420 protein-coding genes, 2 tRNA genes, 7 pseudogenes and 3 riboswitches (2 of these 432 cut by a window edge) are annotated in these 461,373 nt (G+C 71.3%); of the genes and pseudogenes, 259 read left to right on the top strand and 170 right to left on the bottom strand.

What is annotated here, in order from left to right:
• Positions 1–355, bottom strand: partial view of a DUF3043 domain-containing protein gene (locus M2163_RS16940; RefSeq protein ID WP_280851945.1) — the 5' portion only. 323 nt of this gene lie to the left of the window's left edge; 355 of the gene's 678 nt are visible here — the first part of the coding sequence; the start codon lies at positions 353–355; its stop codon lies off the left edge, out of view.
• A gap of 218 nt (positions 356–573) precedes the next feature.
• On the opposite strand from M2163_RS16940, the gene M2163_RS16935 reads away from it, so the two are divergent.
• The 7 genes from M2163_RS16935 (at position 574) to M2163_RS16905 (ending at position 7,973) form a co-directional block, all read left to right on the top strand.
• Positions 574–1,350 (top strand): PspA/IM30 family protein, encoded by a 777-nt coding sequence (locus M2163_RS16935; RefSeq protein WP_280851946.1) that lies wholly within the window; start codon positions 574–576, stop codon positions 1,348–1,350.
• Between the two features lie 22 nt (positions 1,351–1,372).
• Positions 1,373–1,651 carry a hypothetical protein gene (locus tag M2163_RS16930; RefSeq protein WP_280851947.1) on the top strand — a complete coding sequence of 93 codons (279 nt, stop codon included), beginning with the start codon at positions 1,373–1,375 and terminating at the stop codon, positions 1,649–1,651.
• 399 nt (positions 1,652–2,050) lie between these two features.
• A complete protein-coding gene (locus M2163_RS16925; protein ID WP_280894349.1) occupies positions 2,051–3,283 on the top strand; it encodes a sensor histidine kinase in 1,233 nt (410 codons plus the stop codon).
• Entirely contained in the window at positions 3,280–3,957 is a 678-nt protein-coding gene (locus tag M2163_RS16920) for a response regulator transcription factor (protein ID WP_280851949.1), read from the top strand. Before M2163_RS16925 ends, M2163_RS16920 begins: the two co-directional genes overlap by 4 nt.
• A 123-nt stretch (positions 3,958–4,080) precedes the next feature.
• Positions 4,081–4,506: a YciI family protein gene (locus M2163_RS16915; protein ID WP_280851950.1), complete on the top strand. Its 426-nt coding sequence runs from the start codon at positions 4,081–4,083 to the stop codon at positions 4,504–4,506.
• Positions 4,499–5,644, top strand: coding sequence for a DUF6596 domain-containing protein (locus M2163_RS16910; RefSeq protein ID WP_280897268.1), 1,146 nt, complete (start codon positions 4,499–4,501; stop codon positions 5,642–5,644). The genes M2163_RS16915 and M2163_RS16910 overlap by 8 nt, the downstream gene beginning before the upstream one ends.
• A gap of 94 nt (positions 5,645–5,738) precedes the next feature.
• On the top strand, positions 5,739–7,973 hold the full coding sequence (locus tag M2163_RS16905; RefSeq protein ID WP_280894348.1) for a serine/threonine-protein kinase: 2,235 nt from the start codon (positions 5,739–5,741) through the stop codon (positions 7,971–7,973).
• An 18-nt stretch (positions 7,974–7,991) separates the two neighbouring features.
• Here the strand turns inward: M2163_RS16905 and nadA are convergent, their stop codons facing one another.
• Positions 7,992–9,176: a quinolinate synthase NadA gene (gene nadA / locus M2163_RS16900; RefSeq protein ID WP_280851952.1), complete on the bottom strand. Its 1,185-nt coding sequence runs from the start codon at positions 9,174–9,176 to the stop codon at positions 7,992–7,994.
• Positions 9,177–9,430: 254 nt separating this feature from the next.
• Between nadA and M2163_RS16895 the strand changes: the two genes are divergently transcribed.
• Complete coding sequence (locus M2163_RS16895) at positions 9,431–9,787, top strand: iron-sulfur cluster assembly accessory protein (RefSeq protein WP_020137379.1); 357 nt, start codon at positions 9,431–9,433, stop codon at positions 9,785–9,787.
• Positions 9,788–9,868: 81 nt separating this feature from the next.
• Here the strand turns inward: M2163_RS16895 and M2163_RS16890 are convergent, their stop codons facing one another.
• Positions 9,869–11,638 carry a hypothetical protein gene (locus M2163_RS16890; RefSeq protein ID WP_280894347.1) on the bottom strand — a complete coding sequence of 590 codons (1,770 nt, stop codon included), beginning with the start codon at positions 11,636–11,638 and terminating at the stop codon, positions 9,869–9,871.
• Between the two features lie 177 nt (positions 11,639–11,815).
• The gene (locus M2163_RS16885; protein ID WP_280851954.1) at positions 11,816–12,025 is read right to left on the bottom strand and encodes a hypothetical protein; all 210 of its coding nucleotides are present in this window, start codon (positions 12,023–12,025) and stop codon (positions 11,816–11,818) included.
• Positions 12,026–12,227: 202 nt separating this feature from the next.
• On the opposite strand from M2163_RS16885, the gene M2163_RS16880 reads away from it, so the two are divergent.
• A complete protein-coding gene (locus M2163_RS16880) occupies positions 12,228–13,202 on the top strand; it encodes a carbohydrate kinase family protein (protein ID WP_280851955.1) in 975 nt (324 codons plus the stop codon).
• A gap of 4 nt (positions 13,203–13,206) precedes the next feature.
• Here M2163_RS16880 and M2163_RS16875 read toward each other — a convergent pair whose 3' ends face one another.
• Positions 13,207–14,568, bottom strand: a complete 1,362-nt coding sequence (locus tag M2163_RS16875) for a cysteine desulfurase/sulfurtransferase TusA family protein (protein WP_280894346.1) — start codon at positions 14,566–14,568, stop codon at positions 13,207–13,209.
• Positions 14,569–14,834: 266 nt separating this feature from the next.
• Here M2163_RS16875 and coxB point away from each other — a divergent pair, with 266 nt between their 5' ends.
• The 4 genes from coxB (at position 14,835) to M2163_RS16855 (ending at position 19,322) form a co-directional block, all read left to right on the top strand.
• Complete coding sequence (gene coxB / locus M2163_RS16870) at positions 14,835–15,794, top strand: cytochrome c oxidase subunit II (protein ID WP_280851957.1); 960 nt, start codon at positions 14,835–14,837, stop codon at positions 15,792–15,794.
• Entirely contained in the window at positions 15,791–17,533 is a 1,743-nt protein-coding gene (gene ctaD, locus M2163_RS16865) for a cytochrome c oxidase subunit I (protein ID WP_280851958.1), read from the top strand. The genes coxB and ctaD overlap by 4 nt, the downstream gene beginning before the upstream one ends.
• The gene (locus tag M2163_RS16860; protein ID WP_031058197.1) at positions 17,530–17,928 is read left to right on the top strand and encodes a cytochrome c oxidase subunit 4; all 399 of its coding nucleotides are present in this window, start codon (positions 17,530–17,532) and stop codon (positions 17,926–17,928) included. The genes ctaD and M2163_RS16860 overlap by 4 nt, the downstream gene beginning before the upstream one ends.
• Positions 17,929–18,059: 131 nt before the next feature.
• Positions 18,060–19,322 carry an Ig-like domain-containing protein gene (locus M2163_RS16855; protein ID WP_280851959.1) on the top strand — a complete coding sequence of 421 codons (1,263 nt, stop codon included), beginning with the start codon at positions 18,060–18,062 and terminating at the stop codon, positions 19,320–19,322.
• A gap of 94 nt (positions 19,323–19,416) precedes the next feature.
• Here M2163_RS16855 and M2163_RS16850 read toward each other — a convergent pair whose 3' ends face one another.
• A complete protein-coding gene (locus M2163_RS16850) occupies positions 19,417–19,818 on the bottom strand; it encodes a response regulator transcription factor (RefSeq protein ID WP_031058202.1) in 402 nt (133 codons plus the stop codon).
• Positions 19,819–19,963: 145 nt separating this feature from the next.
• On the opposite strand from M2163_RS16850, the gene M2163_RS16845 reads away from it, so the two are divergent.
• From M2163_RS16845 to M2163_RS16815, 7 genes are all read left to right on the top strand, one after another.
• Positions 19,964–20,584 carry a heme-copper oxidase subunit III gene (locus M2163_RS16845; protein ID WP_280851960.1) on the top strand — a complete coding sequence of 207 codons (621 nt, stop codon included), beginning with the start codon at positions 19,964–19,966 and terminating at the stop codon, positions 20,582–20,584.
• A gap of 60 nt (positions 20,585–20,644) precedes the next feature.
• Positions 20,645–21,454: a c-type cytochrome gene (locus M2163_RS16840; protein WP_280851961.1), complete on the top strand. Its 810-nt coding sequence runs from the start codon at positions 20,645–20,647 to the stop codon at positions 21,452–21,454.
• Positions 21,451–22,506: a Rieske 2Fe-2S domain-containing protein gene (locus tag M2163_RS16835; protein WP_280851962.1), complete on the top strand. Its 1,056-nt coding sequence runs from the start codon at positions 21,451–21,453 to the stop codon at positions 22,504–22,506. Before M2163_RS16840 ends, M2163_RS16835 begins: the two co-directional genes overlap by 4 nt.
• Positions 22,503–24,140, top strand: coding sequence for a cytochrome bc complex cytochrome b subunit (locus tag M2163_RS16830; RefSeq protein WP_280851963.1), 1,638 nt, complete (start codon positions 22,503–22,505; stop codon positions 24,138–24,140). The genes M2163_RS16835 and M2163_RS16830 overlap by 4 nt, the downstream gene beginning before the upstream one ends.
• A gap of 214 nt (positions 24,141–24,354) precedes the next feature.
• A complete protein-coding gene (gene trpD / locus M2163_RS16825) occupies positions 24,355–25,419 on the top strand; it encodes an anthranilate phosphoribosyltransferase (protein ID WP_280851964.1) in 1,065 nt (354 codons plus the stop codon).
• Between the two features lie 76 nt (positions 25,420–25,495).
• Positions 25,496–25,612, top strand: a riboswitch (SAM riboswitch).
• A 119-nt stretch (positions 25,613–25,731) separates the two neighbouring features.
• Positions 25,732–27,108 carry an aminotransferase class V-fold PLP-dependent enzyme gene (locus M2163_RS16820; RefSeq protein ID WP_280894345.1) on the top strand — a complete coding sequence of 459 codons (1,377 nt, stop codon included), beginning with the start codon at positions 25,732–25,734 and terminating at the stop codon, positions 27,106–27,108.
• A 68-nt stretch (positions 27,109–27,176) separates the two neighbouring features.
• The gene (locus tag M2163_RS16815; protein ID WP_280894344.1) at positions 27,177–29,318 is read left to right on the top strand and encodes a serine/threonine-protein kinase; all 2,142 of its coding nucleotides are present in this window, start codon (positions 27,177–27,179) and stop codon (positions 29,316–29,318) included.
• 16 nt (positions 29,319–29,334) lie between these two features.
• Here M2163_RS16815 and M2163_RS16810 read toward each other — a convergent pair whose 3' ends face one another.
• Entirely contained in the window at positions 29,335–29,616 is a 282-nt protein-coding gene (locus M2163_RS16810) for an Lrp/AsnC ligand binding domain-containing protein (protein WP_020137395.1), read from the bottom strand.
• On the bottom strand, positions 29,613–30,353 hold the full coding sequence (locus M2163_RS16805; RefSeq protein ID WP_280851968.1) for a rhomboid family intramembrane serine protease: 741 nt from the start codon (positions 30,351–30,353) through the stop codon (positions 29,613–29,615). Before M2163_RS16805 ends, M2163_RS16810 begins: the two co-directional genes overlap by 4 nt.
• Positions 30,354–30,524: 171 nt before the next feature.
• Here M2163_RS16805 and M2163_RS16800 point away from each other — a divergent pair, with 171 nt between their 5' ends.
• The 5 genes from M2163_RS16800 (at position 30,525) to M2163_RS16780 (ending at position 35,835) form a co-directional block, all read left to right on the top strand.
• Positions 30,525–30,764: a hypothetical protein gene (locus M2163_RS16800; RefSeq protein ID WP_037719539.1), complete on the top strand. Its 240-nt coding sequence runs from the start codon at positions 30,525–30,527 to the stop codon at positions 30,762–30,764.
• 35 nt (positions 30,765–30,799) lie between these two features.
• The gene (locus M2163_RS16795; RefSeq protein WP_280894343.1) at positions 30,800–32,143 is read left to right on the top strand and encodes an NYN domain-containing protein; all 1,344 of its coding nucleotides are present in this window, start codon (positions 30,800–30,802) and stop codon (positions 32,141–32,143) included.
• Between the two features lie 210 nt (positions 32,144–32,353).
• Positions 32,354–33,388 (top strand): C40 family peptidase, encoded by a 1,035-nt coding sequence (locus M2163_RS16790; protein ID WP_280851970.1) that lies wholly within the window; start codon positions 32,354–32,356, stop codon positions 33,386–33,388.
• Between the two features lie 203 nt (positions 33,389–33,591).
• Entirely contained in the window at positions 33,592–34,608 is a 1,017-nt protein-coding gene (locus M2163_RS16785; protein ID WP_280894342.1) for a C40 family peptidase, read from the top strand.
• Between the two features lie 33 nt (positions 34,609–34,641).
• The gene (locus tag M2163_RS16780; protein ID WP_280894341.1) at positions 34,642–35,835 is read left to right on the top strand and encodes a hypothetical protein; all 1,194 of its coding nucleotides are present in this window, start codon (positions 34,642–34,644) and stop codon (positions 35,833–35,835) included.
• A gap of 18 nt (positions 35,836–35,853) precedes the next feature.
• Here the strand turns inward: M2163_RS16780 and M2163_RS16775 are convergent, their stop codons facing one another.
• Positions 35,854–37,095: a glycosyltransferase 87 family protein gene (locus M2163_RS16775; RefSeq protein WP_280894340.1), complete on the bottom strand. Its 1,242-nt coding sequence runs from the start codon at positions 37,093–37,095 to the stop codon at positions 35,854–35,856.
• Between the two features lie 120 nt (positions 37,096–37,215).
• On the opposite strand from M2163_RS16775, the gene M2163_RS16770 reads away from it, so the two are divergent.
• Together M2163_RS16770 and M2163_RS16765 are read left to right on the top strand one after the other, a co-directional pair.
• Positions 37,216–38,358, top strand: a complete 1,143-nt coding sequence (locus M2163_RS16770; RefSeq protein ID WP_280894339.1) for a glycosyltransferase family 4 protein — start codon at positions 37,216–37,218, stop codon at positions 38,356–38,358.
• An 83-nt stretch (positions 38,359–38,441) separates the two neighbouring features.
• Complete coding sequence (locus tag M2163_RS16765) at positions 38,442–40,022, top strand: GMC oxidoreductase (RefSeq protein WP_280897267.1); 1,581 nt, start codon at positions 38,442–38,444, stop codon at positions 40,020–40,022.
• Between the two features lie 19 nt (positions 40,023–40,041).
• On the opposite strand, the gene M2163_RS16760 is transcribed toward M2163_RS16765, so the two are convergent.
• Positions 40,042–41,838 (bottom strand): AMP-dependent synthetase/ligase, encoded by a 1,797-nt coding sequence (locus tag M2163_RS16760; RefSeq protein ID WP_280851976.1) that lies wholly within the window; start codon positions 41,836–41,838, stop codon positions 40,042–40,044.
• 293 nt (positions 41,839–42,131) lie between these two features.
• Between M2163_RS16760 and M2163_RS16755 the strand changes: the two genes are divergently transcribed.
• The 6 genes from M2163_RS16755 (at position 42,132) to M2163_RS16730 (ending at position 47,193) form a co-directional block, all read left to right on the top strand.
• On the top strand, positions 42,132–42,929 hold the full coding sequence (locus M2163_RS16755) for a metallophosphoesterase (RefSeq protein WP_280894338.1): 798 nt from the start codon (positions 42,132–42,134) through the stop codon (positions 42,927–42,929).
• A gap of 83 nt (positions 42,930–43,012) precedes the next feature.
• Positions 43,013–43,453, top strand: coding sequence for an SRPBCC family protein (locus M2163_RS16750; protein ID WP_280851978.1), 441 nt, complete (start codon positions 43,013–43,015; stop codon positions 43,451–43,453).
• 204 nt (positions 43,454–43,657) lie between these two features.
• The gene (locus tag M2163_RS16745) at positions 43,658–44,815 is read left to right on the top strand and encodes an ArsA-related P-loop ATPase (RefSeq protein WP_280851979.1); all 1,158 of its coding nucleotides are present in this window, start codon (positions 43,658–43,660) and stop codon (positions 44,813–44,815) included.
• A 57-nt stretch (positions 44,816–44,872) separates the two neighbouring features.
• On the top strand, positions 44,873–45,355 hold the full coding sequence (locus tag M2163_RS16740; protein WP_280894337.1) for a DUF5304 domain-containing protein: 483 nt from the start codon (positions 44,873–44,875) through the stop codon (positions 45,353–45,355).
• A 67-nt stretch (positions 45,356–45,422) separates the two neighbouring features.
• Positions 45,423–46,376: an ROK family glucokinase gene (locus tag M2163_RS16735; protein WP_007381458.1), complete on the top strand. Its 954-nt coding sequence runs from the start codon at positions 45,423–45,425 to the stop codon at positions 46,374–46,376.
• Positions 46,377–46,485: 109 nt separating this feature from the next.
• Complete coding sequence (locus M2163_RS16730) at positions 46,486–47,193, top strand: endonuclease/exonuclease/phosphatase family protein (protein ID WP_280851981.1); 708 nt, start codon at positions 46,486–46,488, stop codon at positions 47,191–47,193.
• On the opposite strand, the gene M2163_RS16725 is transcribed toward M2163_RS16730, so the two are convergent.
• Positions 47,190–47,783, bottom strand: a complete 594-nt coding sequence (locus M2163_RS16725; RefSeq protein ID WP_280894336.1) for a hypothetical protein — start codon at positions 47,781–47,783, stop codon at positions 47,190–47,192. The two genes, M2163_RS16730 and M2163_RS16725, sit on opposite strands and share 4 nt — an antisense overlap.
• Positions 47,776–48,555, bottom strand: coding sequence for an alpha/beta fold hydrolase (locus M2163_RS16720; RefSeq protein ID WP_280851983.1), 780 nt, complete (start codon positions 48,553–48,555; stop codon positions 47,776–47,778). The genes M2163_RS16725 and M2163_RS16720 overlap by 8 nt, the downstream gene beginning before the upstream one ends.
• 144 nt (positions 48,556–48,699) lie before the next feature.
• Between M2163_RS16720 and M2163_RS16715 the strand changes: the two genes are divergently transcribed.
• The 5 genes from M2163_RS16715 (at position 48,700) to M2163_RS16695 (ending at position 53,536) form a co-directional block, all read left to right on the top strand.
• On the top strand, positions 48,700–49,458 hold the full coding sequence (locus tag M2163_RS16715) for a lysophospholipid acyltransferase family protein (protein ID WP_280894335.1): 759 nt from the start codon (positions 48,700–48,702) through the stop codon (positions 49,456–49,458).
• Between the two features lie 47 nt (positions 49,459–49,505).
• The gene (locus M2163_RS16710; protein WP_280851985.1) at positions 49,506–50,723 is read left to right on the top strand and encodes a DUF5931 domain-containing protein; all 1,218 of its coding nucleotides are present in this window, start codon (positions 49,506–49,508) and stop codon (positions 50,721–50,723) included.
• Positions 50,720–51,394 carry a response regulator transcription factor gene (locus M2163_RS16705; RefSeq protein WP_280851986.1) on the top strand — a complete coding sequence of 225 codons (675 nt, stop codon included), beginning with the start codon at positions 50,720–50,722 and terminating at the stop codon, positions 51,392–51,394. Before M2163_RS16710 ends, M2163_RS16705 begins: the two co-directional genes overlap by 4 nt.
• Positions 51,395–51,447: 53 nt before the next feature.
• On the top strand, positions 51,448–52,476 hold the full coding sequence (locus M2163_RS16700; protein ID WP_280851987.1) for a 6-phosphofructokinase: 1,029 nt from the start codon (positions 51,448–51,450) through the stop codon (positions 52,474–52,476).
• 64 nt (positions 52,477–52,540) lie between these two features.
• Entirely contained in the window at positions 52,541–53,536 is a 996-nt protein-coding gene (locus M2163_RS16695; RefSeq protein WP_280851988.1) for a 2-hydroxyacid dehydrogenase, read from the top strand.
• On the opposite strand, the gene M2163_RS16690 is transcribed toward M2163_RS16695, so the two are convergent.
• On the bottom strand, positions 53,488–55,368 hold the full coding sequence (locus M2163_RS16690; RefSeq protein ID WP_280851989.1) for an anthranilate synthase family protein: 1,881 nt from the start codon (positions 55,366–55,368) through the stop codon (positions 53,488–53,490). The genes M2163_RS16695 and M2163_RS16690 overlap by 49 nt on opposite strands.
• A 253-nt stretch (positions 55,369–55,621) precedes the next feature.
• On the opposite strand from M2163_RS16690, the gene M2163_RS16685 reads away from it, so the two are divergent.
• Together M2163_RS16685 and M2163_RS16680 are read left to right on the top strand one after the other, a co-directional pair.
• Positions 55,622–56,974 (top strand): 3-deoxy-7-phosphoheptulonate synthase class II, encoded by a 1,353-nt coding sequence (locus tag M2163_RS16685; RefSeq protein ID WP_280851990.1) that lies wholly within the window; start codon positions 55,622–55,624, stop codon positions 56,972–56,974.
• A gap of 156 nt (positions 56,975–57,130) precedes the next feature.
• Positions 57,131–57,355, top strand: coding sequence for a (2Fe-2S)-binding protein (locus M2163_RS16680; RefSeq protein ID WP_280894334.1), 225 nt, complete (start codon positions 57,131–57,133; stop codon positions 57,353–57,355).
• Here the strand turns inward: M2163_RS16680 and bfr are convergent.
• Positions 57,352–57,831, bottom strand: a complete 480-nt coding sequence (gene bfr / locus M2163_RS16675) for a bacterioferritin (RefSeq protein ID WP_280851992.1) — start codon at positions 57,829–57,831, stop codon at positions 57,352–57,354. The genes M2163_RS16680 and bfr overlap by 4 nt on opposite strands.
• 177 nt (positions 57,832–58,008) lie before the next feature.
• Here bfr and M2163_RS16670 point away from each other — a divergent pair, with 177 nt between their 5' ends.
• Positions 58,009–58,641, top strand: coding sequence for a sulfite oxidase-like oxidoreductase (locus tag M2163_RS16670; RefSeq protein WP_280894333.1), 633 nt, complete (start codon positions 58,009–58,011; stop codon positions 58,639–58,641).
• Between the two features lie 3 nt (positions 58,642–58,644).
• Here the strand turns inward: M2163_RS16670 and M2163_RS16665 are convergent, their stop codons facing one another.
• The 6 genes from M2163_RS16665 to thiO all read right to left on the bottom strand — a co-directional run bounded on the left by M2163_RS16665 (position 58,645) and on the right by thiO (position 64,899).
• A complete protein-coding gene (locus M2163_RS16665; protein ID WP_280894332.1) occupies positions 58,645–59,133 on the bottom strand; it encodes a DUF4396 domain-containing protein in 489 nt (162 codons plus the stop codon).
• An 83-nt stretch (positions 59,134–59,216) separates the two neighbouring features.
• Positions 59,217–60,080 carry a deoxyribonuclease IV gene (locus M2163_RS16660; protein ID WP_280851995.1) on the bottom strand — a complete coding sequence of 288 codons (864 nt, stop codon included), beginning with the start codon at positions 60,078–60,080 and terminating at the stop codon, positions 59,217–59,219.
• 611 nt (positions 60,081–60,691) lie between these two features.
• Complete coding sequence (gene pknB, locus M2163_RS16655) at positions 60,692–62,629, bottom strand: Stk1 family PASTA domain-containing Ser/Thr kinase (protein ID WP_280894331.1); 1,938 nt, start codon at positions 62,627–62,629, stop codon at positions 60,692–60,694.
• 117 nt (positions 62,630–62,746) lie between these two features.
• Positions 62,747–63,541 (bottom strand): thiazole synthase, encoded by a 795-nt coding sequence (locus M2163_RS16650; RefSeq protein ID WP_280851997.1) that lies wholly within the window; start codon positions 63,539–63,541, stop codon positions 62,747–62,749.
• Positions 63,542–63,544: 3 nt separating this feature from the next.
• Positions 63,545–63,745: a sulfur carrier protein ThiS gene (gene thiS / locus M2163_RS16645; RefSeq protein WP_020119880.1), complete on the bottom strand. Its 201-nt coding sequence runs from the start codon at positions 63,743–63,745 to the stop codon at positions 63,545–63,547.
• A complete protein-coding gene (gene thiO / locus M2163_RS16640) occupies positions 63,742–64,899 on the bottom strand; it encodes a glycine oxidase ThiO (protein ID WP_280894330.1) in 1,158 nt (385 codons plus the stop codon). The genes thiS and thiO overlap by 4 nt, the downstream gene beginning before the upstream one ends.
• A riboswitch (TPP riboswitch) is annotated at positions 64,897–65,008 on the bottom strand. It overlaps the preceding gene by 3 nt.
• A 52-nt stretch (positions 65,009–65,060) precedes the next feature.
• Between thiO and M2163_RS16635 the strand changes: the two genes are divergently transcribed.
• From M2163_RS16635 to M2163_RS16610, 6 genes are all read left to right on the top strand, one after another.
• Positions 65,061–65,411: a hypothetical protein gene (locus M2163_RS16635; protein WP_280851999.1), complete on the top strand. Its 351-nt coding sequence runs from the start codon at positions 65,061–65,063 to the stop codon at positions 65,409–65,411.
• 32 nt (positions 65,412–65,443) lie between these two features.
• Positions 65,444–66,658, top strand: coding sequence for an FAD-dependent oxidoreductase (locus M2163_RS16630; protein WP_280894329.1), 1,215 nt, complete (start codon positions 65,444–65,446; stop codon positions 66,656–66,658).
• 591 nt (positions 66,659–67,249) lie between these two features.
• Entirely contained in the window at positions 67,250–67,621 is a 372-nt protein-coding gene (locus tag M2163_RS16625; protein ID WP_037719469.1) for an Rv2175c family DNA-binding protein, read from the top strand.
• A 96-nt stretch (positions 67,622–67,717) separates the two neighbouring features.
• On the top strand, positions 67,718–68,368 hold the full coding sequence (thiE, locus tag M2163_RS16620) for a thiamine phosphate synthase (protein WP_280894328.1): 651 nt from the start codon (positions 67,718–67,720) through the stop codon (positions 68,366–68,368).
• Between the two features lie 123 nt (positions 68,369–68,491).
• Complete coding sequence (gene metF, locus M2163_RS16615; RefSeq protein WP_280852002.1) at positions 68,492–69,415, top strand: methylenetetrahydrofolate reductase [NAD(P)H]; 924 nt, start codon at positions 68,492–68,494, stop codon at positions 69,413–69,415.
• Between the two features lie 56 nt (positions 69,416–69,471).
• Positions 69,472–70,446, top strand: a complete 975-nt coding sequence (locus tag M2163_RS16610; protein WP_280894327.1) for a hypothetical protein — start codon at positions 69,472–69,474, stop codon at positions 70,444–70,446.
• A 16-nt stretch (positions 70,447–70,462) separates the two neighbouring features.
• Here the strand turns inward: M2163_RS16610 and M2163_RS16605 are convergent, their stop codons facing one another.
• The 5 genes from M2163_RS16605 to M2163_RS16585 form a co-directional block, all read right to left on the bottom strand.
• Positions 70,463–71,965 (bottom strand): NAD(P)/FAD-dependent oxidoreductase, encoded by a 1,503-nt coding sequence (locus M2163_RS16605; protein WP_280894326.1) that lies wholly within the window; start codon positions 71,963–71,965, stop codon positions 70,463–70,465.
• Positions 71,966–72,026: 61 nt separating this feature from the next.
• Positions 72,027–72,632: a DUF4126 domain-containing protein gene (locus M2163_RS16600; protein ID WP_280852005.1), complete on the bottom strand. Its 606-nt coding sequence runs from the start codon at positions 72,630–72,632 to the stop codon at positions 72,027–72,029.
• A 387-nt stretch (positions 72,633–73,019) separates the two neighbouring features.
• Positions 73,020–73,652 carry a TetR/AcrR family transcriptional regulator gene (locus M2163_RS16595; RefSeq protein WP_280894325.1) on the bottom strand — a complete coding sequence of 211 codons (633 nt, stop codon included), beginning with the start codon at positions 73,650–73,652 and terminating at the stop codon, positions 73,020–73,022.
• Positions 73,653–73,699: 47 nt separating this feature from the next.
• Positions 73,700–75,784, bottom strand: coding sequence for a YhgE/Pip domain-containing protein (locus M2163_RS16590; protein WP_280894324.1), 2,085 nt, complete (start codon positions 75,782–75,784; stop codon positions 73,700–73,702).
• Positions 75,756–76,511, bottom strand: coding sequence for an ATP-binding cassette domain-containing protein (locus M2163_RS16585; RefSeq protein WP_280894323.1), 756 nt, complete (start codon positions 76,509–76,511; stop codon positions 75,756–75,758). The genes M2163_RS16590 and M2163_RS16585 overlap by 29 nt, the downstream gene beginning before the upstream one ends.
• 180 nt (positions 76,512–76,691) lie before the next feature.
• On the opposite strand from M2163_RS16585, the gene M2163_RS16580 reads away from it, so the two are divergent.
• From M2163_RS16580 to M2163_RS16570, 3 genes are all read left to right on the top strand, one after another.
• On the top strand, positions 76,692–77,261 hold the full coding sequence (locus tag M2163_RS16580) for an SAV_6107 family HEPN domain-containing protein (RefSeq protein WP_280852009.1): 570 nt from the start codon (positions 76,692–76,694) through the stop codon (positions 77,259–77,261).
• Between the two features lie 194 nt (positions 77,262–77,455).
• Positions 77,456–78,226, top strand: a complete 771-nt coding sequence (locus M2163_RS16575) for a methyltransferase (RefSeq protein ID WP_280894322.1) — start codon at positions 77,456–77,458, stop codon at positions 78,224–78,226.
• Between the two features lie 276 nt (positions 78,227–78,502).
• Positions 78,503–78,898: a DUF3040 domain-containing protein gene (locus M2163_RS16570; protein WP_057618523.1), complete on the top strand. Its 396-nt coding sequence runs from the start codon at positions 78,503–78,505 to the stop codon at positions 78,896–78,898.
• 125 nt (positions 78,899–79,023) lie between these two features.
• Here the strand turns inward: M2163_RS16570 and M2163_RS16565 are convergent, their stop codons facing one another.
• From M2163_RS16565 to M2163_RS16550, 4 genes are all read right to left on the bottom strand, one after another.
• Complete coding sequence (locus tag M2163_RS16565) at positions 79,024–81,432, bottom strand: DUF3488 and transglutaminase-like domain-containing protein (protein WP_280852011.1); 2,409 nt, start codon at positions 81,430–81,432, stop codon at positions 79,024–79,026.
• Positions 81,432–82,799: a DUF58 domain-containing protein gene (locus M2163_RS16560; protein WP_280852012.1), complete on the bottom strand. Its 1,368-nt coding sequence runs from the start codon at positions 82,797–82,799 to the stop codon at positions 81,432–81,434. The genes M2163_RS16565 and M2163_RS16560 overlap by 1 nt, the downstream gene beginning before the upstream one ends.
• The gene (locus M2163_RS16555; RefSeq protein ID WP_280894321.1) at positions 82,799–83,836 is read right to left on the bottom strand and encodes a MoxR family ATPase; all 1,038 of its coding nucleotides are present in this window, start codon (positions 83,834–83,836) and stop codon (positions 82,799–82,801) included. The genes M2163_RS16560 and M2163_RS16555 overlap by 1 nt, the downstream gene beginning before the upstream one ends.
• Positions 83,837–84,074: 238 nt before the next feature.
• Positions 84,075–84,617, bottom strand: coding sequence for a carbonic anhydrase (locus tag M2163_RS16550; protein WP_280852014.1), 543 nt, complete (start codon positions 84,615–84,617; stop codon positions 84,075–84,077).
• 416 nt (positions 84,618–85,033) lie between these two features.
• Between M2163_RS16550 and rsmH the strand changes: the two genes are divergently transcribed.
• The 16 genes and pseudogenes from rsmH to M2163_RS16470 all read left to right on the top strand — a co-directional run bounded on the left by rsmH (position 85,034) and on the right by M2163_RS16470 (position 102,774).
• Positions 85,034–85,990 carry a 16S rRNA (cytosine(1402)-N(4))-methyltransferase RsmH gene (gene rsmH / locus M2163_RS16545; protein ID WP_280852015.1) on the top strand — a complete coding sequence of 319 codons (957 nt, stop codon included), beginning with the start codon at positions 85,034–85,036 and terminating at the stop codon, positions 85,988–85,990.
• A 58-nt stretch (positions 85,991–86,048) separates the two neighbouring features.
• Complete coding sequence (locus M2163_RS16540) at positions 86,049–86,633, top strand: hypothetical protein (RefSeq protein ID WP_280852016.1); 585 nt, start codon at positions 86,049–86,051, stop codon at positions 86,631–86,633.
• Between the two features lie 5 nt (positions 86,634–86,638).
• Positions 86,639–88,615, top strand: coding sequence for a penicillin-binding protein 2 (locus M2163_RS16535; protein WP_280894320.1), 1,977 nt, complete (start codon positions 86,639–86,641; stop codon positions 88,613–88,615).
• Between the two features lie 202 nt (positions 88,616–88,817).
• Positions 88,818–90,339: pseudogene (locus tag M2163_RS16530) on the top strand (UDP-N-acetylmuramoyl-L-alanyl-D-glutamate--2,6-diaminopimelate ligase).
• A gap of 4 nt (positions 90,340–90,343) precedes the next feature.
• Positions 90,344–91,744 carry a UDP-N-acetylmuramoyl-tripeptide--D-alanyl-D-alanine ligase gene (gene murF / locus M2163_RS16525; protein ID WP_280894319.1) on the top strand — a complete coding sequence of 467 codons (1,401 nt, stop codon included), beginning with the start codon at positions 90,344–90,346 and terminating at the stop codon, positions 91,742–91,744.
• Positions 91,741–92,814, top strand: a complete 1,074-nt coding sequence (gene mraY, locus M2163_RS16520; protein WP_280894318.1) for a phospho-N-acetylmuramoyl-pentapeptide-transferase — start codon at positions 91,741–91,743, stop codon at positions 92,812–92,814. The genes murF and mraY overlap by 4 nt, the downstream gene beginning before the upstream one ends.
• A complete protein-coding gene (gene murD / locus M2163_RS16515; protein WP_280894317.1) occupies positions 92,796–94,214 on the top strand; it encodes a UDP-N-acetylmuramoyl-L-alanine--D-glutamate ligase in 1,419 nt (472 codons plus the stop codon). Before mraY ends, murD begins: the two co-directional genes overlap by 19 nt.
• Before the next feature lie 20 nt (positions 94,215–94,234).
• Positions 94,235–95,596 carry a putative lipid II flippase FtsW gene (ftsW, locus tag M2163_RS16510; RefSeq protein ID WP_280894316.1) on the top strand — a complete coding sequence of 454 codons (1,362 nt, stop codon included), beginning with the start codon at positions 94,235–94,237 and terminating at the stop codon, positions 95,594–95,596.
• 6 nt (positions 95,597–95,602) lie between these two features.
• Positions 95,603–96,697, top strand: a complete 1,095-nt coding sequence (gene murG / locus M2163_RS16505; protein WP_053847329.1) for an undecaprenyldiphospho-muramoylpentapeptide beta-N-acetylglucosaminyltransferase — start codon at positions 95,603–95,605, stop codon at positions 96,695–96,697.
• Between the two features lie 19 nt (positions 96,698–96,716).
• Positions 96,717–97,511: an FtsQ-type POTRA domain-containing protein gene (locus tag M2163_RS16500; protein ID WP_280894315.1), complete on the top strand. Its 795-nt coding sequence runs from the start codon at positions 96,717–96,719 to the stop codon at positions 97,509–97,511.
• A 287-nt stretch (positions 97,512–97,798) separates the two neighbouring features.
• Complete coding sequence (gene ftsZ, locus M2163_RS16495; protein WP_280852022.1) at positions 97,799–98,995, top strand: cell division protein FtsZ; 1,197 nt, start codon at positions 97,799–97,801, stop codon at positions 98,993–98,995.
• Entirely contained in the window at positions 98,992–99,720 is a 729-nt protein-coding gene (gene pgeF, locus M2163_RS16490) for a peptidoglycan editing factor PgeF (protein ID WP_280894314.1), read from the top strand. The genes ftsZ and pgeF overlap by 4 nt, the downstream gene beginning before the upstream one ends.
• 6 nt (positions 99,721–99,726) lie before the next feature.
• Positions 99,727–100,446 (top strand): YggS family pyridoxal phosphate-dependent enzyme, encoded by a 720-nt coding sequence (locus M2163_RS16485; RefSeq protein WP_280852024.1) that lies wholly within the window; start codon positions 99,727–99,729, stop codon positions 100,444–100,446.
• A 129-nt stretch (positions 100,447–100,575) separates the two neighbouring features.
• Complete coding sequence (gene sepF / locus M2163_RS16480) at positions 100,576–101,217, top strand: cell division protein SepF (protein WP_280852025.1); 642 nt, start codon at positions 100,576–100,578, stop codon at positions 101,215–101,217.
• 50 nt (positions 101,218–101,267) lie between these two features.
• Positions 101,268–101,558, top strand: a complete 291-nt coding sequence (locus M2163_RS16475; RefSeq protein WP_053847334.1) for a YggT family protein — start codon at positions 101,268–101,270, stop codon at positions 101,556–101,558.
• Positions 101,559–101,610: 52 nt separating this feature from the next.
• Positions 101,611–102,774 (top strand): DivIVA domain-containing protein, encoded by a 1,164-nt coding sequence (locus tag M2163_RS16470; protein ID WP_280894313.1) that lies wholly within the window; start codon positions 101,611–101,613, stop codon positions 102,772–102,774.
• Positions 102,775–102,935: 161 nt separating this feature from the next.
• Here M2163_RS16470 and ileS read toward each other — a convergent pair.
• Positions 102,936–106,074 (bottom strand): annotated as a pseudogene (gene ileS / locus M2163_RS16465) (isoleucine--tRNA ligase).
• Positions 106,075–106,664: 590 nt separating this feature from the next.
• Here ileS and M2163_RS46640 point away from each other — a divergent pair.
• The 6 genes from M2163_RS46640 to M2163_RS16435 all read left to right on the top strand — a co-directional run bounded on the left by M2163_RS46640 (position 106,665) and on the right by M2163_RS16435 (position 112,913).
• Positions 106,665–108,338 carry a TraR/DksA family transcriptional regulator gene (locus M2163_RS46640; RefSeq protein WP_348541382.1) on the top strand — a complete coding sequence of 558 codons (1,674 nt, stop codon included), beginning with the start codon at positions 106,665–106,667 and terminating at the stop codon, positions 108,336–108,338.
• 61 nt (positions 108,339–108,399) lie between these two features.
• The gene (gene lspA / locus M2163_RS16455) at positions 108,400–108,972 is read left to right on the top strand and encodes a signal peptidase II (protein WP_280852028.1); all 573 of its coding nucleotides are present in this window, start codon (positions 108,400–108,402) and stop codon (positions 108,970–108,972) included.
• A 57-nt stretch (positions 108,973–109,029) separates the two neighbouring features.
• On the top strand, positions 109,030–109,974 hold the full coding sequence (locus tag M2163_RS16450; protein WP_053847339.1) for an RluA family pseudouridine synthase: 945 nt from the start codon (positions 109,030–109,032) through the stop codon (positions 109,972–109,974).
• Positions 109,971–110,441 (top strand): GNAT family N-acetyltransferase, encoded by a 471-nt coding sequence (locus tag M2163_RS16445; protein ID WP_280852029.1) that lies wholly within the window; start codon positions 109,971–109,973, stop codon positions 110,439–110,441. Before M2163_RS16450 ends, M2163_RS16445 begins: the two co-directional genes overlap by 4 nt.
• A 91-nt stretch (positions 110,442–110,532) precedes the next feature.
• Positions 110,533–112,107: a Na+/H+ antiporter gene (locus tag M2163_RS16440; protein WP_280852030.1), complete on the top strand. Its 1,575-nt coding sequence runs from the start codon at positions 110,533–110,535 to the stop codon at positions 112,105–112,107.
• A gap of 65 nt (positions 112,108–112,172) precedes the next feature.
• A complete protein-coding gene (locus tag M2163_RS16435; RefSeq protein ID WP_280894312.1) occupies positions 112,173–112,913 on the top strand; it encodes an SDR family oxidoreductase in 741 nt (246 codons plus the stop codon).
• A 207-nt stretch (positions 112,914–113,120) separates the two neighbouring features.
• Here the strand turns inward: M2163_RS16435 and M2163_RS16430 are convergent, their stop codons facing one another.
• Positions 113,121–114,251, bottom strand: a complete 1,131-nt coding sequence (locus tag M2163_RS16430; protein ID WP_280894311.1) for a mechanosensitive ion channel domain-containing protein — start codon at positions 114,249–114,251, stop codon at positions 113,121–113,123.
• A 118-nt stretch (positions 114,252–114,369) separates the two neighbouring features.
• Here M2163_RS16430 and M2163_RS16425 point away from each other — a divergent pair, with 118 nt between their 5' ends.
• Positions 114,370–114,939, top strand: a complete 570-nt coding sequence (locus M2163_RS16425) for a dienelactone hydrolase family protein (protein WP_280894310.1) — start codon at positions 114,370–114,372, stop codon at positions 114,937–114,939.
• Between the two features lie 6 nt (positions 114,940–114,945).
• On the opposite strand, the gene M2163_RS16420 is transcribed toward M2163_RS16425, so the two are convergent.
• The 4 genes from M2163_RS16420 to M2163_RS16405 form a co-directional block, all read right to left on the bottom strand.
• Positions 114,946–116,601 carry an alkaline phosphatase D family protein gene (locus tag M2163_RS16420; RefSeq protein ID WP_280894309.1) on the bottom strand — a complete coding sequence of 552 codons (1,656 nt, stop codon included), beginning with the start codon at positions 116,599–116,601 and terminating at the stop codon, positions 114,946–114,948.
• 83 nt (positions 116,602–116,684) lie between these two features.
• Positions 116,685–117,500: a thioredoxin domain-containing protein gene (locus M2163_RS16415; protein ID WP_280894308.1), complete on the bottom strand. Its 816-nt coding sequence runs from the start codon at positions 117,498–117,500 to the stop codon at positions 116,685–116,687.
• Positions 117,501–117,596: 96 nt separating this feature from the next.
• Positions 117,597–118,289, bottom strand: a complete 693-nt coding sequence (locus M2163_RS16410) for a hypothetical protein (protein ID WP_280852036.1) — start codon at positions 118,287–118,289, stop codon at positions 117,597–117,599.
• Positions 118,290–118,380: 91 nt separating this feature from the next.
• The gene (locus tag M2163_RS16405; RefSeq protein WP_280894307.1) at positions 118,381–119,706 is read right to left on the bottom strand and encodes a DUF2252 domain-containing protein; all 1,326 of its coding nucleotides are present in this window, start codon (positions 119,704–119,706) and stop codon (positions 118,381–118,383) included.
• A gap of 203 nt (positions 119,707–119,909) precedes the next feature.
• Between M2163_RS16405 and dnaE the strand changes: the two genes are divergently transcribed.
• Positions 119,910–123,449, top strand: a complete 3,540-nt coding sequence (dnaE, locus tag M2163_RS16400; protein ID WP_280852038.1) for a DNA polymerase III subunit alpha — start codon at positions 119,910–119,912, stop codon at positions 123,447–123,449.
• Positions 123,450–123,543: 94 nt separating this feature from the next.
• Here the strand turns inward: dnaE and M2163_RS16395 are convergent, their stop codons facing one another.
• Positions 123,544–123,708 (bottom strand): hypothetical protein, encoded by a 165-nt coding sequence (locus M2163_RS16395; RefSeq protein WP_280852039.1) that lies wholly within the window; start codon positions 123,706–123,708, stop codon positions 123,544–123,546.
• Positions 123,709–123,929: 221 nt separating this feature from the next.
• Between M2163_RS16395 and M2163_RS16390 the strand changes: the two genes are divergently transcribed.
• The 4 genes from M2163_RS16390 (at position 123,930) to M2163_RS16375 (ending at position 127,839) form a co-directional block, all read left to right on the top strand.
• Positions 123,930–125,147 carry an NYN domain-containing protein gene (locus M2163_RS16390; RefSeq protein ID WP_280852040.1) on the top strand — a complete coding sequence of 406 codons (1,218 nt, stop codon included), beginning with the start codon at positions 123,930–123,932 and terminating at the stop codon, positions 125,145–125,147.
• A 106-nt stretch (positions 125,148–125,253) separates the two neighbouring features.
• Positions 125,254–126,228, top strand: coding sequence for an ABC transporter ATP-binding protein (locus M2163_RS16385; RefSeq protein ID WP_280852041.1), 975 nt, complete (start codon positions 125,254–125,256; stop codon positions 126,226–126,228).
• A 74-nt stretch (positions 126,229–126,302) separates the two neighbouring features.
• On the top strand, positions 126,303–127,127 hold the full coding sequence (locus tag M2163_RS16380) for an ABC transporter permease (RefSeq protein ID WP_280852042.1): 825 nt from the start codon (positions 126,303–126,305) through the stop codon (positions 127,125–127,127).
• A 34-nt stretch (positions 127,128–127,161) separates the two neighbouring features.
• Positions 127,162–127,839: an AAA family ATPase gene (locus M2163_RS16375; protein ID WP_280852043.1), complete on the top strand. Its 678-nt coding sequence runs from the start codon at positions 127,162–127,164 to the stop codon at positions 127,837–127,839.
• 285 nt (positions 127,840–128,124) lie between these two features.
• Here the strand turns inward: M2163_RS16375 and ybaK are convergent, their stop codons facing one another.
• From ybaK to M2163_RS16355, 4 genes are all read right to left on the bottom strand, one after another.
• Complete coding sequence (gene ybaK, locus M2163_RS16370) at positions 128,125–128,628, bottom strand: Cys-tRNA(Pro) deacylase (RefSeq protein ID WP_280852044.1); 504 nt, start codon at positions 128,626–128,628, stop codon at positions 128,125–128,127.
• 16 nt (positions 128,629–128,644) lie between these two features.
• On the bottom strand, positions 128,645–129,385 hold the full coding sequence (locus M2163_RS16365) for an LON peptidase substrate-binding domain-containing protein (RefSeq protein WP_280852045.1): 741 nt from the start codon (positions 129,383–129,385) through the stop codon (positions 128,645–128,647).
• 11 nt (positions 129,386–129,396) lie between these two features.
• The gene (locus M2163_RS16360) at positions 129,397–130,407 is read right to left on the bottom strand and encodes a hypothetical protein (RefSeq protein ID WP_280852046.1); all 1,011 of its coding nucleotides are present in this window, start codon (positions 130,405–130,407) and stop codon (positions 129,397–129,399) included.
• Positions 130,408–130,528: 121 nt separating this feature from the next.
• A complete protein-coding gene (locus M2163_RS16355) occupies positions 130,529–132,106 on the bottom strand; it encodes an oxidoreductase (protein WP_280852047.1) in 1,578 nt (525 codons plus the stop codon).
• 157 nt (positions 132,107–132,263) lie between these two features.
• Between M2163_RS16355 and hisD the strand changes: the two genes are divergently transcribed.
• From hisD to hisF, 8 genes are read left to right on the top strand one after another with little or no spacing between them, the layout of a single operon-like run.
• Positions 132,264–133,586: a histidinol dehydrogenase gene (gene hisD, locus M2163_RS16350; protein ID WP_280852048.1), complete on the top strand. Its 1,323-nt coding sequence runs from the start codon at positions 132,264–132,266 to the stop codon at positions 133,584–133,586.
• Positions 133,583–134,704, top strand: a complete 1,122-nt coding sequence (locus M2163_RS16345; RefSeq protein ID WP_280852049.1) for a histidinol-phosphate transaminase — start codon at positions 133,583–133,585, stop codon at positions 134,702–134,704. The genes hisD and M2163_RS16345 overlap by 4 nt, the downstream gene beginning before the upstream one ends.
• The gene (hisB, locus tag M2163_RS16340) at positions 134,701–135,294 is read left to right on the top strand and encodes an imidazoleglycerol-phosphate dehydratase HisB (RefSeq protein WP_053850464.1); all 594 of its coding nucleotides are present in this window, start codon (positions 134,701–134,703) and stop codon (positions 135,292–135,294) included. Before M2163_RS16345 ends, hisB begins: the two co-directional genes overlap by 4 nt.
• Positions 135,291–135,455 carry a hypothetical protein gene (locus tag M2163_RS16335; RefSeq protein ID WP_053850463.1) on the top strand — a complete coding sequence of 55 codons (165 nt, stop codon included), beginning with the start codon at positions 135,291–135,293 and terminating at the stop codon, positions 135,453–135,455. The genes hisB and M2163_RS16335 overlap by 4 nt, the downstream gene beginning before the upstream one ends.
• A complete protein-coding gene (gene hisH, locus M2163_RS16330) occupies positions 135,452–136,099 on the top strand; it encodes an imidazole glycerol phosphate synthase subunit HisH (protein WP_280854227.1) in 648 nt (215 codons plus the stop codon). The genes M2163_RS16335 and hisH overlap by 4 nt, the downstream gene beginning before the upstream one ends.
• Positions 136,096–136,821: a bifunctional 1-(5-phosphoribosyl)-5-((5-phosphoribosylamino)methylideneamino)imidazole-4-carboxamide isomerase/phosphoribosylanthranilate isomerase PriA gene (gene priA, locus M2163_RS16325; protein WP_037719376.1), complete on the top strand. Its 726-nt coding sequence runs from the start codon at positions 136,096–136,098 to the stop codon at positions 136,819–136,821. Before hisH ends, priA begins: the two co-directional genes overlap by 4 nt.
• Positions 136,818–137,216: a RidA family protein gene (locus M2163_RS16320; protein ID WP_280852050.1), complete on the top strand. Its 399-nt coding sequence runs from the start codon at positions 136,818–136,820 to the stop codon at positions 137,214–137,216. The genes priA and M2163_RS16320 overlap by 4 nt, the downstream gene beginning before the upstream one ends.
• On the top strand, positions 137,213–137,968 hold the full coding sequence (gene hisF, locus M2163_RS16315; RefSeq protein ID WP_280852051.1) for an imidazole glycerol phosphate synthase subunit HisF: 756 nt from the start codon (positions 137,213–137,215) through the stop codon (positions 137,966–137,968). The genes M2163_RS16320 and hisF overlap by 4 nt, the downstream gene beginning before the upstream one ends.
• A 45-nt stretch (positions 137,969–138,013) precedes the next feature.
• Here the strand turns inward: hisF and M2163_RS16310 are convergent, their stop codons facing one another.
• Positions 138,014–138,649 carry a TIGR03085 family metal-binding protein gene (locus M2163_RS16310; protein ID WP_280894306.1) on the bottom strand — a complete coding sequence of 212 codons (636 nt, stop codon included), beginning with the start codon at positions 138,647–138,649 and terminating at the stop codon, positions 138,014–138,016.
• Between the two features lie 83 nt (positions 138,650–138,732).
• On the opposite strand from M2163_RS16310, the gene hisI reads away from it, so the two are divergent.
• The 10 genes from hisI to lgt all read left to right on the top strand — a co-directional run bounded on the left by hisI (position 138,733) and on the right by lgt (position 147,509).
• On the top strand, positions 138,733–139,128 hold the full coding sequence (gene hisI, locus M2163_RS16305) for a phosphoribosyl-AMP cyclohydrolase (RefSeq protein WP_280852053.1): 396 nt from the start codon (positions 138,733–138,735) through the stop codon (positions 139,126–139,128).
• Positions 139,129–139,139: 11 nt separating this feature from the next.
• Complete coding sequence (locus M2163_RS16300; protein ID WP_280852054.1) at positions 139,140–140,618, top strand: anthranilate synthase component I; 1,479 nt, start codon at positions 139,140–139,142, stop codon at positions 140,616–140,618.
• A gap of 51 nt (positions 140,619–140,669) precedes the next feature.
• Positions 140,670–141,311: a TIGR02234 family membrane protein gene (locus tag M2163_RS16295; protein WP_280852055.1), complete on the top strand. Its 642-nt coding sequence runs from the start codon at positions 140,670–140,672 to the stop codon at positions 141,309–141,311.
• A gap of 164 nt (positions 141,312–141,475) precedes the next feature.
• A complete protein-coding gene (locus M2163_RS16290; protein ID WP_280852056.1) occupies positions 141,476–141,724 on the top strand; it encodes an HGxxPAAW family protein in 249 nt (82 codons plus the stop codon).
• A gap of 79 nt (positions 141,725–141,803) precedes the next feature.
• Positions 141,804–142,244 carry a DUF2752 domain-containing protein gene (locus M2163_RS16285; RefSeq protein ID WP_280852057.1) on the top strand — a complete coding sequence of 147 codons (441 nt, stop codon included), beginning with the start codon at positions 141,804–141,806 and terminating at the stop codon, positions 142,242–142,244.
• Positions 142,245–142,381: 137 nt separating this feature from the next.
• Positions 142,382–143,191 (top strand): indole-3-glycerol phosphate synthase TrpC, encoded by an 810-nt coding sequence (gene trpC / locus M2163_RS16280; RefSeq protein ID WP_280852058.1) that lies wholly within the window; start codon positions 142,382–142,384, stop codon positions 143,189–143,191.
• 290 nt (positions 143,192–143,481) lie between these two features.
• The gene (trpB, locus tag M2163_RS16275) at positions 143,482–144,768 is read left to right on the top strand and encodes a tryptophan synthase subunit beta (protein ID WP_280852059.1); all 1,287 of its coding nucleotides are present in this window, start codon (positions 143,482–143,484) and stop codon (positions 144,766–144,768) included.
• Positions 144,765–145,583, top strand: coding sequence for a tryptophan synthase subunit alpha (trpA, locus tag M2163_RS16270; protein WP_280852060.1), 819 nt, complete (start codon positions 144,765–144,767; stop codon positions 145,581–145,583). Before trpB ends, trpA begins: the two co-directional genes overlap by 4 nt.
• 104 nt (positions 145,584–145,687) lie before the next feature.
• Positions 145,688–146,467 (top strand): thioredoxin domain-containing protein, encoded by a 780-nt coding sequence (locus M2163_RS16265; RefSeq protein WP_280852061.1) that lies wholly within the window; start codon positions 145,688–145,690, stop codon positions 146,465–146,467.
• Between the two features lie 79 nt (positions 146,468–146,546).
• Positions 146,547–147,509 carry a prolipoprotein diacylglyceryl transferase gene (gene lgt / locus M2163_RS16260; RefSeq protein ID WP_280894305.1) on the top strand — a complete coding sequence of 321 codons (963 nt, stop codon included), beginning with the start codon at positions 146,547–146,549 and terminating at the stop codon, positions 147,507–147,509.
• A 57-nt stretch (positions 147,510–147,566) separates the two neighbouring features.
• On the opposite strand, the gene M2163_RS16255 is transcribed toward lgt, so the two are convergent.
• The 7 genes from M2163_RS16255 to M2163_RS16225 are packed head-to-tail and all read right to left on the bottom strand — an operon-like array spanning position 147,567 to position 155,621.
• Positions 147,567–148,400, bottom strand: a complete 834-nt coding sequence (locus M2163_RS16255; protein WP_280852063.1) for a CoA ester lyase — start codon at positions 148,398–148,400, stop codon at positions 147,567–147,569.
• Entirely contained in the window at positions 148,397–149,587 is a 1,191-nt protein-coding gene (locus M2163_RS16250) for a CoA transferase (protein ID WP_280894304.1), read from the bottom strand. Before M2163_RS16250 ends, M2163_RS16255 begins: the two co-directional genes overlap by 4 nt.
• Positions 149,584–150,477, bottom strand: a complete 894-nt coding sequence (gene rbsK / locus M2163_RS16245; protein ID WP_280852065.1) for a ribokinase — start codon at positions 150,475–150,477, stop codon at positions 149,584–149,586. The genes M2163_RS16250 and rbsK overlap by 4 nt, the downstream gene beginning before the upstream one ends.
• Positions 150,474–151,832: an ADP-ribosylglycohydrolase family protein gene (locus tag M2163_RS16240; RefSeq protein ID WP_280894303.1), complete on the bottom strand. Its 1,359-nt coding sequence runs from the start codon at positions 151,830–151,832 to the stop codon at positions 150,474–150,476. The genes rbsK and M2163_RS16240 overlap by 4 nt, the downstream gene beginning before the upstream one ends.
• The gene (locus M2163_RS16235) at positions 151,820–152,986 is read right to left on the bottom strand and encodes an ADP-ribosylglycohydrolase family protein (RefSeq protein ID WP_280852067.1); all 1,167 of its coding nucleotides are present in this window, start codon (positions 152,984–152,986) and stop codon (positions 151,820–151,822) included. The genes M2163_RS16240 and M2163_RS16235 overlap by 13 nt, the downstream gene beginning before the upstream one ends.
• 8 nt (positions 152,987–152,994) lie before the next feature.
• Complete coding sequence (locus tag M2163_RS16230; protein WP_280894302.1) at positions 152,995–154,527, bottom strand: ADP-ribosylglycohydrolase family protein; 1,533 nt, start codon at positions 154,525–154,527, stop codon at positions 152,995–152,997.
• Positions 154,524–155,621 carry an ADP-ribosylglycohydrolase family protein gene (locus tag M2163_RS16225; RefSeq protein WP_280894301.1) on the bottom strand — a complete coding sequence of 366 codons (1,098 nt, stop codon included), beginning with the start codon at positions 155,619–155,621 and terminating at the stop codon, positions 154,524–154,526. The genes M2163_RS16230 and M2163_RS16225 overlap by 4 nt, the downstream gene beginning before the upstream one ends.
• A 283-nt stretch (positions 155,622–155,904) precedes the next feature.
• Between M2163_RS16225 and M2163_RS16220 the strand changes: the two genes are divergently transcribed.
• The 3 genes from M2163_RS16220 (at position 155,905) to M2163_RS16210 (ending at position 163,079) form a co-directional block, all read left to right on the top strand.
• Positions 155,905–156,636 (top strand): VIT1/CCC1 transporter family protein, encoded by a 732-nt coding sequence (locus M2163_RS16220; RefSeq protein ID WP_280894300.1) that lies wholly within the window; start codon positions 155,905–155,907, stop codon positions 156,634–156,636.
• A 382-nt stretch (positions 156,637–157,018) separates the two neighbouring features.
• Complete coding sequence (gene gltB, locus M2163_RS16215) at positions 157,019–161,626, top strand: glutamate synthase large subunit (protein ID WP_280894299.1); 4,608 nt, start codon at positions 157,019–157,021, stop codon at positions 161,624–161,626.
• Positions 161,619–163,079, top strand: a complete 1,461-nt coding sequence (locus M2163_RS16210) for a glutamate synthase subunit beta (protein ID WP_280852072.1) — start codon at positions 161,619–161,621, stop codon at positions 163,077–163,079. Before gltB ends, M2163_RS16210 begins: the two co-directional genes overlap by 8 nt.
• A gap of 111 nt (positions 163,080–163,190) precedes the next feature.
• On the opposite strand, the gene M2163_RS16205 is transcribed toward M2163_RS16210, so the two are convergent.
• From M2163_RS16205 to M2163_RS16190, 4 genes are all read right to left on the bottom strand, one after another.
• The gene (locus tag M2163_RS16205; protein ID WP_280894298.1) at positions 163,191–163,352 is read right to left on the bottom strand and encodes a hypothetical protein; all 162 of its coding nucleotides are present in this window, start codon (positions 163,350–163,352) and stop codon (positions 163,191–163,193) included.
• Positions 163,349–163,645 (bottom strand): hypothetical protein, encoded by a 297-nt coding sequence (locus M2163_RS16200; protein ID WP_280894297.1) that lies wholly within the window; start codon positions 163,643–163,645, stop codon positions 163,349–163,351. The genes M2163_RS16205 and M2163_RS16200 overlap by 4 nt, the downstream gene beginning before the upstream one ends.
• Positions 163,646–163,741: 96 nt before the next feature.
• Complete coding sequence (locus tag M2163_RS16195; protein WP_280894296.1) at positions 163,742–164,683, bottom strand: chitosanase; 942 nt, start codon at positions 164,681–164,683, stop codon at positions 163,742–163,744.
• Positions 164,680–165,597: a rhomboid family intramembrane serine protease gene (locus M2163_RS16190; RefSeq protein ID WP_280894295.1), complete on the bottom strand. Its 918-nt coding sequence runs from the start codon at positions 165,595–165,597 to the stop codon at positions 164,680–164,682. Before M2163_RS16190 ends, M2163_RS16195 begins: the two co-directional genes overlap by 4 nt.
• A 177-nt stretch (positions 165,598–165,774) precedes the next feature.
• Here M2163_RS16190 and M2163_RS16185 point away from each other — a divergent pair, with 177 nt between their 5' ends.
• Positions 165,775–167,412, top strand: coding sequence for a cytochrome bc complex cytochrome b subunit (locus tag M2163_RS16185; protein WP_280894294.1), 1,638 nt, complete (start codon positions 165,775–165,777; stop codon positions 167,410–167,412).
• On the opposite strand, the gene M2163_RS16180 is transcribed toward M2163_RS16185, so the two are convergent.
• Positions 167,390–168,346 carry an acyl-CoA dehydrogenase family protein gene (locus M2163_RS16180; protein WP_280894293.1) on the bottom strand — a complete coding sequence of 319 codons (957 nt, stop codon included), beginning with the start codon at positions 168,344–168,346 and terminating at the stop codon, positions 167,390–167,392. The two genes, M2163_RS16185 and M2163_RS16180, sit on opposite strands and share 23 nt — an antisense overlap.
• Positions 168,346–169,476 carry an acyl-CoA dehydrogenase family protein gene (locus M2163_RS16175; RefSeq protein WP_280894292.1) on the bottom strand — a complete coding sequence of 377 codons (1,131 nt, stop codon included), beginning with the start codon at positions 169,474–169,476 and terminating at the stop codon, positions 168,346–168,348. The genes M2163_RS16180 and M2163_RS16175 overlap by 1 nt, the downstream gene beginning before the upstream one ends.
• A 48-nt stretch (positions 169,477–169,524) precedes the next feature.
• Between M2163_RS16175 and M2163_RS16170 the strand changes: the two genes are divergently transcribed.
• The 3 genes from M2163_RS16170 to M2163_RS16160 are packed head-to-tail and all read left to right on the top strand — an operon-like array spanning position 169,525 to position 172,113.
• The gene (locus M2163_RS16170; RefSeq protein WP_280894291.1) at positions 169,525–170,310 is read left to right on the top strand and encodes an SDR family oxidoreductase; all 786 of its coding nucleotides are present in this window, start codon (positions 169,525–169,527) and stop codon (positions 170,308–170,310) included.
• Positions 170,311–170,323: 13 nt separating this feature from the next.
• Positions 170,324–170,938: a TetR/AcrR family transcriptional regulator gene (locus M2163_RS16165; protein WP_280852080.1), complete on the top strand. Its 615-nt coding sequence runs from the start codon at positions 170,324–170,326 to the stop codon at positions 170,936–170,938.
• Positions 170,939–170,955: 17 nt separating this feature from the next.
• Entirely contained in the window at positions 170,956–172,113 is a 1,158-nt protein-coding gene (locus tag M2163_RS16160) for an acetyl-CoA C-acetyltransferase (protein ID WP_280894290.1), read from the top strand.
• A gap of 296 nt (positions 172,114–172,409) precedes the next feature.
• On the opposite strand, the gene M2163_RS16155 is transcribed toward M2163_RS16160, so the two are convergent.
• The 4 genes from M2163_RS16155 to M2163_RS16140 are packed head-to-tail and all read right to left on the bottom strand — an operon-like array spanning position 172,410 to position 175,717.
• The gene (locus M2163_RS16155) at positions 172,410–173,459 is read right to left on the bottom strand and encodes a nitronate monooxygenase (protein ID WP_280852082.1); all 1,050 of its coding nucleotides are present in this window, start codon (positions 173,457–173,459) and stop codon (positions 172,410–172,412) included.
• Positions 173,459–174,175 carry a CoA-transferase gene (locus tag M2163_RS16150; protein ID WP_280852083.1) on the bottom strand — a complete coding sequence of 239 codons (717 nt, stop codon included), beginning with the start codon at positions 174,173–174,175 and terminating at the stop codon, positions 173,459–173,461. Before M2163_RS16150 ends, M2163_RS16155 begins: the two co-directional genes overlap by 1 nt.
• Positions 174,156–174,977: a CoA-transferase gene (locus tag M2163_RS16145; RefSeq protein WP_280894289.1), complete on the bottom strand. Its 822-nt coding sequence runs from the start codon at positions 174,975–174,977 to the stop codon at positions 174,156–174,158. Before M2163_RS16145 ends, M2163_RS16150 begins: the two co-directional genes overlap by 20 nt.
• Positions 174,974–175,717 carry an enoyl-CoA hydratase family protein gene (locus tag M2163_RS16140; RefSeq protein WP_280894288.1) on the bottom strand — a complete coding sequence of 248 codons (744 nt, stop codon included), beginning with the start codon at positions 175,715–175,717 and terminating at the stop codon, positions 174,974–174,976. Before M2163_RS16140 ends, M2163_RS16145 begins: the two co-directional genes overlap by 4 nt.
• A 54-nt stretch (positions 175,718–175,771) precedes the next feature.
• Here M2163_RS16140 and M2163_RS16135 point away from each other — a divergent pair, with 54 nt between their 5' ends.
• Together M2163_RS16135 and M2163_RS16130 are read left to right on the top strand one after the other, a co-directional pair.
• Entirely contained in the window at positions 175,772–176,512 is a 741-nt protein-coding gene (locus tag M2163_RS16135) for an SDR family oxidoreductase (protein ID WP_280894287.1), read from the top strand.
• Between the two features lies 1 nt (position 176,513).
• Positions 176,514–177,425, top strand: coding sequence for an SDR family oxidoreductase (locus M2163_RS16130; protein WP_280852086.1), 912 nt, complete (start codon positions 176,514–176,516; stop codon positions 177,423–177,425).
• Between the two features lie 116 nt (positions 177,426–177,541).
• On the opposite strand, the gene M2163_RS16125 is transcribed toward M2163_RS16130, so the two are convergent.
• Positions 177,542–178,423: a hypothetical protein gene (locus M2163_RS16125; protein WP_280852087.1), complete on the bottom strand. Its 882-nt coding sequence runs from the start codon at positions 178,421–178,423 to the stop codon at positions 177,542–177,544.
• 37 nt (positions 178,424–178,460) lie between these two features.
• On the bottom strand, positions 178,461–180,230 hold the full coding sequence (locus tag M2163_RS16120) for a beta-galactosidase family protein (protein ID WP_280852088.1): 1,770 nt from the start codon (positions 180,228–180,230) through the stop codon (positions 178,461–178,463).
• Between the two features lie 84 nt (positions 180,231–180,314).
• Between M2163_RS16120 and M2163_RS16115 the strand changes: the two genes are divergently transcribed.
• The 6 genes and pseudogenes from M2163_RS16115 to M2163_RS16090 all read left to right on the top strand — a co-directional run bounded on the left by M2163_RS16115 (position 180,315) and on the right by M2163_RS16090 (position 188,510).
• Positions 180,315–181,187: an AraC family transcriptional regulator gene (locus M2163_RS16115; RefSeq protein WP_280852089.1), complete on the top strand. Its 873-nt coding sequence runs from the start codon at positions 180,315–180,317 to the stop codon at positions 181,185–181,187.
• Between the two features lie 773 nt (positions 181,188–181,960).
• Positions 181,961–182,311, top strand: coding sequence for a chorismate mutase (locus M2163_RS16110; protein ID WP_280894286.1), 351 nt, complete (start codon positions 181,961–181,963; stop codon positions 182,309–182,311).
• A gap of 137 nt (positions 182,312–182,448) precedes the next feature.
• A pseudogene (locus M2163_RS16105) lies at positions 182,449–183,035 on the top strand (response regulator).
• Positions 183,036–183,091: 56 nt separating this feature from the next.
• Positions 183,092–185,578, top strand: a complete 2,487-nt coding sequence (gene pepN, locus M2163_RS16100; RefSeq protein WP_280852091.1) for an aminopeptidase N — start codon at positions 183,092–183,094, stop codon at positions 185,576–185,578.
• Between the two features lie 116 nt (positions 185,579–185,694).
• Positions 185,695–187,089 (top strand): aminotransferase class V-fold PLP-dependent enzyme, encoded by a 1,395-nt coding sequence (locus M2163_RS16095; protein ID WP_280894285.1) that lies wholly within the window; start codon positions 185,695–185,697, stop codon positions 187,087–187,089.
• Positions 187,086–188,510 (top strand): SidA/IucD/PvdA family monooxygenase, encoded by a 1,425-nt coding sequence (locus M2163_RS16090; protein WP_280852093.1) that lies wholly within the window; start codon positions 187,086–187,088, stop codon positions 188,508–188,510. Before M2163_RS16095 ends, M2163_RS16090 begins: the two co-directional genes overlap by 4 nt.
• A gap of 66 nt (positions 188,511–188,576) precedes the next feature.
• Here the strand turns inward: M2163_RS16090 and M2163_RS16085 are convergent, their stop codons facing one another.
• Positions 188,577–190,376, bottom strand: coding sequence for a 5'-nucleotidase C-terminal domain-containing protein (locus M2163_RS16085; protein WP_280894284.1), 1,800 nt, complete (start codon positions 190,374–190,376; stop codon positions 188,577–188,579).
• Positions 190,377–190,503: 127 nt separating this feature from the next.
• On the opposite strand from M2163_RS16085, the gene M2163_RS16080 reads away from it, so the two are divergent.
• Positions 190,504–191,184, top strand: coding sequence for an SIMPL domain-containing protein (locus M2163_RS16080; RefSeq protein ID WP_280852095.1), 681 nt, complete (start codon positions 190,504–190,506; stop codon positions 191,182–191,184).
• A gap of 145 nt (positions 191,185–191,329) precedes the next feature.
• Positions 191,330–192,766, top strand: coding sequence for a pyruvate kinase (gene pyk / locus M2163_RS16075; RefSeq protein WP_280894283.1), 1,437 nt, complete (start codon positions 191,330–191,332; stop codon positions 192,764–192,766).
• Between the two features lie 7 nt (positions 192,767–192,773).
• Here pyk and M2163_RS16070 read toward each other — a convergent pair whose 3' ends face one another.
• Both M2163_RS16070 and M2163_RS16065 read right to left on the bottom strand, forming a co-directional pair.
• The gene (locus tag M2163_RS16070; protein ID WP_280894282.1) at positions 192,774–193,532 is read right to left on the bottom strand and encodes a helix-turn-helix domain-containing protein; all 759 of its coding nucleotides are present in this window, start codon (positions 193,530–193,532) and stop codon (positions 192,774–192,776) included.
• A gap of 105 nt (positions 193,533–193,637) precedes the next feature.
• Positions 193,638–193,712 (bottom strand) — tRNA-Leu (locus M2163_RS16065).
• 101 nt (positions 193,713–193,813) lie between these two features.
• On the opposite strand from M2163_RS16065, the gene M2163_RS16060 reads away from it, so the two are divergent.
• Positions 193,814–194,470, top strand: a complete 657-nt coding sequence (locus tag M2163_RS16060; protein WP_031041938.1) for a response regulator — start codon at positions 193,814–193,816, stop codon at positions 194,468–194,470.
• Positions 194,471–194,542: 72 nt separating this feature from the next.
• Here the strand turns inward: M2163_RS16060 and M2163_RS16055 are convergent, their stop codons facing one another.
• The 8 genes from M2163_RS16055 to M2163_RS16020 all read right to left on the bottom strand — a co-directional run bounded on the left by M2163_RS16055 (position 194,543) and on the right by M2163_RS16020 (position 204,473).
• Positions 194,543–195,259 carry an ABC transporter ATP-binding protein gene (locus M2163_RS16055; RefSeq protein ID WP_037719274.1) on the bottom strand — a complete coding sequence of 239 codons (717 nt, stop codon included), beginning with the start codon at positions 195,257–195,259 and terminating at the stop codon, positions 194,543–194,545.
• Positions 195,256–196,113 (bottom strand): ABC transporter ATP-binding protein, encoded by an 858-nt coding sequence (locus M2163_RS16050; RefSeq protein WP_280897265.1) that lies wholly within the window; start codon positions 196,111–196,113, stop codon positions 195,256–195,258. The genes M2163_RS16055 and M2163_RS16050 overlap by 4 nt, the downstream gene beginning before the upstream one ends.
• 5 nt (positions 196,114–196,118) lie before the next feature.
• Positions 196,119–197,888 carry a branched-chain amino acid ABC transporter permease gene (locus M2163_RS16045; RefSeq protein WP_280852098.1) on the bottom strand — a complete coding sequence of 590 codons (1,770 nt, stop codon included), beginning with the start codon at positions 197,886–197,888 and terminating at the stop codon, positions 196,119–196,121.
• A 5-nt stretch (positions 197,889–197,893) separates the two neighbouring features.
• Positions 197,894–198,823 carry a branched-chain amino acid ABC transporter permease gene (locus tag M2163_RS16040; RefSeq protein WP_280852099.1) on the bottom strand — a complete coding sequence of 310 codons (930 nt, stop codon included), beginning with the start codon at positions 198,821–198,823 and terminating at the stop codon, positions 197,894–197,896.
• A 129-nt stretch (positions 198,824–198,952) separates the two neighbouring features.
• Positions 198,953–200,179, bottom strand: coding sequence for a branched-chain amino acid ABC transporter substrate-binding protein (locus tag M2163_RS16035; RefSeq protein ID WP_280854229.1), 1,227 nt, complete (start codon positions 200,177–200,179; stop codon positions 198,953–198,955).
• Positions 200,180–200,405: 226 nt separating this feature from the next.
• Positions 200,406–201,092, bottom strand: a complete 687-nt coding sequence (locus M2163_RS16030) for a hypothetical protein (RefSeq protein WP_280894281.1) — start codon at positions 201,090–201,092, stop codon at positions 200,406–200,408.
• Between the two features lie 585 nt (positions 201,093–201,677).
• Positions 201,678–202,139, bottom strand: coding sequence for a hotdog fold thioesterase (locus M2163_RS16025; RefSeq protein ID WP_280852101.1), 462 nt, complete (start codon positions 202,137–202,139; stop codon positions 201,678–201,680).
• A 54-nt stretch (positions 202,140–202,193) separates the two neighbouring features.
• A complete protein-coding gene (locus M2163_RS16020) occupies positions 202,194–204,473 on the bottom strand; it encodes an FdhF/YdeP family oxidoreductase (RefSeq protein ID WP_280894280.1) in 2,280 nt (759 codons plus the stop codon).
• A gap of 168 nt (positions 204,474–204,641) precedes the next feature.
• On the opposite strand from M2163_RS16020, the pseudogene polA reads away from it, so the two are divergent.
• Together polA and M2163_RS16010 are read left to right on the top strand one after the other, a co-directional pair.
• A pseudogene (gene polA, locus M2163_RS16015) lies at positions 204,642–207,373 on the top strand (DNA polymerase I).
• Between the two features lie 505 nt (positions 207,374–207,878).
• Positions 207,879–208,331: a hypothetical protein gene (locus tag M2163_RS16010; protein ID WP_280894279.1), complete on the top strand. Its 453-nt coding sequence runs from the start codon at positions 207,879–207,881 to the stop codon at positions 208,329–208,331.
• On the opposite strand, the gene M2163_RS16005 is transcribed toward M2163_RS16010, so the two are convergent.
• Positions 208,261–209,109 (bottom strand): DUF4184 family protein, encoded by an 849-nt coding sequence (locus M2163_RS16005; RefSeq protein ID WP_280852105.1) that lies wholly within the window; start codon positions 209,107–209,109, stop codon positions 208,261–208,263. The genes M2163_RS16010 and M2163_RS16005 overlap by 71 nt on opposite strands.
• A 308-nt stretch (positions 209,110–209,417) precedes the next feature.
• Here M2163_RS16005 and M2163_RS16000 point away from each other — a divergent pair, with 308 nt between their 5' ends.
• From M2163_RS16000 to M2163_RS15990, 3 genes are all read left to right on the top strand, one after another.
• Positions 209,418–211,151, top strand: coding sequence for a lytic murein transglycosylase (locus M2163_RS16000; protein WP_280894278.1), 1,734 nt, complete (start codon positions 209,418–209,420; stop codon positions 211,149–211,151).
• Between the two features lie 147 nt (positions 211,152–211,298).
• On the top strand, positions 211,299–211,433 hold the full coding sequence (locus M2163_RS15995; RefSeq protein WP_107405601.1) for an SPW_0924 family protein: 135 nt from the start codon (positions 211,299–211,301) through the stop codon (positions 211,431–211,433).
• A gap of 16 nt (positions 211,434–211,449) precedes the next feature.
• On the top strand, positions 211,450–212,433 hold the full coding sequence (locus M2163_RS15990) for a DUF3068 domain-containing protein (protein ID WP_280894277.1): 984 nt from the start codon (positions 211,450–211,452) through the stop codon (positions 212,431–212,433).
• On the opposite strand, the gene hrpB is transcribed toward M2163_RS15990, so the two are convergent.
• Positions 212,423–214,948 carry an ATP-dependent helicase HrpB gene (hrpB, locus tag M2163_RS15985; RefSeq protein ID WP_280894276.1) on the bottom strand — a complete coding sequence of 842 codons (2,526 nt, stop codon included), beginning with the start codon at positions 214,946–214,948 and terminating at the stop codon, positions 212,423–212,425. The genes M2163_RS15990 and hrpB overlap by 11 nt on opposite strands.
• A gap of 39 nt (positions 214,949–214,987) precedes the next feature.
• Entirely contained in the window at positions 214,988–215,824 is an 837-nt protein-coding gene (locus M2163_RS15980) for a class I SAM-dependent methyltransferase (protein WP_280897264.1), read from the bottom strand.
• A gap of 372 nt (positions 215,825–216,196) precedes the next feature.
• Between M2163_RS15980 and rpsA the strand changes: the two genes are divergently transcribed.
• The 4 genes from rpsA to M2163_RS15960 all read left to right on the top strand — a co-directional run bounded on the left by rpsA (position 216,197) and on the right by M2163_RS15960 (position 219,907).
• Positions 216,197–217,699: a 30S ribosomal protein S1 gene (gene rpsA, locus M2163_RS15975; protein ID WP_053848553.1), complete on the top strand. Its 1,503-nt coding sequence runs from the start codon at positions 216,197–216,199 to the stop codon at positions 217,697–217,699.
• 192 nt (positions 217,700–217,891) lie between these two features.
• Positions 217,892–218,830 carry a PAC2 family protein gene (locus tag M2163_RS15970; RefSeq protein ID WP_280852109.1) on the top strand — a complete coding sequence of 313 codons (939 nt, stop codon included), beginning with the start codon at positions 217,892–217,894 and terminating at the stop codon, positions 218,828–218,830.
• A 28-nt stretch (positions 218,831–218,858) separates the two neighbouring features.
• The gene (gene coaE / locus M2163_RS15965) at positions 218,859–219,476 is read left to right on the top strand and encodes a dephospho-CoA kinase (protein WP_280894275.1); all 618 of its coding nucleotides are present in this window, start codon (positions 218,859–218,861) and stop codon (positions 219,474–219,476) included.
• Positions 219,477–219,526: 50 nt separating this feature from the next.
• Complete coding sequence (locus tag M2163_RS15960) at positions 219,527–219,907, top strand: tetratricopeptide repeat protein (RefSeq protein ID WP_125194017.1); 381 nt, start codon at positions 219,527–219,529, stop codon at positions 219,905–219,907.
• A 21-nt stretch (positions 219,908–219,928) separates the two neighbouring features.
• Here the strand turns inward: M2163_RS15960 and M2163_RS15955 are convergent, their stop codons facing one another.
• On the bottom strand, positions 219,929–220,195 hold the full coding sequence (locus tag M2163_RS15955; RefSeq protein WP_280852111.1) for a DUF6343 family protein: 267 nt from the start codon (positions 220,193–220,195) through the stop codon (positions 219,929–219,931).
• A gap of 75 nt (positions 220,196–220,270) precedes the next feature.
• Between M2163_RS15955 and M2163_RS15950 the strand changes: the two genes are divergently transcribed.
• The 3 genes from M2163_RS15950 (at position 220,271) to M2163_RS15940 (ending at position 222,536) form a co-directional block, all read left to right on the top strand.
• The gene (locus M2163_RS15950) at positions 220,271–221,170 is read left to right on the top strand and encodes an acyltransferase domain-containing protein (RefSeq protein ID WP_280894274.1); all 900 of its coding nucleotides are present in this window, start codon (positions 220,271–220,273) and stop codon (positions 221,168–221,170) included.
• 83 nt (positions 221,171–221,253) lie between these two features.
• Complete coding sequence (locus tag M2163_RS15945) at positions 221,254–221,955, top strand: class I SAM-dependent methyltransferase (RefSeq protein WP_280894273.1); 702 nt, start codon at positions 221,254–221,256, stop codon at positions 221,953–221,955.
• A gap of 116 nt (positions 221,956–222,071) precedes the next feature.
• Positions 222,072–222,536 carry a DoxX family protein gene (locus M2163_RS15940; RefSeq protein WP_280894272.1) on the top strand — a complete coding sequence of 155 codons (465 nt, stop codon included), beginning with the start codon at positions 222,072–222,074 and terminating at the stop codon, positions 222,534–222,536.
• 61 nt (positions 222,537–222,597) lie between these two features.
• Here the strand turns inward: M2163_RS15940 and M2163_RS15935 are convergent, their stop codons facing one another.
• Positions 222,598–223,311, bottom strand: coding sequence for an RNA-binding S4 domain-containing protein (locus M2163_RS15935; protein ID WP_280894271.1), 714 nt, complete (start codon positions 223,309–223,311; stop codon positions 222,598–222,600).
• Between the two features lie 106 nt (positions 223,312–223,417).
• Here M2163_RS15935 and M2163_RS15930 point away from each other — a divergent pair, with 106 nt between their 5' ends.
• A complete protein-coding gene (locus M2163_RS15930; RefSeq protein ID WP_280894270.1) occupies positions 223,418–224,149 on the top strand; it encodes a uracil-DNA glycosylase in 732 nt (243 codons plus the stop codon).
• Positions 224,150–224,158: 9 nt separating this feature from the next.
• Positions 224,159–225,121, top strand: a complete 963-nt coding sequence (gene pip, locus M2163_RS15925; protein ID WP_280894269.1) for a prolyl aminopeptidase — start codon at positions 224,159–224,161, stop codon at positions 225,119–225,121.
• Here the strand turns inward: pip and M2163_RS15920 are convergent.
• The gene (locus tag M2163_RS15920; RefSeq protein ID WP_280852118.1) at positions 225,118–225,786 is read right to left on the bottom strand and encodes a GntR family transcriptional regulator; all 669 of its coding nucleotides are present in this window, start codon (positions 225,784–225,786) and stop codon (positions 225,118–225,120) included. The two genes, pip and M2163_RS15920, sit on opposite strands and share 4 nt — an antisense overlap.
• 156 nt (positions 225,787–225,942) lie before the next feature.
• Between M2163_RS15920 and M2163_RS15915 the strand changes: the two genes are divergently transcribed.
• Both M2163_RS15915 and M2163_RS15910 read left to right on the top strand, forming a co-directional pair.
• Entirely contained in the window at positions 225,943–227,412 is a 1,470-nt protein-coding gene (locus tag M2163_RS15915; RefSeq protein ID WP_280894268.1) for an NCS1 family nucleobase:cation symporter-1, read from the top strand.
• 5 nt (positions 227,413–227,417) lie between these two features.
• Complete coding sequence (locus M2163_RS15910; protein ID WP_280852120.1) at positions 227,418–228,137, top strand: aspartate/glutamate racemase family protein; 720 nt, start codon at positions 227,418–227,420, stop codon at positions 228,135–228,137.
• Between the two features lie 5 nt (positions 228,138–228,142).
• On the opposite strand, the gene M2163_RS15905 is transcribed toward M2163_RS15910, so the two are convergent.
• Together M2163_RS15905 and M2163_RS15900 are read right to left on the bottom strand one after the other, a co-directional pair.
• Positions 228,143–228,598 (bottom strand): GNAT family N-acetyltransferase, encoded by a 456-nt coding sequence (locus M2163_RS15905; RefSeq protein WP_280894267.1) that lies wholly within the window; start codon positions 228,596–228,598, stop codon positions 228,143–228,145.
• Positions 228,595–229,008, bottom strand: a complete 414-nt coding sequence (locus M2163_RS15900; RefSeq protein WP_280894266.1) for a RidA family protein — start codon at positions 229,006–229,008, stop codon at positions 228,595–228,597. Before M2163_RS15900 ends, M2163_RS15905 begins: the two co-directional genes overlap by 4 nt.
• Positions 229,009–229,168: 160 nt before the next feature.
• On the opposite strand from M2163_RS15900, the gene M2163_RS15895 reads away from it, so the two are divergent.
• The gene (locus M2163_RS15895; protein WP_280894265.1) at positions 229,169–229,933 is read left to right on the top strand and encodes a nucleotidyltransferase domain-containing protein; all 765 of its coding nucleotides are present in this window, start codon (positions 229,169–229,171) and stop codon (positions 229,931–229,933) included.
• 186 nt (positions 229,934–230,119) lie between these two features.
• A complete protein-coding gene (locus tag M2163_RS15890; protein ID WP_280894264.1) occupies positions 230,120–232,054 on the top strand; it encodes an FUSC family protein in 1,935 nt (644 codons plus the stop codon).
• A gap of 28 nt (positions 232,055–232,082) precedes the next feature.
• Here M2163_RS15890 and M2163_RS15885 read toward each other — a convergent pair whose 3' ends face one another.
• Complete coding sequence (locus M2163_RS15885) at positions 232,083–233,063, bottom strand: endonuclease/exonuclease/phosphatase family protein (protein WP_280894263.1); 981 nt, start codon at positions 233,061–233,063, stop codon at positions 232,083–232,085.
• A gap of 136 nt (positions 233,064–233,199) precedes the next feature.
• On the opposite strand from M2163_RS15885, the gene M2163_RS15880 reads away from it, so the two are divergent.
• From M2163_RS15880 to M2163_RS15870, 3 genes are all read left to right on the top strand, one after another.
• Positions 233,200–234,552, top strand: coding sequence for an amidohydrolase (locus M2163_RS15880; RefSeq protein WP_280894262.1), 1,353 nt, complete (start codon positions 233,200–233,202; stop codon positions 234,550–234,552).
• 118 nt (positions 234,553–234,670) lie between these two features.
• Positions 234,671–235,360: a DUF899 domain-containing protein gene (locus M2163_RS15875; RefSeq protein WP_280852127.1), complete on the top strand. Its 690-nt coding sequence runs from the start codon at positions 234,671–234,673 to the stop codon at positions 235,358–235,360.
• Between the two features lie 172 nt (positions 235,361–235,532).
• Complete coding sequence (locus M2163_RS15870) at positions 235,533–235,718, top strand: hypothetical protein (protein ID WP_280852128.1); 186 nt, start codon at positions 235,533–235,535, stop codon at positions 235,716–235,718.
• Positions 235,719–235,720: 2 nt separating this feature from the next.
• Here the strand turns inward: M2163_RS15870 and M2163_RS15865 are convergent, their stop codons facing one another.
• The 3 genes from M2163_RS15865 to M2163_RS15855 form a co-directional block, all read right to left on the bottom strand.
• Positions 235,721–237,664, bottom strand: coding sequence for an ABC transporter ATP-binding protein (locus M2163_RS15865; RefSeq protein WP_280894261.1), 1,944 nt, complete (start codon positions 237,662–237,664; stop codon positions 235,721–235,723).
• 386 nt (positions 237,665–238,050) lie between these two features.
• Positions 238,051–238,497 (bottom strand): hypothetical protein, encoded by a 447-nt coding sequence (locus tag M2163_RS15860; RefSeq protein ID WP_280894260.1) that lies wholly within the window; start codon positions 238,495–238,497, stop codon positions 238,051–238,053.
• Entirely contained in the window at positions 238,488–239,150 is a 663-nt protein-coding gene (locus M2163_RS15855) for an ATP-binding protein (RefSeq protein WP_280852131.1), read from the bottom strand. Before M2163_RS15855 ends, M2163_RS15860 begins: the two co-directional genes overlap by 10 nt.
• 249 nt (positions 239,151–239,399) lie before the next feature.
• On the opposite strand from M2163_RS15855, the gene M2163_RS15850 reads away from it, so the two are divergent.
• Together M2163_RS15850 and M2163_RS15845 are read left to right on the top strand one after the other, a co-directional pair.
• Complete coding sequence (locus M2163_RS15850; protein WP_280852132.1) at positions 239,400–240,260, top strand: helix-turn-helix transcriptional regulator; 861 nt, start codon at positions 239,400–239,402, stop codon at positions 240,258–240,260.
• Entirely contained in the window at positions 240,261–240,515 is a 255-nt protein-coding gene (locus tag M2163_RS15845; RefSeq protein WP_280852133.1) for a DUF397 domain-containing protein, read from the top strand. It abuts the gene before it with no gap.
• A gap of 199 nt (positions 240,516–240,714) precedes the next feature.
• On the opposite strand, the gene M2163_RS15840 is transcribed toward M2163_RS15845, so the two are convergent.
• The gene (locus M2163_RS15840; RefSeq protein ID WP_280894259.1) at positions 240,715–242,202 is read right to left on the bottom strand and encodes a PLP-dependent aminotransferase family protein; all 1,488 of its coding nucleotides are present in this window, start codon (positions 242,200–242,202) and stop codon (positions 240,715–240,717) included.
• Between the two features lie 46 nt (positions 242,203–242,248).
• Between M2163_RS15840 and M2163_RS15835 the strand changes: the two genes are divergently transcribed.
• Positions 242,249–242,728 (top strand): carboxymuconolactone decarboxylase family protein, encoded by a 480-nt coding sequence (locus tag M2163_RS15835; protein WP_280852135.1) that lies wholly within the window; start codon positions 242,249–242,251, stop codon positions 242,726–242,728.
• 165 nt (positions 242,729–242,893) lie between these two features.
• On the opposite strand, the gene M2163_RS15830 is transcribed toward M2163_RS15835, so the two are convergent.
• The 3 genes from M2163_RS15830 to M2163_RS15820 all read right to left on the bottom strand — a co-directional run bounded on the left by M2163_RS15830 (position 242,894) and on the right by M2163_RS15820 (position 246,167).
• Positions 242,894–244,381: a glutamate synthase subunit beta gene (locus M2163_RS15830; protein ID WP_280894258.1), complete on the bottom strand. Its 1,488-nt coding sequence runs from the start codon at positions 244,379–244,381 to the stop codon at positions 242,894–242,896.
• 175 nt (positions 244,382–244,556) lie between these two features.
• Complete coding sequence (locus tag M2163_RS15825; protein WP_280894257.1) at positions 244,557–245,036, bottom strand: anthrone oxygenase family protein; 480 nt, start codon at positions 245,034–245,036, stop codon at positions 244,557–244,559.
• A gap of 393 nt (positions 245,037–245,429) precedes the next feature.
• Positions 245,430–246,167, bottom strand: coding sequence for a DUF2293 domain-containing protein (locus tag M2163_RS15820; RefSeq protein WP_280897263.1), 738 nt, complete (start codon positions 246,165–246,167; stop codon positions 245,430–245,432).
• Positions 246,168–246,233: 66 nt separating this feature from the next.
• Between M2163_RS15820 and M2163_RS15815 the strand changes: the two genes are divergently transcribed.
• Positions 246,234–246,866, top strand: a complete 633-nt coding sequence (locus tag M2163_RS15815; RefSeq protein WP_280894256.1) for a uridine kinase — start codon at positions 246,234–246,236, stop codon at positions 246,864–246,866.
• Positions 246,867–246,989: 123 nt separating this feature from the next.
• Positions 246,990–247,421 carry a CBS domain-containing protein gene (locus tag M2163_RS15810; RefSeq protein WP_280894255.1) on the top strand — a complete coding sequence of 144 codons (432 nt, stop codon included), beginning with the start codon at positions 246,990–246,992 and terminating at the stop codon, positions 247,419–247,421.
• A gap of 22 nt (positions 247,422–247,443) precedes the next feature.
• Here the strand turns inward: M2163_RS15810 and corA are convergent, their stop codons facing one another.
• Positions 247,444–248,571, bottom strand: coding sequence for a magnesium/cobalt transporter CorA (corA, locus tag M2163_RS15805; RefSeq protein ID WP_280852141.1), 1,128 nt, complete (start codon positions 248,569–248,571; stop codon positions 247,444–247,446).
• A gap of 262 nt (positions 248,572–248,833) precedes the next feature.
• On the opposite strand from corA, the gene M2163_RS15800 reads away from it, so the two are divergent.
• Positions 248,834–249,628 carry a methyltransferase domain-containing protein gene (locus M2163_RS15800; protein WP_280852142.1) on the top strand — a complete coding sequence of 265 codons (795 nt, stop codon included), beginning with the start codon at positions 248,834–248,836 and terminating at the stop codon, positions 249,626–249,628.
• Between the two features lie 153 nt (positions 249,629–249,781).
• On the opposite strand, the gene M2163_RS15795 is transcribed toward M2163_RS15800, so the two are convergent.
• A complete protein-coding gene (locus tag M2163_RS15795; RefSeq protein ID WP_280894254.1) occupies positions 249,782–250,720 on the bottom strand; it encodes a sugar kinase in 939 nt (312 codons plus the stop codon).
• Positions 250,717–251,625 (bottom strand): pseudouridine-5'-phosphate glycosidase, encoded by a 909-nt coding sequence (locus M2163_RS15790; protein WP_280894253.1) that lies wholly within the window; start codon positions 251,623–251,625, stop codon positions 250,717–250,719. The genes M2163_RS15795 and M2163_RS15790 overlap by 4 nt, the downstream gene beginning before the upstream one ends.
• Before the next feature lie 99 nt (positions 251,626–251,724).
• On the opposite strand from M2163_RS15790, the gene M2163_RS15785 reads away from it, so the two are divergent.
• Positions 251,725–252,153, top strand: coding sequence for a VOC family protein (locus M2163_RS15785; RefSeq protein WP_280894252.1), 429 nt, complete (start codon positions 251,725–251,727; stop codon positions 252,151–252,153).
• A gap of 44 nt (positions 252,154–252,197) precedes the next feature.
• Here the strand turns inward: M2163_RS15785 and M2163_RS15780 are convergent, their stop codons facing one another.
• The 3 genes from M2163_RS15780 to M2163_RS15770 form a co-directional block, all read right to left on the bottom strand.
• Positions 252,198–252,608, bottom strand: coding sequence for a hypothetical protein (locus tag M2163_RS15780; RefSeq protein ID WP_280894251.1), 411 nt, complete (start codon positions 252,606–252,608; stop codon positions 252,198–252,200).
• Between the two features lie 141 nt (positions 252,609–252,749).
• On the bottom strand, positions 252,750–253,304 hold the full coding sequence (locus M2163_RS15775; RefSeq protein WP_280894250.1) for a methylated-DNA--[protein]-cysteine S-methyltransferase: 555 nt from the start codon (positions 253,302–253,304) through the stop codon (positions 252,750–252,752).
• 57 nt (positions 253,305–253,361) lie between these two features.
• A complete protein-coding gene (locus M2163_RS15770; protein ID WP_280852148.1) occupies positions 253,362–254,231 on the bottom strand; it encodes a glycerophosphodiester phosphodiesterase family protein in 870 nt (289 codons plus the stop codon).
• 281 nt (positions 254,232–254,512) lie between these two features.
• On the opposite strand from M2163_RS15770, the gene M2163_RS15765 reads away from it, so the two are divergent.
• The 7 genes from M2163_RS15765 (at position 254,513) to M2163_RS15735 (ending at position 263,649) form a co-directional block, all read left to right on the top strand.
• Positions 254,513–255,370, top strand: a complete 858-nt coding sequence (locus M2163_RS15765) for an MHYT domain-containing protein (protein WP_280852149.1) — start codon at positions 254,513–254,515, stop codon at positions 255,368–255,370.
• Positions 255,371–255,835: 465 nt separating this feature from the next.
• Complete coding sequence (uvrB, locus tag M2163_RS15760) at positions 255,836–257,971, top strand: excinuclease ABC subunit UvrB (RefSeq protein ID WP_280852150.1); 2,136 nt, start codon at positions 255,836–255,838, stop codon at positions 257,969–257,971.
• A gap of 132 nt (positions 257,972–258,103) precedes the next feature.
• Complete coding sequence (locus M2163_RS15755; RefSeq protein WP_280852151.1) at positions 258,104–258,682, top strand: TerD family protein; 579 nt, start codon at positions 258,104–258,106, stop codon at positions 258,680–258,682.
• A gap of 51 nt (positions 258,683–258,733) precedes the next feature.
• Complete coding sequence (locus tag M2163_RS15750; protein WP_280894249.1) at positions 258,734–260,842, top strand: TerD family protein; 2,109 nt, start codon at positions 258,734–258,736, stop codon at positions 260,840–260,842.
• Between the two features lie 227 nt (positions 260,843–261,069).
• On the top strand, positions 261,070–262,071 hold the full coding sequence (locus M2163_RS15745; RefSeq protein WP_280894248.1) for a TerC family protein: 1,002 nt from the start codon (positions 261,070–261,072) through the stop codon (positions 262,069–262,071).
• 129 nt (positions 262,072–262,200) lie between these two features.
• Positions 262,201–262,503, top strand: a complete 303-nt coding sequence (locus tag M2163_RS15740; protein WP_280852154.1) for a hypothetical protein — start codon at positions 262,201–262,203, stop codon at positions 262,501–262,503.
• 45 nt (positions 262,504–262,548) lie between these two features.
• The gene (locus M2163_RS15735) at positions 262,549–263,649 is read left to right on the top strand and encodes an ionic transporter y4hA (protein ID WP_280894247.1); all 1,101 of its coding nucleotides are present in this window, start codon (positions 262,549–262,551) and stop codon (positions 263,647–263,649) included.
• Here the strand turns inward: M2163_RS15735 and M2163_RS15730 are convergent.
• On the bottom strand, positions 263,639–264,919 hold the full coding sequence (locus M2163_RS15730; protein ID WP_280894246.1) for an MFS transporter: 1,281 nt from the start codon (positions 264,917–264,919) through the stop codon (positions 263,639–263,641). The genes M2163_RS15735 and M2163_RS15730 overlap by 11 nt on opposite strands.
• Positions 264,920–265,014: 95 nt before the next feature.
• A complete protein-coding gene (locus tag M2163_RS15725; RefSeq protein ID WP_280894245.1) occupies positions 265,015–266,061 on the bottom strand; it encodes a S66 peptidase family protein in 1,047 nt (348 codons plus the stop codon).
• Positions 266,062–266,145: 84 nt separating this feature from the next.
• On the opposite strand from M2163_RS15725, the gene aroQ reads away from it, so the two are divergent.
• The gene (gene aroQ, locus M2163_RS15720) at positions 266,146–266,619 is read left to right on the top strand and encodes a type II 3-dehydroquinate dehydratase (protein ID WP_280894244.1); all 474 of its coding nucleotides are present in this window, start codon (positions 266,146–266,148) and stop codon (positions 266,617–266,619) included.
• A 73-nt stretch (positions 266,620–266,692) separates the two neighbouring features.
• Here aroQ and M2163_RS15715 read toward each other — a convergent pair whose 3' ends face one another.
• The 5 genes from M2163_RS15715 to M2163_RS15695 all read right to left on the bottom strand — a co-directional run bounded on the left by M2163_RS15715 (position 266,693) and on the right by M2163_RS15695 (position 270,862).
• Positions 266,693–267,451 carry an amino acid ABC transporter ATP-binding protein gene (locus tag M2163_RS15715; protein WP_280894243.1) on the bottom strand — a complete coding sequence of 253 codons (759 nt, stop codon included), beginning with the start codon at positions 267,449–267,451 and terminating at the stop codon, positions 266,693–266,695.
• Positions 267,448–268,338, bottom strand: a complete 891-nt coding sequence (locus M2163_RS15710; RefSeq protein ID WP_280852160.1) for an amino acid ABC transporter permease — start codon at positions 268,336–268,338, stop codon at positions 267,448–267,450. The genes M2163_RS15715 and M2163_RS15710 overlap by 4 nt, the downstream gene beginning before the upstream one ends.
• The gene (locus M2163_RS15705; RefSeq protein WP_280894242.1) at positions 268,335–269,219 is read right to left on the bottom strand and encodes an ABC transporter substrate-binding protein; all 885 of its coding nucleotides are present in this window, start codon (positions 269,217–269,219) and stop codon (positions 268,335–268,337) included. The genes M2163_RS15710 and M2163_RS15705 overlap by 4 nt, the downstream gene beginning before the upstream one ends.
• A 290-nt stretch (positions 269,220–269,509) precedes the next feature.
• The gene (locus tag M2163_RS15700; protein WP_280894241.1) at positions 269,510–270,166 is read right to left on the bottom strand and encodes an MBL fold metallo-hydrolase; all 657 of its coding nucleotides are present in this window, start codon (positions 270,164–270,166) and stop codon (positions 269,510–269,512) included.
• A 9-nt stretch (positions 270,167–270,175) separates the two neighbouring features.
• Positions 270,176–270,862: a maleylpyruvate isomerase family mycothiol-dependent enzyme gene (locus tag M2163_RS15695; RefSeq protein WP_280894240.1), complete on the bottom strand. Its 687-nt coding sequence runs from the start codon at positions 270,860–270,862 to the stop codon at positions 270,176–270,178.
• Between the two features lie 228 nt (positions 270,863–271,090).
• Here M2163_RS15695 and uvrA point away from each other — a divergent pair, with 228 nt between their 5' ends.
• A complete protein-coding gene (gene uvrA, locus M2163_RS15690; protein ID WP_280852169.1) occupies positions 271,091–274,138 on the top strand; it encodes an excinuclease ABC subunit UvrA in 3,048 nt (1,015 codons plus the stop codon).
• A 75-nt stretch (positions 274,139–274,213) separates the two neighbouring features.
• Here the strand turns inward: uvrA and M2163_RS15685 are convergent, their stop codons facing one another.
• The 4 genes from M2163_RS15685 to M2163_RS15670 all read right to left on the bottom strand — a co-directional run bounded on the left by M2163_RS15685 (position 274,214) and on the right by M2163_RS15670 (position 278,312).
• The gene (locus tag M2163_RS15685) at positions 274,214–275,125 is read right to left on the bottom strand and encodes a carbohydrate kinase (protein ID WP_280894239.1); all 912 of its coding nucleotides are present in this window, start codon (positions 275,123–275,125) and stop codon (positions 274,214–274,216) included.
• Positions 275,126–275,208: 83 nt separating this feature from the next.
• Positions 275,209–276,654: a LacI family DNA-binding transcriptional regulator gene (locus tag M2163_RS15680; protein WP_280894238.1), complete on the bottom strand. Its 1,446-nt coding sequence runs from the start codon at positions 276,652–276,654 to the stop codon at positions 275,209–275,211.
• Positions 276,655–276,766: 112 nt separating this feature from the next.
• Positions 276,767–277,723, bottom strand: coding sequence for a hypothetical protein (locus M2163_RS15675; RefSeq protein WP_280852172.1), 957 nt, complete (start codon positions 277,721–277,723; stop codon positions 276,767–276,769).
• Between the two features lie 214 nt (positions 277,724–277,937).
• Positions 277,938–278,312, bottom strand: coding sequence for a response regulator (locus M2163_RS15670; RefSeq protein WP_280852173.1), 375 nt, complete (start codon positions 278,310–278,312; stop codon positions 277,938–277,940).
• A 464-nt stretch (positions 278,313–278,776) separates the two neighbouring features.
• Here M2163_RS15670 and M2163_RS46635 point away from each other — a divergent pair.
• The 14 genes and pseudogenes from M2163_RS46635 to pgi form a co-directional block, all read left to right on the top strand.
• Positions 278,777–280,393, top strand: a pseudogene (locus M2163_RS46635) (nitrate- and nitrite sensing domain-containing protein); the annotation flags it as partial.
• Positions 280,394–280,760: 367 nt separating this feature from the next.
• Positions 280,761–281,519 (top strand): sensor histidine kinase, encoded by a 759-nt coding sequence (locus M2163_RS46630; RefSeq protein ID WP_348542159.1) that lies wholly within the window; start codon positions 280,761–280,763, stop codon positions 281,517–281,519.
• Between the two features lie 523 nt (positions 281,520–282,042).
• Positions 282,043–282,717: a response regulator transcription factor gene (locus M2163_RS15660; RefSeq protein WP_280894237.1), complete on the top strand. Its 675-nt coding sequence runs from the start codon at positions 282,043–282,045 to the stop codon at positions 282,715–282,717.
• An 86-nt stretch (positions 282,718–282,803) separates the two neighbouring features.
• The gene (gene uvrC / locus M2163_RS15655) at positions 282,804–284,837 is read left to right on the top strand and encodes an excinuclease ABC subunit UvrC (RefSeq protein ID WP_280894236.1); all 2,034 of its coding nucleotides are present in this window, start codon (positions 282,804–282,806) and stop codon (positions 284,835–284,837) included.
• Positions 284,834–285,793: an RNase adapter RapZ gene (gene rapZ, locus M2163_RS15650; protein ID WP_280852177.1), complete on the top strand. Its 960-nt coding sequence runs from the start codon at positions 284,834–284,836 to the stop codon at positions 285,791–285,793. The genes uvrC and rapZ overlap by 4 nt, the downstream gene beginning before the upstream one ends.
• Positions 285,790–286,857, top strand: a complete 1,068-nt coding sequence (yvcK, locus tag M2163_RS15645) for a uridine diphosphate-N-acetylglucosamine-binding protein YvcK (RefSeq protein ID WP_280852178.1) — start codon at positions 285,790–285,792, stop codon at positions 286,855–286,857. Before rapZ ends, yvcK begins: the two co-directional genes overlap by 4 nt.
• Positions 286,848–287,837, top strand: coding sequence for a DNA-binding protein WhiA (whiA, locus tag M2163_RS15640; RefSeq protein ID WP_031057649.1), 990 nt, complete (start codon positions 286,848–286,850; stop codon positions 287,835–287,837). Before yvcK ends, whiA begins: the two co-directional genes overlap by 10 nt.
• A gap of 145 nt (positions 287,838–287,982) precedes the next feature.
• Entirely contained in the window at positions 287,983–290,934 is a 2,952-nt protein-coding gene (locus M2163_RS15635) for a M14 family metallopeptidase (protein WP_280894235.1), read from the top strand.
• A 213-nt stretch (positions 290,935–291,147) separates the two neighbouring features.
• On the top strand, positions 291,148–292,155 hold the full coding sequence (gene gap / locus M2163_RS15630) for a type I glyceraldehyde-3-phosphate dehydrogenase (protein WP_053847426.1): 1,008 nt from the start codon (positions 291,148–291,150) through the stop codon (positions 292,153–292,155).
• A 124-nt stretch (positions 292,156–292,279) separates the two neighbouring features.
• Complete coding sequence (locus M2163_RS15625) at positions 292,280–293,491, top strand: phosphoglycerate kinase (protein WP_280894234.1); 1,212 nt, start codon at positions 292,280–292,282, stop codon at positions 293,489–293,491.
• Between the two features lie 6 nt (positions 293,492–293,497).
• The gene (gene tpiA / locus M2163_RS15620) at positions 293,498–294,274 is read left to right on the top strand and encodes a triose-phosphate isomerase (protein ID WP_280894233.1); all 777 of its coding nucleotides are present in this window, start codon (positions 293,498–293,500) and stop codon (positions 294,272–294,274) included.
• A 103-nt stretch (positions 294,275–294,377) separates the two neighbouring features.
• Positions 294,378–294,608: a preprotein translocase subunit SecG gene (gene secG, locus M2163_RS15615; protein WP_037708349.1), complete on the top strand. Its 231-nt coding sequence runs from the start codon at positions 294,378–294,380 to the stop codon at positions 294,606–294,608.
• A gap of 214 nt (positions 294,609–294,822) precedes the next feature.
• A complete protein-coding gene (locus M2163_RS15610) occupies positions 294,823–295,158 on the top strand; it encodes an RNA polymerase-binding protein RbpA (protein ID WP_003976875.1) in 336 nt (111 codons plus the stop codon).
• Positions 295,159–295,424: 266 nt separating this feature from the next.
• Positions 295,425–297,080, top strand: a complete 1,656-nt coding sequence (gene pgi / locus M2163_RS15605) for a glucose-6-phosphate isomerase (RefSeq protein WP_280852182.1) — start codon at positions 295,425–295,427, stop codon at positions 297,078–297,080.
• A gap of 106 nt (positions 297,081–297,186) precedes the next feature.
• Here pgi and M2163_RS15600 read toward each other — a convergent pair whose 3' ends face one another.
• Genes M2163_RS15600 through M2163_RS15590 form a run of 3 tightly spaced genes read right to left on the bottom strand, consistent with a single transcriptional unit; the run spans position 297,187 to position 301,250 of the window.
• The gene (locus M2163_RS15600) at positions 297,187–299,946 is read right to left on the bottom strand and encodes an FtsX-like permease family protein (protein ID WP_280894232.1); all 2,760 of its coding nucleotides are present in this window, start codon (positions 299,944–299,946) and stop codon (positions 297,187–297,189) included.
• A gap of 39 nt (positions 299,947–299,985) precedes the next feature.
• A complete protein-coding gene (locus tag M2163_RS15595; protein WP_280852184.1) occupies positions 299,986–300,738 on the bottom strand; it encodes an ABC transporter ATP-binding protein in 753 nt (250 codons plus the stop codon).
• The gene (locus M2163_RS15590) at positions 300,735–301,250 is read right to left on the bottom strand and encodes a PadR family transcriptional regulator (RefSeq protein WP_280852185.1); all 516 of its coding nucleotides are present in this window, start codon (positions 301,248–301,250) and stop codon (positions 300,735–300,737) included. The genes M2163_RS15595 and M2163_RS15590 overlap by 4 nt, the downstream gene beginning before the upstream one ends.
• A 121-nt stretch (positions 301,251–301,371) precedes the next feature.
• Here M2163_RS15590 and M2163_RS15585 point away from each other — a divergent pair, with 121 nt between their 5' ends.
• From M2163_RS15585 to M2163_RS15565, 5 genes are all read left to right on the top strand, one after another.
• Positions 301,372–302,643: an ABC transporter substrate-binding protein gene (locus M2163_RS15585; protein ID WP_280894231.1), complete on the top strand. Its 1,272-nt coding sequence runs from the start codon at positions 301,372–301,374 to the stop codon at positions 302,641–302,643.
• A 135-nt stretch (positions 302,644–302,778) separates the two neighbouring features.
• The gene (locus M2163_RS15580; RefSeq protein WP_280894230.1) at positions 302,779–304,404 is read left to right on the top strand and encodes a glycoside hydrolase family 13 protein; all 1,626 of its coding nucleotides are present in this window, start codon (positions 302,779–302,781) and stop codon (positions 304,402–304,404) included.
• A gap of 62 nt (positions 304,405–304,466) precedes the next feature.
• Positions 304,467–305,795, top strand: a complete 1,329-nt coding sequence (locus tag M2163_RS15575; protein ID WP_280894229.1) for an ABC transporter substrate-binding protein — start codon at positions 304,467–304,469, stop codon at positions 305,793–305,795.
• Positions 305,796–305,800: 5 nt separating this feature from the next.
• Complete coding sequence (locus M2163_RS15570) at positions 305,801–307,162, top strand: sugar ABC transporter permease (RefSeq protein ID WP_280894228.1); 1,362 nt, start codon at positions 305,801–305,803, stop codon at positions 307,160–307,162.
• Positions 307,163–307,167: 5 nt separating this feature from the next.
• Entirely contained in the window at positions 307,168–308,007 is an 840-nt protein-coding gene (locus M2163_RS15565; RefSeq protein WP_280854232.1) for a carbohydrate ABC transporter permease, read from the top strand.
• 135 nt (positions 308,008–308,142) lie between these two features.
• On the opposite strand, the gene pgl is transcribed toward M2163_RS15565, so the two are convergent.
• Genes pgl through tkt form a run of 5 tightly spaced genes read right to left on the bottom strand, consistent with a single transcriptional unit; the run spans position 308,143 to position 314,827 of the window.
• Positions 308,143–308,925 carry a 6-phosphogluconolactonase gene (gene pgl / locus M2163_RS15560; RefSeq protein ID WP_280894227.1) on the bottom strand — a complete coding sequence of 261 codons (783 nt, stop codon included), beginning with the start codon at positions 308,923–308,925 and terminating at the stop codon, positions 308,143–308,145.
• Entirely contained in the window at positions 308,922–310,064 is a 1,143-nt protein-coding gene (opcA, locus tag M2163_RS15555) for a glucose-6-phosphate dehydrogenase assembly protein OpcA (RefSeq protein WP_280894226.1), read from the bottom strand. The genes pgl and opcA overlap by 4 nt, the downstream gene beginning before the upstream one ends.
• Positions 310,061–311,584, bottom strand: coding sequence for a glucose-6-phosphate dehydrogenase (zwf, locus tag M2163_RS15550; RefSeq protein ID WP_280852192.1), 1,524 nt, complete (start codon positions 311,582–311,584; stop codon positions 310,061–310,063). Before zwf ends, opcA begins: the two co-directional genes overlap by 4 nt.
• A 3-nt stretch (positions 311,585–311,587) precedes the next feature.
• On the bottom strand, positions 311,588–312,706 hold the full coding sequence (gene tal, locus M2163_RS15545) for a transaldolase (protein WP_280894225.1): 1,119 nt from the start codon (positions 312,704–312,706) through the stop codon (positions 311,588–311,590).
• A gap of 33 nt (positions 312,707–312,739) precedes the next feature.
• Positions 312,740–314,827, bottom strand: a complete 2,088-nt coding sequence (tkt, locus tag M2163_RS15540; RefSeq protein WP_280894224.1) for a transketolase — start codon at positions 314,825–314,827, stop codon at positions 312,740–312,742.
• Between the two features lie 354 nt (positions 314,828–315,181).
• On the opposite strand from tkt, the gene M2163_RS15535 reads away from it, so the two are divergent.
• The 4 genes from M2163_RS15535 to M2163_RS15520 all read left to right on the top strand — a co-directional run bounded on the left by M2163_RS15535 (position 315,182) and on the right by M2163_RS15520 (position 318,372).
• Positions 315,182–316,135 carry a heme o synthase gene (locus tag M2163_RS15535; protein ID WP_280852195.1) on the top strand — a complete coding sequence of 318 codons (954 nt, stop codon included), beginning with the start codon at positions 315,182–315,184 and terminating at the stop codon, positions 316,133–316,135.
• A 44-nt stretch (positions 316,136–316,179) separates the two neighbouring features.
• Positions 316,180–316,512: a hypothetical protein gene (locus M2163_RS15530; RefSeq protein ID WP_280852196.1), complete on the top strand. Its 333-nt coding sequence runs from the start codon at positions 316,180–316,182 to the stop codon at positions 316,510–316,512.
• A 105-nt stretch (positions 316,513–316,617) separates the two neighbouring features.
• Entirely contained in the window at positions 316,618–317,724 is a 1,107-nt protein-coding gene (locus tag M2163_RS15525) for an amidohydrolase family protein (RefSeq protein ID WP_280852197.1), read from the top strand.
• Between the two features lie 18 nt (positions 317,725–317,742).
• Positions 317,743–318,372 (top strand): nucleotidyltransferase domain-containing protein, encoded by a 630-nt coding sequence (locus M2163_RS15520; protein WP_280894223.1) that lies wholly within the window; start codon positions 317,743–317,745, stop codon positions 318,370–318,372.
• On the opposite strand, the gene M2163_RS15515 is transcribed toward M2163_RS15520, so the two are convergent.
• From M2163_RS15515 to M2163_RS15500, 4 genes are all read right to left on the bottom strand, one after another.
• A complete protein-coding gene (locus tag M2163_RS15515) occupies positions 318,330–319,349 on the bottom strand; it encodes a COX15/CtaA family protein (protein WP_280894222.1) in 1,020 nt (339 codons plus the stop codon). The two genes, M2163_RS15520 and M2163_RS15515, sit on opposite strands and share 43 nt — an antisense overlap.
• 54 nt (positions 319,350–319,403) lie before the next feature.
• A complete protein-coding gene (locus M2163_RS15510; protein WP_280897262.1) occupies positions 319,404–320,159 on the bottom strand; it encodes an ABC transporter permease in 756 nt (251 codons plus the stop codon).
• Positions 320,160–320,170: 11 nt separating this feature from the next.
• On the bottom strand, positions 320,171–321,094 hold the full coding sequence (locus tag M2163_RS15505) for an ABC transporter ATP-binding protein (RefSeq protein WP_280852200.1): 924 nt from the start codon (positions 321,092–321,094) through the stop codon (positions 320,171–320,173).
• 437 nt (positions 321,095–321,531) lie between these two features.
• Entirely contained in the window at positions 321,532–322,386 is an 855-nt protein-coding gene (locus tag M2163_RS15500) for an AAC(3) family N-acetyltransferase (protein WP_280852201.1), read from the bottom strand.
• Positions 322,387–322,547: 161 nt separating this feature from the next.
• On the opposite strand from M2163_RS15500, the gene M2163_RS15495 reads away from it, so the two are divergent.
• From M2163_RS15495 to M2163_RS15460, 8 genes are read left to right on the top strand one after another with little or no spacing between them, the layout of a single operon-like run.
• Positions 322,548–323,291 (top strand): metalloregulator ArsR/SmtB family transcription factor, encoded by a 744-nt coding sequence (locus M2163_RS15495; RefSeq protein ID WP_280894221.1) that lies wholly within the window; start codon positions 322,548–322,550, stop codon positions 323,289–323,291.
• Entirely contained in the window at positions 323,288–324,709 is a 1,422-nt protein-coding gene (gene sufB, locus M2163_RS15490; RefSeq protein ID WP_280852203.1) for a Fe-S cluster assembly protein SufB, read from the top strand. Before M2163_RS15495 ends, sufB begins: the two co-directional genes overlap by 4 nt.
• A 54-nt stretch (positions 324,710–324,763) precedes the next feature.
• A complete protein-coding gene (gene sufD, locus M2163_RS15485) occupies positions 324,764–325,945 on the top strand; it encodes a Fe-S cluster assembly protein SufD (protein ID WP_280852204.1) in 1,182 nt (393 codons plus the stop codon).
• A complete protein-coding gene (locus tag M2163_RS15480; protein WP_031057580.1) occupies positions 325,945–326,262 on the top strand; it encodes a non-heme iron oxygenase ferredoxin subunit in 318 nt (105 codons plus the stop codon). Before sufD ends, M2163_RS15480 begins: the two co-directional genes overlap by 1 nt.
• Before the next feature lie 7 nt (positions 326,263–326,269).
• A complete protein-coding gene (gene sufC, locus M2163_RS15475) occupies positions 326,270–327,034 on the top strand; it encodes a Fe-S cluster assembly ATPase SufC (protein ID WP_280894220.1) in 765 nt (254 codons plus the stop codon).
• A complete protein-coding gene (locus M2163_RS15470) occupies positions 327,031–328,287 on the top strand; it encodes a cysteine desulfurase (protein ID WP_280894219.1) in 1,257 nt (418 codons plus the stop codon). Before sufC ends, M2163_RS15470 begins: the two co-directional genes overlap by 4 nt.
• 17 nt (positions 328,288–328,304) lie before the next feature.
• Complete coding sequence (gene sufU / locus M2163_RS15465) at positions 328,305–328,775, top strand: Fe-S cluster assembly sulfur transfer protein SufU (RefSeq protein ID WP_280894218.1); 471 nt, start codon at positions 328,305–328,307, stop codon at positions 328,773–328,775.
• Positions 328,772–329,104, top strand: a complete 333-nt coding sequence (locus tag M2163_RS15460; protein ID WP_037708299.1) for a metal-sulfur cluster assembly factor — start codon at positions 328,772–328,774, stop codon at positions 329,102–329,104. The genes sufU and M2163_RS15460 overlap by 4 nt, the downstream gene beginning before the upstream one ends.
• 67 nt (positions 329,105–329,171) lie before the next feature.
• Here M2163_RS15460 and M2163_RS15455 read toward each other — a convergent pair whose 3' ends face one another.
• Positions 329,172–329,987, bottom strand: a complete 816-nt coding sequence (locus M2163_RS15455) for an AbfB domain-containing protein (RefSeq protein WP_280894217.1) — start codon at positions 329,985–329,987, stop codon at positions 329,172–329,174.
• A gap of 201 nt (positions 329,988–330,188) precedes the next feature.
• Here M2163_RS15455 and M2163_RS15450 point away from each other — a divergent pair, with 201 nt between their 5' ends.
• From M2163_RS15450 to M2163_RS15425, 6 genes are all read left to right on the top strand, one after another.
• The gene (locus M2163_RS15450) at positions 330,189–330,509 is read left to right on the top strand and encodes a multidrug efflux SMR transporter (RefSeq protein WP_280852209.1); all 321 of its coding nucleotides are present in this window, start codon (positions 330,189–330,191) and stop codon (positions 330,507–330,509) included.
• The gene (locus M2163_RS15445) at positions 330,509–331,054 is read left to right on the top strand and encodes a TetR family transcriptional regulator (RefSeq protein WP_280852210.1); all 546 of its coding nucleotides are present in this window, start codon (positions 330,509–330,511) and stop codon (positions 331,052–331,054) included. The genes M2163_RS15450 and M2163_RS15445 overlap by 1 nt, the downstream gene beginning before the upstream one ends.
• An 807-nt stretch (positions 331,055–331,861) precedes the next feature.
• Positions 331,862–332,851, top strand: a complete 990-nt coding sequence (gene dapD, locus M2163_RS15440) for a 2,3,4,5-tetrahydropyridine-2,6-dicarboxylate N-succinyltransferase (protein ID WP_280852211.1) — start codon at positions 331,862–331,864, stop codon at positions 332,849–332,851.
• Positions 332,852–332,975: 124 nt separating this feature from the next.
• Entirely contained in the window at positions 332,976–333,185 is a 210-nt protein-coding gene (locus M2163_RS15435) for a hypothetical protein (protein ID WP_280852212.1), read from the top strand.
• Between the two features lie 143 nt (positions 333,186–333,328).
• Positions 333,329–333,898 (top strand): SigE family RNA polymerase sigma factor, encoded by a 570-nt coding sequence (locus M2163_RS15430; RefSeq protein ID WP_280852213.1) that lies wholly within the window; start codon positions 333,329–333,331, stop codon positions 333,896–333,898.
• Positions 333,895–335,115: a WD40 repeat domain-containing protein gene (locus M2163_RS15425; protein ID WP_280894216.1), complete on the top strand. Its 1,221-nt coding sequence runs from the start codon at positions 333,895–333,897 to the stop codon at positions 335,113–335,115. The genes M2163_RS15430 and M2163_RS15425 overlap by 4 nt, the downstream gene beginning before the upstream one ends.
• Here M2163_RS15425 and dapA read toward each other — a convergent pair whose 3' ends face one another.
• Positions 335,116–336,009 carry a 4-hydroxy-tetrahydrodipicolinate synthase gene (gene dapA / locus M2163_RS15420; protein ID WP_280894215.1) on the bottom strand — a complete coding sequence of 298 codons (894 nt, stop codon included), beginning with the start codon at positions 336,007–336,009 and terminating at the stop codon, positions 335,116–335,118.
• Positions 336,010–336,161: 152 nt separating this feature from the next.
• On the opposite strand from dapA, the gene M2163_RS15415 reads away from it, so the two are divergent.
• Genes M2163_RS15415 through M2163_RS15400 form a run of 4 tightly spaced genes read left to right on the top strand, consistent with a single transcriptional unit; the run spans position 336,162 to position 337,955 of the window.
• A complete protein-coding gene (locus tag M2163_RS15415) occupies positions 336,162–336,290 on the top strand; it encodes a hypothetical protein (RefSeq protein ID WP_280852217.1) in 129 nt (42 codons plus the stop codon).
• A complete protein-coding gene (locus tag M2163_RS15410) occupies positions 336,287–336,982 on the top strand; it encodes a hypothetical protein (RefSeq protein WP_280852218.1) in 696 nt (231 codons plus the stop codon). The genes M2163_RS15415 and M2163_RS15410 overlap by 4 nt, the downstream gene beginning before the upstream one ends.
• A gap of 53 nt (positions 336,983–337,035) precedes the next feature.
• Positions 337,036–337,455 (top strand): phage holin family protein, encoded by a 420-nt coding sequence (locus M2163_RS15405; protein WP_280852219.1) that lies wholly within the window; start codon positions 337,036–337,038, stop codon positions 337,453–337,455.
• Positions 337,452–337,955 (top strand): DUF3618 domain-containing protein, encoded by a 504-nt coding sequence (locus M2163_RS15400; RefSeq protein ID WP_280894214.1) that lies wholly within the window; start codon positions 337,452–337,454, stop codon positions 337,953–337,955. Before M2163_RS15405 ends, M2163_RS15400 begins: the two co-directional genes overlap by 4 nt.
• A 91-nt stretch (positions 337,956–338,046) precedes the next feature.
• Here M2163_RS15400 and M2163_RS15395 read toward each other — a convergent pair whose 3' ends face one another.
• Complete coding sequence (locus M2163_RS15395; protein WP_280852221.1) at positions 338,047–339,042, bottom strand: YihY/virulence factor BrkB family protein; 996 nt, start codon at positions 339,040–339,042, stop codon at positions 338,047–338,049.
• 114 nt (positions 339,043–339,156) lie between these two features.
• Here M2163_RS15395 and M2163_RS15390 point away from each other — a divergent pair, with 114 nt between their 5' ends.
• The 3 genes from M2163_RS15390 (at position 339,157) to M2163_RS15380 (ending at position 341,268) form a co-directional block, all read left to right on the top strand.
• Positions 339,157–339,858, top strand: coding sequence for an antibiotic biosynthesis monooxygenase (locus M2163_RS15390; RefSeq protein ID WP_280894213.1), 702 nt, complete (start codon positions 339,157–339,159; stop codon positions 339,856–339,858).
• 75 nt (positions 339,859–339,933) lie between these two features.
• Entirely contained in the window at positions 339,934–340,530 is a 597-nt protein-coding gene (locus M2163_RS15385) for a helix-turn-helix domain-containing protein (RefSeq protein WP_280852223.1), read from the top strand.
• Positions 340,531–340,533: 3 nt separating this feature from the next.
• Positions 340,534–341,268 carry an SRPBCC domain-containing protein gene (locus M2163_RS15380; RefSeq protein ID WP_280852224.1) on the top strand — a complete coding sequence of 245 codons (735 nt, stop codon included), beginning with the start codon at positions 340,534–340,536 and terminating at the stop codon, positions 341,266–341,268.
• Positions 341,269–341,279: 11 nt separating this feature from the next.
• Here M2163_RS15380 and M2163_RS15375 read toward each other — a convergent pair whose 3' ends face one another.
• A complete protein-coding gene (locus M2163_RS15375; RefSeq protein ID WP_280894212.1) occupies positions 341,280–343,103 on the bottom strand; it encodes an endonuclease/exonuclease/phosphatase family protein in 1,824 nt (607 codons plus the stop codon).
• A 277-nt stretch (positions 343,104–343,380) separates the two neighbouring features.
• Between M2163_RS15375 and M2163_RS15370 the strand changes: the two genes are divergently transcribed.
• From M2163_RS15370 to M2163_RS15350, 5 genes are all read left to right on the top strand, one after another.
• Positions 343,381–344,811, top strand: coding sequence for a hypothetical protein (locus M2163_RS15370; RefSeq protein WP_280894211.1), 1,431 nt, complete (start codon positions 343,381–343,383; stop codon positions 344,809–344,811).
• 208 nt (positions 344,812–345,019) lie between these two features.
• The gene (locus M2163_RS15365) at positions 345,020–346,465 is read left to right on the top strand and encodes an alkaline phosphatase PhoX (protein ID WP_280894210.1); all 1,446 of its coding nucleotides are present in this window, start codon (positions 345,020–345,022) and stop codon (positions 346,463–346,465) included.
• A 47-nt stretch (positions 346,466–346,512) separates the two neighbouring features.
• Positions 346,513–346,582: transfer RNA gene (locus M2163_RS15360), tRNA-Lys, on the top strand.
• A 210-nt stretch (positions 346,583–346,792) separates the two neighbouring features.
• Positions 346,793–347,440: a GntR family transcriptional regulator gene (locus M2163_RS15355; RefSeq protein ID WP_280894209.1), complete on the top strand. Its 648-nt coding sequence runs from the start codon at positions 346,793–346,795 to the stop codon at positions 347,438–347,440.
• Between the two features lie 29 nt (positions 347,441–347,469).
• Positions 347,470–348,486, top strand: a complete 1,017-nt coding sequence (locus M2163_RS15350; RefSeq protein ID WP_280894208.1) for a 1-aminocyclopropane-1-carboxylate deaminase — start codon at positions 347,470–347,472, stop codon at positions 348,484–348,486.
• 13 nt (positions 348,487–348,499) lie between these two features.
• On the opposite strand, the gene M2163_RS15345 is transcribed toward M2163_RS15350, so the two are convergent.
• Complete coding sequence (locus M2163_RS15345; RefSeq protein WP_280894207.1) at positions 348,500–349,936, bottom strand: MFS transporter; 1,437 nt, start codon at positions 349,934–349,936, stop codon at positions 348,500–348,502.
• 165 nt (positions 349,937–350,101) lie between these two features.
• Between M2163_RS15345 and M2163_RS15340 the strand changes: the two genes are divergently transcribed.
• Positions 350,102–350,668, top strand: a complete 567-nt coding sequence (locus M2163_RS15340; protein ID WP_280852230.1) for a TetR/AcrR family transcriptional regulator — start codon at positions 350,102–350,104, stop codon at positions 350,666–350,668.
• Between the two features lie 114 nt (positions 350,669–350,782).
• Here the strand turns inward: M2163_RS15340 and M2163_RS15335 are convergent, their stop codons facing one another.
• The 7 genes from M2163_RS15335 to M2163_RS15305 all read right to left on the bottom strand — a co-directional run bounded on the left by M2163_RS15335 (position 350,783) and on the right by M2163_RS15305 (position 358,146).
• Complete coding sequence (locus M2163_RS15335) at positions 350,783–352,003, bottom strand: TerD family protein (RefSeq protein WP_280897261.1); 1,221 nt, start codon at positions 352,001–352,003, stop codon at positions 350,783–350,785.
• A gap of 52 nt (positions 352,004–352,055) precedes the next feature.
• Positions 352,056–353,045 (bottom strand): zinc-dependent alcohol dehydrogenase family protein, encoded by a 990-nt coding sequence (locus M2163_RS15330; protein ID WP_280852231.1) that lies wholly within the window; start codon positions 353,043–353,045, stop codon positions 352,056–352,058.
• Entirely contained in the window at positions 353,042–353,881 is an 840-nt protein-coding gene (locus tag M2163_RS15325) for a carbohydrate ABC transporter permease (RefSeq protein ID WP_280852232.1), read from the bottom strand. Before M2163_RS15325 ends, M2163_RS15330 begins: the two co-directional genes overlap by 4 nt.
• Positions 353,878–354,816: a sugar ABC transporter permease gene (locus M2163_RS15320; protein WP_280852233.1), complete on the bottom strand. Its 939-nt coding sequence runs from the start codon at positions 354,814–354,816 to the stop codon at positions 353,878–353,880. Before M2163_RS15320 ends, M2163_RS15325 begins: the two co-directional genes overlap by 4 nt.
• On the bottom strand, positions 354,813–356,186 hold the full coding sequence (locus M2163_RS15315; RefSeq protein ID WP_280852234.1) for a sugar ABC transporter substrate-binding protein: 1,374 nt from the start codon (positions 356,184–356,186) through the stop codon (positions 354,813–354,815). The genes M2163_RS15320 and M2163_RS15315 overlap by 4 nt, the downstream gene beginning before the upstream one ends.
• A 76-nt stretch (positions 356,187–356,262) precedes the next feature.
• Positions 356,263–357,030 carry a DeoR/GlpR family DNA-binding transcription regulator gene (locus tag M2163_RS15310; protein WP_280852235.1) on the bottom strand — a complete coding sequence of 256 codons (768 nt, stop codon included), beginning with the start codon at positions 357,028–357,030 and terminating at the stop codon, positions 356,263–356,265.
• 306 nt (positions 357,031–357,336) lie between these two features.
• Positions 357,337–358,146 (bottom strand): NAD(P)-dependent oxidoreductase, encoded by an 810-nt coding sequence (locus tag M2163_RS15305; RefSeq protein WP_280852236.1) that lies wholly within the window; start codon positions 358,144–358,146, stop codon positions 357,337–357,339.
• Positions 358,147–358,297: 151 nt separating this feature from the next.
• Between M2163_RS15305 and M2163_RS15300 the strand changes: the two genes are divergently transcribed.
• Positions 358,298–359,242 (top strand): 5-dehydro-4-deoxyglucarate dehydratase, encoded by a 945-nt coding sequence (locus M2163_RS15300; RefSeq protein ID WP_280894206.1) that lies wholly within the window; start codon positions 358,298–358,300, stop codon positions 359,240–359,242.
• Positions 359,239–360,399, top strand: a complete 1,161-nt coding sequence (locus M2163_RS15295) for a hypothetical protein (RefSeq protein WP_280852238.1) — start codon at positions 359,239–359,241, stop codon at positions 360,397–360,399. Before M2163_RS15300 ends, M2163_RS15295 begins: the two co-directional genes overlap by 4 nt.
• Here M2163_RS15295 and M2163_RS15290 read toward each other — a convergent pair.
• The gene (locus tag M2163_RS15290; RefSeq protein WP_280894205.1) at positions 360,336–361,541 is read right to left on the bottom strand and encodes an MFS transporter; all 1,206 of its coding nucleotides are present in this window, start codon (positions 361,539–361,541) and stop codon (positions 360,336–360,338) included. The two genes, M2163_RS15295 and M2163_RS15290, sit on opposite strands and share 64 nt — an antisense overlap.
• Before the next feature lie 134 nt (positions 361,542–361,675).
• Here M2163_RS15290 and M2163_RS15285 point away from each other — a divergent pair, with 134 nt between their 5' ends.
• The 21 genes and pseudogenes from M2163_RS15285 (at position 361,676) to M2163_RS15185 (ending at position 384,226) form a co-directional block, all read left to right on the top strand.
• On the top strand, positions 361,676–362,260 hold the full coding sequence (locus M2163_RS15285; RefSeq protein ID WP_280852240.1) for a TIGR03086 family metal-binding protein: 585 nt from the start codon (positions 361,676–361,678) through the stop codon (positions 362,258–362,260).
• A 74-nt stretch (positions 362,261–362,334) separates the two neighbouring features.
• Positions 362,335–363,090 carry an MBL fold metallo-hydrolase gene (locus M2163_RS15280; protein WP_280894204.1) on the top strand — a complete coding sequence of 252 codons (756 nt, stop codon included), beginning with the start codon at positions 362,335–362,337 and terminating at the stop codon, positions 363,088–363,090.
• 158 nt (positions 363,091–363,248) lie between these two features.
• Positions 363,249–363,905, top strand: coding sequence for a GntR family transcriptional regulator (locus tag M2163_RS15275; RefSeq protein ID WP_125193039.1), 657 nt, complete (start codon positions 363,249–363,251; stop codon positions 363,903–363,905).
• The gene (locus M2163_RS15270) at positions 363,902–364,813 is read left to right on the top strand and encodes a dihydrodipicolinate synthase family protein (RefSeq protein WP_280894203.1); all 912 of its coding nucleotides are present in this window, start codon (positions 363,902–363,904) and stop codon (positions 364,811–364,813) included. Before M2163_RS15275 ends, M2163_RS15270 begins: the two co-directional genes overlap by 4 nt.
• Complete coding sequence (gene araD / locus M2163_RS15265; RefSeq protein WP_280852243.1) at positions 364,810–366,540, top strand: L-arabinonate dehydratase; 1,731 nt, start codon at positions 364,810–364,812, stop codon at positions 366,538–366,540. Before M2163_RS15270 ends, araD begins: the two co-directional genes overlap by 4 nt.
• 146 nt (positions 366,541–366,686) lie before the next feature.
• Positions 366,687–367,622: a sugar ABC transporter permease gene (locus M2163_RS15260; protein WP_280852244.1), complete on the top strand. Its 936-nt coding sequence runs from the start codon at positions 366,687–366,689 to the stop codon at positions 367,620–367,622.
• A complete protein-coding gene (locus tag M2163_RS15255) occupies positions 367,619–368,515 on the top strand; it encodes a carbohydrate ABC transporter permease (protein ID WP_280894202.1) in 897 nt (298 codons plus the stop codon). Before M2163_RS15260 ends, M2163_RS15255 begins: the two co-directional genes overlap by 4 nt.
• A complete protein-coding gene (locus M2163_RS15250; RefSeq protein ID WP_280894201.1) occupies positions 368,512–368,871 on the top strand; it encodes a hypothetical protein in 360 nt (119 codons plus the stop codon). The genes M2163_RS15255 and M2163_RS15250 overlap by 4 nt, the downstream gene beginning before the upstream one ends.
• Positions 368,868–369,227: a hypothetical protein gene (locus tag M2163_RS46625; RefSeq protein WP_348540961.1), complete on the top strand. Its 360-nt coding sequence runs from the start codon at positions 368,868–368,870 to the stop codon at positions 369,225–369,227. Before M2163_RS15250 ends, M2163_RS46625 begins: the two co-directional genes overlap by 4 nt.
• Complete coding sequence (locus tag M2163_RS15240; RefSeq protein ID WP_280852246.1) at positions 369,224–370,414, top strand: Gfo/Idh/MocA family oxidoreductase; 1,191 nt, start codon at positions 369,224–369,226, stop codon at positions 370,412–370,414. Before M2163_RS46625 ends, M2163_RS15240 begins: the two co-directional genes overlap by 4 nt.
• Positions 370,411–371,160 (top strand): annotated as a pseudogene (locus M2163_RS15235) (PmoA family protein); the annotation flags it as partial. The gene M2163_RS15240 and the pseudogene M2163_RS15235, both read left to right, overlap by 4 nt.
• 93 nt (positions 371,161–371,253) lie before the next feature.
• A complete protein-coding gene (locus M2163_RS15230) occupies positions 371,254–372,780 on the top strand; it encodes a glycoside hydrolase 43 family protein (RefSeq protein ID WP_280897260.1) in 1,527 nt (508 codons plus the stop codon).
• A 33-nt stretch (positions 372,781–372,813) separates the two neighbouring features.
• Positions 372,814–374,808, top strand: a complete 1,995-nt coding sequence (locus tag M2163_RS15225) for a pectinesterase family protein (protein WP_280894200.1) — start codon at positions 372,814–372,816, stop codon at positions 374,806–374,808.
• Positions 374,809–374,864: 56 nt separating this feature from the next.
• Complete coding sequence (locus M2163_RS15220; protein ID WP_280852250.1) at positions 374,865–376,208, top strand: sugar ABC transporter substrate-binding protein; 1,344 nt, start codon at positions 374,865–374,867, stop codon at positions 376,206–376,208.
• 93 nt (positions 376,209–376,301) lie between these two features.
• Positions 376,302–377,096 (top strand): rhamnogalacturonan acetylesterase, encoded by a 795-nt coding sequence (locus M2163_RS15215; protein ID WP_280894199.1) that lies wholly within the window; start codon positions 376,302–376,304, stop codon positions 377,094–377,096.
• 31 nt (positions 377,097–377,127) lie between these two features.
• Positions 377,128–378,447 carry a pectate lyase gene (locus M2163_RS15210; RefSeq protein WP_280894198.1) on the top strand — a complete coding sequence of 440 codons (1,320 nt, stop codon included), beginning with the start codon at positions 377,128–377,130 and terminating at the stop codon, positions 378,445–378,447.
• Positions 378,448–378,895: 448 nt separating this feature from the next.
• On the top strand, positions 378,896–380,026 hold the full coding sequence (locus M2163_RS15205; RefSeq protein ID WP_280894197.1) for a pectinesterase family protein: 1,131 nt from the start codon (positions 378,896–378,898) through the stop codon (positions 380,024–380,026).
• A 1-nt stretch (position 380,027) separates the two neighbouring features.
• Positions 380,028–381,056, top strand: a complete 1,029-nt coding sequence (locus M2163_RS15200; RefSeq protein WP_280894196.1) for a pectinesterase family protein — start codon at positions 380,028–380,030, stop codon at positions 381,054–381,056.
• Positions 381,043–382,200, top strand: a complete 1,158-nt coding sequence (locus M2163_RS15195; RefSeq protein ID WP_280894195.1) for a dienelactone hydrolase family protein — start codon at positions 381,043–381,045, stop codon at positions 382,198–382,200. Before M2163_RS15200 ends, M2163_RS15195 begins: the two co-directional genes overlap by 14 nt.
• A gap of 38 nt (positions 382,201–382,238) precedes the next feature.
• Positions 382,239–383,351, top strand: a complete 1,113-nt coding sequence (locus M2163_RS15190; protein WP_280852256.1) for a chondroitinase-B domain-containing protein — start codon at positions 382,239–382,241, stop codon at positions 383,349–383,351.
• Positions 383,352–383,428: 77 nt separating this feature from the next.
• Complete coding sequence (locus tag M2163_RS15185; protein WP_280852257.1) at positions 383,429–384,226, top strand: HAD family acid phosphatase; 798 nt, start codon at positions 383,429–383,431, stop codon at positions 384,224–384,226.
• A 292-nt stretch (positions 384,227–384,518) separates the two neighbouring features.
• Here M2163_RS15185 and M2163_RS15180 read toward each other — a convergent pair whose 3' ends face one another.
• Both M2163_RS15180 and M2163_RS15175 read right to left on the bottom strand, forming a co-directional pair.
• Positions 384,519–385,373: a hypothetical protein gene (locus tag M2163_RS15180; RefSeq protein WP_280852258.1), complete on the bottom strand. Its 855-nt coding sequence runs from the start codon at positions 385,371–385,373 to the stop codon at positions 384,519–384,521.
• Positions 385,370–385,936 carry a SigE family RNA polymerase sigma factor gene (locus tag M2163_RS15175; RefSeq protein ID WP_280852259.1) on the bottom strand — a complete coding sequence of 189 codons (567 nt, stop codon included), beginning with the start codon at positions 385,934–385,936 and terminating at the stop codon, positions 385,370–385,372. Before M2163_RS15175 ends, M2163_RS15180 begins: the two co-directional genes overlap by 4 nt.
• Positions 385,937–386,171: 235 nt before the next feature.
• Between M2163_RS15175 and M2163_RS15170 the strand changes: the two genes are divergently transcribed.
• Positions 386,172–387,575 carry an NCS2 family permease gene (locus M2163_RS15170; protein WP_280852260.1) on the top strand — a complete coding sequence of 468 codons (1,404 nt, stop codon included), beginning with the start codon at positions 386,172–386,174 and terminating at the stop codon, positions 387,573–387,575.
• 13 nt (positions 387,576–387,588) lie between these two features.
• Here M2163_RS15170 and M2163_RS15165 read toward each other — a convergent pair whose 3' ends face one another.
• The 3 genes from M2163_RS15165 to M2163_RS15155 all read right to left on the bottom strand — a co-directional run bounded on the left by M2163_RS15165 (position 387,589) and on the right by M2163_RS15155 (position 390,496).
• On the bottom strand, positions 387,589–389,040 hold the full coding sequence (locus tag M2163_RS15165; protein WP_280852261.1) for a penicillin-binding transpeptidase domain-containing protein: 1,452 nt from the start codon (positions 389,038–389,040) through the stop codon (positions 387,589–387,591).
• A gap of 84 nt (positions 389,041–389,124) precedes the next feature.
• Positions 389,125–389,595, bottom strand: a complete 471-nt coding sequence (locus M2163_RS15160; protein ID WP_280852262.1) for a GNAT family N-acetyltransferase — start codon at positions 389,593–389,595, stop codon at positions 389,125–389,127.
• Between the two features lie 127 nt (positions 389,596–389,722).
• Positions 389,723–390,496: an IclR family transcriptional regulator gene (locus M2163_RS15155; protein ID WP_007381154.1), complete on the bottom strand. Its 774-nt coding sequence runs from the start codon at positions 390,494–390,496 to the stop codon at positions 389,723–389,725.
• 129 nt (positions 390,497–390,625) lie between these two features.
• Between M2163_RS15155 and M2163_RS15150 the strand changes: the two genes are divergently transcribed.
• The 6 genes from M2163_RS15150 (at position 390,626) to M2163_RS15125 (ending at position 396,489) form a co-directional block, all read left to right on the top strand.
• Positions 390,626–392,155 carry an aldehyde dehydrogenase (NADP(+)) gene (locus M2163_RS15150; RefSeq protein ID WP_280852263.1) on the top strand — a complete coding sequence of 510 codons (1,530 nt, stop codon included), beginning with the start codon at positions 390,626–390,628 and terminating at the stop codon, positions 392,153–392,155.
• Between the two features lie 54 nt (positions 392,156–392,209).
• Complete coding sequence (locus tag M2163_RS15145; protein ID WP_280852264.1) at positions 392,210–392,818, top strand: DUF1349 domain-containing protein; 609 nt, start codon at positions 392,210–392,212, stop codon at positions 392,816–392,818.
• A 96-nt stretch (positions 392,819–392,914) separates the two neighbouring features.
• Positions 392,915–393,640 carry a DsbA family oxidoreductase gene (locus M2163_RS15140; protein ID WP_280894194.1) on the top strand — a complete coding sequence of 242 codons (726 nt, stop codon included), beginning with the start codon at positions 392,915–392,917 and terminating at the stop codon, positions 393,638–393,640.
• A 97-nt stretch (positions 393,641–393,737) separates the two neighbouring features.
• A complete protein-coding gene (locus M2163_RS15135) occupies positions 393,738–394,790 on the top strand; it encodes an aminotransferase class V-fold PLP-dependent enzyme (protein ID WP_280852266.1) in 1,053 nt (350 codons plus the stop codon).
• A gap of 57 nt (positions 394,791–394,847) precedes the next feature.
• Complete coding sequence (locus M2163_RS15130; RefSeq protein WP_280894193.1) at positions 394,848–395,456, top strand: sigma-70 family RNA polymerase sigma factor; 609 nt, start codon at positions 394,848–394,850, stop codon at positions 395,454–395,456.
• A gap of 34 nt (positions 395,457–395,490) precedes the next feature.
• Positions 395,491–396,489: a maleylpyruvate isomerase family mycothiol-dependent enzyme gene (locus M2163_RS15125; RefSeq protein ID WP_280894192.1), complete on the top strand. Its 999-nt coding sequence runs from the start codon at positions 395,491–395,493 to the stop codon at positions 396,487–396,489.
• 16 nt (positions 396,490–396,505) lie between these two features.
• On the opposite strand, the gene thpD is transcribed toward M2163_RS15125, so the two are convergent.
• The 5 genes from thpD to M2163_RS15100 form a co-directional block, all read right to left on the bottom strand.
• A complete protein-coding gene (thpD, locus tag M2163_RS15120; protein WP_280852269.1) occupies positions 396,506–397,402 on the bottom strand; it encodes an ectoine hydroxylase in 897 nt (298 codons plus the stop codon).
• A gap of 4 nt (positions 397,403–397,406) precedes the next feature.
• Entirely contained in the window at positions 397,407–397,811 is a 405-nt protein-coding gene (locus M2163_RS15115; protein ID WP_007381148.1) for an ectoine synthase, read from the bottom strand.
• A 45-nt stretch (positions 397,812–397,856) separates the two neighbouring features.
• Positions 397,857–399,128, bottom strand: coding sequence for a diaminobutyrate--2-oxoglutarate transaminase (ectB, locus tag M2163_RS15110; protein WP_280852270.1), 1,272 nt, complete (start codon positions 399,126–399,128; stop codon positions 397,857–397,859).
• Between the two features lie 30 nt (positions 399,129–399,158).
• Positions 399,159–399,686, bottom strand: a complete 528-nt coding sequence (gene ectA, locus M2163_RS15105) for a diaminobutyrate acetyltransferase (RefSeq protein WP_280852271.1) — start codon at positions 399,684–399,686, stop codon at positions 399,159–399,161.
• 307 nt (positions 399,687–399,993) lie between these two features.
• Positions 399,994–401,124, bottom strand: a complete 1,131-nt coding sequence (locus M2163_RS15100; RefSeq protein ID WP_280894191.1) for an aminotransferase class V-fold PLP-dependent enzyme — start codon at positions 401,122–401,124, stop codon at positions 399,994–399,996.
• 175 nt (positions 401,125–401,299) lie between these two features.
• On the opposite strand from M2163_RS15100, the gene M2163_RS15095 reads away from it, so the two are divergent.
• The 6 genes from M2163_RS15095 (at position 401,300) to M2163_RS15070 (ending at position 406,764) form a co-directional block, all read left to right on the top strand.
• Positions 401,300–402,151, top strand: a complete 852-nt coding sequence (locus M2163_RS15095; protein WP_280894190.1) for a transporter substrate-binding domain-containing protein — start codon at positions 401,300–401,302, stop codon at positions 402,149–402,151.
• Positions 402,148–402,981 carry an amino acid ABC transporter permease gene (locus M2163_RS15090; protein ID WP_280894189.1) on the top strand — a complete coding sequence of 278 codons (834 nt, stop codon included), beginning with the start codon at positions 402,148–402,150 and terminating at the stop codon, positions 402,979–402,981. Before M2163_RS15095 ends, M2163_RS15090 begins: the two co-directional genes overlap by 4 nt.
• Positions 402,978–403,769 (top strand): amino acid ABC transporter ATP-binding protein, encoded by a 792-nt coding sequence (locus M2163_RS15085; RefSeq protein WP_280894188.1) that lies wholly within the window; start codon positions 402,978–402,980, stop codon positions 403,767–403,769. The genes M2163_RS15090 and M2163_RS15085 overlap by 4 nt, the downstream gene beginning before the upstream one ends.
• 54 nt (positions 403,770–403,823) lie before the next feature.
• A complete protein-coding gene (locus M2163_RS15080) occupies positions 403,824–404,615 on the top strand; it encodes a PIG-L deacetylase family protein (RefSeq protein ID WP_280894187.1) in 792 nt (263 codons plus the stop codon).
• A 24-nt stretch (positions 404,616–404,639) separates the two neighbouring features.
• On the top strand, positions 404,640–405,731 hold the full coding sequence (locus M2163_RS15075; protein ID WP_280894186.1) for an amidohydrolase family protein: 1,092 nt from the start codon (positions 404,640–404,642) through the stop codon (positions 405,729–405,731).
• A 136-nt stretch (positions 405,732–405,867) separates the two neighbouring features.
• Entirely contained in the window at positions 405,868–406,764 is an 897-nt protein-coding gene (locus M2163_RS15070; RefSeq protein WP_280894185.1) for an SCO1860 family LAETG-anchored protein, read from the top strand.
• A 227-nt stretch (positions 406,765–406,991) separates the two neighbouring features.
• On the opposite strand, the gene cobC is transcribed toward M2163_RS15070, so the two are convergent.
• From cobC to cobM, 6 genes are read right to left on the bottom strand one after another with little or no spacing between them, the layout of a single operon-like run.
• On the bottom strand, positions 406,992–408,071 hold the full coding sequence (gene cobC / locus M2163_RS15065) for an Rv2231c family pyridoxal phosphate-dependent protein CobC (protein ID WP_280852278.1): 1,080 nt from the start codon (positions 408,069–408,071) through the stop codon (positions 406,992–406,994).
• Positions 408,061–408,990 (bottom strand): sirohydrochlorin chelatase, encoded by a 930-nt coding sequence (locus M2163_RS15060; protein WP_280894184.1) that lies wholly within the window; start codon positions 408,988–408,990, stop codon positions 408,061–408,063. The genes cobC and M2163_RS15060 overlap by 11 nt, the downstream gene beginning before the upstream one ends.
• On the bottom strand, positions 408,987–409,577 hold the full coding sequence (locus M2163_RS15055; RefSeq protein ID WP_280852280.1) for a precorrin-8X methylmutase: 591 nt from the start codon (positions 409,575–409,577) through the stop codon (positions 408,987–408,989). The genes M2163_RS15060 and M2163_RS15055 overlap by 4 nt, the downstream gene beginning before the upstream one ends.
• Positions 409,574–411,265: a precorrin-3B C(17)-methyltransferase gene (cobJ, locus tag M2163_RS15050; RefSeq protein ID WP_280894183.1), complete on the bottom strand. Its 1,692-nt coding sequence runs from the start codon at positions 411,263–411,265 to the stop codon at positions 409,574–409,576. Before cobJ ends, M2163_RS15055 begins: the two co-directional genes overlap by 4 nt.
• Positions 411,262–412,578 carry a precorrin-6y C5,15-methyltransferase (decarboxylating) subunit CbiE gene (cbiE, locus tag M2163_RS15045; RefSeq protein WP_280894182.1) on the bottom strand — a complete coding sequence of 439 codons (1,317 nt, stop codon included), beginning with the start codon at positions 412,576–412,578 and terminating at the stop codon, positions 411,262–411,264. Before cbiE ends, cobJ begins: the two co-directional genes overlap by 4 nt.
• The gene (gene cobM, locus M2163_RS15040; RefSeq protein ID WP_280852283.1) at positions 412,575–413,396 is read right to left on the bottom strand and encodes a precorrin-4 C(11)-methyltransferase; all 822 of its coding nucleotides are present in this window, start codon (positions 413,394–413,396) and stop codon (positions 412,575–412,577) included. Before cobM ends, cbiE begins: the two co-directional genes overlap by 4 nt.
• Before the next feature lie 106 nt (positions 413,397–413,502).
• Between cobM and M2163_RS15035 the strand changes: the two genes are divergently transcribed.
• On the top strand, positions 413,503–414,231 hold the full coding sequence (locus tag M2163_RS15035) for a ZIP family metal transporter (protein ID WP_280894181.1): 729 nt from the start codon (positions 413,503–413,505) through the stop codon (positions 414,229–414,231).
• Positions 414,232–414,257: 26 nt separating this feature from the next.
• Here M2163_RS15035 and cobI read toward each other — a convergent pair whose 3' ends face one another.
• From cobI to M2163_RS14980, 11 genes and pseudogenes are all read right to left on the bottom strand, one after another.
• Positions 414,258–415,004 carry a precorrin-2 C(20)-methyltransferase gene (cobI, locus tag M2163_RS15030; RefSeq protein ID WP_280894180.1) on the bottom strand — a complete coding sequence of 249 codons (747 nt, stop codon included), beginning with the start codon at positions 415,002–415,004 and terminating at the stop codon, positions 414,258–414,260.
• On the bottom strand, positions 414,989–416,230 hold the full coding sequence (locus tag M2163_RS15025) for a cobyrinate a,c-diamide synthase (RefSeq protein WP_280894179.1): 1,242 nt from the start codon (positions 416,228–416,230) through the stop codon (positions 414,989–414,991). The genes cobI and M2163_RS15025 overlap by 16 nt, the downstream gene beginning before the upstream one ends.
• Before the next feature lie 226 nt (positions 416,231–416,456).
• Positions 416,457–416,543, bottom strand: a pseudogene (locus tag M2163_RS15020) (hypothetical protein); the annotation flags it as partial.
• Positions 416,543–417,142 (bottom strand): cob(I)yrinic acid a,c-diamide adenosyltransferase, encoded by a 600-nt coding sequence (gene cobO / locus M2163_RS15015; protein WP_147996799.1) that lies wholly within the window; start codon positions 417,140–417,142, stop codon positions 416,543–416,545. The gene cobO and the pseudogene M2163_RS15020, both read right to left, overlap by 1 nt.
• Positions 417,142–419,139 (bottom strand): putative cobaltochelatase, encoded by a 1,998-nt coding sequence (locus M2163_RS15010; protein WP_280852288.1) that lies wholly within the window; start codon positions 419,137–419,139, stop codon positions 417,142–417,144. Before M2163_RS15010 ends, cobO begins: the two co-directional genes overlap by 1 nt.
• A complete protein-coding gene (gene cobN / locus M2163_RS15005) occupies positions 419,136–422,792 on the bottom strand; it encodes a cobaltochelatase subunit CobN (RefSeq protein WP_280894178.1) in 3,657 nt (1,218 codons plus the stop codon). The genes M2163_RS15010 and cobN overlap by 4 nt, the downstream gene beginning before the upstream one ends.
• On the bottom strand, positions 422,789–424,300 hold the full coding sequence (locus M2163_RS15000; protein WP_280852290.1) for a cobyric acid synthase: 1,512 nt from the start codon (positions 424,298–424,300) through the stop codon (positions 422,789–422,791). The genes cobN and M2163_RS15000 overlap by 4 nt, the downstream gene beginning before the upstream one ends.
• Positions 424,297–425,238: a cobalamin biosynthesis protein gene (locus tag M2163_RS14995; RefSeq protein WP_280894177.1), complete on the bottom strand. Its 942-nt coding sequence runs from the start codon at positions 425,236–425,238 to the stop codon at positions 424,297–424,299. Before M2163_RS14995 ends, M2163_RS15000 begins: the two co-directional genes overlap by 4 nt.
• 102 nt (positions 425,239–425,340) lie before the next feature.
• Positions 425,341–425,483, bottom strand: a riboswitch (cobalamin riboswitch).
• A 129-nt stretch (positions 425,484–425,612) separates the two neighbouring features.
• Entirely contained in the window at positions 425,613–425,834 is a 222-nt protein-coding gene (locus tag M2163_RS14990) for a hypothetical protein (protein ID WP_053852521.1), read from the bottom strand.
• 27 nt (positions 425,835–425,861) lie between these two features.
• A complete protein-coding gene (locus tag M2163_RS14985; RefSeq protein ID WP_280852292.1) occupies positions 425,862–427,100 on the bottom strand; it encodes an inorganic phosphate transporter in 1,239 nt (412 codons plus the stop codon).
• A 153-nt stretch (positions 427,101–427,253) separates the two neighbouring features.
• Positions 427,254–427,982: a lysozyme gene (locus M2163_RS14980; RefSeq protein WP_280894176.1), complete on the bottom strand. Its 729-nt coding sequence runs from the start codon at positions 427,980–427,982 to the stop codon at positions 427,254–427,256.
• Positions 427,983–428,141: 159 nt separating this feature from the next.
• Between M2163_RS14980 and M2163_RS14975 the strand changes: the two genes are divergently transcribed.
• The 3 genes from M2163_RS14975 to M2163_RS14965 all read left to right on the top strand — a co-directional run bounded on the left by M2163_RS14975 (position 428,142) and on the right by M2163_RS14965 (position 432,094).
• Complete coding sequence (locus M2163_RS14975; protein ID WP_280894175.1) at positions 428,142–428,849, top strand: class II aldolase/adducin family protein; 708 nt, start codon at positions 428,142–428,144, stop codon at positions 428,847–428,849.
• Between the two features lie 496 nt (positions 428,850–429,345).
• Positions 429,346–430,539, top strand: coding sequence for an alpha/beta hydrolase (locus M2163_RS14970; protein WP_280894174.1), 1,194 nt, complete (start codon positions 429,346–429,348; stop codon positions 430,537–430,539).
• 157 nt (positions 430,540–430,696) lie between these two features.
• Positions 430,697–432,094, top strand: coding sequence for a hypothetical protein (locus tag M2163_RS14965; RefSeq protein WP_280894173.1), 1,398 nt, complete (start codon positions 430,697–430,699; stop codon positions 432,092–432,094).
• Position 432,095: 1 nt separating this feature from the next.
• Here M2163_RS14965 and M2163_RS14960 read toward each other — a convergent pair whose 3' ends face one another.
• Positions 432,096–432,509 carry a VOC family protein gene (locus tag M2163_RS14960; protein ID WP_280852297.1) on the bottom strand — a complete coding sequence of 138 codons (414 nt, stop codon included), beginning with the start codon at positions 432,507–432,509 and terminating at the stop codon, positions 432,096–432,098.
• Between the two features lie 96 nt (positions 432,510–432,605).
• Positions 432,606–433,496: a neutral zinc metallopeptidase gene (locus M2163_RS14955; protein WP_280852298.1), complete on the bottom strand. Its 891-nt coding sequence runs from the start codon at positions 433,494–433,496 to the stop codon at positions 432,606–432,608.
• Positions 433,497–433,760: 264 nt separating this feature from the next.
• Here M2163_RS14955 and M2163_RS14950 point away from each other — a divergent pair, with 264 nt between their 5' ends.
• From M2163_RS14950 to M2163_RS14940, 3 genes are all read left to right on the top strand, one after another.
• Positions 433,761–435,359 carry an ABC-F family ATP-binding cassette domain-containing protein gene (locus M2163_RS14950; RefSeq protein ID WP_053849807.1) on the top strand — a complete coding sequence of 533 codons (1,599 nt, stop codon included), beginning with the start codon at positions 433,761–433,763 and terminating at the stop codon, positions 435,357–435,359.
• A gap of 352 nt (positions 435,360–435,711) precedes the next feature.
• Positions 435,712–435,933: a helix-turn-helix domain-containing protein gene (locus tag M2163_RS14945; RefSeq protein ID WP_004002281.1), complete on the top strand. Its 222-nt coding sequence runs from the start codon at positions 435,712–435,714 to the stop codon at positions 435,931–435,933.
• 130 nt (positions 435,934–436,063) lie between these two features.
• Positions 436,064–436,876, top strand: coding sequence for an enoyl-CoA hydratase/isomerase family protein (locus M2163_RS14940; RefSeq protein WP_280852299.1), 813 nt, complete (start codon positions 436,064–436,066; stop codon positions 436,874–436,876).
• 8 nt (positions 436,877–436,884) lie between these two features.
• Here the strand turns inward: M2163_RS14940 and M2163_RS14935 are convergent, their stop codons facing one another.
• On the bottom strand, positions 436,885–437,601 hold the full coding sequence (locus tag M2163_RS14935; RefSeq protein WP_280852300.1) for a nucleopolyhedrovirus P10 family protein: 717 nt from the start codon (positions 437,599–437,601) through the stop codon (positions 436,885–436,887).
• 86 nt (positions 437,602–437,687) lie between these two features.
• Between M2163_RS14935 and M2163_RS14930 the strand changes: the two genes are divergently transcribed.
• The 5 genes from M2163_RS14930 to amaP are packed head-to-tail and all read left to right on the top strand — an operon-like array spanning position 437,688 to position 440,040.
• Positions 437,688–438,146, top strand: coding sequence for an Asp23/Gls24 family envelope stress response protein (locus tag M2163_RS14930; protein WP_280894172.1), 459 nt, complete (start codon positions 437,688–437,690; stop codon positions 438,144–438,146).
• Positions 438,147–438,183: 37 nt separating this feature from the next.
• Positions 438,184–438,378 carry a hypothetical protein gene (locus M2163_RS14925; RefSeq protein WP_037708092.1) on the top strand — a complete coding sequence of 65 codons (195 nt, stop codon included), beginning with the start codon at positions 438,184–438,186 and terminating at the stop codon, positions 438,376–438,378.
• A complete protein-coding gene (locus M2163_RS14920; protein WP_280852302.1) occupies positions 438,375–438,773 on the top strand; it encodes an Asp23/Gls24 family envelope stress response protein in 399 nt (132 codons plus the stop codon). Before M2163_RS14925 ends, M2163_RS14920 begins: the two co-directional genes overlap by 4 nt.
• A complete protein-coding gene (locus M2163_RS14915) occupies positions 438,770–439,456 on the top strand; it encodes a DUF6286 domain-containing protein (RefSeq protein ID WP_280852303.1) in 687 nt (228 codons plus the stop codon). The genes M2163_RS14920 and M2163_RS14915 overlap by 4 nt, the downstream gene beginning before the upstream one ends.
• A 5-nt stretch (positions 439,457–439,461) precedes the next feature.
• Positions 439,462–440,040, top strand: coding sequence for an alkaline shock response membrane anchor protein AmaP (amaP, locus tag M2163_RS14910; protein WP_280894171.1), 579 nt, complete (start codon positions 439,462–439,464; stop codon positions 440,038–440,040).
• A gap of 60 nt (positions 440,041–440,100) precedes the next feature.
• On the opposite strand, the gene M2163_RS14905 is transcribed toward amaP, so the two are convergent.
• From M2163_RS14905 to M2163_RS14885, 5 genes are read right to left on the bottom strand one after another with little or no spacing between them, the layout of a single operon-like run.
• Entirely contained in the window at positions 440,101–440,856 is a 756-nt protein-coding gene (locus M2163_RS14905) for an SDR family oxidoreductase (RefSeq protein ID WP_280852305.1), read from the bottom strand.
• A 5-nt stretch (positions 440,857–440,861) separates the two neighbouring features.
• The gene (locus M2163_RS14900; RefSeq protein WP_280852306.1) at positions 440,862–442,646 is read right to left on the bottom strand and encodes a glycoside hydrolase family 15 protein; all 1,785 of its coding nucleotides are present in this window, start codon (positions 442,644–442,646) and stop codon (positions 440,862–440,864) included.
• 33 nt (positions 442,647–442,679) lie between these two features.
• Positions 442,680–442,976 (bottom strand): hypothetical protein, encoded by a 297-nt coding sequence (locus M2163_RS14895; RefSeq protein ID WP_280852307.1) that lies wholly within the window; start codon positions 442,974–442,976, stop codon positions 442,680–442,682.
• Entirely contained in the window at positions 442,973–443,533 is a 561-nt protein-coding gene (locus tag M2163_RS14890) for a sigma-70 family RNA polymerase sigma factor (protein WP_280852308.1), read from the bottom strand. The genes M2163_RS14895 and M2163_RS14890 overlap by 4 nt, the downstream gene beginning before the upstream one ends.
• Positions 443,530–445,062: a sodium:solute symporter family protein gene (locus tag M2163_RS14885; protein ID WP_280852309.1), complete on the bottom strand. Its 1,533-nt coding sequence runs from the start codon at positions 445,060–445,062 to the stop codon at positions 443,530–443,532. Before M2163_RS14885 ends, M2163_RS14890 begins: the two co-directional genes overlap by 4 nt.
• Positions 445,063–445,249: 187 nt before the next feature.
• On the opposite strand from M2163_RS14885, the gene M2163_RS14880 reads away from it, so the two are divergent.
• The 4 genes from M2163_RS14880 (at position 445,250) to M2163_RS14865 (ending at position 448,889) form a co-directional block, all read left to right on the top strand.
• Positions 445,250–445,465, top strand: a complete 216-nt coding sequence (locus M2163_RS14880) for a DUF3311 domain-containing protein (protein ID WP_280852310.1) — start codon at positions 445,250–445,252, stop codon at positions 445,463–445,465.
• A 39-nt stretch (positions 445,466–445,504) separates the two neighbouring features.
• The gene (locus M2163_RS14875; protein ID WP_280852311.1) at positions 445,505–447,655 is read left to right on the top strand and encodes a carbon starvation CstA family protein; all 2,151 of its coding nucleotides are present in this window, start codon (positions 445,505–445,507) and stop codon (positions 447,653–447,655) included.
• A 44-nt stretch (positions 447,656–447,699) separates the two neighbouring features.
• The gene (locus M2163_RS14870) at positions 447,700–447,870 is read left to right on the top strand and encodes a YbdD/YjiX family protein (RefSeq protein WP_280894170.1); all 171 of its coding nucleotides are present in this window, start codon (positions 447,700–447,702) and stop codon (positions 447,868–447,870) included.
• Positions 447,871–447,950: 80 nt separating this feature from the next.
• Positions 447,951–448,889: a hypothetical protein gene (locus M2163_RS14865; protein WP_280894169.1), complete on the top strand. Its 939-nt coding sequence runs from the start codon at positions 447,951–447,953 to the stop codon at positions 448,887–448,889.
• Between the two features lie 65 nt (positions 448,890–448,954).
• Here M2163_RS14865 and M2163_RS14860 read toward each other — a convergent pair whose 3' ends face one another.
• Complete coding sequence (locus M2163_RS14860; protein WP_280852314.1) at positions 448,955–449,752, bottom strand: SURF1 family protein; 798 nt, start codon at positions 449,750–449,752, stop codon at positions 448,955–448,957.
• 128 nt (positions 449,753–449,880) lie between these two features.
• On the opposite strand from M2163_RS14860, the gene M2163_RS14855 reads away from it, so the two are divergent.
• Positions 449,881–450,129, top strand: a complete 249-nt coding sequence (locus M2163_RS14855) for a hypothetical protein (RefSeq protein ID WP_037708056.1) — start codon at positions 449,881–449,883, stop codon at positions 450,127–450,129.
• A 129-nt stretch (positions 450,130–450,258) separates the two neighbouring features.
• Here M2163_RS14855 and M2163_RS14850 read toward each other — a convergent pair whose 3' ends face one another.
• The gene (locus M2163_RS14850) at positions 450,259–451,242 is read right to left on the bottom strand and encodes a DEDDh family exonuclease (protein WP_280894168.1); all 984 of its coding nucleotides are present in this window, start codon (positions 451,240–451,242) and stop codon (positions 450,259–450,261) included.
• Between the two features lie 88 nt (positions 451,243–451,330).
• Between M2163_RS14850 and M2163_RS14845 the strand changes: the two genes are divergently transcribed.
• From M2163_RS14845 to M2163_RS14830, 4 genes are all read left to right on the top strand, one after another.
• On the top strand, positions 451,331–452,059 hold the full coding sequence (locus M2163_RS14845; RefSeq protein ID WP_280852316.1) for a VIT family protein: 729 nt from the start codon (positions 451,331–451,333) through the stop codon (positions 452,057–452,059).
• 104 nt (positions 452,060–452,163) lie between these two features.
• A complete protein-coding gene (locus tag M2163_RS14840) occupies positions 452,164–453,066 on the top strand; it encodes a sterol desaturase family protein (protein ID WP_280894167.1) in 903 nt (300 codons plus the stop codon).
• Positions 453,067–453,266: 200 nt separating this feature from the next.
• Positions 453,267–453,962, top strand: a complete 696-nt coding sequence (locus M2163_RS14835; protein ID WP_280897258.1) for a lysoplasmalogenase — start codon at positions 453,267–453,269, stop codon at positions 453,960–453,962.
• 35 nt (positions 453,963–453,997) lie between these two features.
• Positions 453,998–455,041: a zinc-dependent alcohol dehydrogenase family protein gene (locus M2163_RS14830; protein ID WP_280894166.1), complete on the top strand. Its 1,044-nt coding sequence runs from the start codon at positions 453,998–454,000 to the stop codon at positions 455,039–455,041.
• A 28-nt stretch (positions 455,042–455,069) separates the two neighbouring features.
• On the opposite strand, the gene M2163_RS14825 is transcribed toward M2163_RS14830, so the two are convergent.
• From M2163_RS14825 to M2163_RS14810, 4 genes are all read right to left on the bottom strand, one after another.
• A complete protein-coding gene (locus tag M2163_RS14825; RefSeq protein ID WP_280894165.1) occupies positions 455,070–456,077 on the bottom strand; it encodes a CopD family protein in 1,008 nt (335 codons plus the stop codon).
• A gap of 108 nt (positions 456,078–456,185) precedes the next feature.
• Entirely contained in the window at positions 456,186–457,517 is a 1,332-nt protein-coding gene (locus M2163_RS14820) for a CoA transferase (protein ID WP_280894164.1), read from the bottom strand.
• A gap of 61 nt (positions 457,518–457,578) precedes the next feature.
• Positions 457,579–459,144 (bottom strand): S8 family serine peptidase, encoded by a 1,566-nt coding sequence (locus M2163_RS14815; protein ID WP_280894163.1) that lies wholly within the window; start codon positions 459,142–459,144, stop codon positions 457,579–457,581.
• 83 nt (positions 459,145–459,227) lie between these two features.
• Complete coding sequence (locus M2163_RS14810) at positions 459,228–460,775, bottom strand: S8 family serine peptidase (protein ID WP_280894162.1); 1,548 nt, start codon at positions 460,773–460,775, stop codon at positions 459,228–459,230.
• Between the two features lie 252 nt (positions 460,776–461,027).
• Between M2163_RS14810 and M2163_RS14805 the strand changes: the two genes are divergently transcribed.
• A protein-coding gene (locus tag M2163_RS14805) for a DUF485 domain-containing protein (RefSeq protein WP_280852323.1) crosses the window boundary here: on the top strand, positions 461,028–461,373 show its 5' portion. 11 nt of this gene lie beyond the right edge of the window; the window shows 346 of its 357 coding nt (coding positions 1–346); its start codon is at positions 461,028–461,030; the stop codon falls past the right edge of the window.

Genomic DNA, 461,373 nt, shown 5'->3' with positions numbered 1-461,373 from the left:
GGCCCTTGTCCCGCGCGGGCAGGTACCGCTCGTCCCCGCCGGCCAGTGCCTGGCGCTGCCTCTCCAGCGCCGAGCGGCGCTCCTCGCGCTGACGCCTGGCGGCGTCCTTGCGGGTGAGCGACGTGTTGGCGACGCTGCGGCGCTGGGACTGGGCCTCACTGCGCTTGGGCGTGGGCCGGCCCTTGGGGGCCTGCGGGTCGCGGGGCTGCTTGGAGTCGGTCAGCTGCGCCTTGTCGGCGACGGCGGCCTTCTCTTCCTTGGTGGCACGGCTACGGAACACAAAACCCAAGGGTAAGGGGTGTCCGGGGTTGGACCCCAGCCCCCTGGGGAACGATCCGGCAACACCAGTCGTCATCAAGGGGGACAGAGGGGACGTCCGGTGACGGGTCGCTCACCCTGAAGGTCACCTACTCCTTACGCCGGAGCAAGGGAATCGTCAGTCGTCCTTGGGGATGAGCGCATCCGTCCCGGAACAGTGCGTCAATGGATGCAGGGCCCGTACTGTGGGTTCTGTCGCAGAGCTGGAGCTGGAAGTCCGTCAGAAGGGGGCGCGCGAAGCCCATGAGCGGTGTCATGAAGCGTATGGGGATGATCTTCCGCGCGAAGGCGAACAAGGCCCTTGACCGGGCCGAGGACCCGCGCGAAACCCTCGATTACTCGTACCAGAAGCAGCTGGAGCTGCTCCAGAAGGTGCGCCGGGGCGTGGCCGACGTGGCCACCTCCCGCAAGCGCCTGGAACTCCAGCTGAACCAGCTGCAGTCGCAGTCCTCGAAGCTGGAGGACCAGGGCCGCAAGGCGCTCGCGCTCGGCCGTGAGGACCTCGCCCGTGAGGCGCTGTCCCGCCGTGCCGCGCTCCAGCAGCAGGTGACCGACCTGGAGACCCAGCACTCGACGTTGCAGGGCGAGGAGGAGAAGCTCACCCTTGCGGCCCAGCGCCTCCAGGCCAAGGTGGACGCCTTCCGGACCAAGAAGGAGACCATCAAGGCGACCTACACCGCGGCCCAGGCACAGACCCGGATCGGCGAGGCCTTCTCCGGCATCTCGGAGGAGATGGGCGACGTGGGCCTGGCGATTCAGCGGGCCGAGGACAAGACCGCCCAGCTCCAGGCCCGGGCCGGCGCGATCGACGAACTGCTTGCCTCCGGTGCTCTCGACGACCAGTCCGGCATGCACAAGGACGACATCCAGGCCGAGCTGGACCGGCTCTCCGGTGGTACGGATGTAGAGCTGGAACTGCAGCGCATGAAGGCGGAGCTGGCGGGCGGCTCGCCCCAGCAGGCCATCGAGGGCGGCACCGGCCAGTCGCAGTCCCAGCAGCCGCAGGACACTCCACGCTTCGACAAGCAGTAGGGCCCACGCCGAGGAGGGCGACATGATCGTACGGATCATGGGGGAGGGGCAGGTGAGGCTGGCCGACAGCCACCTCGCCGACCTGAACAAGCTGGACGACGAACTGCTGGCCGAGATGGAGAAGGGCGACGGCCCGGGCTTCCGCCGCACCCTCCAGGCCCTCCTCGCCCGCGTCCGGGAACTGGGCGTACCGCTCCCGGACGACTCCCTGGAACCCTCCGAACTGATCCTGCCGTCCTCGGACGCGACCCTGGAGGAGGTCCGGGACCTCCTCAGCGACGACGGACTGATCCCGGGCTGACGGCAGCACCTTTCGACGCCGGTCAGGGCAATCCGGCCCGTCCGGCGCGTGAGGACGAGGCCCAGGGGCTGGTCGCCGCCCTCGGCCGGTGGCCGGTCCTGGGGGCCGTCCTGGTGACGCTCGCCGCCCTGGTGAAGGCGCCGGCCGCCCTGGGGTTCGCCGCGATCGTCGTGCTCCGCGTCCGGGCCGGCGACCGTCCGGCGAGAGCCGTCCTGACGGCCGCTGTCACGGTCACGACCGGGGTCCGGGGTGCAGCCCCCAGGGAGGCGCGCCGGGCGACACGGGCGCCGGGCGCCACGCCGGTGCCTTCCTCCCCCACTGCGACACAACGGACCGGCGGCCGGAAACATCCAGGTGGCCCCCGTTCCGTCCCCGGCAGGGCCCCCGTACTGTTCAAGCGTGAGCCGCCCCCTCGACCGCGCCCGGCACCATCTCAAGGCGCACCCCCTGGCACTGGACGCCGTCCTCGCGGCGGGCGTCCTCGCCTGCATGGTGGCCGGCTCCTTCGTCCAGCCCCATGACAAGGACGCCGTCAGCTGGAGCATCCGGACCCCGGAGCCGCTCAGCCTCGTCCTCATGGCCCTCGCCGCCCTCGCCCTGGTCTTCCGCCGCCGCGCCCCCCTCACCGTCCTCGCCCTCACCGGCACCGCCGCCGTCATCGAGTCCGTCACCGGCGACCCCCGCGCGCCCGTCGCCATGGCCGCCGTGATCGCCCTCTACACGGTCGCCTCCACCACCGACCGCCCCACCACCTGGCGCGTCGGCCTGCTCACCATGACCGTGCTCACCGGCGCCGCGATGCTCGCCGGCCCCCTGCCCTGGTACGCCCAGGAGAACCTCGGCATCTTCGCCTGGACCGGCATCGGCGCCACCGCCGGCGACGCCGTCCGCAGCCGCCGCGCCTTCGTCCAGGCCATCAGGGAGCGCGCCGAGAAGGCCGAGCGCACCCGCGAGGAGGAGGCCCGCCGCAGGGTCGCCGAGGAACGCCTGCGCATCGCCCGCGACCTGCACGACGTCGTCGCCCACCACATCGCCCTGGTCAACGTCCAGGCCGGAGTCGCCGCGCACGTCATGGACAAGCGCCCCGACCAGGCCAAGGAAGCCCTGGCGCACGTCCGTGAGGCCAGCCGCTCCGCCCTGGGAGAACTCCGCGCCACCGTCGGCCTGCTGCGGCAGTCCGGCGACCCCGAGGCCCCCACCGAACCCGCCCCCGGCCTCGCACGCCTCGACGAACTCGTCGGCACCTTCCGCAGCGCGGGCCTGCCCGTCGAGGTCGCCCGCGCCGACCACGGCACCACCCTTCCCGCCGCCGTGGACCTGGCCGCCTACCGGGTCATCCAGGAAGCCCTCACCAATGTGCAGAAGCACGCCGGGGCCCAGGCGAAGGCCGAGGTGAGCGTCGTCCGGGTCGGCCCCGACGTGGAGATCACGGTCCTCGACGACGGTGCCGGCCACGACGACGACCCGGACAACGGCGGCGGCCACGGCCTGCTCGGCATGCGTGAACGCGTCACCGCCCTGCGCGGCACCCTCACCACCGGTCCCCGCTACGGAGGCGGTTTCCGCGTCCATGCGATCCTGCCGGTCAAGACCCGCACCGCCGCGAGGGACCAACCGGGGGAGCCCGTATGACGATCCGTGTCCTGCTCGCCGACGACCAGGCACTGCTGCGCAGCGCCTTCCGGGTGCTCGTCGACTCGGAGCCGGACATGGAGGTGGTCGGCGAGGCCTCCGACGGAGCCGAGGCCGTACGGCTGACCAGGCAGGAGCGTGCCGACGTCGTCCTGATGGACATCCGCATGCCCGGCACGGACGGCCTCGCGGCCACCCGCCTGATCAGCGAGGACCCCTCCCTCGCCCATGTCCGCGTGGTCATCCTGACCACCTTCGAGGTCGACGACTACGTCGTGCAGTCCCTGCGCGCCGGTGCCTCCGGCTTCCTCGGCAAGGGCAGCGAGCCCGAGGAACTCCTCAGCGCCATCCGGGTCGCGGCCGGCGGTGAGGCCCTGCTGTCCCCGGCCGCCACGAAGGGGTTGATCGCCCGCTTCCTCGCCCAGGGCGACGCGGACGACGACGCCCCGGTGCACTCCGAACGCCTCGCCGCGCTCACCGTCCGCGAGCGCGAGGTCCTCGTCCAGGTCGCCGGGGGCCACTCCAACGACGAGATCGCCGAACGCCTGGAGGTCAGCCCGCTCACCGTCAAGACCCACGTCAACCGGGCCATGGCCAAGCTCGGCGCCCGCGACCGGGCCCAGCTCGTGGTGATCGCGTACGAATCGGGGCTGGTCAGGCCGAGGGCGGAGTGAGCCCGAGAGGCCGGGGGAATCGCCGGAAAGGAAATCCGCGCGGCGATGTCGAGAACCCGCGCCCCGCTCCGTCCCCGGGGTGAGAGCGGCCAGAATGGTCGCACCGGCACCAGGAGAGACATCATGGCCAAGTACCTGCTGCTCAAGCACTACCGAGGCGCCCCCGCTCCGGCCAACGACGTGCCCATGGAGCAGTGGACGCCGGAGGAGGTCTCCGCGCACGTGCAGTACATGCGGGACTTCGCGGAGCGCCTGGAGAAGACCGGGGAGTACGTCGACGGACAGGCGCTCGCTCCCGAGGGGACGTGGGTGCGGTACGACGGCGAGGGGCGCCCCCCGGTCACCGACGGGCCGTTCGCCGAGACCAAGGACCTCATCGCCGGCTGGATGGTGATCGACGTCGACAGCTACGAGCGGGCCCTCGAACTGGCCGGGGAACTGTCGGCCGCCCCCGGCGCCGGCGGGAAGCCGATCCACGAGTGGCTGGAGCTGCGCCCGTTCTACGCCGCGTCGCCCACCGCCACGGACGACTGCCATGCCGGTGGATGAGGCGCTGCTCAGACGCCTCACGCCGGGTGTGCTGACCGTCCTCGTCCGCCGCGGAGCAGACTTCGCGGCGGCCGAGGACGCCGTCCAGGACGCGCTCGTCGAGGCCGTCCGGGTCTGGCCGGCCGACCCGCCGCGGGACGCCAAGGGCTGGCTGGTCACCGTGGCCTGGCGCAAGTTCCTCGACGCGGCCCGCTCGGACACCGCCCGCCGTCGGCGGGAGGACCGTGTCGAGGAGGAACCGGGGCCCGGCCCCTCGTCCGCCGTGGACGACACGCTCCAGCTGTACTTCCTGTGCGCCCATCCCTCGCTCACCCCGTCCTCCGCGGTCGCCCTCACCCTGCGCGCCGTCGGCGGGCTCACCACCCGCCAGATCGCCCAGGCGTACCTGGTGCCCGAGGCGACGATGGCCCAGCGCATCAGCCGGGCCAAGCGCACCGTCTCCGGCGTCCGCTTCGACCAGCCCGGTGATGTCGCCACCGTGCTGCGCGTGCTCTACCTGGTCTTCAACGAGGGCTACTCGGGCGACGTCGACCTGGCAGCCGAGGCGATCCGGCTCACCCGGCAGCTCGCCGCTGCCGTCGACCACCCCGAGGTCGCGGGGCTGCTCGCGCTCATGCTGCTCCACCACGCCCGCCGCGCCTCCCGCACCGCCCCCGACGGCAGCCTCGTGCCGCTCGCCGAACAGGACCGCACCCGCTGGGACACCGCGGCCATCGCCGAGGGCGTGCGGATCCTCCAGAGCGCCCTCGCCCGTGACCGGCTGGGCGAGTTCCAGGCCCAGGCCGCCATCGCCGCCCTGCACGCCGACGCCCCCACCGCCGAGGAGACCGACTGGGTCCAGATCGTCGAGTGGTACGACGAACTCGCCGGCCTCACCGACAGCCCCGTCGTCCGCCTCAACCGGGCGGTCGCCGTGGGCGAGGCCGACGGCCCCAGCGCGGGGCTCGCCGCCCTGGCCGCGGTCGAGGACACGCTGCCCCGGCACGCCGCCGCCGCGGCCTACCTCCACGAACGCGCCGGTGATCCGGCGACCGCCGCCCGCCTGTACGCCGAGGCCGCCCGCAAGGCCCCCAACCTCGCCGAACGCGACTACCTGACCCGCCAGGCGGCCCGGCTCAACTCCCGTTCACGGCACTGACGTCACGGCCCGGGATCTTCCCGGGCCGGGGCCGGACACCCCCGTTGCCTATGCTGGGCCCTCGGACTGCCGCACGGGGGAAGGGGATGCGGACGTGCCGCTGCACAAGGACGACCCGAAATCGGTCGGCGGGTACAAGCTGGTCGACCGGCTCGGGGCCGGGGGAATGGGCATCGTCTACCGGGGCCGATCACGCTCCGGGCGCGAGGTCGCGGTCAAGGTCGTGCACGCCCAGTACGCCGAGGACCCCGTCTTCCGCACCCGCTTCCGCCAGGAGATCGAGGCCGTCCGCAAGGTGAGCGGTGCCTTCACCGCCCCGGTCGTGGACGCCGACCCGGACGCGGCACGGCCGTGGATGGCCACCCAGTACGTCCCCGGCCGCTCGCTCGCCGACCGGATCTCCGAGCTCGGCCCGCTGCGGGAGACCGAACTGCGGCGCCTGGCACTGGGGTTGGTGGAGGCCCTGCGGGACATCCACCGGGCCGGTGTCGTGCACCGCGACCTCAAGCCCGCCAACGTCCTGATGGCCGGCGACGGCCCCCGCGTCATCGACTTCGGCATCTCCCGGGCGGCGGAGAACAATTCCCTCACCGAGACCGGCCAGATGATCGGCACCCCGCCCTTCATGTCCCCGGAACAGCTCACCGACGCCCGCACGGTCGGCCCGCCCTCCGACATCTTCGCCCTGGGGGCGCTGCTGGTGTACACCCTCACGGGCCGGGGGCCGTTCGACGCGGACAGCCCCTACCTCACGGCGTACCAGGTGGTCCACGACGAACCCGTCCTGGACGGCGTGGGCGAGGAGCTGCGGGCGGTCCTGAAGCGCTGTCTGGCCAAGGAGGCCGCGGACCGGCCCGGACTGGACGAGGTGGCCCGGGAGTTCGCCCGGGTGCTGCCCGAGGAGGCGGCCGAGGGCCCCCCGACGGTGACCTCGCGCGGCGAGCCGGCGGACCCCTCGGACACCGGGGCCCCCGGCCCGGAGCCGGCCACCTCGCCCGGCCGCCGGCACCGGCTGCGCCCGCTGTGGGCGGTGACCGCGGCGATCGGCGTGCTGGCCGTCGGGCTGACGGCATATCTGCTGAGCGGCCCCGGGCGGGCCGACAGCGACGGCGGGGGCGGCACGGTCCAGGCGGAGGGCGCCGCCGCGCGCGGGACGGAGCTGCCCACCGGCTGGCAGCCCTGGCGGACCACGGTGTACGCCAGTGCCGAGCACGGCCCGAAGAAGGGCATCACCCTCCTGGACGGGGACGACGGCCCGGAGTGCCAGACGTACGAGGGTGCCGTGTACTGCGCGGGCGACGCGGTGATGCCCGTACGCATCGACGGTGCCACCGGACGGGTCGACTGGCGTACCGAGGGGACGCCGTCCCTTCCGATGAAGAGGTCGCACTTCTTCTGGCTCCTCGGTGTCGCGGACGACGTCATGCTGGTCAAGCAGCAGTACCAGCCCGAGGGCGGCGACCTCGTGACCTCGGTCGTCGCCCTCGACACCGGGACGGGGAAACAGCTCTGGCACCGCACGGTGGACCTCGAGTCGACCCATGTGTTCGTCTCCGGCGACCTGGTGCTCGTCCCGGACATCGGCCGCGGATCGCTGACCGCGCGTGCGGTACGTACCGGCGCGCAGCGCTGGACGGCGCCGCTTCCGGCGGGGATGCAGTGCGACCCCGCGCACACGAACGTGGGCCTCTACCTGGAGTGCGTCCCCGGCATGACGGCCGCCAAGGAGATCCTGCTGCTGGGCTTCGACCGCTCCGACGGCTCGGTGCGGCGCCTGAAGGTGCCCCCCCACTCGACCCTCGTCGGCACGTACGACGGCCGCCTGCTCTACCTCGAGGCCGCCGAGGAGGTGCCGGGGCACCTGAGCACCAGTACGAAGGGTCCCTTCGCCCGGATCCGGCTGGTCGACCCGGACACCGGTGCCGCCACGACGACGGAGCTGGCGAAGGACTTCGAGGGCACCGCAACGACGGCGGACGGCACCCTGTGGTTCACCGGCACCTCCGGCCGGGTGACCGCCGTGTCGGTGCGCACCGGCAAGCAGCTGTGGCAGACCCCGACCGCTCTGGAGCAGCCCGGCGGTGTCACCCCCGCCCCCGGCGCCCGCGTGGTCCATCTGTCCAGTGCCGGCGGCCGGGTCGCGGCCCTGGACGCCGACAAGGGCACGCTGCTGTGGGAGACCCTGCCACGCGCCAAGTGGGTGAACTCGCGAAGCGAGCTGCCGCCCCAGGTGCTGCTCGACAAGGGCGCCCTGGTCGTCACCACACCGTCCGGCGACGTCTTCACCCTCGACCCCGCCCACCCCGAGCGGACCTCCGCGTCGGGGTGAGCGGGTACGGGTGCGGTGCTACGGCAGTGCCAGCATCCGCTCCAGGGCCAGCTTGGCGAACGCCTCGGTCTCCTTGTCGACCTCGATCCGGTTGACCAGCTTGCCCTCGGCCAGGGACTCCAGGGTCCAGACCAGGTGGGGCAGGTCGATGCGGTTCATGGTCGAGCAGAAGCAGACCGTCTTGTCGAGGAAGACGATCTCCTTGCCCTCGGGGGCGAAACGGTTCGCGAGGCGCCGTACGAGATTGAGCTCCGTGCCGATGGCCCACTTCGAGCCGGCCGGGGCCGCCTCCAGCGCCTTGATGATGTACTCCGTCGAGCCGACGTAGTCCGCCGCGGCCACGACCTCGTGCTTGCACTCGGGGTGCACCAGCACGTTCACCCCGGGGATGCGGGCGCGGACGTCCTCCACCGACTCCAGCGAGAAGCGGCCGTGCACCGAGCAGTGGCCGCGCCACAGGATCATCTTGGCGTCCCGCAGCTGCTCGGCGGTCAGACCGCCGTTCGGCTTGTGCGGGTTGTAGACGACACAGTCCTCCAGGGACATGCCCATGTCCCGCACCGCGGTGTTGCGGCCGAGGTGCTGGTCGGGAAGGAAGAGGACCTTCTCCCCTTGCTCGAAGGCCCACTCCAGGGCGCGCTTGGCGTTGGACGACGTGCAGATCAGGCCGCCGTGCTTGCCCGTGAACGCCTTGATGTCCGCGGAGGAGTTCATGTACGACACCGGCACGACCTGCTCGGCCACGCCGGCCTCGGTGAGCACGTCCCAGCACTCGGCGACCTGCTCGGCCGTCGCCATGTCGGCCATCGAGCAGCCGGCGGCGAGGTCGGGCAGGACCACCTTCTGGTCGTCGGACGTGAGGATGTCCGCGGACTCGGCCATGAAGTGCACACCGCAGAACACGATGTACTCGGCCTCCGGGCGCGCGGCCGCGTCCCGGGCCAGCTTGAAGGAGTCGCCCGTGACGTCGGCGAACTGGATGACCTCGTCACGCTGGTAGTGGTGGCCGAGGACGAACACCTTGTCGCCGAGCTTCTCCTTGGCCGCGCGGGCGCGCTCGACCAGGTCGGGGTCGGACGGCGAGGGCAGATCGCCGGGACACTCGACGCCCCGCTCGCTCCTCGGGTCGGCCTCGCGGCCGAGCAGCAACAGGGCGAGCGGAGTCGGCTGTACGTCGAGCTCCGTGGTCTGGGCGGTGGTCACGACACGCACCCTTTCTACTTTTCGTCGAACTGACGTTATCTATCATAACCCGGTTCACGTCACTTTGACGATGGTCATTGCGTCGATGTGACGTGAATCCCGAAGAACGGCGGATGAGCCGTTTTCCGCTCCCCGTCGCGTGTGCGAGCATGAAGAAGGCGCCGAAAAACCGGCGTCCGGCCCGGAATGAATCCGCGGCCTTGCCGGTTGCACCAGTCGGCAAGCAGTCTCCGTACAACCCGGGAGAGATGTAGATGTCCGTATCGGACGAGACCGGCACCGTCACCGACGGCATCATCCTGTCCGACGCCGCCGCGGCGAAGGTCAAGGCCCTGCTCGACCAGGAAGGCCGTGACGACCTGGCCCTGCGCGTCGCCGTTCAGCCCGGCGGCTGCTCCGGCCTGCGTTACCAGCTCTTCTTCGACGAGCGTTCGCTCGACGGCGACGTGGTCAAGGACTTCGGCGGCGTCAAGGTCGTCACCGACCGCATGAGCGCCCCGTACCTGGGCGGCGCGTCCATCGACTTCGTGGACACCATCGAGAAGCAGGGCTTCACGATCGACAACCCGAACGCGACCGGCTCCTGCGCCTGCGGCGACTCCTTCAGCTGAGCCCGGAGTTCGCACCGGTCCTGAGCGACAAGAAGGCGGCGGCCCCCTTGACGGGGGCCGCCGCCTTCTCGTGTCCGGGAGCTACCGGGCCCCGGAGGTCTCCGGCAGCCGTGCCCCCGCCTTCTTCAGCGGGATGTCCCGGCCGTCCGAGCCCACGACCGTGCGGTCGCCGAGCGGCTCGTCGAGCGGCACCGTCTTCTGCATCTCCTTGGCGATCATGATGCAGACCTTGTCCGGCCACGGCGTGTAGGTCACCGTGACCTTCACCTCGTCCGCGCTCTCGCTCGCCGCCGCGGCGTAGTCCCCGCACACCCCGCCCGTGAAGCTCACGGTCAGCTCGTCGCCCTCGGCCGTGTAGCCGTCCACCTCGACGTCACGCGTCTTCGGCGCGGAGGTCGGCCGGTCGGAGGGCGCGGTGGGAGAGGCGGACGCGGTCGGCGTCGCGGTCCGCGGAGAGGCCAGGTTTTTCGGGTCCACGGCCGGGTAGGTCACCGTGAAGGCGTCCGCGGCGCCCGTCGCCCGCACCTCGAACAGCCAGGACGGCACGAGCGCCGGCCGGCCGTCCACGAAGTGCGAGGCCAGCCCGAACACCGCCTTCTCCACGGTGAGCGCGCTCCTCGCCCCACTCGCCGTCGACTCCCCGCAGGGCGCCTCCAGCCGGTCCTTCAGCGGTACGGGGCTGGCGCAGCCGCCGATGCCCATGCGGTGGTCGACCACGGGCACCTTGTTCAGCAGGCCCAGCGTCTTCTCGGCACTCAGCACGGGATACGTGTCGCTCTTCACCGGCGCCTTCATCTGGCCGGTGCCGCCGACCACCTCACCCTGCCCGTTCACGGTGACGCCGGTCGCCCAGCCGTACGTGGGCAGTCCGCCCACGACCGGATCGGCGTTCACGATCCGCTGGGCGCCCATGGCCTGGCTCGCGTCCTGCTTCGCGGTGCCCTGGCCCAGCGCCTTCAGCACCGGCGCGGCGGCCTTCTCCGCGACCGCCTCGCTCACCGGACGGCCGCTGGGGGCCCCGCACACGGTGGCGCTCTTGCAGTCGTCGATCACGGGGGAGTAGCGCTGGAAGGTCCACGCGCCCGGCGCCTGCCGGTTCACCTGGAGACTCGGCCCCGAGCCGTCCTTGGCCCCGATCCGCCAGACCTGCCCCTGCGCCACCGGCGTCCCCTCGACCCCGAGTGCCTGGGCCAGCCGCGTCACCTCGTCCTCGGTGACCTGGCCCCGCACTCGGTAGACGGGCGCCGAGCCGGGCCCGTCCGGGAGGCTGCCGTCGACACGGTAGGTCGCGCCGTACGGATTCGGCTCCCCCGGCGCGATCCCGTTGCCCGAGCCACCGCTCACGCCGTAGCCGTCGAGCGCGAGAGGCGGCGGAGTGCCGTCACCGGACGTTCCGGAGGTCGTACCGCCACCGGACCCCCCGGCAGTGCTGGTGGCGAGGTACGCCCCACCGCCACCGACGACCAGCACGGCGGCGGCCACGGCGGCGATGACGACGGGGGAGCGGTGCCGGGCCGCCGGGCGGGGGCCGCCGTCCTCCTCCTGCCGGGGGACCTCGGAGTCGGGGAGCTCGTCGCGCTCGGACGGGGCGTCAGCGGAGGCGGGGGAGGCCGGGGAGTCGTCCGTGTCGGCGTCGGCGACTCCCTGGGCGTGCCCGCCCGAACCTTCCCCGGCGACTTCCTCGGTGTGCCCCTCCGAGCCCTCCTCGGCACCGGAGACCTCGGCACCCCGCTCCTCCGCGGCACTCGCCTCACCGGCGGCTTCACCGGCACCATGCGCTTTTGCGGCGCTCGCGTCCCCGCCGCCGGAGGCCTCGCCGGGGTCGTTGTTGTCGGGTCGCTCGGTGTTCACCGCATCGCTCCTTCTGCTGCGCAACTGTCCCTCGACCCTGACCCGACCCTGTCAAAAAAGTCGGCCGACGGGTCGTATCCCGCATCCCCTTTCCGGGGGACGGCGATGGGACGCAGCGGGGGAGCGCGCGGTTCCCTCGAACGCGCCGACGCACGCGCCGTGACTCGGCCGCGTGGCTCAGTCGCCGTACTCCGACATCGCCTCCAGCAGCCGGGCGGACCCCTCGGGGACCGTCACACCGTGGATGAGGGAGGGAGAGACCGGCAGCGCGACGATCCGGTCGGGAACCGCCCAGTGCGGGGCCATCCGGGCACAGTCGCCCCGCAGCGAGGCGAGGTCCCCGTCCAGGTCGGCCGGGACGGACGCGTACAGCTCAAGGTTCGTCATGACGGAACCGTATGCACGCCGGAGGCTGTGAAGAAAGATCTACTATCGGGTAGTTTTACCTGCTTCATCGCGCCGTCGGTCGCCTCGCAGTACTCCATACGGACCGGATAGCGTTAACCGTCAACACGCCCTCCCGTCTCCCGCCACCACCCTTCCAACGAGCGCTATCGCGCCCCCCTTCATTTCTCTGGAGAGCCTCGCCGTGCGTATCGCAGTCACCGGCTCCATCGCCACCGACCACCTCATGACCTTCCCCGGCCGCTTCGCCGACCAGTTCGTCGCGGACCAGCTGCACACGGTCTCGCTCTCCTTCCTGGTCGACAACCTCGACGTCCGCAGGGGAGGTGTGGGGGCGAACATCGCCTTCGGCATGGGTCAGCTCGGCACCGAGCCGATCCTCGTCGGCGCCGCGGGCTTCGACTTCGACGAGTACCGCGCCTGGCTGGACCGGCACGGCGTCGACACCGCGTCCGTCCGGATCTCCGAGACCCTGCACACCGCCCGCTTCGTGTGCACCACCGACGCCGACCACAACCAGATCGGCTCCTTCTACACGGGCGCGATGAGCGAGGCCCGCCAGATCGAGCTCAAGACGGTCGCCGACCGCGTGGACGGCCTCGACCTCGTCCTCATCGGCGCCGACGACCCCGAGGCGATGCTCCGCCACACCGAGGAGTGCCGGTCCCGGAACATCCCGTTCGCCGCGGACTTCTCCCAGCAGATCGCCCGTATGAACGGCGACGAGATCCGGATCCTGCTGGAAGGCGCCACCTACCTCTTCTCCAACGAGTACGAGAAGGGGCTCATCGAGTCCAAGACGGGCTGGTCCGACGAGGAGATCCTCGCGAAGGTCGGCCACCGGGTCACCACGCTCGGGGCGCAGGGCGTGCGGATCGACCGCGTCGGCGAGGAGCCGATCGTCGTGGGCTGCCCGGAGGAGGAGCGCAAGGCCGACCCCACGGGCGTCGGTGACGCGTTCCGCGCCGGCTTCCTGTCCGGGCTCGCCTGGGGCGTGTCCCTGGAGCGGGCGGCCCAGGTGGGCTGCATGCTGGCCACGCTCGTCATCGAGACCGTGGGGACCCAGGAGTACCGGCTGCGCCGGGGCCACTTCATGGAGCGCTTCACCAAGGCGTACGGCGACGAGGCCGCCGAAGAGGTCCGTACGCACCTCAAGTGACCGGCTAGGAGACCCGGCGGACCACGTAAGCGGAACCCCGGTCCGCCGGCTCCTCGCCCACGTACTCCTGCTCCCGCATCTCGCACCAGGCGGGAATGTCCAGGCGGGCCGCCTCGTCGTCCGACAGGACCCGGACGGTCCCGCCCACCGGCACGTCACCGATCACCTTCGCCAGTTCGATGACCGGGATCGGGCAGCGCTTGCCCAGGGCGTCCACGACGAGGGCGTCCTCGTGGACCGCGGTCGTCGGCGCGGGGGCTCCCAGCTTCTCCCGTACGGCCGCCACCGCCCCCGGCAGCACCTCCAGGAACCGGTCGACCTCCTCGGAGACCGCCCCGAACGGCAACGACACCCGCACATTCCCCTCACTCAGCACGCCCATCGCCTTCAGCACATGGCTCGGCGTCAGCGTGCTGCTCGTGCAGGACGACCCGGAGGAAACGGAGAAACCCGCCCGGTCCAGCTCGTGCAGCAGGGTCTCCCCGTCGACATAGAGACAGGAGAAGGTCACGATCCCCGGCAGCCGCCGCTCCGGATCCCCGACCATCTCGACGTCCGCGACCAGCTCCGGAACCCGTGCCCGGATCCGCGCCGTCAGCTCCCGCAGCCGTGCCGCCTCCTGGGCCGACTCGGCCCGCACCGCCCGCAGCGAGGCCGCCGCCGCGACGATCGCCGGCAGGTTCTCGAAGCCCGGTGCCCGCCCCGACTCCCGCTCGTCGGCCGGTCCTCGGGGCGAGAACCGGACACCTTTCCGGACGGCGAGCAGGCCGACCCCCGACGGGCCACCCCATTTGTGCGCGCTCGCGGTCAGCAGGGACCACTCGCCCTCGACCGGCCCCCACCCGAGCGACTGCGCCGCGTCCACCAGCAACGGCACCCCGGCCTCCCGGCACACCGCGGCCACCGCGGCCACCGGCTGCACGGTCCCCACCTCGTGGTTGGCCGACTGGAGACACGCCAGGGCGGTGTCGGGGCGCAGGGCATCGCCGTAGGACTGCGCACGGACAGCCCCCGTGCGGTCCACGGGCACCTCGGTCATCTCGAACAACTCCGCCGAATGCAGTACCGAGGAGTGTTCGACCGCTGACACGATCAGGTGACGTCCGACCCGCCGACGCCCGCCCATCACCCCGGCGATCCCACTGTGCACGGCCCGCGTCCCGGACGAGGTGAATGTCAGCTCGTCAGGACGACACCCCACGGCTTCGGCGGCAGCCTCCCGGGCGGCGTCCAGCAGCATGCGAGCCCGCCTCCCCTCCCGGTAGAGACGCGAGGGATCGGCCCACCCTTCATCCAATGAGGCCAACAGGGCCTGACGAGCTACGGGATGGAGCGGAGCACTGGAAGCAGCGTCGAAGTAAGACACACGCCAACGCTAACTCCCCAGGGGCGCGGGGCTGTATCCATAGCGGCTCCGCCGCGGGGCGCGACCAGCCACAACGCACCTGCGGCCGCCAAACCAGCGAACCCCCGACCCAGTAGGCCCCCCTCCCGCTGAACCCCCGGAGGGCGTCGGCTAGGGTTTGGTCCGCATAAACATCCAAACCCCTGCCCGACGCAGGGCGGCGACCGACCACCGAAGCAGGCAGGCCGCAGCCAACCGCGCGGGCGAGACTCTCGGGAAGGCGCTACGTGAGTCCCAACGGCTCCGACCGCTCGCCGCGGCGCCCGATGCGGCGGAAGCTGCTGCAGGCAATGACCGCGGGCCTGGTCCTGGCGACCGCCACCGGTTGCACATACAAGGACTTCCCCCGCCTTGGTATGCCCACCCCGACCACGGAAGAGGCTCCGCGGATCCTCTCCCTGTGGCAGGGCTCCTGGGCTGCCGCGCTCGCCGTCGGCGTGCTGGTGTGGGGTCTGATCATCTGGAGCGCCATCTTCCACCGGCGCAGCCGCACCAAGGTCGAGGTACCTCCGCAGACCCGGTACAACATGCCCATCGAGGCGCTGTACACGGTGGTTCCGCTCGTCATCGTCTCGGTCCTCTTCTACTTCACGGCCCGCGACGAGTCGAAGCTGCTCAGCCTCAAGAAGCAGCCCGACGTCACCATCAACGTCGTCGGCTACCAGTGGAGCTGGGCCTTCAACTACGTCGCGCCCGTCGCGGGTTCCACGGGCGACGCGAAGACGGACAAGAACCTGGACGCGATTCCGACCCGGTTCAAGGACGACTTCCCGGCGAACGCGGGCGGTGTCTACGACTTCGGGACGCCGGCCACGCGGAACCCGCAGACCGGCAACCCCGGCCCGACCCTCTGGCTCCCCAAGGGCAAGACGGTCCGCTTCGTCCTCACCTCGCGTGACGTCATCCACTCCTTCTGGGTGGTGCCGTTCCTGATGAAGCAGGACGTCATCCCGGGCCACACCAACGCCTTCGAGGTGACCCCCAACAAGGAGGGCACCTTCCTCGGCAAGTGCGCCGAGCTCTGCGGCGTCGACCACTCCCGGATGCTGTTCAACGTGAAGGTCGTCTCCCCCGAGCGCTACGAGCAGCACCTCAAGGACCTCGCGAAGAAGGGGCAGACCGGTTACGTTCCCGCGGGCATCGAGCAGACCGCCCATGAGAAGGACCGGGAGACGACGAACCTGTGAGCATCCTCAACGAACCCCAGGGTGCCGCGGCAGCAGGGTCCCACTACACGGACGAGCTGCCGGTCCGGCGCCAGAACCGCGGCAGTGTGGTCATCAAGTGGCTCACCACCACTGACCACAAGACGATCGGGACGCTGTACCTGGTCACGTCGTTCGCGTTCTTCCTGATCGGCGGCGTGATGGCGCTCTTCATGCGCGCCGAGCTGGCCCGGCCGGGTCTGCAGATCATGTCGAACGAGCAGTTCAACCAGGCGTTCACGATGCACGGCACGATCATGCTGCTGATGTTCGCGACGCCGCTGTTCGCCGGCTTCACCAACTGGATCATGCCGCTGCAGATCGGCGCGCCCGACGTGGCGTTCCCGCGGCTGAACATGTTCGCCTACTGGCTCTACCTGTTCGGCTCGACGATCGCGGTGGGCGGCTTCCTGACCCCGCAGGGCGCGGCCGACTTCGGCTGGTTCGCCTACTCCCCGCTGTCGGACGCGGTCCGCAGCCCGGGCGTCGGCGCCGACCTGTGGATCATGGGTCTGGCCTTCTCCGGCTTCGGCACGATCCTCGGTGCGGTCAACTTCATCACCACGATCATCTGCATGCGCGCGCCCGGCATGACGATGTTCCGTATGCCGATCTTCGTGTGGAACGTGCTGCTGACCGCGGTGCTGGTCCTGCTCGCCTTCCCCGTCCTCGCCGCCGCGCTGTTCGCGCTGGAGGCGGATCGGAAGTTCGGGGCACACATCTTCGACGCGGCCAACGGCGGAGCGTTGCTCTGGCAGCACCTCTTCTGGTTCTTCGGCCACCCAGAGGTGTACATCATCGCCCTGCCGTTCTTCGGCATCATCTCCGAGGTCATCCCGGTCTTCTCCCGCAAGCCGATGTTCGGCTACATGGGTCTGATCGCGGCGACCATCGCGATCGCGGGTCTGTCCGTGACGGTGTGGGCCCACCACATGTACGTCACCGGCGGTGTGCTCCTGCCGTTCTTCTCCTTCATGACGTTCCTCATCGCCGTACCGACGGGCGTGAAGTTCTTCAACTGGATCGGAACGATGTGGAAGGGGTCCCTGAGTTTCGAGACCCCGATGCTCTGGGCCACCGGCTTCCTGATCACCTTCACCTTCGGTGGTCTGACCGGTGTCATCCTGGCCTCGCCCCCGATGGACTTCCACGTCTCGGACTCGTACTTCGTGGTGGCGCACTTCCACTACGTGGTGTTCGGCACCGTCGTCTTCGCGATGTTCTCCGGCTTCCACTTCTGGTGGCCGAAGTTCACCGGCAAGATGCTCGACGAGCGCCTCGGCAAGATCACGTTCTGGACGCTGTTCATCGGCTTCCACGGCACCTTCCTGGTCCAGCACTGGCTGGGCGCCGAGGGCATGCCGCGTCGTTACGCCGACTACCTGGCGGCCGACGGCTTCACCGCCCTGAACACGATCTCCACGATCAGCTCGTTCGTGCTCGGCCTGTCGATCCTGCCGTTCCTCTACAACGTGTGGAAGACGGCCAAGTACGGCAAGCCGGTCGGCGTCGACGACCCGTGGGGCTACGGCCGCTCGCTCGAGTGGGCGACCTCCTGCCCGCCGCCGCGCCACAACTTCCTCACCCTGCCGCGGATCCGCAGCGAATCCCCGGCGTTCGACCTGCACCACCCGGAGATCGCCGCGCTCGACCAGCTCGAGAACGCCGGTCACGGTGAGAAGGCTCTGGCCGGCAACGGCGGCAAGGAGGCCGGGAAGTGAAGATCCAGGGACGGATGTTCTTCTGGCTGAGCATCTTCATCCTCGCCATGGCGATCGTCTATGGCGTGTGGTCGAAGGAGCCGGCCGGTACCACCGCGCTCTTCCTGGCCTTCGGCCTGTCCATCATGATCGGCTTCTACCTGGGCTTCACGGCCAAGCGGGTGGACGCCGGCGCGCAGGACAACAAGGAGGCCGACGTCGCGGACGACGCCGGCGAGGTCGGGTTCTTCAGCCCGCACAGCTGGCAGCCGCTCGCGCTCGGCTTCGGCGGCGCCCTCGCCTTCCTGTCGGTCGCGATCGGCTGGTGGCTGCTGTACTTCTCGCTGCCGGTGATCCTGGTCGGCCTCTACGGCTGGGTCTTCGAGTACTACCGCGGTGAGAACCGCACGCAGTAGCACGAACCGAGCTCACCAGGAGCCCGGACACTCCGTCAGGAGCGTCCGGGCTCCTGCGTTTGCCGCAATCGGGATCCCTCGTACGAGTCACCCGGCGTGCCGTTCTTGACGTGCGTTCCTAGCGTGAAGTCATGAACCACGCACCGCGTACCCGCACCGTCGTCGGCTGCACGCTGCTGGTGATCGCCCTCGGCGCGAGCGCCGCCGCCTGCGGGTCCGACGGGAACCCGCTGGCAGCCACGCCGTACGACGCCGCGGACCAGATCGCCTTCAACGCGCCCACGGGCGACGGCAAGAAGGCCGACCCCGACAAGCCGCTCGAGGTCACCGCCGATGACGACGACGGCCGCATCACCGACGTCACCGCCACGGACGCCACGGGCCGCCGTGTGGCGGGCGAACTCTCCGCCGACGGCACCCGCTGGCGCAGCACCTCCCCGCTGGCCGCGAACGCCCACTACACGGTCCGGGTGAGCACCGAGGACGAGGACGGCGCCCCGGGCCGCAAGGTCCTGGACTTCGACACCAGCAGACCGCTCGGCAAGAAGCGCCTGAACGTCACCTTCGGTCCCAAGTCGGGCACGTACGGCGTCGGCCAGCCCATCACCGCCAAGCTGGACAGACCCGTCAAGGACAAGGCCCAGCGGGCCGTCGTCGAGCGCGCCCTCAGGGTGGAGTCCGCGCCCGCCGCACCGGGCGCCTGGCACTGGGTGGACGACAAGGAGCTCCACTACCGGCCCAGGGAGTACTGGCCCGCCCACGCCACCATCCGGGTCCGCAGCGACCTGGAGGGCATCAAGATCGGCGACCGGCTCTGGGGCGGCAAGGGCAAGGCCCTGAAGCTGACCACCGGCGACCGGGTGATCGCGGTGACGGACGCCTCGTCACACTCGATGAAGGTCTACAAGAACGGCGAGGTCATCAAGGAGCTCCCGGTCACCACGGGCAAGCCCGGCTTCGACACGCGCAACGGCGTCAAGGTCGTACTGGGCAAGGAGTACTTCGTACGTATGCGCGGCACCAGCATCGGGATCGCCGAAGGCTCCTCGGAGTCGTACGACCTCCCCGTGTACTACGCCACCCGCGTCACCTGGAGCGGCGAGTACGTGCACGCCGCCCCCTGGTCGGTCGGCTCCCAGGGCTACGCCAACGTCAGCCACGGCTGCACCGGCATGAGCACCTCGAACGCCGAGTGGTTCTTCGACACCGTCCGCGAGGGCGACGTCGTCCAGGTCGTCAACTCCGAGGGCGACACGATGGAGCCCTTCGGCAACGGCTTCGGCGACTGGAACGTGGACTGGAAGAAGTGGCGCGAGGGCAGCGCGTTGTTCAAGGGCACACCGGACGCTCCCAGTGCGGACCAGACGGCAAGGCTGCGACCGGAAAGTGTTTAGAGACACGCCAGGGGAGCCCACCTGGGGGCGCGGGGAACTGCGCGACCAGCCACAAGGGGCCCGAAGCCGCCGATGAACCGACGCCCCCGTGCTCCTAGGCGCTCAAGGCCTTCCGGTCCCGCAGCAGAGAAGCCAGCGCCGAGGCGAACTCCACCGGATCCACCGGATGGGTCACCGCCCCCTCCGCCCGGCTCCACGTGGCCAGCCACGCGTCCTGCGGCCGCCCGATCAGCAACAGCACCGGCGGGCAGTCGAACACCTCGTCCTTGATCTGCCGGCACAGGCCCATGCCCCCCATCGGCACGGCCTCCCCGTCCAGGACACAGACGTCGATCCCGCCCTTGTCCAGCTCCTTCAGCACCGCCGCGGGCGTGGCGCACTCCAGGAACTCGACCAACGGAACGTCCGGGGCCGGTCGCCGTCCGGCGGCGAGCCGCACCTGCTCGCGGGTGTTGGAATCGTCGCTGTAGACCAGCACCGTGGCGGTCGGCTGCATTGTTCCTCCGTGACGTCAGCGTCGTAAGGACAGGCCCGTTGGGCCGGATGCTACTCCCTTGAACACCACGTCAACACCGGTACGGACCAGCAAGACACTCCGAACGGCACCCCCCGGGGTGAGGGCGGGATAAGCGACCGACATAATGTCGGTCGTGGCGACAGCAACGACAGAGACAACCGGGCACGCGCACCCGTCGGTCAACCGACCGAACCTCACCAGCGTCGGAACCATCATCTGGCTGAGTTCCGAGCTGATGTTCTTCGCGGCCCTCTTCGCGATGTACTTCACCCTGCGATCGGTGACGGGTCCTGATCACTGGAAGGAAATGGCGCACGCCCTGAACTTCCCGTTCTCGGCGACCAACACCACGATCCTGGTGCTCTCCTCCCTCACCTGCCAGCTCGGCGTCTTCGCCGCCGAGCGCGGTGACGTGAAGAAGCTCCGGGGCTGGTTCATCATCACCTTCATCATGGGCGCGATCTTCATCGGCGGTCAGATCTACGAGTACACGGAGCTGGTGAAGAAGGACGGGCTCTCGCTCTCCTCCGACCCGTACGGCTCGGTGTTCTACCTGACCACCGGCTTCCACGGCATGCACGTGACGGGCGGCCTCATCGCGTTCCTGTTCGTTCTCGGGCGTACCTACGCGGCCAAGAGGTTCACCCACGAGCAGGCGACCGCGGCCATCGTCGTGTCCTACTACTGGCACTTCGTCGACGTGGTCTGGATCGGCCTCTTCGCCACGATCTACATGATCAAGTAGCCGGGCCCGCTCCCGACATCGCAAGCATCGACGCAGAAGATCCTGACACCGGGGTAATCCGTGAAAAAGCTCTCCGCACGACGACGCCACCCGCTGGCGGCGCTCGTCGTCCTACTCCTCGCGCTGGCATGCACCGGGGGGCTGTACGCCGTGTTCGCCCCCGCGGACAAGGCGAAGGCAGATGAAACCGCCCAGTCCCTGGCCATCGACGAGGGCAAGAAGCTCTTCGCCGTAGGCTGTGCCAGCTGCCACGGCACCGGCGGTCAGGGGTCCTCCGACGGTCCGAGCCTCGTGGGCGTGGGCGCCGCGGCCGTCGACTTCCAGGTCGGCACCGGCCGTATGCCGGCCCAGCAGCCTGGTGCGCAGGTTCCGCGCAAGAAGGTCATCTACACGCAGGCCGAGATCGACCAGCTGGCCGCGTACATCTCCTCGCTGGGCGCGGGTCCGAACATCCCGACCGAGGCGCAGTACGGCCCCGACGGTGCCGACATCGCCAAGGGCGGCGAGCTGTTCCGTGACAACTGCACCCAGTGCCACAACTTCACCGGCAAGGGTGGCGCGCTGACGCACGGCAAGTTCGCGCCGAGCCTCGAGGGCGTCGACCCGAAGCACATCTACGAGGCCATGCAGACCGGCCCGCAGAACATGCCGTCGTTCCCCGACACCACGCTGTCGGAGCAGAACAAGAAGGACATCATCGCGTACCTGAACGCGGTCAACGGCGACGACACCGTGAGCCCCGGCGGCCTTGAGCTGGGCGGTCTCGGCCCGGTCTCCGAAGGCCTGTTCGCCTGGATCTTCGGCCTCGGCGCGCTGATCGCGGTCGCCGTCTGGGTCGCCGCTCGGACCGCAAAGGCCAAGAAGTCATGAGTAGCCAAGACATTCCAGAAGAGAACCTGCCCGCAGAGCAGGACGCGCACGGCGCGGTCGGTGTCGCGGACGAGAAGAACCCGTTCGCGGACCCCGGCCTGCCGCCCCACGAGCACCGGGTGCAGGACATCGACGAGCGGGCCGCCAAGCGGTCCGAGCGCACGGTGGCCATGCTCTTCACAGTCTCGATGCTGTCGACGATCGGGTTCATCGCCTCGTACGTGGCCATCCCCCACGACAAGTCGATCTACGTCTTCCCGATCGGCCACATCAACGCGCTGAACTTCGCGCTGGGCCTGACCCTCGGTCTCGCCCTCTTCGCGATCGGCGCGGGCGCGGTCCACTGGGCCCGCACCCTGATGTCCGACGAGGAGATCGCCGACGAGCGTCACCCGATCGAGGCGTCCCCCGAGGTCCGCGCGAAGGTCCACGCGGACTTCAAGCAGGGTGCCAAGGAGTCGGCGCTCGGCCGTCGCAAGCTGATCCGCAACACGATGTTCGGCGCGCTGGCCCTGTTCCCGCTCTCCGGCGTCATGCTGCTGCGCGACCTCGGTCCGCTGCCCGGCACCAAGCTCCGCCACACCATGTGGCGCAAGGGCCTCCAGCTCGTCAACATGAACACCAACGAGCCGCTGCGCCCCTCCGACGTCCAGGTCGGCTCGCTGACCTTCGCCAAGCCCGAGGGCCTGGAGGAGCACGACGAGGAGTTCCAGACCGAGATCGCCAAGGCCGCCCTGATGATCGTCCGCATCCAGCCGGACAACATCAAGGACAAGCGCGAGCTCGAGTGGTCGTACGAGGGAATCGTCGCGTACTCGAAGATCTGCACCCACGTCGGTTGCCCGATCTCCCTGTACGAGCAGCAGACGCACCACGTGCTCTGCCCCTGCCACCAGTCCACCTTCGACCTCTCCGACGGTGCCCGGGTGATCTTCGGCCCCGCCGGTCACGCCCTGCCGCAGCTGCGCATCGGCGTGAACGACCAGGGTTACCTCGAAGCGCTCGGCGACTTCGAGGAGCCCGTCGGTCCTGCATTCTGGGAGCGCGGATGAGCACTACAGAGTCCACCGGATCCCGCTCACGCGGGAAGGCACCGGCCGGCGAGCGCGTCGCCGACTGGGCCGACGGCCGGCTGGGGATCTACTCCCTGGCCAAGGCCAACATGCGCAAGATCTTCCCCGACCACTGGTCGTTCATGCTGGGTGAGGTCTGCCTCTACAGCTTCATCATCATCATCCTCACGGGTGTGTACCTGACGCTGTTCTTCCACCCGTCGATGAACGAGGTGGAGTACCACGGCAGCTACGTCCCGCTGCAGGGACAGCTGATGTCCGAGGCGTTCAACTCGACCATGCACATCTCCTTCGATGTGCGCGGTGGTCTGCTGATCCGGCAGATCCACCACTGGGCGGCGCTGATCTTCCTCGCCGGCATGTTCGTGCACATGATGCGTGTGTTCTTCACGGGCGCGTTCCGCAAGCCGCGTGAGGTCAACTGGCTGTTCGGCTTCCTGCTGTTCGTCCTCGGCATGTTCACCGGCTTCACCGGTTACTCGCTCCCGGACGACCTGCTCTCCGGCACCGGTGTCCGCTTCATGGAGGGCGCGGTCCTGTCCGTGCCGATCGTCGGCACGTACCTGTCGTTCTTCCTGTTCGGCGGCGAGTTCCCGGGCGGCGACTTCGTGGCCCGCTTCTACTCGATCCACGTCCTGCTGCTGCCGGGCATCATGCTCGGCCTCGTGGTGGCGCACCTGATCCTGGTCTTCTACCACAAGCACACGCAGTTCGCGGGCCCCGGCAAGACCAACAACAACGTCGTCGGCATGCCGCTGCTGCCGGTCTACATGGCCAAGGCCGGAGGCTTCTTCTTCCTGGTCTTCGGTGTCATCGCGGTCATCGCGGCGATCGCCTCCATCAACCCGATCTGGGCCATGGGTCCCTACCGTCCCGACCAGGTGTCCACGGGCGCCCAGCCGGACTGGTACATGGGCTTCTCCGAGGGCCTGATCCGTGTCATGCCGGGCTGGGAGATCAACTTCTGGGGTCACACGCTCGTCCTGGGCGTCTTCATCCCGCTGGTGATCTTCCCGCTGGTCCTGGTCGCGATCGCGGTCTACCCGTTCATCGAGTCCTGGGTCACCGGCGACAAGCGCGAGCACCACATCCTGGACCGCCCGCGCAACGCCCCGACGCGTACGGCCTTCGGTGTCGCGTGGATCACCTGGTACTTCGTCCTGCTGATCGGTGGTGGAAACGACCTCTGGGCCACCCACTTCCACCTGTCGATCAACGCCATCACCTGGTTCGTGCGGGTCGCGTTCTTCGTCGCCCCGGTCCTGGCGTTCGTCGTCACCAAGCGGATCTGCCTCGGCCTCCAGCGCCGCGACAAGGACAAGGTGCTGCACGGCCGCGAGTCCGGCATCATCAAGCGCCTGCCGCACGGTGAGTTCATCGAGGTGCACGAGCCGCTCAGCCAGGAGCAGCTGCACACGCTCACGGCGCACGAGCAGTACAAGCCGGCCGCGATCGGCGCCACGGTCGACGAGAACGGCGTCGAGCGCAAGGTCAAGGGCTCCGAGAAGCTGCGCGCCAAGCTGAGCGAGGCGTACTACGGCGAGGAGTCCCAGATCGCCAAGCCGACCGTCGAGGAGTACAAGGAGATCACGAGCGGCCACGGCCACCACTGATCCCCGCTTGTCGCTGCGCTCGCCACGGCGCGGTGGAGGGGCCCCGTCCGAACACCGGACGGGGCCCTTTGCCGTGCGGGTTCGGCTGCGGGTCGGTGGGGGCGGGCGCTCTTGCGCAGTTCCCCGCGCCCCTGAGATGCCTGCGGCGGCCCGTTGCGGTCTGTGGGCTGGATAGGGTGTGGGCACGGTTTTCTACGACATCTGGAGCGGCCCCATGAGCGCTGTGACCCCCGCTGGAGGCGACACCGCGGCGGGCCGTTCCTGGCCCGAGGTACTGAACGCCCTGCTGTACGGCCGTGACCAGAGCGCCGACGCCACGGCGTGGGCGATGGACCGGATCATGCAGGGCGAGGCGACCGACGCGCAGATCGCCGGCTTCGTGGTCGCCCTGAGGGCCAAGGGCGAGACGGTCGAGGAGATCAACGGGCTCGTGCGGACGATGTACGCGCACGCCAACGTGATCGAGGTCCCCGGGCGGACGGTGGACATCGTCGGCACCGGTGGTGACGGCGCCAAGACCGTCAACATCTCCACCATGTCGGCGATCGTCGTGGCCGGCACCGGTGCCACGGTGGTCAAGCACGGCAACCGGGCCGCCTCCTCCGCGTCCGGCGCCTCGGACGTCCTGGAGAAGCTCGGCGTCAACCTGGAGCTGACCCCGCGGCGGGTGGCCGAGGTGGCCGAGGAGGCCGGGATCACGTTCTGCTTCGCCATCAAGTTCCATCCGGCGCTGCGCCACGCGGGCGCCGCCCGCGGCCAGTTGGGCATCCGCACGGTGTTCAACATCCTCGGGCCGCTGACCAACCCCGCCCGGGTGCGCGCCCAGGCGGTCGGGGTCGCGGACCCGCGCATGGCACCGGTCGTCGCCGGCGTCTTCGCCGAGCGCGGCCACTCCTCCCTGGTCTTCCGCGGTGACGACGGCCTCGACGAGCTGACCACCACGTCGACCTCCCGGGTCTGGGTCGTCCGCGACGGCAAGGTCGCCGAGGAGAGCTTCGACCCCCGGGACGTCGGCATCGACCTGGTGCCGGTGGAGGCCCTGCGGGGCGGTGACCCGGCGTACAACGCGGAGGTCGCCCGCCACCTGCTGGACGGCGAGAAGGGCCCGGTCCGCGACGCCGTACTCCTGAACTCGGCGGCCGCGCTGGTGGCCCTGGACCCGGGGACGGGGACGCTGGCCGAGCAGCTGCGGGCCGGGATGGACAAGGCCGCGGAGGCGATCGACTCGGGCGCGGCGAAGCGGACGCTGGAGCGCTGGGTGGCCGCGAGCAACGCGTAGCGTCCTGCGGGGTGTCGTCCCGCGATCCGGACACGGGTTGCGGGACGACGATCACCTCGCGTAGGTTTTTCGACCAGGTCATGAGTGACAGTCATGAGGCCCCGGCCGACTGTCCGGCAACCCTCCGTCCGTGGCGGGGTGCCCCGGGTGAAGACCAGGCCGTAGGCAGCGAGGTCTGCGGCAAGCGCGGATCCCTCACGAACCAGGGATCCTGGTCGTTCGAGGAGTCTTCCGTGAGCCAGCGAATGCGATAGGGCCGCCGAGCCCCGCCTCCGCGCACCCCTCTCACCTTTACTTTCACGGGAGTTCCCCATGTCCGTCTCCACCGCTGCCTCCGCCCCGACCATTTGTGCCCCGCTGCCCGTTCTGGGCCGGGATGTCACCGTCCCGCTCGTCACCGGCGGCGAGGTCACCTACGCGGCGCTCGACTACGCGGCCAGCGCACCGGCCCTCCAGCGGGTCTGGGACGACGTGGCCGCGTACGCCCCCTACTACGGCAGCGTGCACCGCGGCGCCGGCTACCTCTCGCAGCTGTCGACCGACCTGTTCGAGAACGCCCGCAGGACCGTCACCGAATTCCTCGACTGCCGCGACGACGACCAGCTGGTCTTCACCCGCTCGACCACCGACTCGCTCAACCTCCTCGCCGCCGCCCTCCCCGCGGACTGCCAGGTCTTCGTCTTCGAGACCGAGCACCACGCGAGCCTGCTGCCCTGGAAGGACGCCCAGGTCAGCTACCTCGACGCCCCGCGCACCCCGCGGCAGGCCGTCGAGACCCTGGAGACGGCCCTCGCCGCCCGTACTGCATCCGTTCAAGAGGGCCACGGCCCGGCCCTGGTGTGCGTGACCGGCGCCTCCAACGTCACCGGTGAGCTGTGGCCGGTCCGCGAGCTGGCCGCCGCCGCCCACGCGCACGGCGCGCGGATCGTCCTGGACGCCGCCCAGCTCGCCCCGCACCACCCGGTGAGCGTCCGTGACCTCGACGTCGACTGGGTCGCCTTCTCCGGCCACAAGCTGTACGCCCCCTTCGGCTCCGGTGTCCTGGCCGGCCGCGCCGACTGGCTCCAGGCGGCCGACCCCTACCTCGCGGGCGGCGGCGCCAGCCGCAAGGTCACCCGGCGCGAGGACGGGGGAGTGGACGTGGAGTGGCACGACAGCGCCGCCCGCCACGAGGCCGGCTCCCCGAACGTCATCGGCGCCTACTCCATCGCCTCGGCCTGCAAGGCGCTGACGGAGACCGGTTTCGACAGCCTGGTGGCCCGCGAGCAGCACCTGATCGAGAAGGTGAAGGCCGGCCTCGCCGAGGTCCCGGAGGTCCGCGTCCTGTCCCTCTTCGGTGACGACGCCCCCCGCGTCGGCGTGCTCTCCTTCGTCGTCGAGGGCTGGAACAGCTCCCACTTCGCCGCCGCCCTGTCCGCCGAGTACGGCATCGGCGTCCGCGACGGTCTCTTCTGCGCCCACCCCCTCGTGCGCACCCTCCTCGGCAGCGACCCGCAGTCCCAGGGCGAGTGCGGCGCCCCCGAGGCCGCGCCCGGCGAGAAGTCCCTCAACGCGATCCGGGTGAGCTTCGGCGCCGGCACGCCGGACGAGCACGTGGAGCGGTTCGTGCAGGCCGTGAAGGAACTGGTCGCGGACGGTGCGAAGTGGACGTACCGCACCGAGGACGGGCGCTGCGTCCCGGTCGTCTAGGACGGCGACGGCCGGCACGCGTATACCCTCCCCCTCAGCAGCCGTACGGAAAGCAGGGGGAGCACGGGGTGCAGGAGCTGCGCGAGACGGACCCGCGGACCATCGGGCCCTACGAGGTCCTGGGCAGACTCGGGTCCGGCGGCATGGGCGAGGTGTATCTGGCCGAGGCGCGCGGCGGACTGCGGCTGGCCGTGAAGGTGGTACGGGCCGAACACGCCGAGGACCGCACCTTCCGCGCCCGGTTCCGGCACGAGGTGCGGGCCGCGCAGACGGTCGGCGGGGCGGGCACGTACACCGCGCGGGTCGTGGACGCGGACACCGAGGCCGCGCGGCCCTGGATGGCCACGGAGTTCGTGCGGGGACCCAACCTGCGGGACGCGGTGCTCGACCGGGGACCGCTGCCCGGGGACGCGGTACGGCTGCTGGCGGCCGCGCTCGCCGAGGCGCTCGCCGCGATCCACGCCAAGGGGCTGGTGCACCGGGACCTCAAGCCCTCCAACATCCTGCTCGCGCCGGACGGCCCCCGGGTCATCGACTTCGGGATCGTCCGGGCCCTGGAGGGCACCGCCCTGACCCGGACCGGCGTGGTCGTCGGATCGGTCGGCTATCTCTCGCCCGAGCAGATCCGCAACGGTGCCCAGGTGGTGCCGGCCAGCGACGTCTTCTCCCTGGGTGCGGTCCTCGCTTACGCCTCCGGCGGGAAGGAGCCTTTCGGCGAGGGGCAGGATTCGGTCGTTCTGCTGCGGATCCTGACCGGTGACGTGGACCTGACCGCCGTACCGGAGGAGCAACTGCCCCTGGTGCAGGCTTGTCTGCGGGACGGCCCCGGCGCGCGGCCGACGCCCGCGGAGCTGGTCGCGGCCGCGGGACACACCGCCGCCTCGCTGCGTGAGGGGCTGCGGCCCGGGTGGTACGCGCCCGGAGCCGTGCGGGAGCCCGAGGCCGCCCGGAGCGGCGCGCACTGGGTGCCCGGGCACGACTCGGGGGAGCGGGGCAGCCGGGTCGAGTACGTGGCGCCGGTGACCGTCACGGACGTCCCCGCGGTCGCCCCTGTGACACCCGCCCCCGCCCCGCCGTCCCGGCGCCGGCTGCTGCGGGCCGTGGCGGGCGGCGTCGGAGTCGTGGCCGCCGGAGGCGCGGGCGGATGGCTGTGGCTGCGGGACTCGGCGGACGGACAGGCGACGACCGGGGCGGGGTCCCCGGCGGGCACTCCCGCGACGGGCTGGCAGTACAAGGTCCAGGGACTCGGCGGGCGGCGCGGCCCCTGCGCGGCCGTCTCACCGGACGGCACACGGGTCTACGTCGGCGGCGCGGACGGCGCGCTGCACGCGCTGGACCTGGACGGACGGACCGTGTGGCGGACCGAGCTCGGCGCTGAGGCGATGTCCCCGCTCGCCACCGCCGACGGCGTGTACTGCCTGCTGGAGGACGGCCAGGAGGGCGCTTCCAAGCTGTGCGCGCTCGGCCGGAGCGGCAAGGTCCGCTGGACCAGGACGTTCGCCGCGAACAGCCAGTTCCCGGTCGCCGCGGGCCGCCTGGTCCTGGTGTCCTACGGCGACGGCTCGGACGCGGGCGGGGTGCGGGCCTACGCCCCCGACGGCAGCGTGCGCTGGACCGCCCCGACCGGCGCCGCGCCCACCAGCGAGCCCACCGTGGCGGACGGGGTCGTCTACGTCGGCACCTTCGGCGACCAGGTCCAGGCCCTGGACGCGAAGAGCGGCAAGCGGCTCTGGGCGACGGCGGCGGGCCCCGACACCGGGCGCCCCGCGCTCGTCGGGGACACCCTGGTGGTCGGATCGGGCGGCGAGCGGACACTGCACGGCATCGGCCGCACCGGCAAGCCGCTGTGGCACTCGGCCAACGACAAGGTGTACGGCGGCCGCTACTTCACCTGTGTGCCCTTCGGCGGGCTGGGCGTCACCGCCTCCGACTACGAACTGGTCGCCCTGGACCCCGCCGACGGATCGACGGTGTGGTCCTTCCGCTTCACCGACGAGGGAAACCAGTACAGCGACCCCACCGTCTTCGGCGACACCGTCTACGTGCGCCACGGCTCGACGCTCTACGGCATCGACCGCAGGGGGAAGCGGACCTGGCACCGGCGCGTCGAGGGCGGCGCCTCCATCGGCACCCAGAGTCCGGTCGTCCGGGACGGCCGCGTGTACGCCGCGAACGCCGACGGCATCACGGTCCTCGCGCTCGGCTCCTAGGGCCGGTCCGGGACGATCAGCTGTCGAGGCCGATCGCGAACGCGGCCTCCAGGTCGTGCTGCGAGTAGGTGCGGAAGGCCACGTGGGTGTCCGTCGCCTCGACGCCGGGGATCTTGCTGATGCTGCCGGGGATGACCTCGGCGAGGTCCTCGTGCTGCTTGACCCGGACCATGGCGATCAGGTCGTACGTGCCCGTGACGGAGAAGACCTCGCTCACGGACTCCAGCGCGGCGATCCGCTCCGCGATCTCGGGGATCCGGTCCACGCTGGTCTTGATGAGGACGATCGCGGTGATCACGGCTGGTTCTCTCCCTCGGGGGCCGGGGCTGGGGCGGCCCTCACTCTAGTCGTACGGCCGAAACGCACCCAGGCGAAGACCAGGCCGAGGCCGAAGCCCACCAGATGGGCCAGATAGGCCACCCCGGGGCCGTCGGTCGCCCGGCCCGCGGCGAGCCATTGCAGCGCGGCCCAGAACGGCAGGACGACCCAGGCGGGGAAGCGCAGCGGCAGGAAGAAGAGGAACGGCAGGAGACTGGTCACCCGGGCCCGGGGAAACAGGAAGAGAAGCGCGCCGAGGACCGCCGAGATCGCCCCGGAGGCCCCGACCAGGGACTGCCCGGAGTCGGCGTTGGCGGCCGCGTAGCCCAGCAGGGCGAGGTAGCCGCAGCCGACGTAGAAGAGGAGGAACTGCACCCGGCCCATCCGTTCCTCGGTCATCACCCCGAAGACGTAGAGGAAGAGCATGTTGCCCAGCAGGTGCACCCAGCTCCCGTGCACGAACAGCGCGGTGGCCGGGGTGAGGGCGGCACCGGGTGAGCCCTCGAAGAGTTCGGCGGGGACCACGCCCCAGCGGCGGAAGTACGCCCGCTGGGCGGCCAGGGCCGCGTCCCCGGAGCCGTAGGCCGGGTCGAGACCCGAGGCGGGGCCGATCACGAAGACCAGACAGCACAGGGCGATCAGGCCGTATGTGACCGGAGCCGGCCCCCAGAGCGCGCCGCGTGCTCCACCGAGTGTCACCCTCCAGTTGCGGATCATGAACACAGAGCATGACGTAACGGGACGCAACCGAACAGAGTGCCTCGCCGCCGGACGGGTCCCGTGGACGCCCGAGCGGCGAGTACCCGCCAGGCCGTAGGGTTACGAGCCACACGCACCGGGACGCCGGTGTGTCACTGACAATGGCTAGCAGGAAAGAGCACAGTCACGATGACGGTTCCCCTCCCGACCGCCTCGACGCGGTGGCGCTGCACCCTCTGCGGCAACCTCACGCGCTTCGATGTGACCCGCTCGTCGAAGGTCGTCGAGTACGTCCACCTCGACCTGGCGGGAGAGCCGAAGGTCGAGGAGCGCGAGGTGGTCAGTGAGACCATCGAGTCGGTGCGGTGCCGCTGGTGCAACGCCGTGGACCAGGTGGAGCTCGTGGACAGGCCGGGCGCCGGTTCCTGACAGGGCCGGCCCCGCACAGTGATGGGGTGTGACGGATGGTGGAGACACAAGGCGGGGAGCCGGGCGACGGCGCCGCCGAGGTCCTCGACCGTCCGCTGCCCGACGGCGTGCGGCGCAGGGTCGTGCACATCGTCTCGGAGGGGTTCGGCGGGCTGACCGTCGGCGAACTGCCCGCACAGCTCAGGCAGTACGCGCGCTTCGCGCCGAACCGGCGGGCCAAGTTCGCCGGCAACGCGATGGCGGCCGCGCTGGAGACCGATCCGCTCTTCCGCCAGCGCATCGGGGAGAAGTTCAGAGAGGCCCAGCCGGAACTCTGCGGCGCCCTCGACTCCGGCGCCCCGCCCCCGGCCGCGGACCCGCTCGACGTGGCGGCCGCGGCCTATGTTCTGCGTCCCACCGGCTGGGTCAAGCTGGTCACCGCGGCCGGCGAGGAGGCCCAGCGCGCCGACGCCGAACGGGCCGACGAGGAGAGCCGCGCCGAGCTGGAGCGGCTGCGCGGGGAGCTCACCGCCGCCCGCGAGCAGACGCGCACCGAGACCGAGCGGCTGCGCACCGAGCTGGAGTCCACCAAGAAGGAAGCCGAATCGCTTCACCGCAAGCTGCGTGCGGCACTCAGTGACGTCAAGCGCGGCGAGGCGGCCCTGCGCAAGCTGCAGGGCGAGATGGAGGCCGTGCGCGCCGAGGGCCAGGCCCAGGTGTCCGCCGCCGAGAGCGAGTCCCGGCGCCTGAAGGCCCGCCTCGGGGAGGCGGAGGCCGCGCTGGAGGCCACGCGCAGAGCGGCACGGGAGGGGCGCAGTGTCGAGGACATGCGCGTGCGTCTGCTTCTGGACACCGTTCTGGACGCGGCCCAGGGCCTGCGCCGGGAGCTGGCCCTGCCGCCGGTGTCCGTCAGGCCCGCCGAGACCGTGGACGCGGTCGAACCGGGCCGCATGACCCCGAAGGACATCGCCGCGCGGGCCCTGTCCGAGAACGACCCGGCGATCCTGGACCAGCTTCTCGCCCTGCCCCAGGCGCACTTGGTGGTCGACGGCTACAACGTCACCAAGACCGGCTATCCCCAGATGCCGCTGGAGAAGCAGCGCCTCAGGCTCCTCGGGCAGCTCTCGCAGCTCGCCGCGCAGACCGGGGCGGAGGTGACCTGTGTCTTCGACGGGGCCGAGCTCGCCGCGCCGGTGCTGCTCGCGCCGCCGCGCGGAGTGCGGGTGCTGTTCTCGAAGGCGGGCGTCACCGCCGACGAGTTGATCCGCCAGCTGGTGCGCGCCGAGCCGCCCGGGCGGCCGGTGATCGTCGCCTCGACGGATCGCGAGGTCGCCGACGGCGTCGCCAAGGCGGGGGCGCGGCCGGTGGCTTCTGCGGTGCTTCTGAAGCGGCTGTCCTAAACCTCAAAGTTCGGGGTTTAGTGCCCGAATTGGCGGTATCGTCACGCAACGTAGTGTCAAGCCCGCCTCACTGCACGTGAGTTGTGTGTAAAGAATGCATGGCGTGACAGGATTTTGCTCCTGAGGATTTGAACTGATCACGGGATGGTCACTAGGGTCTGCTCTCGAACCTCCGAGCGGGTGATCACTCAAAAGAAGGAGTTCACCTCCGTGGCGTCCCATCGTCGACCCAAGCAGCCGAGCCGTACGCGCGTGACCGTGCTCACGACCGCAGCCGCTGCCGCCGTGGCCCTCAGTGCCAATGCCGCCAATGCCGCGCCGAGCGAGAAGCCGAGCAAGGACGAGGTCAAGGCGAAGGTCGACGCCCTCTACGAGCAGGCCGAGCAGGCCACCGAGAAGCTCAACGGCGCCAAGGAGAAGCAGGAGAAGCTCCAGAAGGAGATCTCCACCATCCAGGACGACGTGGCCCGCGGCCAGGACGACCTGAACGAGCTGCGCGACTCCATGGGCCTCGCCGCCGCCGCGCAGTACCGCACCGGCACCATCGACTCCTCGCTCCAGCTCTTCCTGTCGTCGAACCCGGACGACTACCTGGACAAGGCCTCCACCGCGGACCAGCTCAGCTCCCAGCAGGTCGAGGCGCTGAAGAAGATCCAGGAGAAGCAGCGCGAGCTGGCCCAGGACCGCGCCGAGGCCTCCGAGAAGCTCAAGGACCTCGCCAGCACCCGCGCCGAACTGGCCAAGCAGAAGAAGGCCGTTCAGGGCAAGCTCGCCGAGGCGCAGAAGCTCCTCAACTCGCTGACGGCCGCCGAGAAGGCCGCCCTCGCCGCCGCCGACGCCCGCGCCAGCCGTTCCGCCAGCTCGCGCGTGGACCTCGGTGACGCCCCCGCGTCCTCCGCCCGGGCCCAGGCCGCCTTCAACGCCGCCCAGACCCAGCTCGGCAAGCCCTACGTCTACGGCGCCACCGGCACCGCCTCCTACGACTGCTCGGGCCTGACCTCCTGGGCCTACGCGCAGGCCGGCATCACCATCCCGCGCACCTCGCAGGCCCAGGCCAACGCCGGCACCCGCATCTACTCCCAGAGCGACCTCAAGGTCGGCGACCTGGTCATCTTCTACGGCGACCTGCACCACGTCGGGCTGTACGCGGGCAACGGCCAGATCATTCACGCCCCGCGCACCGGTACCGTCGTGCGCTACGAGTCGATCAACAACATGCCGTTCCAGTTCGGCGTGCGGATCTGAGCCCTTCGGCGTCTCAAGATCGCCACGACTCGCCCCCCGTTCGGGCGAATCGCGACAACCTCGTCTGACTCCACGCCCCGCCCATGACCTGCGTCTGAGGCGGGGCGTCACTTTGTGCACCCCCTGAGGTCTTTGGCCGGGTCCCGTTCCCGGGGCTACTGTCTGCCGCGTTCTCGTCCGCCAAGGGAAGGAGCGCGGCCTCCGTGGGGTTCCATCGCCGCCTGGTCCAGACGTCCGGGTTCAACCGGGGCGCCGGTGCCGCCCTGTGCGTGCTGTCCGCGGCGGCCGCCGCGCTCGGCGCCGTACCGGCCGCCGCCGCTCCCTCCGACGACACCCGGGCCGAGGTGGACCGCCTCTACGAGCAGGCCGAGCAGGCCACGGACGCCTACAACGAGGCCGACGAGCGCGCCGACTCGCTGCGCGAGGAGGTCAGCACCGCCCAGGACGGAATCGCCCGCCAGCAGGAGCGCATCAACGCCATGCGGGAGAGGCTCGGTTCACTGGCCGGGGCCCAGTACCGCGCGGGCGGCCTCGACCCGTCCCTCGCGCTGCTGTTCTCCGACGACCCGGACGAGTACCTCGACAAGGCGGCCGCTCTGGACCGCATCAACGCCCACCAGGCGGGCGAACTGAAGGACCTCCAGGAGGCCATGCGCGAACTCGCCCAGGAGCGCGGCGAGGCGGCCCGCAAACTCGGCGAACTGGAGAAGAGCCGCAAGGCCGTCGCCGCCCACAAGCGGACCGTCGAGAAGAAGCTCGCCCGGGCGCGTGAGCTGCTCAACTCCCTGCCGTCCGACGAGCGCGCCGCCTACGACCGGGCCTCCCGCTCCGGTCGCTCCGCGATGCCCGACCTCTCGGGGGCCGTGGCGCCCTCGGGCCGGGCGGCCGCCGCCGTGGCCGCCGCCCAGTCCGCGGTCGGCAAGCCGTACGTGTGGGGCGCCAACGGGCCCAACGGCTTCGACTGCTCGGGCCTGATGCAGTGGTCGTACGCCCAGGCCGGCGTCTCCCTGCCGCGTACCTCGCAGGCCCAGCGGCACGCCGGCCGCCAGGTGCCCCTCTCCCAGGCACGGCCCGGCGATCTGGTCACCTACCGCGGCGACGCCAGCCATGTCGGCATGTACGTCGGCAACGGCCAGGTCGTGCACGCCCCGTACCCCGGCGCCCCGGTGCGCTACGACCCGGTGGGCATGATGCCGGGGGCGACGGTCACGCGCCCCTGACCGACGGCCGCGATACCCGTACGATCGGGAAACATGGCTGGTCGACGGCGGGTGCCGAAACACGGTGCGGTGGTGCTGTGCCTGCTGCTCACCTCGCTGGTGGCCTGCGGCGGCCGGCCGACCGCCACGGACGCCGCCGAGGCGGACGTACAGCACGTCCTCGACCTGCGGGCGGCGGCCGTCCTCGACCGTGACGGGGCGGCGGTGGCCGAGACCGGTGCCGCGAGCTGGTTCCAGGACGTCAGCGCGGTGCCGCTGGCCTCGTGGGCCTACAAGGTCACCGGAGTGCACCGCACCGGCGCCACCGCCACCGCGGACGCCGAACTGCGCTACCAGGTCCAGGGTTACGACCAGGCGCCCGTCACCGTCGCCCGCACCCTGGCCCTCTCCCTGGACGCGGCCGGCCGGTGGTACGTGAAGGACGAGAAGCCCGCGAAGAAGGCCCCGCAGCAGCTGTGGGACCAGGGCGAGGTGACCGTCGTCCGCGGCAGGCACAGCATCGTCCTCGGTGTCGGCCAGTCCGGCGAGCGGCTGCACGCCTTCGCCGACCTCGCCGACGACGCCGTGCCCGCCGTGTCCGACGCCTGGGGCCCCGCGTGGTCCCGGCACGTCGTCGTGCTCGTACCGAGGTCCCTGGACGGCATGGCGGGGCTGCTCGGCTCGCCCGCCTCCTCGTACCGCGGGATCGCGGCCGTCACCACCGGCGAGACCGGGGCCCCCGCGCAGGCGCCCGCGGACCGGATCATCGTCAACCCGGACGCCTACGGCCTGCTCGGCAACCTGGGCAGGCAGGTCGTGCTCACCCACGAGACCACCCATGTCGCCACTCGCACCGCCACCACCGCCGCGACCCCGCTGTGGCTGTCGGAGGGGTACGCCGACTGGGTCGGCTACCGGGGCAGCGGGCGCACCCCGGCCGAGGTCGCGCCGGAGCTGGGGGAGGCCGTGTCCGCGGGCCGGGTGCCGAAGGCCCTGCCGTCCGACGCGGACTTCGGCTTCGGCGGCAGCGCGTCCGCCCTCGCGATGTCCTACGAGGGCGGCTGGCTGGCCTGCCGGCTGATCGCGGACCGCTGGGGCGAGGCGAAGCTGGGCGAGTTCTACCGGTCCGTGGGCACACACAGGAAGCGCCCGGGAGCGGTGGAGGAGGCCATGGCGGACGTACTCGGCACCGACCTGGCGTCCTTCACCACCGAGTGGCGTCAGTACCTGCGGGATCAGCTGGCCTGAGCGGACGACTCCGGCGGCTCAGGAGGACGCCGAGGTCTCCCGGGCCGGGGCGGTGGGCTGATCCGGCACCGGGGCCGGCGGGGTCCGCTTCGGGACCGTCGCCCGCCACAGTTCGCGCATGCCGAGGGCGGTGGCGGCGACCAGCAGGCCGTTGCGCACGAGCAGCAGGGTGATGCCGAGGGGGCTGCTGCTCACCACGTCCGCGAACCAGATCGGGAACTCCAGGACCGTCACGAAGCACGCCACCAGCACCAGGAGGGCCGGCACCCCCATCCGGCTGGCCCGGAAGCACAGACAGGCCGCCGCGAGGCCGACCAGCCACACCATGTACTGCGGGCTGATCACCCGGCTGGTGGTGGTGAACATCAGCACCGCCACCAGGGCCGCGTCGGCCGTCGTGTGCGCCTCGAACCGGGAGGCCGTCAGCCGCCACAGCAGCAGCACTCCGAAGGCCATGCCGGTCAGCGTCAGCGCGGCCGTGCTGACGGTGGTCACCCAGGGCCCGAGGAACTCCACCGAGCCGTAGTTCAGCAGCACCTGGCCGTTCCAGCCGTGGTGGCGGGCGATGTGGAAGACCAGCGAGCCCAGCGACTCCACCTCGGTGCCCCGCTCCCGCTGGAAGGTCAGGAAGGCGAAGGCCCCGGGCATCGACACCGAGAACAGTCCGGCCACCACCGCGACCGTCACCGCCGCCGAGGCCCACACGCTGCGCCTGCGGATGCCGACCAGGATCAGCGCCGGCCACACCTTCAGCATGGCCCCGAAGCCCACCAGGGCCCCCGCCACCTTCGGGTGCCGGGCGGCCGCGAGGACCGCGGCGACCGCCACCGCGGTCACCATCACGTCGTAGCGGGAGTAGACGGTCGGGCCGAGCAGGGGTACGCCCGCCACCCACACCCAGGCCCCCCGCAGCCGCCGCCCGTCGCGCAGGCCCGCGTACAGCAGCAGGAGGAGGACGACCAGGTCCGCGGCGAAGGCCATGAGGAAGAAGGCCTGGGTGTACTCCAGGAAGGGCAGCAGCGCGGGGGAGAGGATCGCGAGGGCCGCGGCGGGCGGGTACTGCCAGGTCACGTCCTCCTGCGGGAACGTTCCGGTGCGCAGGACGTCGTACCAGCCCTGGTAGATCACCGACACGTCACTCGTGACGTCCGGGCCCGGGAAGACGTACACCCGGAAGACCCACAGCAGGAGGAGCAGCCTGGTCACGCCCCAGGTCAGCAGCAGTCCGGTCAGGGACCACCGCACGGCCTTCGTCTCCACGTGATCCCCTGCCGTTCTCTTCCGGTCTTGAGGGGAACATGATGTCCCGCTCTCCTGTGAGGGTGCCATAAACGTGGCCGTGCCCGGCTGTGAGCAGCCGGTTCGGTAGGGTCTGCGGCGATGCACAAGACCCTGATCGTGACGAACGACTTCCCGCCCCGCCCGGGTGGCATCCAGGCGTTCCTGCACAACATGGCGCTGCGGCTCGACCCCGAGCGGCTGGTCGTCTACGCCTCCACCTGGAAGCGGAGCCGGGAGGGCGTCCAGGCGACGGCCGCCTTCGACGCCGAGCAGCCCTTCACCGTCGTACGGGACTCCACGACCATGCTGCTGCCGACGCCCGGGGCGACCCGCAGGGCCGTCGGGCTGCTGAGGGAACACGGCTGTACGTCGGTGTGGTTCGGGGCGGCGGCGCCGCTCGGGCTGATGGCGCCCGCGCTCCGCAGGGCCGGGGCCGGGCGGCTGGTGGCGACGACCCACGGACACGAGGCGGGGTGGGCCCAACTGCCCGCCGCTCGGCAGCTGTTGGGCCGTATCGGCGAGTCGACGGACACGATCACCTACCTCGGGGAGTACACGCGGTCGCGGATCGCCGCCGCGCTGACGCCCGAGGCCGCCGGGAGGATGGTGCAGCTGCCGCCGGGGGTCGACGAGAAGACCTTCCATCCCGGGTCGGGCGGGGACGCCGTGCGGGCGCGCCTCGGGCTCACGGACCGGCCGGTGGTCGTGTGCGTCTCGCGGCTCGTGCCGCGCAAGGGACAGGACACCCTCATCCTCGCCATGCCGCGGATCCTGGCCGCGGAGCCGGACGCCGTCCTGCTGATCGTCGGCGGCGGGCCGTACGAGAAGGAGCTGCGCAGGCTCGCCCACGAGACCGGTGTCGCCGGTTCCGTCCGCTTCACCGGGGCGGTGCCCTGGTCGGAGCTGCCCGCGCACTACGGCGCCGGTGACGTGTTCGCGATGCCGTGCCGGACCCGCCGGGGCGGCCTCGACGTCGAGGGGCTCGGGATCGTCTACCTGGAGGCCTCGGCGACCGGGCTCCCGGTGGTCGCGGGTGACTCGGGGGGCGCCCCGGACGCCGTGCTCGACGGCGAGACCGGGTGGGTCGTGCGCGGCGGTTCCCCGGAGGAGGCCGCCGAGCGGATCGTCGTCCTCCTCGGCGACGCGGAACTGCGGAGGCGCATGGGGGAGCGGGGGCGGGAGTGGGTCGAGGAGAAGTGGCGCTGGGACTTGTTGGCGGAAAAGTTGAAGGCATTGCTATAGCCGGAGGCCGATAATCCGCCCATGCTGCGGCCATGACAGCAAAACTGATGCAGCGTCAGCTGACTAGACGTCAGATCCTTGGTATGGCCGCCCTCCAGACGGCGGCCACTCTCGGCTTCACCCGCGTCGGGCTCCAGTCGGCCCGTGCGGACGAGCCCGCCGCGGTCGAGTCCGCGCCCGCCATCGTCGTCGGCTCCGGCTACGGCGCCTCCGTCGCCGCCCTCCGCCTCGGACAGGCGGGCATCCGCACCCTGGTCCTGGAGATGGGCCGGCTGTGGAACACCGCCGGCTCCGACGGCAAGGTCTTCTGCAACACCGCCGACCCCGACCAGCGCTCCATGTGGTTCCGCACCCGCACCGAGGCCCCGCTGGCGACCTTCCTGTGGCTGGACGTCGTCAACAAGGACATCACCCCCTACCCGGGCGTCCTGGACCGCGTCCGCTTCTCCGACATGTCCGTCTTCGTGGGCCGCGGGGTCGGCGGCGGCTCCCTGGTCAACGGCTCGATGGCGGTCACCCCGCTCCAGTCCTACTTCGCCGAGCAGTTCCCGACCGTCGACACCGCGGAGATGTACGGCACGTACTTCCCGCGCGCCCGCGCCATGCTCGGCGTCAACACCATCGACCCGGCCTGGTTCGAGTCGACCGAGTGGTACCGGTTCAGCCGGGTCTCCCGAAAGCACGCCCAGAGGACCGGCCTGAAGACCACCTTCGTGCCCAGCGTCTACGACTTCGGCCACATGCAGCGCGAGGCCGCCGGCACCGCCACCAGGTCGGCCCTCGGACAGGAGGTCATCTACGGCAACAACTTCGGCAAGAAGAGCCTCGACAAGACGTATCTGGCGTCCGCGCTCGGCACCGGCAACGTCACCATCCACACCCTGGAGAAGGTCACCGGCATCAGCCGGGCGAGCGACGGCGGCTGGGTGCTGACCGCCGACCGCATCGACTACACCGGCGCGGTCGTCGAGACCAAGCAGTACGGCTGCACCTATCTGTTCCTCGGCGGCGGCAGCCTCGGAACCAGTGAACTCCTGCTCCGGTCACGGCAGTCGGGCGCCCTCCCGGCGCTGGACGCGAGCGTCGGGGCCGGCTGGGGGCCCAACGGCAACACGATGCTGGGGCGGGCCAACCACCTGTGGGACACCGTCGGGGCCAACCAGTCGACCATGCCGGTCATGGGCATCGACGACTGGGCCAACACCGACAACCCCGTCTTCGCCGAGATCGCGCCTTTGCCCACGGGACTGGAGCACTGGGTCAGCCTGTACCTGGCGATCACCAAGAACCCGCAGCGCGCCAGGTTCTCGTACGGCAGCGGGGGGCTGGGCCTCGACTGGAGCGCGGCGCAGAGCGCGGTCTCCTCCGGCATGGCCAAGAAGCTCTTCGACCGGATCAACGCCGCCAACTCGACCATCTACCGGTACGACCTCTTCGGTTCGCCCAGCAGGGTCTTCGCCGACGACTTCACCTACCACCCGCTGGGCGGCTGCGTGCTGGGCAAGGCCACCGACAACTACGGCCGGGTGAAGGGCTATTCGAAGCTCTACGTCACCGACGGCTCGCTGATCCCCGGCAACATCGGGGTGAACCCGTTCGTCACCATCACCGCGCTCGCCGAACGGACGATGGCGCGGGTCCTCGTGGAGGACACCGCGCCATGACGAGCCGTCAGGAGGCGTACTACTTGGCGTAGATCGCCTCGATCTCGTCCGCATAGTCCTTCGCCACCACATTGCGCTTCAGCTTCAGCGACGGCGTGAGGTGGCCCGTCTCCTCCGTGAACTGGGAGGACAGAATGCGGAACTTCCGCACCGATTCCGCCTTCGACACCGCGGCGTTGCCGTCGTCGACCGCGGCCTGGATCGCCGCGTTCAGGTCCGCGTCCCCGGCCAGCGATGCCGCGGTGGAACCCGCCGGCTTGCCGTGCTCCTCGGCCCAACGGCCCAGGAACTCCTCGTCGATGGTGACCAGCGCGCCCACGAACGGCCGCCCGTCGCCCACCACCATGCACTCCGCGACCAGCGCGTGCGCCCGGATGCGGTCCTCGATCACGGCCGGGGCGACGTTCTTGCCGCCCGCGGTGACGATGATCTCCTTCTTGCGGCCGGTGATCCTGAGGTAGCCGTCCTCGTCGAGGGTGCCGATGTCACCGGTGTGGAACCAGCCGTCGGTCAGCGCCTCGGCCGTGGCGGCCTCGTTGTTCCAGTAGCCCTTGAACAGGTGCTCGCCGTGCAGCAGCACCTCGCCGTCGTCCGCGATCCGGATCACCGAGCCCGGCAGCGGCTGCCCGACGGTGCCGATCTTCGTGCGGTCCCAGGGGTTGAACGCGGTCGCGGCACAGGACTCGGTCAGGCCGTAGCCCTCCAGGACCGTGAAGCCGATGCCGCGGAAGAAGTGCCCGAGCCGCTCGCCCAGCGGGGCGCCGCCGGAGATGGCGTACTCGCCCCGGCCGCCGAGGACCGCGCGCAGCTTGCTGTAGACGAGTTTGTCGAAGGTCTTGTACTTGATCTTCAGGCCGAGCGACGGACCCGACGGGGTGTCCAGGGCCTTGCTGTAGGCGATCGCCGTGTCGGCCGCCTTGTCGAAGATCTTGCCCTTGCCGTCCGCCTGCGCCTTGGCGCGCGCCGAGTTGTAGACCTTCTCGAAGACCCGCGGGACGCCGAGGATCAGCGTCGGCCGGAAGGAGGCCAGTTCGTCGGTGAGCTGCTTGATGTCCGGGACCATGCCCAGCTTGATCGGAGCCATCATCGGCGCGATCTGCACCAGCCGGCCGAAGACGTGCGCGAGCGGCAGGAAGAGCAGCACCGAGCACTCGCCGGTGCGGAACAGCGGGCGCAGCCGCTCCACGATGTTGCCGCACTCCGCGAAGAAGCTGCGGTGGGTGAGCACACAGCCCTTGGGGCGGCCGGTGGTGCCGGAGGTGTAGACGATGGTCGCCGGGTCGTCGGCCTTCGCCAGCGAGCTGCGCTCCTCGACGGCCCCGTCACTGATGTCCTTGCCCGCGCGGCCCAGTTCCTCGATGCCGCCGCCCTCGATCTGCCAGACGTGCTTGAGCGCGGGCAGGTTCTCGCGCACCGACTCGACGGCCGCGCGGTGCGAGTCCAGCTCCACGACACAGGCGGTCGCGCCCGAGTCGGACAGGATCCACTGGATCTGCTCCGGCGAGCTCGTCTCGTACACCGGCACGGTCACCGCGCCCGCGCACCAGATCGCGAAGTCGAGCAGCGTCCACTCGTAGCGGGTGCGGGACATCAGACCGACCCGGTCGCCCGGCTGGACACCGGAGGCGATGAGACCCTTGGCGGCGGCGTGCACCTCGGCCAGGAAGGCCGTCGCCGTCACGTCCTGCCACTGACCGCCCACCTTGCGGGCGATGACGGCGACGTCGGGATGCTGCGCGGCGTTTCTACGGACGATGTCGGTGAGATTGCCGTCCGCAGGGACCTCGTACAAAGCCGGAAGGCTGAACTCGCGCAAGACTGCTGCTCCTAATAGGGCGCCGGCGCCACGACGTTGTGTGATGCGACGGTCGGTCCAAGGCTCGGGCAGGTGCTCAGGGATTCAGTAATTGAATGCTGAGCACGACTGGACTGCCCGGACGTTACCCGCCGGTATGGCTTCTTCGACAGGGGGGTCCGGCGAGATGTTCGCTGCGTCACACGGATTGGGGTTCTTCGCGCACAGTAGTCCACCTGCTTACTGACTGGCCAGTAACCGCAGGCCCGGTCGGCACTGTTCACGTATGCCGCACAGGCCTACTCTTGATCGTCATGGCACCCACACCGGCCGGAAACCGGAAGACACGCGTCCATGTGGTCAGCGACGTGCACGGCAACGCCCGTGACCTGGCCAGAGCCGGCGAGGGTGCCGACGCCCTGATCTGCCTGGGCGACCTGGTTCTGTTCCTCGACTACGCCGACCACTCCCGGGGCATCTTCCCCGACCTGTTCGGGGTGGAGAACGCCGACCGGATCGTGGAACTGCGCACCGCCCGCCGCTTCGAGGAGGCCCGCGAACTCGGCGCCCGGCTGTGGGGCGGCATCGGCGCCGACCGGGGCTCGGTGATCGAGACCGCGGTGCGCAAGCAGTACGCCGAGATGTTCGCCGCGTTCCCGACACCGACGTACGCGACCTACGGCAATGTCGACATGCCGCCGCTGTGGCCGGAGTACGCCGGACCCGGCACGACCGTGCTCGACGGCCAGCGGGCCGAGATCGGCGGCTGGACGTTCGGCTTCGTCGGCGGCGGTCTGCGGACGCCCATGCGGACGCCGTACGAGGTCAGCGACGAGGAGTACGCGGCGAAGATCGAGGCGGTCGGCGAGGTGGACGTGCTGTGCACGCACATCCCGCCGGAGGTGCCGGAACTGGTCTACGACACGGTGGCGCGCCGGTTCGAGCGGGGCAGCCGGGCGCTGCTGGCCGCGATCCGCCGCACCAGACCCCGGTACTCCCTGTTCGGTCACGTTCACCAGCCCCTGGTCCGCCGGATGCGGATCGGCGCCACGGAGTGCGTGAACGTGGGGCACTTCGCCGGGAGCGGGAAGCCGTGGGCGCTGGAATGGTGAGTCCGTCCGCGCGGTAGCCTTCACGCTGCACAGACGTGCGCACCACCCTTCCTCACCGGACCGTATCTGGAGGAGCCACGGCGATGGCGGAACACACCAGTTCGAGCATCACGATCGACGCTGCGCCGGCCGACGTCATGGCCGTGATCGCCGACTTCGCCCGCTACCCGGACTGGACGGGCGAGGTGAAGCAGGCGGAGGTGCTCTCCACGGACGCGTCCGGCCGCGCCGAGCAGGTCCGGCTGGTCATGGACGCGGGCGCGATCAAGGACGACCAGGTCCTCGGCTACACGTGGACCGGCGAGAACGAGGTCTCCTGGACGCTGGTCAAGTCCCAGATGCTGCGACAGCTCGACGGTTCGTACGTGCTGAAGCCGGCGGGGGCGGGGGCGACCGAGGTCACCTACCTGCTGACCGTCGACGTCAAGATCCCGATGCTGGGGATGATCAAGCGCAAGGCGGAGAAGGTCATCATCGACCGGGCGCTGGCGGGGCTGAAGAAGCGGGTCGAGTCGGGGCGATAGGGGTTCGTCGGTTCGCTGTCGGCTGCGGGCCGGTGGGGGCTGATCGCGCAGTTCCCCGCGCCCCTGGGTGGGTGCAGTCGTCGATCGCCCAGCTGCACCCAGCTTCTTGGGGGCGCGGGGAACTGCGCGACCAGCCACGACGCGCCCGCAGCCACAAGACGGCACAGCGAGGCACATCTCCGGCGTCCACTACGGTTCACCCCTATGCGCACCATCCTGATCACCGGCCCCGGCGGCAGCGGCCGCACCACCGTCGCCGCCGCCACCGCGCTCGCCGCCGCCCGCGAGGGCACCCGCACCCTGGTGCTGAGTGCCGACCGCACCGACACCCTCGGCACGATCCTCGGCGTACCGACCGGCGCGACCCCCGCCCAGGTCACCCCGGCCCTCACCGCCTGGCGCCCCGACGCCACCGCCGGATTCCGCGACGACCTCGCCGGGTTCCAGGACCGTGCCTCGAACGTGCTCGACCTGCTCGGCGCCTCCCGGCTGGACCCCGAGGAGGTCACTCCCCTCCCCGGCGCGGAGGAACTCACCCTGCTGCGCGCCCTGCGCGACGCCGCGCTCTCCGAGCGGCACGAACTGCTCGTCGTGGACCTGCCGCCCGTCCCGCAGGCCCTCGCCCTGCTCTCCCTGCCGGAGGAACTGCGCCGCTACCTGCGCCGGCTGCTGCCCGCCGAGCGCCAGGCGGCCGCCGGCCTGCGTCCCGTCCTCGGACGGCTCGCGGGTGTCCCCATGCCCTCGGAGTGGCTGTACGAGACCGCCGCCCGCTGGGACACCGAGCTCGGCGCGGTCGAGGCCGTCCTCGCCGACCGGCAGGCCGTCGTGCGCCTGGTCGCCGAACCCGGCCCCGCCGGCTCCGACGCCGTACGTGCCGCCGGCCTCGCCCTCGCCCTGCGCGGCCTGCGCCCCGACACCCTGGTCGCCAACCGCGTCGCACCGGAGGACTGGCCCCCGGGACTCGTGGCCCAGCAGCGCAAGGTCCTGGAGGAGTGGCAGGAGTCGTACGACGTCCGGAGCGTCCCGCATCTCGGCCACGACCCGCGCGGCGACGACGACCTCGCCGCGCTCGGCGTCCCGGGAGTCAACGCGACGACCTCCACCGTCGAGTGGCCCGTCGTCGACCAGCTCGCCGAGGACGGCGTCCTCGTCTGGCGCATCCCGCTGTCCGGCGCCGTCCGCGACGAGCTCGACCTGGTCCGGCGGGGCGACGAACTCGTCGTCAGCGCCGGGCAGTTCCGCCGGATCGTCCCGCTGCCCTCGGCCCTGCGCCGCTGCACCGTCGCCGGCGCGGCCCTGCGCGAGGACGAGCTGCGGATCAGGTTCGCGCCGGACCCGGATCTGTGGCCCCGCACCCCGTGAACCGGGTACGCCCATTCGGGTAACGTCGGAGGGACGAACCGTAGTCAGGAGGTCGTCATGAGCGAAGAGCTCCCCCCGTCCGACGCCGCGGACCGCGAGCCCGCGGACGCCGAGGACGAGGTACGGGCGACCGACGCCGACGCGTGGGCGACGGCGGTCGCGGAGGACCTCGAGGCGGAGAAGGCCCGCCGCCGCACCCAGTACGGCCCGCCCCCGGGTTCGGCCGCCGAGGAGCTGCGCAAGCTCGTCGACAACGTCGCCGAGAAGCTGTCCGGCCTCCAGTCCCCGCTGCTCGGGAGCATCGCCGGGCCCGCCGCCCAGCAGATGGTCAGGCAGGTCGTGCAGCAGGCCAAGGCCGCGGTCGAGCCGGTCATAGAGCGCAACCCGGACGTCTTCGACCACCTCGCCGCCGCCGGTGGTGAACTCCTCGCCGCGTACCGCTCCGCGGTCCAGGCGCAGGAACAGCGCTGGAGCCGGCGCGACGACACCCTGCGCGACAAGGGCGAGGACCCCGGCCCCGAGCGCATCGATCTGGACTGAAACCCCCTGACGGCAGGGCCTCGGGTACGGTTGGCCGTAGCGGGGCTCGACCGAAACTGAGGGATTCATGGGACTCACCATCGGCGTCGACATCGGCGGCACGAAGATCGCGGCCGGCGTGGTCGATGAGGAAGGCAACATCCTCTCGACCCACAAGGTGCCGACCCCGGGCACGGCCGAGGGCATCGTGGACGCGATCGCCTCGGCGGTGGAGGGCGCGCGTGCCGGGCACGACATCGTGGGCGTGGGCATCGGTGCGGCCGGATACGTCAACCGCCAGCGCTCGGAGGTCTACTTCGCCCCCAACATCCACTGGCGCAACGAGCCGTTGAAGGAGAAGGTCGAGACCCGTGTCGGCCTTCCGGTCGTCGTGGAGAACGACGCCAACGCGGCCGCGTGGGGCGAGTACAAGTTCGGCGCGGGCAAGGGCCACCGCAACGTCATCTGCATCACGCTCGGCACCGGTCTCGGTGGCGGCATCATCATCGGCAACAAGCTGCGCCGCGGTCACTTCGGTGTCGCGGCCGAGTTCGGCCACATCCGCATGGTCCCGGACGGCCTGCTGTGCGGCTGCGGCTCGCAGGGCTGCTGGGAGCAGTACGCGTCGGGGCGGGCGCTCGTGAGGTACGCCAAGCAGCGTGCCAACGCCACCCCGGAGAACGCCGAGATCCTCCTCGGTCTCGGTGACGGCAGCCCCGACGGCATCGAGGGCAAGCACATCTCCATGGCCGCCCGGCAGGGCGACCCGGTAGCCGTCGACTCCTACCGCGAGCTCGCCCGCTGGGCCGGTGCGGGCCTCGCCGACCTGGCGTCCCTCTTCGACCCGTCCGCCTTCATCGTCGGCGGCGGCCTCTCCGACGAGGGCGAACTGGTCCTGGACCCGATCCGTAAGTCCTACAAGCGCTGGCTGGTGGGCGGCAACTGGCGCCCCGTGGCGGACGTGATCGCGGCCCAGCTGGGCAACAAGGCGGGCCTGGTGGGCGCGGCGGACCTGGCGCGGGAGCCCGACCCGATCATGTAACGGTGACTGTGCTTTTTCAGGGGCGCGGGGAACTGCGCGACCAGCCACAGCGAACCGGCAGTCGCGCACCGACCTCGCGCCCCTCTTCATGGGGCGTAGATTGATCCACATGGTTCCGGTCAAGGTCCTGAGCTACAACATCCGCTCCATGCGCGACGACACGGCTGCCCTCGCCCGTGTCATCAGCGCCTGCGCACCAGATCTCGTGCTGATCCAAGAAGCCCCGATCTTCTTCCGCTGGCGCAAGAAGCTCGCGCGGCTGGCCTCGGCCTCGGGCCTGGTCATCCTCACCGGTGGCGGCACCGCGGCCGGCCCCGCGATCCTCTGCAACCTGCGGGCCACGGTCGAGCGCACCGAGGACGTCCTGCTCCCCCTCACCCCCGGCCGGCACCGAAGGGGCTTCGCCACCGCCGTCGTACGCATCGGCGGCGCCCGCCTCGGCGTACTGAGCTGTCACCTCTCGCTGCAGAAGGACGAGCGCCACGACCAGGCGGGCATGCTCCTCGACCGCCTCGCCGGCCTGGGCGTGGACCACGCCGTCGCGGGCGGCGACCTCAACGAACCCCCCACCGGCCCCGCCTTCGCCCGGATCGCGGACGGCCTCCAGGACTGCTGGGCGACCAGCCCCACCGGCGGCGAACACACCTGGACCCGCACCGAACCGCACCAGCGCATCGACGCGATCTTCGCCACCAAGGGCATCGAGGTGCTCGGCTGCGGAGTCCCGCTCGATCTGCCCGGCATCACGCAGACAGACCTGAGGGCGGCCACCGACCATCTCCCGGTCCTGGCCACCCTCAACGTCCCCGCCGGCTAGACGACCGCACCCCGCCCGGGGTCGCCGTCGTCCTCGTCGTCCGCCCGCATCCGGGTCACCAGCGTGACGAAGCCGCCCAGGAAGCCGCCGATCCCGACCGTGGCCAGCCACCACGTCATCTCCCAGCCGAGCAGCACCGCGACCAGCAGCAGGACCGGTCCGCCCAGCACGCCCAGCCAGGCGAACTTCGCCGTGGTGTCGGCGGCGGGCAGCGGCGGCGGCTCCGGCGGGACGAAGTGCCCCTCGTCGTCCTCCTCGAAGTCGTCCTCGGACGGCTCCGGCGCGCTGTAGTCACGCGGCCCGACTCCGGGCGCGAAGGAGACGGAACCGCCCAGCGGCTTCGCCGGCTTCTCGTCCCTCTTCGGCTTGGTCTCGGTCTTCTCCGTCGCCGCGGGCTCGTCGTTGGTCTCGGTCTCCAGGAGCGCGAGGTCCTCGACCGACTTGAACGGCGTGGTGCCCGGCGGGTCCTTGGGCTCCTCGCCGTACCCGGCGACGATGGCCGCCCACGCGGCCTCCTCGTCGAACGGGACGCCCTGCTCCTCCGGCTCGCGGCCCTCGCGGTCTTCGCGGTCGGAGTCGTGCTCAGCCACGGGCGGCCGTCCCTTCACTGCCGATGCCGGTGGTGTGCCGGCCGATGAACGCGAGGCTCTCGTCGAAAATCCGCTCCGCGTCATGGTCCAACGTCGCCACGTGGTAGCTCTGTTCCAGCACGATCTCGGTCACGTCCGTCGACGACACCCGGCTCAGCACGCGCGCGGAGTCGGTCGCGGGAACCACATGGTCCTGGGTGCTGCGCAGCACCAGCAGCGGCTGCGTGACCTGCGGCAGCTCGCCGTCGACCTGCCGGAAGAAGGTCCGCAGGGAGTGCGCCGCGTGCAGCGGCACCCTGTCGTACCCCAGCTCGACGCTGCCCTCCTTCTTGATGTCACTGGCGATCCCGGGAGCCGTCCGCACGAAGTGCCGGGCCACCGGAAGGGCGTACGGCGCGAGGCCGTGCATGCGGTTCGCCGGGTTGACGACCACGACACCGCGCACCGCGTCCCCGTGCTTGGCGGCCAGCCTCAGGGCCAGGGTGCCGCCCATGGACAGACCGGCCACGAACACGGAGGTGCAGCGCTCGGTGAGGGCGCGCAGCTCGCGGTCCACCTCGGCGTACCAGTCCTGCCAGCCGGTGAGGGCCATGTCCTGCCAGCGGGTGCCGTGCCCCGGCAGCAGCGGCAGGGAGACCGTCAGGCCGTGCGCGGCGAGGTGCTGGGCCCAGGGCCGCAGTGACTGGGGGGAACCGGTGAAGCCGTGGCAGAGAAGGACACCGGCCTCCCCGCCCTCATGGCGGAACGGCTCGGCTCCGGGGAGGACCGGCACCTAGGTCTCCTGTTCATGAAAGAAGCGTGAGCAAGTCCAGGTGAGGTTCACCGTACGCGACCGCACTGACACCGACCAGGGCCGTCGGTCTGTTTGCCGGGGCTCCGGGTTAAGGTCTGAACGACAGACACAGGAGGCACTCGGTTGTTGTACGGCACGATGAAGGTCGCCATCGGAGGGCCACTGAAGGTCGCCTTCAGGCCCTGGGTGGAAGGCCTGGAGAACATTCCCGCCGAGGGCCCCGCCATCCTGGCGAGCAACCACCTGTCGTTCTCCGACTCGTTCTTCCTGCCCGCGGTCCTCGACCGCAAGGTCACCTTCATCGCGAAGGCCGAGTACTTCACCACGCCCGGGGTCAAGGGCCGCCTCACGGCCGCCTTCTTCAAGGGCGTCGGCCAGCTCCCGGTGGACCGCTCCGGCGCGCGCGGCGCGGGCGAGGCCGCCATCAAGAGCGGCCTCGACGTCCTGGAGCGCGGCGAGCTCTTCGGGATCTACCCCGAGGGCACGCGCTCGCCCGACGGGCGGCTCTACCGCGGCAAGCCCGGCGGCCTCGCGCGCGTGGCGCTCGCCAGCGGCGCCCCGGTGATCCCGGTCGCCATGATCGACACCGAGAAGATCCAGCCGCCCGGCAAGGTCATGCCCAAGCTGATGCGCCCGGGCATCCGTATCGGCGAGCCCCTGGACTTCAGCCGCTACCAGGGCATGGAGCACGACCGTTTCGTGCTGCGCGCGGTGACCGACGAGGTCATGTACGAGATCATGAAGCTCTCCGGCCAGGAGTACGTCGACATCTACGCGACCGCGGCCAAGCGGCAGATCTCGGAAGCCGCCAAGGCGGAGAAGGCGGCCAGGGCGGCCGCCGCGAGGGCCGACGCCGGCGACAAGGACAAGCTCGGGGCCTGAGCGTCCTAGGATCCTGGGACACGGCAGTCGGGCCGGGGGTGGGGGAGATGGCCAAACAAGTACGCGTCATGCGCATGTCCGTCGAGCAGCCGCTGTGGCGTGCCCTGACCGGCTACCGCGTGCTGACCATGCTGTACGCCGTCGGGCTCTTCGCCAGCCAGTACGACGACTACGACCGGCCCGGCATCGCCATCACCTACTACGTCGTCCTGTGCGTCTGGACGCTCGCCACGCTGCCCTGCGTCCAGAACGCGGCCGCGTGCACCAAGCGCTTCCTCGCCGTGGACCTCGCCGTCGCGCTCACCGGGATCGTGCTGACCCCGCTGGTCGTCGACCAGCACCACATCGACAGCGGCGGTCCCACTCTGCCGTCGATATGGACCGCCGGTTCCGTCCTCGCCTTCGCCATCAAGGGCGGCTGGCGCTGGGCCGCGCTCGCCTCCACGCCGGTCGCCGCCGCCAACCTGATCGAGCGCGGCCACCCGGCCCGCGACACCGTCCACAACGTGATCCTCGTCTGGGTCGCCTCCATCGCGATCGGCTACGTCGTCGAGGTCGCCCGCGCCTCCGAGCGCACCCTCGCCCGCGCCCTGGAGATCGAGGCGGCGACCCGGGAGCGCGAGCGGCTGGCCCGGGACATCCACGACAGCGTCCTCCAGGTGCTCGCCATGGTGCAGCGCCGGGGCGCGGTGATCGGCGGCGAGGCGGCCGAGCTGGGCCGGATGGCCGGTGAGCAGGAGGTGGCGCTGCGCACCCTGGTCTCCGGCGGCCTGACGGCCGTGTCCCGGGTGTCCGAGGACGCGGCCCAGGGGGCGGTCGTCCACGTCGTCGACGACGAGCCGGACGACGAGGGCCCCCTCGACCTGCGCGCCCTGCTGACCCCGTACGCCTCGGCGAAGGTCTCCCTCGTCGAGCCCGGCGCCCCCGTCCCGCTGCCCCCGCCCGCCGCGCGCGAGCTGGCCGCGGCCGTCGGGGCCGCCCTGGACAACGTGCACCGGCACGCCGGTGAGCACGCGCGCGCGTGGATCCTCGTCGAGGACGAGCCCGACGAGGTGATCGTGACCGTACGGGACGACGGACCCGGCATCCCCGAGGGCCGGCTCGCCCAGGCCGAGGGCGAGGGGCGGCTCGGGGTGGCCCTGTCGATCCGGGGCCGGCTGCGCGAGCTCGGCGGCAGTGCCGAGCTGATCTCGCCTCCGGGGCAGGGCACGGAGGTCGAGCTGAAGGTACCGAAGGTCTCCCGGGGGAAGGCAGGACAGCGATGAGCGACCAGGATCCGATCAAGGTGATGGTGGTCGACGACCACCCCATGTGGCGCGACGCGGTCGCCCGGGACCTGGCGGAGTCCGGCTTCGACGTGGTCGCCACCGCGGGCGACGGCGACCAGGCCGTGCGCCGCGCCAAGGCCGCCGGGCCCGACGTGCTGGTGCTCGACCTGAACCTGCCGGTGAAGCCGGGCGTCCAGGTCTGCAAGGAGCTCGTCGGCCACAACCCGGCCCTGCGCGTGCTCGTCCTGTCGGCGAGCGGCGAGCACGCCGACGTCCTGGAGGCCGTGAAGTCGGGCGCCACCGGCTATCTGCTGAAGTCGGCGTCGACGGAGGAACTCCTGGACGCGGTCCGCCGTACGGCCGTCGGGGACCCGGTCTTCACGCCGGGCCTCGCCGGCCTGGTCCTCGGCGAGTACCGCCGCCTCGCCTCCGACCCCGCGCCCGCCTCCGACCCGGACCAGCCGAGGGCCCCCCAACTCACCGAACGCGAGACCGAGGTGCTGCGCCTGGTCGCCAAGGGCCTGAGCTACAAGCAGATCGCCGAGCGCCTGGTGATCTCCCACCGCACGGTCCAGAACCACGTCCAGAACACCCTCGGCAAGCTGCAGCTCCACAACAGGGTCGAACTCGTCCGCTACGCCATCGAACGAGGCCTCGACGACGAGTGAGACGCGCGTCACACTGACCCTTCGTCAGGCACCTGCGGCGAAGGGAACTGTCCATGCGCGTCGGAGTACTGACCGGAGGCGGCGACTGCCCCGGCCTCAACGCCGTCATCCGGGCCATCGTCCGCAAGGGCGTACAGGAGTACGGCTATGACTTCACCGGCTTCCGGGACGGCTGGCGGGGGCCACTGGAGGACGCCGCCGTCCCCCTCGACATCCCGGCCGTGCGCGGCATCCTGCCCCGCGGCGGCACCGTCATCGGCTCCTCCCGCACCAACCCGCTGAAGCAGGAGGACGGCATCCGCCGGATCCAGGAGAACCTGGCCGCGCGGGAGGTGGACGCGCTCATCGTGATCGGCGGTGAGGACACCCTGGGCGTGGCGGCCGAGCTGTCCGAGCAGCACGGCGTGCCCTGCGTGGGCGTACCGAAGACCATCGACAACGACCTCTCCGCCACCGACTACACCTTCGGCTTCGACACCGCGGTCGGCATCGCCACCGAGGCCATCGACCGGCTGCACACCACCGCCGAGTCCCACATGCGCGTCCTGGTCTGCGAGGTGATGGGCCGCCACGCCGGCTGGATCGCCCTGCACTCCGGCCTCGCGGGCGGCGCCAACGTCATCCTCATCCCCGAGCAGCGCTTCGACGTCGACCAGGTGTGCGCCTGGATCACCTCCCGCTTCAAGGCCTCGTACGCCCCGATCGTGGTCGTCGCCGAGGGTGCCATGCCGAAGGACGGGGACATGGTGCTCAAGGACGAGTCGCTCGACTCCTTCGGACACGTGCGCCTGTCCGGGGTCGGCGAGTGGCTGGCCAAGCAGATCGAGAAGCGCACCGGCAAGGAGGCCCGCACGACGGTCCTCGGGCACATCCAGCGCGGCGGCACCCCCAGCGCCTTCGACCGCTGGCTCGCCACCCGCTTCGGGCTGCACGCCATCGACGCCGTCCGCGACGGCGACTTCGGCAAGATGGTCGCCCTGCGCGGCACCGACATCGTGCGGGTGCCGATCGCGGAGGCGACGGCGCAGCTGAAGACGGTGGACCCGAAGCTGTACGACGAGGTCGGGGTCTTCTTCGGCTGAACCGGCACCCGGGGGTCGTGGGCCGTATATTCGGCCCGTAACCCACCAGACCGGGAGCCGTTTCGTGGAGATTCTTGCCTTTGGTGTCCAGGCGGACGAGAAACCGCTCATCGAGCGGGCCTTCCGGGACCACCACGAGGTGCGCTGCCTGGACGTCTTCCTCAACGAGGACACCGCCCCCATCGCCGCCGGTCACGAGATCGTCTCCACGAGCGTCAACGCCGAACTCGGCGCCCGCGTCCTGGAGATCCTCGCGGCCGGCGGCACCCGGCTGGTCGCCCAGCGCTCCACCGGCTACAACAACATCGACCTCAAGGCCGCCGAGCGCCTCGGCATGACGGTCGCCCGCGTCTCGTACTACTCGCCGTACTCGGTCGCCGAGTTCGCCTGGACCCTCGCCATGGCGGTCAACCGCCGTGTCGTGCGCGCCTCCACGCGCACGCGTGACTTCGACTTCCGCCTCGACGGACTGATGGGCCGCGACATGCACGGCCGTACCGTCGGCGTCCTCGGCACCGGCAAGATCGGTGAGGCCTTCACCCGGATCGCCCACGGCTTCGGCATGCGCCTGCTCGGCTGGGACGTCGCCGAGAACCCTGCCTGCCGGGAACTCGGCATGGAGTACGTCCCCAAGGACCAGCTCCTCGCCGAGTCCGACCTGATCACCCTGCACGTCCCGTTGATGCCGGAGACCACCCACCTCCTCGACGCCGACGCCCTGAAGGCGATGAAGGACGACGCGATCCTGGTCAACTCCAGCCGCGGCGGCCTCATCGACACCGCGGCCCTCGTCACCGAACTGCGCGCCGGCCGCTTCACGGGCGTCGGTCTCGACGTCTACGAGGCGGAGGCGGGCCTGTTCTACGTCGACCGGTCCCTGGAGACCATCGAGGACGACATCCTGGCCCGCCTGGTCACCTTCCCGAACGTCCTGGTCACCTCCCACCAGGCGTACTACACCGAGGACGCCGTCGGCCAGATCATCGACGCCACGGTGCGCAACGTCCTCGACTACAGGGCCGGCCGCCGCTCCGAGAACGTGCTGGTGCCCCGCAGCTGAGCCATCAGCTCCCGTACGACGGCGGCGCCGTTCAGCGTCAGGACCGACTCGGGGTGGAACTGCACCCCGGCGAAGCCCGGGCCGCGCAGGGCATGGACCTCGTGCGTGTCGCTCCGGCTCACCTCGATGCCGTGCGCGGCCAGCTCCCGGGCGTCCTCGTCGTCGCAGCGCGCCACGAAGCTGTTGTAGAAGCCGACCGTCTCCGGCCGGCCGAACAGATCGACGGTCGTCTGCGCCCCCTGGTACGGCACCTCCTTGCGGACGATCTCCAGCCCCAGCTCGGCCGCGATCAGCTCGTGCCCCAGGCAGACGCCGAGCACGCCGTGCCGGTGGCCGCGGACGACGTCGGCGGTGAGGTCCCGCAGGAACCGCATCTTGGGATCGTCGAGATCCGACGGGTCGCCCGGACCGGGGCCGAGCACGAGCGGCCCCTCGTGCGCGAGCACGGCGTCGGCGAGGCCCGGCTCGTCGTAGCGCCGCACGGTCACCTCCAGCCCGCCCGAGCGCAGCACATGGGCGAGCATCGAGGTGAAGGTGTCCTCGCCGTCGACCACGAGGGCGTGCCCGTCGAGCTCGTCCGACCGCTCCTGCATCCGCAGCCAGAAGGGGGCCAGGTTCGTGCGCCGCCCGTCGAGCGCGGCACGCACGCGTGGATCCTCGGCGAGACTCACGCGCGCGTGCTCCGCACGGGGCCGGGACGGCCGTACGCCGAGAGCCGCCAGCACCCCCGCCGCCTTCGCGTGGGTCTCCGCGACCTCGCCCGCCGGGTCCGAGCCGCGCACCAGGGTCGCGCCGACCGGAACCTTCAGCTGCCCCCCGGCGGAGATGTCCGCCGTGCGGATGAGAATGGGGGAGTCCAGGGTCTGCGCCCCTCCGGAGTCCCGGCCGAGCAGTGCCAGCGCGCCCGCGTAGTAGCCGCGCCCGCCGACCTCGTGCCGCTCGATGACCCGGCAGGCGTTCTGCACGGGCGAGCCGGTGACGGTCGCCGCGAACATGGTCTCCCTGAGGACCTCCCGCACGTCCAGCGAGGACTTGCCCCGCAGTTCGTACTCGGTGTGCGCGAGGTGGGCCATCTCCTTGAGGCGGGGCCCGATCACCACCCCGCCCATGTCGCCGACGGTGCACATCATCTTGAGCTCCTCGTCGACGACCATCGACAGCTCCTCGATCTCCTTGCCGTCGGCGAGGAAGGCGAGCAGGTGCTCCGGGGTGGGGCCCTCGGCGGGATAGCGGTACGTCCCGCTGATCGGGTTCATGACGACGGTCCCGCCGGTCATCCGGACGTGCACCTCGGGGCTCGCGCCGACCAGGGTGCGTTCGCCGGTGTGGACGACGAAGGTCCAGTAGGCGCCCCGCTCGCCCACCAGGAGCCGCCGGAACAGCGCGAGGGCGTCCGCGCGGGAGAATCCCGGGATCTCGCCCTGGTACGTGCGCCGGATCACGAAGTTGGCGCCCTCGCCGCGCCCGATCTCCTCGTGCAGCACGCGCCCGACGATCTCGGCGTACTCCTCGTCGGGGACGTCGAAACCGCCGTTCTCGACCCGGACGTCGTGTGCGGGGAGCTGCTCCAGAGCCGCGGCCAGGGGGAGCTCGTAGGACTCCTCGGGCGTCAGCACCGACAGCGGCGTCCCGTCGTCCCGTACGTCGAAACCGCGCTCGCGGATCTGACGGAAGGGGACGAGCGCCAGGCCCTCGTCGGGGAGGTCGGCGAGGCGGTCGTGGGTGGTGACGGGGCCGAGGAGCAGCTCCAGGGTGTTCTCGTCACGGCCGGGGGCGCGGCGGCGGAGCAGGGCGAACGGACGGTCGTCGTCCAGCAGCTGTGTCAGGTCCATGGTTCCTCAACTGTCGATAGCTCGTATCGGTGAGGAACGACCCCGGAAACACCGAAGGCCGCCCCTCGGGCGGCCTTCGCGAAGTCTTGCGTACGCGCAGTCAGTGGGCCGCCGAATGAGCGGTCCACCACCAGTTCTGGGTCGAGTGCGCGAACATGGGCCGCACCCTACCCCATGTCCGGGGAGTGTTTGCGGTGTCTCATTTGATGGGCACGGCCCTGGAGCTCCGACACGACCCCGTAATGTTGACGTCGTGACCGTGAACGCTAAGACCAGCGCGAGCGCTGGCAACACCTGGCGAGACCTGCCCGCGGCGCAGCAGCCCGAGTACCCCGACACCGAGGCTCTGCGCGCAGTGATCGCGGACCTCGAGTCGTATCCGCCGCTCGTCTTCGCGGGCGAGTGCGACCAGCTGCGCGCCCGGATGGCGGCCGTCGCCAAGGGAGAGGCGTTCCTCCTCCAGGGCGGCGACTGCGCCGAGGCCTTCGACGCCGTGTCCGCGGACCACATCCGCAACAAGCTCAAGACCCTGCTCCAGATGGGCGCCGTGCTGACGTACGCCGCCTCGGTGCCGGTCGTGAAGGTCGGCCGGATCGCCGGCCAGTACTCCAAGCCGCGCTCCAAGGGCACCGAGACCCGCGACGGCGTGACGCTGCCGACGTACCGCGGCGACTCGGTCAACGGCTTCGAGTTCAACGAGAAGGCCCGGATCCCGGACCCCGAGCGCCTGAAGCGGATGTACAACGCCTCCGCCTCCACGCTCAACCTGGTGCGCGCCTTCACCACCGGCGGCTACGCCGACCTGCGCCAGGTGCACGCCTGGAACCAGGACTTCGTGAGGTCGTCCCCCTCCGGCCAGCGCTACGAGCAGCTCGCCCGGGAGATCGACCAGGCGCTGAACTTCATGCGGGCCTGCGGGACCGACCCGGAGGAGTTCAAGACCGTCGAGTTCTACTCCTCGCACGAGGCGCTGCTGCTCGACTACGAGTCGGCGCTCACCCGCGTGGACTCCCGCACCGGGCGGCTGTACGACGTCTCCGCGCACATGGTGTGGATCGGCGAGCGCACCCGGCAGCTGGACCACGCGCACATCGAGTTCGCCTCGCAGATCCGCAACCCGATCGGCATCAAGCTCGGCCCGACGACCACGGCCGAGGACGCGCTGCAGTACATCGAGCGCCTGGACCCCGACCGGGAGCCCGGCCGGCTGACCTTCATCGTCCGCATGGGCGCCGACAAGGTCCGCGACAAGCTGCCCGAGCTGGTCGAGAAGGTCACCGCCTCCGGTGCCACCGTGGCCTGGGTGACCGACCCGATGCACGGCAACACCTTCGAGGCGGCCTCCGGCCACAAGACCCGCCGTTTCGACGACGTGCTCGACGAGGTCAAGGGCTTCTTCGAGGTGCACAAGGGCCTGGGCACCCACCCGGGCGGCATCCACGTCGAGCTCACCGGTGACGACGTCACCGAGTGCGTGGGCGGCGGCGACGAGATCTTCGTCGACGATCTGCACCAGCGCTACGAGACGGCCTGCGACCCGCGGCTCAACCGCAGCCAGTCGCTCGACCTGGCGTTCCTCGTCGCGGAGATGTACAGGGACCAGTGACAGGAGCACCTGTTACCGGGACGTGAATGGGGCGCGGATCACATACGATCCGCGCCCCGCTCCACTTTTGCGGCTCCTGAGCGCCGGGTAAGGTTAGGTTAGCCTCACCGATCAACGGGACGGCAACACTGATCAGCCCCTCGGGAGGTGAGCCGCGTGTACATCTGCAGTTGCTTCGGCATCACCGAGCAGCAGGTCAAGCAGCACGCGGCGGACGGTGCCTGCACCCCCCGCCAGATCGCCTCCGCCTGCAAGGCGGGCACTGACTGCGGCTCCTGCGTGCGGCGCATCCAGGCCCTGCTGGGCCGCGGGGCGTGCCCGCGCGGCGAACTCACCGAGCAGACCAAGCCCGCCCTCGCCGCTCTGGACGAGGCCGCCTAGCTCTCCGGCTGCTCGATCAGCTGCGCGATGTAGAGCGCCTCGCCGAGCTTGTCCAGGAGCTCCAGCTGGGTGTCGAGATAGTCGATGTGGTGCTCCTCGTCCTCGAGGATCGACTCGAAGATGTTCGCCGAGGTGATGTCGCCCTTGGCCCGCATCACCTCGATACCGCGCTTGAGGCGGTCGATGGCCTCGACCTCGACCTGCCGGTCGGCCTCGAACATCTCCTTGACCGTCTGGCCCACCCGCACATGGAACAGCCGCTGGTAGTTCGGCAGCCCCTCCAGGAAGAGGATGCGGTCGGTGAGCACCTCGGCGTGCTTCATCTCGTCGAACGACTCGTGCCGCGTGTACTTCGCGAGCTTCGTCCAGCCGAAGTTCTCCTGCATCTTCGCGTGCAGGAAGTACTGGTTGATCGCGGTGAGCTCGCCGGTCAGCTGCTCGTTGAGGAATTCGATGACCTCGGGGTCGCCCTGCATCGCAGAGGCTCCTTCCAACCGTGGGGAACTGGCAGGCTGCGCCGCATCCTCGCACCGGTGAAGAAGATCGTCCAGTAAGTCTTCACTTAGTAAGTTAGGGCATGCTTGGTCCGATTTGGGGTGTGTGGGGTGGGGCTTGGTCAGGTGCATTGCCGCGGGTCTGTCAGGATGGAAGGCATGGGTCAGCCGGTGGAGCGGGAGAGTGGAGAAGCGGCGCACTCCGAGCTTCCGCCGGGGCAGCGACTGCAGCGCGGCTGGCCCGTCACGCACTACGGACCGGTCCCGAAGTTCCGGCCCGAGCGCTGGGAGTTCCGGGTCTTCGGGGCCACCGCGGACGGCGAGAAGCACTGCTGGAACCACGAGGAGTTCACGGCGCTGCCGTACACCACCGTCGTGGGCGACCTGCACTGTGTGACGAAGTTCAGCATGCTCGGCGCCGAGTGGGGCGGCATTCCCGCCCGCACCATCCTGGAGATCGCCCCGCCCGCGCCCGCGGTCACCCATGTGATGGTCTGGGCCGAGTACGGCTTCAGCTCCAACCTGCGGCTCGCGGACTTCGCGTCCGAGCGCACGATCTTCGCCACCCACAAGGACGGGGAGTTGCTGACCGCGGAGCACGGCTTCCCGCTCCGGCTGGTCGTCCCCCATCTGTACGCCTGGAAGGGGCCCAAATGGGTCCGCGGCGTGGAGTACATGACCGCCGACCGGCGCGGGTTCTGGGAGGAGCGCGGCTACCACAACGTCGGCGACCCCTGGAAGGAGCAGCGCTACTCCTACCAGGAGGGGCCGGGGGACGGTCCCGAGCTGTGACGCTCAGTGGCCGTGGTGCTGGTGCTGCTGGTCGTGCTGGCGGTGCTGGTGGTGCTGGTGGACCACGGCGTGTCCCTTGCCGCGGCCGATCATCCACTTGTTGACCGGCACGGTCACCAGGAACGCGATGACCAGCGAGATCGCCAGCGACACCCAGAACAGCAGATCGGCGAGCTCGGCGTCCATGGCGTCCGGCCACAGGGCGATCACGCCGTTGTCGATCAGCTCCATCACGGCGATGGACAGGGTGTCGGCGGCCAGGGCCACCTGGAGCGCGGCCCGAAAGGCCAGTCCTGCCTTCAGGGCTCCGCGCAGGGTGAGCGAGTAGCCGAAGAAGAAGGCCAGGACGATCGCCAGCACGGTGGTCGGCACATTGCCCCAGCCCAGCGCGGTGCCGATGACCATGCCGAGCACCTCGCCGATGGCGCAGCCGGTGAGGCAGTGGAGGGTGGCCTGCACGGCGGTGGACCATCCGTTCGCCTGGTGCTGCATGATGCCCCCAATGGCAGGTGACGATTGCTGTGCTCAACAGGAACCGTATACCCCCTAGGGGTATTCCTGAACCCCTTGCCGGGTTATCCGTCCCGGAGTTTCTTCAGCCGTTCCACGTCCGCCGCGTGGCCCTCCTTGCCGCCGGGTGTCTCGATGATCAGGGGAACGCCCTCGGTGGCGGGGTGGGTCATCAGCGCGCGGAAGGGGTCCTCGCCGATATGGCCGGAGCCGATGTTCTCGTGGCGGTCCTTGTGGGCGCCGACCACGTCCTTGGAGTCGTTGGCGTGGATCAGTTTCAGCCGTCCCTCGCCGACCGTGTCCACCAGCAGGTCCAGCGTCTGGTGCATGCCGCTCGGCCCGGTCAGGTCGTGGCCGGCGGCGAAGATGTGGCAGGTGTCCAGGCAGACGCCCAGCTTCGGGTGGGAGTCCAGGGCCTCGAAGTACGGGCCGAAGTCCCAGGTGCGGGAACAGAGCGAGGCGCCCTGGCCGGCCGTCGACTCCAGGAGCAGCCACGGGTCGTCGTCGTGGGTGAGCTCGTCGAGGAGCGGCAGCAGGTGCTCGCGCACCTGCTTGAGGGCTACGGAACGGTCCCGGCCGCCCGTCGCGCTGCCGGTGTGCACGACGACACCGAGCGCGCCGATCTCGCGCCCGCGCCGGAGGGAATGCCGGAGCGAATCGACCGACCTCTCCACCGTCGCCTCGGTGTGCGAGCCGAAGTTGATCAGGTACGGGGCGTGGACGTAGGCCGGGATGGCGCTGTCCGCGCAGGTCTGGCGGAACGCCTCGTCCTGGCGGGGGTTGCCGGCGGGGGTGGCCCAGCCGCGTGGGTTGGCGACGAAGACCTGCACGGTCTCGGCGTTCAGGTCACGGGCGTAGGAGAGCCCCACGGAGTTCAGGCCGCCGGCGACGGGGACGTGACCGCCGACGGGGTTGCGCTGTTCTGTCACCGGTCAAGGGTGCCATTGCCTGCGGCGCTGGGGTGGGGGCGGGTGCGGGTTGGTGAGGGCGGGCGTTTTGCGCAGTTCCCCGCGCCCCTGAATGCCTGCGGCGGCCCGTTGCGGTCCGGTGAGGGCTCGTGTGGCGCATACGGTCGGTTCGTCGTGGCGCGTCAGGTGGCGAACGGTTCGTCCTGGCATAGGTGACTGCACCTACCCAGGGGCGCGGGGAACTGCGCGACCAGCCACGACGTGCCCGCACCGGCCCCACGACCGGGGGCGAGGTGGTGAACGGTTCGTTGTGGCGCGGGTGACTGTGCCTACTCAGGGGCGCGGGGAACTGCGCGACCAGCCACGACGTGCCCGCACCGGCCCCACGACCGGGGGTGAGGTGGTGAACGGTTCGTTGTGGCGCGGGGGACTGTGCCTACTCAGGGGCGCGGGGAACTGCGCGACCAGCCACGACGTGCCCGCACCGGCCCCACGACCGGGGGTGAGGTGGTGAACGGTTCGTTGTGGCGCGGGGGACTGTGCCTACTCAGGGGCGCGGGGAACTGCGCGACCAGCCCCCACCGGACCGCACCCGCCCCACGACCGAACCCCGCACCCCCGCCGCGCGTCCGTCAGCGGATCGTGATCGTGATGGTCGAGCCCTTGGGGGCCGTGTCCCCGCCCTTCACCGACTGTTTCTTCACCGTGTCGCCGAACAGGCCCAGCAGTCCGCGGTCCTCGTCGACCTGGAAGCCCGCGGCCTCCAGTTCGGACTTGGCGTCGTCCACGCTGTCGCCCGTGACGTCCGGGACCTCGACCATCACCGGGCCCTTGGAGATCGTCAGCGTGACGGTGTCACCTTCGGCCGCCTGGCTGTCGGGGGCCGGGGTCTGCTTGGCGACCTGGCCCGCGTCGTACTCGGAGTTGACCCGGGTGGTGGCGACCTCGACCTTCAGGCCGGCCTCCGTCAGGTCGGCCCTGGCGTCGGCAAGGTCCTCGCCGGTGACGTCGGGGACGTCGACCGGGGCGCCCTTGCTGACGGTGAACGCGATGGCCGAGCCGGCGCGCAGCGTGGTGCCGCCCTCGGGGTCGGTGCTGATCACGAAGCCCTTCGGGACGTCCTCACTGAACTCCCGGGTGACCATGCCCGGCTCCAGCCCCTCCGACTTCAGCCGGGCTCTCGCCTTGCTCAGGGTCCAGCCGTCCACGTCGGGGACCTTCACCGTCCGGGGGCCCTTGGAGACGGTGATGGACACGGAGTCGTGGTTCCGTATCCGGCTGCCGACCCCCGGGTCCGTGCTGATGACGGTGCCGCGCTGCACGGTGTCGCTGTAGGCGTAGGTGACCTTGCCGGTCTCCAGACCGGCGTCGTCCAGCCGGTCCCTGGCCTGCGCCTCGGTCTTCGCCAGCAGCGCCGGGACCTGGGTGAACTGGCCGGAGTTGATGTACCAGACGCCCGCTCCGAGTCCGAGGGCCAGCAGGACCGCGGCGACGATCAGCAGCGGGCCGCGCCGGGAGCCGCCGGAGGAGCGGTCGCGCCGGGTCGGGGGCAGCGGCGGACTCTCCAGGACGCTGGTGCGATGGTGGACCGGCTCCGGCTCGTCCTCGTTGACCGGGAGCAGGCGCGGCACGGTCAGGGTCCGCGGGATCACACTCGTACGGTTCTCGGCGCCCGCGTGCTCCGCGGCGAGCGCCTGCGGGGGCATCGCGTCCAGCTGCTCGGTGCTCAGCCTGCCGCGGGCCTCACGGGTCTGCGCGAGCAGGGCCACGGCGTCGTACGGGCGCAGGTCGGGGGTGCGGGCGGTGGCCGACGCGACCAGTTCGTCCAGTTCGTACGGCAGCCCCGGGACCACCGCCGAGGGGGGCGGGACGTCCTCGTGGAGGTGCTTGTAGAGGACGATCGCGGGGGAGTCGCCCTCGTGCGGCTGGCTGCCGGTCAGCATCTCGTACAGGACGACACCGCACGCGTACACGTCGACGCGGGCGTCCGCGGCGCCCGGCTGGTCGATCTGCTCGGGTGAGAGATAGGACACGGTGCCGAGAACGGCTCCGGTGGTGCTGGTCACGGTGTTCACGGACCGCACGAGCCCGAAGTCCGCGACCTTGACCCTGCCGTCGTCCCCTATCAGGACGTTCTCCGGCTTCATGTCGCGGTGCACGAAACCGGCGCGGTGTGCGGCGCCCAGCGCGGCGAGCACCGGCTCCAGGATGTCCAGGGCGGCGCGCGGCTGCAGGGCCCCGCGCTCGCGCAGCACGTCACGCAGGGTGCAGCCGGCGACGTACTCCATGGCGAGATAGACGTACGGCCCGTCGGTGCCCTGGTCGAAGACCTGCACCACGTTGGGGTGGGCGAGCCGGGCGACGGACTTGGCCTCCCGGATGAACCGCTCGACGAAGGTCCCGTCCGCCGCCAGCGCGGGGTGCATCACCTTGAGCGCGAGCACGCGGTCCAGGCGGGTGTCCAGGGCCCGGTAGACCGTGGCCATCCCGCCGACCGCGATGCGCGCGTCCACGCGATAGCGGCCGTCGAGCACCTGCCCGACCAGCGGGTCCTGAAGCGTCGTATCCACGCAGGCGAGTGTACGAGCCGCGGCTGACAGTCCATCCGGTTCGGCGGCCACAGGGGTGTACTGCAGCTGACCTGTGACGGAGGTCGCACCTGCCCGTGTCCCGGATCGAACGCGTGTTCAGAATGCCGGGCGTTCCGGATCCAGTACGGCCCTGCCTTCCACGGGGGACGACGCCTCGGCGAAATGCCGCCGGGGGATGCGCCCCGCCCGGTGGGCCAGCCGGCCCGCCTCCACCGCGTGCCGCATCGCGTGCGCCATCAGCTCCGGCTCCTGTGCCCGCGTCACCGCCGAGGCGAGCATCACACCCGCGCACCCCAGTTCCATCGCCAGCGCCGCGTCCGACGCCGTGCCCGCCCCCGCGTCCAGGATCACGGGCACGCGCGCGTGCTCGACGATCAGCTGGAAGTTGTGCGGGTTGCGGATACCGAGGCCCGAGCCGATCGGCGAGCCCAGCGGCATGATCGCCGCGCAGCCCGCGTCCTCCAGCTTGCGGGCCAGCACCGGGTCGTCGTTCGTGTACGGCAGCACCGTGAACCCGTCGTCGACCAGGGTCTCCGCCGCGTCCAGCAGCTCTATGGGGTCCGGCAGCAGGGTGCGCTCGTCGGCGATGACCTCCAGCTTCACCAGGTCGGTGCCGAGCGCCTCGCGCGCGAGACGGGCCGTCAGGACGGCCTCCCCGGCGGTGAAACAGCCCGCGGTGTTGGGCAGCACCCGGATGCCGAGCTTCTCCAGCACGGACAGCACCGAGCCGTGCACCGAGGGGTTCACCCGCCGCATCGCGACCGTCGTCAGCTCGGTGCCGGAGGCGACCAGGGCCCGCTCCAGCACCTCCAGGCTGGGCGCCCCGCCCGTGCCCATGATCAGCCGGGACGAGAGGGACGTGCCGCCGAGGACGAAGGGATCGTCGGCCATGGGTCAGCCTCCTTGGACGGCGGTGAGGACTTCCACGCGGTCTCCCTCGGCGAGGGAGGTCGAGGGCCACTGGGCGCGCGGGACGACGGTCTCGTTGAGCGCGGCGGCCACCCCGGAGGGCGCGGGCGTCAGCGCCCGCACGACGGTGTCGAGAGCCGTGCCGGGGGCGAACTGGCGCGGCTCCCCGTTGACGGAGATGTTCATGCGGGCTGCTCCACGGACTCCAGGAAACGCCTCGGGGTGAACGGGCGGGCCACCTCCGGCAGTTCACCGGTGGTCAGCGCGTGGGCCAGCGCGTCCCCGGTGACCGGCGTCAGCAGCACGCCGTTGCGGTAGTGCCCGGTGGCCAGCAGGAGACCGGGCAGCTCCGTCGGGCCGAGCAGCGGGGCGTTGTCCGGGGAGCCCGGGCGCAGTCCCGCGCGGGTCTCCGTCAGCGGCAGCTCGGTGATGCCGGGGACCAGTTCGTGTGCGTCCCGCAGCAGCTCGTACACCCCGCCCGCGGTCACCGTGGTGTCCCAGCCCAGTTCCTCGCTGGTCGCGCCGATCACCAGCTCGCCGCTCTCGCGGGGGACCAGGTAGACCTGGCTGCCGCGCACGACGGCCCGCACGGTGCGGCTCAGGAAGGGCGCGTGGCGCTGCGGCACGGTCAGGCGCAGCACCTGCCCTTTCACGGGCCGCACAGGAGGCAGCAGGGCCTCAGGGACCCCTTCCAGACGGCCGCTGAGGCTTCCGGCGGCGAGCACCACCTGGTCCGCCCCCAGTTCCTCGCCGTCCGTGGTGGCGATCCCGGCGGCCCGGTCCCGTACGACACGCAGACGGTGCGCCCACGCGCGGTGGAACGTCACACCCGCCCGCTCGCACGCGGCCAGCAACGCGCGCGTGAGTCGGCGCGGATCGATCTGGTGGTCACCGTCCACCCGCAGCCCGCCCCGTACGCCCGGCGCGAGCATCGGCTCCAGACGCCGGCACTCCCGTCCGGACAGCCACTCCGACTCCAGCCCCGACTGCCGCTGGAGCGCGTGCAGTTCGCGCAGGTGGGCGCGGTCGTCGGCGTCCAGGGCGACGGCGAGTGTGCCGCAGCGGCGGTAGCCGAGGTCGTGTCCGGTCAGCTCGGTGAGCTCCGCCGCGAAGGCCGGATAGCGGTGGGCGGAGGCGAGGTTCAGGCCCAGCAGGGTCTGCTCGCCGTAGTGCAGTTCGGTGACGGCGGCCAGCATCCCGGCGGCCACCTGGGCGGCCCCGCCGCCCGGTTCGGGGTCCACGACGGCCGTGCTCAGACCGCGCTGTGCGGCCCGCCAGGCCGTGACCAGGCCGATGATGCCGCCCCCGACGACGAGGACGTCTGACGTACGTGAGGACATGGGCGTCCAGCCCCTCCCTTCGCCGGCATGACCCGGATCAGGTTCGTACGGTCGGAGGCCGCCAGCCTCCCTCTCAGCCCGGTGCGTCCGGGCTCCCGCGAGTGCTCTACGTTGGCCACCCTAGCCCGTGCCCGTGTGCCTCTGTAAGGGAGCCTTCCACCATGCCCCGCTCGCTCGACGGCCTCGTCCTCGCCCCGGTGGCCGATCAGGCCCCAGGTCAGGTGGGTACGCGGACCCGGTTCGCCTACCACGAGAAGGACGGGGAGATCTGGGCCGAGTACGCGGGCGGTGACGTCGTGCGCGGACATCTCGTCGGCACGCGCGCGGGGGACCGGCTCGACTTCCGGTACGTCCAGCTCAAGCAGGACGGGACGACCTCCTCCGGGCACTGCGTCTCGACGGTCGTGGAGCTTCCCGACGGCCGGGTGCGGCTGGAGGAGACGTGGGAGTGGGAGTCGCAGCCGGGCAGCGGGACGAGCGTTGTGGAGCAGGTCACTGCGCACGACTCCTGACTGACTGATTGTCAGCTGACTATGGTGATCAAATGAGCGAGCAGACGCAGGCGCAGCGGCGGGTGGTCGTGGTCGGCGCGGGCATGGCGGGGGTCCAGACCGCGGTCGCCCTGCGCGAACAGGGCTTCACGGGAACCGTCACCCTGATCGGCGCGGAACCCCATCAGCCGTACGACCGCCCGCCGCTCTCCAAGGCCGTCCTGCTGGGCAAGGCCGAGGGTTCCGCCTTCGACGTGGACTTCGAGGCCCTCGGCATCGAACTGCTGCTCGGCCGCGAGGTGCTGGGCGTGCGCCCCGAGGCACACGAACTGGACACAGAGACCGGGCCTTTCCCGTACGACGTCCTGGTCCTCGCCACCGGCGCCGAACCGATCCGGCTGCCGGGCACCGAGGGCGTGCCCGGGGTGCATCTGCTGCGCACGCTGGACGACGCCGAGCGGCTGCGGCCCGTGCTCGCCCGGCAGCACGACATCGTGGTCGTCGGCGCGGGCTGGATCGGCGCCGAGTTCGCCACCGCCGCGCGCGAGGCGGGCTGCGCGGTGACGGTCGTGGAGGCCGCCGACCGGCCGCTCGCCGGCGCGCTGCCCGCCGAGGTGGCCGCGCCGATGACCTCCTGGTACGCGGACGCGGGGGCCGACCTGCGCACCCACGCGCGCGTGGAGCGCGTCGAGCCCGGCGCGGTCGTCCTGGACGACGGCTCCCGGCTGGCCGCGGGGGCCGTCGTGGTCGGGATCGGCGCCCGGCCCGCCACGGCCTGGCTCGCCGGCTCGGGCATCGAGCTCGGCGCCCACCGCGAGGTCGTCGCCGACGACCGGCTGCGCACGTCCGTACCGGACGTCTACGCGGTCGGCGACTGCGCCTCCTTCCCCTCGCGCCGGTACGGCGAGCGCCTGCTGGTCCACCACTGGGACAACGCCCTCCAGGGCCCCCGCACGGTGGCCGCCGACATCCTGGGCGAGACGCCCACGGTCTACGACCCGGTCCCGTACTTCTGGTCCGAGCAGTTCGGCCGCTTCGTCCAGTACGTCGGCCACCACGCCTCCGCCGACACGACCCTGTGGCGCGGCGAGCCGTCCGGTCCCGCCTGGACGGTGTGCTGGCTGCGCGAGAACCGCCTGGTGGCCCTCCTCGCCGTGGGCCGCCCACGCGACCTGGCCCAGGGCCGCCGCCTGATCGAGGCGGGCACGGAGATGAACCCGCAACTGCTGGTGGACCCGGCAAGGCCCCTGAAGGCGGCGACGGCGTAGGGGGCGACGCGGGCGGTTGCCCGGGCGGTCGCATGGCGTGGACTGGCGGGCGGTCGGACGGCCCGGCCCGCCGGGCTCCGCTGCGATCGGCCGGACGGAGTCTGTCGGCGGCCCCGCTGGGATCTGGCTGTTTCTGAGGGCGGGGGTCTGGCTGGGCTGGGGTGCGTGGGTGGTGGCAAGGGCGACGGGGGCAGCTCGGCCCGTCGGCCGCGCCTTGTCGGTGCTCTGCCGTTATGGGCCGGGCGGAGTCTGTCGGCGCAGGCCGGCTGGGATCTGCCTGGTCTTGAGGGCGGCGCCCGTGCGGTTCTGAGGGTCGGGACGTGCCTGGTCCTGAGAGGGGTGCGGACGGCCGGCCCGTCTGCCGCGCGGCCGGGGCTCTGCCGGGTGGAGCCCGTCTGCGCTAGCCGGCCGGGACCCACTTGGTCCTGGAGGCGGAGATCTGACTGGTGCCGACGGCTGGGGCCCACCCGATCCCGGCGGCCGGCGCCGTCTGGTTCCGTGGCTGTCCGTGCCCGGTGAGGCATACCCCCGTTCCCCCGCCGGAGGCGCCCCGGCTTCCGACTGTCAGTGCGGGATGGCACGCTTAATCCCGTGACCGAGATTGACGCAAAGATCGATGCTCTCGTCCCCGCCTGGCTCACCCTCCCCGACATCGCAGAGATGCTCGACGTCGAGGTGACGCGTGTGCGGCAGCTGGTCAAGGAGGGCCAGCTCATCGCCGTACGCCGTGGTGAGAACCGCGCGCTGCACGTCCCCGCCGCCTTCATCGACGGGGCCGAGCAGAAGGTCGTCAAGGGCCTGGTCGGGACCCTGACGCTCCTGAGGGACGACGGCTTCACCGACGAAGAGATGCTGGAGTGGCTCTTCACGCCCGATGACAGCCTGCCCGGCACCCCCGCGCAGGCCCTGAGCGAGAATCGCGGCACGGAGGTGAAGCGCCGGGCCCAGGCGCTCGCCGTCTGATCCGAACCACACCGGCGTACGGGCCGTGACCGCCAGAGACCACGGCCGCGGTCCGGCACGGCCCGTACGCCACCGAACCCCGGGGGAGACTCACGCATGCCCGACACCGCCCGCACCCAGTTCGCCGACGCCCGCGTCTACCTGTGCACGGACGCCCGCAGGCGCCAGGGCGACCTCGCCGAGTTCCTGGACGCGGTCCTGGCCGGCGGTGTCGACATCGTGCAGCTGCGGGACAAGGGCATGGAGGCGGCCGAGGAACTGGAGCACCTCCAGGTCTTCGCCGACGCCTGCGCCCGGCACGGCAAGCTCCTCGCGGTCAACGACCGGGCCGACGTCGCCCACGCGGCCGCAGCCGACGTACTGCATCTCGGCCAGGGCGATCTGCCCGTCCCCGCCGCCCGCGCGATCCTCGGCGAGGACATCCTCATAGGCCGCTCCACCCACGCCGAGGCGGAGGCGTCCGCGGCCGCCGTGCAGGAGGGCGTGGACTACTTCTGCACCGGCCCCTGCTGGCCGACGCCCACCAAGCCCGGCCGGCACGCTCCCGGACTCGACCTGGTCCGCCACACCGCCGCCCTCGGTACCGACCGCCCCTGGTTCGCCATCGGCGGCATCGACCTCGGCAACCTCGACGAGGTCCTGGAGGCCGGCGCCCGCCGGGTCGTCGTCGTCCGCGCGATCACCGAGGCGGACGATCCCGGCGCGGCCGCCGCGGAGTTCGCGAAGCGGTTGCGTGACACGCGGTGACGGCCCGCCGACGACCGGTCGCATGATCGGCCCAGTGTCCGAGGGGTGGACAACAAGTCGACAAAACGGGCAAATTTCCCTGATCTGGTTGGGTGACCGTCGCCCCCTGGCTAACCTGCCGGTATGGCCCTAGGAACCGCATCCACCAGGACTGACCGCGCACGCACCGTGCGCGACATGCTCGCCACGGGCAAGACGACGTACTCCTTCGAGTTCTCGGCGCCCAAGACTCCCAAGGGTGAGCGGAACCTGTGGAGCGCGCTCAGGAGGGTCGAGGCGGTCGCCCCGGACTTCGTCTCCGTCACCTACGGCGCCGGCGGTTCCACCCGCGCGGGCACCGTCAAGGAGACCCAGCAGATCGTCGCGGACACCACCCTGACCCCGGTCGCCCACCTCACCGCGGTCAACCACTCCATCGCGGAGCTGCGCAACATCATCGGCCAGTACGCCGACGCGGGGATCCGCAACATCCTCGCCGTGCGCGGCGACCCGCCCGGCGACCCCATGGGCGACTGGCTGGCCCATCCGCAGGGCCTGACCTACGCCTCCGAACTCGTCCGGCTCATCAAGGAGTCGGGCGACTTCTGTGTCGGTGTCGCCGCCTTCCCGGAGATGCACCCGCGCTCCGCCGACTGGGACACCGACGTCGAGCACTTCGTCGGCAAGTGCCGCGCAGGCGCCGACTACGCGATCACCCAGATGTTCTTCCAGCCGGAGTCGTATCTGCGGCTGCGTGACCGAGTCCACGCGGCCGGCTGCGAGACCCCCGTCATTCCCGAGGTCATGCCCGTGACCAGCGTGCGGATGCTGGAGCGGCTCCCGCAGCTGAGCAACGCGAGCATCCCCTCCGTCCTGAAAGAGCGGATCCTCACAGCAAAGGACGATCCGGCCGCTGTACGCTCGATCGGAATCGAGTTCGCCACGGAGTTCTGCGCACGGCTGCTGTCCGAGGGAGTGCCCGGACTGCACTTCATCACGCTCAACAACTCCACGGCGACGCTGGAAATCTACGAAAACCTGGGCCTGCACCATCCACCGCAGGCCTAGACCGGCCGCACGGACATACGACACACTGCGTAGCGGTCACTGGGAGAGGGGCGTACATGGGCTGGACGGTCCTCTACATCGCGTTCGGATTCGTCGCGCTGTGGCTGCTCGGCGAGGTGCTGCTGCAGTACAAGGCGCGACTGCGCTGGCGGCTGCTCGCCTTCGTCGGCTTCCTCGGCGTGGTCCTCGGCGTGCTGATCCCGTCGGTGATCGTCATCGGCCTGGGCGCGATCGCCTTCGCGGTCGGCCAGACCTACGTCACCCTGTCGTTCCGCCGTGGCTTCGAGCAGGGCTGGGCGGTCAACCCGCCCGCCGCACTGGGCGGTCTGACCGGCGGCAAGAAGTCCCGCCGGGAGCGCGGCGGCGAGGAGCCCGCTCTGGAGGTCTCCGGCCTGGAGACGGGTGACGCGGCCTACGGCGACGAGACCGGCTACGACCAGGGCCGGCCGGACACCGCCGGATACGGCCAGGACGACTACGACCGCGACGACGTCTTCACCCCCGCGCGCTCGGGCGCCCCCACGGCCGCCGAGAGCACCGCCGTCTACGAACCGCAGCCCCTGCCCGACGACACCGGCTCCTACGGCGTGTACAACGACTCCGGCTACACCGGCGACCAGTCCTACGCCGCCGCGGGCCAGACCCAGGACCAGTACGCGACGGCCGCCGCCGACCAGAGCTACGGCTACGACGGCTACACCGGGTACGACCAGCAGCAGTACGGCTACGACCCGTCCGGACAGCAGCAGTACGCCGCCTACTCCGACCCGTACATCGGCACCCAGACCTACGGCGCGGGTTCCTACGACACCTCCTACGGCGGCCAGCAGCAGTTCGTGCAGCAGGGCTACGACCAGTACGGCGGGTCGTACGGCGGGGAGACCCCGGCCGGCGGGGTGTGGGTGCCTCAGCAGCGCACCGACGAGACCTACGGCGGCGAACTCCCGCAGGAGCAGCAGTACTACCAGGACAACGGCGGCCAGGGGCAGCAGAACCAGGGCCACGGGTACGACGAGCAGTACCGCTTCTGACGCCGGGCGGCTCCCCTCACTGAGAACCGCGGAAGTCCGGTCCCTCCACGATCAGTCCGGCCACCAGCGCCCCCGACATGCCCGCGTGGGCGAGGCCGCCGCCGGGATGCGACCAGCCGCCGGCCGTGAACAGCCCCGGCACCGCCGTGCTGTTGGACGGGTGCAGGGTGCCTTCGCCACCGGCCAGGGAGGGCGGCGGGACGGCTCCGCCCAAGGCGCCCGTCTCCCGCTCGGTGTCCACCGGTGTGCGCACCTCGCGCCACAGGATCCTCTCGGGCAGTCCAGGAACCGCTCGCTCGGCGGCGGCGACCATCCTGTCCGCGAAGGCGTCGACGACCCCCGGAGTGCCCCAGTCGTGCCCGCGGCCGCACGGCACGGTCGCCGTCAGCACCATGGACTCGTGGTCCGCGTCGGGGCGCAAGGCGGGGTCGTCCGGCCGGTCGATCCGGATGGTGGGCTCGGGCGTCCCCCCGTGCCGGAACAGGTCCAGCTCGCCCTCCGGATCGGGGCCGTACACCACCGTGCGGTGCACGGCGCCCGGCTCGCGGGCGCCGCGCAGGGCGAGGCACACCACGACCCGGCCGGGGTGCAGGTCCTCGGCGTCGGGACGGACGTCCTCCGGGCCGTAGAGCTCACGACCCGTCACCAGCCCGCGCAGGCGCCGGGGTCCGGTGCCGACGACCATGTCCGCCTCCACGACGGTTCCGTCGGCCAGCTCCAGGCCCGCCGCGCGACCGTCCTTCTCCACCACGCCCGTCACCTCGGCGCCGAAGTGGAACTCGACCTTGCGCAGGACGCACCGCTCGTACACCGCCCGCGCCAACTCCCGTACGCCGCCTCTGACGTACCAGATCCCGAAGGCGTGCTCCATGTACGGCAGGACGGCCGCGCTGGCCGGCGCGGTGCCGGGATCGACGCCGTACGCGAGCGCGTGGCCGTACAGCAGGGCGGCGAGGCGGGGGTCCCGCAGCTCCCAGGCGCCGATCTCGGCCAGGGTGACGGCGCGTCGGGTCCGCAGCAGCCGCTTGTGCGGCACGGCGGGGTACGGCTCGCGCGCCAGCACCTGCCAGTTGGGCCACAGCGGTTCCTCGAGGAGCGGCCTGCGGGTGCGGTCCCAGGCCTCGCGGGCCCGGATGAGGAAGTCGCCCCAGCGGGCGCCCGCGCCCGTGCCGAGGGCCTCGTCGAGCGCGGCGACCACTCCCGCGCGGGAGGCGTTCGGCAGGGACACCTCGGTGCCGTCCGTGAACACGTGCCGTGACGAGGGGTCGACCTGGACCATGTCGACGACCGACTCCAGCGGCTCCTTGCCGGTCTTGACGAACAGATCGCGGTAGACCGCGGGCAGGGTGAGCAGTCCCGGCCCGGTGTCGAAGGCGAACCCGTCCCGCTCGAACCGGCGCACCGCTCCGCCGTACGTCTCCGTACGCTCGTACACCGCCACCCGGTGGCCCGCGACGGCCAGCCGGGCGGCGGCCGCCATCGCGCCCGTCCCGGCGCCGATCACCGCAATCCGTGCCATGCCTGCGACTTTATCGGCCGCCACTGACAGTTCCGGCCGGTAGGGGTGGTGCCCCGCGCTCTCAGGTGGGTGGTCGTGCCGCCAGTCGTCTCTCCTCCCGGCGCTGGGCCCTGCGTCGGCGGAATCTGCGGATCCGGGAGATCAGGAAGTAGAGCACCGCCAGGCCCGCCACGAGCAGTGCGCCCGCGATGACCGCCGCCGCCTCCGGGTGGAACATCGCGAACGTGACGATGCCGGCCACGCCGAGGTCCTCCGCCAGGCTCACCGCGATGTTGCTGAAGGGCTCCGGGGAGGTGTTGACGGCCATCCTCGTGCCCGCCTTGACGGTGTGGCTCGCCAGCGCCGTCGAACCGCCCACCAGGCCCGCGACGACGTCGTTGAGCGAACCGCTCTGCCCCGCGAGCAGCGCTCCGACCCAGGCGCCGGCGACCGGCCGGACCACGGTGTGCACGGAGTCCCACGCCGAGTCGACGTACGGGATCTTGTCGGCCACCGCCTCGCACAGGAACAACAGGCCCGCGACGACGAGGACCTCGGGGCGCTGCAGGGTCTCGGGGACGTCGTCGCTCAGCCCTGTCGCGCCGAACACGCCGAGCAGCAGCACCACCGCGTAGGCGTTGACGCCGCTGGCCCAGCCGCTGGTGAACACCAGGGGGAGTACGGACACGGACGCGATCGTAACCAGTCGGCCAGAAGCCGTCGTGGGGGTGAGTGCCCAGGACTGAGTATCCGTACCTAGGGGCTGAGATGAGTACGCGCGCGGATGGGCCTCGACCTGCGTGAACGGGAGAGTGGGGGCACGGCGAAGGGGAACGGCTCCGGCACCGGCGACACGGGGCGCCGGAACGGAGCCGCCCCGGATCCGCTCCTTCCGCCGGCCGAGGTCGGCGGGAGCGAGGCACGGGGGAACCCGTAGAGCGGGGGAACGACCGAACGGGGGCCCAACGGGGGAACGGGGGGACGCACGGGGGTACGGGGGAGAAGGCGCCGGTTCGAGGTGGCCCGCGGGGGACGCGGCCACAACGGACCGGCGCTTTCGCACGGCGGCCCGGTGTCAGCCCCTGCGCCCGCTCACCCGCCCCTGCAACAGCCGCGACAGCGCCGCGTGCACGTCGTCCAGGGAGCGCTCGGGCTGGAAGGACTGCCAGTCCAGGGCCGCCACCAGGACCATGCCGACCAGGGCGGAGGCGGTCAGCGGGACATCGATCTCGTCACTGAACTCGCCGTTCTCCACGCCCTCGCGCAGTACGTCCTCCACGACCGCCACGGCCTGCTGACGGACCACCATGAGCGTGGACTGCCAGGCCCTGTTGGTGCGCCACAGCTCGGCCACGTACAGCTGGGTGAAGGCCGGATAGCGGTCGATGAAGACCAGGCCCGCGCGGATCATCGCGTCCAGGGCGTCCACCTTGCCGCCGCCCGCGCGGGCCGTCGCCTCCGCCGCCTCCCTCAGCGAGGCGGTGAGCAGGCCCACACCGTGCCGCAGCAGCTCCTCGAAGAGGACGGACTTGCTCGCGAAGTTGTAGTAGACCGTGCCCTTCGCGACGCCGGCGCGCTCGGCGATCTCGTCGACCGTGGTGGCGGAGAAGCCCTGCTCGGCGATGAGCGTGACGGCCGCCTCGTAGAGCTTCTGCCGGGTGGCCTCGCGGCGTGTGCTGACGCCCGCCGTGGCGCTGGTGCTTTCCATGGTCCTGATTCTCACAGGCGAGGGGGCCCCGGAGGTGGCGGAAGGGCTCACAGGGTCAGCTCCGGGTGCAGCCGGTCCAGCGTCCACACCTGCCGGCGGCGCGCGGCCACGGCGGTCAGGGCGAGGGCCCCCGCGGTGAAGGCGAGCAGGACCACGCACGCGTGCCACACCGGAGTGAGACCGCCGCCCGTGATGAGCCTCCTGAGGGCCTCGACGACGTAGCTCATCGGCAGGAAGGGATGGATCGCGTTGAAGAAGCCCGGGCTGGTCTGGACGGGGTAGGTGCCGCCCGCCGACGTCAGCTGGAGCATCAGAAGGGCGAGGACGAGGATGCGGCCCGCCGCGCCGAAGCGTGCGTTCAGCCACTGGACGATCGCCGCGAAGCAGGCCGTCACCAGGAACAGGAAGCCCACCGTCCCGGCCGCCCGCGTCATCTGGAGGCCGATCGCCCAGTGCAGCACCGACATCAGGGACACGACCTGGAGCACGCCGATCGCCATCACGGGCAGCCATCCCGCCAGCGCGATCCGCCAGGCCGCGGCGCCGGCGGCGAGGGCGCGCCGGTTCATCGGGGTGATGAGCATGTACGCCACCATCGCGCCCACCCACAGGGACAGCGGGATGAAGTACGGGGCGAACCCGGTGCCGTAGTTCGGCGCCTTGTGCAGGTCCTTGGAGACCAGCTGGACCGGGTCGGACATCACGTCGGTGCGCCGGTCGCGGTCCTTCTTGCCGTAGTCGGGGATCTTCGAGGCACCGTCGTGCAGGCCGTCGGAGAGCTTCCCGGAGCCGTCGGCGAGCTTGTACATGCCGCCGCTCAGGGTGTCGGCGCCGGTCTTCAGCCTGCCGACGCCGTGGTCGAGATCCCGCGCGCCGGCGCTCGCCGTGCCGAGACCCGTGTGCAGCGTCCTGGCGCCGGCGGCGACCTGGGCGGCCCCCTGGTTCAGCTTGTTGATCTTCGCCACGGCGTCGTCGAGATCCTCGGAGAGGCGGGGCGCCCGGTCGGCGAGGGTCCGGGCCTGCTGCTGGAGGGTGGCGAGTTGGCCGTCGAGCTTCTTCAGGTCGCCGTTCTGGTCGGCGATCAGCACATTGACGTCGTCGGCGACCTTGGCCACGTCGGCGGCGGCCTGCCGGGCCTTCTTCAGGTCGGCGCAGGCCGCGTCGGGCAGCACCGGGTCCGTGCAGCGCGCCTTGTGGACGGCGTCCAGGGCGTCGGCGGCCTTGTGGGCTCCCGCGGCGGCCGCCGGGGCGGTCCTCACCAGGGTGTCGAGGTTGTGGCGGACGGCGCCGGCCGAGTCGGCGACGAGCCGCGCGGTGTCGCCGATGGACTTCTCGTTGTCGGCGAGGAAGGGGCCCACCTTGTCCGCGACTCCGTTGACCTTGTCGGCGAGGCTCCGAGTGCCGGCGGCGACCTGCTGCGCGCCGTCCGCGAGGTCGCCCGAGCCGGTGTCGAGCTTCGCCAGCCCGTCGGAGAGCTTGCCGCTGCCCGCCTTGGCCTGCTGAAGGCCCGTGGCGAGGTCCTCGGACCCCTTCTCCGCCTTCCCGATGCCGCCCTCCAGGTCGTCGGCCCCGTTCGCGGCCTCCACCGTGGCGCCGTGGATGTCGGAGAAGGAGATGAAGATCCGGTCCAGGAAGGACCGGGACGCCTTGGTGGAGGCGGCCTGGCGCACCTCGGCGAAGACCGTCCGCGAGATCTGCCCGACGATGTAGTTGTTGGAGTCGTTCGTGCGGACCTGGAGCGCGCCGGTCTCGGGGGAGTCGCCCGCGCTGGAGGCGATCCGCCGGCTGAAGTCGGCCGGCATGGTGAGCGACAGGTAGTAGGTGCCGTCCTCGACGCCCTTGCGTGCTTCCGCGTCGTCGACCTCGTGCCAGTCGAAGGTGTCGCTCTCGCGCAGACCCTTGGTGAGGTCGTCGCCCGCGGTCAGCTTCTTCCCGTCGGCGGTGGCCCCCTTGTCGTCGTTCACCAGGGCGACCGGGATGCGGTCCAGGCGGCCGTACGGGTCCCAGAAGGACCACAGGTACAGGGCGCCGTACAGCAGCGGCAGCACCAGCAGGGCCACCAGGGCGGCACGCGGCAGCTTCCCCCTGCCGAAGCGGCGCAGCTCAAGCGCGGCCAGTCTCGGCGAACGCATCGGTCGTCTCCTCACTGGTCTCGTTCGTGTCGGCTTCGGACCGCGTGGACACCCGCACGGCGTCCTCGGGGGCCTCGCTGCACACCGCCAGGACCGTCGTGCCGGCCGCGGCGAGGGACCTGAGCAGCACCCAGGCCTCGGAGCGTTCGGCGTCCGACAGCTTCAGGTCCAGGTCGTCGACGGCGAGCAGCCGCGGCCGGCCGATCAGCGCCAGGGCGATCGACAGCCGCAGGGCCTCCAGGCGCTCCAGATCGCGTACGGCGGTCCGCGCGCCCTTGGGCAGCGCCTCCAGGTCGAGCCCGGCGTCCGCCAGCACGCTGTCGATCCGCAGCCTCGCCTCGAGCCTGCGCTCCTGGCGTGGCCGCAACAGGTCACGCACCGAGTCACCGAACCGGCGTTGCAGCAGCGCCCGTTCCCGCAGGTGCTCCCCGACGGTCAGGGCCGGGTCGAGGTCGGTGACCCCGGCGACGTGCGCCGGCGCGCTGAACCGGCGTACCGCCGCGAGCTGCTTCGGCAGTCGCGCCCCGCCCACGGTGGCCGTCCCCTCGGTGGCCTTCATCCGCCCGGTCAGGGCCAGCAGCAGGCTCGTACGGCCGGTCCCCGAGGGCCCCTCCACGGCGATCAACGCGCCGGGCTCCGCGGTGACGTCGATCCCGCGGAACGCCCAGCCGCGAGGCCCCCGCAGACCGAAACCCCCGGCCGTGACTGCGACTCCGTCCACGGCCACCCCCTGATCTTCTTGAATCGCGAACTTTTTGAACTGACTGGTCAGTGCAAAAAGTAACCCGAACCTTCGATCGAAGCAAAAGCCCAGGTCAGAACGGATTGTCAGTGGCATACCTCACGATGGGCACATACGGCACTCCGTAGCGGGAGATGCCGTCAACCAGACGACAGGAGGTTCGTCATGGCCAGCTACCACGCAGCCGCCGCCCGTCGGCGCCGCGCCACCGGCCCTGCCCCCTCACTGACCGGCCCGGCGAGCGACGTGCACCCCGTGCTGCGCCGGGCGACGGCCCCGCCCGCCGCCCTCGACCTGCTCGCCCAGGCCCGCGCCGGCCTCGACGAGGCCTCGGCCCTGGAGACGCCGAACGAACGCTATGCGACCGCCCACCTCGCCGCCCTGCGCACCGCGGCCGCGGTGCTCGCCGCCCGGGGGCGGCCGGAGCCGACGCCGCGACGCCGCGCCAAGATCCGGAGCGCCTGGGAAGTGCTCCCCGAGATAGCGCCCGAGCTCACCGAGTGGAGTGCGCTGTTCGCCTCCGGGGCCCGGCGTCGCGCCCGGGCCGAGGCGGGCATCCAGGGCGCGGCCAGCCGCCGGGACGCGGACGACCTCATACGCGACGTGGCGATGTTCCTGCGCCTCGTCGAGCGGATGCTGGTGCTCCAGCCGGTCCTGCCGCAGCCACGTCAGGACGCGGAGGGGCCGCAGGAGAGCGGCCACGGCACCGACCGCGACTTCCCGGACGCCGGGTGACCGGCACGCACCGCCACGGGCCACCGGGGCCCGCCAGGGTTTGTCCCGGCCGGCCGGGTCCGGCGGGGTCCACCGGCGTCCGCCCTACGAGACGGGCAGCTGGGCGCGGCACCGGAGTGCCCAGGTGGGGTACCGGAGGCAATAGGGTGGAGGGCGCCTGAAGCCTTCCCTTCCGCGCCGAGGAGTCAACTGTCGTGTCGGACCCGCTGCGACCCCGCGCCTCCCTCCGTACCGCCGTGGTCTGGGAGGTCCTCCAGGACGCCCTCGACCGCCGGGTCAAGGCCACGGGACGCCAGGCGCTGGACGTTCTGGACACCGGAGGCGGCAGCGGCAACTTCGCGGTGCCCGTCGCCCGTCTCGGCCACCAGGTCACCGTCGTCGACCCCAGCCCCAACGCGCTGTTCGCCCTGGAGCGCCGCGCCGCCGAGGCGGGAGTCGCCGACCGGGTCCGTGGCGTCCAGGGAGACGCCCACGGCCTCTTCGACGTGGCCGAGCGCGGCGGCTACGACGCCGTGCTGTGCCACGGCGTCCTGGAGTACGTGGACGACCCCGCGGAGGGCGTGCGCAACGTGGTGGCCGCCCTGCGCCCCGAGGGCGTCCTCAGCCTGCTCGCCGCCGGTCTCGGCGGCGCCGTGCTCGCGCGGGCCCTCGCCGGCCACTTCAAGGAGGCCCGGCAGGCGCTCGGCGACCCGGACGGCCGCTGGGGCGACGGCGACCCCGTACCGCGCCGCTTCAACGCCGACCAGCTCACCGCGCTCGTCGAGGGCGCGGGCCTCACCGTCAGCGCCGTGCATGGCGTGCGGGTCTTCGCCGACCTCGTCCCCGGAGTGCTCGTGGACACCGAGCCCGGCGCCCTGGAAGCCCTGCTGAAGCTGGAGGAGGCGGCGGCCGAGCTCCCCGCCTTCCACTCCGTGGCCACACAGCTCCATGTGCTCGGTGAGACGCGAGAGGCCGCCGGGGCCTGAGTCGCCCTCTGCGCCGGAGTGCTGATCAGGTACTTGATGGCGCATGGAGTACGCCACAGGCCCCCCGATCCCGCGCTCAGCGCCGTATGATCGAGGGAGACCGCCCGGCATGACGGGACGGCCGCTGGGGAATGCAAGATTCAGCAGCCGGAGCGTTCATGGCGGAATCCGGTTGGCCAATTGGCGCAGAGGGGCGGGTTTCACGGGGGCGATTCCCTGCCTATCCTGAAGGGACCCCCCGGGTCGCCCCGGCGACTGCACGATGAGGAGGACTCCGTGCCGCTCTCGGAGCACGAGCAGCGCATGCTCGAGCAGATGGAGCGAGCGCTGTACGCCGAAGATCCCAAGTTCGCGTCGGCGCTCGAGGGAAGCGGGCTGCGTACGTACACCCGGCGGCGGGTCTACCAGGCGGTCGCCGGCTTCCTCGTGGGTATCGCGCTCCTCATGGCCGGTATGGTCGCCAAGCAGGTGTGGCTCAGCGTGGTGGGCTTCCTCGTCATGCTGGGATGCGCGGTGCTCGCCGTGACCGGCTGGCGCAAGGCTCCCAAGCCGGGCGAGCAGCCCGCCGCAGGTGCCCCGCACGCTCGCCGCCAGGGACGCCAGAAGCGCTCGATGATGGACCGGATCGAGCAGCGCTGGCAGCGGCGCCGCGACGAGCAGGGCGGCCAGTAGCAGGCCCGGCACAGCGGTCGTCACCAGCGGCTCTCACAGATGTTCTGAGGGGGTGAGCACCCGGTCGGGTGCTCACCCCCTCACGCATGTCCTCCATCCGCCACCGCCCGCCGGGGCGGCGCTTCTCAGCCTTCCTGACCGGACGGTTTGCGCAGGGTCGGCCGGGCCGCAGCCACGCGCGTCCTGATCCCGGCCCACCCTTCCGAGACAGCCCACACCAGCCTCGCGGTGGAACGCGGGGCGATCAGCGCACGGGCCCGCGTGCCCCGGCTGACCGAGCCGCGCAGTCCGGCGATCACCCGGTGGACGTCCTGCGCGAGGCCGGCCGTCAGCCGGGGCCGCGGGGCGTAGAGCACCTGCTCCACTGCGTCCGCCACCCGGTGCACCGAGGCCGCGGCCGTCGCGTCGAGATGCCCGAGCCGCACGATCCGCGCGGCCGCCATGCGCGGTGTCTGCGAGTCGTCCGGCAGGATCCCGAAGTCCCACGCCGTGTCGGTCAGCTCCTGCCAGGCCGCCAGGGTGTGCGCGGCGGCGCCGGCGTCACTGCGGCCGTGGCCGCCCAGACGTACCGAACGCGTGCGCAGCCGCAGCAGCATCGGCGCCGAGGGGATCAGGAGCACGAGCAGCCCGGCGAACACCCAGAACAGCAGCTTCAGGTACCACCACTGGCCCTGCACGGTCCACCACGGGCCGCCGCCGCCCTTGGCCGCCGCGGCCGCCGGGGACGCGCTGTCGCAGGCCTCCAGCTTCCGCAGCTGGGCCGAGCAGCTCTCGCTCGCCGACGGGGAGGCCGACGGCGCCGTGGACGAGCCCGCGGACGGCCGCGCCACACCGGGATCCACGCTGCCGGTGGCGTCCGGGACGGTGTAGGGCGGCACCGTGCCCCGGGTCGGGGTGGGCTCGAAGCGGGTCCATCCCACGCCCTCGAAGTACAGCTCCGGCCAGGCATGGGCGTCCTTGAGCCCCACCGACACCGTGCCGTCCGCCTGCGGGGTGCCGGGTGCGAAGCCCACCGCGACCCGGGCCGGAATGCCCAGGGAGCGGGCCATCGCCGCCATGGCGAAGGAGAAGTGGACGCAGAAGCCCTGCTTGTCCCGCAGGAAGTTGGCGATCGCGTTGGGCCCGTCGCCGACCTCCACCTCGGTGTCGTACTCGAAGCCGCCGTTCACCGCGAAGTAGTCCTGGAGGTCGACCGCCTGCTCGTAGGGGTTCTTGGCGCCCCCGGTGACCTCGCGGGCGGTCTTGGCCACCACCCCGGGCAGCGAGTCGGGCAGCTCGGTGTACTCGCGCTCGATGGCCGGCGGGGCGGCCGGCGCCGCGGCGAGCTGCTCGGCCGTCGGCTCCACGTCCAGGCTCTTCACGTCGTACGTCAGCCCGCGCGTGTTCTGCCCGTGGTCGCCGACGAGCGCCATGCCCTCGGGCTCGTAGCGCCAGTTGCCGCGGACCTGGACACCACTGGGCGGGTAGGGCATCGGCAGATAGCTCTGCTCGTACCAGTTCGCCGCTGAGATGGTCGTCTCGATCTCCGTGCGCTTGACGTCGGAGCCGAGGCCGATGGGGGTGGGGAAGTCCTTCGGCACGGCGCCGATGGACCGCTTGGAGGGCTTCCAGGTCCGGCCGTCGAAGTCGTCCAGGGAGACGATCCGCAGATACAGGCTGGAGGTGTCGTTGCTCTGCGTCCGTACGGACAGGACCTGGCGGTCCTCGTCCACGTTCAGGCTGTCGCGGAGCGAGAGCAGCGGGTTCACCGCGGAGATCGTGCCGCCGCTGCCGTTCCCCGCGCCCACGCCCGCCCCGGTGGCGTCCAAGAGGCCGCCGTTCATCGAGGGCAGGGTGGCCGACACCACCAGCGCGATGCCGAGGCTCGCCACGCCGATCCGCCGGCCGGTGCGCACCGGCGCCACCGGCCCGGAGTCGGCGCCCGGCGAGCGTGGCCCCCCGCCGAAGACACGTCCCCACTGCGACAGCCGGTCGCGCCCCTCGGCCAGGAGCAGCAGCAGATAGCCGATCGCCGCGACCAGGAACCAGAACCAGTCGCCGTGGCCCTCGGACAGCCCCGCGGCGACGGAGTACAGCGCGAGCAGCGGCAGGCCCGCCGGGGCCGCGCTGCGGAAGGTCACCGCGAGGGTGTCCACCACCAGTCCGACGATCAGGACCCCGCCGAAGACCATCAGCTTGATGCCCTCGGAGGCCAGCGGCGCCGGGATCGCGTACCGCGCGATGTCGTCGCCGCCCTGCTGGAGCAGGTCCCCGAAGTGCACGACGGCGTCCGGACCGGGGATCAGCCCCAGGAACGCCTGCTCGCGGGCGAAGATCAGGGTCAGCATGACCAGCGTGACGAGCGCCTGGGCCGCCACCGTCAGCGGACGGGCCAGCGGAATCCGCCTGGTCGCCGCGCCCACGACCGTCTGCACCCCGAGCAGGAAGGCGGCCTGCACGATCCAGGTGACCGGCTCGACCAGCGGCAGCAGGGCGCACGCGGCCATCAGCGTGGCCGCCCACGCGCACAGCGCCAGTCGTCCCCGCCCGCTCATCACGATGCCTCCCCGGCGCCGGCCGTACCGACGCCCGTGCGCTCGCGGTCCGCGAGACGCCACAGCGCCTCCAGCGAGGCGCCCCGCGGCACGCCCAGTGCCGTCCAGCCCGCCTCGCGCAGCATCCGCAGCCGCTCCTCGCGCTCCTCCAACGGCCGGGACACCTCGGAGGGTTCCCGCACCCAGCGCTCGCTGTCGAGCACGAACGCGAGCGCGCCGCCGCTGCGCCGCCGCATCTTGGCGACCACCGCGGCCTGCTCCTCGTCCAAGTCGCCGAAGAAGGCCACCAGCAGTCCCTCGTTCCCGCGGCGCAGCACCTCGTAGGCGCGCGACAGGCCCGTGCCGTCGGAGTGGTCGATCACCGCGAGCGTGTCCATCATCAGCCCGGCGGCGTCCGCCGTGCCCTGGCTCGTGCCCGCGAAGCCGTCGGCTCCCTCACCGGGCACGGAGTTGCCGGTGTCCGTCAGCAGCCTCACGGAAAAGCCCCGTTCGAGCATGTGGACCAGGACGGAGGCGGCCCCCGAGACGGCCCACTCGAAGGCCGAGTCCGGGCCCGCGCCCGCGAAGGCGAGACCCCGGGTGTCCAGAAGGACTGTGCAGCGGGCGCGCTGGGGCTGCTCCTCGCGGCGGACCATCAGCTCGCCGTAGCGGGCGGTGGAGCGCCAGTGGACCCGGCGCAGGTCGTCGCCGTAGCGGTAGCCGCGCGGGATCACGTCGTCCTCGCCGGCCAGGGCCAGCGAGCGCTGCCGTCCGTCGCCGTACCCCTTGGCCTCGCCGCTCAGCCGCACCGGCGGCAGCGCTTCCACATGCGGGATCACGGTCAGGGTGTCGTACGTCGAGAAGGAGCGGGTCAGCTCGCACATGCCGAACGGGTCGGTCAGGCGCAGCTGGAGCGGGCCCAGCGGGTAGCGGCCGCGCAGGTCGGAGCGGACCCGGTAGGAGACCTCGCGGCGGCCGCCCGGCTCGACGCGGTCGAGCACGAAGCGGGGGCGCGGGCCGAGGACGTAGGGGACCCGGTCCTGGAGCATCAGCAGGCCGGTGGGCAGCCGGGAGACGTTGTCCATGCGCAGATGGACCCGGGCCTCGCTGCCGGCAGGAACGCGCGCGGGGGAGAGCCTGCGGCTGCCCGCGACCCGGTAGCGGGTGCGGTAGAGCACGGTGGCGCAGACCAGGGGCAGCACGGCGAGCAGCAGTCCGACCCGCAGCAGGTCGCTCTGGCCGAGGACGTAGGCGCAGACGGCCGCGGCGATGCCAGCCGCGAAGAAGGAGCGGCCGCGGGTGGTCAGACCGGCCAGTGCCGTGCGCACCCCGCCCTTGTCGCCCCGATCGGCCTCGGGGCCGCCGGCCGAGGGCACCCCGGTGGACATCACAGGCTCCGCGGCGGCTGCTGCGGATACGCGGGCGCGGTACGGCCGATCCCGCCGATCCCGCCCTGCTGGGGCGCGGCGGGGACCGGGGTGCGCTGGAGGATCTCCTGCACGACCTGCTCCGCGGTGCGCCGGTTCAGCTGGGCCTGGGCGGTGGGCAGCAGACGGTGGGCGAGGACGGCCACGGCGAGCGCCTGCACGTCGTCCGGCAGCGCGAACTCGCGGCCGGAGAGGGCGGCGGAGGCCTTGGCGGCGCGCAGCAGGTGCAGCGTCGCGCGCGGGGAGGCGCCGAGTCTGAGATCGGGGTGGGTGCGCGTGGCGGAGACCAGGTCGACGGCGTACCGCCGGACCGTTTCGGCGACGTGGACGCCGCGGACTGCCTCGATGAGCTTCACGACGTCGTGCGCGTGGGCCACTGGCTGAAGGTCCTCCAGGGGGCTCACCCCGCCGTGGACGTCGAGCATCTGCAGCTCCGCCTCGACGCTGGGGTAGCCCACCGAGACCCGGGCCATGAAACGGTCGCGCTGTGCCTCGGGCAGCGGGTAGGTGCCCTCCATCTCGACCGGGTTCTGCGTGGCGACCACCATGAAGGGGCTGGGCAGCTCGTAGGTCTGTCCGTCGATGGTGACCTGGCGCTCCTCCATCGACTCCAGGAGCGCCGACTGGGTCTTCGGCGAGGCACGGTTGATCTCGTCGCCGATCACGATCTGGGCGAAGATCGCGCCCGGTTTGAACTCGAAGTCCCGGCGCTGCTGGTCCCAGATGGACACGCCCGTGATGTCCGAGGGCAGCAGGTCGGGTGTGAACTGGATGCGGCGCACCGAGCAGTCGATGGACCGCGCCAGCGCCTTGGCCAGCATGGTCTTGCCGACGCCGGGGACATCCTCGATCAGAAGATGCCCCTCGGCGAGCAGCACGGTCAGCGAAAGCCGTACGACCTCGGGCTTCCCCTCGATCACGCCCTCCACCGAACTGCGTACCCGCTCGACAACGGCGGTCAGATCAGTGAGGCTCGCTCGATCGTCATAGGTGGTCACCCGGCCCTCCTCGGCCCGAAACTTTCCGGGCCGACGCTCTGTGATGCGTAACCGGCCCACCCCGAATCACGGACACCACGCGTGAGAAGTTCCGCGTGACGCCACACCCGCATTCTTGCTGCCGTTACCGATTCGTGTCACTCGACTGTGGACAACTGGCTGCACTATGTCGGGTCTTGCGGTGGTTTGGGCGCCCTGAGGGCTGAAATCAACAGCGAAACGACAGCTACGGCGACCCTTACGCGGGGTCGATCTCCCGCAGCAGACCCGTCTTCACGTCGAACACGAACCCGCGGACGTCGTCGGTGTGCAGCAGGAACGGCGAGGTGCGCACCCGCTGCATGGACTGCCGTACGTCCTGGTCGACGTCACGGAAGGCCTCCACGGCCCACGCGGGACGCTGGCCGACCTCCATCTCCAGCTCGTTGCGGAAGTCCTCGGTGATCGCCTCCAGACCGCAGCCCGTGTGGTGGATGAGCACGATGCTGCGCGTGCCGAGCTTGCGCTGGCTGATGGTGAGCGAGCGGATCACGTCGTCGGTGACCACGCCGCCCGCGTTGCGGATGGTGTGGCAGTCGCCGAGCTCCAGGCCGAGCGCGGCGTGCAGGTCGAGACGGGCGTCCATGCAGGCCACGACGGCGACGTGCAGGACCGGGCGGGCGTCCATGCCGGGGTCGGTGAACGCGGCGGCGTACCGCTCGTTGGCGTTGACCAGACGGTCGGTCACACCGCCGTCGCGGGATATGGCGCCTTCGGTGGGAACGGATGCGGAAGTCGTCATAACCATGACGGTACTGGTCACCGCCGTCGTGGTCCTGCGGTGAGAAGGGAAAAAGAGCGTCATCACGCCTTCTGTGTGAGGTACCCCACAAGAGGTCCGGGTGCGCCCGAACGGGTGTTTTCCGTCCTTTTCGAGCGTCGAGTTCGCGCCGGTGCGCGACGCGCAGGCCGGTTGATTGACCGCGAGACACCGTGGACTAAAGTGACGCGAAGCGGGAGGCGAGGCTTCCCTGCTGACATTTCCCGGAGGCCCCGGCTCGCGCTCGGACGGTCTCCCCACGTGCGCGGCGCGTACGTACGGCTCGGCCTCCTCCCGCTCCCGGTCGGCTGACGCTTTCGGCGCCGGCAGGCCTCCCCTTCATGAGCGGGCGGGGACCCGGCGGTGCGTACGGCCCGCGCCGGACCTGAGAGGGCCCCTTGAGCCAGAGTCGACACGTCCCGGTGATGCTCCAGCGGTGCCTGGACCTGTTGGCCCCCGCGCTGGAGCGGCCCGGGTCGGTGGTCGTCGACTGCACGCTCGGGCTCGGCGGCCACAGCGAGGCCCTCCTCCGGCGCTTCCCCGAGGCCCGGCTCGTCGCCCTGGACCGCGACAAGGAGGCCCTGCGCCTGTCCGGCGAGCGGCTCGCCCCCTTCGGCGAGCGCGCCACCCTGGTCCACGCGGTCTACGACGAGCTCCCCGACGTCCTCGACCGGCTCGGCATCGCGCGCGTGCAGGGCGTCCTGTTCGACCTCGGCGTCTCCTCCATGCAGCTCGACGAGGCCGACCGGGGCTTCGCCTACGCCCAGGACGCGCCGCTCGACATGCGCATGGACCAGACGACCGGCATGAGCGCGGCAGAGGTCCTCAACACCTACCCGGCGGGCGAACTCGTCCGGATCCTCCGGGCCTACGGCGAGGAGAAGCAGGCCAAGCGGATCGTGTCCGCGATCGTGCGCGAGCGCGACAAGGAGCCGTTCACGAACAGCGCGCGGCTCGTCGAGCTGATCCGGGACTCCCTGCCGCAGGCCGCCAAGCGCACCGGCGGCAACCCGGCCAAGCGCACCTTCCAGGCCCTGCGCATCGAGGTCAACGGCGAGCTCTCCGTCCTGGAACGGGCGATCCCGGCCGCGGTGGAGGCACTCGCGGTGGGCGGCCGGATCGTGGTGCTGTCGTACCACTCGCTGGAGGACCGCCTGGTCAAGCAGGTCTTCGCGGCCGGCGCCGCCAACACCGCCCCGCCCGGGCTGCCCGTCGTCCCCGAGCAGTACCAGCCCCGGCTCAAGCTGCTCACGCGCGGTGCCGAACTTCCCACCGAGGAAGAGATCGCCGAGAACCGGCGGGCCGCACCGGCGCGTTGCAGGGGCGCCGAGCGCATCAGGGAGTCCATCGAGTGAAGTGTGAAGTGCCTGAGCCGCGTCAGAGGGCTGGGAAACCGGACTCACTGGAGGGTGTGTGAGCAGGAAACCCGAACTGAGAGGGCGGGCAGCCCGTCTCGCGCGTCTCCTCCCCGGCACGGCGAGCCCCGGACAGGCGGCCCGCACCCCCTTCGTGCTCCTCGTGGTCCTCCTCCTCGGCGGCGGCCTCATCGGGCTGCTGGTGCTGAACTCGGCGCTGAGCGAAGGGTCGTTCAAGCTCACCGACCTCCAGAAGGACACCAAGAGCCTCACCGACGAGCAGCAGGCCCTGCAGCGGGACATCGACGCCTACTCCGCCCCCGACGCCCTGGTGCGCCGCGCCCGCGAACTCGGCATGGTGCCCGGCGGCGACCCGGCCTTCCTCGACCCCGACGGCACCGTCAAGGGCGTCCCGTCCCCCGCGGGCGAGGCCGAACCGCTCTCCTACCGGATGCCGCTCGTCCTCGCGCCCGAGGTGATCGACGGCGCGGCCGCCGCGACACCCCCGGCCGACCCCACCCCGGCCCAGACCGTCGGCCAGGCCCCCGCGGACGTCGTACCGGCCCCCGAGACCGTCGTACCGGCTCCCGGGACCGCCCCCGCGGACGTCCCGCTCCCCACAACCCCGACCCCCGGCAGGTGACGGAAGTGTCCGACGACTTCGGCAGGCAACCACCGCGCCGCCGGGTGCCGGGACCCGCGCACCCCGAGCGCTCCGCCCGCCCCGTGGGCCGTCCGCGTCCGGGCCCCGGCGCCCGCCCGGCCCGCCGCCCGTCCGCGCCCCGCCAGGCGGCCCCCAAGACCATCCGCCTGGGCAGCCCCCGCCCCCGGCTGCGCCTGGTCGGCCTCGCGCTGACGCTGGTGTTGGCCGCCTTCGTCGTACGGCTGCTCCAGGTGCAGGCCGTCGACGCGAGCACGTACGCCGCCAAGGCCGAGCAGAACCGGTACGTCGGCTACACGCTCGCCGCCGAGCGCGGCGGGATCACCGACCGCGACGGCGTGGCCCTCGCGACCAGCGAGGACGCCTACGACATCACGGCCGACCCCACGCTCTTCACGCGCAAGCAGCTCAAGATCGACGACGGTCCCGAGCAGGCCGCCGCCCTGCTCGCCCCGATCCTGGGGCAGGAGCAGGAGGCGATCGTCAAGAAGCTGCGGCCCAAGGACAAGAAGCTCCGTTACGTCCTGCTCGCCAACCGGCAGACCCCGCAGGTCTGGAAGCAGATCAAGGACCTGAAGTCCGCGCTCGCCACCAAGAGCGAGACCGACCCGGGCACGGCCAACGTCCTCGCCGGGGTCCTGTCCGTGCCGACGACCAAGCGGGTGTACCCGAACGGCGACCTCGCCGCCGGGATACTGGGCTGGGTCAACGCCGACGGCAAGGGCGGCGGCGGTGTCGAGCAGCAGCTGAACTCCCTGCTGGCCGGCAAGGACGGCAAGGTCCGCTACGCCCAGTCCGGTGGCCGCCAGGTGCCCACCGTGGGCTCCACCGAGACCCCCGCGGTGCCCGGCAGCGACGTCGAGCTCACCATCGACCGCGACATCCAGTGGGCCGCCCAGCAGGCCATCACCGACCAGGTGAAGAAGTCCAAGGCGGACCGCGGGTACGTGATAGTGCAGGACACACGGACCGGCCAGGTCCTCGCCATGGCCAACTCGCCCGGCTTCGACCCCAACGACCTGTCCAGGGCGAGCTCGGTGAACATGGGCAACGCGGCCCTCCAGGACGCCTACGAGCCGGGCTCCACCGCCAAGATCATGTCGATGGCGGCCGTACTGGAACAGGGCGTCGCCACCCCGCTCACGCATGTGATCGTGCCCAACCGGCTGCACCGCGGCGACCGGCTCTTCAAGGACGACATCGACCACGAGACCTGGTACCTCACGCTCAACGGCGTGCTCGCCAAGTCCAGCAACATCGGCACCATCCTCGCGACCGGCCAGCTCGGCAAGACGCAGGCGCAGGCCAACCAGGTCCTCTACTCCTACCTGCGCAAGTTCGGCCTCGGCCGGTACTCCGGGCTCGACTTCCCGGGCGAGACCCCGGGCATCCTCGCCAAGCCCGCGGACTGGTCGACCTCGCAGCAGTACACGATCCCTTTCGGCCAGGGCGTGTCCCTCAACGCCATGCAGGCCGCGTCCGTCTACTCGACCATCGCCAACGGCGGTGTCCGTATCGAACCCACGCTCGTGCGCGGCACCAAGGGGCCCGACGGACGCTTCACGCCGGCCGCGAAGCCAAAGGAGACAAGGGTCGTCAGCGCCAAGACGGCCAGGACGCTGGCCCAGATGCTGGAATCCGTCGTGGACGACCAGGAGGGCACCGGCACCAAGGCGCGCATCCCCGGCTACCGGGTCGCGGGCAAGACGGGCACCGCCAACCGCGTGGATCCGGCCACCGGCATGTACAAGGGCTACACCTCGTCGTTCGCCGGCTTCGCGCCGGCCGACAAGCCGCGGATCACCGTCTACTGCGCCATCCAGAACGCCACCAGCGGCAGCTATTTCGGCGGCCAGATCTGCGGACCCGTCTACAAGCAGGTCATGGAGTTCGCGCTGAAGACCCTCCAGGTCCCGCCCACCGGGGCGAAGGCGGCGAAGCTGCCCGTGACCTACACGCCCTGACCGGCAGGGCACAAGCACCGCGTCAGCACCCTGCCAGTACCTCGGAAAGGCCACCAGGAACCACCTCGTGACGACGATCACCTCCGATCCCGGCAACCAGGGCGTGCCCCGCCCCTCGCTTCGCTCCGAGGCGGGTGCGCCCGGTACGCTCACCGCCGTGCCACACGCTGATCAGTCCCAAACCACCCAGAAGGGCGCACCCGTGACATATCCGGGACCGCCCCGGCCGGTCCAGGTCTCCGCCACACCCCTCGCGGAGCTCGCCGATCAGCTGGGTGCCGAGCCGCCGCTGAAGGACGCGCAGGTCACGGGCATCACCCATGACTCGCGTGCGGTCCGCCCCGGCGACCTGTACGCCGCCCTGCCGGGCGCCCGCCTGCACGGCGCCGACTTCGTCACCCAGGCCGTCGGCCTCGGCGCGGTCTCGGTGCTGACCGACCCGACGGGCGCCGAGCGTGCCGCCGCGACCGGGCTCCCGGTCCTGGTCGTCGAGGACCCACGCGCGCGCATGGGCGAACTGGCCACCACGATCTACGGCCACCCCGGCGAGGACCTGCTCCAGATCGGGATCACCGGCACCTCCGGCAAGACCACCACGGCCCTATCTCGTCGAGGGTGGCCTGAAGGGGGTCAGGTCCACCGGCCTGATCGGCACCGTCGAGATGCGCATCGGCGACGAGCGCATCAAGTCCGAGCGGACCACGCCCGAAGCCACCGACCTCCAGGCCCTGTTCGCGGTCATGCGCGAGCGCGGTGTCGAGGCGGTCGCCATGGAGGTCTCCAGCCACGCGCTGGTCCTCGGCCGGGTCGACGGCTGCGTCTTCGACATCGGCGTCTTCACCAACCTCAGCCCGGAACACATGGAGTTCCACTCCGACATGGAGGACTACTTCCGGGCCAAGGCGCAGCTGTTCACGCCGAAACGCAGCCGTCTCGGCGTCGTCAACCTCGACGACGAGTACGGCCGCAGGCTCGTCAAGGAAGCCACGGTCCCGGTCGTCACCTACTCCGCCGAGGGCCACCCCGACGCCGACTGGCGTGCCGAGGACGTCGAAGTCGGCCCCATGGACTCGACGTTCACCGTGGTCGGCCCCAAGGGCGAGCGCATCGCCGCCAGGTCCCCGCTCGCGGGCCCCTTCAACGTGGCGAACACCCTCGCCGCGATCGTCGCCCTGGCCGCGGCCGGCCTCGACCCGCAGACCGCCGCCGACGGCGTCGCCGCCGTGCCGGGGGTGCCGGGCCGCCTGGAGCGGGTGGACGCCGGGCAGCCCTACCTCGCGGTCGTGGACTACGCCCACAAGACCGACGCCGTCGAGTCGGTGCTCAAGGCGCTCCGCAAGGTCACCGAGGGCAAGGTGCACGTCGTGCTCGGCTGCGGCGGCGACCGCGACCGGACCAAGCGCGGGCCGATGGGCGCGGCCGCGGCCCGCCTCGCCGACACCGCCGTACTGACCTCCGACAACCCCCGCTCCGAGGACCCCCTCGCGATCCTCGCAACCATGCTCGAGGGCGCGGCGTCCGTACCAGCACACGAACGCGGCGAGGTCCAGGTCTTCGAGGACCGGGCCGCCGCGATCGCCGCAGCCGTCGCCCGCGCGCAGCCCGGTGACACCGTGCTCGTCGCGGGCAAGGGCCACGAGCAGGGCCAGGACATCGCCGGGGTGGTCCGTCCCTTCGACGACCGCCAGGTACTTCGAGAAGCCATCCAGAAGACCCAGGGATGAACTTGTGATCGCCCTCTCTCTCGCCGAGATCGCCTCAGTCGTCGGCGGGCAGACGTACGACATACCGGATCCGTCGGCGCAGGTGCACGGCCCCGTCGTCATCGACTCCCGGCAGGTGAGGGACGGCAGTCTGTTCGCCGCCTTCGTGGGGGAGCGCGTCGACGGCCACGACTACGCCGACCAGGCCGTCCGGGCGGGCGCGGTGGCCGTGCTGGCCCAACGCCCCGTCGGCGTGCCCGCGATCGTCGTCGAGGACGTCCAGACGACCCTCGGCGCCCTCGCGCGTCATGTCGTACGACGGCTCGGCGCGACCCTCGTCGCCCTCACCGGCTCGGCAGGCAAGACCAGCACCAAGGACCTCATCGCGCAGGTGCTCCAGCGCAAGGCCCCTACGGTGTTCACGCCCGGCTCGCTCAACAACGAGATCGGTCTGCCGCTGACCGCGCTCACCGCCACCGAGGAGACCAGGTTCCTCGTCCTGGAGATGGGCGCCCGCGGCATCGGCCACATCGCCTACCTCACGGATCTGACGCCCCCGAGGATCGGCCTCGTCCTGAACGTCGGGTCCGCCCACATCGGCGAGTTCGGCGGCCGCGAGCAGATCGCGCAGGCCAAGGGCGAACTCGTGGAAGCGCTGCCCGAGGACGGCGCCGCGATCCTCAACGCCGACGATCCTCTCGTACGGGCCATGGCGTCCCGTACGAAGGCGAAGGTGCTCCTTTTCGGAGAGTCCGGCGAAGCGGACGTACGCGCCGAGAACGTGCGACTCATGGACAGCGGACAGCCCGCCTTCATGCTCCACACACCCTCCGGTGCAAGCGAAGTGACCATGCGCCTGTACGGTGAGCACCACGTGTCGAACGCGCTCGCCGCGGCCGCCGTCGCCCATGAGCTGGGCATGTCCGCAACCGAGATCGCCACCGCGCTCTCCGAGGCGGGCTCCCTCTCCCGCTGGCGTATGGAGGTCACCGAGCGCCCGGACGGCGTGACCATCGTCAACGACGCCTACAACGCGAACCCCGAGTCCATGAAGGCCGCCTTGCGTGCGCTGGCCGCCATGGGCAAGGGGCGGCGGACCTGGGCGGTGCTCGGCAAGATGGCCGAGCTCGGGGACGAGGCGCTCGCCGAGCACGACGCGGTCGGACGGCTCGCCGTCCGGCTCAATGTCGGCAAGCTCGTCGCGGTCGGGGGCAGGGAAGCGTCCTGGCTGCAACTGGGCGCATATAACGAGGGTTCGTGGGGTGAGGAGTCGGTGCACGTGTCCGACGCACAGGCGGCGGTCGACCTGCTGCGCAGTGAGTTGCGCCCGGGAGACGTCGTCCTCGTGAAGGCGTCCCGTTCGGTCGGCCTGGAGAGCGTCGCCGAGGCGCTGCTCGACGCCGAGGGTGAGGTTGCCGCCCGATGATGAAGCAGATCCTGTTCTCAGGAGTCATCGGCCTCTTTCTGACCCTGGTCGGCACCCCGCTGCTGATCAAGCTGCTCGCGCGCAAGGGTTACGGCCAGTACATCCGCGACGACGGCCCGCGCGAGCACGCCAGCAAGCGCGGTACGCCCACGATGGGTGGTATCGCCTTCATCCTGGCGACCGTCGTCGCCTACTTCCTGTCCAAGGTCATCACCGGCTACCCGCCCACCTACTCGGGCCTGCTGGTGCTCGGCCTGATGTGCGGCATGGGCCTGGTCGGCTTCCTCGACGACTACATCAAGATCGTCAAGAGGCGCTCGCTGGGTCTGCGGGCCAAGGCGAAGATGGCGGGCCAGCTCATCGTCGGCATCAGCTTCGCGGTGCTCGCGCTGATGTTCCCGGACGCCCGCGGCAACACCCCGGCCTCCACCAAGCTGTCGTTCATCACCGACTTCGGCTGGAAGATCGGCCCGATCCTGTTCGTGGTCTGGGCGCTGTTCATGATCCTCGCGATGTCGAACGGCGTGAACCTCACCGACGGCCTGGACGGCCTCGCCACCGGCGCCTCCGTCCTCGTCTTCGGCGCCTACACGTTCATCGGCGTCTGGCAGTTCCAGGAGTCCTGCGCCAACGCGGGCACCCTGACCAACCCCAACGCCTGCTACGAGGTGCGCGATCCGCTCGACCTCGCGGTGATCGCCTCCGCGCTGATGGGTGCCTGTCTCGGCTTCCTGTGGTGGAACACCTCGCCGGCCAAGATCTTCATGGGCGACACCGGTTCGCTCGCCCTCGGCGGTGTCCTCACCGGTCTCGCGATCCTGTCCCGCACCGAGCTGCTGGTCGCCATCATGGGCGGTCTGTTCGTCCTCATCACCATGTCGGTCGTCATCCAGGTCGGCTCCTTCCGGCTCACCGGGAAGCGCGTCTTCCGCATGGCACCGCTCCAGCACCACTTCGAACTCAAGGGCTGGTCCGAAGTCCTCGTGGTGGTCCGTTTCTGGATCATCCAGGGCATCTGTGTGATCGTCGGCCTGGGTCTCTTCTACGCGGGATGGGCAGCAGAGAAGTGATCGACCTGCAGGGTAAGCGCGTCACCGTCGCCGGGCTCGGCGTCTCCGGTATCCCGGCGGCCAAGGTGCTGCACGCGCGCGGGGCACACGTCACGGTCGTCAACGACGGCGACGACGCACGCGCGCGTGAGCAGGCCGCCGAGTTGGAGGCGCTCGGCGTCACCGTCCGGCTCGGCGACGGCGCGACCCTGCCCGAGGGCACCGAACTCGTCGTCACCGCGCCCGGCTGGAAACCCGACAAGCCGCTCTTCACGGCGGCCCGTGCGGCCGGCGTCGAGATCTGGGGCGACGTCGAACTCGCCTGGCGCCTCAGGGGTCCCGACGCGGCCCCCTGGCTCGCGATCACCGGCACCAACGGCAAGACCACCACCACCCAGATGCTGGCGTCGATCCTGAAGGCCGCGGGGCTGCGCACGGCCGCCGTCGGCAACATCGGCGTCTCCGTGCTGGACGCGGTGCTCGGCGACGAGCAGTACGACGTCCTCGCCGTGGAGTTGTCGAGCTATCAGCTGCACTGGGCGCCCTCGGTGCGCGCCCACTCCGCCGCCGTCCTCAATCTCGCCCCCGACCACCTCGACTGGCACGGCTCCATGGAGGCGTACGCCGCCGACAAGGGCCGCGTCTACGAGGGCAATCGGGTCGCCTGCGTCTACAACGTCGCCGACAAGGCCACCGAGGACCTGGTGCGCGAGGCGGACGTCGAGGAGGGCTGCCGGGCCATCGGCTTCACCCTCGGCACCCCGGGGCCCTCCCAACTCGGCGTCGTCGAGGGCATCCTGGTCGACCGGGCCTTCGTGGAGGACCGGCACAAGAACGCCCAGGAGCTCGCCGAGGTCTCCGACGTCAACCCGCCGGCCCCGCACAACGTCGCCAACGCCCTTGCCGCGGCGGCCCTCGCACGCGCCTTCGGGGTGCCCGCCAGGGCCGTACGGGACGGGCTGCGGGACTTCACCCCGGACGCGCACCGCATCGCCCACGTGGCCGACGTCGGCGGGGTCGCCTACGTCGACGACTCCAAGGCCACCAACACCCACGCCGCGGAAGCCTCGTTGGCCGCCTACGAGTCGATCGTGTGGATCGCGGGCGGGCTCGCCAAGGGCGCCACCTTCGACGAGCTGGTCGCGAAGTCGGCGAAGCGGCTCCGCGGTGTCGTGCTCATCGGCCAGGACCGCGCCCTGATCCGTGAAGCCCTCGCGCGACACGCCCCGGAAGTACCCGTGGTGGACCTCGACCGGACCGACACTGGGGCGATGCTCGCGGCTGTCCAGGAGGCCTCCCGCCTCGCCGTCGCAGGTGACACGGTGCTGCTGGCCCCGGCCTGTGCCTCGATGGACATGTTCGCCAACTACAACAAGCGCGGTGACGCGTTCGCGGAGGCGGTTCGCGAACTCGGCTCCTGACCGACGTAGCGGAGGCCTTGATGCCCAGTAGCCGTACCGGCAGGCCGCCCGTGCAGCGGGCGTCCCGGCGTCCCGCCGTCCCCCGGCCCTCGCCCGAGAACGCCGTACAACGGCTCTACACGCGCGCGCGGAAGGCCTGGGACCGGCCGCTGACCGCCTACTACCTGATCCTCGGCGGCAGCCTGCTGATCACCGTGCTCGGTCTGGTGATGGTGTACTCCGCCTCCCAGATCACGGCCCTGCAGATGTCGCTGCCGGGATCCTTCTTCTTCCGCAAGCAGTTCCTGGCCGCCGTCATCGGGACCGTCCTGCTGCTGGTCGCCTCCAGGATGCCGGTCAAGCTGCACCGGGCGCTCGCCTACCCGATCCTGGCGGGCGCGGTCTTCCTGATGGCCCTGGTGCAGGTGCCGGGGATAGGGATGTCGGTCAACGGCAACCAGAACTGGATCTCGCTCGGCGGCTCCTTCCAGATCCAGCCCAGCGAGTTCGGCAAGCTCGCGCTCGTGCTGTGGGCGGCCGACCTGCTCGCCCGCAAGCAGGACAAGAAGCTGCTGACCCAGTGGAAGCACATGCTGGTGCCGCTCGTGCCGGTCGCCTTCCTGCTGCTCGGGCTGATCATGCTCGGCGGCGACATGGGCACGGCGATCATCCTGACGGCCATCCTGTTCGGCCTGCTGTGGCTTGCGGGGGCCCCGACCCGGCTGTTCGTCGGGGTGCTGTCGATCGCCGGGCTGATCGGGACGATCCTCATCAAGACCAGCCCCAACCGCATGGCCCGGCTCGCCTGCATCGGCGCCACCGAGCCCAAGGCCGGGGCCGCCGACTGCTGGCAGGCCGTGCACGGCATCTACGCCCTCGCCTCCGGCGGTATCTTCGGCTCCGGGCTCGGTGCGAGTGTGGAGAAATGGGGCCAACTCCCCGAAGCCCACACCGACTTCATCTTCGCCGTCACCGGTGAGGAACTGGGCCTCGCGGGGACGCTGTCGGTACTCGCTCTCTTCGCGGCTCTAGGCTATGCGGGTATCCGCGTGGCCGGACGCACGGAGGACCCCTTCGTGAGGTATGCCGCGGGAGGCGTGACCACCTGGATCACCGCTCAGGCGGTGATCAACATCGGTGCGGTGCTCGGTCTGCTGCCGATCGCCGGTGTCCCGCTCCCGCTGTTCTCCTACGGAGGGTCCGCCCTGCTGCCGACCATGTTCGCCATCGGGCTGCTGATCGCGTTCGCGCGTGACGATCCCGCTGCGCGGATGGCGCTTTCGATGCGGCAACCCCGCTTTGGTAGAAAGCGGGCGGGAGGCGCCGTGCCGGCACGGGGGCCTCGGAGATGGAACACGATGCGACGGCGCGCCCCATCGGCGCGTTCGTCCGGAGAGCGGTGAATTTCGGTGCATGTCGTACTCGCCGGTGGGGGGACCGCCGGCCACATCGAGCCCGCGCTCGCCCTCGCGGACGCCCTGCGCAGGCAGGACCCGACCGTGGGGATCACGGCCCTGGGCACGGAACGGGGCCTGGAGACCAAGCTCGTCCCGCAGCGCGGCTACGAGCTCGCGCTCATCCCGGCCGTGCCGCTGCCCCGTAAGCCCACCCCCGAGCTGATCACCGTCCCGGGCCGGCTGCGCGGCACGATCAAGGCCACCGAGCAGATCCTGGAGCGCACCAAGGCCGACGCCGTCGTCGGCTTCGGCGGCTATGTGGCGCTGCCCGGCTACCTGGCCGCCAAGCGGCTCGGCGTGCCGATCGTGATCCACGAGGCCAACGCCCGCCCCGGCCTCGCCAACAAGATCGGCTCCCGGTACGCCGCCCAGGTCGCCGTCGCCACGCCCGACAGCAAGCTGCGCAACTCCCGGTACATCGGCATCCCGCTGCGCCACACCATCGCCACCCTGGACCGGGCCGCCGCCCGACCCGAGGCCCGCGCGATGTTCGGCCTCGACCCCAACCTGCCCACGCTGCTGGTCTCCGGCGGCTCGCAGGGCGCCCGGCGCCTGAACGAGGTCGTCCAGCAGGTCGCGCCCTGGCTCCAGCAGGCCGGGATCCAGATCCTGCACGCGGTCGGCCCGAAGAACGAACTGCCGCACGTACAGCAGATGCCGGGAATGCCCCCCTACATCCCGGTAAGTTACCTGGACCGGATGGACCTCGCGTACGCCGCGGCCGACATGATGCTCTGCCGCGCGGGCGCGATGACCGTCGCCGAACTCTCCGCCGTCGGGCTCCCGGCCGCCTACGTCCCGCTGCCCATCGGCAACGGCGAACAGCGGCTGAACGCCCAGCCGGTGGTCAAGGCCGGCGGCGGACTGCTGGTCGACGACGCGGAACTGACGCCCGACTGGGTTCGGGCGAACGTCCTGCCCGTGCTCGCCGACCCGCACCGGCTGTACGAGATGTCCCGTGCCGCCGCCGAGTTCGGCCGCCGGGACGCCGACGACCTGCTCGTCGGCATGGTGTACGAGGCGATCGCCTCGCACCGACGCCAGTAGCCAGGAAGAGGGAGTGCGCGTGGCCGGATCGACGACCGCCGAGCGCGGTGAACGCCAGCAGGAGTCGTCCGGCCCGCCTCCCGCCCGGCGGTTGAGGGTGCGTCGGCTTCGTATGATCATCATCCTCGCCGTGGCGCTCGCACTTCTGTCCGCGGGCGCCGTCTGGCTGTTGTACGGCTCCCAGTGGCTGCGCGTCGAACGCGTGTCGGTCTCGGGAACCCTGGTGCTGACGCCGGAACAGGTCCGCGAGGCCGCCGACGTCCCGGTCGGTGCACCGCTGATTTCCGTTGAAACCGATGCGATCGAGGCACGACTGCGCCGGAAATTGCCCCGAATTGACTCAGTTGATGTCGGTCGATCCTGGCCTCATGGAATCGACCTGAAAGTGACCGAACGTACTCCGGTTCTACTTGTCCAAAAGGGCGGAAACTTTGTCGAAGTGGACGATGAAGGTGTCCGATTCGCCACGGTTTCCGAGGCCCCGAAAGGCGTCCCCGCACTGGAATTGGCGCTCTCCCGGCCGGACTCCCGCGCCGCGAGCCTGCGCCGCTTCGGCGAGGGGCGGCTCGTGCGCGAAGCGGTGCAGGTGGCGGGTGACATTCCGGTCGACGTCGCGCGCGCGACCCGTTCCGTCAAGGTGCGTTCGTACGACGACATCTCGCTGGAGTTGCGGGGCGGCCGGACCGTCGTCTGGGGGAGCAGCGAGAAGGGTGCCGCGAAGGCCCGGACGCTCACCGCTCTCATGAAAGCCGCCCCCGACGCGCGGTACTTCGACGTCAGCGTTCCCACCGCGCCTGCGTCAGCGGGGAGTTGACGCACATCAGCGCAGGCCAGCACCCTGGTTGGGCACCGCTACGGCTGATCACATAGGGTGAAAAGAAAAACGGGAGGTTCGGCGTGTTCGTTGAACGTGCGCCACTTGTCGACTTAGTGTCCTGTTCAGAAGACTCCAGGGAACAGACACACTGGTAACCCTAAACTTCAGCGTTAGGGTTCGGGTCGGCGCTACGGACCGTCCCATTCGGCATCAGTCGACGGATCGCGAGGCAGCAGTGCTTCGTCGGTCCGGCGACACGTAACTCGAGGCGAGAGGCCTTCGACGTGGCAGCACCGCAGAACTACCTCGCAGTCATCAAAGTCATCGGTGTCGGCGGCGGTGGTGTCAATGCCATCAACCGGATGATCGAGGTCGGTCTCAAGGGCGTCGAGTTCATCGCCATCAACACCGACGCGCAGGCGCTGTTGATGAGCGACGCCGACGTCAAGCTCGACGTCGGCCGCGAACTCACCCGCGGACTCGGCGCCGGCGCCAACCCGGCCGTCGGCCGCAAGGCCGCCGAGGACCACCGCGAGGAGATCGAGGAGGTCCTCAAGGGGGCCGACATGGTCTTCGTGACGGCCGGTGAAGGCGGCGGCACCGGCACCGGCGGCGCGCCCGTCGTGGCCAACATCGCCCGCTCGCTGGGCGCCCTCACCATCGGCGTGGTCACCCGCCCGTTCACCTTCGAGGGCCGCCGCCGCGCCAACCAGGCCGAGGACGGCATCGCGGAACTCCGCGAAGAGGTCGACACCCTCATCGTCATCCCCAACGACCGGCTGCTGTCCATCTCGGACCGCCAGGTCTCGGTGCTCGACGCCTTCAAGTCGGCCGACCAGGTCCTGCTCTCCGGTGTCCAGGGCATCACCGACCTCATCACCACGCCCGGTCTGATCAACCTCGACTTCGCCGACGTCAAGTCGGTCATGTCCGAGGCCGGTTCGGCCCTCATGGGCATCGGCTCGGCCCGCGGCGACGACCGCGCGGTGGCCGCGGCCGAGATGGCGATCTCCTCGCCGCTCCTGGAGGCGTCCATCGACGGCGCCCGGGGCGTGCTGCTCTCCATCTCCGGCGGCTCCGACCTCGGCCTGTTCGAGATCAACGAAGCCGCCCAGCTGGTCAGCGAGGCCGCCCACCCCGAGGCCAACATCATCTTCGGCGCGGTCATCGACGACGCCCTCGGCGACGAGGTGCGCGTCACCGTGATCGCGGCCGGCTTCGACGGGGGCCAGCCGCCCGCCCGCCGCGAGACGGTCATGGGTTCCTCCTCGGCCCCGGCCCGCCGCGAGGAGCCCACGCCGGTACGGCCGACCGAGAGCCGTCCGTCCTTCGGCTCGCTCGGCAGCGTCACGCCGAAGGAGGACCCGGAGCCCGCGCCCGAGCCGGCCGCCGACCTCCCGGTCGCCCCGCCGGTCCCGCCGTCGCGGAGCTACTCCGACAGCGCGGCCGAGGAGCTGGACGTGCCGGACTTCCTGAAGTGATAGGACAGCGCGAGAGCGTGAGCGGCGCGCACTTCGCCTTCACCGACCGGTGGGGCGGGGTGAGCGCCGCTCCGTATGAGGAGCTCAACCTCGGCGGCGCGGTCGGCGACGACCCCCAGGCCGTGGGGACCAACCGCGAACTGGCCGCCAAGTCGCTTGGACTCGACCCGGCCCGGGTGGTCTGGATGAACCAGGTGCACGGCGCGGACGTCGTGGTGGTAACCGAGCCCTGGGGCGACAAGCCGGTGCCCCGGGTCGACGCCGTCGTCACCGCCGAGCGCGGTCTCGCCCTCGCCGTCCTCACCGCCGACTGCACCCCGGTGCTGCTCGCCGACCCGGTCGCCGGGATCGTCGCGGCGGCCCACGCCGGCCGGCCCGGCATGGTGGCCGGAGTTGTCCCGGCCGCGCTACGCGCGATGACCGGACTCGGCGCCGATCCCGCCCGGATCGTCGCCCGCACCGGACCCGCCGTGTGCGGCCGGTGCTACGAAGTGCCCGAGGAGATGCGCGCCGAGGTCGCCGCCGTCGAACCCGCGGCGCACGCCGAAACGAGTTGGGGCACTCCAGCGGTCGACGTGACCGCCGGAGTGCACGCCCAGCTCGACCGGCTCGGGGTGCGCGACCGGCGGCAGTCGCCGGTGTGCACGCGGGAGTCGGTCGACCACTTCTCGTACCGCCGCGATCGCTCCACGGGGCGACTCGCGGGATATGTCTGGCTGGACTGATGGGGCATGACGGACCGTAAGGACGAACTCGCCGCAAATCTGGCGAAGGTGGAGGAGCGCATCGCCGCCGCGTGTGCGGCCGCCGGGCGTGGGCGGGAAGAGGTGACCCTCATCGTGGTCACCAAGACCTACCCCGCGAGCGATGTGCGGGTCCTCTCCGAGCTCGGTGTGCGCCATGTCGCCGAGAACAAGGACCAGGACGCGGCGCCCAAAGCCGCCGAATGCGCGGATCTGCCCCTCACTTGGCACTTCGTTGGCCAATTGCAGACCAACAAAGTGCGATCTGTGGTCGGTTACGCGGATCTCGTGCAGTCCGTCGATCGTTCGAAGTTGGTGACGGCTCTCTCCAAGGAGGCCGTGAAGGCCGGGCGTGAGGTGGGCTGCCTGATCCAGGTCGCTCTCGACGCCGGTTCGAGCGAGCGAGGGGAGCGGGGTGGCGTGGCACCGGGCGGTATCGAGGAGTTGGCCGGTCTCGTGGCCCGGGCGCCGGGGCTGCGGCTCGACGGGTTGATGACCGTCGCACCGCTCACCGGGGAGTACGCGGGGCGCGAACAGGCGGCGTTCGAGCGGTTGATGGATTTGTCGACCGACCTGCGCCGAGCCCATCCGGCTGCGAACATGGTCTCGGCAGGGATGAGTGCGGACCTCGAACAGGCCGTGGCGGCGGGGGCGACACATGTACGCGTCGGCACCGCGGTACTCGGAGTCCGCCCCAGGCTCCGGTAACGTCGCCAGGAAGTCGGACCACAGCAGAAAATATGGTCATTACCGCCGAAAGGCGGTCGTAACGACCTCGTGGATCGCGGGCACTTGGCAGTCGTCAGCCGATCCACCACAGAGCGGAGGACTCAGAGAATGGCCGGCGCGATGCGCAAGATGGCGGTCTACCTCGGCCTCGTGGAGGACGATGGGTACGACGGCCGCGGTTTCGACCCCGACGACGACTTCGAACCGGAACTCGACCCGGAGCCCGAGCGGGACCGCCGACGGCATGAGCCGTCTCACCAGTCACATCAGGCACTTCAGCCTGAAAGGGACGAATCGGTCAGAGTTGTGCAGTCCTCTGCACCGCGCGACCCGGTGCCCCGATCCTCTTCGCTCGCCGCGGAATCGGTGCGTCCCGCGCGCATCGCGCCCGTGGCGTCCATCACACAAGAGCGCGCAAGCCTGGAGAAGAACGCACCGGTGATCATGCCCAAGGTCGTGTCGGAACGAGAGCCTTACCGGATCACCACACTTCACCCCCGGACCTACAACGAGGCCCGTACCATCGGGGAACACTTCCGTGAGGGCACCCCGGTGATCATGAATCTGACTGAGATGGATGACACAGACGCCAAGCGACTTGTCGACTTTGCGGCCGGTTTGGTGTTTGGTCTTCACGGCAGCATCGAGCGGGTGACGCAGAAGGTGTTCCTGTTGTCGCCTGCTAACGTCGATGTCACGGCGGAGGACAAGGCCCGCATCGCAGAGGGCGGGTTCTTCAACCAGAGCTGAGAAGCACAACCGGAACGAAGTACGGAACAGGGGAGAGGGAAAGACAGACCATGAGCGTGTTCGCGCAGGTGATCTACATCGCGCTGATGGTGTTCCTCATCGTGCTCATTTTCCGGTTGGTCATGGACTACGTCTTCCAGTTCGCCCGCTCGTGGCAACCCGGCAAGGCGATGGTGGTCGTTCTGGAGGCCACCTACACTGTCACCGATCCACCGTTGAAGCTTCTGCGGCGGTTCATCCCGCCGCTGCGTCTCGGGGGCGTGGCGCTCGACCTGTCCTTCTTCGTGCTGATGATCATCGTTTACATCCTCATCTCCATCATGGGAAACCTGGCGAGGTGACTGTGGACGATACGGTCTTGCCGACTGCCGATGACTACGTTGAGGTGAAGAGATGCCGTTGACCCCCGAGGACGTGCGGAACAAGCAGTTCACGACCGTCCGCCTCCGAGAAGGCTATGACGAGGACGAGGTCGATGCCTTCCTCGACGAGGTCGAAGCCGAACTGACGCGCCTGCTGCGCGAGAACGAGGACCTGCGCGCCAAGCTGGCCGCGGCGACGCGTGCTGCTGCCCAGAACCAGCAGAACATGCGCAAGCCCCCGGAGCAGGACCAGCAGCAGGGTGGCATGCCCGGACAGGGAATGCCGCAGCAGGGTATGCGTGGGCCCGGTCCCGGCGGTCCCGTGCCGGCCGGCATATCCGGTCCGCCGCAGCAGATGGGTGGCCCCATGGGTGGCCCGCCCCAGCTGCCGAGCGGTGCGCCGCAGCTGCCTGCCGGTCCCAGTGGCGGCCAGGGCGGCCCGCAGGGTCCCGGTCCGATGGGCCAGGGGCCCATGGGTCAGGGCCCGATGGGTCAGGGCACCATGGGTGGTCAGCCGCCCATGCAGCAGCAGATGGGTGGCCCGATGGGCGGCCCCATGGGCGGTCCGATGGGCGGCCCCGGTCAGGGCCCCGGTGGCGACAGCGCCGCCCGTGTCCTCTCGCTGGCCCAGCAGACCGCCGACCAGGCGATCGCGGAGGCCCGTTCCGAGGCCAACAAGATCGTCGGCGAGGCGCGTTCGCGTGCCGAGGGCCTCGAGCGTGATGCCCGTGCCAAGGCCGACGCCCTGGAGCGGGACGCGCAGGAGAAGCACCGCGTCGCGATGGGCTCGCTGGAGTCCGCCCGCGCCACGCTGGAGCGCAAGGTCGAGGACCTGCGCGGCTTCGAGCGCGAGTACCGCACGCGTCTGAAGTCGTACCTCGAGTCGCAGCTGCGTCAGCTGGAGACCCAGGCCGACGACTCGCTGGCTCCGCCGCGCACCCCGGCGACCGGGTCGCTGCCGCCGTCCCCGGCGCCTTCCATGGCCCCGGCCGGTGCGAGCGCCCCGTCGTACGGCGGCAACCCGGGCGGCATGGGCGGCGGTCCTTCGCCGGCCGCTCCGTCCTACGGTGGCCAGCAGCAGATGTCGCCCGCGATGACCCAGCCGATGGCGCCGGTGCGGCCGCAGGGTCCCGGTCCGATGGGCCAGGCTCCCTCGCCCATGCGTGGCTTCCTCATCGACGAGGACGACAACTGACGGCCTCCAGTACGCCTTAGGCGTCGGCAGCGTTCAGGGTGAGACCCCGGATTTCGATCCGGGGTCTCACCCTTTTACGCGGGTTGATCACGGTGTCACGCGGCACGGAGAAGGCCCGGTCCCCACGCGGGACCGGGCCTTCTCCTTCGGTGCTACGCGGGCTACGCCTTGCGCAGGCGGAACGTCAGCGACAGGCCCTCGTCCGTGAACGGGGTGCCGTACGTCTCGTCCGCCTCTCCCTGGGCGAAGTCCGTCGCCAGGACCTCGTCGGCGATCAGGGCGCTGTGCTCGGTGAGGGCCGCGATCACGGCCGGGTCCGTGGCCGTCCAGCGCAGCGCGATCCGGTCGGCCACGTCGAGGCCGCTGTTCTTGCGGGCCTCCTGGATCAGCCGGATCGCGTCACGGGCGAGGCCCGCCTGGCGCAGCTCCTCGGTGATCTCCAGGTCCAGGGCGACCGTGGCACCGGAGTCGGACGCCACCGACCAGCCCTCGCGCGGGGTCTCCGTGATGATCACCTCGTCCGGGGCGAGCGTGACCGTCTCGCCGTCGACCTCGACCGACGCCGTGCCTTCGCGCAGGGCGAGGGAGAGCGCGGCCGCGTCGGCGTTGGCGACGGCCTTGGCCACGTCCTGGACGCGCTTGCCGAACCGCTTGCCCAGGGCGCGGAAGTTGGCCTTCGCGGTGGTGTCGACCAGGCTGCCGCCGACCTCGCTGAGGGAGGCGAGCGCGCTCACGTTGAGCTCTTCCGTGATCTGCGCGTGCAGTTCACGGTCCAGGGCGTCGAAGCCGGTGGCGGCGATGAGCGCCCGGGACAGCGGCTGGCGGGTCTTCACGCCCGACTCCGCGCGCGTGGCCCGACCCAGCTCGACGAGCCGGCGCACCAGGACCATCTGCTTCGACAGCTCCGGGTCGATGGCGGACAGGTCCGCCTCCGGCCAGGAGGCCAGGTGCACCGACTCCGGGGCGCCCGGGGTGACCGGCACGACCAGGTCCTGCCAGACCCGCTCGGTGATGAAGGGGGTCAGCGGGGCCATCAGCTTGGTGACCGTCTCGACGACCTCGTGCAGGGTGCGCAGCGCGGCCTTGTCGCCCTGCCAGAAACGGCGCCGGGAGCGGCGTACGTACCAGTTGGACAGGTCGTCGACGAACGCCGACAGGAGCTTTCCGGCGCGCTGGGTGTCGTACGCCTCCAGGGACTGGGTCACCTGGTCGGTCAGCGCGTGCAGTTCGGACAGCAGCCAGCGGTCCAGGACCGGGCGGTCGGCCGGGGCCGGGTCCGCCGCGCTGGGCGCCCAGTTCGACGTACGGGCGTACAGGGCCTGGAAGGCGACCGTGTTCCAGTAGGTGAGGAGGGTCTTCCTCACCACCTCCTGGATGGTGCCGTGGCCCACGCGGCGGGCCGCCCAGGGGGAGCCGCCGGCCGCCATGAACCAGCGCACCGCGTCGGCCCCGTGCCGGTCCATCAGCGGGATCGGCTCCAGGGTGTTGCCCAGGTGCTTGGACATCTTGCGGCCGTCCTCGGCGAGGATGTGGCCGAGGCAGACGACGTTCTCGTACGAGGACTTGTCGAAGACCAGGGTGCCGACGGCCATCAGCGTGTAGAACCAGCCACGGGTCTGGTCGATGGCCTCGGAGATGAACTGCGCCGGGTAGCGGGACTCGAAGAGCTCCTTGTTCTTGTACGGGTAGCCCCACTGCGCGAACGGCATCGAACCCGAGTCGTACCAGGCGTCGATGACCTCCGGCACGCGCGTGGCCGTCTTTCCGCAGCTGTCCTGGGGGCAGGCGAAGGTGACCGCGTCGATGTACGGGCGGTGCGGGTCCAGGCCGGAGTGGTCCGTGCCGGTGAGCTCGGTGAGCTCCGCGCGGGACCCGACGACCGTGAGGTGGTCGTCCTCGCAGCGCCAGATCGGCAGCGGGGTGCCCCAGTAGCGGTTGCGGGACAGCGCCCAGTCGATGTTGTTCTGGAGCCAGTCGCCGAAGCGGCCGTGCTTGACGGTCTCCGGGAACCAGTTGGTGTTCTCGTTCTCCTGGAGGAGGCGGTCCTTGGCGGCGGTGGTGCGGATGTACCAGGACGGCTGCGCGTAGTAGAGGAGCGCGGTGTGGCAGCGCCAGCAGTGCGGGTAGCTGTGCTCGTACGGGATGTGCCGGAAGAGGAGGCCGCGCTGCTGGAGGTCCTCGGTGAGCTTTTCGTCCGCCTTCTTGAAGAAGACGCCGCCGACGAGGGGGACGTCCTCCTCGAAGGTGCCGTCCGGGCGGACCGGGTTCACCACGGGCAGGCCGTAGGCGCGGCAGACCTTGAGGTCGTCCTCACCGAAGGCGGGGGACTGGTGGACCAGACCGGTACCGTCCTCGGTCGTCACGTACTCGGCGTTGACCACGTAGTGGGCCGGCTCCGGGAACTCCACGAGCTCGAACGGACGTTGATAGGTCCAGCGCTCCATTTCGGCGCCGGTGAAGGACTGGCCGGTGGTCTCCCAGCCCTCGCCGAGCGCCTTGGCGAGCAGCGGCTCGGCGACGACGAGCCTCTCCTCGCCGTCGGTGGCGACGACGTAGGTGACCTCCGGGTGCGCGGCGACCGCCGTGTTGGACACCAGGGTCCAGGGGGTGGTCGTCCACACCAGGAGCGCTGCCTCGCCGGCGAGCGGACCGGAGGTGAGCGGGAAACGGACGTACACGGACGGGTCCACGACCGTCTCGTAGCCCTGCGCCAGCTCGTGGTCGGACAGGCCGGTGCCGCAGCGCGGGCACCAGGGGGCGACACGGTGGTCCTGGACCAGCAGGCCCTTGTCGAAGATCGTCTTCAGCGACCACCAGACCGACTCGATGTACTCCGGGTCCATCGTGCGGTAGGGGTCCTGGAGGTCGGTCCAGTAGCCCATGCGGGTCGTGAGCGCCTCGAAGGCGTCGGTGTGGCGGGTCACGGACTCGCGGCACTTGGCGCTTGAACTCGGCGATGCCGTACGCCTCGATGTCCTTCTTGCCGCTGAAGCCGAGCTCCTTCTCGACCGCCAGCTCCACCGGGAGGCCGTGGCAGTCCCAGCCGGCCTTGCGGGCCACGTGGTAGCCGCGCATGGTGCGGAAGCGGGGGAAGACGTCCTTGAAGACGCGGGCCTCGATGTGGTGGGCGCCCGGCATGCCGTTGGCGGTGGGCGGGCCCTCGTAGAACACCCATTCGGGGCGGCCCTCGGACTGCTCCAGGGTCTTGGCGAAGATCTTCTGCTCGCGCCAGAAGTCGAGCACCGCGTGCTCGAGCGCGGGCAGGTCGACCTGGGCGGGCACCTGGCGGTACTGCGTCATCAGTCTTCCTCCGGCGGATGTGCTGCCTTCCGTCCGGAGGGACGAGAGCCGTGTCTTTCCGTACGCCGGTTTCGGCGCGCTCCCGCGGTACCACCCTCCTTGGCCCGCCGACGCCTGGTGTGCGTCGGTGAGCCCCCTCATTGGGGTCGCGATGCCGGGTCTACGCCCCCTGCTGGGGGTTCTTCCGGCGGCTCCGGGGTGATCTTCACGTCGCGCTCGCCCCCGGGCTTCCACCGTCCCCGGGTCGCTCTGGGCTGCGTACGCCGCTACTCGTCCCCATCCACGCTTTTCGCTCCGCCCAGTGTACGGCGCCCCGGGGACAGCGGCCGACCGGTTTTCCCGGGCCGGCCGGGCAGCTCGCCGCAGGGTGCCGAGTGACCCGAATGGAGCGGCACGGCTGTTCGGATCCTGGGACGGACGGTCCGTCGGATTACCCGGCGGGGAGCTGGGCACAACGCATGCATGCTTCCCGCCCCGCGCACGTGGGGCGGGCGAATCGGGCGGCGTGCCCCGTTGCCGCGGGACTCAAGTCGATTTATCGTCCCAGCACGATTCGCGAGCAAGATCACAATATGTGAAGGGGCCGCGGCATGGTGGCTAAGAAGACCGCCGAACAGCAGTCGGCGTCGGGCCGGTCCACACATGCCCGTGCCTCCGGAGGCGGGGCCAAGGACACGGGCGGGAAGAAGAGCACGCGCGGGGTCGCGTCCGGCACGTCGGCGTCGTCCTCGTCCGCCACGTCCTCCGGCAAGGGCGTCGCGGCCAAGGCCGTGAAGGCGGTCGGAGCGGCGGCGAAGAGCGTCGCGAAGAAGGCCGCGGTGAAGAGCACGCGCGCGGGGGCCGGTCGGGAGGGCGCGCGGGCGGGTGCCGAGGCCGGGGGCGTGCGGGCGGGGGCCGAGAAGGCTGAGGGGAAGAAGGTGGCGGCCCGGAAGACCAGTGGCGCCCGGAAGGCCGCCGCTTCCAGGGCGGCTCCCGGTGGACGGGCGGCTGCGAAGGAGGAGGCCTCGGCCGGGAGACCGGCGGACGAGCCGCAGGTCGGCGGGGCGCCGGAGGCCACCAAGGGCGTCGGCAAGGCCTCGGTCACCAAGCAGAGCGCGGCCGCGAAGAAAACGGCCGGCAAGAAGGCGGCCGGCGAGAGCGCGGCGGATAAGAGCGCGGCCGGCAAGAGCGCGGTTGGCAAGAGTGCGGCGGATAAGAGCGCGGCCGGCAAGAAGGCGGTCGCGAGGCAGGCGGCGGGAGCGAAGAAGACGGCGGCAGCCAAGAAGACGGTGACAGCGAAGAAGGCGGCCGGCAAGAAAGCGGCAGGAACGAAGGCGGCCGGCACTAAGGCGGTCGGTGAGACGGCTGCGGTCGCCGAGCGGGCGGGTAAGAAGGCCGGGAGCGCGGAGTCGGCTGCCGGAGAGCTGGTCGCCGGGAAGGGCGCGGCGGCCAAGAAGGCGGTTGGGGAGGGGGCGGGCAGGAAGGCGAGGGGCGCGGAGTCGGCGGGTGCCGGGGAGACGGCCGGGGAGAAGGCCGCCGTCGGCAAGAAGACCTCGGCCACGAAGCAGAAGGCGGTCACCAGGAAGAGCGCGGCCAAGAGCGCGGCTGCGACGCGAACCGCGGGGAAGAAGACGGCCGTGAAGGACACCGCGGCCGGGGAGACGGTCACCACGGAGGCCGGTGCCCCGCAGGGGGACGCCGGGCAGGGCACCTCCGGGAGGAAGACCCCCACGAAGAGGGCGGCCGGCAAGAGCACGGCCCACAAGGCGGGCGCGGCCGAGGCCGCGAAGCAGACGGGAGCCACGACGGTGGTTGCGAAGAAGACCCCTGGCACGGCCACAGCGGCGAAGACCGCCCTACCCAACGCGCGTGTCGCCGCGGTGGAGCCCGGAGAACTCGCGGTGCGCCCGGGTGAGGATCCGTGGACGCCCGACGAGGTCGCGGAGGCCCGCGCGGAGCTGACCGCCGAGGCACTGCGCCTGCGCACCGAGATCTCCACGTCCGAGGAGTCCCTGGTGGGGCTCATGCGGGACTCCGGGGACGGCGCGGGCGACGACCAGGCCGACACCGGCACCAAGAACATCACGCGCGAGAGCGAGATGGCCCTCGCGGCCAACGCGCGCGAGATGCTCACCCAGACCGAGCGCGCCCTCGGACGCCTCGACGCCGGCACCTACGGACTGTGCGAGAACTGCGGCAACCCCATCGGCAAGGCCCGCATGCAGGCCTTCCCGCGCGCGACCCTGTGCGTGGAGTGCAAGCAGAAGCAGGAACGCCGGTACTGAGGGTGCCCGGCGGCGTGTCGTACCCTCGTCCTCAGTCAGGTACCTAGGTCAAGGGACTCACGTGGCAGAGGCGGAGCGCATCATCGGTACGCCGGATACTCCAGAGGCGGCGGGGGCCGAGCCGGAGCAGGACCAGGCGCGGCCCCGGGGCAGGCGCCGTGTCGTCGTGCTGTTCACGGTGGCCGCGTTCGCGTACGCCCTCGACCTGGTCAGCAAGATGATCGTGGTCGCCAGGCTGGAGCATCACGAACCGATCGAGATCATCGGGGACTGGCTGAAGTTCGAGGCGATCCGCAACGCGGGCGCGGCCTTCGGCTTCGGTGAAGCCTTCACCGTGATCTTCACGGTGATCGCGGCGGCCGTGATCGTGGTCATCGCCCGGCTCGCCCGCAAGCTCTACAGCCTGCCCTGGGCGATCGCGCTCGGACTGCTGCTCGGCGGCGCGCTCGGCAATCTCACCGACCGGCTCTTCCGCTCGCCCGGTGTCTTCGAGGGCGCGGTCGTCGACTTCATCGCGCCCAAGCACTTCGCCGTGTTCAACCTCGCGGACTCGGCGATCGTGTGCGGCGGCATCCTGATCGTGCTGCTGTCCTTCAAGGGCCTCGACCCGGACGGGACCGTCCACAAGGACTGAGCCGGGTTTTCCACAGGCTCGTTCGGGGCTGTCCCACCCGTCCGGCATACTCGACGGGTGAGCACCATTCCCGAGATCCGTACCCTGCCCGTGCCCGACGGTCTGGAGGGCGAGCGCGTCGACGCCGCCATCTCCCGCATGTTCGGCTTCTCCCGCACCAAGGCGGCCGAGCTCGCCGCCTCGGGGAAGGTCACGGTCGACGGGTCGGTGGTCGGGAAGTCCGAGCGGGTGCACGGCGGGGCCTGGCTCGAGGTCGAGATGCCGCAGGCGCCCGCCCCGGTGCAGATCGTCGCCGAGCCCGTCGAGGGCATGGAGATCGTCCACGACGACGACGACGTGGTCGTGATCGTCAAGCCGGTCGGGGTCGCCGCGCACCCCTCGCCGGGCTGGACCGGGACGACCGTGATCGGTGGTCTCGCCGCCGCCGGGTACCGCATCTCCACCTCCGGGGCCGCCGAGCGCCAGGGCATCGTGCACCGGCTCGACGTGGGCACCTCGGGGCTGATGGTCGTGGCCAAGTCGGAGCGGGCGTACACCTCGCTCAAGCGCCAGTTCAAGGAGCGCACGGTCGACAAGCGGTACCACACGCTCGTCCAGGGCCACCCGGACCCGACCAGCGGCACCATCGACGCCCCCATCGGCCGGCACCCGAACCACGACTACAAGTGGGCGGTCACCGCCGAGGGCAAGCCCTCCGTCACGCACTACGACCTCATCGAGGCGTTCCGCGCGGCCTCCCTGCTCGACGTGAAGCTGGAGACCGGGCGCACCCACCAGATCCGCGTCCACATGGCGGCCCACCGCCACCCCTGTGTCGGCGACCTGACGTACGGCGCCGATCCGACGCTCGCCAAGCGGCTGCGGCTGACCCGGCAGTGGCTGCACGCGGTGCGGCTCGGCTTCGAGCACCCCGGGGACGGCGAGTGGGTGGAGTTCGCCAGCGACTACCCGGCGGACCTCCAGCAGGCCCTGGACCTGGTGCGTGAGGAGACCTACGGGTGAGCACGCCCGCGTACGAGGTGCGGGTCGCCGAGGACCCCGGCGACCGTGAGGCCTGCTTCACGGTGCGCAAGGAGGTCTTCGTCGGCGAACAGGGCGTGCCCGAGGACATCGAGTACGACGCCTACGACGCCGTGGCCGTGCATGTGCTGGCCGTGCGGGAGGACGGGGTACCGCTCGGGACCGGGCGGCTGCTGACCGGTGACGCGGCCGCCGGCAAGACCGGCGGTGACGCGTCGGTGGGCTCGCTGGGGCGGCTCGCGGTGACGCAGGCGGCGCGAGGGCTCGGGGTGGGGGCGGCGCTGGTACGGGCCATCGAGGACGCGGCACGCGCGCGCGGGCTGGCCGCGGTGGACCTGCACGCCCAGACGCACGCGCTGGGGTTCTACGAGCGGCTCGGGTACGTGGCGTACGGGCCGGAGTTCCCGGACGCGGGGATACCGCACCGGGCCATGCGGCGCGTTCTCTGAGGGTCGGCGGGAGCGGCGGTCGGCAGGTCCGGGCGTTTTGCGGGCAGACTGAAGTGACCGATGTTCTGTCGATCTGTCCGGAGTTCTGACCGTGGATCAGCTGGCCCTGTTGTTCGTGTTGTTGCTGGGGGCTCTGGTCAGCGTCCCGGTGGGGGACCGGTTCGGGCTGCCGGCGCCGGTGCTGATGACGCTGCTGGGCATAGTGCTCGCGGTGCTGGACTTCGTACCGAATGTCGACATCCCGCCGGACCTGATCCTGCCCATCCTGCTGCCGCCCCTTCTCTACGCGGCGGTGCGGCGCACTTCCTGGCGGCAGTTCGCGGCCAACAAACGGCCCATCTTCCTGCTCGCCGTCGCGCTCGTGTTCGTGACGACGCTGTGCGTGGCCGTGGTCGCCCACGCGATCGTGCCGGGTCTGCCGATCGCGGCCGCCGTCGCGCTCGGCGCGCTGGTCGCGCCGCCCGACCCGGTCGCCGCGACGGCCGTCGCGGGCCAGCTGGGACTGCCCCGCAGGCTGGTGTCCATCCTGGAGGGCGAGGGGCTCTTCAACGACGTCACGGCGATCGTCCTGTACCACGTGGCCGTCGCCGCGGCCGTCAGCGGTTCGTTCACGGCCGGGGAGGCCGGCCTGGAGCTCGTGCTCTCCGCGGTGGTCGCCGTCGCCGTGGGGCTCGCGCTGGGCTGGGGCGCCAACAAGCTGATGGACCTGCTGGGCGACGCCACCCTCCAGATCGGTCTGACGGTCCTCGTGCCGTACGCCTCCTACGTGCTCGCCGAGGAGCTGCACGGCTCCGGTGTGCTCGCCGTGCTGACCACCGCCCTGTTCCTCGCCGAGTACGGCACCGACGCCGACGACGTGATGACCCGGCTGGCCGGGCACACCTTCTGGGACATCGTCGACACGCTCGTCACCGGTGTGGCCTTCGGGCTCATCGGCCTCGAACTGCACAACGCGATCCGGACCGCGTCCGGACGCTGGGGCGAGATGCTCGGCTGGGCCGCGGCGATCGTCGCCGTGGTCGTCCTCGTACGGCTGGCGTGGCTGATGCCGGCCACCTGGCTCACCAAGCGGATGCACGCGAAACGGGACTACGACGAGGAGATCCCGACCAGTTGGCGGGAGACCGTCATCATGTGGTGGTCCGGGATGCGGGGCGTGGCGTCGGTGGCACTGGCGCTGGCCATTCCTCTGGAGACCGAATCCGGGGCGGGCTTCCCGGACCGGGACGAGATCATCTTCATCGCGTTCGGAGTGATCATGGCCACGCTGGTGCTCCAGGGACTGACCCTGCCGTGGCTGGTGAAGCGGCTGGGGGTGCGGGCCGACACCGAGCGGGAGAAGGAGTTCGAGAAGGTCCTCGCCGTCCGGGCGGCGAAGGCGGCCAAGCGGCGGCTGCGGGAGATCGAGGCCGTCGAGGAACTGCCGGAGGAGCTGTCCGAGCAGATGCTGCGGCGGGCGTTCGAGATCGGCGTGCGGATCCATCCCGAGATGGGGGACGAGGAGCGGCGCGAGGCCAGGCGGCGGCTCAAGCGGGTGCGGCGGATCCAGGGCGAGCTGCTGAGTGCGGCGCGCCACGAGGTGCTGGCGGCGCGGAGTGAGCCGGGGGCCGATCCCGAGGTCGTGGACCGGGTGCTGCGGCACCTGGACGTCCGTAGTCTGCGCTGAGCCCGCCTGCGCCGCTGCGGTGAACCGGGATGAACTCGCCAAGCCTGTGTTTGTAGGCTGCAGTTATGGCTCGCAACGTGGTGATCAGCGGTGGCGGTACGGGAATCGGGCTCGCGACGGCGCAGGTGTTCGCCGCGGAAGGGGACCGGGTGCTGCTGCTCGGGCGGCGCGCCGGGGTGCTGGAGAAGGCGGGGGTGCCCGGGGCGCTGACGTACGCCGCCGATCTCGCCGACGTCGGTCAGGTGCGCGGGGTCGTCGGGTTCGTGGAGCGTGAGCTGGGGACCGTGGACGTGCTGATCCACAGTGCCGGGGGCACCGGGCAGCTCGAACCGCCCGTCGACGGCTCCGACCCGCTCGACGCCGTCGCGCACAACTGGGCGGTGAACTTCCGGCTCAATCTGCTGACCGCGGCACTGCTCACCGAGGGACTGAAGGACCGGCTCGCCTCGCCGGGCGGGCGCGTGCTGTTCGTCAGCTCCATCGCCGCCTACCGGGGGTCCGGGAGCGGGGCGTACGGGGCGGCGAAGGCGGGGCTGCATCCGTACGCCCATGATCTGGCGCGGGAGTTGGGGCCGCGGGGGATCACGGCGAACGTGGTCGCACCGGGGTACGTCGAGGACACGGAGTTCTTCGGGGCGGCCATCGATCCTGCTCGGCGGGAGCGGCTCGTCGGTGACACGTTGAACGGGCGGGCCGGGACGCCGGGGGATGTGGCCGCCACGCTGCACTGGCTGGCTTCGCCTGGGGCGGGACATGTGACTTCGCAGGTTGTGCAGGTCAATGGTGGGGCGGAGAGGGGGCGTTGACGGCGGGCGGGCGCGGGTCCGTCGTGGCTGGTCGCGCAGTTTCCCGCGCCCCTGGTGGGTGGGGCCGGCCGGCGCCATGACGGGCTCTCGGTCACGTGGCGCCACGACTGGCTCCCGTCGTGGCAGATCATCTCCGCGATGAGGTGCCACGACGGGACGTCCGCCAGGCGGTGTTCCACGGGCTGTCACGTCGGCTGTGAACCGCCGTCAGCCGCGGCCCGTTCGAGGGGGCTCGTGGGATCCGTCGACGGTCGCGCCGTTGGAGTTGTGGCCGTTCCGTCGGTCGCCGTCCCGCCGGAACCCCGGCGCCAGCGTCGCGTCCGCCGTGTTGACGCGGGGCAGGGCGTACGGGTGGTTGTCGGTGAGCCAGCGGATCATCTGTTCGCGGACCGTGACCCGTACCGTCCAGATGTCGTCGGCGTCCTTGGCGGTCACCAACGCGCGTACCTGCATGGTGTTCGGGGTCGTGTCGGTGACGGCGAGGCCGTAGTCACGGCCGTCCCAGGCGGGGCACTCGCGCAGGATGTCCCGCAGCCGCTCGCGCATCAGCTCCACCGGGGCCGTGTGGTCGACGTGCCAGTAGACGATGCCGGTCATCTGCGGGGTGCCGCGGGACCAGTTCTCGAACGGCTTCGAGGTGAAGTACGACACCGGCATGGTGATCCGGCGCTCGTCCCAGGTGCGGACCGTCAGGAAGGTCAGTGTGATCTCCTCGACGGTGCCCCACTCGCCGTCCACCACCACGGTGTCGCCGATGCGGACCATGTCTCCGAAGGCGATCTGCAGCCCCGCGAACATGTTGCTGAGCGTGGACTGGGCGGCCACACCGGCGACGATGCCGAGGATTCCGGCCGAGGCCAGCAGTGAGGCACCGGCCGCGCGCATCGCCGGGAAGGTCAGCAGCATCGCGGCCACCGCCACCACGCCGACGGTCGCCGCGACCACCCGCATGATCAGCGTGACCTGGGTGCGCACCCGGCGGACCCGGGCGGCGTCGTGGTGGGCACGCGCGTAACGGGAGTACGTCGTCTCCACTATGGCCGCCGCGATCCGGATCACCAGCCAGGCGGTCGCCCCGATCAGCACCAGCGTCAGCGTCTGCCCGATGCCGGCGCTGTGCCGCTCCAGCACCCTCGCCTCGTCGTAGGCCCCTCTCAGCATGGCCGCGCACAGCACGAGCATGTAGGGGATGCGGCCACGGCGCAGCAGCCCCCACAGCGGGGTCTCGCTGTGGCGGTCGTCGGCCTTGCGCAGCAGAAGGTCGGTGGCCCAGCCGATCACCAGAGTGAGCAGCACCGAGCCGCCGACCACGATCAGTGGTCGGAGTACGTTCTCCATGACCCCGAACCTAACCGGCCCGGGCCGGGCATGAACATGTGACTTCCGCCCAGAAGTGGGTAGGGCCCCGTCCCGGCCGTGCGCGGGCGTCGTCGGCACCGGCTGGCACCATGGCCTCATGAACATCATGCTCTTTCACTCGACCTACGGCCTCAGGCCCGCCGTCCGTCAGGCCGCCGACCGGCTGCGGGAGGCCGGGCACGAGGTGTGGACGCCGGACCTCTTCGAGGGGCGCACGTTCGACACGGTCGAGGAGGGCATGGCCTTCAACGAGGAGATCGGCAAGGACGAGTTGCTCAAGCGGGCCGTCCTGGCCGCCGCGCCCTACTCCGAGCGCGGCCTGGTCTACGCCGGCTTCTCGCTCGGCGCCTCGGTCGCGCAGACCCTCGCCCTCGGCGACGAGAGGGCCCGCGGACTGCTGCTCCTGCACGGCACCTCGGACATCGCGCCGAACGCGACCGCGGACGAGCTGCCGGTCCAGCTGCACGTGGCCGAGCCGGACCCCTTCGAGACCGACGACTGGCTGAGCGCCTGGTATCTCCAGATGGGCCGCACCGGAGCCGACGTCGAGATCTACCGGTACGCCGGGGCCGGTCACCTCTACACCGACCCCGACCTGCCGGACTACGACGAGGAGGCCGCCGAGGCCACCTGGCGGGTGGCCCTCGGCTTCCTCGACACCCTCTGAAAGGCTCTAGACAGGGCTGTACGTCCGCTCGACCTTCTGCGTGCCGGTCCGCGTGCGGTACGAACGCGCCCAGGCCGAGGTCGCGTTCCGCTGCGTCTTGTCGGACAGCACGTAGTAGTCCATCTGCGCCCGCTCGGCGGTGATGTCCAGCACGCCGTAGCCGTGGCGGTCGGTGTCCACCCAGTGGACGTGCCGGTTGGCGAGCTGGATGACCGGTGCGGCGAGCGCGGTGACCGTGCCCTCGGGGACCTTCAGGATGTCGTCGAGGTTGTCGGAGCTGACCGACGTGACGACGAACTCGGTGGCGGCCGACGCCGACAGCGGGTAGGTACCGGCGTTCACCGGCACGTCGTTGGCCCACGCCATGTGGATGTCACCGGTCAGGAAGACGGTGTTGCGGATGGCGTTGGAGCGCAGGTGGGCGAGGAGCTCGCGGCGGTCGTCCGTGTAGCCGTCCCACTGGTCGGTGTTGAGGGCGAGGCCCTCCTTCGGCAGCCCGAGCAGCTCGGCGAGCGGCTTGAGCAGGTCGGCGGAGAGGGAGCCGATCGCGAACGGCGAGATCATCACGGAGTTGCCGACCAGCCGCCAGGTGGTGTCACTCGACTTCAGACCCGCCTTCAGCCAGTCCAGCTGGGCGCGGCCCGTGAGGGTGCGGTCCGGGTCGTCGACCGAGCCGTTGCCCACGCCGACCTGCTGCGAGCGGAAGGACCGCAGGTCGAGCAGTGAGAGGTCGGCGAGCTTGCCGAAGCGCAGCCGCCGGTAGGTGGTGCCGGCTGTCGCCGTGCGGACCGGCATCCACTCGAAGTAGGCCTGCTTGGCGGCGGCCTGACGGGCCGCCCAGGCGCCCTCCGTGCCCTCGGTGTGGTTCTCGGCGCCGCCCGACCAGGCGTCGTTGGCGAACTCGTGGTCGTCCCAGATCGCGACGACCGGGGCGACGGCGTGCAGGGCCTGGAGGTCCGGGTCCGTCTTGTACCTGCCGTGCCGGGTCCGGTAGTCGGCGAGGGTGAGGATCTCGTGGGTCGGCGCGTGCTGCCGTACGACGGTGTCACGGGTGCCGTACTGCCCGGTGCCGTACTCGTAGATGTAGTCGCCCAGGTGCAGCCAGGCGTCCAGGTCGCCGCGGGCCGCGAGATGGCGGTAGGCCGAGAACCAGCCGGCCTCCCAGTTGGCGCAGGAGACCACGCCGAAGCGGAGGTTGGCCACGGCCGCGTCCGTCGCCGGCGCGGTGCGGGTGCGCGCCGCCGGGGAGTCGGTGCCGCCCGCCGAGAAGCGGAACCAGTAGTCGGTCGCGGGCCGGAGGCCGCGCACGTCCGCCTTGACCGTGTGGTCGGAGGCGGCGGTCGCGGTGACGGAACCCTTGGCGACGACGTTCGTGAATGCCTTGTCCTCGGCGACGACCCAGCCGACCTCGGTGTCCGGGCCGAGCCCGGAACCGGGGACGGCCTCGGCGGTCGGGGTCACCCGGGTCCACAGCAGGATGCCGTCCGGGAGCGGGTCGCCCGAGGCGACGCCGTGCAGGAAGGCGGGGGCCTCGACCGCGCCGGCCGGCCGTGCGGCGGCGAGCGGAGCGGCCAGGACAGCAGTGGCCGCCGCGGCCTTGACGACCGTACGGCGGCGTGGGGACAGGGAGTTGCTACCGGCTGTTCTCTGTCTGTTGGTCACGGCCGATCAGGTTACTGGCCGGTATGAACGAGAGCGGGCGAACTCCTGAAAGTTCGCCCGCTCTTTGCCCGAAGAGTCGGGGATCAGCCCTTCAGGGCCGCCTCCAGCGCGGTGTTGAACTCGGCGACCGTCATCGGCGCGCTCTTGCCGTCGGAACCGGTCAGCGTCTTGCCGTCCATCTTCAGGGTCGGGGTGCCGGTCACGCCGTCCTTGTTGAACTTCTCGGACATGACCAGGGCCCACTTGTCGTAGGTGCCGTTCTTCACGGCGTTCCGGAAGGTCTTGTTGTCCTTCAGCTCCGGGACGGTCTGCGCGATCTTGATGAGGTAGGAGTCGTCCTTGAACTTGTCCGGGCCGCTCTCGTCGGGGTGCCACTTCGTGGAGTACATCGCGGTCTTGTACTTCAGGAACGCCTCGGGGCTGACGTTCAGCGCCGCGCCGAGGGCGCTGAGGCCGTTCTTGGAGCCCTCGCCGCCGAGGTTGCCGTCGAGGAAGGAGGCGCCGACGAACTGGATCTTGAACTTGCCGTCCTCGACGTCCTTGTCGACGGTCGAGCCGACGGTCTGCTCGAACTGCGCGCAGACGGGGCAGCGCGGGTCCTCGTACATGACCAGGGTCTTCTTGGCGGTGCTCTTGCCGATGACGACCGTCGTGCCGTTGGTGCCCGAGCTGTTGGCCGGCTTGACGAGCTTGTCGTTCTTGGCCTCTTCCCAGTAGCTGGGCTTGTTGCCCTGGACGACCGCGTAGCTGATGCCGCCCGCTATCGCCAGGACGCCGACTATGGAGCAGCCGACGATGACCTGCCGCTTGATCTTGTCGCGCTTGGCCTGGCGCTCGCGCTCCTGCCGCAGCCGCTCGCGGGCGGCGGTCTTCGCGGCCTGGCTGTTCCGCTTGCTCATGGTGGTGTTCTCCATCGAGGGGACGCGCACACGTCGTGTGCGGGGATACGTAGGTCGGGACTGGTGGTGCTCAGGTGCTGTGCGAGCGGGTGCGGCTCAGGCGACAGCGGGCGAGCACGGCGGTCCACGCCGTCCCAGGGAGTGCACGAGGATCTCGTCGAGCACGACGGCCGTACGGCGGCCGGGGCGCACCGGACGGGCCGGTTCCGGCGCCGACCGCACGGTCAGCGCGGCGGCCGCGAGGAGCAGCGGCCGGAAGGTCGTGGCGGCCACGGCGCGCAGCAGCTGGGCCAGGGCCCGCTCGCCGCGGCGCAGCCAGGCGGCCGCGAGGAGGCCGACCAGGACATGGGCGCCCAGCAGCAGCCAGGCGGTCCGCGGGTCGGCGTGGGCGAGCAGACCGCCCAGCCGGCCGGGGTCGGTGCCGGTCATGCGGGCCAGCGGCGAGCCGACGCTGGTGCCGTCGCCGCAGAACACGTCCCAGCCGACCGAGCGCAGCGGGCCCGCGACCGGGCCGCCCGCGGCGCCGTAGCAGACGTGCTGACCGGTGGTGAAGACGGTGTCGGCGGCCAGCTCCAGCGGGATCAGGACGGCGGCGATCCGCCCGTAGCCGCGCTCCCGGCCGGCCAGCGCGAAGCTGAGCGCGAACACGGCGACGGCGACCACCGCCACCGTGTTGAGCGGCAGGGGGGCCCGGGACAGCAGCACGTGCGACGCGGTGCTGAGCGTCACGACGAGTGCCGTGAACAGCGCCGCGCGGAGCGCTCGCAGCTGGGTCCCGGATATGTCCATAGCGTGGAGAGTGTGTCACGCGGGCCTGTAAGGGACCCCTAAAGAATCCCTGTGAGCGCCCCTATCGTTATCGACGGTGGTATGGGGCCTGTCACAGGCCCGGGATGCGGCCGTTGCGGAACAGGTCGACGAAGGTCTGGTGGTCGGCACGCGCGCGTGCGCCGTAGCTGTGCGCGAAGTCGACCAGGAGGCCCGCGAAGCCGTCCTCGTCGGCGGCGATGGCCGCGTCGATGGCCCGCTCCGTCGAGAAGGGCACCAGGGACTCGCCCGAGGTGTCGTCCGCCGCCGCGTGCATGGTGGCCGTGGCCCGGCCGAGGTCGGCGACGACGCCCGCGATCTCCTCCGGGTCGTCGATGTCGCCCCAGTCCAGATCCACGGCGTACGGCGAGATCTCGGCGACCAGCTGGCCCGTGCCGCCCAGCTCCGTCCAGCCCAGCCACGGGTCGGCGTGCTGCTGGAGCGCGCGCTGGGAGATCACCGTGCGGTGGCCCTCGTGCTGGAAGTAGTCGCGGATCGCCGGGTCGGTGATGTGCCGGGAGACGGCCGGGGTCTGGGCCTGCTTGATGTAGATCACCACGTCGTTCTCCAGGGCGTCGGTGTGCCCCTCCAGCAGGATGTTGTACGACGGCAGCCCGGCCGAGCCGATGCCGATCCCGCGGCGGCCGACGACGTCCTTGACCCGGTAGGAGTCCGGGCGGGCCAGGGAGGCCTCGGGGAGGGTCTCCAGATAGCCGTCGAAGGCCGCGAGGACCTTGTAGCGGGTGGCCGCGTCCAGCTCGATGGAGCCGCCGCCCGGCGCGAAGCGGCGCTCGAAGTCGCGGATCTCCGTCATCGACTCCAGGAGGCCGAAGCGGGTCAGGGAGCGGGCGTCGCGCAGCGCGTCCAGGAGGGGGCCCTGGGCGGTGTCCAGGGTGAAGGGCGGCACCTCGTCGCTCTTGGCGCCGGTGGCGAGGGCGTGGATCCGCTCGCGGTACGCGCCCGCGTACACCTCCACCAGCTCGGTGATCTGCTCGTCGCCGAGCGCCTTGGCGTACCCGATCAGCGCGACGGAGGCGGCGAAGCGCTTGAGGTCCCAGGTGAAGGGGCCGACGTAGGCCTCGTCGAAGTCGTTGACGTTGAAGATCAGCCGGCCGTTGGCGTCCAGGTAGGTACCGAAGTTCTCCGCGTGCAGGTCGCCGTGGATCCACACGCGCGAGGTGCGCTCGTCCAGGTACGGGCCACCCTTCTTCTCCTCGTCGAGGTCGTGGTAGAAGAGGCACGCCGTCCCGCGGTAGAACGCGAACGCCGAGGCCGCCATCTTGCGGAACTTCACGCGGAACGCGGCCGGATCGGCGGCCAGGAGCTCGCCGAAGGCGGTGTCGAAGACGGCGAGGATCTCCTCGCCGCGGTGCTCGTCGTTGAGCTGCGGTACCGACATCGCGGGGTGCCTCCTGGTGCATGTGTACGACAGCGTTTCTGTCGTCCGTCCAACGGGCGGGCCCCGGTGAAAGTGCCCGGGACCCTCGTTGTGAAGGTACGCGGGGCGACCCCTTGAGTGTCAGTGCCGAGGCATAGACTTCGACGCTGTCCCCGGATCTGTCCGCCCGCCCGTCGCCGAGTGTTTTCCATGGAGGCCACGCCGTGTCAAAGCCGCCGTTCACGCACCTGCACGTCCACACCCAGTACTCCCTGCTGGACGGTGCCGCGCGGCTCAAGGACATGTTCAACGCGTGCAACGAGATGGGCATGACCCACATCGCCATGTCCGACCACGGCAACCTCCACGGGGCGTACGACTTCTTCCACTCGGCGAAGAAGGCCGGGGTCACCCCGATCATCGGGATCGAGGCGTACGTCGCGCCCGAGTCCCGGCGCAACAAGCGCAAGATCCAGTGGGGCCAGCCGCACCAGAAGCGGGACGACGTCTCCGGTTCGGGTGGTTACACCCACAAGACGATGTGGGCCGTGAACTCGACCGGCCTGCACAACCTCTTCCGGCTCTCCTCGGACGCCTACGCCGAGGGCTGGCTCCAGAAGTGGCCCCGGATGGACAAGGAGACCATCGCCCAGTGGTCCGAGGGGATCGTCGCCTCCACCGGCTGCCCCTCCGGCGAGCTCCAGACGCGGCTGCGCCTCGGCCAGTACGACGAGGCGCTGAAGGCCGCCGCCGACTACCAGGACATCTTCGGCAAGGACCGCTACTTCCTGGAGCTGATGGACCACGGCATCGAGATCGAGCACCGGGTCCGCGACGGCCTCCTGGAGATCGGCAAGAAGCTCGGCATCCCCCCGCTGGTCACCAACGACTCGCACTACACGTACGCGCACGAGGCGACCGCCCACGACGCCCTGTTGTGCATCCAGACCGGCAAGAACCTCTCCGACCCCGACCGCTTCAAGTTCGACGGCACCGGCTACTACCTGAAGTCCACCGAGGAGATGTACGCCATCGACTCCTCGGACGCCTGGCAGGAGGGGTGCGCCAACACCCTCCTGATCGCCGAGATGGTCGACACCACCGGCATGTTCGAGGCCAAGAACCTCATGCCGAAGTTCGACATCCCCGAGGGCTACACCGAGGTCACCTGGTTCAAGGAGGAGGTCCGCCGCGGCATGGAGCGCCGCTTCCCCGGCGGCATCCCCGAGGACCGGCAGAAGCAGGTCGAGTACGAGATGGACGTCATCATCCAGATGGGGTTCCCGGGCTACTTCCTCGTGGTCGCCGACTTCATCATGTGGGCCAAGAACAACGGCATCGCGGTCGGCCCCGGCCGAGGCTCCGCGGCCGGTTCGATCGTCGCCTACGCCATGGGCATCACCGACCTCGACCCGATCCCGCACGGCCTGATCTTCGAGCGGTTCCTCAACCCCGAGCGCGTCTCCATGCCCGACGTCGACATCGACTTCGACGAGCGCAGGCGCGTCGAGGTGATCCGGTACGTGACCGAGAAGTACGGCGCCGACAAGGTCGCCATGATCGGCACCTACGGCAAGATCAAGGCGAAGAACGCGATCAAGGACTCCGCGCGCGTGCTGGGCTACCCGTACGCGATGGGCGACCGCATCACCAAGGCGATGCCCGCCGACGTCCTCGGCAAGGGCATCGACCTCAACGGCATCACCGACCCCTCGCACCCCCGCTACTCCGAGGCCGGCGAGGTCCGCGGGATGTACGAGAACGAACCGGACGTGAAGAAGGTCATCGACACCGCCAAGGGCGTCGAGGGCCTGGTGCGGCAGATGGGCGTGCACGCCGCCGGCGTGATCATGTCCAGCGAGACCATCACCGAGCACGTGCCCGTCTGGGTGCGGCACACCGACGGCGTGACCATCACGCAGTGGGACTACCCGAGCTGCGAGTCGCTCGGCCTGCTGAAGATGGACTTCCTCGGCCTGCGCAACCTGACGATCATGGACGACGCCGTCAAGATGGTGAAGTCCAACAAGGGCATCGACCTGGAGCTGCTGAGCCTCCCGCTGGACGATCCGAAGACCTTCGAACTCCTCCAGCGCGGCGAGACCCTCGGCGTCTTCCAGTTCGACGGCGGCCCCATGCGCTCGCTGCTGCGCCTGATGAAGCCGGACAACTTCGAAGACATCTCCGCCGTCTCCGCGCTCTACCGTCCGGGCCCGATGGGCATGGACTCGCACACCAACTACGCGCTGCGCAAGAACAAGCTCCAGGAGATCACCCCCATCCACAAGGAGCTCGAAGAGCCCCTCAGGGAGGTCCTGGACGTCACCTACGGCCTGATCGTCTACCAGGAGCAGGTGCAGAAGGCCGCCCAGATCATCGCCGGCTACTCGCTCGGCGAGGCCGACATCCTGCGCCGCGTGATGGGCAAGAAGAAGCCCGACGAACTGGCCAAGAACTTCACCATCTTCCAGGCCGGCGCCCAGAAGAACGGCTACAGCGACGAGGCGATCCAGGCCCTGTGGGACGTGCTGGTCCCCTTCGCCGGATACGCGTTCAACAAGGCCCACTCCGCCGCGTACGGACTGGTGTCGTACTGGACGGCCTATCTGAAGGCCAACTACCCGGCCGAGTACATGGCCGCGCTGCTGACCTCCGTGAAGGACGACAAGGACAAGTCGGCGGTCTACCTCAACGAGTGCCGGCGCATGGGCATCAAGGTGCTCCCGCCCAACGTCAACGAGTCGGTGCACAACTTCGCCGCGCAGGGCGACGACGTGATCCTCTTCGGCCTGGAGGCGGTCCGCAACGTCGGCACCAACGTGGTCGAGTCGATCATCAAGAGCCGCAAGGCCAAGGGGAAGTACGTCTCCTTCCCCGACTACCTCGACAAGGTCGAGGCGGTCGCCTGCAACAAGCGCACCACGGAGTCGCTGATCAAGGCCGGCGCCTTCGACACCCTCGGGCACACCCGCAAGGGCCTGACCGCGCAGTACGAGCCGATGATCGACAACGTGGTCGCGGTCAAGCGCAAGGAGGCCGAGGGCCAGTTCGACCTCTTCGGCGGGATGGGCGAGGAGGACACCAGCGAGCCCGGCTTCGGACTGGACGTGGAGTTCACCACCGAGGAGTGGGACAAGACCTATCTGCTCGCCCAGGAGCGGGAGATGCTCGGTCTGTACGTCTCCGACCACCCGCTCTTCGGCCTGGAGCACGTGCTGTCCGACAAGGCCGACGCGGGCATCGCCCAGCTCACCGGCGGTGAGCACGCGGACGGCGCGGTCGTCACCATCGGCGGCATCATCTCGGGCCTCCAGCGCAAGATGACCAAGCAGGGCAACGCCTGGGCGATCGCCACCGTCGAGGACCTCGCAGGCTCCATCGAGTGCATGTTCTTCCCGGCGACCTACCAGCTGGTGTCGACCCAACTCGTCGAGGACGCCGTGGTGTTCGTCAAGGGCCGCCTCGACAAGCGGGAGGACGTGCCCCGGCTGGTCGCGATGGAGCTCCAGGTCCCCGACCTGTCCAACGCGGGCACCAACGCGCCCGTGATCCTCACCATCCCGGCCACCCGGGTCACCCCGCCGATGGTCAACCGCCTCGGCGAGATCCTCAGTCACCACAAGGGCGACAGCGAGGTCCGCATCAAGCTCCAGGGCCCGACCAAGACCACCGTCCTGCGCCTCGACCGGCACCGCGTGAAGCCGGACCCGGCGCTCTTCGGTGACCTGAAGGTACTGCTCGGCCCGTCCTGCCTGGCGGGCTGACCGGCCAGGCCGGCACCGGCCACGCGAAGGGGCGCACTCCTGACGGGGTGCGCCCCTTGATGTGCCTGGGTCTCAACAACCCTTTATGCAGATGTCAGTTGTGGCCGAAGCTTTTCTGCCGCCCCTTGCGGGCCACGTCGCCGGGGGTCACCTGCGGGGAGTGCTGCTCGGTCTGTGTCTCCATCGAGGAGTGCTGGGGCTCCTGCCCGGCACGCTCGCTCTGGGACGGCTTGCGGTTCTGCTTCTTGTTCTTGGCCATGGTGGTGCCTCCTGTGGGGATCTAGGGGCCAGGGCCGGGACCAGATTCACATAGGCTGACAACAGGCGCATTTCGGATAATTACCGTGTGTGACAGGGGATGTCGCCGGGCAATGCCCCGAAACGCCACGCCGAAGATCGAGTTCGGGCCGTTAACCCCGGCGTGGTCGGGCAGACTCGAAGGAAGCCCGAAGCAAACCTCCCGGAAAGAGGGTGGATCGCGTGGACCGCTGCATCGTCCTGGTGGACGCCGGGTATCTGCTGGGGGCCGCCGCCAGTCTCCTCGCCGGGGAGCCCTCCCGTTCCCGTATCACCGTCGACCACGCCGCCCTCGTCCAGGGGCTGCGCGACCGGGCCGAGTCCGACACCGAACGGCCCCTGCTGCGCATCTACTGGTTCGACGGTGCCCCCGACCGCGTCCCGCAGCCCGAGCACCGCAGACTGCGGGTGATGCCCCGGGTCACCGTCCGGCTGGGCGCCCTGACCCGCAGCGACGGACGCTGGGCCCAGAAGGGCGTGGACGCCGCCATGCACGCCGAGCTCACCGAGCTGGCCCGCAACCGCGCCTGCTCCGACATCGTGCTCGTCACCGGCGACGGGGACCTGCTGCCGGGCATGATGGCTGCCAAGGAGCACGGGGTCGCCGTGCACCTGTGGGCCGTGCAGGCCGCCGACGGGGACTACAACCAGTCGGAGGACCTGGTCGCCGAGGCGGACGAGCGGCGGGTGCTGGACCGCGTGTGGATCACCAAGGCCGTACGCGCGAAGGAGCTCGGCGGGATCTGCGCGCCGCCGCCCGTGCCACGGCCCGAGATCGCCGCGATCCTCTCCGCGCCCCTGCCGGAGTCCGCGCTCTCGCAGGCACCCGAGCGGACCTCCGAGGACAGCCGGCACGCCCCGGCGGCCGCCTCGGGGAACGGCACGCAGGAGCGGGTTCCGGCACCGAAGGGGGTGCCGACGCCCAAGGACCTCGCCGCGCTGCGGGCGCCCGGCGCGCAGCCCGCCCAGCAGCCCGCGAGCGCGACCCTGCGCTGGTCCTCCGACAAGGGCTGGGTGGACCGGCCGGGCGGTTCCGCCGAGCCGCCCGAGGTCGCCTCCATGCCCACCCTCGCGCAGCTCACCACGGCCGAGCAGCGGTGGGCCGACCGCGAGGAGGACATCACCACGGTCGGCGGGGACCCCTTCGAGGTGGGCCAGGTCTTCGCGCGGCGGTGGATGGAGCGGCTCGGCGACCAGACGCACCTGCAGCGGCTGTCCGGGATGTACCCGCGGGTGCCGCACCGGATCGACGGGGAGCTGCTCAGGTACGCGGCCCGGTTCGGACTGCTCGCCCACAAGGACGACCAGATCGACGAGCACGACCGCTACGCGATCCGCGCCGGGTTCTGGCGCGAGATCGAAGCGCGGACGGCGGCGGAGCACGCCCCCGCCGGGGAGTGAACCGGCACATACCCCGCCCCAAGGGCGAGCAAGGCTCCCCGACCCCGTAGTCTCGTCCCTTGTGAGTACGCGCGCTGCACCGGCCCTTCGACACAGTGGGGATGTCGTGTGTGCGGTGCGCGGGCTGACCAAGACCTATCCCGCGGTGCGCGGGCGGCGCGGCACTCCGGCGACGCCCGAGGTCCGGGCCACCGACGACGTACGGCTGGACATCCGGCAGGGCGAGATCTTCGGGCTGCTCGGGCCGAACGGCGCCGGGAAGACCACGCTCGTGCGCCAGCTCACCGGGCTGATGCGGCCCGACCGCGGCAGCGTCGAGATCCTCGGGCACGACATCGTGCGCCACCCGGACCGGGCCTCGCGGATCCTCGCCTACCTCGGCCAGGAGTCCACCGCCCTCGACGAACTCACCGTCTCCCTCGCCGCCGAGACCACCGGGCGGCTGCGTGGCCTGGAGGCGAGGCGGGCGCGGGCCGAGCGGGACGCCGTACTCGACGAGCTGGGGCTCACGCCGATCGCCGGGCGGCCGTTGAAGAAGCTGTCCGGCGGGCAGCGGCGGCTCGCGTGCTTCGCGTCGGCGCTGGTGGGGGAGCGGCCGCTGCTCGTGCTCGACGAGCCGACCACCGCGATGGACCCCGTGGCGCGGCGCGCGGTGTGGTCCGCCGTGGACCGGCGGCGGGCCGAGCGGGGGACCACCGTCCTGCTCGTCACCCACAACGTCATCGAGGCGGAGACCGTCCTTGACCGGGTCGCCGTCCTCGACCAGGGGCGGGTCATCGCCTGCGACACACCTGCCGGGCTCAAGGAACAGGTCGCCGGGGAGGTCCGCGTCGACCTCGTCTGGCGCGAGGCGGCACCGCTGCACGTCCCCGAGGTCGCCGTGCTCCAGGACCGGGCCGTGGCCGCCGGACGCCGCTGGACACTGCGGCTGGCACCCGAGGAGGCCCGCGCGGTCGTGGCCACCGTCACCGGCGGGGCCGCGTTCGCCGCGCTGGACGACTTCACGCTCGCCACGCCCAGCCTGGAGGACGTGTACCTCGCCCTGGGCGGGGCCGCTCAGCAGGGGCTGGTGAAGGCGTGAGCACGTTGAGTACGCGGACCGGCCGTGTCCGTACGTCACAGGGCGAGTGCCGGAGCGAAGAGGAGCAGAGCCACGTGAGTGTCGTACCCGCCGAGGTTCTGCCGGGCGGCGCGCCGGCCGTCGTGGAGACGGGCCGGGACGCGGCCGCCGAGCTCGGGCCGCGCGCGCGGCTGTGGCCGTCGCTCGCGGCCGTCTACCGGGCGCAGCTGTCCCGTGCCCGGGTCGCGCGCATCCCGCTGCTGTTCGTCGCCACCTTCCAGTCGATCGGGATCATGATCCTGATGCGGGGGGTCGTGGACGGCGGGGGCGAGGCGCGGTCCGTGGTCGCCGGGGCGTCCGTACTGGTCGTCGCCTTCGTCGCGCTCAACCTGCTCGCGCAGTACTTCGGGCAGCTGCGGGCCAGCGGCGGGCTCGACCACTACGCCACGCTGCCGGTGCCGCCCGCCGCCGTGGTGCTGGGCGCCGCGGGGGCGTACGCCTCCTTCACCGTGCCCGGGACCGTGGTGACCGCCGTCTTCGGGTGTGTGCTGTTCGGGCTGCCGCTGGCGCACCTGTGGGTCCTGGTGGCCGTGATCCCGCTGGCCGGAGCCGCCCTGGCGGGCCTCGGCGCGGCCCTCGGGCTGCTCGCGCCCCGGCCGGAACTGGCCACCCTGCTGGGCCAGCTCGGCATGTCCGCCGCGCTGCTGCTCGGGGTGCTGCCCGCCGACCGGATGCCCGAAGCGGTGCGGTTCGCCCGGGACCTGCTGCCCTCGACCTACGGCGTGGAGGCCTTCGCGCGGACCTTCGGACCGCATCCCGACTGGGCCTTCGTGCTCGGCGACCTCGCCGTGTGCGGATGCGTGGGAGTGGTCTCGCTGGCCGTCGCCACCTGGGCCTATCGTCGGGCGGCCGTCCGGTGACGCGCCGCACGGACCGGCCTGGCACGATGTCAGGGTGACCGCTCCGTTGACGCCTCCTCCGCCGCCCCACGAACCGTCCCCGCACGATGCGTGGCAGGCCCCAGCCGCCGGCTACGCGGCCCCTGCCGAAGTCCGGTACGGGCAGGGCGGGCCCGGGATGAAGACCGAGCTGATCGAGGGCGCGGTGATCCTGGTCGCCGTGGCGCTCTCCGGGGTGCTGCTGGGGCTGCTGTGGTGGTGGCTGGCGCCGCACGTGCCGCTGGTCGGGGACGTGGACGCGCAGGGGAACTGGGCCGTCTACCTCAAGGACACCGAGGGGGAGCAGGCGGTCGGGGTGGACGGCACGCTCACTCTGCTGGCCCTGGCCTTCGGCGTCCTCAGCGCGCTCGTGGTGTTCCTGTGGCGGCGCCGGGGCGGGGTGCCGCTGGTGGTGGGGCTCGCCGTCGGGGGCGTGCTGGGGTCGCTGCTCGCCTGGCGGGTGGGGACGTGGCTCGGGCCCTCGTCCGATGTGCTCGCCCATGCGAAGGCCGTGGGCAAGGGGGTCACGTTCTCGGCGCCGCTGAAGCTGGGGGCGAAAGGGGCGCTGCTCGCCTGGTCGCTGGCCGCGCTCGTCGTGCATCTGGGGCTCACGGGGCTGTTCGGGCCCCGGGATCCCGAGCCGGTGTACGGGGCGGCGGTGCCGGGGGACGGGTACGGTCCGCCGGTGCCGTAGGGCTTTCGCCCCCGCCGCCCCTACCCGTCCCGTAACAGGGGCGCTGCCCCTTCGACCCCGTCCCAGGGGCTGCGCCCCCGGGCCCCCGTCGGCCCTGAAGGGGCCTTGTCCCCAAACGCCGGACGGGCTGAGACGGGGCTGACATGCCTTGGGATCGCGTGGCCGTCCTCTAGGCGGGACGCCTGCCGTGGTTCGAACGGCCCTTCTTCGTGCGCCACTTGCGCTTGCGGGTTCTCTTCGACATGCCTCTTCTGCTTAGTCCAGGAAGGGGCACTCGTCGAGGGGTCACGCGCGGGCGATGGGCGCCAGGATCGCGTTCGTGAGGTCGGCCAGGTCCTTCGGCGCGAGTTCCACCTCCAGTCCCCGGCGGCCCGCCGAGACGCAGATCGTCTCGTGGGCGGAGGCCGAGGCGTCCAGGACCGTGGGGAGCTTCTTGCGCTGGCCCAGCGGGGAGATGCCGCCCCGGACGTAGCCCGTGGTGCGTTCCGCGAGGGTCGGGTCGGCCATCGCCGCCCGTTTGCCGCCCGCGGCCGTCGCCAGGGCCTTCAGGTCCAGGGAGCCCGCCACCGGGACCACCGCCACCGTCAGCGTGCCGTCCACGTCCGCCACCAGCGTCTTGAAGACGCGGTCCGGGGACACCCCCATCGCCTCGGCCGCCTCCTCGCCGTAGGAGGGGTGGGAGGGGTCGTGGTCGTAGGCGTGCACGGTGAAGGGCGCGCCCGCCGACGTCAGGGCCACGGTCGCGGGGGTGCCTGCGGACTGCTGCTGCTTCTTCGACTTCTTCGCCATCGGACGGGTTCCGGCCTCAGTTCAGACTCGTCGGGCCGAGCGTCAGGTCCGACGCCGGCAACGACGGCAGATTACGGATGATCGCCGTCTCCGCGCGCAGGAGTTTCAGTTCGTCGCGCAGCCGGGACGCGGTGTCGGGGGCCTGGAGCAGGCGCTGCTTGGTGGGGGTGTCCAGCATCATCGCGGCCGCCACCAGGTACGAGACCACCGACGGCTCGTCCGGGAGCTCCGTACCGGAGGACAGGGAGCGTTCCCTGGCCCCCGCCAGGCGCTTCTGGTACTGCCGGAAGGCCCGCAGAACGCCTTCCGCCAAGGGCCCGGACTCCTCGCCCGCCTCCTCCGGCAGCTCCTCCAGTTCGGCCGTCAGATACGGGCCGGAGGCGTCGACGGACAGCAGCCGGACCCGGGTGGTGCCGGTCGCCAGGACCTCGAAGGTGCCGTCGGCGCGCTCCCGTACCGTCGCCGCGTCCGCGACGCAGCCGACGGAGTGGAACGCCTTGACGGGGTCGTCGCCGAAGCCGGCCGCGGGGCCGGTGTCGGGCACGGCCGTGGGGTCCGGCAGGCCGGGGGCGCTGGGCGCCACCTCGTGGCCGTCGCGGATCGCCACGACGGCGAACCGGCGCGGTTCCTCCTCGGGGGTCTTCAGCAGTTCGCGCATCATGGCGCGATAGCGCTCCTCGAAGACGTTGAGGGGAAGCACGAGCCCCGGGAACAGCACTGAGTTCAGGGGGAAGAGCGGGAGCCGCACGGTGGTCACGGCGCCAAAGCCTAATGGCCTCCGGAGCGGACACGTCCCCCGTGCCCACTCCGTGGATGGATCAGGGTGTGCCGGCGGACCTCCTCACGCACCTCCAGGAAGCGGCTCAGCGGGTCCTCCGACTCCTGGCCCCACGGGAAGGAGGTCGCGTACGGCCCGAGCATCCGCAGCTGCTCCAGGGCGTCCTGCCAGCGGCCGAGGCGCACCAGGACGTACACGAGCTTGTTGCGGATCTCGGCCGGCCACGGGTCGGCGGCCGCGAACGTGGCGGACAGCTCGATCGCCCGGTCGGCCGCCGCGTCCAGCCGCTCGCGCGGGACCGCGTCGGAGCCGGGCCCGGTCAGACAGGCGAGGGCCGCCCGCGCGGGCAGCGCCTGGACGAGGGAGCCGGGCGGGGCGTCCTGCGCTGCCCGGTCGGCGAAGTCGAAGCACTCCCGGTAGGAGCCGCGCCAGGAGGTCGCCAGATAGCGCAGGGCCGCGACATGGCAGCCGTAGTGCAGCGGGGCGCGCCGCAGGGCCGCCTCCCACAGCTCCCCGAAGTAGGTGGGCCCGGCCTGCGAGCCGCGCGCGTGGTCCAGCGCGATCCGCCACGGCACCGGATCACGGTCCTCGCCGCGCGCCGCGGCCGTGATCTGCGGGCTCACCTCGCGCAGCAGCTCCGCCCTGGCCGGTGAGTCCCACACCCGGTCCACCGCGAGCTGGGCGCCGAGCAGGAGCTGGTCCGGGTCGTACGGGACGTCGGCGCGCCAGGCGTCGTACCACTCGGGGCGCGAGCGGGCGAAGGCGGAGAGACGGCGGACGTACCGGTCCCGCAGCTCCCAGGCGGCGCTCTCGCGGGTCGCGCCCAGCAGCTCGGCCGCGCGCCCGTAGGTGCCCTGTCCGGCGGCGACCAGCGCGGGCCCGAGCCGGTCGTCGGGCGCGTCGAGCAGTACCTCGTCGTCGGCGGGCAGTCCGCCGGTGAGGTACGGGGGGATCCGCGACGCGCGGATGAACGTGGGCAGCAGAGCCATGGTGTCGACCATTGAAAGACCGCGGCTCGGCGTCGCGCCAGTGCGCACGTGCAACTCACAGAAAGTTGTACGGCGGAAAGTCAAGGGGAGGTAAAGACGTGACCTACGTTCACCTTCCGCACCACGGACCCCCCTAATTCCGCCGCAACAGCCTGGTGGCCCCCGCCGCCACGGTGGTCGCCAGGACCCAGCCGAGGAGGACCATCGCCGCCGCGAGCCACTGCCAGCCGCCGCGCAGCTGCCAGAAACCGACCTGCCCCAGATCGATCACCGGAAGCAGCAGGTCCAGCGCGAAGAGAGCGGGATTCCAGGCCGGATGGTCGCCACTCTTGAGCGGGGGATGGCTCGCGTGTGCGAACGCCACGGAGCCGGCCGCCCACAGCACCGCCATCCACACGGCGGCCCGGCCCGGCCGGTACCCGTAGGCGACCGTCAGGTCCTGCACATAGCCCCAGAACTTCGCGGCCGGCGGCAGGGTCTCCCGGCGCCGGCGCTGCTTGGCGAGCAGCACCTCGCGCGCGTCCTCGTCCTCACCGCCCGCCCGCAGCACGGCGGCGAGCCTCTCGTACGGCTCCGGGTTGTACTCGGCGGTCGCGGCCGCCACCCACTCCAGCCGCTCGGCCAGCGGGAACGGGCCGTGCGGCACGAGGTTCTCGTAGGCGAAACCGCCCATGTGCAGATTGCCGGGACCCGGCCAGGCGCTCGCCCGGTCCACGAGGTTGCCGACCCGCGCGCCCGACAGCACCACCTTGCCGCGCTGCGGCCGCTCCCCGAGGAAGCGCAGCTCGGGCGCCTGGATGCGGCGCAGCGACAGCTCCTGCTCGTCGGTGAAGGTGAAGCGGGCCCGCTCCAGGTCCACGGCGTCCCCGAACCGCCCGTCGTCCAGCCGCACACCGCCCTGGCACTCGAAGCGCTGGATGCGTGTCCCGCGCGCGGGAGTCGCCCCGCTCAGCATGGCGGCGCCGACCCCCGCGGGGGTCAGGTACAGCGTGCGCTCGACGGTCAGCTGGGGGGCGTTCAGCGCGAGCCGGGTGTACGGGTTGTTCAGCCGGGCGCCGCGCAGGCTCAGCGAGACGCCGATCGTCGCGCTGCGCAGGCTCAGCTCGCCGTGCGACTCCAGGAGCTCGGCCTGGAGGTCCTGGCCCACGGTCATGCCGTCCGCGGCGATGGAGCGGCCGCTGCGGTCGCGGTAGACGATCGCCTGGTTCATCAGCAGGTCGGTGCCGATGTGCGCGTCGGTCAGCCGGACGCCGTTGTGGAAACGGCAGCGGGGGAGGTGCAGATCGCCCTCCGTGTGCACCCGGGCGGCCTCCAGGCGCGGTACCGAGCAGTCCACGAAACGCGCGGTGGTGAAGCGGGCCTCCGGCAGCAGGATCTCCCGCTCGAAGCGGCAGCCCTTCATCTCGACGTACGGCACCACCGTGCCGCCCGCGAGGTCCAGGGTGCCGCTGATCTGCACACCGGTGAGCTTCAGTGCGGACACCCGGCCGGCGAGCGCGGGCGGGCCGTCCAGGAGCAGCCAGCACACGATCCGCGCGCGTACCGTCCGCTCGGGACCCCAGGGATGCCCGCCGTGCGGATCGTCGACCACGGTGTCGCCGCTGCTCAGGTCGTACACGCTGCCGTTGCGGAAGGCCTGCCACATCCCGGCCTCGGCGGCGGTCAGATCGTCCGGCAGGTCTCCGTCGCGGATCCCGGCCCCCTCGGTCACGGTTCTTCCAGCTCCTTGCGGCTCGTGGGATTCGTACAACCGTTCATGCCCGCTGAGTAACCCCCCGAACGCTAGACGTGAAGGGGATCTTCCGGGTTGCGTATCAGCCATTGGAATGCGCGAACGGGCCCTGACGCGGGTCTGAGAGAATTGACGAGTGATCTCCCGAATCGATCTGCGCGGCGACGCCCTCCCCGAGGGCCCCGCCCTGCGCGACCTGCTGCCCCGAGCCGACTTCGACGTCTCGGCCGCCCTGGAGAAGGTGCGTCCGATCTGCGAGGCCGTGCATCATCGGGGCGACGCGGCGCTGATCGACTTCGCCGAGAAGTTCGACGGCGTGCGGCTTGAGCAGGTGCGGGTGCCCGCGGAGGCGCTCACGCGCGCGTTGCAGGAGCTCGACCCGGCCGTGCGGGCTGCCCTGGAGGAGTCCGTCCGGCGTGCCCGCCTCGTCCACCGCGCACAGCGCCGCAGCACCCACACGACCCAGGTGGTGCCCGGCGGCAGCGTGACCGAGAAGTGGGTGCCGGTCGACCGCGTCGGGCTGTACGCGCCCGGCGGCCGCTCGGTCTACCCGTCCTCCGTGATCATGAACGTGGTGCCCGCGCAGGAGGCCGGCGTCGAGTCGATCGCGCTCGCCTCCCCGGCGCAGGCCGAGTTCGGCGGGCTCCCGCACCCGACGATCCTCGCCGCCTGCGCCCTGCTCGGCGTCGACGAGGTCTACGCCGCCGGCGGCGCGACCGCCGTCGCGATGTTCGCGTACGGCACCGAGTCCTGCCCGCCCGCCAACATGGTCACCGGCCCCGGCAACATCTGGGTCGCCGCAGCCAAGCGCTACTTCACCGGCCGGATCGGCATCGACGCCGAGGCCGGCCCGACCGAGATCGCCGTCCTCGCGGACTCCACCGCCGACCCGGTGCACGTGGCGTCGGACCTGATCAGCCAGGCCGAGCACGACCCGCTGGCCGCGGCCGTCCTGGTCACCGACTCCGTCGAACTCGCGGACGCCGTCGAGAAGGAGCTGGAGCCGCAGGTCGCGGCCACCCGGCACATCGACGACCGGATCGTGCCCGCCCTGAAGGGCCGGCAGTCCGCGATCGTCCTCGTCGACGGCATCGAGGAAGGGCTCCGGGTCGTCGACGCGTACGGCGCCGAGCACCTGGAGATCCAGACGGCCGACGCCGCCGCGGTCGCCGACCGGGTGCGCAACGCCGGTGCGGTCTTCGTCGGCCCCTGGGCCCCCGTGTCCCTCGGCGACTACGCCGCGGGCTCCAACCACGTGCTCCCGACCGGTGGCTGCGCCTGCCACTCCTCGGGCCTGTCCGTCCAGTCCTTCCTGCGCGGCATCCACATCGTCGACTACACGAAGGACGCGCTCGCGGACGTGGCGCACCACGTGGTGACGCTGGCGGAGGCGGAGGACCTGCCGGCCCACGGGGCGGCGATCAAGGCCAGGTTCGGCTGGAAGGTGCCCGGCAAGTGACATTCGGAATCGACGACCTCCCCGTACGGGACGAGCTGCGCGGCAAGTCCCCCTACGGCGCGCCCCAGTTGGACGTCCCCGTACGGCTGAACACCAACGAGAACCCCTACCCGCTGCCCGAGCCGCTGGTCGAGCGCATCGCCGAGCGCGTCCGGGAGGCCGCCCGCGACCTCAACCGCTACCCGGACCGGGACGCGGTGGAGCTGCGCACCCAGCTCGCCAGGTACCTGACGGACACGTCCGGCCACGAGGTCGGCCTCGCCAACGTCTGGGCGGCGAACGGCTCCAACGAGGTCATCCAGCAGCTGTTGCAGACCTTCGGCGGACCCGGCCGTACGGCGATCGGTTTCGAGCCCTCGTACTCGATGCACGCGCTCATCGCGCGCGGCACCGGCACGGGCTGGATCTCCGGGCCCCGGGGCGCGGACTTCACGATCGACCTCGCGGCGGCCGAGCGCGCCGTCGCCGAGAACAAGCCGGACGTCGTGTTCGTCACGACCCCCAACAACCCCACGGGCAACGCGGTCCCGCCCGAGACGGTCCTCGCGCTCTACGAGGCCGCGCAGGCCGCGAAGCCCTCCATGGTCGTGGTGGACGAGGCGTACATCGAGTTCAGCCACGGCCGCTCGCTGCTGCCGCTCCTCGAAGGACGGCCGAATCTCGTCGTCTCCAGGACGATGTCGAAGGCCTTCGGGGCGGCGGGCCTGCGCCTCGGCTACCTGGCCGCGCACCCGGCGGTCGTGGACGCCGTCCAGCTCGTACGGCTGCCCTACCACCTGTCGGCCGTCACCCAGGCGACCGCGCTGGCCGCCCTGGAGCACACCGACACACTGCTCAAGTACGTCGAGCAGCTGAAGGCCGAGCGGGACCGGCTGGTGAGCGAGCTGCGGGCGATCGGCTTCGAGGTCGTGGAGTCGGACGCGAACTTCGTGCAGTTCGGCCGCTTCGAGGGCTCCGGGGGCTCGCACGCGGCCTGGCAGAAGATCCTCGACCAGGGCGTCCTGGTCCGGGACAACGGCATTCCGGGATGGCTTCGGGTGTCCGCCGGGACCCCCGAGGAGAACGACGCGTTCCTCGACGCGGTACGTGAACTGAAGAAGGAGCAGAGCGCATCATGAGCCGCGTAGGAAGAATCGAACGGGTCACCAAGGAGACCTCGGTGCTCGTCGAGATCGATCTCGACGGCAGCGGCAAGGTCGAGGTGTCGACGGGCGTCGGCTTCTACGACCACATGCTCGACCAGCTGGGCCGGCACGGTCTGTTCGACCTGACCGTGAAGACCGAGGGCGACCTGCACATCGACTCGCACCACACCATCGAGGACACCGCCCTCGCCCTCGGCGCCGCCTTCAAGCAGGCGCTCGGCGACAAGGTAGGCATCTACCGCTTCGGCAACTGCACGGTCCCGCTGGACGAGTCCCTCGCCCAGGTCACGGTGGACCTCTCCGGCCGCCCGTACCTCGTGCACACCGAGCCCGAGAACATGGCGCCGATGATCGGCGAGTACGACACCACGATGACCCGGCACATCCTGGAGTCCTTCGTGGCCCAGGCGCAGATCGCCCTGCACGTGCACGTGCCCTACGGGCGCAACGCGCACCACATCGTGGAGTGCCAGTTCAAGGCGCTGGCCCGGGCCCTGCGCTACGCCTCCGAGCGCGACCCCCGCGCGGCGGGCATCCTCCCCTCCACGAAGGGCGCCCTGTGAACGGCCTGTCGACCCTCCTGATCGTCGTCGGCCTGTTCCTGGCCGGCGGCATCTACTCCTTCGTCAAGCAGCAGATGCCCAAGGGCCTGATCGTGCTGCTCTCCATCGCCGCCGGGATGTGCCTCGTCGCCGGTGTCCTGAGGCTGGAGGTGTGGAATTGAGCCCCGCGTCCTCGAAGAAGGTCGTGGTCTTCGACTACGGCTTCGGCAACGTGCGCTCCGCCGAACGCGCCCTCGCGCGCGCGGGCGCCGACGTCGAGATAACCCGCGACTACGACAAGGCCATGAACGCCGACGGCCTGCTGGTGCCGGGCGTCGGTGCCTTCGCCGCCTGCATGAAGGGGCTGCACGAGGCCCGCGGTGACTGGATCATCGACCGCCGGCTGTCCGGCGGGCGCCCGGTCATGGGCATCTGCGTCGGCATGCAGATCCTCTTCGCGCGCGGCATCGAGCACGGGGTGGAGACCGAGGGCCTCGACGAGTGGCCCGGCGCGGTCGAGCCGTTGCAGGCCGAGATCGTGCCCCACATGGGCTGGAACACCGTCGACGCGCCCGCCGGCTCCCAGCTGTTCGCCGGCCTGGACGCCGACGCCCGCTTCTACTTCGTGCACTCCTACGCGGTCCACGACTGGTCCCTGGAGACGCACAACCCGTCGATGCAGGCGCCCCGCGTGACCTGGTCGACGCACGGCAAGCCCTTCGTGGCCGCCGTGGAGAACGGCGCCCTGTGGGCCACGCAGTTCCACCCCGAGAAGTCCGGCGACGCCGGTGCGCAGCTCCTCACCAACTGGATCGGAACACTGTGAGCAAGCTCGAACTCCTTCCCGCCGTCGACGTCCGCGACGGCCAGGCCGTCCGCCTCGTGCACGGCGAGTCCGGCACGGAGACCTCGTACGGCTCGCCGCTGGAGGCCGCCCTGTCCTGGCAGCGGGCCGGCGCCGAGTGGCTGCACCTGGTCGACCTGGACGCGGCGTTCGGCACCGGCGACAACCGCGAGCTGGTCCGCCAGGTCACCGAGGCCATGGACATCAAGGTCGAGCTGTCCGGCGGCATCCGCGACGACGCCTCCCTGGCCGCGGCCCTCGCCACCGGCTGCACCCGCGTGAACCTCGGCACCGCCGCCCTGGAGAGCCCCGAATGGGTCGCCAAGGTCATCGCCGAGCACGGCGACCGGATCGCGGTGGGCCTGGACGTGCGCGGTACGACCCTCAAGGGCCGCGGCTGGACCAGCGAGGGCGGCGACCTCTACGAGGCGCTGGAGCGGCTCGACAAGGAGGGCTGCGCCCGCTACGTCGTCACCGACATCGCCAAGGACGGCACGCTCCAGGGCCCGAACCTGGAGCTGCTGAGGAACGTCTGCGCGGCGACCGACCGCCCGGTGGTGGCCTCCGGCGGGGTGTCCTCGCTGGACGACCTGCGGGCCATCGCCGAACTGGTGCCGCTCGGTGTCGAGGGCTCCATCGTCGGGAAGGCGCTGTACGCGAAGGCGTTCACCCTGGAAGAGGCCTTGGAGGCGGTGGCTCAGTGAGCGACGTACGACGCGTCACGACCGGTGCGCCCTGGGAGGAGACCTTCGGGTACTCCCGCGCGGTGGAACTGCCCAACGGCCTGGTGCTGGTCTCCGGCTGCACCTCGGTGGAGGACGGCCAGATCGTCGCGGGCGATCCGTACGAGCAGACGGTCAACGCCTTCAACGTCGCGTTCGCGGCGCTGAAGGAGCTGGGGCTCGGCCGGGACGACGTGGTGCGCACGCGCCTGTACATCACCCACGCGCGGGACGTCGACGAGGTCGGCCGCGCCCACAAGGAGCTGTTCGACGCCGTACGGCCCGCCGCATCCATGATCATCGTCTCCGGCTTCGTGGACCCCAGCCTGGTCGTCGAGGTCGAGGTGGAGGCGTTCCGAGGAGTGTCCACCGCATGACCCTCGCCGTACGAGTCATCCCCTGCCTGGACGTGGACAACGGCCGGGTCGTCAAGGGCGTCAACTTCCAGAACCTGCGGGACGCCGGCGACCCGGTCGAGATGGCCAAGGTCTACGACGCCGAGGGCGCCGACGAGCTGACCTTCCTGGACATCACCGCCTCCTCGGGCAACCGCGAGACGACCTACGACGTGGTGCGCCGCACCGCCGAGCAGGTCTTCATCCCGCTGACCGTCGGCGGCGGGGTCCGCACGGCCGAGGACGTGGACAAGCTGCTGCGGGCCGGGGCGGACAAGGTGGGCGTGAACACCGCGGCCATCGCCCGTCCCGACCTGATCCGCGAGATCGCCGAGCGGTTCGGCCGCCAGGTGCTCGTGCTGTCGGTGGACGCGCGGCGCACCGAGTCGGGCTCCTTCGAGGTCACCACCCACGGTGGCCGCAAGGGCACCGGCATCGACGCCGTCGAGTGGGCGCACCGGGCCGCCGAACTGGGCGCCGGCGAGATCCTGCTCAACTCGATGGACGCGGACGGCACCAAGGACGGCTACGACCTGGAGATGATCGAGGCCGTCCGCAAGCACGTGACGGTCCCGCTGATCGCCTCCGGCGGCGCGGGGAAGCTGGACCACTTCCCGCCGGCCATCGGCGCGGGCGCGGACGCGGTGCTGGCGGCCTCGGTGTTCCACTTCGGCGATCTGCGGATCGGCCAGGTGAAGGAGACCCTGCGGGCAGCGGGACACCCCGTCAGGTAGCGAGGCTCCCGAGCCCCGGTCACCGTCACCGGTGACCGGGGCTCCTCAGATCCCGAGCTCCTTCGCCTCGTGCAGCCGGGCGATCGCCTCCTTGTCGCCGTCCAGCTCCACCTTGGCCGCGCTCTGCCGGCCGTACAGGAACAGCAGCAGCTCCGACGGCTCACCGGTCGCCGTCACGACCGGCGTGCCTCGGTGCGCGACCGCCGTCTGGCCGTCCGGGCGGCGCAGGACCAGACCCGTGGGGACACCGCGGCCCATCAGCCGGGCCGTGCGCTCCAGCCGGGACCACAGGGCGTCCTGGAAGACCGGGTCCAGCTCGCGCGGTGTCCAGTCGGGGCGGGCCCGGCGGACGTCCTCCGTGTGGACGTAGAACTCCACCGTGTTCGACAGCTCCTCGACCTGCTTGAGCTGGAACGGCGAGAAACGCGGTGGGCCCGTGCGGATGAGCTGGATCAGCTCCTCGTAGGGCTTCTCGGAGAACTCGGCCATCACCCGGTCCAGGCGGGACGCGAGCTGCTTGATCAGCAGACCGCCGGCGGCATCGGGACGGCGCTCGCGCACCACCACGTGCGCCGCGAGGTCACGGGTGAGCCAGCCCTCGCAGAGGGTCGGGGCCTCCGGGCCCTCGGCCTCCAACAGGTCGGCCAGGAGAAGTCGTTCACGCTTGGCGAAAGTCGACATGCAGTCAGCCTACGACCGTGTCCCGGGTCCGCCCAGTGGACACCGCGCCAGGCTTGTCAGTGGCGCGCGGCACAATGGCACCCATGAGCAGCACGCACCGGCCCAGCAGCCTCGACCCCGAGATCGCCGCGCGCCTCAAGCGCAGCGCCGACGGGCTCGTCCCCGCCATCGCCCAGCAGTACGACACCGGTGAGGTGCTCATGCTCGGCTGGATGGACGACGAGGCGCTGCACCGCACGCTGACCACCGGTCGCTGCACCTACTGGTCGCGCAGCCGCCGGGAGTACTGGGTCAAGGGCGACACCTCCGGCCACGTCCAGTGGGTCAGGTCCGTCGCCCTCGACTGCGACGCCGACACCGTGCTGGTCAAGGTGGACCAGGTCGGCGCCGCCTGCCACACCGGCGCGCGCACCTGCTTCGACGCGGACGTGCTCCTCAAGGACGGCGCCGGTTCCGGTCCGGCCGCCCCGGATCAGTAAGGTCAGCGGCCATGGACCTCGAGACCTTCCGCAAGCTGGCCGCCGACCGCCGTGTCATCCCCGTCACGCGCAAGCTCCTGGCCGACGGCGACACCCCCGTCGCCCTCTACCGCAAGCTCGCCGCCGAGCGCCCCGGCACCTTCCTGCTGGAGTCCGCGGAGAACGGCCGCTCGTGGTCCCGCTACTCCTTCGTGGGCGTGCGCTCGGCCGCGACCCTGACGGCCCGTGACGGCCAGGCCCACTGGCTCGGCACCCCACCGGTCGGCGTCCCCGTCGACGGCGACCCGCTGGCCGCCCTGCGCGCCACCATCGAGGCCCTGCACACCCCGCACCAGGAGGGCCTGCCGCCCTTCACCGGCGGCATGGTCGGCTACCTCGGCTACGACATCGTCCGCCGCCTGGAGAAGATCGGCCCCGGCGAGCGCGACGACCTGAAGCTGCCCGAGCTCACCATGCTCCTGACCAGCGACCTCGCCGTCATGGACCACTGGGAGGGCTCGGTCCTGCTGATCGCCAACGCGATCAACCACAACGACCTCGACACCGGCGTCGACGAGGCCCACGCGGACGCGGTGGCACGCCTGGACGCCATGGAGGCGGACCTGTCCCGCGCGGTGGCCCAGCCCCCGGCGGTCCTGCCGCCCTCCGAGCTGCCCGAGTACACCGCGCTGTGGGGCGGCCCCGACTTCCAGGCGGCCGTCGAGGACATCAAGGAGCGCATCCGGGCCGGCGAGGCCTTCCAGGTCGTCCCCTCGCAGCGCTTCGAGACACCGTGCACGGCGAGCGCGCTGGACGTCTACCGGGTCCTCAGGGCCACCAACCCCTCCCCGTACATGTACCTGTTCCGCTTCGACGGCTTCGACGTCGTGGGCTCCTCCCCCGAGGCCCTGGTCAAGGTCGAGGACGGGCACGCCATGGTCCACCCCATCGCCGGCACCCGGTGGCGCGGGGCGACCCCGCAGGAGGACCAGGCCCTCGCCGACGAACTGCTCGCCGACCCCAAGGAGCGCGCCGAGCACCTGATGCTGGTGGACCTCGGCCGCAACGACCTGGGGCGGGTCTGCGAGCCGGGCTCGGTGGAGGTCGTCGACTTCATGTCCGTCGAGCGGTACTCCCACGTCATGCACATCGTCTCCACGGTCACCGGCAAGGTCGCCGAGGGCCGTACCGCCTTCGACGTCCTCACCGCCTGCTTCCCGGCGGGCACCCTCTCCGGCGCCCCCAAGCCCCGGGCGATGCAGATCATCGACGAACTGGAGCCGTCCCGGCGCGGGTTGTACGGCGGCTGCGTCGGCTACCTCGACTTCGCGGGCGACTCCGACACCGCGATCGCCATCCGCACGGCCCTCCTCCGCGACGGCACGGCCTACGTCCAGGCCGGCGCCGGCATCGTCGCCGACTCCGACCCGGTCGCCGAGGACACGGAGTGCCGCAACAAGGCGGCGGCGGTCCTGCGGGCGGTGCACACGGCGAACCGACTGGGCGAGTAGGGCGATTCTCACGGAGCCCCGGGTGACCGTTCGCCCCCGGTTCGGGTGATAGTGGGGTACGTGACTGCCGTACCTCACCCCCGTTCAGAAGCCGCAGGACCCGCAAGGGCCGGCCGCCTCAGTCTCGCCATAGCTCTGCTGTCCGGTGCGCTCGGCGCGGCCGTGGCCCTGCTCGCGACCCGTCAGCGCTGGTCGGAGGGGACCGCGACGGTGGCCGGCGGCGCGTTCCCGCTGACCGCCAAGGGCAGCGACGTGACCGGTGTCCCGGCCGCGCTGGCCATAGTGGGACTCGCCGCGCTGGTCGCCGTGTTCGCCGTACGCAAGGCGGGGCGGCTGCTGGTCGCCGGGGTGCTGGCGCTCTCCGGCGCGGGCATCGTGACGGCGGCGTCGATCGGCGCGAACGACTCGTCCGCGCTGGACGAGCAGGCGGCGAAGGCGTCCGGGGACACCTCGGCGACGGTCTCCGCGCTGAGCCACACCGCCTGGCCGTACGTGGCCGTGGTGGGCGGTGCGCTGATTCTTCTGGCCGGGCTGCTCGCTCTTCGGTACGGGCGGTTGTGGCCGGCGATGTCGGGGCGGTACGAGCGGGACGGGGCGCCTCGGGCACGTCGTAAGGCCGTTGTCGTGGATCCCGACCGGCCCGAGGACATCTGGAAGGCGCTGGACCGCGGGGAGGATCCGACGGGGGCGTAGCGGCCGGATTCCGGCTGCGGGTCCGTGGGGGCTGGTCGCGCAGTTCCCCGCGCCCCTGTGGGGCGCGTCCAGGTGACCCCCGAACACGCCGCGCCCTTGCGTGCGGAACAATGGACCCCGAGCGACCGGCTCAGTCACGTACTTTCAGCACCTAGGAGCAAGCAATGGCGGGCAGCAGCCACGGTCACACCCCGGCCGCCTGGACCGGTGTCACTATCGCCTTCATCGGTTTCTGCGTCGCGGGCGCCTTCATGGTGATGGCCCAGCCGGCGGGCTTCTGGGCCGGTATGGCGATCGTGGTCGTCGGCGGAATCGTCGGCTGGATCATGAGCGCGATGGGGATGGGCATGCCGAAGGACACCCACAAGCCGCTCGCCACCGCACAGCCCGAGTCGGCCGACGCCAAGAGCTGACCCGCGGACCTCGTGAAGGGGCGGCCCGGCGAAAGTGCCGGGGCCGCCCCTCACGCGTTCGACGGCGGGGCGGGGGACAATGCCAGACGTGAACGCCGAAACAGAGCGCGTGCTGCCCCGGACCGGCCTGCCGGGGCGCCTGGCCGTCCCGGGCGGGATCCTCGCGGCCGTCGCCGGGGCCTTCGTGTACGTGGGTGCCGTGGACCCCAACGAGCCCGGCCACTACCCCGTCTGCCCGCTCTACCGGATCACCGGCCTGTACTGCCCCGGCTGCGGCGGACTGCGCAGCGCGCACGCCTTCGTCCACGGCGACTTCCTGGCCGCGCTCCAGGACAACGCGATGGCCGTGGTGGGCTATCTGGGCTTCGCCGTGCTGTGGACCGTCTGGGTGGTCCGCGCGGCCCGCGGACGGCCGTTCGGGCTCGGCCTCGGACCCGTGCACCTGTGGACGGCGGGGACATTGCTGCTGGTCTTCACCGTTGTCCGGAACCTGCCGTTCGGTGGCTGGCTTCATCCTTGATCAACTGGCGAATGTCCAGGTAGTGGGACCGGCGTCAACCGGATGCGAGGGCTACGCCCTCCTGCGGATACCATCGCAGTGACCACTGTTTTCATCGGTCGCTGGAACTGTCAGCCGTCTGGAAGGGGGCCGCTCGCGTGAGTGTGCTCGACGAGATCATCGACGGAGTCCGTGCCGACCTCGCGGAACGGCAGGCGCGCGTCAGCCTCGACGAGCTCAAGGAGCGCGCGGCGAAGGCTCCCGCGGCCAAGGACGGCGTGGCCGCACTGCGCGGCGACGGCGTCAAGGTCATCTGCGAGGTGAAGCGCTCCAGCCCCTCCAAGGGCGCGCTGGCCGCGATCGCCGACCCGGCGGGCCTCGCCGCCGACTACGAGGCGGGCGGCGCGGCCGTCATCTCCGTCCTCACCGAACAGCGCCGCTTCGGCGGCTCGCTGGCCGACCTGGAGGCCGTCCGCGCGCGCGTGGACATCCCGGTCCTGCGCAAGGACTTCATCGTCACGTCGTACCAGCTCTGGGAGGCCCGCGCCTACGGCGCCGACCTCGCGCTGCTCATCGTCGCGGCCCTGGAGCAGCCCGCCCTGGAGTCCCTGATCGAGCGCGCCGAGTCCATCGGGCTCACCCCGCTCGTCGAGGTGCACGACGAGGACGAGGTCGAGCGCGCGGTGGACGCCGGAGCGAAGATCATCGGTGTCAACGCGCGTAATCTCAAGACCCTCGAGGTCGACCGCGGCACCTTCGAGCGGGTCGCCCCCGAGATCCCCGCCCACCTGGTCAAGGTCGCCGAGTCCGGCGTCCGCGGCCCGCACGACCTGATCGCCTACGCCAACGCCGGCGCCGACGCGGTCCTGGTGGGCGAGTCCCTGGTCACCGGCAAGGACCCGAAGACGGCGGTGGCGGACCTGGTGGCGGCGGGCGAGCATCCCGCACTGCGCCACGGGCGCGGCTGATCCTTCGGTAGAGTTGCGCCGATGACTCTCACGACGACCACGGACAGGTACGCCCGCCTCGCGCGCGGCTGCCGCCCTCGTGGCTGCCGCGCGCCCGCACGCAGGGTGCATGGTCGTCGGGTCCGGTATGTCATCGGTGACGAACCGGGACAGGTGAACGGCCGTCGATGGCAGCGCGCCCTCTAGGGGCGCGGGGAACTGCGCGACAAGCCACAGGCGGCCGTCAGCCGTCTTACAAACCCCGCCCCCACGGCGATTAGGTATGTCCCAACTCACCGTGAGGTTCAGCCATGCCCAGCGAGTTCTTCATCCCCGACCCCGGAGGCCAGGTCCCCAGCGCCGAGGGCTACTTCGGCGCGTACGGCGGCAAGTTCATCCCGGAGGCCCTCGTCGCCGCCGTGGACGAGGTCGCCGTCGAGTACGACAAGGCCAAGCACGACCCCGAGTTCGCCCGTGAGCTCGACGACCTGCTCGTGAACTACACCGGCCGCCCCTCGGCGCTCACCGAGGTGCCGAGGTTCGCCGAGCACGCCGGCGGCGCCACGGTCTTCCTCAAGCGGGAGGACCTCAACCACACCGGCTCCCACAAGATCAACAACGTCCTCGGCCAGGCCCTGCTCACCAAGCGCATGGGCAAGACCCGGGTGATCGCGGAGACCGGCGCCGGCCAGCACGGTGTCGCCACCGCCACCGCCTGCGCGCTCTTCGGCCTCGAGTGCACGATCTACATGGGCGAGATCGACACCCAGCGCCAGGCCCTCAACGTGGCCCGGATGCGCATGCTCGGCGCCGAGGTCATCGCCGTGAAGTCCGGCAGCCGCACGCTGAAGGACGCCATCAACGAGGCCTTCCGCGACTGGGTCGCCAACGTCGACCGCACGCACTACCTGTTCGGCACGGTCGCCGGACCGCACCCCTTCCCGGCCATGGTCCGCGACTTCCACCGGGTCATCGGCGTCGAGGCCCGCCGCCAGCTCCTGGAGCGGGCCGGCCGGCTGCCCGACGCGGCCATCGCCTGCGTCGGCGGCGGGTCGAACGCCATCGGCCTCTTCCACGCCTTCATCCCCGACACCGGCGTACGCCTCATCGGCTGCGAGCCCGCCGGACACGGCGTGGAGACCGGCGAGCACGCGGCGACCCTCACCGCGGGCGAGCCCGGCATCCTGCACGGCTCCCGCTCCTACGTCCTCCAGGACGAGGAGGGTCAGATCACCGAGCCGTACTCCATCTCGGCCGGTCTGGACTACCCGGGCATCGGCCCCGAGCACTCCTACCTCAAGGACTCCGGGCGCGGCGAGTACCGCGCGGTCACCGACGACGCGGCCATGCAGGCCCTGCGCCTGCTGTCGCGCACCGAGGGCATCATCCCGGCCATCGAGAGCGCCCACGCGCTGGCCGGTGCCCTGGAGGTCGGCAGGGAGCTCGGCAAGGACGGGCTGATCGTCGTCAACCTGTCCGGACGCGGCGACAAGGACATGGACACGGCAGCACGCTACTTCGGCCTCTACGACACGGACGCGGCCGTCGCCGCGGACGAGGCCGGCACCGGCGCGGAGATCGAGGGGGACGCCAAGTGAGCGGGAACATCCAGCTGTTGACCGACACCCTCGCCGCCGCCAGGGCCGAGGGACGGTCCGCGCTCATCGCCTACCTCCCGGCCGGGTTCCCGACCGTGGACGGCGGCATCGAGGCGATCAAGGCCGCCTTCGACGGCGGCGCGGACGTCGTCGAGGTCGGTCTGCCGCACAGCGACCCCGTCCTCGACGGCCCCGTCATCCAGACCGCCGACGACATCGCCCTGCGCGGCGGCGTCAAGATCGCGGACGTGATGCGGACGGTGAAGGAGACCCACGCGGCCACCGGGAAGCCGGTGCTCGTGATGACGTACTGGAACCCCATCGACCGCTACGGCGTCGAGCGCTTCACCGCCGAGCTCGCCGAGGCGGGCGGCGCGGGCTGCATCCTGCCCGACCTGCCCGTGCAGGAGTCGGCGCTGTGGCGGGAGCACGCCGAGAAGCACGGGCTCGCCACGGTCTTCGTGGTCGCGCCCAGCAGCAAGGACGCACGGCTCGCCGAGATCACCGCGGCCGGCAGCGGGTTCGTGTACGCAGCCTCGCTGATGGGCGTCACCGGTACCCGCGAGTCGGTGGGCGCCCAGGCGCAGGACCTCGTCGAGCGGACCCGGGCCACCGGCAGCGACCTGCCGGTCTGCGTCGGGCTCGGTGTCTCCAACGCGGCGCAGGCCGCCGAGGTGGCCGGCTTCGCCGACGGTGTGATCGTCGGCTCGGCCTTCGTGAAGCGGATGCTGGACGCGCCGGACGACAGGGCCGGCGTCGAGGGCGTCCGCGCGCTCGCGGGCGAGCTGGCCAAGGGCGTGCGCCGACAGGCGTAGACAGGCCGTACGCCTGTCAGAGCGTGACGGAAAATTCGGTCACTCGAACGGGTGGACCTGGGGCCGGGGAGGCGCGGTGCGCCTCCCCGGTTCGTTCTGCGGGTGTGAGCGAGAAGAACCGTGAGGGAAAGCGCACCGCCCGGGAGCGGCTGGCGGAGGAGCGCGCGAAGCAGAGGACCGCGGAGAAGCGGCGCCGGGTGCTGATCGTGGGGGCGAGCGTGGTCTGCGTCCTCGGTCTCGCGGCCGTGATCGGTGTCGTCGCGGCCAACGCGGGCAAGGACAAGGACAGCGACGCCTCGGGCCCGGTCGTGGTGCCCTCGGGGGCCAACGGCCAGGACAGCCTGGCCATCCCGGTCGGCGAGGAGGGGGCCAGGTCGACGCTGGTCGTCTGGGAGGACTTCCGCTGCCCGGCCTGCAAGGCATTCGAGACGGCGTACCGCCCGACGATCCACGAGCTCACCGGGTCCGGCAAGCTCAAGGTCGAGTACCACCTGGCCACGATCATCGACGGCAACATGGGCGGCACCGGCTCGCGCAACGCGGCCAACGCCGCGGCCTGCGCCCAGGACGTGGGCAAGTTCCCGGCGTACCACGACGTGTTGTACGAGAACCAGCCCGCCGAGACCAGCGACGACTACGCGAAGAACGAGAAGCTGCTCGACCTGGCGCAGAAGGTCGACGGCCTGGACACCCCCGCGTTCCGCACCTGTGTCGAGAAGGGCACCCACAACAGCTGGGTCGAGAAGTCGGCGGCGGCGTTCCGCAACGGCGGCTTCAGCGGCACGCCGACCGTCCTGCTGAACGGCAAGAACATCTACCAGGACCAGACGATGACTCCGGCGAAGCTGAAGCAGCAGGTGCAGGAAGCCGCCAAGGGGCAGTGAATTCAGGTCCGCCTGTTATGGACCCGTTGCCGGGCCGCCTGCCGTGGGCCCGGCCCGGCAGGGTAGCGTCGACCCTGCCATGGAACTTGCCTACATTCCCAGCCCGTCGCGCGGGGTGATCCACCTCGGTCCCATCCCGCTGCGTGGCTACGCGTTCTGCATCATCATCGGCGTCTTCGTCGCGGTCTGGCTCGGCAACAAGCGCTGGATCGCCCGTGGCGGGCGGGTCGGCACGGTGGCCGACATCGCGGTCTGGGCCGTGCCGTTCGGACTGCTAGGCGGCCGCCTCTACCACGTGATCACGGACTACGAGCTGTACTTCAGCGAGGGCCGTGACTGGGTCGACGCCTTCAAGATCTGGGAGGGCGGCCTCGGCATCTGGGGCGCGATCGCGCTCGGTGCGGTGGGCGCGTGGATCGGCTGCCGCCGCCGGGGCATCCCGCTCCCGGCCTACGCCGACGCCATCGCCCCCGGTATCGCCCTCGCGCAGGCCATCGGCCGCTGGGGCAACTGGTTCAACCAGGAGCTGTACGGCAAGCCGACCGACCTGCCGTGGGCCCTGCACATCACCTCCTCCACGGACGGCCGGGTGCCGGGCTACTACCACCCGACCTTCCTGTACGAGTCGCTGTGGTGCATCGGCGTCGCCCTGCTGGTCATCTGGGCCGACCGCCGCTTCAAGCTGGGCCACGGGCGGGCGTTCGCGCTGTACGTCGCCGCGTACTGCGCGGGGCGCGGCTGGATCGAGTACATGCGGATCGACGACGCCCACCACATCCTCGGGCTCCGGCTCAACGTCTGGACCGCGATCATCGTGTTCCTGCTCGCGGTGACGTACATCGTGGTGTCGGCGAAGAAGCGGCCGGGACGCGAGGAGGTCGTCGAGCCGGGCGCGGACACCGCCGACGGCGAGGCCGAGGACAGCGAGAAGACCGGCGCCGACGAGAAGGCAGAGGCCGACGAGAAGGTGGAGGCCGAGGGGAAGACCGAGGCCGAGACGGCCGAGACGGCCGACGAGGCCGAGTCGGCGAAGAAGTCCTGACGGTCGGACGTACGTCGACGAGGGCGCCCCGCAGCAGCGGGGCGCCCTCGTCGTGTGTCAGCCGCGATGGGCCAGGGAGAGGGTGCGGTGGGCCTGGGTCACCACCGCCGCGTCGATGAAGGTGCCGTCCGCCAGGGCCTGCGCCCCCTGGTGGGCCTCCGCCGCCTTCAGGACGGTCTCCGCCTGTTCGATCTCCTCCTGCGTGGGGAGGTAGGCCCGCTCGATCACCGGGAGCTGGCGGGGATGGACGGCCGCCCGGCCCAGGAAGCCCAGGGCACGGCCGTGGGCGCAGCCGGCCCGCAGACCCTCCAGGTCCCGGATGTCGGGGTGGACCGACTGGGACGGGGGAGGAAGGGCCGCGGCCCGCGCCGCCACGACCACCCGGGAGCGGGCCCAGTCCAGGCCCCCGTCGTGCCGGACGCCCAGGTCGGCACGGAGGTCGGCCTCGCCGAGGGCGATGCCTCGCAGGTTCGGGTGGGCGGTGGCGACGGCGTAGGCGTGCTCGATGCCCAGGGCCGACTCCAGGAGGGCGTACAGGGGTGGGGCGGCGCCGCCTTCCGTCCGGGCCGTCGCCCGGGCGACGCGGACGATCTGGGCGGGGGCGGTGACCTTGGGCAGGCGGAGGCCGGAGACGCCCGGGAGGCCGGCCATCGCCGCGAGGTCCGCCACCGCCAGGGGGCCGGCCAGGGCGTTCACCCGTACATGGACCGGGACCGGCTGGGGGTCGCCGAGACGTTCGGCGGTGGCCTCGCGGGCGTACCGCTTGCGGTCGGGGGCGACCGCGTCCTCCAGGTCGACGACCACGACGTCGGCGCCCGCGGTGAGAGCCTTGTCCACCACGTGCGGGCGGTCGCCGGGCACGTAGAGCCAGGTCAGCGGGTACGGCCTCACAGGGCGCCCTCCTGGCGCAGGGCCGCCAACTCGGCCTCGCTCAGGCCCAGTTCCGTCAGGATACGGTCCGTGTCCGCGCCGTGCGGGCGGCCCGCCCAGCGGATCGCGCCGGGGGTCGCGGAGAGCCGGAAGAGGACGTTCTGCATGCGCAGGGGGCCCAGCTCGGGGTCGTCGACCGTGGTGACGGTGTCGAGCGCCTGGTACTGCGGGTCGGCCATCACGTCCCGGACGTCCTGGATCGGGGCGATCGCCGCCTCCGCCTTCTCGAAGGCCGCGAGGACGTCGGTGCGGGTGCGTGCGGCGATCCACGAGCCGACCGCCGCGTCGAGGACGTCGGCGTGGGCGGCCCGCTCGGCGCCGGTCGCGAACCAGGGTTCGTCGATCAGCTCCGGGCGGCCGACCAGGTGCATCACGCGTTCCGCGATCGACTGGGCCGAGGTGGAGACCGCGACCCAGGTGCCGTCGGCGGTGCGGTAGGTGTTGCGGGGGGCGTTGTTGGCGGAGCGGTTGCCGGTGCGCTCCTGGACGTGGCCGAGCTGGTCGTACCAGGTCGGCTGGGGTCCGAGGACCGTCAGGATCGGCTCGATGAGGGCCATGTCGACGACCTGGCCCTCGCCGGTGCGCTCCCGGGCCGCGAGCGCCGTCATCACCGCGTACGCCGTGGCCAGGCCCGCGATGGAGTCGGCCAGGCCGAAGGGCGGCAGCACCGGCGGGGCGTCCGGTTCGCCGGTGATCGCCGCGAAGCCGCTCATCGCCTCGGCGAGGGTGCCGAAGCCGGGGCGGTCGGCGTAGGGGCCGAACTGGCCGAAGCCCGTGACGCGGGTGAGGACCAGGCGGGGGTTGGCGGCGGACAGCTCGGGCCAGCCGAGGTCCCACTTCTCCAGGGTGCCCGGGCGGAAGTTCTCGATGACGACGTCCGCGGAGGCGGCCAGCCTGAGGAAGGTGGTCCGGCCGCCCGGCTTGGACAGGTCCAGGGTGATCGTGCGCTTGTTGCGGCCCAGGACCTTCCACCACAGGCCGATGCCGTCCTTGGAGGGGCCGTGGCCGCGGGAGGGGTCCGGTTTGGTGGGGTGCTCGATCTTGACGACCTCGGCGCCGAAGTCGCCGAGCAGGGTGGCGGCGAGGGGGCCGGCGAAGAGGGTGGCCGTGTCGAGCACGCGCAGGCCGTGCAGGGGGGTCTCGGTCATGACGTGTACCGGGCTTCGATCTCGGAGCGGTAGGGCATCGACGCCGAGGCGCCTTCCCGCTGGACGGACAGGGCGGCGGCCGCGGCGGCCCAGGCCATCGCCTCCCGGATCGGCCGTTCCTCGCCGAGGGCGACGGCGAGGGCGCCCACGTACGTGTCGCCCGCACCCGTGGAGTCGACCGCGGTGACCCGTGGGGCGGGGACGGCGAGGGGTTCGGCGTCCCGGGTCAGATACAGGCTGCCCGCCTCGCCCAGCGTGATCACCACGCGCGGGACGCGGTCGAGGAGGGCGGCGCCCGCTGTGAACGGGTCGGTGTGGCCGGTGAGGGTGGTCGCCTCGTGTTCGTTGGGCACCAACAGGTCCGTCGCGTCGAGGAGTTCGGCCGGCAGGGGCTGGACCGGGGCGGGGGTGAGGATTGTCCGGACGCCGTGGGAGCGGGCCGTCCGCGCGCCCGCGAGGACCGCCGCCAGGGGGATCTCCAGCTGGAGGAGCAGGGCGTCCGCCGAGGCGATCAGGCCCTCGTCGCCGGGGGCGAGGTGGTCGACGGTGCCGTTCGCGCCGGGGATGACGACGATCGCGTTGCCGCCCTCGTCGTCCACGACGATGTGGGCGGTGCCGGAGGGGCCCTCGATGGTGCGCAGGTGGTCGGTGGTGACGCCGGAGTGTTCGAGGGTGGAGCGCAGCCGGGTGCCGAAACCGTCGTTGCCGACCGCGCCGATCATCGAGACGGTGGCGCCGGCGCGGGCCGCGGCGATCGCCTGGTTGGCGCCCTTGCCGCCGGGGATCGTACGGAACTCCCTGCCGGTGACGGTCTCCCCGCGCCGGGGGGCCTTCTCGACGTAGGCGACCAGGTCCATGTTCGTGCTGCCGAGCACGGCGATGTGGGTCATGGGCGAGCAGCCTCCCGGTGGGTGAGGTGGGCCAGGGTGTCGAAGCCGGTGCCGTTGAAGTCGGCCACGGAGGTCGCCAGGCGGTTCTTCAGCGGGGCGGTCCAGTGGTCGGGGAGGTGTTCCGGGGCGCCGGCCAGGAGGGCGGCGATGCTGCCTGCCGTGGCGCCGTTGGAGTCGGTGTCCCAGCCGCCGCCGACCGCCCGGCGGACGGAGCCGGTGAAGTCGCCGTCCGCGTGGGTGAGGGCGGCGGCGATCAGCGCGGTGTTGGGGATCGCGTGGACCCAGTGGTGGGTCGCCGCGTAGGTGGCGTGGAGTTCGTCCACCACCGTGTCGAAGTCCTCGTGCCGCTCGGCCAGTCGGACGGCGTGGGTGATCGCCTTCGCCAGCCGGGAGTTCGGCGGGACCACACCGAGGCCGGTGCGCAGGCAGGTGCGGATGTCGGGGGTGGCCGCGGCCTGGGCGATCACGGCGGCCGTGAACATCGCCGCGTAGACGCCGTTCGCCGTGTGGGTGAGGGTGGCGTCCCGGTGGGCCTGTTCGGCCGCGGCCGCCGGGTCGCCGGGGTTGGTCCAGCCGTGCACGTCCGCGCGGATCAGGGCGCCGATCCATTCGCGGAAGGGGTTGCGCCTGCGGGCCGTTCCGGGGGGTTCCAGGCCCTGGAGGAGGTTGCGGTAGGCGATCCGTTCGGCGGTGAAGGTGCGGCCGGCGGGAAGCTCGTCGAGCCAGAAGCGCGCCACGTCCGCGGTGGTGAAGGCCTTGCCGTGGCGTTGCAGCAACAGCAGGTTCAGCAAAGGGTAGTTGAGGTCGTCGTCCTCGGGCATCCCGTCGATGTTCTCGGCGAGGGAGGTGGCGGCGGAGCGGCGGTTCCAGGGGTGGGCGGCGAGGAGTTCGGCGGGGACGCCCTTCGCCGTGAAGTAGGTGCGCAGGGGCCAGTTGCCGGTGGCCCGGGCGAGTGCGCGGATGGCTTCGAGGGGGAGCTTCTCCACGGGTTTGCCCAGGAGGCAGCCCACGGCCCGGCCCAGCCAGGCCGCTTCCAGGGCGGCCCTGGTGAGGGGGGCGGGGGAGGCGGGCGCGGGCCACGCCGGGCAGCGGGCCCTGATCCTCGCGAGGTCGGTGGGCTCGTCGTCGGCCAACACGCTGGGCAGGTCCGCCAGTTCGTCCAGCAGGTCCTCCGCGAGCTGCCGCAGATACCTGGACGCGGGCTCGGCCGAGGCGCCCGCCCGGGCCGGTGCCTGGCCGCCTCCCGCGGCTCGCCATCGCGCCGCGACGGCCGACGGTTCCCTGCCGTCCTGGGTCGCCTGGCGGAGTTCGTGGCCGATGAGGTCCTCCGGTTGGACCCAGGTCAGTCGGAGCATCTCGCGCCTCCGAGTTCCGCGAAGGCCGCCTCACGGGTCCTGCGGTGGGCCCTGTCCCGCTCGAAGACCTCCCGGGTCACGGCCGTCAGCGTCGCCGCCGGTTCCCACAGGTCCAGGCGGCTCGCCTCCGAGACCGCCTTCGACCAGTCGTCCGGGACCGGCGAGCCCAGCGCGCCCGCCATCGCCCCGGCCATGGTGGCGATCGAGTCGCAGTCCCTGCCGTAGTTCACCGCGCCGAGGACCGCATGGCGGTAGTCGCCCCCGGCCACCAGCAACATCGCCAGGGCGATGGGGAGTTCCTCGATCGAGTGGAGACGGGAGGGGCGGCGGGCGCCGAGGGAGGGGGCGCGGTAGTCGGGGCCGACGGTGTCGTAGGGAGCGACCGCGTCCCGCAGGGGGCGCAGGGCCGATTCGAAGTCCGTGTGCCGGGCGGCCACTTCGCAGACCTTCTCGATCGCCGTCCGCGTCCCGTCCTTCGCCAGCCGCAGACAGGCCGTCACGACCGAGTCGGGGCCGGCGCCCGGCTCGCACGCGGCGGCCACCGCCGCCGCGAGGACCCCCGCCGCCTCTCGGCCGTACGACGACTGGTGGGCGCCCGCGATGTCCAGGGCCTCGGTGTAGGCGGCCCGCGGGTCGGCCGCGTTGACCAGGCCGACCGGGGCCATGTACATCGCCGCACCGCAGTTGACGATGTTGCCGACGCCTGCCTCCCGGGGGTCGACGTGTCCGTAGTGGAGACGGGTGACCAGCCACTTCTCCGCGAGGAAGACGCGGTGCAGGGGGAGCGCCTCCGCTTCCAGTTCCGGGATCCAGCGCGGGTTGGTCATCAGGTCGGGGACCAGGTGGTCGGCGATCGCGTAGGCGTCGAGGTGGTCCCTGACGCGGTCGTAGACGCGGATCAGCGCGTGGGTGAGCAGGGTGTCGTCGGTGACGTGGCCGTCGCCCTTGTGGTACGGCGCGATGGGGCGGGCGGTGCGCCAGGCGTCGCCGTTCCAGGGGCCGACGATGCCGTGGACGCGGCCGGCGTGGCGTTCGAGGATCTGGTCGGGGGAGTAGCCCTCGACCGGGCCGCCGAGGGCGTCGCCCACCGCCGCGCCCACGAGGGCTCCGGTGATGCGTTCGTGGAGGGTGCTTTCCGGGATTTTGGGCGTCATGCCCCGAATCATCCTCTCGGGAGGGGCGGTTGTGCGGCTTCCAGGAGTCCGGCGAGTTCCACGAGGTCCGTGCCGGTGAGGCGGGGCAGGGCGCAGCCGGAGAGGGTGCGGCAGGTGTCCCGCCAGGTGGCGGGGATCGCGGTGGCTCCGCCGAGTGCGCCGGTCAGGGCGCCCGCCAGGGCCGGGGCCGAGTCGGCCACCCGGGACAGACAGGCCGCGGCGGGGACAGCCTCGGCGATGCGGCCCTGTGCGGCGGTGGCCAGGGCGAGGGCCACGGGGACGGTCTCGGCGGCGGCGATGCCGTAGCTGTAGACGTGGTCGACGATCTCGTGTTCCAGGGCGGGGATCAGAGCGAAGGCGTGACCTGCGGTCCGGGCGAGGCGCAGGGCGTGGCGGGCGTTGCGGCCGATCTCCGTCTCCTCGGGGAGCTCGGTGAGCGCCGCCGTCACACAGGCTTCGACGGGGGCGCCGGTCAGGGCCAGGGAGACGGCCGCGGCCATCGCCCTGGCTCCGTGCACCCCGTCCCCGTCCTGGGTGTAGCGGGCGTCGAACTCGGCGAGGTCGGCGGCGGGGCGGGGGTTGCCGGGGTGGGCCACGGCGAGGACGCAGGCCCTGACGCAGGCCGCGTCGTCGAAGTAGTGCGGGTTGTCGTGGCCGGTGGCGGGTGGGCGCAGGCCGGTGGCGAGGTTGCCGAGGCCGGCCCGCACGGAGATGCGGGCGCGCAGGGGGAGGACGGCGGACTCGATCTCGGGAGCGCGGTCCGCTGCCGCGGCGACCTCGGCGGCGAGGGCGTTCCAGGCGAGGTCGATGGCGGCTCTCGTACGGCGTGCTCTCGTCAGGTCGCCCAGGGCGGTGTCGTCGCCTGCCCTGAGGAGGGCCTCCGCGGTGAAGGCCGCCCATTCGGCGTCGTCGGAGGGGCCGAGGCGGAGGGGCTCGGGGGGTTGGTTCAGGGCGATGGGGACGGGGAGGGTGGTGGTGGCGTTCTGCTCGGCGAAGGTGTCCAGTTCGCGGGTGAGGCGGCGGGTCCAGTCGGGCATGCGGGCGGCTCTGTGGCGGGCGGCGGGCCAGCCGGCGGCGTCGCCTGCGGCCAGGCCCAGGAGGAGGCCGTGGATTCTTCCCTGCGGCGGCGGTGGGGGCGGGTTTGTGGCCTCGGCTTCGCCTTCGGCATGGGTGTGCCCACCCGCACCACCCGTGCGGGTTTCGTGGTCGGGTGCGGGTGGCCCTTGTGGGGGGTTGTCGCCGTCGGCGGGTGCGGGTGCGAGTGAGGGGGCGGTTGTGGGTGTGTCCGTGCGGGTTTTGTGGTCGGGTGCGGGTGGCCTTTGTGGGGGGTTGTCGCCGTCGGTGGGTGCGGGTGCGGGTGCGGGTGCGGGTGCGGTTGTGGGTGTGTTCGGTTGTGGTGTGTGGGTGGGGGTGTCCGTGCGGGTTTCGTGGTCGGGTGCGGGTGGTCCTTGTGGGGGGTTGTCGCCGTCGGTGGGTGCCGCTTCGGGTGTGGCTGCGGCTGTGCTCGATGTGGTCTCGCCCCACGGGGCCGGTGGTCTCATCGGGCCGGTTCCGGGTCGGTGGCCGGGGACAGGGTGAAGGTGGCGGGGTCGGGTGGGGGCCAGTGGTGGGGGAGACCGGTCGTCGCCCACTTGTCGTCCTCGGCCGTCACCAGCAACTCCGCCACGTCCAGCACGTGATGGCCCGCCATCGACGGCAGGCAACTGCCCTTCGCCGGGCCGATCGCCGCGGCCCACTCGGCCGGGATCGCCGACGCGCCCCGTGTCGCTCCCGCCAGCGCCCCCGCCACCGCCGCCGTGGTGTCCGCGTCCCTCCCCATGTTCACCGCGGTCAGCACCGCCTCGCGGAAGTCGCCGTCCGCCGCCGCGTACGCGCCGAAGGCGAGGGCCACCGCCTCCGGGGCCAGGTCGGTCCAGGGATAGCCGCCGATGACGACGGAGGAGCGGACGGCGCGTTCGCCCCGGTGGGCCACCGCCACCGCCCTCCTCAGGGACCTCGCCGTCCAGCTGTCGTCCGGGATCACCGCCAGCGCGGAGGCGACCACGGCGATCGTCGGTGCGCCCGCCATCGCCGCCGCCACTCCCGCCGCGACCGCCTGGCCGCCGTAGATGCCCTCGCCGTCGTGGCTCACCGAGCCGTCGACGGCCACCAGGCGGGCGGCCTCCGCGGGACGGCCCGCCGCGAAGACCCCGAAGGGGGCCGCCCGCATGGCCAGGCCGTCGCTCCAGGCGTGACGGTGCTGGGCGGAGATGGGGGCGGCCAGGCCCCTGCGGAGGTTCTCCAGGGTGCCGCGTTCGCTGAAGCCGGCGCCGCGGAACGGGCCCTCGTCGCGGTCCGCGATCCACTCGTGCCAGGCCGTCTCCACATGGGAGGGCGTGAGGGCCGAGCCGTGGCGGGCGAGGAGCAGACCCGAGAAGATCGCGTACTCCGTGTCGTCCGTGCCGGCCGGTTCGTCCTCCACGTATCCCTCGATACGGCCCCAGCGGGCGCGGATCTGCGACGGCTTCATGTTCTCGGCGGGGGCTCCGAGGGCGTCCCCGACCGCCAGCCCCAGCAGGGCGCCGCGGGCCCGCTCGCGGAGTCCGGCGGCGTTCTGGGGTGCCGGGGCCGAGGAAACGCGGGCGATCGATGTCATACGCGGCCTCTCCACAACAGGAGCAGAGGAGGTTCACGCGGAGCGCGAACCTTTTGCCGCATATGTCCCACCATCGGCGGTTGACCTCAGCCTGCCCGCCCACAACGTCACCCGGTCGACATCTGAGCGCGACCATGATCGTCTGCGCATTCGAAGGTAAAGCCGCAGGTTAGCCGAGCCTTTCCTTGCTGGCGGACGGGAATGGGCCGCCGTACTGTGGGCGTTGTTGAGATTTAGAACGTGTCCAAAGTTAGCTTTGGCTTAGCTTCCCTGGGGGACCTGAGTGGCCATCATCGACATCGAAGCGCCCCTGCACGAGGCGCACCGGGACAACCACACGCACCGGGACGTGAACGGCGGCTGGCTCAGGCCCGCCGTCTTCGGTGCCATGGACGGGCTGGTCTCCAACCTCGCCCTGATGACCGGTGTCGCCGGTGGGGCCGTCGGCCAGAACACCATCGTGCTGACCGGACTCGCCGGGCTCGCCGCCGGCGCCTTCTCCATGGCCGCCGGTGAGTACACCTCCGTCGCCTCCCAGCGCGAGCTGGTCGAGGCCGAGCTGGACGTGGAGCGGCGTGAGCTGCGCAAGCATCCGCAGGACGAGGAGGCCGAGCTGGCCGCCCTGTACGAGGGGCGGGGTGTCGAACCCGAGCTGGCCAGGGAGGTCGCGCGGCAGCTGTCGAAGGACCCCGAGCAGGCCCTTGAGATCCACGCCCGCGAGGAGCTCGGGATCGACCCCGGCGATCTGCCCTCGCCGCTGGTCGCCGCCGTGTCCAGCTTCGGTTCCTTCGCCCTGGGCGCCCTGCTCCCCGTACTGCCTTATCTGCTCGGTGCGACCGCGCTGTGGCCGGCCGTGCTGCTCGCCCTCCTCGGGCTGTTCGCGTGCGGTGCCGTCGTGGCCAGGGTGACCGCGCGGACCTGGTGGTACAGCGGACTCCGGCAGCTCGCTCTGGGGGGTGCGGCGGCCGGTGTGACGTACGCCCTGGGCAGTTTGTTCGGAACGGCCGTAGGATAGTGCGACTGCTACTTATGCGTTGGGCCGCATAAGTAGCCGTTACTCGCTGGTTTCGACTGCATGACCACTGGGCATGAGCCGTAAGCACTGTGGGCAATGACGCTTGCGGCGCACTCGCGGGGTCGGCGACGACGCCTTCACCGCCCTCCTGGGTCGACGGACAAGATCTGACCGATCAGTCCGGCGCGGCCCCCACATACTTCAAGCCACGTGTGCGGCACCCCCCTCGCACCGCGTGGCGTCCGCATGTTGGAACGGAGTATCCGGTTCCCGAGATCCGCTCCATCATGTAACCTGCACGAAATTTTGCACTCATCACGCAGAGGGCCAACGTCGTCCCTCGGCAATCTGAACATGCCAATTGACGACGACGGGAGAGCCGATGCGTACGCCGCGCCAGCCGTCCCAGCACTCCACGAATGGCCAGAAGTGGTCGTTCATGGATGCTCGCCCTGCTGCGCAGGGTATGTACGACCCCCGCAACGAAAAGGACGCCTGCGGCGTCGGTTTCGTGGCCACCCTCACCGGCGAGGCGAGCCATGCGCTGGTCGAGCAGGCGCTCACGGTTCTGCGCAACCTGGAGCACCGCGGTGCCACCGGCTCCGAGCCCGACTCGGGTGACGGCGCGGGCATCCTGTCCCAGGTTCCGGACGCCTTCTTCCGCGAGGTCGCCGGCTTCGAGCTGCCCGCGGCCGGTGCGTACGCCGTCGGTATCGCCTTCCTGCCGGAGGACGGCATCGAGGACGCCGTCTCGAAGATCGAGACGATCGCCGGGGAAGAGGGCCTCACGGTCCTCGGATGGCGTGAGGTTCCGGTCGCTCCCGAGCTGCTCGGGGCGACCGCCCGCTCCACGATGCCGGTCTTCCGCCAGGTCTTCGTCAGTGACGGTTCCGCCGCGCCCGCCACGGACATCGACCTCGACCGCAAGGCCTTCGTGCTGCGCAAGCGCGCCGAGCGCGAGGTCGACGTCTACTTCCCCTCGCTGTCCGCGCGGACCATCGTCTACAAGGGCATGCTGACCACCGGTCAGCTGGAGCCCTTCTTCCCGGACCTGTCCGACCGCCGCTTCGCCTCCGCGATCGCGCTCGTGCACTCCCGGTTCTCCACGAACACCTTCCCGTCGTGGCCGCTCGCGCACCCGTACCGCTTCGTCGCGCACAACGGCGAGATCAACACCGTCAAGGGCAACCGCAACTGGATGGCGGCCCGCGAGTCGCAGCTGGTCTCCGACCTGTTCGGCAACGACGCCATGGCCATCGAGCGCGTCTTCCCGATCTGTACGCCGGACGCCTCCGACTCGGCGTCCTTCGACGAGGTCCTCGAACTCCTGCACCTGGGCGGCCGTTCGCTGCCGCACTCCGTGCTGATGATGATCCCGGAGGCGTGGGAGAACCACGACTCCATGGAGCCGGCGCGCCGCGCCTTCTACCAGTTCCACTCCAACCTGATGGAGCCCTGGGACGGTCCGGCCTGTGTCACCTTCACCGACGGCAAGCAGGTCGGCGCGGTCCTCGACCGCAACGGCCTTCGCCCCGGCCGCTACTGGGTCACCGACGACGGCCTCGTCGTCCTCGGCTCCGAGGTCGGCGTCCTCGACATCGACCCCGCCAAGGTGGTCCGCAAGGGCCGCCTCCAGCCCGGCCGGATGTTCCTCGTGGACACCGTCGAGCACCGCATCATCGAGGACGACGAGATCAAGGCCGGCCTCGCCGCCGAGCAGCCGTACGCGGAGTGGCTGGAGGCCGGCGAGATCGAGCTCGGCGACCTGCCCGAGCGCGAGCACATCGTGCACACCCACGCCTCGGTCACCCGCCGCCAGCAGACCTTCGGCTACACCGAGGAAGAGCTGCGCGTCCTGCTCGCGCCGATGGCCAAGGCCGGTGCCGAGCCGATCGGTTCGATGGGCACCGACTCGCCGATCGCCGCGCTGAGCGAGCGCCCGCGGCTGCTCTTCGACTACTTCACCCAGCTGTTCGCGCAGGTCACCAACCCGCCGCTGGACGCGATCCGCGAAGAGCTGGTGACCAGCCTGCGCTCCTCGCTGGGCCCGCAGGGCAACCTGCTCGACCCGAGCGCCGCCTCCTGCCGTTCCGTCGTGCTGCCCTTCCCGGTGATCGACAACGACGAGCTGGCCAAGCTCATCCACATCAACGCCGACGGCGACATGCCCGGCTTCAAGGCCGCGACCCTCTCCGGTCTGTACCGGGTCTCCGGCGGCGGCGACGCCCTCGCCGCCCGCATCGAGGAGATCTGCGCCGAGGCCGACGCGGCCATCGAGAACGGCGCCCGCCTCATCGTCCTGTCGGACCGGCACTCCGACGCCGAGCACGCGCCGATCCCGTCGCTGCTGCTCACCGCGGCCGTCCACCACCACCTCATCCGCACCAAGCAGCGCACCCAGGTGGGCCTGCTGGTCGAGGCCGGTGACGTCCGCGAGGTCCACCACGTCGCCCTGCTGATCGGCTTCGGCGCCGCGGCCGTGAACCCCTACCTCGCCATGGAGTCCGTCGAGGACCTCCTGCGCGCGGGCACCTTCCTGAACGGCCTGGAGCCCGAGCAGGCCATCCGCAACCTGATCTACGCCCTGGGCAAGGGCGTACTGAAGGTCATGTCGAAGATGGGCATCTCGACCGTCGCCTCCTACCGCGGCGCCCAGGTCTTCGAGGCCGTCGGTCTCGAAGAGGGCTTCGTCCAGAAGTACTTCAGCGGTACCGCCTCCAAGATCGGCGGCGTCGGCATCGACGTCATCGCCAAGGAGGTCGCCGCCCGGCACGCCAAGGCCTACCCGGCCTCCGGCATCGCGCCGGCGCACCGCGCGCTGGAGATAGGCGGCGAGTACCAGTGGCGCCGCGAGGGTGAGCCGCACCTGTTCGACCCGGAGACGGTCTTCCGCCTCCAGCACTCGACGCGCGCGGGCCGCTACGACATCTTCAAGAAGTACACGGACCGCGTGAACGAGCAGTCCGAGCGCCTGATGACGCTGCGCGGCCTGTTCGGCTTCAAGTCGGACCGTCAGCCGATCTCCGTCGACGAGGTCGAGCCCGTCTCCGAGATCGTCAAGCGCTTCTCCACCGGCGCCATGTCGTACGGCTCCATCTCCAAGGAGGCGCACGAGACCCTCGCCATCGCCATGAACCAGCTGGGCGGCAAGTCCAACACCGGTGAGGGCGGCGAGGACGCGGACCGGCTGTACGACCCGGCCCGCCGGTCCTCCATCAAGCAGGTCGCCTCCGGCCGCTTCGGTGTGACCTCCGAGTACCTGGTCAACGCGGACGACATCCAGATCAAGATGGCCCAGGGCGCCAAGCCCGGCGAGGGTGGCCAGCTGCCCGGCCACAAGGTCTACCCGTGGGTCGCCAAGACCCGGCACTCGACCCCGGGTGTGGGTCTGATCTCCCCGCCGCCGCACCACGACATCTACTCGATCGAGGACCTGGCCCAGCTGATCCACGACCTGAAGAACGCGAACCCGCAGGCGCGGATCCACGTGAAGCTGGTCTCCGAGGTCGGCGTCGGCACGGTCGCGGCGGGTGTGTCGAAGGCGCACGCGGACGTCGTGCTCATCTCGGGTCACGACGGTGGTACGGGTGCTTCGCCCCTCACTTCTCTCAAGCACGCCGGCGGTCCCTGGGAGCTCGGTCTCGCCGAGACCCAGCAGACCCTGCTGCTCAACGGACTGCGCGACCGGATCGTCGTCCAGACCGACGGCCAGCTCAAGACCGGCCGTGACGTCGTCATCGCCGCGCTGCTCGGCGCCGAGGAGTTCGGTTTCGCGACCGCGCCGCTCGTCGTCTCCGGCTGCGTCATGATGCGCGTCTGCCATCTGGACACCTGCCCGGTCGGCATCGCCACCCAGAACCCGGTGCTGCGCGACCGGTTCACCGGCAAGGCCGAGTACGTCGTGAACTTCTTCAAGTTCATCGCCGAAGAGGTCCGCGAGATCCTCGCCGAGCTGGGCTTCCGCTCCATCGAGGAGGCCGTCGGCCACGCCGAGGCCCTCGACGTGACCCGCGCGGTCAACCACTGGAAGGCGCAGGGCCTGGACCTGGCCCCGCTCTTCTACGTGCCCGAGCTGCCCGAGGGCGCCGCGCTGCACCAGGTCATCGAGCAGGACCACGGCCTGGAGAAGGCGCTCGACAACGAGCTCATCAAGCTCGCCGCCGACGCGCTGGCCGCTGACTCGGCGACCGACGCCCAGCCGGTGCGCGCCCAGGTCGCGATCCGCAACATCAACCGCACGGTCGGCACCATGCTCGGCCACGAGGTGACGAAGAAGTTCGGTGGCGCGGGCCTGCCCGACGACACCATCGACATCACCTTCACGGGCTCGGCCGGCCAGTCCTTCGGCGCCTTCCTGCCGCGCGGTGTCACGCTGCGCCTGGAGGGCGACGCCAACGACTACGTCGGCAAGGGCCTCTCCGGCGGCCGCGTGATCGTCCGTCCCGACCGGGGCGCCGACCACCTCGCCGAGTTCTCGACGATCGCGGGCAACACCATCGCCTACGGCGCCACCGGCGGCGAGCTGTTCCTGCGCGGTCGTACCGGTGAGCGCTTCTGCGTCCGCAACTCCGGTGCGCTGGTGGTCTCGGAGGGCGTGGGCGACCACGGCTGCGAGTACATGACCGGCGGTCACGCGGTGGTCCTCGGCGAGACGGGCCGCAACTTCGCGGCCGGCATGTCCGGCGGTATCGCGTACGTGATCGACCTGGACCGCGACAACGTCAACATCGGCAACGTGAACGCCGTCGAGGCGCTCGACGACGCCGACAAGCAGTGGCTGCACGACGTGGTGCGCCGCCACCAGGAGGAGACCGGCTCCACGGTCGCCGAGAAGCTGCTCGCCGAGTGGGACACCGCGGTCGAGCGCTTCAGCAAGATCATCCCCAGCACGTACAAGGCAGTGCTCGCCGCCAAGGACGCCGCCGAGCAGGCGGGACTCTCCGAGTCCGAGATCACCGAGAAGATGATGGAGGCGGCGATCAATGGCTGACCCGAAGGGCTTCCTGAACCACGGCCGCGAGGTCGCCAAGTCCCGCCCCGTCGACGTCCGTCTGAAGGACTGGAACGAGGTCTACGTCCCGGGCTCGCTGCTTCCGATCATCTCGAAGCAGGCGTCCCGCTGCATGGACTGCGGCATCCCGTTCTGCCACAACGGCTGTCCGCTCGGGAACCTCATCCCCGAGTGGAACGACTACGCCTACCGCGAGGACTGGGCGGCGGCCTCGGAGCGCCTGCACGCGACGAACAACTTCCCCGAGTTCACGGGGCGGCTGTGCCCGGCTCCCTGCGAGTCGGCGTGTGTGCTCGGCATCAACCAGCCGCCGGTCACCATCAAGAACGTCGAGGTCTCGATCATCGACAAGGCGTGGGACACCGGTGACGTGGCGCCGCAGATCCCCGAGCGCCTGTCCGGCAAGACCGTCGCGGTCATCGGGTCAGGACCCGCCGGTCTCGCCGCCGCGCAGCAGCTGACCCGGGCCGGTCACACCGTCGCCGTCTACGAGCGCGCGGACCGCGTCGGAGGCCTCCTCCGGTACGGCATCCCCGAGTTCAAGATGGAGAAGCGGCACATCAACCGCCGTATCGAGCAGATGCGCGCGGAGGGCACCCGCTTCCGTACCGGCATCGAGATCGGCCGCGACCTCAAGGCGACCGACCTGAAGAAGCGGTACGACGCCGTCGTGATCGCCGCCGGCGCCACCACCGCGCGTGACCTTCCGGTCCCCGGCCGCGAGCTCAAGGGCATCCACCAGGCCATGGAGTACCTGCCGCTGGCGAACAAGGTCCAGGAGGGCGACTACGTCTCCTCCCCGATCTCCGCCGAGGGCAAGCACGTCGTGGTCATCGGCGGCGGCGACACCGGCGCCGACTGCGTGGGCACCGCGCACCGCCAGGGCGCGGCCTCGGTGACGCAGCTGGAGATCATGCCCCGCCCGGGCGAGGAGCGTGCCCCGCACCAGCCGTGGCCGACCTTCCCGATGCTGTACAAGGTCACCTCCGCGCACGAGGAGGGCGGCGAGCGGGTCTACTCCGTCTCCACCACCCACTTCGAGGGCGACGAGGACGGCAACGTCCAGTGGCTGCACCTCAGCGAGGTCGAGTTCATCGACGGCAAGCTGACCCCGAAGCCGGGCACGGAGCGCAAGATCCCCGCCCAGCTGGTCACCCTCGCGATGGGCTTCACCGGCACCGACCGGGAGAACGGCCTGGTCGAGCAGTTCGGCCTGGAGCTCGACGAGCGCGGCAACATCGCCCGTGACGCCGACTTCCAGACCAACGTGCCGGGCGTCTTCGTCGCCGGTGACGCCGGCCGCGGCCAGTCGCTCATCGTGTGGGCGATCGCGGAGGGCCGCTCGGCCGCCCGCGGCTGCGACCGCTTCCTGACCGGCGCGAGCGAACTGCCCGCGCCGATCCGTCCGACGGACCGCTCCCTGATGGTCTGACGGCCCCTCAAAAACGTCCCGTACAAAGGCGTACGGAACGCTGACGGTGTCCGCCCCCGAAGTCCCCGACCGGACTGGGAGCGGGCACCGTCGCCTTTGCGGCAAAGAGCCTCAGCCCGAGGCGGCCTCCAGCCCCTCGAACTCCACCGTCGCGTCCTCGCTGTACGCGCCCACCCGCCCCCGCAGGTACGGCAGTTCGGCGTCGGCGAACCTCACCAGCGGCTTCCCGCCCACCGCGACGGACAGCACCGCTCCCCGCTGGGTGACCGTCACGTCGTACCACCGGCCGACGGGATACGGTGTCCGGCCCGTCGCCAGGAAGCGCTGGCCGCCCGGAGGGCGGGGTCCCGTTTGCCGAGCTCCCAGCCGTTCGGCTTGAGCGTGACGTAGTAGAAGTGCTCCGGATCGGTGTACGCCCACACCAGCCACGGCACCTCCCACGGGTTCTGCTTCGGGGAGCGCAGCTGCCTCAGGGTCCGCATCCGCGTCTCGTACCGCACGTCCGTGTAGGACGCGGTGCTCACCACCAGCCCCGCGTGGGTGGTGCCCGGGTCCTCGGCGGCCATGGGGGACAGCGAGAGCGAGGAGCGCGGCCGGCGTGAGGGCCAGCGTCAGCCGCGTGACGGTACGACCCCGGTGCTGCGGGAGAAGTGGGGCGCCGCTCAGGGCACCCGGTAGGTCTCCCCGTACACCTGCCACTCCAGCGGCGTCCGCAGGCTCAGGTTCCCCTCGTCGAGGAACCGCCGCTGCGCGGTGTCGACGCGGGTGGTGTCGATGTCCGGGTCGCGGGTGCGCATGGCGTCCTCGCGGAGGTCGAGGAAAGCGTCCAGGTAGGACTTCTCCGAGCCGCCCCCGGTCGGGCTGTCGGCCTGGCGCAGGGCGCGCTCGCGGATGCCGTAGAAGCCGGTGGCGTCGGTGCCGGGGCCGTGGAAGACCATGGCGTCGTAGTAGACGAACTGGCCGAGGGGGCCGAGTCCGTCGAGCTTGGCGAGGCTGACCGCGGGGTCGAAGTAGACGCGGTCGCGCGCCGTGTCCTGCGCCTTCCGGAAGGCCGGGACCTCGGCCTCGGCCCGCCAGGCGGCGGTGAAGCCCGGGTCCAGGCCCTCGTGGGAGTCCGTGCCGTCGACCGCGCGCAGGGCGGGCAGGTACGGCGCGAGGCCGTTGTCCGGGTGGGCCCTCGTGTAGTCCTCGACGAGGGTGAGCAGATCGTTGGTGCCGGTGCAGAAGCCGATGATGCCGGCGGTGTAGCCCTGGCCGTCGCCGATGTCCTCGATGTAGGCGTAGGCGCTGCGCCAGTCGAGCGTGGAGTTCTCCGCGCTGGCCACCAGCTGCTGGGCGAGCTCCTTCGTGGCCGGCGCGGCAAGGCCCGCCGGCAGCCCGGCGATCAGCGCGTCGTCCTCGGCGCTCCGCGCCCCCTCGGACCGCTCGGCCCAGGCTTTGGCGCCGGGGGCGTCCTCGGCGGCCTCGGCCGCCTGCGAACGGTAGGCGGCGGACAGGTCCGGACCCGCCCCGCCCGCGCCGGAGTCCTCGGGCGCGAACAGGTAGACCGACGCCGTGACGAGTGCGGGGACGGCCGCGAGGAGCAGCAGGCGGACGCGTTTCACCGGGCTCCCGTCAGTTCGGTGACCTTGGCCCAGGCGGACACCAGGAGCACCACCAGCAGGACGGCGCACGCCCCCGCCTGGACCAGGGTGCGACGGCGGTCCCGGGGGGCGTAGGCGTAGGCGAGGGTGACGACGCCGCCGGCCAGCAGGCCGCCGAGATGGCCCTGCCAGGAGGTCAGGCCCGCGGAGATCAGCAGCCACAGCAGCAGACCCGCCATGAAGCGGTTGACCTGGGCCATGTCGGCACCGAGACGCCGGGCCATCACGTAGTACGCGGCACCGAGCCCGAAGATCGCGCCGGACGCCCCGAGCGTGGGGGTGGTGGGGGCGACGAGCAGGACGAGGACGGAGCCGCCGAGCGCCGACAGCAGGTAGAGGGCGACATAGCGGACCCGCCCGAGCTGGGCCTCGACCACCCGGCCGATGTTCCACAGCGACACCATGTTCATCACGATGTGCAGGATCCCGAACGTGCCCTCGGTGGGCGGCAGATGGAGGAAGGCGCCGGTCAGCAGCCGGTACCACTCGCCCTCGGCTACTCCCTCGGCGTGGAAGCCGGCGGGGTAGGCGGCCTGCCAGACGTAGTGGCCGCCGTCCGGGCCCCTCAGGCCGACGCCGAGCATCTCGAAGCGGTCCACGATCGCGGGGCGCACGAGTTCGCCGACGTAGGCGAGCACGTTGAGGCCGATCAGGACGTACGTCACCAGCGGGACGGCCGTGATCCGGCCGCCGAACGCGGTCCGGGCCTGCCGCACCGACCGGGCTCCCTCCCGCACGCATTCGGGGCACTGGTGGCCGACGGCAGCCTCCCGCATGCAGTCCGGGCAGATGTACCGCTCGCAGCGGGTGCAGCGGACGTGGGACTCCACCTGGGTGTGCCGATAGCAGGTGGTGACGGTGGATTCGGGTTCCACGGCCGGCTCTCCTCGGAGTGACGGGGCTGATGATCGAGCCGGTGGGGCTGCGGCGAACAAAATAGCGAACATCGGTCGGGGGAGGGTGCGCCGGGGCCGGAGTGGGCCGTTCGCACCGTTGGCTCGTCCGTACGGCCGTGGCACTCTGACAGGGATCCGACGGGGAGGCGACGACGTATGGACGGCGCGCGATCGGTGGACGGGACGGCCCGGGGTGCGGAGGCCGGCAAGGGCGAGAAGCTCGCCGACTGGGCGGACGGACGCCTCGGCCTGTACGCGCTGGCCAAGGCCAACATGCGCAAGGTCTTTCCGGACCACTGGTCGTTCATGCTGGGCGAGGTCTGTCTCTACAGCTTCATCGTCCTGATCCTCACGGGCGTCTACCTCACGCTGTTCTTCGAGCCCAGCGGGGTGGAGGTCGTCTATCACGGCTCCTACGAGCCCCTCAACGGCGTGGTGATGACCCGGGCCTACGAGTCCACGCTCGACATCAGCTTCGACGTGCGCGGCGGACTGCTGATCCGGCAGATCCACCACTGGGCCGCACTGGTCTTCGTCACCGGCATGCTCGTGCACATGATGCGGGTGTTCTTCACCGGCGCCTTCCGCAAGCCGCGCGAACTCAACTGGGTGTTCGGCTGGACCCTGCTGTTCCTCGGCATCATCACCGGCCTGACCGGCTACTCCCTCCCCGACGACCTGCTGTCCGGCACCGGCATCCGGTTCGCCGACGGGGCGATCCTGTCGATCCCGATCGTCGGGACGTATCTGTCGTTCTTCCTGTTCGGAGGGGAGTTCCCCGGCCACGACATCATCCCGAGGCTCTTCCCGATCCATGTCCTGGTGCTGCCCGGGATCATGCTCGGCCTGGTGGTGGCCCATCTGATCCTGGTCTTCTACCACAAGCACACCCAGTACCCGGGGCCCGGCCGCGACAACAAGTCCGTGGTCGGCATGCCGTTCCTGCCGGTCTACATGGCGAAGGCGGGCGGCTTCTTCTTCCTGACCTTCGGCGTCCTTGCGCTCATGGGCGGACTCGCCCAGATCAACCCCGTGTGGGCGTTCGGGCCGTACAGCCCCCACCTGGTGACCACCGGCGCCCAGCCCGACTGGTACCTCGGCTTCTCCGAGGGGCTGATCCGGGTCATGCCGGGATGGGAGATCAACTTCTGGGGCCACACCCTGGAACCGGGCGTCTTCATCCCCTTCTCGCTGTTCCCGCTGATTTTGCTCGCGATCGGGCTCTACCCCTTCCTGGAGGCGTGGGTCACCGGCGACAGACGCGAGCACCACATCCTGGACCGGCCGCGCAACGCGCCCGTCCGCACGGGGCTGGGCGTCGCCTGGCTGAGCCTGTACGTCGTCCTGCTGATCGGCGGCGGCAACGACATCGTGGCCACGCATCTGCATCTGTCGATCAACGCGATCACCTGGTTCGTGCGGGTCTCCGTGTTCGTGGTGCCGGTGCTCGCCTTCGTGGTCACCAAGCGCGTCTGCCTCGGGCTCCAGCGCCGGGACCGGGACAAGGTGCTGCACGGGCGGGAGACCGGCACCATCAGGCGGCTCCCGCACGGGGAGTACGTGGAGGTCCACGAGCCCCTCGCGCAGGCGCAGCTGCACACCCTGACCCAGCACGAGCAGGAACCGCCGTACGAGATCGGGCCGTTGGTCGACGCCAACGGGGTGCGGCGGCCGGTCAGGCGCTCCCAGCGGGTGCGGGCCGGGCTCGCGCGGGCGATGTTCGGGCCCGACACGCGGATCGCGAAGCCGACGGTGGAGGAGTACCGCGAGATCACCAGCGGCGACCACCACTGAGGACGGTGTCACGGCACTCGTCGGGGCTGCCCCAGGCGGTGCGCAGGGCGCGCGCCCTGGTGAGCCACAGGGACAGGTCGTACTCCGCCGTGTACCCGATCGCGCCGTGGAGCTGGAGCGCGGTACGGGCCGTCCGGTACGCGGCCTCGCACGCGGTGACCTTGGCGGCGGCGACGTCCTCCGCGGTCGTCGTCAGGGCGGCGCCGAGGAGCAGGGGACGGGCGAACTCCAACGCGATCCTTGCGTCGGCCAGTTGGTGCTTGACCGCCTGGAACGAACCCACCGGGACCCCGAACTGGGTGCGCTGCCTGACGTAGGAGACGGTCCTGTCGAGGAGGGCGAGCCCGACACCGAGGGCCTGGGCGGCGGTGGTGAGGCGGGCGAGGGTGAGGGCGGCGGCGACGGGCGGGTGCGTGCCGAGCAGTTCGCCGCCCGTAGTCAGCGGGGTGAGGCGGCGGGCGGGGTCGAGCGAAGGGCGCACCGGGCCGTGGCCGGGGGCGAGGTAGAGGCCGTCGGCGGTCAGTGAGAGGCGGACGTCCGCGGCATCGCCGTCCAGGGCGTACCCGCCGTCCCGGGCGAGGGTGGCCATGCTCCGGCCCGACGCCAGCGCCGGGAGCAGTCGCTTCGCCGCTGCCGGTTCGGTGAGCAGCGCGGCCGCCGTCACGGTCTCCACCAGCGGGCCCGGTACCGCGTGCCGTCCCAACTCCACGAAGGCGAGGGTGAGTTCCAGGGGGCGGGGGCCCAGCCCGTCGTAGGTCTCGGGAACCGCCAGTGCGAAGACGCCCGCCTCGGCGACCCGGCGCCACAGCGCGCGGCCCCTGTCGTGGTCGCCGCGGCTCCAGTCCCGTACGACGGACGGGGTGTCCGCGGCCGTCAGCATGGCGTCCAGGGAGGCGGTGAACTCCCGCTGCTCGGGGTCGAGGCGGAAGCGCATCAGCGGCGTCCCTTCGGCAGGCCCAACAGGCGTTCGGCGATGATGTCGCGCTGGATCTCGTTGGTGCCGGCGTAGATCGGGCCGGCGAGGGCGAAGACGTAGCGCTCGGTCCAGTCCGGGTCCTCCTGCGCGCCGAGCAGATCCAGGGCCGTCTCGGTGAGCGCGAGGTCGTACTCCGACCAGAAGACCTTGTTCAGGCTGGACTCGGGGCCGAGCGTCTCGCCGTCGAGGGAACGGGCGGCGGCCGCGTAGGTGAACAGCTGGTAGGCGCGGGCGCCGATCAGGGCGTCCGCGACCCGGGTCCGGGTGGCCGGCGGGGCGCCCAGGGAGGTCCAGAGCGCGTGCAGCCGGTCGGCGGCCGCCAGGAAACGGCCCGGTGGGCGCAGCATCAGCCCCCGTTCGTTGCCCGTCGTGGACATCGCGATCCGCCAGCCCTGGCCGGGCTCGCCGATGACGTCCTCGTCCGGCACGAACACCTCGTCCAGGAAGATCTCGGCGAAGGCCGGCTTGCCGTCGAGGCGGTGGATCGGGCGGACGGTGACACCGGGGGCGCGCAGGTCGAACATCAGGTAGGTCAGGCCCTGGTGGGGGCTCCGGGTGTCCGGGGCGGTGCGGAAGAGCCCGAAGGCGCGGTCCGCGAAGGCGGCCCGGGAGGACCAGGTCTTCTGCCCGCTGAGCAGCCAGCCCCCGTCCGTGCGCACCCCCTTGGAGCGCAGGGACGCCAGGTCCGAGCCCGCCTCCGGCTCCGACCATGCCTGCGCCCAGACCACCTCACCGGTGGCCATCGGCGGCAGCACGCGCGCGCGTTGCTCGGCCGTGCCGTGGTCGAAGAGGGTCGGGGCGAGGAGGCTGAGACCGTTCTGGTTGACGCGTCCGGGCGCCCCCGCCGCGTAGTACTCCTCCTCGAAGACCAGCCGGCCGATCAGCCCGGCGTCCCGGCCGCCGTACCGGGCCGGCCAGTCGACCACCGACCAGCGGTCCGCGGCGAGTTCGGCCTCCCATGCGCGGTGGGCCGCGAAGCCCTCCCGGGTCTCCAGCGAGGGCAGGGGGGTGGCGGGCACGTGCGCGCGCAGCCACGCGCGGGCCTCGGTGCGGAGGGCCTCTTCCTCCCGTGTGAACGCCAGATCCATGGACACCCGTCCTTCCCTAACAAGTGTTTGGTAGGTTAGCGTGGCGCCATGACAGGCGTCGAGAGTCCGGTGTACGAGCCGGGGCACGGGCTGCTGAAGGGACGCACCGCCGTCATCACCGCCGCCGCCGGCGCGGGCATCGGCGGGGCGACCGCGCGCCGCTTCCTGGAGGAGGGCGCACGGGTCCTGATCAGCGACGCGCACGCGCGGCGGCTCAAGGAGTACGAGGCGGCCCTGGCCCGGGAGTTCCCGGGCGCGGTGATGTCCATGACGTGCGACGTCACCGACGAGGCCCAGGTGGGGGCGCTCTTCGACACGGCCGTCCGGGACCACGGACGGCTCGACATCGTCGTCAACAACGCCGGCCTCGGCGGCACCGCGCGGCTCGTCGACATGACCGACGACCAGTGGACCCGCGTCCTGGACGTCACGCTGAACGGCACCTTCCGCTGCACCCGGGCCGCCCTGCGGCACCTGCGGGACTCCGGCGGCGGCGTGATCGTCAACAACGCCTCCGTGGTCGGCTGGCGCGCCCAGGCCGGACAGGCGCACTACGCCGCCGCCAAGGCCGGGGTCATGGCACTGACCCGGTGCGCGGCCCTGGAGGCGGCCGAGTACGGCGTCCGCGTCAACGCCGTCTCGCCCAGCCTCGCCATGCACCCGCACCTGGTGAAGGTCACCTCGGCCGAACTGCTGGAGGAGCTCACCGCGCGCGAGGCCTTCGGACGGTACGCCGAGCCCTGGGAGGTGGCCAACGTCATCGTGTTCCTGGCGTCCGGCTACTCCTCGTACATGACGGGCGAGGTCGTCTCCGTCAGCAGCCAACACGCCTAGGACAATGGACGATGTGCCGACCAAGAAGAAGCCCCAGGTGAGTGCCGCCGCGCCCGCGCGCCGCCGTGAACTCCTCGACACCGCGGCCGAGGTCTTCGCCGAACAGGGCTACAACGCCACGACCGTACGCAAGATCGCGGACCACGCGGGCATGCTCGCGGGCAGCCTCTACTACCACTTCGACTCCAAGGAATCGATGCTGGAGGAGATCCTGCGGACTTTCCTCGACGAGCTCTGGGACGGCTACGACGCCGTCCTGGGCGCCGGGAAGGGGCCGCGCGAGACGCTGGAGGCGCTGGTCACCGAGTCGTTCCGGGAGATCGACCGGCACCGCGCCGCCGTCGCGATCTACCAGAAGGAGAGCAAGCAGCTGGTGGCGCAGGAGCGGTTCGCGTTCCTCGCCGAGTCGCAGCGCAGGTTCGAGAAGGCCTGGCTGTCCACGCTGGAGCGCGGGGTCGCGGCCGAGGTGTTCCGGGCCGACCTCGACGTCCGCCTGACCTACCGCTTCGTGCGCGACACCGTGTGGGTCGCCGCGTCCTGGTACCGGCCCGGCGGACAGCACAGCCCGGAGGAGATCGCCCGGCAGTACCTGTCGATGGTGCTGGACGGGATCGCCGTACGCACATAACCCACTGGGGAGTCGCCATGGCCGAGGCCTACATCGTCGAAGCGGTCCGTACGCCCGTCGGGCGGCGCGGGGGAGGACTGAGCGGGGTCCACCCGGCCGACCTCGGCGCGCATGTGCTGAAGGCGGTCGTCACGCGGGCCGGTGTCGACCCCGCCGCCGTCGAGGACGTCGTCTTCGGGTGTCTGGACGCGGTCGGGCCGCAGGCGGGGGACATCGCGCGGACCGCGTGGCTCGCGGCCGGGCTGCCCGAGGAGGTGCCCGGGGTGACCGTGGACCGGCAGTGCGGGTCCTCGCAGCAGGCCGTGCACTTCGCCGCGCAGGGCGTGCTGTCCGGGACGCAGGACCTGGTGGTCGCCGGCGGGGTGCAGAACATGTCGATGATCCCGATCGCCTTCGCGACCCGTCAGGCCGCCGAGCCGCTCGGGCTGACCCAGGGGCCCTTCGCGGGCAGCGAGGGGTGGCGGGCGCGGTACGGGGACCGGGCGGTGAACCAGTTCGTGGGCGCCGAGATGATCGCCGGGAAGTGGGGGATCAGCCGTGAGGACCAGGAGGAGTACGCGCTGCGGTCCCACCGGCGGGCGCTGCGGGCCATCGACGAGGGGCGCTTCGAGCGGGAGACGGTGGCCCTCGGCCCGGTCGCGGTCGACGAGGGCCCGCGCCGGGACACGTCCCTGGAGAAGATGGCCGGGCTCAAGCCGGTGATCGAGGGCGGCACCATCACCGCGGCCTGTTCCTCGCAGGTCTCCGACGGGGCGGCGGCCATGCTCCTTGCCTCGGAGCGGGCGGTGCGCGAACACGGGCTCACGCCCCGCGCCCGCGTGCACCACCTCTCGGTGCGCGGCGAGGACCCCATCCGCATGCTCACCGCCCCCATCCCGGCCACCGCGCACGCCCTGAAGAAGACCGGCCTCACCATCGACGACATCGACCTCGTCGAGATCAACGAGGCCTTCGCGCCGGTGGTGCTGGCCTGGCTGAAGGAAACCGGAGCGGACCCGGAGAAGGTCAACGTCAACGGCGGCGCGATCGCCCTGGGCCATCCGCTGGGGGCCACGGGAGTGAGACTGATGACGACCCTCCTGCACGAACTGGAGCGCACGAGCGGCCGGTTCGGCCTCCAGACGATGTGCGAGGGCGGGGGTCAGGCGAACGTGACGGTCATCGAGAGGTTGTGAGGCCGACGGGACACCGCGGTCCGGCGGACGGAGTCCGGCGCAGGCTCCCGAAGCCGTGGGGCCCCCTGGGCCGAGCGGTGCGAGGGGGCCGTCGGGGATGGTGCCGAGGTGCGAGGGCGGGGGTCAGGCGAACGTGACGGTCATCGAGCGGCTGTGACGCCGACGGGACACCGTGCTCCGGCGGACGGAGTCCGGCGCAGGCTCCCGAAGCCGTGAGGCCCCCTGGGCCGAGCGGTGCGAGGGGGCCGTCGGGGGTGGTGCCGAGGTGCGAGGGCGGGGGCAGGCGAACGTGACGGTCATCGAGCGGCTGTGAGGTGCTGAAGGACCTCCTCGGCCTCCTTCATGATCCGCTCCACCAGTTCCGCGCACGACGGCAGGTCGTCGATCACCCCGGCGACCTGGCCGGAGGCCATGACTCCCAGATCGGTGCGGCCGTCCACCATCGCCGACCTGAGGAGCATGGGGGTGTTGGCGGCGAGGAGGACCTGGCTCCAGGTGAGGTCCTTGCCGTGGCGCAGCGCGCGGCCGTCGTGGAGGAGCCGGCGCCAGGTCAGGCCGGAGAGGCGGCGGAAGGCGGCGGCGTGCCGGGCGGCCCGCAGCAGGGCGCGCGTCCGGCCCGCCTGTTCCAGCGAGTCCACCAGGTCCGTGCGGAGCATCCGGTGGGGAAGGCCGTCCACCGCCGTCGTCACCGTCACGTCCCGGACCGTTGCCGCCAGATAGCGCTCCTTCACCGCGTCCGGCACCGTCGAGTCCGAGGTGAGCAGGAACCGGGTGCCCATGGCGACCCCCGCCGCCCCGTACGCCAGCGCCGCGACCAGCCCCCGCCCGTCGAAGAAGCCGCCCGCCGCCACGACCGGGATGTCCACCGCGTCCACCACCTGCGGCAGAAGAACCGTCGTGGCCACCTCCCCGGTGTGCCCGCCGCCCTCCCCGCCCTGCACGATCACCGCGTCCGCGCCCCACGCCGCGACCTTCTCGGCATGCCGGCGGGCCCCCACGGACGGGACGACGACCACCCCCGCCTCCTTGAGCGCGCCGATCAGCTCGGCCGAGGGCGCCAGGGCGAAGGACGCCACCCGCACTCCCTCGTCGATGATCACCCGCACCCGGTCCCCGGCGTCCGCCGCGTCGGCCCGCAGATTGACCCCGAAGGGCGCGTCGGTACGGGACCTCACCTCCCGCACGGCGTCCCGGAGCCGGTCGAGCGTCATGGTCGCGGAGGCCAGGATGCCGAGCGCGCCCGCGTCCGCCGCGGCGGACACCAGGCGGGGGCCGGCCACCCAGCCCATCCCGGTCTGCACGAGTGGATGACGGACCCCGACCAGCCGGGTGAACGCGGTGTCCATCAGGACCCCACCTCCCGTGCGCGCACGCAGCCCGGGTCGAGGACCTCGCGGATCAACTCCAGTTCCCCGGCGGTCGGTTCGCGTGTGTACGGCACCTCCTCCGGTACGGCCAGATCGAAACCGGTGGCCTCCCTGACCTGAGCGACGGTGACCCCGGGATGCAGCGAGGCCAGCCGCATCGAGCGGTCCGGGGTGTCGAAGTCGAACACTCCCAGGTCGGAGACGACCCGCGGTATCCGGTGGAAGCGGGCCCCCGCGGCATGGTCGTACCCGACTCCGCACACCATGTCGACCTTCTCCACGAACACCCGGCGCGAATGCCTCGGCACCCAGTAACTGGTCGGGTTGTTCAGGGTGTTGACCGGTGCGCCCCGCACCCCGAGCAGCTGCCGCCGCGGCCTCGCCCAGTCGCCGATGCAGGAGATGTTCTGGTTGCCGTAGCGGTCGATCTGGCTCGCGCCCATCATCACGTGCCGCCGCCCTCCGGTGACCAGGGCGAGGTGCCGGCGGTACGGCAGCCAGCCCTCGGGCGTGCCGTCCGGGCGGACCAGCAGGGCCTCGCCGTCGGTCAGCAGCAGGTCGGGGGAGAAGGTGAGCCGGGCGAGCCGGGCGCCGATCGAGGGGATCAGGCCCATCGGGCTCGCCAGGATCTCGCCCGCGTCCCGCCAGGCCTCGGCGCAGGCGATCACGCAGTACTCACTCCGGGTCGCGGTCATGAGGTCCCTCCCCGAGATACCGTGCGGCGAACTCCGGCCAGGGTGTGCTCGCGTACTCCCGCTGCGCGGCCTCGTCCCGGCCGTAGTCGGGGGCACAGGAGGTGAAGTGCGCGCCGCCCGGCGCCTCGACCACACCGGTGACCGTGTGCCGGTTGACGAGCAGCGACTGCGGCGGCGCCTCCTTCGTCAGCTCCGCGGTGTCCACGATCCGTTCGCAGGAGAGGTACGCGGCCTCGGCCGCCTCGCAGAACAGGTCGTCGAAGTAGGGGTCCGGGCCGAGACACTGGCCGTTGCCCAGCCGGTCGGCGCGGTTGAGGTGCACCAGGGCGGCGTCCAGGGTGAGCGCGGGCACGGCCACGAACGTCTCCCGGTCCTCGTACGGCGAAGTCACCGTCCGCAGGCCCGGATTGACCCGCATGACGTCCGAGCCGAGGCCGGCCCGCACCGGCAGGAACGGCAGCCGGTTGGCGGCCGCGTGCAGGCCCCACATGAACATCGCCTCGTCGATCTCCGTCAAGTCGAACGCACCGGCCTCGCGGGCCGCCCGGTAATGGGGTTCGAGCGGGATCGAGTCGAGGGTGACGAAGGCGGCGACGAGCTTGCGGATGCGCCCCGCGGCGGCGAGCATGCCGACGTCCGGGCCGCCGTACGAGACGACCGTCAGGTCGGTGACGTCCGAGCGCAGCAGTGCGCGCACCAGCGCCATCGGCTTGCGGCGCGAGCCCCAGCCGCCGATGCCGAGGGTCATGCCGCTGCGCAGCCGGGAGACGACCTCGTCGGCCGTCATGGTCTTGTCGCTCACTCGGCCTCCCTGCCGAACCTGTCGCGGATCCGGTCGGCGACCCCGCTGACGCTCGCCTCGTAGGTGAAGCCCTGCTCGTAGCGGTAGCTGCGGCGGACGTCGACCGGGTCGATGCCGTTGATGGCGGCCTTGGCCAGACGCAGCAGCTCGCCGTCCTTCGCGGCGATCTCGCGGGCCGACTCCAGGGCCGTGGCGGTGAGGTCGTCCCGTGGGACGACCTTCCACACCGCTCCGTGCCGGTGCAGTTCGGCGGCGGTGACCGTGCGGGAGGTGAAGTACAGGGCGCGCATGAGGTGCTGGGGGACCAGCCGGGCCAGGTGGGTGGCCGCGCCGAGGGCGCCGCGGTCCAGTTCGGGCAGGCCGAAGACGGCGTCCTCGCTCGCCACGATCACGTCCGCGTTGCCCACCAGGCCGACGCCCCCGCCCAGGCAGAACCCCTGCACGGCCGCCACCACGGGCACCTCGCAGTCGTACACCGCCGAGAACGCCTCGAAGCAGCCGCGGTTGGCGCCGACGAGGGCGGCCGGGCCGCGGTGCTGGATCTCCTTGATGTCCACGCCCGCGTTGAAACCGCGCCCCTCGGCGGCCAGGACCACACACCTGACCTGCGGATCACGGCCCGCCGCGCGCACGGCGTCGGCCAGGGCGAACCAGCCGTCCCCCGGAAGGGCGTTCACCGGCGGGAAGTCGACCCGGACCAGGACGATCCCCTTTTCCGGGGACGAGGTGGAGACACCCATGGCCGCATCAGCTACCTTTCCACCAAACGTTTGTTAGGTGAAGGGTAGCGGTGAATGGAGCTGAACGGGAGGGTTGTGGTCGTCACCGGCGGGACGCGCGGAGTCGGCGCCGGGATCGCCCGCTGCTTCGCGCAGGCGGGGGCGGAGGTCGTCGTCTGTGCGCGCAGACCGCCCGAAGTCCCCCTGCCGAAGGCGCGGTTCGTGTCGCTGGACGTCCGGGACGCCGACGCCGTGGAGCACTTCTTCGCCGCACTGCCGCGCCTGGACGTCCTGGTCAACAACGCCGGCGGGGCCCCCTACCGGCTGCTCGCCGACGCGAGCCCCGAACGGCACGCCCGCGTCCTGGAGCTGAACCTCCTCGCCCCGCTCACGGTGTCCCTGGCCGCCCACGACCACCTGAGACGGACCCGCGGCTCGATCGTCATGATCGGCAGCGTCAGCGGCGGCCGCCCCTCACCCGGCACGGCCGCGTACGGGGCGGCCAAGGCGGGCCTGGAGAACCTCGCCCGCTCGATGGCCGTCGAATGGGCGCCGGAGATCCGGGTGAACACCCTGGTCGTCGGCATGGTCCGCACCGAGCGGTCACCCCTGCACTACGGCGACGAGGAAGGCATCGCCGCCGTCTCCCGCACGGTCCCGCTCGGCCGCCTCGCCGAGCCCTCCGACGTGGGCGCGGCAGCCGTCTTCCTCGCCTCGGACGCCGCCGCCTACATCAGCGGGGCCTCGCTGCTGGTGCACGGCGGCGGCGAGCGGCCCGCCTTCCTCGACGCCGCAACCGTCAACAAGGAGACCTGAGATGACCGGAATCTGCGACGGCAGGGTCGTCGTCGTCACCGGAGCCGGCCGCGGTCTCGGCCGCGCCCACGCACTGGCCTTCGCCGCCGAGGGCGCCCGGGTCGTCGTCAACGACCTCGGCGTCGGTCTCGACGGCACCCCCGGCCCCGACAGCCCCGCCTTCCTCGTCGCCGAGGAGATCCGCGCGGCGGGCGGCGAGGCGGTCGCCCACGGCGGTGACATCGCGACCCCCGACGGTGCCGCCTCCGTCGTCCGGACGGCCCTGCAGACCTACGGCCGCCTCGACACGCTCGTCAACAACGCCGGGTTCCTGCGCGACCGGATGTTGGTCAACCTCGACGAGGAGGACTGGGACGCGGTGATGCGCGTTCACCTCAAGGGCCACTTCCTCCCGCTCAAGCACGCGGCCGCGCACTGGCGGGCGGAGACGAAGGCGGGCCGCACGCCGGTGGCCAGGATCGTCAACACCTCCAGCGGGGCCGGGCTGCTGGGCTCGGTCGGGCAGGGCAACTACAGCGCCGCCAAGGCCGGGATCGTCGGTCTCACCCTGGTGGCGGCGGCCGAACTCGCCCGCTACGGCGTCCAGGTCAACGCGATCGCTCCCGCCGCACGGACGAGGATGACGGAGCGCACGTTCGCCGAGACGATGGCCGTCCCGTCCGGCGGATTCGACGCGATGGCCCCGGAGAACGTCTCCCCGCTCGTCGTCTGGCTGGGCTCGGAGGCGAGCGCTGGGGTGACCGGCCGGGTCTTCGAGGCGGAGGGCGGCCGGATCACGGTGATGGAGGGCTGGCGACCGGGCCCGAGCGCCGACAGGGCCGCGAGGCGGACACCGGCGGAGGCAGGAGAGACGGCACGGAAACTGCTGGACGAGGCAGCGGCTCCGAGCCCGGTGTACGGAGCGCCGGCATGATCACCTCAGAGGCGCGGGGCCGCATCGCTCTGCGGCTCCGCCGCGGGTGCGCGACCGGCCACGACGACGCGGCACACGGCACACGGCACACGGCACACGGCACACGGCACACGACGCTAGGTGTCACACTCCAGCACCGTCCGGCACACCGCGCAGCGCGCTCGCACGCGCCCCCGCACCGGCACCCGGATCCGCTGGTGGCAGGTGGGACACGGGAAGGAGACGCGCAGCCGCCCGGGCCCGTCCGGCGTGAAGGTGTACGGAACCCCCGGCTGCGGCCCGGGCGCGTGCCGCCGGTCCCGCGCGTACCGCCGCCGCCCCGCCCAGCCCGCAGCCGTGAGCGGAGGCTGCTGCTCGTCCTCCCGAGCCCGCACCATGCCCTTGGTGTACGCCGTGTACGCCTGCGGACTGGTGAACCACACCGAGGGGTCCTCCCCGAACACCAGCGACCGCTTCGCCAGCACGTACCCGAACTCCTCCGGCGTGAGATACCCCAGCTTCTGCGACGACGCCCCGTCCTCCCGGTACGCGTCCAGCAGCAGCCACCCCGCGCCCAGGTACGTCGTCGCCGTGTCCGTGAGGATCTCGTTCTCGCGCACCCCCGGGAAGGAGAGATCCAGCCGGTGCAGATACACGTGCATGATCTCGTGGGCCAGCGCCGCCCCGATGTCCCGCCGATGGGTGCGGAAGCGGTCGTTGAGCTCGACGAAGTACTCCGGGCCCGCGGTGAGTTCGACGTTCGCCGCGTGGGTCATCTCCCGGAAGCCGACCACCAGCCGGGCGTCCGGGAGCCGGAAGTGCCGCACCAGCTCCCGGGCCACCCGCTGCGCGCCGAGATACAGGTCGTCGGTGTCGCAGAACGCCACGTCCACCGGGGCCACGCTCGTCGCGAACGTTCGGACGGTGTCGTAGGACAGCCGCTTGTAGAGCGCGTTGATCGAGGCCCGCACCGTCTCCAGGTGCGGGTAGCCGTGCTGGACCGGTCCGTCGTTCGTCACGCCCGTACCCCCAAGACGCCCTGAACCCGACTCCACTCTACGAGGTCGCGGGCCGATTCTCGCGGGTCGGATCCGGGGCCCGGAGCCGGAGCGCGGGGCTCTGCGCCGGGGCCTCCTCCAGCTCCAGCACCCACACCTCGTTCGCGCCCTCCCGCAGCACGGGCCCCGGCACGTACAGCGTCCGCTGCGGGCCCGCGGACCAGTACCGGCCCAGGTTGAAGCCGTTGACCCACACGAACCCACGCGTCCAGCCCGGCAGCTCCAGGACCGCGTCCCCGGCGCCCCGCACGTCCACCCCGCCCCGGTACAGGCCCGGCGAGCCGTCCCCGGGCAGGTCACCGAAGCCGATGCCCGTCACCGAGTCCAGCGCGTCCAGCCGCAGCCCCCGCGCCCGCACCCCGTGCAGGAACTGCCGCTCGTGCAGCAGCCCGCCGGTGATCCCCTTGGCCTCCCCGCTCCGGGGCCCGTAGTTGACCCGCCCCAGCGACTCCACCCACAGCTCCACGCGCGCGTGCCCCGCGACCGGCTCCTTGAGCCGCACGTCCTCCTCGGTGAGCACCCCGACCCGCACACCGTCGACGTACACCACCGCGAGATCCCGCAACCCCCGTGCGATGAGCGGGTACGGCTGCCGCGGCCCCGGCACGGTCACCTCGTACCGCACGAGCCCCCGGTCGACGTCCAGCTCCTCGAAGGTCGGCGGCACGGGGCCCTCGTGGGGCGGCCCGCCGCGCTCCGCCAGCACGGCGGGCAGCGAGGCCCACGCGGTCACGTCCACGTCACCGACGCCACCCAGCACCTCCGGCGCGGGCGGCAGCTCCGCGACCGGGCCGTACGCGGACAGCACCTCGCGAAAACGCCAGAACTTCTCCGTGGGCCTGCCGTACTCGTCGATCGGCGCGTCGTAGTCGTACGACGTCACGTCCGGCTCCAGCGGACCGTCGTGCAGCGCGCCCCCGCCCCGGTTGGCGCCCGCCCAGCCCGCAAAGTTCGTGCCCCCGTGCGCCATGTACAGGTTCACCGAGGCCCCGCACTCCAGGATCTCCCGCAGCGCCGCGGCCGCGTCCCGGGCATCCCGTACGACGGGCTCGCCGCCCCAGTGCTCGAACCAGCCGCACCAGAACTCCATGCACATCAGCGGGCCCTGCGGCCGGTGGCGGCGCAGCGCCTCGAAGGCCGTGCGGGCGTCGGAACCGAAGTTCACCGTGGCGAGGACACCGGGGACCGAGCCGCCGGTGAGCATGTGGTCCTCGGGGCCGTCCGAAGTGAACAGCGGGACCGTCACGCCCTCGGCGCGCAGCAGCTTCGTCAGCCGCAGCAGATACGCGGCGTCCGAACCGTAGCTGCCGTACTCGTTCTCCGCCTGCACCATGACCACCGGGCCGCCGCGGTCGATCTGCCGCTCCACGACCTGCGGCAGCAGCCGCCCGAACCAGCGCTCCACCTGCGCGAGGTACCGCTCGTCGCCCGTGCGCGCGTGCCCCTCCAGCCAGTGCGGCAGACCGCCGTTCTCCCACTCCGCGCAGATGTAGGGGCCGGGCCGGACGATCGCCCACAGCCCCGCCTCCCGGGCCGCGTCCAGGAACCGGCCCAGCGCCTCCACGTCCCGGAAGTCGCCCGGGTGCGGCTCGTGGAGGTTCCACGGCACGTACGTCTCCACACAGTTGAGGCCCATCGCCCGCAGCATCGCCAGCCGGTGCCCCCAGGCGGCCTCGTGCACCCGGAAGTAGTGCAGGGCGCCGGACAGCAGCCGCACCGGCCTGCCGTCCAGCAGGAAATCGGTTTCACCCACCGTGAACTCGCTCATAGGCTCCACCCTCACCACTGGCGACGATCACGTCCATGGACAAAGATCGGCGCTGCTTGGACCCAAGCGCATGCGAGGAGCGCGATGTACCACACCTGGATGCGATTCCTCAGCCCCAGCCCCGTCCACCACCGGCTGGGCCTGGTCTGCCTGGGAGTCGGACTCCAGTACGGCGCGCTGCCCACCGTCGGTCCCCGCACCCTCGACAGCCACGTCGCCGTCGTGATCAGCACCGGCACCGGCTGGTACGAGAGCCCCGACGGCCGCCGAACGACGGTCACCGCGCCCGCGCTGCTGTGGCTCACCCCCGGCATCCCCCACCACTACGCCCCCGACGCGGGAACCGGCTGGGACGAGGGGTTCGTCGGCTTCACCGGACCCGCGACCGCCACCTACACCGAACTCGGCTACATCGAACCCGACCGCCCCGTCGTCCCCCTGTCCGACGCGACCGGCCCGCGCGCCGTCATCGCCCGCATCGCCCGCGCCGCACGCCGCGACAACCCCCTCCTGGAGGCGGAGACCGGCGCCGCGGTCCACGAGCTGCTGGTCGCCCTGCGCCGCGCCCGCGCCGACCTCGCCCCCGACGGCGACCCCGTCCTCAAGGCGCTCGCCCGGGACGCCTGCCTTCCGCTGTCCGTCGCCGACCACGCGGCCCGGCACGGCATGACCCTCGCCGAACTGCGCACCGCCGTCCGCCGCGGCGCCGGCTGCAGCCCCAAGGACTACCTGCTCGGCATCCGCCTCGGCCGCGCCAAGGAACTCCTCGCCGCCACCGAACTCTCCGTCGCCTCCATCGCCCGCCGCGTCGGCTACGACGACCCCGCCTACTTCTCCCGCCTCTTCACCCGCCGCGTCGGCATGGCCCCCATCCGCTTCCGCGCCCAGGAAAGCCGGACCCTGCCGGGGGGCTGGAGCAACCAGGTCCCTGATCCGGGGGATCCGCCGATGGTGTGAGACGGGGGGTGGGCCTACCGGGTGGGGTGGGGGCTGGGGATCGGGCGCCGGCCCGGTGGGGGTGCTCGGTTCCGGTTCTTGTTCCGGCGGTTGGGTGTTGAGGTGCGGTTGGGGTGGCGGCGAGTGCGGGGGCTGGGGCTTGTAGGTGGGGCTGGGCGGTTGGCTATGGGCGTGTGGCGGGCTGGTCTGGGGTCGGTGAATCGGGTGGCGACGTGAGGGCCCCTGGGAGGGATCCAGGCCATCGGGTGGGGGAGAGAGCTTTCCCGGTCCGGGTGTTCCTCCGGGGGCGATCTCCCAGACCTCCACTCCGGCGGCAGCCGCACACCCGGCATCCGGCCCGGCCGTTCCGGCGAGAGCACACACTCGGCTGCCTGCCTGCTGCGCCGGGAAGCCGCACATCCGGCCTCCGGCCCGGCCGTTCCGGCGAGAGCACACACTCGGCTGCCTGCCTGCTGCGCCGGGAAGCCGCACATCCGGCCTCCGGCCCGGCCGTTCCGGCGAGAGCACACACCCGCCCGCCCGGCCGCTGCGCCGGAAAGCCGCACACCCGGCTCCAGTCCAGCCGCTCCGTCGGGAACCCGCACACCCGGCCCCAGTCCAGCCGCTCCGTCGGAAACCCGCCCCGGCCGCTCCGTCGGAGAGCCGCACACCCGCCCCCGGATCCAACCGTTCCGCCAGAGTGGTGAGCGCCCAGGGCGTCGTACCGCCTGGTCGTCCCCGGCCGCCCGATCCGCCGACGGCCCCGCACCCGCGCCCCCTTAGGGTTGTCGCCCATGACCACCAGCAACACCGGAACCGGTGACGTCGACCCCGCTGTCCGTGAAGAGCTCAACCGGTTGCGGGACAGCATCGACAACATCGACGCGGCCGTCGTCCACATGCTCGCCGAGCGTTTCAAGGCCACCCAGCAGGTCGGCCACCTCAAGGCCCGCCACCAGCTGCCGCCCGCCGACCCGGCCCGCGAGGCCCGTCAGATCGACCGGCTGCGCACCCTCGCCGAGAACGCCAAACTCGACCCCGCCTTCGCCGAGAAGTTCCTGAACTTCATCATCGCCGAGGTGATCAGGCACCACGAGCGCATCGCCGAGGACACCGTCAACGGCCCCGCCCCCCTGGCCGATTGACCTCGCCGAACGCCCCGGGGAGGTGACAGGGCCGCCCTCAGACGGCATGCTGCGCTGTGCACTCCTTGTCAGCCCGCGAGCACACCGTGTCAGGGCACGGGCGTAGGCTGGCTGTCCGCGAGGGAGGGACGCCGGCCATGCCTTCGGATGCCAAGATCCTCATCGTCGACGACCACGAGGACACGCTCTACGCCCTGGAGAGCGCCCTCGCCCCGCTGGGCTACCGGCTCGGCCGCGCCACCAGCGGCGACGAAGCCCTCAAGCAGGTGCTCCGCGGCCAGGTCGGCCTCCTGCTCCTCGACGTACGGATGCCCGGCGTCAGCGGACTCGACGTCGTCCGCTACATGCGGCGCCTGGAGCAGACCCAGCACATACCCGTCATCCTGCTCACCGGCTTCGGACCCGACCACGAACTCACCTCCGCCGCCTTCGGTCTCGGCGTCGCCGACCTCGTGATGAAACCCATCGACCCCTGGGCCCTGCGCACCAAGGTCCGCTACCTCTTCGACGCCCACCGCCGCCACCTCGCCCTCGAACACGAGGTGCGGGAGTTACGGGCCCTCGTCAAGGACCACACCGAGGACAAGGACCACACCGAGGACAAGGCCCACGACGAGGACGACACCCCTGCCGCCCACCCGGCCCTGCCCCACCCGGACGCCCGCGTACCGGTGCAGCGCGGCAACGGGCGCACACCGGGGAGCTCGAACAGGACCGGACATAAGGCGTGTACCGATCCGCCTCTGTGAGTTGCCCGTGCCATCAGGCAGCATGTCCTGCATGTCCGTACTGACGCGCGACGAAGCGCAGACCCGTGCCAAGCTCCTCGACGTCCACCGCTACACCATCGCGCTCGACCTCACCACCGGCGACGAGACCTTCGCGTCCCAGACCGTCATCCGGTTCACCGCGCGCACGGAGGCGGACACCTTTGTCGAGCTCAAGCCGGCCGAACTGCGGGAGGCCACCCTCGACGGCCGCCCCCTCGACCCGGGGACCCTCGAGGAGAACCGGCTGCCCCTCACGGGACTGACCGCCGGCGAGCACGAACTGCGCATCGACGCCGACATGCGGTACTCCCGCACCGGCGAGGGCATGCACCGCTTCACCGACCCCACCGACGGCGAGACCTACGTCTACACCCAGCTCTTCCTCGACGACGTCCAGCGCGTCTTCGCCGCCTTCGACCAGCCCGACCTCAAGGCCGTCTTCGACCTGTCGGTCAAGGCCCCCGAAGGCTGGAGCGTCCTCGCCAACGGCATCACCACCGACCTCGGCGACGGCCACTGGCAGGCCACCCCCACCCCCCTGATCTCCACCTACCTCGTCGCCGTCGCCGCCGGCCCCTGGCACTCCGTGCGCACCGAACACCGCGGCCTGCCCTTCGGCATCCACTGCCGCCGCTCGCTCGCGCCCTACCTGGACCCGGACGCCGACGAGATCTTCGAGATCACCAAGCAGTGCTACGACCGCTACCACGAGAAGTTCGAGGAGCCGTACCCCTTCGACTCCTACGACCAGGCGTTCGTCCCCGAGTTCAACGCCGGCGCCATGGAGAACCCCGGCCTCGTCACCTTCCGCGACGAGTTCGTCTACCGCTCCGCCGTCACCGACACCGAACGCCAGACCCGCGCCATGGTCATCGCCCACGAGATGGCCCACATGTGGTTCGGCGACCTCGTCACCCTGCGCTGGTGGGACGACATCTGGCTGAACGAGTCCTTCGCCGAGTACATGGGCTACCAGACCCTCACCGAGGCCACCCGCTTCACGGACACCTGGGTCGACTTCGGCGTCATGCGCAAGGGCTGGGGCTACGACGCCGACCAGCGCCCCTCCACCCACCCCGTCGCCCCCGACGCCGTCGACGACACCGCCTCCGCCCTCCTCAACTTCGACGGCATCTCCTACGCCAAGGGCGCCTCCGCGCTACGGCAACTGGTCCACTGGCTCGGCGAGAAGGACTTCCTCGCCGGCATCAACACCCACTTCGCCCGCCACAAGTTCGCCAACGCCGCCCTCGCCGACTTCATCGACTCCCTCGCCTCCGCCACCGAACGCGACGTCCACGCCTGGGCCGACAGCTGGCTGCGCACCACCGGCGTCGACACCTTGCGGCCCGTCGTCACCCGCGGCGAGGAAGGCACGTACACCCTCCAGGTCGAGCACAAGGGCAGCCGCCCGCACCGCGTCAACGTCGGCCTCTACGACCTCGACGTCGCCGACGAGGGCCGCCACCTCGTCCTGCGCGACCGCCTCGACCTCGACGTCCCGCAGAGCACCCCGCAGCCCATCGGCAAGCGCCCCACCCTCCTGCTCCTCAACGACTCGGACCTCACCTACGCCAAGGTCCGCTTCGACCCCGAGTCCTTCAAAGCGGTCACCGAGTGCCTCTCCGGCCTCCCCTCACCCCTGACCCGCGCCGTCGTCTGGAACGCCCTGCGCGACGCCGTCCGCGACGGCGAACTCCCGCCCACCGCCTACCTGGACGCGGCCCGCGCCCACCTCCCGCACGAGACCGACCTCGCCCTCGTCCAGGGCGTCCTCGCCTTCGCCTCCACCTACGTCGCCGACCGCTACGCCACCCCCGAGGAACGCCCCGCCGCCCTCACCACCCTCTCCTCCCTGTGCCGCGACCTCATCCGCCGCACCGAGGACGGCGACAACCCCGGCCTGCGCCTGATCGCGGTCCGCCACTGCATCGACGTCGCCGCCCACCCCGACACCATCGCCGCCTGGCTCGCCGACGGCACCGTCCCCGGCGGCCCCGAACTCGACCCCGAACTGCGCTGGCGCGTCCTGGCCCGCCTCGCCGTCCTCGGCGCCACCGACGAGGCCGCCATCACCGCCGAACTGGCCCGCGACCCCTCCGCCGCAGGCCAGGAAGGCGCCGCCCGCTGCCGCGCCGCCCTGCCCACGGAGGAGGCCAAGGCACAGGCCTGGGAAGCGATGTTCACCCGCGACGACCTCTCCAACTACCTGTTCACCGCCACCGCCCAGGGCTTCTGGCAGCCCGAACAGACCGAGCTCGTACGGCAGTACGTGCCCCGCTACTACGAGGACGCCGTCGCCCTCGCCGCCCGCCGCGGCCCCGCCATCGCCGACGCCGCCGGCCGCTGGGCGTTCCCGCACCACGCCATCGACGAGGACAACCTGCGGCTCGGCCAGACCTGTCTGCGCGACGCCGACCCCATCCCCGCCCTGCGCCGCAAGCTGGTCGACCAACTCGACGACCTGGGACGCGCGTTGCGGGTGAGGCAGCCGTAGCGCGGATTTTCCCCGTACGGGAGTACCCCCTTTCGGGTCAGAATCGTTGAACTCTCCGGGCGCGCCCAGGCAACCGCGTCCAAGCTGGAAGTCACCAGCGCCCCCGGAGGTCGACGATGAACACGCCGCCCCTGGCCTCGGGCCCCGAAGGCCCCTCCTCGCTGCGTCCGCTGCTCGACACGGTTCTGGAGGCGCTGGGGGAGGGGGCGCGCCTGAGGAGCGGGCCGCTTCCCCCCGGAGGCCCGTCCCAGGTGGCGGCGCGGGTGCGGGCCGCGCTGGGGGACGTACTCCCCGAGGAGGGCGACCCGGAGGCCCTACGGCACCTGGTACGAACCCTGGCAGAGGGCTCCGCAGACCCGGCGGAACCGTTCTGCGCGGCCCACCTCTACTGCCCGCCCCTCGCGGTGGCCGCAGCGGCGGACCTGGCCGTCAGCGTGCTGAACCCGTCGCTGGACTCCTGGGACCAGGCCCCGGCGGCCTCAGAGCTGGAGTCACTGGTGACGGAGCACCTTGCGAGAGAGGTGTTCGGTAAGCCACTCAGGGGCGCGGGGAACTGCGCGACAAGCCCCCACCGACCCGACGCCTTGATCACAACCGGTGGCACGGAATCCAATCAACTCGCCCTCCTCCTGGCCAGAGAGGCCCTTGGCCCCGGAGTCCGCCTCATCTGCGGAGAAAACGCTCACCACTCTCTACCAAGGTCAGCCTGGCTCCTGGGCATGTCGGACCCGGTGATCATCCCCACCCCCAACGGCACCCTCGACCCCGCAGCCCTCGAAACGATCCCGCACGGACCGCTGCTCATCGCCGCCACCGCGGGCACCACGGACGCCGGCCTCATCGACCCCCTCCCCGAGATCGCCCGCCTCTGCGCTGCCCGAAAAGCCCGGCTGCACGTGGACGCGGCCTACGGCGGAGGCCTCCTCTTCAGCCCCCGGCACCGACACAAGCTCACCGGCCTGAGCGCCGCCGACACCGTCACCCTCGACCTCCACAAACTCGGCTGGCAACCCGTCGCCGCAGGCATCCTCGCCGTCCGTGACGCCCAGGACCTCGCCGCCCTGACCCACCGCGCCGACTACCTCAACGCCGACGACGACACCGAGGCCGGCCTCCCCGACCTCCTCGGCCGCTCCCTGCGCACCACCCGCCGCCCCGACATCCTCAAGATCGCCGTCACCCTCAAGACCCTGGGCCGCGCAGGACTCGCTGCCCTCGTCGACCAAGTCTGCGCACAGGCAGAGGAGTTCGCCCGAGCCGTCGAGGAACACCCCGGCTTCGAACTGCACGCACCCCCCACCATCAGCACAGTCCTCTTCCGCCCCGCAGACGCCACCGACGCCGCCGTAGCCGCCGTACGCCGACAACTCCTCGCCGACGGCCGCGCCGTCCTCGGCCGAGCCCGCGCGGCCAACCGGCTCTGGCTCAAGGCCACCCTCCTCAACCCCACCACCCGGCCGGCCGACCTCGCCGGACTCCTGAAACTCGTGGAAGGAACCACCCCCCGATGAACCCCCACCCCCCACACCACGAGCCCGACGCACCCCGCGACCTCGTCGGCATCGGCATCGGCCCCTTCAACCTCTCCCTCGCCGCCCTCGCCCAGCCCCTCACCGCCCTCGACGCCGTCTTCTACGAACAGCGCCCCGCCTTCGGCTGGCACCCCGGGCTCCTCATCGACGGCGCCACCGTCCAAGTCCCCTTCCTGGCCGACCTGGTCACCCTCGCCGACCCCGCCAGCGACTGGACCTTCCTCAACTACCTCAAGACCCGCGAGCGCCTCTTCCCCTTCTACTTCGCCGAGCGCTTCCACATCCAGCGCGCCGAATACGACGCCTACTGCCGCTGGGTCGCCGAGAACCTCCCCGGACTCCACTTCAGCCACCAGGTCGACGCCGTCCGCTTCAACCCCGAACGCGACGTCTTCGAAGTCGACTACACCCAGCTGGACAGCGACGGCGAAGCCGAGGCACTGGGCCGCACCTACACCAAGAACATCGTCTGCGGCATCGGCACCGAGCCCTACGTGCCCGAACCCCTCAAGCCCCTCGTCGAGGCACCCGGCGTGCCCGTCATCCACGCCACCGACTACCTCGACCACCGCCAGAGCCTCCTGGCCGCCGATCACGTCACCGTCGTCGGCTCAGGACAGTCCGGCGCCGAGATCTTCCTCGACCTCCTGCGCAACCGCCCCACCGGCCGCGAGAGACTCCACTGGCTCGGCCGCACCGAAGCCTTCGCCCCCATGGAGTACTCCAAGCTCGGCCTCGAACACTTCACCCCCGACTACACCCGCTACTTCCACGCCCTGTCGGAAAGCGTCCGCGACCGCCTCGGCACCACCCAGTGGCAGCTCCACCGCGGCATCGACGCCGACACCATCGCCGCCATCCACGACGAGCTCTACCGCCGCACCCTGCACGGCGGCTGGCCCGACACCGTCCTCACCCCCGGCGTCCGCGTCCGCACCGCAGGCCGCATCGCCACCACCAAGATCGAACTCCACCTGGAACACATCCAGCAGGGCAGCCGCTCCCGCCTCACCACCGACGCCGTCGTCCTCGCCACCGGCCACCGCGAACGCCCACTCGACCGCATCCTCGCCGGACTCGACCCCTACCTGCGCCGAGACAGCCGCGAACGCCCCCGCGTCGACGAACACTTCCGCCTCGTCCTCGACCCGTCCGTCACCGGCGCCGACTGCCACGTCTACGTCCAGAACGCCGAACGCCACACCCACGGCGTCGGCACCCCCGACCTCGGCCTCGCCGCCTGGCGCAGCGCCACCATCCTCAACACCCTCACCGGCAAGGACGCCTACCCCCTCCCCGCCCGCACCGCCTTCACCACCTTCGGCCTCGAAGACCGGCTGCCACAGATTCCACCCGCCCGCACCGCCCCCGTCCTCACCCCCCTCGTCGAGGGACGGTAAAGCCCGGGGGCGGCGGAAGAACCCTCCTCGCCGACGGGGAGGAGGGTCGTAGCCACTCCCGGACCGCTAGAAGACCGGCGTCCCCTCGCGCGTGAGCCTCCAGTCCACCGACGCGAAGTCCTTCGGGTCCAGCACACCCTTCGCGGTCACCCACTCCGCGATCCGCGTACGGATCTCCGTCGACTCCGACCACAACTCCGGAGCCGAAGCCACGTGCGGGAACGCCCCGCCGCCGTTCGCCCGGTAGTTGTTCACCGCGAACACGAACTTCTGCGCGTCGTCCAGCGCGGCACCGTTCCAGGTCAGGTTCCTGATCCGCGAACCCGCCGCCTGCGCGATGTCGATCTCGTACGACAGCCCCGACACGTAGTCGTAGTTGTAGTCCGGACGGTTGCCCGCGTTCGTCAGCTTCTCCACGTCCACGACCGCACCCGCCGCCGTCCGCACGAAGTACTCCGCCGAGTACTCCAGGTACGCCCTGACCTGCGCACCCGTCAGCAACTTCGCCACCAGCGTGTTGTCGTACACGTACAGGCTCGACAGATCCCGGATCGTCACATCGCCGGCCGGGATCTCCGAGGTCCGCGAGAACGGCGACGCCTGCGCGATCACCGGCAGCGAGGCGTACTCCGTCCCCGCCAGCGCCGCCCTGACCACGTCCTCCTGGACCTTCGTGATCAGGTCGATGATCGGCGCGTCCTTGTACCGCGCCTCGACCGTCGTCAGCGTCTGAGTCGCCGTACCGACCACCTGGTTCACGTACTTCACGACGACGTCATGGTCGTCCTTCAGCAACTTGGTGATCCTCGGGTCGTCCGCCACCGAGTTCGAGTTGAGGACCTTCGACGACACCGACTCGACCGACCAACGCCCCTTCTCGAAGACCAGCTCGATGTCGAACAGCGACAGCCGCTCCGCGTACGCCAACGGCTCCGACAGCACGACCGTCTTCCCGGTCTGCGCATTGGTGACCTTCAGCTCCGGAATCTCCACATGCGCGTGACCCACCAGAATCGCGTCGATCCCCGGCACCTGCTGCGCCACCAGCGCCGCCGAGTTCTCCACGTACGGCAGCTGGTCACCGTAGGACGACGTGCCCGACGAACCCGAGTGCGCCGACACCACCACCACGTCCGCACCCATCGACCGCAGCTTCGGCACCCACTTCGCCGCCTGCTCCTCAAGGCCCGGGAACGTCAACTTGCCCTGCACATACGCCTTGTCCCAGATCGCGATACCGGGGTTCGTCAGACCCAGCACCGCCACCTTCACCGGCGGCGCGCCCTTCACATGGAACTTCTTGATGAAGTACGGCGGGAAAGCGGGCTGCAGCGTCTTCGCGTCCAGCGCGTTGGCGCCGAGGAGCGGAAAGTCGCACTGCTCCTCGAACTTCCGCAGCGTCTCGATGCCGTAGTTGAACTCGTGGTTGCCCAGCGCCACCGCGTCGTACCCGATGGCGTTCATGGCCGCCGCCATCGGGTGCACCGGACCGCCCTTCGCGGTGATCGGGTCCACCTTCGCGTAGTAGTACGTCAGCGGCGTCCCCTGGATCGTGTCACCCGCGTCCAGCAGCAGCGTGTTGCAGCGGCCCTTCTCCGCACGGACCTGGCTCACCAGCGTCGAGATCCGCGCCAGACCCTGCGCGTTCCCCGCGGAGTCCTTGTACTCCGCGTCCTTGAAGTAGTCCCAGTTGAAGACATGACCGTGCAGGTCGGTGGTGCCCATCACGGTGAGCGCATACCGCTTCACAGGCTTCCTCCCGCTCTCCGCGGCCTGCGCGGCGGGAGCTCCCACGGCACCCGCCAGCGCGACCCCCGCTCCGGTCACGGCGGACTTCTCCAGGAACTTCCGGCGGTTCAGGGCCATGTCTCGATCTCCTCGGGGAACGGTCAACAACGCGCGTAGATTCTGACCCGCACATGTCGAACGGCAACAGTCCCCACAGGTTTCGATCTGGTGACTCACCACGCGAAAACTGGAAGAGTGAGCCGTTATGACCGTTCCCTACGGCACCCCCGACGCCCCCCGCATCGCCGTCCGCGGCGAAGCCCACCTCGAAGTCGACCCCGAGATCGCCCGCCTCGGCATCACTGTGGCCACCCGCGGCAAGGACCGCCGCACCGCCCTCGACGACCTCACCCGCCGCAACGCCCACGCCCTGGACCTGCTCAAGTCCTACGGCGACGCCGTCGAACACCTGGAGACCGGCTCCTTCTCCGTCACACCCGAACTCAAGGAACACGGCCGCGGCGAACGCGTCCACGCCTACCACGGCCGCGTCCACATCACCGCCGAACTCACCGACTTCACCGCACTGGGCGAACTGACGACCCGACTGGCCGACCAGGAACTCACGACGGTCGACGGCCCCTGGTGGGCCCTGCGCCGCGACTCACCCGCCCACCGACAGGCACGGCAGCAGGCGGTACGCGACGCCGTCCAGCGGGCGAAGGAGTACGCCGAGGCGCTGGGCACGTCCCTGGTGGCCCTCCTCGAACTCGCCGACATCGGAGCCGAGGACCCCGAACCCCGCTTCGTCGGCAAGGCCAGCCGCGCCCGCTCCATGGCCTACGAGGCCGACACCGCAGCCGCCCCCCTCGACCTCGAACCCCAACGCCAACACGTCCACGCCCAGGTCAACGCACGCTTCACCATGGCACCACCCAGGCTGTGAGCGACCGCTGGAATTTGCATCCGAAATGCTCATCCGAGCGGGACGGCGCACACTTCAACCGTTGTCAACAACCCTTCACCCAAAGGTGGTTGAGTCGTCATACCCGTCCAATTCGCTACCCATCGGTAAGGCCTAAGGTCGAAACATGCGCCGAGCAAAGATCGTCTGCACCCTGGGCCCCGCCACCGACTCCTACGACCAGATCAAAGACCTGGTCGACGCTGGAATGGACGTAGCCCGCTTCAACCTCAGCCACGGCAGCTACGCCGAGCACGAGGAGCGGTACCACCGCGTCCGCAAGGCCTCCGACGAGACCGGCCGCAGCGTCGGCCTCCTCGCCGACCTTCAGGGCCCGAAGATCCGCCTCGGCCACTTCACCGAAGGACCCGTACTCCTTGAACGCGGCGACACCTTCACCCTCACCGTGGAAGAGGGCGCGGAGGGCGACCAGCGGCAGTGCGGAACGACGTACGGCGGGCTCGCCACGGATGTCACTGTCGGTGAGCGGATCCTCGTCGACGACGGCAAGGTCTGCCTGGAGGTCACCTCGGTCGACGGACCCCGCGTCCACACCCGCGTGCTCGAGGGAGGCATGGTCTCCGACCACAAGGGCCTCAACCTGCCGGGCGTGGCGGTCTCCGTCCCCGCACTCTCGGACAAGGACGAGGAAGACCTCCGCTGGGCCCTGCGCATGGGCTTCGACGTGATCGCCCTCTCCTTCGTCCGCAGCGGGCGTGACATCGAGGACGTCCACCGGATCATGGACTCCGCGGGACGCCGGGTCCCCGTCATCGCCAAGGTCGAGAAACCGCAGGCCGTCGAAGCCATCGAGGACATCGTCGCCGCCTTCGACGGCATCATGGTCGCCCGCGGCGACCTCGGCGTGGAGATGCCCCTCGAACAGGTGCCGATCGTCCAGAAACGCGCCATCAAACTCGCCAAGCGGAACGCCAAGCCGGTGATCGTCGCGACCCAGATGCTCGACTCCATGATCGAGAACTCGCGTCCCACGCGCGCGGAGGCCTCCGATGTCGCCAACGCGGTCATCGACGGCACGGACGCGGTGATGCTGTCCGGCGAGACGAGTGTGGGCAAGTACGCGATCGAGACGGTCCGGACGATGGCGAAGATCGTGGAGGCGGCGGAGGAGGACATCCTCGCGAAGGGCCTGCCGCCGCTGACGGAACGGAACAAGCCCCGCACCCAGGGAGGGGCCGTCGCCCGCGCCGCGGCGGAGATGGGCGACTTCCTCGGCGCGAAGTTCCTGGTCGCCTTCACCCAGTCCGGCGACACGGTCCGCCGACTGTCCCGCTACCGCTCCCCGATCCCCCTCCTGGCCTTCACCCCGGAACCGGCGACCCGCTCCCAGCTCAGCCTCACCTGGGGCGTGGAGACCTTCCTCGGCCCTCAGGTCGACTCCACGGACGCGATGGTCGACCAGGTGGACGAGGCACTGCTGCGGTACGGCCGCTGCGAGAAGGGCGACATGGTCGTCATCACGGCCGGCTCGCCGCCCGGGGTGTCGGGCTCGACGAACCTGGTCCGGGTCCACCACATCGGGGAGGACGACAGTCCCAAGTAGGGGCGGGTCAGTGCTTGGGGCCTACGTGGGTGTCCATCAGGGCTACTGAGGCTTTTCGGGCGATCGAGATGTTGAACGGGTCGCTGCCGCGGGCGAGGGTGGTCCATTCGACACCGACCTTGTCGAGGGTGTCGGTGAAGAGGCGCCGGATGTCATCGGACTTGTTGGAGAAGAAGTACCGAGGGTATTCGTAGCGCTTGCGTTCGCCGGCTACGAGTCGGGTCGTCCAGTTGGTGATGCGGCACCCGTCGGAGTGGATGAGGCCCCGGATGAACTCCCAGGGGTGAGCGTCGACGATGGCCTGCTGCCAGGGTTCGAGGGCGATGGTGCGCTCGTGCTTCTTGCCGGGACCGTGCTGGGGGAAAAGGTTCGGCCAGTGTCTGGAGTAGCTGGTCACCATCCGGCAGCCCTCCTTTTGGAGGGCGTAGACGCCGACACCTGGGCGCACCTTGGTGATGGCTTCCCTGCACTCCTGGATGAGGCCCGGCCAGGCGTCGGCGCATGCGATGCGGAGGTAGTAGCCGTTCCCGCGCGGGTGTGCGCTGATGCACCCGTCGCCCAGGTAGAGGCCCAGCAGGTACGCGTAGGCCTTGTTGTCGGCAGGCGGACCGGGATCCGGGGATGCCATGCGCGGCGACGGCTCGATGCGTTGCAGCCAGGAGCGGATCGCGGCTCGCGAGATTCCCGTTTGCCGACTGACCGAGTTGATGCTGCGTCCCTGTGCCACCAGCGCGAGGGCTCGCTTGCGTGTGCTGATGTCGTACATGCGGCCACTCTGGGCGAGTGATCGCGAAGACACGCAGCAAAAAGCGGATGTTCACGGGAACGTGGACATCCGCTTTGATCGGTGACCTTCGAATTGCAGGAAAAGTGCCCCGGGTCGGACTCGAACCGACACTGTACGGGTTTTGAATCCGTTGCCTGCTGCCAATTGGGCTACCGGGGCCCGCAGAATCAAAGGTTACTTGTGACCCTGCGCGCACCCACCTTACCGCAGCTAGGTACGCTCTTGTCAGCAGTACCCCTGCCCCTGAACGAGGAGCCCCCGTGACCGCCCCCGAGTCGCCCCAGCCCGTAGACGCGCCCGACGACGACAAGTCGCACGTGCCTCCGCTGACGACCCGTGTCGTCATCGCCGAGGACGAGGCCCTGATCCGGCTCGACCTCAAAGAGATGCTGGAGGAAGAGGGCTACAGCGTCGTAGGCGAGGCCGGCGACGGCGAGCAGGCCGTCGAGCTCGCCCGTGAGCACAAGCCGGACCTCGTCATCCTCGACGTGAAGATGCCGAAGCTCGACGGTATCTCCGCCGCCGAGAAGATCGCGGAGGAGCGGATCGCCCCGGTGCTGATGCTCACCGCCTTCTCGCAACGGGACCTCGTCGAGCGGGCGAGGGACGCCGGTGCGATGGCCTACCTGGTCAAGCCGTTCAGCAAGAGTGACGTCGTCCCGGCGATCGAGATGGCCGTCTCGCGGTTCACGGAGCTGCGGGAGTTGGAGAACGAGGTCGCCGACCTCACCCTGCGCCTGGAGACCCGCAAGCTCGTCGACCGGGCGAAGTCGATTCTGCAGACCTCGTACGGTCTGACCGAGCCCGCGGCGTTCCGGTGGATCCAGAAGACGTCGATGGACCGTCGTATGTCGATGCAGCAGGTCGCGGAGGCGGTCATCCAGGACGCCGATGAGAAGAAGGCCAACAAGGGCTGACCTCAAGGCCGAGAAAAGACCGAGGCCCGCGTCCCCAACAGGGGGCGCGGGCCTCGTCGTGCAGCCGGGGTGTCAGTCCTCGCCGAGGTACGCCTTGCGGACGGACTCGTCGTGGAGGAGGTCCTGGCCGGTGCCGGACAGGACGATGTTGCCGACCTCCATGACGTGGCCTTGGTCGGCCAGGGAGAGGGCTGCCTGGGCGTTCTGTTCGACCAGGAGGATCGTGGTGCCCTGGGACTTCAGTTCGACGATGGTCGACATGATCTTCTGCATCATGATCGGGGAGAGGCCCATGGAGGGCTCGTCGAGCATGAGGAGCTTCGGCTGGGACATGAGTGCGCGGCCCATGGCGAGCATCTGCTGTTCGCCGCCGGAGAGGGTGCCTGCCGCTTGGTTGCGGCGCTCTCCGAGGATGGGGAAGAGCTCGTAGGCGCGCTGGATGTCCTTCTCGATCCCTTCCTTGTCCTTCCTGAGGAACGCTCCGAGCTGGAGGTTCTCGAAGATGGTCAGGCGGGGGAAGATGTGCCGGCCTTCGGGGGAGTGGGCGAGTCCGAAGGAGACGATCTTGTGGGCGGGGACGCCGCTGAGGGGCTTGCCGTCGAACAGGATCTTTCCGGACGTCGGCTTGAGCAGGCCCGAGAGCGTGCGCAGGGTCGTCGTCTTGCCGGCGCCGTTGGTGCCGATGAGGGTGACGACCTGGCCGGCCTCGACGCTGAAGGAGATGCCCTTGACGGCTTCGATCTTGCCGTAGGAGACCCGGAGGTCCTCGACTTCGAGGAGTGCGGTCACTGGCCTTCTCCCTTGGTGCTGGTGGTGCTCTGCGCTTCGGCCGCGTCGACCTCGGCGGTTTCGGCCGCGCCGGGGTCGCCGTCGAAGGGTTCGCCGAGGTAGGCGGCGATGACGCGTTCGTCGGCCTGGACGACCTCGGAGGTGCCTTCGACGAGTTTTTCGCCCTGGACGAGGACGGCGACGCGGTCGGAGAGGTTGAAGACGAAGCGCATGTCGTGCTCGATGAGGAGGACGGCGATGCCCTTGTCGCGGATGGCGAAGACCAGCTCTTCGGTGGCGCGGGTCTCCTGGGGGTTCATGCCGGCGGTGGGCTCGTCGAGGAGGAGCAGGCCGGGCTCGGAGGCCAGGGCGCGGGCGATCTCGAGCTTGCGCTGTTCGCCGTAGGGGAGGTTGCGGGCGAGGTGGTCGCGCTTGGCTTCGAGGCCGATGAACTCCAGGAGTTCCATGGCCCGTTCCTCGCTGGCCTTTTCCGCCTTCTTGAAGCCGGGGCCGCGCAGGAGGGCGGACCAGAGGCCTTCCTTCGTCCGCGTGTGGCGGCCTACGAGGACGTTCTCGAGGACCGTCATGTTGGCGAAGAGGCGGATGTTCTGGAAGGTGCGGGCGATGCCGGCCTTGGTCACCAGGTGGGGCTTGGGCGGCAGGACGGTGCCCTTGTAGGAGACCGTGCCTTCCGTGGGGACGTAGAGGCCGGTGAGGCAGTTGAAGAAGGTGGTCTTGCCGGCGCCGTTGGGGCCGATGAGGCCGACGATCTCGCCTGCGTTGACGGTGAAGTCGACCGAGCGGACGGCGGTGAGGCCACCGAAGCGCATGGTGACGTTGCGGGCTTCGAGTACGGGTGTGGTGGGTGTCGTCATGGTGCTCATGCCCCCGCCTTGGTGACGGCGGCCGGTTCGCCGGTGAGTGTCGTTGTTTCTGGTACGTCGAGTTGGCCGGTCTCGTGGAATTCGAGTTGGCGGCGGCGGTTGGCGATGATGCCTTCGGGGCGGAAGCGCATCAGCAGGATGAGGGCGATGCCGAAGGCCAGCAGCGACTTGTCCTGGAGGAAGACGAGCTTCTCGGGCAGCAGGTAGAGGAGTGCGGCGCCGAGGATGGGGCCGGCGACGGTGCCCATGCCGCCGAGGACGACGGCGGCCAGGAGGAAGGCCGAGTTGGGGGGTGTGGAGCCCGCGAACTGGTACGGCGTCGGGACGACGCTGTAGGTGACGTGGGCGCTGACGGTGCCGGCGAGGCCGGCGAGGGTGGCGCCGAGGGCGAAGGCGATGAGCTTGACGCGGAAGCCGTTGATGCCCATGGCGGTGGCGGCGGTCTCGTCCTCGCGGATGGCGATCCAGGAGCGGCCGATGCGGGAGTCGGCGGCGCGGGTGTAGACCAGGACCACGATGGCCATGATCAGCACCATGAGCAGGTAGTAGTTGGCGAATCGGCCGAGGGTGAAGCCGCCGATGTCGTGGGCTTCGCCGAGGTTGAACCCGAGGAGGTTGAGGTCGGGGATGGCGGGGATGCCGTTCGGGCCGTTGGTGAGGTCGGGGCCGGAGTCGCCGTCCATGTTGTTGACGGCGATGCGGAAGATCTCTCCGAAGCCGAGGGTGACGATGGCGAGGTAGTCGCCGCGCAGTCGCAGGGTGGGGGCACCGATGAGGACGCCGAAGACGAGCGAGGCGGCGGCGCCGGTGAGGGCGGCGGCCCAGAAGGGGAAGTGGACGCCGGAGAAGCGGGAGAACTCGGAGCCGGAGACGAGGGCGGCGGTGTAGGCGCCGACGCCGAGGAAGGCGACGTATCCGAGGTCGAGGAGGCCCGCGAGGCCGACGACGATGTTGAGGCCCAGGGCGACCGTGCCGAAGATCAGGATGTTGACGCCGATGTTGGCGTAGTGGTCGTTGGTCTGGGTGAAGGGGAAGGCGATGGCCGCGGCGAAGCCCATGGCGAGGGTGAAGCTGCGGTTGCGGGCGACCATGCGGGAGAAGCGGTCGTTGAGTCCGGCGGTGTGCAGGGCCCAGACGGCGAAGACGACGACGATGAGGAAGCCGACGAAGAGTTCGCCGTACTCGGTGTCGATGCCGTACGTGAAGACGGCCAGGCCGATGATGGTGACGACGGTGATGACCGCGCGCTCCAGCCAGGGGCTGAGGGGTGCGGGGGCGGGGATGCCGTCGGGCTTGGCGAGGTAGGCCTTGAGGTTTTCCTTGGTGCTCTCGCTGCGCGGCTCGGGGAGGGCGAAGGCGCCGATGACGGGGAGGAGGGAGGCGATGGCCGCGACCCAGCCGCCCGGTTCGAGGTTGGCGAGTCCGCCGAGTTCGGCGGCGATCGAGATGATCGTGTACCAGGTGACGCCGAAGCCGCCGAGTGCGGTGAGGGCGAGGGGGGCGTTGTTGCGGGCGGGGATGAGCCAGCGCAGGCCGCGGATGTCGTAGGCCGCGAGGGCGAAGACGGTGGTGAGGAGGCCGGCGATGAAGGTCAGCCACTGGAGGCCGCCGGGGTAGCCGGTGATGGTGAGGTCGCCGGGGAATTCGCTGGTCCAGGTCCAGGCGAGGAAGGCGGAGGCGGCGGTGGCGATGCCTCCGGCGAGGAGGAGTGCGCGGGCCGCGGCGAGCGGCAGGGGGATCAGGCCGCGAGTGGTGGTGTCGGTCATCGTGATCACGCCCTGTCCGCTACGCGTTCGCCGAGCAGGCCTTGTGGCCTGACGAGGAGGACGAGGATGAGCAGGCAGAAGGCCCAGACGTCCTTCCAGGAGCCGCCGCCGAAGAGGTGCATGCCGGGGATGTCGTCGATGTAGGCGGAGGCGAGGGTCTCGGCGACGCCGAGGACGAGGCCGCCGAGCATGGCGCCGTAGATGTTGCCGATGCCGCCGAGGACGGCTGCGGTGAAGGCCTTGAGGCCCATCAGGAAGCCCATGCGGTAGTCGATGCTGCCGTATTTCATGCCGTAGGCGACGGCGGCGACGGCGGCGAAGAAGCCGCCGATGGCGAAGGCGATGACGATGATGCGGTTGGTGTCGATGCCCATGAGCTGTGCGGTGTCCGGGTCCTGTGCGGTGGCCTGCATGGCGCGGCCGGTGCGGGACTTGCGGACGAAGAAGGCGAGGGCGGACATGCAGACGATCGCGGCGACGACGAGGAAGATGTCGGCGTCCTTGATGGTGACGGAGCCGATGTCGTGGGTGGCGTCGAGGCCGGGGAAGGCGACGGCGCGGTCGGCGCGGGGGTAGAAGTTGCGGACGACTTCCTGGAGGGCCAGGGAGAGACCGATCGCGGTGATGAGCGGTGCGAGCCGTGGGGCTCCGCGCAGGGGCCGGTAGGCGAACCGTTCCGCTCCGACGGCGATGAGGATGGCGACGATGCCGCCGCCGATCAGCATCAGGGGGACGGCGAGGGCCATCGAGGTGCCGTCGGGCAGTATGTAGAAGTAGACCGTGAAGGCGCCGAAGGCGCCGGTCATGAAGATCTCGCCGTGCGCGAAGTTGATGAGCTGGACGATGCCGTACACCATCGTGTAGCCGATGGCGATCAGCCCGTACATCGAGCCCAGAAGCAGCCCGTTGGCCAGCTGCTGCGGCAGGGTGTTCACCGCGTGGCCTCCATTGTCGCTGGTGGTCGTGTGCACATATCGCGTGCTGGGGTGGGGTGTGGCAAGGGCCGCGCGGTCGGGGTCCCCTCCCGCGCGGCCCGTGGTGGTGCTGTTGCTGCTGGGGCCTGACTAGCCGAGGTCGGCGGTGCCGGTCTTCACAGCCTTCCACGCACCCTTGGTGACCTGGTAGACGGTCAGCTGCTTGTTGGTGGTGTCGCCGTACTGGTCGAAGGCGACCTTGCCGGAGATGCCCTCGAAGTCGGACTTCTGGACGCCGTCGACGACGGAGGAGCGCAGGGCGTTGATGTCGCTGGGGACCTTGCCGTCGTTGGCGTCGACGGCGGCCTTCACGGCCTTGATGATGGCGGTGGTGGCGTCGTAGGAGTACGCGCCGTAGGCGCCGTAGTCGCCCTTGTAGCCCTTGGACTTGTACGTCTCGATGAACGTCTTGGCGGCGGGCAGGGTGTCGGCGGGGACGCCGACGGCGGTGGCGAGGTCGCCCTCGGAGGCCGCGCCCGCGGTCTCGATGTAGGTGGAGGCGAACATGCCGTCGCCGCCGAACAGCGGGATCTTGACTCCGCCGTCCTTCATCTGCTTGGTGATCAGGGAGGACTCGTCGTACTGGCCACCGTAGTAGAGCAGGTCCGCCTTGGCGTTCTTGATCTTGGTGACGAGGGAGCCGAAGTCCTTGTCGCCGGTGTTGATGTGGTCGGAGCCGACCACGGTGCCGCCGAGCTTCTTGAACTGCTCGGTGAAGATCTTCGCGAGGCCGGCGCCGTAGGTCTGCTTGTCGTCGACGACGAAGACCTTCTTCTTCTTGAGGCCGTTGAACGCGTAGTCGGCGGCGAAGCTGCCCTGGAGCTCGTCGGTGGTGGCGGTGCGGAAGTACGTCTTGTACGGCCGCTTCTTGTCCGTCTGCCAGTTCTTGCCCTGGGTCAGCTCGGGGTTGGTGTTCGAGGGGGAGATCTGGACCATGTTGGCCGAGGCGAACACCTGCTGCATCGACTGGGCGACGCCGGAGTTCAGGGGGCCGACGGCGCCGACGGCGGTCTTGTCACCGGTGATGGTGGTGGCGTTGGACTGGCCGGTGGCGGGCTGCGCCTTGTCGTCGAAGGCCTTCAGTTTGAAGGTGACGCCGGGGACGAGCTTGTTCTTGTTGGCGTCGTCGACGGCGATCTGGGCGCCGTACTGGATTCCGAGACCGGTGGTGGAGTTCTCTCCGGACAGCGGGGCGTCCACGCCGATGGTGAGGGTGGTGCCACCCCCGTTGTCGCTGTCGCCGCCCTTGTCGTCTCGGGAGCCGCAGGCGGTGAGTGTGAGAGCCCCCGTCGCCATGACGGAGGTCAGGATCACCATGGAACGTCGCACAATCAGTCCTTTCCGCAGGCACGCGCGCCCTCGTGGGTGCGGCTGGTGCCCGCGCTTTACCGAACTCCCGATGGAGCGGTGACTGGCCGTGACTCTAAGCCCGGTTTGCGGGCAGCGGCATCGCTGTGCACTGGCTTGTGACTTTCTTGTTATGACGTGATGGATGCGGGGCTTCCGTGGAGGGGGCTCTCAGCCGGTTTGGTGGATTACTCCCTCAGTCCGCATTTTGAGAACCTGCACTTCCGGTTGGCCGTGCGGGCTGTGGCGGCGGTGTCGCGGCGCAGGCGCCCCGGAGAAGCCGGAAAAGGTCGCGGGAGTACGCCCGGCCGAAGATGAAGCTGTGATGCTGTATTGCGCGCGCGTTACGGAGCGTTACGTCGAGAAAAGGTAGGTCGGCATTCAGTGGCAGGCCCGAACAGTCGGAAACCGATATCTCCACGGTGATGCGGCGGGTGGTGCCGGGGTGCACGGTGAAGGCCTCGGGCAGGGCGCGGGCGGTGAGGCCGGTGAAGGCGGCGCCGGTGACCCGGAGGGTGACGGGGGGTCCGCCGTGGACGTCGACGGCGAAGCGGAACCGGCCGCTGGTGGGGTGGGAGCCGGGGGGTGCGGGGAGGCCGGCGGGCCCGAGGTACCGCCAGGCGGTGACGTTGGCGGGCCAGGGGACGGGGGTGTCGTGCGGTGCGGGGGGCGGGTGTGCGGAGAGGGCGCGGGGGACGAGGACCGCGGCCGCGAGCAGGGTGATCGCGGTGGTGGCCAGGGTGATCCGGCGGGCGCGCGGTGGCATACGACACCACCATGCGCCCCAACGGTCCGTCAGCCGGGGTCCGTCGGTGCCGATGACGTCGTAACTCTCCCCGGAATCGGGCGAGTCGACGGGCTCGACGGGGCCGATACCGGTCATGGGAGAACGGTAGGGGAGTCGGGGGCCCGTGCCCAGCCGGTGCGCGCCCGGGGCTGGTACGGCGGATTCTCCGTCCGGCTTCCCGGCTGTGTCGGGCGAGGGCCGACGGCTTGAGCCGCACGGCGGACGAGGTCGTGGCGCGGGCGCCTGCTGCGCGAGCTCGTGCCGTCCCGCGGGGTCCGGCAGCCGGCACCGGCGCCGCGGGGCGGTGGGCTGGTCTGCGCCGTGCTGGCGTGGGTTGCCGGTCGGGTTGTTGTGGGCGGGTGGTGTGCGTGGTGGGGGGGCGTGGGGGCCTTGGGGCGTGCGGGAGGGGTGGTAGGCGGTCTGGGTGCGGGGGTCGGTGGGGTCTGCGTGATGTTGGCGTGGGTTGCCGGCCGGTTTGTCGGGGCGCGCGAGAGGAGTAGCGGTCGGTCCCGGTGCTGGGGGTCGGTGGGGGCTGCGCGCTGCCGGCAAGGGGTGCCGGTCGGCTTGCTGCGGACGTGGTGGCGCGCGTGGGCGTGTCCGGGCAGGTGGGAGGGCCGGTGGTCGGTGTCGCGGGGCAGTGGGGCCGGCACCCCGTGGTGCCGGCCCGGTCCGCCGGAGGCCCTAGCGGCCGGGGGCGTCGCGCAGGAGGCAGGTCAGCCGGGCGGTGCAGACGCGGCGGTCCTCCTCGTCGCTGATCACGATCTCGTACGTCGCGGTGGACCGCCCCCGGTGCACCGGTGTGGCCACTCCGGTCACCAGCCCCGAGCGCACCCCGCGGTGGTGGGTGCAGTTCAGGTCCACTCCGACCGCGATCTTGGAGCTGCCGGCGTGCAGCATGGAGCCGACCGACCCGAGGGTCTCGGCGAGGACGGCGGAGGCGCCTCCGTGCAGCAGCCCGTACGGCTGCGTGTTGCCCTCGACGGGCATGGTGCCCACGACGCGCTCCGCGGAGGCCTCGACGATCTGCACGCCCATGCGGGTGCCGAGGTGTCCCGCCGAGAACATGGCGGCGAGGTCGACGCCGAGCGCCGCGTACTCGTCGATGACCTCCTGCGGGAACGTGACGTGCTGCTGCTCACCCATGGGGCCGGGCTCCGTTCGTCCGGGTCGCTACGACTGCCTGTGCTGAGCAAACGCTCAGTCGGTCGCCGATTGTTCCAGACGTACGACGACGGACTTGCTGGCCGGGGTGTTGCTGGTGTCGGCGGTGGCGTCCAGCGGCACCAGGACGTTGGTCTCGGGGTAGTACGCGGCCGCGCAGCCCCGGGCGGTCGGGTAGTGCACGACCCGGAACCCGGGCGCCCGCCGCTCCACGCCGTCCTTCCACTCGCTGACGAGGTCGACGTACGACCCGTCGGCGAGGCCGAGCCGGTCGGCGTCCTCGGGGTTGACCAGGACGACCCGGCGGCCGTTCCTGATGCCGCGGTAGCGGTCGTCCAGGCCGTAGATCGTGGTGTTGTACTGGTCGTGCGAGCGCAGCGTCTGCAGCAGCAGCCGGCCCTCGGGCAGCTCGGGGTACTCGACGGGCGCGGCGGTGAAGTTGGCCTTGCCGGTGGCGGTGGGGAAGCGGCGCTCGTCGCGCGGGGCGTGCGGCAGGGTGAAGCCGCCGGGGCGGGCCACGCGCGCGTTGAAGTCCTCGAAACCGGGGATCACACGGGCGATGCGGTCGCGGACGGTGGCGTAGTCCTTCTCGAACTCCTCCCACGGTGTCCTGCTGTTCTCGCCCAGGACCCGGCGGGCCAGGCGGCACACGATGGCCGGTTCGGACAGCAGCTGTCCGCTCGCGGGCTCCAGGCGGCCGCGGGAGGCGTGCACCATGCCCATGGAGTCCTCGACCGTGACGAACTGCTCGCCGCTGCCCTGGAGATCGCGCTCGGTGCGGCCGAGGGTCGGCAGGATCAGGGCACGCGCGCCGGTGACCGCGTGCGAGCGGTTGAGCTTGGTCGACACGTGGACGGTCAGCCGGGCGCGGCGCATGGCGGCCTCGGTGACGTCGGTGTCGGGGGAGGCGGAGACGAAGTTGCCGCCCATGGCGAAGAAGACCTTGGCCTCGCCGTCGCGCAGGGCGCGGATGGCGCGCACGACGTCGAAGCCGTGCTCGCGCGGCGGGGCGAAGCCGAACTCCTTCTCCAGGGCGTCCAGGAAGGCGGGCGCGGGGCGCTCGAAGATGCCCATGGTGCGGTCGCCCTGGACGTTGGAGTGGCCGCGGACCGGGCAGACGCCGGCGCCGGGGCGGCCGATGTTGCCGCGCAGGAGAAGGAAGTTGACGACCTCACGGATGGTCGGCACGGAGTGCTTGTGCTGGGTGAGGCCCATGGCCCAGCACACGATGGTCCGCTCGGAGGCGAGGACCATGGAGAGGGCTTCCTCGATCTCCGCGCGCGTGAGACCCGTCGCGGCGAGCGTCTCGTCCCAGTCCGCGGCGCGGGCGGCCTCGGCGAACTCCTCGTATCCGTGGGTGTGTTCGCGCACGAACCCTTCGTCGACCGCGCCCTCCGTCTGGAGGATCAGCTTGTTGAGGAGACGGAACAGGGCCTGGTCGCCGCCGATGCGGATCTGGAGGAACAGGTCGGTGAGCGCGGCGCCCCTGACCATGCCCTGCGGTGTCTGCGGGTTCTTGAAGCGCTCCAGGCCCGCCTCGGGCAGCGGGTTGACGCTGATGATCCGCGCGCCGTTCGCCTTGGCCTTCTCCAGCGCGGTGAGCATGCGGGGGTGGTTGGTTCCCGGGTTCTGGCCCGCGACGATGATCAGGTCGGCCTTGTAGAGGTCGTCGAGCAGGACGCTGCCCTTGCCGATGCCGATGGTCTCGCTGAGCGCCGAACCGGACGACTCGTGGCACATGTTGGAGCAGTCCGGCAGGTTGTTCGTGCCGAGCTCGCGGGCGAAGAGCTGATAGAGGAACGCGGCCTCGTTGCTGGTGCGTCCCGAGGTGTAGAAGACGGCCTCGTCGGGCGAGGCGAGGGCGGCGATCTCCTCGGCGACGATGTCGAAGGCGCGCTCCCAGGTCACCGGTTCGTAGTGGGTGCCGCCCTCGGGGACGTACATGGGGTGGGTGAGCCGGCCCTGCTGGCCGAGCCAGTAGCCGCTCCTGTTCGCGAGGTCGGCGACCGGGTGCGCGGCGAAGAACTCGGGGGTGACGCGGCGCAGGGTGGCTTCCTCGGCGACCGCCTTCGCGCCGTTCTCGCAGAACTCGGCCGAGTGCCGGTGCTCGGGCTCCGGCCAGGCGCAGCCGGGGCAGTCGAAGCCGTCCTTCTGATTGACGCGCAGCAGGGTCAGCGCGGTGCGCTTGACGCCCATCTGCTGCTGGGCGATCCGCAGCGTGTGCCCGATGGCGGGCAGGCCGGCCGCCGCGTGCTTCGGTTCGGTGACCTGGGGAGCGTCCTGAACCGGATCACCCTTGGGCGGCTTCGTGGCCATCGGACTCTCTCCTTCGCGCACACCTGTGAGGTACGTCTCCGATCCTCGCACGCACCGGTGACAACGCGGTTTGCCGGGCCCACGGGTGGCGGCGGCAGAGCCTGCGCCCAGCGTGCCGTCGGCGGCGGGCGGGTCTGACTGTCAGTGGGGCGTGGCAGGATCGGGGGCGTGGCAGAGACAGCAGCGAAGAAGACCGACAACAGCCCCGGCGGCAGCCGCCCGCGTCTGATGCTCATGGACGGGCACTCGCTGGCCTATCGCGCGTTCTTCGCGCTGCCCGCGGAGAACTTCACCACCGCGACCGGCCAGCCGACGAACGCGATCTACGGCTTCGCGTCGATGCTGGCCAACACCCTGCGCGACGAGGCCCCCACCCACTTCGCGGTGGCCTTCGACGTGTCCCGCAAGACGTGGCGCTCCGAGGAGTTCACGGAGTACAAGGCCAACCGTTCCAAGACCCCGGACGAGTTCAGGGGCCAGGTCGAGCTGATCGGCGAGCTCCTGGACGCGATGCACGTCTCGCGCTTCGCGGTCGACGGCTTCGAGGCCGACGACGTCATCGCCACGCTCGCCACCCAGGCCGAGGCCGAGGGCTTCGACGTGCTGATCGTCACCGGGGACCGCGACTCCTTCCAGCTGGTCAGCGAGCACACCACCGTGCTGTACCCGACGAAGGGCGTCTCCGAGCTGACCCGGTTCACCCCGGAGAAGGTCTTCGAGAAGTACGGCCTGACGCCCGCCCAGTACCCCGACTTCGCCGCCCTGCGCGGCGACCCGTCCGACAACCTCCCCGGCATCCCCGGCGTCGGCGAGAAGACCGCCGCGAAGTGGATCAACCAGTTCGGTTCGTTCGCGGAGCTGGTCGAGCGCGTCGAGGAGGTCAAGGGCAAGGCCGGGCAGAACCTCCGCGACCACCTGGAGGCCGTCAAGCTCAACCGCCGCCTCACCGAGATGGTGCGCACGGTGGAGCTCCCGAAGACGGTCGCCGACCTGGAGCGGGCCCCGTACGACCGCAAGTCGCTGGCGATGATCCTCGACACCCTGGAGATCAGGAACCCCTCCCTGCGGGAGCGGCTGCTGGCCGTCGACCCGGGCGCCGAGGAGGCCGAGGGCGCCCCTGCTGCCGCGCCCGGTGTGGCGGTCGACGGCACGGTGCTCGGCACCGGCGAGCTGGCCGGCTGGCTCGCCGAGCACGGCGTGGGGCAGCCCCTCGGTCTCGCCACGGTCGACACCTGGGGCCTGGGCAGCGGCTCGGTCGCCGAGGTCGCGCTCGCCGCGGCCGGTGGGGCCGCCGCCTGGTTCGACCCGGCCGAGCTGGACGAGGCCGACGAGAGCGCCTGGGTCGCCTATCTCGCCGACGCCGACCGCCCCAAGGTGCTGCACAACGCCAAGGGCGCCATGCGGGTCTTCGCCGAGCACGGCTGGAGCGTCGCCGGCGTCACCATGGACACCGCGCTGGCCGCCTACCTCGTCAAGCCGGGACGCCGCTCCTTCGACCTGGACGCGCTGTCGCTGGAGTACCTGGGCCGGGAGCTGGCGCCGGCCGCCGCGGCCGACGGGCAGCTCGCCTTCGGCGCGGACGACGGGGCCGAGGCCGAGTCGCTGATGGTCCAGGCGCGGGCCGTGCTCGATCTCGGGCTGGCCTTCGAGGGCCGCCTTGAGGAGGTCGGGGCCGCGGATCTGCTGCGGGACATGGAGCTGCCCACCTCCGCCCTGCTGGCCCGCATGGAGCGGCACGGCATCGCGCGGCCGACCGGGCCCACCTGGAGGCCATGGAGCAGATGTTCGCCGGCGCGGTCCAGCAGGCCGTCAAGGAGGCGCACGCGGCGGCCGGCCACGAGTTCAACCTCGGCTCGCCCAAGCAGTTGCAGGAAGTCCTCTTCGGCGAGCTGGGCCTGCCGAAGACAAAGAAGACGAAGACCGGCTACACCACGGACGCCGACGCGCTCGCGTGGCTGGCGACCCAGACGGACAACGAACTGCCGGTGATCATGCTCCGGCACCGTGAGCAGGCCAAGCTGCGGGTGACCGTGGAGGGCCTGATCAAGACGATCGCCGCGGACGGCCGTATCCACACGACGTTCAACCAGACGGTCGCGGCGACGGGCCGTCTGTCGTCGACGGACCCGAACCTCCAGAACATCCCGGTCCGCACCGACGAAGGGCGGGCGATCCGGCGCGGTTTCGTGGTCGGGGAGGGCTTCGAGTCCCTCATGACCGCGGACTACAGCCAGATCGAGCTGCGGGTGATGGCCCACCTCTCCGAGGACGCGGGGCTCATCGAGGCGTTCACCTCCGGAGAGGACCTGCACACCACGGCCGCCTCCCAGGTCTTCGCGGTCGAGCCCGACGCGGTCGACGCGGAGATGCGGCGCAAGATCAAGGCGATGTCGTACGGGCTGGCGTACGGGCTGTCCGCGTTCGGGCTCTCGCAGCAGCTGAACATCGAGGCGGGGGAGGCGCGGGCGTTGATGGACGCGTACTTCGAGCGGTTCGGCGGGGTGCGGGACTATCTGCGGCGGGCGGTCGACGAGGCGCGGGCCACGGGGTACACGGCGACGCTGTTCGGGCGCCGGCGCTACCTTCCCGACCTCAACAGCGACAACCGTCAGCGGCGTGAGGCGGCCGAGCGGATGGCGCTCAACGCGCCGATCCAGGGGACGGCGGCGGACATCGTCAAGATCGCGATGCTCAAGGTGGACGGTGCGCTGGCCGACGCCGGTCTCGCGTCCCGCATGCTGCTCCAGGTCCACGACGAAATCGTGCTGGAGGTCGCGCCGGGGGAGCGGGCGGCGGCGGAGGAGATCGTCCGGCGGGAGATGTCGGACGCGGTGCACTTGAGGGTGCCGCTGGGGGTCTCGGTGGGGGACGGGACGGACTGGGAGTCCGCGGCGCACTGAGTGTGTGCGGGTTCGGTGGGGGCGGGCGTTGTGCGCAGTTCCCCGCGCCCCTGAGATGCCTGCGGCGGCCCGTGACGGCTTCGGTGGGGGCTCGTGTAGCGCATACGGTCCGGTGGTGGGGTCGGTGCCGGGGTGGGGGGTATCCGTCCTCGGTCCGGCGGCTCGGTCCCTCGAAGAAGGGGCCCTGTAACGGACGCCGGCCGCTGCGGGCGGACACCCCCCACCCCGTCCCCTTCCCGCCGTACGCGACTGACGGCTCACGGGGGCGCGCGGTTCGGCGAACGGTTCGTCGCGGCGGACGAGGTGACGAACGGCCCGTCGTGGCGCCGGTGACTGCGCCTACCCAGGGGCGCGGGGAACTGCGCGACAAGCAACGACGGACCCGCACCCGCCCCACCACCGAACCCGGCACCCCCTAGGCGCCCCGCCCAACCGCCGGAGGCCCCGTCACTCGCGTGGACCCCCCAACCGCCCCCTCCCCCCGCGCCCCGGCCAGGATGCCGTCATGGGTATACGCATGCTTCACCGCCGGGCGGCCCCCGGACGGGCGCAGGCACAGGCGCACGCCGAGCAGGCCCCGTCCGTACGCCCCCCGGTTTCGGCCCACGCGGCCGCCGCAAGCACCGCCCGCATCCCCTTCGACCTGGCGACCTTCCTGCACCGGGCGCGTGCAAGGGCTCGCCTCGGTCCCCTGCGCCACGCCGCCGCAGAGCTACGGCACCGCGTCACCCGCCGCGACCGGGACGCCGTGGCAGAGGAGCCCTCCGGCCCTCGGCTGTGGGCCGAGCTGGCGCTCGGTTATCTCGCTCTCGCCCTCACCCTGCTGCCCCGGTCCCGTCCGATGCCCACCATGACGGTGTTCATCGCGCCCGCGGCCGTGGACGCCGTCAGCGAGCGAGCGGGAGACCGGCCTCCTCCCGGCCGGCGCCGGACACCGGGGCCGGACGCCACAGCCTGACGCCCGCGGCGTACAGCAGCACCCCGAGCACCAGCCCGGCGCCCGCGCCGAAGCACAGGGTCGGGATCAGTTCCCAGGGCTTTGCGGTGGAGCCCCAGTACGCCCACCACCGCGAGGCCCGCTGCAGCGCGGCCACCGTCATGCACCCGCCGATCACGGCCAGGGCCCACCATCGGTCCCGCACCGACAGCGCGGGGACACCGAGCGGCCCGGCCGCCGCGGGCGCGCGGCGCAGGGCGTACCCGCAGAACACGGCGAGCACCACCGCGGCCAGCGCCGAACCGCCGTACTGGAGGTACCAGTACAGAGGGGACCCGGCCAGCTCCCGGCCCAGGACGGGGAACAGCCGCACCCCCCACCGGTCGTGATGGGTGAACGCGTCCCACACGACATGGGTCAGCGCTCCGACCACGGCGGAGGCGTACCAGCGCACGGCCAGTGCCGTACGCACGCGTGCGCGTGGCGCCCCGCAGCGCAGCAGCGCCGCCACCCTGCCCTGTCGGTTTCGCGGCAGCAGGGCCACCAGCGGCTCTCGCAGCAGCAGCCACAGCCCCACCAGCGCCCAGGCGACGAGCACGTCGATCGTGAGGACGCCCGGGAAGGAGTGGGTGACGGTGCCGAACTCCATCGCCCCGGACACGACACTTGCCGCGTAGTAGGTCATGTCGGGCGAGAAGGATCCGGCCACGAGCACGGCCGGAACCAGTCGGCCCCGGCCCGTTCCGTCGGTGCGCACCGCGGGCAGTACCGCCGCCGCGTGGCTCAGGGTGAACGGCAACGGGGCTCCTCGCGGCGGGTGTTGGCCGGGCGGCGGCCCGGGTGATCGGTCCCCTCCAGTATGGGCGACGCGAACCCGCACCGATCGAACATGGCCAACCGGTGAATATCGGGCACGAACCGGTGTCCGAGGAAAGGAAGTTGTCGTAGGGTCACACGGGTCACCGCGCTGGGGAGCTCGGTCGAACGTGCGAATCAGGAATTGCCGCGCGTCACAGGGGCAACCTCCAGGACGGTTCGACCGTCACAACTGGACGAGAGCGACAGACGGAGAAGGGCGCTCGGGCGTCCACAGGAGGGGTTCACTTTATGGCGGCGCAATTCGGCAGGAGGCTGCGCAAGGGAGCGGTGACCACCGCCGTGGCCGCGGCCGCGGTCGCGGCACTGTCCGCCTCCCAGGCTCCGGGAGCCACCGTCGACGACCACGGCAGATCCACCGCCGCCGACGCCCAGCCCTCTCCCGACGAGGCCACCGGTGACGGCGCGACCGGCAACTCGCCGTACTACACGGACCTGCCGCCGCTGAACACCCCGAGCCCCGCGCCGACCGACGGCACCTCCACCACCTCTCCGGTCGAGTCCACGGCGGGCATACCCGCGACCGTGCTCGACGCCTACAAGAAGGCGGCGGCCGAACTCCAGGAGTCCAAGCCCGGCTGCAACCTGCCCTGGCAGCTCCTCGCCGCCATCGGCCAGGTCGAGTCGGGCCAGGCCCGCGGCGGCCGGGTCGACGCGGACGGCACCACCACCTCCAAGATCCTCGGTCCCCAGCTCGACGGCAACGGCTTCGCGCTCATCAAGGACACCGACAACGGTGCCTACGACGGCGACACCGCCTACGACTCGGCCGTCGGTCCCATGCAGTTCATCCCGTCCACCTGGGCGTGGGCCGGCCGCGACGGCAACGGCGACGGGGTGAAGGACCCGAACAACATCTACGACGCCGCTCTCGCCACCGGTCACTACCTGTGCCGCTACAGCTGGGACCTGTCGGACAGCGCCGACCTGGACCGGGCGATCCTCAGCTACAACCCCTCGCGGCACTACGTGAACACGGTCCTTTCGTGGCTGGAGTACTTCCGCAAGGGCACCCACGAGATCCCCGACGGCACCGGCACCCTCCCGGGCAACCGCAGCGACGGCGGCAGCGGCTCGACCACCTCGCCGTCCTCGCCCTCGACTCCGAGCGCGCCGCACACGCCGAGGCCGACCACGCCCGGCTCGCCGAGCACGACCCCGCCGTCGACCACTCCGCCCCCGTCGGGGACCCCGACCACTCCGCCCTCGACTCCGGTCACCCCCACCCAGTCGGTGGACCACCTGGAGGACTCGGGCACCGCGAAGCTGACCGCCATGGCGGGCGACGCGTTCTCCGAGAAGATCAGCACCAAGGCGGAGAACGCGGCCGGCAAGGGCGTCGCCAAGGTCCGGATCCGCTACACGATCGTCGGCGACACCGACGCCACCTTCGCCGGCGGCGAGAAGGTCGCCACCGCCCTCACCAACGCCTCCGGCGTGGCCACCGCGCCCGCGCTCCAGGCCGGCGAGACCACCGGCAGCTTCGCGGTCAGGGCGACGCTCATCGGCCGTACGGTCACCGGCCCGATCTACTCGGCCACCGTGACCCAGCGCGTCGCCGACGCCCTCGTCCGCACCGGCGACACCGCGCTGACCTGCACTCCGGGCGGCCAGTTCACCGACGCCGTCCAGGTCAAGGCCACCTACAAGGACGCCGTCGCGGACAAGGTCGCCGCCACCGCGACCCTGATCAAGTCGGCCGACGACGCCACCGCGAACGACAAGGGCCCCTACTTCAAGGACGCCGACGGCAAGACCGTCCGCACCCTGACGGGTCTGACGACGGACGCGGACGGCCTGCTGAAGCTGCCGCAGCTCTACGCCGACGACACCACCGGCACCTATCTGCTCCGCATCACCACCGCGGGCGGCGCGACACTCGACGTGACGCTGACCGTGGCGGCCGCCACGGACACCTCCACGGACGCCCCGGCGAGCCCCTCGCCGAGCCCCAGCGCGTCGTAAGCACCGGACCCATCTCGAAGGGCGTCCTTTCCGCCACGGCGGACAGGGCGCCCTTCGTGCGTGCGCGAGCTGTTCTCATCTCGCCCGCCCGTTGCTACCGTGCCGGGACCTGACGATGTATCAGTTCCCGTGCGCCGGGAGGTGGACATGCGCGCCCTCATCGCCGCCGCGACCGGCCTCGCCCTCGCGTTCGCACTGGTCCTCACCATCACCGCACTCGGCACGCCGACCGGCAAGACGTCCCCGAAGCCGCTGCTGACCACGGTGCCCGCACACCCGTGACCCCCGGGAGGCCGAGATGCGCCGCAAGACCAGCCTGGTCCTGCTCGCCCTCGCCGTGTTCTTCGCGGCGCTGTCCCCGCTGCTGCGCTGGTACGCCTTCCCGCGCCTCGCCAAGATCCCCGCGAACCAGTACCAGGACATGGTCCTGGAGGCCAGGGACGCCACCCTCATCGACTACGGCTCGATGACCGCGAAGAAGGTCTCCAAGATCACCATCGTGCAGACCCTCAAGGGCAACGTGGAGGCCTCGGAGAAGATCGAGAAGACGGCAGGGAAGGACGTCGTCGTCTGGGACGGACTGTCCTACGTCGTCGGGCCCGACGGGAAGATGGTCTCCAAGATCCCCGAGCGCTACATCTTCGACGCCCACAGCCAGGACCCCGTCCACGCCACCGGCGAGATGGTCGACGGCGACCCCGTCAGGCGCGAGGGCATCGAGTTCAAGTGGCCCTTCCTCACCGAGAAACGGGACTACGAGTACTTCGACGCCCAGGCCCGCACCTCGGCCCCCATCCACTACAAGGGCACCCAGGACTTCCGCGGCCTCGACGTCTACTACTTCGAGCAGACCATCCCCTGGACCAAGGTGCCCTTCCCCAAGACCATGCCGGTCCAGGGCATCACCCCCGAGTCCATCGCCAGGACCGGCACCACCCGCTGGTACACCACCGTCCGCAAGTTCTGGGTCGAGCCCGTCACCGGCGCCCCCGTCTACGGCGAGGAACTCCACAAGGAGGAACTGCGCGGCGGCACCCTGCTCGGAGACCGCGACAAGGTGACGGTCTTCGCCGGCGACGTCAAGATGCGCGAGGACTACATCAGGCACACCGTCGACCTGGTCAAGTCGAACCGCACCCTCGTCCTCCTCATGACCTCCTACCTGCCGTGGGGCTTCCTGGCACTCGGCGTCCTGCTGCTGGCGCTCGCGCTGCTGCTCGAAGCCCGCGGTCGCCGCCCGGTACCCGCGAAGGTCGACGAACCCGAACCGGTCACCGCCTGAGCCGCGCGCTGGTGTGCCGCGTCGGCTCGGCACCCGCCGGATCCTCCGGCCACGGATGCTTCGGATACCGGCCGCGCAGCTCCGCCCGCACGCCCTTGTAGCCGTCCTTCCAGAAGGAGGCGAGGTCGGCGGTGACCGCGGCGGGGCGCCCGGCGGGGGACAGGAGATGCACCAGGAGGGGCACACCGGCGATCCGCGGCGACTCCTGCAACCCGAACATCTCCTGCAGCTTCACCGCGAGGACGGGCTGTTCGGGGGTGCCGTAGTCGATCCGGATCCTGGACCCGCTCGGCACGGCGATCCGCTCGGGCGCCAGCTCGTCGAGCCGCGTGGCCTCGCCGGACGCCCAGGGCAGCAGCCGGTGCAGCGCCTGTCCGGCGTCGATGCGCGCCAAGTCGGCCCGGCGCCGGGCCCGGCTCAGCTCGGGCTCCAGCCACTCGTCCACGCGCGCGTGGAGCGCGTCCTCGCAGACGTTGGGCCACGGGTCGCCGAGGTGGTGGCGCAGGAACGCCAGCCGCTGCCGCAGGACCAGCGCGTCGGGCGTCCACCGCAGCAGCCCCAGCCCTTCCTGGCGGAGCCCTTCGACAAGCGCCTCGCGTACGAGGAGGGGGTCGGCGTCCCTCAGGGGCCGTGCCGTGAGCTCGATCGCCCCGAGCCGCTCCACCCGCCGCGCCACGACGTCCCCGTCGGCCCAGTGGACCTCCTGGCGCTCGGAGTGCAGCGAGGCCGCCGCCGACCTGGCCGTGTCCTCGTCGAGCACGGCGGCGAGCTGCACGCGTGCGTGCCCCCTGCCGACAGGACGGTCCGCGACGGCCACGGCGATCCAGGGGGCGTCGCGCAGCGGGGAGCCCTCGGACACCTCGGCGCGGGTGCCGGACGCCATGAGGAAGGAGCCGCCGTCCTTCCGCGCCACGCGCTCGGGGAAGGCGAGGGCGGCCACGAGCCCGGCGACGCCGTCCTCGCCGGTGTCCGCCGCACGGTGGCCACCCGGAGCGGACCCGGGCGCGGACTCCGTCACGACGCCCCGCAGCCGCCGCACCTCCGCCCGCCACCGCGCCGCGTAGGCGTCACCCCCGCGCCGGGCCGCCCGCAACGCGCCCGCGAGGTCGTCCCCGTACTCCCGCGGCGCCTCCTCGCTCAGCAGCGCGGTCACCTCGGCGGCGCGCCCGGCTCCGACCGACCCGGCCGCGTCCAGCAGGGCCCGCCCCAACCGCGGATGCAGCCCCAGCCGCGCCAGCCGGACACCCCGCTGCGTGGCACGCCCCGCCGGGTCCACCGCGTCCACCGCCGTGAGCGCGGACCGCGCGGCCGCCATCGCCCCGACCGGCGGCGGATCCAGCAGGGCGAGGCCGGACGCGTCCGGATCGCCCCAGCAGGCCACCTGGAGCGCGAAGGCCGTCAGGTCGGCCACCTTGATCTCGGGCGCCGGGAAACGCGGCAGCCGGGCGTCCTCGGCCTCCGTCCAGCACCGGTACACCGCGCCCGGCGCCTCCCGCCCGGCCCGGCCCGCCCGCTGCCGGCCGGCGGCCTGCGAGGCCCGCACGGTCGCCAGCGCGCTCAACCCGCGCGCGTGGTCGACGCGCGGCTCCCGCGCCAGCCCCGAGTCGACGACCACGCGCACCCCCGGCACGGTCAGCGACGACTCGGCCACGGAGGTCGCGAGCACCACCCGGCGCCGCTCGCCGACCGCCAGCACCGCGTCCTGCACGGCCGCCGGCGCCCGCCCGTGCACCTGGAGCACCTCCACGTCACCGAGACCGCCCAGCTGCCCGGCCACCCGCGCGATCTCGCCCACGCCCGGCAGGAAGCACAGCACGTCCCCCGACCGCTCGGTCAGCGCCCGCCGTACCACCGACGCCACGTGCGTGAGCAGCGCGGGATCGACCCGCATGCCGTGCGGCGGCCGTACGGGACGCGCGGGCGGCGCCCACACGACCTCCACCGGGTGCGAGACGCCCTCCGCCTCGACCACGGGCGCGTCGCCCAGCAGCCGCGCCCACCCCTGCGCGTCGGTCGTCGCGGACGCGGCCACCAGCCGCAGCTCCGGACGCAGGGCCTGCCGTACGTCCCACAGGAAGGCCGCCGTCGTGTCGGCGTCCAGATGACGCTCGTGGCACTCGTCGAGGACCACCACGTCGACGCCCGCCAGTTCCTGGTCGCGCTGGAGCCGCTGGAGCAGCACCCCCGTCGTGACGACCTCCACGCGCGTGTGCGCTCCGGCCACCCGCTCGCCGCGCACGGTGTACCCGACGCTCGCGCCGACCTGCTCGCCCAGCAGCCACGCCATCCGCCGGGCGGCCGCGCGGGCGGCGATCCGGCGGGGCTCGGCGACGACGACCCTCCGCGCGGGTGCGCCGGAGTCCAGCAGGCCCGCGAGGACCAGCGGCACGAGGGTGGTCTTGCCGGTGCCGGGCGGCGCCACGAGGACCGCCGTGCCGTGCTCCTCCAGGGCGTCGCCCAGCGCGGGCAGGGCACTGCGGACGGGCAGCGCGTCGAGGGCGTCGTAACGGATCACGCCCCTAGTGTCGTACGGCCGCCCGGACGCCCTCGCGCGTCAGTCCCGTTCGCACACGAAGATCGCGGTGCCCGGGATCAGGTTGCCGCGCAGCGGGGACCAGCCGCCCCACTCCGAGGTGTTCCACACCGGCCACTCGGGCTCCACCAGGTCGACCAGACGGAAGCCGCCGGCGACCACGTCACGCACCCGGTCGCCGATCGTGCGGTGGTGCTCCACGTAGACCGCGCGGCCCTGTTCGTCCTGTTCGACGTAGGGAGTGCGGTCGAAGTAGGAGGCGGAGACCGACAGGCCCTCGGGGCCGGGCTCGTCCGGGAAGGCCCAGCGGATGGGGTGCGTCACCGAGAAGACGAAGCGGCCGCCCGGGCGCAGGACCCGGCGCACCTCCTTGAGGACCAGCACGGGGTCGGCGACGAACGGCAGGGCGCCGTACGCCGAGCACGCCAGGTCGAAGGAGCCGTCCGCGAAGGGCAGCGCGCCGGCGTCGGCGCACACCAGGGGGAAGGACGTACCGATGCGCAGCGCGTGCTGGAGCTGGCGGTGGGAGATGTCGAGGGCGACCGGGCGGGCACCCTGGGCGGCCAGCCAGCGCGCGCACTGGGCGGCGCCGGCGCCGATCTCCAGGACGTCCTTGCCCTTGAGGTCCTCGGGCGGGCCCAGCAGCTCGGCCTCCACCTCGTCGAGGCCCTCGGGGCCCCACACGAAGCGGTCGTCGCCGAGGAAGGTGCCGTGCTCGATCTGGTACTCGTCCGCGTTGCGGTCCCACCAGCCCCGGTTGGCCCGGGCGCTCTCGGTGACGTCCGCGTCACGCCGGGTGGCCTGCGACTCCGCGTCCGGGCCGGACTCCTGCGGGTGTGATGCGGGCTCTTGGATGATCGGCTCCCTCGTATTAGTCTGCGGGCTCTTCCGTCCGACCCGTCCCGGCCGTCATAAATGGGGCGCGGTCACGCGCGCGTGGCCTCGTGGGACAGGTTTTGTGCCGGGTATGCGGCGATCCGCCCCGGGTGTGCGCCTTCGCGCATTGACCCTGTCCGGCTGCCCCCGTATGCTACAAGTTGCGCTGCGGGCCTGCGCACCTCAGACGTAGCAGGCTGCGCTCGCATCTGTTGTATGTCCCCTCGGTTGTCGAGGCGCCACCAGTGGTTTTGAGTGGCGCTTCCTTGGCTGTCCGGCTTCTGCAGAGCGAAACGGGCTCCCGGCGTAAGCAGTACCTACGACTTCAATGTCCGTACCGGAGCCCTTTCCCACATGACGAGCAGCACCGAGACCACCGCAACCACCCCGCAGGTAGCGGTCAACGACATCGGTAACGAGGAAGCCTTCCTCGCCGCGATCGACGAGACGATCAAGTACTTCAACGACGGCGACATCGTCGACGGCGTCATCGTGAAGGTCGACCGGGACGAGGTCCTGCTCGACATCGGTTACAAGACCGAAGGCGTTATCCCGAGCCGCGAGCTCTCGATCAAGCACGACGTCGACCCCAACGAGGTCGTCGCCGTCGGTGACGAGATCGAGGCCCTCGTCCTCCAGAAGGAGGACAAGGAAGGCCGCCTGATCCTCTCGAAGAAGCGCGCCCAGTACGAGCGTGCCTGGGGCACCATCGAGAAGATCAAGGAAGAGGACGGGATCGTCACCGGTACCGTCATCGAGGTCGTCAAGGGTGGTCTCATCCTCGACATCGGCCTCCGTGGCTTCCTCCCGGCCTCCCTGGTCGAGATGCGCCGCGTTCGCGACCTCCAGCCCTACGTGGGCAAGGAGCTCGAGGCCAAGATCATCGAGCTGGACAAGAACCGCAACAACGTGGTCCTGTCCCGCCGTGCCTGGCTGGAGCAGACCCAGTCCGAGGTCCGCCAGACGTTCCTCACGACCCTCCAGAAGGGTCAGGTCCGCTCCGGTGTGGTCTCCTCGATCGTCAACTTCGGTGCCTTCGTGGACCTGGGTGGCGTCGACGGTCTGGTCCACGTCTCCGAGCTCTCCTGGAAGCACATCGACCACCCCTCCGAGGTTGTCGAGGTCGGCCAGGAAGTCACCGTCGAGGTCCTCGACGTCGACATGGACCGCGAGCGTGTCTCCCTGTCGCTGAAGGCGACCCAGGAAGACCCGTGGCAGCAGTTCGCCCGCACCCACCAGATCGGCCAGGTCGTGCCCGGCAAGGTCACGAAGCTGGTTCCGTTCGGTGCGTTCGTCCGCGTGGACGAGGGCATCGAGGGTCTGGTCCACATCTCCGAGCTGGCCGAGCGCCACGTGGAGATCCCGGAGCAGGTCGTCCAGGTCAACGACGAGATCTTCGTCAAGGTCATCGACATCGACCTCGAGCGCCGTCGCATCAGCCTCTCGCTGAAGCAGGCCAACGAGGCCTTCGGTTCGGACCCGGCGACGGTCGAGTTCGACCCGACCCTGTACGGCATGGCCGCGTCGTACGACGACCAGGGCAACTACATCTACCCCGAGGGCTTCGACCCCGAGACCAACGACTGGCTCGAGGGCTACGAGACCCAGCGCGAGGCGTGGGAGCACCAGTACGCCGAGGCGCAGACCCGCTTCGAGCAGCACCAGCAGCAGGTCATCAAGTCCCGCGAGGCCGACGCCGCTGCTGCGGCCGAGGGCGGGGACGCGGCCGGTGCGGCTCCGGCCGCGGGCGGCGGTGGCGGTTCGTACTCCTCCGAGGGCGCGGACACCTCCGGTGCGCTGGCCTCGGACGAGGCGCTCGCCGCGCTCCGCGAGAAGCTGGCCGGCGGCCAGAGCTGAACGCTCACTGAGCTGTAGCTCCTGACTGAGGGGCCGTACCTTTCGGGGTGCGGTCCCTCAGTGTTTCGTCCGCGAGTCGATGGGGCCGGTCGCGCGGTTCCCCGCGCCCCTGAGGAGTTTCCGGGGCCCGAGTGGGAATGCCGCTGTTCCAGGGCGTGTTGTGCAGTACGAACACGAGGAGGAGCGGTCACTGTGCTTGATCCGCAGGGTTTGTACGCATGGGAGCCCAAGGGCCTGGCCGTCGTCGACATGGCGCTCGCCCAGGAGTCGGCCGGCCTGGTCATGCTCTACCACTTCGACGGATACATCGACGCGGGCGAGACCGGCGACCAGATCGTCGACCGGCTGCTCGACTCGCTGCCGAACCAGGTCGTGGCCCGTTTCGACCACGACCGGCTCGTGGACTACCGCGCCCGCCGTCCGCTGCTCACCTTCAAGCGCGACCGCTGGACGGAGTACGAGGAGCCCACGATCGAAGTGCGGCTCGTCCAGGACGCCACCGGAGCGCCCTTCCTGCTGCTGTCGGGCCCGGAGCCGGACGTGGAGTGGGAGCGCTTCGCCGCGGCCGTCCAGCAGATCGTGGAGCGGCTCGGCGTCCGGCTGTCGGTGAACTTCCACGGCATCCCCATGGGCGTCCCGCACACCCGCCCCGTGGGCCTGACCCCGCACGGCAACCGGCACGACCTCGTCCCCGGCCACCGCAGCCCCTTCGAGGAGGCCCAGGTGCCCGGCAGCGCCGAGGCCCTGGTCGAGTACCGGCTCATGGAGGCCGGCCACGACGTCCTGGGCGTCGCGGCGCACGTCCCGCACTACATCGCGCGCTCGCCCTACCCGGACGCGGCCCTGACCGTCCTGGAGGCCATCACGGCCGGCACCGGCCTGGTCCTGCCCGGCGTCGCCCACGCCCTGCGCACCGACGCCCACCGCACCCAGACCGAGATCGACCGCCAGATCCAGGAGGGCGACGAGGACCTCGTGGCCCTCGTCCAGGGCCTGGAACACCAGTACGACGCGGCGGCCGGCGCGGAGACCAGGGGCAACATGCTCGCCGAGCCCGTGGACATTCCGTCGGCGGACGAGATCGGGATGGAGTTCGAGCGCTTCCTGGCGGAACGGGAAGGCGACAACTGACGCGCCGGGAGCGTCTAGGCTTCCGGACATGCTGAAGGTGGGCCTGACCGGCGGTATCGGCGCCGGCAAGAGTGAGGTGTCGAGGCTCCTCGTGGAGCACGGCGCCGTCCTGATCGACGCGGACCGCATCGCGCGCGAGGTCGTCGCGCCGGGCACACCGGGCCTCGCCGCGGTCGTGGAGGCCTTCGGCGAGGACGTGCTCGCCGAGGACGGCGGCCTGGACCGGCCCAGACTCGGCTCCATCGTCTTCGCCGACCCGGAGCGGCTCGCAGCGCTGAACGCGATCGTGCATCCCCTGGTGGGCGCCCGCTCCCGGGAGCTGGAGTCGGCCGCCGCCGAGGACGCCGTCGTCGTCCACGACGTCCCGCTCCTCGCGGAGAACGGCCTCGCGCCGCTCTACGACCTGGTCGTGGTCGTCGACGCGAGCCCCGAGACCCAGCTCGACCGGCTCGTCCGGCTGCGCGGCATGACCGAACAGGACGCACGCGCGCGTATGGCCGCCCAGGCGACGCGCGAGAAGCGCCTGGACATCGCGGACGTCGTGATCGACAACGACGTACCCCTCGACGAGCTGCACCGACGCGTACGGGAGGTGTGGGACGTGCTCGTGCGCCGGGCGCGTGCCTCCGGGACGTCCGAGGAATAGCGTCCCCCCGTCCGGGCGTTGAACCCTTCCAGTGAGGGAAGGACTTTGCCGTGCCCGAGACCAGCGGATCGACCGGACGTACTCCGGAGACGCATGTCATCGACTACCGCGCGGCCGAGCAGTTGCTCTCCGCGCGGGACCCGCGAGGCGCGGTGAAGCTGCTCGACTCCGTCATCGCCGCCCACCCGGAGAACACCGCGGCCCGGCTGCTGCGCGCGCGGGCCTTCTTCGCCGCCGCACAGCTGCGGCCGGCCGAGCTGGAGTTCACCATCGTCCTGGAGCGCGAACCGGACAACGCCTTCGCCCACTTCGCGCTCGCCCGCACCTACGAGCGGCAAGGACGTCCCGACCAGGCCAGGCGGCACTTCCGGCTGGCGGCCGCGCTGGACCCGAACCCCGAGTTCCTGAAGGCGGCGCGGTTCGACTCCTGAGCGCACGGCTCGCAGGGGCGGCTACCTCGGACGGTTCTCCGGCGGGCGGTACGGCGGGATGTCGGGGCCCGGCTGGTAGTGCGGGCCCTGCCGGATGTGCCGGAGGATGACCGTCGTGTCGACGGTGATCACCAGCCAGAGCACTCCGCAGGCGATCGCCCAGCCGGGGCGGCCCGCCAGCGCGAACGCGGCCGTGCCGAAGGTCGCCCAGACAAGCCCCCAGACGCTCAGCCAGAACCGCGCCCGCAGTGCACTGCGCGCTGTCGTCGGCTCACTGCCCGTACGCATCGGGATCACCACTCCTCCCCAGCAACGTACTCTTCGAAGCGGACGTCGACCAACGGGCCGAAGAGGGGGGACCACGTGCTTCCGGACGCCGACGAGCTGGCCGAGGTGCTGGTGGAACTCGCCGTACCGCACGAGGACGTGGGAGAACTCGTGCGGATGGGCCGACGGGTCATGGACGATCCGGAACTGCGGCGGTTCCTGGAGCACTCCGTCGACGAACTCGTCCGGGACATCGGCAGGGCCGACGACCCGGTCGTCCTGCCCGAACTCGACTGGCCGGCCGGCGCCCTGCAACGCTGCTTCCCCGCCTACGTCTTCGTGGCCGCGCTGCCCCACACGCGCGCGTACCACCGTGCACGCGGCATCCCGGAGGAGGTGTCCCGGCGCACCCTCGCCGACCTCGGGCGGAACATGGCCGTGCACCGCAGGCGCTACGGCAGGGCGGGCGTGCAGTCGCCGCGCTGGCTGACCCGGCACTCGCGGGGCGAGCTGTACCAGCTGGGCCGGCTCCAGTTCGAGCGGACGCGGTACGGGCGCTGGAACAGCCGGACACTGACCGCGGCCGGACTCGACCTCGCTCCCGGCACGCCCTGTCTGAGCCTGCACATCCCCGACTTCCTCGGACCGCTGTCACCGCGGGCCTGCGAGCGCTCGCTGGCCCTGGCCGCGGAGTTCTTCGCGCGGCACTTCCCCGAGGAGCCGTATCGCGCCGCGCTGTGTCATTCCTGGCTGCTCGACCCGCAGCTGAAGCAGTACCTGCCCGCGGACTCCAACATCGTGCGCTTCCAGGAGCGCTTCCGGATCGCCCCCCAGGACGTCGAGCCGGAGGACACCGAGCCGGTGCAGTTCGTGTTCGGGGACCCGCAGCTGTCGGTGGAGAGCCTGCCGCGGCGGACGGCGCTGGAACGGGCCGTCGGCGACCACCTGAGGTCCGGCGGGCACTGGTACATCGGGCACGGCTGGTTCCCCCTGTGACACGGCTGGTTTCCCCTGTCACTCGGACGGGTGAACCTGTGCGACGGGGGAACGGCCGTGCGGACACGGGCCGTTGGACGGGCATGGAGCTGAAGAGGCGAGCGGGACATCGGGGGACGGGACCCGGGGCGATCACCCCGGACGGATGCGCGGTGGAGCTCTACTCGCGGCTGCCCGTGGGGGCGGAGCCCGACATCATCGCCGCCGCGGTGCCGGCGGGCGCGCGCATCCTGGAGCTGGGCAGTGGCGTGGGGCGCATGACCGGTCCGCTGGTGGAGCGGGGGTTCACGGTCACCGCCGTGGACGAGTCCGCCGAGATGCTGGAGCGCGTGCGGGGGGCGCGCACGATATGCGGTCCGATCGAGGACCTCGACCTGGGCGAGAGGTTCGACGTGGTGCTGCTCGCGTCGTTCCTCGTGCACAACGCCGACCTGGAGGTGCGGCGCGGGATGCTGCGCGCCTGTGCCCGGCATGTGGCGGCGGGCGGCTGCGTGCTGATCCAGCGGGAGGGCGAGGACTACCACACGGATCTGCCGCGCGAGCGCGTCGATCCCAGTGGCTTCACCGTGCGGATCGTCTCCTCGGAGCCGGTGGCGCAGGGCGTCAACTCGGTGCACGCGGAGTACGAGTTCCCGGACGCCACCTGGACCCAGACCTTCCGGGTCCGTCCCCTGACGCGGGAGCGGTTCGAGGAGGCGCTCGGGGAGGCGGGGTTGAGAGCGGACCGGTATCTGACGGAGGACCGGACATGGGTGCGGGCGGTGCCGGTGGTGGTGACGGAGTGAGCTGAGGAGGCCCGGCGTCCGGCGGGAAAAAGGGCGTGCGGCGGCGATGAGTTCGGGTGCGGGTGCGGGTCTACCTCTGCGACAGCAGCACGGACCGCTTACCGCAGGAGACCCCGATGTCCGAGACCACCGCCCCCGTCACCCACGCCGCCGCTTCTGCCACCGCCCCCGTCGTCGCCGAGTCCTCGACGGCCCGTGGCCGCCGCGCCCGGATCGCCCTGCGCACCCTGCAGGTCGTGCTCGCTCTCTTCTACGTGATCGCCAGCGCGCTCCCCAAGCTGATCGCGCACCCCTCGGCCGCCGAGGGCTTCGACAGGATGGGCTGGGGCAGCGCCGGGATGTACACCATCGGTGTGCTCGAACTGGCCGGTGGGATCGCCCTGTTGATCCCGGTCCTGCAGTCGGTGGCGGCCGTGGCGCTGAGCGGGCTGATGGTGGGCGCCTTCGTCGTGCAGCTCACCTGCTTCGACGGGGAGAACGCGGCGACCCCGCTCATCCTGATCATCCCGCTCGCCCTGATCGCCTGGGCCCGGCGACGGCACAACGCGGACCTGCTGCGGCTGGTGCGACGACGGGCATGAGACAGCCCGCCCGGTCATCGCGCCGAGGCCGGTGCCCCGCCCTCGCGGGAGGTCACCGGCCTCAGCGTGATGACCGACGGGTTCCCGGACGGGGTGCCTGCTGCCGGTCCCTGTCCGGACGACGTGTCCTGCCCGAGCCCCCTGTCGGGTTCGCGTCGCCCGCGCCGTCAGGAGAGCCGGATCCGCGCGCGTCGCTCGGATCGCCCGCGTCGCTCGGGTCGCCCGCGCCGCCGGGACCGCTCGGCCCGGCGAAGCGGCCGCGGCGGCTGCCCTCCGCGAGGCCGCGCAGGCGTTCCAGCTCGCGGCGGTCGCGCTTGGTGGGGCGGCCGGCGCCGCGGTCACGGACACCGACGGGGGCGACGGCGGCACGGGGCGGCGGCGGGGGAGAGTTGTCGACGTAGCACTGGACGGCCACCGGCGCGCCGACCCGCTTGCGGATCAGACGCTTGACGATGACGATCCGCTCCCGGCCCTCCTGACGCACGCGCACCTCGTCGCCGACGCGCAGGGAATGGGCGGGCTTCACCCGCTCGCCGTTCACATGCACATGCCCGCCCCGGCAGGCGGCGGCTCCTGCGGAACGGGTCTTGACCAGGCGCACGGACCAGATCCAGCTGTCGGTGCGCACGGACTCGCCGGCCCCCGGCCCGGCGGCCTCGGCGGCGGCGACGGCGGCGGCGGTCTTCGGATCCGGCCCCTCGGGACTCGCGTCGGCCGTCGTGCCGGTCTGATCCGTCCCACCGGTCCGGTTGTCGTCCGCATGTTCCACAGCCATGGTTCCGACCTTAGTACCCGGGACCGCGCACCCCGGGCGGGTTTTCCGGGCGGTGCCCGCCGGCCCGGCCACCGCCGTCCTGGCGAGGTGCCCGTACCGTGGACCCGTGGACGCCTTGGCCGAACTGGACCGCCGTATCTCGGACTGTCGTGCCTGCCCGCGGTTGGTGGACTGGCGGGAGGAGGTCGCCCGCACCAAGCGGGCCGCGTTCGCCGACTGGACGTACTGGGGGCGGCCGGTGCCGGGCTTCGGGCCGGCGGACGCGCGGATGCTGATCGTCGGGCTGGCCCCGGCCGCGCACGGCGGGAACCGCACCGGGCGGATGTTCACCGGCGACCGTTCCGGGGACGTGCTGTACCAGGCGCTGTACGACATCGGTCTCGCCTCCCAGCCGACCGCCGTGACCGCGGACGACGGACTGGAGCTGTACGGCGTGCGGGTCACCTCACCCGTGCACTGCGCCCCGCCCGCCAACAAGCCCACCCCCGCGGAGCGCGACACCTGCCGGCCCTGGCTGGTCCAGGAGCTGCACCTGCTGCGGTCCACGCTCCGTACCGTCGTCGTGCTCGGCGCGTTCGGCTGGCAGGCCGCGCTGCCCGCCTTCGCGGAGGCCGGCTGGAGCGTGCCCCGGCCGCGGCCCGCCTTCGGGCACGGGGTGCGCGTCCCGCTCGACGGCCTCGAACTCTTCGGCTGCTTCCACGTCAGCCAGCGCAACACCTTCACCGGCAAGCTCACGCCCGGGATGCTGCGGGACGTACTGCGCACGGCGGCCGAGGCGGCGGGACTGCGGGACCGTACCGCCGAAATCGAGGCGACGAGGCCGCCGTACGACGGTTAGGGTCGCCGGATGCCCCTCTACCCGGAGATCGAGCCCTACGACCACGGCATGCTCGATGTCGGCGACGGCAACCGCGTGTACTGGGAGACCTGCGGGAATCCGGACGGCAAGCCGGCGGTGGTGCTGCACGGCGGGCCGGGGTCGGGGTGCACTCCGTGGGCGCGGCGGCTGTTCGATCCCGCGCTGTACCGGATCGTGCTGCTCGACCAGCGGGGCGCCGGGCGGTCGACCCCGCACGCGAGCGCGTACGGCACCGACATGAGCGTCAACACCATGCCGCATCTGATCGCGGACCTGGAGCTGCTGCGGCGGCACCTGGGGATCGGGCGGTGGCTGGTGTGGGGCATCTCGTTCGGGTCGGTGCTGGGGCTGCGGTACGCGCAGACGCATCCGGAGACCGTGACGGAGATCGTGCTGACGGGGGTCGCGACCGGGTCCGACGCCGAAGTCACCCTGCTCACACGGGGGTTGGGGAAGATCTTCCCCGAGGCCTTCGAACGGTTCGCCGGTGAGGTGCCGGTCGCCGAGCGGAACGGGAACCTCGCCGCCGCGTACCACCGGTTGCTGGAATCACCCGACGTGGAGGTCCGCGAGCGGGCGGCGCGGGCCTGGACGGACTGGGAGACGGCGACCATTCCCGCCCCGCCCGGGTCGGTCGAGCGCTTCGAGGACCCGGTGTTCCGCGCGGGCTTCGCCCGTACGGTCACCCACTACTGGGGCAACGGCCACTTCCTCGGCGAGGACGGCGTCGTCCTGCGTGACGCGCCCCGCTTGCGGGGCATTCCCGGCACCCTCGTCCAGGGCAGCCTCGACTTCGGCAACCTCCTCGGTACCGTCTGGCGGCTCCATCACGCCTGGCCCGGCAGCGAGTTGACGGTGATCGACGAAGCGGGGCACAGCCCCGGCACCCCCGGAACGGCCGAGGCGCTGGTACGGGCGACGGACAGGTACGCGCGCGCCCGGACCCGCTAGACCGGCTCGGCCGAGTCCCCGAACAACTGCCGTACCGTCGACGCGTAGTTGGTCCGTACGTGGGCCAGGGCGTGCGCGCGGGCGCGGTCCGGGTCGCCGGAGGCGATCGCCTCGTACAGGTCGCGGTGCTCGACGAGGAGTTGGGGCCATTCCTCGTTGCGCCGGGTCATCCAGCGCAGCCGTCCGGCGACCGGTTCCAGAGCCTCGACCAGCAGGCTGTTGCGGGCCATCGCCACGATGCTGTCGTGCAGACGGCTGTTGACGTCGGTGATGGTCTCCGCGTCGCCCGCCTCGGTCGCGGTCGCCGCGAGGTCCAGGAGCCGCTCCACCTCGGCGAGATCCTCCGGGGTCGCCCGGGCCGCGGCCAGACCGGCCGCGTAGACCTCCAACGCCTCGCGCAGCTCGAAGAGTTCCCTGACGTCGTTCGGGGTCAGCCGGCGTACGACCGTGCGGCGCGGGGTCTCGAAGTGGACGAAGCCCTCGGCGACCAGCGCGCGGATCGCCTCGCGTACCGGCACCCGGGAGACCCCGAAGCGGTCGGCGAGCTCCCGCTCGACCAGCCGGTCGCCCGGCCGCAGTCCGCCGGCGATGATCTCCTGCCGCAGGGTGGCCAGGACGCGCTCGCGGACGGCGCCGAGCGGCTCGATGTTCGTGGTGGAGCTCATGCAGCCATCTTCGCCGACGCCGGAGCTGTTTTACGAAGCGTTAACGGATGCGACATCGGTCGGAACTCTTGACGGCGGGACCATGTCGGCAGTTTGGTATACCAAAACTGGATGCCAGGCGGCCGCCATCCTCCTGTCCCCGTCCTTGGAGGCCCTGTGTCCCTCGCCGACAGTGCCGAAGTCACCGGTACGCCAGCGTTCGTCCCCGATCCCCGGCTCACCAACGAAGACCTCGCCCCCGCGGGCAAGCGCAACTGGAAGGTCTTCGACCTCTTCGCCATGTGGATGTCCGACGTCCACAACCTGGGCAACTACACCTTCGCGGCCGGTCTGCTGGTCCTCGGCATGAACGTCTGGCAGGTCTTCACCTCCCTGCTCGTCGGCTTCGTGCTCATCTACGTCGGCATGAACTGGATGGGGAGGATCGGCCAGCGCCACGGCGTGCCGTTCCCCGTGGTCAGCCGCATCAGCTTCGGTGTGTGGGGCGCCAACATCCCGGCCCTGATCCGGGCCGTGATCGCCATCATGTGGTACGGCATCCAGACCTACCTGGCCTCCGTCGCGGTCAACGTGATGCTGCTGGCCGCCTGGCCGGGCCTGGAGTCCTGGACCCACAGCTCCTTCCTCGGCCTCGACGCGCTCGGCTGGGTCTCCTTCGTCTCCCTCTGGCTCATCCAGGCGCTGATCATCAGCCAGGGCATGGAGTCGGTCCGCAAGTTCCAGGACTTCTGCGGCCCGGCGATCTGGCTGGTCATGATCGCCCTCGCGGTCTGGGTGCTGGCCAAGGCCGGCTGGAGCATCTCGCTCACCACCACCCCGCACCCGGTGTCGCTCGGCGAGCAGTGGCGGCAGTGGTTCGGCGCGATCGGCCTGATCCTCGCCACCTACGGCACGCTGATGCTCAACTTCTGCGACTTCTCCCGCTTCGCGCCGGACTACAGGACCGTCCGCCGCGGCAACTTCTGGGGCCTGCCCATCAACTCCACGGCCTTCGTGGTCGTCTCCGTGATCGTCACCGCGGGCTCGCTGGAGGTCTGGGGCCAGGCCATCACCGACCCGGCCGAGCTCGTCGCCAAGGTCGGCAACACCTGGGTGATGGTCCTGGGCGCGCTCACCTTCGCCATCGCCACCATGGGCGTCAACATCGTCGCCAACTTCGTCTCACCGGCCTACGACCTCGCCAACGTCTGGCCGCAGAAGATCACCTTCAAGGTCGGCGGCATGATCAGCACGGTCGCGGCCCTGGTCGTGACCCCGTGGAACCTCTTCTCCAACCCCACGGTCGTCAACTACTTCCTCGGCGGCCTCGGCGCCTTCCTCGGCCCGCTGTTCGGTGTGATCATGCTCGACTACTACTGGGTCAAGAAGGGCCGCGTCGACGTCGAGGAACTCTTCAGGGCCGAGCCCGGCTCCCGCTACCACTACCGCAAGGGCGTCAACCCCAAGGCCCTGTGGGCGTTCCTGCCGGCGGCCGGTGTCGCGGGTGTCCTCGCCCTGGTGAAGACCTTCAGCGACGTGGCCCCGTACTCCTGGTTCATCGGTACGGCCCTCGCGGCCGGCCTGTACGCGCTGCTGTGCCGCGGCGAGCGAGCGGCTCGTGCGGTCCCCGAGGCCGTGGAGGTCTGAGAAAGGTGCGGATCGTCGTCACCAACTGCAACACCACGCAGGAGATGACCGAGGAGATCGTACGAGGTGCCCGGGCCGCGGCAGGCCCGGGCACCACCGTGCTCGGACTCACCCCCGCGTGGGGCCCCGAGTCCGCGGAGGGCTGGCTCGACAGCTATCTCTCCGCGGCGGCCGTCATCGACCTGCTGCGCACCTACGAGGGTCCTTCCTACGACGCCGTCGTCATGGCCGGCTTCGGCGAGCACGGACGGGAGGGCGTCCGGGAGCTGGTGGACGTACCGGTCGTCGACATCACCGAGGCCGCCGCCCATCTGGCCTGTCTGCTCGGCCGGCGCTACGGGGTCGTCACCACGCTGGAGCGGTCGTGCGGGCAGATCGAGGACAGCCTGGAGCTGGCCGGGGTGGGGCGCAACTGTGCCGCCGTCGTCGGGACCGGACTCGGAGTCCTCGACCTGGGCGACGCCGACCGCACGCAGGCCGCGTTCCTGACGGCCGCCGAGCGGGTGCGCGAGGCGGGTGCCGAGGTGCTGGTGCTGGGGTGCGCCGGGATGACCGGGCTGCAGCGGACCGTGGGGGAGAAGCTGGGGCTTCCCGTGGTCGACGGGGTGGGCGCGGCCGTGAAGCTGGCGGAGTCGCTGGTGGGGCTGGGCCTGAACACCAGCAGGGCGGGCGGTTGGACGAGGCCGGTGCCGAAGAGGCGGGCGTGGGGAGCGGGACCGGGCTGATCGCGTCAGGGCCGCCAGACGTACCGCACGTCGGGCTCCCGCTCCTCGTTGCCGCTGCCGTCGGTGCGTTCGGCCTCGACGAAGCCGTGACGCTCGTAGAAGCGGTGGGCCGGTGCGTTGACCTGGAAGGTCCACAGGCTCAGTCCCCGCGGACTGCGTTCCTTGGCGAGCGCGACGAACCGGTCGCCGATGCCCCGCCCCCGCCAGTCCGGGTCGAGGTACAGCTGGGACAGCAGGTCGTCGGCGAGGACCATCAGCCCGACGATCGCGCCGCTCGCGGAGTCCTCGGCGACCCACGTCTCCCGCAGGGGCACGACGACGTCCCGGATGTAGCCGCGCACCTCGTCGTCGGACCGTGGCCGCACCACCGTCGGCAACGCGGCGGCGAAGGAGCGCAGGTACACGTCGGCCGTGGCGGAGGCGTCGGGAGCGGCGGCCCGGCGGATGACGACCGAGCTCACCGCGCCGGCACCTCCGGCACCACGGCCGTCGCCGTGATCTCCACCAGCTGGCCCGTGTACCCGAGGCAGGCGACCCCGATCAGCGTCGACGCATGCGGGCCGGTGCTCAGCCCGGACGCCTCGACGACCTCCCACACGGTGGACAGCACCGCGGGCTCACTGCTCACGACATGCACATCGGTCGCCAGCACGTGCTCCAAGTCGCTGCCGACGGCGTGCAGTTGCTCCCGGAGATTCGCGATCACCTGCTCGGCCTGCCGCGCGGGATCCCCTTCCCCGACGAGATTCCCCTCGGCGTCCAGCGGAACGGACCCGGCGAGGAACGCGAGCTTCGTGCCGGCCTCGACGACCGAGGCGTGGGAGTAGGTCGGCGGCGGGAAGAGGCCCGGGGCGGTGACGCGCTGGATCACGTGGACTCCTGTGGCGGACGGCGGACAGCCTTTCGATCATCGTGGGCGGCGGGACAGGTCCGCACCTGAATTTCCGGGCCCGCCCCCTGCCGTCGTGACTTCGAGAGGCGACGGCAAAATCCGTGGAGCGGGGCACGCGGGGCTCCGTACGCTGCGCCCCATGTGTCCCGAACTCTCCGACGCCGACTTCCTCGACACCACCGCGGACCGCCTCGCCGCTCTCCCCGCCGTGCGGGCCGTGGCGCTCGGCGGCTCCCGTGCCCAGGGCACCGAACGGCCGGACAGCGACTGGGACCTGGCGGTCTACTACCGCGGCGCCTTCGACCCCGCCGACCTGCGTGCCGTCGGCTGGCCGGGCGAGGTGTCCGAGATCGGCGGCTGGGGCGGCGGGGTGTTCAACGGCGGCGCGTGGCTGACGATCGACGGGCGCCGGGTGGACGTGCACTACCGGGACCTCGACGTGGTGGAACGGGAGACGGCGGAGGCGGCAAAGGGGCGCTTCCGGGTGGAGCCGTTGCTGTTCCATCTCGCGGGCATCCCCACCTACCTGCTCGTGGCCGAGCTCGCCGTCAACCGGGTCCTCAGGGGCACTCTGCCCCGCCCAGCGGCCTACCCGGCCCGGCTCCGCGCCTCCGCGGCCACCCGCTGGCGCGACACCGCCCACCTCACCCTCGCCTACACCGAGGCGCATCACGCCCCGGCCGGCCGTCTCACCGAGACCGCCGGCGCCCTCGCCACGGCCGCCGTGCAGATGGGCCACTCGGTGCTGGCGGCGCGGGGGGAGTGGGTGACGAACGAGAAGCGGCTGCTGGAGCGGGCCGGGCTGCGGGACGCCGACCGGGTCGTCCAGTCCCTGGCGGCCTCGCCCGACTCGGCCGTCCGCGCGGTCGAGGAGATGCGGGAGCTGTTCGACAGGGTCGGCTGAGCGGTCCCCGGACCTCGGCCGGGTTGCGTTCATAAAGAACGTGGCTTTTGCATGCATCTTCACGTGCGGGTAACACAAGCGTTCCGACCCGTCCTTGAACGGGATTTACCGTGGACACCACAGCCCAGCGCCCGGCCACCGTCGCCCGGAGGCACACCCCCGCCTCGACCAGACGACAGGAGCCCCGTGTCACTCGCCCCACCGCCCTGGCTCGCTCACGCCCTCCGTGCCCAGCGGGGGCCGATCCCCTGGAACGCGGTCGCGCGGGGAGCCCTGTCCGCCGGGCCCCTCCTGCTCGCCGCCGTGCTCGCCGAGCAGACCTCCCTCGGTGTCGTCGCCGCCATCGCCGCCATGCTGGCCGGGATCAACGACCGGCCCGGCAGCCGCCGGGTCTCCGTGCGGAGGATCGGGGTGCCCGCCCTCGCGGGCGCGGTCGGAATGGTCGTCGGGACGTACGCGGGGGAGTACGTGGGGGCCGTGACCCTCACCGTCCTGCTCACCCTGGTCGGACTGCTCGCCGGGGGCGTCAGCGCCGTCGGGCCCGTCGCCTCCGCGGCCGGCACCCAACTGCTCGTCGCCTCGGCGATCGGGGCGGGCATGCCGTTGCCGGAGGAAGGGTGGCTGCGGGCCGTCGCCTATCTCGGCGGGGCCTGCTGGCTGCTCGCGCTGCGGCTCGTGCTGCCCACCCCCGGCGCCCTCACCGGGGACTTCCGGTTCGACGGCGAGCGGGAGGCCGTCGCCGAGGTGTACGACGCCGTCGCCGGCCTGCTCGACGCCGTGGGCACCGAACACGCCACCGCCCGCCGCGTCGCGCTCACCGCCGCTCTCGACCACGCGCAGGACGCGCTCACCGGGCCCCGGCTGCGGCGGTACGCCAGCTCGGCCGCCGAGCGGCGGCTGCACGCGCAGTACGCGGCCGCGCTGCCGCTCGCCGAGGCGGCCACCGCGCTCGCCTGGGCCGGGGAAGCGGTGCCCGGACGCGCCTCCGCGGGGCCCCGGCGGCTCGCCACCGCCGTACGGGAGAACACGCACACCGGGCCGCTGCCCGCGCCCCACCGGTCCGGGCCCGCGCTGCGGGCGCTCGACGACGCGCTGCTGCGGGCCGCAGAGGCGTTCGACCGCGGGCGCGGCGGGGATCTGCACACGCGCCGGCGCACCGTCCGGGACCTGCTGCGGTCGGTCTTCGGGGCCGGCGGGCGGGAGTACGGACTGCGGGTCGCCCTCTGCTTCGGGGCCAGTGTCGCCGTGGCCCAGGCCCTGCACCACTCCCACTGGTACGGGGAGCACGCGCACTGGTACTGGCTGCCCGCCACGGCCGTCTTCCTCGTCAAGCCGGACCTCGGACCGCTCGCTTCCCGGGTGCTGTGCCGGGCCGCCGGGACCGTCCTGGGCGCTCTGGTCTTCGCCGGGTTCGCGCTCGTGCTGCCGCGGCCCGAGGGACTCATCGCGCTCGTCGCCGTCAGCGGGGCCCTCATTCCCGTGGCCACCCGGCACTTCGCCGCGCAGACCGCCGTCGTCACGGTCCTCGTCCTGGCGCTCGTGATGGTCGGCGGCGAGCCCCAGGCCTCCGCCGGCCGCATCACCGAGACCCTGCTCGCCTGCGCCATCGTGCTGGTCGTGGGGCATCTGCCGATGCCGGGGCAGCGGGGCGGGGGAGTGCGCTCCCGGCTGGCCGCGGCGGGCGGGGCCGCGGAGGCGTACCTCGCGCACGTTCTGCGGGAGACCGAGCGGCCCGTCCGGCGAGGCAACGGGTCCGCCCTGCGGGACACGTTCACCGAGGACGGCCGCGCCCTGCGCTGGACCCTGCGCCGCGAGGCGTACCGCGCGCTCGCCGAGGCCCGTACCGCCATCGCGCTCGCCGCCGCCGAACTGCCCGCGCTCGCCCGGCACTCGGAGGGCGCCGACGAGATCGTCGCCGTGCTGGAGCGGATCGTCGACACGACCACCGCGTGCGCCGTCCACCTCGACGACTCCGGGCGGCTCGGCTCCGAACAGGTCCACCGGCTCAGCGAACTCCTCGGCGAACTGGGCCGGCTCGACGAGGGACGGGTGCGCGTGGGCCTGCGGCTGCCCGAAGTCCCGCTCGCGGGTCAGGAGTCACGGCGGGACGTCACGGCCTGACATTACGGCCGGACGTCACCTCCGGGGCTCACACCCGTACCCACACCGGGGCGTGGTCCGACCCGGGTGTTCCCACCCGCTTCCTCGGATCCTCGCCCACCGACGGCAGTACGAGGGCGTCGTCCCGGTGTTCGGGCAGCCCCGTCCCCGCCTCCGCGATGCGCTTGGCCAGACGGTGGCTCAGCAGGACGTGGTCGATCAGTTCGGCGCGTCCGAAGCTGACGCGGGAGAAGCGGCGCTCCTCGGGTATGCACGGGGCGATGTCCCACAGCCGGAACGGATCGCCCAGGTCGGACTTGTGGAACGCGCGCGGTTTGTCGAGCTCGGAGCCGGGCGGGCCGAGCAGGATCTGCGTGGTGGCGGCGTTCACCACGTCGTTCATGTCGCCGAGGACGATCACGTCCCGTTCGGTCCCGGCCCCTTCGAGCAGGAAGTCCGCGACGGCACGCAGGGTCGTCGCCTCGGCCGCCCGCCGGTAGAGGGCGTAGGCGCCGAAGCGGGCCCGTTCGGCCTCGTCGTGCGGCTGGAAGCGGCTCTTGCCCTCGGCTGCCGGATACGACAGCAGCTTCGACTTGAGATGGGCGACCGCCACCTGGAGCACGCCGTCCCCGGTGTCCGTCTCCACCGCGAGGAAACCACGGCTGGTCTCGTGGTCGTGCGGGTCGGGCTCGGTGCCGTCGTCGCCCTGCACGGGCCGCAGCCCCTTCGCGAACACATGGGTGTCCCGCCGGATCCGCAGCGGTGTACGGCTCAGGACGCCGACCCGGATACCCCTGCGGTCCGCGTACCGGGAGAGCGCTGTGTGCCACTGCCCGCCGGCGGCCTTGGCCAGATCGGCGAGCGCCTCCTCCTGCCTGACCTCCTGCACTCCCAGCAGCGCCGGGTCGAGCGCGGTGATCACGGAGGCGAGGGCCTCCACCTTCGCCTCGTACTCGGCCTCCGTCGCCGGAGCGCCGTCGCCGCTGCGCGGCAGCATCAGATTCTCCAGATTCCAGGTGCCGACGAGCATGCCGGACCCCTTCCGAAAGGCGTACGACGAGCGGTGGTCAGGCCAGGGTGCCCGCGCCGGCGCCGCCGCGACAGAGCGGCGACAGGATGCGCGGTCCACCCCCTGCGAGGGCACGACCGCGTCGTACGGTGCCTGTATGACGCCTTCTCCCGCAGGTCTCATCATCTCCCCGTGCACGGTGCTCACGCACGACGATCAAGAGCGGGTCGGGTTCGCGCAGGACGCGGCGATCGTCGTACGGGACGGTGTCGTCGAGTCGGTGACGAGCAGCGCGCGGGCCGAGGGGATGCCGGCCGTGGAGCGGATCGACGCGCGCGGGCAGATCGCCCTTCCCGGGCTCGTCAACTGCCACACCCACGCGCCCATGGTCGCCCTGCGCGGGATCGCCGAGGACCTGCCGACCGAGGAGTGGTTCAACGACGTCGTCTGGCCGATCGAGTCCAACCTCACGGAGACGGACGTGGCGTTGGGGGCGCGGCTGGCCTGCGCCGAGATGATCCGGGGCGGGGTCACCTGCTTCGCCGACCACTACTTCGCGATGGACGCCGTCGCCGCCGTGGTCGAGGAGTGCGGCATCCGCGCCCACCTCGGTCAGGCGTACTTCTCCTCCCAGGGGCCCCAAGGGCGGGAGGAGTCACTGGAGTTCGCGTTACGACACCGGGGCGGTGCCGGTGGCCGCATCACCACCGCCCTCGCCCCGCACGCGCCCTACACGGTCGACGAGACCGACCTCGCCGCGACCGCCTCGCTGGCCCGGGAGCACGGCCTGCCCGTCCACCTCCACGCCTCCGAGAACCGCGACCAGGCCGAGGCGAGTCTCGCCCGGCACGGAGTCACGCCCATCGAGGTGCTGCGACGCACCGGGATCCTCGACACGGACGTCCTGATCGCGCACGGCAGCGGCATCCTCGACCGCGATCTGCCGCTCCTCGCGGGTGCCCGTGGCCGTACGGCCGTTGCGACCGCGCCCCGCGGCTACCTCAAGTTCGCCTGGCCCACCACCACGCCGGTCCGGGCCCTGCACGAGCTCGGCATCCCCGTGGGACTCGCCACGGACGGTGCCGCGTCCAACAACTCCCTGGACGTATGGGAGTCGATGGCGCTCACCGCACTGATCCAGAAGTCCACCACCGGCGACCCCCGATGGCTGACGTCCCGACAGGCACTGCACCACGCGAGCCTCCAGAGCGCCCGCGCGGTCGGACTCGGTGACGTAGTCGGCAGCATCGCGCCCGGCCGCCGCGCCGACATCGTCCTGGTCGACCTGACCGGCCCGCACACCCAGCCCGTCCACGACCTCGCCGCGACCCTCGTGCACAGCGCCCGCTCCTCCGACGTCCGTACGACGATCGTCGACGGCCGGGTGCTGATGCGGGACCGGGAGCTGCTGACCATCGATGTGGGCGCCGTCGTAGGGGAGTTGGAGGAGCGCATGCCGGCCCTGCTGGCCCGCGGTCACGGCCGGCGCATCCAGCACTACGACACCTGACCCCGGCCCACCGACGACAGCGCCCCCGCCCCGCGGAAGAAATCTCCCGCGCCACCGATGAGTTCCGTCCCTCCCCGCGGTCACCACTTCGGACGGACCGCTGTACAGGAGGGACCCCATGGCGCTTCCGGAGATCGTCTCGCGGGACGAATGGCGCGCGGCGCGCGAGGAACTGCTGGTCAGGGAGAAGGCGGCCACGCGTGCTCGGGACGCCCTCAACGCCGAGCGGCGCAGACTGCCCATGGTCGAGATCGAGGAGGAGTACGTCTTCGAGGGCGGCGACGGCAAGGCCACCCTGCTCGACCTCTTCGAGGGGCGCGGCCAGCTCGTCGTCTACCACTTCATGTTCGCCCCGGAGTGGGACGCCGGCTGCCGCAGCTGCTCCGCATTCCTGGACCAGATAGGGCATTTGGCCCATCTGAGGGCACGTGGGACGACGTTCGCCGCCGTGTCGAGGGCGCCGTACACGAAGATCCTGCCGTTCAAGGCACGGATGGGATGGACCGTGCCCTGGTACTCGTCGAACGGCGGCGACTTCAACCACGACTTCGAGGCCACCCTGGACATCGAGGGCGAGCCGGCCGACCGGCCCGGCATCAGCTGCTTCCTGCGCGACCGCGACCGGGTCTTCCACACCTACTCGACCTTCGCCCGCGGCCTCGACGGACTCGGCTCGACCACCAGCCTCCTCGATCTCACCGCGCTGGGCCGGCAGGAGGAGTGGGAGGAACCCAAGGGGCGTGCGTCGGCTCTTGGGGCACCTGCGGGCAGTGTGCGCATCAGGTATCACGATGAGTACGAGGACTGACACACAAAGCGACGGAAGTGATCGTTGAGTAATCGGAATCTCACGCTTCGCGCTGAACCCGTGTCAACTACGTCTCAGTACGGCAACTCACCGAGGCTTTCGGGGCCCGGAAGGCGTTAACTCCTACAAGCGCTCCTACGGATGAGCGCACGCTTTCTGGAGGTGCAGGGTGGTGAACGGGCGAACAGTGCTCGAACGCTTTCCCGCTGGCGGGCCGCGTGGATCGTGGCCGGCGGAGGAGTTCGCGCAGGCGAGGCGTCTTGAGGGACTGCCGGCGGAGGTCGTCATGGACCTCGCGTCCGACACGTTCCTGGTGATCGTCCGCAGTGGAGAGTCCGCGGCTGACGCGCTCGCTTGAGGTCAGCCCGCCTCCTCGGCGGGCACGTTTGCCGTGAACTGCTCGGCCTGGAGCGAGTACAGCTCCGCGTAGACACCACCGGAGGCCAGGAGCTCCTCGGGCGTGCCCGACTCCACGAGCCGGCCCTGTTCCAGGACGTGCACCAGATCCGCGTGGCGTACGGACGCCAGCCGGTGGGTGATCAGGATGACCGTCTGGCCGGTGCCGGCCAGGGCGCGGATCTTCTCGAAGACCTCCAGCTCGGCCCGGGCGTCCAGGGCTGCCGTCGGCTCGTCCACGATCAGGATGTGGCCGCGCCGGTAGGCGGCCCGGGCGATCCCGAGCCGCTGCCACTGGCCGCCCGACAGCTCGTGCCCGCCGCTGAAGTTCCTGGCCAGCAGGGTGTCCAGGCCGCGGGGCAGATCGGCCAGCACGTCCCCGGCCCCGGCCTGCGCGACCGCGCCGGACACCCGTTCGTCGGTCAGCGGGGCCGACGAACGGCCCACCGCCACGTTGACGCGGGCGGTGAACGGCCAGCGCTTGAAGTCCTGGGCGACCATCGCGACCCGTTCGGCGAGCAGTCGCCGGTCCGCGTGGGCCGCGTCCACGCCGTCCCACAGGATGCGGCCCCGGTCGGGGGCGTACAGGCCCGCGAGCAGCTTCACCAGGGTGGTCTTGCCGGAGCCGTTCTCCCCGACCAGCGCGACGATCTTGCCGAGCGGCAAGGTGAGCGTGACGTCGTCGAGCGCGGGGCGGGTCGTGTCACCCGGGTAGGCGAACGTGACGTTCTCGAAGCGGATCTCGCGCGGATCGTCCGGCAGCGCCGTCCCGCCCGCCGGGATCGCCCACCGGGCGGCCTCCTCGTACAGCCGCTGGAGGTCGCCGACGAACAGGGCCTCCTCGTGCAGCGCGTTCATCTCGACGACCAGGGTGTTCAGGCTCTGTGAGCCGGTGCGCACGGCGATCACGGCCGTCCCTGCCACCGACAGCGCCATCGCGCCCCCCAGCAGCAGCCCGCCGAGTGTCGCGTACGTCGCCACGGTCGCCAGGCCCGTCCAGGCCGCCGCGATCAGCCCGGTGCGGGCGGCCAGCCGGGCCAGCCGTGCCTGTTCCGCCTCCGCCGTCTCCGCCATGGCGCGGTAGTGCCTGAGCAGGAACGGGCCCACCCCGTGGACCCGGATCTCCGGCGCCGACTCCGGTTCGATCAGCAGGGCGCCGAGCAGCCGGCCGGCCCGTACGTGCTGCACCCAGGTGTGGAAGGACTCGTACTGGCGGCGCGCGATCGTCAGTGAGCCCCAGCCGCTCGGGATCGTCATCGTGACCAGCAGCGGCAGCAGCGCGGGGTGCAGCACGGTCAGCACGCCCGCCGCCGCGACCAGCGAGATCATCGCGTTCACCACACGGGTCGCGAAGGAGATCATCCGGCGGGCCGAGGTGGCGCCGTACTGCGCGGTGTCCAGCAGCTTGTGGAAGGCGTGGTCCTCGATCGCGGCCAGCTCCACGGTGGCCGCCCGCTCCAGGTACCGCTCGGTCGCCACCCGCTCGACCTTGGGTTCGAGCCGTCCCGTGGCGTACGTGGACGCCGCCCGCAGCAGCGCGCCCACCAGCATGACGGCGGCCATCGTCACCAGCGCGGGCACGGCACCCCGCAGCCGGTCCTCCAGCGCGCCCCCGCCGATCAGCCGGCCCAGCACACTGTTGACGGCGAGCAGGCTCACGGCCTGGGTGAGCCCCCGGCCCACCTCGGCGACCAGCACGATCCGCGCGGCCTGCGGATCGGCCTGCCAGGCCAGCCGGAAACTCCCCGACAGCAGCGACGGCAACCGCCCCACCATGGCCCGGAACCCCAGCTCCAGAAACGCGTCGGAGTGCGAGTTCCACCCGGCGTCGTACCGCAGCGGCCCCCCGAAGAGCAGCCGCTCCGACTCGGAGACTCCGGGTTGCTCGGCGTCCGGCCGTTTCCCCACCGTGGACCTCCCCCGATCGCTGGACGGGGGCCACTATGACGGGACGGACCGGGCAGGGGCAGGGCGCAGAGAAAATCCCGCACTGCACGCGGGCGCACACCGTCTGAACGCGGGGGACACCGGTCTGTTCGGGGGCGCGGGGAACTGTGCGACGAGCCCCACCGGGCCCGCACTCGCGATACGGCCGAACCCGCGGCACACAGGGGCGCGGGGAACTGCGCGACGAGCCCCCACGGACCCGCACCCCCGAGACGGCCTAACCCGCAGCGCTTGGGGGCGCGGGGAACTGCGCGACCAGCCCCCACGGACCCGCACTCGCGAAACCGCCTGCCCGGCAGATCCCAGGGGCGCGGCCCGCCCGCACGGACCCGCACCCCCGAGACGGCCTAACCGGCGGAGCTGACCGGTCGGGACCAGGTCGGTGTCGTTCCCGTCAACCGGCACAAGGTCAGATACAGCGGTATCGGCGGTGTGTAAGGCAAGGTCCCCTCACCCCGGCGCACGAGGGACGGCACCACCGGGGCGTCCGGAACAACCGCCCCGGTGGCGTACTGGGCGGGCGCGGGCCACTCGAGCGCGTAGTCGGAGTCGGCGGGAACGAGCCACCACCAGTGGGTGCCGTCGGCGTACACGCACCCGACCCGCGGCAACCGGGACACCAGCTGCTCGCTCAGCAGCGCCGGCACCCCCACCGCGTCGCAGCCCAGTGGGACCGTCATCCCCTCCGGGACGGCCAGCCTGTGCGCCGCCGCAGGTGTCCGCAGCCCACGACCGAGGCGGACCAGCGTGTCCAGGGTCAGTACCTGGCCGCCCGGCCCGCTCCTCACGCCCATGCGCCCGCGCCTCCCGCTCCGTGCTCGCGCGCTCCGCCCTCGGGCACCGCCCTGTGATGCTCCGCGGGCTCGTCCCCCTGCCCCGGCTCCCCGGCGGGAACCGGCTTCGGGCGGGCCCCCCAGCCCAGGTCGTTGCGCGGTCCGGCGTCCTCGCGCGGCTCGTCCGCCTTGCGCGGCAGCTCCGCCCAGACCAGCAGACCGGGCCCGTGCTCGTGCGCGCCCCACGCGTGACAGAGGGAGTCGACGAGGAGCAGTCCCCTCCCGTGCTCCTCTTCGCCGCGCTGCGGGGACGGATGGGGTTCACCCGGCGCGCAGCCCTCGTCACGGACGGCTATCCGCACCAGGTCGTCGTTGTCGTGCAGCTCGCAGACCACACGGCTGCTCGCGGTGTGCACGATGGCATTGGTCACCAGCTCGGAGACCACCAGGGCGGCCGAGTCGCAGGTGTCCTCACAGACCGACCAGTGAGTGAGTCGCGCCCTCGTCAGGCGTCTGGCCTGCGCGGGAGAACCCGGATGCGCGGCCAGCTCGAAACGGAACCGGCGCCGGGCAACGGACCCTGAGAGGTCTGTTCCCGCGGCGGCACCGAGACCCTGGGGGTGATCTTCGGCGGCGTCTGTTCCTAAGGACGGGGACGGAATCACGCTTGCCACTATCGCCCCGTCGTGAACACTTGGCAAGTGTCACTCTGAAAAATGCAGAGTGCTGTGTGACGCGGTGAGAGGCCGTGGCACACTGCATCGCAACAGCATCACGAGCGGCGCCAGTTGGGATCACCGTAGATCCGTACGCAGCGGTATTCGTATCCGTACAGATCTTCGAATCAGGTCTTCGAATGGCGCCGCTGGCCTGTCAGCATGCTGGTGGCTGTGCGCCCGTACATGACTTCGTGGAGGTGGAGCGTGAGCGAACCGCGGTCCGCGCCGACGGTCGGCCAGGTCGTCCTCGGTCGGCGCCTGCTGGACCTGCGGGAGCGCGCCGGGCTCAAGCGCGAGGAGGCCGCCCGCATCCTCCGCGTCGCCCCCGCCACCGTCCGCCGCATGGAGATGGCCGAGGTCGGGCTCAAGATCCCCTACCTCCAGCTCCTGCTGAAGGCCTACGGAGTCTCCGACCAGGAGGCCGAGGACTTCGTCCAGCTCGCCGAGGACGCCAACCGTCCCGGCTGGTGGCAGCGCTTCCACGACGTGCTGCCCGGCTGGTTCTCGATGCACGTCAGCCTGGAGGGCGCGGCAGCGCTCATCCGCGAGTACGAGCCGCACTTCGTGCCCGGCCTGCTCCAGACCGAGGACTACGCGCGTGGCGTCCTGCGCTCGGGCGCCATCGGCCAGACCAGCCCCGAGGACATCGAACGCCATGTGGCCCTGCGCATGGAACGCCAGGGACTGCTCACCCGTCAGGACGCGCCCCGGCTGTGGGTGGTCATGGACGAGACCGTGCTGCGCCGCCCCGTGGGCGGCCCGGAGGTGATGCGTGCGCAGATCGACAAACTGCTCGAGGCGACGAAGCTGCCCAACGTGACGCTCCAGGTCGCCCCGTTCGCCAGCGGGCCGCACCCCGGGACGTACGGGCCCTTCGTGCTCTTCCGATTCGCCGTGCCCGAACTTCCGGACATGGTCTACAGCGAGTACCTGACCGGCGCGATCTATCTGGACGCGCGCATCGAGGTGGCGACCCACCTCGAGGTCATGGACCGCATGGCGGCGCAGGCCGCTACGGCACATCGCACGAAGGAGATCCTGCGGGATCTCCGCAAGGAGCTGTGAATGAACCGCATCAAGCCCCGTCCGTCCGTCTACAACGGCATGCCGGCCCGGGAACTGGGGAGCGAAGGCTGGCACAAGCCGTGGAGCGGCGGCAACGGAGGCAACTGCCTGGAGGCGATGAAGCTCGCCGACGGCCGGATCGCCGTGCGCCAGTCCACCGACCCGGACGGGCCGGCGCTGATCTACACCACCGACGAGATGACCGCCTTCATCGAGGGCGCGAAGGCGGGGGTGGCCGACTTCCTGCTCTCCTGACCCACGTGCTCAGTTGATGGGTAAGCACCTCATGGTTGAGATCGACACCACCGAGCCCCACCCCCCGCGGATGTAGAGGCACCGCGCCCCCACCGGCTCGCCCGTGCCGGCGTCCTCGTCCTGGACGCCGGCACCGGCATGTCCGGGTGCAGTGATCTCCCGCATGCCGTCGATGTCCTGCGACACCCGCGCCCGCGTCCTACGACACCCGCGTCCCGCCCGATGGCAGCGCCCCGCACAGCGCCTCCAGCGCCGCTCCGTACGCGTGCTCGGACGGTGTCGCGTACCCGACGACCAGACCGTCGTGGGCCGGCATGTCCGTGTCCGGGTGGCGGTACTCCGCGAGCCCGTCCAGGGCGACCCCTCGCCCCAGCGCGGCCTCGACGGCGGAGCCCTCGGTGCCCGGCGGCAGCCGCAGCACCGCGTGCAGCCCCGCCGCGATCCCGCTCACCTCGATGTGCGGCGCCCGCTCGGCCAGCGCGGCCACGAGCCGGTCCCGGCGGCCCCGGTAGCGCTGTCGCATCCGCCGTACGTGACGGTCGTAGGCCCCGGAGGAGATCAGGTCGGCGAGGGCCAGCTGGTCGAGCACGCTCGCCCAGGCCTCCCGTTCGCCCTTGGCCGCCAGCACGTCGCCGACGTACCGCTCGGGCAGCACCATCCATCCCAGCCGCACCGCGGGGGACAGGCTCTTGCTGACCGAGCCGATGAGGATCACCCGCTCGGGGTCGAGGCTCTGCACGGCGCCGACGGGCTTGCGGTCGTAGCGGAACTCCCCGTCGTAGTCGTCCTCCAGGACCACCGTGCCGCGCGCGCGTGCCCAGTCGACGACCGCGGCCCGCCGCTCGGCGTGCAGCGGACCGCCGGTGGGGAACTGGTGCGCCGGCGTGAGCAGTACGGCCCGCTCGCGGGCCAACCGCTCCACGTGTGCGCCGTGCTCGTCGAGGGCGAGCGGCACGGTCCGTACGCCCTCGGCCGCGAGCAGTTCCCGATGGAAGGGCAGTCCGTACGCCTCGACGGCAAGGGGGCCGCGCAGGACCCCTCCGCCCCCGAAGAGCAGACGCAGGGCGTGTGCGAAGCCCGAGCAGACGACGATCCGGTTCGGCTCCGTCCGCACGCCACGCACGCGTGCGAGGTACGCGGCGAGGGCCGCTCTCAGCTCCGGGCGTCCGGCGGGGTCGCCGGGGCCGAAGACGTCGTTGGGGGCCTGGTGCAGGGCCCGGCGGTAGGAGGCGAGCCAGGCGGACCGGGGGAAGGCGGAGACGTCGGGCGTGCCCTGGCGCAGGTCGTGCCGGGTGGGCCGGAGCCCCGCCTCGCGGGGTCCACGCGCGCGCGGACACGCCCCGGGCGCCTGTGGAGCTACGGCGGCAGGGAGCGCCGGGGTCTCTCTCGCGGCGGGGCGGAGGGGCAGGGTTCGTTCGGCGACGCGGGTGCCGGAGCCCTGGCGCGCGGTGAGCCAGCCCTCGGCGACGAGTTCGGCGTAGGCGTCGGCCACCGTGTTGCGGGCGACCCCGAGGTCGGCGGCGAGCGAGCGGTACGGCGGCAGCCGGGTGCCCGGGGCGAGCCGCCCGCTGCGCACGGCGTCACGCAGCGCCGCGATCAGCGCGGCCCGTCTGCCGCCCGGACCGGAGAGCTCCAGGTGCAGGTCGGAGCCGATCCGCTCCGCGTGATTGACCCACGATTCCGCCACGGAAGTGCACCCTACAGCCGGTCTTTCCGGTCCGTAGGTTGTTCCTATGACGACGACGAACCCGCACGCGACAGGTACGGCCCGACTGAACCTCGCCAAGGCCGCCCCGAAGGTGTTCCGGGCCCTGATCGGCTTCGACTCGGCCGCCCGCGAGGGCCTCGACCCCACCCTCGTCGAACTGATCCAGATCCGCGCCTCCCACCTCAACCACTGCGCGTACTGCCTCCACATGCACACCAACGACGCCCGCAAGGCAGGCGAGACGGAGGACCGCCTCCACATGGTCCCGGTCTGGCGGGAGGCCCGCCATTTCTTCACGGAGCGGGAACAGGCGGCCCTCGCCCTCACGGAGGCGGTGACGCTGGTGGCCGACGGGGGAGTCCCCGACCAGGTCTACGCGCAGGCCGCGGCCTGTTTCGAGGAACAGGAACTGGCCCACGTACTGTCCCTCATCCTCACGATTAACACCTGGAACCGGGTGGCCCTGGCGACGGCGAAGGTGGCCGGGACGGACGAGCGGGGGTGAGGGGGACGGGGTGAGGGGGCGGTGGTGGGGGAGTGGCCGGGTGCTGGGTGCTGGGTGCTGGGTGCTGGGTGCTGGGTGCCGGGTGCCGGGTGCCGGTGGACGAAGGCGGTGGCCCCAGCAGTCTTGGGTGCCGGGAGTCTCAGGGCCCGGAGGCTTCGACCCGGCCTACGCCGTCATCGGCCGGTCGTACGGCCCGATCGGCGCCGGCAGTTGCGAACTGCCCGTCAGATACCGGTCGACCGCCGCCGCGACCGCCCGCCCCTCGGCGATCGCCCACACGATCAACGACTGCCCGCGAGCGGCATCCCCCGCGGCGAACACCCCCGGCACGTTCGTGCCGAACCCGGCGTCGCGCGCCACCGTCCCCCGCGGCTCCATCTCCAGGCCCAGCTGCTCCACCAGGCCGTCCCCGCGATCCGGCCCGGAGAACCCGAGCGCCAGCAGCACGAGGTCGGCGGGGAGCGTCCGTTCCGTGCCCGCCACCGGTCGCCGCGCCGCGTCCACCTCGACGAGGTGCAGTGACCGCACATGCCCGTGCTCGTCGCCGGTGAAGCGCAGCGTGGAGGCCGCGAACAGCCGCGCGTCCGCGTCGGCCGCGGGCGCCGTCACCAGGTCGCGGGCCTCCTCGTGCGCCGCGGACAAGCGGTAGATCTTCGGGTACGTGGGCCACGGCTCGGCATCCTCGTCCCGCTCGTGTCCCGGCTGGGCGTAGATGTCCAACTGGGTCACGGAGGCGGCCCCTTCCCGTACCGCGGTCCCCAGGCAGTCGGCCCCCGTGTCGCCCCCGCCCACGATCACGACATGCTTCCCGGCGGCCGACATCGGGGACACCGTCCGCTCCCCCTCGCACACCCGGTTGGCCCACGGCAGATACTCCATGGCCTGCTGAACCCCGGCCAACTCCCTGCCCGGGACGTCCAGTTCACGCCATGCCGTGGCGCCTGTGGCGATCACCACCGCGTCGTACCGCGTCCGCAACTCCGCCGCCCCGACGTCCCGCCCCACGGCCGTGGACGTACGGAACTTGGTCCCCTCGGCCCGCATCTGCTCGATCCGCCGCTCCAGATGGCGCTTCTCCATCTTGAACTCGGGGATGCCGTAACGCATCAGCCCGCCGAGCCGGTCGTCCTTCTCGTAGACGGCGACCGTGTGCCCCGCCCGCGTCAACTGCTGTGCCGCGGCGAGCCCGGTCGGCCCCGATCCGATCACCGCGACGGTCCGGCCCGAAAGGCGGTCCGGCGGCCGCGGCGGAGTGAACCCGAGCTCCCACGCCCGGTCCGCGACGGCCACCTCGACGTTCTTGATGGTCACCGCCGGCTGGTTGATGGCGAGCACGCAGCCCGCCTCGCACGGTGCCGGGCACAACCGCCCCGTGAACTCGGGGAAGTTGTTCGTCGCGTGCAGCCGGTCGGCGGCCTGCCGCCAGTCCTCCCGCGAGACCAGGTCGTTCCACTCGGGGATGAGATTGCCCAGCGGGCAGGCCTCGTGGCAGAACGGGACACCGCAGTCCATGCAGCGGTCCGCCTGCTCGGTGATGATGGGCAGCAGCGCTCCGGGGACGTACACCTCGTCCCAGTCCCGGACCCGCTCCTCGACCGGTCGGCGCGGCCAGTCCTGGCGCGGGGTGGTCATGAATCCCTTGGGATCGGCCATGGCCGTCTTCCTCGCTCACGCTGGTGACGCCGACGCGTCCGACACGGCCGTGCGTCATCGGGCGGCCACCTTGCGGAACTTCTTTCGGCCACGATACGACTCCACGGCCACTCGCGCAGAGTGCCGGTGGACCGATGGGACAGCGCTTTCTCCGGCCCGGGTGGGGGATGCGCGCTCAGGTGAGGGCGAGTATGTACGCCAGCGCCGCCGCGCCCGAGGCGATCGCGCGGACGTGGTTCCACATCGTCCACTCGCGCACGTACGCCGGCCAGTACGCCGTCGCCTCCGCGGTGCCCGGGTCCAGCTCGAGCAGGGCGTCGTTGCGGGGCACGTTCGCCACCATCGTCAGCCCGAAGGCGCCGAACAGGTACAGCGCGCTGCCCACAAGCAGCTCCACGGTCCCCTCGTCCGGCCACAGCACGAACGTCACCACCGCGATCACCACGCTCAGCGCCGCGGAGCCCGCGAAGACGGCCATGAACGGCGGCCGCACCGCGCTCACATTGATCGCGTTCATCGCGGCCACGCCCTGCGCCGGCGGCAACGCGGCGAGCCCTCTCATCACGAACGTCGAGAACGCGCAGAACACCCCGGCCACCAGGCCGGTCCCGAGCACACCGAGCACGACCAGCACGAAGTAAGGCCCATCGATCATCTCAACACCAGCTTCCGCCTCCGGCCCAGCGCGACCTGTCCCGACCAGTCAATCCCGCGACCACGGCACGGACCATGGCCATTCCGCGCGCCCCCATAAGCAGCCGTCCATCCCCACGTCCTGCCCGGAGACTCCCCACATCCACTGGCCCGACGGGCCTCGGCGGCGCCGTGGGGCCGGATGCCGACCCCGTGATCCGGCAAGGCTGAACGGTCCCGCGCCAGGCGCACGACCTGGCGATGTGAGAGGTCCGGGCGCGGCGTGACGGCTCGGATGTGGAGTGGTCCGGGCCAGGCGTCACGGCTCGAATTGCCGAGCGGTCGAGGCCAGGCGTCACGGCACCGATGGCGAGCGGTTCACGACTCGTGAGGGCATGAGACTCGGTGCCGGGCCTCAGCTCGCCGCCTCTTCCTGCTCCTGCACCGCCTCTTCCTCCTCCCGCACCGCCACTCCCCGCTCCCGCCAGCCCCTCAGCACCGCCTCCACCCGCCCCGAGATCCGCCGTCGCGCCTCGTGCCGTGCCACCCCGCTCATCAGCAACGTGTCGTACGGCGTGTCCACATGCCGTACGGAGGCCACCACCGCCGACACCACCGCCCCCTCGGACAAGGCCCGCCCCGCCGCGCTCCGCCCCACCCGCCCACTGCCCCGCAGGGACGCGTGCGAGGCGATCGCCCGAGCTCGCCCGTCGGGGCACCCGGGAAACAGCCGCCGTATCTCCGCGGCGAACGCCTCCGCGAACCGCACGTCCTCCCGCGCCCGCCGCCGCGCGTCCCGCGCCCGTCGCCGGCGTCGCGCCTCCGCGTCGGCCAGACAGCGCTCCTCGGCCCGCGCCAACGCCGCCTCCTCGACGAGGACGCCCTGCCGCTCGTAACGCCCTTTGCGCCGGTTGAACCGCACCACCACCGCCGACAGCGAGCTCTCCTCCCGTGACCGACGCGTCAACGCCGTGTCCCCGCGAGGCAGGAACACCAGGTGACCGAGGTCGGCGCAGTCGAGACAACGCGGCGCCCCGCCCTCGACGACGAGCAGCGGCAACGGCCCGCCCCGGCACTCCGCGCAGTGCCGCCTCCGCAACGGCTGGACGACGAGAAGTCCGCCACGGGGCGGGGGAGTCGCGAGGCCTGCCATGAGGAGTTCATCCCCGGCCACACCGGTGCGACGCATGCTGGTACCCGTCTGACGCATCATGGCCACGTGCGACTCGAAGCGATCACTTGGGACCGGCTCGGCGAGCGGCTGGCCGACCGCATCCTCGACCTGAAACCGGCCGACGGCAGCCCCTGGCCCCGCATCGCCCTCGACGGCGCCCCCGCGGCCCAACCGGGCGAACTCGCCCGACGGGTCGGCGAGGCCCTGCGGATACGCGGCCGCTCTTCTCTCGTCGTCGGCACGGAGGGCTTCCTGCGCCCCGCCTCGCTCCGCCTGGAGTACGGCCACCACGACCTGGCGGCCTACTACAACGGCTGGTTCGACACCGGCGCCCTGTGGCGCGAGGTCTTCGGCCCCCTCGAACCCGGCGGCGACGGCCGCGTCCTGCCCGACCTGTGGGACCCGGTCACCGACCGCGCCACCCGCAGCCCCTACGTCCACCTCCCGCCCGGCGGCGTCCTGTTGCTCCACGGCCCCCTCCTGCTGCGCCACTGGTTCCCCTTCGACCTGACCGTCCACGTCCTCCTCTCCGAGGGCGCCCTCCGACGCCGCACGCCAGAACCCGACCACTGGACCCTCCCCGCCTACGAGCGCTACGGCGAGGAGACCGACCCGGTCGGCACCGCCGATGTCCTCGTCCGCGCCGACGATCCCCGCCACCCCGCGTGGAACGGCTGACCCGGGCCGCCGCCACCGCCCGGTTCCAGATGCGGGCCCCCTGGGGCGCGGCGAGAATGTAGGGCGCCGGGACTTGCGGTGCCGTCCGCGCCGCGCCGGCCGTCCGGCACCGGGAGGTACTCCATGACCACCGCCGGAGACATCATGCACCGGGGTGCCCAGTGGATCCCCGCCCACGAGACCCTCGACCGCGCCGCCCAGCTGATGCGTGAACTGGGCGTCGGAGCCCTGCCCATCAGTGACGCGAACGAACGGCTCTGCGGCATCCTCACCGACCGCGACATCGTCATCGGCTGTGTGGCCGTCGGCCGCGACCCGTCGAAGGTCACCGCCGGCGAGATGGCCCAGGGCACGCCCCGCTGGATCGACGCGAGCGCCGACGTCACCGACGTCCTGCACGAGATGCAGGAGCACCGGATCCGCAGGCTGCCCGTCATCGAGAACAAGCGTCTGGTGGGCATGATCAGCGAGTCCGACCTGGCCCGGCACCTGACGGACGAGCAGATCGCCGGGTGGGCCGAGAGCGTCTACGCGCGCTCCTCCACCACCCACTGACCCGTCCCGCGGACGTCCCCGCTCACAGCCAGCCGTTGCGCCGGAAGCCGCGGTACAGCACACCGCAGGCGACGGCTATCACGCCCAGCACCAACGGGTAGCCGAACGTCCAGTGCAGCTCCGGCATGTGGTCGAAGTTCATGCCGTACACACCGCAGACCATCGTCGGAACGGCGATCACCGCGGCCCAGGCCGTGATCTTCCGCATGTCCTCGTTCTGCGCGACCGTCACCTGCGCGAGGTGTGCCTGAAGGATCGAGTTGAGCAGTTCGTCGAACGACGCGATCTGCTCCTTCGCGCGCAGCAGATGGTCGGCGACATCGCGGAAGTACGCCTGTATCTCGGGGGCGATGATCTGGACGGGCCGGGTGGAGAGCTCCTCCAGCGGGCGGCTGAGGGGGGCCACGGCCCGCTTCAGCTCCAGGAGTTCACGCTTGAGCTGGTAGATGCGGCCGGGGTCCACCCGCGCGCCGTTGTCCGCGAACACCGCCGTCTCGACCAGGTCGATGTCCGACTGGATGGAGTCGGTGACGTCCAGATAGTCGTCGACCACGTGGTCCGCGATCGCGTGCAGCACGGCCGCCGGTCCCTTGGCGAGCTGCCCGGGGTCGGACTCCAGCTCCTCGCGCAGCGGACCCAGCGACCCGTGGCTGCCGTGCCGGACCGTGATCACGAAGTCCTCGCCGACGAACACCATGATCTCGCCGGTGTTGACCACCTCGCTCGTCGCCGTGAGCTCTTCGTGCTCCACGTAGCAGACCGTCTTGAACACCGCGAACAGTGTCTCCCCGTAGCGCTCCACCTTCGGGCGCTGATGGGCCTCGACCGCGTCCTCGACGGCCAGCGGGTGCAGGTCGAAGAGGTCCGCGATGCCCTCGAACTCGTGGTCCGACGGCTCGTGCAGCCCGAGCCAGACGAAACCGTCACGGCTGCTGCGCACCCGCTCGACCGTGTCGACCAGGTCGCCGTCGACCGGGATCCGGGCTCCCTCCTTGTACGTCACGCAGTTGACGACCGAGGTGCCCAGCGGGGAGCGGGCGTGGTGACTCAGGTCGACGCGCGGGCGCCGCCGGGCCAGCCGGGCCACCTTGCGCAGGCCACCGACCCTGCCGAGGCTCGTGACCTTCCGCAGATTCCCTGCCATGGACATTCGGAACTCCTCGCGACCTCCGTGTGACGCGCTTCTGCGTCCTGCCGCGCCAGTTTGCCAGGTCGCCGTAAGCGCCGGGTGAGCCTGTGGACAGGGGAGGTTCCGCTTGGTTCCCGCCTGTGGAAAACCGGTCGGCACCGGCCTCGGCACCGGCCTCGGTGCCCGCCTCGGCGCCGGCCGCCCGCTGCAAGGACCCCGGCTGTCTCCTTGTAGGAACCGCGTCGTCCGCTTGGGACGAGCCCACCACTGGGATCATCGCGGCATGACACGAACCGACGGATATCTCCTCGACAACCGGCAGGCGGAGGCGGCAGAACGTTTCGACGCCTTCGCCACCCTCTTCGACCCCACGACCTTCCGGCACCTCGAAGGATTCGGCATCGGATCCGGCTGGCGCTGCTGGGAGGTCGGCGCGGGCGGTACGTCCGTGGTGTCCTGGCTGGCGAAGAAGGTCGGCCCGACCGGAAAGGTCGTCGCGACGGACATCGACACCACCCGTCTCACCGCGGCGGCCCGTCCGCCGGTGGACGTCCGGGTCCACGACGTGAGCGCCGAGGAACCGCCCGGTGAGGGCTTCGACCTGGTGCACGCCCGGCTCGTCCTGGTCCATGTGCCGGACAGGGAACGGGCCTTGCGGTCGATGATCAAGTCCCTGCGTCCCGGCGGACGGCTCCTGCTGGAGGACGCCGACCCCGCCCTGCAACCCCTGACCTGCCCCGACGAGCACGGCCCCGAGCAGCAGCTCGCGAACCGGCTGCGCCAGGGCTTTCGCCGCCTGCTCGCCGACCGCGGCGCCGACCTCTCCTACGGCCGCACCCTGCCTCGGCTGCTCCGCGAGGCCGGTCTGCGCCAGGTGGCCGCCGACGCGTACTTCCCGCTCGCCTCGCCGGCCTGCGCCGCCCTGGAGTCCGCCACGATCCGCCAGATCCGCGACCGGTTGGTCACGGCGGGCCTCGCCACGGACGAGGAGATCGACCGCCATCTCGCGAACGTCGCCACCGGCACGATGGACTTGGCCACGGCCCCGTTGATCTCCGCATGGGGGCGCAAGGAGTAGCAGGGGAGCGGGAGTCGGTCCCGGGGAGCCGGCGTCCGGGCGGCAACCCGGAGCAGCGTCCGCCGATCCCCCAGGCCACCGACCCGCGACCCCCTCAGGCCACAGACCCGCCGACCGACCGTCCGTCCCGCACCGGCGGTCCACCTCCGGCCGTCAGCCCGGCACCGGCGGTCTCCCGCCCACGCGCTCCACCGCCAGCGCACCCGCCCTGCATCCCTCCGCCGCCGCGTCCTCGGGCGCGGCGCCCGTCAACAGGGCCGCCAGGAACGCGCCCGTGAACGCGTCACCCGCCCCGGTGGTGTCCCGGGGCGTCGCCGGCACGGCGGGCACGTGGGCGTACACGGAGCCGGACCGGGCCAGCAGCGCCCCCGCAGCTCCTTGCTTGGCCACCACCAGCGGGACATGGTGGCTCAACTTGGCCGCCGCGTCCGCCACATCGGGCACCCCGGTGAGCAGACACGCCTCGTCCCGGCTCGGCAGCAGCACGTCCACCCCCTCGATCAGCGAGAAAAAGCCGTCAGGGCCCATCTCCCGGAGGAAGCCCGCCGACGCCGGGTCGAGACTCACGCGCACACCACGCGCGCGTGCCGACGTCGTTGCCATCGCCACGAGGGTCCGGCTGGGCTCCGAGAACAGGAGATAGCCCGACAGGTGCAGTCGCGTCACGCCGTCGAGCAAGGCATCCGACCAGTCCTCCGGCCCCAGCCGCAGTGCCGCTCCGCTGTCGGTGAGGAACGTGCGCTCGGCGGCCTCACCGTTGTCCACGAGACAGATCACCGTCCCCGTGGGCACCTCCGGGTCGACGACCAGCCTCGGCCGTACTCCGCACGCGGCCAGTTCCCGCTCGTGCCAGGCGGCCGCGTCCACGCCCACCCGGCCCAGCAGCCGTACCTCCGCAGCTCCCCGGTAGGCGGCCCAGCAGGCCACGTTGGCCCCGGCGCCACCCGGCACCGTACGGATCGCGGCAGCGGTGTCCGTACCCGCGGCGAGCGGCCCCCGGTGCCGGGCGACGACGTCCGTGACGACATCCCCGACGACCAGGAGGGCGCCGCCCCCGACCGCAGCGGCGGTGCCGGGCTCCTCCGTCGTCACGCCCCGGCCCGGGCGGCCGCGATCCGCCCCGCCAGCCGCACATTGCCCCGCACCGCGGCCAGATTGGCGCTCAGGGAGGCGCCTTCGGTGTGCCGGACCAGATAGTCCAGCAGGAACGGCGTGACCCCCTGGCCGCTGACCCCCGCCTCCTCGCACGCCTGGAGCGCTTCCGCGAGCACACGCGCGTGCAGCTCGGGATCCAGTTGCTCCTCCTCGGGCACCGGGTTGGCGACGATCAGCGCCGATCCCGGCGCACCGAGCGCCGCACGCGCGCGCATGACCTCCGCCACCTGCTCCGGGGAGTCCAGCCGCCACTCCACCGGACAGCCGGAGTCCGACAGGTAGAAGCCGGGGAAACGGTCCGTGCCGTACCCGGCGACCGCGACCCCCAGCGTCTCGAGGCGCTGGAGCGTGGCGGGCACGTCCAGGATGGACTTCACGCCCGCGCACACCACGGTGATCGCCGTGCGCGCGAGTAGACCCAGGTCGGCCGACTCGTCCTGGGTCGTCGTCCACTCCCGGTGCACCCCGCCGAGCCCGCCGGTCGCGAACACCTCCACCCCGGCCAGGGCCGCCAGTTGGGCCGTGGCCGACACCGTGGTGGCCCCGCTCACCCCTGCGGCCATCGCGAGCGGCAGATCCCGGTGACCCAGTTTGCGGATCCCGTCCTCGTTGGCGATCCGCTCCAACTGCTGCTTGTCGAGGCCGACATGGGGCCGCCCGTCCAGTACGGCGATCGTGGCCGGTACGGCTCCCTCCTGCCGTACGACGTCCTCCAGCTCCAGCGCCACCTGCAGGTTGCGCGGACGCGGCAGCCCGTGCGCGATGATCGTGGACTCCAGGGCCACCACGGGTCGACGCGCGTCGACCGCCGCGCGCACCTCTTCGGACAACACCAGCACCACGGTCCTGCCTCCTGTCGATCGGTTCTCCCTCATCTCTGGCGGGCGGCGCGTCCGGCCAAACCCTTGCGAGCCGTGGCGGAGGACACCAGCCTGGGGTGCATGACGGACAACTCGACACGTCTCGACCATGTCGTCCTCTGGGTGCGCGACCCGGTGGCGTCGGCCGACTTCTACGAGAAGACCCTGGGCATGGAACCCGTGCGGCTCACCGACTTCGCGGCGGGGGAGGTGTCCTTCCCCTCCGTACGGCTGAACGACGAGACCATCCTCGACCTCATGCCGCTCGCCCTGGCGGCCGGCATGACGATGGTCCCCGGCGCCGCGGAGAGCGCGGGACACCCCGTCAACCATGTCTGCCTGGCCCTGCCCGCCGACGAGTTCGAGACACTCCGGGCCCGGTTGGAGGAGCGCTCGGTACCCGTCTCGGGCTTCTCCCACGATTCCTTCGGCGCCCGCGGAATGGCCCGTCGCAGCTTCTACTTCCGCGACCCGGACGGGAACGTCTTCGAGGCACGCCACTACGACTGACCGTGCGAGGGGGCCACGCGCCCGCGTGACCCCCGTACAACAGGTCAGACCGGCCGCACGCCGTTCAGCGCCCCGTGCGGGGCGAGGATGCACTTGCGGCTCGCGCCCTGGTCGAACTCGGCGTAGCCGCGCGGTGCGTCCTCAAGGCCGATGACCGTCGCGTTGACCGCTTTGCTGATGTGCACACGGCCGTGCAGGATCGCCTGCATCAGGCCCCGGTGGTACTTCATCACCGGGCACTGTCCGGTGATGAAGCGGTGGCTCTTCGCCCAGCCGAGCCCGAGCCGCACCTTCTGTGTCCCGCTCCTCGCGTCCTCGTCGAAACCCGGCACTTCCTGCCGACCGCCTCGGGGGACACCCCCCGGCCCGTCCCGGAGCTCGAGCGTGGGGTGGTCGACGGTCCTGACCTCCACCGCGCCCGGCTTGAGATACGCGATTGCCCTGTTTCCGCTCATGTCTGATCGCCGTCCCTTCGGCTCCGAGCCCTCGGATGCCAGTGGCTGTGCGCACGGCGGAGTCCGCTACCGCGACGGCCGTCCGGCCAGCCGTCGCGCACGGAGCCTTCACGAAGGGATGCGCCCGTCCGCGGTGGCCCGTCAGAACAGCGGCTCGGGCAGCACGCCCTCCAGTGCGAGCAGCTTCCGCTTGGTCTCCAGGCCGCCGCCGAACCCGCCGATGCCGCCGTCGCTCTCGATGACCCGGTGGCAGGGCACGACGACCGGCAGGGGATTGGAGCCCATGGCCACCCCGACGGCCTGTGCGGCACCCGGCTGGCCGACCCGCCCGGCCAGATCGCCGTACCCGACGACCTGGCCGAACCGCACGCCGGACGCCAGCTCGCGCAGCACCTGTCGGTTGAAGCCCGAGATCAGCGACCAGTCCAGGGGCAGCTCGAAGTCGCGCCGCTCGCCCGCGAAATAGGCCTCGAACTGGCGTATCGCCTCCGCCAGGAGCGGAGAGCCGGGCGCCTCGACGGGCTCTGTGCCCCACCGGGACGCGAGGCGCTCCAGTGCCTTGTCGCGGACCGGGCCGGTGGCGTGGAAGACCACGTTGACCAGACCCTCGTCGGTCGCGGCCAGCAGCAGCGGGCCGATGTCCGTGCCGACGACGGCCCACGCGATCCGCTGCTCGTCCTGCCCATGGCTGTTCATGCCACCACCGTACGAGCCGCCACTGACAACACCCGGTGACCTGCGCGAACGGCCCCGCTAGCCGGACAGCGCGTCCTCGACCACGTCGGGCTTGTTGGTGATGACGCCGTCGACGCCGTACCCGGCGACCCGGCGCGCGGCGTCCGCGGTGTCGACGGTCCAGGTGGAGACCTCCAGCGGCTTGCCGTGCGGGCCGGTGAAGGCATGGACCGCGGAGACGTAGGCCCTGGAGACGGAGGTGTACGACGGATTGATCTGGTCGGCGAAGACCGCGTACGCGGGCAGGTCCGACACGGACGGCGTGCCGAGGAAGCCGGTCTTCACAGCGGGCTTGAGGTCGTGGACGGTCCGCAGACTGGTCGCGCTGAAGCTCTGCACGATCAGCCGGCTCCGGTGCGTGCGGTCGAGCCAGCCCTCGTTGCCGAGGAGCTTGAGGGTCTCCTGCTCGATGCCCGGGTACAGCCCCGGGTTCTTGAGTTCGAGGAGCAGCTTCTGACGGTGAAGATCGACGCGGCGCACGTACTGCTTCAGCGTCGGCACGCGCACGCCCGCGTAGGCGGCACCGAACCAGCGGCCCGCGTCCAGCCGCGCGATCTCGGCGGCCGTGAAGTCCTTCACCTTCCAGGGCGCCCGGCCGGGGAAGACCTGCTCCACGTCGGTCGTACGCTGGAGGCTGTCGTCGTGGAGGACGACGAGCTCGCCGTCCTTGGTGCGCTGGACGTCGTTCTCGACCCAGACCGCACCGAGCCGTGCGGCCTCGTCGACGGCGGCCAGGGTGTTCTCGGGTGCGTAGGCGGAGCCGCCCCGGTGGGCGATGACCACGGGCGGGGTTCCGTCCTCGACGGCCCGGACATCGGTTGCGGGAAGCAGGAGGACGGCGGTCCCCAGGAGCGCGGTGGTCAGGGCGGTCGCGGCACGCGCGTGCATACGTACTCCTCGCGTCGAGCAATCACGTACAGCACAACTGTGACAGCACCGCGTGAACGGCACCGCGGTACAGAATGGACACATCCTGAACGGGCATGTCCCAAGTCCGCTCACCGGTGCCGCACAACTGGGGCAAGGGCGTGTTTCTTTGCCGGAAAATCGTTCGACCATTCCGGTGGCAGTCATACTCTCTGCCTCGACCCTGACCGCTCGCGCGGTGCTGGGAAGGGGCAGATTTCAGGGCATTCCGGGACGTACAGAGGGCGGAAGGGCAGCCGCGCATGCAAGGCACGGTCGACGGATTCAGCTACGGACTCGTCACACCGCTGGTGGCCTACCTCATGGCCTGCCTCGGCGGTGCCCTCGGCCTGCGCTGCACCACCAGATCCATGCTGGTCAGCAGGTCCTGGCGACCAGGCTGGCTGGCTCTGGGCTCGGCGGCCATCGGCTCCGGCATCTGGACCATGCACTTCATCGCGATGATGGGGTTCAAGGTCGAGGAGGCACCGATCCACTACGACCGGTCCATCACCTTCGCGAGCCTCGGCGTCGCCATCGTCATGGTGGGCGTCGGCGTCTTCATCGTCGGCTACCGGGGCGCGACCGGCACACCCCTGATGACCGGCGGTGCCGTCACCGGCCTCGGCATCGCCTCGATGCACTACCTGGGCATGGCCGGGATGCGCTTCAACGGCCGGCTGGAGTACAACACCGTCACCGTCGCGATCTCCGTGGTGATAGCCGTCGTCGCCGCCACCGCTGCGCTCTGGGCCGCCGGGCAGGTCAGGGGCTTCCTGTGGAGCGTGGGCGCGAGCCTGATCATGGGCCTCGCCGTCACGGGCATGCACTACACCGGCATGGCGGCCCTCAGCGTCCACCTGCACAACACGTCCGCCCCCGTCTCCGGTGACTCGCCCGCCTCCCTGCTCGCGCCGATGATGATCGGTCCGCTGGCCTTCCTGCTGCTGGCGGGTGTCGTCGTGATGTTCGACCCGTCGATGGTCATGGGCAAGCCCGTGTGGTCGCCCGTCGAGAACAAGCCCGGCGTCCCGGCCCGCGAAGTCGTCCACCACTCACCCGCCCGCCGCCCCCACCGCAACGCGACCCCCCACAACACCCGCACCCCCCAGAACCGCTGACCCTCCGGGCAGCACAGACCGCCCCCGCCAACGCCGCCCCACCCCTGCACCACCACCGGACCCGCTGCCCCCCCGAGCGCCCCGCCGCCCCCGAGCGCCCCGCCGGCCTCCTGCCCTGGCCACCGGCTCCACTCACAGCCTGGGTGTCGCGCCGCGCCCGTATCCCACGCCGCCAAGGGTCTTCCACGTCGCCCTCCGCCGCAGAGCGGGTCTCAGGCCGCTCCGCCCCGCGCACCGATCCCGGCCAGCCCCGGGCCTTGGCCCGTGATGCCGCTCCGCCCACCCCCGCCGCAGTCTCGGCATCCACTCCCGCACCCGCGGTTCCCCGGCACGGGCCCCTCCCCGATCCGCCGCCCTGGCGCCACCCCGACACCACACCCACCCCACCCCGTCGGCTCGCTCCCGTCGACGCTCATAACCCCTGATCGGACCGCGTTGTCAGTGGGGAGTCGTACGGTGGACTCCATGCGGCCCGTTTCCCACATCGAACGTACGGTGGCGCCTTTCGAGGTCGTCAGCTCCTACCAGCCCAGCGGCGACCAGCCGGCGGCGATCGCCGAGCTGGCCAAGCGCATCGAGGCAGGTGAGAAGGACGTCGTCCTGCTCGGCGCGACCGGTACCGGAAAGTCCGCCACCACGGCGTGGATGATCGAGAAGCTCCAGCGCCCCACCCTCGTGATGGCGCCGAACAAGACGCTGGCCGCCCAGCTGGCGAACGAGTTCCGCGAGCTGCTGCCGAACAACGCGGTCGAGTACTTCGTCTCGTACTACGACTACTACCAGCCCGAGGCCTACGTCCCGCAGTCGGACACCTACATCGAGAAGGACTCCTCGATCAACGAGGAGGTCGAGCGGCTGCGCCACTCCGCGACCAACTCACTGCTCACCCGCCGCGACGTCGTCGTGGTCGCCTCCGTCTCCTGCATCTACGGCCTCGGTACGCCCCAGGAGTACGTGGACCGCATGGTCCCCCTGAAGGTCGGCGACGAGATCGACCGCGACCAGCTCCTGCGCCGCTTCGTGGACATCCAGTACACGCGCAACGACCTGGCCTTCACCCGAGGCACCTTCCGGGTCCGCGGCGACACCATCGAGATCTTCCCGGTCTACGAGGAGCTCGCGGTCCGCATCGAGATGTTCGGTGACGAGATCGAGGCCCTCTCGACGCTGCACCCGCTCACCGGCGAGATCATCAGCGACGACGACCACCTGTACGTCTTCCCCGCCTCCCACTACGTCGCGGGCCCCGAGCGCATGGAGCGGGCCGTCAACGACATCGAGAAGGAGCTCGGGGAGCGCCTGGCCGAGCTGGAGAAGCAGGGCAAGCTCCTGGAGGCCCAGCGCCTGAGGATGCGCACCACCTACGACCTCGAGATGCTCCGCCAGATCGGCTCCTGCTCCGGTGTGGAGAACTACTCGATGCACTTCGACGGCCGTCTGCCCGGCTCGCCGCCGAACACCCTCCTCGACTACTTCCCGGACGACTTCCTGCTCGTCATCGACGAGTCGCACGTGACCGTGCCCCAGATCGGCGCGATGTACGAAGGCGACGCCTCCCGCAAGCGCACCCTCGTCGACCACGGCTTCCGCCTCCCCTCGGCGCTGGACAACCGCCCCCTGAAGTGGGAGGAGTTCACGGAGCGCATCGGCCAGACCGTCTACCTGTCGGCGACTCCCGGCAAGTACGAGCTCTCGCGCGGGGACGGCGTCGTCGAGCAGATCATCCGCCCCACCGGCCTGGTCGACCCCGAGGTCGTCGTCAAGCCCACCGAGGGCCAGATCGACGACCTGGTGCACGAGATCCGCACCCGCACCGAGAAGGACGAGCGCGTCCTGGTCACCACGCTCACCAAGAAGATGGCGGAGGACCTCACCGACTACTTCCTGGAGCTCGGCATCCAGGTCCGCTATCTGCACAGCGACGTCGACACCCTGCGCCGCGTGGAGCTGCTGCGCGAGCTGCGCTCCGGCGAGTTCGACGTCCTGGTCGGCATCAACCTCCTCAGGGAGGGCCTCGACCTGCCCGAGGTGTCCTTGGTGGCGATCCTGGACGCCGACAAGGAGGGCTTCCTGCGCTCCGGCACCTCCCTGATCCAGACCATCGGCCGTGCCGCGCGCAATGTCTCCGGCCAGGTCCACATGTACGCGGACAAGATCACCCCGGCGATGGAGAAGGCCATCGAGGAGACCAACCGCCGCCGGGAGAAGCAGGTCGCGTACAACAAGGAACGGGGCATCGACCCCCAGCCGCTGCGCAAGAAGATCAACGACATCGTCGCGCAGATCGCCCGCGAGGACGTGGACACCGAACAGCTGCTCGGCTCCGGCTACCGCAAGGGCAAGGACGGCAAGGCGGCCAAGGCCCCCGTGCCCGCTCTCGGCGGCAAGGCGGCCGGTACCAAGGCCGCCAAGGGCAAGGCCAAGGACACCGTCCCGACGGACCGTCCCGCGGCCGAACTCACCGAGCAGATCGAGGAGATGACGGCACGCATGCGTGCGGCCGCCGCCGACCTCCAGTTCGAGATCGCGGCCCGGCTGCGCGACGAGGTCTCCGAGATGAAGAAGGAGCTCAGGCAGATGAAGGAGGCGGGCCTGGCCTGACCGCCTCGCACTGTGTTGCAAGACCGACACAAAGTGCGCTTCGGGGTGCTTCACCGTCAACGGCCCTGCGTAGGGTTCTGACCACCGCGGGGACCGCGGCAACTGGGGACAGCAGGGAGAGGGGTTCGGCGCGTGACCGTCAACATGACCAAGGGTCAGGCCATCAGTCTGCAGAAGAACGACGGAGGCAGCCTGACCGCGGTGCGCATGGGCCTCGGCTGGCAGGCGGCTCCCCGGCGCGGCCTGTTCGGCTCGCGCACGCGGGAGGTCGACCTCGACGCCTCGGCCGTCCTGTTCGCCGACAAGCAGCCCGTCGACGTCGTCTTCTTCCGCCACCTGGTGAGCGACGACGGTTCGGTCAAGCACACCGGTGACAACCTCGTCGGCGGCGTCGGTCAGGGCGGGGACGACGAGGCGATCCTCGTCGACCTCTCCCGCGTCCCGGTCCACATCGACCAGATCGTCTTCACCGTGAACTCCTTCACGGGCCAGACCTTCCAGGAGGTGCAGAACGCGTTCTGCCGCCTGGTCGACGAGACCAACGGCGACGAGCTCGCCCGCTACACGCTCGACGGCGGCGGCGCCTACACCGCCCAGATCATGGCGAAGGTGCACCGGACGGGCCCGGGCTGGTCCATGACGGCTCTGGGCACCCCGGCCAACGGCCGCACCTTCCAGGACCTGATGCCGGCGATCCTGCCGCACCTGTAACCGGCCGGCCAGCGGCACCCGACCGACACCACGACACGGGGGGAGAAGGCGATGACGGCCGAGCTGGTGCGGGGGCAGAACCACCCGCTCTCCCAGGCCCGACTCGAGATCCGGATCGCGGCCGGTACACCGGTCGTGGCCGGAGCCACGCTCGGCGACGAGCAGGGCAGGTTGCACGGCGTCGAGTGGGTCCTCCACCCGGGCGCACCCACCCTGCCGGGTCTGGAGGTCTCCCGGCAGGCGGCCGCCGACCACCGCCTCGCCGTCGACCTCGGCGCGGTGCCCGAGGCCGTCCACCGGGTCCATGTGCTGCTCGCGCTCCCCGCGGCGGGCGGCCCCGTGCGCTTCGGCACCGTCCCCGCCCCCTTCGTCGCGGTCACGGGTCTCGACGGCACCGAGCTCGCCGGCTACACCATCACCGGCCTGGACGCCGAGTCGGCGGTCGTGGCGCTGGAGCTCTACCGCCGCCAGGGTGCCTGGAAGGTGCGTGCCGTGGGGCAGGGCTACGCGGGCGGCCTCGCCGAGCTCCTCACCGACCAGGGCCTCGCCCAGGCCGCGCAGCTCGCCCACGACATCCACGAGGCGGTGGCCCGGGGCCTGGCCCGCGCGGTGCCGTTGCCGTCCCCGCTCACGGCGGACGGCGACCGTTCCCGGCAGACGGCCACGCCGGCGCCGGGCGCGGACCAGGGATCGTCGGCGACCCAGGGCGCCCCAGGTGCCGTGCCGTCGCAGCCGCCGCCGAACACCCCGCCCCACCTGTCGCCGTACGGCTCACCGACCCCGAGCGGTCCGCCGCCGCCCCCGAACGGCGCTCCGGCCGCCGGTACACCACAGCCCGCCTCCCCCTACGGCCCGCAGGGCGCTCCGGCATCCGACGCTCCGCAGTCCGGTTTCACCCCCACCCCCACGGACACGGCCGGGCAGCCGCCCACCGTCGGCGGCCCGATCGACTACAGCCACCCCCGACGGCAGACGAACGCTCCGCCCCCGCCCGCGCCCGCCGCGCCCCCGGCGCAGCCCGGGCAGCCCGCGCGGCCGGTCGCCGGGGACGCCACCGGCTGGTCCATGGAGGAGCGGCTCTACAACCAGGTCTGGGGCATGTTCGAGGACCTGGCCCGCTCCACGGCCGCGTACCGCAGTGCCGTCGACTTCGCCGACTCGCGCATGGAGAAGGAGCTGGACGCGGCCCTCGCCGACCCGCGCAGCCGCATCGGCGGGCAGGGTGACGCCGCACGCGAGGCGGCCCGCGACAAGCACGCCCGACTCGTCGAGCAGGCCCGCGCGGTCTACGACCGCGATCTCGGTCAGCTCACGGCCGAGTCGGAGGTGGTCGAACCCGCCCTGCCGCCGGCGTACGCCCGCTGGGACAACCCCGTCTGGCACGGTTACCGAGTGCCGTTCGAGGTGCCCATGGCCGTGCGCCTGGGCGACCTGCATCTGCCCGAGTGCGCCGAGCTGCGCATCCCGATGCTGGTCCGGTTGCCGCTGGAGCGCGGCCTGTGGATAGACAGCGGGGCCGCCGGATCCCTGGACGGCTCGTTCCTCGACTCCCACGAGCTGCACCGCCTCGCCATGGACACGGCGGTGGCGCTCGCCGCCCGGCTCCTCGCCGTCCACCCCGCAGGGGACTACACCCTGCACGTCATCGACCCGGCCGGTTCGGGGGCGCAGGCGCTGGCCCCGCTGGTGTGGGCGGGCGTGCTCGGAGCTCCGCCGGCCGTCGGCGCCGCGGGCGTGGCGGACGTCCTGGCCCGTCTCACCGAGCGCGTCGACCTCGTGCAGATGGCCGTGCGCGGCGGTGCGGCCGACTCCCTCCCGCCCGGCTTCGACACCGGCGAACAGCTCCTGATCGTCAACGATTTCCCGCACGGCTTCGACGACCGGGCGGTGACCCAGCTCCGCTACCTCGCGGACGAGGGACCGTCCGTCGGTGTCCACCTGATGATGGTCGCCGACCGTGAGGAGGCCTCCGGCTACGGCCCCCTCCTCGACCCCCTGTGGCGCTCGCTCATGCGGCTGACCCCGGTGCCCGACGACCACCTCGCCGACCCGTGGGTCGGCCATGCCTGGACCTACGAGCCCGCTCTCGTCCCGCCCGGGAGCCAGGTGCTCCAGCAGGTCCTGCACCAGGTCGCGGAGGCTCGTACCAAGTACACGTAAAGGCTGCCCCATCAGGGATTTTGACCTTTCTTTTGCCAATCGCTTTACCTTTCCTTGGTGATTGGGGTACGGTGGACGGCACGGAGGGGAGTACTCCCTGTCGACTGCGGCGTACCCGTCAATACGGATCAGGCCTGATCCCGGGGCGTCGGCCCACCGTGGGTGGAAGAGACCTCCGGCAGCGCGACGACGCTGGTTACTTGCCGTTACGTATTGCCGGAGGAACTGTGGATGTTTCCGTGACCCTGTGGGTCCTGACGATCGTGGGCCTCGCCGCCCTCATCGCGGTCGACTTCTTCATCGGCCGCAAGCCGCACGACGTGTCGATCAAGGAAGCCGGTGTCTGGACGGTCGTCTGGATCGCCCTGGCCGGCCTCTTCGGCCTCGGACTGATGATCTTCGGCGGCGGCGAGCCCGCCGGCGAGTTCTTCGCGGGCTTCATCACCGAGAAGTCCCTGAGCGTCGACAATCTCTTCGTCTTCGTCCTGATCATGGCGAAGTTCGCGGTGCCCTCGCAGTACCAGCAGCGGGTGCTCCTCGTCGGTGTCCTCATAGCGCTGGTGCTGCGCGCGATCTTCATCGCCGCCGGTGCCGCGATCATCGCCAGCTTCGCCTGGGTGTTCTACATCTTCGGCGCCTTCCTCATCTGGACCGCCTGGAAGCTCATCCAGGAGGCCCGGGCGGACGAGGAGGAAGAGGAGTTCGAGGAGAACAAGCTGCTCAAGGCCGCCGAGCGCAGGTTCGGCGTGGCGGACCGCTACCACGGCACCAAGCTGTGGATCGTGGAGAACGGCAAGCGGGTCATGACCCCGATGCTCGTCGTGATGCTCGCGATCGGCTCGACCGACGTGCTCTTCGCGCTCGACTCGATCCCCGCGATCTTCGGTCTGACCCAGGACCCGTACATCGTCTTCACCGCCAACGCCTTCGCCCTGATGGGCCTGAGGCAGCTGTACTTCCTCATCGGCGGCCTGCTGAAGAAGCTGGTCCACCTCAGCTACGGACTGTCGATCATCCTCGGCTTCATCGGCGTCAAGCTGGTGCTGCACGCCCTGCACGAGTCCGGGGTTCACGTCCCCGAGATCAGCATCCCGGTCTCGCTCGGCGTGATCTGCTCGGTCCTGATCGTCACCACCGTCACCAGTCTGGTGGCCTCCAGGAAGCAGGCGGCGGCCGAGGCGGCGCAGGACAAGAGCGAAGGCGCTCCGAAGGACAGCATCGAGGCCTGACCGCGCCGGACGTAGGAAGAACCACCACCGGGAGCGGTGCGCGGCGAATTGCCGGGTGCCGCTCCCGGTGCTTGTTTTGTTCCAGGTGCGTGCCCCGGCCGGGGGCGCCGCGGCCGGACGGAGACCCTCATGAAGTTCGTGCAGATCATCGGCTTCGAGACCGAGCGCCTGGAGGAGATGCGGGAGTTGATGGAGGAGGCCGGCCGGCGCAACGCGGGCAGGGAGGGCGGCCCGACCCACCGCATGCTCCTGAAGGACCGGGACAAGCCCAACCACTATCTGGCGCTGATCGAGTTCGACTCGTACGACGAGGCCATGCGCAACAGCGACGACCCCGAGACCGGCAAACTCGCGGAGCAGCTGGGGGCGCTGAGCATGGGTGAGCGCGTCTACATCAACTGCGACGTCCTGGAATCCGGTGAACTCAAGTAGTCCCGGCGTAATGCGCGGCCGGCGCGCCTCTGCGACGATCGCTGCATGATCGCTCGGCTCAGGTCGCTCACCACGAGCTGGACGTCCGTCGTGCCGGTGCTCGCCGTCGTCCTGCTGGTGTTCACCTGGGGCCGTGATCTGCCAGGGGCGGTCGTCGTGCTGGTGACCCTGGTGCTGGCCGGGGCCGTACTGGCGGCCGTGCACCACGCCGAGGTGGTCGCCCACCGGGTCGGCGAACCGTTCGGCTCACTCGTCCTCGCCGTCGCCGTCACGATCATCGAGGTGGCCCTGATCGTCACCCTGATGGCGGACGGCGGCGACAAGAGCGCGACCCTGGCCAGGGACACGGTCTTCGCGGCCGTGATGATCACCTGCAACGGCATCGTCGGCATCAGCCTCCTCGTGGCCTCACTGCGCCACGGCACCGCGGTCTTCAACCCCGAGGGCACCGGCGCCGCCCTCGCCACGGTCGCCACCCTGGCCACGCTGAGCCTGGTGCTGCCGACGTTCACGACGAGCAAGCCGGGCCCGGAGTTCTCCGCCACCCAGCTCACCTTCGCCGCGCTGTCCTCGCTGATCCTGTACGGCCTGTTCGTGGCGACGCAGACCGTACGGCACCGCGACTACTTCCTGCCGATCACCCGCCAGGGCGAGGTGATCACCGCCGACGACCACGCCCACGCGCCCACCGCCCGCGCCGCGCTGATCAGCCTCGGCCTGCTGGGTCTGGCCCTGATCGGGGTGGTCGGACTGGCCAAGGGCGTCTCGCCCACCATCGAGTCAGGGGTGGCCAAGGCCGGTCTTCCGCAGGCCGTCGTCGGCGTGATCATCGCCCTGCTGGTGCTGCTCCCCGAGACCATCGCCGCACTGCGCTCGGCGCGCCGCGACCGGGTGCAGACCAGCCTCAACCTGGCCCTCGGCTCCGCCATGGCCAGCATCGGCCTGACCATCCCCGCGGTCGCCCTGGCCTCCGTCTGGCTCTCCGGCCCGCTCGTCCTCGGCCTCGGCTCCACCCACATGGTGCTGCTGGCCCTGACCGTGGTGGTGAGTTCGCTGACGGTGGTGCCCGGCCGCGCCACTCCACTCCAGGGCGGTGTCCACCTGGTGGTGTTCGCGGCCTACCTGGAGCTGGCGATCAACCCGTGACGGGCTGGTCCAGAGCCGGCTCCGCCACGGGCACCGGCCGCGTCTCCGGCAGCAGCGCGAAACACCCCAGGCTGAGCAGCGCGATCCCGGTCAGATACGCGCCCACGCCCCACGGCACCCGTCCGCCGTGCTCCACCAGTGCCGTCGCCACGATCGGCGTGAGCGCGCCGCCGAGCACCCCGCCGAGGTTGTAGCCGATGGCGGCCCCCGTGCAGCGCACCCTTGGCTCGTACAGCTCCGGCAGATAGGCGGCGATCACCGCGAACATGGTGATGAACGCGATCATCGCGCCCAGGAAGCCGAGGAACATCAGCAGCGGTTCCCCGGTCGCGAGCAGCGCCACCATGGGGAACATCCACAGCGCGGCCGCCGCACATCCGGCCAGGCACAGCGGCCGCCGCCCGTACCGGTCCCCGAGCAGCGCCGCCACCGGCGTGAGCGCGCCCTTCACCAGCACCGCGGCCATGATGCAGGTCAGCATGACGGTACGGCTCACCCCGAGCCGCTCGGTCGCGTAGGCCAGGGACCATGTCGTCACGGCGTAGAAGATCGCGTACCCGACCGCGAGCCCACCGGCCGTCAGCAGCACGAGCCGCCCGTGGTCGCGCACCACCTCGGCGAACGGCACACGCGCGTGGTCGTCGATCTCCAGGAACCCGGGGCTCTCCGGGAGCGAGGAGCGCAGCCACAGCCCCGCCGCCGCCAGCACCCCGGCCGCCCAGAACGGCACCCGCCAGCCCCACGCGGCGAACTGCGCCTCGGACAGCGTGGCCGACAGCGCCAGCACCACCCCGTTGGCGAGCAGGAAGCCCAGTGCGGGGCCCACCTGCGGGAAGCTCGTCCACAGTCCCCGCCGTTCGGCGGGCGCGTGCTCCGCGGCCAGCAGCACCGCCCCGCCCCACTCCCCGCCCAGGCCCAGACCCTGCAGGAAGCGCAGCGCCACAAGGAGCACCGGGGCGGTCACACCGATCGTGTCGTACGTCGGCACACATCCGACCGCGACCGTGGCGGCACCGGTCAGCAGCAGCGAGGCCACCAACACCGGCCGCCGTCCGTGCCGGTCACCGAGGTGACCGAAGAGCACCGAGCCGAGCGGCCGCGCCACGAAGCCCACCCCGAAGGTCCCGAACGCGGCCAGTGTCCCCGCGACCGACGAGACGGTCGGGAAGAACAGCGGTCCGAGCATCAGCGCCGCGGCCGTGCCGTAGACGAAGAAGTCGTAGAACTCGATGGCCGTCCCGGCGAGCGAGGCGGCCGCGAGCCTCGGCATGGACGGGGCGCTTACGGTGCGTACATCGTGCATGCCGCGTCAACTACCCACGGTGATCGGGAGTTACGGGGGCGCGCGAGCGCGCCGGGGCGTGTTCAGTACGTGACGGTGATGCGCCGGGCCGGGCCGTCGACGCGGACGAGACCGCCGTAGGGGATGACGAGTTGGGGGTCGGTGTGGCCGTAGTCCACATCGAAGACGATGGTGGTGCGGGGGGCGTAGAGGCGCATGGCCCGCAGTACGGCCTCGCGCTGGTCGGCGGCGTAACGATCCGCCTCCTCGGGGCCGTTGGGGCGTTCGAAGGACCACGTCTTGGGGCGGCCCCACAGCAGTGCGGAGAAGCGCTGGAGGAGCCCGCGCTCACCCATGTTGCGCAGGGTGCGGAAGACCTCGACGTCGCTCGGCATCTCCTCCGAGGTCTCCAGCAGCAGCACTCCGCCGTCGTACACGCTCGGGTCGTGCGCGATCTCGCGGTCGGCCATCAGGAGCCAGCCGAGGATCTCCAGACAGCCGCCCCAGGCGCGGCCCTCCACCACACGGTCGGCGTTCGCCCAGGTCCAGCCGTTGCCGGGGCGGGTGTCCGGTTCGGTGTCGAAGGTGGCGGGGTCCGCCCAGTCGCGGTCGACGTCCCGCCAGCGGGCGGCGGGCGCGAGGTCGTAGGGGCCAGAGGTGAACAGGGCCGCCCGCAGGGAGTCGGCGGTCAGCGGGCTCATGGCCACGGGCCGGCCCAGCGCGGTCATCACGGTGGCGCCGTGGTAGCCGACGATGCCGGTGTTGTAGAGGTACGCGAGCAGGTTCGTGTTGTCGCTCATCCCGAAGAACGGCTTCGGGTTCGCCCGGATCAACTCCCGGTCCAGGAACGGCAGCACGGTGATCTGGTCGTCACCGCCGATCGACGCCATGACCGCCTTGACGTCCGGGTCGGCGAACGCGGCATGGATGTCGTCGGCGCGCTCCCGGGGCGTCGCCCCCATCCTGCGGGTCGACGGGTACTCCACCGGCTCCAGTCCGAACTCCTTGCGCAGCCGTTCCAGCCCCAACTCGTAGGGGCGCGGGAAGAGTCCCGGCAGTCCGGCGCCGGGGGAGATGACGGCTATGCGGTCACCGGGCACGGGCTTGGGCGGGTACGAGATCGTCGTCATGCCCGGAGGGTACGGGCCGCAACGCGCCAGGCGCACCGTGATAAACCGGGTCCGAGCAGCCCGTCTTCACCGACCGGAGGAACCGTGCCCCGCAGCCTCGCCAACGCCCCGATCATGATCCTCAACGGCCCCAACCTGAACCTGCTGGGTCAGCGTCAGCCGGAGATCTACGGCAAGGACACCCTCGCCGACGTCGAGGCCCTGTGCGCCGAGGCGGCGGCCGCGCACGGCGGCACGGTGGACTTCCGGCAGTCCAACCACGAGGGCGAGCTGGTCGACTGGATCCACGAGGCGCGGCTGAACCACTGCGGGATCGTCATCAACCCCGGCGCCTACTCGCACACGTCGGTCGCGATCCTGGACGCGCTCAACACCTGCGACGGACTGCCGGTGCTGGAGGTGCACATCTCCAACATCCACCAGCGCGAGTCCTTCCGGCACCACTCCTACGTCTCGCTGCGCGCGGACGGGGTCATCGCGGGCTGCGGAGTGCAGGGGTACGTGTTCGGTGTGGAGAGGGTCGCCACGCTGGCGGGACCGGCCCGGGCCGAGGCGTAGGACGGTAAGGACCGCCCGCAATGGCGGGCGCCCCTTACAACCGTCCCGCGCAACCGCTCCCTACCACCGCCCCTTACAGCCGGCCCGCCTCCACGATCCGCTTCAGGAAGCGCCGCGTGCGCTCCTGCTGCGGGTCTCCGAAGATCTGCTCGGCGGTCCCGCGCTCCAGGACCACCCCCGCGTCCAGGAAACACACCTGGTCGGCGACCTCGCGCGCGAAGCCCATCTCGTGCGTGGCCAGCATCATGGTCATGCCCTCGCCCTTCAGGTCGCGCACGACGTTCAGGACCTCGCCCACCAGCTCCGGGTCGAGGGCGGCGGTGATCTCGTCGAGGAGCAGCAGACGGGGACGTACGGCGAGGGCCCGTACGATCGCCACCCGCTGCTGCTGACCGCCGCTGAGCCGGTCGGGGTACTCGCCGGCCTTCCCGCCGAGCCCGAGCCGCTCCAGGAGCTCACGGGCGTGCTCCTCGGCCTCCTCGCGGGCGACTCCGTGCACCCGTCGCGGAGCCAGCGTGATGTTCTCCAGCACCGTCATGTGCGGAAAGAGGTTGTACGCCTGGAACACCACGCCGATACGGCGCCGTACCGCGTCCTGGTCGACGCGCGGATCGGTGATCTCCTCGCCGTCCAGCCAGATGGCGCCGTCGTCGATCTCCTCCAGGAGGTTGGCGCAGCGCAGCAGCGTCGACTTGCCGGAGCCGGAGGCGCCGATCAGCGCGGTCACCGTGTGCGGGGCGACCTCCAGGTCGACGTCCCGCAGCACGACCGAGCCGCCGAAGGTCTTGCGGACGGACTCCATCCGCAGCACCGGTCCGTCTGCGTCGCTCATGCGATCCCTCCCTGGGCCCGCCTGCGGTCCATCCGCGCCGTCACCCAGTCCGTGAAGCGGGTCATCGGAATGGTCAGCGCCACGAACACCAGGCCCGCGACGATGTACGGCGTGTAGTTGAGGCTCCGGCCGACGATGATGTCGGCGGCCCGTACGGCGTCGATCGCGCCCCCGATCGACACCAGACCGGTGTCCTTCTGGAGGGACACCAGGTCGTTCAGCAGCGGCGGCACCTGGCGGCGCACCGCCTGCGGCAGCACCACGTACCGCAGCGCCTGCCGGTTGGAGAGACCGAGCGAGCGGGCCGCGGCGCGCTGCGAGGGGTGCACCGACTCGATGCCGGCGCGGAACACCTCGGCCACGTACGCCGAGTACGTCAGCGTCAGCGCCGTGCCGCCCAGCCACACCGGATCGACCGTCACGCCCTGGAGCCGCAGCGCCGGCACGCCCAGGACGACGATCATGAGGTTGATGATGAGCGGCAGGCCGCGGAAGAAGTCCGTGTAGGCGGCGGCCAGGACGCGCAGCGGGAAGAACACCGGGCCGCGCAGTGTGCGGGCGATGGCGATGAGCATGCCGAGCACCAGGACGGCCGCGCCGCAGACGAACAGCAGCCGGACGTTCAGCCACAGCCCTTCGAGGACCTTCGGGAACGCTTCGCGCGCGTACTGCCCGCTGAAGAACGTCTCCTTGGTGCGTGGCCAGCCGGGCGCGTTGACGACGACCAGGTAGAGGACGACGGCGGTGAGCAGGGTCGAGACCGCGGCGATCGCCGTGGCGCGGCGGGAGCGGGCACGCTTGAGGCGCTCCCGCTCGATCCGCCGCTGCGACGGCGCGTACGAGTCGCCCGCGTCCTGCGGGCCGGCCTCGTCCTTGGTGAGCGTCACTTGAGGACCGGGGCGTCGACGGCGTCCGAAAGCCACTGCTGCTCCAGCCTGCCGAGCGTGCCGTCCTTGCGCAGCGCGTCCACGGCGGCCGTCACGCAGGACGTGAGCGCGCTGCCCTTGTCGAGCACGAGCCCGAACTGCTCGGGCGTGGCGCCCTGGTTCTCGAACTGCCCGACGATCGTGCCGTCCGTCACCTCGGCCGCGGTGATGTAGAAGGCGGTCGGCAGGTCGACGACGACGGCGTCCACCTGCTTGTTCTCCAGGGCGGACTTGGCCTGGTCGTTCTTGGCGTACGCGGCGGCCTCCCGCGTCGGCTTCACCACGTCCTGGATGTAGTTCAGGCTCGTCGTGCCGACCTGGGCGCCGAGCTTGAGGTTCTTCAGGTCGGCGATGCCCGTCGCCTTGGCGGCCTTGGTGCCCTTCAGCGCGATGACGGCCTGGCGCACGTCGTAGTAGCCGGACGAGAAGTCCACGGCCTTCTTGCGCTCGGCGCTGATCGACACCTGGTTGATGTCGAAGTCGAAGGTCTTCTCCCCGGGTGCGAAAGCCTTGTTGAAGGGGACGCTCTGCCAGACGACGGCGCTCTTGTCGTAGCCGAGCTGCTGCGCCACGGCGTAGGCGACCGCCGACTCGAAGCCCTTGCCGTTCGCGGGCTTGTCGTCCTTGAACCAGGGCTCGTACGCCGGCTCGTCGGTGGCGATCGTGAGCTTGCCGGCGGCCTTGGTGTCCAACTTGCCCTTGGCACAGGTGGTTCCGGCCGACCCCGAGGCCTTGGCGTTCGCGTCGTCGTCGGGCTGCGGAGCACAGCCGACAGCGGTGGCGAGCAGGGCTATGGATGCCGCGGCGACGGCGCGGCGCAGTGCGCGAGGGGCGAGGTGCATGGCGGGAGAGTGACAGTCCACTGTCCCGTTTGTCGAGGTCACGACGGCAATCGTCCGCATATTGGGAACGGGTGTTGCATTCCTGTGAACAGTTTTCGGACAGACGGCCGGGGCCGCCGGTCGAGGGCGGGGATGAAAGACCGGCGGCCCGTACCGCGCAGGAGCCGTCATCCTGTGCGGGGCTGCTTCCAGTTGACTGCGCAACCATGTACGCCGGGAGCGCGTGCGTGACACCGGCGTGTGCGAAGAGTTCACACGGGGCGCGCAATGTCTCTTGCGCGCCCCGGAGTTCACCACCCCCGAGCGCGCCACTCCGGCAGCTGCGGCCGCTCCGCGCCCAGCGTCGTGTCGTTGCCGTGTCCCGGGTACACCCAGGTCTCGTCCGGCAGCACGTCGAAGATCTTCGTCTCGACGTCGTGGATCAGACTGGCGAACGCCTCAGGGTTCTTGCGGGTGTTGCCCACACCTCCCGGGAACAGGCAGTCCCCCGTGAACACATGGGGATGCCCGTGCGGGTCGTCGTAGACGAGGGCGATCGAGCCCGGTGTGTGCCCGACCAGGTGGCGCGCGGTGAGCTCCACCTGGCCCACGCGGATGACGTCGCCGTCGTCGACCAGGACGTCGGTGGGCACGGGGATGCCCTCGGCGTCGTCCCGGCCGGCGTACGTACGCGCGCGCGTGGCCGCGACGACCGCCGCGAGTGCCTGCCAGTGGTCGCCGTGCTGGTGCGTGGTGACGACGGACGCGATGCCGTCGTCACCGATCATGCCCAGCAGGGTCTCCGCCTCGTTGGCGGCGTCGATCAGCAGTTGCTCGTCGGTGGCCCGGCAGCGCAGCAGATAGGCGTTGTTCTCCATCGGGCCGACCGCGATCTTGGTGATCATCAGGTCCTTGAGCTCGTGCACGTCGGCGGGCCCGCCGACCGTCACCTGTCCGCTGTACGTCATGACGGCAGCCTATAGCGGGGGCAGCGCGGGGAGAGCGCCGCCGTGGACCGTGAGTGCCGAGCCGTCGCGGCGGCCTGCGAGCCAGCCCAGCAGGTCGGGCCGGCGGCCGCTGACGACGAGCGCGGGATCCCCGGCGCCGCCCGTCGGGATCCGGCGGCCGTCGTCCTCCTCGACGAGGAGCGCGGGTACGCCGGAATGGCCCCTGAACCGCTCTGTCAGGAAGTCGATCTCGCGCCGTGTGAACTCCTCGGGGAGGTCCTCCAGCTCGTATCCGATCCCGAGGTCCACATGGTGCAGCTCCACCTCGGCCCACCGCCGGAACGGCACCCGGGACGCCGAGTCGGTGACCCCGTTGCGCAGCTCGACCGTGCGCGACCAGTCCGCAGGCGCGGCCGTGGCCCCGTCGAAGCGGGCGGCGCTCGCGCGGAGGTCGGCGAGCTGGACGTCGAGGGGGCGCGGGGCGTCGCGCTCGATGTCGGCGTCGCGCGCTTCCGCGGAGGAGTACATGGGCCGGCCCTCCAGGACGTTCACCAGGGCGTCGGCGTTGCGGGAGAGGTGCGCGAGGACGTGGCCGCGGCTCCAGCCCGGCAGCCGTGACGACTCGGTCACGTCCGCGTTGTCCATCTTGGCGGCTGCGGTCAGCAGCCGCTCGGTCGCACCACGTACAGACTCCAGGTCATGAGCGTGATCAATCATGCTGCTGACCCTAGTGCCGCCACACCTTTGGGTGAAGGTGGTGAAGCAGTGCCGTAAATCGAATGCGCGTGCTATATGGTCGGGTGCGGCGTCGGGCATGCTGGAAGGCCGGGGATTGTTACGCATCCGGGAATCCGACCGGCGTTGTCAGTGGCTCCCCCTAGTCTGAGAAAGCACGGGGGCCCCGCCCCTGTCACTCCTCTCAAGCCAAGAAAGGTGCGGACCGGCGTGGCCGACCGTCTCATCGTCCGTGGCGCGCGCGAGCACAACCTGAAGAACGTCTCGCTCGACCTGCCTCGCGACTCGCTCATCGTCTTCACGGGCCTGTCCGGGTCGGGCAAGTCCTCCCTGGCCTTCGACACCATCTTCGCCGAGGGTCAGCGGCGCTATGTGGAGTCGCTCTCCTCGTACGCCCGCCAGTTCCTCGGCCAGATGGACAAGCCCGACGTCGACTTCATCGAGGGCCTGTCGCCCGCGGTCTCCATCGACCAGAAGTCGACCTCGCGCAACCCGCGCTCGACGGTCGGCACCATCACCGAGGTCTACGACTACCTGCGTCTGCTCTTCGCGCGCATCGGCAAGCCGCACTGCCCCGAGTGCCGCCGCCCGATCTCGCGCCAGTCGCCGCAGGCCATCGTCGACCGGGTCCTGGAGCTGCCGGAGGGGAGCCGCTTCCAGGTGCTGTCGCCGCTGGTGCGGGAGCGCAAGGGAGAGTTCGTCGACCTCTTCGCGGATCTCCAGACCAAGGGGTACAGCCGCGCACGGGTGGACGGCGAGACCGTCCAGCTCTCCAACCCGCCCACGCTCAAGAAGCAGGAGAAGCACACCATCGAGGTGGTCATCGACCGCCTGACGGTGAAGGACTCCGCCAAGCGCCGTCTCACCGACTCCGTGGAGACCGCCCTCGGGCTGTCCGGCGGCATGGTCGTGCTCGACTTCGTCGACCTGCCCGAGGACGACCCCGAGCGCGAGCGGATGTTCTCGGAGCACCTGTACTGCCCGTACGACGACCTGTCCTTCGAGGAGCTGGAGCCCCGCTCCTTCTCGTTCAACTCGCCCTTCGGCGCCTGCCCCGAGTGCACCGGCATCGGCACCCGCATGGAGGTCGACCCGGAGCTGATCGTCCCCGACGAGGACAAGTCCCTCGACGAGGGCGCCATCCACCCCTGGTCGCACGGGCACACCAAGGACTACTTCGGCCGTCTGATCGGCGCCCTCGCCGACGCGCTCGGGTTCCGGACGGACATCCCCTTCGCGGGACTGCCGCAGCGCGCGAAGAAGGCCCTGCTGTACGGCCACAAGACGCAGATCGAGGTCCGCTACCGCAACCGGTACGGCCGCGAGCGGGTCTACACGACCCCCTTCGAGGGGGCCGTCCCCTTCGTCAAGCGCCGGCACAGCGAGTCCGAGAGCGACGCGAGCCGCGAGCGCTTCGAGGGCTACATGCGCGAGGTGCCCTGTCCCACCTGTGAGGGCACCCGGCTCAAGCCGCTCGTCCTCGCGGTCACCGTCATGGGCAAGTCGATCGCCGAGGTCTCCGGCATGTCCATCAGCGACTGCGCGGACTTCCTGGGCGAGCTGAAGCTCAGCGCCCGCGACAAGAAGATCGCCGAGCGGGTCCTCAAGGAGGTCAACGAGCGGCTGAAGTTCCTGGTCGACGTCGGCCTCGACTACCTCTCGCTCAACCGCGCGGCCGGCACCCTCTCCGGCGGCGAGGCCCAGCGCATCCGCCTGGCCACCCAGATCGGCTCCGGACTCGTCGGCGTCCTGTACGTCCTGGACGAGCCGTCCATCGGCCTGCACCAGCGCGACAACCACCGGCTGATCGAGACCCTGGTCCGGCTGCGCGACATGGGCAACACCCTCATCGTCGTCGAGCACGACGAGGACACCATCAAGGTCGCCGACTGGATCGTCGACATCGGCCCCGGCGCGGGCGAGCACGGCGGCAAGGTCGTGCACAGCGGCTCCCTGAAGGAACTGCTCGCCAACGCCGAGTCCGAGACGGGCCAGTACCTGTCGGGCAAGAAGGCCATCCCGCTGCCCGACATCCGCCGGCCCCTGGACCCGTCCCGGCAGCTCACGGTGCACGGGGCCCGCGAGAACAACCTCCAGGACATCGACGTGTCCTTCCCGCTGGGTGTGTTCACCGCGGTCACCGGTGTCTCCGGCTCCGGCAAGTCGACCCTGGTCAACGACATCCTGTACACGCACCTGGCGCGCGAGCTGAACGGCGCGAGGAGCGTCCCGGGCCGGCACACGCGCGTGGACGGCGACGACCTCGTCGACAAGGTCGTGCACGTCGACCAGTCGCCCATCGGCCGCACCCCGCGGTCGAACCCGGCGACGTACACCGGCGTCTTCGACCACGTCCGCAAGCTGTTCGCCGAGACCACCGAGGCGAAGGTCCGCGGCTACATGCCCGGCCGCTTCTCCTTCAACGTCAAGGGCGGCCGCTGCGAGAACTGCGCGGGCGACGGCACCATCAAGATCGAGATGAACTTCCTCCCGGACGTCTACGTCCCGTGCGAGGTCTGCCACGGCGCCCGCTACAACCGGGAGACCCTGGAGGTCCACTACAAGGGCAAGTCCATCGCCGACGTCCTGAACATGCCGATCGAGGAGGCGACGGAGTTCTTCGACGCCGTCCCGGCCATCGCCCGGCACCTCAACACCCTCAAGGACGTCGGCCTCGGCTACGTCCGCCTCGGCCAGGCGGCGACCACCCTGTCCGGTGGTGAGGCCCAGCGCGTGAAGCTCGCCAGCGAGCTCCAGAAGCGCTCCACCGGCCGTACGGTCTACGTCCTGGACGAGCCGACCACCGGTCTGCACTTCGAGGACATCAGCAAGCTGCTGAAGGTCCTGTCCGGCCTTGTCGACAAGGGCAACACCGTCATCGTCATCGAGCACAACCTCGACGTCATCAAGACGGCCGACTGGATCGTCGACATGGGCCCCGAGGGCGGCGCGGGCGGCGGCCTCGTCGTCGCGGAGGGCACCCCGGAGGAGGTCGCCGGAGTCCCGGCCAGCCACACCGGCAAGTTCCTCAGGGAGATCCTCGGTGCCGACCGGATCAGCGACGGGACCTCGGTGAAGGCTCCGCGCAAGGCACCGGCCAGGAAGACGGCGGCGAAGACGGCCGCTGCGAAGACGGTCGCCGCCAGGTCGACGGCGAAGAAGACGGCGACGGCCAGGACCACGGCGACCAAGAAGGCCGCCGAAGCCACCAAGAAGGCCGCGCCCGCCAAGAAGACGGCCCGGGCGCGCAAGGCCTGATCGGGCACGACACAGCGAGCGGTGCTCCGCGGGACTCCCGCGGAGCACCGCTCGCTCCGTTACCGGCCCCGACCCCTACAGCTCGCCCAGTTCCGACGCGTACGGCGGCTGCGCCCCCGCCCGCGAGCAGCTGATCGCCGCCGCGCGTGCCGCGAAGCGCAGCAACCGGGTCCAGTCCTCGACGCCCAGACCGACGACTGCGTCCGGGGACAGCGCGTCTAGCGTGGCGAGGCCGTGCAGCAGGGCCGCGTTCACGGTGTCGCCCGCCCCGATGGTGTCCACGACGTCGACCTTCTCGCCCGGCACCGGTACCACCGCCCCGTCCCGGGTGAACACGGTCAGCCCGTCACCGCCATGGGTGACCACGACGGCCGAGGGCCCCGCGGCCAGCCACTCGCGCGGGGTGCCGCCCAGCCACCGCGCGTCCTCCTCGGAGAGCTTGAGCAGCGACACCGACGGCAGCCAGCTCTTGAACCGGACCCGGTAGGCGTCCGCGTCGGGGATGAGCCCGGCCCGGATGTTCGGGTCGAGCGCGGTGAACACACCCTGCGCGGCCGCGGTGCGCAGCAGCTCCTCGTAGGCGGTCGCCCCCGGTTCCAGGACGAGCGAGCAGGTGCCGAAGGACACCGCGCGCGTCCCGGCGGGGAGTTCGGCCGGGGCGGTGAACAGGCGGTCGGCGGTGCCGTCGACGTAGAAGGAGTAGACGGCCGAGCCGTCGGGGTCGATCGTGGCGACGGCGAGCGTGGTGGGTTCCGTGCCACGCTGCACGGCGGACACGTCCACCCCGGCCTCGCGGAGCCCGTCCAGCAGGGCCTCGCCGAAGGCGTCGAGCGAGGTGCGGGAGCAGAAGGCGGTGGGGGAGCCGAGCCGGCCGAGGGCCACGGCGGTGTTGTACGGGCCGCCGCCGAGCGCCGGCTTGAGACCCGCGAGGGCGCCCGTGCCCTGCGGGACCAGATCGATCAGGGCCTCACCGGCGACGACGATCACGTAACGGTTCCTTTCTCGAACTGCGGTGCTGCGAAGGGCTTTCCGGGATCAGAGCGGAGGCGGAAGGGACTTACGAGGGCCGACTACGCCGACCAGGAGGGCCGCGCCCCCTCCCCGGGGTCGGGGCACCCGCACGACGTGCGGTGCATGAACGTGCAGTCGAGGCGCACGGTCCGGGCGGGCCGGTCCGGTCTGTCGAGGCGTTCCAGCAGGACACGGACCGCCCGCGCGCCGATCTCCCTGCTGGGCTGGGAGATCGCGGTGAGCCGGGGTGAGAACAGATCGGCCCAGGCGAAGTCGTCGAAACAGCACAGGGCGAGGTCGTCCGGTACCGAGAGACCGTGCGTGCGCAGGGCCCGCAGGGTGCCGATGGTCATCGCGTTGTTGGCGGTGACGAGGGCGGTGGGCGGCACGGGGAGGGAGAGCAGGGCGGTCGTGGCCCGTTCGGCCCCGGCCGACTCGGAGTTCCCGTGGACGACCAGGTGATCGTCGTAGGGGAGGCCGGCGGCGGTGAGGCCCTGCCGGTACCCGGCGATCCGCTCGGCGGTGGTGCTCAGCCCGGGCAGTCCGGCCACCAGACCGATGCGCCGGTGACCGAGTCCGGCGAGATGGGTCACCAGCCCGGCCATCGGCTCGGTGTTCTCGGCGCAGACCTGATCGAAACGGTGTGAGCCACCCACCGGGGCGTCCGCCCCAAGTCCGGCCGACTCAGTGCCCGCCCCGCCGACTGCCTCGCCGGTCGCTCCAAGGGCCGTGCCACCGGCTGCCTCGCCGGTCGTTCCACGGGCTGCGCCGCCGACTGCCTCGCCGTTCGCCGGGCGGACCGCGTCGCCGCCTGCGTGGCCGGTGGTGCCACGGGCCGCCGCTCCACCGACCGCCTCGCCGGTGATGCCACGGGCCGCCGCCTCACCGACCGCCTCGCCGGTGGTGCCACGGGTCGCCGCTCCACCGACCGCCTCGCCGGTGGTGCCACGGGCCGCCACCCCGCCGACCACCCCGCCGGCCCCGCCACCGACCGCCGCCCCGACCGACCCACCGGCTACCTCACCGACCACCCCACCGGCAGACCCCCCGCTCACCCCGTCCACCACCCGGTCGAGAAACACCGTAGGGACCTGATGACGAGCGAGGTAGGAGACGAGTTCGCGTGGGTCGGCCGAGGGGGCGACGATCATGCCGTCGACGCGCCGCTCGTGCAGCAGCTGGACGACCTTGCGCTCATGGCCGGGATCGTCGTGCGGATCGGCGATGAGCAGGCTGTAGCCGTGTTCCAGCGCGCCCGCCTCCACGCCCTGGAGGATCTCGGTGAAGTACGGATTGCTGATCGCCGACACCGCGAGCCCGATGGAGCGGGTGCGGGAGGTCACCAGGGAGCGGGCGAGGGTGTTGGGGGTGTAGCCGAGTTCGTCGACGGCGTCCAGCACGGCCTGGCGGGTGTGCGGCAGGACCGGCCGGGTGCCGTTGAGGACGTGCGAGACGGTCGCCACGGACACCCCCGCGCTGCGTGCCACGTCGGCCATGGTCGGCATCGGATCCCCTTCCCGGAACGGCGGCCCACGGCCGGGAAGGTATCTCATTCAGCGGCGCACGTAAACGTTTGCGCAAGCGTTTACGTCGGCCGTCGCCGCACCCTCACCCCGCTCACTCCCAGTCCCACCCGATCCCCACCACCCCGGACCGCACCCGCTGTTCGACCAGGTGGACCGAGTGGTGCCGGCCGGTGAGGGACAGTTCCTGGCGGCCGCTGCGGGGTGCCGCGGGGGAGTGCTGGGCGAAGCGGTGGCAGCGCGACGGCAGCGCGTTCTCGTCGAACCGGACCTGGAGCGCGTACTGCCCGCCGGGCGAGCCGAAACCGCGGACGTACTCGCGGGAGACGCCGGCCGTGCCGTCCTCGACGCAGTGGCGGAACAGGAAGGTGTCCCCGGCCCGCAGCCGGGCGTCGAGGAGCAGCTCGACCACGAGCACCCCGGTCTCATGGTGCGAACGGACGCGCCCCGTACGGCAGTTCTCCAGGGCGTGCACGGTCATGCGCTCCGGCACGCACCCCGGGTCGCCGTGGTGGACGGCGACGAAGCGGTCGACGCCCTCGCGGTGGGCGCGCACGATGTGGTGCGACTCACGGCTGCGCAGCTCGCGGCGTGCCCCGATGTCTATGCGCTCGTGGTGGCCCAGGGTGTGCAGTCCCCCGTCGGGGGGCGCGTCCAGCTCGTCGAGCAGTTGCCCGAGGATGTCCGAGGCCGCGAGCAGCGAACGGTAGGAGCGGGCCGCGGGGCGCTCGGCCGCCGACCGGTCCTCGTCCTCGGCGAGCAGCCGGATCAGCGACTCCTCCGGCAGCTGGAGGATCTCCTCCAACGCCCGTACGGCCCGCAGCGACTCGGGACGCTGCGGGCGCCGGGCACCCTGCTGCCAGTAACTCAGGCTGGTGACACCGACCTTGACCCCGTAGCGCGAAAGATGGTGCTGGACGCGCTGGAGGGGCAGCCCGCGCGCGGCGATCGCCGCGCGCAGTGCGACATGGAAGGGGCCGCCTCGCAGAGCCGAGTCCAGTTCCGCGTGGGCGGCACCGACGTCGTCCGCGTGCTGTGTGGCGTGCGGCATGCAGGGGGCCTCTCTGTACAGGTCCGGACGGCTGGTCAGGCCGTTCGCGAGGGTGTGCCGGGGCCGTCCGTGGCAGTGCCGGGAAAGGCTTCACATCCGTACGCCGTCGTTCCCGGCCCCGAGTTCCCCCGCATTGAAGCGTGTCGGTCAAGTCCCGACAACACCTGCTGCCGAACGGTGGTCAACTCCCGGCCGGTCGGCGGCCCGCCCGCCCTCAGGTGGCGGAGTGCTCCCCCACGCCGTCCAGCAGGTCCCTGATGGCCCGTGCCGACAGCGCCGACTTGGGCAGGAACCCACGTGCCGGGCTGCCGGCGATCAGTTCCTCGAAGTCCTCCCGCGCGTGGGTGGAGATCAGGATGATGACGCAGGGGACACTGCGGGCCAGTTCCACCGCCACGTCGAAGCCGCTGTCGCCGTCGAGGTCGAGATCGACCAGGACGACGTCCGGGGTCAGCTCCGCGGCCCGGACGAGAGCCTCGGCAGCCGACAGTGCGACGCCGACGACCGATATCCCGTCGCGTTCCAGCAGGCGTCGCGCGGCCTCCAGGAACCGGATGCTGTCATCGACGAGAAGACAGCGTATGGACATGCGGACAGGGTCCCAACCAGCCGCAGGCCGCGCTTTCCCGCTACCCGGAAAGAGTCGGGGCGGATTGCTCCCCCGCATCCGCGACCCGGGTGGCGCAGACGACGGCGACCGGAGCGAGCGGGCCGCACCGAAGCCACCTGCGACAGCAGGAGCGACGGTCCGGGAGTTCAACAGGGCGCAGCGGCACGCAGCTCGCGATGGTCACCCTCCCCGAGCGACGGCCGTACGGCGAACGGGACTCCGTGCCGCGACCGGCGGCGACCTGTGCCGGACAGGCGACGCCGGACGCATGGACGGCGGCGGAGTTCACGGGCATGCTGAGGGGGCCGGACCACGGCCGGCCGTCCCCTGCGCGGACGTGTGGAAGTGCCCTCCCTCAAGGGGTGTTTCGCATGACGGGCCCCAGCGGCATCACACACGTCAGCGGCACGACACTCGTCAGCGGCAGCGCCTGAGGCACTGTCATGCGTCGCTCAACACGCAGAGGAAAGCCCCGGGCCCCGCACCGCATCCCGCCGCTCGCCCGGCTGCGCGTCGGCCGGAAGCTGACGCTGCTGGTGCTGCTGCCGGTCACCGCTCTGCTGGTCCTCACCGCCTTCAACTCCGCGGCCCAGTGGCAGCAGGCGCGGACCCTGCGCGACTTCCGCACCGGCACCGGGGTCGCGTTCGCGGTCGTCGAGGTCGGCGACGCCGTCGCACGCGAGCGGCTCGCCGCCGTCGAGGCCCGGCTGCGCCCGGGGCCCGGCAACCGGGCGGTGCGGACCGCGGCCGAACAGGCCACCCGCCGGGTCCTGGAGCGGGCCGTGGCCCGTACCGCCTTCTGGTCCGGCTCCGACGTCGCCGGTGACCTGAACGCCGTCCGCCGTCAACTGCACTCCCTGCGGGCCCGGACGGCCGCCGGCTCGCTCACCGCCCCCGACATCGCCGAGCGGTACGGCGAAGTCGAGGACGCCCTGCTCGACGACGCGACCGCGCTGGAATCCGGCCGCCCCACCCGGGCCTCGGGCCGCGCCGCCGACGCCCACCTCGCGCTCCTGCGAGCCATCGAGGCCGCGGAACGGGAGCGGGCCGAGGTCGCCGCCCTGCTCGCCGGGCCCGCCGACCGCCCCACCGGCGCCGGACGCTGGTCCGCCCTGGAGACGGCACAGCTGGACGCCTTCCGGGAGAACACCTCGGCCGACCTGCGGACCGAGCTGAACGCCCTCCGGTTCCAGGACCCCGGCCGGGCCGTCCGCCAGGTCCGCGACCTGCTGGCCACCGCCCGCGCGGAGACCGCCCGATGGCCGTCGTACGAACGCTGGCTCGCCGACTCCGGTGCCCGCATCGGCGCCCTGCGCGGCATTCAGGACCGGGCCGCCCGCGAACTCGACGCCACCGCAGGCCAAGACCGCCGCGAGGCGGAGACCCGCGTGGTCCGCGATCTCACCGCCTCGCTCGCCGTGCTCACCCTCGTCACCTTCCTCGCCGTCGCCCTCGGCCGGTCGATCACCCGCCCCCTCGGCGAGATCTCCGCGGGCGCCCGGGCACTGTCGCACGGCGATCTCTCCCACGACATCCGGTACGCGGGCCGCGACGAGCCGGGCGAGGTCGCCGACGCCCTGCGCGAACTGCGGGTGGCCACCGAGCGTCTGGTCGCCGAGATCCGCGCCATGAACACCGCGATCGACCGCAACCGCCTCGAACACCGCGCCGACGAGACCTCGTTCGAGGGCGCCTGGAGGCAGCTCGTCGGCGGCATGAACGCCACCATGGCCTCCTGCGCGGCGGCGCACGGACGGCGCGAGGAGGCCGAACAGGAGCTGGCGAGCGTCTTCGACCTCTCCCTCGACCTGTTCTGCGTCAGCGGGCTCGACGGCCGGCTCAAACGGGTCAACCCCGCCTTCGAACGCGTCCTGGGCCGTTCGAGCGAGGAGCTCCTGTCCCGGCCGCTCATCGAGTTCGTGCACGAGGAGGACCGCACGAGCACCCGGGAGGCCCTCGCACGGCTGGCCGACGGCGCCGAACCGGCCGGGTTCGAGAACCGCTGCCTGCGCAGCGACGGCACGGAGGTCCGGCTTCAGTGGAGCGCCCGGCCGGTCCCCGAGACGGGGCTCATCCACGCCACCGCCCGCGACGTCACCGACAGCCGCCGCACCAGCCGGGAACAGGACGCCCTGCGCCGGGTCGCCACCCTGGTGGCCCACGGCGCCCCGCCGGCCGAGGTGTTCGCCCTCGTGGCCGAGGAGGTGGGAGACCTGCTGGACACCAGCGCGGCCGTGCTGCGGCAGGAGCCCGACGGCAGCCAGACGCTCCTCGGGTCCGGGCTCGGCCTGCCGGAGGAACTCGAGCAGGCCATGCGCGAGGAGCGCAGGGCGGCGGAGCGCGCGGCGATCGACGAGGTCACCCGGACCCGGCGCGCCGCCCACAATCGGTCATGCCGCGTGCGCGCCCATCGTCGTCGACGACCGGATGTGGGGCTTCGTCCTCGCCGCCTCGCCCCTGGAGGTGCTGCCCGCGGGCATCGAGTGGCGGCTGGCCGACTTCACCGACCTCGTCGCCACCGCCATCGCCAACGCCGACAGCAGCGCCCAGTTGACCGCTTCACGCGCGCGCGTGGTGGCCCAGGCGGACGCCTCCCGGCGCCGCACCGAGCGCGACCTGCACGACGGGGTCCAGCAGCGGCTCGTCGCGGTCCGGCTGGAACTGCGGCTCGCCGAGACACTGCTGACCGACCCGACGTCGGAGCTGGCCGCACAGCTGGCACACGTCGGCAAGGGCCTCGACGACACCTTCCAGGACCTGCTCCAGGTGGCCAGGGGCATCCACCCGGCCATCCTGTCCCAAGGAGGACTGGGGCCCGCTCTGCGCTCCCTGGCCCGTCGTTCCCCGGTCCCCGTCGAGCTCGATCTGCGGCTGCCCGCGACGCGGCTGCCGGAACGAGTGGAGGTGGCCGCGTACTACGTGACGTCCGAGTGCCTCAACAACGCGGCCAAGCACGCCCACGCGCGCGTGGTGGCGGTGTCGGCGGAGATCCGCGACGACGTCCTGGAGCTGACCGTCCGCGACGACGGCGTCGGAGGCGCGGAGCCCAGGCGCGGATCCGGCCTGATCGGGCTCGTCGACCGGGTCGAGGCGATCGGCGGCAGGCTGACGGTCGGCAGCCCGCCCGGCGGGGGTACCACCGTGGACGTGCGGCTGCCGCTGGCCGCGCCCTCGCCGGACCTGTGACCGCCCGAAGACGCACGCCGGGGGGTCCGTCCAGGTGGGGGAGCCTGAACTTGATGACGTCGCGTACGCTCCGGGCGGTCCCGATCGGACGGAGGGGTGTCCGACCGGCTCTGGTGGCGGTGCGGTCCGCCGCTCAGCGCTTCCGCAGCAGCTCGGCGCGCACGATGTCCGGGTCCCTGGGATCCAGGACGCCGGTCGGCCCGTACGTCTCCTCCGGGTACCGGCGGGCACGGACCGGTCGCCGCTGCCTCACGATCCGTGTCCGCCGCATCTCCCGCACCCTTCGGCCGTGCGCCCCTCCGTCCCTCGCCCGGGACGGCCGGCCGCACTGCATCTGCACTGCTCCGAGCATCGTCCGCAGACGTCCGCACGTCGTCACGGCAGGCCCCCAATTCCGCTTCCGGCTAGCTGGAAGCCGCAAGGTGCGGCAGGCTGAGGGAGCGAACGCAGGGGGCCGAGCCGGGGGAGACCCGGCTTCGCCAGGCGCACCGCGCGGGCCGGGCAGGGGTGGGGACCGGGGGTCATGGACGACGCAGCACAGCAGCCGACGCGGGGACGGGTCGTGCTCGCCGACGACGACATCCTGCTCAGGGAGGGCCTGGCCAGTCTCTGCGAGCGCGTCGGGTACCAGGTCGCGGGCCAGGCGGGTGACGCGGTCCGGCTCCTGGAGCTGGTCGACGGGGAACGCCCCGACCTGGCGATCGTCGACATCAGGATGCCCCCGGACCACTCGACCGAGGGCCTCAGGGCGGCCCGCACGATCCGTGCGCGCCACCCCGGCACCGGCATCCTCGTCCTGTCGGCGTACGTCGAGGTCGAGGACGCCCTGGAACTGCTGGCGAGCGGCCGCAAGATCGGCTATCTGCTCAAGAGCCGGGTCACGGTCGTCGACGAGTTCACCGAGGCCCTGGAGCGCATCCACCGGGGCGGCTCGGTGGTCGACCCCTCCCTGGTGCAGGAGCTGTTCTCCGCCCAGCGCCGCGACGACCCCCTCGCCCACCTCAGCGCCCGCGAGCGCGAGGTCCTCGCCCTGATGGCCGAGGGCCGCTCCAACGCCGGCATCGGCCGTCGCCTGTGGGTCACGGAGGGCACCGTCGAGAAGCACGTCCGCAGCATCCTGGGCAAACTCGGCCTCACCGAGGACACGGACGACCACCGCCGGGTGCTGGCCGTTCTCACCTTTCTGGAGTCCCGCTAGGCGTCCGCCGCGGATCACCTCGGGACATGGCCGGGGTTGTCCACAGGCAGACCGGAGTGTCAGCCCTCGCCAGTAGGGTGTGAGACATGGCCGACCCCTCCAGCTACCGCCCCAAACCAGGGGAGATCCCTGACACTCCCGGGGTGTACAGGTTCCGCGACGAGCACCGCCGGGTGATCTACGTCGGAAAGGCGAAGAGCCTGCGCCAGCGCCTGGCGAACTACTTCCAGGACCTGGCGAGCCTGCACCCCCGCACCCGCACGATGGTGACCACGGCCGCGTCCGTGGAGTGGACGGTGGTGTCCACGGAGGTCGAGGCCCTGCAGCTGGAGTACTCCTGGATCAAGGAGTTCGACCCCCGGTTCAACGTCAAGTACCGCGACGACAAGAGCTACCCGTACCTCGCGGTGACGATGAACGAGGAGTTCCCGCGCGTGCAGGTGATGCGCGGCCACAAACGCAAGGGCGTGCGGTATTTCGGGCCGTACGGGCACGCGTGGGCGATCCGCGACACCGTCGACCTCCTGCTGCGCGTCTTCCCCGTCCGCACCTGCTCGGCCGGCGTCTTCAAGAACGCGGCCCGCACCGGCCGCCCCTGTCTCCTCGGCTACATCGGCAAGTGCTCGGCGCCCTGCGTCGACCGCGTCTCCCCCGAGGAACACCGCGATCTGGCCGAGGAGTTCTGCGACTTCATGGCCGGCCGCACCGGCGCCTACATCCGCCGCCTGGAGCAGCGGATGGCGGACGCGGCCGAGGAGATGGAGTACGAGCGGGCCGCCCGCCTGCGCGACGACATCGGCGCGCTGAGGAAGGCCATGGAGAAGAGCGCCGTCGTGCTCGCCGACGCGACCGACGCCGACCTGATCGCGGTCGCCGAGGACGAGCTGGAGGCAGCCGTCCAGATCTTCCACGTCCGCGGCGGACGCGTCCGCGGCCAGCGTGGCTGGGTCACCGACAAGGTGGAGGAGATCACCACCGGCGCCCTCGTCGAGCACGCCCTCCAGCAGCTCTACGGCGAGGAGACCGGAGACTCCGTCCCCAAGGAGGTCCTCGTCCCCGCCCTGCCCGAGCCGGTCGAACCCGTGCAGGAGTGGCTGACCGCGCGGCGCGGCTCCAACGTCTCGCTGCGCATCCCGCAGCGCGGCGACAAGAAGGCCCTCATGGAGACAGTGCAGCGCAACGCCCTCCAGGCGCTCGCCCTGCACAAGACCAAGCGCGCCTCCGACCTGACCACGCGCTCGCGTGCCCTGGAGGAGATCGCCGAGGCCCTCGACCTGGACAGCGCCCCGCTCAGGATCGAGTGCTACGACATCTCCCACCTCCAGGGCGACGACGTGGTCGCGTCCATGGTCGTCTTCGAGGACGGCCTCCAGCGCAAGAGCGAGTACCGCCGCTTCCAGATCAAGGGCTTCGCCGGCCAGGACGACGTCCGGTCCATGCACGAGGTGATCTCCCGCCGGTTCCGGCGCTATCTCGCCGAGAAGGAGAAGACGGGGGAGTGGGCCGACGGGGAGGACGGCCTCACCGAGGACGACGGCCGTCCCAAGAAGTTCGCCTACCCGCCCCAGCTGGTCGTCGTGGACGGCGGACAGCCCCAGGTGGCCGCCGCCAGGAAGGCCCTGGACGAGCTCGGCATCGACGACATCGCGGTCTGCGGTCTCGCCAAGCGCCTGGAGGAGGTCTGGCTGCCCGAGGAGGACGACCCGGTCGTGCTGCCCCGCACCAGCGAAGGCCTGTACCTTCTCCAGCGGGTCCGTGACGAGGCCCACCGCTTCGCCATCACCTACCAGCGCACCAAGCGGGCCCAGCGCTTCAGGTCGAGCCCGCTCGACGACGTCCCCGGCCTCGGGGACACACGCAAGCAGGCTCTGCTGAAACATTTCGGGTCCCTGAAGAAACTACGATCCGCCACCATCGACCAGATCTGCGAGGTGCCCGGCATAGGCCGCAAGACGGCCGAGACGATCGCCGTGGCCCTCGCCCAGGCGGCCCCGGCCGCGCCCGCCGTCAACACGGCGACTGGAGAGATCATGGATGACGAGGAACCCGGCAATACGGGTTCCGGAGGGGACCCCGTGACGGCGGGCGCCCCGGACGAACGACGGGGGCAGGAGACATGAATGTGAACGAGCACGAAGAACGACAGGACCAGGGCGGAGAAGAAGCACAGGTGAGTACCGGCACGACCCTCGACGCGGGCGGCGTCCCGGAGGCGGCCATCCCCGAGCTGGTGATCATCTCCGGCATGTCCGGAGCCGGCCGTTCCACCGCCGCGAAGTGCCTGGAGGACCTCGGCTGGTTCGTCGTCGACAACCTCCCGCCCGCGCTGATCCCCACCATGGTGGAGCTCGGCGCCCGCTCCCAGGGCAACGTCGCCCGGATCGCGGTGGTCGTCGACGTCCGCGGCCGGCGCTTCTTCGACAACCTCCGCGAGTCCCTCGCCGACCTGGAGGCCAAGCACGTCACCCGGCGGATCGTCTTCCTGGAGTCCTCCGACGAGGCCCTGGTGCGCCGCTTCGAGTCCGTGCGCCGCCCGCACCCCCTCCAGGGCGACGGCCGCATCGTCGACGGCATCGACGCCGAGCGCGAGCTCCTGCGCGAGCTGCGCGGCGACGCCGACCTGGTCATCGACACCTCCAGCCTCAACGTCCACGAGCTGCGCGCCAAGATGGACGCCCAGTTCGCCGGCGAGGAGGAGCCCGAGCTGCGCGCCACCGTCATGTCGTTCGGCTTCAAGTACGGCCTCCCGGTCGACGCCGACCTGGTCGCCGACATGCGGTTCCTGCCCAACCCGCACTGGGTCCCGGAGCTGCGCCCCTACACCGGCCTCAACGAGGAGGTCGCGGCGTACGTCTTCAACCAGCCCGGCGCCAAGGAGTTCCTCGACCGCTACGCCGAGCTGCTGCGCCTGATCGCGGCCGGCTACCGCCGTGAGGGCAAGCGGTACGTGACCATCGCCATCGGCTGCACCGGCGGCAAGCACCGCTCGGTCGCCACGTCGGAGAAGCTCGCCGCGCGCCTCGCGGCCGAGGGTGTGGAGACGGTGGTCGTACACCGGGACATGGGACGGGAATGACCGCACGTAGTCCGCGGCTGAGCAGGCTGCGCCGGGCCGTCCCCGAAGGGCGTGCGGCCCGCCCCGCCGAGGCCCGCGGGGCGAGACCCCGCCGGCGCGGCGCCCAGCCCAAGGTGGTCGCGCTCGGCGGCGGCATGGGCCTGTCCGCCTCGCTCGCCGCCCTGCGCCGGATCACCGGCGACCTCACTGCCGTCGTCACCGTGGCCGACGACGGCGGCTCCAGCGGGCGCCTGCGCGACGAGCTGGGCGTTCTGCCGCCCGGCGACCTGCGCAAGGCGCTGGCCGCGCTGTGCGGCGACGACGAGTGGGGCCAGACCTGGGCCCGCGTCATCCAGCACCGCTTCCAGTCCAAGGGCGACCTGCACGAACACGCGGTCGGCAATCTGCTCATCGTCGCCCTGTGGGAGCAGCTCGGCGACCATGTCCAGGCCCTCGACCTGGTCGGCAGACTCCTGGGCGCCCATGGCAGGGTGCTGCCCATGTCCGCCGTACCCCTGGAGCTCCAGGCCCTGGTCAAGGGGCACGACCCGGAGCGACCCGAGGACGTGGACACCGTACGGGGACAGGCGACCGTGGCCCTGACCCCGGGCGAGGTGCAGTCGGTGCACCTGGTGCCGCACGACCCGCCCGCGGTGCCCGAGGCGGTCGAGGCCGTCCGGGACGCGGACTGGGTGGTCCTCGGCCCCGGCTCGTGGTTCTCCTCGGTCATCCCGCACCTGCTGGTGCCCGAACTGCTGGACGCGCTCACACAGACGAAGGCGCGCCGGGTACTCTCCCTGAACCTCGCACCGCAGCCGGGAGAAACCGATGGCTTCTCCCCGCAGCGTCATTTGGAGGTTTTGGGACGACACGCCCCTAAACTCGCCCTGGACGTGGTGCTGGCCGACCAGGCCGCCGTGCCCGACCGCGACTCCCTGACCGATGCCGCCAAGCGGTTCGGTGCCGCGGTCGAGCTGGCGCCGGTGGCCCGGCCCGACGGAACCCCGAGGCACGACCCGGAGCTGTTGGCCGCCGCGTACGACCGTATTTTTCGGATGCATGGAAGGATCGGCCCATGGCGATGACGGCAGCGGTGAAGGACGAGATCTCCCGGCTCCCCGTCACCCGTACCTGCTGCAGAAAGGCGGAGGTCTCCGCCATCCTGCGGTTCGCCGGCGGCCTTCACCTGGTGAGCGGGCGCATTGTGATCGAGGCGGAGCTGGACACCGCGATGGCGGCCCGCCGCCTCAAGAGAGACATCCTGGAGATCTTCGGCCACAGCTCCGAACTGATCGTGATGGCTCCGGGCGGACTGCGCCGGGGCTCGCGTTACGTGGTCCGGGTCGTCGCCGGCGGTGACCAGCTGGCCCGGCAGACCGGCCTGGTCGACGGCCGGGGCCGACCGATCCGGGGCCTGCCCCCGCAGGTCGTCTCCGGTGCCACCTGCGACGCCGAGGCCGCCTGGCGCGGGGCCTTCCTGGCGCACGGCTCGCTGACCGAGCCCGGCCGCTCCTCCTCCCTGGAGGTGACCTGCCCGGGCCCGGAGGCCGCGCTCGCCCTGGTCGGCGCCGCCCGCCGCCTCTCGATCGCCGCCAAGGCCCGCGAGGTGCGCGGTGTGGACCGTGTGGTCGTCCGCGACGGTGACGCGATCGGCGCCCTGCTCACCCGTCTGGGTGCCCATGAGTCGGTGCTCGCCTGGGAGGAGCGCCGGATGCGCCGCGAGGTGCGGGCCACGGCGAACCGTCTCGCCAACTTCGACGACGCCAACCTGCGCCGCTCCGCGCGCGCGGCCGTCGCCGCCGGAGCGCGGGTCCAGCGGGCCCTGGAGATCCTCGCCGACGACGTGCCCGAGCATCTCGCGGCCGCCGGGCGGCTGCGCATGGAGCACAAGCAGGCCTCCCTGGAGGAGCTGGGCGCGCTCGCCGACCCGCCGCTGACCAAGGACGCCGTGGCCGGCCGTATCCGCCGGCTGCTCGCCATGGCCGACAAGCGCGCCTCCGACCTCGGCATCCCGGGCACGGAGTCCAGCATCACCGAGGAGATGGCCGACAACCTGGTCGGCTGATCCTCCCTCACCGCGCCGGTGCCGACGCCCACTTGGGCCGTCGGCACCGGCGTTTGCGTATCCGTGAGGCGCCCTTGACTGGATCATGAACTGTCATGAGCCTGGCTCTGTTCGCTGCTGGGGCGGACCACCGCAAGGGGGGCTCATGAGACGAAGAGCGAGACCGATCCTCGCTGTTGGCGCGCTCCTGCTCGGCGGCGCGGGCATCGCACCCGTCGCCCATGCCGCGCAGAGCGCCGGTTCTCCTGATCCGAACGAAATCAAGGTCTTCCGCGCCGAGGTCACCAGCGGGCAGGTACCCCTGCTGCTGGCGGCCGGGCAGGACGGCCACGAACTGAGCGAGCAGGTGCCGGAGAAGGGCACCGCGACCGTCGAGGTCTATCTCACCGACCGGGAAGCCCGGAAGCTGGAGCAGAAGGGCGTCGAGCTCACCGAGCACACGCTGACCGCCAAGGCCGAGGCCCGCGTGGAGAAGGCGGCCGAAGGTGTGTTCCGGCCGTACAGCGGAAGCGGCGGGCTCCGGGAGGAACTCCTCGCCACCGCCCGGGCCAACCCCGGCCTCACCAAGGTCGTCTCCATCGGCAAGACGGTGAACGGGCAGGACATCCTCGCGCTCAAACTCACCAAGAACGCGAAGAAGTCCAAGGACGGAGCCAAACCCTCCGTCCTCTACCTGTCCAACCAGCACGCGCGTGAGTGGATCACTCCGGAGATGACCAGGCGCCTGCTCCACTACTACGTGGACGGCTACAAGAGCGACAAGCGCCTGAAGAAGATCGTCGACTCCACCGAGCTGTGGTTCGTCCTGTCGGCCAACCCCGACGGCTACGACTACACCTTCAAGGACGCCGGCAACCGCCTGTGGCGCAAGAACCTGCGCGACAACAACGGCGACGGCACCATCGCGGTCGGCGACGGCGTCGACCTGAACCGCAACTTCTCCTACAAGTGGGGCTACGACAACGAGGGTTCGTCCCCCAACCCCACCAGCGAGACCTACCGCGGCACGAGCCCGGCCTCCGAGCCCGAGACCAAGGCACTCGATGCCTTCGAGAAGCGGATCGGCTTCACGTACGGCATCAACTACCACTCCGCCGCCGAGCTCCTCCTCTACGGCGTCGGCTGGCAGGTGGCCACCGACACGCCCGACGACGTCATGTACAAGGCGCTCGCCGGCACCCCGGAGAACTCCGCCATCCCCGGCTACCGTCCGCAGGTCTCCTCGGAGCTGTACACCACCAACGGCGAGGCGGACGGCCACGCGTCGAACGTCAACGGCCTGGCGATGTTCACCCCCGAGATGTCGACCTGCCAGACCGCCTCGAACCTGGACCCCGACGACCAGTGGAACGCGGCCGACTGCCAGTCGGTCTTCAACTTCCCGGACGACGAGAAGCTGATCCAGCAGGAGTTCGAGAAGAACATCCCCTTCGCGCTCTCCGTCGCCGAGTCCGCGGCCACGCCCGACCGGCCGAAGTCCGCGCTCGGCCTCGACGCCGCCGACTTCACCCCGAAGACGTTCACCACGTCCTACGCGCGCGGCGCCGACCAGGAGGTCTCCGTCGTCGTCCGCAGGTCCGTGCGCGACAAGGAGCTCAGGTACCGCGTCAACGGCGGCCGTACGCACGAGAGGGACCTCAGGGCCTGGAAGGGCGGTGAGACCTACGGCGGTGAGGACAACCTCTACTTCGACGAGTACCGGGCCGAGGTCGAGGACGCCGACCCGGGCGACAAGGTGGAGGTCTGGTTCACCGGCCGGGCGAGGAGCGGCAAGCCCGTCTCCAGCGCGCACTTCACGTACACGGTCGCCGAGCGGCCGCGCGCCGACGTGCTCGTGGTCGCCGAGGAAGGCGCGACCGCCGCACAGGCGCAGACGTACGTGGACGCGCTGAAGGCGGCCGGCCGCAAGGCGATCGTCTGGAACGTGGCCACCCAGGGCGCGCCCGACGCGCTCGGGGTGCTGGACCACTTCAGGTCGGTCGTCCACTACACGGGCGCGACCGTCCCGGGCAACCCCACCCAGCTCCAGCTGCGCGCCTTCCTCAACGAGGGCGGCAAGCTGATCGAGGCGGGCGAGCGGGCCGGCGGCAGCGTCGACCTGGGCGGCGGCACCCTGTCGAACGACTTCAGCCAGTACTACCTGGGCGCCTACACCCGGACGACCCTGCCGGGCGCCACCTCCTTCCAGGGCAGCGGGAAGCTCTCCGGGGCAGCCGGAACCCTCGGCGCCGCCCCCGGCAACCCGCTGGACGCGGCCGGCTCCTTCAGCGTCACCTCGGACAACCTCCCCGTGGCGACCTTCCCGCAGTTCGCGAGCGCGGGAGCGGGCGGGTACCCGGGCACGCCCAACCCGTACGGCCCGTACGAGGGCGCCTCCATGGCAGCTGTCACGCACAGCGACTACGCCTGGAACCGTCTCACCCGCACCATCGACCTCACCCAGGTCACCGCCGCGCAGGCGCCCACGCTGCGCACCCGGCTGCTGTGGGACACCGAGGAGGGCTACGACCACGCCGTCCTGGAGGCGCACACCGCCGGGGCGGACGACTGGACCACGCTCCCCGAGAAGAACGGCGCCACCAGCACCGCGGTGCCCGCCGAGTGCGAGGCCGGGTTCTTCATCGCGGCCCACCCCGCGCTCAAGCGGTATCTGACGCAGGGCGCCGGCGGCTGCACGGCCTCCGGCACCAGCGGCCAGTGGAACAGCCTCACCGGGTCGTCGGCCGGCTGGCAGGAGGTCTCCTTCGACCTCTCCGCGTACGCCGGCAAGAAGGTCGAGGTCTCCCTCAGCTACATCACCGACCCGGGCTCCGGCGGTCGCGGTGTCCTCGCCGACAACGCGTCCGTGGTCATCGGCGGCCAGGCCACCGAGACCGAGGGCTTCGAGACCTCGCTCGGCGTCTGGAGCGTGCCCGGTCCGCCCGCGGGCAGTCCCGCGGTCGTCAAGGACTGGGGGCGCGCCGGAGAGCTGTTCAAGACGTACGGAGCGGTCACCACGGACGACACCGTTCTGCTGGGCTTCGGCCTGGAGCACGTGACCGCGGCGGCCGACCGCACGGCCCTCGTCAAGAAGGCACTCGCCGCCGTCGGGGGGTGAACCGGACGTGACCCGGCGTAGTCGCCCCGGGTGACCGGAGCTTTCGGTCCGGGGCGGTCCGTACCCCTACTGGCGGGTACGGACCGCCCTGCCGTGTATGGGGCATCTCGATGTCACTCCGGATGCCTCAGGGAGGTAGGGTCGGGGGTGGTCGGGGACATCCCATACAGCTCGCCGGTCTCACAACCGGCGTACCAACGAGGAGATCGGTTCGTGACGATCCGCGTAGGCATCAACGGCTTTGGCCGCATCGGTCGTAACTACTTCCGCGCGCTGCTGGAGCAGGGTGCTGACATCGAGATCGTGGCTGTCAACGACCTGGGTGACACCGCGACCACTGCGCACCTGCTGAAGTACGACACCATCCTGGGCCGCCTCAAGGCCGAGGTGTCGCACACCGCCGACACGATCACCGTCGACGGTCACACCATCAAGGTGCTGTCCGAGCGCAACCCGGCCGACATCCCGTGGGGCGAGCTGGGCGTCGACATCGTCGTCGAGTCGACCGGCATCTTCACGAAGAAGGCCGACGCCGAGAAGCACATCGCCGGCGGCGCCAAGAAGGTCCTCATCTCGGCTCCGGCCAAGGACGAGGACATCACCATCGTGATGGGCGTCAACGAGAACAAGTACGACGCGGCCAACCACCACGTCATCTCGAACGCCTCCTGCACCACCAACTGTGTGGCGCCGATGGCCAAGGTCCTCGACGAGAACTTCGGCATCGTCAAGGGTCTGATGACCACGGTCCACGCGTACACCAACGACCAGCGCATCCTGGACTTCCCGCACAAGGACCTGCGCCGCGCCCGCGCCGCCGCCGAGAACATCATCCCGACCACCACGGGTGCCGCCAAGGCCACCGCGCTGGTCCTGCCGCAGCTCAAGGGCAAGCTGGACGGCATCGCGATGCGCGTCCCGGTCCCGACCGGCTCGGCCACCGACCTCGTCGTGGAGCTGTCCCGCGAGGTCACCAAGGACGAGGTCAACGCCGCGTTCAAGAAGGCCTCCGAGGGCGAGCTCCAGGGCTACCTGACCTACACCGAGGACGAGATCGTCTCCTCGGACATCGTCAGCGACCCGTCGTCCTGCACCTTCGACTCCTCCCTGACCATGGTCCAGGAGGGCACGACGGTGAAGATCCTCGGCTGGTACGACAACGAGTGGGGCTACTCCAACCGCCTGGTCGACCTCACGGTCTTCGTCGGCAACCAGCTCTGATCCCAGAGCAGGCACCTTGACATGAGAGCAGGGCCCGGGCGGCGCAGGGACGCGCCGTCCGGGCCCTGACTCACGTGCTGAACAGCCCTCGTACGATCAGAGCACCCTCACCAGGAGTTCCCTCATGAAGACGATCGACGAACTCATCACCGAAGGCGTGGACGGCAAGCGGGTCTTCGTCCGCGCCGACCTCAACGTGCCGCTCGCCGACGGCCGCATCACCGACGACGGCCGCATCCGCGCCGTGCTGCCCACCGTCAAGGCCCTCGTGGAAGCGGGCGCCAAGGTGGTCGTGGCCTCGCACCTGGGCCGCCCCAAGGGCGCCCCGGACCCGGCCTTCTCGCTGCTCCCGGCCGCCGAGCGGCTCGGCGAACTCCTGGGCGCCTCCGTGGCGTTCGCCCAGGACACCGTCGGCCCCGCCGCCCACGACGCCGTGAACGGCCTCCAGCCCGGCCAGGTCGCGGTCATCGAGAACCTCCGCTTCAACGCGGGCGAGACCTCCAAGGACGACACCGCGCGCGGGGAGTTCGCGGACCAGCTGGCAGCCCTCGCGGACGTCTACGTCGGCGACGGCTTCGGCGCGGTCCACCGCAAGCACGCCTCGGTGTTCGACCTCCCGGCCCGGCTGCCGCACTACGCCGGCTACCTCATCGCCACCGAGGTCGGCGTCCTGAAGAAGCTCACCGACGACGTCCAGCGGCCCTACGTGGTCGTGCTCGGCGGCGCCAAGGTCTCCGACAAGCTCGCCGTCATCGACCAGCTGCTCGGCAAGGCCGACCGCATCCTCATCGGCGGCGGCATGGCCTTCACCTTCCTCAAGGCCAAGGGCCACGAGGTGGGTGCCTCCCTGCTCCAGGAGGACCAGATCCCGGCCGTCCAGGAGTACATCGAGCGCGCCGAGAAGACCGGTGTCGAACTGGTCCTGCCGGTCGACGCCGTGGTCGCCCCCGCCTTCCCGGACCTGAAGACCAAGGCCCCCGCCGACGCCACCACCGTCGCCGCGGACGCCATCCCGGCCGACCGGATGGGCCTGGACATCGGTCCGGCCTCCGGCAAGCTGTACGCCTCGAAGATCACCGACGCCGCCACCGTCTTCTGGAACGGCCCGATGGGCGTCTTCGAGCACCCCGAATTCGCCGAGGGCACCAAGGCGGTCGCCCAAGCTCTCCTCGACTCCTCGGCCTTCACGGTGGTCGGCGGTGGCGACTCCGCCGCGGCCGTCCGCATCCTGGGCTTCGACGAGAACGCGTTCGGACACATCTCGACCGGTGGCGGCGCCTCCCTCGAATACCTCGAGGGCAAGACGCTCCCCGGCCTCGCCGCACTGGAGGACTGACCCCGCATGACCACTCGCACGCCGATCATGGCGGGTAACTGGAAGATGAACCTCAACCACCTCGAGGCCATCGCACACGTCCAGAAGCTCGCCTTCGCCCTCGCGGACAAGGACTACGAGGCCGTCGAGGTCGCCGTCCTGCCGCCCTTCACCGACCTGCGTTCCGTGCAGACCCTGGTCGACGGCGACAAGCTCAAGATCAAGTACGGCGCCCAGGACCTCTCGGCGCACGACTCGGGCGCCTACACCGGCGAGATCTCCGGCTCCATGCTGGCCAAGCTGAAGTGCACGTACGTGGCCGTCGGCCACTCCGAGCGCCGCCAGTACCACGCCGAGACCGACGAGATCGTCAACGCCAAGGTCAAGGCCGCCTACAAGCACGGCATCACCCCGATCCTGTGCGTCGGCGAGGAGCTGGAGGTCCGCGAGGCGGGCAACCACGTCTCCCACACCCTCGCCCAGGTCGAGGGCGGCCTGAAGGACCTCCCGGCCGAGCAGGCCGAGTCCGTCGTCGTCGCCTACGAGCCCGTCTGGGCCATCGGCACCGGCAAGGTCTGCGGCGCCGAGGACGCCCAGGAGGTCTGCGCGGCCATCCGCGGCAAGATCGCCGAGCTGTACACCCAGGAGCTGGCCGACAAGGTCCGCATCCAGTACGGCGGCTCCGTCAAGGCCGGCAACGTCGCCGAGATCATGGCGCAGGCCGACATCGACGGCGCGCTGGTCGGCGGCGCCTCGCTGGACGCCGACGAGTTCGTCAAGATCGTGCGCTTCCGGGACCAGTAAGTAGGCCCTGGCGGCGATCCGTCGTACCCTTGCGGGGGCATGGCCCTGAAGGCCGTGCCCCCGTCGTTCATCCGAATCCGAGAGAGTTGGTCCAGCCGTGGTTTTGGGGTTCTCGATCGCCCTGATCGTCTTCAGCGGGCTGCTGATGCTGCTGGTGCTGATGCACAAGGGGAAGGGCGGCGGCCTCTCCGACATGTTCGGTGGCGGCATGCAGTCGTCCGTCGGTGGGTCCTCGGTCGCCGAGCGCAACCTCGACCGCATCACCGTGGTGATCGGTCTGCTGTGGTTCGCGTGCATTGTCGTGCTCGGTCTTCTCATGAAGACGAACAGCTGAGCGGCCACGCCCCACACAGCACGTCCATTCCGCACGTAAGGCCCCATGTTCGGTACGCGCACCTGAGCGCGGCCTATCATGGGGCTTGCGTCTAGGTGTGGGGGCTGTAACTCCAATCACTGGACGCGCGTTGGGCCTTACGTAGACTGAGGCGCTCGCAACGAAGCGACACGTCGACTCGCTTCGCGGCACCATCACGCAGGGAGTTACGACCGTGGCAAGTGGCAACGCGATCCGAGGTAGCCGGGTCGGGGCGGGGCCGATGGGCGAGGCCGAGCGGGGCGAGTCCGCGCCCCGTCTGCGCATCTCCTTCTGGTGCTCCAACGGGCACGAGACGCAGCCCAGCTTCGCCAGCGACGCGCAGGTCCCCGAAACCTGGGACTGCCCGCGCTGCGGCTTTCCCGCCGGACAGGACCGGGACAACCCGCCGGACCCGCCGCGCACCGAGCCGTACAAGACGCACCTCGCGTACGTACGGGAGCGGCGCAGCGACGCGGACGGCGAGGCGATCCTCGCCGAGGCGCTCGCCAAGCTGCGGGGCGAGATCTAGAGACCGAGAGCCGGCCGGGCACCGAGGGGTGCCTGGCCGGAGCCGTTCTCCCGGCCGTGCGGGCTCCTCGTGCCCTCCGCGGCCATGACGCGCTGCCCTGCTCGCAGCCGCCTTTCCCGGTGCTGTCCGCCCCCTCGCTGATACCCGTGCCCCCCGCGCACGTACCTGTTGGTGCGCAGGACGCCGAGGCCACCGCGGCCCGCGTCCGCGTTGATCGATTAGGTTGGAACAGCTGGGACAGGCACGAAAGAAGGCTGAAGTCGGACATGAACGCAGACGGCCGTACCAGGCTCAACCGGACGCCCGAGTGGACCGCGCTGACCGAGCACCGCGAGGAGCTCGGCGAGGTGCGGCTCAGGGAGCTGTTCGCCGCCGATCCCGGGCGCGGCACCGGGTACACCCTGCGGGTCGGTGACCTGTACGTCGACTACTCCAAGCACCTGGTCACCGACGAGACACTGCGGCTGCTGCGCGAACTCGCCGCCGCCACCGGCGTCTTCGGCCTGCGGGACGCCATGTTCCGCGGCGAGAAGATCAACACGACCGAGGACCGGGCCGTACTGCACACCGCCCTGCGCGCGCCGCGCGACGCGGTGATCGAGGTCGACGGGGAGAACGTCGTCCCGGGTGTGCACGCCGTCCTCGACAAGATGAGCGACTTCGCCGACCGGGTGCGCTCCGGCGCGTGGACCGGGCACACCGGCAAGCGGATCAAGAACGTCGTCAACATCGGCATCGGCGGCTCCGACCTCGGCCCCGCGATGGCGTACGAGGTGCTGCGCGGCTTCACCGACCGCGACCTCACCGTCCGTTTCGTGTCGAACGTGGACGGCGCCGACCTGCACGAGGCCACCCGCGACCTGGACCCGGCGGAGACCCTGTTCATCGTCGCGTCCAAGACGTTCACCACGATCGAGACGATCACCAACGCCACCTCGGCCCGCGAGTGGCTGCTCACCGAGCTGAAGGCCGGTCAGGAAGCCGTCGCCCGGCACTTCGTGGCGCTGTCGACCAACGCCGGGAAGGTGGCGGACTTCGGCATCGACCCGGACAACATGTTCGAGTTCTGGGACTGGGTCGGCGGCCGCTACTCCTACGACTCGGCGATCGGCCTGTCGCTGATGATCGCCATCGGCCCGGACCGCTTCCGCGAGATGCTCGACGGCTTCCGGATCGTCGACGAGCACTTCCGCACCGCGCCCGCCGAGTCCAACGTGCCGTTGCTGCTCGGCCTGTTGGGCATCTGGTACGGCAACTTCCACGACGCCCAGTCGCACGCGGTGCTGCCCTACAGCCACTACCTGTCCAAGTTCACCGCGTATCTCCAGCAGTTGGACATGGAGTCCAACGGCAAGTACGTGGGCCGCGACGGACAGCCGGTGCAGTGGCAGACCGGGCCGGTGGTGTGGGGCACGCCCGGAACCAACGGGCAGCACGCCTACTACCAGCTCATCCACCAGGGCACCAAGCTGATCCCGGCCGACTTCATCGGCTTCGCCGAGCCGCTCGCCGAGCTCTCCGACGGGCTCAGGGCCCAGCACGACCTGCTCATGGCGAACTTCTTCGCCCAGACCCAGGCGCTGGCCTTCGGCAAGACCCCGGACGAGGTGCGCGCGGAGGGGGTGGCCGAGGAACTGGTCCCGCACAAGACGTTCCCGGGCAACCACCCGACGACCACGATCCTCGCGAAGGAACTCACCCCGTCCGTCCTCGGCCAGCTCATCGCCCTCTACGAGCACAAGGTGTTCGTCCAGGGCGCGGTCTGGAACATCGACTCCTTCGACCAGTGGGGCGTCGAGCTCGGCAAGGTCCTCGCCAAGCGCGTCGAGCCCGCCCTCACGGAGGGCGCCGACGTACCGGGCCTGGACGCGTCCACCAAGGCGCTGGTCGCCAGGTACCGGGAGCTGCGGGGCCGGGCGTGACACCGCCGGGGCAGCTGGGGGAAGCGAGCAGTGCGTGACCGTTCGCTTCCCGTCGCCGTACCACTGGCGGAACGTCCACGGCAGTTGATGCACCCGGCCTTCCCTGTCAGGCCACCGCGCTGAGGGTGTCCGCGAGCCGTCGTCTTGCCGCGCGGGCCGCCGGGAGGGCGGCGAGTGCGGCCGCGCCGAGCACCGCGGCGGCGCCGAAGAGCAGGAGCAGGACCGGCGACGGGCTCTGGGCGATTCCCGCGCCGATGCCGCTGGATCGGCCCTGGGAGTCGATCAGCCAGTGCGCGAGCGGGGTGCCCAGGGCCGTACCGGCGAGGACGGCGGCCAGGGCGGTGCAGCCGGTGGCCGTGACGGTGATCGCGGTGATCTGGCGCGGGGACAGGCCGATGGCCTTGAGGGCGAGCAGATCGCGTTCTCCCTCGCGGACGGTGCCGCCGATCGCGGTGAGCAGTTCGACGAGCCCGATGAGGGCCAGGACGGCGATCAGGCCGACGACGACCGAGCGCAGGGGTGAGAGGCCGTCGGCCGGGTTGGTCACGGCGTGCACGTCGAGCCGGCCGTGCCCGGCGGCGGCCAGCCGGCCGGCGACCGTGTGCGGGTCGGCGCCGGGGCGCAGGCGGAGCTGGTAGAGGGTGGGGGCGAGGCGTGGGTCGTTGTCGCGGAGGGTGTCGAGGGAGGTGGAGATGACCCGGCCGGCGTTCTCCGGTTCGATGCTGCGGCCCACGATGTGCAGGATCTGCGGCTGATCGCCGACCGTCATCCGCACCCAGTCGCCGACACGGACGTCCAGCAGGTCCAGGAGGCCCTGCCCGGCCACCGCCTCGTCGCTGCCGCGGGCGGGGCGGCCCTCGGCCAGGGTGTACGGGTAGGGGTTCTGGCTGGTGCCCAGGCCGCGCAGCGCGATCGTGGCCGTCTGGCCCGGCACCAGGGCGGCCACCTCGACCCCCGGGTAGACGTCGGCGACCTGCGGATCGCGTTGCAGCAGGGCGCGAGCGGCCCGGTCACCCGTACCCGCGTCGGTGTGGACGGTGAGTGCGGCCGGCAGCCCGATCTGTTCGGGCCGGCTGTGGAAACGGTCGATGGTGGTCCAAGCACTCATCGCCACGACGATCAGCAGGAGGGGCAGTGACAGCCGGGCCACGGTGGCCAGGGACCGCATCCGGCGGAACGAGGCCGTGTGCCAGCCCAGCACCAGCGCGGGCGGCACCCCGAGGCCGAGCGCCCGCCGGGCCGTACCGGAGAGGTGCCCGCCGGAGGGGGCGGTGGGGGCCAGGCCCGTGCGGTAGTGGGCGGAGCCGCAGGGATGCCCGGTAGCCGGAACCGCGGGCCGAGTCCCGGACGTCCCCTCCGCCCGGCCGCGCGGTGGGTGTTCCGCCGGGGCGCTGGGCCGGGCCGGCGGCCTCTGTCGTGCCTCCTCCCGGAGCTCTTCGGCTCCCGCAGCCAGAGGCCGGGGGGTGGGCTCCCCTCGCCTCGGATCGGATCCTGGGCGGTCCGCCGAATCGGACGGCCGTGCACCCGGCCTCAGCGTCCGTCGGGCCAGATCCAGCAGCCTGCCGCCTCCCGCAGCCGTGGGTCGGGTGGCGGAGGGCTGTGGGGCCGGGAAGGGGGGCGCCGGGTCCGTGGCGCGTCCGCCGGGCGGGGGGCCGGGCGTCCGTAGGGCTCGGTCCGGCAGCTGGGGGGCGGCTACCAGTCCGAGTGCCCGGCGAGCCAGACCCAGCCCTCCACCCCCCGCACCCGCGGGCCGGGCCACCGGGACCGGTGGTACGCGGCCCGCTCGCCAGGCCGCGAGGGCCGTGGTGGCGCCGATGAAGAGGACGGCGCCCGCCGGGACCGTGAACAGGGTGGGGGCGTGGCCGGGCAGACCCTGCCATACGCCGAGGGCCTCTCCGAGACGGCCGGGGAAGTGGCTGCCCAGGGCCTCGGTGAGCGCTGCCGCGGCTGCGGCGCCGAGGAGGGCGTAGGCGATGTGCTGGAACAGGAAGACGCGGACGACCTGGGCCGGGGTGAAGCCGATCGCCTTCAGGACCGAGATGTCGCGGAGGTGGCCGCGGATACGGGTGGCGATCGCGCCGTGGACGGCGAGGCCCGCGGCGACCAGCGCGCCCAGGCCGAACAGGCCCAGGACCTGCCCGAGCAGCCGGTTGTCGCCCTGTGCCTCGGCGCGGGCCTGCTGCCAGGTGGAGACCTCGCCGATGGCGCCCGCGCCGAGGACGGTGACGGCGCGCTGGACGGCGTAGTCCGTGTCCCCGGGATCGGTCAGGCGCAGGCCGATGACCTGGCCGGTGGGGTGGGGCACCGCGGAGGGCAGGACCCAGACCAGGCCCGGCTGTTCGTTCACGCGGTAGTGGGGCTCCGCGCTGCCTGCCACGCCCACGACGGTCACCGTCCGCGCCGTGCCCGGCAGGGTGAGTGTGTCGCCCGGTTCGGCGAGCAGGGCGCGGGCGAGGCTGCTCTCCAGGACCACGCCGCCGGGGGCGTCGGCCCTCAGCCAGTGGCCGGCCGTCAGCAGCGGGCGGCCGACACCGGGGCGCTCGGGTGGCGTCGCGCGCAGTTCGACCGAGGCGCGGGTGCCGCGTGAGGCGAGGGTGGCGACGGCGGTGGGGTAGGGGCCGGCGACGGACTCCACGCCGTCCAGTCCGGCCAGCTTCCCCACCTGGGCGGACCTGTCCGTGTGGATCCAGACGTGCGCGCCCCGCTCCTGGGTGAAGATCCGCTGCCAGGGGTTGGTGGCGTACCCGAACAGGGCCGCGGCCAGCAGCAGGGACACGACGATCCCGGCCGTGGCGAGCACCAGGAACAGTGCCTCGCCGCGGTGCGTGCGCAGATCGGAGTGCGCCCAGCGCAGAGTTGCTCGCATATGGCTCAGGCCTTCCGGGGGTCGTCGTACACCCGCATGTCAGTCCCTGAGCTCCAGCACTGCGGATATGCCGCCGCGGCGGGACGCCCCGGTGCCGTCCAGCTCCGCGTCGTCGGCGATCCGGCCGTCGAAGAAGCTGATCACACGGTCCGCGGCGCTCGCCAGCCGGGCGTCATGGGTGACCAGCACGATCGTCTGGCCGCGCTGGTGGAAACGGGACAGCAGCCGCATCACCTCACGGGTGCCCTTGCTGTCCAGGCTGCCCGCGGGCTCGTCGGCCAGCAGGAGCGGCGGGTGGTTGACCAGGGCGCGGGCCAGGGCGACCCGCTGCTGTTCGCCGCCGGACAGCTCGCCCGGCATGCTCCGCTCCTTGCCGCCCAGACCCAGTTCGCCGAGCAGCTGCTCGCGCTCGGCCCGCGCCCGCTTCGGCGTGACACCCGCGAGCAGCGCGGGCAGCTCCACGTTGTCGGCGACCGACAGATTGGAGACGAGGTTGAAGAACTGGAAGACGATCCCGATCCGCTTTCTGCGCTCCACGGCCCAGCGCGCCTCGCTCCACGCGTCCGTGCGCTCACCGTCCAGCCGGATGCTGCCGCCGTCCGGCCGCTGCAGCCCGCCCAGCAGATGCAGCAGTGTCGACTTGCCCGCCCCGGACGGACCGGTGACGGCCACGAACTCGCCCTGCCGGACGCACAGGTCGACCCCGCGCACGGCATGCGCCGGAGCGCCCTCGCCGTAGTGGGTCTTGACCAGACCTTCTGCGTGCAGCACAGGAGCGGGACTGTCGCTCACTCCAGCTCCTCCAGCTCTTCCTGACACCGTTCCAGCCAGTCGAGGTCGGCCTGGAGGTGCAGCATCGCGCCCTCGATCAGCAGATGGGCGATGCGGTTGTCGCGGTCTTCGGCGGCGGCCAGTTTCGACAGGTCGCGCATGGTGTTGAGGTACTGGCGCCGCTGCTTGTTGATCAGGGCGATCTGCTCGGCGAGACCCGTCTGCGGGGCGAGCGCCAGTTTCATGAAGAACTCGTCCCGCACCCGCGGCTCGTCCTCGGGCTCCTCGAACCAGGCGCGCAGCGCCTCCCGCCCGGTGTCCGTGAGGTGGTAGACCTTTTTGTTGGGCCGGCTCGACTGCTCGACGTCCTCGCCCGCGATCAGACCTTGCTTCTCGAGGCGGCCGAGGGTTACGTAGATCTGGCCGACGTTCGGCTGAGGGTACGCGGAGCCCAGCAGTTGCTCAAGGTCCTGCTTGAGCTCGTAGCCGTGGGCCGGACCGCGTGCCAGGAGTGCCAGGAGGGGCAGGCGCACTCGTGCTGTCCTCCTGTCCTCGGAATGTGCTCCAGGCCCTAGTATCGCGCATACCTAACAGGTATACATGGCCTCTGACTCCGGGCGAAGATGCCCGTCGCCGGTGTACAGGGAGGAACCTATGCGGTGGATCCATGCCGCCGGTAGGGGCCTCCTCGTTCTCGTCGTGCTCATGACCGGATACGCGGCCTCGGGTGCGCGTGCCGACGAGGTCACGGCGGACGGCCGCGGGCCGCTGACGCTCGCCACCGCCGGAGACCTCACCAACTACCTCACCCCTCTCCTCCAGGGCTGGAACCGCACCCACCCCGGCGAGAAGGTCACCCTCGTCGAGCTCCCTGACTCCGCCGACGAGACCCGTGCCCAGATGGTCACCGACCTGCGCGGCGGAGACCGCAGCCGGTTCGACGTGCTCAACATCGACGTCAGCTGGACCTCGGAGTTCGCGGCGGCGGGCTGGATACGGCCGCTGCCCCCCGACCGCTTCCCGATGAAGGGCTTCCTGAAGCCGGTCGTCGACACGGCGACCTACGACAACCGTCTGTACGCCGTCCCGTACGTCACCAACGCCGGCCTGCTCCTCTACCGCAAGGACATCCTCGCCAAGGAGGGCGTCCCGCCTCCGCGTACCTGGGCCGAGCTGGAGCGCGACGCGAAGACCATCGCGCCGAAGTACGGACTCGACGGCTACGCGGGGCAGTTCCTGCCCTACGAGGGCCTCACCGTCAACGCCGCCGAAGCCGTGTACTCCGCGGGCGGCAGCATCCTCGGCGACGAGGGCGCACGCGTCACCGTGGACTCGGCCGCAGCCCGCGAGGGCATCGGCTTCCTCGCCCGGGGTGTGCGCGAGGGCTGGATCCCGAAGAAGGCGCTGACGTACAAGGAGGAGGAGTCCAAACAGGCCTTCGAGAACGGCCGTCTGCTCTTCCTCCGTAACTGGCCCTACGCCTACGTCGGCGCCTCGGCCAAGGGCTCCCCGGTCACCGGCAAGATCGGAGCCGTGCCGCTGCCCGGCCCGGACGGTCCCGGCAGGAGCGTCCTCGGCGGCTCCAACCTGGCCGTCACCACGCATGCACAGCACCCCGACTCCGCCACGCGCCTGCTCGCCTATCTCACCAGCGAGCCCGTCCAGCGCCAGGTCCTCACCCGCGGCGCGCTGCCGCCCGTACGGGCCGCGCTGTACGAGGATCCCGAGCTGATACGGCGGTTCCCGTATCTGCCGACCCTGCGCACGAGCGTCCTGCATGCCGCGCCGCGCCCCAAGAGCCCGCGCTACGACCAGGTCAGCCTGGTGGTGCAGGCGGTCGTGCACGACGCGATGGCCGGGCACGAGACGCCCGCCGCGGCGGTGCAGAGGCTGGCGCGGGAGCTGGCAGCCGTCTCCAGTCGCTAGTTACTTGTTAGGTAACGCGGACGTCTCATCTGGGCTAAGGATGCCCCTTTAGATCCGCTTTTGCCGTGCCAACTCCCCAGTAGCTTCTGTTTCTTTCATTGACACCCTCGCGACATGCCTACCTAACATGCATGCATGTTGAGTAAGTACCGCTGGTGGCGTGACGCGGTGATCTACCAGGTGTACGTCCGCAGCTTCCTGGACAGCACCGGAGACGGCATCGGCGATCTGGCCGGGGTCCGCGCCGGACTGCCGTACCTGAAGAAGCTGGGCGTCGACGGGATCTGGCTGAGCCCCTTCTATCCGTCACCGCAGCACGACCACGGCTACGACGTGGCCGACTACTGCGACGTCGACCCGCTCTTCGGCGACCTCGCCGAGTTCGACCTGCTGGTGGCGGCCGCCCGGAAGCTGGGCGTCAAGGTGCTGCTGGACGTCGTGCCCAACCACTGCTCCAGCGAGCACCCGTGGTTCCAGGAGGCGCTCGCCTCGAAACCCGGCAGCGCGGCCCGCGCCCGCTTCCACTTCGCCGACGGCCGCGGCGCCGACGGCTCGCAGCCGCCCAACAACTGGCACTCCATGTTCGGTGGCCCCGCCTGGACCCGGGTGACCGAGCAGGACGGCCGCCCCGGCCAGTGGTACCTGCACATGTTCGCGCCCGAGCAGCCCGACTGGAACTGGCGCAATCCCGAGACCGGCGCCGAGTTCGACCGCATCCTGCGCTTCTGGCTCGACCGGGGCATCGACGGCTTCCGCATCGACGTCGCCGCCGGCCTCTACAAGCACCCCCAACTGCCCGACTCCGACGACCCCGAGGCCGACGCCCGCACCCGCGACTCCGTCAACCCCCTCGCCTGGAACCAGCCCGAGGTGCACGACGTGTGGCGGCACTGGCGTGCGGTGTGCGAGGAGTACACGGCACGCGACGGCCGCGAGCGGCTGCTGGTCGGCGAGGTGTCGGTGCCGACCGCACGCGAACACGCGCAGTACGTCCGCCCCGACGAACTCCACCAGGCCTTCTTCTTCGACCTCCTCAGCGCCCCCTGGAACGCCGACGCCTTCCGCAAGGTCATCAGCGAGGCCATGCAGGACATCGCCGGCACGGGCTCGACGGTCACCTGGGTGCTCAACAACCACGACCAGGTCCGTACCGTCACCCGCTACGGCGAACCCGCCCCGGAGGGCAGCGGCCTGGGCACCGCGCGCGCCCGTGCCGCCGCGCTGCTGATGCTGGCGCTGCCCGGAGCCGCGTACATCTACCAGGGCGAGGAACTGGGCCTGCCCGAGGTCGTCGACCTGCCCGACGACGTGCTCACCGACCCGATCTTCCGCCGCACCGGAAGCCGCGCCCGCATCCGAGACGGCTGCCGGGTCCCGCTGCCATGGTCCGGACAGGCCTCACCCTTCGGCTTCACCTCCGGCGCCGAAAGCGCACGGCCGTGGCTGCCGCAGCCCTCCTACTTCGCCGAGTACGCCACCGACCGTGCCCTCGCCGACACCCGCTCCTTCTGGCACCTGTACCGCGACGGCCTCCAACTGCGCGCCGCACTGCCCCAGTTGGGTGAGGGAACGCTCGACTGGCTGGAAACCCCGCCCGGCGTCCTCGCCTTCACCCGCGGCGACGGCCTCGTCTGCGCCGTCAACTTCGGAACGGCGCCCGCGCCCGCGCCGGTCTCCGGCACGCCGCTGCTCTCCAGCGGCCCCTGCACGGCCGGGGTGCTGCCCGGTTCGACGGCGGCCTGGTGGATCAACGACCTCTGACCACCACGGCCCGTCACCCCTGATGGTTCGTCAGTTCTCCACCCCTCGAAGGGACATCAACGATGATGCGACGACGCACGACCCTGCTCGCGAGCTGCACCGCCCTCGCCCTCTCCCTCGGCGCGACCGCCTGCGGAGGCGGCGGACCGGTCTCCGCGGGCGGCGGCGACAAGGCGCTCAGCGGGCAGACGGTCACCGTGGCCGGCGTCTGGACCGGGAGCGAGCAGAAGAACTTCCAGAAGGTACTGGACGCCTTCAGTGCGAAGACCGGTGCAAAGACGCAGTTCATCTCCACAGGGGACAACGTCTCCACCGTCGTCGGCAGCAAGATCGAAGGCGGCAACGCGCCCGATGTGGTGATGGTCCCGCAGGTCGGAGTGTTGCAGCAGTTCGCCGAGAAGGGCTGGCTCACGCCGCTGTCCGCCACCACCGAGAAGACCGTGGACGCGGGATACGCCCCCGTGTGGAAGAAGTACGGCAGCGTCGACGGCCGCCTCTACGGCCTCTACTTCAAGGCGGCCCACAAGTCGACGGTCTGGTACAGCCCCGAGGCACTCACCCAGGCGGGCGTCAAGCCGCCGAAGACGTACGACGAGATGCTGAAGGCCGGACACACCGTCTCCGACTCGGGCCTTGCCGCCTTCTCGGTCGCCGGGCAGGACGGCTGGACCCTCACCGACTGGTTCGAGAACATCTACCTCTCGCAGGCCGGCCCCGAGAAGTACGACGCCCTGGCCGCCCACAAGCTGAAGTGGACCGACGCCTCCGTGGTCAAGGCGCTCGGCACCCTCGGCAAGCTCTTCAAGGACAAGCAGCTGATAGCCGGCGGCCGGAAGGAGGCCCTGAACACCGACTTCCCGGGCTCGGTGGAGAAGGTGTTCGGGCCGGGGCCCGAGGCCGGCATGGTCTACGAGGGCGACTTCGTCGCCGGCGTCGCCCACGACCAGTTCGGCAAGACCATCGGCAAGGACGCGAACTTCTTCCCCTTCCCCGCGGTCGACGGCGGCACGGCCCCGGTGGTCAGCGGCGGCGACGCGGCCGTCGTCCTCAAGGACGGCAAGAACGCCAAGGCCGGCATGAAGCTCCTGGAGTACCTGGCGACCCCCGAGGCCGCCGCCGTATGGGCGAGGACCGGCGGCTTCCTGTCCCCGAACAAGAAGCTGTCCCTCGACTCCTACGGCGACGACGTCACCCGCGCCACCGCCAAGTCCCTTGTCTCGGCCGGGGATTCGGTTCGCTTCGACATGTCCGACCAGGCCCCGGCGGCGTTCGGCGGCACCAAGGGGGCGGGCGAGTGGAAGCTGCTCCAGGACTTCCTGAGCGACCCGTCGAACCCGAAGGGCACCGCGGCGCAGCTGGAGGCCGCGGCGGCCAAGGCGTACAAGGGCTGACGCGCATGACCGCGACTCTGGTGAAAGAGACAAGTCCGCCCCCGGTCGCGGGCGCCGAGCGGGCCCGGCGCTCCCGCCGCCGGGCCCGGCTCATCGCCCTGCTCTTCGTCTTCCCGGCGCTGCTCCTGCTGGGTGCGCTCGTCGTGTACCCCGTACTGTTCTCGGTCGGCCGCAGCTTCTTCGACGCGTCCGGGACGCGCTTCGTGGGCGGCGAGAACTACACCGAGATGTTCCGCGACCCGGCGACCCTCAAGGCCGTACGGAACACGGCCGTCTGGGTCGTCGTGGCGCCCACGCTGCTGACCGGCCTGGGCCTGGTCCTCGCCGTGCTGGTGGAGAAGGTCCGCTGGGCGACGGCCTTCAAGCTCCTGCTGTTCATGCCGATGGCGGTGTCCTTCCTGGCGGCGGGCATCATCTTCCGGCTCGCCTACGACGAGGACCCGGACAAGGGCGTGCTGAACGCGGCCGTGGTCTCGGTGCACGACGCCTTCAAGGGCACCTCGGAGTATCCGACCGCACGGGCCCGCGTGGGCCAGGGGCTGAAGGCGGGGCCGGACGGCTCGTACCGGACGAGCGGGAGCGTGTCGCCGGGGCAGTCGGTGGCGCTCGGGCTCGTCGGCGTCGCGCCGGCGGACCTGCCCGGCGGTGCCGAGCCCGCGTACGGCGCCGCGCACCGCAAGGCCACGGCCGACGAGGTGAGCGGGGTCGTCTACCTGGACTTCACCCCCGGCGGGGGCGGGAAGCAGGGCAAGGTCGACCCGCGGGAGAGCGGGCTGCCCGAGATGAAGGTCGACGCCGTGCGGGACGACGGGACCACGGCCGGGAGTACGACGACGGCCGCTGACGGGTCCTTCCGCTTCACGGGGCTGAAGTCCGGCTCCTACACGGTGGAGTTGCCCGCGTCGAACTTCGCGCAGCCGTACCAGGGTGTGTCGTGGCTCGGGCCGATGCTCGTCACGCCGGCGATCATCGGGGCGTATCTGTGGATCTGGACCGGGTTCGCGATGGTGCTGATCGGGGCCGGGCTCGCGACGCTGCCGCGCGATGCCCTGGAAGCGGCGCGGATGGACGGCGCGAACGAGTGGCAGATCTTCCGGCGGATCACGGTGCCGCTGCTGGCGCCGGTGCTCACGGTCGTCTTCGTGACCCTCGTGATCAACGTGATGAAGGTCTTCGACCTCGTCTACATCATCGCGCCCGGGCCGGTGCAGGAGGACGCGACCGTGCTCGCCACCCAGATGTGGCTGGTGTCCTTCGGCGGCGGCAACAACCAGGGGCTCGGCAGTGCGCTGGGCGTGCTGCTCCTGCTGCTCGTGGTCCCCGCCATGGTCTTCAACGTCCGTCGTTTCCGGAGGAGTCAGCGATGAACGCGATGAACGTGGTGCGGCGCGGCCTGGGGAACGGGCTGGTGCAGGCCTTCCTGGTGGTGATCGGTCTGGTGTGGCTGACGCCGCTCGCGGGGTTGTTCCTGTCGTCGTTGCGGTCCTCGCAGGACTCGGCGAGCAGCGGCTGGTGGACGGTGTTCAGCAGCCCGGGGCAGCTCTCCTTCGACAACTACTCGGCGCTGCTGAAGAACTCCGGGATGACGCAGGCCTTCTGGAACACGGTGCTGATCTCGGTGCCGACGACCGTGCTGGTCGTGGTGCTGGCGGCGCTCGCCGGATACGCCTTCGCCTGGCTGGACTTCCCCGGCCGGGAGGCCGTCTTCCTGGTCGTGGTCGCCCTGTTGGTGGTGCCGGTGCAGATCGGCCTGCTGCCGGTGGCCAAACTCTTCGGTCAGCTGGGGCTGTTCGGGACGATCCCGGGGGTGGTGCTCTTCCACGTGGCGTACGGCCTGCCGTTCGCGGTGTTTCTCCTGCGGAACTACTTCGCCGAGATGCCGAAGGAGATGCTGGAGGCGGCCCGAATGGACGGCGGGAGCGAGTGGCGGATCTTCACACGGCTGGTGCTGCCGGTGGGGCGGCCGGCGATCGCCTCGCTGGCGATCTTCCAGTTTCTGTGGGTGTGGAACGACATGCTGGTGGCGCTGCTGTTCGCGGACAGTTCCTCGCAGCCGTTGACTGTGCAACTGCAGTCACAGATACGGCAGTTCGGGAGCAACATCGATGTGCTGGCGCCGGGGGCGTTTGTGTCGCTGGTAGTGCCGGTGGTGGTGTTCTTCGCGTTCCAGAAGCACTTTGTGCAAGGGGTCATGGCGGGGTCGGTGAAGTGAGGGGCGCGGCGGAGGATGTTGTCGCCCCCGCCGCCCCTTCCCCTTCTTGTCAGCCCCTCCGGCGTTTGCGGAGCGGGGGCCCGGGGGCCGGCCCCCGGGGTCGGGTCGGGGAGGGTCGGCGGGGGCGACAACCCCTCACGGCGTGGCCGGCGGATACAGCGACCTCGGCAGCTGGGAGGCCGCCGCCGAGTCCAGGAGCCACAGGGTGCGGGCCCGGCCGCGGGCTCCCGCCGCCGGGGCCTGGATCTCGCCCGCGCCGGACAGAGCGATCGCAGCGGCCTGCGCCTTGTCCTCACCGGCCGCAAGGAGCCAGACCTCACGTGCCGCACGGATGGCGGGGAGCGTCAGGGTCACCCGCGTGGGCGGGGGCTTCGGCGCGCCGTGGACGCCGACCACCGTGCGCTCGGTCTCCCGTACCGCGGGCAGTTCCGGGAACAGCGAGGCCACGTGGGTGTCCGGGCCGACGCCCAGCATCAGGACGTCGAAGGTCGGCACCGGGCCGTGGTTCTCGGGACCGGCCGCACGGGCCAGCTCCTCGGCGTAGGCCGCCGCCGCGGCCTCCACGTCCTCCCCGTGCGGACCGTCCGACGCGGGCATGGCGTGCACGCGCTTCGGGTCCAGCGGTACGGCGTCCAGCAGGGCCTCGCGGGCCTGGGTGACGTTGCGCTCCGGGTCGCCCTCGGGCAGGAAGCGCTCGTCACCCCACCACAGGTCCAGGCGGCCCCAGTCGATCGCGTCCCGGGCGGGCGCCGCGGCCAGGGCGGCCAGCAGGCCGTTGCCGTTGCGGCCGCCGGTGAGGACCACCGACGCCGAGCCCCGGGAGATCTGCGCGTCCACGATCTTGGTGATCAGACGGGCCGCGGCGGCCTGGGCCATCAGCTCCTTGTCGTGGTGCACGACCAGCTGCGGAGTGCTCACTTCGCCGCCTTCCCGCCGCCGGACAGGCCGGAGGGGACCGGCTTCAGCGATGCCGGTGCCGACTCTTGCGGCCCTTGCGCCCCGGGAGCTTCCGCAGCGCCCTCGACAGGGGCTTCGGAGACGGGTTCTCCTTTGACGTCGGCGACTTCGGCGTCCGAGCCTTCGCCCCCTTTGGCGTCCGAACCGTCGTCACCCGCTTCCGGGAAGGGCACCGACGGGTTCAGCCGTTCCACCCCGAACCGCAGCGCGGACGCGTACGTGTCGTCCGGGTCCAGCCTACGCAGCTCCTCCGCGATCAGCTCGGCCGTGTCCCGGCGCTTGAGCGCCACCGCACGGTCGGGCTGGCCCTGGATGGAGAGCGTGGCGAGCGAGCCGTCCGCGCGGTCCAGGACGATCGGGCCGCTGTCCGTGTGCATGCGGACCGCCGTCAGGCCGGGGCCGTTCGACAGGGACCGCTTCACCGGCACCTCCAGCCGGTCCGCCAGCCACATCGCCAGCAGCTCGCAGCTGGGGTTGAACTCCTCGCCCTCCACCTCGACGGCCTCCACCTTGCAGGTGACCTGGTCGAGAGCGGCGGCCAGCATCGAGCGCCACGGGGTGATCCGGGTCCAGGAGAGGTCGGTGTCGCCCGGCGCGTAGGTGTCGGCGCGCGCCGTCAGCTCGCGCACCGGCTGCTCCGAGGAGTAGGTGTCGGTGACCCGCCGCTGGGCGAGCGCCCCGAGCGGGTCGCCGGCCGGGTCGAGCGGCGCGTCCACCGGCCACCAGACGACGACCGGCGCGTCCGGCAGCAGCAGGGGGAGGACCACCGACTGGGCGTGGTCGACGACCTCGCCGTACAGCCGCAGGACGACCGTCTCGCCGGTGCCCGCGTCCGCTCCCACCCGCACCTCGGCGTCGAGGCGGGACTGGGTGCGGTCACGGGGACTGCGCGACACCCGCTTGATGACCACCAGCGTGCGCGAGGGGTGCTCGCGGGACGCGTCGTTGGCGGCCTTGAGGGCGTCGTAGGCGTTCTCCTCGTCCGTGACGATGACCAGCGTGAGCACCATGCCGACGGCCGGTGTGCCGATGGCGCGGCGCCCCTTGACCAGGGCCTTGTTGATCTTGCTGGCCGTGGTGTCCGTGAGGTCTATCTTCATGGCCGGCGCCAGCTCCGTCCCTCTCGTGCGAGCATTTCGTCCGCCTCGACCGGGCCCCAGGTGCCGGAGGGGTACTGGGCGGGCCTGCCGTGCGTGTCCCAGTACTCCTCGATCGGGTCGAGGATCTTCCAGGACAGCTCGACCTCCTCCGTGCGGGGGAAGAGGTTGGAGTCGCCGAGCAGGACGTCGAGGATCAGGCGCTCGTACGCCTCGGGCGAGGACTCCGTGAACGACTCGCCGTAGGCGAAGTCCATGGACACGTCCCGGATCTCCATCGAGGTGCCCGGCACCTTGGAGCCGAAGCGGACGGTGACGCCCTCGTCGGGCTGGACGCGGATGACGATGGCGTTGGAGCCGAGCTCCTCGGTGGCGGTCGTGTCGAAGGGGGAGTGCGGGGCCCGCTGGAAGACCACCGCGATCTCGGTGACCCGGCGGCCCAGGCGCTTGCCGGTGCGCAGGTAGAACGGCACCCCGGCCCAGCGGCGGTTGTCGATCTCCACCTTGATGGCCGCGTAGGTGTCGGTCTTGGACTGCGGGTCGATGCCGTCCTCTTCGAGGTAGCCGACCGCCTTCGCGCCGCCCTGCCAGCCCGCCGCGTACTGTCCGCGCACGGTGTCCCGGCCCAGGTCCTTCGGCAGCTTCACCGCGCCGAGCACCTTGGTCTTCTCGGCGGCCAGCGCGTCCGCGTCGAAGGAGGCGGGCTCCTCCATCGCCGTGAGCGCCATGAGCTGGAGCAGGTGGTTCTGGATGACGTCACGGGCGGCGCCGATGCCGTCGTAGTAGCCGGCCCGGCCGCCGATGCCGATGTCCTCGGCCATGGTGATCTGCACGTGGTCCACGAAGGACCGGTTCCAGATCGGCTCGAACATCGTGTTGGCGAAGCGCAGCGCCAGGATGTTCTGGACGGTCTCCTTGCCCAGGTAGTGGTCGATGCGGAAGACCTGATCCGGGGCGAAGACCTCCTCGACGGTCGCGTTGAGCTCCTCGGCCGACTTGAGGTCGTGGCCGAAGGGCTTCTCGATGACCGCGCGCCGCCAGGAGCCGCTCGACTGGTCGGCCAGCCGGTGCTTCTTCAGCTGCTGGATGACCACGGGGAAGGCGGACGGCGGCACGGACAGGTAGAAGGCGAAGTTGCCGCCGGTGCCCTGCGCCTTGTCCAGCTCCTCGATGGTGTCGCGCAGCCGCTCGAACGACTCGTCGTCGTCGAAGGTGCCCTGGACGAAGCGCATCCCCTGGATGAGCTGCTGCCAGACCTCCTCGCGGAACGGCGTCCGGGCGTGCTCCTTGACGGCGTCGTGGACGACCTCGGCGAAGTCCTCGTGCTCCCAGTCGCGCCGGGCGAAGCCGACCAGCGAGAAGCCCGGCGGCAGCAGACCCCGGTTCGCGAGGTCGTACACGGCGGGCATGAGCTTCTTTCGTGACAAATCGCCCGTGACGCCGAAGATGACCAGGCCCGACGGCCCCGCGATACGCGGGAGCCGTCGGTCGGCGGGGTCACGCAGCGGATTGCTGCTCGACAAGATCTAGCCCTCCGAGGGTGCGAGGCGCTGAAGCTCTGCCTCGGTCGACTTGAGCAGGTCGTTCCAGGACGCCTCGAACTTCTCGACGCCCTCGTCCTCGAGCAGCTGGACGACCTCGTCGTACGAGATCCCGAGCTTCTCGACGGCGTCGAGGTCGGCACGGGCCTGCTCGTACGAACCGGCGACCGCGTTGCCGCGGATCTGGCCGTGGTCCTCGGTGGCGAACAGGGTCGCCTCCGGCATGGTGTTCACCGTGTTCGGCGCGACCAGCTCGTCGACGTACAACGTGTCCTTGTACGCCTTGTCCTTGACGCCGGTCGAGGCCCACAGCGGACGCTGCTTGTTGGCGCCCGCGTTCTCCAGCTTCGCCCAGCGCTCGCCGGAGAAGATCTCCTCGTACGCCTGGTAGGCGAGGCGGGCGTTGGCGACGCCGGCCTTGCCGCGGGCGGCCTTGGCCTCGTCGGTGCCGAGCGCGTCGATGCGCTTGTCGATCTCGGTGTCCACGCGGGACACGAAGAAGGACGCCACGGAGTGGATCTTCGACAGGTCCAGACCCCGCTCCTTGGCCTTCTCCAGGCCGGTCAGGTAGGCGTCCATGACCTCGCGGTAGCGCTCCAGCGAGAAGATCAGCGTGACGTTGACGCTGATCCCGAGGCCGATCACGTCGGAGATCGCCGGGATGCCCGCGCGGGTGGCCGGGATCTTGATGAGCGTGTTGGGGCGGTCGACCAGCCAGGCGAGCTGCTTGGCCTCGGCGACCGTCGCCTTCTCGTTGTGCGCCAGGCGCGGGTCGACCTCGATCGAGACCCGGCCGTCCTGGCCGCCCGTGGCGTCGAAGACCGGGCGCAGGATGTCGGCGGCGTCGCGGACGTCCGCCGTGGTGATCATGCGGATGGCCTCTTCGACCGTGACCTTGCGGGCGGCGAGGTCGGACAGCTGCTGGTCGTAGCCGTCGCCCTCGGAGATCGCCTTCTGGAAGATCGACGGGTTGGTGGTGACGCCCACGACGTGCTGCTGGTCGATCAGCTCGGCGAGGTTGCCGGACGTGATCCGCTTGCGCGACAGGTCGTCCAGCCAGATCGCCACGCCTTCCTCGGAGAGGCGCTTGAGTGCGTCTGTCATGGAATTACATCTCCTACGTGTCGTATGTGAGCGTCAGCGCTGGGCGGCGGCGAGAGATTCCCGCGCCTTGGCGGCCACGTTCTCGCCGGTGAAGCCGAACTCCTGGAAGAGGACCTTGCCGTCCGCGGAAGCACCGAAGTGCTCCAGGGAAACGATGCGGCCGGCGTCCCCCACGTACTTGTGCCAGGTCAGACCGATACCCGCCTCGACCGCGACACGAGCCCTCACGGACGGGGGCAGGACGCTGTCCCGGTACCCCTGGTCCTGCTCCTCGAACCACTCCACGCACGGCATCGAGACGACACGCGTCGGCACACCGGACGCCTCCAGCTGCTCGCGCGCCTCGACGGCGACGTGCACCTCGGAGCCGGTGGCGATGAGGATGACCTCGGGGGAGCCGTTCGACGCCTCGAACAGGACGTAACCGCCCTTGACCGCGTCCTCGTTGCCCTCGTACGTCGGCACGCCCTGACGGGTCAGCGCGAGGCCGTGCGGGGCGCCCTTGCCGAACTCCTTGGTCCAGCGCCGCAGGATCTCGCGCCAGGCGATCGCGGTCTCGTTGGCGTCGGCCGGGCGGACCACGTTCAGGCCGGGGATCGCGCGCAGCGAGGCCAGGTGCTCGACCGGCTGGTGGGTCGGGCCGTCCTCGCCGAGACCGATGGAGTCGTGCGTCCACACGTACGTCACCGGCAGGTGCATCAGCGCCGAGAGCCGGACGGCGTTGCGCATGTAGTCGGAGAAGACGAGGAACGTACCGCCGTAGATGCGGGTGTTGCCGTGCAGCGCGATGCCGTTCATCTCCGCGGCCATGGAGTGCTCGCGGATACCGAAGTGGATCGTGCGGCCGTACGGGTCCGCCTCCGGCAGCGGGTTGTCCGCCGGGAGGAAGGAGCTGTTCTTGTCGATCGTCGTGTTGTTCGAGCCCGCGAGGTCGGCGGAACCGCCCCACAGCTCGGGGATCACGGCGCCGAGGGCCTGCAGGACCTTGCCGGAGGCGGCACGCGTGGCGACGCCCTTGCCGGGCTCGAAGACCGGAATCGCCGACTCCCAGTCCTTGGGCAGCTCACCCGCGGCGACCCGCTCGAACTCGGCCGCGCGCTCGGGGTTGTTGTTGCGCCACTCCTGGAAGGACTTCTCCCACTCGGCGCGGGCCTGCCGGCCGCGCTCCAGCGCCTGGCGGGTGTGGCCGATGACCTCGTCGGAGACCTCGAAGGACTGCTCGGGGTCGAAGCCCAGCACCCGCTTGGTCGCCGCGACCTCGTCGTCGCCGAGCGCCGAGCCGTGCGCGGCCTCGGTGTTCTGGGCGTTCGGGGCGGGCCAGGCGATGATCGAGCGCATCGCGATGAAGGACGGCTTGTCGGTGACCGCCTTGGCCTTCTGGATCGCCTCGAAGATCGCGACCGGGTCGAGGTCGCCGTTGGCCTGCGGCTCGACACGCTGGACGTGCCAGCCGTACGCCTCGTAGCGCTTGACGGTGTCCTCGGAGACGGCCGTCTCGGTGTCGCCCTCGATCGAGATGTGGTTGTCGTCCCACAACAGGATGAGGTTGCCGAGCTTCTGGTGGCCGGCCATCGAGGACGCCTCGGCGGAGATGCCCTCCTGGAGGCAGCCGTCACCGGCGATGGCGAAGACGAAGTGGTCGAAGGGGGAGGTGCCCTCGGCGGCCTCCGGGTCGAACAGACCGCGCTCGTAGCGGGCGGCCATCGCCATGCCGACCGCGTTGGCGACACCCTGGCCGAGCGGACCGGTGGTGGTCTCGACGCCCTTGGTGTGGCCGTACTCCGGGTGCCCCGGGGTCTTGGAGCCCCAGGTGCGGAACGCCTTGAGGTCGTCCAGCTCCAGGCCGAAACCGGCCAGGTAGAGCTGGGTGTAGAGGGTCAGGGACGAGTGGCCGGCGGACAGCACGAAGCGGTCGCGCCCGACCCAGTCGGGGTCGGCCGGGTCGTGCCGCATCACCTTCTGGAAGAGGGTGTAGGCGGCGGGAGCCAGGCTCATCGCCGTACCCGGATGGCCGTTTCCGACCTTCTGTACGGCGTCGGCGGCCAGGACGCGGGCGGTGTCGACGGCCCGCTGGTCCAACTCGGTCCACTCGAGGTCTGTGGTGGTCGGCTTGGTGCTCACCCTGGGTCAGGGCTCCTCTCCACATGTCACGCATGTCGAAATGCCGGTGCACGGGACGCCCGGCCGTTGTCGAGCCTACCCCCGCAAGTACGTGCGTTTTTTCGGGTCATTCCAGACTGCCGGGCCGCGCGGGGATCCGCCTCCCGACTGGCCCGTACCGCATTCGGCAACTGAATACGCAGCCGCTCGTCCGAGTGCTCAACCGAGTGGGACCGAGCTCTTCCGGGGGTGTCCTCGGACACGAGCCGACCCCCGCGAATATCGGGGTATGGGCAACGTCTACAGTGGCGTGGTACGCGCGAGCCTTTACCGGGACTTCACACGGGTGAGGCTTGCTGGGATGTCTCTGTAGGGGTGTGCGTGACGGCCGTCGAATCCCGTCCAGCCGGAGTGCTGGGGGAGAGCAAGAGCTCGAGCCACCGGCCGTTCGGGGCCCGTGTCAAGGCATTCGTGGCGCTCACCAAGCCCCGGATCATCGAACTGCTGCTGATCACCACCGTTCCGGTGATGTTCCTCGCCCAGCAGGGCGTGCCGGATCTGAAGCTGGTGCTGCTCACCTGCGTCGGCGGCTATCTCTCCGCGGGCGGCGCCAACGCGCTCAACATGTACATCGACCGCGACATCGACGCGCTCATGGACCGCACCTCGCAGCGTCCCCTGGTGACCGGCATGGTGTCGCCGCGCGAGTGCCTGGCCTTCGGCATCACGCTGGCGGTCGTCTCGACGCTGCTGTTCGGCCTCACCGTCAACTGGCTGTCCGCCTGGCTGTCGCTCGGAGCGCTGCTCTTCTACGTCGTCGTCTACACGATGATCCTCAAGCGGCGTACCTCGCAGAACATCGTGTGGGGCGGCATCGCCGGCTGCCTGCCGGTCCTGATCGGCTGGTCGTCGGTCACGAACTCCATGTCCTGGGCGCCGGTCGTCCTCTTCCTCGTCATGTTCTTCTGGACGCCGCCGCACTACTGGCCGCTGTCCATGAAGGTCCGCGAGGACTACGCGCGCGTGGGCGTGCCGATGCTGCCGGTGGTCGCCTCCAACAAGGTGGTCGCCAAGCAGATCGTCGTCTACAGCTGGGTGATGGTCGGGGTGTCGCTGCTGCTCACCCCGCTCGGCTACACCGGCTGGTTCTACACGGCGGTCGCCCTGCTCGCGGGCGGCTTCTGGCTGTGGGAGGCGCACGGCCTCCAGAACCGGGCCAAGGCCGAGGTGACGGGCGCGAAGCTCAAGGAGATGCGGCTGTTCCACTGGTCGATCACCTATGTGTCGATCCTCTTCCTCGCGGTGGCGGTCGACCCCTTCCTGAGGTAAGGGTCACGTCGCCGTCCCCGCTACCCGTCGGTAGCATCCTGTTCATGGCAGACACGCAGCAGGTTGACGCGAAGGCCGAGCGCAAGGTCGCCCGGCTCACCAGGCAGATCAGCGCCTTCTCCAAGAAGCACGGCGGCGCCGAGGGCCAGCTGGCCCACATCGGCGAGCGCGGCACCCGGATCGTCCTCGTCGGCGAGGACGGCGGCTGGGGCGACCTGGTGGCCCCCTCGCACGAGATCGCCGAGAAGGCCGTCGAGAAGTCCGGCATCACGGTGCACGAGGAGTTCGACGGCGAGTTCGCGGCCAAGGTGAAGACCGGCCCGTACGAGTGGAGCCGCATGGCGGGCATCCAGGTCGGCGGTCCCTCGAACGGCTGAGATCCGCCGCCCTTGCACACGGGGTGTGCGTCCCCAACACCTGACACCCGGTTCACCCGTTAGGACCTGTGAGTAGCCCACACGGTCCAGACACGGGGAGCCCGGATGATCGAAACGCCGTCCCTCGTGGACCAGTACTGCCACGGCGTACTGAGAACGGAGCTGGGCCTCGGCACCTTCGAGGCCCAGCTGGCCCGCACCGAGGGCCCGCCCGCCCCGGGCACCACGCTGTTCGACACCCAGACGGGCTTCGCCGTACGACGCTGGTGCCCGCCGCTGCTCGGCCTGGAACCGCACTGTCCGCCCGCCCGCTACCTGGCCCGGCGCCGTGAGCTCGGCGTACTGGAGGCGGGCCGCAGACTGCTGCGCGGCAGCGGGATCACCACCTACCTGGTCGACACCGGGCTGCCCGGCGACCTCACAGGACCCACCGAGCTGGCCTCCGCCGCGGCCGCCGACGCCCGCGAGATCGTGCGCCTGGAGCTCCTCGCCGAACAGGTCGCCGACACCTCCGGCACCGTCGAGTCCTTCCTCGCCAACCTCGCCGAATCGGTGCACGGAGCCGCCGCGAACGCGGTCGCCTTCACCTCGGTGGCGGGCGTACGGCACGGACTGGCGCTCGCCCCCGAGCCGCCGGGGCCCGGAGAGGTGCGGGGCGCGGCAGGCCGGTGGCTGGCGGGTCGCCGGGTGGGCGGGGAGCTGTCCGACCCCGTGCTCCTGCGGCACCTGCTGTGGATCGCCGCCGCCTCGGGCCTGCCCCTCCAGCTGCACGCCGGGCTCGGCGAGCCGGGTCTGCGCATCGACCGCACCGACCCCGTGCTGCTCACCGACTTCGTCCGGGCCACCGCGGGTCTCGGCACCGACCTCGTCCTGCTGCACAGCTACCCCTACCACCGGCACGCCGCCCATCTCGCCGGTGTCTTCCCGCACGTCTACGCCGACTCCGGCGCCGCCCTCGTCCGCACCGGCGCCCGCGCGGCGACCGTCCTCGCGGAGATCCTGGAACTGGCCCCCTTCGGCAAGATCGTCTTCTCCAGCGGGGCCCACAGCCTGCCCGAACTGCATGTGGTGGGCGCACGGCTGTTCCGTGAGGCGCTGGCCCGGGTGCTGGGCGGCTGGGTCGCCGAGGGGGCCTGGTCGCTGGCGGACGCGCAGCGGGTGGCGGGGCTGATCGCGGCGGGGAACGCGCGCAGGGTGTACGGGCTGGAGTGAGCTGTACAGGATGGGCCCATGCAGACCGACGCCTTGCTGGACCGCTTCCTCGCCGACCTGGCCCCGCTCGCGCCCGTCGCCGTGTGGGCCCACGGCTCGCTGGCCGGCGGCGACTACCAGGAGGGGCGCAGCGACCTGGACCTGATCGCCGTCCTCCCCTCGGTCACGCCCCGCACGGTGTGGCGGCTGGCGAAGCTGCACGCCCGACTGCGGGCCGAACCGCTGTCCGCACAGCTCCACTGCACCTATCTGACGCCGTCGGCCGACCTGGACCGCCGCCACCTCACCTGGGCCCACGAGGAGCTGTTCAGGCGGCCGGTCTCCCCGGTGACCCGGCGCGAACTGCACTCCTTCGGGCGGGTGCTGCACGGGAAGCCGCCCGCGGACCTGCTGGCGCCGGTTGCGGACCGGGAACTGGCCGACTTCGTGATCCGTGACCAGCGTGACTTCTGGCGGCCGGCCCTCGACAACGCGGCGCTGTGGCACCGGGACGTGTGGGTCGACCTGGGGCTGCTGACGTTCGCCCGCGCGACCGTGACCGTGCGTGAGGGCCGGCTGATCTCCCAGCGCGAGGCACTGGAGCTGCTGCCCGGACTGACCCGCGCCTACCTGGGTCCGGTGATCGGTGAACTGGTGGCGGCGTACTGAGCCGGCACCTCGGGCGACTCGTCCTCGGGCCGCTCGCGCAGGGCGAGCAGGACGCGCAGGACCCCGATCCAGACCAGGGCCGAGCCCAGCATGTGCAGGCCGACCAGGAACTCGGGCAGGTCGGTGAAGTACTGGACGTAGCCGATGACGCCCTGGGCCAGCAGGATCAGGAAGAGGTCGCGGGTGCGGTGCAGGGGGCCCCGGGGAGCGTCGACCGCCTTGAGGATGAACCACAGGGCGAAGGTCAGCGACACCACGATCCAGGCCAGGACCGCGTGCACCTTGCTCACGGTCTCCCAGTCCAGCGGCATCCGCTCGACCTCGCTGGAGTCACCGGCGTGCGGGCCGGCGCCCGTCACCACGGTGCCGACGAGGATCAGCAGGGCGGCGGCCGCGACCATGAACCAGACCAGCTGCTGGACCGGCTTGCCGACCAGCGGGCGGGGAGCCGTGTCGCCCTCGCGGGTGCGCTGCCACATCACGGCGGCGACCGTGATCAATGCGGTGGTCGCGACGAAGTGGGCGGCGACGGTGTACGGGTTGAGCCCCACGAGCACGACGATCCCGCCCAGGATCGCGTTGCTCATCACGATCCAGAACTGCGCCCAGCCCAGCCGGGTCAGACTGCGGCGGCGCGGCTTCTCGCTGCGGGCCGCGACGATGGCCCAGCCGACGGCGGCGCACAGCACGTACGTCAGCATCCGGTTGCCGAACTCGATCGCTCCGTGGAAGCCCATCGCGCTGGTCGCGGTCAGCGAGTCGTCCGTGCACTTGGGCCAGGTCGGGCACCCGAGCCCCGATCCGGTCAGCCGCACCGCGCCGCCGGTGACCACGATGACCACCGCCATGACGAGAGCGGACAGAGCCGCCCGCTGAACCGTCCGGGGCGTCGGGGTCCAGCGTGCGGCGATGAAGGCGAGCGGGTTGCGGACGGCCGCTACGGCGTCGGCACGGGTCAGGTTCGGCACGCGTTCCATCGTAGGCGCCCGCTTGTGCACGCGTTCACGAGGGCCCCTGCTCCCAGCGGACCTCTACTCCCAGCGGAAGAAGCGCCCCGCCGCGGCAAGGCCCACCACGGCCCACACCGCCAGGATCCCCAGGTCGCCCCACGGCATCCCGGCGCCGTGCTGGAGTACGTCCCGCAGGCCGTCCGACAGGGCCGTGATCGGGAGCAGGCGCAGGATGTCCTGGGTGGCCTGGGAGAACTGGTCCAGGGGGATGATGACCCCGCCGCCGACCAGGAGGAGCAGGAAGACCAGGTTGGCCGCGGCCAGGGTGGCTTCCGCCTTGAGGGTGCCGGCCATGAGGAGGCCCAGGCCCGAGAAGGCCGCCGTGCCGAGGATCAGGAGCAGGAGGACGGCGAAGGGGTTTCCCTGCGGTGACCAGCCCAGGGCGAAGGCGATCACCGTCAGCAGGACCACCTGGAGGATCTCCGTCACCAGGACCGACACCGTCTTCGCCGTCATCAGGGCCCAGCGGGGGAGCGGTGAGGACGCGAGGCGCTTCAGGACGCCGTAGCGGCGTTCGAAGCCGGTCGCGATGGCCTGGCCGGTGAAGGCCGTCGACATGACCGCGAGGGCCAGGACGCCGGGGGTGAGGAAGTCCACCGCCTTGTCCGTGCCGGTGTCGATGATGTCCACCGAGCTGAACAGGACCAGCACAAGGGTGGGGATCACCACCGTCAGCAGCAGCTGCTCGCCGTTGCGCAGGAGCATCTTCGTCTCCAGGACCGCCTGGGTCGCGATCATGCGTCCCAGGGGCGCAGCGCCCGGCTTCGGGGTGTACATGCCGGTGGCGGTCACGCTCGCAGCTCCTTGCCGGTCAGCTCCAGGAACACGTCTTCCAGGGTGTGGCGTTCCACCGAGATCTTCTCCGGCATCACGCCGTGCTGGGCGCACCAGGACGTCACCGTCGCCAGCAGTTGGGGGTTCACCTTGCCGACCACCCGGTAGGAGCCGGGGGTCAGCTCGGCCGCGGTGCAGTCGGCGGGGAGGGCCTTGAGGAGGGAGCCGACGTCCAGCCCGGGGCGGCCCGTGAAGCGCAGGGTGTTCTCGGCGCCGCCCCGGCACAGCTCCTCCGGGGTGCCCTGGGCGATGACCCGGCCGCCGTCGATGATCGCCACGTCGTCGGCGAGCTGCTCGGCCTCGTCCATGTAGTGCGTGGTGAGCACGACCGAGACGCCGTCCGCGCGCAGGTCGCGGACCAGGTCCCAGGTCGCGCGGCGGGCCTGCGGGTCGAGGCCGGCGGTCGGTTCGTCCAGGAACACCAGTTCCGGGCGCCCCACCACGGCCATGGCGAGGGCCAGGCGCTGCTGCTGGCCGCCCGACAGCCTGCGGTACGTCGTCCGGCCGCAGCTCTCCAGACCCAGGCGTTCGATCAGCGCGTCCACGTCGAGCGGGTGCGCGTGCAGGCTCGCCATGTGCCGCAGCATCTCGTCGGCCCTGGCGCCGGAGTACACGCCCCCGGACTGGAGCATCACGCCGATCCTCGGGTGCAGCTCACGGGCCTGGCGCACGGGGTCGAGGCCCAGGACCCGTACCGTGCCGGAGTCCGGCCTGCGGTATCCCTCGCAGGTCTCCACGGTCGTCGTCTTGCCGGCGCCGTTGGGCCCGAGTACGGCGGTCACGCCCGCCCGGGTCACCAGGTCGAGGCCGTCCACGGCGGTCTTCGTGCCGTACCGCTTCACCAGGGCGTGGACCTGGACCACGGGCTCACTTCGCATGGGCCCGAGTCTAGGTACGCCGCCCGCGCCGCAGACGGTCGGGTGCGAGATCTCCACCGCCGGGGGGATTTCCGGGGCCGCCGTGGGGTTGCAGGGGGCTCGTCACGGTGTGTTGGAGGCTGTCACGGGGTGCACGGGGTGCACGGGGTGCACAGGGTGCACGGGGTGCACGGGGTGTCTGAGTCCGGCCCGGGGGCTTGGAGACGGCTCGCGGTCTCGGGGGTCCCGTCCGACAGGCTCGGGTGTCCGGTACCGGTCCGGGCGTCCCTGAGCCGGGCCCCGGGGTCTCGGGACCGACCGGCCGGAGGTTTCGGGACCGGCCGGGGACCGGGCCGGAGGGCGGCCTTCCGAACCAGCCCGGGTCGTCCGAGGCGGTCCGGGTCCTCGGGCCGGCTCGGGTGTCCTTGAATGCGTTCCGCCGGGGCGTTGAGACAAGTTCAGTCGGTGCTCAGGCCGCCCCGGGCTCGCCCGAGTCCCTCCCGCGCCGCGAGCGGGACCTCCTCCTCGCGGGAGCGGTGCAGCGGCAGCCAGCGCTCCGCGTACGCCACCGCGTCCGCGAGGGGGAACAGCCGGGCGTCGGCCGCGCCCGCCCTTCCCCGTACGACGACACCGGTGTCCCGCTCGAAGTCGTACCCCAGCTCGTCGAAGCGGTCCGAGGTGATCGAGACCTCCGTCACCACCTCCCAGCCGTCCGGCCCCGGGCGGCCCACCTTCACCAGCGGGCCCGGGACGCGGTACTCGGCGAGGTGGAAGCTGGTGCAGGTGTCGTAGCCCGCGCCCAGGAGCAGCACGCGCGCGTGGAGGGCCTCCAGCCGGGCCAGCGGGCTCCGCTCGCCCAGGCGGCAGTCGGGGGCGTGGCCGTCCAGCACCGCACGCGCGCGTGGGCCGATCGCCGCGAAGGAGGTCTGCGGGTGGGCGCTGCGCAGGGCGCCGGGCCAGGTGCGGACGGTCTCCGGGATCACGCCGACCCCGCGCGAGGGCGTGACGAGGGGGTCGTAGGCGGGCATGGTCGCCCGGATCGTGTCCCACCACTCCTCGGGCACCGGGGGGTTGCTCCACACCGCCGGATCGGACAGGTCGCCGGTCTGGGTGGGGACCACGAGGGTGCCGTCCGGGCCGAGGGCGTCCAGAAGCCCCTGGACCACCGCGACCGGGCCTCCGCAGACCCAGCCGAGGGAGCTGAGCGAGGAGTGCACGAGCAGGATCTCGCCGCTTGTGACACCCAGCTCGCGCAGTTGCCCGGCGAGGGTCTCGCGCGTGACAAGTGGGCCGGTGGGAGGAGGTATCGGCATGGTTCGCGAGTCTCCCGGAAGGGGCCGTCGAAAGCCACCGGTTTGATCGATCAAAGATCGTTCTCCCAGGTCAGGTTAGGGAGGCCTAAGTGACGCAGGGCACCACCCCCCGGACCGGACGCGGCTTGCCCGCTCCTGAGGAATTACGCAACAATGGCGTTGTGAAAAACGTCGGCGAGGCACGGGAGACCCCCACGGGGGCCCCTCAGGAGGAGCTCGCGACCGGTGAGCGGTCCACCCGCAACCGCGTCGCGCGATCCATCCTGGACCACGGCCCGTCGACCGTCGCCGAGCTGGCAGGCCGTCTCGGGCTGACCCAGGCGGCCGTACGGCGTCATCTGGACGCGCTGGTGGCCGACGAGGTCGTCGAGGCGCGGGAGCAGCGGGTGTACGGCGCGCGCACGCGTGGCCGGCCCGCCAAGGTCTTCGCGCTCACCGACTGCGGCCGGGACGCCTTCGACCAGTCCTACGACAAGCTCGCCGCGGACGCCCTGCACTGGATCCAGGAGCGCTTCGGCGGGGACGAGGCGGTCGTCGCCTTCGCGCGCGCGAGGATCGCCGCGCAGGCCGAGCAGTACCGCAAGGCCGTCGAGTCCGCCGCCCCCGAGGAGCGCACCGAAGCCCTGGCCAAGGCCCTGAGCGCGGACGGGTACGCTGCTACGGCGCGCAGCGCACCGGTCGGCGAGCAGCTCTGCCAGCACCACTGCCCGGTGGCCCATGTCGCGGAGAAGTTCCCCCAGCTCTGTGAGGCGGAGACCGAGTTCTTCTCCCAGCTGCTGGGAACCCATGTCCAGCGACTGGCGACCATCGCGCACGGCGACGGCGTCTGCACGACGTTCATCCCCAAGATTTCCCACACCACTCATCACGCATCTGCAAGCACGGCCGGGAGGAACCCCGCATGACTCTCCCCACGGAGACTGCCCACCCTGAGCTCGAGGGCCTGGGCAAGTACGAATACGGCTGGGCCGACTCCGACGAAGCCGGCGCCTCTGCGAAGCGCGGTCTGAGCGAGGAAGTCGTACGCGACATCTCCGCGAAGAAGAACGAGCCGGAGTGGATGACCAAGCTCCGCCTCAAGGGTCTGCGCCTGTTCGACAAGAAGCCCATGCCGAACTGGGGCTCCGACCTCTCCGGCATCGACTTCGACAACATCAAGTACTTCGTGCGGTCCACGGAGAAGCAGGCGGAGTCCTGGGAGGACCTGCCCGAGGACATCAAGAACACGTACGACAAGCTCGGCATCCCCGAGGCGGAGAAGCAGCGCCTCGTCGCCGGTGTCGCGGCCCAGTACGAGTCCGAGGTCGTCTACCACCAGATCCGTGAGGACCTGGAGGAGCAGGGCGTCATCTTCCTGGACACCGACACCGCCCTGAAGGAGCACCCCGAGCTCTTCAAGGAGTACTTCGGCACCGTCATCCCGGTCGGCGACAACAAGTTCGCGTCGCTGAACACCGCGGTGTGGTCCGGCGGTTCCTTCATCTACGTGCCGAAGGGCGTGCACGTGGAGATCCCGCTCCAGGCCTACTTCCGGATCAACACGGAGAACATGGGCCAGTTCGAGCGGACGCTGATCATCGTCGACGAGGACGCCTACGTCCACTACGTCGAGGGCTGCACGGCCCCGATCTACAAGTCGGACTCCCTGCACTCCGCGGTCGTCGAGATCATCGTGAAGAAGGGCGCCCGCTGCCGCTACACGACCATCCAGAACTGGTCGAACAACGTCTACAACCTGGTCACCAAGCGCGCCGTGGCGTACGAGGGCGCGACCATGGAGTGGATCGACGGCAACATCGGCTCCAAGGTCACCATGAAGTACCCGGCCGTCTACCTGATGGGCGAGCACGCCAAGGGCGAGACCCTGTCCATCGCCTTCGCGGGCGAGGGCCAGCACCAGGACGCCGGCTCCAAGATGGTCCACATGGCGCCGAACACCTCCTCCAACATCGTCTCCAAGTCGGTGGCGCGCGGCGGCGGTCGTACGTCCTACCGCGGTCTCGTCGAGATCGGTGAGGGCGCCCACGGCTCCAAGTCCAACGTGCTGTGCGACGCGCTGCTCGTCGACACCATCTCCCGCTCCGACACGTACCCCTACGTGGACGTCCGCGAGGACGACGTGTCCATGGGCCACGAGGCGACCGTCTCCAAGGTCTCCGAGGACCAGCTCTTCTACCTGATGAGCCGTGGTCTGAGCGAGTTCGAGGCGATGGCCATGATCGTGCGCGGCTTCGTCGAGCCCATCGCGAAGGAGCTGCCCATGGAGTACGCGCTGGAACTCAACCGGCTGATCGAGCTCCAGATGGAAGGCGCGGTCGGCTAGGCAACGGCCGCCCCCATCAAGTCACTTACGCAGGAAGAGAGCAGACCGACAGCCATGGCTGAGGCTCAGAACATCCCGGTGGGATCCACCACCGCCGGCCAGATCGCGGTGGCCGCCGAGTCGACCGTCGCCACGCGCATGAGCGCGCCCCCCTCCTTCGACGTCGCGGACTTCCCGGTCCCGCACGGCCGTGAGGAGGAGTGGCGGTTCACCCCGCTGGAGCGCCTGCGCGGGCTGCACGACGGCACCGCGGTCGCCACCGACGACGGCGTCAAGGTGGACGTGCAGGCCCCCGAGGGCGTCACCGTCGAGACCGTCGGCCGTGACGACGCCCGGATCGGCAAGGCGGGCACCCCGGTGGACCGCATCGCCGCCCAGGCGTTCTCCGCGTTCGAGAAGGCCGGCGTGATCACCGTCCCCAAGGAGACGGTCCTCACCGAGCCCATCCGGATCGCCGTGCACGGCGAGGGCGGCACCGCCTTCGCCCACCAGGTGATCGAGCTGGGCGCCTTCGCCGAGGCCGTCGTGGTCATCGACCACACCGGTGACGCGGTGCTCGCGGCCAACGTCGACTACCTCCTCGGGGACGGCGCCAAGCTCACCGTCGTCTCCGTCCAGGACTGGGACGACAAGGCCGTGCACGTCGCCCAGCACAACGCGCTGGTCGGCCGGGACGCGTCCTTCAAGTCGGTCGTGGTGACCTTCGGCGGCGACGTCGTACGGCTGCACCCGCGCGTCTCCTACGCCGGCACCGGCGGTGAGGCCGAGCTGTTCGGGCTCTACTTCACGGACCGGGGCCAGCACCAGGAGCACCGCCTGCTGGTCGACCACAACACCCCGCACTGCAAGTCCAACGTCGTCTACAAGGGCGCGCTCCAGGGCGACGCGGCGCACGCGGTGTGGATCGGCGACGTGCTCATCGAGGCCAAGGCCGAGGGCACCGACACCTACGAGATGAACCGGAACCTCGTCCTCACCGACGGCGCCCGGGTCGACTCCGTGCCGAACCTGGAGATCGAGACCGGCGAGATCGTCGGCGCCGGGCACGCCTCGGCGACCGGCCGCTTCGACGACGAGCAGCTCTTCTACCTGATGGCCCGTGGCATCCCGGCCGACGAGGCCCGTCGCCTGGTGGTCCGCGGCTTCTTCGCCGAGCTGGTCCAGCAGATCGGTGTCGACGACATCGAGGAGCGCCTTCTCGCGAAGATCGACGAGGAGCTGGAGGCCACCGTCTGATGGCTTTCGTACGCGCCTGCGGGCTGAGCGAGCTGGAGGAGGACACCCCGAAGCGGGTGGAACTCGACGGCACGCCGGTCTCGGTCGTGCAGACCGAGGGAGAGGTGTTCGCCATCCACGACATCTGCTCCCACGCCAACGTCTCGCTCTCCGAGGGCGAGGTGGAGGACTGCCAGATCGAGTGCTGGCTGCACGGCTCCAGCTTCGACCTGCGCACCGGCAAACCGTCCGGCCTCCCCGCGACGCGCCCCGTCCCCGTATACCCCGTAAAGATCGAAGGGGACGACGTGCTCGTCTCCCTCACCCAGGAGTCCTGAGGCACCCATGGCAACGCTTGAAATCCGAGACCTGCACGTCACCGTCGAGGCCGACAACGCCACGAAGGAGATCCTCAAGGGTGTCGACCTGACCGTGAAGCAGGGCGAGACGCACGCCATCATGGGCCCCAACGGCTCCGGCAAGTCGACGCTCGCCTACTCCCTCGCGGGTCACCCCAAGTACACGATCACCGGCGGCACCGTCACCCTCGACGGCGAGGACGTCCTGGAGATGGAGGTCGACGAGCGCGCCCGCGCCGGCCTGTTCCTCGCGATGCAGTACCCGGTCGAGGTCCCGGGTGTCTCCGTGTCGAACTTCCTCCGCACCTCCGCCACCGCCATCCGCGGCGAGGCCCCCAAGCTGCGCACCTGGGTGAAGGAGGTCAAGGAGGCCATGGAGCGCCTCAACATGGACCCCTCCTTCGCCGAGCGCAACGTCAACGAGGGCTTCTCCGGCGGTGAGAAGAAGCGCCACGAGATCCTCCAGCTCGAACTGCTCAAGCCGAAGGTCGCGATCCTCGACGAGACGGACTCCGGACTCGACGTCGACGCGCTGCGGATCGTCTCCGAGGGCGTCAACCGCGTCCGGGAGACCGGCGAGGTCGGCACCCTGCTGATCACGCACTACACGCGCATCCTGCGCTACATCAAGCCCGACTTCGTCCACGTCTTCTCCGGCGGCCGGATCGTCGAGTCCGGCGGCGCCGAACTCGCCGACAAGCTGGAGAACGAGGGCTACGAGGCATACACGAAGGGCGGCGTATCCGCGTGACACAGCTGCCGGGCCTCCTCGACACAGAGGCGATCCGCAAGGACTTCCCGATCCTGGACCGCCTGGTCCACGACGACCGGAAGCTCGTCTACCTGGACAACGCGGCGACCTCGCAGAAGCCGCGCCAGGTACTGGACGCCCTGAGCGAGTACTACGAGCGCTACAACGCCAACGTCCACCGCGGTGTGCATGTGCTCGCCGAGGAGGCCACGGCGCTGTACGAGGCCGCGCGCGACAAGGTCGCCGAGTTCATCAACGCGCCCTCGCGCGACGAGGTGATCTTCACCAAGAACGCCTCCGAGTCGCTCAACCTCGTGGCGAACATGCTGGGCTGGGCCGACGAGCCCTACCGCGTGGACTCCGAGACCGAGATCGTCATCACGGAGATGGAGCACCACTCCAACATCGTGCCGTGGCAGCTGCTCGCGCAGCGCACGGGCGCGAAGCTGAAGTGGTTCGGGCTGACCGACGACGGCCGCCTCGATCTCTCCAACATCGACGAGATCATCACCGAGAAGACGAAGATCGTCTCCTTCGTGCTGGTCTCCAACATCCTGGGCACGGTCAACCCGGTCGAGGCGATCGTCCGCCGCGCGCAGGAAGTCGGCGCGCTGGTCTGCATCGACGCCTCCCAGGCCGCCCCGCACATGCCGGTGGACGTCCAGGCGCTCCAGGCCGACTTCGTGGCCTTCACCGGTCACAAGATGTGCGGCCCGACGGGCATCGGCGTGCTCTGGGGCCGGCAGGAACTCCTGGAGGACCTGCCCCCGTTCCTCGGCGGCGGCGAGATGATCGAGACCGTGTCGATGCACTCGTCGACGTACGCCCCGGCACCGCACAAGTTCGAGGCGGGCACGCCCCCGGTCGCGCAGGCCGTGGGCCTGGGCGCGGCGATCGACTACCTCCAGTCGATCGGCATGGACAAGATCCTCGCCCACGAGCACGCGCTGACCGAGTACGCGGTCCAGCGCCTGACGGAGGTCCCCGACCTCAGGATCATCGGCCCGACCACGGCCGAGGACCGGGGCGCGGCGATCTCCTTCACGCTCGGTGACATCCACCCGCACGACGTGGGCCAGGTGCTCGACGAGCAGGGCATCGCGGTCCGGGTCGGCCACCACTGCGCGCGGCCGGTCTGCCTCAGGTACGGAATTCCCGCGACCACGCGAGCGTCGTTCTATCTGTACTCCACTCCGGCCGAGATCGACGCACTGGTCGAGGGCCTGGAGCACGTACGGAACTTCTTCGGCTGACGGGAACGGGCTATCGCATGAAGCTGGACTCGATGTACCAGGAAGTCATCCTGGACCACTACAAGCACCCGCACGGGCGTGGTCTCCGGGACGGCGACGCCGAGGTGCACCACGTGAACCCGACGTGCGGCGACGAGATCACCCTCCGCGTGAAGTACGACGGCACGAGGATCGAGGACGTCTCCTACGAGGGCCAGGGCTGCTCGATCAGCCAGGCCAGCGCGTCCGTGCTGAACGATCTGCTGGTGGGCAAGGACCTGGCGGACGCGCAGCGGATCCAGGAGACCTTCCTGGAGCTGATGCAGTCGAAGGGCAGGATCGAGCCCGACGAAGCGATGGAGGAGGTGCTGGAGGACGCGGTCGCGTTCGCCGGTGTCTCCAAGTACCCGGCCCGGGTCAAGTGCGCCCTCCTCAGCTGGATGGCGTGGAAGGACGCGACGGCCCAGGCGATGGACGCCGGAGCCGACGCCGAAAGGAAGACGGCATGAGCGAGACCGTTGAGATGAAGCCGGCCTCGGAGGAGGAGATCCGCGAGGCGCTGTACGACGTCGTCGACCCCGAACTGGGCATCGACGTCGTCAACCTCGGCCTGATCTACGGCATCCACATCGACGACGCGAACATCGCGACCCTCGACATGACCCTGACCTCGGCGGCCTGTCCGCTGACGGACGTCATCGAGGACCAGGCCAAGTCCGCCACGGACGGCCTCGTCAGCGAACTCCGCATCAACTGGGTGTGGATGCCGCCGTGGGGGCCGGACAAGATCACGGACGACGGGCGCGAGCAGCTTCGGGCGCTCGGGTTCAACGTCTGAGGGACGCGTACACGCGAAAGCGGCGGCACCTTTCGGTGGCCGCCGCTTTCGCGCGTTCGGGCGACGCTCAGGCCAGTCCGCCCACCAGCTGGAACGACGAGTCCGACAGATACTGCGAGCTGTACTCGAAGCGCTCCAGGCGGATGACGAAGTTCCGGTGGCGGAGGAAGTAGCCGGGGTAGTTCACCGACTCCAGCATCGTCGCGCCGGAGTAGGAGGCGTCCCGGGGGCAGAACGTGGCGTCCTGCCGGAACAGGGACGAGCCGTCGTTGCGGTCGGCCCGCAGGACGAAGTCGCGGTGGCGCAGATAGCTGCCGTCGTGGGTGGTGAACGAGTAACAGGAGCTGTTGGCCAGGCCCTTGACCTGAGTGAAGGTGGCGTCCTCGCGGAACTTTGAGCCACCGGCCGGGTCCAGGCCCACATGGCCGTCGTCCACGTGCCAGTAGCGGTCGGGGAAGTTGACCGAGCGGAGGGAACGGTGGATCGCGGCGGGCCGCGGCTTCGGTGAACTGCCCTTGGACGCCGTGGACTTGGGCGGCTTCGGGGTCTCCGTCACGGTGACGGTGGGGTCGGCGCCCTGCTGCCGGGGCTCCCGGGGAGTGGGGGAGACCGAGGAGAGGCCGCTGTCGCCCTGCGGAGCGACGGTGGGCGCGGGCTGCGAGGAGAAGGAGATCAGCCCGTCCCTCTCGTCCAGCGCGGTCTTCGACGGTTCGTCAACTCCCTTGCTCGTCGCGGATATCGCCGCCACGCAGGCGACGACGGTGGCCACCGCCAGCGCCCCGGCGAGATAGAGCCGTCGGGTGCCGGGCGTGCGGGTGGTGTCCAACGTCCAGCCGTTCTCCCAGGGGCGGTCCTGGGGCGGCCGGGACTTGTCTTCGGGCATGCGCGGTTCCTCCGGCGCGACGCGGTGCGGCGTGCCGCTGCTGTGGTGGCGCGGTATGTGAAGGGTGAACCACAAGTGGTTCCGGAGGGAACAGTAGTGGTTACCGGGCGTTGTGAGCAGCCCTTTGAAGCGGCTGGTTTCCACATTCCCGTATCAGCGGACCGGGAGGCTCCGCGGGCGTCGTTATGTACGCTTGTACACATGGGATACCTGCTGCTCGCCGGAGCCATCGCCGCCGAGGTCGGAGCGACCACGGCCATGAAGTACACCGAGGGCTTCAGCAGGCTCGGGCCCTCGCTGCTGACCGTGCTCGGCTACGTCCTGTCCTTCCTGCTGCTCGCCCAGACGCTGAAGACGGTCTCGGTCGGCACCGCCTACGCGATCTGGGCCGGCGTGGGCACCGCGGCCATCGCCACCATCGGGATGGTCTTCCTCGGGGAGGGCATGACGGTCACCAAGGCCGCCGGGATCGCGCTGATCATCGTGGGCGTCGTCGTCCTGAACCTGGGCGGGGCGCACTGATGGCCCGGCGGCACGACCCCGAGCGCCGGCAGCGCATCATCGACGCGGCCATCCGGGTCGTGGGGAACAAAGGGCTCGCCGGGCTCAGCCACCGCAGCGCCGCCGCTGAGGCCGACGTACCGCTCGGATCGACGACGTACCACTTCAAGAGCCTCGACGAGCTGATGGTCGCCGCGTTGCGCCAGGCCAGCGAGGGTTTCGCCAAGGCGGTCGCCGCGCACGGGGCCCTCGACGGCCCCGGCGGCGACCTGGCCGCCGACCTCGCCAGGGTCCTCGGCGACTGGCTCGGCGGCGACCGCACCGGCGTCGAGCTGGAGTACGAGCTCTACCTGGCCGCCCTGCGCCGCCCCGCCCTGCGCCCCGTCGCCGCCGAATGGGCCGACGAGCTCGCCGCAGGCCTCACCCGCCGCACGGACCGGGTCACGGCACGGGCGCTGGTCGCGCTGATGGACGGGATCTGCCTCCAGGTGCTGCTGACGGGCGCGCCCTACGACGAGGACTACGCACGGGAGGTGTTGGCGCGGGTGATCCCGCGGGGGACGTAGGCGAGCCGGCTCACCCCCGGCCGGCCCGGGGCGAGCGGCGACGACCGGGCGGGCTGCGCCCGCGCCCCGTGCTGGGGCGGCTCACGACCCGAGAGGTCCCGCGGTCGGGTGCGCGTCCCGTGCCCTGTGCCGGGGTGGCCCACGACCCGAGACGCCCTGCGCACGGGTTCGCGTCCCGCACCGGGGCAGCCCATCACCCGGGACGTCCCGCGGTCGGGTTCGCGTCCTGTGCTCCGTGTTGGGGCGGCTTGCGGCCTGGGGCGTTCCGTGGCCGGGTGCGCCTCCTGTGCTTCGTGCTGGGGCAGCCCGCGGCTTGGGGGGTTTCGCGGTCGGGTTCGCGTCCTGTGCTGCGTGTTGGGGCGGCTTGCGACCCGAGACGTTCCGCCGACGGGTTCGCGTCCCGTGCGGGGTGGCCCACCCGGGACGTCCCGCGGTCGGGTTCGCGTCCCGTGCTCCGCGCCGGGCCGGCTCACCACCCGAGACGTCTCGCGGGCGGGTTCGCGTCCCGTGCCCCGTGCTGGGGCAGCTCACTACCCGAGACGTCTCGCGGGCGGGTTCGCGTCCCGTGCCGGGGTGGCCCATCACCCAAGACGTCCCGCGGTCGGGTTTGCGTCCTGTGCTGCGTGTTGGGGCGGCTCGCGACCCGAGACGTTCCGCCGACGGGGTCGCGTCCCGTGCCGGGGTGGCCCACCCGGGACGTCTCGCGGGCGGGTTCGCGTCCCGTGCTCCGCGCCGGGCCGGCTCACCACCCGAGACGTCCCGCGGGCGGGTTCGCGTCCCGTGCCCCGTGCCGGTTAGGTTTCCCTCATGACCGACACGACTGCCCCGCGCACCACCGGCGCCATCGCCGCAGGCCTCGCCACCGTCGCCGCCGACGGCACCGTTCTCGACACCTGGTTCCCCGCTCCCGAGCTCTCCGCCGAACCCGGTCCGGCCGGCACCGAGCGGCTCTCGGCCGACAGGGCCGTGGAACTGCTCGGCGAAGGCGCCGCCAAGGCGATCGGCCCGGACGCCCGCCGTGGCGTCGAGGTGATCGCGGTCCGCACGGTCATCGCCTCCCTCGACGACAAGCCGCTCGACACCCACGACGCCTACCTGCGGCTGCACCTGCTCTCGCACCGCCTGGTCCAGCCGCACGGCCAGAGCCTCGACGGCATCTTCGGCCTCCTGCCCAACGTCGCCTGGACCTCGCTCGGCCCGGTCGCCGTCGACGACATCGAGAAGGTGCGCCTCAACGCCCGCGCCGAGGGCCTGCACCTCGCCGTGACGAGCGTCGACAAGTTCCCGCGCATGACGGACTACGTCGCCCCCAAGGGCGTCCGCATCGCCGACGCCGACCGGGTCCGCCTCGGCGCGCACCTCGCCGCGGGCACCACCGTCATGCACGAGGGCTTCGTCAACTTCAACGCCGGCACGCTCGGCACCTCGATGGTCGAGGGCCGCATCTCCGCCGGTGTCGTGGTCGGCGACGGCTCGGACATCGGTGGCGGCGCCTCCACCATGGGCACGCTCTCCGGCGGCGGCAACGTCCGCATCACCATCGGCGAGCGCTGCCTGATCGGCGCCGAGGCGGGCGTCGGCATCGCGCTCGGCGACGAGTGCGTCGTCGAGGCCGGTCTCTACGTCACCGCCGGCACCCGGGTCACCATGCCCGACGGCCAGATCGTCAAGGCCCGCGAGCTGAGCGGCGCCTCGAACATCCTCTACCGCCGCAACTCGGTCACCGGCACCGTCGAGGCCCGTCCGAACAACGCGGTGTGGGGCGGCCTCAACGACGTCCTGCACAGCCACAACTGAGTCCCCGAAGATCACGTACGGGTTGCTCGGCGTGACCTCCGGGTCGTTTCGGCAGATGAACGGGTGGACGCAGAGTCCGATCAGATGCCGGGACGACGAACGAGGGGTCGCAGTGATGAGGGCGATGAGGAACAGGCGGGCATGGGCCGGGGCGCTGCTCCTGGCGGGGGCCTCCTGCTGGATGTCGGCCGGGACCGCGAGCGCGGACGAGACCAACACCGCCTCCCACAACGGCCCCCGGGTCGGCCTGGTGAACATCGGCCAGGTGGACGACCCGATGGAGGACGTCCTGGAGCACCTGCTGCTGATCGGCGACGGGTACTCCTGGAACTGACCCGGTGACGCGAAGTCGCCGCGGAGGACGCATGTCCTCCGCGGCGACTTTTTTTCGTGGGGTGGCATAGCGGCGGCCGCCCGCACGCGTCACAAGGGGAGGAGGGGCGGCGCACAGGTGTCGCCGGGGAAGAGAAGGTGACGATGAATGCCGAAGGGCTGGAGAGTTTCCGGGACTTCGTGGACAGCAGGTCGTCCGCCCTGCTGAGGACCGCCGTGCTGCTGTGCGGGGGAGACCGGCACGCCGGTGAGGACCTGCTGCAGAACGCCCTGGTGAAGGCGGCCGGACGGTGGCAGAGGATCGACGAGCCGGAGGCCTACGTACGGCAGGCCCTCTACCGCCAGCAGATCAGCCGCTGGCGGCTGAAGTGGCCCCGGCGCGAGGTCAGTGTCGCCGAGCCGCCCGAGCCCCCGGGCGCCGCCGAACCCGGCGCCGACACCGCCGCGGCGGCCGAACTGCGGCTCGTGATGCGCGAGGCCCTCTCCCGCCTCACCGCACGCCAGCGCACCGTCCTGGTGCTCCGCTACTTCGAGGACCTGCCCGAGGCCGAGGTGGCCCGGCTGCTGGGCTGCTCGGTGGGCACCGTGCGCTCCACCACCCACCGTTCGCTGGCCCGGCTGCGCCTGCTCGCTCCCGAGCTGGCCGCGCTCGGACCCGCGGAGACCGAGCGGTTCGACACCCGTGACTACTCGCCCATGGAGGTGCGTCCGTGAAGGTCGACGACATCGTGCGCGACGCCCTGCGCGAGCAGGCCGCCGAACAGCCCCCGGCGGCCGGGGGATTCGCGGACCGGGTGCTCGCCGTCCGGCGCCGCCGCCGTACCCGCAGGATCACGGCCGCCGCCGTGACCGTGGTCGCCGTGGTCGCCGTCGGGGTGGCGGTACCGCTGCTGGACTCCGGAAAGGAGGACGTGCGGCCCTCGGGCGGCATCGTGACCCCGAAGAAGGTGGAGTCCCACCCCGACCAGTCGCCGCCGCGGGACAGGATCTCCGTCGGGGGCACGACCATGGCCGGGTACTTCGTCCCGGAGAACGTCGTGAAGAGTGCCGACAGCGCCGTCTACGAGCGCACCTACCACCTGCTGAATCCGAGCACCGGCAAGTACACCGAGGCCGCCGACTGGTCCTGGGTCGCCGTCGCCCCGGGTGGGAAGACCGCCGCCGTCCTCGAACGGGACCTGCCCGCCTCGCGGATCGGCCTGCTCGATCTGAGCACCGGCAAGGTCGAGCGGTGGATCGAGGTCGACCACGGTGTCGGTGGGCTCGCCTTCTCGAGCGACGGACGCAGGCTGGTCGCAACGACGTACAGCGAGAATCCCGACCGGCTGGTCAAGGCGGAGGGCGACGAGGAATGGGGCGGGCCGTTCACGTCGAGCCGCACCGGTTTCCTCGTCCTCGACGTGGCCTCCGGCGACGGCGAGTGGACCGAGGTCAGGCTCGGGGGCGGCTCGGATGACTCCATGGGCGGCACCATGATGAACAGCCGCCAGGACTTCGCCCTCACGGCCGACGGCCGGTACGTCTGGGAGGGCAGCCCCATGGAGCCCGGCTATGTGTTCTACGACCTCTCGGGCAGGAAGGTCCCGGTGCCGGCGGGCGAGAAGTACCTGTCCTGGTTCGTCGATGCGGGCAGGTCCCCGGACGGCAGGCTCGTCGCCGGTGACTTCGCGGGCCGGAAGTGGAAGACCTCCTCCTGGGTCCTGGACGCCGGGACCGGTGAGAAGACCGAGGTGCGCGGACAGCAACTGCTCGCCTGGGTGGGCAACAAGCAGCTCATCGCCTGGGACATCGGCGAGAACGACAAGAACGAGTTCCACCAGCGGCTCGTCCTGGTCACCCTCGGCAGCGACAAGGAGGTCCCGCTCAGCGGCTTCCGCGAAGGCAACGACGGTGACGCCGGGCGCTGGGAGCCGCTGTTCGCCCAGCCCTGATCAGGCGGCCATGAGGCGTTCGTACTCCGCCAGCAGTGCGTCGGCCGTCCCGCGGTCGGCGGGCCGCAGCGGGGCGCGGACCGGGCCCGCCGGCAGACCGAGCGCGTTCAGGAGGGCCTTGGCGGTGACCGTGCCGGGCAGACCCGCCGACATCATCGCCTCGATCAGCGGCGTGGCCCGCTGTTGGAGGCGGGCGGACACGGGGGTGTCGCCCGCCTCGAACGTGTCGAGGATCGCCCGGAGCCGGTCCGGGACCACGTTGGCCACCGTGCTGACATACCCCGCCGCACCCACCGCGTACAGGGCGAGGATGTGCTCGTCGCAGCCCGCGTAGTACGCCAACTCCGTGCGGTTGAGGACCTTCTGGGTGCCGAGGAGGTCGTAGGAGCAGTCCTTGACCGCGACGATCCGGGGGTGCTCGGCGAGCCGGATCATCGTCTCCGGTTCGATGCGGGTGCCGGTGCGGCCCGGGATGTCGTAGAGCATGACGGGCAGCCCGCAGGCGTCCGCGATCTCGCGGAAGTGTGCCTCCAGCGCGTCCTGCGGCGGCCTGCTGTAGTAGGGGCTGACCACCAACACCCCGTCCGCGCCCGCCTTTTCGGCGGCCAGGGCCAGCTCCACGGTGTGCCGGGTGTCGAAGGTGCCCACCCCCGCCACGACCGGGACCCGTGCACCCACCGCCTCCCGCACCGCGCTCACGAGGGCGGACTTCTCCGCGTCCGTCGTGGTCGGCGACTCACCCGTCGTGCCGGACAGGACGAGCCCGTCGCAGCCCGCCGCCACCAGGTGGCCGGCGAGCGCCTGCGCACCGTCGAGGTCGAGGGCACCGGCCTCGTCGAAGGGTGTGATCATGGCGCAGAGGGCGCGGCCGAAGGGCGGGGCGATGGTCGTCACCGTCGTAGTCTCGGCGGTCCGACCGTGAAGCTCCACTTAATTCTTCTACGGTGTATCGGTAAGGGATGCTGCGACGAGGTCCTATGTCCAAATCGGGCCCGTATGGGTCACCATGGTCAGGACGGTGCACGACCCCTGGTCCTGGAGGCGTCATGAAGCTCGGCAAGGCACTCGCCACCGGAGTCGCGGAGGAGCGGCCGGAGATCCACGAGGAGGAGCTCGAACTCCCCGAGGAGATCGTGGAACTGAAGGCTCCCGAAGAGGTTCCGGCGGCCCGATGAGGCTGCGGCTTCCGGAGGAACGCCCTGCGGAGCCGCCGACCGGATACAAGATCGCCCACCCGGTGCTGTCCCAGGACGGCACCCGGGCCGGGTTCACCGGTGTGTCGCTCGGCGGTGCGCTGCCGTACGGCGTCCTGGCCGACGCGTCCTGCGTCTACGGCCTGCGGCACCGGGCGCCGAACCGCCGCTGCGACTGCGGCTTCCACTGTGTGCACGACCGCGCGGCGGCCGAGGCGCTGCTGTGCACGGCCGAGCACCGCACGGCCGTGCTCCTCGACGTCCTGGTCCTCGGCCGCTACCTCCGTTTCGAACTCGGCTACCGCTACGCCCGCCAGCGGGTGCGGACCGCCACCGTCGGCCCCTGCGCCTGCGGCACGGTCGCGGCGGCCCTCGCCGACGCCGGCTGGGGCAGGCCCGGATGGCGGGCCCTGGCCCCCTCCTGCGCGGGCTGCCTGCGCGGACGTACGGCCCTCTCGCTCGCCGGGTTCGCCCGGCTGGCCGGCGAGGGGCTGCGGGTGGTGGCACAGCCGGCCGCCGTCCTCGACCCGGCCGGTCCCGGCCTGCCCGAGGAGCTCGGGGTGCCCGAACTCGCCGCCGAGGCAGCCCTGTTGCAGGCGAGGCTCGACTGGTTCCAGAGCCAGCTGGCCCGGCTCGGACAGCGCGGCCCGGACGACGGCCCCCAGGTGGGGTAGCCGGGGGCCGGGCCGGGTACCCGGGTGCTCCGACCGAGAGGAGGCGGAACACCGTGACCGGAACCACGGCCCCCAGGCCGGCGCACGACGAACATCATTCGGTGGGCGAACTCGTCGGACAGGCCACCGAACAGGTCTCCAAACTGGTGCGGCAGGAAGTCGCCCTGGCGAAGGAGGAGCTGGCCGAGAAGGGCCGGCGGGCCGGGAAGGGCGGCGGGCTGCTCGGCGCCGCCGGCGCCTTCGCCTACGCGGGACTGCTCGCCCTGGCCGGAACGGCCACCGCCGCGCTCTCCCTGGTGCTGTCGGTGTGGGCCGCGGCGCTGATCGTGACGGCTGTGCTGTTCGTGATCGCGGGGGTGCTGGCCGCACTCGGCCGCTCCCAGTTGCGTCGTGCCACACCTCCGACGCCCGAGGAGGCTCTCGGCAGCGTCAAGGCGGACGTCGAGGAGATCAGGGAAAGGGCGCACCGATGACGGACAGGACGGGTAGCGAGCCCCCCGTGACGGGGGCCAAGGGACCCGAGGAACTGCGGCAGCAGATCGAGCGGACCCGCAGTGAACTCGGCGACACGGTTGAGGAGTTGGCAGGAAAGATGGATGTGAAGGGCCGCGCACGGGCCCGTGCGGCAGACCTCAGGGACAAGGCGGGGGCGATGACCGTGCAGCTGCGCAGCAGCGCGGCGCAGGCCGGTCACACCGTGCACGACAAGGCCACACAGGCCGGCCACCTGGTCCAGGACCGGGCCGTGCAGGCGAGCCACAAGGTCCAGGACCGGACGCAGCGGGCGGGCCGGCTCACCCAGGGCAAGGCCGCCGAGACCAGTGCCGCACTGGAGCGCCGGGCGGAGCACGGTGTGCCCCAGCCGGCCCGGCCCCTGGTCATGGCGGCCCTACGGCATCCGCGGCCGGTGCTGATCGTCGGCGCGGCCCTGGCCGCGATCGTCGTCGTGTCCTGGCGGTACCCGAAGAAGTAGACCCAGGACCCGCACACGCGGAGGTGGGCGGCACCCGGAAGTCACGGGTGCCGCCCACCTCCGCGTGTGCGGGACGGCCGGTCGTCGGGGGTCACTTCCCGCGTGCCGCCCGCAGTCTCGTCCTGCGTGCCGCCCGCAGCCTCGGCGGCCACTTCCGGGTGTCCCGGGGCTCCACGTAGGGCTCCTCCGTCGGCTCGGCCGCACCGGAGACGATGGCCCGCTCACGGGCCAGCTCCGCGTCGAACTCCAGGCCCAGCAGGATCGCCAGGTTGGTCAGCCAGAGCCACACCAGGAAGACGATGGCACCGGCGAGGGTGCCGTACGTCTTGTTGTACGAGCCGAAGTTGGCGGCGTAGAGGGCGAACCCCGCGGAGGCGGCGAGCCAGACCAGGGTGGCGAGGACGCTGCCCGGCGAGGTCCAACGAAAGCCGCGGCCACGGACGTTGGGGGCGGCCCAGTACAGCAGCCCGATCATCATGACGACCAGGAGCAGCAGCACCGGCCACTTGGCCACGCCCCAGACCGCGATCGCCGCGTCACCGAACCCCACCGCCCGGCCCGCCCGTTCGGCCAGCGGGCCCGTGAACACCACGATCAGCGCGCTCACCGCCAGCATCAGCATCAGCGTCACGGTCAGCGCCAGCCTCAGCGGCGTCAGCTTCCACACCGGGCGGCCCTCGGGAAGGTCGTACACCGCGTTGGACGTACGGATGAAGGCGGCGACGTACCCGGAGGCGGACCAGAGCGCGGCGAGCAGACCGAGGACCGCCAGGACGCTGCCCGTGCCGCCGCTGTCGCCGAGCTGGACCACCGCGTCCCGCAGAATGTCCCGGGCCGGACCCGGCGCGAGGTCCCCGATGTTGTCCAGGATCTTGTCCGTGGCCCGCTGCCCCACCACGCCCAGAAGGGAGACCATCACCAGCAGCGCCGGAAAAAGCGACAGAACGCCGTAGTACGTCAACGCCGCCGCGCGGTCGGCCAGTTCGTCGTCCAGCAATTCCTTCGCCGTGCGCCGCAGTGCCGCGCGCCAGGATCGTGCGGGCAACTTCAAAGGGCTTCTGGGCTGGTCGTCGGCCTGCTCGTCCATGTCCTGCGGGTGTCCCGAAACCCCCTCCTGAACCGCCGACTTGACCTGAATCCTGGTTGAGGTTGAAGGGTGGCCGATGAACGCATCGATCAGCGATCCGAGGAGGCCACGCCCATGACCCGCCGTACCGACACCCACCCCGACCTCACCCGGCCCGAGGTGGGCGCGTCCCTCTTCAGCACCTGGCGGGTGGGCAACCCGCTGCGCCAGCGGCAGACCGTCGACGCCATCGCCGGGGCATGGGAACGCCGGCCGTGGCCCGCCGGCGGACTGCTCGGCTACCACGTGTACACCGGACACGACACCGCGAGCCTCCTGCACTACTCGCAGTGGACCGACGAGCAGGCCTACGAGGCCTTCGCGCGCACGCAGCGGCTGGAGCGCGTGGACGAGATCGACACCGCCGTGCCGCACATCGAGCGGCTGGGGCTCGGCCGCTACCGCCACTACCGCAGCGCCGTCCGGGACGGCGACCGGCGGGTGCCGGGCTGTGTGGTGATCGTCGACATCGAGTTCGAGGGCCCCGACCCCGACCGGCAGCGGGCCTGGGTGGACGCCGTCGTCGAAGCGCTGGAGAGCGAGCCCCACCCGCACCCCGGCGGCATCAGCGGCCACTTCCACCTCAGCACCGACGGCACCCGGGTGCTCAACTACGCGGAGTGGGAGAGCGCCCAGGCCCACCTCGACGCGCTCGCCGCCCCGGGCGACGGGATCGGCTCGGCCTCGGACGCCTGGGAGCGCGTGCAGAGCTGGCCGGGGCTGAAGAGCAGCGTGGTCAGCCGGTACGACCACGCCCTCGGCCTGCTTCCCGGATAGCTCTCTTCGACAGCCCTCCCCACCGAACACTTGGATTGCCTGGACAAAAAAAGTTTTCGGTGAGACCGTGGACCCATGCTGGACGTCACCGTGATCGAGGACCCCGAGGCCGCAGCCGTCTCCCTGGACCCCATACGGGCACGGCTGCTGGCCGAGCTGGCGGCCGGCCCCGCGTCGGCCGCCATGCTGGCCGGCAAGGTCGGGCTGCCCCGCCAGAAGGTGAACTACCACCTCAAGGCGCTGGAGCGGCACGGCCTGGTCGAGCTCGCCGGGGAGCGCCGCAAGGGAAACGTCACCGAGCGGCTGATGCGGGCGACCGCGGCCTCGTACGTCATCTCACCGCTCGCGCTCGCCTCCGTGCAGCCCGACCCCGACCGCTTCCGCGACCAGCTCTCCGCGCGCTGGCTGCTGGCACTGGGCGCCCGTCTCGTGCGGGACGTGGGTCAGCTGATCACCGGCGCCGCCAAGGAGCGCAAGAGGCTCGCGACGTACGCGCTGGACGGCGAGGTGCGTTTCGCCTCCGCCACCGAACGAGCCGCGTTCATCCAGGAGTTGACGGCCGGGGTCGCCGAGCTGATCCGCAGGTACGACGCCCCGGACGCCGAGGGCGGCAGGGATCACCGGATCGTGGTGGCCGTCCATCCCACGCTCAAGAAGACCGAGTTGGAGTAGATCATGTCCCAAGAGTTCGAGATCGCCCGCGAGTTCGAGGTCGACGCCACCCCCGAGCAGGTCTGGGAGGCGATCACCACCGGCACCGGCGGCTACCTGTGGCCGATGGAGCCGCCCGAGCCCCGCGTCGGCGGCACCGGCCCCTTCGGCTCCAAGGTCGTCGCCTGGGACCCGCCGCACCGCTACACCAACCGCGTCGAGGACGTCGAGGGCATCTCCCAGCAGACCCTCAACCAGCTCGACTACACCGTCGAACCCCGTGACGAGGGCCGGCGGGCCTGGGTGCGCTACGTCCACAGCGGGATCTTCGTCGACGACTGGGACAACCAGTACGACGGAGCCGCCAAGCACACCGACTTCTACCTGCACACCCTGCGCGAGTACCTGACCCACTTCGCGCCCCGCCCGGCCGCCTTCGCCACCTTCGACGGACCCGAGGCGTCCAAGGCCCCCGACGCCCTCGCCGCCGTGGGACGGGCCCTCGGTGTCGGCGAGGACGTGGCCGCGGGCACGCGTGTGACGGTCCACGGCCCGGACACCTTCGAGGCCGTGGTCGACTTCCGCAACCCGTACTTCATCGGACTGCGCACCGACCGGGGCCTCACCCGCATCTTCGGGCGCAACCACTGGGGCCACCCGGTCGGCATCTCCCTGCACGACTTCGCCCCCGACTCCGACATCAAGGAGTGCGAGGGCGAGTGGCAGGCCTGGCTGAACGGAGTGTTCGACCAGGCCTGACCGGCTGCCGGTTACGGCTTGAAGCGCAGCACCTGCGGGTCGTGGTCGCTGATCTGGTCGTTGAACTCCGAGTTGATGTGCACGCTGTCGTACTCGAAATCGCAGCCGCGCCGGATCGACGGGCTGACCAGGATCTGGTCCAGGACCTGCTGGTTGCCCTGGTAGTCGTAGGTGTAACGCTCGCTCCTGGGCAGCGACTTGATCGCCGACCACAGCTCGCCGTCACCCTCCAGGATCTTCGCCGTGCCGGAGAACTCGAAGTCGTTGATGTCGCCGAGGGCGATGACGTCCGCGTTCTTCTGGGTGTCGAGGATGTCCTTGACGAAGGCGTTGACCAGGGTCGCCTGCTGGTGGCGCTGGATCTCCGAGCTGCGCGGCACCGGCTGGACCGCCGAGGTCAGACCGTAGTCGCCGCCCTTGGAGTTGAAGTGGTTGGCGATCACGAAGACCGTGCGGCCGCGGAAGACGAACTCGCCGGCCAGCGGCTTGCGGCTGGACTTCCAGGCGTCGTCGGTGGGGGCGATTCGGCCCGGGGAGACCGTCAGCTGCGCCTTGCCGTGGACCTTGGTGACCCCGGCCGCCGTGGTGGCGTCGCCGCCCGCGCGGTCGGTGAAGGAGACCCGCTCCGGGTTGAAGAGGAACACCTGGCGGATGTTGCCGCCCGGCTCGCCGCCGTCGGTGTCGTTGGCCGGGTCGATCGAGCGCCAGTCGTACCGCGGGCCGCCCGCCGCGACGATCGCATCGATCAGCTTGTTCACCGTCACGTCGGCGGCGGTCGTGCCGTCGTCCTTCGCGCCGTTGTTGTCCTGGATCTCCTCCAGGGACACGATGTCGGGCGACTTCAGGTTGTTCACGATCGCGGAGGCGTGCTCCTCGAAGGTGGCGTCGGACGGGTCGAGGTTCTCGACGTTGTACGTCGCGACCGCGAGCTCGCCGTTCTTCTGCCTCTGTGTGGTCTCGCGCGTGAGACCGGCGCTCCTCAGCGTGCCGATCTCGTTCGCGACCAGGGTGTAGCCGCCGTACTGGTTGTAGTCCAGCGGGCCCGCGGTGGAGCCGGTGAGCACGTCACCGACGTTCGCGACGGGGAAGGCGGAGGTCGCGCCGAGCGACTGGATCTGGAGCCGGCCGGTGTTCTGCGCGTCGTAGGAGCCGTAGAGCGTGCCACCGCGGCGGGTGGCGTTCTCGCGCGGCTTCACCGTCACCCACAGCTCGGTGTACGGGTCGGTCGCGCCCACCACCCGGGTGTCGGCGACCTCGACGTTCATGCCCTCCAGGGACTCGTAGAAGTCCAGCGCGTACTTCTTCGGCTCCAGGGCCAGGCCGTTGATCGAGTTGCCCGCGGCGGGGTCGCCCGCCGGGACGTACGCGGCAGGCACCGACTTCGCGTCGATCACCGTGGCGGCGGGCACCGCGTTGCCGCTGGAGACGACCGTGACGGTCGGCTTGGTGAGCTCGGTCACCGACTGGTTCCCGGACGACGTGCCACCCGGGACGTACTCCGAGACCGTGCCGGTGACCGTGACGGCGTCACCGACGGCGACCTTCGGGGCGGAGCTCGTGAAGACGAAGACGCCCTCACTGGTGGCCGGGTCGGCGTCCGGGTTCGGATCCTGGATCCAGAAGCCCTTGGAGGAGCCGTAGGTGCGCACCCCGGTGACGATTCCGGCCACATCCGTGACCTTCTGACCGGCGTACGGGGATATCCGGGTCGCGCCCTGGATGTCGTGGATGCTCACGGCGGCCGCGTGCGCGGGCGAGACGAGAACGACGGTGGAGGCCGCCGACAGGGCGGCGACGGTGAGCGCGGCGAGACGCGCGGACTTCTTGCTCGGCAACGGGATCCCTCCGGGGACGAACGTAGGCGCCGGGACGAGGGTGAACGTGGAACGGTGGGAGCCGCGACCTGTGGGGGCGGTTGCGACGCGCGTAGAAAATACAGTGAACAGATGTCCGCCGGATTTCTACGCGCGTCAATCTCCTGCCTGGTCAGCCCAGTTGTCAAGGTTTCAGCCATGTACGGACCCTGTCGGGGAGATGAACCGGGCGGCATGGGTGGATATCCGTCTACGCTGAGTGGCTGAGTGGCACGACGCGTCCGAGGAGAACCAGCCGATGTCAGACAGCTCCCCCCTGCCGCCGGTGCGGCTGCACCCCGAAGCGGAGCTGGCGCGGGACGCCCTGTCCACGCCGCTGCTCGCCCGGGCCGCCCGGCTCGCCCGCTGGGCCGGCGAGGACACGCGGGTCGACGCCGGGGGCGGACTCGTCGAGGAGCAGCTGCCCGCGGCCGCCGCGCACCTCGGACTGACCGGCGACGACGCCGCCGCCCACGCGAGCGAGGCCTGGCGGATCGCCGTCGACACCGGGCTCGTCGAGATCGTCGACGAGGAGGAGGGCACGGTCGCCACCGGCGAGGACCTGGCCCTGCTGTCCGGGTCCCCGCAGGACGTGCTCGGCGTCTGGCTGACCGCCCTGGAGACGGCGCTGGCCGACGCGAGCGTGCCGGACCTGGACGACCTGGTCGACGCCATGTCCGCCGAGGACGGTGGCGGCCAGATCGACTTCGCCTCCCTGGACTGGGACCCCGAGGCCGAGCAGGAGTTCCTCGACGGGGTGCTCGGCAACCTCTACCTGCTCACCGTCAGCGTGGACGGTCCCGGCGACGGTCCCGTGCCGCTGCCCGCCCTCGCCGCGTCGATGATCGTGCCGAGCGACATGGGCGAGCCCACCAACGACGTCCTGGAGCAGGTGTCCGACGCGATGATGCGGCTGGACGACCAGTTCCGGTTCCTGGAGCCGGTCGGCATCGTCGAGTACCAGCCCGTCGACGAGGCGCTGATGGCCGACACCGACGAGGAGCCCGCCGCCGTCGACGACACCGACGTCTCCCGGTACGGCATGGTGCGGCTGACCCCGCTCGGCCTGTACGGACTGCGGGCACGGCTGCTGGAGGCCGGCATCCCGGCACCGGCCGTCGGCGACCTCGCCGACAAGGGGGCGGACGCACTGCTCGACGGGACCGCGGCGTTTCCTCCCGCGGCCGCCCAGGCCGAGACCGAGCAGTGGCTGGACCGGCGCGAACCGCTCGCGGCCGCACGGGAGTTGCTGGCGGCCGCCCGGGGGAGCGACCCGGGGGCGCCGCTGCGCAGGCTGCGCTGCCAGCAGGCCCTGTCGCTGGTCGGTGTCGTCGCCGAACCCGCACTGCGGGAGGTTCTGGACGACCCGGAGCTGGGCGGGCTCGCCCGGGTCTGGCTGGTCGAGCGCGGGTTCGCGGACGTGCCCGCGCCCTCCGAGGACCTGGTGTTCTGGCTGACCGTCGACACGATCGCCGCGCAACTGGCCGCCGAGGGGAACTCCGAGGAACTTCAGGGGCTCGTGGAGGGGCTCGCCCAGCAGCACGGAGGCTTCTTCGCGGCGGCCTGGAAGGTCGACCATCCGGCCACGGCGGACGTGCTGGAGGCGATGGGGCGGCTGCATCCCGACAAGAAGGTCGCCAAGGAGGCCCGGAAGGCCGCGTTCAAGGCGCGTTCGCAGCAGGGGGGTTGAGGCCGTGTCGCGGGTGCGGGCGGGTTGTGGCTGGTCACGCGGTTCCCCGCGCCCCTGAAGGCTTTCACATCAACCTGTGTTGATTCATCAAAGCTGCTCCACGGAGTCCTCTCGCAGTTCAACTGGTGTTCAGGCATGGGCGGGACGGTTGCGCCGAACCGAGGTCCCCCACCCTCCACGGCGTTCATCCACCGTCTCAGGAGACACCATGTCGCTCACCCGCAGGGACTTTGCCGCGAAATCCGCGCTCACCGGAGCCGGTGTCGCGCTGGCGGGCACGGTCGGCGCCCTCGCCACCGCGCCCAACGCGCTCGCCGCCACCGACGTCGAGAGCGAGGGTGCGCAGACCGCGGGCGCCCACCACGGAGTCGGCTACGGGCCGCTGATCCCCGACCCCGACGGCATCCTCGCGCTGCCCGCCGGGTTCACGTACGAGGTCATCACCTACAGCGGGAGGACCAAGCTGGAGTCGGGCGAGTTCACCCCCTCCAACCACGACGGTACGGCCACCTTCCGCGGCCCCCGTGGTGCCACCCTCCTGGTCAACAACCACGAGCTCAAGGGCCCGCGGGCCAACTGGCCCCACCCCGTGCCGCTCACCGAGGGCCTCGTCTACGACCCCGCCGCCTCCGGTGGCTGCACGGTCGTCGAGGTCCGCCACGGCCATGTCGCCGAGTGGGTCGGCATCGCCGGCACCTCCACCAACTGCGCGGGCGGCACCACCCCCTGGGGCACCTGGCTCACCGGCGAGGAGACCGAGGACAAGGCCGGCCAGAACGGCATGACCAAGGACCACGGCTACATCTTCGAGGTCGACCCCGAGGACCGCCGCGCCAACCGCGACCCCAAGCCCGTCAAGGCCTTCGGCCGGTACGCCCACGAGGCGGTCGTCATCGACCCCAAGCGCGGCCACGCCTACCTGACCGAGGACGCTTCCGGCCCCAACGGCCTGCTCTTCCGCTGGACCCCGCCGACCGGTTTCCACCACGGCCGCGGCAAGCTGCGCACCCTCGCCGACGACGCGGGGGTCCTGCAGGCCTTCAAGTGCTTCGACTCCGGCGGCAAGTTCGTCGACGACCTCTCCCGCGCCACGAAGATCGGCACGGTGTACGGCGTCGACTGGGTCGACGTGCCCGACCGCGACGCCAGGACCGTCTCCGTCCGCAAGCAGTTCACCGACGGCCAGGTCACCCGCGCCCGCAAGCTCGAGGGCATGTGGTGGGGCGACGGCGGCGCGTACGTCGTCTCCTCGTACGCCCGTGAGGAGAGCCCCGTTCAGCACGACGGCCAGGTCTGGTTCTACGACCCCAAGCGCCGCACCCTCACGCTGAAGGTCCTCCTCGGCGTGAACCCCGACCCGTCCCAGGACGGCGCGTTCGACGGCCCCGACAACATCACCGTCTCCCCGTACGGCGGCCTCGTCATCGCCGAGGACGGCGAGGGCGTCCAGCACCTGTTCGGCGCGACGGAGAGCGGCCGCACCTACCCCATCGCCCGCAACGAACTCAACATCGGCACCGAAGAGGAGCCCGAGTACAGCGAGTTCACCGGCGTCACCTTCTCGCCCGACGGAAAGACGCTGTACGCCAACATCCAGACTCCGGGGATCATGCTGGCGATCACGGGGCCCTGGAAGCGGCAGAAGCGCGGCTGAACTTAATTCGCTCGCCCCTCCCGCGGCACGCCTCCTGAAGTGATGAACGTCCAGGTGCGAAGGCAGGACCTACTTCCACTCTTAATGGGGAGGCCGCGGGTTCGAATCCCGTCATCGACGCAAGGTCGGTGTGGCGGAACGGAAGACGCGCCAGTTATAAGCACCGCAGTCGACTTCGAACTCGGTCACCCTCCATTTGCCGTGCCTCCCTCCGAAACAGTTGCCGACTGGCCCTGGGCAGCCTGAGCGCCGGGCGTGGCCCGCACTTCACGGGGTGCGGGCCACGCCCTTGCCTGCGTTCCCGGCTGACATCTAACATTTCAGTTCATGAACGCCCTACGGCCGCTCGGCCGCACCCTTCTCCGGGACCGGGCCTACGCGTCCATCCGGGACGCCATCGTGGCCGGGGAGATCGAGCCCGGGGCGGTGGTGCGGGACGCGGAGCTCGCCGAGCGGCTCGGGTTGTCGCGGGCGCCGGTGCGGGAGGCCTTCGCGCGGCTGGTCGACGAGGGGCTGCTGGAGAGCAAGCCGCAGAGCTACACCCGGGTGACCCAGGTCGTCGCCGCCGACGTGCGGGACGCCGCCGCCGTGGTCGGGGCCATGCACGAACTGGTCACGCGGGTCGCCGTGCCCCGGCTCTTCGCCGCCGACATCGAGCTGATGCGCGCGGCCAACGCGCGGTTCGCGGCCGCCGTCACCGCCGGTGACGTGGACGAGGCCGTACGTGCCGACGACGCGCTGCACGACGTGCTCGTCCGGGTGAGCGGCAACCGCGCGGCCGCCGCCACCGCCGCCCGCTACACCCCCCTCATCCGCCGGCTGGAGCGCAGACGCTTCGGCGAGGGCGGCACCTGCCGTTCGGCCGGCCTGCACGAGCGGCTGATCGAGGCCTGCGCGGCCGGTGACGTGGACGAGGCGGTCCGGGTCACGGCGGAGATCTGGCGGGGTCTGGCCGAACTCGCCGACAGCGACTGAACCCACTGCGCCCCACCCCGGAGGTCACCGTGCCCCTCGCGTCCTACGACCGTTACCCCCTGCTGTTCGGCCCGTCCCCCGTGCACCGCCTGGAGCGTCTCACCGCGCACCTCGGCGGGGCCGCGCTGTGGGCCAAGCGCGAGGACTGCAACTCCCCGATCGCGTACGGCGGCAACAAGACCCGCAAACTGGAGTACCTCGTCGCCGACGCCCTCGCGAAGGGCTGCGACACCCTTGTCTCGATCGGTGGCGTCCAGTCCAACCACACCCGCCAGGTCGCCGCCTGCGCCGCCCGGGCCGGGCTCAAGTGCGTGCTGGTGCAGGAGAGCTGGGTGGACTGGCCGGACGCCGTCTACGACAAGGTCGGCAACATCCTGATCAGCCGGCTCGCCGGGGCCGACGTACGGCTGGTGAAGGCCGGGTTCGGGATCGGGTTCAAGGAGAGCTGGGAGCAGGCGCTCCGGGACGTCGAGGAAGCGGGCGGCAAGCCGTACGCCATCCCCGCCGGCGCCTCCGACCACCCCCTCGGCGGCCTGGGCTTCGCCGCGTGGGCCTACGAAGTCGCCGAACAGGAGCGTGAGTTGGGCGTCTTCTTCGACACGGTCGTGGTCTGCTCGGTGACCGGGTCCACCCAGGCCGGCATGGTCGCCGGGTTCCGGGCGCTGGAGGAGGCGGGCGGCCGGACCCGGCGCGTCCTGGGCATCGATGCTTCCGCCAAGCCCGTCGCCACCCGGGAGCAGATCGCGCGGATCGCCCATGGCACCGGACAACTCATCGGCGTACAAAAGGAGTTGACCGAGGAGGACGTGGAGCTGGACGAGCGGTATCACGCCGGCGTCTACGGCATCCCCGACGAGACCACCCTGGAGGCGATGCGCCTCGCCGCCCGCACCGAGGGGATGGTCACCGACCCCGTGTACGAGGGCAAGTCCATGGCCGGGATGATCGATCTCGTCCGGCGCGGGGAGATCGGTGCCGACTCCACGGTGCTCTACGCCCACCTCGGCGGGCAGCCGGCGCTCAACGCGTACAGCGCGCTGTTCTGACCGCCCCCCGGGCTCATGAGCCGCCCTTCGGCCGGGCGCCCCTGATCACCGTCCCGCACACCAGCAGCGCGGTCACGGCGATCAGGGCGCCCACGCCGAACGCGCGGGCCGAGCCCTCGACCAGCACCTCGGACGGTGACCCGGTGGCGTGCCGGGTGGCCGTGCCGTAGACCGTGACCAGGAGGGACAGGCCGAGGGTGCCGCCGAGCCACTGGAGGGTCTGGAGCAGGCCGGAGGCGGCGCCGGCCTCGTGAGGCTCAACGCGGGCGAGGATCGTCGCGTTGAGCGGCATGAGGCTCAGACCGATCCCGACCCCCAGCAGGAGCAGTGGGCCGAGCAGTCCGGAGAGGTAGCCGGCCCCGGGGTCGAGGCGCCACAGCCATGCGCAGGCGCCGGTGACCAGTGCCGTTCCGGTGAGCAGCACCGGCTTGGCGCCCAGGCGCCCGAGCAGCCGCGGCACCAGACGTACGGTGCTGAACATGGCCAGGGTCATCGGGAGGAAGGCCAGCCCCGCGCGCAACGGGCTGTACTGAAGGACCTGTTGGCTGATCAGCGTGAGGAAGTAGAACGCCCCGAACATCCCGGCGGGCAGCAGCATCACCCCCGCGTAGGCGCCGGCCCGGTCGCGGTCGGCGAACAGCCGCAGGGGCAGCACCGGTTGCCCGGCCCGGGACTCGACCAGGGTGAAACCGGTCAGCAGCGCGGCCGCCGTACTGAAGCCGAGCAGCGTCCGGGGGTCGCTCCAGCCGGCCTCCGACACCCGGATGAAGGCGTACACCAGCGAGGCCGTCCCGGCCGTGCCGGTCAGCGCGCCGGCCAGGTCGAACCGGCCCGCGTGGCGCGGGGTCTCGGCGACGAAGCGGGGCAGGGCGACGGCCACCGCGAGGCCGATCGGCACGTTGATCAGCAGGGCCCAGCGCCAGGACGCCCAGTCGGTGAGCATGCCGCCGAGGACCAGCCCGACGGAGGCGCCGATACCGGCCGTGGCGGAGTAGACGCTCAACGCGTGGTGCCGGCGCGGGCCTTCGGGAAAGTGGGTGGTGATCAGGGCGAGGGTGCTGGGGGCGACGAGGGCGGCGCCGACGCCCTGGAGCGCGCGGGCGGCCAGCAGCCACGCGCTGTCGCCGGCCAGTCCGCCGAGCAGGGAGGAGCCGGCGAAGAGGAGGACACCGTTCAGTAGCGTACGGCGGCGGCCGGCGATGTCTCCGGCGCGGCCGCCGAGCAGCAGCAGCCCGCCGAAGGCGAGGGTGTAGGAGTTGAGGACCCAGGACAGGCCCGTAGGGCTGAAGCCGAGGTCCCGCTGGATGTCGGGGAGCGCTACGTTGACGACCGTGGAGTCGACGCCGACCATCAGGTAGGCGGTGACGACGACGAGGAGGGTCGTGCCGAGGTGGCCGGTGCGGTCCGGTGGAGCGGAGGGTGAGGCGGTGGTCGTGGACGGGGTGGACATGGCGTTCTCCCGTTCTCGTGTCCCCGCTCGCGCCGCCCCCCGGACAAGGCGCGCGGGCAGCACGGAGCGACCCGCTGCGACTGCGGTGCGCGCTAAGTGGGGACTGTCTCCGTTTAGTGTTGGATAACATACGGAGAGAGTCCCCGGTTCGCAAGGAGTATCTGGATGACGCAGGTCAGGCCCATGCGCGCGGACGCTCGGCGCAACTACGAGCGGCTGCTGAAGGTGGCCGTCGAGGCGTTCGCCGAGCACGGGGAGGGTGCGTCCCTCGACGACATCGCCAAGCGGGCCGGAGTGGGATCCGGGACGCTGTACCGGCACTTCCCGACCCGGCAGGCGCTGCTGGAGGCGGCGTACGTGGACCGCGTCGAGGGGTTCGCACGGCGTGCCGAGGAGCTCGCGGCGGAGCTGCCGCCGGGGCGGGCGCTGTCGGAGTGGCTGTACGAGCTGTGCGTCGGGACGATCCAGGTCCGGGGCATGAAGACGCTGCTGGGCTCCGCCGTCACGGACGGCGGCAACGCCGTGCTCACGGCCTGCGGCACGCATGTGCGGGGGGCGGCGGAGCGGTTGGTGGCGGCGGCGCGGGAGGAAGGCTCGCTACGCGCGGACGTCGAGCCGCTGGAGTTGCTCCGGCTGGCCCATGGGGTGGCGGGGGCGGCGGAGTTGGCCGACGGGGGCGGGGAGTCGATCCGGCGGTATCTGACGCTGCTGACGGAGGGGCTGCGGGCCTAGGGGCGCCTACCGATGTGCCTCGTTGTGTCGTCTTGCGGCCGCGGGTGAGTGGGGGCTTGTCGCGCAGTTCCCCGCGCCCCTGGGTGGGTACAGCCAGGGGCGCGGGGAAGCTGCTCAGAGCGCCTGGGCCGCCGGCTTCACCATTCCGCGTACCGTGCGGGACTTCACGAAGTCGCCCATCGCGGTCATCTCCCACTCGCCGGAGAACTGCTTGATCAGCTTGGCCATCATCACGCCGGTCTGCGCCTCCGCGTTGGTGAGGTCGAAGCGGACCAGCTCCTCCCCGCTCGCGGCGTCGATAAGGCGGCAGTACGCCTTGGCGACCTCCGTGAACTTCTGCCCGGAGAAGGAGTTGACCGTGAAGACCAGACCGGTGACCTCCTGGGGGAGCCGGCCGAGGTCCACGACGATCACCTCGTCGTCACCGCCGCCCTCGCCCGTGAGGTTGTCGCCGGAGTGCTTGATCGCGCCGCCGACGATGGACAGCTTGCCGAAGTAGCAGCTGTCGATGTGGTTGCGCTGCGGGCCGTAGGCGATGACCGAGGCGTCGAGGTCGATGTCCTTGCCGCGGTACGCCGGCTCCCAGCCGAGACCCATCTTGACCTGGGAGAGCAGCGGCCGTCCGCCCTTGACCAGGGACACGGTCTGGTTCTTCTGGAGGCTGACCCGGCCCTTGTCGAGGTTGATCTTCCCGGCACCGGGGGCGGGCGGCGCCGGGGGAGCCGGCGGGGCCGCGGGCGCCGGCGGCGCGGCGAGCCGGGGGTCCACGGCCGGGGCGGGCGGCGCCGGGGGCGGCGTCTGCACCGTCGGCGTGACCGGCGGGGCCACCGGCGCCGGGGCGGGCTCCTCCACCGTCACGCCGAAGTCCGTCGCGATCCCGGCCAGCCCGTTGGCGTACCCCTGGCCCACCGCCCGGGCCTTCCAGGCGCCGTTGCGCAGGTAGATCTCCACGACCACCAGTGCGGTCTCGGTGCCGAGCTGCGGCGGGGTGAAGGTGGCCAGCACGCTGTTGTCGTCCGCGTTGCGGATCGTGGCCGTCGGTTCGATGCCCTGGAAGGTCTGGCCCGCGGCGTCCGGGCTCGCGGTGACGACGATCTTCTCGATGCCGGGGGGCAGGGCGGCGGTGTCGACGCTGATCGCGTCAGGCGCCGTACCGCCGCCCGACCGGTAGGTGACCCCCGGTCCCGTCGGCTGGTTGTAGAAGATGAAGTCGTCGTCGGAGCGCACCTTGCCGTCGGCGGTGAGCAGCAGGCCCGATACGTCGAGCCGCACCGGGGCGGAGACGTCCACCGTCACTCGGGTGACGGGGAGGGGGATGTTCGAGCCGGGGGTCATAGCTGTCATGCCCGGTGAACGAGCGAGCGCGCTTTACCGTTCCCTTAATCTTCTACGGCACCACCACGATCTTGCGGCCCACCCCTGACGCGAACTGGTCCAGCGCCTCGGGGTAGCGGTCCAGCGGCAGCCGGTCGCTGATGAAGACGTCGGGGTCCAGGACCCCGGTCGCGAACAGCTCCGCCGCGCGTTCGAAGCTGTGCAGGACCGCCATGGAGCCGGTGATGGTGATCTCCTGGTTGTAGATGCGGTACGGGTCGATCGTCACCCGCGTCGCGTAGTCGGCCACGCCGAACTGGAGGAACGTGCCGGCCTTGGCCACCCGGTCCAGGCCGTCCTGGATCGCCGCCGCGTTGCCCGTCGCGTCGATGACCAGGTCCCAGCCCTGCGGTCGGTCCAGCTCGTCCGCGTTCCCGGCCGAGGCCGAGACGCCGAGCTTGCGGGCGGTCTCCAGGCGGGCCGGGTTCACGTCCACCACGTCCACGCTCGCCGCGCCGGTCCGCTTGGCCAGCTCCAGCATCATCAGGCCCATGGTCCCCGAGCCGTAGATCAGCACATGGGCGCCCAGCCGGGACCGCAGGACGTCGTAACCCCGGACCGCGCAGGACAGCGGCTCCACCAGCGCCGCGTCCTGGGTACGGATGTGCTCGGGCAGCCGTACGCAGTTGGCGACCGGCGCGACGGCGAACTGCGCCGCGCCCCCCGCCGTGGTCACGCCGATCGCGGCCCAGCGCTCGCAGAGGTTGTTGTGGCCCGTACGGCAGTACCGGCACTCGTGGCAGTACAGGGACGGGTCCACCGCCACCCGGTCGCCGACCGCGAGCTCGGTGACCTGGGTGCCGACCCCGACCACCTCGCCCGCGAACTCGTGGCCCGGCACGATCGGCAGCTTGGGGGCGAACTCGCCCTGGAGGATGTGCAGGTCGGTGCCGCACAGGCCGCACGCGGCGACCTCGACGACGACCTCGCGCGGCCCTGGCGTCGGGTCGGGGACCTCGGCGACGACGGCACGGCCCACGGACTCGATGACGGCGGCCTTCATTTCACGGCTCCCAGCGACAGGCCCTGGACCAGTTTGTCCTGGGCGGCGAACCCCGCGGCGAGCACCGGCAGGGAGATGACGAGCGACGCGGCGCACACCTTCGCCAGGAACAGGCCCTGGCTGGTGATGAAGCCGGTCAGGAAGACGGGGGCGGTCTCGGCGACCACGCCGGTGAGCACCCGCGCGAAGAGCAGTTCGTTCCAGCTGAAGATGAAGCAGATCAGGGCCGTGGCCGCGATGCCCGGCAGGGCGATGGGGGCGACCACGCGCGCGAGGATCGTCGGGAGCCTCGCGCCGTCCACCCTCGCCGCCTCGATGACCGCGACCGGGACCTCGGCGAGGAAGGACTGCATCATCCAGACCGCGATCGGCAGGTTCATCGAGGTGTAGAGGATGACCAGCAGCCAGATGTTGTCGAGCATGTCCGTGTTCTTCGCGAACAGGTAGATGGGCAGCAGGCCCGCCACCACCGGCAGCATCTTCGTGGACAGGAAGAAGAACAGGACGTCCGTCCACTTCTTGACCGGCCGTATGGACAGCGCGTACGCCGCCGGGAGGGCCAGGAGCAGGACGAAGAGGGTGGAGGCCAGCGAGGCGACGGTCGAGTTGATCAGCGCGGGCCAGGGGCTCGCGCCGCCGCCCGTGCCGAAGAACTCGCGGTAGCCGTCCAGGGTGAGGGCGGCGCCGAAGGAGGGCGGGTTGGTGGCCGCGTCCGACTCCGAGTGGAACGACGTCAGGGCCATCCAGGCGATCGGCAGGAAGAAGACGATCCCCACCAGCCAGGCCACCAGGCCCAGACCGAGTCCCTTGCGTTTCACGGCGATGGTGCTGCTCATGCGCGGCCGGCCTCCTCACGGAACAGGGACGACACCACGCGCAGGGCGAAGGTCGCGATGATGATCGAGCCGATGACGACCAGGACGCCGGCGGCCGAGGCGAGGCCGTTCTCGTGGGCCTGGTAGAAGCTCTGGTAGACGGTGTAGGGCAGGTTGGCGGTCCCGAGGCCGCCGGAGGTGATCGTGAAGACCGCGTCGAAGTTCTGGACGATGTAGATCGAGCCCAGCAGGGCGCCGAGTTCCAGATAGCGGCGCAGGTGCGGGAGGGTCAGGTACCGGAAGATCTGCCAGCCGCTCGCGCCGTCCACCCGCGCGGCCTCCATCTGCTGCTGGTCGCGGCTCTGGAGGCCGGCCAGCAGGATGAGCATCATGAACGGGGTCCACTGCCAGACGAGGGACGCCTCGACCGCGAGCAGCGGGGTGTTGGATATCCAGTCCGGCTGTGGGCCGCCCACATAGTGCAACAGCCCATTGAACAGGCCGTATTCAGGGTTGTAGAGCACATGCTTCCAGAGCAGTGCGGCGGCCACCGGGACCACCAGGAAGGGGGCGATCAGCAGGGTGCGGACCACGCCCCGGCCCTTGAAACGGCGGTCGAGGAGCAGGGCCAGGAGCAGTCCGAGGACCAGGCTGACCAGGACGACGGTCACCGTCAGCAGGATCGTCGTCCACACCGAGTGGCGCAGGTCCGCGTCGGTGAGGACCTCCCGGTAGTTGTCGACGCCGGTGAAGTGGCGGGCCTTGGGATAGAGGGAGTTCCAGTCGAAGAACGAGATCACCACCGTGGCCACGAAGGGCAGCTGGGTGACCACGATCATGAAGATCAGGGCGGGGAGCAGCGGGGCGCGGGTGGCCCAGGCGCGCAGCCGGTTCGAGGGCCGGCGCGCGGTGCTCACGGGGGTGGTGGCCGGTGGGGCCATGGTCGTGGCGGTCATCGTCCCTCGTACTCCTCGGCGATCTTCTCGGCGATCTGCTGGGACTTCTTCAGGGCCGACTCGACGGACTGGCGTCCGGCGATGGCCGCGCTGATCTCCTGGGAGACCCTGGTGCCGAGGTCGGTGAACTCGGGGATGCCGACGAACTGGATGCCGGGCGCGGGGCGCGGCTGCACACCCGGGTCGTTCGGCCGGGCCTGCTCGATGGCCTGCTTGGTCATCTCCTGGAAGGCGGCGGCCTCCTTGACGTAGGCCGGATTGGTGTACGTCGAAGCCCGCTTGCCGGCCGGGACGTTGGACCAGCCGATCCGGTCGCCCACCAGCTGCTCGTACTGCTTGCTGGAGGCCCAGGAGACGAACTTCCAGGCCTTGTCCGGATTGCGGGAGGCGTCCTGGATGCCCCAGGCCCAGGTGTAGAGCCAGCCGGAGGACTCCGTCTTCTCCACGGGGGCGGGGGCGTAGCCCACCTTGCCCTTGACCGGGGAGCCCTTCGCCTCCAGGGAACCGGCCGCCGAGGTGGCGTCGTACCACATGGCGACCTTGCCCTGGGTCATGTTGTTGAGGCACTCGGCGAAGCCGGACTGGGCGGCGCCGGACTCACCGTGCTCGCGCACGAGGTCGACGTAGAACTTCGTGGCCTGCTCGAAGGCGGGCGAGTCGAGCCGGGCCTTCCAGCTCTTGTCGAACCAGGTGCCGCCGAAGGTGTTCACGACCGTGGTCAGGGGTGCCATGACCTCGCCCCAGCCCGGCAGGCCGCGCAGGCAGATGCCCTTCATGCCGGGCTCGGCCCCGTCGGCCTTCGCCGCCAGGTCCGCCACCTGCTGCCAGGTGGGACGGGCCGGCATCGTCAGGCCCTTCTGCTCGAAGACGTCCTTGCGGTACATCAGGAAGGACGACTCGCCGTAGAAGGGCTGGCCGTAGAGCTTGCCGTCGTCGCCGGTCAGCGACTGGCGCATCGGAGCCAGGACGTCCTTCTCGTCGTACGAGGGGTCCTTGGCCACGTACGAGTCCATCTCGTGCAGCCAGCCGTTGCGGGCGTAGATCGGGATCTCGTAGTTGGACAGGGTCGCCACGTCGTACTGGCCGGCCTGGTTGGCGAAGTCCTGGCTGATCTTGTCGCGGACGTCGTTCTCGGGCAGGACGGTGAAGTTGACCTTGATCCCGGTCTCCTTGGTGAAGTGGGCCCGGGTCAGCTTCTGCAGCTCGGTCATCTGGGGGTTGTTGACCATCAGGACGTTGATGGCGTCACCGCCCGACCCCGCCCCGCCCGCGCCGACCCAGCAGCCGGACAGCAGCGGGGCGAGCAGCGTCCCTGCGACGGCCATGGCGAGCGTGGCTCGCGGTGGCCGTCGTCGGCTCTGGGTTCGCATGGATCGCTCCTGGACATAGGGGGATACAAGGGGCACCGCTGGTCGTCGGTGGCCCGTGGAGGTGTCGGTTCGAGATTCAGGCCCTGATGACCTGCGGGCCCAGCAGGGAGTACCGGTGCGCCTCCGAGGAGGGCAGCAGCGTGCTCGTCACGATCGCCTCCAGCGCGCCGATCTCCGCGAAGCGGCAGAAGCTGACCGCGCCGAACTTGGTGTGCACACCGGCGAACACCGTCCGGCGAGCCGCCCGGATCGCCTGCGCCTTGACCTCGCTGACGGCCGGATCGGGGGTGGTGAGGCCGTGTTCGCGGGAGATGCCGTTGGCCCCGATGTAGGCGAGGTCGAGGACGAATCCGGCCAGCATCCTGGTCGTCCAGTGGTCGACGGTCGCCAGGGTGCCGGGGCGGACCCGGCCGCCGAGCAGCAGGACGGAGGTGTTGTCGGCCTCGGCGAGGGCGCCGGCGACCGGGAGGGACGCGGTGACCACGGTCAGCGGCCGGTCCCTGGGCAGGGCCTCGGCGATGAGCTGCGGGGTGAAGCCCTCGTCGACGAAGACCGTCTCGGCGTCCCCGAGCAGCTCGGCCGCGGCGGCCGCGACCCTGCGCTTCTCGGGCACGTGGCTGGTGGCGCGGAAGGCGAGCGTGGTCTCGAACCCGGCGCTCTCCACGGGGTAGGCGCCGCCGTGCGTACGGCGGACCAGGCCGTGGTCCTCCAGGGCGCGGAGGTCTCTGCGCACCGTCTCCTTGGCGACGCCGAGTTGTGCGGCCAGGGTGTTGACGTCCACGGCGCCTGTGGTGCGGGCGGCACGAACGATCTCCCGCTGGCGTTCTTCCGCGGTTCTGGTCATTCGGTCACCCGCCTTCCTGTCGTGCGCTGCCCGTTCGGGCCGTTGCAGGAAGTTCTACAGCGGGTGCGAGTCGGTGACCAGGTCTGTTGCGGGGGCAGTAGTGACCGCGTGTGCCCGTTCGGGCGGGCTGGGCCCATGAACTCGGGTGGTGCGGTCGTACGGCGGCTGCGAGTGCGTTGTGGCTGGTCGCGCAGTTCCCCGCGCCCCTGGGGGGTGGCGCTTCGCGCCTGCCCCCAGGCTGCTTCTCGTGCCCGGAATGGCTGCGGGCGGGCCCGTTCGGTGCCCGCCCACCCTTGCGACGAGGATTCAGTACGGCCAGATCGGCGGGTCCGTCGCGAACTGGCCGCCCAGGTAGGCGTGGCCCTCGTTGTCGTCCTGGAGTTCGCCCTGCTCGGCGATGAGCTTGTCCGCGTAGGGCTCGGAGTCGTCCTGCGGGTCGTAGCCGAGCGCCCGCGCGGTGGTCAGGTCCCACCACAGGCGGGTGTTGGCGGAGGAGCCGTAGACCACGGTGTGGCCGACCTGCTCGGCGGTCAGGGCCGCGTGGAAGAGGCGGGCGCCGTCGGCCGGGCTCATCCACACCGAGAGCATCCGCACGCTGGTCGGCTCGGCGAAGCAGGATCCGATGCGGACGGAGACGGTCTCCAGGCCGTGCCTGTCCCAGTAGAGCTGGGCGAGGTCCTCGCCGAAGGACTTGGACAGGCCGTAGAAGGTGTCCGGGCGGCGCGGGGTGTCGATCGGGATGAGCGGGTCGCCGTCCCGCGGCCGCGGGGTGTAGCCGACTGCGTGGTTGGAGGAGGCGAAGACGATCCGTCCGACACCCTCCGCCTGCGCTGCCTCGTACAGGTTGTAGGTGCCCTCGATGTTCGCCTTGAGGATCTTCTCGAAGGGGGCTTCCAGGGAGATGCCCGCGAGGTGGATGATCGCGTCGACGCCCCGTACGGCCTCGCGCAGCGCGTCCTTGTCGGCGAGGTCGGCGACGATCGCGTCCGGCTCGCCCTCGACGGGCCGCAGATCGAGCAGGCGCAGCTCGTAGCCGTAGGCCGGGAGCAGATCCCGCATCAGGGTGCCGAGCCCGCCGGCGGCACCGGTGAGCAGAACGGTACGGGGAGCGGGCATTCGCGGGTCTCCTTGAACGGCCTCATGAGTACGGTATTCACATTCGTGGACAAGTTAGGGATCGTGTCGTGACTTCGTCAAGGGTGGCGCGATACGAGTTCATAAACATAAACTCTGATCAGTATTCTGCATGCCACTCTAGGGAGAGCCTGTGACGCCGTCCGCCGACCTCGCCCACCGACTCGGCATCCCCAGCGGGCCGCTGTTCTTCCCCGTCACCGCCTACGGCCCCGACGGATCCCCCGACCTCGCCGTGTACCGCGCGCACGTACGCCGAGGCGTGGACGCGGGGGCCGCGGCCGTGTTCGCCTGCTGCGGCACCGGGGAGTTCCACGCGCTCACGCCCGAGGAGTTCGAGCGGTGTGTCCGGGCGGCCGTCGAGGAGACGGCGGGGCGCGTGCCGGTGGTCGCGGGCGCCGGATACGGCACCGCGCTCGCCGTCCGGTACGCCCGGCTCGCCGAGGCGGCCGGCGCCGACGGCCTGCTCGCCATGCCGCCGTACCTCGTCGTCGCCGGGCAGGAGGGGCTGCTGCGGCACTACCGCGAGGTGGCCGCCGCGACCGCGCTGCCGGTGATCGTCTACCAGCGCGACAACGCCGTCTTCACCCCGGAAACCGTCGTCCAGCTGGCCCGCACCGAGGGGATCATCGGGCTCAAGGACGGGCTCGGCGACCTCGATCTGATGCAGCGGACCGTCAGCGCCGTCCGCACCGAGGCGCCCGGCGACTTCCTCTACTTCAACGGGCTGCCGACCGCCGAGCAGACCCAGCTCGCCTGCCAGGCCATCGGCGTCCCCCTCTACTCCTCCGCCGTCTTCTGCTTCGCCCCCGAGATCGCCCTCGCCTTCCACCGGGCCCTCGTCGACGGCGACCGGGCCACGGCCGACCGGCTGCTCGACGGCTTCTACCGTCCCTTCGTCGAACTGCGCGCGCGGGGCCGCGGGTACGCGGTCTCCCTCGTCAAGGCCGGCGTCCGGATGCGCGGCCTCGACGTGGGGGAGGTCCGCCCGCCGCTGCACGAGCCGGACGAGGACCATGTGAAGCAGCTCGCGCAGATCATCGAGCGCGGGTACGCGCTCCTGGAGGAGGCACAGTGAAGGCGTCGACGTTCGTCTACCCCTGGGACGTCAACGGGGACCCGGAGGCCGCGGCCCGGATCGCCGGCCTCGGTGTGCGGCAGGCGACCCTCGCCTCCGCCTACCACTCCACGCGCGCGCTGACCCCCCGTCACCCGCGTCACCGCATCGTCACCGCCGAGCACGCGGCCGTCCTGTACCCGACGGACTCGCGCTGGGAAGGGCGTGACCTGCGCCCGTACGCGGCCGGCGACTGGGCGCCGGGCGACGCCTTCGGAGAGGCCTGCGCCGAGCTCGCCGGGGCCGGTCTGGAGGTGCACACCTGGGTCGTCCTCGCGCACAACTCCCGCCTGGGCGCCGAGCATCCGGACACCTGTGTCGTCAACGCCTACGGCGACCGCTACCCCTGGGCCCCGTGCATCGCACAGCCCGCCACGCGCGCGTACCTCGTCGACCTCGCCGTGGAGGCGGCCGTGCGCCCGGGTGCGGCCGGCACCGAACTGGAGTCCCTCGGCTGGTACGGCCTCCAGCACCTGCACGCCCACGACAAGACCGGCGGGGTGCCGCTCGGCGACGCCGGGACGTACCTCATGGCGCTCTGCTTCTGCGGGACGTGCCGCGAGGGGTACGGCGAACAGGGGCTGGACGCCGACGCGCTCGCCGCCGCCGTACGCGCCGCCCTGGAGCCGCTGTGGCAGGGGGCGCCGGACGACGGGGGCTGGGCCGGGGTCGAGAAGCTGCTGGGCTCCGAGCGGGCGGCGGCCACGCGCGCGTGGCGCGACGAGACCGCCCGCACGCTCCAGGAGAGCGCGGTCCGGGCCGTTCGCTCGGCAGCGCCCGAGGGCTTCCAGATCCTGCTGCACGCCGACCCCGTGACGTACCACGTCGGCGCCAACCCGGGCGTCGATCCCGAGCACATCCTGTCCGTCGCGGACGGTGTCGTCGTGCCCTGCGCGGGCGGCCCGGACCTGCTCACGCCCTTCGCCGGGATCCGCGAGGGCGCGGTCGTCGCCGCCAACTTCCCCGTCGTCTCGGGCATGGGCGGCAGCCCGGGCACGCTCGCCGCGGACGTGGCCCGCGCGCGGGAGGCCGGGGCGAGCGAAGTCCGGCTGTATCACGCCGGGTTGGCGTCGGACGGCGACCTGGACGCGATCCGTGAGGCGCTGGCCGGCCTCTGAAACAGCGGGAGCGACGCGGCGAGCCACACCACGCCCAGGACGGCGGACAGCGGCCGCTGGTCGACCGGTTCGACCAGGGCCGCGCCCACCGCGAGACCGAGCACGTTCGGGGTGTACACCAGGGTGTTGGCGGTGGCGACCGTACGGCCCAGCAGGGCGTTCGGGGTCGCACGCTGCACGGCGGTGAGCGCGGCGATCAGCACACAGGGCAGGCCCGCGCCGATGGCGGCGCTGCACGCCAGGGCCGGCGGGTCGGAGGGGATCGCCCGCAGTCCGGCGCCCACGGCGGTCAGGGCGATGCCGTACGCGGCGAACCGGCGCTCGCCCAGTCGGCGCAGGGCGGGCCCGGAGACCAGTCCCACCGCCACCGAACCGGCGCCCTGGACGGCGTACAGCACACCGGCGTACGCGGGGGAGTGGCCGAGGCCGTCGATCACGGCGTACATCAGCGCGCCGTTGATCCCCGCGAAGAGCATGGTGGTGGCGCCCGCCAGGATCAGGGGGCGGAGTGTGGGGTGAGCCCCTATGTGGCGGGCGCCTTCGACGAACGGGGTGCGCCGTGAGGACGGCCTGGGCCCGTCCTCCCGGACGTGCAGACCGCGGTACAGGAGCGCGGCGAGCACGAACGTGGCCGCGTCCAGCAGCGCCACCGCCGGGCCGCCGCTGAGGGCGTAGAGACCCGCTCCGGCCAGGGGCGCCACCAGTTTCATGCCCTCGTTGACCGCCATCCGCAGCCCGTTGAAGTCGCCGAGCAGGGACGGGGCGACGGCGCCGGCGACCAGGGCCGACTCCACCGCGTCGAGGACGACGCCCGTCGCGCCGTAGACGAGGAGGACCGCGAGGACGACGGCGACCCGCTCGGTGAGCAGGACCGGCAGCAGGGCCGCCAACAGCAGGTTGCCGCCGATCAGCAGCGGTTTGCGGCGGCCCCGGTCGGCGATCGTGCCGAGCAGCGGGCCCGCCAGGGTCGGGACCCACATCGCGAGCATGCACAGCGCGGCCAGGCTGTCCGAACCGGTGAGGTCCTTGACCCAGACGCCGGACACCAGCCACAGGGCCGAGGTGCCGAAACCGGAGACGAGCACTCCGGTGAGACAGAGCCTGGCGTCGCGGTCGTGGAGCACCGCCCATGTCTTCCTCATGCCGGCCCATCGTGGGGCTAAGGCCCACGCGACGGGATGGGGCAGGTTCCCTAGATCCCCGGACGATCAGCGATGAGTTCTCGCGGCGGCGGCGGTCCACCCCTCATCACACCGTGAACCGTGAGGAGCTCCGCATGACCGTCCCGCCGCTGGACCTCGGACCGCAGACCCGCGTCATCGCCCTGCTGGCCGAGGGCGTCACCGATGATCAGCTGGGGCATGCCACACCGTGTCCGCAGTACGCGGTGCGCCATCTGCTCGGCCATCTGCTCGGCCTCTCCGCCGCCTTCCGTGACGCCGCCCGCAAGGACCTCGGCGCCACCACCGACACCCCGCCCACCGACTCCCTCCCGGACATCGGCCCCGGCCGGCGCGAGGAGCTGCCCAAGGTCCTCGACGAGCTCGCCGAGGCCTGGCGCGACCCGGCCGCCTGGACCGGTATGACCCGCGCGGGCGGTGTCGACCTGCCCGCCGAGGTCGCGGCCGCCGTCGCCGTGGACGAACTGGTCGTCCACGGCTGGGACCTGGCCATGGCCACCGGCCAGCCGTACGACCCGGACCCCGACGCGCTCCGGGCGGCGTACGACTTCCTCCAGGCGTCCGCCGACGACCCGAGCCGGGACGCCATCTTCGGCCCGATCGTCCCGGTGCCCCAGGACGCACCGCTGCTGGACCGGGCCCTGGGCCTGAGCGGGCGGAACCCGGGCTGGACGCCGTAGACGCCGGTACGGCCCTGCCGTAGACGAACGCAAACGGGCGGCGGGCGGCGGGAGCGGACCGTACGCTCCCCACCATGCCGCCCCTCAGCCTCACCGTCCTCGGTACCGCCTCCCCGCACCCGGCACCGGGCCGCCCCTGCTCCGGCTACCTGCTGCGCGGCGGGGGCGCCGAGGTGTGGGTGGACGCCGGGCCCGGCACCTTCGCGGAATTGCAGCGGCACACGGATCCCTCCCGACTGACGGCCATCTGGATCTCCCACCTGCACGCGGATCACAGCGCCGATCTCCTCGCCGCCGTCTACGCCTTCGCCCACGGCGGACTCACCCCGCCGGCCCCGATCCCGGTCTACGCCCCACCCGGCTGCGCCCACCGGCTCGCCGGGTTCTTCGGGCGCTCCGACGTGCGCTTCCTCGACGGCATCCTCACCTTCCATCCCCTGTACGACGGCCACGAGACCCGGCACTGGAACCTGCGGCTCACCGCGCGGGCCGTCGCGCACGACACCGAGGCCTACGGGCTGCGCGCCGAGTGCGCCGGACGCGTCCTCGCCTACTCGGGGGACAGCGGACCCTGTGCCGCCCTGGTCGAACTCGCCGCGGAGTCCGACGTGTTCCTGTGCGAGGCGGACATCGACCGGCATCGCGAAGGCGAACAGGTCCATCTGACTCCCGAGGACGCCGGAGACATCGCCCGCAAGGCCGGGGCGCGCGAACTGCTCGTCACCCATGTCGGACCGACGCTCACCAGGGAGGCGGCGACCACGCGCGCGGCCGCCGCCTTCGCCGGGCGCACCAGCACGGCCTTCGAGGGCGCCACCCGGCTCGTCTGACGCGGCCGCGGCGCAACTTCGACTTCCTCTGCCGGAAGCATTGACGAAACAACACCGCCCTCTTACCTTCAACGCGTCGTACTTCGTACGTCATATATGAGACGCGATACGCGAGATCAGATACGCAAGATCCGATACGCGAGATCCGAGAGGCGCGCATGACCTCTGTGCCCACGCCGATCCCCTCCCGCACGCAGTACGTGCTGGAGGAGATCAAACGCCGCATCCTCACCGGGCGCCTGACGCCTGGCCAGGCCCTGGTGGAGACCGAACTCGCCGCCCAGTTCGGGGTGTCCAAGACCCCGGTGCGCGAGGCGCTCAAGACCCTGGCCGGGACCGGGCTCGTCGTGATGAGCCAGTACAAGGGCGTCACGGTGCGCATGGTGGACGCGGACATGGCGCGCGAGGTCTACGACGTCCGGCTGCTCCTCGAACCCGAGGCGCTCAAGCGGGCCGTGCGGCGCGGGGCTTCGCTGGAAGCCGCGCGGGACGCCCTCACCCGGGCCGACGACGCCACCGACACCGCCGAACGCTCCCTCGCCAACCGGGAGTTCCACCGCGCCCTGTACCTGCCCTGCGGCAACCCGCTGCTCGGCCGGATGCTCGACGAGGTCCGCGACCAGGCCGCCCTGGTCTCCGCCGTCGCCTGGGCCGCCTCGCCGTCCTGGGACCGGGAGGCCGGCGAGCACCGGGAGATCCTGCGGCTCGCCCTGGACGGCGACGCGGACGGCGCCGCCCGCGCCCTGCACGCCCACATCGCGTCCTTCGTGGAACGAGCGTTCCCCGGAGTGCTGGACCAGGAAGGCCAGGAATGAGCAGCGAGAGCTTCGAGACCCAGCGGGCGGCCCTGGCCGACGTGGTGGCGATCCCGGTGACCCCGTTCGCCGAGGACGGCACCGTCGACCAGGACACCCACCGGGCCCTGCTGCGCCGGTTGCTCGACGGAGGGATCACCACCCTCACCCCCAACGGCAACACCGGCGAGTTCTACGCCCTCAGCCCCGAAGAGCGCCGCCTGGTCACCGAGTTGACCGTCGAGGAGGCCCGGGACCGGGCGAGCGTCCTCGTCGGCGTCGGCCACGACGTGCCCACCGCCGTCGCCTGCGCCCGGCACGCCCGGCAGCTCGGCGCGACCATGGTCATGGTCCACCAGCCCGTCCACCCCTACGTCTCGCAGGACGGCTGGATCGACTACCACCGGGAGATCGCCTCGGCCGTCCCGGAGCTCGGGGTCGTCCCGTACATCCGCAACGCCCGGCTTCGCGGTGAACGACTGGCCGAACTCGCCGACTCCTGCCCGAACGTGATCGGCGTGAAGTACGCCGTCCCGGACGCCGCCAAGTTCGCCGCCTTCGCCCGGGACGCGGGGCTGGAACGCTTCGTGTGGGTGGCCGGGCTCGCCGAGCCCTACGCGCCCTCGTACTTCTCGGCGGGCGCCACCGGCTTCACCTCGGGGCTGGTGAACGTCGCCCCGGCCGTTTCGCTGAACATGATCGAAGCGCTTCGATCCGGTGACTACCCGGCCGCCATGAAGGTCTGGGAGCAGATCCGCCGCTTCGAGGAACTCCGCGCCGCCAACGGCTCCGCCGACAACGTCACCGTCGTCAAGGAGGCCCTCGCCTCCCTCGGCCTGTGCCGCCGCGAAGTGCGCCCGCCGAGCCGCGAGCTGCCCGAGGCCGAGCGCGCCGAGGTCGCCGCGATAGCCGCCGGGTGGTCGATATGACCGACAGGAAGCGCCCCGAAGAGCTCAGAAGCCACCAGTGGTACGGCACCGAGGGCCAGTTGCGCACCTGGTCGCACAACGCCCGGATGCGCCAGCTCGGTTACGAGGCCGAGGAGTACCGGGGCCGCCCGGTGATCGCCGTCCTCAACACCTGGTCCGACATCAACCCGTGCCACGTCCACCTGCGCGAGCGCGCCGAGGCGGTCAAGCGGGGCGTGTGGCAGGCCGGCGGCTTCCCGCTGGAGTTCCCGGTGGCCACCCTCTCGGAGACGTACCAGAAGCCCACCCCCATGCTCTACCGCAACCTGCTCGCGATGGAGACGGAGGAGCTGCTGCGGTCGTACCCGATCGACGCGGCGGTGCTGCTCGGCGGCTGCGACAAGTCGACGCCCGCGCTGCTCATGGGCGCGACCTCGGCCGACGTGGCGTCGGTCTTCGTGCCCGCCGGGCCGATGCTGCCGGGACACTGGCGCGGTGAGACCCTCGGGTCGGGCACCGACATGTGGAAGTACTGGGACGAGCACCGCGCCGGCAACCTGACCGACTGCGAACTGCGGGAACTCCAGGGCGGGTTGGCGCGCTCCCCGGGCCACTGCATGACCATGGGGACCGCGTCCACCATGACCGCGGCAGCGGAGGCCCTGGGCATGACCCTGCCGGGTGCGTCCTCGATCCCGGCCGTCGACTCCGGGCACGAGCGGATGGCCGCGGCCTCCGGGCGCCGTGCGGTGGAGCTCGCCTGGACCGGGCTCAGGCCGTCCCGGATCCTCACCCGCGAGGCCTTCGAGGACGCCGTCACCACGGTGCTCGGGCTGGGCGGCTCCACCAACGCCGTCATCCACCTGATCGCCATGGCCGGCCGGGCGGGCGTCGAGCTCACCCTGGACGACTTCGACCGCATCGCGCGGACCGTGCCGGTGCTGGCGAACGTCCGGCCCGGCGGGCAGACGTACCTCATGGAGGACTTCCACTTCGCCGGTGGTCTGCCCGCCTTCCTCTCCCGGATCACCGACCTGCTCCACCTGGACCGGCCGACCGTCAACGGCACCCTGGGCGAGCAGATCGAGGGCGCCGAGGTGCACGACGACGACGTCATCCGCACCCGGGACAACCCGGTCGCGAGCGAGGGCGGGGTCGCCGTCCTGCGCGGCAACCTCTGTCCCGACGGCGCCGTCATCAAGCACATCTCCGCCGAGCCCCACCTGCTCAAGCACACCGGCACCGCGGTCGTCTTCGACGACTACAGGTCCATGCAACGCACCATCAACGACCCGGCGCTGAACATCACCGCCGACAGCGTCCTGGTGCTGCGCAACGCCGGCCCCAAGGGCGGCCCGGGCATGCCCGAGTACGGCATGCTCCCGATCCCGGACCACCTGCTCAAGCAGGGCGTGCGGGACATGGTCCGCATCTCCGACGCCCGTATGAGCGGCACGAGTTACGGCACCTGCGTACTCCATGTGGCCCCGGAGTCGTACGTCGGAGGTCCGCTGGCCCTGGTCCGCACGGGCGACACGATCACCCTGGACGTCGAAGCCCGCACCCTCCAACTCGACGTGGACGAGCAGGAGTTGGAGCGCAGGAGGGCGGAGTGGACGCCGCCGCCCACCCGCTACGAGCGTGGCTACGGGGCGCTCTACAACGAACAGATCACCCAGGCGAACACCGGCTGCGACTTCGAGTTCCTTGCAAGGCAAGGCAAGGTCCCGGACCCGTACGCAGGCTGACTGCCCACCCAGGGGCGCGGGGGACTGCGCGCCCAGCCACCACGCACGCCGCACACGCCATGCACCCCCAAGTGGCGCCCCACGCACAGCGAGAAAGCGCTTACCGCACCACGAACGCAAGACGTACCGAGAACGGAGACCCTGTCATGGCCCAAGCCGCAGCCGTGGCGACACCGCCCGCGCCACCCCGGCGACGCCGTGCCTCCGCCACGCCGCGCAGACTGCCGTACCTGCTGATCGCACCGGCGGCCCTGCTGATGCTGGGCTTCATCGCCTACCCGGTGATCAGCGTCTTCTACTACAGCCTGCAGAACTACAACCCCACCAAGCCGTGGCGGAACGGCTACGCGGGCTTCGACAACTTCGTCCAGATCTTCACCGAGGACCCCCAGTTCTGGGACACGCTGACCTTCAGCGCCAAGTGGGTCTTCGTCGAGGTCGGACTCCAGCTGCTGTTCGGGCTGGCCCTCGCGCTGATCGTCAACCAGACCTTCGTGGGCCGGGCGGTGGGCCGCGCGCTCGTCTTCTCCCCGTGGGCCGTGTCCGGAGTGCTGACCTCCGCGATCTGGGTGCTGCTCTACAACTCCCAGACAGGCATCACCCGTTACCTCGCCGACATGGGCATCGGCTCCTACGGCACCAGCTGGCTCTCGGACACCTCCACCGTCTTCTCGGCGGCGGTCGTCGCCGACCTGTGGCGCGGAGTCCCCTTCTTCGCGATCCTCATCCTCGCCGACCTCCAGTCCGTCTCCAAGGACCTGTACGAGGCCGCGGAGGTCGACGGGGCCAGCACCGTCAAGCAGTTCTGGCACATCACGCTGCCCCACCTCAAGGACGCGATCATCCTGTCCACGCTGCTGCGCGCGGTGTGGGAGTTCAACAACGTCGACCTGCTCTACACCCTGACCGGCGGCGGACCCGCGGGGGAGACCACCACCCTCCCGCTCTACATCGCCAACACCAGCGTCGACGCCCACAACTTCGGCTACGCGTCCGCCCTGACCACGGTCGCGTTCGTGATCCTGCTCTTCTGCTCGATGGTCTATCTGCGGCTGAGCAAGTTCGGAGGCGGTTCCAAGTGATCACCAAGGAGGCCACGGAGCTCGCGCCCGCGCCCGTGCACGAGACGCCCGAACCATCCCGGCCGGTGAAGCGCCGCCGCGCCTGGGACGAGGTCCCGCGCTGGCACATCTACCTGCCGCTGTCGATCTACCTCGTCTTCACGCTGATCCCCTTCTACTGGATCCTGCTCTTCGCGCTCCGCCCGGCCGGCTCGACCTCGCTCGTGCCCTGGCCGATCACCTTCGACCACTTCGAGAAGGTGTGGACGGAGCGGTCCTTCGGGACGTACTTCGAGAACAGCGTGTACGTCGGTCTCGCCACCCTGGTGATGACGACGCTGGTCGCCCTGGCCGGCGGTTACGCCCTCGCGCGGTTCGACTTCAAGGTCAAGAACGCGTTCATGCTGGCGCTGCTGTGCTCGCAGTTCGTGCCGGGCGCGCTGCTGCTGGTCCCGCTGTTCGAGATCTTCGCCGAGCTGAAGATGATCAACTCGCTGGGCAGTGTCATCATCGCCGAGACGGTCTTCCAGCTCCCGCTGTCGATGATCCTGATCAGCAACTTCATCAAGAACGTGCCGTACTCCCTGGAGGAGGCGGCCTGGGTCGACGGCTGCAACCGGCTGACGGCGTTCCGGATCGTCGTCCTGCCCCTTCTCCGCCCCGGCCTGATCGCCGTCGGCTCCTTCGCCTTCGTGCACTCCTGGAACCACTTCCTGTTCGCCCTGATGTTCCTCAACAACCAGGACAAGCAGACGATCCCGGTCGGCCTCAACACCCTGATGAGCGCGGACAGCGTCGACCTCGGCGCGCTGGCCGCGGGCGGCATCATCGCGGCGGTACCCGTGGTGATCGTGTTCGCCTTCATCCAGAAGTGGCTGATCACGGGCTTCAGCGCGGGGGCGGTGAAGGGATGACACTCCGTCGGATCAGCGGAACGTGTGCGCAGGCCGCCCCGGGGACCGCCGGTGACCGCCACGAGCACGCGGTCGGCCACGGGACCGCACCTGGCCGGACCGGCGTCCGGGGCCCGTGCCTCGCGGAGAGCGGGCACGACCTCGGGTTCCCGGCTTCGGCCGCCGGCCCGGCGGTGGCCTTCGGCGGTGTCCGTGCGGTCAGCGGTCGGACCGGGGAGGTCTCCGCGCGGTGGGGGGTCCGTGCGCGGGCGGGAGCGGCTGACGTCGGGCGAGTCGTCGTGACGGCCGACGTGGGCCCGATGCCCTTCCGGCGAGCCGGGACCGCCGAGTGCGGCAAGGAGGTGACGGCGAAGTGAGACTCCGTCGGATCGCCGTGGCCGGCCTGGTACTGGGTCTGGTGGGTGTCGCCGTCCGAGCCGCGGGACGTGCCGTCGGCCGTGTCCTGCTGGGGCTGGGCGATGCCCGGGTGCCGGAGGCGAGGGGCGTGTCCGTCGCTCCGGGTTCCGGTACGGGGCCGCTCCACCGGAACGCCATCCTCTCCGACGGCAGTCCCATGGACCCGCTCGCCGTCCACAACGCCTACAAGTCCGGCAGCGAGCGCGACCTCACGGCGGACGTCGGCCGGACGCCTACCCTGCACACAAAGATCGACAGCGCCGAAGCGGCCGACCGACAGGTGGCACGCGGCGCGGGCGCAGGGAGGATGCCATGAACACCGTGGACACCATGAACACCGACAGCACCCCGGGCGCCGTGGACATCGTCCTGGCGGGGGCGCGCGGACACGGCCGCTGGCACCTGGAGAACATCCGCCGGCTCCAGGACAAGGGGATCGTACGGCTGGCGGGGATCTGCGAACTGACCCCGCTGACTGGGGACGAGATCCCCGAAGGGCTGGGCACGCCCGAGCAGTCCGCCGACTTCGGCGCGCTCCTCGACTCCACCGGCGCCCGGATCGCGGTGATCTGCACCCCGATCCCGACCCACACCGACCTGGCGCTCGAAGCCGCCCGCCGAGGCGTGCACATCCTGCTGGAGAAGCCCCCGGCGCCGTCCTACGCCGAGTTCCGCCGCATGGCCGACGGGGTCGCCGCGGCCGGGGTCGCCTGCCAGATCGGCTTCCAGTCGCTCGGTTCGCACGCCGTGCCCGCCATCCGCGAGCTGGTCGAGGAGGGGGCGATCGGCGAGGTGGCCGGGATCGGCGGGGCCGGCGCCTGGGCACGTGCCGAGGCGTACTACCGGCGTGCGCCCTGGGCGGGCAAGCGGCGGATGAACGGCGTCGACGTGATCGACGGGGTTCTGACCAACCCGCTGGCCCACGCCGTCGCCACCGCGCTCGCCCTCAACGGCACCACCCGCGCCGAGGACGTCACCCGGATCGAGACCGAGCTGCTGCGCGCCAACGACATCGAGTCCGACGACACCTCCTGCGTCCGCGTGACCACCGCGAACGGCCGCAAGGTCACCGTTGCAGCCACCCTGTGCGCCGAGGACCCGGACGAGCCGTACGTCGTCGTGCACGGCAGCCAGGGCCGGATCACCTACTGGTACAAGCAGGACCGCGTGCTGCTCCAGCGGGCCGGGCACGGCCCCGAGGAGTACGAGTACGGCCGCACCGACCTCCTGGAGAACCTGGTCGACCACGTCACCGACGGCGACGACCTCCTCGTCGTCCCGGACGTGACGGGCGCCTTCATGAAGGTCGTCGAGGCGATCCGGCTGGCTCCCGACCCGACCCCGCTCCCGGCCACGGCCTGGCACCTGCTCCCCGACGAGGACCGCCGTGTCGTCCCCGGCATCGACGGACTCGTCGCGGCCGCCGCCGACGACCTCGCCCTCTACTCCGAGCTGGGCGCCGACTGGGCCCGGCCGCACGACGCGAACGAGGTGAGCACATGACGACCCCCGATTCCCCGGTCCTGCGTGTCGCGGGCCGCCCGGTCGGCCGCTACGCCACCCGGCCCGAGCTGCCCGCCCGGCTCTCCCCGCGCCCCTATCTGCACCCGGTCACCACCCTGGCCGGCACGGCTGTCACCGAGCTCAGCCCCGCCGACCACATCCACCACCTCGGCGTCGGTGTCGCCGTTCCCGACGTCGAGGGGCACAACTTCTGGGGCGGGCGCACCTACGTCCGCGACCAGGGCCCGACCGAGCTCGACAACCACGGCGCCCAGCGCCACCACTCCTTCCAGCTCCGCGACCCGGACGGCTTCGTGGAGGAGCTGCGCTGGGTCGCCTCGGGAGCGGAGCTGCTGCGTGAGCGCCGTACCGTCGCGGCCACCGAACTGAGCCCCGCCGCCTGGGCGTTGGACTTCACCTTCTCCCTCACCAACGTCACCCGGGAGCCGCTGTCGATCGGCAGCCCGGCCACCAACGGCCGCCCGGGCGCGGCCTACGGCGGTTTCTTCTGGCGGGCCCGCAAGGAGCAGGACGCGCCGGACGTCTTCACCGTCGACCGCGAGGGCGAGGCCGCGATCCACGGCACCCGCGCCGACTGGGTCGCCCTCGCGGGCAGCACCTGGACGCTCGTCTTCGCGGGGGCCACCGAACAGACCCGCAGGGACCCCTGGTTCGTGCGCGCCGACGAGTACCCGGGGGTGGGCTCCTCGCTCGCCCACGAGGAGCGGCTGCCGATCCCGGCCGGCGAGACCGTCGTACGGCGGATCGTCACCGTCGTGGCCGACGGACGCCTGCCGCGGGCTCGAAGCGGCCGCCCTGGTGCGGAAGGCGGTCAGCCAGTGACGCCCACGACGGCGAACCCGCCGACGACGTACACGAACCCGGTCCTGAACGCCGACTGGTCCGACCCCGACGTCATCCGCGTCGGCGACGACTTCTACCTCACCGCCTCCAGCTTCGGCCGCGTCCCCGGCCTGCCCCTGCTGCACTCCCGCGACCTCGTCAACTGGACCCTGATCGGCCACGCCCTCGAACGCCTGCAACCAGTCGCGGAGTTCACCAGGCCGCGGCACGACTGCGGAGTCTGGGCGCCTTCCCTCAGGTACCACGACGAACGGTTCTGGATCTTCTGGGGCGACCCCGACCAGGGCATCTTCCAGGTCAACGCCCCCGGGATCAGGGGTCCTTGGACCCGCCCGCACCTGGTCAAGTCCGGCAAGGGCCTGATCGACCCGTGCCCGCTGTGGGACGAGGAGACCGGCGAGGCCTATCTGGTGCACGCCTGGGCCAAGTCCCGCTCCGGCGTCAAGAACCGGCTCACCGGACACCGGATGGACCTCGACGGCCGCGAGCTCCTCGACGAGGGCAAGGTGATCGTCGACGGCGACCGGATCCCCGGCTGGTTCACCCTCGAAGGACCCAAGCTCTACCGGCACGACGGCTGGTTCTGGATCCTCGCGCCCGCCGGGGGAGTGGAGACGGGCTGGCAGGGCGCCTTCCGCTCGCGCGGGTTCTTCGGTCCCTACGAGGAGAAGGTCGTCCTGGAACAGAAGGACACCGACGTCAACGGCCCCCACCAGGGCGGCTGGGTGCGCACCCCGTCCGGCCAGGACTGGTTCCTGCACTTCCAGCAGAAGGGGGCCTACGGCCGGGTCGTCCACCTCCAGCCGATGCGCTGGGGCGCCGACGGCTGGCCGGTGCTCGGCGACGAGGGCGCCCCCGTCGCCGTACACCCGAGGCCCGATCTGCCGCCGCAGCCGGACGCGGCGCCCGCCACCGACGACGACTTCCCCGGTGGACGCTTCGGCCGTCAGTGGCAGTGGACCGCCAACCCGCAGCCCGGCTGGGCCACCCACCACTCCGGTGACGGACTACGGCTCACCTGCGTCCGCTCGGCCGACGCGCACGACCTGCGCAGACTGCCGAACGTCCTCACCCAGCGGCTGCCCGGCACACCCTCGGCCGTCGAGGTCGAGCTGGAGCTGCACAGTGCGGAGCCGGGGGCGCGCGCCGGACTCGCCGTCCTCGGGGACGCCTTCGGCTGGATCGGACTTCAGCGCGGGGCCGACGGGAGCGTCCACCTCGTGCACCGGTTCGCGGAGGGTGTCGCCGAGCAGGAGCGGGACGCCGACCGTCCGCGACCGGCTCCCGCCGCGAAGGCGCGGCTGCGGATCGAGATCGGTGCGGGGGCCCGCTGCCGGTTCTTCCACGACCTCGGCGAGGGACTCCAGCCCTCCGGACCCGTCTTCGCCGCCACCCCCTGGCGCTGGGTCGGAGCCCTGCTCGGGCTGTTCGCCCTGGCGCCCGTCGGAGGAGGGCACGCCGGGGCGGCAACCTTCTCGCACTTCAGGATCGACCACCTGTAACGCACCGAACCCGTAAGCCTGTTGGGAGCCGCAATGACGCAGCACCTTCGTAGCAAGCGCTTGCAGAGACCGGGACCCGGAAAGGTCCTGGCCGCTGTGCTCGGTCTGGTGGCCGCGCTGAGCCTGGGGGCGATCGGGCAGGCCGAGGCCGCCACCGTCGAGAAGGCCCCGGCCGACCAGGTCCGCGCCGACCGCTGGAGCGACCGGGCCCACGGCTTCGCCTCCCTCGCCGGCGGCACCACCGGAGGGGCCGGCGGCAAGGTCGTCACCGTCACCGACCAGGCCGCGCTGGCCGCCTACGCGGCGGCCGAGGAGCCGTACGTCATACGGGTCTCGGGCACGATAGCCGTCGAGCCCTTCGGCTCGGACATCGTCGTGACCTCGAACAAGACGATCATCGGCGTCGGCGACACCGGCGAGATCGTCCACGGCGAGCTGCACCTGAACCCCGGCACGCACAACGTGATCATCCGCAACCTGACCATCCGCGACTCCTACGTCGAGGGCGACTGGGACGGCAAGACGACCGACTTCGACGCGATCCAGATGGACACCGCCGACCACGTCTGGATCGACCACAACCGCTTCGAGCACATGGGCGACGGGCTGCTCGACATCCGCAAGGACAGCCAGTACGTCACCGTCTCCTACAACCAGTTCCGCAGCCACAACAAGGCGTTCGGGATCGGCTGGACGGCCAACGTGCTGACGCAGATCACCGTCGACCACAACTGGTTCACCGGGACCAAGCAGCGCAACCCGTCCGCGGACAACTGCGCCTACGCCCACCTCTACAACAACTACCTCTCGGCACAGGTGGCCGACGGGGACCCGGTGTGGACGTACGGGAACTGGTCGCGCGGCCGGACCAGGATGGTCATCGAGAACAGCTACTACGACGGGGTCCGGCATCCCTACCAGGCCGACGCCACGGCGGAGTTGGTGCAGCGCGGGTCGATCCTGAGGAACACGACCGGGCGGACGGACGCGTGGGGCACGGCCTTCGACCCGCGGTCCTTCTACGACTACCGGCCGGACCCGGCCGCCGCCGTGCCCGCGCTGGTGTCCCGCTTCTCCGGACCGCAGCAGCGGATCGGGGTGACCCTGCACGTCCCCGGCGACCACCCGACCGTGCAGGCCGCCGTGGACGCGGTGCCCGACGGGAACACCGTGCCGGTGACGATCGCCGTCGCGCCGGGCACCTACCGGGCCAAGGTGTACATCCCGGCGGCCAAGCCGCACCTCGTGCTCCAGGGCACCGGACAGGACCGGTCCGACACCGTCATCGTCCACGACACCCCCGCCGAGTACGGCGGTTCGACGGGCAGCGCGACGGTCCGGATCGCCGCGAACGACGTCACCGCCCGCCACCTCACCTTCAGCAACGACTTCGACGAGGCCGCGGTCGAGCTGAAGGGCGAGCAGGCCCTCGCCATGAAGACGACCGGTGACCGGATCGTCTTCGAGGACACCGCCTTCCTGGGCAACCAGGACACGCTGATGACCGACAGCCCCAAGCTGGACGCCATCAGCCGGGTCTACATCCGCGACTCGTACATCGAGGGCGATGTCGACTTCGTCTACGGCCGGGCGACGACGGTGATCGAACGGTCCGTGATCCGGGCCCTGAGCCGCGGCTCGGACTCCAACAACGGGTACATCACGGCCGCCTCGACCTGGACGGGCAATCCGTACGGGTTCCTGATCACCCGGTCGAAGGTCGTGAGCGACGCCCCGGACCGGACCTTCCACCTGGGGCGGCCGTGGCACCCCGGCGGTGAACCCGCCGCCGTGGCCCAGGTGTTGTTCCGCGACACCGACCTTCCGGCCGCCGTGAAGACCGCGCCCTGGACCGACATGAGCGGCTTCTCGTGGAAGGACGCGCGGTTCGCCGAGTACCGCAACACCGGACCGGGCGCGGCCCCGAGCGCCGACCGGCCGCAGCTCGACGCCGCCGACGCGAGGACGTACACCGTCGCGAACTACCTGAAGGGCAGCGACGGCTGGGCCCCCCACGCCCACCCCTGACTTCCCCCCACGACTTCACATCTCCGCTGGAATCAGAAGAAGAAGAGAGCCGATCAATGAAGATCAGTATCCGCAGAAGCAGGCGCGCTGCCATAGCTGTCGCCCTCGGGTCCGTCCTGGCGCTGACCGCCACCGCCTGCGGTGACGACGGCAGCGGCGCCGGCGGCGACAAGGGCGACGAGGGCAGCGGCAAGGGCAAGATCGTCTTCTGGGACAACAACGGCGGTGTGCGCACCGACATCTGGAAGGAGATCATCGCCGACTTCCAGAAGGCAAACCCGGACATCAAGGTCGAGTACGTCGGCATCGCGTCCACCGAGTACCAGTCCAAGGTCGACACCGCCATCCAGGGCGGCGGCCTGCCGGACGTCGGCGGTGTCGGCGCGGCCATGCTCGCCGGGTTCGCCGCGCAGAACGCGCTGGAGCCGCTCGACGACCGGCTCGCGGGCTCCTCCCTCGACGGCAAGCTCAACGAGGACATGGTGAGCGTGCTGAAGTCGTCCGGGGGCGGGGACGGCACCCTGTACTCCATCCCGACCTCCGCCAACAACGGTGTGCTGTACTACCGGACCGACCTGTTCAAGAAGGCCGGCCTGGACGAGCCGACGACCTGGGACAAGTTCTACGAGGCCGCCGCCGAGCTCACCGACGCGAAGAAGAACGAGTTCGGCTACACCATCCGCGGCGGAGCCGGGTCCATCGCGCAGGCCCTGGACGCGATGTACGGGCAGAGCGGGATCACCTCCTTCTGGGACGGCGACAAGACCACGGTCAACGACCCCAAGAACGTGGCGGCGCTGGAGAAGTACGCGGCGCTGTACAAGAAGGACACTCCGGCGGCCGACCTCAACAACGACTTCACCAAGATGGTCGCGCAGTGGGACTCCGGCACGATCGGCATGCTGAACCACAACCTGGGCTCCTACCAGGACCATGTGAAGGCGCTCGGGGTCGGCAAGTTCCGGGGTATTCCGCAGCCGATCGGTGCGAACGGCAAGCGGGTCCAGGTGTCCAACCCCGTCGACGGGCTCGGGGTGTTCAAGAGCTCGAAGAACAAGGAGGCCGCCTGGAAGTTCATCGAGTTCGCGACCTCGCACGCGGAGAACTCGAAGTTCAACAAGGCCGCCGGGCAGGTGCCGTCGAACAACGACGCCGCGAAGGACTCCTGGATCTCCGAGGCCGAGCCCACGAAGCTCGCCGCCGCCGCGCTGACCGACGGTTCCACGACCATCGTCCAGCTGCCGTACTACCTGCCCGACTGGAACACCATCTCCAAGGCCGACAACGAGCCGAACTTCCAGAAGGTGCTGCTCGGTGACATGAGCGCGAAGGACTTCCTGGACACCATGGCCGACCAGCTGAACAAGGCGCAGGCCGAATGGAAGGAACAGAACGGCTGAGATCTCGGGTGGTTCCGATCGTGGGGAACTGCGGGTCCGTCGTGGCCGGCCGCGCAGTTCCCCGCGCCCCTGGGGAAGAGAGGCTGACCTGTAATGGCACTTACCCGTAGACAAGTCACCGTGGCCGCGATCGCCGCCGTGCCCGTCGCTTTCGGCGCAACCGGTACCGCCCAGGCCGGAGAACGGCGGACCCTGTACATCGCCGGTGACTCCACCGCCGCCCAGAAATACTCCGACGCCGCTCCCGAGACCGGGTGGGGCATGGCGCTGCCCTTCTTTCTGCACAGAGACCTTTCCGTCGCCAATCACGCGGTGAACGGACGGAGTTCGAAGTCCTTCGTCGACGAGGGCCGGCTCGACGCGATCCTCCGGCTGATCAGGCCCGGTGACCTGCTCCTCGTCCAGTTCGGGCACAACGACGAGAAGAGCGCCGATCCCACCCGCTACACCGAGCCCTGGACGACGTACCAGGACCATCTACGGCTGTACGTCGACGGCGCCCGCGCGAAAGGGGCCCGGCCGGTGCTCGCCACCTCCGTGGAGCGGCGGAAGTTCGACGCGAGCGGCAACGCCGTGCCGACCCACGGGGAGTACCCCGCGGCGATGCGGGCCCTCGCCCGGGAGGAGGGCGTCGCGCTGCTCGACATCCAGGCCCTGTCGCTCGCGCTGTGGCAGCGACTCGGCGTCGAGGAGACCAAGAAGTACTTCAACTGGACCGCCGCCGAGCAGGACAACACGCACTTCAATCCGCCCGGTGCCGTCGCGGTGGCCCGACTGGTCGCCTGTGAACTGCTGCGGCACCGCGTGCTGGCGCCCCGGGACGTGCGTCGGCTCGATGCCGACATTCCGGACTCCTGGATCACCTGGCCGTCCCCGGCCACCGTCTGACCCTTCTTCGCAGTCGAGAGAGAGCCGCACCATGAACACACAGATATGGCATGGGCATGTCACAGCGAAGGCCCTGGCCGTGGCGGGCTGCACCGCCCTCGTCCTCGCGGCCACCGGCACCACCGCCCAGGCCAAGGCCCCTGACGCGGCCCGCCAGACCCTCCCCGCCGGGGACGGCTGGGCCTCCGAGGGCACCGGCACCACCGGAGGCGCGGCCGCCGACGCCGCCCACGTGTACACCGTCACCGACTGGGCCGGCTTCAAGGCCGCACTCGCCGCGGGCGGGACGGCACCGAAGATCATCAAGGTGAAGGGGACCATCGACGCCGTCTCCGAGGGCTGTGACTCCCTCGCCGCGCCCGGATACGACTTCGACGCCTATCTGGCGAAGTACTCGCCGGAGGTCTGGGGCCTGGACACCGACCTGAGTGCCGAGCCCGACGACAGCCCCGAGGGCCTGCGCCGCGCCTCCGCCGCCCACCAGGACCAGACCATCAAGGCGAACATCCCCGCCAACACCACGATCATCGGCGTCGGCAAGAACGCCGGGTTCAAGGGCGCCAGCCTCCAGATCAGGGCCGTGGACAACGTCATCGTCCGCAACCTCACCTTCGAGAGCCCCATCGACTGCTTCCCGCAGTGGGACCCCACCGACGGCACCAAGGGCAACTGGAACTCCGAGTACGACACCGCCGTCGTCTACGGCTCCACCCATGTCTGGCTGGACCACAACACCTTCACCGACGGCAGTCACCCCGACAGTGCCGCGCCCACCTACTTCGGCATGCTCTACCAGCAGCACGACGGCGAGCTGGACATCGTCCGCGGCGCGAACCACGTCACCGCCTCCTGGAACGTCTTCACCGAGCACGACAAGACGATCCTGATCGGCAACAGCGACAGCGAGTCGACGGCGGCGGGGGACCGGGGCAAGCTCAAGGTCACCTTTCACCACAACCTGTTCTCGAACCTCGTCGAGCGCGCACCCCGCGTGCGGTTCGGGCAGGTCGACTCCTACAACAACCACTTCGTGGCGAACGGCGACTACTCCTACAGCTTCGGCATCGGCAAGGAGTCCCAACTCGTCGCCGAGCACAACGCGTTCACGCTGCCTACGGGGGTCAGCGCGGCCAAGGTGCTCAAGCGGTGGAACGTCTCCCCGCTCACCGCCACCGACAACTACGTCAACGGAGAGCCCACCGACCTGATCGCCGTGCACAACGCCGAGATCCCCGCCGAGACCCTGGAGTCGGGCGCGGGCTGGACACCGACCCTGCGCACGAAGGTCGACCCCACCAGGAAGGTCCCGGGCATCGTCGACCGCGGCGCGGGCGCGGGCCGCGTCTGCTGACACCGCTCCCGCTCGACCGGCGGAACCCGCCGACGCGGCTTCCGCCGACCGGCCGGGTCCGCACAGGCGGGTCCTGCCGACCGGACGAGGTCGCCGTCAGGGTCCCGCCGAGCCGCCACCCCCGCCAACGAGGCCCCGCCCGACCGGCCGGGTCCGCTCGACAGGTCGGCTCTGCCGGCGAGGTCCTCCTCGACCGATGGGTCCGCCGACGCGGGCTCGTTCGATTGGGCGGGTCCGCTGATGCAGGCCCGCTCGACGGGGCGGGTCTGTCGGCGAGGTCCTCCTCGACGGACGGGTCCGCCGGTCCCAGCCCCACCGACAGGCCCCGGTCTGTCGGAACCACCCCCCCCCGACCGGCCGGGGCGGAATCCAGCGGCCGCCCCGGCCACCTCACCCCCCCCACGCGAGGCCCCCCAACCCCAGAGCCGCGTTCCCAAGGAGCATCCGCATGTCCTCGCACCACGCACAACTCCCCCTGTCCAGAAGGGGGTTCCTGCTCGCGAGCACGGGAGCCGCAGCCGCGCTCGCTCTCAGCACGAGCCGCGCGACGGCCATCCCGGCAAGGCGCCCGTTCGGACGGTTCGGGTCACCGTCCGCCCGCCTCACCCCGCAGACGCTGTACGTCGACCCGAAGGGCCGCGGTGACCACATCACCGTCAAGGACGCCGTCACCGCGGCCGCCGGCAGCGGCTGGACCCTGGTCCTCGCCCCCGGCACCTACCGGGAGACCGTCGCCGTCGACGTCACCCGCACCGAGGCGACCTGGATCGGCGCCTCCGAGGACCCCCGGGACGTCGTGATCGTGTACGACAACGCGGCCGGCACCCCCAAACCGGGCGGCGGCACCTACGGCACCACCGGATCCGCGACCACCACGGTCCAGGCCGACGGCTTCACCGCCCGCTGGATCACCTTCGCCAACGACTGGCTGCGCGCAGACCACCCCGGCATCACCGGCACCCAGGCCGTCGCCCTCAAGGTCCAGGGCGACCGCTCCGCCTTCCACCACTGCCGCTTCCTCGGCCACCAGGACACCCTCTACGCCGACTCGATCGCCCTCACGTCCTTCGCCCGCCAGTACTTCTCGCACTGCTACGCAGAGGGGGACGTCGACTTCGTCTTCGGACGGGCCACGGCGGTCTACGAGCACTGCCACTTCCGGACCCTGGACCGGACCGACCTGGCGGCGGCGCCGTACGGGTTCGTCTTCGCGCCCTCCACGGCGGGGGCGAACCCGCGCGGATACCTGGTGACCCACGGCCGGATCTCCAGCGAGGCCCCGGACGCCGCCTACAAGCTGGCCCGTCCGTGGGTACCGAGCTCCGACACCACGGCCCGTCCGTCCCTCGTGGTCCGGGACACCCTGCTCGGCCCCGGCATCGACGCCGCCGTCCCCTACGCCACCATGTCGGACGCCTTCCCCTGGCAGGACCAGCGCTTCGCCGAGTACCGCAACACCGGCCCCGGCGCCCGGATCACCGTCCCGGAGAACCGGCCCCAGCTCACCCGCGAACAGGCCGCGTCCGCGACCCGGGAGACCTGGCTCGGCGACTGGCAGCCGTGGAAGGAGGCGTGCTGAGATGCGCAGAAGGACCTTCCTGGCCGCCGGTGCGGGACTCGTCGTCGCCTCGGCCGGCCCGGCCCACGCCGGGACCCGCCGTGTCCTGCACGTCCGCCCCGGCGACTCCGTCCAGGCCGCCGTGGACGCGGTCACCGGCCCGGGCTGGACGATCGTCGTGCACCCGGGCACCTACCGCGAGGTCGTCAGCGTCCCCGCCGAGAAGGCGGAGCTGACCCTGCGCGGGGCGAGCCGTGACCCGCGCGCAGCCGTGATCGTCCACGACAACGCCAACGGCACACAGAAGCCCGACGGTTCGGGCACCTACGGCACCGCGGGCTCGGCCACCTTCACCTCCGCGGCCCCCGGCCTCACCGTCCGCGATCTCACCCTCGCCAACGACTGGCTGCGCGCCGAGCACCCCGACATCACCGGCACCCAGGCTGTCGCCGCGTACACCTACGGCGACCGCACGCACTTCGAGAACGTCCGGCTCCTGGCCCACCAGGACACCCTCTTCGTCGAGACGACCGCGCTCGCCTCCTTCGACCGGCAGTACTTCCGTCGCTGCCGGATCGAGGGAGACGTCGACTTCGTCTTCGGACGGGCCACCGCCGTCTTCGAGGAGTGCCACTTCCGCACCCTCCGGCGGGACGTCGACTTCACCCCCAAGGGCATGGTCTTCGCCCCCTCCACGGCCCGCGCCAATCCGTACGGCCTCCTCGCCGTCCGTTCCCGCTTCACCTCCGCCGCCGAGGACGGGGCGTACAAGCTGGCCCGGCCCTGGGTGCCGTCGTACGAGACGACCGCCTGGCCGTCCCTCGTGGTGCGCAACTCCTGGATCGGCCCCGGCATCGACCCGGTCGCGCCCTACACCGACATGCGCGAGGCCTACCCCTGGCAGACCATGCGCTTCCGGGAGTACGCCAACTCCGGTCCGGGCGCGGTCGTTTCGGTGCCGGAGAACCGGCCGCAGCTGACGTCCGCCGAGGCCGCCGTGCACACCAGGCGGACGTATCTCGGGGACTGGAGGCCTTATGAGTGCCCGTGACCCGCTGGGGCGGCGGGCGTTCGTGGTGGGTGCCGGAGCGGCCGTGCTGGCCGGGGGAGCGGTGAGCCCCGCGCAGGCGGGGGTCGTGGACGGCCCGCTGCCCGACTTCCACCCGGCGCTCAAGGCCGCGCTGACGTTCCCGCTGGCCTGGGGGACCTCACCGGTCCGCGACTTCCGTGCCTGGCGCCGGCTGGCCCGTGCCAAGGTCGAGGAGCACCTCCTCGTCGACCGCGAGGACGGAACCCCGTACGCACCCGAGCACAGCCGGGTCTGCGAAGGCGACGGATACACGCGGGAGTTGGTCACCCTCTCCCTCACCCGCCACGAGCGGGTCCGGGCCGCCCTGCTCACCCCGCACGGCCCCGGCCCGTTCCCCGCCGTGCTGCTGCTCCACGACCACGGGGCCAGGTTCGACATCGGCAAGGAGAAACTGGTCCGGCCCTGGTACGACGACACCCGGCTGGCCTCCGCCCAGGCCTGGGCGGACAAGTACTTCAGCGGCCGGTTCGTCGGTGACGAGCTGGCCCGGCGCGGCTATGTCGTGCTGTGCGCGGACGCGCTCGGCTGGGGCGACCGCGGGCCGGTCGCCTACGACCAGCAGCAGGCCCTGGCGAGCAACTTCTACAACCTGGGCTCCTCGCTCGCCGGACTCATGGCCCGCGAGGACGCCCGCGCCGCCGAGTTCCTCGCCGGTCTCGACCGGGTGGACGCCCGTCGCACGGCCGCCGTGGGGTTCTCCATGGGCGCCTACCGCGCCTGGCAGACGGCCGCGCTGACCGACTCCGTCCGGGCCACGGCGTCCGTCTGCTGGATGACCGGCCTCAAGGAGATGATGGTGCCCGGCAACAACACCCTGCGCGGGCAGTCCAGTTACTACATGCTCCACCCGGGGCTGCCCCGGTTCCTCGACTTCCCCGACGTGGCGGGCATCGCCGCACCCAGGCCGATGCTCTTCTTCAACGGCGGCCTCGACCCGCTGTTCCCCGCCGACGGCGTCCGCGTGGCGTACGACAAGCTGCGCGCCGTCTGGCACTCCCGCCACGCCGAGGAGCGGTTGCACCTCAAGACCTGGCCCGAGCTCGGCCATGTCTTCGTCGACCGCATGCAGGACGAGGTCGTCGACTGGCTCGACTCCGTCCTGTGAACCATCCCCCCACCCGCATCCGAAGGGACCCGCTCCCCATGTCTCGTCGTACCGCTCTCCTCGCCACGGCGGCCCTCGCGCTCGGCTCGGGCCTCGCCGTCCTCCCCACCCAGGCGCAGGCCGCGACCGTGGTCGTCAGCAACGCGACCGACCTGTCCAACGCCGTCAAGAACGCCACCGCCGGCACGGTCATCCAGGTCCGCGGCGGCACCTACTACCCGACGGCCACCCTCCAGTCCACGGCCAACGGCAGCTCCTCCGCGCCCATCACGCTCACCGCGTACGGCTCGGAGACCGTGAAGATCGACGGCTCCTCGCTCCCCGCCGGTGACTGGATCTTCAAGCTGACCGCCGACTACTGGAACGTCTCCAACATCACGTTCCAGAACTCCCCGGACAGCGCGGTCGTGTGCACGTCCTGCACCGGCACCAACTGGAACAACATCAAGACCATCAACGGCGGCGACTCCGGCTTCACGCTCACCGGCGACGGCACGGTCAACAACACCGTCAAGAACATCGACTCCTACGGCCACTACGACGCCGCGAACCACGGCGAGAACGCCGACGGCATCGCCGTGAAGTTCGGCTCCGGCACCGGCAACCTCATCACCGGGGCCCGCCTGTACAACAACTCGGACGACGGCATCGACTTCTGGTCCTTCTCCTCGCCCGTCACCGTCGAGCACACCTGGTCCATGGGCAACGGCGTCAACCGCTGGTCCGACTCGGCCTTCGCGGGCGACGGCAACGGCTACAAGCTGGGCGGCGACGGCGAGGTCGTCGCCCACGTCGTCAACAACTCCGCCGCCTGGGGCAACGCCGGCAACGGCTTCACCGAGAACTCCAACACCGGTGCCCTCGTCATCAACCGCACCACCGCCTACGCCAACAGCAAGTGGGGCTACTACTTCGCCACCGGCTCCGCGAAGCTCGGCAAGAACCTCGCGGTGAGCAACGGCAGCGGCTCGGTCAACAAGGGCTCCAAGGTCACCTCGGCCGGCAACAACTGGGACAGCGGGATCAGCACCCCCGCGTTCAGGTCGACGGACGCCTCGACGACGTACAACGCCCGCGGCGCCGGCGGCACCCTGCCCGCGACCACCTTCCTGACGACGGGCAGCACGACCATCGGGGCGACGATGAACTAGGACTTCCGGGGTGCTTGACCCGTTTTTTACCGGGCGGGTCTCGCGCCCACCGGGGTGACGCGCGTAGAACCTCTGTCATGCATAAGTCACTGCGTTTCGCCGCCGTCGCCTCGGCCTGTGCCGTCGCCGGCGCCGCCCTCTACGGCGCCGGCGCGGCCACCGCCGGCCAGTCCACGGCGAACTCCACGCACGAGCCCTACAACATCGGGCTCCTGGTCAAGGACATCGACACCTACTACGGCACCGCGGCCGACGCGAACGGTGTCTACCAGGCGTCGCCCACCAGCCCCTACGCCAAGGACCTCGCGAGCATCGACAAGGCCGCGAGGAAGTACATCGACCAGGCCGCCCGCAAGGCGCACCACAAGGGCGAGAAGCCCGCCGTCGTCTTCGACATCGACGACACCCTGCTGCTCAGCCTCGACTACGAGAAGCGCTACAACTACACCTACAACTCGACCACGTGGGCCGACTACGTGAACCGCGCCGACCGCCCGGCCGTCTTCGGCAGCCCCGAGCTCGTGCAGTACGCCGAGAAGAAGGGCGTCGAGGTCTTCTACAACTCCGGCCTCAGCGAGGCGCAGCGCTCGGCCGCGGTCGAGAACCTGAAGAAGGTCGGCGCCGACGTCAACCTCGACACCGGCCACGTGTTCCTCAAGGACAAGGCGAACCCGCCGTCCTACCTGAGCGCCTGCGCCACCCCGGGCACCTGGACCTGCACCACCGTGCAGTACAAGTCCGGCACCCGCGCGCACATCGAGAAGGACCTCGGGTACGAGATCATCGCCAACTTCGGCGACCAGTACTCCGACCTGGAGGGCGGCTACGCCGACCGCACGTACAAGCTCCCGAACCCGACGTACTTCGTGAGCTAGTCCCCGCCGAAGGGACAGCTCAGGCCGGCGAAACGCCGGAACGCCCCGCCTGTCGTCACAGGTGGGGCGTTCCTCGTGCCGGCTCGAGGGGGGCTCCAGCCGGCAGCTGCCGGCCGAGGGGGGCTCAGGCCGGCAGGTCTGTGCACTACCAGAGACGTCCAAGGTCACCGAATGGTTGTTCCCCTGGCCTGAACCAGTGGTGCGCAAGCGATGGTTGGGCTGTCCGGTGCGGACCGTGCACCCCTTGGGTCGCCGCCGACGGGCAAAGGGTTGCCGTGCCGACGAGACTTTCCTACGAGTCCCCTCCGTCCGCGGATCCGCCGTCCTGGGCGGAGAAGTCGCCCTTCACGGCGAGGTTCCCGGACGCCGCGGTCGCCGCCGCCGTATAGCGGTCGTCCTTCGCGTCGCGGCCGCCCCGCTCGTGGTTGTACTGCCCGGCGAACACCCACTCGCCCTTCGGGACCGTACGGCCGTCCTTGAGCACCCAGGTGTAGACGAGGAAACCGTCCTTCTCGGCGACGGTCAGCGTGAAGTCGTCCTCGGGCAGCGAGCGCCAGGCACCGGAGTCGGTGACCCCGCCGGTCTGCGCGATCCGCAACTCCACCGTGAGCGCGGTCAGCTGCTCGGAGGTCTTGAAGGTCAGATTGCTCTGCGCCCAGAACTCGTTGCTGTGGGAGTCCACCGAGCCGTCCGACCACAGCGGGCCGTCCTCGGCGCCGGGCGCCCGCACCCCGGTGGAGGCGCTCGGCGTGCCCGAGGGTGTGCCGCTCGGCTGCTCCGCCCGGCGCGTGGGGGTGCTGCTCGGCGTCGGATCCGCCCGCGGGGCGGGCGCACGGCTCGTCGCGTCCGGGGAAGGGGTGGGGGTGCCCGTTGCGGCGACCGACGTCCGCACGGGCGGCTCGTCCTTGACCGCGGACGCCACCGCGTAACCGCCGAAGCCCAGCACGCAGGCGACCGCGGCCGTCGCGCTCACCACCCGCACCCAGCCGTAGACCGGCGGCCGGGTCGCCCGGTGGTCGGGCTGCGTCTGTTCCGACATGCCGCGTTCGATCCGGGCGAGCATTTGCTCACGGTTCGGCTCGTGCGCCCCGGCCGCGTCCCGCAGCCGGGCGCGCAGTTCGCCGTGCACGTCCCGCCGCATGGTCATCGGTCCCTTCCTCCGGTGTCACCGGTGCGCGCCATCGCGGCATGCACCCTCAGCGGAGCGTTGCGGGGGCCGAGCAGCCGCTGCAACTCGGCCATCCCCTTGGAGGTCTGGCTCTTCACCGTACCGACCGACACACCCAGGGCCAGCGCGGTGTCCTTCTCGGAGAGGTCGAACGCGTGCCGCAGCACGACACACGCCCGCTTGCGGAACGGCAGCCTGCGCAGCGCCTCCTGGACGTCGACCGTGCCCGCCACGTCGGGGTTCTCGACCTTCTCCTCGCGCTGGGACCAGAACAGGGCGACGCGCCGGCGCTCGCGGACCGCGCTGCGGATGCGGGTGCGGGCCAGGTTGGCGACCACTCCGCGCGCGTACGCCGCCGGGTGGTCGGCCGTGCGCACCCGGTCCCAGCGGTGCCACAGGGCCAGCAACGCGTCCGCCGCCAGATCGTCGGCGGCGTCCGGCTCGCCGGTCAGCAGATGGGCGAGGCGGGACAGTTCGGCGTAATGGCGTTCGAAGAAGGCGTGGAACTCCACGGAGGCGGCGTCGTCGACGACTGTGCCCACGGGCTCCCTCTCCCTTGTGTGTCATGTGAATGACATGTGATCGTCCGGGGGTGGCCGGGCGGAGATCCGGAAGCCTAGCAGCGATCCAGCAAGCGCTCTCGTACGGGTCTTCGAACGATGGAGGACGGGCCGGACCCCGATTCCGTAACACGGAGAAAACCTGAAACGCGTTCACCACAGGAACAATCCAGCCAGCATCCGCACACGATCAGTCAGGCACCGAGGAGCAGCGAGCATGTCCGTCGACCGGTACTTCAGGATCTCCGAACGGGGATCCACCTTCGCCCGTGAGATACGCGGCGGCTTCGCCACCTTCTTCACGATGGCCTACATCCTTGTCCTGAATCCCATCATCCTCGGCAGTGCGAAGGACAAGTTCGGGCACCAGTTGGATGCGGTCCAGCTGACCACCGCGACGGCTCTGGTGGCCGCGGTGATGACGATCATCATGGGCGTGGGCGGCAACCTGCCGCTGGCGCTCGCCGCCGGGCTCGGCCTGAACGCGGTCGTCGCCTTCCAGATCGCCCCGCTGATGAGCTGGGACGACGCGATGGGACTGGTCGTCCTGGAAGGCCTGCTCATCTGTGTGCTGGTGGTCACCGGTCTGCGGGAGGCGGTCATGCACGCCATTCCGCAGCCGCTCAAGCAGGCGATCAGCGTGGGCATCGGGCTGTTCATCGCGTTCATCGGCTTCGTGGACGCGGGGTTCGTGAGCCGCATCCCCGACGCCGCGAACACCACCGTGCCGGTTCAGCTCGGCGGCACCGGCGCGCTCACCGGCTGGCCCATCCTGGTCTTCTGCCTCGGGGTGCTGCTGACGATCGGACTGCTCGCGCGCAAGGTCAAGGGCGCGATCCTGATCAGCATCGTGACCATGACGGTCCTCGCGATGATCATCAACTCGCTCGCCGACATCAAGACCTGGGGGCTGACCACCCCGAAGTGGCCCGACAAGGTCGTCGACACCCCCGACTTCGGACTGATCGGCCACTTCAGCCTGTTCGGTTCCTTCAGCGCGCCCGGCGTCGGGATCGTCACCGTCGTCCTGCTGGTCTTCACGCTGATCCTGTCCGACTTCTTCGACACGATGGGCACAGTCGTGGGGATCAGCGCGGAGGCGGGGCTGCTGGACGAGGAGGGCAAGGTCCCGGGCCTCGGCCGGGTGCTGCTGATCGACGGGGCAGCGGCGGTGGCCGGCGGAGCGGCCTCCGCCTCCTCCGCCACGTCGTACATCGAGTCGGCGGCGGGAGTCGGTGAGGGCGCGCGCACCGGCTTCTCGAACCTGATCACCGGCGGGCTCTTCGGCCTGGCGCTGTTCCTGACCCCGCTGCTGACCATCGTCCCGCTCCAGGCCGCCGCACCCGCGCTGGTCGCGGTGGGCTTCCTGATGATGACCCAGGTCAAGCACATCGACTGGGAGCGCTACGACATCGCGATCCCGGCGTTCCTGACCATCGCCGTGATGCCGTTCACCTACTCGATCACCAACGGCATCGGGGCCGGCTTCCTCGCCTACGTCGTGATCAAGGTGGTGCTGGGGAAGGCCAAGGAGATCCACTGGCTGCTGTGGGCCGCCTCGGCGCTGTTCCTCGTGTACTTCGCGATCGACCCGATCGAGCAGGTGCTCGGCACCAAGTAAGCATCACGAGGACTCAGTTCCTCAGGGCCGCCTCCATCATGGCCTTGGCCACGGGGGCGGCCAGTCCGTTGCCGCTCACCTCCGAGCGGGCCGCGTTCGACTGCTCCACGACCACCGCCACGGCGACCTCCTTGCCGTCGGCCTTCGCGTAGGACGTGAACCAGGCGTACGGCGTCTCGCTGTTGTTCTCGCCGTGCTGGGCGGTGCCCGTCTTGCCGCCCACCGTCGCACCGTCGATCCGGGCGTTGGTGCCGGTGCCGTCCGTGATCACCGACTGCATCGCCGACTGGAGTTGCTCCGCCGTGCCGGAGCTGATGATCCGGGTCGTGGTCGCCTCGTCGTCGTAGTTCTTCAGGACGTCGCCGCCATGGTCGGTGATCGTCGACACCATGTGCGGTGAGACCGACTTGCCGTCGTTGGCTATGGCCGCGGAGACCATGGCCATCTGGAGGGGGGTGGCCGTGACGTCGTACTGGCCGATGCCGGTCAGGGCCGTGGACGACTTGTCCATGCCGGAGGGGTAGACGCTGGTGTAGGCCCGCACCGGCACGTCCTGCTCGTCGTCGTTGAAGCCGAACTTCTCGGCCATCGCCCGCACCTTGTCCTGGCCGAGGTCGACGGCCATCTTCGCGAAGACGGTGTTGCAGGAGTACTCGAGCGCGACCCGGATCGAGGCGTTCTCACAGGGGGCCGAAGCGTTCTCGTTCTTCAGCGGGGTCACCGTGCCCGGCAGGGTGTACGGGTCCGGGCTGACGGTCTTCTGGTCCACCGAGGAGTACAGGCCGTCCTCCAGCGCGGCCGCGGCCACCACCAGCTTGAACGTCGAGCCGGGCGGCAGCGGCTGGCGCAGCGCGCGGTTGGTGAGCGGCTTGTCGGAGTCCGCGGTGAGCCGCTTCCACGCACCGCCCGCGGTGTTGGCGTCCGTCAGCGAGGAGGGATCGTACGAGGGCGTCGACACGACGGCCAGGATCTTGCCGGTCGCCGGGTCGATGGCGACGGCCGCGCCCTTCTTGTCGCCGAGCGCGTCGTACGCCGCCTTCTGCACGGACGGGTCGATCGTCGTGATCACATCACCGGGCTCGGCCCGCTGACCGGTGACCGTGTCCATGACGGTCTTGAGCCGGCTGTCCGTGCCGTTGAGGAGGTCGGCGTAGATGCCCTCCAGCTGGGTCGGGGCGTAGGCCTGCGAGGCGTAGCCCGTCACCGCCGCGTACAGCTTGCCGTCGGTGTACGTCCGCTTGTACGCGAGGTCGCTGTCCGTCGTCCGCTCGGAACCCGTCACGGCCCGTCCGGCCACGATGATGTTGCCGAGCGGCGAGGAGTACGTCTCGATCGCGTTCCGCCGGTTGTCGTTGTCGTCCGCTAGTGCCTGGCCCTCGTAGAACTGCACCCAGGTCGCCCGGATCAGCAGAGCGAACACCAGGAGCAGCGCGAAGACCGATGCGCGCCTGATCGTCTTGTTCATCCCACCGAGAAGACGATCAGGCGGGAGCGAATCGTTCCTACACGTCCGCTTTTCTCATCGGACGTTCATCTGCGGCGGCCGGTCTCACGCGTCCAGCGCGAGCACGAACTCGTCGATCTCCGCACCGCGCGCGTGGGCGTACCCGGACGCCCGCGCGGTCACCCGGAAGCCGCACTTCTCCAGGACCCGCAGCGAGCCGGTGTTGTCGGCGGCGGCGCGGGCGTACAGGGGGCGTTCGGGCACCTGGGCGACCAGCTCGCGCAGGGCCGCGGTGGCGATGCCGCGTCCCCAGTAGGCGCGGTCGATCCAGTACGTCACCTCACGCTCGCCCGGCTCGCCGTACACCGCCGCGCTGCCCACCACGTCACCGTCGGCCAGGACCGTGCGCTGCACGGCGTCCGAGGCCCGGATGCGTTTCCAGTGGGCGTCGAAGGCGTCCCGGTCGGCCGGGTCCTTCGGTGTGAAGGCCGCCATGTGCAGCGCCTCGGGGTCGTTCATCTGCCGGAAGAACACCGGCAGATCGCTGTCATGGACTTCGCGGAGAACGATCTGCATGCCTCAGAGCGTAGGGCCTGCCGGCGGTGGGGCGGTTGTCCGTCCTCGGCTTGGTGGGGGCGGGCGTTCTGCGCAGTTCCCCGCGCCCCTGAGAAGCCTGTTGCGGTCGGTGGCTCGGGCGCCGCGCTCAGAGCCTGCGGGTGGCCAGTGTCAGGCGGTCCCGGGCGTCGAACAGGGCGTCCTTCACCATCTGTTCGTGGGCCGGGGTCAGCCGTGCCACCGGCACCGAGCAGCTGATCGCGTCCCGCGCGGGCGTGCGGTACGGGATCGCGACGCCGAAGCAGCGCAGCCCCAGGGTGTTCTCCTCGCGGTCCACGGAGAAGCCCTGCTCGCGGATCTGGTGCAGCTCCTCGATGAGCTTCTCGCGGTCGGTGATGGTGTGCTCGGTGAGCGCCGGCAGGGTCTCCGGCAGCATCTTGCGGACCTGCTCGTCGGAGTACGTGCTCAGCAGCGCCTTGCCGAGGGAGGTGGAGTGGGCCGGGAGGCGGCGGCCGACCCGGGTGAAGGGGCGCAGGTAGTGCTGCGACTGCCGGGTCGCCAGGTAGACGACGTTCGTGCCGTCGAGGCGCGCGAGGTGGATGGTCTCGGTGGTGTCGTCGGAGAGCCGGTCCAGGGTCGGCCGGGCCGCCGCGACCACCTCGTCGCCGTCGATGTACGAGGTGCCCACGAGCAGCGCCCGCACCCCGATGCCGTACCGCGTGCCCGTCGCGTCGGTCTCCACCCAGCCCAGCTCCACCAGCGTGCGCAGCAGCATGTAGAGGCTGGACTTGGGATAGCCGACGGCCTCCTGCACGGCCGCCAGGGAATGCATGCCGGGGCGCCCGGCGAAGTACTCGAGCAGTTCTACCGTCCGTACCGCGGACTTGACCTGTGACCCGCCGCCCGTCTCGCCTGCCGACATCGCCCTTGACCCCTTTGTTGGACGAGAACCAGAGTTATAGTCTCCAACAGCATATTCACCATCAGAGACAGCGTTCAGTATATCGAACGTTCCTGATGGATGACCCAGATACTCGTGGAGGGACCCGCGGTGGCAGCAGCACCAGTCTGGAGTGTCGACCCCCGAACCGGGAAGCAGCGCGAACAGGTTGCGGTGGAGGCCACAGCCCAGGAGGTGGACGCCGCCGTCCGCGCCGCGTACGACGCGCGCGCGTCCCTCGCCGACCGCACCGTCCGCGCGGCCTTCCTGCGCACCGCGGCCACCAAGCTCGAGGAGTCCAAGGACCACCTCGTCGAGGCCGCGGACGCCGAGACCGCGCTCGGCCCGGTCCGGCTGACCGGTGAGCTCGCCCGCACCTGCTACCAGCTGCGGGCCTTCGCGGACATCGTCGACGAGGGCGAGTTCCTCGGCGTGGTCATCAACCACCCCGACGACACCGCGACCCCGCCGATCCCCGACCTGCGGCGCTACAAGGTCCCGCTGGGCGTCGTCGCCGTCTACTCGGCCTCCAACTTCCCCTTCGCCTTCTCGGTCGCCGGCGGCGACACCGCCAGCGCCCTCGCGGCCGGCAACCCGGTCGTCGTCAAGGCCCACCCCGACCACCCCGGTCTGTCCGAGCTGGTCGCGTCCGTGCTGCGCCGGGCCGCCGACGAGCACGGCATCCCGGCCGGTGTCCTCGGCCTGGTCCACGGCTTCGAGGCCGGCATCGAGCTGATCAAGCACCCGCTGATCGCCGCCGCGGGCTTCACCGGTTCCGTGAAGGGCGGCCGCGCCCTGTTCGACGCGGCGGCCGCACGTCCGGTGCCGATCCCCTTCCACGGCGAGCTGGGCTCCCTGAACCCCGTCGTGATCACGGAGGAGGCCGCGGCGGAGCGCGCGGAGGCCATCGGCGCCGGACTCGCCGGTTCCATGACCCTCGGCGTCGGCCAGTTCTGCGTGAAGCCGGGCCTGGTCCTCGTGCCGTCCGGCGCGGCCGGCGACGGTCTGGTGAAGTCCCTGACCGACGCCGTCAGCGACACCGACGCGGGTGTCCTCCTCGACCACCGCATGCGGGACAACTTCGTCGCCGGGGTCGCCGAGCGCGTGCAGCTCCCCGAGGTCGAGTCGCCGGTGACACCCGGCGCGGGCGGCGAGCACACCGTCAGCGCGGGCTTCCTCACGGTGCCCGCGGAGAAGCTCGCCACCGAGGGGGCGTACGACCTGCTCCTGGAGGAGTGCTTCGGCCCGGTGACCGTGGTGGTCCGCTACGACGACGACGAGCAGGCGCGCACGGTGCTGTCCCGGCTGCCCGGCAACCTCACGGCGACGGTCCACCTGTCCGAGGCAGAGGCGGCCGGCCAGGGACGCGGCGGGGAGATCCTCGCGGAGCTGACCCCCCTCGCCGGCCGGGTGCTGGTCAACGGCTGGCCGACCGGTGTCGCGGTGGCCCCGGCCCAGCACCACGGCGGCCCCTACCCGGCGACCACGTCCACGTCGACGTCCGTGGGCGGCACGGCGATCGAGCGCTGGCTGCGGCCGGTGGCGTACCAGAACGCGCCGGAGGCCCTGCTGCCGCCGGAGCTGAGGGACGACAACCCGCTGGGTCTGCCCCGCCGCTTCAACAACACGCTCGAACGCTAGGCACCCGGGGCACCCCCGGGGCGGCGGCGGAGAGGGAACTGGAAAACTCTGAGGATGGACGTCGAACTTCCCCAACTCCCGTTCTCTCTCCGCACCTACGGCCCCGACGGACACTGGGTGTACGAGGACGGCATCCTCTCCGGCTGGGCCGGCCCCCGGCAGGACCGTTTCGTGCCGCCCACCGGGGAGTCCCTGGACCCCGCCGCCGACGCCCCGCGCCTCCTCGGCTCCCCCGAGGGCGACTTCCAGCTGATAGCCCGGGTCACCGTCGGCTTCAACGCGTCCTTCGACGCGGGCGTGCTGTACGTCCACGTCGGTGAGCGGGCCTGGGCCAAGCTGTGCCTGGAGAACTCCCCGGACGTGCCCACCGTCTGCACGGTCGTCACCCGGGGCCACTCCGACGACTGCAACTCCTTCACCGTGGACGGCAGTTCGGTGTGGTTGCGGGTCAGCCGCACCGGCCGCGCCTTCGCCTTCCATGCCTCCCGCGACGGCAAGCAGTGGACCTTCGTGCGCCTCTTCACCCTCGGCGACGACAAGGAGACCGGCGCGGCCCTGGTCGGTTTCATGAGCCAGTCCCCGATGGGCGAGGGCTGCGTGGTCACCTACGACCACATCGAGTACCGGCCCGACTGGCCGGCGGACCTGCGGGACGGGAGCTGACGCCAGGTCCCGGAGGGAATGGACCCCGCTGCTTGAACGTTCATCCAGTCGGCGGAGGGAGTCTCCGCACCCGTCCGACCTGGAGAGAACCGAACCATGCGCGTCGAGATCTGGAGCGACATCGCCTGCCCCTGGTGCTACGTGGGCAAGGCCCGCTTCGAGAAGGCGCTGGAGGCCTTCCCGCACCGTGACGCGGTCGAGGTGGTCCACCGGTCGTTCGAGCTGGACCCCGGGCGGGCCAAGGACGACGTCCAGCCCGTCCTCGCGATGCTCAGCAAGAAATACGGCATGAGCGAGGCCCAGGCCCAGGCCGGTGAGGAGAACCTCGGCGCCCAGGCCGCCGCCGAGGGCCTCGCCTACCGGACGCGTGACCGCGACCACGGCAACACCTTCGACCTGCACCGACTCCTCCACCTCGCCAAGGAGCACGGCAGGCAGGACGAGCTCGTCCAGATCTTCTACCGGGCGAACTTCGCCGAGGAGAGGTCCCTGTTCACCGAGGGCGACGAGCGCCTCGTCGAGCTCGCCGTGGAGGCCGGCCTGGACGCCGGCGAGGTCCGCAAGGTCCTCGCCGACCCCACCGCCTACGCCGACGAGGTCCGCGCAGACGAGCGCGAGGCCGCCGAGCTCGGCGCGAACGGCGTCCCCTTCTTCGTCCTGGACCGCACGTACGGCGTCTCCGGCGCCCAGCCCGCCGAGGTCTTCACCCAGGCCCTCACCCAGGCCTGGGGCAACCGCTCCCCGTTGCAGCTGATCGACCAGGGCGACGCCGGCGCGGAGACCTGCGGTCCCGACGGGTGCGCCGTGCCCCAGCAGGGCTGAGAAGGCGCAGGTCGGCGCGGACGTATAAGCGTTCCTTGGCGAAACCACGTAGAAAATCGCAATGGACCGAGAGGTCGTGCGGCCCCACAGTGGAGCCATGGAAACCTTCGAGAGCCTCGTCCGCGCCGAGTTCGCCCCGAAGAACACCTTCCTCAACACCGCGAGCAGCGGTCTGCTCCCCGCCCGCACCGTGACCGCCCTCCAGGAGGCCGCGCTGATCCGGGCCGAGGGCAGGCCGCTGGATCCGCTGTTCGAGGACGTGGAGGCGGCCCGTGCCGCGTTCGCGAGGCTCGCCGGCGTCCCGGTCGCGCGCGTCGCGGCGGGCGCCTCCGTGTCCGCCCACTCCGGCCTGGTCGCCGCCTCGCTGCCGCCGGGTGCCGAAGTCCTCACCGCCGAGGACGACTTCACCTCCGTCGTGAACCCCTTCCACACCCGCGGCGACCTCAAGGTGCGCATCGTCCCGCTGGAGCGGCTCGCCGACTCCGTCCGCCCCGGCACCGCCCTCGTCGCCGTCAGCGCCGCCCAGTCCGCCGACGGCCGGATCGCCGACCTGCCCGCCCTGCGGGAGGCCGCGCGAGCCCACGGCGCCCGCACCTACGTCGACTTCTCGCAGGCCGCGGGCTGGCTCCCGGTGGACGCGGACTCGTACGACTACACCGTCTCCACCACCTTCAAGTGGCTGCTCGGCCCGCACGGCGCGGCCTTCCTCGCCGTCCCGGAGGACTTCGGCGACCTGAAGCCGGTGCTCGCCGGCTGGGTCGCGGGGGAGGTCCCCTGGGACAGCTGCTACGGCCCGGTCACCGAACTGGCCCACTCCGCCCGGCGGTTCGACGTCAGCCCGGCCCTGTTCACCTACGCCGGCACCCGGCGCTCCCTCGAACTCCTGGCGGAGCTCGGTGTGGACGCCGTGCGCGCCCACGACCTCGCCCTCGCCGACCGCTTCCGCACCGGACTCGCCGCCCTCGGCCAGGAACCCCTGCCCGCTCCCGGCTCGCCGATCGTGTCCGTGCCCCGACTCGGCGGCCGGCAGCGCGAGTTGAGCGCGGCGGGCATCGAGGTGTCCAACCGGGCCGGCAACCTGCGGGCCTCCTTCCATCTGTACAACACGGCCGCGGACGTCGACCGGCTTCTGGAGGCCCTGTCTGCCTGAACCGCTGGCGCCGCGCCGCCCGGGACGCTAGGAAGGGCATCAAGGGGTGGTGGTGCCGTGGAGTCCGCGGAGGGGACGACGTCCGTGCAGCGACCCGCGGACGCGGAGCTGCACCGGCGGCTGGTGTACGGCGACGAGTCCGCGCTGGCCGAGGCGTACGCCGCGTACGGCGGGCTGGTGCGGGCCGTCGCCGTGCGCGTGACCCGCAGCGGGGCCGCGGCGGAGGACGTCGCGCAGGAGGTCTTCGCCCAGCTGTGGAGCAGGCCGTACGCCTTCGACGCGCGCCGGGGCAGCCTGCGCACCTGGCTGTCGCTGCTGGCCCACCGCCGGGCCGTGGACTGGGTGCGCGGCGAGGCCCGGCACCGCAAGGACGTCCGCGCCGACGACCTCGCCCTGCACGGCATCCCGGACGCCTCTCCCGGCCCCGCCGAGGCGGTCGTCGACCGGGAGCGCTCCCTCCTGCTGCACACCGCCCTCGCCGAACTCCCGCAGCCGCAGCGGGAGGTGGTGCACCTCGCCTACTTCGCCGGCCGCACCTACCGGCAGGCCGCCGTCGAGCTCGGCATCCCCGAGGGCACCGCCAAGACCCGGCTGCGCACCGCGCTGCGCGCCCTGGCGGAGACTTTGGCCGACCCACCCGACCCGGCCTGGGAGAAGGGCGCATGATGGCGGCAGGGGAACACAGGGAAGGGGGCGAGCGGTGACCGGTCACGACGACGTCCGCGACCTGCTGGCCGCCTGGGCCTTCGGCGCCCTGGAACCGGCCGAGGAGCGGCTCGTGCCACCCCACCTGGCCGAGTGCGAGAGCTGCGCGGCGGAGGCGGAACGGCTGCGCGCCACCGTACGCACGCTGGACGGCCCGCCGCTCGACGAGCCGCAGTACCGTGGCGAGGCCCACCTGACCCGCGCCCTCCGCGCCCGCCCCGCGCCACCCCCCGTCGCCCGGCACGCCGCTCCCTACGCGGCCGCCGTCGCGGGGCTCGGGGCGCTGCTGCCCGAGCTGGAGGGCCACTGGTCCACGCCCGTCGTGCACGACTGGGACGCGCACGCCACCGTCGCCCATCTGCTCGCCGCCGACGAACACCTCGCCCTGCGGCTCGGGATCGGGGCCCGGGTGCCGGGCGCGCGGATCGACGAGGACGCGGACTGGACGGACGCCTGGGAGCGGCGCACCGCCGAGGTGATCGCCCACGAGCACGGCCGTACGCCAGGGGAGACCGTCGCCGACTGGTCCGCGCAGGCGGCCGGCCTGCTCGGCACCGCGCACGCCCGTGACCCCGAACTCGCCGCCAGGACCACCCTGTCGATGGGCATCAGACTGCCGGCCACCGAGCACTTCCTGGTGCGTGCCTTCGAGACCTGGATCCACACCGACGACATCGGCCGCGCCCTGGGCCTGGCCGTACCGCCGCCGCCCGAGGAGCACCTGGGACGGCTGGTCGGGCTGGCCGTCCGCATCCTCGGCGGCGTCCTCGGGGCCGGGGCGCCGCCGGTGCTGTTCGCGGTCCGGGGCGGCGAGCAGTGGGTCCTGGGTTCGCAGAGCGATCCCGTGGCCGCCGAACTCACCCTGGACGCCGTGGACTTCTGCCTGCTCGTCGGCGGCCGGCACGAGCCGGGCGGCGTCCCCCGGGAAACGACGGGCGACGCGGCCGCCGTACGGAACGTACTGGAGCGGGCCGCGTCGCTGTCGTGGCTGTGAGGATCAGCTCACCGGATCACTTCACCGGGGTGAAGTCCCGGGCGCCGATGAACTCGGGGCGCCGGATCGGGGCCGCGAACGGCTCGACGGCCTCGTTCTCCACGCTGTTGAACACGATGAAGACGTTGCTGCGCGGGAACGGCGTGATGTTGTCGCCGGAGCCGTGCATGGCGTTGCAGTCGAACCAGGTCGCCGAACCGGCCTTGCCGGTGAACAGCTTGATGCCGTACTCCGAGGCCATCGCCGTCAGCGCCTCGTCCGAGGGCGTGCCCGCGTCCTGCATCTGGAGGGACTTCTTGTAGTTGTCCTTCGGGGTCTCACCCGCGCACCCGAGGAAGGTCTTGTGCGAGCCGGGCATGATCATGAGCCCGCCGTTGGTGTCGTAGTTCTCGGTCAGCGCGATCGAGACGGACACCGTGCGCATGTTGGGCAGGCCGTCCTCGGCGTGCCAGGTCTCGAAGTCGGAGTGCCAGTAGAAGCCGCTGGCCCCGAAACCGGGCTTGACGTTGATCCGTGACTGGTGGACGTAGACGTCCGAGCCGAGGATCTGCCGGGCCCGGCCGACGACCCGCTCGTCGCGCACCAGGTTCGCGAACACCTCGCTGATCCTGTGCACCTCGAAGACCGAGCGGATCTCCTTGGACTTCGGCTCGACGATCGAGCGCTCGTCCGCGCGGATCTCCGGGGCCGTGACGAGCCGCTCCAGCTCACGCTGGTAGACGGGGACCTCGTCGGGACCGATGAGCTGGTCGATGGCGAGGAAGCCGTCGCGCTCGAACGACTCCAGGTCGGCCGTGGCGATCGGTCCCGGCGTGCCGGGCGCCGACCAGACGACCGGGTCCTTGCGCGGGACGGACACCTCGGTGGCGCCGCGGCTGGGGTAGAGATCGGTGACGGTGGTCATGGTGGTCATGCGGTCACACCTCCTCGGGTTCGGTGAGCAGCGGGTAGACGCCGTTCTCGTCGTGGTCCTCCCGGCCGGTCACGGGCGGGTTGAACACACAGATGCAGCGGAAGTCCTCCTTGACCCGCAGTGTGTGCCGCTCGTGACCGTCCAGCAGGTACATGGTCCCCGGCGTGATCGAGTGCGTCTGCCCGCTCTCGTGGTCGGTCAGCTCGGCCTCGCCCTCGACGCAGACGACGGCCTCGATGTGGTTCGCGTACCACATCGACGTCTCCGTGCCCGCGTACAGGATCGTCTCGTGCAGCGAGAAGCCGACCCGCTCCTTGGCGAGCACGATGCGTTTGCTCTCCCAGGTGCCGGACGCGGCCTTCACATGCCGGTCGGTGCCTTCGATGTCCTTGAACGAACGGACGATCACGGTATTGCGATGCCTCCTAGTTGGACGGTCTGCTGAGACGGATGCTCAGACGGTTTCCCGGACGGCGCGGGCGAGGACGCTGAGCCCCTCGTCCAGCTCCTCCGGGGTGATCGTGAGCGCCGGGAGCAGCTTCACGACCTCGCTCTCGGGGCCCGAGGTCTCGATGAGCAGCCCGAGCTCGAAGGCCCGGTGCGCCACCCGCCCGGCGCGCTCCTTGTCGTGGAACTCCAGGCCCCACACCAGCCCGCGGCCGCGGTACTCCTTGATGTCGGCCAGGTTCTCCTCGGTGATGGAGATGAGCCCCTGCTCGACCTGCTCACCGCGCTGCCGGGTCTGCTTCTCCATCGCGGAACCGTCCGCCCAGTACTGCTCCAGGGCGGCGGTGGCCGTGACGAAGGCCGGGTTGTTGCCGCGGAAGGTGCCGTTGTGCTCGCCCGGCTCCCAGATGTCCAGCTCCGGCTTGAACAGGCAGAGGGACATGGGGAGGCCGTAGCCGCTGATGGACTTGGAGACGGTGACGATGTCCGGCGTGATGCCCGCCTCCTCGAAGGAGAAGAAGGCGCCGGTCCGGCCGCAGCCCATCTGGATGTCGTCGACGATGAGCAGCATGTCCTGCCGCTCGCACAGCGCGGCGAGCGCCTGGAGCCACTCGCGGCGGGCGACGTTGATGCCGCCCTCGCCCTGCACGGTCTCGACGATCACCGCGGCGGGCTTGTTGAGGCCCGAGCCCTGGTCCTCCAGGAGCCGCTCGAACCACAGGAAGTCCTCGACGGTGCCGTCGAAGTAGTTGTCGAACGGCATCGGCGTGCCGTGCACCAGCGGGATGCCGGCGCCGGCCCGCTTGAAGGCGTTGCCGGTCACGGCCAGCGACCCCAGGGACATGCCGTGGAAGGCGTTGGTGAAGGACACGATGGCCTCGCGGCCCTTGACCTTCCGGGCCAGCTTGAGCGCCGACTCCACGGCGTTGGTGCCCGTCGGGCCCGGGAACATGACCTTGTACGGCAGATCGCGCGGGCGCAGCACCAGGTCCTGGAAGGTCTGCAGGAAGGTGCGCTTGGCGGTGGTCGACATGTCGAGGCCGTGCGTGACGCCGTCGCGCTCCAGGTAGTCGATCAACGCCCGTTTCAGCACGGGGTTGTTGTGGCCGTAGTTCAGCGAACCGGCGCCGGCGAAGAAGTCCAGGTAAGCGTGGCCGTCCTCGTCGTACATGCGGCTGCCCTGCGCGCGGTCGAAGACGGTGGGCCAGCCGCGGCAGTAGCTGCGCACCTCGGACTCGAGGGTCTCGAAGACGCTGAGGTCGGGCTGGGTGATGGTCACGACGAATCGCTCCTCGGGGTGCGTGGGGGGTCAGGCGGAGAGGGAGGGGGAACCGGGGGAGAGGGGCCCGATCCGGTAGAGGACCTCGGGGTCGTGCGGCCCGTCGGGGAACAGACCGGCGTCGAACAGCACCTCGCGCTCCAGGCGGGCGCCACGGCGTTCGGCGAACGACGTGAACAGCCGCTCGGAGGCGGTGTTGCCCGGCGTGATGGTGGTCTCGACGGTGGTCAGTCCGCGCTCGGCGGCCAGCCGGGCGGTCAGTCCGTCGAGCAGGGCGGCGGCGAGACCGCGGCCGCGGTGGGCCGAGTCCACGGCCACCTGCCAGACGAGGAGGGTGTCGGGCCGGTCCGGGCGGACGTACCCGGTGACGAACCCGATGGCCTCTCCACGGTCGTTCCGTGCCACCGCCGACGTGGCGGCGAAGTCGCGACACCACAGCAGATAGCTGTACGACGAGTTCAGGTCGAGGACCTCGGAGTCGCGGGCGATCCGCCACAGTGCGGCTCCGTCCGCGACCGTCGGCCGGTCGATTTGCAGGTCTGCTTGTGCGGCAGTCATGCGAATTGAATTTACCGAGGGAAATTCCAAAATTGCATCGCCGGACGGGGTTACGTACGGGCGTCTCGTGTGTTATCACGCGGGCGCGCGCCGACGCGCAAGGAGTGACCGTTATGTACGGTTACGCCCAGCAAATAAAGGGCAAATTGATCACGATGTGTAACGCGTCACAAGCAGGTAACCCCCACGAGATCTCCCCGAATTCATCCGGTTCGCGTTCGCAGAATCTTTGCGTTTAGCCCGAGAGAAAGCGGGCAGAAGAAGACGGGAAGCTATTCTTCGATAAACCCCGGAATTACTTCATGAATTATGCACCGGTACCGCGCGTATTCATGGTGCGGTGGAAAGCCTCGTCGGCCGCCCGCAGCGCGCCCGTCACGTCCACCGCGAGCCCCTTCCCGGCCAGCGCCGCACCCAGCGCGGTCAGGCACGCCCGGACGGCACCCGGTGTCGCGTCCACGCCGTAGTGGTTGACCCGGATCATCTCCTCGGCCAGCGCGCCCCCGCCCGCGGCCAGCGGCAGGGCGGGGTCCTCCGACAAAGCTCGGGCGACGAGTTCCGAGGCCGGCACGCCGGACGGCGCACGCAGCGTCGTGGCGACCGGCGCGGCCTCGTGGTCGGCGTGCACGTACGGCGCAAGGCTCCCGCCCAGCGCCCGCGTCCCCGCCCGGGTCGCCGCCGCGGCGGCCCGGTGCCGGGCCATCACCGTCTCCGGCCCGTCCGCCTCGATCCGCTCGACGCACGCCTCCAGCGCCAGCATCTCCAGCTGCGCCGGAGCGTGCAGCAGGGCCGTACGGCCACCGTCGATCCAGCGCTCCTTCCAGTCGAGGAGGGAGAGGTACGACCGGCGCGGCGCCGCCGGATTCGCGGCCATCCGCGCCCACGCCCGCTCGCTCACCGACACCGCCGACACCCCGGCCGGCCCGCCCATGGCCTTCTGCGCACCGATCACGCACAGGTCCACGCCCCACGCGTCCGGCAGCACCGGCTCGGCGCCCACGGAGGCGACCGCGTCCAGGTAGAACAGGGCGCCCTGCCGCCGTACGACCTCGGCGATCTCCGCGACCGGGTTGGTGTTGCCGGTCGCCGCCTCCGCGTGCACCAGGGACACGAAGTCGATCGCCGGGTGCTCCTCGAAGGCCGCGGCGATCTGCTCGGCCGTCACCGCCGTGTGGAACGGCACCGCCAGGTCGATCACCGTCGCGCCGCAGTCCCGCAGCCAGTTCCCGAAGGTCTGCCCGTACGGACCGGTGATGACGTTCAGCGCGGTCGTGCCCGGACCCGCGGTCCCCCGGATCGCCCCCTCCAGCGGCAGCAGCGCCTCGCCCTGCATGATCACGACGTCCTGCTCGGTGCGCAGCAGCCGGGCCACACGGTCCTCGATCGAGGCGAACCGCGCCGCGCCGAGCGGGGCCAGGTCCAGGAAGGGGTGCGTCACGACGGTGCTCTCTTCGCTCACTGGGGTAGACGTGAACGAGCGTAACCGTTCCCGATCAACCCCCGACGACCGGCGACTTCTTAGGCTGAACGGCCTCGCGACCATCGGTTTGGTTTGAGGCACTCAAACCTTTCCTTATAATCGGAACCCACAGTTCCCCCACAGGAGGCCTCCCGTGAACACCCTCTCCGGGCGCCGGACCCGCGTCCTGGCCGCCACCACCGCGACGGCCGGGCTCCTGCTCGTCGCTGCCTGCACCTCCAGCGACGACGGCGGCAGCGGTTCGAAGACCGCCGCGGGCGGGGTCGAACTGGTCAAGGGCGGACAGCTCACCACCTGCACCCACCTGCCCTACCCGCCGTTCCAGTCGGAGATCGACGGCAAGGTCCAGGGCTTCGACGTCTCGCTCATCGACCTGGTGGCGGGGAACCTGGGCGTGAAGCAGGAGATCCTCGACACCCCCTTCGAGAACTTCAAGACCGGCGCCTTCCTCAACTCCGGCGAGTGCGACCTGGCCGCGGCCGGCATGACCATCACCGACGAGCGCAAGAAGAACGTCGACTTCTCGGACCCCTACTTCGACGCCACCCAGGCCCTCCTGGTCGCCAAGGGCAGCGGCATCTCCTCGCTCGCCGACGCCAAGGCGAAGAAGGTGAAGCTCGGCGCCCAGGCGCAGACCACCGGCGAGGACTACGTCAAGAGCCAGGGCTTCGACCCGGTCTCCTTCGAGTCCTCCGACGCCGTCCTCAACGGCCTGCGCTCCGGCCAGGTCAAGGCCGTCGTCATCGACTACCCGGTCGTCCAGGGCTGGCTCAAGGACAAGGCCAACGCCGACGCCTTCCAGGTCGCCGACAACATCAACACCGGTGAGCAGTACGGCTTCACGGTGAAGAAGGGCAACACCAAGCTGCGGGACGCCATCAACAAGGCGCTCGCGGACGCCAAGGCCGACGGCACCTACAAGAAGCTCTACGAGAAGTGGATCGGCCCGTACGACGAGTCGGTCGCCTCTCCCGCCGCCTCATGACCGCGGCGGACACGCAATTCCAGCCTCGCAAAAAGGGCCTGACCCGACGTCAGAAGCGCAGCCTGTCCCGCGGCATCCAGTACGCCGTCTTCGTGGCCGCCGTGATCGCCTTCGCCCTCTCGGCGGACTGGGGGCGGCTCAAGAACCAGTTCGCGCAGGCGGACATCGCCGACCAGATGTTCCCGGACGTCATCACGCTGGCGCTGAAGAACACCGTGCTCTACACGCTGTCCGGCTTCGTCGTCGGACTCGTCCTCGGCATGGTCATCGCGCTGATGCGGCTGTCGTCGGTCGGCCCGTACCGCTGGTTCGCCGGTGTCTACATCGAGATCTTCCGCGGCCTGCCCGCCCTGCTGATCTTCATCTTCATCGGCGTGGCCGTCCCGCTCGCCTTCCCCGGCACGGAGATCGTCGGCGGCACCTACGGCAAGGTCGCCCTCGCGCTCGGCCTGGTGGCGGCGGCCTACATGGCGGAGACGATCCGCGCGGGCATCCAGGCGGTGCCCAAGGGGCAGATGGAGGCGGCCCGTTCACTGGGCTTCTCCCCGGCCCGCGCGATGGTCTCGATCATCATCCCGCAGGCGTTCCGGATCATCCTCCCGCCACTGACCAACGAACTCGTCCTGCTCTTCAAGGACTCCTCCCTGGTGCTGTTCCTCGGCGTCACCCTGGAGGAGCGCGAACTGTCCAAGTACGGCCGCGACCTGGCCAGCACGACCGCCAACTCCACGCCGATCCTCGTCGCCGGCCTGTGCTACCTGCTGGTGACGATCCCGCTCGGGTTCGTGGTCCGCCGTATGGAGGCCAAGGCCCAGGAGGCCGTCAAATGACCGTTGAGGCGAGCCGGCCGGAGATCGAAGTACGCGGTCTGCACAAGTCGTTCGGCACCAACGAGGTCCTCAAGGGCATCGACCTGGAGATCGGCCAGGGCGAGGTCGTCTGTGTCATCGGCCCCTCGGGCTCGGGCAAGTCGACGCTGCTGCGGTGCGTGAACCTCCTGGAGGAGCCGACGAAGGGCCAGGTCTTCGTCGGCGGCACCGAGTTGACGGACCCCGACGTCGACATCGACGCCGTACGCCGCCGTATCGGCATGGTCTTCCAGCAGTTCAACCTGTTCCCGCACCTCACGGTGACCGAGAACCTGACGCTGCCGCAGCGCAGGGTCCTCAGGCGCGGCAAGGCGGAGGCCGCGAGGGTGGCCGCGGAGAACCTGGAGCGGGTGGGCCTCGCCGAGAAGGCCGACGCCTATCCCGCCTCCCTCTCCGGCGGACAGCAGCAGCGCGTCGCGATCGCGCGGTCCCTGTCCATGGGCCCCGAGGTGATGCTCTTCGACGAGCCGACCTCGGCCCTCGACCCGGAGCTGGTGGGCGACGTGCTCGCCGTCATGCGGATGCTGGCCCGCGAGGGCATGACGATGATGGTCGTCACCCACGAGATGACGTTCGCCCGCGAGGTCGCCGACCGGGTCGTCTTCATGGACGGCGGAGTCGTCGTCGAGGACGGCAACCCGGCCCAGGTCATCGGCGATCCGAGCCATGAGCGCACCCGCCACTTCCTCTCCCGGCTCCTGGACCCGGCGATGGCCGACGTGGAGAACGTGGAGGACCAGGAGGGCTGAAAGGGGTATACGCGCCTCTGTCCCGCAGAGCCCGACAACCGCCATCATTCGGGCATGACGACTCTCGACGACACGGGCGGATCCGCAGCGGGCGGCACCCTGCCCCCGCTGCCGGAGGACTGGGAGCGCTGCCTGGCCGTGGCCGCGCATCCGGACGACATCGAGTACGGGACCGCGTCCGCGGTGGCCCGCTGGACGACCCAGGGCAAACGGGTCGCCTATCTGCTGGTCACCCGCGGCGAGGCGGGCATCGACGGGCTGCACCCGGACCTGGCGGGCCCGCTGCGCGAGGCCGAGGAGCGGGCGGGCGCGCGTGAAGTGGGCGTGGACACCGTGGAGTTCCTCGACCACCGGGACGGAACGATCGAGGAGGGGCCGGGTCTGCGCCGGGACATCGTGCGGGCGATCCGACGGCACCGGCCCGAGGTCGTGGTGACCGGTGCGTACACCGTGCGGATGGTCGCCGGGGTGGTCAACCAGGCCGACCACCGCGTGGTCGGCCTGGCCGCGCTCGACGCGGCACGCGACGCCGGCAACCGCTGGATCTTCCCCGAACTCGCCGAGGAGGGCCTCGAACCCTGGGGCGGGGTCCGCTTCGTGGCCGTCGCCGGCACCGACCGCCCCACCCACGGCGTGGACGTCACCGGCGAACCCCTGGAGCGGGGCATCGCCTCCCTGGCCGCGCACGCCGAGTACACCAAGGGCCTCGGCGCGGGCGCCTTCGAACCACGCCCGTTCCTGACCTGGGCGGCGCGCCGGGGCGGCCCCGCCCTCGGCGTCGAGGCGGCGGTCCTGTTCGACGTCCACCAGCTCGCCTTCGAGGGACCACCGCCCTGGGAGCAGTGACCCCGGGCTGGCTAGGGTGCGGTCATGAGCGATCGCACGGTGCTGCACGTGAAGGGCCGGATCCTGGCCGGACCCGAGGACGTCCGGGACGAACTGTGGGTGGTCGACGGGCGGATCTCCTACGACCGCCCGGTGGCCGCCCAGGACGTCCGTACGGTGTCGGGCTGGGCGCTGCCCGGCCTGGTCGACGCGCACTGCCACGTGGGCCTGGGCGCGCACGGCCCGGTCGACCAGGACGTGGCCGAGAAGCAGGCGCTGACCGACCGCGAGGCCGGCACGCTCCTGATCCGCGACGCCGGATCCCCCTCCGACACCCGCTGGGTGGACGATCGCGAGGACCTCCCGAAGATCATCAGGGCCGGCCGGCACATCGCCCGCACCCGCCGGTACATCAGGAACTTCGCCTGGGAGATCGAACCCGAGGACCTCGTCGCCTACGTCGCCCAGGAGGCCCGCCGGGGTGACGGCTGGGTCAAGCTGGTCGGCGACTGGATCGACCGTGAGGTCGGCGATCTGGCCCCCAGCTGGCCGCGGGAGGCGGTCGAGGCGGCCATCGCGGAGGCCCACCGCCTCGGCGCCCGCGTCACCGCGCACTGCTTCGCCGAGAACTCCCTCCAGGACCTGGTCGAGGCGGGCATCGACTGCGTCGAACACGCCACCGGCCTCACCGACGACCTGATCCCGCTGTTCGCCTCGCGGGGCGTCGCGATCGTCCCGACCCTGGTCAACATCGCCACCTTCCCGAAGCTGGCGGACGGCGGCGAGTCCCGGTTCCCCTCCTGGTCCGCCCACATGCGCCGGCTCCACGCCCGCCGCTACGACACCGTCCGCGGCGCCTACGACGCCGGCATCCCGGTCTACGTCGGCACGGACGCGGGCGGCACCCTCCCCCACGGCCTGGTCGCGGCGGAGGTCGCGGAACTGGTGAAGGCCGGCATCCCCGCCCTGGACGCCCTGTCGGCGACCACGTGGAGCGCCCGGGAGTGGCTGGGGCGGCCGGGGCTGGAGGAGGGGGCTGCGGCGGATCTCGTGGTCTACGCACAGGACCCCCGCGCGGACGTGCGTGTGCTGGCCGACCCGGTCCAGGTCGTACTGAACGGCCGGGTCGTGCAGTAGAGAGGCGAACGGGTGCTCGAAAGCGGGCACGGGTACGCCACGATCGTGTGAACTCCCGTGGGAACGCTGTCGAACGACGAGCGGTGCGACATCCTTTCGAGGTCCCGAGCCAGTTCTCTCTGGGGGTCCCACCACCTTGAACAGCACCGACTTCCGCATGCCCGCACGCCGTCTCGCCACCGTGGCGGCGGCCGGCGTCCTCGTCGCCGGTCCCGCGGCGCTGGCCGGCGCGGGCGCCGCGCACGCGACCGGCGACCAGGGGCGGGCGGGCGCCGTCGTCCTGCGCACCGGGCTGGACGTCAGCCTGCTCCACAAGACCGTCGACGTCCCCCTCGCGGTCACCCTCAACGAGGTCCAGGCACCCCGCAGTGCCCGGCAGACCACGCTGACGGCGACGTTGGACGGCGTGGACGGGGGGCGGCCGTTCAGCGTGCTGGCCGCGGAGGTGGCCGACGCCGGGGCGACGGTCACCGACGGGAAGGCCGAGGCGTCCACCCGTCTCACCCACGCCCGGCTCCACGTCCCGGGTCTCCCGCTGCTGTCCCTCGTCGAGATCGAGGGCGTCACCTCCCGGGCGACCTGCGAGGCGGGCCGGACCCCCACCGCCTCCTCGAACCTCCTCGGCGCGGTAACGGTGCTCGGCAAGAAGGTCACGGTGACCGCCGGCGGCCCGACCGACGTCAAGGTGCCCGGGGTCGGCGAGGTCCGCCTCGACCTGGCGAAGAACGTGACCACCTCGCGCACGGCCGCCGCCACCGCGCTCGAACTCACCGTCTCCGTCGACCCGTTGAAGCTGGGTGTCGCCGAGGTCGAGGGCACCGTGACCCTCGCCGAGGCGACCTGCGAGGCACCGCCCGCCCCCGCCGCGCCGGAGCCCCCCGCGGACGACGTCAAGCCCCAGGGCGGCCCCGCCAAGGAGGCGGGCCTCGCCGAGACGGGCGCCGGCTCACTGACGCCGTACCTCATGACCGGCGCGATCGCCCTGCTGGTGGCAGGCGGGGGAGCGGTGGCGGTGTCCCGCCGCCGAGGCTGATCCGGACCCCGGACCCCGGACCCCGGTGCCTCCGGGGCGGGGCCGACGGGGTGCCTCGCCCCAGGGGAGGGACGGGTGTGGCACCCGCGCCGGGTCCGCTGACTCCGGGAACCGTGCCGCACGAGGGCCGGTGACCGGGGCACGGAGGGGGAGCCCCGGTGCCGCACTGCCGCACGGAACCGGACCTCGGGCGCGGCGCCGTCCGGGCCGGTGCGACGGCATCCGCCTCAGCCCTGGGCCAGCGTCACCGCCTGGTCCAGCGCCTGGAGGAAGGAGTTGACCGTCGCCCGGTCCCGTACCGCGAGCCGTAGCCACTCCTCGCCGAGCCCCGGGAACGTGTCCCCGCGCCGCACCGCGAACCCCAGGTCGCGCAGATGCCGTCGTACCTCGGCGGCCCGCGGCAGGCGTACGAGGACGAAGGGGCCCTCGGCGGGCTCCACCACCCGGAGCCCGTCCGGGGCGAACTCCCGCAGCCCGGCGACGAGATGAGCCCGGTCGGTGGCGACACGGTGGGCCGCGTGGGCCGCCTCCGCCAGCGCCCGCGGCTCCATGCACGCCTCGGCCGCCGCGAGGGCCGGGCTGGACACCGGCCACAGCGGCTGGGCCCGCTCCAGTTCGGCGACGGTCTCCGGGGCGGCGAGGACGTAACCGATGCGGAGTCCGGCCAGACCCCATGTCTTGGTCAGGCTCCGCAGGACGACGAGTCCGGGCACGTCCGTCCGCCCGGCCAGGGCCTCGCGCTCGCCCGGCACCGCGTCCAGGAACGCCTCGTCCACCACCAGTGTGCGCCCGGGGCGGGCCAGTCCGGCGATCGCGGCGGCCGGGTGCAGGACCGACGTGGGGTTGGTCGGATTGCCCACGATCACCAGATCGGCGTCCTCGGGGACGGCAGCCGCATCGAGCCGGAAACCGTCCTCCTCCCGCAGCAGCACCCGCTCGACCGCGTGCCCGGCGTCCCGCAGCGCGGCCTCCGGCTCGGTGAACTGCGGGTGTACCACCACGGCATGACGGAACGTCAGCGCACGTGCGAGCAGCACGAACGCCTCGGCGGCCCCGGCCGTCAGCAGCACCCGCTCCACGGGCACCTCGTGCCGGGCCGCCACCGCCGCCCGCGCCGCGCGCCCGTCGGGGTAGGCGGCGAGCCCGGTCAGCGACCCGGCGATCCGCTCCCGCAGCCAGGCCGGCGGAGTGTCCGCGCGGACGTTCACGGCGAGGTCCGTGAGGAGCGCTCCGTCGTCCCGCACCTCGGCGTCGCCGTGGTGCCGCAGGTCGTGGCCCTCCCCGCTGCGGGTGCTGTCAGTGCGCATGGGAGTGGGTGCCGTGGTGGTGGCCGTGGTGGTGATGGTGGCCGTCGTCGTCCGGGTGGAAGTGCGGCTGCTGCGCCTGGCCCACCTTGTCCTCGAAGCCCGGCAGCGCGATGCGGTACACGCACGAGTCGCAGTTCATCCGCAGATCGCCCTTGACGGCCTCCTCGTACCGCTCCAGCACCAGGTCGAGCAGCTCCGGCTCCGGACCGATGACGTCCGCGGAACGCACCTCGACCTCCGGATGCGCGGCCGCCCAGCCCTCGGTCTGCTGCCTGACCCGGTCCGGCAGGATGCCGGTGAACAGGAAGTAGGGCAGGACGACGATCCTGCGCGCCCCCAGCGCCGCGCACCGGTCGAGCCCGCTCGGCACGTCCGGCGCGGCCAGCGACACGAACGCCGTCTCCACGCCCGCGTACCCGCGCCCCTCCCACAGCAGCCGGGCCGCCTTGTACACCTCGGCGTTGGCGTCGGGGTCCGTGGAGCCGCGGCCGACGAGCAGCACCGTCACGTCCGCGCGGTCCATCGGCGTACGGCCTTCGCCTGCGCCCAGCGCCTCGTCCAGGCGCCGCTCCAGGACGTTCAGCAGCGCCGGGTGCGGGCCCAGCGGGCGGCCGTAGGTGTACGAGATCCCGGGGTGGCGCTCCTTCTCGCGGGTCAGCGCCGCCGGGATGTCGCCCTTGGCGTGGCCGGCGGACACCAGCATCAGCGGCACGGCGGCGAACCGGCGGACACCGCGCTCCACCAGCTCGGCCACCGCATCGCCCAGCGGCGGCGGGGACAGCTCGATGAAGCCGCCCGCGACGGGCAGTTCGGGACGGCGGGCCGCCAGCTCCCGGACGAAGTCGCGGAACGCCTCGGCTCCGGCCTCGTCCCGGGTGCCATGACCGGCGATGAGCAGGGCGGGCGGCGGGGTGGTCACGATGTCTCCTCGACGGGGTGAGTGGGGTGGTACAGCAGGGCGTTGAGGGCGGCGGAGGCCACCGCCGAACCGCCCTTCTCGGACACGTTGCTCACGGCGGGCAGTCCGCTCTCGCGCAACGCGGCCTTGGACTCGACCGCGCCGACGAATCCGACGGGCAGTCCGATGACGAGCGCCGGGTCCGCGTCCAGGGTCAGCAACTCCTCCAGCGCGGTGGGGGCGTTGCCGATCACCCAGATCGCGCCCGGGCCGACCTGCTCATGGGCGAGCCGGATCGCGTGGGCCGAACGGGTCAGCCCGGGACCCGACTTGGCGTCCCTCAGCCGGCAGACGGTCTCCCGCCGGGTGATCCCGGCCGCGACCATCTCCACATCGGTGACGACGGGCGCGCCGGAGTGCAGCGCGGCATGCGCCTTCTCCAACTCGGCCTCGTCCATGACGAGATCGGTGGCGTACTCCAGGTCGGCGGCCGAGTGGATGACCCGCTCCACCACCGCGCGGGTCAGCGGCGGGAAGTGCGAGGTGTCCAGGCGGGCGCGCAGCCGCCGGTAGGACTCCACCTCGATCGGGTGCACGACACGGTTCACTGCGAGCCCTCCTCCGACGTCTGCCAGCGGTAGCCGCGCGGGGTCACCATGCGCCCCGCGATGTCACGGGTCGCGGTGTTGCCCACGGTCACGACCGTCATCATGTCGACGGTCGCCGGGTCCAGCGCGGCCAGAGTCGTCAGCCGGCCGGACTCGTCCGGCCGTGACGCGTTCCGTACGACCCCGACCGGCGTGGCCGGCTCCCGGTGCTCGGCGAGGATCGCGAGCGCCTTGGGCAGCTGCCAGTCCCGGCCCCGGGAACGGGGGTTGTAGAAGGTGACCACGATGTCCGCCTCGGCCGCCGCGCGCACCCGGCGCTCGATGACCTCCCACGGCGTGTGCAGGTCGGACAGGCTGATGGACACGTGGTCGTGGCCCAGCGGGGCACCGAGGATCGCGGCCGCCGCGAGCGCCGCGGTCACTCCGGGGACGCCGATCACGTCGATGTCGTCGGAGGCCTCGGCGAGCGCGGGGGAGGCCATGGCGTACACACCGGCGTCCCCGCTGCCGATGAGCGCGACCGCCTGGCCCTTGCGGGCCTCCTCGACGGCCGTGCGGGCCCGCTCCTCCTCGGCCCCCAGGCCCGACTCCAGGATCCGGGTCCCGGGCCGCAGCAGATCGCGGATCTGGTCGACGTACTGGTCGAGCCCGACCAGCACCGAGGCCCGCTGGAGCTCCGCCCTCGCGCGGGGCGTGAGGAGGTCCCGCGCGCCGGGACCCAGTCCCACGACCGCGAGCCGGCCGCGCGCGGGACGCCGTACGACCGCGCAGGTCGCCATGGCGGGGGAGGCGGCGGACTTGCGCTTGGGGACGAGGAGTTCACCGCCGCCGATCAGTGCGGCGGCCTCCGCGACCGACGGTGTGCCGACGGCGGCCAGGGGCGCGTCCGACGGGTTGGGCACCTGGACGGCGGCCAGCTCCTCGGCGGTGTGGGTGACCAGGGGCACGCCGAGCCGCTCGGCCGCCGCGACGATCCCCGGCTCCTCGGCCTTGGCGTCCACGGTGGCCAGCGCGGCGACACTGCGGGGGGACAGCCCGGCCTCCCGCAGCGATCCCTCGATCAGCTCCAGCACCTCCTCGGTGGGCGCGCCCTTGGAGGCGCCGACGCCGACCACGAGCGTGGGCGGACGCAGCACGACCTCCTGCTGGGAGAGCTCGACGAGCCGGTCCGTGACCCGGATGCCGTACGTCCCCTCCGGGGCGACCGGCAGCGCAGGCAGCGGCCAGCGCGACTCGTTGTGCAGGGCGACGGGCTCCCCGTCCAGCAGGGCCCGCGACACGGCGGCCACCGCGCCCTCCACCGGCAGCCCGAGCGTGTCAAGGCCCGGTACCCCGACCGCGTCGGTCGCCGTCGTCACCACGGGCTCGGCACCGAGCAACGCCCCGACCTCACGGGCGAGTTCGTTGGCCCCACCGCCGTGCCCGCCGACCAGGGACACGGCGAACCGGCCGCCCTCGTCGACACACACCACACCCGGGTCGGACGCCTTGTCGCCGAGCAGCGGCGCGACCAGGCGGACGACCGCCCCCGTGGCCAGGAAGCACACGAGCTGCTCGCACTCCGCGAACGCCCGCCGTACGGCGTCCCCCACGGGTCCGTCGTACACGCGCGTGCGGTCCGGCCATGCCGCGGCCAGCCGGTCACGTGCCGCCGCCCCCGCCGCGGTGGCGGAAATAAGGCCGATCACTGAGCAACTCCCTCTCGATACACGGGGTTTCTGACGCCCCACAGCAGGAAAACCGGGTTGGTCGCCGCGAGCCGGGTGACGTCCCCGGGCAGCGGCGCCAGCCGGGACGACTGGAGCAGTACGCCGTCGCAGTCCAGCCCGGCTTCGGTGAGGGCCGCGCGCACGGCCGGCACCCGGTCCAGCGCGGCCATCGCCACGACCACGCTCCGCCGGGCCCGGCGGGCACAGGCGGCGACGATCCCGGGCAGTTCACGCCCGCCGCCACCGACGAACACGGCGTCGGGATCGTCCAGACCGGCGAGGGCGTCGGGCGCGGAGCCGTGGACGACCTGGACGTCGACTCCGTGCGAGGCCGCGTTGGCACGGATCCGCTCGACTCCGTCGGCGGCCTTCTCGACGGCGACGACGGCGGCACCGAGCCGCGCACACTCCACGGCCACGGACCCGGACCCCGCACCGACGTCCCACACCAGCTCCCCGAGCCGCGGCCCGAGCCGCGCGAGCGCGAGCGCCCGCACCTCGAACTTGGTGATCATCGAGTCGCGGTGCGTGAACTCGCGTTCTTCCAGGGCCCATCGGGACGGGGCGGGGGGAGGTCCGGCAACCGTCCGCACACCGCCGAGGAGCCGGGACTCGTCGAGACACAGCACGACACTCACACCGGAACCCCAGTCCCGGGTGGCGGCTTCGGCGGGGGTCACCCGCTCGACACGCTCGTCCTCGGTGCCGAGGGCAGAGGCAACGAGGAGTACGCGCCCCAGGGGGGCGGGGCTGCATCGATCTGCGGCTCCGCCGCGGGGCGCGACCAGCCCCGACGGCACCGCAGCCGCCCGACTGCCTTCTCCGGCACCCCCTAGCGCAGCTCCCAACTCCGCAGGCCCGGCCCCGGGCCCCGTCAGCACCGCAACCTTCGGCCGAGCCCGGCACACGTTCACCGCCGTCCGCAGATCCCGCCCGTGCGCGCTGACCACCACCGCGTCGTCCCACGGCACCCCCACCCGCGCGAACGCGGCGGCCACGGAGGACACACCGGGCCGCACATCCAACGCCCCCGCCCCGAACCGCTCCGCCAGCACCCGCACGATCCCGAAGAACCCCGGATCACCGGAGGCCAGCACGACGACCCGGCTGCCCTTGTCGAGATGCCGCTCGATGACGTCCAACGCCGGTGCCAGCGGTCCGAGAACGACCCGCTCGGCCTCCACGGGCACCGCCACCGCGTCCAGATGCCGCCGCCCGCCCACGACCAGCCCGGCCCCGGCGAGAGCCTCCGCGGGCGCCGCCGACACCCCCGTACCCACGACCGTGATCACGTCCCGGCGCCCTTCGCCGCCCGCAGCGCCCGCCGGGCCTCCGGGTCGGCCTTGCGGTACCCGTGGAAGTGACCGGGGTGGTAGAGGTGCGAGCGGGTGCCCTCGGAGTCCAGCGCCGGGCCGACCAGGAACAGCGTGTGCTTCCACAGCTTGTGCTCCTTGACGGTCTCCTCCAGCGTCTCGATCGTGCAGCGCACGACCAGTTCCTCCGGCCAGGTCGCCTGGTACGCGACGACGACCGGCGTGGACGTCGGATAGCCGCCCTCCAGCAGCTCCCGCACCAGCTGTCCGCTGCGCGCGGCGGACAGGAAGATCGCCATGGTGGTGCCGTGCTTGGCGAACTCCCGCACCTCCTCGCCGGGCGGCATGGGCGTCTTGCCGCCGCCGAGCCGGGTGAGCACCACGGACTGCGCGACCTCGGGGATGGTGAGCTCGCGCTGCGCGAGCGCGGCGACCGCCGAGAAGGCGGAGACCCCGGGCACGACCTCGGTGGCGATGCCGATCCGGGCGCACCGGTCGAGCTGCTCCTGCGTGCCGCCCCACAGGGCGGGGTCCCCGGAGTGGATGCGAGCCACCCTGAGACCCTCCTCGCGCGCCCGCTCGTACACGGCGACCACGTCCTCCAGCGACATGGTCGCCGAGTCGAGGATCTCCGCGTCCTCACGCGCGTGCTCGAGAACCTCCGCCTGCACCAGGCTCGCGGCCCAGATCACGACGTCGGCCTCGGCGATGGCGCGCGCGGCCCGGAACGTCAGCAGATCGGCGGCGCCGGGGCCGGCACCGACGAAGGTCACCTTGCCGGTGGGGGCAACGGCCATGGAAATCGGTCCTCTCATCACAAAAGGTCGGAAAAAGGTCTTACGGCCGCGGTCGGCGCGGTGGCCGGATGTGCGCGAACGGGGGTTGATCGGATACCAAGGCCCTATGGCGGTCTTCGTCGCGCTCGGCGCGTTCCTGATGACGCTGGCCGGCGGCTGGACGGCACAGCGGGTGACCGACCGCCGTCATCTGGTCCTCGGCCTGGCCGGCGGGCTGATGCTCGGCGTGGTCGGCCTGGACCTGCTGCCGGAGGCGCTGCACGCGGCCGGCGACGAGGTCTTCGGCGTGCCAGCCGCCCTGCTCCTGTTCGTGACCGGCTTCCTGCTGGCCCATCTGGTGGAACGCCTGCTGGCCGCCCGCCAGGCCGCGCACGGCGGCGAGGAGCACAACGGCCGGGTGCCCGAGGTCGGCCTCACGGCGGCGGCCGCGATGGTCGGGCACAGCGCCATGGACGGCGTGGCCATCGGCGCGGCCTTCCAGGTGGGCGGCGGCATGGGCACGGCGGTCGCGCTCGCGGTGGTGGCCCACGACTTCGCGGACGGCTTCAACACGTACACGATCACGAGCCTGTACGGAAACGCCCGCCGCAGAGCGCTGACCATGCTCTTCGCGGATGCGGCGGCCCCGGTGCTGGGCGCCGCCTCGACGTCGTTCGTGACCATCCCGGAGGGCCTGCTCGGCGGCTATCTCGGCCTCTTCGGCGGCGCACTCCTCTATCTCGCGGCGGCCGAGATCCTCCCCGAGGCGCACCACGAACACCCCGCCCGCTCGACCCTGCTGTGCACGGTCGCGGGCGTCGGCTTCATCTGGCTGGTGGTGGGGCTGGCCGGCTGACCCGGCCGCCGCCCCTCTGACGGGCCTCACAACTTGCCGCCCCGGGTGCCGTCCCGCCGCGCGGGCGCGATCAGGGTGGAGAGGTACGGCAGGGGAACCCCGTCGAGCTCGGCGGCGGACCGGATGGACTCGCCCTCAAGGCCCAGCGCGGATCCCCATACGGCGTCCTCTATCCGCCCGGTCTCCCGGAGCGCCTCGGCCACCTCGGCGGCCTGCCGCCCGAACTTGTACGCCACGACCGTCCCGGGCCCGGCGAGCGCGTCCTTGAGCACGGCCGAACCGGCCGTCACGGGCACGAGGGTCAGCGGCTCGGTGCCCTCGGTCAGCACGGCCCCGGAACGCGCCGCGAGATCCTGCATGGCGGTGATGCCGGGCACCGTCTCGACGACGACGCCAGGCACGAGCGCGCCGATGGTGTGGGCGAGATAGGTGAAGGTGGAGTAGACGTTGGGGTCGCCGATGGTCGCGAAGGCGACGGACGCGTGCGCGGCGAGCAACTGCGCCACCCGCTCCCCGGCCGCGTCCCACGCGGCCTCGCGCCGACCGTGATCGGTGCGCTCGTTGAGGGCGAAGACGACCCGTACGACCTTCTCCTGCGGCACGTAGTGCAGCACGGTCGCCTCGGCCCGGCCCCGCTCCCCGGTGTCCATGACCGGAACGACGACCACGTCGGCGGCGCGCAGGGCGTTGACCCCCTTGACGGTCACCAGCTCCGGATCCCCGGGCCCGACCCCGACCCCGACCAACCTGCTGCTGCTCATGACGTCCGGCACCTCTCCACGAACCGACGGGCGACACCGGGCTCGGACGCCCAGTGCGTGTGCAGATAACTCGCGTGCACACCACGCTGTACAAAACCTTCGAGCCGCCGCCGGGGCACCCGCACACCCCAGGCCGCCGCGTCCCCCGCCCCCGGCTCCACCACGGTCCGGTGGAACTCGTGTCCGCGCATCCGCGTCCCGGCGACAGCCAGCGAACTGTCGCTGACGGCCACGGCGTCGCGGTACCCGAGCGTGAGCTTCTCCGCCATCCGCGCCGACGCGTCGAGCACCCCGCACATGGGCTGCCCGTCCAGCTCCCGGGACAGATACAGCAGCCCGGCACACTCGGCGGCGACGGGGGCTCCGGTCTCCGCGAGGGCCGAAACGGCCTTGCGTAGCGGTTCGTTGGCGGACAGGTCGGCGGCGTAGACCTCGGGGAACCCGCCCCCGATGACCAACCCGCTCGTCCTGTGCGGCAGTTGCTCGTCGCGCAGGGGGTCGAAGACGACGACCTCGGCACCGGCCGCGGTGAGCAGCTCGGAGTGCTCGGCGTAGGAGAAGGTGAAGGCGGGTCCGCCGGCGACCGCGACGACGGGTGGGTGCGGCTGAGTGGGGGCTGGGCGCGCAGTTCCCCGCGCCCCTGTGTGGGTGACCTGCTCCGAATCCATCCGCTCCGGCGTTCGCGCCAATTCAGCCCCTCCGGCGTTTGAGGAGCGGGGGTCCGGGGGCAGCGCCCCCGGGAGCGGGGTCGAAGGGGCGGCAGCCCCTGGGGACGGGACGGGTAGGGGCGGCGGGGGCGAGGAAGCCAGGACCTCAGCCGCGTCCCAGGCCGCACAGGACAACGCACCGGCGCCCCGAGCCAGCGCCATCAGCCCCTCGAGATCACACCCGGCACGCACCTGCTCCGCCATCGCCGCGACGGAGTCGACCGCATTCCCCCGCCGCTCCGCCACCGGCACCAACCCCAGATGCCGGGACGGCGTGTCCACCTGTTCCACCCGCCGCAGCACCCCGAACACCGGCACCCCGGCCGACTCCAGCGCCTCCCGCAGCAACGCCTCGTGCCGATCGGAGGCGACCTTGTTGAGGATCACGCCCCCGACCCGCACCTCCGGATCCCACGAAGCGAACCCGTGCACCAGAGCGGCCACGGACCGGGACTGCGACGAGGCGTCGACGACCAGCACCACAGGCGCCCGCAGCAGCTTGGCGACATGGGCGGGTGGACGCCAGTTCACCCTCGCCCGCGGCCCCGTCGAACATCCCCATCACGCCCTCGACGACGGCGATGTCGGCTCCCCGTGCCCCGTGCAGGAACAGCGGAGCCACCAGCTCAGGACCGCACAGGTACGCGTCGAGATTCCGCCCCACCCGCCCGCTCGCGAGCGCGTGGTACCCGGGATCGATGTAGTCCGGCCCCACCTTGTGCGGGGACACGGCGAGCCCCCGCGCGGCGAACGCGGCCATCAGACCCGTGGCGACGGTGGTCTTGCCGCTGCCGGAGGACGGCGCGGCGATGACCAGCCGAGGGACGGAAACGGAGGAGGACATCACCACTCGATACCCCGCTGCCCCTTCTGCCCCGCGTCCATCGGGTGCTTGACCTTGGACATGTCGGTGACGAGATCGGCGAAGTCGACGAGCTTCTCGGGCGCGTTCCGCCCGGTGATCACGACATGCTGCGTACCCGGCCGGTTCCGCAGCACGTCCACGACCTCGTCCGTGTCCACCCACCCCCAGTGCATCGGGTAGGCGAACTCGTCGAGCACGTACAGCTTGTACGTCTCGGCGGCGAGGTCCCGCTTGACCTGCTCCCAGCCCTCCCGGGCCTTCTCCTCGTTGTCCATCTGGGCATCACGCTGGACCCAGGACCAGCCCTCGCCCATCTTGTGCCAGTCGACGGACCCGCCCTCCCCGGACGCCCCGAGCACCCGCAGCGCGTTCTCCTCGCCGACCTTCCACTTCGCCGACTTGACGAACTGGAACACCCCGATGGGCCACCCCTGGTTCCAGGCCCGCAGCGCGAGCCCGAAGGCGGCGGTGGACTTGCCCTTGCCGATCCCGGTGTGCACGACGACCAGCGGCCGGTTCCGCCGCTGCCGCGTCGTCAGTCCGTCGTCCGGCACCACACTCGGCTGTCCCTGCGGCATTACGCGGCCCTCCTCTGTACGTCCTTCACCAGTCCGGCGATCGAGTCGGCCCGCAACTCGTCCAGCGTCACCGCGGTCCCGCCCAGTTCGCCGGCGAGCTGCCCGGCGAGCCCCAGCCGTACCGGCCCGGACTCGCAGTCCACGACCACCGAGGCGACGCCCTCCGCGGCGAACAGCCGGGCCGCGCGCCCCGCGAGCGCGACCGGCTCGGGCCCACCGGTGGCCCTGCCGTCCGTCACCAGCACGACCAGCGCCCGCCGCGCCGGATCCCGCAGCCGCTCCACCCGCAGCACCTCGTGCGCCCGCAGCAGCCCGGCCGCGAGCGGGGTACGGCCCCCCGTCGGCAGTGTCTCCAGCCGGGCCGCCGCCGCGTCCACCGACGACGTCGGCGGCAGCGCGACCTCCGCCGCCGACCCCCGGAACGTCACGAGACCCACCTTGTCCCGCCGCTGGTACGCGTCGAGGAGCAGGGAGAGCACGGCCCCCTTGACCGCGCTCATCCGCTGCCGCGCCGCCATCGACCCCGAGGCGTCGACGACGAACAGCACGAGGTTGCCCTCGCGCCCCTCGCGCGTCGCCTGCCGCAGATCGTCACGCCGGACCACGAGACCGCGCCCCGAGCGGCCACGGGCCCGCTGGTGCGGGGCGGCCGCCTGCACGGTGGCCGCCAGGTGCAGCTTGGTGAGCGCTCCTCGGGGCCGCCGCGCCCCGGTCGTCCGCCCGTGCTCGGTCCGCGCCCGCGACCGGCGCCCGGCGACGCCGTCCCCGAGTCCGGGAACGCTCAGCACCTTCGTGCGGAAGGGCTCGGAGGCCCGTGCGGCGGCCTGCTCCCCGGCACCGGACCCGGACGCCTGCGGCTCGCCGTCCTCACCGGCCTCCGGCTGAGCGCCGGACCCGCCACCGTCGGACTGCGGCCCGTCCGACGACGGCGGCTGCCCGCCACCTCCGCCGGGCCCGTCCGGATCCGGCTGGTCATCGTCGTCGGAGCCGCTGAACTCCTCCAGCGTCTCGTCGAGCTTGTCCTCGTCGAGCCCGGGCGCGTCGAAGGGGTTGCGGCGCCTGCGGTGCGGCAGCGCGAGCAGCGCGGCCTGCCGCACGTCCTCCGCGAGCACATCGGTCCGTCCGGCCCACGCGGCCAGCGCGGTCGCCGTACGCGCCATCACGATGTCGGCCCGCATGCCGTCCACCTCGAACGCGGCACAGGTCGCCGCGATCTGCCGCAGCGCCCCGTCACCCAGCCGCACCGACGGCAGCAACTCCCGTGCGGCGACGATCCGTTGCCGTACGGCGGCCTCCTCGTCCGACCAGCGCGCCGCGAATCCCGCCGGGTCGTCGTCGTACGCGAGCCTGCGCCGGACGACCTCCACCCGCTGGTCCGGCTCCCGCGAGGCCGCGACCTCGACGGTCAGCCCGAACCGGTCGAGCAACTGCGGCCGCAGCTCGCCCTCTTCGGGGTTCATGGTGCCGACCAGCAGGAACTTCGAGGCGTGCCGCACGGAGACGCCCTCGCGCTCGACGTACGACGCCCCCATGGCGGCCGCGTCGAGGAGCAGGTCGACGAGGTGGTCGTGGAGGAGGTTGACCTCGTCGACGTAGAGGATCCCGCGGTGCGCGTCGGCGAGGAGGCCCGGCTCGAAGGCCTTCACGCCCTCCGCGAGCGCCCGCTCGATGTCGAGGGCGCCGACGAGCCGGTCCTCGGAGGCGCCGACGGGGAGTTCGACCATGCGGGACGCCCGCGAGGTGCCCGGCCCCGGTTCGTGGGGGCCGTCCGGGCACGAGGGGTCGGGGGCGGACGGGTCGCAGGAGAACCGGCAGCCGGGGACGACGGCGACCTCGGGCAGCAGCGCCGACAGGGCACGGACCGCCGTCGACTTGGCGGTGCCCTTCTCACCGCGCACCAGCACTCCGCCGACCGCCGGTGAGACGGCGTTCAGCAGCAGCGCGAGCCGCAGGTCGTCCTGGCCTACGACGGCCGTGAACGGAAACGGGGTACTCACTTCTCGTCACCCTCCAAGTCGCCCTCGAGCTCCAGGTACGTGGCCCGCAGCCGCTCCAGCGTGTCCGCGTCCGGCTCGGCCCACAGCCCGCGGTCGGCGGCCTCCAGGAGCCGTTCCGTGATGCCCCGCAGCGCCCAGGGGTTGGACTTCTTCATGAAGTCCCGGTTCTCCGCGTCGAAGACGTACTCCGCGCTGAGCTTCTCGTACATCCAGTCGTCGACCACCCCGGCCGTGGCGTCGTAGCCGAAGAGGTAGTCGACGGTCGCCGCCATCTCGAAGGCGCCCTTGTAGCCGTGCCGGCGCATGGCCGCCATCCAGCGCGGGTTGACCACCCGGGCCCGGAAGACCCGGTGGGTCTCCTCGCCGAGCGTCCGCGTCTTCACCTGGTCGGGCGTGGCCGAATCGCCCACGTACGCCTCGGGGTTGGCGCCGGTGAGGTGACGCACCATGGCGACCATGCCGCCGTGGTACTGGAAGTAGTCGTCGGCGTCGACCAGGTCGTGCTCGCGGGTGTCGACGTTCTTCGCGGCCACGTTGATCCGCTTGAACGCGGTCTCCATGTCCCCGCGCGCCGCCCGCCCGTCGAGGCCGCGCCCGTAGGCGTAGCCGCCCCACACCGCGTACACCTCGGCGAGGTCGGCGTCCGAGCGCCAGTTGCGGGCGTCGATCAGCGGCAGCAGCCCGGCGCCGTAGGCCCCCGGCTTGGACCCGAAGATGCGGGCGGTCGCGCGCCGCCGGTCACCGTGCTCGACGGTGTCCTCGTCGGCGTGCGCCTTCACGAAGTTGCGGTCGGCCGGCTCGTCCAGCTCCGCCACCGTGCGGACGGCGTCGTCGATCAGTCCGACGACGTGCGGGAACGCGTCCCGGAAGAACCCGGAGATCCGGACGGTGACGTCGATGCGTGGCCGCCCGAGTTCCTCCAGGCCGATCACCTCGAAGCCGGTGACCCGCCGCGAGGCCTCGTCCCACACCGGCCGGCAGCCCAGCAGTGCCAGGATCTCGGCGATGTCGTCGCCCTGCGTGCGCATCGCGGACGTGCCCCACACCGTCAGGCCCACGGACTTCGGGTACTCACCGGTGTCGGCCAGGTACCGCTGCACCAGCGAGTCGGCGAGCGACTGACCGACCTCCCAACTCAGCCTGGAGGGAATGGCCTTGGGGTCGACGGAGTAGAAGTTCCGGCCGGTCGGCAGGACGTTGACCAGGCCGCGGGTCGGGGACCCCGAGGGGCCCGCCGGGACGTAACCGCCGTCCAGGGCCTTGAGGATGTGGCCGATCTCGTCGGTGGTACGGGCCAGACGCGGGACGACCTCCTCGCAGGCGAACCGCAACACGGCGACGCAGTCGGGAAGTTCGACGCCGAGCACCCCCCGCAGGACGGCCGGGACGAGCGAGGCGTCCCAGTCCCGCGCCTCCATCCCCTCCGCGGCCCGCCGGCACAGCTGCTCCAGCAGGTCGATCGCGTCGGCGGCGGTACGGGAGGGACCCTCGACGAGATCCGACAGTTCGACCGGCACCTTCACCGGGGCGCCCGGCTCGGCGAGCAACTCCTTCTCACTGAGCCCGAAGTGGGCCGCGAACGAAGCCCTCAGCCCCGGCAGCGCGTTCGCCTGCCCGCCCCACACCTGCGAGGCGCGCAGCACGGCCAGCACCAGGTTGACCCGGGCCTCGTCGACCGGCCCGCCACCGAGGACGTGCAGCCCGTCCCGGATCTGCACGTCCTTGATCTCGCACAGATAGCCGTCAATGTGCATGACGAACTCGTCGAACGCCTCGTCGTCCGGCTGCTCGTCGACATGCAGATCGTGGTGGAGCTCGGCCGCCTTGACCAGCGTCCAGATCTGGGCGCGCACGGCCGGGGCCTTGGTCGGGTCGAGGTCGGAGACGAGCGCGTACTCGTCGAGCAGCTGCTCCAGCTTGGCCAGGTCCCCGTAGGTGTCGGCCCGTGCCATCGGCGGCACCAGGTGGTCGACGACGGTGGCGTGCCCGCGCCGCTTGGCCTGGGTGCCCTCGCCGGGGTCGTTGACGATGAACGGGTAGATCAGGGGGAGTTCACCGAGCACCGCGTCCGGCGCGCAACTCCCGCTGAGCCCCAGCCCCTTGCCCGGCAGCCACTCCATCGTGCCGTGCTTGCCCATGTGGACGACCGCGTCGGCGCCGAAGCTGTTCTCCAGCCACCGGTAGGCCGCCATGTAGTGGTGCGACGGCGGCATGTCCGGGTCGTGGTAGATCGCGATCGGGTTCTCCCCGAAGCCGCGCGGCGGCTGGATCATCACGACGACGTTCCCGAACTGGAGGGAGGCCAGCACGATGTCGTCCCCGTCGACGTACAGCGAACCGGGCGGCTCCCCCCACGCCTCCAGCATCGCCTCCCGCAACGACGGGTCCAGCCGGTCGAACCACACCCGGTAGTCGGCGAGCGGCACCCGCGCGGGCGCCGCGGCCAACTGGTCCTCCGTGAGCCACTCGACGTCGTGGCCGCCGGCCTCGATGAGCCGGTGGATGAGCTCGTCCCCGTTGTCGGGGTACCCCTCCACGACGTACCCGGCGTCCCGGAGCGCGTCCAGCACCCGTACCGCCGAGGCGGGCGTGTCGAGTCCGACCGCGTTGCCCACCCGGGAGTGCTTGGTCGGATAGGCGGTGAAGACCAGCGCGAGCTTCTTCTCGGCGTTCGGCTTGTGCCGCAACTTGGCGTGCCGCACGGCGATCCCGGCCACCCGCGCGGCCCGCTCCGGGTCGGCCACGTACACCGGGACGTCGTCGGGGCCCTGCTCCTTGAAGGAGAACGGCACGGTGATCAGGCGCCCGTCGAACTCCGGGATCGCGACCTGCATGGCCGCGTCCATGGGGGACAGGGCCGCGTCGGACTCGTCCCAGGCCGCCCTGGACGTCGTCAGGCAGAGCCCTTGCAGCACGGGCACGTCGAGGTCGGCCAGCGCCCCGATGTCCCAGGCCTCCTCGTCCCCGCCCGCCGAGGCCTGCGAGGCGTGGGTGCCGCCGGCGGCGAGGACGGTGGTCACCAGAGCGTCGGCCGAGTCGAGGACCATGAAGAGATCGAGGTCCGCCCCCCGCAGCGAACTGCAGAACACGGGAAGGGCGTTGGCGCCCGCCGCCTCGATCGCATCGCACAAGGTGTCCACGAAGGCGGTGTTGCCGCTGAGTTCATGAGCCCGGTAGAAGAGCACCCCGACGGTCGGACGGTCCGCGTCGATCGGACGGTCGCCGTGGATGCCCCACTCGGGCATCTTCTGCGGCTCGACGAACCCCTCACCCGTCAGCAGCACGGTGTCGGAGAGGAACCGCGCGAGTTCGGTGAGGTTCCCGGGCCCGCCCTCGACGAGATACCGCAGCGCCTCCGCCACGACACCGGCCGGCACCGACGACTCGGCCATCAACTCGGCGTCCGGTACCGACTCCCCGCCCAGCAGCACGGTCGGGATCCCGGACGCCTTCAGCGCGGCCAGCCCGTCCTCCCAGGCCCGCTTGCCGCCCAGCAGCCGGACGACGGCGATGTCCGCCCCGTCGAGGAGCGCGGGCAGCTCGCCCTCGACATCCACGCGGGTCGGGTTGCCGATCCGGTAGGAGGCACCCGTGGCGGCCCGGGCCGCCAACAGGTCCGTGTCGGCGGTCGACAACAACAACACTGTGCTCATGCGGGCGCTCCCGGTGGAATGAAAGGCAGTCCTTGCGGCGCGCCGGACTCGATGAGCCGCCACAGCGCGTCCGTGTCCGCGTGCTGTTCGATCAGGTCGCCGAGCCGGTCGAGCTGCTCCTCGCGCAGCCCGGCGAACGAGGTGTCGGGGGCCGGTACGAACCGGCGGCCCGCGGCGGCCGCCACCTCCCGCAGGAAGGCCCGCCGGAAGCCGTCCGACTCCAGCGAGCCGTGCCAGTGCGTGCCCCAGGTCTGGCCGACGCGACAGCCGTCCAGGAAGGGCACACCGCCGCCGACCTCGGCGACCCCGTGATGGATCTCGTAGCCCTCGACCCGCTCGCCGAGAGCTTCCCCCACCGGCCGGGTGAGGGTCTTCTCCCGCGCGAAGCGCACCCGCACGGGCAGCACGCCGAGGCCGTCGACCGCGCCGACGCGCGATTCGACCTCGTCCTCGATGTGCTCGCCGAGGATCTGGAAGCCGCCGCAGATGCCGAGGACGGGCCGCCCCTCGGCGACCCGGCGCCTCAGGGCGTCGGCGAGCCCCCGTTCGTGCAGCCACTCCAGGGCGCGGACGGTCCCGCGGGTCCCCGGAATGACGACGAGGTCGGCGTCGGCCAGTTCCTCGGGCCGGTCGACGAACCGCACCACGACACCCGGTTCGGCGGCCAGGGCGTCGACGTCCGTGAAGTTGGACATCAGCGGGATCGCGCAGACGGCGACCCGCAGCACGTCCTCGCCCACCGGCGGGCTCACCGTGGACTCCCGGACCGTCCCGCGCAGCGAGACCCGAAGTCCGTCCTCCTCGTCGATGCCGAGGCCGTGCCGGAAGGGCAGGACGCCGTAGGTGTGCCGTCCGGTCAGCCCGTGGAGCATGTCAAGGCCCGGCTCCAGCAGCGAGACGTCCCCCCGGAACTTGTTGACGAGGAACCCGGCGACCAGCTTCTGGTCCTGCTCCGAGAGCAGCGCGACGGTGCCGAAGAAGGAGGCGAAGACGCCCCCGCGGTCGATGTCCCCCACGACCAGCACGGGCAGCCCGGCGTTGCGGGCGATCCCCATGTTGACGATGTCGGTCCGCCGGAGGTTGATCTCGGCCGGGCTCCCGGCCCCCTCACAGATCACCGCGTCATACGTGCCCCGCAACTCGGCGAGACAGTCGAGCACGGTCCCCAGGAGCTGCTGCTGCCGCCCCCCGTGGTATCCGCGGGCGCTCAGCTCACCGACCGGCTTCCCGAGCAGCACGACCTGACTGCTCTGTTCGCCACCGGGCTTGAGCAGCACGGGATTCATCAGCGCGGTCGGCTCGATCCGGCAGGCCTGCGCCTGCATGGCCTGGGCCCGCCCGATCTCGGCGCCCTCGCGCGTGACGAACGAGTTGAGCGACATGTTCTGCGCCTTGAACGGCGCGACCTTCACCCCCTGCCGCACCAGCCACCGGCAGATCCCGGCCGTGACGACGCTCTTGCCGGCGTCGGAGGTGGTACCGGCGACGAGAAGCCCTCCGCCACTCATGCGCTGCGCCCCTTCAGCAAGGCCCGCGCGGCGACACCGGCGCCGAGCGCGAGCAGTCCGACGCGCCGCGACAGCCGTGCGGCGCGCTCGATGTCGTACGGGGCGACGGCCCGCCCTCCCCGGTGCAGCACCGGCCGGTGCTCGACCCGCCCGGCGTACGACAGGGTCCCCCCGAGCCGCACCCCCAGTGCCCCCGCGAACGAGGCTTCCACGGGCCCGGCGTTGGGACTCGGATGCCGGTGGGCGTCCTCGCGCCAGGCCCGCACGGCACCCCGGGGATCGTCTCCGGCGAGGGTGGCGAGTACGGCGGTCAGCCGCGCCCCCGGCCACCCGGCGAGGTCGTCCAGCCGGGCCGACGCCCACCCGAAACGCCGGTACCGGAACGACTTGTGGCCCACCATGGCGTCCAGCGTGTTCACGGCCCGGAATCCCAGCAGCCCCGGCACCCCGCCGACGGCACCCCACACCAGGGCACCCACGACGGCGTCGGAGGTGTTCTCGGCGACGGACTCCACGACCGCGCGGGCGATCCCGTCGGCGTCCAGGGCCTGCGGGTCGCGCCCGCACAGATGGGGCAGCCGGGCCCGGGCCGCCTCGACGTCCCCGGCCTCCAGCGCCCGTCCGATGGACCGGGCCTCGCGCACCAGCGAAGTCCCGCCCACCACGGCCCAGGTGGCGGCGCCGGTGAGGGCGACGGAGGCGGTACGGGAGGGACGTACGACATGCTCCGCGGCGGCGCCGAGCGCCACCGCGGTCCCCACGCACACGGCGGTGTGCAGCGCGCCCCACCCCCGGTGGTCCCGCCACAGCACCCGCTCCACGGCCCCGGCGGCCCGCCCGAACGCGGCGACCGGGTGCCCGCGGCGCGGGTCACCGAGCAGGAGGTCACCGATCAGACCGGCGGCGGCGCCGTACGCGAAAACGCGATCGGCACGCATCGGGTCAGCCGATCGCGGGGTCGTTCAGATGCCTGGTGGTACTACTGGTCGATCGGCAGGCGAGCATCGCGTCATGTCCTCACTCAGGGTGTCCACGCCCTGGTTCGACGAGTCCGGCGGTGAGAGTTCCTGGCTCCCGGGGGTGTCTACCCCGGTGACAGTGGCGGGACCGCGCCGGATTCGCACCGGCTTCCTCTCCTGCCGCCGTATATGGCTCCGGCAGTCCACCACGGGCCTTCGAGACCCGTCAACTTGCTGTTGACCTGCGGCGGGGGAGTGTGCAGAACCCCACACCGCCGGTCGCACAAGACGGCCGGGCGGGCACGGAACCGTGAGTTCCGTGCCCGCCCGGCCGTCGAGTGACGGGAGTGCCGTCAGGCCACGATCAGATAGATCCCGTACGCCACCGCCGCCGCGCACGCCGCGAAGCAGGCGTAGGCGCCGGTGACCGCGAGCGCGGCCGACCCGCCCTGGGCCGTGGCCCGCTCCTGGCGGGACAGACCCATGATGCCGAGGGTGAACAGGGCCACCAGGCCCACGGTGACGACGAGGCTGACGCCGAAGACGGAGCCGAGTGCTTCCCAGTCGATCTGCATGGTGAGGCTTCCTTAGGACTGCGGGGCTCAGACGGCGGCCGGCGGCGAGGCCGGTTCCGTCGTGACGGGCGGGGCCGGGATCGTGGCGGTGAGGTCCTCGGTCACGGTGCCCGCGGGCGGCGGGGTCACGGCGGCGATCGCCTGGGTCACCACACCGGCCGGCTCGTCGGTCTCGTTGACGTTCGACGCGTCCACGACCTCGCGCCGCGAGATCTTCCAGATCGCCGCGCTGGAGGCGACGAGGAAGACCGCCACGACCGCCGTACCCCAGTCACCGAGGTCGGTGACCGACTCGGCCAGCGCGCCGACCAGGGCCGCCGCCGGGAGCGTCAGCCCCCAGGCCACGAACATCCGGGTGGCCGTGGACCACCGCACGACCCCGCCCTTGCGGCCGAGGCCCGCGCCCATCACCGAACCGGAGACGGAGTGCGTGGTGGAGAGGGAGAAACCGAGGTGGGAGGAGGCCAGGATGACCGTGGCCGCGCTGGTCTGGGCGGCGAAGCCCTGCTGCGGCTGGAGGTCGGTCAGGCCCTTGCCCATGGTGCGGATGATGCGCCAGCCGCCGAGGTAGGTGCCGAGCGCGATGGCCAGCCCCGCGGAGAGGATGACCCAGGTGGGCGGGTCCGAGTCGGGCGCGACGGCGCCGCCGGCGACCAGGGCGAGGGTGATGATGCCCATCGTCTTCTGCGCGTCGTTGGTGCCGTGAGCCAGCGAGACGAGACCGGCCGAGGCGATCTGCCCGGTGCGGTAGCCCTTCGCGGCGGCCTTGCCGTCGGCCTTCTTCCCCAGCGAGTAGGAGAGCCGGGTGGCCAGCATCGCGGCGATGCCCGCGACGATCGGCGCCGCGATCGCCGGGATCAGGACCTTGGTGACGAGCGCGTCGCCGTGGACCGCGCCGAAGCCGGCCGAGGCGATGGTGGCGCCGATCAGACCGCCCATGAGGGCGTGCGAGGAACTGGAGGGCAGCCCCACCAGCCAGGTCAGGAGGTTCCAGAGGATCGCACCGACCAGGGCGGCGAAGATGACCTCGGGACGGATGCCGGTCTCGTCGACGAGACCCTTGGAGATCGTGTTGGCGACCTCCACGGAGAGGAAGGCGCCCACAAGGTTCAGCACGGCGGACATCGCCACCGCGACCTTGGGCTTGAGCGCACCGGTCGAGATGGTGGTGGCCATCGCGTTGGCGGTGTCGTGAAAACCGTTCGTGAAATCGAACGCGAGTGCGGTTACCACCACAATCGCGAGGATCAGCGAGAAGTTTTCCATTTACCCAGGCAATCGTTCGAGGTCATTGGCAGGTTGAAGGTAAGTAACCTGGATGAACGGAAGGTGAACTGAGTCGGGCCGCACGGTGACCGGAGTCTCCGGCTATGGCTTTGCCGAACCCCGCGGTCCCCGTACGACCCGTGCGCCCCACGGCTACGACCCGGCGGCGAACCTCTTCAGCTGCCGCGCCGACCCGTTGAAGAGATTCTGGTCACCCGGCAGGCTGCCGCTGTTGTCGTACTGCCAGATGGTCCAGGACGACCACCCGCCGGGCAGCGCTCCCGTGCCCGCGGAGTCGTAGCGGGCCACCCACAGCGCGTGCTCGGAGGCGAAGGCGCCGCTGCCGCCCGTGCAGGCGTTCCACCAGTGGGCGGTCGTGTAGATCACCGGGCGGCGGCCCGTGAGCCGCTTGACCTCGTCGCTGAACGACGCGATCCAGCCGACCATCCGCGCCCGGCCCATGCCGTAGCACTTGTGCCGCCTGTCGTACGGGTTGTACTCGATGTCGAGCGCGGGCGGCAGTGTCCAGCCGTCCGCCGACCAGGCGCCGCCGTTGCGTACGAAGTACGCCGCCTGCGCCCTCCCGGACGACCTGTCCGGCAGCGCGAAGTGGTACGCCCCGCGGATGATGCCCGCCTCACGCGCCCCGCCGTACTGCTGCCCGAAGTGCGGATTGCGGTAGTCGGTCGACTCGGTCGCCTTGACGTAGACGAACCTGGCGCCCTTGGCCCTGGCGCGCTGCCAGTCGACATCCTTCTGGTGCGAGGAGACGTCGTGCCCCCTGGGCAGGCTCCCCGCCGAGCCCGGCGTCCCGGCGAGCGCCACACCCCCCACGGCGAGCAGGACCGCGGACAGAGCCAGGATGCGGGTCCGGTGCGCCATGTGTCCCCCCGGAATGGCGTCGGTGATGACGTCGTGCAGAAGAAAGCCCAGAGGCTACTGGAAGATCACCGAATTGCGGGCGATCTCCGGCCAAGCAGCACAAGAGGGGCGAAGTCCCGTCCCGCGACGGCCCGGCGCCCCGGCTGGCAGGATCGCGGCATGGCTGAGCAGCGGCAGGAACCACAAGAGGTACGGGGTGCCGGCGGCGGCACGAGGAAGGCGCGGGCCGAGGAGGCCGACGCGTGGGCCGAGTTGGTCGACACGGCCCGCCGGACGGTCACCGAGGGACTGGTCGTCGGCACCTCCGGCAACGTCTCGGTACGGGTCGGGGACACGGTCCTGGTCACCCCCTCGGGCGTCCCCTACGACCGCCTCACGCCGGACGACGTGACGGGGGTCGACCTGCGGGGCCGCCAGGTGCTGGGCACCCTCGTGCCGACGAGCGAACTTCCCATGCACCTGGCGGTCTACGGCAGCACCGACGCCCGCGCCGTCGTCCACACCCACGCGGTGCACGCCACGGCCGTCTCCACGCTCGTTCCCGAACTCCCGGCGATCCACTACATGACCAGCGCCCTCGGCGGCCCCGTCCGGGTCGCCCCCTACGCCACCTACGGCACCGACGAGTTGGCCGAGAACATGCTCCACGCCCTCGCCGGCCGCTCCGCCTGCCTCCTCCAGAACCACGGCACGATCACCTACGGCGACACCCTCGCCCAGGCCTACGACCGCACGGCCCAGCTGGAGTGGATGTGCCACCTGTGGCTCACGGCCCGAGCGGTCCCGAACCTGACCCCCACGCTGCTGACGGAGACCCAGCTGGCAGAGGTGACGGAACGGTTGCGGGGGTACGGGCAGCGGGCCTAGGGGGTGCCGGGTTCGGTGGTTGGGCGGGTGCCTAGGGGGGTGCCGGCTCGGGTTGTCGAGCGACTGCGGGTCCGTCGTGGCTGGTCGCGCAGTTCCCCGCGCCCCTGAGGAGTTGCAGTCACCCAAGCCACGACGGACCGTTTGCCACCTCGCCGCGCCGTGACGGCGCGCCACGATGGGCCGTCAGTCGCGTACGGCGGGCAGGGGACGGGGTGGGGGGTGTCCGCCCGCAGCGGCCGGCGTCCGTTGCCGAGGACAGTTGAAGGGGCCGAGCCGCCGGACCGAGGACGGATACCCCCCACCCCGGCACCGACCCACCCACCGGACCGCATGCGCTACACGAGCCCCCAGAGACCGCAACGGGCCGCCGCAGGCATCTCAGGGGCGCGGGGAACTGCGCAAAACGCCCGCCCCCACCAAGCCGCACCCCGCCCCACCAAGCCGCACCCCGCCCCGTCCACTGGCCCCAACCCCCATCCCCCGCGACACTAAAAACGTGCGCACTGTCAAAGCGACGGCCGCCGCCGTCACCGCAGCCCTGGCCGCCGGCGCAGCCGGAATCGTCGCCGGGAGGATCGCCAGCGACGCCGGACTGAAGCCACACCCGGGCGGCCCGCTGCCCGGCGAACCCCGGCTCACCGTCCACTCCACCGCCGCCGGCCGCATCACCCTGACCCGCGACCTCGCCGCCCTGCGCCCCGGCACCTACGGCCTCGCCGGAGACACCACCCACGCCGTCGTCGGGCCCGTCCTCACCGCGGAACCGCACTCCGCCGACACCGTCGTCCGCCGCCTGGAGCGGGTCACCCACGGCACCCTGGCCCCCGGCGACAAGGTGTGGCTCACCCCGAACACGTACGTCGGCGACCCGAAGTCGGCCCTCGGCCTCGACCACACCGACGTCGACATCCCGGGCGAACTCGGCGCCCTGCCCGCATGGTTCGTCCCCGGCGTGCGGGAGACCTGGGTCATCGCGGTCCACGGCCTCGGCACGACCCGCGAACACACCCTCAACGTCCTGGAGTTCCTGCACCGCCACCGCTTCCCCGTCCTCGCCGTCACCCACCGCGGCGACGCCGGCGCCCCCCGCCCGGCGGACGGCCTGAACCACTTCGGCGAGACCGAGTGGCGCGACCTGGACGCCGCCATGCGCTACGCCGTCAGCCACGGCGCCCGCCAACTCGTGCTGCACGGCTGGTCCACCGGCGCCACCATGGCCCTGCGCGCCGCCGCCCACTCGGGTCTGCGCAACCGGGTCAGGGGGCTCGTCCTGGACTCCCCGGTGCTCAGCTGGGAACTGACCCTGCGTGCCCTCGCCGCGGCCCGCCACACCCCCGGCGTCCTCCTCCCGCTCGCGGTGCGCGCCGCCCAGGGCCGCACCGGCCTGCCCAGCGACCACTCCGGTCTGTACGCCGACCGCACCGTCCCCTATGACCGCACCGTCCCCTACGCCGACCACGCGGACCGCCCCGACGACAGGGGCCCCGACGGCCCCCCGCCGCCGACCCTGCTCATCCACGGTCCGGACGACACGCTCGCCCCCTGGGACCTCTCCCGGCGTCTCGCCGGCGCCCACCCCGACCGGATCGCCCTCCACACGGTCCGCCAGGCGCCCCACGCGGCGATGTGGAACGCCGACCCGAGCGCCTACGAGGAGGCTCTGCGCCGTTTCCTCACCCCCCTGATGTGATCTCCCGCGCCCCCGGCCGTGCAGCTTCCGTTTAAGTCCGTACCAGTGGCCTGATCTCGGCGTATGCCCTTCGGTTCGACCCCTGCGCCGGCTCCGCCCGGCGCCCGCGGTGACATTCCGTTTGGGTTTTCGGACCGTCAACCGGAAGACTGCACCCGTGACGTCCCGTATCCCGCGCGACTCCAGGCTTCGACTCGTCCGCCCGCGACCCCTGGCCGCCGCCCCCACAGCTGTGAACCAACGGCGCCCACGCCGCCCCGCGCCCCGCCCCCCGGAGGGCACACCGGCCCCCGCGGAACTGGCCAGAATGGCGCGCAGGGGCCTTGCCGACGCGGCCCGTGTCGCGCACTGGGCCGACGGCGCCCTGGGCCCCGGCAGGGACGGCGCGGGTTCCGACGGCCTCGGCACCCTCTCCGACGAGACCGCCGCCCGCGCGGCCGGGGACCTCGGCCTGACCCCGGCTCAGGTCCGCGCCGACTGGGACACCGCCCGCCTCGCCGGCCTGGTCGAGGTGCACGGCGGCAACGCCCGCCCGGGCTGGCGGCTGCGCGCCTGGGACCGCGACGACAGCGCCGTACTGCGCGGCTGGGTCGCCCTGTTCGACGCCTGGTCGCTCGCCTACCCGGAACCCGCCGACCGCGAGCCCGCCGCCGTCGCCGAGGTCGTCTCGGCCATGCCGCAGGTGCTGTCCTTCCTCCAGCTGTCCGCCGGGCCCGTCCCCGTCGAACAGCTCCTGGACCTCCTGGAGCAGCGCGTCACCGAACTGCGCACCGAGCGCTGCGAGATCCCCTACGGCCCGCAGCCGGAGCCCGTGGAGGTGCCCGAGACGGCCGACGCCCCCCTCGCCCCCCTCCTCGACTGGGCCCTGCGCGCCCTCGCCTCCGTCGGCGCGCTGACCTACGGCGACGGCCAGGCCACCCTCACCCCGCTCGGGAACTGGGCGGTGTGGGTCAAGCTGGAGCAGATCTGCGTCGCCGCCCAGAGCCCCGCCGGCAACATCGAGGTCGCCGCCGAGGAGATGCTGCGCGGCTGTGCCCAGCTCCGCCCCAACGCCGCTCGCGCCGAGTACCGCGCCTGGCTCGCCGCCCGCCCCGTCGGCAGTGCCGTCACCGAACTGCTCGGTGCCGCCCGCGGCGACGACGCCCTGCTGCGCGGCCTCGCCTTCGAGGCGCTGCGGGTGGTCGGCGCCCCCGCCGAGCCCGACGTCCGCTCGGTGGCCGACGACCCCACCCTGCGGCCGTACGCCCTGCTGTGGCTGGCCGAGCACGACGGGATCGACCCGGAGGACGCCCACGAGGTGCTCACCCGGGAGGAGGCCACCTGGCTGTGGGTCGACACGGCTGCCGCCGTCGCGGACCATGGCGAGGCGCCCATGCTGGTGCGGCACCTGGAGTCCGCCTTGCAGCCGACCGTCCCCCAACTGCTCGACGAGGTACGGGCCGTGGGCCACCCGCGCACCGTGCAGGTCCTGGTGGCCCTCGCCGCCGCCCACCCGGACCCGGCCCTCGCCAAGGCCGTCCGCCGCGCCGCCTTCCAGGTGCACACCGGCGGCTGAGTCAGGGACGGGTCTGCGGCGCGTACGTCCCGAAGCTCCACACATTGCCCTCGGCGTCCCGGGCCATGTAGTCCCGGGAGCCGTAGTCCTGGTCCGTCGGGGGCATCAGGATCTCCGCGCCGTGCTCCACGGCGCGGCGGTGATGCGCGTCGACGTCGTCCACGACGACGTACACCCCGGCCGGGCCCGCGTCCTTCATCAGCTTGTCGTAGGCGCTGCCGGTGCCCTTGGAGCCCAGCATCACCACGCCGTCGCCCTGCACGAGCTCGGCGTGCGCCACCAGGCCGTCCTCGCCCTCGTACACCGCGAGCTCGGTGAAGCCGAAGGCCTCCGTGAGCTGCTTGATCGCCGCCTTCGCGTCCGCGTACAGCAGTGCCGGGCAGATGCTCGGACGTCCACCGCCGGTCCCCGTCATGCCGATCACTCCCTTGTGACCAAAAAGCCGGACATCGATCCGTGGACCAGTCTCGCAGCGACCACTGACAGCCGCCCTCGCACCGGATCCCGGCCGTCACCGGAACGTGTCGCACCGCTCCATCTCGCCGCTCCGGTACCCCTCCCGGAACCACTGCTGCCGCTGCTCGGCGGATCCGTGCGTCCACGACTCCGGGGTCACCCGCCCCTGGAAGCGCTCCTGGATCCGGTCGTCGCCCACGGCCGCCGCCGCGTCCAGGCCGTCGGCGATGTCCGCGTCGGTGAGGCTGGTGATGAGCGGCCGGCCCGTCGACTCGTCCTTCGTCGTGGTCGCGTGGCGGGCCCACACCCCGGCGTAGCAGTCCGCCTGGAGCTCCACCCGCACACCGTTGCTGTCGGCGCCCGTGCGGCCGTCCTGCGACCGGCTCAGCGTGCCCGTCAGATCCTGCACATGGTGCCCGTACTCGTGTGCCAGCACGTACGCCTGCGCGAACGGCCCGCCGCTCGCCCCGAACTTCGAGCGCAACTCGTCGAAGAACCCGAGATCGAGATAGACTTTCCGGTCGCCCGGGCAGTAGAACGGCCCGACCGCCGAGGTCGCCGACCCGCACGCGGTGCCGACCCGCTCGGCGAAGAAGACCGTGGGGGAACGGGTGTACGTGCCGCCGCGCCGCTCGAACTCCTGGTCCCAGTAGTCCTGGACGCTGTTGACGACCGCCACCGTCCGGCAGTCCTCGCGCGTGTTCGCGTCCTGCCCGGTGCGGCAGCTCCGCTCGACCTCGGCGAGGCCGGACGCCGTGGCCGCGGGCTGCCCGCCGCCGTCGGTGAGCCCGAGCTGGTCGGGGCCGACGCCGAAGAAGAGGCCGAGAAGCAGGACGATCAGCCCGCCGATGCCACCGCCGATGGTCGCCATCCCGCCCGGGACGCCACCACCACGCGCGTCCTGCACCTCGGAGGTGTCCAGACTGGCGTCGTCGTCGAACTGCATGGACACCGTCCTCCGCGCTCACCGGCCCCCGCAGGGCATCCTCGCCCGGCGGCCCCTCGCCGGCCTCGGGCACGCGTCCGAACGAGGGACGGCGACGGGACCGACCGGATACCCGGAGGGAGACCCACCGAACACCCGGACCCAGAAAAAGTGCTTGCACGCCCCCGTTAGACTTGGCCCATGGCCATTCTCCTCGCGCACTAGACGGCGGGAACGTCCTCAGCCGCCCACCCGCCAATCCCACATCCGCCCTGGAGTCTGTCCGTGATCTCCGCCTCCGGTATCGAGCTGCGCGCCGGCGCCCGAGTCCTCATCGAGTCCGCCACCTTCCGGGTCGCCAAGGGCGACCGCATCGGCCTGGTCGGCCGCAACGGCGCGGGGAAGACCACCCTCACCAAGTGCCTGGCCGGTGAGGGCATCCCCGCCGCCGGCCAGATCACCCGCTCCGGCGAGGTCGGCTACCTCCCCCAGGACCCCCGCACCGGCGACCTCGACGTGCTCGCCCGCGACCGCATCCTCTCCGCGCGCGGCCTGGACGTCCTGCTGAAGAAGATGCGCGACAACGAACAGCGCATCGCCAACGGCCAGGGCGCCACCCGGGAGAAGGCGCTGCGCCAGTACGAGCGCCAGGAGACGGAGTTCCTCACCAAGGGCGGGTACGCCGCCGAGGCCGAGGCCGCCACCATCGCCGCCGCGCTGAACCTCCCGGACCGGGTGCTCGGCCAGCCGCTGCACACCCTCTCCGGCGGTCAGCGCCGCCGTATCGAACTGGCCCGGATCCTGTTCTCGGACGCCGACACCCTGCTCCTCGACGAGCCGACGAACCACCTCGACGCCGACTCGATCGTCTGGCTGCGCGACTACCTCAAGACCTACCGCGGCGGCTTCATCGTGATCTCCCACGACGTCGACCTGGTCGAGACGGTCGTCAACAAGGTGTTCTACCTGGACGCCAACCGCGCCCAGATCGACGTCTACAACATGGGCTGGAAGCTCTACCAGCAGCAGCGCGAGGCGGACGAGAAGCGCAGGAAGCGCGAGCGGCAGAACGCCGAGAAGAAGGCCGCCGCCCTGCACTCGCAGGCCGACAAGATGCGCGCCAAGGCCACCAAGACCGTCGCCGCGCAGAACATGGCCAGGCGCGCCGACAAGCTCCTGTCCGGCCTGGAGGCGGTGCGCCAGCAGGACAAGGTCGCCAAGCTGCGCTTCCCCGAGCCCGCGCCCTGCGGCAAGACCCCGCTGATGGCGGAGGGCCTGTCGAAGTCGTACGGCTCGCTGGAGATCTTCACCGACGTCGACCTGGCCATCGACAAGGGCTCCCGGGTGGTCATCCTGGGCCTCAACGGCGCGGGCAAGACGACCCTGCTGCGCCTGCTCGCCGGGACCGAGCAGCCGGACACCGGCGCGGTGGTGCCCGGCCACGGACTCAAGCTCGGCTACTACGCCCAGGAGCACGAGACCCTCGACCCGGAGCGCACGGTCCTGGAGAACATGCGCTCGGCGGCCCCCGACCTCGACCTCGTCGAGGTGCGCAAGACGCTCGGCTCCTTCCTGTTCTCCGGCGACGACGTCGACAAGCCGGCCGGGGTCCTCTCCGGCGGTGAGAAGACCCGCCTTGCCCTCGCCACCCTGGTGGTCTCCTCGGCGAACGTCCTGCTCCTCGACGAGCCCACCAACAACCTCGACCCGGCCAGCCGTGAGGAGATCCTCGGCGCGCTGCGCACCTACAAGGGCGCGGTCGTGCTGGTCACCCACGACGAGGGCGCCGTCGAGGCGCTCCAGCCGGAGCGGATCATCCTGCTGCCCGACGGCGTCGAGGACCTGTGGGGCGCGGACTACGCGGACCTCGTCGCCCTCGCCTGACCGTCACCGCCGCTTGATCGAATGCGTGATCAACGGCGTATGGATCATTCGGCCCACCGGTGATCCATCATCTGTGTGAGATCTCCTCGTACCGAGGTGTGTCCTACATCGATTTCACGGCCGAGTCCTTTATCGCCAAGGGCTCGGCCGTCGCGCGTCTCTGACCTGGCACTTCACAAAGGAACCCGTTCGGCGGTACGAACGCGCCCTGATGGAATCACAGATTCCGTATGTGGGGACTCGCTCCTGTCGTCAAAACCATGTCTCACCGACCTTGCCGAATGGGTGGCCATGAACGCCCGGAGGGGTGATCATGAGAGAACCAGAGCGCACTTCCCATGAGGAGGCACGGGTGGCCGAGACTCTGAAGAAGGGCAGCCGGGTGACCGGCGCCGCGCGCGACAAGCTCGCGGCAGACCTGAAGAAGAAGTACGACTCCGGTGCGAGCATTCGGGCACTGGCCGAGGAAACCGGCCGCTCGTATGGCTTCGTACACCGGATGCTCAGCGAATCGGGCGTCACGCTTCGTGGGCGTGGCGGAGCGACGCGGGGCAAGAAGGCCGCATCGTCCTGATCCGGGCGGCCCATCGGCTTCGATGGTGACCACCCGGTCGGTCGGACGACCGACCGGGTGGTTACTGTGCAGTCACTTAGCTGTGCCGTCCCGCGGCACGGAGGATGACCGCACTCATCGGAGGCGCCCCATGGCGACGTCCGGCCAGGATGGCCAGGAACTCGTTCCCCTGCTCGACAAGGACGGCGTACGGCTCACCGTCGAGGACACCCTCGCCACGGTGACGCTGACCAACCCCGCCAAGCGCAACGCCCAGAGCCCGGCTCTGTGGCGGGCGCTCGCCGAGGCGGGCCGGCTGGTGCCGGGCTCCGTCCGGGTCGTCGTGCTGCGCGGTGAGGGCAAGTCCTTCTCCGCCGGGCTCGACCGGCAGATGTTCACGCCCGAGGGGATCGAGGGCGAGCCGTCGTTCGTCGACCTCGCCCGCAGTGGTGACGCCGAACTCGACGCCGCCATCGCCGAGTTCCAGGAGGGCTTCACCTGGTGGCGGCGCAGTGACGTCGTGTCCATCGCCGCCGTGCAGGGGCATGCCATCGGAGCGGGCTTCCAGCTGGCCCTCGCCTGTGACCTGCGGGTCGTCGCCGACGACGTGCAGTTCGCCATGCGCGAGACCAGCCTCGGCCTGGTTCCCGACCTCACCGGCACCCACCCCCTGGTGGGCCTCGTCGGATACGCCCGGGCGCTGGAGATCTGCGCCACCGGGCGCTTCGTCCTGGCCGAGGAGGCCGTGAGCACCGGCCTCGCCAACATCGCCGTGCCCCTGGACCAGCTCGACGCAGCCGTGCGGGACCTCGCGGCCGCGCTCCTGTCCGCCCCCCGCGACGCGGTCATCGAGACCAAGGCGCTGCTGCGCGGCGCCCAGGACCGCACCTACGACGAGCAGCGCGGCGCCGAGCGCGCGGCCCAGGCCCGCCGGCTGCGGGACCTCGCCGGAGTGGGCGACTGACGCACCAACTAACGCACCACGGCCGTCACCAGCACGGCCACCGTCGGGGTGTCCGGCAGCGCCGCTCCCACGGCGGCGCGGACCTCCCGGGCCACGTCCAGGGCCCGGCGGTCCGCGCCCACCGCCAGTTCGACGCGGACATGGCGGCGGGGCAGCGAGCTGTCCCCGGTCTCGCGGTCCCCGAGGTGCACCGGCCGCCCCAGCACCCCGGTCAGCCGGTCCACCCCGGGCACCGCGAGCGCGGCGAGCCCCGCGCGGGTCTCGTCTCCCGGGCCCGTCTCGGCGGGACGCGGCGGCTCGGACGCCCGTACGGCGGAACGCTCCGTGTCCTCCTCCAGCAGGGCCGTCACCTTCAGATCCACCTCGTCGAGCTCCAGCCCGAGTCGCCCGGCCGCGGCCCCGGCGAGCACCGTGCGCAAGCGCTCCGCCGTCACCGGCAACGGCTCCGCGGGCGTGGCCTCGAACTCCGCCGCCAGCCGCAGCGGGCCGGCCGGCAGTGCGCTCGGCGGCGGCGGCACGGCGGGCTCGGCCGCGTCCTCCGGGCGGGCGAGCCCGAGGCGCCCCGCGCCCAGCCGTACACCCGGAAGGTTCCCGACGGCGGCTCGCAGCACCCCGAGGGCCGCCTCCTCGGAGATCCACGCGCCGTCGCGCGGCCCGCCCAGGGGCAGCAGTCTGCCCAGCCCCAGCTGATGACGCACCGTCCGTGCCCACTGCTCCGCCGTCATTCCTCCAGCCTGCCGCATCTCCGGCGCGCGATCGCGCCACCGCGCTTACGGTGGTCGAAGGAGGACGACCGAAAGGGGTGACGACGATGACCGACATGACGCAGAGCACCGAGGTGGAGCCGCAGATGCGGAAGACCACCAAGCGCGGCGGCGGCGACCCGGCGACCCGTGGGCGCACCACCATCGCCGACGGGGTCGTGGAGAAGATCGCCGGACTCGCGGCACGGGACGTCCTCGGCGTCCACGCCATGGGCAGCGGGCTCAGCCGCACCTTCGGGGCCGTGCGCGACCGCGTGCCCGGCGGCTCGAAGTCCGTCACCCGCGGGGTCAAGGCCGAGGTCGGCGAGGTGCAGACCGCCCTCGACCTGGAGATCGTCGTCGACTACGGCGTCTCGATCGCGGATGTGGCCAAGGCCGTACGGGAGAACGTGGTGAGCGCCGTGGAGCGCATGACCGGACTCGAGGTCGTCGAGGTCAACATCGCGGTGAGCGACGTGAAGCTGCCCGACGAGGAGGACGAGGAACCGGAGCCCCGGATCCAGTAGCCCGCCCACAGCGTGAGGGACCTTGAGGGAGCGCACGATGAGCATGGCCGTGGTCGGCTTGATCGCCGGCATGGCGCTGGGCTTCGCCGGGTACTTCGGCGGGTTCGGGGCCTTCCTGCTGGTGGCGGCGCTGGGCGCCATCGGCTTTGTCGTCGGCCGGTTCCTGGAGGGGGACCTGGACTTCGGCGACTTCTTCCGCACCCGTGACGACCGGCGTGACCGACGGGGATGACCGCCGTGAGCAGTGAGGCCGGCGAGACGGACGGCACTCGCAGACCCCTGGCCGCCACCGCCGTTCCTCCCGGCGAACGCGGCGCGACGAGAATCGCCGACCGGGTGGTCGCGAAGGTCGCCGGACAGGCGGCCCGCGAGGCGCTCGGAGCGCTCCCCGCGCAGGCCGAGACCCCGTACGCCACCGTCGTCGTCCACCACGAGACGGCCCGCGTCCGCATGCACCTCGAACTCGACTACCCCTGCGACATCGGCGCGCGGTGCCGCGAGGTGCGTCAGCAAGTGGCCGAGCGGGTAGTCGCGTTGGTGGGCATGGAGGTGTCGGAGGTCGCCGTCCAGGTGGAGCGGCTGTATCCGGCACAGGCGCACGGCGCGGCACAGGGGAGGACGCGATGAGCGAGCCCCAGGGCTCCGAAGGCACCACACAACGACTGCCGGTCATCGAGCGGACGGCGGAAGCGGACCGGCACGACCAGTCCGCGTCGGCGGCCGCCTACGGACCACCACCGGCCGCGGAGGCCGAGGCGGGCGGCGGCGGACGCCGCTTCTGGTCGGCGCGCAGGATTCCGGCGGGCCTCGTCGCCCTGCTGCTCCTGCTCCTCGCGGGCGTCTTCCTGTACGACATCGCGTCCGTCCGGGCCGGCCGGCCGGCCATGCACTGGCGCCGTGAACTCTCCCGGCAGCTCGCCGAACGCCCCCTGGACGACACCTGGGTCCTGGTCGGCGCCGGTGTCGCCGCGGCCCTGGGCCTGTGGCTGGTCGTCCTGGCCCTCACCCCCGGTCTGCGCCGCGTCCTGCCGATGAGCCGCACCCACCCCGACGTCCGTGCGGGTCTGCACCGGGACGCGGCCGCCATGGTCCTGCGCGACCGGGCCATGGAGGTGGCCGGCGTCCAGTCCGCACGCGTACGGATGAGGCGGCGCAAGGCCGACGTCCGTGCCGTCTCCCACTTCCGTGAACTGGACGACGTCCGCGCCGACCTGGATGTGACCCTCGCCGAGGCGATCAGGGGACTGGGCCTGGCCCGGCTCCCCGCCCTGTCGGTGCACGTGGCACGGACCACCCGGAAGAAGGGCTGAGAGAGATGCTCAGGACCGTCAACCGTGTACTGATCGGCCTGGTGGGGCTGGTCCTGCTCGTCGTCGGCGGCGCGGTGCTCGCCGTGGGTCTGGGCGTCGACCCGCCCTCCTGGTGGATCCACGACGGCAGGAAGGACGTCCTGCTGAGCGACGCGGAGCGCACCCGATGGGACGGCGAGAGCTGGTGGTGGCCCACGGTCATCGCCGCCCTGGCGCTCGTGCTGCTCCTGACCCTGTGGTGGCTGACGGCGGTCCTGCGCAGGCGCCGGCTCACGGAGGTGCGCGTCGACACGGGCGACGGCGAGGGCGCGCTGCTGAGGGGGCGGGCCCTGGAGGGCGTACTCGAGGGCCAGGCAGCCGAGTTGGACGGTGTCCACCGGGCCCACGCCCATCTGACCGGCCGCCCGGACGCCCCCGGGACCCGCGTGCGGCTCCTGCTGGAACCCCACGTGGACCCGGGAACGGCCCTGCACGACCTGACGACCGGGGCCCTGACCCACGCCCGCAACTCCGCGGGCCTGGACTCACTGCCGGCCGAGGTCCGTATGACCGGCGTCAAACACAAGGCGGAAAGGGTCAGTTGAGAGACCCGGGGGCGCGGGGCTGTGCCGCGTGGGCGCGATCCACCCCCGCCGGCCCGCGCCTCAGAACCCGTGCCGCATGCCCCCGTCGACAGGCAGCATGACCCCGGTCAGATACGAAGCGGCCGGCGACAGGAAGAACGCCGCGGCCCGCCCGAACTCCTCCGGCGTCCCGTACCGCCGCAGGGGAATCCGCGACTCGTTGGCGGCCCGAGTGGCCTCGGGGTCGGCCGACATGGCGTCCAGTTCGCGCACCCGGTCGGTGTCGATGCGCGAGGGCAGCAGCCCGACGACCCGGATCCCCCGCGGCCCCAGTTCGTCCGCGAGCGACTTCGCGAATCCGGCGAGACCGGGCCGCAGCCCGTTCGAGATGGTCAGCCCCGGAAGCGGCTCGTGCACCGACGCCGACAGCACGAAGCCGATCACACCCCCGTCCTCCAGCTCCGCCGCGGCCGCCCGGGCCAGCCGGACCGCGCCCAGGAACACCGACTCGAACGCGGCCTGCCACTGCTCGTCCGTGTTGTCGGCGACGAAGCCGGGCGCGGGCCCGCCCACGCTGATCAGCACCCCGTCGAAGCCGGCGAAGTTCTCCCGCGCGGCGGCGATCAAACGCTCCGGCGCCGACGGATCGGCGTTGTCGGCGCCCACCCCCACCGCGTTCGGCCCCAGCTCCGCCGCCGCGGCGAGCGCACGCTTCTCGTCCCGGCCGGTCACCACCACCTTCGCCCCGTCCGCGACCAGCTCGCGCGCGGCCGCGTTGCCGAGCCCACGGGTCGCTCCGGTGACGACGTACACACGGTCCTTCAGTCCAAGATCCATGGCCCCTATCCTGCCTCCTCGCCCCCGAACAGAGTGAGGGCGGTGTTCACCAGACCGATGTGACTGAACGCCTGCGGGAAGTTGCCCAGCTGGGCACCGGCCACCGGGTCGTACTCCTCGGAAAGCAGCCCCACGTCGTTGGTGAGGCCCAGCAGTCGTTCGAAGAGGTCCCGCGCCTCCTTCTTGCGGCCGGTCATGTGGAGCGCGTCGGCGAGCCAGAACGAGCACACCAGGAAGGTGCCCTCGCCGCCGGGCAGCCCGTCGACGGGGGTCTCCTCGGCGCTGTACCGCCGTACCAGACCGTCGTGCTCCAGCTCCGCGCGGATCGCGTCGATGGTGCCGACGACGCGGGGGTCGTCGGGCGGCAGGAAGCCGGTGCGCGGGATCAGCAGCAGGGACGCGTCGAGTTCGCGCGAGCCGTAGTACTGGGTGAAGGTGTTGCGTTCGGGGTCGTATCCCTTCTCGCAGACCTCGCGGTGCACCTCGTCGCGCAGTGCGCGCCAGCCCTCCAGGTCGCCGGTCAGCTCAGGGAGGGCCTCCAGGGTGCGCACCGCGCGGTCGGCGGCCACCCACACCATGACCCTCGAGTGGACGAAGTCCCGGCGGCCGCCGCGCACCTCCCAGATCCCCTCGTCCGGCTGCCGCCAGGAGGACCGCAGGAAGTCCAGCAGGACCCTCTGCAGGGACCACATGTGCGACTTCGCGGGCAGGCCCGCCCGCCGGGCCAGCGACAGCGAGTCCATGACCTCGCCGTACACGTCCAGCTGGAGCTGCTTCACGGCCTCGTTGCCGATGCGTACCGGGGTGGAGCCGCCGAAGCCGGACAGCCACGGCAGCTCGAACTCGGGGAGCCGCCGCTCGCCCGCGACGCCGTACATGATCTGGAGGTCAGCCGGGTCGCCGGCGACCGCGCGCAGCAGCCAGTTCCGCCAGGCCTCGGCCTCCTCCAGGTAGCCGCACTGCACGAGGGCGGCCAGGGTGAGGGTGGAGTCGCGCAGCCAGCAGTAGCGGTAGTCCCAGTTGCGGACCCCGCCCATCTCCTCCGGCAGCGAGGTGGTCGCGGCGGCCACGATGCCGCCGGTCGGCCGGTAGGTGAGCGCCTTCAGGGTGATCAGGGAACGGACCACGGCGTCCCGGTGCGGGCCCTTGTAGCGGCAGCGCGCGGCCCACGCCTGCCAGTCGGCCACGCTGCTCTCCAGCGTCTCGAAGGGGTCGGTCAGCGGGGGACGCGGTTCGTGCGAGGGATGCCAGGTCAGCACGAACGCGACCTTCTCGCCGGCCTCGACGGTGAACTCCGAGTGCGTGCCGAGGTGCTCGCCCCAGGTCCGCACCGGGGGCTCGCTGCGCAGCCACGTGGAGTCGGGGCCCGCGACCGCCACCCGGTGCCCGTCGGACTGGCGCACCCACGGCACGACCGAGCCGTACTCGAAGCGCAGCCGGAGCGTGCTGCGCACGGTGACCCGGCCGCGGAGCCCCTCCACGACCCGGACGACGTCGGGGGCGACGTCGCGCTGCGGCATCAGGTCGGTGACGCGCACCGCGCCCTCGTCGGTCTCCCACTCGGTGTCCAGGACGAGGGTGCCGGGGCGGTAGGCGCGCCGTGTGCACCGGTCCGCGCCCTCCGGGGCGATCCGCCAGTGGCCGTTCTCCTCGTCCCCGAGCAGCCTGGCGAAGCAGGCCGCCGAGTCGAAACGGGGCAGGCACAGCCAGTCCACGGAGCCGTCCGTGCCGACCAGCGCGGCGGTCTGTTCGTCGCCGATGAGGGCGTAGTCCTCGATACGGGGGTGCACGCTGTGCGGTTTCCCGCCGGGCCGTCAGGGCAATCAGGGGTGGGGCCGGGGGAGTGACGCCGCCGTGCCCGTCCCGGTGTCCGAGAAGATCACCCCCGGGTGCGCCGGAGTCTGGTTCAGCACCCACAGCCCGATCAGCGTCGCCAGCGCGAACACCACCGCGACGAGCACGGCCAGCACGAGCCGGCGGCGGCGTTCCCGGCGCAGCCACTCGCCGCGCGCCGTGCGGTAGGCGTCGGGCGCCGCCTGCACTCCGCCCGCCAGCGCGGCGAGGGCCTCCTGGAGCTCCCGTTCGGTGTCACGCGGGGGAGTCGTGTCTCGATGCGTCATCGCCGGGCCTCCATCGCCTGGGTCAGCGCGGCGAGGCCGCGTGCGGTGTGGGTCTTGACGGAGCCGCAGGAGATGCCCATCGCGGAGGCGATCTCACTCTCCTTGAGCCCGAGCCAGTGCCGCAGCACCAGCGCCTCGCGCTGCCGGGCGGGCAGCTGCTGGAGCGCGTCGATGAGGACGCGCTGGTCGTCGTGGAGGAGCGCGGTGCTCTCCGCGGAGGCCACGAGTTCGGTGGGCGGCGCCTCGACGTGCTTGCGGGCGACCTGGAGGTGCCGTATCCGCATCCGGGTCAGATTGCACACGGTGGAGCGCAGATAGGCCTCCGCGGCCTCGGTGTCCCTCAGCCGCCGCCACTTCCGGTAGATCTGGTAGTACGCCTCGGCGACCACGTTCTCCGGGTCGTCGGCGCCGAGCAGCACGGCGAGCCGGAGCATCGAGGCGTAGTGCAGCTCGAACAGACGGGCCACGCCGGCCTCGCGCTCCACCTCGGCGGGGTCGGCCGCGGCGGGAGCGAGCGGGACGGGCACGGCGGCGCCGTGTCTCAGGTGCTGTCTCACGGGTTGTTCGCTCCCGTCTCGGGGCGCCGCCTGACGGTCAGGCGCGACGGTAGGTCGGTCAGGTCGGCGCCGCGCGGGACGCCGAGCCGTTCGAGGGCCGCGGTCCCGGCCAGGGCGACGGTCAGGTTGAGCAGAAGGGCGACGAGACCGGCGTAGATCTGGAAGGGGCCGGCGCCGATCGTCGAGAACCCCTCGTGGACGACGAGGAAGGTGCCGGTCAGCATGCCCGCCGCCCATCCGGCGAGCAGCGCCCGCGGATGCAGCCGCCCGGTGAACAGGCCCACGGCGACGGCCGGGAAGATCTGCAGGATCCAGACCCCGCCGAGCAACTGGAGGTTGACGGCGTCCTGGTCGCGCAGCCCGAACACGAACGCCACCGCGCCCACCTTCGCCGTCAGCGACACCGCCTTGGCGATCCGCACCTGACGCTTGGGCGTGGCGGTGGGGTGCACGTACTCGACGTACACGTTCCGCACGAAGCTGGTCGCCGCCGCGATCGACATCACCGCCGCCGGGACCAGCGCGCCCACGGTGATCGCGCCGAACACCAGCCCGGCCAGCGGCCCCGGCATCAGCCGGTCCACCAGCATCGGTACGGCGGTCTCGGCGCCGCCCTCCGGTGCCCGCACCCCCGCCGCGAGCGCCGCGATCCCGAGGAACCCGAAGAGCGCGAGCAGACCCGTCCAGGCGGGCAGGGCGACCGCGACCTTGCGCAGGGTGCGCGGGCTGTCGGCGGCGAACCCGGCGGTGAGGACGTGCGGGTACATCAGCAGGGCGAGCGCGGAGCCCAGGGCGAGGGTGGCGTAGGCGGGCTGCTGGTCGGGGGAGAGGAGCAGGGCGGGGCCGCCGAGCCGTTCGGCGGCCCCGTCGAAGACAGGGCCCGGCCCGCCGAGCCGCTCCAGGACCAGCCAGGTCACGGCGGTGAGCGAGACGAAGACCGCGACCGCCTTCAGCGCGGAGATCACGGTCGGTGCCCGCAGCCCGTGCCGGTAGGTGGCCAGCGCCAGCCCCGCGAACAACGCCACCATCACCAGGTCGCCGGTCGCGCCGCGCGGGTACACGCCCCCGGCGGTCAGCACCGCCCGTATCCCGAGCAGTTGCAGCGCCAGGTACGGCATCGTCGCGAGGATCCCGGTGAGCGCCACCACCAGGGCCAGCGGCGCGGAGCCGTAGCGGCCGCGCACGAAGTCGGCGGCGGTGACGTACCCGTGCCGCCGGGCCACCTCGCCCAGGCGGCTGAGCAGCACGAAGGCGAGGGGGCAGACGATCACCGTGTACGGCACCGCGAAGAAGGCGGCCCCGCCGTTGCCGTACGCGAGGCCAGGTACCGCGGTGAACGTGTACGCGGTGAAGATCGTGCCGCCGAGCAGCAGCCAGGTCCACACCGGGCCGAGGCTGCGGTCGGCCAGCGCCCAGCCCTCCAGGGAGGGCAGCCGGTCGCTGGGGCGCAGCCGGCGCGCGGTCACGGCGAGCAGCGACGCCCCGCCGATCACGGCGAGGAACGTCGTGGTCATGGCGCCGTCGGCCATGGTCACCGTCCTTGGTGTGCCCCGGGTGCGCGCGGGGGTGGCTGTGCCCTCGCGCATTAGTTGCGCGGGCCGCCGGTTCGGATGACGGACATCGGCGGGAAATCTCCCCGGAATTCGCTGTCAACCGTCCGCGGGAGGTGGGCAACTCTTGCACAGACCGACAGCGATGGGGAGAGGAGCGCAGGTCATGGCACGGACCGGTCATCACCGGCTACGGCGCGTCGCGATCGCCGTACTGCTTCTCGCCCCCGCCGCCGGACTGCTGTGGGTCCCGATGTACGCCGGTGCGCAGCCGCGCCTCGCGGGCACGCCGTTCTTCTACTGGTACCAGCTCGCCTGGGTGCCGGGGTGCGGTCTGTGCCTGCTGGCCGCGTACGCCCTCTCGGACCGACATCACCGCTGAGTCCATCTGATCTTGCACCGCTTCCGGTGAGGAGCCGCCATGCCTGGATCCGCCCTTCGGCCTGCCCTTGAGGCGCCTGAGAAATCACGAATGTCACTTCGATCGATCCTCCTGTGGGCGGTCGTGGCGCTGCTCGGCGCGGTCGCCTGGGGCGTGCTCGCGCTGGCCCGGGGCGAGAGGATCTCCGCGGTCTGGCTGGTCGTCGCCGCGCTCGGCTCGTATGCGATCGCCTACCGCTTCTACTCCCGCTTCCTCGCCCGCCGCGTCCTGAAGCCGGACGACCGCCGGGCCACCCCGGCCGAACGCCTGGAGGACGGCGTCGACTTCCACCCCACCGACAAGCGGGTCCTGCTCGGCCACCACTTCGCGGCGATCGCGGGCGCCGGACCGCTGGTGGGCCCCGTGCTGGCGGCCCAGATGGGCTACCTGCCCGGCACCCTGTGGATCGTCGCCGGAGTGATCTTCGCGGGTGCGGTGCAGGACATGGTGGTCCTCTTCCTGTCCATGCGGCGGGACGGCAAGTCGCTCGGGCAGATGGCCCGGGACGAGATCGGCCGGGCGGGCGGTGCGGCCGCGCTGGTCGCCGTCTTCGCCATCATGATCATCCTGCTGGGCGTGCTCGCCCTGGTCGTGGTCAACGCCCTGGCGCACTCCCCGTGGGGCACCTTCTCCGTCGCCATGACCATCCCCATCGCCCTGTTCATGGGCTTCTGGATGCACCGCGTCCGTCCCGGCCGGGTCGTGGAGACCAGCTTCATCGGCGTCGCACTGCTGCTCCTCGCGATCGTCGGGGGCAGCTGGGTCCAGAACTCCTCGCTGGCCGGCACCTTCACCCTCAGCCCGACGACCCTGGTCTTCTGCCTGGTCGGCTACGGCTTCGTCGCGTCCGTCCTCCCGGTCTGGATGCTCCTGGCCCCCCGCGACTACCTCTCCACCTTCATGAAGATCGGCACGATCGCGCTGCTCGCGGTGGGGGTCGTGGTGGCCGCCCCGGTGCTGCGCGCGCAGGCCGTGACGGACTTCGCCTCGTCAGGGGCGGGCCCGGTCTTCGCCGGCTCGCTCTTCCCCTTCCTGTTCATCACCATTGCCTGCGGCGCGCTGTCCGGCTTCCACGCCCTGGTCTCCTCCGGTACGACGCCGAAGCTGATCCGGAAGGAGTCGCAGGTCCGGCTCATCGGTTACGGCGCCATGCTGATGGAGTCCTTCGTCGCGATCATGGCGCTGATCGCCGCGGCCACCCTGGAGCCCGGCCTCTACTACGCGATGAACGCCCCGGCGGGGCTGCTGGGCGCCACGGCGGAGTCGGCGTCGCACGCGGTGGCCGGACTCGGCTTCACCATCACGCCCGACCAGCTGGACCAGGCCGCCAGGGCGGTCGAGGAGCAGACCCTGATCGCCCGCTCCGGCGGCGCCCCGACCCTCGCGGTCGGCATGTCGGAGATCTTCTCCGGGGTGTTCGGCGGTACGGCCATGAAGGCCTTCTGGTACCACTTCGCGATCATGTTCGAGGCGCTGTTCATCCTGACGACGGTGGACGCGGGCACCCGGGTCGGCCGCTTCATGCTCCAGGACATGCTCGGCAACGTGTGGAAGCCGGTCGGCCGGGTCAACTGGAAGCCCGGCATCTGGCTGTGCAGCGCCCTGGTGGTGGCGGCCTGGGGGTACTTCCTGTACACCGGCGCCACCGACCCGCTCGGCGGGATCAACCAGCTCTTCCCGCTCTTCGGCATCGCGAACCAGTTGCTGGCCGCGATCGCGCTGGCCGTGTGCACCACCGTCCTCGTCAAGTCCGGGAAACTGCGCTGGGCGTGGGTGACCGGGGCGCCGCTCGCCTGGGTGGTCGCGGTCACCTTCACCGCGGGCTGGCAGAAGATCTTCTCCGACGATCCGCGGGTCGGGTTCTTCGCCCAGCGGGCCAAGTACGCGGACGGCATCGACGCGGGCCAGGTGATCGCCCCCGCCAGGACGCTGGACGACATGCACACGGTGGTGACCAACTCCACGGTCGACGGGGTGCTGATCGCACTGTTCCTGCTGCTGGTCGCGGTGGTGATCGTCAACGCGGGGGTGGTGTGCGTGCGGGCCGTGCGGGCTCCGGGGGCGCTGCCGACCACGGAGGCGCCGTACGTCGAGTCGCGGCTGGATGTGGCCGAGCAGGCCGGTGAGGAGCTCGTGGGGGTCCGCTCGTGACAGTGACAGTGACAGTGACAGTGACCGCGACCGCCCGGAGGTGGGTGCGGGGTCTTGGGTGGTATCTGCGGGAGCTGACCGGAGAGGCGGAGTACGACCGCTACCGCGAACGGCAGCTGCGCCACCGTCCCCTCGCACCGGCACCGACCCGGCGGGAGTACGAGGTGCTGCGCACACGGCACCGGGAGTCCCATCCGCAGGGGCGGTGCTGCTGAGGCCGGGCCGCCGCTGCCGCCGACCGCGGGGCGGGCGCACCACCCGCCCCGCACACCCTTCACACTCACCCGGGACCGAGATGCTCAGACGCCGCCGTCACACCCTGCTGGTGCGCCCCGCCCTCGACGACGACCTGCTGCACACGACGCTGACCGACCTGCGTCCCACGCTCCAGTCGCACGGCCTCGGTGCGGGCTCCGGCCGCCCGCCCTGGCAGCCGGTCGCCGAGCTGCTGCGGGACACGGGGAGGGACTGGGACCGCCGATGGCACCGGATGTCCGTCCTGGCGGGCGGACTGCCGGCCGCGGTGTGCGAACGGTGGCGGGCGGACCGTCCCGGTGACGCGGACGCGCTGGTGCTGTGGGCCTGCGTCCGCAGCACACGGTGGACTTCCGCCGGGGGACGGGCCGCCGCCCGGGACGCCGAACGCGCGTGTCTGCGGGCCGCCGAGGTCTGCCCCGAGGATCCGGCTCCCTGGCTGGCGCTTCTGGGGCTGATGCGTTCCCTCGCCGCGCCGCCCCGGGACGCCGTGCCCGTCTGGACCGAGGCCGTCATCCGGGCGCCGTGGCACCGGGGCGCCTACCACCTGATGCTGAGCTGTCTGTCCCCACGCGGGCAGGGCTCGGTGGCCGACATGATGGACTTCGCCGGCCACGGCGCCGCCCGCGCGCCGCACGGTTCACCGCTGGCCCTGCTCCCGGTGGCGGCCCGGGTCGAACTCGTCGCCCACCGGCAGCGGCAGATGTCCCTCGGGGCGGACGGTCACTGGAACGAACCCCGGGCCGGCGCCGAGCTCGATGCGGCCCTGGCCGACTGGTTCCACGCGCCGGCCGCACCGCACGCCGAGGCCGTCGCCGACCTCAACCTCCTGGCCTTCGCACTCGTACGCTCCCACCGTCCGGCCGACGCGGCTCTCGTGTTCCGGCGGATCGGCCGCCATATGACCCCGCGTCCGTGGGAGCTGCTGCCCGATCCGGAACGCACGTTCCTCTACTGGCGGGACCGTGCGGGAGGGTGAGCGTCACGACGGGGTGGGGCGGGGTGCGAGACGCGGGGTGCCGGGGGCCGTGGAGTGCGGGTGGGTCACACCGCGGCCGGTTCCGCCTCCGCGGTGCTGTCCTGGGCCGACTTCTCCCGGCGGTCCCGCACCTCGCGTCGCACCAGGATCACCCACCCGATCGGTACTCCCGCGGAGAACAGCCACCACTGGATCGCGTAGGCGTAGTTCAGCGCGGCGTCCTCCTTGCCGGGATTGCCGCCGATCAGTTCCGGGCTGTCGCCCTTCGGCTCGGGTGCCGTCTGGGCGATGTAGCCGCCGAGCACCGTGGCGCCCAGCCGCTCGGCCTCCTGCTCACTGTTGATCAGCATGACCTGCCGGTCCGGCAGTCCCTTGAGGTTCTTGATGCCGCTCGCCGCGGTCGTCTCGTCGGGCATCAGCCGCCCGGTGACGGTGATCTCGCCCTTCGGGGGAGCGGGGATCTTCGGGAACGCGGTCTGGCTCGGGCCGTTCGCGGGGATCCAGCCCCGGTTGACCAGCAGCACCTTGCCGTCGTGGAGGACGAAGGGGGTCAGGACGTGGTAGCCGACCTCGTCGTCGGAGTTGGTGCGGCGCCGGACGACGACCTCGTGGTCGGTGTCGAAGTGCCCCTTCGCGGTCACCCTGCGGTAGCGGTCGTGGGTCGTGACCGTGTGCCCGGGGGAGGTCATCTCCTCCACCGGCACCGGCGTCGCGTGCAGCGCCTCGGAGACCAGCCGGTTGCGGGCGGTGCGCTCCTCGTAGCGGTGCATCTGCCAGATGCCCAGCCTGATCATCGTGGGGATGAGGAGCAGGGCGACCAGCGTGAGGATCACCCACTGCCGGGACAACAGGAAGCGGTACACCCCACGACCGTACAACTCGGACCCCGGAAGGTTCCCACAGGGGTGCGGTCGGACCCGGTCGGCCACGTCCACCCGGCCGGGCGCTCCCGGCTTGCGGGGGCCGGCTCCCGCCGCTGACGATTCGGCGTATGACACGTTGCGAAGTGTGCGGGAACGACTACGAGCTGGCCTTCACCGTCGAGACCCGGGACGGGGCACGCCACGTCTTCGACTCGTTCGCCTGCGCGATCCACCGTATGGCGCCCATCTGCGAGCACTGCCGGGTGCAGATCATCGGCCAGGGCGTCGAGGTGGACGGCCACTGGTTCTGCGGCGCGCACTGTGCCCGCGCCGAGGGCAAGGTCGGCATCGTCGACAAGATCGGCTCCGCGGTGTGATCCCGGCCCGGCAGTGAGGGTGGCTGCGCCCGCGCCACGGGCCGGGGACTGGGCGCCGTCGGTGCCGGGCCGGGATCACACCGCATCCGGAGCCATACGGTCATCCCCCCGACGCCGGGTGCCGTACGGTCATCCCCCCGACGCCGGTTCCACATCCCGCAGAAGCTGTCCGAAGGCCGCCTCGTCGACGACCGGTGTGCCGAACTGCCGGGCCTTGACCACCTTGGACGTGCCCGAGTCCGGGTCGTTGGTGACGAGCAGACTGGTCAGCCGGGAGATGCTGGTGGCGACATGCAGCCCCGCCTCGATCGCCCGGTCCTCCAGGAGGTCGCGCTCGGTCGAGGTGTCTCCGGAGAAGGCGATCCGCATGCCCTGTTTGAGCGGTTTGCCGTCCTCGTACCGCCCCGGGTTGGGATAGGGGCACGCGGGCCGTTTGCGCGTGGGCCGCCAACTGGTGGGCCGGTAACCGCCGTAGCCCGCCGACTGCCGGGGCACCGCCCGGTCCGTCCACTCGGTCAGCGGCCGGCACTCGTGCAGCGGCAGCCGCACACTGCGCGCGGCGGCGGCCCGCAGGCTCGGCCGGAAGGCCTCCGCGAGCACGCGCGCGTCGTCGAGGGCGTGGTGCGCCCGCTGCTGGACGACGCCGAAGTGGGCTGCCAGTGACTCCAGTTTGTGGTTCGGCAGCGGCAGGCCGAGCTCCTTCGACAGGACGATGGTGCACAGCCGCTGGCTCACCGGCGCCACCCGGCCCGCGCGCGCGTACTCGCGGGCGATCATCTGCCAGTCGAACACGGCGTTGTGCGCGACGAGTACACGGCCGTCGAGGCGGGCCGAGAACTCGTCGGCGACGTCCTGGAAGAGAGGGGCGCCTTCGAGTGTCTCGCTCGTCAGCCCGTGGATCCACACGGGGCCGGGGTCGCGCTCCGGGTTGACCAGCGTGTACCAGTGGTCCTCGACCTCGCCGCGGGCGTCAAGTCGGTAGACGGCCGCGGAGATTATCCGGTCGTCGCGGGCCAGGCCGGTGGTCTCCACGTCGACGACCGCGTATCCCTGCGGATACGCGGCCGGCCACGCTGTGGGGGAGGACGCTGCGGTCGTCTGGTCTTCGAGCATGGTTCACGAGGATACGGGCCACGACTGACAGTCCCTCACGGTGGCGTCGGTGTCCGGCTCGCAGGGGCAGGGGTGCGATCCTCCGGGGATGACCGAAGAAGGTGTGAGCGGAACGGCGCACGGCGAGGCGCACGGCGGTGGGCTCGGCGCCCGCCTCAACTGGCTGCGCGCGGCCGTCCTCGGTGCGAACGACGGCATCGTCTCCACGGCGGGCCTCGTCGTCGGCGTGGCCGGCGCGACGAGCGACCGCGCGGCGTTGCTGACGGCGGGTCTGGCGGGTCTGCTGGCCGGCTCGATGTCCATGGCGGCCGGGGAGTACGTGTCCGTGTCCACCCAGCGCGACTCCGAGGTGGCCGCGCTGGCCATGGAGAAAAGGGAACTTCGCGAGCAGCCCGAGGCGGAACTGGAGGAGTTGACGGAGCTTCTTCAGGGGCGGGGCCTGTCCCGCGACGTGGCCCGTGAGGCGGCGGAGCAGCTCACGGAACGCGACGCGCTCCGGGCGCACGCGCGCGTGGAGCTCGGCATCGACCCGGACGAGTTGACCAACCCCTGGCACGCGGCCTGGGCGAGCTTTCTGGCGTTCACGGCGGGGGCGCTGCTGCCGCTGCTCGCCATTGTGCTGCCGTCGTCGGGCTGGCGGGTGCCGGTGACGGTGGTGTCGGTGGTGGGGGCGCTGGTCCTGACCGGGTGGAGCAGCGCGCGGTTGGGGGCGGCGGCACCGGGACGGGCGGTGGTGCGGAACGTGGGGGGCGGCTTGCTGGCGATGGGGGTCACTTATGGGGTGGGGGTGTTGCTGGGGGCGGCCGGGGTGGGGTGACGGCCCCCTTGGTGGAGATCGCCAAGAAGCAAGCGCGTACCACCGGTAATACTTGTGGGTAACAACGTCTAGCCGCGCCCGACCGGCGGTTCTACGGTGCACGCATGCCGAACCTCCCCGACGTCGTGGTCTGGTCCATCCCCGCCTTCGTGCTGCTCACCGTCATCGAGATGATCAGCGTCCGCATCCATCCCGACGAGGACGCGGCCGGGTACGAGACGAAGGACGCGGCCACCAGCCTGGGCATGGGACTCGGCAGCCTCTTCTTCGACTTCCTGTGGAAGATCCCGATCGTCGCCGTCTACACGGCCCTCTACGAGTTGACCCCGCTCCGCGTCCCCGTCCTGTGGTGGACGATCCCCCTGATGCTGCTCGGCCAGGACTTCTTCTACTACTGGTCCCACCGCGGCCACCACGTCATCCGCATCCTGTGGGCCTGCCACGTCGTCCACCACTCCAGCCGGAAGTTCAACCTCACCACCGCGCTGCGCCAGCCCTGGACGAGCCTGACCGTCTGGCCGTTCTACGTCCCCCTCGTCGCCGCCGGTGTCCACCCGGCCGCGCTCGCCTTCTGCTCCTCGGCGAACCTCGTCTACCAGTTCTGGATCCACACCGAACGCATCGACAAGATGCCCCGCTGGTTCGAGTTCGTCCTCAACACCCCGTCCCACCACCGCGTCCACCACGCCTCCCAGGGCGGCTACCTGGACCGCAACTTCGGCGGGATCCTCATCGTGTGGGACCGGCTCTTCGGTTCGTTCGTCGCCGAGACCGAACGGCCCGTCTACGGGTTGACCAAGAACATCAACACGTTCAACCCCATCAAGGTGGCCACGCATGAGTACGTGGCGATCGTCAAGGACGTCAGGAAGGCACGCAGTTGGCGTGAGCGGGCCGGGCGGGTGTTCGGCGGGCCCGGCTGGCAGCCGTCGCCATCGCCGTCGCCGTCGGCGGAATCGGCCCCGCCCAGGGAACCGGCTCCGGCCGAGGGGAGCGCCGCCGCGTGAGAGGCCGGCCCGAGCGGCGGCCACGCGCGCGCGACCACGCGGGGCGGCGGGAGCGCGGGCAGGTCGGCGCCGGAGGACGGGAGCGCGGGCAGACCGGTGCCGGGGGACGGGCGCGTGACGCGGGCCGTCGCACCGACCGTGAGACGTCGTCACCTGCCCGCCCCCGGCCGGACCCGCGGCGCCCGCGTTCCCTCGCCGCGCTGCTGCTCGCCTGCTTCGCCGCCGCCACCCTCACCGACCTCACCTCCCTGGCCGTCGGCTTCGACGGCGGCCACGTCGTCGCCAAGCCCCTGCTCATGCCGCTCCTCGCCGCCTGGGCGGCCGTCCGCGGGGCCCCACGCCTCCTCGTCGCCGCACTCCTGTGCGGCTGGGGCGGCGACGTCCTGCTGCTGTCGGACACCGACGGGGCCTTCCTCGCCGGCATGGCCTCCTTCGCCGCCGGACACGTCTGCTACCTCGCGCTCTTCGTACGGCACGGCACGCCACGCGCGCGTGCCCTCCTCCCGGCCCCCGTCTACGCCCTCACCCTCGGGACCACGGTCGCCCTCCTGTGGCCTGACCTGCCGGCGGACCTCCGCATCCCCGTCGCCGGATACAGCACCCTGCTCGTGGCCATGGCGTACACCGCGGCCGCCCGGTTCGGCCTCGTCACCGGACTCGGGGGCGCGCTCTTCCTGCTCTCGGACACCCTCATCGCCACCGGCGTCGCCGACTGGCCCCAGCTCCCCAGGCCCGACTTCTGGATCATGCTCACCTATGTGGCCGCACAGTTCCTGCTGGCCAGTGGCACACGACGAGGCCTCGAAGCGCGCCGGGGACCTGGGGCGACGTACGGTGAGGTGGGCTCGGACCCGCGCTCGACCGAGCGCCCGGCCCCGCGCTCGACCACCCCCTGAGCGCTGCCACGACCTAGCAGGAGAAGGACCCCGCCATGCGCGCCACCACCATCCACGCCCCCTACGACATGCGCGTGGAGGACGTGCCCGAGCCCGTGGTGCAACTGCCGACCGACGCCGTGCTCCGGGTGCTGCGCGCCTGCATCTGCGGCAGCGACCTGTGGGCGTACCGCGGCGAGGCGGCCCGGCAGCCGGGGCAGCGGATCGGCCACGAGTTCCTCGGCATCGTCGAGGAGGCCGGCTCCGAGGTCTCCACCCTCAAGCGCGGTGACCTCGTCGTCGCGCCCTTCATGTGGTCCGACGGCGTGTGCGACTACTGCCGCGAGGGTCTGACCACCTCCTGCGAGCACGGCGGCTTCTGGGGCTCCGTCGGCTACGACGGCGGCCAGGGCGAGGCCGTGCGTGTCCCCTTCGCCGACGGCACGCTCGTACGGCTGCCCAAGGAGGCGGCCTCCGACGACCACCTGCTGTCCTCCCTGCTGACCCTCTCCGACGTCCTGGGCACCGGACACCACGCGGCCCTCGGCGCCGGGGCCCGCCCGGGCGCCACGGTCGCCGTCGTGGGCGACGGAGCCGTGGGCCTGTGCGCGGTCCTCGCCGCCCGGCGACTCGGCGCCGAACGGATCATCGCCCTGGGCCGCCACCAGGTCCGCACCGACATCGCGCGCCGGTTCGGCGCCACCGACGTCGTCGCCGAGCGGGGGGACGCGGCCGTCGAGGCGGTCCGCGAACTCACCCGCGGCCAGGGCGCACACGCCGTGATCGAGGCCGTCGGCACCGAACAGTCCATGCGGACGGCGGTCGGCATCACCCGCGACGGAGGGGCCATCGGCTTCGTCGGTGTGCCGCACGGCAGCGGCACCGGCGTCGACCTCGGCGTCATGTTCGACCGGAACATCGCCCTGCGCGGCGGTGTCGCACCGGTCCGCGCCTACATCCCCGAGCTGCTCCCCGACGTCCTGGACGGCACCGTCGACGCCTCACCCGTCTTCGACATGACCGTCGGCCTGGAGGGTGTCCCCGACGGCTACAAGGCCATGGACGAACGCACCGCGCTCAAGGTCCTCGTCACCGTCTAGCGCGTCGGTCCGGTGCGATCGAACGGCCTCACCAGCGGATCGGCAGCGGCAGCGCCGTCAGCAGCCCCGACACCACGACCACCAGTCCCAGGGCGACGACTTCCGCGCGCGCCGGGGCACAGGCGGTCAGCGGGTCGGGGGCGCGGCGCAGCCGGATCCTGGCCCACAGGGCGAGTGCCGCGACGACGGCCACCAGGAGCACCTTGGCGAGCAGAGCGCGCCCGTAGGCCGTGTCCGTCAGCTGCTCCAGGACCGTGTCGGACGGCATGCGGCGCAGCGTGCTCCACACGCCGGTCGCGGACACGGCGGCGAGCAGAACGGCGGCCACGCGCGCGTAGAGCCCGAGCAGCGCCGCGCCCGGCCCCACCGGGCCCCAGTGGCGCAGTGTCCGCAGCACGCACAGCAGTCCGCCCGCCCACAGTGCCGCGCACATGAGGTGAACCAGGGTCAGCCCGGAGCCGACCAGCGGACTGTGCTCGGTCACCGGATGCGCGCGCAGGGCCTCCGCCGCCACCACGGCGGACAGGGGCCACACCTGGACGGCCGGGCGACCCGAACGGGCGCACAGACCGGCGATCAGGAACGCGTTGACCTCCAGCAGGGCCAGCTTGCCCTCCCGTGACGCGTACAGGCCGCCGGCATCGATCCCGGAGAGGCCGTGGGGCACCAGATTCCCGGACGCCACGACCGAGGCCAGCCCGAGCGCGGCGAGGAACCCGGCGGCAGCCGCCCAACGAGCCCAGGAGCGCGGAACGCCCGGGGGAGCGCCGGGCACCGTGCGGGCCAGCCGGCCCACGAACAGCTCGCCCAGCGGCACGCACAAAGCCCCGAACAGCGCCGCCCGCAGCAGGGCCACGACGCCGGCCCCGGGCGCTGCGGCCTCTCCGGTCCCGCGCAGCGCGGCGGACGGGCCGAGCAACGGCACTGCCGCGGCCAGAACCGCCAGGACGAGCACGGCGACCGCCCGGAGAGTGCCGGGGCGCCGTGGACGACTGCCCACGTCGGTCGCCCCGGAGGTGGGTCCTGTCAGGGTCACCGTACGATCCTGGCGACAACGGGCAGAAGCGGGCAACTGAATCGAAACAAGTGGTGGTACGGCATTCCACCCGTACATACATGTGGTCCAGCTGCCGCTTCGGGCCGCTCAGTGCCAGCGGGCGGCGTCCGTCCCCCACGGCACCGGAGGCCGCTCCCAGTCCACCGGACCACCCTCGAAGGAGACCGGCGACAGCGCGTACCGCAGCCTTCCGAGCGCACTGTCCGTCTCGGACAACCAGGGTCCGGGACCGTCGTAGGAACCGCTCTGGGTGCATCCCGCGGCCAGGTCGCCCGTTCCGTCCACGCCGTCGGTCAGCCACAGGGCCGTCCGTGCGAGCGCCAGCCGCACGAACCGGCTCCCGCCCTCGTACGACTGCTCGGCCAGCGCCCGCAGCACGGCTGCCGCCAGCAGGTACCCCGTGCCGTGGTCGAGAGCCTGCGCGGGCAGCGCTCCCGGCCGCTGCGCCGAACCCTCCAGCACCGCGATCCCGGTGGCCGCCTGCACGAGGCTGTCGAAGCCCCGCCGTTCACCCCAGGGCCCGTACGCGCCCCACGCCGACAACTGGGCGACGACCACCCCGGGCCGCCGTTCCGCCAGGGCCTCGGCGGACAGTCCGAACCGGTCCAGCGCGCCGGGCCGGTAGCCGGTGACGACCACGTCCGCCGCCGCGAGCAGCTCCTCGAAGATCTGCCGGTCGTCGGCCAGGTCGAGCGTCGCCGACCGCTTCCCGAGGCCGGTGTCGGCGTGCTGGTCCGGCAGTTCGGGGAGCCGGGGTGCGTCCAGGCGCAGGACGTCCGCGCCGAGCAGGGCGAGCGTGCGGGTGGCGACCGGGCCCGCGAGCACCCGTGTCAGGTCCAGGACGCGCAGACCCGCGGCCGGCAGCAGGGGAGAGGTGCCGACGGGAGCGAAGGCACGCACGCGTGCCGTGTCCAGTCGCCCGCGTTCGACCAGGGGCCGTTTCGCCACCTCGGCCGCCTGCGGATGCGCGGCCCACTGTGCGGGCGAGCGCAGGGCGACGGCGAGACCGCCCGCCGCGTACACGGCTTCCTCGACGTCCAGGGCCGACCGTTCGGCGAGCGCCGCCTCGACGGCCGCCGTGTCCTCCGGCACCCCCAGCGCGTCGAGCAACCGCGCCCGGTGGTGCGGGTAGTTCGCGTGCGTCCGCACCCACCCGTCCGCGGTCCGCCAGAACCGGGACAGCGGAGCGAAGTTGACCGGGGCGCGACCGTTGATCAACAGGTGACGCTCGCTCAGGAAGGCGGTGGCGACCGCTCCGTCGTCCACCAGGACCGTCGGCGCCTCGGCGAGCCCGGCCCGCCGCGCTCCGAGTCCGGCGGCGGCCAGCGCACACTCGGCCACACAGGCCCGTGCCAGCTTCAGCACGGGAAGGCGCCCCTGAGGAGCGCCCTCCCGCACCACGAACTTGATTCCAGTCATGACTGCACTATGCAGTATTGACTGAATCAATATATGGACGGATCTTGACCGTCCCGTACCGCTACTTCGTCACCGCGTCCAGTGCGTCCACCATGCCCCAGCCGTAGAAGCCGTTGCGGTTCTTGGACCCCTCGCACACCGCGTCGACCTTGCCGTCGCCGTTGATGTCGTACGGGTCCGTGCACGGCGTGGCGTCGGCCTCGGCGTACAGCAGCGCCTTCACCAGGGCCGGCGGGGCGTACGGGTGCGTCGACTTGATCAGGGCGGCCACGGCCGCGGCGTGCGGCGAGGCCATCGACGTACCGGCCATGTAGCCCCACTTGCCGCCGGGCAGCGTGCCCAGGATCAGACCGCTGGTCGCGGGCGGAGCGGGCGTCTGGTAGGCCGTCGAGTCACCGCCGGGCGCGGCGACGTCGATGACGCCCAGACCGTGGTTGGAGAAGGACGACTTGATCCCCTTGGCGCCGGTCGCCGCGACCGTCACGACACCCGGCAGCTGGGTCGGTATGTCGAAGCACTCCGACGGGTCGATCACCCGGTCCGAGGGCGTGCCGTCGTTCGGCGAGACCGGGTCGGTGATCTCGTCGGCCGCGAGGTCGTAGTTCTCGTTGCCGGCCGCGGCGACGTTGACCACGCCCCGCTTCTCCGCGTACCGCGAAGCCCGGGTGACCGCCTCGACGAGGGCCTTCTGGTCCGGGTCGTCGGTGCAGTTGAAGTACCACGGGTCGGTGTAATAGCTGTTGTTGGTGACGTCGACGCCGTGCGTGGCCGCCCACATGAAGCCGCAGACCACGGCCTCCGTGTAGAAGTAGCCGGCGGTCGTCGACACCTTGATGCCCGCCACCTTCACCCCGGGCGCCACACCCGTCATGCCGACGCCGTTCTTGGCCGCCGCGATCTCACCGGCCACGTGCGTGCCGTGCGGGCTCTCCTCGGCGCTCGGCCGCCACGCCCCGTCGGTGGTGTCCGGCTTGCCCGTCACGCAGTTGACCGAGGCGCCCCGGTCGAAGTTCGGCGCGAGGTCCGGATGGGTGTCGTCCACGCCGGTGTCGATCACGGCGACGGTCACCTTGCTGCTGCCGAGCGACTTCTCGTGCGCCTTGTCCGCCTTGATGGCCGGCAGGTCCCACTGCAACGACTCCAGCGGGTCCTGGCCGGCGTCGGCGGCGGCCTGCGCGGCGGCCATCTGCGCCGAGCTGAGCGCCTTCGGCGTCCCCTCGTCGGTCGTCGACTGCGCGGGCAGCGGCGCGTTGCGCGTGTTGCCCGCCGACTCGACCCCGCGGACCTTGCGGATCGTCTTGGCGAAGTCGGGGTTCGACGAGTGGACGACGATCACGCCGATCTGGTCGTACGACGTCACGATCGTGCCGCCGGCCTTCGCGATGGCCTTCTTCACCTGTGCGGAAGGACCGTGCCCGGGGCGGACGTTGACGACGTAGCTGAGCGCGGTCCCGTCCGTGGCGACGGAGGCCAGGACGTCGCTGACGGCACCGGGCGCGGCGGCGGCGGAGCCGGACAGGTCCGTCGCCGAGGCCGTGGCACCCGGCAGGAACGCCATGGCCGTGGCGACGGCCATGCCGAGCGGGATCGCGAGCGTGCGCCGATGGCGCGGGTGGGGCCCAGTCATGATGCGAATCTCTCCAGTTCGTTCTCGGTACGAGCGGTCCGTGCGGGTGGTGCCGGAGCGTGCGGGGTCCCGGTACGGGCGGGTCACTTGACCGCGCGCAGCGCGTTGACGATGCCGAAGCCGTAGAACCCGTTGACCCGGGCGCCGCCCTCGCACACCGCGTCCTGCGTGCCGTCGCCGTCCTGGTCGTACGAGGCCGGGCAGCTCGTGGCGTCCGCCTGCGCCTTCAGCAGCGCCTGCAGCTGGGCCGGACTCGCCTTGGGGTGCGTGGACTTCAGCAGCGCGGCGACGCCCGCCGCGTGCGGCGAGGCCATCGAGGTGCCCTGCAGGAAGCCGTACCCGCCGTTCGGCATGGTCGACAGGATGCGGCCGTTCTGCGACGGCGTGTCCGGGATCTGGTAGAGCCGGTCGCCACCGGGGGCCGCGACGTCGATGACGCCCTTGCCGTACGAGGAGTAGTACGACTTGAGGTTCTTGAAGCCCGTCGCGCTGACCGTGACGACACCCGGCAGCTGCGTCGGCACGTCGAAGCACTCGTGCGGGTCGACGGTCCGCGGCACGGGCGTCGAGTCGTCGGGGCTCGAGTCGTCGACGATCGCGTCGGAGTCCAGGTCGTCGTTGGAGTTGCCCGCCGACGCCAGGCTGAGCGTGCCCTTCTTCTGCGCGTACAGCTGCGCCCTGTTGACCGAATCAACAATGGCCCGCTGATCGGGATCGTCCATGCAGTTGTACAGCCATGGATCGACGTAGTAGCTGTTGTTCGTGATCTCGACACCGTGGTCGGCGGCGAACACGAAGGCACACACGACGCTCTCGGGGTAGAACAGGCCGTTGCTCGGGTCGGTCACATTGATGGCCGACACCTTCACGCCGGGCGCGACACCGGCCACGCCGATGCCGTTGCGGGCCGCTGCGATCTCACCGGCCACGTGCGTGCCGTGGTAGTCGTCCGCGGTGTACGGCCGCCAGGCGCCCGGAGTGGTGTCCGGGACACCGCCGTCGCAGTTGGCCGACTGCGCGGCGGAGAAGTTCGGCGCGATGTCGGGGTGGGTGTCGTCGACGCCCGTGTCGATCACGGCGACGGTCACCTTGCGGCTGCCCGGGTTGATCCTGGCCGCCTTGTCGGCGCCTATCGCCCGCAGGTCCCACTGGTCGGCCTCGAGGGGCTCGCTGTCCGGCGTGGCGGCCGAGGCCGCGGCGACCTTCGCGGCCTGCTCGGCCGACAGGACCTGGACCGCGCCCTCGTCGGTCGTGCCCGCCGGGGTCAGCGCCGAGGTGCGGGTGGCGCCGGCCGACTGCACCCCGCGCACCTTGCGGATCTTCTGGGCGAAGTCCGGGGCGGAGGAGTGGACGACGATCACGCCGATCTTCTCGTACGCGATCACGACGGTGCCGCCGGCCGTCGGTATCGCCTTCTTCACCGCCGCGATCGTGCGGTGGTCCACCTTGGTGTTGACGACGTACGACAGGTTCGTCGCGTCCGCGGCCTGGGCCGTGGCCTCCCCGGCGGGAGCTGCCGAGGCCGCCGAGGGCAGGAAGCCGAGCGAGGCCGTGAGGGACAGCACGACGGGCACAGCGAGCGCGAGGCCGCCCCGGGAACGTCTCGAACGTCTGGAACGCGGCTGGGACATGGGGTCTCCACATCATCCGGAAACGAAACCGGCCCGAGACGCAGGTGTCGCTCGGGCAGGTACATGACGGGTGGTGCAGGCCGAAGCTATCTCCCGAAGTCGCTGGCCAGCAATGACTTCCCCAAGGTGAGTTCGGAAAGAAGCAAAGCGCTTTGAACCGCTCCCAGCGCGGCGCCGTGACCTTGAACAGGGAACGCGAGGACACTCGCCCCCGATCCCCGTCACCACCGCACCCGCACGCGAGGAGAGTCCGTGGCCACCGACGCACCGCCACCCTCGAAAGAGACGCACAAACTCCCCACCACCGAGGAGTTCACCGAGGTGCAGGAGAGCGCGGAGTTCGGTGAACTGCGCCGCTCCTACCGCTCCTTCGCCTTTCCCCTGACCATCGGCTTCATCGCCTGGTACCTGCTGTACGTCCTGCTGTCCAACTACGCGGGCGACTTCATGGGCACCAAGCTCTTCGGCAACATCAACGTGGCCCTGGTCCTGGGCCTCGCGCAGTTCCTGACCACGTTCCTCATCGCCTGGTGGTACTCGCGCGTGGCCGCCGCCAAGTTCGACCCCAAGGCCGAGGCGATCAAGTCCCGGATGGAGG

The organism is Streptomyces sp. SAI-135 (genome assembly GCF_029893805.1).
Classification (GTDB): Bacteria; Actinomycetota; Actinomycetes; order Streptomycetales; family Streptomycetaceae; genus Streptomyces.
The sequence above is the reverse complement of the archived record's forward strand: the minus strand, read 5'-3'. Positions and strand labels throughout refer to the sequence as shown.

Coding starts and splice junctions, on each gene's coding strand:
- M2163_RS16935 (WP_280851946.1), top strand. CDS start 574: ATGAAGCGTATGGGGATGATCTTCCGCGCGAAGGCGAACAAGGCCCTT.
- M2163_RS16930 (WP_280851947.1), top strand. CDS start 1,373: ATGATCGTACGGATCATGGGGGAGGGGCAGGTGAGGCTGGCCGACAGC.
- M2163_RS16920 (WP_280851949.1), top strand. CDS start 3,280: ATGACGATCCGTGTCCTGCTCGCCGACGACCAGGCACTGCTGCGCAGC.
- M2163_RS16915 (WP_280851950.1), top strand. CDS start 4,081: ATGGCCAAGTACCTGCTGCTCAAGCACTACCGAGGCGCCCCCGCTCCG.
- M2163_RS16895 (WP_020137379.1), top strand. CDS start 9,431: ATGTCCGTATCGGACGAGACCGGCACCGTCACCGACGGCATCATCCTG.
- M2163_RS16885 (WP_280851954.1), bottom strand. CDS start 12,025: ATGACGAACCTTGAGCTGTACGCGTCCGTCCCGGCCGACCTGGACGGG.
- M2163_RS16855 (WP_280851959.1), top strand. CDS start 18,060: ATGAACCACGCACCGCGTACCCGCACCGTCGTCGGCTGCACGCTGCTG.
- M2163_RS16850 (WP_031058202.1), bottom strand. CDS start 19,818: ATGCAGCCGACCGCCACGGTGCTGGTCTACAGCGACGATTCCAACACC.
- M2163_RS16845 (WP_280851960.1), top strand. CDS start 19,964: ATGTCGGTCGTGGCGACAGCAACGACAGAGACAACCGGGCACGCGCAC.
- M2163_RS16835 (WP_280851962.1), top strand. CDS start 21,451: ATGAGTAGCCAAGACATTCCAGAAGAGAACCTGCCCGCAGAGCAGGAC.
- M2163_RS16830 (WP_280851963.1), top strand. CDS start 22,503: ATGAGCACTACAGAGTCCACCGGATCCCGCTCACGCGGGAAGGCACCG.
- trpD (WP_280851964.1), top strand. CDS start 24,355: ATGAGCGCTGTGACCCCCGCTGGAGGCGACACCGCGGCGGGCCGTTCC.
- M2163_RS16820 (WP_280894345.1), top strand. CDS start 25,732: ATGTCCGTCTCCACCGCTGCCTCCGCCCCGACCATTTGTGCCCCGCTG.
- M2163_RS16805 (WP_280851968.1), bottom strand. CDS start 30,353: ATGATCCGCAACTGGAGGGTGACACTCGGTGGAGCACGCGGCGCGCTC.
- M2163_RS16800 (WP_037719539.1), top strand. CDS start 30,525: ATGACGGTTCCCCTCCCGACCGCCTCGACGCGGTGGCGCTGCACCCTC.
- M2163_RS16795 (WP_280894343.1), top strand. CDS start 30,800: ATGGTGGAGACACAAGGCGGGGAGCCGGGCGACGGCGCCGCCGAGGTC.
- M2163_RS16780 (WP_280894341.1), top strand. CDS start 34,642: ATGGCTGGTCGACGGCGGGTGCCGAAACACGGTGCGGTGGTGCTGTGC.
- M2163_RS16770 (WP_280894339.1), top strand. CDS start 37,216: ATGCACAAGACCCTGATCGTGACGAACGACTTCCCGCCCCGCCCGGGT.
- M2163_RS16765 (WP_280897267.1), top strand. CDS start 38,442: ATGGCCGCCCTCCAGACGGCGGCCACTCTCGGCTTCACCCGCGTCGGG.
- M2163_RS16755 (WP_280894338.1), top strand. CDS start 42,132: ATGGCACCCACACCGGCCGGAAACCGGAAGACACGCGTCCATGTGGTC.
- M2163_RS16750 (WP_280851978.1), top strand. CDS start 43,013: ATGGCGGAACACACCAGTTCGAGCATCACGATCGACGCTGCGCCGGCC.
- M2163_RS16745 (WP_280851979.1), top strand. CDS start 43,658: ATGCGCACCATCCTGATCACCGGCCCCGGCGGCAGCGGCCGCACCACC.
- M2163_RS16740 (WP_280894337.1), top strand. CDS start 44,873: ATGAGCGAAGAGCTCCCCCCGTCCGACGCCGCGGACCGCGAGCCCGCG.
- M2163_RS16735 (WP_007381458.1), top strand. CDS start 45,423: ATGGGACTCACCATCGGCGTCGACATCGGCGGCACGAAGATCGCGGCC.
- M2163_RS16730 (WP_280851981.1), top strand. CDS start 46,486: ATGGTTCCGGTCAAGGTCCTGAGCTACAACATCCGCTCCATGCGCGAC.
- M2163_RS16710 (WP_280851985.1), top strand. CDS start 49,506: ATGGCCAAACAAGTACGCGTCATGCGCATGTCCGTCGAGCAGCCGCTG.
- M2163_RS16705 (WP_280851986.1), top strand. CDS start 50,720: ATGAGCGACCAGGATCCGATCAAGGTGATGGTGGTCGACGACCACCCC.
- M2163_RS16700 (WP_280851987.1), top strand. CDS start 51,448: ATGCGCGTCGGAGTACTGACCGGAGGCGGCGACTGCCCCGGCCTCAAC.
- M2163_RS16690 (WP_280851989.1), bottom strand. CDS start 55,368: ATGGACCTGACACAGCTGCTGGACGACGACCGTCCGTTCGCCCTGCTC.
- bfr (WP_280851992.1), bottom strand. CDS start 57,831: ATGCAGGGCGACCCCGAGGTCATCGAATTCCTCAACGAGCAGCTGACC.
- M2163_RS16670 (WP_280894333.1), top strand. CDS start 58,009: ATGGGTCAGCCGGTGGAGCGGGAGAGTGGAGAAGCGGCGCACTCCGAG.
- M2163_RS16665 (WP_280894332.1), bottom strand. CDS start 59,133: ATGCAGCACCAGGCGAACGGATGGTCCACCGCCGTGCAGGCCACCCTC.
- M2163_RS16650 (WP_280851997.1), bottom strand. CDS start 63,541: ATGGCCGACGATCCCTTCGTCCTCGGCGGCACGTCCCTCTCGTCCCGG.
- thiS (WP_020119880.1), bottom strand. CDS start 63,745: ATGAACATCTCCGTCAACGGGGAGCCGCGCCAGTTCGCCCCCGGCACG.
- thiO (WP_280894330.1), bottom strand. CDS start 64,899: ATGTCCTCACGTACGTCAGACGTCCTCGTCGTCGGGGGCGGCATCATC.
- M2163_RS16635 (WP_280851999.1), top strand. CDS start 65,061: ATGCCCCGCTCGCTCGACGGCCTCGTCCTCGCCCCGGTGGCCGATCAG.
- M2163_RS16630 (WP_280894329.1), top strand. CDS start 65,444: ATGAGCGAGCAGACGCAGGCGCAGCGGCGGGTGGTCGTGGTCGGCGCG.
- thiE (WP_280894328.1), top strand. CDS start 67,718: ATGCCCGACACCGCCCGCACCCAGTTCGCCGACGCCCGCGTCTACCTG.
- metF (WP_280852002.1), top strand. CDS start 68,492: ATGGCCCTAGGAACCGCATCCACCAGGACTGACCGCGCACGCACCGTG.
- M2163_RS16610 (WP_280894327.1), top strand. CDS start 69,472: ATGGGCTGGACGGTCCTCTACATCGCGTTCGGATTCGTCGCGCTGTGG.
- M2163_RS16605 (WP_280894326.1), bottom strand. CDS start 71,965: ATGGCACGGATTGCGGTGATCGGCGCCGGGACGGGCGCGATGGCGGCC.
- M2163_RS16595 (WP_280894325.1), bottom strand. CDS start 73,652: ATGGAAAGCACCAGCGCCACGGCGGGCGTCAGCACACGCCGCGAGGCC.
- M2163_RS16590 (WP_280894324.1), bottom strand. CDS start 75,784: ATGCGTTCGCCGAGACTGGCCGCGCTTGAGCTGCGCCGCTTCGGCAGG.
- M2163_RS16580 (WP_280852009.1), top strand. CDS start 76,692: ATGGCCAGCTACCACGCAGCCGCCGCCCGTCGGCGCCGCGCCACCGGC.
- M2163_RS16565 (WP_280852011.1), bottom strand. CDS start 81,432: ATGAGCGGGCGGGGACGACTGGCGCTGTGCGCGTGGGCGGCCACGCTG.
- M2163_RS16560 (WP_280852012.1), bottom strand. CDS start 82,799: ATGTCCACCGGGGTGCCCTCGGCCGGCGGCCCCGAGGCCGATCGGGGC.
- M2163_RS16550 (WP_280852014.1), bottom strand. CDS start 84,617: ATGACGACTTCCGCATCCGTTCCCACCGAAGGCGCCATATCCCGCGAC.
- mraY (WP_280894318.1), top strand. CDS start 91,741: ATGATGAAGCAGATCCTGTTCTCAGGAGTCATCGGCCTCTTTCTGACC.
- murD (WP_280894317.1), top strand. CDS start 92,796: ATGGGCAGCAGAGAAGTGATCGACCTGCAGGGTAAGCGCGTCACCGTC.
- ftsW (WP_280894316.1), top strand. CDS start 94,235: ATGCCCAGTAGCCGTACCGGCAGGCCGCCCGTGCAGCGGGCGTCCCGG.
- M2163_RS16485 (WP_280852024.1), top strand. CDS start 99,727: ATGACGGACCGTAAGGACGAACTCGCCGCAAATCTGGCGAAGGTGGAG.
- sepF (WP_280852025.1), top strand. CDS start 100,576: ATGGCCGGCGCGATGCGCAAGATGGCGGTCTACCTCGGCCTCGTGGAG.
- M2163_RS16475 (WP_053847334.1), top strand. CDS start 101,268: ATGAGCGTGTTCGCGCAGGTGATCTACATCGCGCTGATGGTGTTCCTC.
- M2163_RS16470 (WP_280894313.1), top strand. CDS start 101,611: ATGCCGTTGACCCCCGAGGACGTGCGGAACAAGCAGTTCACGACCGTC.
- M2163_RS46640 (WP_348541382.1), top strand. CDS start 106,665: ATGGTGGCTAAGAAGACCGCCGAACAGCAGTCGGCGTCGGGCCGGTCC.
- M2163_RS16435 (WP_280894312.1), top strand. CDS start 112,173: ATGGCTCGCAACGTGGTGATCAGCGGTGGCGGTACGGGAATCGGGCTC.
- M2163_RS16430 (WP_280894311.1), bottom strand. CDS start 114,251: ATGGAGAACGTACTCCGACCACTGATCGTGGTCGGCGGCTCGGTGCTG.
- M2163_RS16425 (WP_280894310.1), top strand. CDS start 114,370: ATGAACATCATGCTCTTTCACTCGACCTACGGCCTCAGGCCCGCCGTC.
- M2163_RS16415 (WP_280894308.1), bottom strand. CDS start 117,500: ATGAGCAAGCGGAACAGCCAGGCCGCGAAGACCGCCGCCCGCGAGCGG.
- M2163_RS16410 (WP_280852036.1), bottom strand. CDS start 118,289: ATGGACATATCCGGGACCCAGCTGCGAGCGCTCCGCGCGGCGCTGTTC.
- M2163_RS16405 (WP_280894307.1), bottom strand. CDS start 119,706: ATGTCGGTACCGCAGCTCAACGACGAGCACCGCGGCGAGGAGATCCTC.
- M2163_RS16395 (WP_280852039.1), bottom strand. CDS start 123,708: ATGGCCAAGAACAAGAAGCAGAACCGCAAGCCGTCCCAGAGCGAGCGT.
- ybaK (WP_280852044.1), bottom strand. CDS start 128,628: ATGGCGAAGAAGTCGAAGAAGCAGCAGCAGTCCGCAGGCACCCCCGCG.
- M2163_RS16360 (WP_280852046.1), bottom strand. CDS start 130,407: ATGGTCGACACCATGGCTCTGCTGCCCACGTTCATCCGCGCGTCGCGG.
- hisB (WP_053850464.1), top strand. CDS start 134,701: ATGAGCCGCGTAGGAAGAATCGAACGGGTCACCAAGGAGACCTCGGTG.
- hisF (WP_280852051.1), top strand. CDS start 137,213: ATGACCCTCGCCGTACGAGTCATCCCCTGCCTGGACGTGGACAACGGC.
- M2163_RS16310 (WP_280894306.1), bottom strand. CDS start 138,649: ATGTCGACTTTCGCCAAGCGTGAACGACTTCTCCTGGCCGACCTGTTG.
- hisI (WP_280852053.1), top strand. CDS start 138,733: ATGAGCAGCACGCACCGGCCCAGCAGCCTCGACCCCGAGATCGCCGCG.
- M2163_RS16300 (WP_280852054.1), top strand. CDS start 139,140: ATGGACCTCGAGACCTTCCGCAAGCTGGCCGCCGACCGCCGTGTCATC.
- M2163_RS16290 (WP_280852056.1), top strand. CDS start 141,476: ATGGCGGGCAGCAGCCACGGTCACACCCCGGCCGCCTGGACCGGTGTC.
- M2163_RS16285 (WP_280852057.1), top strand. CDS start 141,804: ATGCCAGACGTGAACGCCGAAACAGAGCGCGTGCTGCCCCGGACCGGC.
- trpB (WP_280852059.1), top strand. CDS start 143,482: ATGCCCAGCGAGTTCTTCATCCCCGACCCCGGAGGCCAGGTCCCCAGC.
- lgt (WP_280894305.1), top strand. CDS start 146,547: ATGGAACTTGCCTACATTCCCAGCCCGTCGCGCGGGGTGATCCACCTC.
- M2163_RS16250 (WP_280894304.1), bottom strand. CDS start 149,587: ATGACCGAGACCCCCCTGCACGGCCTGCGCGTGCTCGACACGGCCACC.
- rbsK (WP_280852065.1), bottom strand. CDS start 150,477: ATGACCCACATCGCCGTGCTCGGCAGCACGAACATGGACCTGGTCGCC.
- M2163_RS16240 (WP_280894303.1), bottom strand. CDS start 151,832: ATGCTCCGACTGACCTGGGTCCAACCGGAGGACCTCATCGGCCACGAA.
- M2163_RS16235 (WP_280852067.1), bottom strand. CDS start 152,986: ATGACGCCCAAAATCCCGGAAAGCACCCTCCACGAACGCATCACCGGA.
- M2163_RS16230 (WP_280894302.1), bottom strand. CDS start 154,527: ATGAGACCACCGGCCCCGTGGGGCGAGACCACATCGAGCACAGCCGCA.
- M2163_RS16225 (WP_280894301.1), bottom strand. CDS start 155,621: ATGACATCGATCGCCCGCGTTTCCTCGGCCCCGGCACCCCAGAACGCC.
- gltB (WP_280894299.1), top strand. CDS start 157,019: ATGCGTACGCCGCGCCAGCCGTCCCAGCACTCCACGAATGGCCAGAAG.
- M2163_RS16210 (WP_280852072.1), top strand. CDS start 161,619: ATGGCTGACCCGAAGGGCTTCCTGAACCACGGCCGCGAGGTCGCCAAG.
- M2163_RS16200 (WP_280894297.1), bottom strand. CDS start 163,645: ATGGCCGCCGAGGACCCGGGCACCACCCACGCGGGGCTGGTGGTGAGC.
- M2163_RS16185 (WP_280894294.1), top strand. CDS start 165,775: ATGGACGGCGCGCGATCGGTGGACGGGACGGCCCGGGGTGCGGAGGCC.
- M2163_RS16180 (WP_280894293.1), bottom strand. CDS start 168,346: ATGCGCTTCCGCCTCGACCCCGAGCAGCGGGAGTTCACCGCCTCCCTG.
- M2163_RS16175 (WP_280894292.1), bottom strand. CDS start 169,476: ATGGATCTGGCGTTCACACGGGAGGAAGAGGCCCTCCGCACCGAGGCC.
- M2163_RS16170 (WP_280894291.1), top strand. CDS start 169,525: ATGACAGGCGTCGAGAGTCCGGTGTACGAGCCGGGGCACGGGCTGCTG.
- M2163_RS16160 (WP_280894290.1), top strand. CDS start 170,956: ATGGCCGAGGCCTACATCGTCGAAGCGGTCCGTACGCCCGTCGGGCGG.
- M2163_RS16155 (WP_280852082.1), bottom strand. CDS start 173,459: ATGGACACCGCGTTCACCCGGCTGGTCGGGGTCCGTCATCCACTCGTG.
- M2163_RS16150 (WP_280852083.1), bottom strand. CDS start 174,175: ATGACCGCGACCCGGAGTGAGTACTGCGTGATCGCCTGCGCCGAGGCC.
- M2163_RS16140 (WP_280894288.1), bottom strand. CDS start 175,717: ATGGGTGTCTCCACCTCGTCCCCGGAAAAGGGGATCGTCCTGGTCCGG.
- M2163_RS16135 (WP_280894287.1), top strand. CDS start 175,772: ATGGAGCTGAACGGGAGGGTTGTGGTCGTCACCGGCGGGACGCGCGGA.
- M2163_RS16130 (WP_280852086.1), top strand. CDS start 176,514: ATGACCGGAATCTGCGACGGCAGGGTCGTCGTCGTCACCGGAGCCGGC.
- M2163_RS16120 (WP_280852088.1), bottom strand. CDS start 180,230: ATGAGCGAGTTCACGGTGGGTGAAACCGATTTCCTGCTGGACGGCAGG.
- M2163_RS16115 (WP_280852089.1), top strand. CDS start 180,315: ATGTACCACACCTGGATGCGATTCCTCAGCCCCAGCCCCGTCCACCAC.
- M2163_RS16110 (WP_280894286.1), top strand. CDS start 181,961: ATGACCACCAGCAACACCGGAACCGGTGACGTCGACCCCGCTGTCCGT.
- pepN (WP_280852091.1), top strand. CDS start 183,092: ATGTCCGTACTGACGCGCGACGAAGCGCAGACCCGTGCCAAGCTCCTC.
- M2163_RS16095 (WP_280894285.1), top strand. CDS start 185,695: ATGAACACGCCGCCCCTGGCCTCGGGCCCCGAAGGCCCCTCCTCGCTG.
- M2163_RS16090 (WP_280852093.1), top strand. CDS start 187,086: ATGAACCCCCACCCCCCACACCACGAGCCCGACGCACCCCGCGACCTC.
- M2163_RS16085 (WP_280894284.1), bottom strand. CDS start 190,376: ATGGCCCTGAACCGCCGGAAGTTCCTGGAGAAGTCCGCCGTGACCGGA.
- M2163_RS16080 (WP_280852095.1), top strand. CDS start 190,504: ATGACCGTTCCCTACGGCACCCCCGACGCCCCCCGCATCGCCGTCCGC.
- pyk (WP_280894283.1), top strand. CDS start 191,330: ATGCGCCGAGCAAAGATCGTCTGCACCCTGGGCCCCGCCACCGACTCC.
- M2163_RS16070 (WP_280894282.1), bottom strand. CDS start 193,532: ATGTACGACATCAGCACACGCAAGCGAGCCCTCGCGCTGGTGGCACAG.
- M2163_RS16050 (WP_280897265.1), bottom strand. CDS start 196,113: ATGACGACACCCACCACACCCGTACTCGAAGCCCGCAACGTCACCATG.
- M2163_RS16045 (WP_280852098.1), bottom strand. CDS start 197,888: ATGACCGACACCACCACTCGCGGCCTGATCCCCCTGCCGCTCGCCGCG.
- M2163_RS16035 (WP_280854229.1), bottom strand. CDS start 200,179: ATGGTGATCCTGACCTCCGTCATGGCGACGGGGGCTCTCACACTCACC.
- M2163_RS16030 (WP_280894281.1), bottom strand. CDS start 201,092: ATGACCGGTATCGGCCCCGTCGAGCCCGTCGACTCGCCCGATTCCGGG.
- M2163_RS16025 (WP_280852101.1), bottom strand. CDS start 202,139: ATGGGTGAGCAGCAGCACGTCACGTTCCCGCAGGAGGTCATCGACGAG.
- M2163_RS16020 (WP_280894280.1), bottom strand. CDS start 204,473: ATGGCCACGAAGCCGCCCAAGGGTGATCCGGTTCAGGACGCTCCCCAG.
- M2163_RS16010 (WP_280894279.1), top strand. CDS start 207,879: ATGGGTATACGCATGCTTCACCGCCGGGCGGCCCCCGGACGGGCGCAG.
- M2163_RS16000 (WP_280894278.1), top strand. CDS start 209,418: ATGGCGGCGCAATTCGGCAGGAGGCTGCGCAAGGGAGCGGTGACCACC.
- M2163_RS15995 (WP_107405601.1), top strand. CDS start 211,299: ATGCGCGCCCTCATCGCCGCCGCGACCGGCCTCGCCCTCGCGTTCGCA.
- M2163_RS15990 (WP_280894277.1), top strand. CDS start 211,450: ATGCGCCGCAAGACCAGCCTGGTCCTGCTCGCCCTCGCCGTGTTCTTC.
- rpsA (WP_053848553.1), top strand. CDS start 216,197: ATGACGAGCAGCACCGAGACCACCGCAACCACCCCGCAGGTAGCGGTC.
- coaE (WP_280894275.1), top strand. CDS start 218,859: ATGCTGAAGGTGGGCCTGACCGGCGGTATCGGCGCCGGCAAGAGTGAG.
- M2163_RS15955 (WP_280852111.1), bottom strand. CDS start 220,195: ATGCGTACGGGCAGTGAGCCGACGACAGCGCGCAGTGCACTGCGGGCG.
- M2163_RS15945 (WP_280894273.1), top strand. CDS start 221,254: ATGGAGCTGAAGAGGCGAGCGGGACATCGGGGGACGGGACCCGGGGCG.
- M2163_RS15940 (WP_280894272.1), top strand. CDS start 222,072: ATGTCCGAGACCACCGCCCCCGTCACCCACGCCGCCGCTTCTGCCACC.
- M2163_RS15935 (WP_280894271.1), bottom strand. CDS start 223,311: ATGGCTGTGGAACATGCGGACGACAACCGGACCGGTGGGACGGATCAG.
- pip (WP_280894269.1), top strand. CDS start 224,159: ATGCCCCTCTACCCGGAGATCGAGCCCTACGACCACGGCATGCTCGAT.
- M2163_RS15920 (WP_280852118.1), bottom strand. CDS start 225,786: ATGAGCTCCACCACGAACATCGAGCCGCTCGGCGCCGTCCGCGAGCGC.
- M2163_RS15895 (WP_280894265.1), top strand. CDS start 229,169: ATGTGTCCCGAACTCTCCGACGCCGACTTCCTCGACACCACCGCGGAC.
- M2163_RS15885 (WP_280894263.1), bottom strand. CDS start 233,063: ATGCTCGTCGGCACCTGGAATCTGGAGAATCTGATGCTGCCGCGCAGC.
- M2163_RS15880 (WP_280894262.1), top strand. CDS start 233,200: ATGACGCCTTCTCCCGCAGGTCTCATCATCTCCCCGTGCACGGTGCTC.
- M2163_RS15875 (WP_280852127.1), top strand. CDS start 234,671: ATGGCGCTTCCGGAGATCGTCTCGCGGGACGAATGGCGCGCGGCGCGC.
- M2163_RS15860 (WP_280894260.1), bottom strand. CDS start 238,497: ATGGGCGTGAGGAGCGGGCCGGGCGGCCAGGTACTGACCCTGGACACG.
- M2163_RS15845 (WP_280852133.1), top strand. CDS start 240,261: ATGAACCGCATCAAGCCCCGTCCGTCCGTCTACAACGGCATGCCGGCC.
- M2163_RS15835 (WP_280852135.1), top strand. CDS start 242,249: ATGACGACGACGAACCCGCACGCGACAGGTACGGCCCGACTGAACCTC.
- M2163_RS15830 (WP_280894258.1), bottom strand. CDS start 244,381: ATGGCCGATCCCAAGGGATTCATGACCACCCCGCGCCAGGACTGGCCG.
- M2163_RS15825 (WP_280894257.1), bottom strand. CDS start 245,036: ATGATCGATGGGCCTTACTTCGTGCTGGTCGTGCTCGGTGTGCTCGGG.
- M2163_RS15820 (WP_280897263.1), bottom strand. CDS start 246,167: ATGGCAGGCCTCGCGACTCCCCCGCCCCGTGGCGGACTTCTCGTCGTC.
- M2163_RS15810 (WP_280894255.1), top strand. CDS start 246,990: ATGACCACCGCCGGAGACATCATGCACCGGGGTGCCCAGTGGATCCCC.
- corA (WP_280852141.1), bottom strand. CDS start 248,571: ATGTCCATGGCAGGGAATCTGCGGAAGGTCACGAGCCTCGGCAGGGTC.
- M2163_RS15800 (WP_280852142.1), top strand. CDS start 248,834: ATGACACGAACCGACGGATATCTCCTCGACAACCGGCAGGCGGAGGCG.
- M2163_RS15785 (WP_280894252.1), top strand. CDS start 251,725: ATGACGGACAACTCGACACGTCTCGACCATGTCGTCCTCTGGGTGCGC.
- M2163_RS15780 (WP_280894251.1), bottom strand. CDS start 252,608: ATGAGCGGAAACAGGGCAATCGCGTATCTCAAGCCGGGCGCGGTGGAG.
- M2163_RS15775 (WP_280894250.1), bottom strand. CDS start 253,304: ATGAACAGCCATGGGCAGGACGAGCAGCGGATCGCGTGGGCCGTCGTC.
- M2163_RS15770 (WP_280852148.1), bottom strand. CDS start 254,231: ATGCACGCGCGTGCCGCGACCGCCCTGACCACCGCGCTCCTGGGGACC.
- M2163_RS15765 (WP_280852149.1), top strand. CDS start 254,513: ATGCAAGGCACGGTCGACGGATTCAGCTACGGACTCGTCACACCGCTG.
- uvrB (WP_280852150.1), top strand. CDS start 255,836: ATGCGGCCCGTTTCCCACATCGAACGTACGGTGGCGCCTTTCGAGGTC.
- M2163_RS15750 (WP_280894249.1), top strand. CDS start 258,734: ATGACGGCCGAGCTGGTGCGGGGGCAGAACCACCCGCTCTCCCAGGCC.
- M2163_RS15740 (WP_280852154.1), top strand. CDS start 262,201: ATGAAGTTCGTGCAGATCATCGGCTTCGAGACCGAGCGCCTGGAGGAG.
- M2163_RS15735 (WP_280894247.1), top strand. CDS start 262,549: ATGATCGCTCGGCTCAGGTCGCTCACCACGAGCTGGACGTCCGTCGTG.
- M2163_RS15730 (WP_280894246.1), bottom strand. CDS start 264,919: ATGCCGAGGCTCGCGGCCGCCTCGCTCGCCGGGACGGCCATCGAGTTC.
- M2163_RS15725 (WP_280894245.1), bottom strand. CDS start 266,061: ATGACGACGATCTCGTACCCGCCCAAGCCCGTGCCCGGTGACCGCATA.
- M2163_RS15715 (WP_280894243.1), bottom strand. CDS start 267,451: ATGAGCGACGCAGACGGACCGGTGCTGCGGATGGAGTCCGTCCGCAAG.
- M2163_RS15705 (WP_280894242.1), bottom strand. CDS start 269,219: ATGCACCTCGCCCCTCGCGCACTGCGCCGCGCCGTCGCCGCGGCATCC.
- M2163_RS15700 (WP_280894241.1), bottom strand. CDS start 270,166: ATGACGTACAGCGGACAGGTGACGGTCGGCGGGCCCGCCGACGTGCAC.
- M2163_RS15695 (WP_280894240.1), bottom strand. CDS start 270,862: ATGATTGATCACGCTCATGACCTGGAGTCTGTACGTGGTGCGACCGAG.
- M2163_RS15680 (WP_280894238.1), bottom strand. CDS start 276,654: ATGCCGACCATGGCCGACGTGGCACGCAGCGCGGGGGTGTCCGTGGCG.
- M2163_RS15675 (WP_280852172.1), bottom strand. CDS start 277,723: ATGCCGCACGCCACACAGCACGCGGACGACGTCGGTGCCGCCCACGCG.
- M2163_RS15670 (WP_280852173.1), bottom strand. CDS start 278,312: ATGTCCATACGCTGTCTTCTCGTCGATGACAGCATCCGGTTCCTGGAG.
- M2163_RS46630 (WP_348542159.1), top strand. CDS start 280,761: ATGTGGGGCTTCGTCCTCGCCGCCTCGCCCCTGGAGGTGCTGCCCGCG.
- M2163_RS15660 (WP_280894237.1), top strand. CDS start 282,043: ATGGACGACGCAGCACAGCAGCCGACGCGGGGACGGGTCGTGCTCGCC.
- uvrC (WP_280894236.1), top strand. CDS start 282,804: ATGGCCGACCCCTCCAGCTACCGCCCCAAACCAGGGGAGATCCCTGAC.
- rapZ (WP_280852177.1), top strand. CDS start 284,834: ATGAATGTGAACGAGCACGAAGAACGACAGGACCAGGGCGGAGAAGAA.
- yvcK (WP_280852178.1), top strand. CDS start 285,790: ATGACCGCACGTAGTCCGCGGCTGAGCAGGCTGCGCCGGGCCGTCCCC.
- whiA (WP_031057649.1), top strand. CDS start 286,848: ATGGCGATGACGGCAGCGGTGAAGGACGAGATCTCCCGGCTCCCCGTC.
- M2163_RS15635 (WP_280894235.1), top strand. CDS start 287,983: ATGAGACGAAGAGCGAGACCGATCCTCGCTGTTGGCGCGCTCCTGCTC.
- M2163_RS15625 (WP_280894234.1), top strand. CDS start 292,280: ATGAAGACGATCGACGAACTCATCACCGAAGGCGTGGACGGCAAGCGG.
- tpiA (WP_280894233.1), top strand. CDS start 293,498: ATGACCACTCGCACGCCGATCATGGCGGGTAACTGGAAGATGAACCTC.
- pgi (WP_280852182.1), top strand. CDS start 295,425: ATGAACGCAGACGGCCGTACCAGGCTCAACCGGACGCCCGAGTGGACC.
- M2163_RS15600 (WP_280894232.1), bottom strand. CDS start 299,946: ATGCGAGCAACTCTGCGCTGGGCGCACTCCGATCTGCGCACGCACCGC.
- M2163_RS15585 (WP_280894231.1), top strand. CDS start 301,372: ATGCGGTGGATCCATGCCGCCGGTAGGGGCCTCCTCGTTCTCGTCGTG.
- M2163_RS15580 (WP_280894230.1), top strand. CDS start 302,779: ATGTTGAGTAAGTACCGCTGGTGGCGTGACGCGGTGATCTACCAGGTG.
- M2163_RS15575 (WP_280894229.1), top strand. CDS start 304,467: ATGATGCGACGACGCACGACCCTGCTCGCGAGCTGCACCGCCCTCGCC.
- M2163_RS15570 (WP_280894228.1), top strand. CDS start 305,801: ATGACCGCGACTCTGGTGAAAGAGACAAGTCCGCCCCCGGTCGCGGGC.
- M2163_RS15565 (WP_280854232.1), top strand. CDS start 307,168: ATGAACGTGGTGCGGCGCGGCCTGGGGAACGGGCTGGTGCAGGCCTTC.
- opcA (WP_280894226.1), bottom strand. CDS start 310,064: ATGAAGATAGACCTCACGGACACCACGGCCAGCAAGATCAACAAGGCC.
- tal (WP_280894225.1), bottom strand. CDS start 312,706: ATGACAGACGCACTCAAGCGCCTCTCCGAGGAAGGCGTGGCGATCTGG.
- M2163_RS15530 (WP_280852196.1), top strand. CDS start 316,180: ATGGCAGACACGCAGCAGGTTGACGCGAAGGCCGAGCGCAAGGTCGCC.
- M2163_RS15525 (WP_280852197.1), top strand. CDS start 316,618: ATGATCGAAACGCCGTCCCTCGTGGACCAGTACTGCCACGGCGTACTG.
- M2163_RS15520 (WP_280894223.1), top strand. CDS start 317,743: ATGCAGACCGACGCCTTGCTGGACCGCTTCCTCGCCGACCTGGCCCCG.
- M2163_RS15515 (WP_280894222.1), bottom strand. CDS start 319,349: ATGGAACGCGTGCCGAACCTGACCCGTGCCGACGCCGTAGCGGCCGTC.
- M2163_RS15510 (WP_280897262.1), bottom strand. CDS start 320,159: ATGTACACCCCGAAGCCGGGCGCTGCGCCCCTGGGACGCATGATCGCG.
- M2163_RS15505 (WP_280852200.1), bottom strand. CDS start 321,094: ATGCGAAGTGAGCCCGTGGTCCAGGTCCACGCCCTGGTGAAGCGGTAC.
- M2163_RS15500 (WP_280852201.1), bottom strand. CDS start 322,386: ATGCCGATACCTCCTCCCACCGGCCCACTTGTCACGCGCGAGACCCTC.
- sufB (WP_280852203.1), top strand. CDS start 323,288: ATGACTCTCCCCACGGAGACTGCCCACCCTGAGCTCGAGGGCCTGGGC.
- sufD (WP_280852204.1), top strand. CDS start 324,764: ATGGCTGAGGCTCAGAACATCCCGGTGGGATCCACCACCGCCGGCCAG.
- M2163_RS15480 (WP_031057580.1), top strand. CDS start 325,945: ATGGCTTTCGTACGCGCCTGCGGGCTGAGCGAGCTGGAGGAGGACACC.
- sufC (WP_280894220.1), top strand. CDS start 326,270: ATGGCAACGCTTGAAATCCGAGACCTGCACGTCACCGTCGAGGCCGAC.
- sufU (WP_280894218.1), top strand. CDS start 328,305: ATGAAGCTGGACTCGATGTACCAGGAAGTCATCCTGGACCACTACAAG.
- M2163_RS15460 (WP_037708299.1), top strand. CDS start 328,772: ATGAGCGAGACCGTTGAGATGAAGCCGGCCTCGGAGGAGGAGATCCGC.
- M2163_RS15455 (WP_280894217.1), bottom strand. CDS start 329,987: ATGCCCGAAGACAAGTCCCGGCCGCCCCAGGACCGCCCCTGGGAGAAC.
- M2163_RS15450 (WP_280852209.1), top strand. CDS start 330,189: ATGGGATACCTGCTGCTCGCCGGAGCCATCGCCGCCGAGGTCGGAGCG.
- M2163_RS15445 (WP_280852210.1), top strand. CDS start 330,509: ATGGCCCGGCGGCACGACCCCGAGCGCCGGCAGCGCATCATCGACGCG.
- dapD (WP_280852211.1), top strand. CDS start 331,862: ATGACCGACACGACTGCCCCGCGCACCACCGGCGCCATCGCCGCAGGC.
- M2163_RS15435 (WP_280852212.1), top strand. CDS start 332,976: ATGAGGAACAGGCGGGCATGGGCCGGGGCGCTGCTCCTGGCGGGGGCC.
- M2163_RS15430 (WP_280852213.1), top strand. CDS start 333,329: ATGAATGCCGAAGGGCTGGAGAGTTTCCGGGACTTCGTGGACAGCAGG.
- M2163_RS15415 (WP_280852217.1), top strand. CDS start 336,162: ATGAAGCTCGGCAAGGCACTCGCCACCGGAGTCGCGGAGGAGCGGCCG.
- M2163_RS15410 (WP_280852218.1), top strand. CDS start 336,287: ATGAGGCTGCGGCTTCCGGAGGAACGCCCTGCGGAGCCGCCGACCGGA.
- M2163_RS15400 (WP_280894214.1), top strand. CDS start 337,452: ATGACGGACAGGACGGGTAGCGAGCCCCCCGTGACGGGGGCCAAGGGA.
- M2163_RS15395 (WP_280852221.1), bottom strand. CDS start 339,042: ATGGACGAGCAGGCCGACGACCAGCCCAGAAGCCCTTTGAAGTTGCCC.
- M2163_RS15390 (WP_280894213.1), top strand. CDS start 339,157: ATGACCCGCCGTACCGACACCCACCCCGACCTCACCCGGCCCGAGGTG.
- M2163_RS15385 (WP_280852223.1), top strand. CDS start 339,934: ATGCTGGACGTCACCGTGATCGAGGACCCCGAGGCCGCAGCCGTCTCC.
- M2163_RS15380 (WP_280852224.1), top strand. CDS start 340,534: ATGTCCCAAGAGTTCGAGATCGCCCGCGAGTTCGAGGTCGACGCCACC.
- M2163_RS15370 (WP_280894211.1), top strand. CDS start 343,381: ATGTCAGACAGCTCCCCCCTGCCGCCGGTGCGGCTGCACCCCGAAGCG.
- M2163_RS15365 (WP_280894210.1), top strand. CDS start 345,020: ATGTCGCTCACCCGCAGGGACTTTGCCGCGAAATCCGCGCTCACCGGA.
- M2163_RS15355 (WP_280894209.1), top strand. CDS start 346,793: ATGAACGCCCTACGGCCGCTCGGCCGCACCCTTCTCCGGGACCGGGCC.
- M2163_RS15345 (WP_280894207.1), bottom strand. CDS start 349,936: ATGTCCACCCCGTCCACGACCACCGCCTCACCCTCCGCTCCACCGGAC.
- M2163_RS15340 (WP_280852230.1), top strand. CDS start 350,102: ATGACGCAGGTCAGGCCCATGCGCGCGGACGCTCGGCGCAACTACGAG.
- M2163_RS15335 (WP_280897261.1), bottom strand. CDS start 352,003: ATGACCCCCGGCTCGAACATCCCCCTCCCCGTCACCCGAGTGACGGTG.
- M2163_RS15330 (WP_280852231.1), bottom strand. CDS start 353,045: ATGAAGGCCGCCGTCATCGAGTCCGTGGGCCGTGCCGTCGTCGCCGAG.
- M2163_RS15325 (WP_280852232.1), bottom strand. CDS start 353,881: ATGAGCAGCACCATCGCCGTGAAACGCAAGGGACTCGGTCTGGGCCTG.
- M2163_RS15320 (WP_280852233.1), bottom strand. CDS start 354,816: ATGACCGCCACGACCATGGCCCCACCGGCCACCACCCCCGTGAGCACC.
- M2163_RS15315 (WP_280852234.1), bottom strand. CDS start 356,186: ATGCGAACCCAGAGCCGACGACGGCCACCGCGAGCCACGCTCGCCATG.
- M2163_RS15310 (WP_280852235.1), bottom strand. CDS start 357,030: ATGACCAGAACCGCGGAAGAACGCCAGCGGGAGATCGTTCGTGCCGCC.
- M2163_RS15305 (WP_280852236.1), bottom strand. CDS start 358,146: ATGCCCGCTCCCCGTACCGTTCTGCTCACCGGTGCCGCCGGCGGGCTC.
- M2163_RS15290 (WP_280894205.1), bottom strand. CDS start 361,541: ATGAGGAAGACATGGGCGGTGCTCCACGACCGCGACGCCAGGCTCTGT.
- M2163_RS15285 (WP_280852240.1), top strand. CDS start 361,676: ATGACCGTCCCGCCGCTGGACCTCGGACCGCAGACCCGCGTCATCGCC.
- M2163_RS15280 (WP_280894204.1), top strand. CDS start 362,335: ATGCCGCCCCTCAGCCTCACCGTCCTCGGTACCGCCTCCCCGCACCCG.
- M2163_RS15275 (WP_125193039.1), top strand. CDS start 363,249: ATGACCTCTGTGCCCACGCCGATCCCCTCCCGCACGCAGTACGTGCTG.
- M2163_RS15270 (WP_280894203.1), top strand. CDS start 363,902: ATGAGCAGCGAGAGCTTCGAGACCCAGCGGGCGGCCCTGGCCGACGTG.
- araD (WP_280852243.1), top strand. CDS start 364,810: ATGACCGACAGGAAGCGCCCCGAAGAGCTCAGAAGCCACCAGTGGTAC.
- M2163_RS15260 (WP_280852244.1), top strand. CDS start 366,687: ATGGCCCAAGCCGCAGCCGTGGCGACACCGCCCGCGCCACCCCGGCGA.
- M2163_RS15250 (WP_280894201.1), top strand. CDS start 368,512: ATGACACTCCGTCGGATCAGCGGAACGTGTGCGCAGGCCGCCCCGGGG.
- M2163_RS15240 (WP_280852246.1), top strand. CDS start 369,224: ATGAACACCGTGGACACCATGAACACCGACAGCACCCCGGGCGCCGTG.
- M2163_RS15225 (WP_280894200.1), top strand. CDS start 372,814: ATGACGCAGCACCTTCGTAGCAAGCGCTTGCAGAGACCGGGACCCGGA.
- M2163_RS15220 (WP_280852250.1), top strand. CDS start 374,865: ATGAAGATCAGTATCCGCAGAAGCAGGCGCGCTGCCATAGCTGTCGCC.
- M2163_RS15215 (WP_280894199.1), top strand. CDS start 376,302: ATGGCACTTACCCGTAGACAAGTCACCGTGGCCGCGATCGCCGCCGTG.
- M2163_RS15210 (WP_280894198.1), top strand. CDS start 377,128: ATGAACACACAGATATGGCATGGGCATGTCACAGCGAAGGCCCTGGCC.
- M2163_RS15205 (WP_280894197.1), top strand. CDS start 378,896: ATGTCCTCGCACCACGCACAACTCCCCCTGTCCAGAAGGGGGTTCCTG.
- M2163_RS15200 (WP_280894196.1), top strand. CDS start 380,028: ATGCGCAGAAGGACCTTCCTGGCCGCCGGTGCGGGACTCGTCGTCGCC.
- M2163_RS15195 (WP_280894195.1), top strand. CDS start 381,043: ATGAGTGCCCGTGACCCGCTGGGGCGGCGGGCGTTCGTGGTGGGTGCC.
- M2163_RS15190 (WP_280852256.1), top strand. CDS start 382,239: ATGTCTCGTCGTACCGCTCTCCTCGCCACGGCGGCCCTCGCGCTCGGC.
- M2163_RS15185 (WP_280852257.1), top strand. CDS start 383,429: ATGCATAAGTCACTGCGTTTCGCCGCCGTCGCCTCGGCCTGTGCCGTC.
- M2163_RS15180 (WP_280852258.1), bottom strand. CDS start 385,373: ATGACCATGCGGCGGGACGTGCACGGCGAACTGCGCGCCCGGCTGCGG.
- M2163_RS15170 (WP_280852260.1), top strand. CDS start 386,172: ATGTCCGTCGACCGGTACTTCAGGATCTCCGAACGGGGATCCACCTTC.
- M2163_RS15165 (WP_280852261.1), bottom strand. CDS start 389,040: ATGAACAAGACGATCAGGCGCGCATCGGTCTTCGCGCTGCTCCTGGTG.
- M2163_RS15160 (WP_280852262.1), bottom strand. CDS start 389,595: ATGCAGATCGTTCTCCGCGAAGTCCATGACAGCGATCTGCCGGTGTTC.
- M2163_RS15155 (WP_007381154.1), bottom strand. CDS start 390,496: ATGTCGGCAGGCGAGACGGGCGGCGGGTCACAGGTCAAGTCCGCGGTA.
- M2163_RS15145 (WP_280852264.1), top strand. CDS start 392,210: ATGGACGTCGAACTTCCCCAACTCCCGTTCTCTCTCCGCACCTACGGC.
- M2163_RS15140 (WP_280894194.1), top strand. CDS start 392,915: ATGCGCGTCGAGATCTGGAGCGACATCGCCTGCCCCTGGTGCTACGTG.
- M2163_RS15135 (WP_280852266.1), top strand. CDS start 393,738: ATGGAAACCTTCGAGAGCCTCGTCCGCGCCGAGTTCGCCCCGAAGAAC.
- thpD (WP_280852269.1), bottom strand. CDS start 397,402: ATGACCACCATGACCACCGTCACCGATCTCTACCCCAGCCGCGGCGCC.
- ectA (WP_280852271.1), bottom strand. CDS start 399,686: ATGACTGCCGCACAAGCAGACCTGCAAATCGACCGGCCGACGGTCGCG.
- M2163_RS15090 (WP_280894189.1), top strand. CDS start 402,148: ATGACCGCGGCGGACACGCAATTCCAGCCTCGCAAAAAGGGCCTGACC.
- M2163_RS15085 (WP_280894188.1), top strand. CDS start 402,978: ATGACCGTTGAGGCGAGCCGGCCGGAGATCGAAGTACGCGGTCTGCAC.
- M2163_RS15080 (WP_280894187.1), top strand. CDS start 403,824: ATGACGACTCTCGACGACACGGGCGGATCCGCAGCGGGCGGCACCCTG.
- M2163_RS15075 (WP_280894186.1), top strand. CDS start 404,640: ATGAGCGATCGCACGGTGCTGCACGTGAAGGGCCGGATCCTGGCCGGA.
- cobC (WP_280852278.1), bottom strand. CDS start 408,071: ATGCGCACTGACAGCACCCGCAGCGGGGAGGGCCACGACCTGCGGCAC.
- cobM (WP_280852283.1), bottom strand. CDS start 413,396: ATGGCCGTTGCCCCCACCGGCAAGGTGACCTTCGTCGGTGCCGGCCCC.
- M2163_RS15035 (WP_280894181.1), top strand. CDS start 413,503: ATGGCGGTCTTCGTCGCGCTCGGCGCGTTCCTGATGACGCTGGCCGGC.
- cobO (WP_147996799.1), bottom strand. CDS start 417,142: ATGCCGCAGGGACAGCCGAGTGTGGTGCCGGACGACGGACTGACGACG.
- cobN (WP_280894178.1), bottom strand. CDS start 422,792: ATGAGCACAGTGTTGTTGTTGTCGACCGCCGACACGGACCTGTTGGCG.
- M2163_RS15000 (WP_280852290.1), bottom strand. CDS start 424,300: ATGAGTGGCGGAGGGCTTCTCGTCGCCGGTACCACCTCCGACGCCGGC.
- M2163_RS14995 (WP_280894177.1), bottom strand. CDS start 425,238: ATGCGTGCCGATCGCGTTTTCGCGTACGGCGCCGCCGCCGGTCTGATC.
- M2163_RS14990 (WP_053852521.1), bottom strand. CDS start 425,834: ATGCAGATCGACTGGGAAGCACTCGGCTCCGTCTTCGGCGTCAGCCTC.
- M2163_RS14985 (WP_280852292.1), bottom strand. CDS start 427,100: ATGGAAAACTTCTCGCTGATCCTCGCGATTGTGGTGGTAACCGCACTC.
- M2163_RS14980 (WP_280894176.1), bottom strand. CDS start 427,982: ATGGCGCACCGGACCCGCATCCTGGCTCTGTCCGCGGTCCTGCTCGCC.
- M2163_RS14975 (WP_280894175.1), top strand. CDS start 428,142: ATGGCTGAGCAGCGGCAGGAACCACAAGAGGTACGGGGTGCCGGCGGC.
- M2163_RS14960 (WP_280852297.1), bottom strand. CDS start 432,509: ATGACGGGGACCGGCGGTGGACGTCCGAGCATCTGCCCGGCACTGCTG.
- M2163_RS14955 (WP_280852298.1), bottom strand. CDS start 433,496: ATGCAGTTCGACGACGACGCCAGTCTGGACACCTCCGAGGTGCAGGAC.
- M2163_RS14940 (WP_280852299.1), top strand. CDS start 436,064: ATGGCGACGTCCGGCCAGGATGGCCAGGAACTCGTTCCCCTGCTCGAC.
- M2163_RS14935 (WP_280852300.1), bottom strand. CDS start 437,601: ATGACGGCGGAGCAGTGGGCACGGACGGTGCGTCATCAGCTGGGGCTG.
- M2163_RS14930 (WP_280894172.1), top strand. CDS start 437,688: ATGACCGACATGACGCAGAGCACCGAGGTGGAGCCGCAGATGCGGAAG.
- M2163_RS14925 (WP_037708092.1), top strand. CDS start 438,184: ATGAGCATGGCCGTGGTCGGCTTGATCGCCGGCATGGCGCTGGGCTTC.
- M2163_RS14920 (WP_280852302.1), top strand. CDS start 438,375: ATGACCGCCGTGAGCAGTGAGGCCGGCGAGACGGACGGCACTCGCAGA.
- M2163_RS14915 (WP_280852303.1), top strand. CDS start 438,770: ATGAGCGAGCCCCAGGGCTCCGAAGGCACCACACAACGACTGCCGGTC.
- amaP (WP_280894171.1), top strand. CDS start 439,462: ATGCTCAGGACCGTCAACCGTGTACTGATCGGCCTGGTGGGGCTGGTC.
- M2163_RS14905 (WP_280852305.1), bottom strand. CDS start 440,856: ATGGATCTTGGACTGAAGGACCGTGTGTACGTCGTCACCGGAGCGACC.
- M2163_RS14895 (WP_280852307.1), bottom strand. CDS start 442,976: ATGACGCATCGAGACACGACTCCCCCGCGTGACACCGAACGGGAGCTC.
- M2163_RS14885 (WP_280852309.1), bottom strand. CDS start 445,062: ATGGCCGACGGCGCCATGACCACGACGTTCCTCGCCGTGATCGGCGGG.
- M2163_RS14880 (WP_280852310.1), top strand. CDS start 445,250: ATGGCACGGACCGGTCATCACCGGCTACGGCGCGTCGCGATCGCCGTA.
- M2163_RS14875 (WP_280852311.1), top strand. CDS start 445,505: ATGCCTGGATCCGCCCTTCGGCCTGCCCTTGAGGCGCCTGAGAAATCA.
- M2163_RS14865 (WP_280894169.1), top strand. CDS start 447,951: ATGCTCAGACGCCGCCGTCACACCCTGCTGGTGCGCCCCGCCCTCGAC.
- M2163_RS14855 (WP_037708056.1), top strand. CDS start 449,881: ATGACACGTTGCGAAGTGTGCGGGAACGACTACGAGCTGGCCTTCACC.
- M2163_RS14850 (WP_280894168.1), bottom strand. CDS start 451,242: ATGCTCGAAGACCAGACGACCGCAGCGTCCTCCCCCACAGCGTGGCCG.
- M2163_RS14845 (WP_280852316.1), top strand. CDS start 451,331: ATGACCGAAGAAGGTGTGAGCGGAACGGCGCACGGCGAGGCGCACGGC.
- M2163_RS14840 (WP_280894167.1), top strand. CDS start 452,164: ATGCCGAACCTCCCCGACGTCGTGGTCTGGTCCATCCCCGCCTTCGTG.
- M2163_RS14830 (WP_280894166.1), top strand. CDS start 453,998: ATGCGCGCCACCACCATCCACGCCCCCTACGACATGCGCGTGGAGGAC.
- M2163_RS14820 (WP_280894164.1), bottom strand. CDS start 457,517: ATGACTGGAATCAAGTTCGTGGTGCGGGAGGGCGCTCCTCAGGGGCGC.
- M2163_RS14815 (WP_280894163.1), bottom strand. CDS start 459,144: ATGACTGGGCCCCACCCGCGCCATCGGCGCACGCTCGCGATCCCGCTC.
- M2163_RS14810 (WP_280894162.1), bottom strand. CDS start 460,775: ATGTCCCAGCCGCGTTCCAGACGTTCGAGACGTTCCCGGGGCGGCCTC.